The organism is Azospirillum sp. A23 (assembly GCF_042938965.1).
GTDB lineage: Bacteria > Pseudomonadota > Alphaproteobacteria > Azospirillales > Azospirillaceae > Azospirillum > Azospirillum melinis.
In genome coordinates this window covers 40,001-501,373 of record NZ_CP170668.1, presented here as the reverse complement: position 1 = coordinate 501,373, position 461,373 = coordinate 40,001, and the positions used below count along the sequence as shown (strand labels likewise).

At 68.2% G+C, this 461,373-nt stretch carries 359 protein-coding genes, 6 tRNA genes and 6 pseudogenes (2 of these 371 only partly in view); 164 read left to right on the top strand and 207 right to left on the bottom strand.

The window, feature by feature from the left end; all coding sequences use genetic code 11:
• Positions 1-1,658, bottom strand: partial view of a methyl-accepting chemotaxis protein gene (locus tag ABNQ40_RS32635; RefSeq protein WP_109050660.1) — the 5' portion only. Its footprint begins 994 nt before the window's first position; the window shows 1,658 of its 2,652 coding nt (coding positions 1-1,658); the start codon lies at positions 1,656-1,658; its stop codon lies beyond the left edge, outside the window.
• 720 nt (positions 1,659-2,378) lie between these two features.
• On the opposite strand from ABNQ40_RS32635, the gene ABNQ40_RS32630 reads away from it, so the two are divergent.
• The 7 genes from ABNQ40_RS32630 (at position 2,379) to ABNQ40_RS32600 (ending at position 10,661) form a co-directional block, all read left to right on the top strand.
• The gene (locus tag ABNQ40_RS32630) at positions 2,379-2,624 is read left to right on the top strand and encodes an acyl carrier protein (protein WP_109491035.1); all 246 of its coding nucleotides are present in this window, start codon (positions 2,379-2,381) and stop codon (positions 2,622-2,624) included.
• Positions 2,621-3,841 carry an acyl-CoA dehydrogenase family protein gene (locus ABNQ40_RS32625; protein ID WP_109050659.1) on the top strand — a complete coding sequence of 407 codons (1,221 nt, stop codon included), beginning with the start codon at positions 2,621-2,623 and terminating at the stop codon, positions 3,839-3,841. The genes ABNQ40_RS32630 and ABNQ40_RS32625 overlap by 4 nt, the downstream gene beginning before the upstream one ends.
• Positions 3,838-4,764: an amino acid--[acyl-carrier-protein] ligase gene (locus ABNQ40_RS32620; protein WP_109050658.1), complete on the top strand. Its 927-nt coding sequence runs from the start codon at positions 3,838-3,840 to the stop codon at positions 4,762-4,764. Before ABNQ40_RS32625 ends, ABNQ40_RS32620 begins: the two co-directional genes overlap by 4 nt.
• 8 nt (positions 4,765-4,772) lie before the next feature.
• Positions 4,773-5,729 carry a DUF1839 family protein gene (locus tag ABNQ40_RS32615; protein ID WP_109050657.1) on the top strand — a complete coding sequence of 319 codons (957 nt, stop codon included), beginning with the start codon at positions 4,773-4,775 and terminating at the stop codon, positions 5,727-5,729.
• Positions 5,730-5,735: 6 nt separating this feature from the next.
• The gene (locus ABNQ40_RS32610; protein ID WP_109050656.1) at positions 5,736-8,243 is read left to right on the top strand and encodes a glycoside hydrolase family 2 protein; all 2,508 of its coding nucleotides are present in this window, start codon (positions 5,736-5,738) and stop codon (positions 8,241-8,243) included.
• Entirely contained in the window at positions 8,240-10,036 is a 1,797-nt protein-coding gene (locus tag ABNQ40_RS32605) for an alpha/beta fold hydrolase (protein ID WP_109050655.1), read from the top strand. The genes ABNQ40_RS32610 and ABNQ40_RS32605 overlap by 4 nt, the downstream gene beginning before the upstream one ends.
• 97 nt (positions 10,037-10,133) lie before the next feature.
• Positions 10,134-10,661: a DUF2867 domain-containing protein gene (locus tag ABNQ40_RS32600; RefSeq protein ID WP_109050654.1), complete on the top strand. Its 528-nt coding sequence runs from the start codon at positions 10,134-10,136 to the stop codon at positions 10,659-10,661.
• A 12-nt stretch (positions 10,662-10,673) separates the two neighbouring features.
• On the opposite strand, the gene ABNQ40_RS32595 is transcribed toward ABNQ40_RS32600, so the two are convergent.
• Together ABNQ40_RS32595 and ABNQ40_RS32590 are read right to left on the bottom strand one after the other, a co-directional pair.
• Positions 10,674-11,924 carry a M20/M25/M40 family metallo-hydrolase gene (locus ABNQ40_RS32595; RefSeq protein WP_109050653.1) on the bottom strand — a complete coding sequence of 417 codons (1,251 nt, stop codon included), beginning with the start codon at positions 11,922-11,924 and terminating at the stop codon, positions 10,674-10,676.
• 13 nt (positions 11,925-11,937) lie between these two features.
• Positions 11,938-13,215, bottom strand: coding sequence for an allantoate amidohydrolase (locus ABNQ40_RS32590; protein ID WP_109050652.1), 1,278 nt, complete (start codon positions 13,213-13,215; stop codon positions 11,938-11,940).
• Between the two features lie 331 nt (positions 13,216-13,546).
• Here ABNQ40_RS32590 and ABNQ40_RS32585 point away from each other — a divergent pair, with 331 nt between their 5' ends.
• Complete coding sequence (locus ABNQ40_RS32585; RefSeq protein WP_109050651.1) at positions 13,547-13,846, top strand: hypothetical protein; 300 nt, start codon at positions 13,547-13,549, stop codon at positions 13,844-13,846.
• Between the two features lie 42 nt (positions 13,847-13,888).
• Here the strand turns inward: ABNQ40_RS32585 and ABNQ40_RS32580 are convergent, their stop codons facing one another.
• Together ABNQ40_RS32580 and ABNQ40_RS32575 are read right to left on the bottom strand one after the other, a co-directional pair.
• Complete coding sequence (locus ABNQ40_RS32580) at positions 13,889-14,098, bottom strand: hypothetical protein (RefSeq protein ID WP_098735531.1); 210 nt, start codon at positions 14,096-14,098, stop codon at positions 13,889-13,891.
• Positions 14,099-14,271: 173 nt separating this feature from the next.
• A complete protein-coding gene (locus ABNQ40_RS32575) occupies positions 14,272-14,808 on the bottom strand; it encodes a BON domain-containing protein (RefSeq protein WP_109050650.1) in 537 nt (178 codons plus the stop codon).
• Positions 14,809-15,002: 194 nt separating this feature from the next.
• Between ABNQ40_RS32575 and ABNQ40_RS32570 the strand changes: the two genes are divergently transcribed.
• Positions 15,003-17,471: a membrane-bound PQQ-dependent dehydrogenase, glucose/quinate/shikimate family gene (locus ABNQ40_RS32570; protein ID WP_109050649.1), complete on the top strand. Its 2,469-nt coding sequence runs from the start codon at positions 15,003-15,005 to the stop codon at positions 17,469-17,471.
• Between the two features lie 66 nt (positions 17,472-17,537).
• On the top strand, positions 17,538-18,155 hold the full coding sequence (locus tag ABNQ40_RS32565; protein WP_109050648.1) for a glutathione S-transferase family protein: 618 nt from the start codon (positions 17,538-17,540) through the stop codon (positions 18,153-18,155).
• A gap of 64 nt (positions 18,156-18,219) precedes the next feature.
• Here the strand turns inward: ABNQ40_RS32565 and ABNQ40_RS32560 are convergent, their stop codons facing one another.
• The 5 genes from ABNQ40_RS32560 to ABNQ40_RS32540 all read right to left on the bottom strand — a co-directional run bounded on the left by ABNQ40_RS32560 (position 18,220) and on the right by ABNQ40_RS32540 (position 21,852).
• A complete protein-coding gene (locus ABNQ40_RS32560) occupies positions 18,220-19,098 on the bottom strand; it encodes a 3-hydroxybutyryl-CoA dehydrogenase (RefSeq protein WP_109050647.1) in 879 nt (292 codons plus the stop codon).
• A 94-nt stretch (positions 19,099-19,192) separates the two neighbouring features.
• Positions 19,193-20,131, bottom strand: coding sequence for an electron transfer flavoprotein subunit alpha/FixB family protein (locus ABNQ40_RS32555; RefSeq protein ID WP_391349216.1), 939 nt, complete (start codon positions 20,129-20,131; stop codon positions 19,193-19,195).
• A 16-nt stretch (positions 20,132-20,147) separates the two neighbouring features.
• Positions 20,148-20,897, bottom strand: coding sequence for an electron transfer flavoprotein subunit beta/FixA family protein (locus ABNQ40_RS32550; RefSeq protein WP_391349215.1), 750 nt, complete (start codon positions 20,895-20,897; stop codon positions 20,148-20,150).
• Positions 20,898-21,063: 166 nt separating this feature from the next.
• A complete protein-coding gene (locus ABNQ40_RS32545) occupies positions 21,064-21,648 on the bottom strand; it encodes a cob(I)yrinic acid a,c-diamide adenosyltransferase (protein WP_109049935.1) in 585 nt (194 codons plus the stop codon).
• 9 nt (positions 21,649-21,657) lie between these two features.
• Positions 21,658-21,852, bottom strand: a complete 195-nt coding sequence (locus ABNQ40_RS32540; RefSeq protein ID WP_098735145.1) for a twin transmembrane helix small protein — start codon at positions 21,850-21,852, stop codon at positions 21,658-21,660.
• Positions 21,853-22,000: 148 nt separating this feature from the next.
• Between ABNQ40_RS32540 and ABNQ40_RS32535 the strand changes: the two genes are divergently transcribed.
• Together ABNQ40_RS32535 and ABNQ40_RS32530 are read left to right on the top strand one after the other, a co-directional pair.
• Entirely contained in the window at positions 22,001-23,488 is a 1,488-nt protein-coding gene (locus ABNQ40_RS32535; protein ID WP_247879788.1) for a GH1 family beta-glucosidase, read from the top strand.
• A gap of 22 nt (positions 23,489-23,510) precedes the next feature.
• Positions 23,511-23,939 (top strand): hypothetical protein, encoded by a 429-nt coding sequence (locus ABNQ40_RS32530; RefSeq protein WP_109049937.1) that lies wholly within the window; start codon positions 23,511-23,513, stop codon positions 23,937-23,939.
• 19 nt (positions 23,940-23,958) lie between these two features.
• Here the strand turns inward: ABNQ40_RS32530 and ABNQ40_RS32525 are convergent, their stop codons facing one another.
• A complete protein-coding gene (locus ABNQ40_RS32525; RefSeq protein ID WP_247879789.1) occupies positions 23,959-24,285 on the bottom strand; it encodes a hypothetical protein in 327 nt (108 codons plus the stop codon).
• 246 nt (positions 24,286-24,531) lie between these two features.
• Here ABNQ40_RS32525 and ABNQ40_RS32520 point away from each other — a divergent pair, with 246 nt between their 5' ends.
• Complete coding sequence (locus ABNQ40_RS32520) at positions 24,532-25,515, top strand: peptidoglycan-binding domain-containing protein (protein ID WP_109049938.1); 984 nt, start codon at positions 24,532-24,534, stop codon at positions 25,513-25,515.
• Positions 25,516-25,543: 28 nt separating this feature from the next.
• Here the strand turns inward: ABNQ40_RS32520 and ABNQ40_RS32515 are convergent, their stop codons facing one another.
• On the bottom strand, positions 25,544-25,774 hold the full coding sequence (locus ABNQ40_RS32515) for a DUF1178 family protein (protein WP_098735150.1): 231 nt from the start codon (positions 25,772-25,774) through the stop codon (positions 25,544-25,546).
• Positions 25,775-25,988: 214 nt separating this feature from the next.
• On the opposite strand from ABNQ40_RS32515, the gene ABNQ40_RS32510 reads away from it, so the two are divergent.
• On the top strand, positions 25,989-26,591 hold the full coding sequence (locus tag ABNQ40_RS32510) for a CatB-related O-acetyltransferase (RefSeq protein WP_282187200.1): 603 nt from the start codon (positions 25,989-25,991) through the stop codon (positions 26,589-26,591).
• A gap of 13 nt (positions 26,592-26,604) precedes the next feature.
• Here ABNQ40_RS32510 and nth read toward each other — a convergent pair whose 3' ends face one another.
• The 6 genes from nth to ABNQ40_RS32480 all read right to left on the bottom strand — a co-directional run bounded on the left by nth (position 26,605) and on the right by ABNQ40_RS32480 (position 32,516).
• Positions 26,605-27,285: an endonuclease III gene (gene nth, locus ABNQ40_RS32505; protein WP_247879790.1), complete on the bottom strand. Its 681-nt coding sequence runs from the start codon at positions 27,283-27,285 to the stop codon at positions 26,605-26,607.
• Between the two features lie 87 nt (positions 27,286-27,372).
• Positions 27,373-28,146, bottom strand: coding sequence for an ABC transporter ATP-binding protein (locus tag ABNQ40_RS32500; RefSeq protein WP_109490940.1), 774 nt, complete (start codon positions 28,144-28,146; stop codon positions 27,373-27,375).
• 11 nt (positions 28,147-28,157) lie between these two features.
• Positions 28,158-28,934 carry an ABC transporter permease gene (locus ABNQ40_RS32495; RefSeq protein WP_109049940.1) on the bottom strand — a complete coding sequence of 259 codons (777 nt, stop codon included), beginning with the start codon at positions 28,932-28,934 and terminating at the stop codon, positions 28,158-28,160.
• Between the two features lie 214 nt (positions 28,935-29,148).
• Positions 29,149-30,267, bottom strand: coding sequence for an alanine racemase (gene alr / locus ABNQ40_RS32490; RefSeq protein WP_391349212.1), 1,119 nt, complete (start codon positions 30,265-30,267; stop codon positions 29,149-29,151).
• A gap of 5 nt (positions 30,268-30,272) precedes the next feature.
• A complete protein-coding gene (locus ABNQ40_RS32485) occupies positions 30,273-31,778 on the bottom strand; it encodes a replicative DNA helicase (protein ID WP_109049942.1) in 1,506 nt (501 codons plus the stop codon).
• Between the two features lie 153 nt (positions 31,779-31,931).
• Positions 31,932-32,516, bottom strand: coding sequence for a TIGR00730 family Rossman fold protein (locus tag ABNQ40_RS32480; protein WP_109049943.1), 585 nt, complete (start codon positions 32,514-32,516; stop codon positions 31,932-31,934).
• A 144-nt stretch (positions 32,517-32,660) separates the two neighbouring features.
• Between ABNQ40_RS32480 and ABNQ40_RS32475 the strand changes: the two genes are divergently transcribed.
• The 3 genes from ABNQ40_RS32475 to ABNQ40_RS32465 all read left to right on the top strand — a co-directional run bounded on the left by ABNQ40_RS32475 (position 32,661) and on the right by ABNQ40_RS32465 (position 35,332).
• On the top strand, positions 32,661-33,146 hold the full coding sequence (locus ABNQ40_RS32475) for a cytochrome c (protein WP_109049944.1): 486 nt from the start codon (positions 32,661-32,663) through the stop codon (positions 33,144-33,146).
• A gap of 3 nt (positions 33,147-33,149) precedes the next feature.
• Positions 33,150-34,046: a c-type cytochrome gene (locus tag ABNQ40_RS32470; RefSeq protein WP_391349211.1), complete on the top strand. Its 897-nt coding sequence runs from the start codon at positions 33,150-33,152 to the stop codon at positions 34,044-34,046.
• A gap of 209 nt (positions 34,047-34,255) precedes the next feature.
• Positions 34,256-35,332, top strand: a complete 1,077-nt coding sequence (locus tag ABNQ40_RS32465) for a LysM peptidoglycan-binding domain-containing protein (RefSeq protein WP_391349289.1) — start codon at positions 34,256-34,258, stop codon at positions 35,330-35,332.
• Positions 35,333-35,553: 221 nt separating this feature from the next.
• Here ABNQ40_RS32465 and ABNQ40_RS32460 read toward each other — a convergent pair whose 3' ends face one another.
• Together ABNQ40_RS32460 and corA are read right to left on the bottom strand one after the other, a co-directional pair.
• Positions 35,554-35,961, bottom strand: a complete 408-nt coding sequence (locus tag ABNQ40_RS32460; RefSeq protein WP_391349210.1) for a hypothetical protein — start codon at positions 35,959-35,961, stop codon at positions 35,554-35,556.
• Positions 35,962-36,049: 88 nt separating this feature from the next.
• Positions 36,050-37,075 (bottom strand): magnesium/cobalt transporter CorA, encoded by a 1,026-nt coding sequence (gene corA / locus ABNQ40_RS32455; RefSeq protein ID WP_391349209.1) that lies wholly within the window; start codon positions 37,073-37,075, stop codon positions 36,050-36,052.
• A gap of 151 nt (positions 37,076-37,226) precedes the next feature.
• On the opposite strand from corA, the gene ABNQ40_RS32450 reads away from it, so the two are divergent.
• The 5 genes from ABNQ40_RS32450 to ABNQ40_RS32430 all read left to right on the top strand — a co-directional run bounded on the left by ABNQ40_RS32450 (position 37,227) and on the right by ABNQ40_RS32430 (position 44,216).
• Positions 37,227-37,751, top strand: a complete 525-nt coding sequence (locus ABNQ40_RS32450; RefSeq protein WP_109049949.1) for a hypothetical protein — start codon at positions 37,227-37,229, stop codon at positions 37,749-37,751.
• Between the two features lie 106 nt (positions 37,752-37,857).
• Positions 37,858-38,769, top strand: a complete 912-nt coding sequence (locus tag ABNQ40_RS32445; RefSeq protein ID WP_109049950.1) for a ribose-phosphate diphosphokinase — start codon at positions 37,858-37,860, stop codon at positions 38,767-38,769.
• Between the two features lie 226 nt (positions 38,770-38,995).
• Positions 38,996-40,732 (top strand): methyl-accepting chemotaxis protein, encoded by a 1,737-nt coding sequence (locus ABNQ40_RS32440; protein ID WP_391349207.1) that lies wholly within the window; start codon positions 38,996-38,998, stop codon positions 40,730-40,732.
• A gap of 149 nt (positions 40,733-40,881) precedes the next feature.
• Positions 40,882-41,388: a hypothetical protein gene (locus tag ABNQ40_RS32435; protein WP_109049952.1), complete on the top strand. Its 507-nt coding sequence runs from the start codon at positions 40,882-40,884 to the stop codon at positions 41,386-41,388.
• Positions 41,388-44,216, top strand: a complete 2,829-nt coding sequence (locus tag ABNQ40_RS32430; protein WP_391349206.1) for an EAL domain-containing protein — start codon at positions 41,388-41,390, stop codon at positions 44,214-44,216. Before ABNQ40_RS32435 ends, ABNQ40_RS32430 begins: the two co-directional genes overlap by 1 nt.
• Positions 44,217-44,486: 270 nt before the next feature.
• Here ABNQ40_RS32430 and ABNQ40_RS32425 read toward each other — a convergent pair whose 3' ends face one another.
• Positions 44,487-45,296 (bottom strand): hypothetical protein, encoded by an 810-nt coding sequence (locus tag ABNQ40_RS32425; RefSeq protein ID WP_146255489.1) that lies wholly within the window; start codon positions 45,294-45,296, stop codon positions 44,487-44,489.
• Between the two features lie 314 nt (positions 45,297-45,610).
• On the opposite strand from ABNQ40_RS32425, the gene ABNQ40_RS32420 reads away from it, so the two are divergent.
• The gene (locus ABNQ40_RS32420) at positions 45,611-46,333 is read left to right on the top strand and encodes a hypothetical protein (RefSeq protein ID WP_391349204.1); all 723 of its coding nucleotides are present in this window, start codon (positions 45,611-45,613) and stop codon (positions 46,331-46,333) included.
• A 73-nt stretch (positions 46,334-46,406) separates the two neighbouring features.
• Here ABNQ40_RS32420 and ABNQ40_RS32415 read toward each other — a convergent pair whose 3' ends face one another.
• Positions 46,407-47,723: an acetylornithine deacetylase/succinyl-diaminopimelate desuccinylase family protein gene (locus tag ABNQ40_RS32415; protein WP_391349203.1), complete on the bottom strand. Its 1,317-nt coding sequence runs from the start codon at positions 47,721-47,723 to the stop codon at positions 46,407-46,409.
• Between the two features lie 147 nt (positions 47,724-47,870).
• Here ABNQ40_RS32415 and ABNQ40_RS32410 point away from each other — a divergent pair, with 147 nt between their 5' ends.
• From ABNQ40_RS32410 to ABNQ40_RS32400, 3 genes are all read left to right on the top strand, one after another.
• On the top strand, positions 47,871-48,722 hold the full coding sequence (locus ABNQ40_RS32410) for a 2-keto-4-pentenoate hydratase (protein WP_391349202.1): 852 nt from the start codon (positions 47,871-47,873) through the stop codon (positions 48,720-48,722).
• A 145-nt stretch (positions 48,723-48,867) separates the two neighbouring features.
• Positions 48,868-49,824 carry a DMT family transporter gene (locus tag ABNQ40_RS32405; protein ID WP_247879792.1) on the top strand — a complete coding sequence of 319 codons (957 nt, stop codon included), beginning with the start codon at positions 48,868-48,870 and terminating at the stop codon, positions 49,822-49,824.
• Positions 49,825-49,907: 83 nt separating this feature from the next.
• Complete coding sequence (locus ABNQ40_RS32400) at positions 49,908-50,357, top strand: DoxX family protein (protein ID WP_109049958.1); 450 nt, start codon at positions 49,908-49,910, stop codon at positions 50,355-50,357.
• 2 nt (positions 50,358-50,359) lie between these two features.
• Here the strand turns inward: ABNQ40_RS32400 and ABNQ40_RS32395 are convergent, their stop codons facing one another.
• The gene (locus tag ABNQ40_RS32395) at positions 50,360-50,875 is read right to left on the bottom strand and encodes an adenine phosphoribosyltransferase (RefSeq protein WP_109049959.1); all 516 of its coding nucleotides are present in this window, start codon (positions 50,873-50,875) and stop codon (positions 50,360-50,362) included.
• Positions 50,876-51,175: 300 nt separating this feature from the next.
• On the opposite strand from ABNQ40_RS32395, the gene ABNQ40_RS32390 reads away from it, so the two are divergent.
• From ABNQ40_RS32390 to ABNQ40_RS32345, 10 genes are all read left to right on the top strand, one after another.
• Positions 51,176-52,282 carry an ABC transporter permease gene (locus tag ABNQ40_RS32390; RefSeq protein ID WP_391349199.1) on the top strand — a complete coding sequence of 369 codons (1,107 nt, stop codon included), beginning with the start codon at positions 51,176-51,178 and terminating at the stop codon, positions 52,280-52,282.
• Positions 52,282-53,103 carry an ABC transporter ATP-binding protein gene (locus tag ABNQ40_RS32385; RefSeq protein WP_109049961.1) on the top strand — a complete coding sequence of 274 codons (822 nt, stop codon included), beginning with the start codon at positions 52,282-52,284 and terminating at the stop codon, positions 53,101-53,103. The genes ABNQ40_RS32390 and ABNQ40_RS32385 overlap by 1 nt, the downstream gene beginning before the upstream one ends.
• 9 nt (positions 53,104-53,112) lie before the next feature.
• A complete protein-coding gene (locus ABNQ40_RS32380; RefSeq protein WP_109049962.1) occupies positions 53,113-54,072 on the top strand; it encodes an MlaD family protein in 960 nt (319 codons plus the stop codon).
• On the top strand, positions 54,069-54,725 hold the full coding sequence (locus ABNQ40_RS32375) for an ABC-type transport auxiliary lipoprotein family protein (RefSeq protein ID WP_247879794.1): 657 nt from the start codon (positions 54,069-54,071) through the stop codon (positions 54,723-54,725). The genes ABNQ40_RS32380 and ABNQ40_RS32375 overlap by 4 nt, the downstream gene beginning before the upstream one ends.
• A gap of 114 nt (positions 54,726-54,839) precedes the next feature.
• The gene (locus ABNQ40_RS32370; RefSeq protein WP_109049963.1) at positions 54,840-55,604 is read left to right on the top strand and encodes a DUF6969 family protein; all 765 of its coding nucleotides are present in this window, start codon (positions 54,840-54,842) and stop codon (positions 55,602-55,604) included.
• Between the two features lie 162 nt (positions 55,605-55,766).
• The gene (locus ABNQ40_RS32365; protein WP_109049964.1) at positions 55,767-56,903 is read left to right on the top strand and encodes a DUF2336 domain-containing protein; all 1,137 of its coding nucleotides are present in this window, start codon (positions 55,767-55,769) and stop codon (positions 56,901-56,903) included.
• On the top strand, positions 56,900-58,237 hold the full coding sequence (locus ABNQ40_RS32360; RefSeq protein ID WP_109049965.1) for a PAS domain-containing sensor histidine kinase: 1,338 nt from the start codon (positions 56,900-56,902) through the stop codon (positions 58,235-58,237). The genes ABNQ40_RS32365 and ABNQ40_RS32360 overlap by 4 nt, the downstream gene beginning before the upstream one ends.
• Before the next feature lie 28 nt (positions 58,238-58,265).
• Positions 58,266-59,462 carry a GNAT family N-acetyltransferase gene (locus tag ABNQ40_RS32355; RefSeq protein ID WP_109049966.1) on the top strand — a complete coding sequence of 399 codons (1,197 nt, stop codon included), beginning with the start codon at positions 58,266-58,268 and terminating at the stop codon, positions 59,460-59,462.
• 66 nt (positions 59,463-59,528) lie between these two features.
• On the top strand, positions 59,529-61,238 hold the full coding sequence (gene ade, locus ABNQ40_RS32350) for an adenine deaminase (protein ID WP_109049967.1): 1,710 nt from the start codon (positions 59,529-59,531) through the stop codon (positions 61,236-61,238).
• A gap of 323 nt (positions 61,239-61,561) precedes the next feature.
• A complete protein-coding gene (locus ABNQ40_RS32345; protein ID WP_109049968.1) occupies positions 61,562-63,217 on the top strand; it encodes a CocE/NonD family hydrolase in 1,656 nt (551 codons plus the stop codon).
• On the opposite strand, the gene ABNQ40_RS32340 is transcribed toward ABNQ40_RS32345, so the two are convergent.
• Positions 63,214-63,966 carry a Fic family protein gene (locus ABNQ40_RS32340; protein ID WP_109049969.1) on the bottom strand — a complete coding sequence of 251 codons (753 nt, stop codon included), beginning with the start codon at positions 63,964-63,966 and terminating at the stop codon, positions 63,214-63,216. The genes ABNQ40_RS32345 and ABNQ40_RS32340 overlap by 4 nt on opposite strands.
• Positions 63,967-64,172: 206 nt before the next feature.
• On the opposite strand from ABNQ40_RS32340, the gene ABNQ40_RS32335 reads away from it, so the two are divergent.
• Positions 64,173-64,577, top strand: coding sequence for a bacteriohemerythrin (locus ABNQ40_RS32335; protein ID WP_109049970.1), 405 nt, complete (start codon positions 64,173-64,175; stop codon positions 64,575-64,577).
• A 43-nt stretch (positions 64,578-64,620) separates the two neighbouring features.
• Here ABNQ40_RS32335 and ABNQ40_RS32330 read toward each other — a convergent pair whose 3' ends face one another.
• The 5 genes from ABNQ40_RS32330 to ABNQ40_RS32310 form a co-directional block, all read right to left on the bottom strand.
• Positions 64,621-66,336: a tetratricopeptide repeat protein gene (locus ABNQ40_RS32330; protein ID WP_109049971.1), complete on the bottom strand. Its 1,716-nt coding sequence runs from the start codon at positions 66,334-66,336 to the stop codon at positions 64,621-64,623.
• Between the two features lie 92 nt (positions 66,337-66,428).
• Positions 66,429-67,445 carry an aminoglycoside phosphotransferase family protein gene (locus ABNQ40_RS32325; protein WP_247879795.1) on the bottom strand — a complete coding sequence of 339 codons (1,017 nt, stop codon included), beginning with the start codon at positions 67,443-67,445 and terminating at the stop codon, positions 66,429-66,431.
• Entirely contained in the window at positions 67,442-67,978 is a 537-nt protein-coding gene (gene moaB / locus ABNQ40_RS32320) for a molybdenum cofactor biosynthesis protein B (RefSeq protein WP_109049973.1), read from the bottom strand. The genes ABNQ40_RS32325 and moaB overlap by 4 nt, the downstream gene beginning before the upstream one ends.
• A 52-nt stretch (positions 67,979-68,030) precedes the next feature.
• Positions 68,031-70,148 carry a transglycosylase SLT domain-containing protein gene (locus ABNQ40_RS32315; protein WP_247879796.1) on the bottom strand — a complete coding sequence of 706 codons (2,118 nt, stop codon included), beginning with the start codon at positions 70,146-70,148 and terminating at the stop codon, positions 68,031-68,033.
• A gap of 426 nt (positions 70,149-70,574) precedes the next feature.
• Positions 70,575-71,459: a uracil-DNA glycosylase family protein gene (locus tag ABNQ40_RS32310; RefSeq protein ID WP_109049975.1), complete on the bottom strand. Its 885-nt coding sequence runs from the start codon at positions 71,457-71,459 to the stop codon at positions 70,575-70,577.
• A gap of 152 nt (positions 71,460-71,611) precedes the next feature.
• Here ABNQ40_RS32310 and ABNQ40_RS32305 point away from each other — a divergent pair, with 152 nt between their 5' ends.
• Together ABNQ40_RS32305 and ABNQ40_RS32300 are read left to right on the top strand one after the other, a co-directional pair.
• Positions 71,612-73,261: an electron transfer flavoprotein-ubiquinone oxidoreductase gene (locus ABNQ40_RS32305; protein ID WP_109049976.1), complete on the top strand. Its 1,650-nt coding sequence runs from the start codon at positions 71,612-71,614 to the stop codon at positions 73,259-73,261.
• 168 nt (positions 73,262-73,429) lie between these two features.
• Complete coding sequence (locus ABNQ40_RS32300) at positions 73,430-74,239, top strand: zinc-ribbon domain-containing protein (protein WP_109049977.1); 810 nt, start codon at positions 73,430-73,432, stop codon at positions 74,237-74,239.
• 21 nt (positions 74,240-74,260) lie between these two features.
• Here ABNQ40_RS32300 and ABNQ40_RS32295 read toward each other — a convergent pair whose 3' ends face one another.
• Positions 74,261-75,790 carry a sigma 54-interacting transcriptional regulator gene (locus ABNQ40_RS32295; protein WP_109049978.1) on the bottom strand — a complete coding sequence of 510 codons (1,530 nt, stop codon included), beginning with the start codon at positions 75,788-75,790 and terminating at the stop codon, positions 74,261-74,263.
• Between the two features lie 259 nt (positions 75,791-76,049).
• Between ABNQ40_RS32295 and ABNQ40_RS32290 the strand changes: the two genes are divergently transcribed.
• Positions 76,050-77,351 carry a D-amino acid dehydrogenase gene (locus tag ABNQ40_RS32290; protein ID WP_109049979.1) on the top strand — a complete coding sequence of 434 codons (1,302 nt, stop codon included), beginning with the start codon at positions 76,050-76,052 and terminating at the stop codon, positions 77,349-77,351.
• Here the strand turns inward: ABNQ40_RS32290 and ABNQ40_RS32285 are convergent.
• From ABNQ40_RS32285 to ABNQ40_RS32260, 6 genes are read right to left on the bottom strand one after another with little or no spacing between them, the layout of a single operon-like run.
• Positions 77,294-77,566 carry a hypothetical protein gene (locus ABNQ40_RS32285; RefSeq protein ID WP_146255490.1) on the bottom strand — a complete coding sequence of 91 codons (273 nt, stop codon included), beginning with the start codon at positions 77,564-77,566 and terminating at the stop codon, positions 77,294-77,296. The genes ABNQ40_RS32290 and ABNQ40_RS32285 overlap by 58 nt on opposite strands.
• Positions 77,563-78,225 carry a lactate utilization protein gene (locus ABNQ40_RS32280; RefSeq protein WP_109049980.1) on the bottom strand — a complete coding sequence of 221 codons (663 nt, stop codon included), beginning with the start codon at positions 78,223-78,225 and terminating at the stop codon, positions 77,563-77,565. Before ABNQ40_RS32280 ends, ABNQ40_RS32285 begins: the two co-directional genes overlap by 4 nt.
• Positions 78,218-79,642 carry a LutB/LldF family L-lactate oxidation iron-sulfur protein gene (locus tag ABNQ40_RS32275; RefSeq protein WP_109049981.1) on the bottom strand — a complete coding sequence of 475 codons (1,425 nt, stop codon included), beginning with the start codon at positions 79,640-79,642 and terminating at the stop codon, positions 78,218-78,220. Before ABNQ40_RS32275 ends, ABNQ40_RS32280 begins: the two co-directional genes overlap by 8 nt.
• Entirely contained in the window at positions 79,632-80,381 is a 750-nt protein-coding gene (locus ABNQ40_RS32270) for a (Fe-S)-binding protein (RefSeq protein ID WP_109049982.1), read from the bottom strand. The genes ABNQ40_RS32275 and ABNQ40_RS32270 overlap by 11 nt, the downstream gene beginning before the upstream one ends.
• 40 nt (positions 80,382-80,421) lie before the next feature.
• Positions 80,422-83,280 carry an FAD-binding and (Fe-S)-binding domain-containing protein gene (locus tag ABNQ40_RS32265; protein ID WP_109049983.1) on the bottom strand — a complete coding sequence of 953 codons (2,859 nt, stop codon included), beginning with the start codon at positions 83,278-83,280 and terminating at the stop codon, positions 80,422-80,424.
• Positions 83,281-83,334: 54 nt separating this feature from the next.
• Positions 83,335-85,011, bottom strand: a complete 1,677-nt coding sequence (locus tag ABNQ40_RS32260; RefSeq protein WP_109049984.1) for an L-lactate permease — start codon at positions 85,009-85,011, stop codon at positions 83,335-83,337.
• Between the two features lie 477 nt (positions 85,012-85,488).
• On the opposite strand from ABNQ40_RS32260, the gene ABNQ40_RS32255 reads away from it, so the two are divergent.
• The 3 genes from ABNQ40_RS32255 to ABNQ40_RS32245 all read left to right on the top strand — a co-directional run bounded on the left by ABNQ40_RS32255 (position 85,489) and on the right by ABNQ40_RS32245 (position 91,658).
• Positions 85,489-86,259, top strand: coding sequence for an FCD domain-containing protein (locus ABNQ40_RS32255; protein WP_098735201.1), 771 nt, complete (start codon positions 85,489-85,491; stop codon positions 86,257-86,259).
• 183 nt (positions 86,260-86,442) lie between these two features.
• Positions 86,443-87,864, top strand: a complete 1,422-nt coding sequence (locus ABNQ40_RS32250) for a sigma-54 dependent transcriptional regulator (RefSeq protein WP_109049985.1) — start codon at positions 86,443-86,445, stop codon at positions 87,862-87,864.
• Complete coding sequence (locus ABNQ40_RS32245; RefSeq protein WP_247879797.1) at positions 87,861-91,658, top strand: response regulator; 3,798 nt, start codon at positions 87,861-87,863, stop codon at positions 91,656-91,658. The genes ABNQ40_RS32250 and ABNQ40_RS32245 overlap by 4 nt, the downstream gene beginning before the upstream one ends.
• Positions 91,659-91,704: 46 nt before the next feature.
• Here ABNQ40_RS32245 and ABNQ40_RS32240 read toward each other — a convergent pair whose 3' ends face one another.
• Positions 91,705-91,950 (bottom strand): hypothetical protein, encoded by a 246-nt coding sequence (locus ABNQ40_RS32240; RefSeq protein ID WP_109490942.1) that lies wholly within the window; start codon positions 91,948-91,950, stop codon positions 91,705-91,707.
• Between the two features lie 264 nt (positions 91,951-92,214).
• Between ABNQ40_RS32240 and gltA the strand changes: the two genes are divergently transcribed.
• From gltA to ABNQ40_RS32225, 3 genes are all read left to right on the top strand, one after another.
• Entirely contained in the window at positions 92,215-93,546 is a 1,332-nt protein-coding gene (gltA, locus tag ABNQ40_RS32235) for a citrate synthase (RefSeq protein ID WP_391349190.1), read from the top strand.
• A 46-nt stretch (positions 93,547-93,592) separates the two neighbouring features.
• On the top strand, positions 93,593-94,606 hold the full coding sequence (locus ABNQ40_RS32230; RefSeq protein ID WP_109051713.1) for a hypothetical protein: 1,014 nt from the start codon (positions 93,593-93,595) through the stop codon (positions 94,604-94,606).
• Positions 94,607-94,737: 131 nt separating this feature from the next.
• Positions 94,738-95,388, top strand: a complete 651-nt coding sequence (locus ABNQ40_RS32225; protein ID WP_109051712.1) for a response regulator transcription factor — start codon at positions 94,738-94,740, stop codon at positions 95,386-95,388.
• 87 nt (positions 95,389-95,475) lie between these two features.
• On the opposite strand, the gene ABNQ40_RS32220 is transcribed toward ABNQ40_RS32225, so the two are convergent.
• From ABNQ40_RS32220 to ABNQ40_RS32210, 3 genes are all read right to left on the bottom strand, one after another.
• On the bottom strand, positions 95,476-96,309 hold the full coding sequence (locus ABNQ40_RS32220) for a molybdenum storage protein subunit alpha (RefSeq protein WP_109051711.1): 834 nt from the start codon (positions 96,307-96,309) through the stop codon (positions 95,476-95,478).
• 11 nt (positions 96,310-96,320) lie between these two features.
• On the bottom strand, positions 96,321-97,160 hold the full coding sequence (locus ABNQ40_RS32215; protein WP_109051710.1) for a uridine kinase: 840 nt from the start codon (positions 97,158-97,160) through the stop codon (positions 96,321-96,323).
• A 279-nt stretch (positions 97,161-97,439) separates the two neighbouring features.
• Complete coding sequence (locus ABNQ40_RS32210; RefSeq protein WP_109051709.1) at positions 97,440-100,955, bottom strand: NahK/ErcS family hybrid sensor histidine kinase/response regulator; 3,516 nt, start codon at positions 100,953-100,955, stop codon at positions 97,440-97,442.
• Positions 100,956-101,223: 268 nt separating this feature from the next.
• On the opposite strand from ABNQ40_RS32210, the gene ABNQ40_RS32205 reads away from it, so the two are divergent.
• Positions 101,224-102,408: a hypothetical protein gene (locus tag ABNQ40_RS32205; protein ID WP_109051708.1), complete on the top strand. Its 1,185-nt coding sequence runs from the start codon at positions 101,224-101,226 to the stop codon at positions 102,406-102,408.
• Between the two features lie 87 nt (positions 102,409-102,495).
• Here ABNQ40_RS32205 and ABNQ40_RS32200 read toward each other — a convergent pair whose 3' ends face one another.
• Together ABNQ40_RS32200 and ABNQ40_RS32195 are read right to left on the bottom strand one after the other, a co-directional pair.
• Positions 102,496-104,211, bottom strand: a complete 1,716-nt coding sequence (locus tag ABNQ40_RS32200; protein WP_109051707.1) for an MFS transporter — start codon at positions 104,209-104,211, stop codon at positions 102,496-102,498.
• 211 nt (positions 104,212-104,422) lie between these two features.
• Complete coding sequence (locus ABNQ40_RS32195) at positions 104,423-105,490, bottom strand: transporter substrate-binding domain-containing protein (protein ID WP_109051706.1); 1,068 nt, start codon at positions 105,488-105,490, stop codon at positions 104,423-104,425.
• 169 nt (positions 105,491-105,659) lie between these two features.
• Here ABNQ40_RS32195 and ABNQ40_RS32190 point away from each other — a divergent pair, with 169 nt between their 5' ends.
• Positions 105,660-109,121, top strand: coding sequence for an ATP-binding protein (locus ABNQ40_RS32190; RefSeq protein WP_391349188.1), 3,462 nt, complete (start codon positions 105,660-105,662; stop codon positions 109,119-109,121).
• A 35-nt stretch (positions 109,122-109,156) separates the two neighbouring features.
• Here the strand turns inward: ABNQ40_RS32190 and ABNQ40_RS32185 are convergent, their stop codons facing one another.
• Positions 109,157-109,810, bottom strand: a complete 654-nt coding sequence (locus ABNQ40_RS32185) for a bifunctional 4-hydroxy-2-oxoglutarate aldolase/2-dehydro-3-deoxy-phosphogluconate aldolase (protein ID WP_109051194.1) — start codon at positions 109,808-109,810, stop codon at positions 109,157-109,159.
• The gene (locus tag ABNQ40_RS32180; protein ID WP_109051195.1) at positions 109,810-110,736 is read right to left on the bottom strand and encodes a MurR/RpiR family transcriptional regulator; all 927 of its coding nucleotides are present in this window, start codon (positions 110,734-110,736) and stop codon (positions 109,810-109,812) included. Before ABNQ40_RS32180 ends, ABNQ40_RS32185 begins: the two co-directional genes overlap by 1 nt.
• A 211-nt stretch (positions 110,737-110,947) precedes the next feature.
• On the opposite strand from ABNQ40_RS32180, the gene ABNQ40_RS32175 reads away from it, so the two are divergent.
• A complete protein-coding gene (locus ABNQ40_RS32175) occupies positions 110,948-111,790 on the top strand; it encodes a fumarylacetoacetate hydrolase family protein (protein WP_109051196.1) in 843 nt (280 codons plus the stop codon).
• A 67-nt stretch (positions 111,791-111,857) separates the two neighbouring features.
• On the opposite strand, the gene ABNQ40_RS32170 is transcribed toward ABNQ40_RS32175, so the two are convergent.
• Positions 111,858-114,035 carry a methyl-accepting chemotaxis protein gene (locus ABNQ40_RS32170; RefSeq protein WP_247879959.1) on the bottom strand — a complete coding sequence of 726 codons (2,178 nt, stop codon included), beginning with the start codon at positions 114,033-114,035 and terminating at the stop codon, positions 111,858-111,860.
• Positions 114,036-114,529: 494 nt separating this feature from the next.
• A complete protein-coding gene (gene hmpA, locus ABNQ40_RS32165) occupies positions 114,530-115,705 on the bottom strand; it encodes an NO-inducible flavohemoprotein (protein WP_109051198.1) in 1,176 nt (391 codons plus the stop codon).
• A 134-nt stretch (positions 115,706-115,839) separates the two neighbouring features.
• Between hmpA and norR the strand changes: the two genes are divergently transcribed.
• Positions 115,840-117,441 (top strand): nitric oxide reductase transcriptional regulator NorR, encoded by a 1,602-nt coding sequence (gene norR, locus ABNQ40_RS32160; protein ID WP_109051199.1) that lies wholly within the window; start codon positions 115,840-115,842, stop codon positions 117,439-117,441.
• Positions 117,438-117,704 carry a DUF1488 family protein gene (locus ABNQ40_RS32155; RefSeq protein WP_109051200.1) on the top strand — a complete coding sequence of 89 codons (267 nt, stop codon included), beginning with the start codon at positions 117,438-117,440 and terminating at the stop codon, positions 117,702-117,704. Before norR ends, ABNQ40_RS32155 begins: the two co-directional genes overlap by 4 nt.
• Here the strand turns inward: ABNQ40_RS32155 and ABNQ40_RS32150 are convergent.
• The 4 genes from ABNQ40_RS32150 to ABNQ40_RS32135 all read right to left on the bottom strand — a co-directional run bounded on the left by ABNQ40_RS32150 (position 117,701) and on the right by ABNQ40_RS32135 (position 121,802).
• Complete coding sequence (locus ABNQ40_RS32150; RefSeq protein WP_109051201.1) at positions 117,701-118,984, bottom strand: TRAP transporter large permease; 1,284 nt, start codon at positions 118,982-118,984, stop codon at positions 117,701-117,703. The two genes, ABNQ40_RS32155 and ABNQ40_RS32150, sit on opposite strands and share 4 nt — an antisense overlap.
• Complete coding sequence (locus ABNQ40_RS32145; protein WP_109051202.1) at positions 118,981-119,502, bottom strand: TRAP transporter small permease; 522 nt, start codon at positions 119,500-119,502, stop codon at positions 118,981-118,983. Before ABNQ40_RS32145 ends, ABNQ40_RS32150 begins: the two co-directional genes overlap by 4 nt.
• 79 nt (positions 119,503-119,581) lie before the next feature.
• Positions 119,582-121,411 carry a histidine kinase N-terminal 7TM domain-containing protein gene (locus ABNQ40_RS32140; RefSeq protein ID WP_109491105.1) on the bottom strand — a complete coding sequence of 610 codons (1,830 nt, stop codon included), beginning with the start codon at positions 121,409-121,411 and terminating at the stop codon, positions 119,582-119,584.
• 187 nt (positions 121,412-121,598) lie between these two features.
• Complete coding sequence (locus ABNQ40_RS32135; protein ID WP_109051203.1) at positions 121,599-121,802, bottom strand: general stress protein; 204 nt, start codon at positions 121,800-121,802, stop codon at positions 121,599-121,601.
• Positions 121,803-122,014: 212 nt separating this feature from the next.
• Between ABNQ40_RS32135 and ABNQ40_RS32130 the strand changes: the two genes are divergently transcribed.
• A complete protein-coding gene (locus tag ABNQ40_RS32130) occupies positions 122,015-123,493 on the top strand; it encodes a sigma-54-dependent Fis family transcriptional regulator (RefSeq protein WP_109051204.1) in 1,479 nt (492 codons plus the stop codon).
• Between the two features lie 32 nt (positions 123,494-123,525).
• Here ABNQ40_RS32130 and uxuA read toward each other — a convergent pair whose 3' ends face one another.
• The 11 genes from uxuA to ABNQ40_RS32075 all read right to left on the bottom strand — a co-directional run bounded on the left by uxuA (position 123,526) and on the right by ABNQ40_RS32075 (position 135,631).
• Positions 123,526-124,722 (bottom strand): mannonate dehydratase, encoded by a 1,197-nt coding sequence (uxuA, locus tag ABNQ40_RS32125; protein ID WP_109051205.1) that lies wholly within the window; start codon positions 124,720-124,722, stop codon positions 123,526-123,528.
• Between the two features lie 49 nt (positions 124,723-124,771).
• Positions 124,772-126,046, bottom strand: a complete 1,275-nt coding sequence (locus tag ABNQ40_RS32120; RefSeq protein ID WP_109051206.1) for a TRAP transporter large permease — start codon at positions 126,044-126,046, stop codon at positions 124,772-124,774.
• The gene (locus ABNQ40_RS32115) at positions 126,046-126,549 is read right to left on the bottom strand and encodes a TRAP transporter small permease (protein WP_109051207.1); all 504 of its coding nucleotides are present in this window, start codon (positions 126,547-126,549) and stop codon (positions 126,046-126,048) included. The genes ABNQ40_RS32120 and ABNQ40_RS32115 overlap by 1 nt, the downstream gene beginning before the upstream one ends.
• Before the next feature lie 70 nt (positions 126,550-126,619).
• Positions 126,620-127,645: a TRAP transporter substrate-binding protein gene (locus ABNQ40_RS32110; protein WP_109051208.1), complete on the bottom strand. Its 1,026-nt coding sequence runs from the start codon at positions 127,643-127,645 to the stop codon at positions 126,620-126,622.
• A gap of 85 nt (positions 127,646-127,730) precedes the next feature.
• A complete protein-coding gene (locus ABNQ40_RS32105) occupies positions 127,731-128,759 on the bottom strand; it encodes a Zn-dependent oxidoreductase (RefSeq protein ID WP_109051209.1) in 1,029 nt (342 codons plus the stop codon).
• Positions 128,760-128,798: 39 nt separating this feature from the next.
• Positions 128,799-130,313, bottom strand: a complete 1,515-nt coding sequence (locus tag ABNQ40_RS32100; RefSeq protein WP_109051210.1) for a mannitol dehydrogenase family protein — start codon at positions 130,311-130,313, stop codon at positions 128,799-128,801.
• Positions 130,314-130,472: 159 nt separating this feature from the next.
• On the bottom strand, positions 130,473-131,231 hold the full coding sequence (locus ABNQ40_RS32095) for a GntR family transcriptional regulator (RefSeq protein WP_109051211.1): 759 nt from the start codon (positions 131,229-131,231) through the stop codon (positions 130,473-130,475).
• A 284-nt stretch (positions 131,232-131,515) separates the two neighbouring features.
• Entirely contained in the window at positions 131,516-132,349 is an 834-nt protein-coding gene (locus tag ABNQ40_RS32090) for an ABC transporter permease (protein ID WP_109051212.1), read from the bottom strand.
• 12 nt (positions 132,350-132,361) lie between these two features.
• Complete coding sequence (locus ABNQ40_RS32085; protein WP_098735235.1) at positions 132,362-133,264, bottom strand: ABC transporter permease; 903 nt, start codon at positions 133,262-133,264, stop codon at positions 132,362-132,364.
• The gene (locus tag ABNQ40_RS32080) at positions 133,261-134,328 is read right to left on the bottom strand and encodes an ABC transporter ATP-binding protein (RefSeq protein WP_109051213.1); all 1,068 of its coding nucleotides are present in this window, start codon (positions 134,326-134,328) and stop codon (positions 133,261-133,263) included. The genes ABNQ40_RS32085 and ABNQ40_RS32080 overlap by 4 nt, the downstream gene beginning before the upstream one ends.
• 112 nt (positions 134,329-134,440) lie before the next feature.
• A complete protein-coding gene (locus ABNQ40_RS32075) occupies positions 134,441-135,631 on the bottom strand; it encodes an extracellular solute-binding protein (protein ID WP_109051214.1) in 1,191 nt (396 codons plus the stop codon).
• Positions 135,632-136,264: 633 nt separating this feature from the next.
• On the opposite strand from ABNQ40_RS32075, the gene ABNQ40_RS32070 reads away from it, so the two are divergent.
• Both ABNQ40_RS32070 and ABNQ40_RS32065 read left to right on the top strand, forming a co-directional pair.
• Positions 136,265-137,326 (top strand): hypothetical protein, encoded by a 1,062-nt coding sequence (locus ABNQ40_RS32070; RefSeq protein WP_146255515.1) that lies wholly within the window; start codon positions 136,265-136,267, stop codon positions 137,324-137,326.
• A 149-nt stretch (positions 137,327-137,475) separates the two neighbouring features.
• Positions 137,476-138,360, top strand: a complete 885-nt coding sequence (locus ABNQ40_RS32065) for a hypothetical protein (RefSeq protein WP_109051215.1) — start codon at positions 137,476-137,478, stop codon at positions 138,358-138,360.
• Between the two features lie 452 nt (positions 138,361-138,812).
• Here ABNQ40_RS32065 and ABNQ40_RS32060 read toward each other — a convergent pair whose 3' ends face one another.
• Positions 138,813-139,634 carry a hypothetical protein gene (locus ABNQ40_RS32060; RefSeq protein WP_109051216.1) on the bottom strand — a complete coding sequence of 274 codons (822 nt, stop codon included), beginning with the start codon at positions 139,632-139,634 and terminating at the stop codon, positions 138,813-138,815.
• 204 nt (positions 139,635-139,838) lie between these two features.
• The gene (locus ABNQ40_RS32055; protein WP_146255516.1) at positions 139,839-140,030 is read right to left on the bottom strand and encodes a hypothetical protein; all 192 of its coding nucleotides are present in this window, start codon (positions 140,028-140,030) and stop codon (positions 139,839-139,841) included.
• On the opposite strand from ABNQ40_RS32055, the gene ppc reads away from it, so the two are divergent.
• Complete coding sequence (gene ppc / locus ABNQ40_RS32050; protein WP_109051218.1) at positions 140,029-142,800, top strand: phosphoenolpyruvate carboxylase; 2,772 nt, start codon at positions 140,029-140,031, stop codon at positions 142,798-142,800. The genes ABNQ40_RS32055 and ppc overlap by 2 nt on opposite strands.
• Positions 142,801-143,093: 293 nt before the next feature.
• Entirely contained in the window at positions 143,094-143,285 is a 192-nt protein-coding gene (locus ABNQ40_RS32045; RefSeq protein WP_109051219.1) for a hypothetical protein, read from the top strand.
• Between the two features lie 103 nt (positions 143,286-143,388).
• Here the strand turns inward: ABNQ40_RS32045 and ABNQ40_RS32040 are convergent, their stop codons facing one another.
• Positions 143,389-146,025 carry a methyl-accepting chemotaxis protein gene (locus ABNQ40_RS32040; protein WP_109051220.1) on the bottom strand — a complete coding sequence of 879 codons (2,637 nt, stop codon included), beginning with the start codon at positions 146,023-146,025 and terminating at the stop codon, positions 143,389-143,391.
• Positions 146,026-146,361: 336 nt separating this feature from the next.
• On the opposite strand from ABNQ40_RS32040, the gene ABNQ40_RS32035 reads away from it, so the two are divergent.
• From ABNQ40_RS32035 to ABNQ40_RS32025, 3 genes are read left to right on the top strand one after another with little or no spacing between them, the layout of a single operon-like run.
• Positions 146,362-147,528, top strand: a complete 1,167-nt coding sequence (locus ABNQ40_RS32035; protein ID WP_109051221.1) for an FIST signal transduction protein — start codon at positions 146,362-146,364, stop codon at positions 147,526-147,528.
• Between the two features lie 4 nt (positions 147,529-147,532).
• A complete protein-coding gene (locus tag ABNQ40_RS32030; RefSeq protein WP_109051222.1) occupies positions 147,533-151,468 on the top strand; it encodes a PAS domain S-box protein in 3,936 nt (1,311 codons plus the stop codon).
• Positions 151,465-152,595 carry an HD-GYP domain-containing protein gene (locus ABNQ40_RS32025; protein WP_109051223.1) on the top strand — a complete coding sequence of 377 codons (1,131 nt, stop codon included), beginning with the start codon at positions 151,465-151,467 and terminating at the stop codon, positions 152,593-152,595. The genes ABNQ40_RS32030 and ABNQ40_RS32025 overlap by 4 nt, the downstream gene beginning before the upstream one ends.
• A gap of 27 nt (positions 152,596-152,622) precedes the next feature.
• On the opposite strand, the gene ABNQ40_RS32020 is transcribed toward ABNQ40_RS32025, so the two are convergent.
• Entirely contained in the window at positions 152,623-152,820 is a 198-nt protein-coding gene (locus ABNQ40_RS32020; RefSeq protein ID WP_109051224.1) for a hypothetical protein, read from the bottom strand.
• Between the two features lie 282 nt (positions 152,821-153,102).
• Positions 153,103-153,915 (bottom strand): DUF2076 domain-containing protein, encoded by an 813-nt coding sequence (locus tag ABNQ40_RS32015; RefSeq protein ID WP_109051225.1) that lies wholly within the window; start codon positions 153,913-153,915, stop codon positions 153,103-153,105.
• A 377-nt stretch (positions 153,916-154,292) separates the two neighbouring features.
• On the opposite strand from ABNQ40_RS32015, the gene ABNQ40_RS32010 reads away from it, so the two are divergent.
• The 3 genes from ABNQ40_RS32010 to ABNQ40_RS32000 are packed head-to-tail and all read left to right on the top strand — an operon-like array spanning position 154,293 to position 157,246.
• Positions 154,293-154,973, top strand: a complete 681-nt coding sequence (locus ABNQ40_RS32010) for a chemotaxis protein CheX (RefSeq protein WP_246307075.1) — start codon at positions 154,293-154,295, stop codon at positions 154,971-154,973.
• A complete protein-coding gene (locus tag ABNQ40_RS32005) occupies positions 154,954-156,864 on the top strand; it encodes a PAS domain S-box protein (protein ID WP_391349177.1) in 1,911 nt (636 codons plus the stop codon). Before ABNQ40_RS32010 ends, ABNQ40_RS32005 begins: the two co-directional genes overlap by 20 nt.
• Positions 156,845-157,246, top strand: a complete 402-nt coding sequence (locus ABNQ40_RS32000; protein ID WP_109051228.1) for a response regulator — start codon at positions 156,845-156,847, stop codon at positions 157,244-157,246. Before ABNQ40_RS32005 ends, ABNQ40_RS32000 begins: the two co-directional genes overlap by 20 nt.
• A 10-nt stretch (positions 157,247-157,256) precedes the next feature.
• Here ABNQ40_RS32000 and ABNQ40_RS31995 read toward each other — a convergent pair whose 3' ends face one another.
• The 3 genes and pseudogenes from ABNQ40_RS31995 to ABNQ40_RS31985 all read right to left on the bottom strand — a co-directional run bounded on the left by ABNQ40_RS31995 (position 157,257) and on the right by ABNQ40_RS31985 (position 162,901).
• Complete coding sequence (locus ABNQ40_RS31995) at positions 157,257-159,065, bottom strand: ABC transporter ATP-binding protein (protein ID WP_109051229.1); 1,809 nt, start codon at positions 159,063-159,065, stop codon at positions 157,257-157,259.
• Between the two features lie 260 nt (positions 159,066-159,325).
• Positions 159,326-161,439, bottom strand: a pseudogene (locus ABNQ40_RS31990) (YgiQ family radical SAM protein).
• Between the two features lie 217 nt (positions 161,440-161,656).
• Complete coding sequence (locus ABNQ40_RS31985) at positions 161,657-162,901, bottom strand: TCR/Tet family MFS transporter (RefSeq protein WP_109051231.1); 1,245 nt, start codon at positions 162,899-162,901, stop codon at positions 161,657-161,659.
• Between the two features lie 323 nt (positions 162,902-163,224).
• Here ABNQ40_RS31985 and ABNQ40_RS31980 point away from each other — a divergent pair, with 323 nt between their 5' ends.
• Positions 163,225-164,589 carry a ferric reductase-like transmembrane domain-containing protein gene (locus ABNQ40_RS31980; protein ID WP_391349288.1) on the top strand — a complete coding sequence of 455 codons (1,365 nt, stop codon included), beginning with the start codon at positions 163,225-163,227 and terminating at the stop codon, positions 164,587-164,589.
• A gap of 297 nt (positions 164,590-164,886) precedes the next feature.
• On the opposite strand, the pseudogene pstB reads toward ABNQ40_RS31980, so the two are convergent.
• From pstB to gloB, 7 genes and pseudogenes are all read right to left on the bottom strand, one after another.
• Positions 164,887-165,698: pseudogene (gene pstB / locus ABNQ40_RS31975) on the bottom strand (phosphate ABC transporter ATP-binding protein PstB).
• A gap of 53 nt (positions 165,699-165,751) precedes the next feature.
• Positions 165,752-166,633 (bottom strand): phosphate ABC transporter permease PstA, encoded by an 882-nt coding sequence (gene pstA / locus ABNQ40_RS31970; RefSeq protein WP_109051233.1) that lies wholly within the window; start codon positions 166,631-166,633, stop codon positions 165,752-165,754.
• 5 nt (positions 166,634-166,638) lie between these two features.
• Positions 166,639-167,622, bottom strand: a complete 984-nt coding sequence (gene pstC, locus ABNQ40_RS31965; protein WP_109051234.1) for a phosphate ABC transporter permease subunit PstC — start codon at positions 167,620-167,622, stop codon at positions 166,639-166,641.
• 108 nt (positions 167,623-167,730) lie between these two features.
• Positions 167,731-168,798, bottom strand: coding sequence for a phosphate ABC transporter substrate-binding protein PstS (gene pstS, locus ABNQ40_RS31960; protein WP_109051235.1), 1,068 nt, complete (start codon positions 168,796-168,798; stop codon positions 167,731-167,733).
• A 200-nt stretch (positions 168,799-168,998) separates the two neighbouring features.
• On the bottom strand, positions 168,999-171,608 hold the full coding sequence (locus ABNQ40_RS31955) for a methyl-accepting chemotaxis protein (RefSeq protein ID WP_391349175.1): 2,610 nt from the start codon (positions 171,606-171,608) through the stop codon (positions 168,999-169,001).
• A 283-nt stretch (positions 171,609-171,891) separates the two neighbouring features.
• Complete coding sequence (locus tag ABNQ40_RS31950) at positions 171,892-172,512, bottom strand: glutathione S-transferase N-terminal domain-containing protein (protein WP_391349174.1); 621 nt, start codon at positions 172,510-172,512, stop codon at positions 171,892-171,894.
• An 83-nt stretch (positions 172,513-172,595) separates the two neighbouring features.
• Positions 172,596-173,363, bottom strand: a complete 768-nt coding sequence (gloB, locus tag ABNQ40_RS31945) for a hydroxyacylglutathione hydrolase (protein ID WP_391349172.1) — start codon at positions 173,361-173,363, stop codon at positions 172,596-172,598.
• A gap of 54 nt (positions 173,364-173,417) precedes the next feature.
• On the opposite strand from gloB, the gene ABNQ40_RS31940 reads away from it, so the two are divergent.
• Complete coding sequence (locus ABNQ40_RS31940; RefSeq protein ID WP_391349171.1) at positions 173,418-174,227, top strand: class I SAM-dependent methyltransferase; 810 nt, start codon at positions 173,418-173,420, stop codon at positions 174,225-174,227.
• Here ABNQ40_RS31940 and ABNQ40_RS31935 read toward each other — a convergent pair whose 3' ends face one another.
• Positions 174,228-175,334 carry a methyl-accepting chemotaxis protein gene (locus ABNQ40_RS31935; protein WP_391349286.1) on the bottom strand — a complete coding sequence of 369 codons (1,107 nt, stop codon included), beginning with the start codon at positions 175,332-175,334 and terminating at the stop codon, positions 174,228-174,230.
• 287 nt (positions 175,335-175,621) lie between these two features.
• On the opposite strand from ABNQ40_RS31935, the gene ABNQ40_RS31930 reads away from it, so the two are divergent.
• Positions 175,622-176,185: an RBBP9/YdeN family alpha/beta hydrolase gene (locus ABNQ40_RS31930; RefSeq protein WP_391349169.1), complete on the top strand. Its 564-nt coding sequence runs from the start codon at positions 175,622-175,624 to the stop codon at positions 176,183-176,185.
• Positions 176,186-176,259: 74 nt separating this feature from the next.
• On the top strand, positions 176,260-177,300 hold the full coding sequence (locus tag ABNQ40_RS31925) for a 4-(cytidine 5'-diphospho)-2-C-methyl-D-erythritol kinase (RefSeq protein WP_109051240.1): 1,041 nt from the start codon (positions 176,260-176,262) through the stop codon (positions 177,298-177,300).
• Between the two features lie 39 nt (positions 177,301-177,339).
• On the opposite strand, the gene ABNQ40_RS31920 is transcribed toward ABNQ40_RS31925, so the two are convergent.
• The 3 genes from ABNQ40_RS31920 to ABNQ40_RS31910 all read right to left on the bottom strand — a co-directional run bounded on the left by ABNQ40_RS31920 (position 177,340) and on the right by ABNQ40_RS31910 (position 180,081).
• Positions 177,340-177,657, bottom strand: a complete 318-nt coding sequence (locus tag ABNQ40_RS31920) for a hypothetical protein (RefSeq protein ID WP_199235399.1) — start codon at positions 177,655-177,657, stop codon at positions 177,340-177,342.
• Positions 177,658-177,662: 5 nt separating this feature from the next.
• Positions 177,663-178,745 carry an ABC transporter substrate-binding protein gene (locus tag ABNQ40_RS31915; RefSeq protein ID WP_109051241.1) on the bottom strand — a complete coding sequence of 361 codons (1,083 nt, stop codon included), beginning with the start codon at positions 178,743-178,745 and terminating at the stop codon, positions 177,663-177,665.
• Positions 178,746-178,854: 109 nt separating this feature from the next.
• Positions 178,855-180,081, bottom strand: a complete 1,227-nt coding sequence (locus ABNQ40_RS31910; protein WP_109051242.1) for a Bcr/CflA family multidrug efflux MFS transporter — start codon at positions 180,079-180,081, stop codon at positions 178,855-178,857.
• Positions 180,082-180,340: 259 nt separating this feature from the next.
• On the opposite strand from ABNQ40_RS31910, the gene ABNQ40_RS31905 reads away from it, so the two are divergent.
• Entirely contained in the window at positions 180,341-181,348 is a 1,008-nt protein-coding gene (locus ABNQ40_RS31905) for a BMP family protein (protein ID WP_109051243.1), read from the top strand.
• A gap of 7 nt (positions 181,349-181,355) precedes the next feature.
• Here the strand turns inward: ABNQ40_RS31905 and ABNQ40_RS31900 are convergent, their stop codons facing one another.
• The gene (locus ABNQ40_RS31900) at positions 181,356-182,549 is read right to left on the bottom strand and encodes a pentapeptide repeat-containing protein (RefSeq protein WP_391349166.1); all 1,194 of its coding nucleotides are present in this window, start codon (positions 182,547-182,549) and stop codon (positions 181,356-181,358) included.
• A gap of 280 nt (positions 182,550-182,829) precedes the next feature.
• Here ABNQ40_RS31900 and msrB point away from each other — a divergent pair, with 280 nt between their 5' ends.
• The 4 genes from msrB (at position 182,830) to ABNQ40_RS31880 (ending at position 185,681) form a co-directional block, all read left to right on the top strand.
• Entirely contained in the window at positions 182,830-183,246 is a 417-nt protein-coding gene (gene msrB, locus ABNQ40_RS31895) for a peptide-methionine (R)-S-oxide reductase MsrB (RefSeq protein WP_109051245.1), read from the top strand.
• Positions 183,247-183,487: 241 nt separating this feature from the next.
• Positions 183,488-184,051: a hypothetical protein gene (locus tag ABNQ40_RS31890; protein ID WP_109051246.1), complete on the top strand. Its 564-nt coding sequence runs from the start codon at positions 183,488-183,490 to the stop codon at positions 184,049-184,051.
• Positions 184,052-184,079: 28 nt separating this feature from the next.
• Positions 184,080-184,709 carry a hypothetical protein gene (locus tag ABNQ40_RS31885; protein WP_109491109.1) on the top strand — a complete coding sequence of 210 codons (630 nt, stop codon included), beginning with the start codon at positions 184,080-184,082 and terminating at the stop codon, positions 184,707-184,709.
• Positions 184,710-184,850: 141 nt separating this feature from the next.
• Complete coding sequence (locus ABNQ40_RS31880; protein WP_109051247.1) at positions 184,851-185,681, top strand: alpha/beta hydrolase; 831 nt, start codon at positions 184,851-184,853, stop codon at positions 185,679-185,681.
• Here the strand turns inward: ABNQ40_RS31880 and ABNQ40_RS31875 are convergent, their stop codons facing one another.
• Positions 185,682-186,377 (bottom strand): response regulator, encoded by a 696-nt coding sequence (locus ABNQ40_RS31875; protein WP_109051248.1) that lies wholly within the window; start codon positions 186,375-186,377, stop codon positions 185,682-185,684. It abuts the gene before it with no gap.
• A 204-nt stretch (positions 186,378-186,581) separates the two neighbouring features.
• Between ABNQ40_RS31875 and ABNQ40_RS31870 the strand changes: the two genes are divergently transcribed.
• Together ABNQ40_RS31870 and ABNQ40_RS31865 are read left to right on the top strand one after the other, a co-directional pair.
• Entirely contained in the window at positions 186,582-187,988 is a 1,407-nt protein-coding gene (locus tag ABNQ40_RS31870; RefSeq protein ID WP_391349162.1) for a PLP-dependent aminotransferase family protein, read from the top strand.
• A gap of 197 nt (positions 187,989-188,185) precedes the next feature.
• The gene (locus tag ABNQ40_RS31865; protein WP_109051250.1) at positions 188,186-188,905 is read left to right on the top strand and encodes a hypothetical protein; all 720 of its coding nucleotides are present in this window, start codon (positions 188,186-188,188) and stop codon (positions 188,903-188,905) included.
• Here the strand turns inward: ABNQ40_RS31865 and ABNQ40_RS31860 are convergent.
• The 3 genes from ABNQ40_RS31860 to ABNQ40_RS31850 form a co-directional block, all read right to left on the bottom strand.
• Positions 188,866-189,135, bottom strand: a complete 270-nt coding sequence (locus ABNQ40_RS31860; RefSeq protein ID WP_391349159.1) for a helix-turn-helix transcriptional regulator — start codon at positions 189,133-189,135, stop codon at positions 188,866-188,868. The two genes, ABNQ40_RS31865 and ABNQ40_RS31860, sit on opposite strands and share 40 nt — an antisense overlap.
• Positions 189,108-189,584, bottom strand: a complete 477-nt coding sequence (locus ABNQ40_RS31855; protein ID WP_391349157.1) for a response regulator transcription factor — start codon at positions 189,582-189,584, stop codon at positions 189,108-189,110. Before ABNQ40_RS31855 ends, ABNQ40_RS31860 begins: the two co-directional genes overlap by 28 nt.
• 169 nt (positions 189,585-189,753) lie before the next feature.
• A complete protein-coding gene (locus tag ABNQ40_RS31850) occupies positions 189,754-190,797 on the bottom strand; it encodes an OmpA family protein (RefSeq protein ID WP_109491110.1) in 1,044 nt (347 codons plus the stop codon).
• A gap of 212 nt (positions 190,798-191,009) precedes the next feature.
• On the opposite strand from ABNQ40_RS31850, the gene ABNQ40_RS31845 reads away from it, so the two are divergent.
• Positions 191,010-192,101, top strand: a complete 1,092-nt coding sequence (locus tag ABNQ40_RS31845; RefSeq protein ID WP_391349155.1) for an MBL fold metallo-hydrolase — start codon at positions 191,010-191,012, stop codon at positions 192,099-192,101.
• Positions 192,102-192,107: 6 nt separating this feature from the next.
• Here the strand turns inward: ABNQ40_RS31845 and ABNQ40_RS31840 are convergent, their stop codons facing one another.
• Positions 192,108-192,314, bottom strand: a complete 207-nt coding sequence (locus tag ABNQ40_RS31840; protein ID WP_042696427.1) for a hypothetical protein — start codon at positions 192,312-192,314, stop codon at positions 192,108-192,110.
• Positions 192,315-192,542: 228 nt separating this feature from the next.
• Between ABNQ40_RS31840 and ABNQ40_RS31835 the strand changes: the two genes are divergently transcribed.
• A complete protein-coding gene (locus ABNQ40_RS31835) occupies positions 192,543-192,824 on the top strand; it encodes a hypothetical protein (protein ID WP_109051253.1) in 282 nt (93 codons plus the stop codon).
• A gap of 112 nt (positions 192,825-192,936) precedes the next feature.
• On the opposite strand, the gene ABNQ40_RS31830 is transcribed toward ABNQ40_RS31835, so the two are convergent.
• The 7 genes from ABNQ40_RS31830 to ABNQ40_RS31800 form a co-directional block, all read right to left on the bottom strand.
• Positions 192,937-194,037 (bottom strand): branched-chain amino acid ABC transporter substrate-binding protein, encoded by a 1,101-nt coding sequence (locus tag ABNQ40_RS31830; protein WP_109051254.1) that lies wholly within the window; start codon positions 194,035-194,037, stop codon positions 192,937-192,939.
• 201 nt (positions 194,038-194,238) lie between these two features.
• On the bottom strand, positions 194,239-194,592 hold the full coding sequence (locus tag ABNQ40_RS31825) for a DUF6867 family protein (protein ID WP_391349151.1): 354 nt from the start codon (positions 194,590-194,592) through the stop codon (positions 194,239-194,241).
• A gap of 1 nt (position 194,593) precedes the next feature.
• The gene (locus tag ABNQ40_RS31820) at positions 194,594-195,304 is read right to left on the bottom strand and encodes an ABC transporter ATP-binding protein (RefSeq protein ID WP_014189439.1); all 711 of its coding nucleotides are present in this window, start codon (positions 195,302-195,304) and stop codon (positions 194,594-194,596) included.
• Positions 195,305-195,307: 3 nt separating this feature from the next.
• Positions 195,308-196,204 (bottom strand): ABC transporter ATP-binding protein, encoded by an 897-nt coding sequence (locus tag ABNQ40_RS31815; RefSeq protein ID WP_391349149.1) that lies wholly within the window; start codon positions 196,202-196,204, stop codon positions 195,308-195,310.
• Entirely contained in the window at positions 196,201-197,700 is a 1,500-nt protein-coding gene (gene livM / locus ABNQ40_RS31810) for a high-affinity branched-chain amino acid ABC transporter permease LivM (protein WP_391349146.1), read from the bottom strand. Before livM ends, ABNQ40_RS31815 begins: the two co-directional genes overlap by 4 nt.
• A gap of 5 nt (positions 197,701-197,705) precedes the next feature.
• Entirely contained in the window at positions 197,706-198,611 is a 906-nt protein-coding gene (locus ABNQ40_RS31805; protein ID WP_109491242.1) for a branched-chain amino acid ABC transporter permease LivH, read from the bottom strand.
• A gap of 396 nt (positions 198,612-199,007) precedes the next feature.
• Positions 199,008-199,772, bottom strand: coding sequence for a hypothetical protein (locus ABNQ40_RS31800; RefSeq protein ID WP_247879743.1), 765 nt, complete (start codon positions 199,770-199,772; stop codon positions 199,008-199,010).
• 265 nt (positions 199,773-200,037) lie between these two features.
• Between ABNQ40_RS31800 and ABNQ40_RS31795 the strand changes: the two genes are divergently transcribed.
• The gene (locus tag ABNQ40_RS31795; protein ID WP_109049500.1) at positions 200,038-201,030 is read left to right on the top strand and encodes an ROK family protein; all 993 of its coding nucleotides are present in this window, start codon (positions 200,038-200,040) and stop codon (positions 201,028-201,030) included.
• A gap of 19 nt (positions 201,031-201,049) precedes the next feature.
• Here the strand turns inward: ABNQ40_RS31795 and ABNQ40_RS31790 are convergent, their stop codons facing one another.
• From ABNQ40_RS31790 to ABNQ40_RS31770, 5 genes are all read right to left on the bottom strand, one after another.
• Positions 201,050-201,448, bottom strand: coding sequence for a hypothetical protein (locus ABNQ40_RS31790; RefSeq protein WP_109049499.1), 399 nt, complete (start codon positions 201,446-201,448; stop codon positions 201,050-201,052).
• A 171-nt stretch (positions 201,449-201,619) separates the two neighbouring features.
• Positions 201,620-203,326 (bottom strand): glycosyltransferase family 39 protein, encoded by a 1,707-nt coding sequence (locus ABNQ40_RS31785; protein ID WP_109049498.1) that lies wholly within the window; start codon positions 203,324-203,326, stop codon positions 201,620-201,622.
• Complete coding sequence (locus ABNQ40_RS31780) at positions 203,323-203,658, bottom strand: lipid-A-disaccharide synthase N-terminal domain-containing protein (protein ID WP_109049497.1); 336 nt, start codon at positions 203,656-203,658, stop codon at positions 203,323-203,325. Before ABNQ40_RS31780 ends, ABNQ40_RS31785 begins: the two co-directional genes overlap by 4 nt.
• A 55-nt stretch (positions 203,659-203,713) precedes the next feature.
• Positions 203,714-204,475: a glycosyltransferase family 2 protein gene (locus tag ABNQ40_RS31775; protein WP_098735284.1), complete on the bottom strand. Its 762-nt coding sequence runs from the start codon at positions 204,473-204,475 to the stop codon at positions 203,714-203,716.
• Between the two features lie 114 nt (positions 204,476-204,589).
• Positions 204,590-206,206 carry a DegQ family serine endoprotease gene (locus ABNQ40_RS31770; protein ID WP_109049496.1) on the bottom strand — a complete coding sequence of 539 codons (1,617 nt, stop codon included), beginning with the start codon at positions 206,204-206,206 and terminating at the stop codon, positions 204,590-204,592.
• A 487-nt stretch (positions 206,207-206,693) separates the two neighbouring features.
• Here ABNQ40_RS31770 and ABNQ40_RS31765 point away from each other — a divergent pair, with 487 nt between their 5' ends.
• Complete coding sequence (locus ABNQ40_RS31765) at positions 206,694-207,545, top strand: hypothetical protein (protein ID WP_109049495.1); 852 nt, start codon at positions 206,694-206,696, stop codon at positions 207,543-207,545.
• A gap of 169 nt (positions 207,546-207,714) precedes the next feature.
• A tRNA-Tyr gene (locus ABNQ40_RS31760) sits at positions 207,715-207,800 on the top strand.
• Between the two features lie 101 nt (positions 207,801-207,901).
• Here the strand turns inward: ABNQ40_RS31760 and ABNQ40_RS31755 are convergent.
• The 3 genes from ABNQ40_RS31755 to ABNQ40_RS31745 are packed head-to-tail and all read right to left on the bottom strand — an operon-like array spanning position 207,902 to position 209,297.
• Complete coding sequence (locus ABNQ40_RS31755; protein ID WP_109049494.1) at positions 207,902-208,468, bottom strand: DUF4865 family protein; 567 nt, start codon at positions 208,466-208,468, stop codon at positions 207,902-207,904.
• Positions 208,465-208,899 carry a cupin domain-containing protein gene (locus ABNQ40_RS31750; RefSeq protein WP_109049493.1) on the bottom strand — a complete coding sequence of 145 codons (435 nt, stop codon included), beginning with the start codon at positions 208,897-208,899 and terminating at the stop codon, positions 208,465-208,467. Before ABNQ40_RS31750 ends, ABNQ40_RS31755 begins: the two co-directional genes overlap by 4 nt.
• Positions 208,896-209,297: a tautomerase family protein gene (locus ABNQ40_RS31745; protein WP_109049492.1), complete on the bottom strand. Its 402-nt coding sequence runs from the start codon at positions 209,295-209,297 to the stop codon at positions 208,896-208,898. Before ABNQ40_RS31745 ends, ABNQ40_RS31750 begins: the two co-directional genes overlap by 4 nt.
• Before the next feature lie 109 nt (positions 209,298-209,406).
• Here ABNQ40_RS31745 and ABNQ40_RS31740 point away from each other — a divergent pair, with 109 nt between their 5' ends.
• Complete coding sequence (locus tag ABNQ40_RS31740) at positions 209,407-210,321, top strand: LysR substrate-binding domain-containing protein (protein ID WP_109049491.1); 915 nt, start codon at positions 209,407-209,409, stop codon at positions 210,319-210,321.
• Between the two features lie 64 nt (positions 210,322-210,385).
• On the opposite strand, the gene ABNQ40_RS31735 is transcribed toward ABNQ40_RS31740, so the two are convergent.
• Entirely contained in the window at positions 210,386-212,257 is a 1,872-nt protein-coding gene (locus ABNQ40_RS31735; protein ID WP_109049490.1) for a PAS-domain containing protein, read from the bottom strand.
• A gap of 282 nt (positions 212,258-212,539) precedes the next feature.
• On the opposite strand from ABNQ40_RS31735, the gene ABNQ40_RS31730 reads away from it, so the two are divergent.
• From ABNQ40_RS31730 to ABNQ40_RS31720, 3 genes are all read left to right on the top strand, one after another.
• Entirely contained in the window at positions 212,540-212,965 is a 426-nt protein-coding gene (locus tag ABNQ40_RS31730) for a YqaA family protein (protein WP_109490891.1), read from the top strand.
• Between the two features lie 241 nt (positions 212,966-213,206).
• The gene (gene ccoG, locus ABNQ40_RS31725; protein ID WP_247879742.1) at positions 213,207-214,682 is read left to right on the top strand and encodes a cytochrome c oxidase accessory protein CcoG; all 1,476 of its coding nucleotides are present in this window, start codon (positions 213,207-213,209) and stop codon (positions 214,680-214,682) included.
• 212 nt (positions 214,683-214,894) lie between these two features.
• A complete protein-coding gene (locus tag ABNQ40_RS31720) occupies positions 214,895-215,452 on the top strand; it encodes a hypothetical protein (protein ID WP_391349140.1) in 558 nt (185 codons plus the stop codon).
• A 386-nt stretch (positions 215,453-215,838) separates the two neighbouring features.
• Here ABNQ40_RS31720 and ABNQ40_RS31715 read toward each other — a convergent pair whose 3' ends face one another.
• On the bottom strand, positions 215,839-216,999 hold the full coding sequence (locus ABNQ40_RS31715) for a cytochrome-c peroxidase (RefSeq protein ID WP_109049487.1): 1,161 nt from the start codon (positions 216,997-216,999) through the stop codon (positions 215,839-215,841).
• A gap of 141 nt (positions 217,000-217,140) precedes the next feature.
• Positions 217,141-217,983, bottom strand: coding sequence for a uroporphyrinogen-III synthase (locus ABNQ40_RS31710; protein ID WP_391349138.1), 843 nt, complete (start codon positions 217,981-217,983; stop codon positions 217,141-217,143).
• Between the two features lie 163 nt (positions 217,984-218,146).
• Between ABNQ40_RS31710 and ABNQ40_RS31705 the strand changes: the two genes are divergently transcribed.
• Entirely contained in the window at positions 218,147-219,364 is a 1,218-nt protein-coding gene (locus ABNQ40_RS31705) for an acyltransferase (protein WP_247879741.1), read from the top strand.
• A gap of 20 nt (positions 219,365-219,384) precedes the next feature.
• Here the strand turns inward: ABNQ40_RS31705 and ABNQ40_RS31700 are convergent, their stop codons facing one another.
• On the bottom strand, positions 219,385-220,005 hold the full coding sequence (locus tag ABNQ40_RS31700; RefSeq protein ID WP_109049484.1) for a class I SAM-dependent methyltransferase: 621 nt from the start codon (positions 220,003-220,005) through the stop codon (positions 219,385-219,387).
• A 343-nt stretch (positions 220,006-220,348) separates the two neighbouring features.
• On the opposite strand from ABNQ40_RS31700, the gene ABNQ40_RS31695 reads away from it, so the two are divergent.
• Complete coding sequence (locus ABNQ40_RS31695) at positions 220,349-222,097, top strand: ATP-binding protein (RefSeq protein ID WP_391349136.1); 1,749 nt, start codon at positions 220,349-220,351, stop codon at positions 222,095-222,097.
• 7 nt (positions 222,098-222,104) lie between these two features.
• A complete protein-coding gene (locus ABNQ40_RS31690; protein WP_109049482.1) occupies positions 222,105-223,487 on the top strand; it encodes a sigma-54 dependent transcriptional regulator in 1,383 nt (460 codons plus the stop codon).
• Between the two features lie 7 nt (positions 223,488-223,494).
• On the opposite strand, the gene ABNQ40_RS31685 is transcribed toward ABNQ40_RS31690, so the two are convergent.
• On the bottom strand, positions 223,495-225,174 hold the full coding sequence (locus ABNQ40_RS31685) for a glycosyltransferase family 39 protein (RefSeq protein WP_391349135.1): 1,680 nt from the start codon (positions 225,172-225,174) through the stop codon (positions 223,495-223,497).
• A gap of 265 nt (positions 225,175-225,439) precedes the next feature.
• On the opposite strand from ABNQ40_RS31685, the gene ABNQ40_RS31680 reads away from it, so the two are divergent.
• Both ABNQ40_RS31680 and ABNQ40_RS31675 read left to right on the top strand, forming a co-directional pair.
• On the top strand, positions 225,440-225,916 hold the full coding sequence (locus tag ABNQ40_RS31680; RefSeq protein ID WP_109049480.1) for a MerR family DNA-binding transcriptional regulator: 477 nt from the start codon (positions 225,440-225,442) through the stop codon (positions 225,914-225,916).
• Positions 225,901-227,526 carry a 3-(methylthio)propionyl-CoA ligase gene (locus ABNQ40_RS31675; RefSeq protein WP_109049479.1) on the top strand — a complete coding sequence of 542 codons (1,626 nt, stop codon included), beginning with the start codon at positions 225,901-225,903 and terminating at the stop codon, positions 227,524-227,526. The genes ABNQ40_RS31680 and ABNQ40_RS31675 overlap by 16 nt, the downstream gene beginning before the upstream one ends.
• A 174-nt stretch (positions 227,527-227,700) precedes the next feature.
• On the opposite strand, the gene glpK is transcribed toward ABNQ40_RS31675, so the two are convergent.
• From glpK to ABNQ40_RS31630, 9 genes are all read right to left on the bottom strand, one after another.
• Positions 227,701-229,194: a glycerol kinase GlpK gene (gene glpK, locus ABNQ40_RS31670; RefSeq protein ID WP_109049478.1), complete on the bottom strand. Its 1,494-nt coding sequence runs from the start codon at positions 229,192-229,194 to the stop codon at positions 227,701-227,703.
• Positions 229,195-229,475: 281 nt separating this feature from the next.
• Positions 229,476-231,239 (bottom strand): ABC transporter substrate-binding protein, encoded by a 1,764-nt coding sequence (locus ABNQ40_RS31665; protein ID WP_109049477.1) that lies wholly within the window; start codon positions 231,237-231,239, stop codon positions 229,476-229,478.
• A 144-nt stretch (positions 231,240-231,383) separates the two neighbouring features.
• Positions 231,384-231,656 carry a DUF2160 domain-containing protein gene (locus tag ABNQ40_RS31660; protein WP_109490890.1) on the bottom strand — a complete coding sequence of 91 codons (273 nt, stop codon included), beginning with the start codon at positions 231,654-231,656 and terminating at the stop codon, positions 231,384-231,386.
• A 21-nt stretch (positions 231,657-231,677) separates the two neighbouring features.
• On the bottom strand, positions 231,678-232,430 hold the full coding sequence (locus ABNQ40_RS31655; protein ID WP_246307146.1) for a carbohydrate ABC transporter permease: 753 nt from the start codon (positions 232,428-232,430) through the stop codon (positions 231,678-231,680).
• A 113-nt stretch (positions 232,431-232,543) separates the two neighbouring features.
• Positions 232,544-233,419: a carbohydrate ABC transporter permease gene (locus ABNQ40_RS31650; protein ID WP_109049476.1), complete on the bottom strand. Its 876-nt coding sequence runs from the start codon at positions 233,417-233,419 to the stop codon at positions 232,544-232,546.
• A gap of 13 nt (positions 233,420-233,432) precedes the next feature.
• Positions 233,433-234,521 carry an ABC transporter ATP-binding protein gene (locus tag ABNQ40_RS31645; protein WP_109049475.1) on the bottom strand — a complete coding sequence of 363 codons (1,089 nt, stop codon included), beginning with the start codon at positions 234,519-234,521 and terminating at the stop codon, positions 233,433-233,435.
• Positions 234,522-234,534: 13 nt separating this feature from the next.
• Positions 234,535-235,638, bottom strand: a complete 1,104-nt coding sequence (locus ABNQ40_RS31640; RefSeq protein WP_109049474.1) for an ABC transporter ATP-binding protein — start codon at positions 235,636-235,638, stop codon at positions 234,535-234,537.
• Positions 235,635-237,206: a glycerol-3-phosphate dehydrogenase gene (gene glpD, locus ABNQ40_RS31635; RefSeq protein ID WP_109049473.1), complete on the bottom strand. Its 1,572-nt coding sequence runs from the start codon at positions 237,204-237,206 to the stop codon at positions 235,635-235,637. The genes ABNQ40_RS31640 and glpD overlap by 4 nt, the downstream gene beginning before the upstream one ends.
• A 187-nt stretch (positions 237,207-237,393) precedes the next feature.
• Positions 237,394-239,583 carry a methyl-accepting chemotaxis protein gene (locus tag ABNQ40_RS31630; protein WP_109049472.1) on the bottom strand — a complete coding sequence of 730 codons (2,190 nt, stop codon included), beginning with the start codon at positions 239,581-239,583 and terminating at the stop codon, positions 237,394-237,396.
• 389 nt (positions 239,584-239,972) lie between these two features.
• On the opposite strand from ABNQ40_RS31630, the gene ABNQ40_RS31625 reads away from it, so the two are divergent.
• The 3 genes from ABNQ40_RS31625 to uvrC all read left to right on the top strand — a co-directional run bounded on the left by ABNQ40_RS31625 (position 239,973) and on the right by uvrC (position 244,010).
• The gene (locus tag ABNQ40_RS31625; RefSeq protein WP_109049471.1) at positions 239,973-240,788 is read left to right on the top strand and encodes a DeoR family transcriptional regulator; all 816 of its coding nucleotides are present in this window, start codon (positions 239,973-239,975) and stop codon (positions 240,786-240,788) included.
• Positions 240,789-240,943: 155 nt separating this feature from the next.
• Positions 240,944-241,999, top strand: a complete 1,056-nt coding sequence (locus tag ABNQ40_RS31620) for a GMP reductase (protein ID WP_109049470.1) — start codon at positions 240,944-240,946, stop codon at positions 241,997-241,999.
• A gap of 136 nt (positions 242,000-242,135) precedes the next feature.
• Positions 242,136-244,010, top strand: a complete 1,875-nt coding sequence (gene uvrC / locus ABNQ40_RS31615) for an excinuclease ABC subunit UvrC (protein ID WP_109049469.1) — start codon at positions 242,136-242,138, stop codon at positions 244,008-244,010.
• A gap of 4 nt (positions 244,011-244,014) precedes the next feature.
• Here the strand turns inward: uvrC and ABNQ40_RS31610 are convergent, their stop codons facing one another.
• From ABNQ40_RS31610 to ABNQ40_RS31590, 5 genes are all read right to left on the bottom strand, one after another.
• The gene (locus tag ABNQ40_RS31610) at positions 244,015-245,226 is read right to left on the bottom strand and encodes a hypothetical protein (RefSeq protein ID WP_247879739.1); all 1,212 of its coding nucleotides are present in this window, start codon (positions 245,224-245,226) and stop codon (positions 244,015-244,017) included.
• 225 nt (positions 245,227-245,451) lie between these two features.
• A complete protein-coding gene (locus ABNQ40_RS31605) occupies positions 245,452-245,922 on the bottom strand; it encodes a hemerythrin domain-containing protein (RefSeq protein WP_109049468.1) in 471 nt (156 codons plus the stop codon).
• A gap of 120 nt (positions 245,923-246,042) precedes the next feature.
• Positions 246,043-246,303 (bottom strand): hypothetical protein, encoded by a 261-nt coding sequence (locus tag ABNQ40_RS31600; protein WP_109049467.1) that lies wholly within the window; start codon positions 246,301-246,303, stop codon positions 246,043-246,045.
• Between the two features lie 152 nt (positions 246,304-246,455).
• Positions 246,456-247,322, bottom strand: coding sequence for a universal stress protein (locus ABNQ40_RS31595; RefSeq protein WP_109049466.1), 867 nt, complete (start codon positions 247,320-247,322; stop codon positions 246,456-246,458).
• 177 nt (positions 247,323-247,499) lie between these two features.
• Positions 247,500-249,068 carry an AAA family ATPase gene (locus tag ABNQ40_RS31590; RefSeq protein ID WP_109049465.1) on the bottom strand — a complete coding sequence of 523 codons (1,569 nt, stop codon included), beginning with the start codon at positions 249,066-249,068 and terminating at the stop codon, positions 247,500-247,502.
• A 190-nt stretch (positions 249,069-249,258) separates the two neighbouring features.
• Here ABNQ40_RS31590 and ABNQ40_RS31585 point away from each other — a divergent pair, with 190 nt between their 5' ends.
• The 4 genes from ABNQ40_RS31585 to ABNQ40_RS31570 all read left to right on the top strand — a co-directional run bounded on the left by ABNQ40_RS31585 (position 249,259) and on the right by ABNQ40_RS31570 (position 254,538).
• On the top strand, positions 249,259-249,897 hold the full coding sequence (locus tag ABNQ40_RS31585) for a hypothetical protein (protein WP_247879738.1): 639 nt from the start codon (positions 249,259-249,261) through the stop codon (positions 249,895-249,897).
• A gap of 146 nt (positions 249,898-250,043) precedes the next feature.
• Positions 250,044-250,601 (top strand): DUF2934 domain-containing protein, encoded by a 558-nt coding sequence (locus ABNQ40_RS31580; protein WP_109049464.1) that lies wholly within the window; start codon positions 250,044-250,046, stop codon positions 250,599-250,601.
• A gap of 107 nt (positions 250,602-250,708) precedes the next feature.
• On the top strand, positions 250,709-251,647 hold the full coding sequence (locus ABNQ40_RS31575) for a DMT family transporter (protein WP_109049463.1): 939 nt from the start codon (positions 250,709-250,711) through the stop codon (positions 251,645-251,647).
• A gap of 206 nt (positions 251,648-251,853) precedes the next feature.
• A complete protein-coding gene (locus ABNQ40_RS31570; protein WP_109049462.1) occupies positions 251,854-254,538 on the top strand; it encodes a TIGR02302 family protein in 2,685 nt (894 codons plus the stop codon).
• A 102-nt stretch (positions 254,539-254,640) separates the two neighbouring features.
• On the opposite strand, the gene ABNQ40_RS31565 is transcribed toward ABNQ40_RS31570, so the two are convergent.
• Together ABNQ40_RS31565 and ABNQ40_RS31560 are read right to left on the bottom strand one after the other, a co-directional pair.
• Positions 254,641-254,874, bottom strand: coding sequence for a hypothetical protein (locus tag ABNQ40_RS31565; RefSeq protein WP_109049461.1), 234 nt, complete (start codon positions 254,872-254,874; stop codon positions 254,641-254,643).
• A 127-nt stretch (positions 254,875-255,001) separates the two neighbouring features.
• Positions 255,002-255,997, bottom strand: coding sequence for a DUF4142 domain-containing protein (locus tag ABNQ40_RS31560; protein ID WP_109049460.1), 996 nt, complete (start codon positions 255,995-255,997; stop codon positions 255,002-255,004).
• Between the two features lie 295 nt (positions 255,998-256,292).
• Between ABNQ40_RS31560 and ABNQ40_RS31555 the strand changes: the two genes are divergently transcribed.
• The 3 genes from ABNQ40_RS31555 to ABNQ40_RS31545 all read left to right on the top strand — a co-directional run bounded on the left by ABNQ40_RS31555 (position 256,293) and on the right by ABNQ40_RS31545 (position 259,257).
• Positions 256,293-257,984, top strand: a complete 1,692-nt coding sequence (locus ABNQ40_RS31555) for an FAD-dependent oxidoreductase (RefSeq protein WP_109049459.1) — start codon at positions 256,293-256,295, stop codon at positions 257,982-257,984.
• Between the two features lie 53 nt (positions 257,985-258,037).
• Entirely contained in the window at positions 258,038-258,610 is a 573-nt protein-coding gene (locus tag ABNQ40_RS31550; protein ID WP_109049458.1) for a mismatch-specific DNA-glycosylase, read from the top strand.
• Between the two features lie 173 nt (positions 258,611-258,783).
• Positions 258,784-259,257 (top strand): hypothetical protein, encoded by a 474-nt coding sequence (locus tag ABNQ40_RS31545; protein WP_109049457.1) that lies wholly within the window; start codon positions 258,784-258,786, stop codon positions 259,255-259,257.
• On the opposite strand, the gene ABNQ40_RS31540 is transcribed toward ABNQ40_RS31545, so the two are convergent.
• Together ABNQ40_RS31540 and ABNQ40_RS31535 are read right to left on the bottom strand one after the other, a co-directional pair.
• Complete coding sequence (locus tag ABNQ40_RS31540) at positions 259,254-261,509, bottom strand: xanthine dehydrogenase family protein molybdopterin-binding subunit (RefSeq protein ID WP_199235307.1); 2,256 nt, start codon at positions 261,507-261,509, stop codon at positions 259,254-259,256. The genes ABNQ40_RS31545 and ABNQ40_RS31540 overlap by 4 nt on opposite strands.
• 3 nt (positions 261,510-261,512) lie before the next feature.
• Positions 261,513-261,974, bottom strand: coding sequence for a (2Fe-2S)-binding protein (locus tag ABNQ40_RS31535; RefSeq protein WP_109049456.1), 462 nt, complete (start codon positions 261,972-261,974; stop codon positions 261,513-261,515).
• 202 nt (positions 261,975-262,176) lie between these two features.
• Between ABNQ40_RS31535 and ABNQ40_RS31530 the strand changes: the two genes are divergently transcribed.
• Positions 262,177-263,091 (top strand): LysR family transcriptional regulator, encoded by a 915-nt coding sequence (locus ABNQ40_RS31530; protein WP_109049455.1) that lies wholly within the window; start codon positions 262,177-262,179, stop codon positions 263,089-263,091.
• A 56-nt stretch (positions 263,092-263,147) separates the two neighbouring features.
• On the opposite strand, the gene ABNQ40_RS31525 is transcribed toward ABNQ40_RS31530, so the two are convergent.
• Genes ABNQ40_RS31525 through ABNQ40_RS31515 form a run of 3 tightly spaced genes read right to left on the bottom strand, consistent with a single transcriptional unit; the run spans position 263,148 to position 265,894 of the window.
• A complete protein-coding gene (locus tag ABNQ40_RS31525; RefSeq protein ID WP_247879737.1) occupies positions 263,148-263,984 on the bottom strand; it encodes an ABC transporter ATP-binding protein in 837 nt (278 codons plus the stop codon).
• A 25-nt stretch (positions 263,985-264,009) separates the two neighbouring features.
• Positions 264,010-264,843, bottom strand: coding sequence for an ABC transporter permease (locus ABNQ40_RS31520; protein ID WP_109049454.1), 834 nt, complete (start codon positions 264,841-264,843; stop codon positions 264,010-264,012).
• Between the two features lie 28 nt (positions 264,844-264,871).
• Positions 264,872-265,894 carry an ABC transporter substrate-binding protein gene (locus ABNQ40_RS31515; protein ID WP_247879736.1) on the bottom strand — a complete coding sequence of 341 codons (1,023 nt, stop codon included), beginning with the start codon at positions 265,892-265,894 and terminating at the stop codon, positions 264,872-264,874.
• Positions 265,895-265,906: 12 nt separating this feature from the next.
• On the opposite strand from ABNQ40_RS31515, the gene ABNQ40_RS31510 reads away from it, so the two are divergent.
• From ABNQ40_RS31510 to ABNQ40_RS31495, 4 genes are all read left to right on the top strand, one after another.
• Complete coding sequence (locus ABNQ40_RS31510) at positions 265,907-266,170, top strand: hypothetical protein (RefSeq protein ID WP_146255480.1); 264 nt, start codon at positions 265,907-265,909, stop codon at positions 266,168-266,170.
• A gap of 55 nt (positions 266,171-266,225) precedes the next feature.
• Positions 266,226-267,092 (top strand): 3-hydroxybutyryl-CoA dehydrogenase, encoded by an 867-nt coding sequence (locus ABNQ40_RS31505; RefSeq protein ID WP_199235306.1) that lies wholly within the window; start codon positions 266,226-266,228, stop codon positions 267,090-267,092.
• A gap of 159 nt (positions 267,093-267,251) precedes the next feature.
• On the top strand, positions 267,252-268,658 hold the full coding sequence (locus tag ABNQ40_RS31500) for an alginate export family protein (protein ID WP_109049453.1): 1,407 nt from the start codon (positions 267,252-267,254) through the stop codon (positions 268,656-268,658).
• Between the two features lie 185 nt (positions 268,659-268,843).
• Positions 268,844-269,932: a TrkA family potassium uptake protein gene (locus ABNQ40_RS31495; protein ID WP_109049452.1), complete on the top strand. Its 1,089-nt coding sequence runs from the start codon at positions 268,844-268,846 to the stop codon at positions 269,930-269,932.
• 140 nt (positions 269,933-270,072) lie between these two features.
• Here ABNQ40_RS31495 and ABNQ40_RS31490 read toward each other — a convergent pair whose 3' ends face one another.
• The 3 genes from ABNQ40_RS31490 to ABNQ40_RS31480 form a co-directional block, all read right to left on the bottom strand.
• The gene (locus tag ABNQ40_RS31490; RefSeq protein ID WP_246307139.1) at positions 270,073-270,780 is read right to left on the bottom strand and encodes a Crp/Fnr family transcriptional regulator; all 708 of its coding nucleotides are present in this window, start codon (positions 270,778-270,780) and stop codon (positions 270,073-270,075) included.
• A gap of 117 nt (positions 270,781-270,897) precedes the next feature.
• Positions 270,898-272,736 (bottom strand): ABC transporter ATP-binding protein/permease, encoded by a 1,839-nt coding sequence (locus ABNQ40_RS31485; RefSeq protein WP_247879735.1) that lies wholly within the window; start codon positions 272,734-272,736, stop codon positions 270,898-270,900.
• Positions 272,737-272,835: 99 nt separating this feature from the next.
• Positions 272,836-274,200, bottom strand: coding sequence for a GH1 family beta-glucosidase (locus ABNQ40_RS31480; protein WP_109049449.1), 1,365 nt, complete (start codon positions 274,198-274,200; stop codon positions 272,836-272,838).
• A 208-nt stretch (positions 274,201-274,408) separates the two neighbouring features.
• Here ABNQ40_RS31480 and ABNQ40_RS31475 point away from each other — a divergent pair, with 208 nt between their 5' ends.
• Positions 274,409-275,692, top strand: coding sequence for an alpha-glucosidase/alpha-galactosidase (locus ABNQ40_RS31475; RefSeq protein WP_109049448.1), 1,284 nt, complete (start codon positions 274,409-274,411; stop codon positions 275,690-275,692).
• 6 nt (positions 275,693-275,698) lie between these two features.
• Here ABNQ40_RS31475 and ABNQ40_RS31470 read toward each other — a convergent pair whose 3' ends face one another.
• Positions 275,699-276,844 (bottom strand): MFS transporter, encoded by a 1,146-nt coding sequence (locus ABNQ40_RS31470; protein ID WP_109049447.1) that lies wholly within the window; start codon positions 276,842-276,844, stop codon positions 275,699-275,701.
• 210 nt (positions 276,845-277,054) lie between these two features.
• On the opposite strand from ABNQ40_RS31470, the gene ABNQ40_RS31465 reads away from it, so the two are divergent.
• Together ABNQ40_RS31465 and ABNQ40_RS31460 are read left to right on the top strand one after the other, a co-directional pair.
• Entirely contained in the window at positions 277,055-277,882 is an 828-nt protein-coding gene (locus ABNQ40_RS31465) for an alpha/beta fold hydrolase (protein ID WP_109049446.1), read from the top strand.
• Positions 277,883-277,932: 50 nt separating this feature from the next.
• Entirely contained in the window at positions 277,933-278,799 is an 867-nt protein-coding gene (locus ABNQ40_RS31460) for a helix-turn-helix domain-containing protein (RefSeq protein ID WP_109049445.1), read from the top strand.
• A gap of 133 nt (positions 278,800-278,932) precedes the next feature.
• Here ABNQ40_RS31460 and putA read toward each other — a convergent pair whose 3' ends face one another.
• Together putA and ABNQ40_RS31450 are read right to left on the bottom strand one after the other, a co-directional pair.
• On the bottom strand, positions 278,933-282,682 hold the full coding sequence (gene putA, locus ABNQ40_RS31455; protein ID WP_247879734.1) for a trifunctional transcriptional regulator/proline dehydrogenase/L-glutamate gamma-semialdehyde dehydrogenase: 3,750 nt from the start codon (positions 282,680-282,682) through the stop codon (positions 278,933-278,935).
• Between the two features lie 368 nt (positions 282,683-283,050).
• Positions 283,051-283,668: a metal-dependent hydrolase gene (locus tag ABNQ40_RS31450; RefSeq protein ID WP_109049443.1), complete on the bottom strand. Its 618-nt coding sequence runs from the start codon at positions 283,666-283,668 to the stop codon at positions 283,051-283,053.
• 443 nt (positions 283,669-284,111) lie between these two features.
• Between ABNQ40_RS31450 and ABNQ40_RS31445 the strand changes: the two genes are divergently transcribed.
• From ABNQ40_RS31445 to ABNQ40_RS31430, 4 genes are all read left to right on the top strand, one after another.
• The gene (locus ABNQ40_RS31445; protein WP_109049442.1) at positions 284,112-285,605 is read left to right on the top strand and encodes a glycosyltransferase family 87 protein; all 1,494 of its coding nucleotides are present in this window, start codon (positions 284,112-284,114) and stop codon (positions 285,603-285,605) included.
• A 91-nt stretch (positions 285,606-285,696) separates the two neighbouring features.
• On the top strand, positions 285,697-286,302 hold the full coding sequence (locus ABNQ40_RS31440; RefSeq protein ID WP_109049441.1) for a hemerythrin domain-containing protein: 606 nt from the start codon (positions 285,697-285,699) through the stop codon (positions 286,300-286,302).
• Positions 286,303-286,415: 113 nt separating this feature from the next.
• On the top strand, positions 286,416-287,588 hold the full coding sequence (locus ABNQ40_RS31435; RefSeq protein WP_109049440.1) for a zinc-dependent alcohol dehydrogenase: 1,173 nt from the start codon (positions 286,416-286,418) through the stop codon (positions 287,586-287,588).
• Positions 287,589-287,597: 9 nt separating this feature from the next.
• Positions 287,598-288,149, top strand: coding sequence for a cyclase dehydrase (locus tag ABNQ40_RS31430; RefSeq protein WP_109049439.1), 552 nt, complete (start codon positions 287,598-287,600; stop codon positions 288,147-288,149).
• 88 nt (positions 288,150-288,237) lie between these two features.
• On the opposite strand, the gene ABNQ40_RS31425 is transcribed toward ABNQ40_RS31430, so the two are convergent.
• A complete protein-coding gene (locus ABNQ40_RS31425) occupies positions 288,238-289,548 on the bottom strand; it encodes an MFS transporter (RefSeq protein WP_109049438.1) in 1,311 nt (436 codons plus the stop codon).
• A gap of 180 nt (positions 289,549-289,728) precedes the next feature.
• Between ABNQ40_RS31425 and cyoA the strand changes: the two genes are divergently transcribed.
• The 7 genes from cyoA to ABNQ40_RS31390 all read left to right on the top strand — a co-directional run bounded on the left by cyoA (position 289,729) and on the right by ABNQ40_RS31390 (position 296,649).
• Positions 289,729-290,838 carry a ubiquinol oxidase subunit II gene (cyoA, locus tag ABNQ40_RS31420; protein WP_247873126.1) on the top strand — a complete coding sequence of 370 codons (1,110 nt, stop codon included), beginning with the start codon at positions 289,729-289,731 and terminating at the stop codon, positions 290,836-290,838.
• A 14-nt stretch (positions 290,839-290,852) separates the two neighbouring features.
• The gene (cyoB, locus tag ABNQ40_RS31415) at positions 290,853-292,850 is read left to right on the top strand and encodes a cytochrome o ubiquinol oxidase subunit I (protein WP_109049437.1); all 1,998 of its coding nucleotides are present in this window, start codon (positions 290,853-290,855) and stop codon (positions 292,848-292,850) included.
• A 24-nt stretch (positions 292,851-292,874) separates the two neighbouring features.
• The gene (gene cyoC, locus ABNQ40_RS31410) at positions 292,875-293,513 is read left to right on the top strand and encodes a cytochrome o ubiquinol oxidase subunit III (protein ID WP_109490883.1); all 639 of its coding nucleotides are present in this window, start codon (positions 292,875-292,877) and stop codon (positions 293,511-293,513) included.
• Entirely contained in the window at positions 293,510-293,932 is a 423-nt protein-coding gene (gene cyoD / locus ABNQ40_RS31405) for a cytochrome o ubiquinol oxidase subunit IV (RefSeq protein ID WP_109049436.1), read from the top strand. Before cyoC ends, cyoD begins: the two co-directional genes overlap by 4 nt.
• A 38-nt stretch (positions 293,933-293,970) precedes the next feature.
• Entirely contained in the window at positions 293,971-294,702 is a 732-nt protein-coding gene (locus tag ABNQ40_RS31400; RefSeq protein ID WP_247879732.1) for an SURF1 family protein, read from the top strand.
• Positions 294,703-294,800: 98 nt separating this feature from the next.
• Complete coding sequence (locus ABNQ40_RS31395; RefSeq protein WP_391349269.1) at positions 294,801-296,108, top strand: ATP-binding protein; 1,308 nt, start codon at positions 294,801-294,803, stop codon at positions 296,106-296,108.
• Positions 296,095-296,649, top strand: a complete 555-nt coding sequence (locus ABNQ40_RS31390; protein ID WP_109049433.1) for a response regulator transcription factor — start codon at positions 296,095-296,097, stop codon at positions 296,647-296,649. Before ABNQ40_RS31395 ends, ABNQ40_RS31390 begins: the two co-directional genes overlap by 14 nt.
• A 199-nt stretch (positions 296,650-296,848) precedes the next feature.
• Here the strand turns inward: ABNQ40_RS31390 and thiD are convergent, their stop codons facing one another.
• From thiD to folP, 3 genes are all read right to left on the bottom strand, one after another.
• Positions 296,849-297,664: a bifunctional hydroxymethylpyrimidine kinase/phosphomethylpyrimidine kinase gene (gene thiD, locus ABNQ40_RS31385; protein WP_109049432.1), complete on the bottom strand. Its 816-nt coding sequence runs from the start codon at positions 297,662-297,664 to the stop codon at positions 296,849-296,851.
• A complete protein-coding gene (glmM, locus tag ABNQ40_RS31380; protein WP_109049431.1) occupies positions 297,661-299,034 on the bottom strand; it encodes a phosphoglucosamine mutase in 1,374 nt (457 codons plus the stop codon). Before glmM ends, thiD begins: the two co-directional genes overlap by 4 nt.
• Positions 299,035-299,208: 174 nt before the next feature.
• On the bottom strand, positions 299,209-300,378 hold the full coding sequence (gene folP / locus ABNQ40_RS31375; RefSeq protein ID WP_109049430.1) for a dihydropteroate synthase: 1,170 nt from the start codon (positions 300,376-300,378) through the stop codon (positions 299,209-299,211).
• A 388-nt stretch (positions 300,379-300,766) separates the two neighbouring features.
• On the opposite strand from folP, the gene ABNQ40_RS31370 reads away from it, so the two are divergent.
• Complete coding sequence (locus ABNQ40_RS31370; RefSeq protein WP_146255479.1) at positions 300,767-301,237, top strand: hypothetical protein; 471 nt, start codon at positions 300,767-300,769, stop codon at positions 301,235-301,237.
• Between the two features lie 86 nt (positions 301,238-301,323).
• Here the strand turns inward: ABNQ40_RS31370 and ABNQ40_RS31365 are convergent, their stop codons facing one another.
• From ABNQ40_RS31365 to flhA, 3 genes are read right to left on the bottom strand one after another with little or no spacing between them, the layout of a single operon-like run.
• Positions 301,324-302,406: a flagellar biosynthesis protein FlhB gene (locus ABNQ40_RS31365; RefSeq protein WP_109049429.1), complete on the bottom strand. Its 1,083-nt coding sequence runs from the start codon at positions 302,404-302,406 to the stop codon at positions 301,324-301,326.
• Positions 302,407-302,423: 17 nt separating this feature from the next.
• Positions 302,424-303,194 (bottom strand): flagellar biosynthetic protein FliR, encoded by a 771-nt coding sequence (locus ABNQ40_RS31360; protein WP_247879730.1) that lies wholly within the window; start codon positions 303,192-303,194, stop codon positions 302,424-302,426.
• Between the two features lie 6 nt (positions 303,195-303,200).
• Entirely contained in the window at positions 303,201-305,294 is a 2,094-nt protein-coding gene (flhA, locus tag ABNQ40_RS31355; RefSeq protein ID WP_109049428.1) for a flagellar biosynthesis protein FlhA, read from the bottom strand.
• A gap of 199 nt (positions 305,295-305,493) precedes the next feature.
• Here flhA and ABNQ40_RS31350 point away from each other — a divergent pair, with 199 nt between their 5' ends.
• Together ABNQ40_RS31350 and ABNQ40_RS31345 are read left to right on the top strand one after the other, a co-directional pair.
• On the top strand, positions 305,494-305,955 hold the full coding sequence (locus tag ABNQ40_RS31350) for a MarR family winged helix-turn-helix transcriptional regulator (RefSeq protein WP_199235305.1): 462 nt from the start codon (positions 305,494-305,496) through the stop codon (positions 305,953-305,955).
• A gap of 43 nt (positions 305,956-305,998) precedes the next feature.
• Entirely contained in the window at positions 305,999-306,400 is a 402-nt protein-coding gene (locus ABNQ40_RS31345; protein ID WP_109049427.1) for a DUF1398 domain-containing protein, read from the top strand.
• A 7-nt stretch (positions 306,401-306,407) separates the two neighbouring features.
• Here ABNQ40_RS31345 and ABNQ40_RS31340 read toward each other — a convergent pair whose 3' ends face one another.
• From ABNQ40_RS31340 to ABNQ40_RS31320, 5 genes are read right to left on the bottom strand one after another with little or no spacing between them, the layout of a single operon-like run.
• Positions 306,408-307,190, bottom strand: coding sequence for a transglycosylase (locus tag ABNQ40_RS31340; protein ID WP_109049426.1), 783 nt, complete (start codon positions 307,188-307,190; stop codon positions 306,408-306,410).
• Positions 307,190-307,456 carry a flagellar biosynthesis protein FliQ gene (gene fliQ / locus ABNQ40_RS31335; RefSeq protein ID WP_109049425.1) on the bottom strand — a complete coding sequence of 89 codons (267 nt, stop codon included), beginning with the start codon at positions 307,454-307,456 and terminating at the stop codon, positions 307,190-307,192. Before fliQ ends, ABNQ40_RS31340 begins: the two co-directional genes overlap by 1 nt.
• A gap of 27 nt (positions 307,457-307,483) precedes the next feature.
• Positions 307,484-307,843 carry a flagellar hook-basal body complex protein FliE gene (locus ABNQ40_RS31330; protein WP_109049424.1) on the bottom strand — a complete coding sequence of 120 codons (360 nt, stop codon included), beginning with the start codon at positions 307,841-307,843 and terminating at the stop codon, positions 307,484-307,486.
• Between the two features lie 11 nt (positions 307,844-307,854).
• Entirely contained in the window at positions 307,855-308,274 is a 420-nt protein-coding gene (gene flgC, locus ABNQ40_RS31325) for a flagellar basal body rod protein FlgC (RefSeq protein WP_109049423.1), read from the bottom strand.
• Positions 308,275-308,299: 25 nt separating this feature from the next.
• A complete protein-coding gene (locus ABNQ40_RS31320; RefSeq protein ID WP_109049422.1) occupies positions 308,300-308,692 on the bottom strand; it encodes a flagellar biosynthesis protein FlgG in 393 nt (130 codons plus the stop codon).
• Between the two features lie 140 nt (positions 308,693-308,832).
• Here ABNQ40_RS31320 and fliI point away from each other — a divergent pair, with 140 nt between their 5' ends.
• The 3 genes from fliI (at position 308,833) to ABNQ40_RS31305 (ending at position 311,271) form a co-directional block, all read left to right on the top strand.
• The gene (fliI, locus tag ABNQ40_RS31315) at positions 308,833-310,188 is read left to right on the top strand and encodes a flagellar protein export ATPase FliI (RefSeq protein ID WP_109490880.1); all 1,356 of its coding nucleotides are present in this window, start codon (positions 308,833-308,835) and stop codon (positions 310,186-310,188) included.
• Positions 310,185-310,808 (top strand): hypothetical protein, encoded by a 624-nt coding sequence (locus tag ABNQ40_RS31310; protein ID WP_109049421.1) that lies wholly within the window; start codon positions 310,185-310,187, stop codon positions 310,806-310,808. The genes fliI and ABNQ40_RS31310 overlap by 4 nt, the downstream gene beginning before the upstream one ends.
• A 79-nt stretch (positions 310,809-310,887) precedes the next feature.
• Positions 310,888-311,271 (top strand): YbaN family protein, encoded by a 384-nt coding sequence (locus ABNQ40_RS31305; protein WP_109049420.1) that lies wholly within the window; start codon positions 310,888-310,890, stop codon positions 311,269-311,271.
• A 57-nt stretch (positions 311,272-311,328) separates the two neighbouring features.
• Here ABNQ40_RS31305 and hflX read toward each other — a convergent pair whose 3' ends face one another.
• The 8 genes from hflX to ABNQ40_RS31265 form a co-directional block, all read right to left on the bottom strand.
• Positions 311,329-312,675 carry a GTPase HflX gene (gene hflX, locus ABNQ40_RS31300; protein WP_109049419.1) on the bottom strand — a complete coding sequence of 449 codons (1,347 nt, stop codon included), beginning with the start codon at positions 312,673-312,675 and terminating at the stop codon, positions 311,329-311,331.
• A gap of 364 nt (positions 312,676-313,039) precedes the next feature.
• The gene (locus ABNQ40_RS31295) at positions 313,040-314,074 is read right to left on the bottom strand and encodes a hypothetical protein (protein WP_391349260.1); all 1,035 of its coding nucleotides are present in this window, start codon (positions 314,072-314,074) and stop codon (positions 313,040-313,042) included.
• A 144-nt stretch (positions 314,075-314,218) separates the two neighbouring features.
• Positions 314,219-315,010, bottom strand: coding sequence for a DUF1217 domain-containing protein (locus ABNQ40_RS31290; RefSeq protein WP_109049417.1), 792 nt, complete (start codon positions 315,008-315,010; stop codon positions 314,219-314,221).
• Positions 315,007-315,417, bottom strand: a complete 411-nt coding sequence (locus ABNQ40_RS31285) for a flagellar protein FlaG (RefSeq protein WP_109049416.1) — start codon at positions 315,415-315,417, stop codon at positions 315,007-315,009. The genes ABNQ40_RS31290 and ABNQ40_RS31285 overlap by 4 nt, the downstream gene beginning before the upstream one ends.
• A 4-nt stretch (positions 315,418-315,421) precedes the next feature.
• Positions 315,422-315,883 carry a flagellar biosynthesis repressor FlbT gene (locus ABNQ40_RS31280; protein WP_109049415.1) on the bottom strand — a complete coding sequence of 154 codons (462 nt, stop codon included), beginning with the start codon at positions 315,881-315,883 and terminating at the stop codon, positions 315,422-315,424.
• Positions 315,873-316,292 (bottom strand): flagellar biosynthesis regulator FlaF, encoded by a 420-nt coding sequence (locus ABNQ40_RS31275; RefSeq protein ID WP_109049414.1) that lies wholly within the window; start codon positions 316,290-316,292, stop codon positions 315,873-315,875. The genes ABNQ40_RS31280 and ABNQ40_RS31275 overlap by 11 nt, the downstream gene beginning before the upstream one ends.
• Positions 316,293-316,479: 187 nt before the next feature.
• A complete protein-coding gene (locus tag ABNQ40_RS31270) occupies positions 316,480-317,694 on the bottom strand; it encodes a flagellin (protein WP_247879729.1) in 1,215 nt (404 codons plus the stop codon).
• Between the two features lie 242 nt (positions 317,695-317,936).
• Complete coding sequence (locus ABNQ40_RS31265; protein WP_109049412.1) at positions 317,937-318,749, bottom strand: response regulator transcription factor; 813 nt, start codon at positions 318,747-318,749, stop codon at positions 317,937-317,939.
• Positions 318,750-319,215: 466 nt separating this feature from the next.
• Between ABNQ40_RS31265 and ABNQ40_RS31260 the strand changes: the two genes are divergently transcribed.
• The gene (locus ABNQ40_RS31260; RefSeq protein ID WP_247879728.1) at positions 319,216-319,581 is read left to right on the top strand and encodes a hypothetical protein; all 366 of its coding nucleotides are present in this window, start codon (positions 319,216-319,218) and stop codon (positions 319,579-319,581) included.
• A gap of 388 nt (positions 319,582-319,969) precedes the next feature.
• Positions 319,970-320,236 (top strand): hypothetical protein, encoded by a 267-nt coding sequence (locus ABNQ40_RS31255; protein ID WP_199235628.1) that lies wholly within the window; start codon positions 319,970-319,972, stop codon positions 320,234-320,236.
• Here ABNQ40_RS31255 and ABNQ40_RS31250 read toward each other — a convergent pair.
• From ABNQ40_RS31250 to ABNQ40_RS31240, 3 genes and pseudogenes are all read right to left on the bottom strand, one after another.
• A pseudogene (locus ABNQ40_RS31250) lies at positions 320,229-320,435 on the bottom strand (IS5/IS1182 family transposase); the annotation flags it as partial. The gene ABNQ40_RS31255 and the pseudogene ABNQ40_RS31250 overlap by 8 nt on opposite strands.
• Positions 320,436-320,690: 255 nt before the next feature.
• A complete protein-coding gene (locus ABNQ40_RS31245) occupies positions 320,691-324,143 on the bottom strand; it encodes a YhaN family protein (protein WP_109049409.1) in 3,453 nt (1,150 codons plus the stop codon).
• A complete protein-coding gene (locus tag ABNQ40_RS31240) occupies positions 324,143-325,405 on the bottom strand; it encodes a DNA repair exonuclease (protein ID WP_109049408.1) in 1,263 nt (420 codons plus the stop codon). Before ABNQ40_RS31240 ends, ABNQ40_RS31245 begins: the two co-directional genes overlap by 1 nt.
• Positions 325,406-325,467: 62 nt before the next feature.
• Between ABNQ40_RS31240 and ABNQ40_RS31235 the strand changes: the two genes are divergently transcribed.
• The 3 genes from ABNQ40_RS31235 (at position 325,468) to ABNQ40_RS31225 (ending at position 340,891) form a co-directional block, all read left to right on the top strand.
• Complete coding sequence (locus tag ABNQ40_RS31235) at positions 325,468-331,353, top strand: DUF3320 domain-containing protein (RefSeq protein ID WP_109049407.1); 5,886 nt, start codon at positions 325,468-325,470, stop codon at positions 331,351-331,353.
• 5 nt (positions 331,354-331,358) lie between these two features.
• Positions 331,359-335,399, top strand: coding sequence for an NACHT domain-containing protein (locus tag ABNQ40_RS31230; protein WP_391349256.1), 4,041 nt, complete (start codon positions 331,359-331,361; stop codon positions 335,397-335,399).
• Positions 335,400-335,611: 212 nt separating this feature from the next.
• Positions 335,612-340,891 carry a RecQ family ATP-dependent DNA helicase gene (locus tag ABNQ40_RS31225; protein ID WP_109049406.1) on the top strand — a complete coding sequence of 1,760 codons (5,280 nt, stop codon included), beginning with the start codon at positions 335,612-335,614 and terminating at the stop codon, positions 340,889-340,891.
• 239 nt (positions 340,892-341,130) lie between these two features.
• Here ABNQ40_RS31225 and ABNQ40_RS31220 read toward each other — a convergent pair whose 3' ends face one another.
• Both ABNQ40_RS31220 and ABNQ40_RS31215 read right to left on the bottom strand, forming a co-directional pair.
• A complete protein-coding gene (locus ABNQ40_RS31220; RefSeq protein WP_109049405.1) occupies positions 341,131-342,405 on the bottom strand; it encodes a hypothetical protein in 1,275 nt (424 codons plus the stop codon).
• Positions 342,389-342,937: an ImmA/IrrE family metallo-endopeptidase gene (locus ABNQ40_RS31215; RefSeq protein WP_109049404.1), complete on the bottom strand. Its 549-nt coding sequence runs from the start codon at positions 342,935-342,937 to the stop codon at positions 342,389-342,391. The genes ABNQ40_RS31220 and ABNQ40_RS31215 overlap by 17 nt, the downstream gene beginning before the upstream one ends.
• 553 nt (positions 342,938-343,490) lie before the next feature.
• Here ABNQ40_RS31215 and ABNQ40_RS31210 point away from each other — a divergent pair.
• The 7 genes from ABNQ40_RS31210 (at position 343,491) to ABNQ40_RS31180 (ending at position 352,906) form a co-directional block, all read left to right on the top strand.
• Entirely contained in the window at positions 343,491-344,459 is a 969-nt protein-coding gene (locus ABNQ40_RS31210) for an IS5 family transposase (protein WP_391349254.1), read from the top strand.
• Between the two features lie 662 nt (positions 344,460-345,121).
• Positions 345,122-345,574: a glycine-rich domain-containing protein-like gene (locus ABNQ40_RS31205; RefSeq protein WP_109490763.1), complete on the top strand. Its 453-nt coding sequence runs from the start codon at positions 345,122-345,124 to the stop codon at positions 345,572-345,574.
• Positions 345,575-345,585: 11 nt separating this feature from the next.
• Positions 345,586-346,272 carry a class I SAM-dependent methyltransferase gene (locus ABNQ40_RS31200; protein WP_109048369.1) on the top strand — a complete coding sequence of 229 codons (687 nt, stop codon included), beginning with the start codon at positions 345,586-345,588 and terminating at the stop codon, positions 346,270-346,272.
• The gene (locus tag ABNQ40_RS31195; protein ID WP_109048368.1) at positions 346,269-347,141 is read left to right on the top strand and encodes a TauD/TfdA family dioxygenase; all 873 of its coding nucleotides are present in this window, start codon (positions 346,269-346,271) and stop codon (positions 347,139-347,141) included. Before ABNQ40_RS31200 ends, ABNQ40_RS31195 begins: the two co-directional genes overlap by 4 nt.
• On the top strand, positions 347,122-351,318 hold the full coding sequence (locus ABNQ40_RS31190) for a hypothetical protein (RefSeq protein ID WP_109048367.1): 4,197 nt from the start codon (positions 347,122-347,124) through the stop codon (positions 351,316-351,318). The genes ABNQ40_RS31195 and ABNQ40_RS31190 overlap by 20 nt, the downstream gene beginning before the upstream one ends.
• A complete protein-coding gene (locus ABNQ40_RS31185; protein ID WP_109048366.1) occupies positions 351,315-352,058 on the top strand; it encodes a trans-aconitate 2-methyltransferase in 744 nt (247 codons plus the stop codon). The genes ABNQ40_RS31190 and ABNQ40_RS31185 overlap by 4 nt, the downstream gene beginning before the upstream one ends.
• Positions 352,055-352,906, top strand: a complete 852-nt coding sequence (locus tag ABNQ40_RS31180) for a phytanoyl-CoA dioxygenase family protein (protein ID WP_109048365.1) — start codon at positions 352,055-352,057, stop codon at positions 352,904-352,906. Before ABNQ40_RS31185 ends, ABNQ40_RS31180 begins: the two co-directional genes overlap by 4 nt.
• Positions 352,907-352,986: 80 nt before the next feature.
• On the opposite strand, the pseudogene ABNQ40_RS31175 reads toward ABNQ40_RS31180, so the two are convergent.
• Positions 352,987-353,846: pseudogene (locus ABNQ40_RS31175) on the bottom strand (transposase).
• A 143-nt stretch (positions 353,847-353,989) separates the two neighbouring features.
• Between ABNQ40_RS31175 and ABNQ40_RS31170 the strand changes: the two are divergent.
• Together ABNQ40_RS31170 and ABNQ40_RS31165 are read left to right on the top strand one after the other, a co-directional pair.
• Positions 353,990-354,907 (top strand): hypothetical protein, encoded by a 918-nt coding sequence (locus ABNQ40_RS31170; RefSeq protein WP_109048364.1) that lies wholly within the window; start codon positions 353,990-353,992, stop codon positions 354,905-354,907.
• Positions 354,908-355,009: 102 nt separating this feature from the next.
• Positions 355,010-355,435, top strand: a pseudogene (locus tag ABNQ40_RS31165) (transposase); the annotation flags it as partial.
• A gap of 507 nt (positions 355,436-355,942) precedes the next feature.
• Here the strand turns inward: ABNQ40_RS31165 and ABNQ40_RS31160 are convergent.
• The 3 genes from ABNQ40_RS31160 to ABNQ40_RS31150 all read right to left on the bottom strand — a co-directional run bounded on the left by ABNQ40_RS31160 (position 355,943) and on the right by ABNQ40_RS31150 (position 360,073).
• Positions 355,943-356,293 carry a hypothetical protein gene (locus tag ABNQ40_RS31160; RefSeq protein ID WP_146255414.1) on the bottom strand — a complete coding sequence of 117 codons (351 nt, stop codon included), beginning with the start codon at positions 356,291-356,293 and terminating at the stop codon, positions 355,943-355,945.
• A protein-coding gene (locus tag ABNQ40_RS31155) for an IS5 family transposase (RefSeq protein ID WP_391346110.1) occupies positions 356,281-357,086 on the bottom strand; the annotation gives its coding sequence in 2 pieces (ribosomal slippage) (positions 356,281-356,759 and positions 356,759-357,086; 807 coding nt in all). The genes ABNQ40_RS31160 and ABNQ40_RS31155 overlap by 13 nt, the downstream gene beginning before the upstream one ends.
• 230 nt (positions 357,087-357,316) lie before the next feature.
• Positions 357,317-360,073 (bottom strand): MobA/MobL family protein, encoded by a 2,757-nt coding sequence (locus tag ABNQ40_RS31150; RefSeq protein WP_391349250.1) that lies wholly within the window; start codon positions 360,071-360,073, stop codon positions 357,317-357,319.
• A 340-nt stretch (positions 360,074-360,413) separates the two neighbouring features.
• Between ABNQ40_RS31150 and ABNQ40_RS31145 the strand changes: the two genes are divergently transcribed.
• The 5 genes and pseudogenes from ABNQ40_RS31145 (at position 360,414) to ABNQ40_RS31125 (ending at position 364,830) form a co-directional block, all read left to right on the top strand.
• Positions 360,414-361,502, top strand: a complete 1,089-nt coding sequence (locus ABNQ40_RS31145; protein ID WP_109050401.1) for a hypothetical protein — start codon at positions 360,414-360,416, stop codon at positions 361,500-361,502.
• 518 nt (positions 361,503-362,020) lie between these two features.
• Positions 362,021-362,698, top strand: coding sequence for a DNA-binding protein (locus tag ABNQ40_RS31140; RefSeq protein ID WP_158285596.1), 678 nt, complete (start codon positions 362,021-362,023; stop codon positions 362,696-362,698).
• Positions 362,699-362,885: 187 nt separating this feature from the next.
• Positions 362,886-363,224 (top strand): hypothetical protein, encoded by a 339-nt coding sequence (locus ABNQ40_RS31135; RefSeq protein WP_109050403.1) that lies wholly within the window; start codon positions 362,886-362,888, stop codon positions 363,222-363,224.
• Positions 363,221-363,343: pseudogene (locus ABNQ40_RS31130) on the top strand (hypothetical protein); the annotation flags it as partial. The gene ABNQ40_RS31135 and the pseudogene ABNQ40_RS31130, both read left to right, overlap by 4 nt.
• A 71-nt stretch (positions 363,344-363,414) precedes the next feature.
• A complete protein-coding gene (locus ABNQ40_RS31125) occupies positions 363,415-364,830 on the top strand; it encodes a site-specific integrase (protein ID WP_109050404.1) in 1,416 nt (471 codons plus the stop codon).
• Between the two features lie 50 nt (positions 364,831-364,880).
• On the opposite strand, the gene ABNQ40_RS31120 is transcribed toward ABNQ40_RS31125, so the two are convergent.
• The 15 genes from ABNQ40_RS31120 to ABNQ40_RS31050 all read right to left on the bottom strand — a co-directional run bounded on the left by ABNQ40_RS31120 (position 364,881) and on the right by ABNQ40_RS31050 (position 378,348).
• A tRNA-Val gene (locus ABNQ40_RS31120) sits at positions 364,881-364,955 on the bottom strand.
• A 29-nt stretch (positions 364,956-364,984) separates the two neighbouring features.
• Positions 364,985-365,059, bottom strand: a tRNA-Gly gene (locus ABNQ40_RS31115).
• A gap of 4 nt (positions 365,060-365,063) precedes the next feature.
• Positions 365,064-365,140, bottom strand: a tRNA-Asp gene (locus ABNQ40_RS31110).
• A 73-nt stretch (positions 365,141-365,213) separates the two neighbouring features.
• Positions 365,214-365,289: transfer RNA gene (locus ABNQ40_RS31105), tRNA-Ala, on the bottom strand.
• Between the two features lie 38 nt (positions 365,290-365,327).
• A tRNA-Leu gene (locus tag ABNQ40_RS31100) sits at positions 365,328-365,414 on the bottom strand.
• Between the two features lie 75 nt (positions 365,415-365,489).
• Positions 365,490-367,115, bottom strand: a complete 1,626-nt coding sequence (locus ABNQ40_RS31095; protein WP_391349283.1) for a phospholipase D-like domain-containing protein — start codon at positions 367,113-367,115, stop codon at positions 365,490-365,492.
• A gap of 117 nt (positions 367,116-367,232) precedes the next feature.
• Positions 367,233-368,279 (bottom strand): aldose epimerase family protein, encoded by a 1,047-nt coding sequence (locus ABNQ40_RS31090; protein WP_109050154.1) that lies wholly within the window; start codon positions 368,277-368,279, stop codon positions 367,233-367,235.
• Positions 368,276-369,262: a galactofuranose ABC transporter, permease protein YjfF gene (gene yjfF, locus ABNQ40_RS31085; protein ID WP_109050153.1), complete on the bottom strand. Its 987-nt coding sequence runs from the start codon at positions 369,260-369,262 to the stop codon at positions 368,276-368,278. The genes ABNQ40_RS31090 and yjfF overlap by 4 nt, the downstream gene beginning before the upstream one ends.
• Entirely contained in the window at positions 369,259-370,302 is a 1,044-nt protein-coding gene (locus ABNQ40_RS31080; RefSeq protein ID WP_109050152.1) for an ABC transporter permease, read from the bottom strand. Before ABNQ40_RS31080 ends, yjfF begins: the two co-directional genes overlap by 4 nt.
• On the bottom strand, positions 370,299-371,843 hold the full coding sequence (gene ytfR / locus ABNQ40_RS31075) for a galactofuranose ABC transporter, ATP-binding protein YtfR (protein ID WP_109050151.1): 1,545 nt from the start codon (positions 371,841-371,843) through the stop codon (positions 370,299-370,301). Before ytfR ends, ABNQ40_RS31080 begins: the two co-directional genes overlap by 4 nt.
• A 228-nt stretch (positions 371,844-372,071) precedes the next feature.
• Positions 372,072-373,040: a galactofuranose ABC transporter, galactofuranose-binding protein YtfQ gene (gene ytfQ / locus ABNQ40_RS31070; protein ID WP_098735378.1), complete on the bottom strand. Its 969-nt coding sequence runs from the start codon at positions 373,038-373,040 to the stop codon at positions 372,072-372,074.
• 449 nt (positions 373,041-373,489) lie between these two features.
• Positions 373,490-374,647: a porin gene (locus ABNQ40_RS31065; protein ID WP_391349245.1), complete on the bottom strand. Its 1,158-nt coding sequence runs from the start codon at positions 374,645-374,647 to the stop codon at positions 373,490-373,492.
• A gap of 212 nt (positions 374,648-374,859) precedes the next feature.
• Positions 374,860-376,440, bottom strand: a complete 1,581-nt coding sequence (locus ABNQ40_RS31060; protein ID WP_391349244.1) for an aldehyde dehydrogenase (NADP(+)) — start codon at positions 376,438-376,440, stop codon at positions 374,860-374,862.
• 43 nt (positions 376,441-376,483) lie between these two features.
• Positions 376,484-377,410 (bottom strand): dihydrodipicolinate synthase family protein, encoded by a 927-nt coding sequence (locus ABNQ40_RS31055; RefSeq protein ID WP_391349242.1) that lies wholly within the window; start codon positions 377,408-377,410, stop codon positions 376,484-376,486.
• A 56-nt stretch (positions 377,411-377,466) separates the two neighbouring features.
• Positions 377,467-378,348 carry an SMP-30/gluconolactonase/LRE family protein gene (locus ABNQ40_RS31050; protein ID WP_391349241.1) on the bottom strand — a complete coding sequence of 294 codons (882 nt, stop codon included), beginning with the start codon at positions 378,346-378,348 and terminating at the stop codon, positions 377,467-377,469.
• A 213-nt stretch (positions 378,349-378,561) separates the two neighbouring features.
• On the opposite strand from ABNQ40_RS31050, the gene ABNQ40_RS31045 reads away from it, so the two are divergent.
• The 7 genes from ABNQ40_RS31045 to ABNQ40_RS31015 all read left to right on the top strand — a co-directional run bounded on the left by ABNQ40_RS31045 (position 378,562) and on the right by ABNQ40_RS31015 (position 388,654).
• Positions 378,562-379,554, top strand: a complete 993-nt coding sequence (locus ABNQ40_RS31045; protein WP_109048180.1) for a LysR family transcriptional regulator — start codon at positions 378,562-378,564, stop codon at positions 379,552-379,554.
• Positions 379,555-379,719: 165 nt separating this feature from the next.
• On the top strand, positions 379,720-380,811 hold the full coding sequence (gene chvE, locus ABNQ40_RS31040; RefSeq protein ID WP_109048181.1) for a multiple monosaccharide ABC transporter substrate-binding protein: 1,092 nt from the start codon (positions 379,720-379,722) through the stop codon (positions 380,809-380,811).
• Between the two features lie 96 nt (positions 380,812-380,907).
• Entirely contained in the window at positions 380,908-382,488 is a 1,581-nt protein-coding gene (gene mmsA, locus ABNQ40_RS31035) for a multiple monosaccharide ABC transporter ATP-binding protein (protein ID WP_109048182.1), read from the top strand.
• Positions 382,485-383,684: a multiple monosaccharide ABC transporter permease gene (gene mmsB, locus ABNQ40_RS31030; RefSeq protein ID WP_109048183.1), complete on the top strand. Its 1,200-nt coding sequence runs from the start codon at positions 382,485-382,487 to the stop codon at positions 383,682-383,684. Before mmsA ends, mmsB begins: the two co-directional genes overlap by 4 nt.
• 48 nt (positions 383,685-383,732) lie before the next feature.
• Entirely contained in the window at positions 383,733-384,671 is a 939-nt protein-coding gene (locus ABNQ40_RS31025; protein ID WP_109048184.1) for a Gfo/Idh/MocA family protein, read from the top strand.
• A 42-nt stretch (positions 384,672-384,713) separates the two neighbouring features.
• Positions 384,714-386,735 carry a methyl-accepting chemotaxis protein gene (locus tag ABNQ40_RS31020; protein WP_109048185.1) on the top strand — a complete coding sequence of 674 codons (2,022 nt, stop codon included), beginning with the start codon at positions 384,714-384,716 and terminating at the stop codon, positions 386,733-386,735.
• A gap of 92 nt (positions 386,736-386,827) precedes the next feature.
• Complete coding sequence (locus ABNQ40_RS31015; RefSeq protein WP_109048186.1) at positions 386,828-388,654, top strand: IlvD/Edd family dehydratase; 1,827 nt, start codon at positions 386,828-386,830, stop codon at positions 388,652-388,654.
• A gap of 376 nt (positions 388,655-389,030) precedes the next feature.
• On the opposite strand, the gene ABNQ40_RS31010 is transcribed toward ABNQ40_RS31015, so the two are convergent.
• Positions 389,031-389,687 carry a hypothetical protein gene (locus ABNQ40_RS31010; RefSeq protein WP_109048187.1) on the bottom strand — a complete coding sequence of 219 codons (657 nt, stop codon included), beginning with the start codon at positions 389,685-389,687 and terminating at the stop codon, positions 389,031-389,033.
• Positions 389,688-390,290: 603 nt separating this feature from the next.
• Here ABNQ40_RS31010 and ABNQ40_RS31005 point away from each other — a divergent pair.
• Positions 390,291-391,811 carry a ribonuclease J gene (locus tag ABNQ40_RS31005; RefSeq protein ID WP_247879586.1) on the top strand — a complete coding sequence of 507 codons (1,521 nt, stop codon included), beginning with the start codon at positions 390,291-390,293 and terminating at the stop codon, positions 391,809-391,811.
• A gap of 88 nt (positions 391,812-391,899) precedes the next feature.
• On the opposite strand, the gene ABNQ40_RS31000 is transcribed toward ABNQ40_RS31005, so the two are convergent.
• From ABNQ40_RS31000 to ABNQ40_RS30990, 3 genes are all read right to left on the bottom strand, one after another.
• The gene (locus tag ABNQ40_RS31000) at positions 391,900-393,705 is read right to left on the bottom strand and encodes a carbon starvation protein A (protein WP_109048189.1); all 1,806 of its coding nucleotides are present in this window, start codon (positions 393,703-393,705) and stop codon (positions 391,900-391,902) included.
• A gap of 160 nt (positions 393,706-393,865) precedes the next feature.
• Complete coding sequence (locus ABNQ40_RS30995; RefSeq protein WP_109048190.1) at positions 393,866-394,627, bottom strand: SDR family oxidoreductase; 762 nt, start codon at positions 394,625-394,627, stop codon at positions 393,866-393,868.
• A 30-nt stretch (positions 394,628-394,657) separates the two neighbouring features.
• On the bottom strand, positions 394,658-395,854 hold the full coding sequence (locus ABNQ40_RS30990; protein ID WP_199235243.1) for an MFS transporter: 1,197 nt from the start codon (positions 395,852-395,854) through the stop codon (positions 394,658-394,660).
• A 148-nt stretch (positions 395,855-396,002) separates the two neighbouring features.
• On the opposite strand from ABNQ40_RS30990, the gene ABNQ40_RS30985 reads away from it, so the two are divergent.
• Positions 396,003-396,899, top strand: coding sequence for a LysR substrate-binding domain-containing protein (locus ABNQ40_RS30985; protein ID WP_109048192.1), 897 nt, complete (start codon positions 396,003-396,005; stop codon positions 396,897-396,899).
• A 159-nt stretch (positions 396,900-397,058) separates the two neighbouring features.
• Positions 397,059-397,253 (top strand): hypothetical protein, encoded by a 195-nt coding sequence (locus ABNQ40_RS30980; protein ID WP_109048193.1) that lies wholly within the window; start codon positions 397,059-397,061, stop codon positions 397,251-397,253.
• Here ABNQ40_RS30980 and ABNQ40_RS30975 read toward each other — a convergent pair.
• Positions 397,201-398,148 (bottom strand): YihY/virulence factor BrkB family protein, encoded by a 948-nt coding sequence (locus tag ABNQ40_RS30975; protein ID WP_109048194.1) that lies wholly within the window; start codon positions 398,146-398,148, stop codon positions 397,201-397,203. The two genes, ABNQ40_RS30980 and ABNQ40_RS30975, sit on opposite strands and share 53 nt — an antisense overlap.
• Before the next feature lie 263 nt (positions 398,149-398,411).
• On the opposite strand from ABNQ40_RS30975, the gene ABNQ40_RS30970 reads away from it, so the two are divergent.
• Positions 398,412-399,104 (top strand): aspartate/glutamate racemase family protein, encoded by a 693-nt coding sequence (locus ABNQ40_RS30970; protein ID WP_109490738.1) that lies wholly within the window; start codon positions 398,412-398,414, stop codon positions 399,102-399,104.
• Here ABNQ40_RS30970 and btsR read toward each other — a convergent pair.
• From btsR to ABNQ40_RS30920, 10 genes are all read right to left on the bottom strand, one after another.
• Positions 399,079-399,795: a two-component system response regulator BtsR gene (gene btsR, locus ABNQ40_RS30965; protein ID WP_098735575.1), complete on the bottom strand. Its 717-nt coding sequence runs from the start codon at positions 399,793-399,795 to the stop codon at positions 399,079-399,081. The genes ABNQ40_RS30970 and btsR overlap by 26 nt on opposite strands.
• A gap of 23 nt (positions 399,796-399,818) precedes the next feature.
• On the bottom strand, positions 399,819-401,525 hold the full coding sequence (locus ABNQ40_RS30960; protein WP_109048195.1) for a sensor histidine kinase: 1,707 nt from the start codon (positions 401,523-401,525) through the stop codon (positions 399,819-399,821).
• Positions 401,526-401,636: 111 nt separating this feature from the next.
• Positions 401,637-402,440, bottom strand: coding sequence for a polysaccharide deacetylase family protein (locus ABNQ40_RS30955; protein WP_109048196.1), 804 nt, complete (start codon positions 402,438-402,440; stop codon positions 401,637-401,639).
• A gap of 163 nt (positions 402,441-402,603) precedes the next feature.
• Positions 402,604-404,829 carry a TonB-dependent siderophore receptor gene (locus tag ABNQ40_RS30950; RefSeq protein ID WP_109048197.1) on the bottom strand — a complete coding sequence of 742 codons (2,226 nt, stop codon included), beginning with the start codon at positions 404,827-404,829 and terminating at the stop codon, positions 402,604-402,606.
• Positions 404,830-404,848: 19 nt separating this feature from the next.
• Positions 404,849-406,192 carry a lysine N(6)-hydroxylase/L-ornithine N(5)-oxygenase family protein gene (locus tag ABNQ40_RS30945; protein WP_391349238.1) on the bottom strand — a complete coding sequence of 448 codons (1,344 nt, stop codon included), beginning with the start codon at positions 406,190-406,192 and terminating at the stop codon, positions 404,849-404,851.
• A 3-nt stretch (positions 406,193-406,195) separates the two neighbouring features.
• Positions 406,196-407,314 (bottom strand): GNAT family N-acetyltransferase, encoded by a 1,119-nt coding sequence (locus ABNQ40_RS30940; protein ID WP_247879588.1) that lies wholly within the window; start codon positions 407,312-407,314, stop codon positions 406,196-406,198.
• Between the two features lie 91 nt (positions 407,315-407,405).
• Positions 407,406-409,055 carry a cyclic peptide export ABC transporter gene (locus ABNQ40_RS30935; RefSeq protein ID WP_109048199.1) on the bottom strand — a complete coding sequence of 550 codons (1,650 nt, stop codon included), beginning with the start codon at positions 409,053-409,055 and terminating at the stop codon, positions 407,406-407,408.
• Complete coding sequence (locus ABNQ40_RS30930; RefSeq protein ID WP_109048200.1) at positions 409,052-412,273, bottom strand: non-ribosomal peptide synthetase; 3,222 nt, start codon at positions 412,271-412,273, stop codon at positions 409,052-409,054. The genes ABNQ40_RS30935 and ABNQ40_RS30930 overlap by 4 nt, the downstream gene beginning before the upstream one ends.
• Before the next feature lie 12 nt (positions 412,274-412,285).
• The gene (locus ABNQ40_RS30925) at positions 412,286-413,719 is read right to left on the bottom strand and encodes a diaminobutyrate--2-oxoglutarate transaminase (protein ID WP_109048201.1); all 1,434 of its coding nucleotides are present in this window, start codon (positions 413,717-413,719) and stop codon (positions 412,286-412,288) included.
• A 45-nt stretch (positions 413,720-413,764) separates the two neighbouring features.
• A complete protein-coding gene (locus ABNQ40_RS30920; protein ID WP_109048202.1) occupies positions 413,765-413,974 on the bottom strand; it encodes an MbtH family NRPS accessory protein in 210 nt (69 codons plus the stop codon).
• Positions 413,975-414,474: 500 nt separating this feature from the next.
• Between ABNQ40_RS30920 and ABNQ40_RS30915 the strand changes: the two genes are divergently transcribed.
• The 4 genes from ABNQ40_RS30915 to ABNQ40_RS30900 all read left to right on the top strand — a co-directional run bounded on the left by ABNQ40_RS30915 (position 414,475) and on the right by ABNQ40_RS30900 (position 431,957).
• Complete coding sequence (locus tag ABNQ40_RS30915) at positions 414,475-415,434, top strand: TauD/TfdA family dioxygenase (protein ID WP_199235468.1); 960 nt, start codon at positions 414,475-414,477, stop codon at positions 415,432-415,434.
• A gap of 11 nt (positions 415,435-415,445) precedes the next feature.
• Positions 415,446-424,229 (top strand): amino acid adenylation domain-containing protein, encoded by an 8,784-nt coding sequence (locus ABNQ40_RS30910; RefSeq protein WP_391349237.1) that lies wholly within the window; start codon positions 415,446-415,448, stop codon positions 424,227-424,229.
• A complete protein-coding gene (locus tag ABNQ40_RS30905) occupies positions 424,229-425,947 on the top strand; it encodes a non-ribosomal peptide synthetase (protein WP_109048205.1) in 1,719 nt (572 codons plus the stop codon). The genes ABNQ40_RS30910 and ABNQ40_RS30905 overlap by 1 nt, the downstream gene beginning before the upstream one ends.
• Before the next feature lie 85 nt (positions 425,948-426,032).
• On the top strand, positions 426,033-431,957 hold the full coding sequence (locus tag ABNQ40_RS30900; protein ID WP_391349236.1) for an amino acid adenylation domain-containing protein: 5,925 nt from the start codon (positions 426,033-426,035) through the stop codon (positions 431,955-431,957).
• A 34-nt stretch (positions 431,958-431,991) separates the two neighbouring features.
• Here ABNQ40_RS30900 and ABNQ40_RS30895 read toward each other — a convergent pair whose 3' ends face one another.
• Entirely contained in the window at positions 431,992-432,891 is a 900-nt protein-coding gene (locus ABNQ40_RS30895; RefSeq protein WP_109048207.1) for a LysR family transcriptional regulator, read from the bottom strand.
• Between the two features lie 106 nt (positions 432,892-432,997).
• On the opposite strand from ABNQ40_RS30895, the gene ABNQ40_RS30890 reads away from it, so the two are divergent.
• Positions 432,998-434,431, top strand: coding sequence for an aldehyde dehydrogenase family protein (locus tag ABNQ40_RS30890; RefSeq protein ID WP_109048208.1), 1,434 nt, complete (start codon positions 432,998-433,000; stop codon positions 434,429-434,431).
• Here ABNQ40_RS30890 and ABNQ40_RS30885 read toward each other — a convergent pair.
• The 4 genes from ABNQ40_RS30885 to ABNQ40_RS30870 form a co-directional block, all read right to left on the bottom strand.
• Positions 434,428-435,345, bottom strand: coding sequence for a ParB/RepB/Spo0J family partition protein (locus tag ABNQ40_RS30885; protein WP_247879589.1), 918 nt, complete (start codon positions 435,343-435,345; stop codon positions 434,428-434,430). The two genes, ABNQ40_RS30890 and ABNQ40_RS30885, sit on opposite strands and share 4 nt — an antisense overlap.
• The gene (locus ABNQ40_RS30880) at positions 435,335-436,363 is read right to left on the bottom strand and encodes an AAA family ATPase (protein WP_247879590.1); all 1,029 of its coding nucleotides are present in this window, start codon (positions 436,361-436,363) and stop codon (positions 435,335-435,337) included. Before ABNQ40_RS30880 ends, ABNQ40_RS30885 begins: the two co-directional genes overlap by 11 nt.
• Positions 436,364-436,504: 141 nt before the next feature.
• A complete protein-coding gene (locus tag ABNQ40_RS30875; protein WP_109048210.1) occupies positions 436,505-437,815 on the bottom strand; it encodes a hemolysin family protein in 1,311 nt (436 codons plus the stop codon).
• A 352-nt stretch (positions 437,816-438,167) separates the two neighbouring features.
• Positions 438,168-439,130, bottom strand: a complete 963-nt coding sequence (locus tag ABNQ40_RS30870; protein WP_247879591.1) for a cation diffusion facilitator family transporter — start codon at positions 439,128-439,130, stop codon at positions 438,168-438,170.
• Between the two features lie 880 nt (positions 439,131-440,010).
• Between ABNQ40_RS30870 and ABNQ40_RS30865 the strand changes: the two genes are divergently transcribed.
• Entirely contained in the window at positions 440,011-440,940 is a 930-nt protein-coding gene (locus tag ABNQ40_RS30865) for a replication protein RepA (protein WP_098735578.1), read from the top strand.
• Positions 440,941-441,080: 140 nt separating this feature from the next.
• Here the strand turns inward: ABNQ40_RS30865 and ABNQ40_RS30860 are convergent, their stop codons facing one another.
• Positions 441,081-442,271 (bottom strand): HPP family protein, encoded by a 1,191-nt coding sequence (locus ABNQ40_RS30860; RefSeq protein ID WP_109048212.1) that lies wholly within the window; start codon positions 442,269-442,271, stop codon positions 441,081-441,083.
• A 150-nt stretch (positions 442,272-442,421) separates the two neighbouring features.
• On the opposite strand from ABNQ40_RS30860, the gene soxR reads away from it, so the two are divergent.
• On the top strand, positions 442,422-442,877 hold the full coding sequence (gene soxR / locus ABNQ40_RS30855; protein WP_109048213.1) for a redox-sensitive transcriptional activator SoxR: 456 nt from the start codon (positions 442,422-442,424) through the stop codon (positions 442,875-442,877).
• A gap of 136 nt (positions 442,878-443,013) precedes the next feature.
• Positions 443,014-444,207: a D-alanyl-D-alanine carboxypeptidase family protein gene (locus ABNQ40_RS30850; protein ID WP_158285534.1), complete on the top strand. Its 1,194-nt coding sequence runs from the start codon at positions 443,014-443,016 to the stop codon at positions 444,205-444,207.
• 43 nt (positions 444,208-444,250) lie between these two features.
• Here ABNQ40_RS30850 and ABNQ40_RS30845 read toward each other — a convergent pair whose 3' ends face one another.
• The 7 genes from ABNQ40_RS30845 to ABNQ40_RS30815 are packed head-to-tail and all read right to left on the bottom strand — an operon-like array spanning position 444,251 to position 450,080.
• A complete protein-coding gene (locus ABNQ40_RS30845) occupies positions 444,251-444,988 on the bottom strand; it encodes a 2-keto-4-pentenoate hydratase (protein ID WP_109048215.1) in 738 nt (245 codons plus the stop codon).
• Positions 444,985-446,073: a LacI family DNA-binding transcriptional regulator gene (locus ABNQ40_RS30840; RefSeq protein WP_109048216.1), complete on the bottom strand. Its 1,089-nt coding sequence runs from the start codon at positions 446,071-446,073 to the stop codon at positions 444,985-444,987. Before ABNQ40_RS30840 ends, ABNQ40_RS30845 begins: the two co-directional genes overlap by 4 nt.
• Before the next feature lie 12 nt (positions 446,074-446,085).
• Positions 446,086-447,024 (bottom strand): 2-hydroxyacid dehydrogenase, encoded by a 939-nt coding sequence (locus ABNQ40_RS30835; protein WP_109048217.1) that lies wholly within the window; start codon positions 447,022-447,024, stop codon positions 446,086-446,088.
• Between the two features lie 31 nt (positions 447,025-447,055).
• Entirely contained in the window at positions 447,056-447,844 is a 789-nt protein-coding gene (locus ABNQ40_RS30830; RefSeq protein WP_282187166.1) for an amino acid ABC transporter ATP-binding protein, read from the bottom strand.
• A 37-nt stretch (positions 447,845-447,881) separates the two neighbouring features.
• A complete protein-coding gene (locus tag ABNQ40_RS30825) occupies positions 447,882-448,703 on the bottom strand; it encodes a transporter substrate-binding domain-containing protein (protein ID WP_109048218.1) in 822 nt (273 codons plus the stop codon).
• Positions 448,704-448,738: 35 nt separating this feature from the next.
• Positions 448,739-449,392, bottom strand: coding sequence for an amino acid ABC transporter permease (locus ABNQ40_RS30820; protein WP_109048219.1), 654 nt, complete (start codon positions 449,390-449,392; stop codon positions 448,739-448,741).
• Positions 449,393-449,405: 13 nt separating this feature from the next.
• Positions 449,406-450,080, bottom strand: a complete 675-nt coding sequence (locus ABNQ40_RS30815) for an amino acid ABC transporter permease (RefSeq protein WP_109048220.1) — start codon at positions 450,078-450,080, stop codon at positions 449,406-449,408.
• A gap of 350 nt (positions 450,081-450,430) precedes the next feature.
• Here ABNQ40_RS30815 and ABNQ40_RS30810 point away from each other — a divergent pair, with 350 nt between their 5' ends.
• Positions 450,431-451,903: an MFS transporter gene (locus tag ABNQ40_RS30810; protein ID WP_109048222.1), complete on the top strand. Its 1,473-nt coding sequence runs from the start codon at positions 450,431-450,433 to the stop codon at positions 451,901-451,903.
• 28 nt (positions 451,904-451,931) lie between these two features.
• Here ABNQ40_RS30810 and ABNQ40_RS30805 read toward each other — a convergent pair whose 3' ends face one another.
• On the bottom strand, positions 451,932-452,663 hold the full coding sequence (locus tag ABNQ40_RS30805; protein ID WP_247879592.1) for a TetR/AcrR family transcriptional regulator: 732 nt from the start codon (positions 452,661-452,663) through the stop codon (positions 451,932-451,934).
• Between the two features lie 275 nt (positions 452,664-452,938).
• Here ABNQ40_RS30805 and ABNQ40_RS30800 point away from each other — a divergent pair, with 275 nt between their 5' ends.
• Positions 452,939-454,144 carry an efflux RND transporter periplasmic adaptor subunit gene (locus ABNQ40_RS30800; RefSeq protein WP_098735421.1) on the top strand — a complete coding sequence of 402 codons (1,206 nt, stop codon included), beginning with the start codon at positions 452,939-452,941 and terminating at the stop codon, positions 454,142-454,144.
• A gap of 17 nt (positions 454,145-454,161) precedes the next feature.
• Positions 454,162-457,314, top strand: a complete 3,153-nt coding sequence (locus ABNQ40_RS30795; RefSeq protein WP_109048223.1) for an efflux RND transporter permease subunit — start codon at positions 454,162-454,164, stop codon at positions 457,312-457,314.
• Between the two features lie 136 nt (positions 457,315-457,450).
• On the opposite strand, the gene ABNQ40_RS30790 is transcribed toward ABNQ40_RS30795, so the two are convergent.
• Positions 457,451-460,213, bottom strand: a complete 2,763-nt coding sequence (locus ABNQ40_RS30790; RefSeq protein WP_109048224.1) for a PAS domain-containing protein — start codon at positions 460,211-460,213, stop codon at positions 457,451-457,453.
• A 240-nt stretch (positions 460,214-460,453) separates the two neighbouring features.
• On the opposite strand from ABNQ40_RS30790, the gene ABNQ40_RS30785 reads away from it, so the two are divergent.
• Positions 460,454-461,373, top strand: partial view of a sodium:proton antiporter gene (locus ABNQ40_RS30785; protein WP_109048225.1) — the 5' portion only. 337 nt of this gene lie beyond the right edge of the window; 920 of the gene's 1,257 nt are visible here — the first part of the coding sequence; it begins with the start codon at positions 460,454-460,456; the stop codon falls past the right edge of the window.

Sequence of the window (461,373 nt, the reverse complement as noted above, 5' to 3'; positions counted from 1 at the left end):
CCGGCGGCAATCGCCCGCATGGCGTCGGACAGCGCGCTGAGGCGCGCGACGATGTGGCGGCCGACCACCAGCCAGGCCAGGGCGGCGGCACCGATCAGGCTGCCGACCGCGAACAGGACCAGCATCTTGCGGCCGGCGGCGATGGTGTCGTCGGTTCCGGCGACGGCGGCCTTGGCCTCCTCGCGCATCGCGGCGATCTTGCGGTCCACCGTGGCGGCGAAGCGCTGGGCCAGCTGCCGGTTCTCGGCGAGCATCCGCTCGGTTTCCGCCATCGCCGCCAGTTCGCTGCGGCGCAGCGCGATCACCCCCTCCTCGCCGCGGCCGAAGCCGATCAGCGCCTTCACCAGCGCGGCCAGCACCTCGGTGCCGGCGGCATTGTCGCCCGCCTGGGCGCGCAGCGTCCCGATGCGCTCGAACAGGGAGGAGGAGGCGGAGGAGAAGCGCTTTTCCAAGAGGTCGAGCCGGGCGGCGTCGGGGGCCTGCGACGCCTCGTTCAGGGCGCCGGTCAGGGCGGTGCCGTAGGTCGACAGCTCCAGGTTCGTGCGGAACTGCTCCAGCCCGCGGCCGAGCAGATCCTGCACCGCCTCCTGCACCTGGGACCGGATGTCGAAGTTGGCGCGCTTGATGTCGCTCTGCACCTTGCGCAGCGGCGCGTTCAGCAGGGTGAGCAGCTGCGCGGCCTGTGTCCGGGCGGAGCTGAGCCGTTCGGCCAGCCGCCGGTCCACCGACCCGCTGCTGTTCTCGGTGCCGTCCAGCGCGGCGCGGCGCAGGTCGAAGACATTGTCCTTGCCGTAGCCGAACAGGAACAGCGCGTCGATCTTGCCGGAGGCGTCGGCCGGCAGCCGGTCGCCCAGCGTGCCGAGCGTGGCCGTCACCTGCGACGAGGCTTCCAGATAGGCCTGCTGCTGCTCGCCGATGGCCTTGGCGTCCAGCGCCGTGCCGGACCGGTTCATGGCGTCGAGCGCCCCGGCGATGCCGCCGCGCAGGTCGTAGAGCGCGATCATCGAGCGCACGGCATCCGACAGCGCTCCCATCTCGCGGTCGGTGCCGCCGTCGAGCGCCATGCCCTTTTCCTGCAACGCCTGGCCCGACCCGTCGACCAGCGGCGCCAGGGTCTTCAGGAAGCCGTCATAGGTCTGGGCCAGCCGGGTGGAGGCCGCCTCCCGCCGGTCATGCAGGGACAGGCGCCGCGCCACCCCGTCGTTGAGGCGGTCCAGCGTGCCGATCAGGGCATTGCCGGTTTCGCGCACCTCCGACAGCAGCGGGTCCTGCGGCCGGCGCCCGGCCAGCTCGTCCACCAGGGAGAGGAAGCCGCGGGCGCGCTCCTGCGCTTCCGTGCGAAGGCGCTCCCGCTCCTCCTGGCTGGCGGCGCCGTCCAGCATCGGGGCGGCCGAGGCGATGGCGCCGCTTTCGCCGGCCAGCTTGGTCGCCAGCTCCATCTCCGGCAGGCTGGTGTCGGCGATCTGCGTCATCGGCCGCTCGACGGCGGAGAAGGACATCAGCCCGACGCCGCTGGCCGCCACCGTCATCGCCGCCATGCCGGCGAAGGCCAGCATCAGCTTCGCCCGCACGCCCAGCTGCAGGCCCGGACGGCGTCCGGCCTCTGTAGCGGACAGGCCGGGGCCGGAGCGCGGGGCGGAGGGTTCGGCGATGGTCATGGCGTCGGTGTCCCTTGAGAGCGGCTGTGGTCGCTGGTCGATCTGCACGAAACGAGGCCGGCACGAACTCTGGCCGGGCGCCAGCAGCCGTCCCTGAATGCTACGCGTCCGAATTGTGTGTAATCATGGCAATGCAAGCGCCGCGAGGTGCTTGCGACCATCGGCCACACCGGCCCTTGCATGCTTTTCGACAGCCCGAGCAGCCGTCAACTTCTTTTTCCGTGACCGAGAAAAGATAGTCGCCCTCCTTCCGCTATACGGAAGAGGTAGGCAAAATGGATGGGGAAATTTCGCTCGCAGGAAACTCTGTTGCCCGCCGCCGGTGGGGTCCGGCCTCCGCTGCCGCGGGGCAGGCGCCGCCTGCTTCCCAACGGTCAAGCCCAAGCCCGGGCTTGAGCCCCTCCCTGAGCCTATGCGCAAGGATCATGGCCATAGCGGACAGCACCAAAGCGATCCGGGCTATCGACCGACCCTATCCCTGTGCTTACCCCCACCGGTGAAAAAGCGATCACTTGGATAGCGGTGCGGCCATACCGATGCCGAGTGGAAGCACCGGGGTGGCGTGGCTAGCTTCAGACCAGCAAGTTTCCCCGAGGGAATTCGAGAATGCCGCAGGATGCCAGCCCGCCTTACGCCAATTCTTCCCGTGAGGGCTTCCAGGCCGCCGGGGCCGCCGGGGGCCTCGGACGTCCGCCCGCCGGCGGTGCCGACGATGAAACGATCGCCGGCATCCGCTCCGTCCTGGCGGAGTGCGGCGGGCTGGCGGTCGATGCCGGAACGCTCGCCATCGACGATGACCTCTATGCCGCCGGCCTGACCTCGCACGGCTGCGTCGGCCTGATGCTGGGGCTGGAGGAGCAGTTCGACGTCGAGTTTCCGGAAAAGCTGCTGAACCGCCGCACCTTCGAGAGCATCGCCGCCATCCGCGACGCGGTGCGCGGCCTGGTCGACGGGGGCGAGGCGTGAACGCGGCCCTGGCCGGCTTGGCCGAGCTGACTCCAGCCTCGGTCCCAGCCCCAGCCAATATCGTGGCCCGCGCGCGCACCATCGGCGCCGAGATCGCCGCGCGCCATGCCGCCGATGTCGACCGCGACGGCCGGTTCCCCAGCGAGGCCTTCGACGCCCTGCGCGAGCAGAAGCTGCTGGGCGTCATGATCCCGGCGGACCTCGGCGGCGGCGGTGCGCCGCTGTTCGATGTGGCCGCGGCCTGCCATGCCCTGGCCCGCGGCTGCGCCGCCACCGGCATGATCTATGCGATGCACCAGATCCAGATCGCCTGTCTGGTCAATCACGGCAGCAACGGTTGGCACCGCGACCTGATGCAGCGCATCGCCGCCGGCCAGCTCCTTCTCGGATCCGCCACGACGGAGAAGGAGACCGGCGGCGACATCCGCAACAGCGTCTGCGCCGTGCAGGCGGATCCGGCGGACGGCGACCGCTTCACCCTGGCGAAGAACGCATCGGTCATCTCCTACGGCGACCAGTCGGACGTGATCCTGGTCACCGCCCGGCGCAACCCCGACGCCCCGTCGTCGGATCAGGTGCTGGCGGTGGTGACCAAGGACGATTACCGGCTGGAGAAGACCAGCCTCTGGGACGCGATGGGCATGCGCGGCACCTGCTCCGACGGCTACCGGCTGGAAGCGGCGGGCGTCATCGACCAGATTCTGCCCCTGTCCTACGCCGACCTGTCGGCCCAGACCATGCTGCCGGTCACCCACATCCTGTGGAGCAGCACCTGGCTCGGCATCGCCGCCGATGCCGTCAGCCGCGCCCGCGCCTATGTCCGCTCGGAGGCCAAGCGCAAGCCCGGCACCACCCCGGCGTCCGCCGTGCGGCTGGCCGAGGCGACCGCCAAGCTCCAGCAGATGAAGGCCGTCATCCTGGCAGCCATCCGCCAGTACGAGCTGGCCTGCGGCTCGCCCGAGCGGCTGACCAGCCTGTCCTTCGCCACCGCCATGGGCACGCTGAAGGTCACCACCTCGGAACTGGTGCGCGAGGTGGTGGAGGCGGCGATCCGCACCTGCGGCCTTGCCGGCTACCGCAACGACACCCCCTACAGCCTGGGCCGCCACCTGCGCGACGCCCATTCCGCCGCCCTCATGATCGGCAACGACCGCATCATGTCGCACATCTCCACTCAGCTTCTCGTCCAGCGCGACGGGTCGGGGGCCTTCGAATGAACATGGTCGACATCACGGCCGCCCAGGCCGCCTATCGTGACGAGCTGGTGGACGCGGGCCTGCTGATTCCCACCGGCGTGGACGGTCTCTATGGCCGCAGCGGCGTTTTCGAGGATGTGGTGGAGCGCTTCGACGCGCTGGTCACCCGCTGGGGCGGCCAGGACGGGGCGGAGGTGATGCGCTTCCCGCCGGCCCTGAACCGCCAGTATTTCGAGGAAAGCGAGTATCTGAAGAGCTTTCCCCATCTGGCCGGCACCATCCACAGCTTCGGCGGCGACGAGAAGGCGCACCGCAGCCTGCTGCGCCGGCTGGAGGAGGGGCAGGACTGGACCGAGGATCAGGTCGCGACCGACGTGGTGATGACGCCGGCCGCCTGCTACCCGGTCTATCCGACCATTGCGCGGCGCGGCCCGCTGCCCGGCGAGGGCAAGCTGATCGACGTCTTCTCCTACTGCTTCCGGCATGAGCCGTCCATCGACCCCGCCCGCATGCAGCTGTTCCGCATGCGCGAATACATCCGCATCGGCACCCCCGATCAGGTCGTGGAGTTCCGCGAGCTGTGGCTGGAGCGCGGGCGCGCGATGATGGGCTCGCTGGAGGTGCCGCTGGACGTCGATGTCGCCAACGATCCCTTCTTCGGCCGGGCCGGCACCATGCTGTCGAACAGCCAGCGCGAGCAGAAGCTGAAGTTCGAGCTGCTGATCCCGATCACCAGCCATGAGAAGCCGACCGCCTGCCTCAGCTTCAACTATCACCAGGACCATTTCGGCCATCTGTGGGACATCCATACCGCCGATGACGAAGTCGCCCACACCGCCTGCGTCGGCTTCGGCATGGAGCGCGTGGCGCTGGCGCTGTTCCGCCACCATGGCTTCGACACGGCGCAGTGGCCGGCGTCGGTGCGCAAGGTCCTGTGGGGGTAACCGGCACCATGTGGACGCCGCGCCACCCCGACGGCTACGACCGCCATCCCCTGCACCAGGGCGGCCAGGAAGAAAGGATCTGGCCGGAGACCAACTGCTACGTCGATCTGTGGATCGAGGCGCTGCACGCCCGCGGACTGGAACCGCGGGCGATGCTGGGTTTCACCGTCACCCAGGATTTCGAAGGCGACCAGTTCACCTTCTTCAAGGTGCCGCTGGAGGATCTGGAGACGCTGTACGGCCTGCGCGTGCAGGAGCTGGCGATCTACGACAGCGTCGAGGCCCATGTGGCCGAGCAGCTGCGGCGGGCGCCCGACGGCGGGCTGGTGCTGGTGGAGGTCGACGGCTTCCACCTGCCGGACACCCGCGGCACCTCCTACGGCACCACCCATGTCAAGACCACGGTCGGCATCGTCCGCATCGACGCAGGTGCCGGGACGATGGACTATTTCCACAATGCCGGCTTCTACCGGCTCGACGGTGCCGATTACCGGGGCGTCGCCGCGGCGGCGGCCGGGCCGCTCTTCCCCTATGTCGAGTTCGTGAAGCCCGGCGGGAAGGTCCTGGAGGGCGGGGCGCTGGTCACCGCGTCGCTCGACCTGCTGCGCCGCCATCTCGCCCGCCGTCCGGCCGGCAACCCGGTGACGGCCTACCGCGCCGCCTTCCCGGAGCATCTCGACCGGCTGCTCGCCCGGCCGATGGAGTATTTCCACCTCTACGCCTTCAACCTGCTGCGCCAGCTCGGCGCCAATTTCGAGCTGCTGGGCGCCCATCTCCGCTGGCTCGACGGCCCTGGGGATGCGGTGGAAGCCTGCCAGTCCATCGCCGAGGGCGCCAAGGCGATGCAGTTCCAGCTGGCCCGCACGGTGGCCCGGCGCAAGGCGCCCGACCTGACCGACAGCTTCGACCGGCTGGAGCGCGGCTACGACACCGTCATGGGCAGTCTGGCCCGCCGGTACGGGTGAGCGGCGATGGCCCTAATCCGAGCGGTCACGGGACAAAAGCGGACCCTTCTGGATCGGGGATGGACGCTGACCGTCTCGGCGCCCGGCGGACCGGAAAGCGGGGAGGGCATTCCCGCCCCGGTTCCCGGCACCGCCGCCCAGGCCCTCCAGGCCGCCGGCCTGTGGTCGGCGGAGGACCCGGCGCCGCTGCACGACAAGGATGTCGTCTACCGCACCCGCCTCACCGGCCATGGCCCCCATGTTCTGCGCTTCCACGGCCTCGCCACCATCGCGGAGGTGCGGCTGGACGGCGAGTGCATCCTGACCTCCGACAGCATGTATCTGGCCCATGAGGTGCCGGTGACGCTGAACGGCGAGGCGGAGCTGTCCATCCGTTTCCACGCCCTGCATCCGGTGCTGGCGGCGAAGAAGGGCCGCGCCCGCTGGCGCCCCAAGCTGGCCGAGCCGGCCGGGCTGCGCTTCGTCCGCACCACCCTGCTGGGCCACATGCCGGGCTGGTGCCCGCCGATCCATGCCGTCGGCCCCTTCCGCCCGGTGGAGCTGGTGGAGGACACCGGCCCGTGCCGTGTCCTCGCCGCCGACCTGCGCAGCGGCTATGACGGGCGGGACGGCCATCTGTCGCTGCGCCTGACGGTGGAGGGCGCAGCGGCCGGGGTCACCGGATCGGTCGAGGTCGCCGGCCACACGGCGCCGCTTACTTTCGACGGCGTGGACGGCTTCACCGCCGACCTGACCCTGCCCGGTGTCGAGCCCTGGTGGCCGCACACCCATGGCGAGCCGGTCCTGCACGGCGTCGCCGCCCGGATTGGATCGGTCGAAGTGGAGCTTGGCCGTGTCGGCTTCCGCTCGCTGGCCGTCGACCGCGGGGCGGACGGCACCGGCTTCGCGCTGCTGGTGAACGGCGAGCGCGTGTTCTGCCGAGGCGGCTGCTGGGTGCCGGTCGATCTTGTCGGGCTGTCGTCCGACCGCGCCGCCTACGAGCCGGAACTGCGCCGGCTGCGCGAGGCCGGGGCCAACATGGTCCGCGTCGGCGGCACCATGCTGTATGAGGGCGACGCCTTCTTCGAGCTGTGCGACGAGCTGGGCCTTCTGGTCTGGCAGGACGCCATGTTCGCCAATTTCGACTATCCCACCGACGCCGCCTTCCTCGACAGCGTGCGGGCGGAGATCGCGCAGCTGCTCGACCGCACCCAAACCTCGCCGTCGCTGGCGGTGCTCTGCGGCGGCAGCGAGATGGAGCAGCAGGCGGCCATGCTGGGCCTGCCCCGCGCCTCCTGGACGCAAGCGGCGCTGACGGCGGTGATCGCGGAAGCTGCGACGGCCCGCCGGCCCGACCTGATCCAGGTGCCGAACTCGCCCAGCGGCGGGCCGCTGCCCTTCATCGCCAATGCCGGGGTGACCCATTATTACGGCGTCGGCGCCTACATGAAGCCGCTGGAGGACGCCCGGCGGGCCGGCGTGCGCTTCGCCAGCGAATGCCTCGCCTTCGCCAACCTTCCGGAGGAGGATCCGCTCGGCGTCCCGGCGCTCCACCATCCGCGCTGGAAGCAGCGGGTTCCGCGCGATCCCGGCGCCTCCTGGGACTTCGAGGATGTGCGGGAGCATTATCTGGAGACGCTCTACGCCGTCGATCCGCGCCGCCTGCGCTACGAGGATCCCGACCGCTACCGCCGCCTGTCGCGCGCGGTGACGGGGGAGGTGATGCAGGCGGTGTTCGACGAGTGGCGGCGCGCCGGCTCCAGTTGCGCCGGCGGGCTGGTCTGGCAATGGCGCGATCCTTGGCCGGGCGCAGGCTGGGGCGTGGTCGCCGCCGACGGCACACGCAAGCCTGCCTGGTACGCCCTGAAGCGCGCCTTCCGCCCGCTGCGGGTGATCCTGACCGACGAGGGCGTCAACGGGCTGGCCGTGCATCTGGTCAACGACACCGCCCGGCCGGCGGAGGCTCTGCTGCGGCTGACCGCATGGCGCGATGGGACCGTGCCGGTGCTGAAGGCGGAGCGTCCGGTGACGATTCCGCCGAGGGGTGCCGTTGCGCTCGCCGCCGCCGAGATGTCCGACCGCTTTTTTGACACGACCTACGCCTACAGGTTTGGGCCTATCTCGCACGATGTGGTGACGGCGCAGGTGCTGCTGGCCGAAAGGGGCGCGGAACCAATTGACGAGTCTCATTATTTTCCAAAGGGACGCTCGCTGCCGCGCGCCGACCTGGGGTTGACGGCGGCGGTGGAGCGCCAAGGGAGTGCAGGCGGGGACGAGTGGGCGTTGCGGCTGGCGACAGGACGGTTCGCCTGTTCGGTGCATGTCGAGGACGAGCGGTTCCAGGCGGATGACGGCTGGTTCCATCTCGCCCCCGGTGTCGAGCGGGTTGTCCGCTTGCGGCCGCGCACCGGTTCTCAGGGTGGTTCGGGGGTTGGGGTTACGGACGGGACGGCATCGGCCGGACGGATGGTGCCAGACGGCGAGGTCCACGCGCTGAACGCGCTGGCGCCCGTCCGCTACAGGGGGAACGCATGAAGCCGACACCGGTGGTGTTCGAGGGTTGTTTCGGATGGCTGCACCCGGCCGAGGGGCTGCGCGGGGTGGTCCTCTGCGGTCCCTACGGGTACGAGGAGCTGTGCGCCCACCGGGCCTGGAAGAGCTTCGCCGAAAGCCTGGCGTCCGCCGGGCTGCCGACGCTGCGGTTCGACTATCCCGGTTCCGGCGATTCGGCCGGCGACGACGGCGAGCCCGACCGGGTGCGCGCGTGGCTGGACGGCGTCAAGGCGGCGGTCCGCCGCCTGCGCGAGGACACCGGCGTCACCGACGTGACCCTGGTCGGCTTCCGCATGGGCGCGCTGCTCGCCACCGCCGCCGCGCTGGAGATGGCGGAGGACGGGCAGGGCATCGACAGGCTGGTCCTGCTGTCGCCGATCACCTCGGGCCGCAAGGCGGTCCGCGAAATGCAGACCCTGTCCACCATCGTGCTGCGTCCGGTCTGCAACCCGGAACCGCCGGAGCGCTCCTCCTGGCTGAACGTCATCGGCATGCCGCTGACGCCGGAAACCGCGCTGACGCTGGGCGGCCTCAACCCCTGCGACGCACCGGCCCTGCCGGCGCCGCGCATCCTGATCGCCGACCGGCCGGAGGGGAAGACCCCGGTGAAGCTGGCCTCCCGCTGGCGCACGCTGGGTGCGGTGGCGGAGCCGATGGGCGTCAGCGGCATGATGGAACTGACCCAGCAGCCGCAGCGCGCCCAGGCCGCCGCCGCGTTCGAGCCGGTGCTGCGCTGGATCGTCGCCGCCGCTCCGGTCGCCACCGGTGCCACCCCGCCGCCGGACCGCCCGGCCGGGCTGATGATGCCGACCGCAGTCGAACGCCCGATCTTCTTCGGCAGCGCGCCGGAGCTGTTCGGCGTCTACTGCACGCCGGTCCTGGCAGATCCGGCCGGCAACCGGCCGGCCATCCTGTTCCTGAACAGCGGCGCCACCCATCATGTCGGCTCCGGCCGCGCCACGGTGGTGCAGGCGCGGCGGCTGGCGGCGCGCGGCTACACCTCGCTCCGCATCGACGCGGCCGGCATCGGCGACAGCCCCGACCGTCCCGGTTTCCCCGACAACCTGCTCTACAACAAGGAGGTGATGGGCGACGTCCGCGCCGCCCTCAACTGGCTGGAGGAGCAGGGTCACGAGCGCATCGTCGTCATCGGCCTGTGCGCCGGCGGCACGCCCGCCCTGCATGCCGGCCTTGGCGACGACCGCGTCGTCGGCCAGATCGTGCTGAACCCCGGCCGGTTCGAGATGGGCGGTGGCATCGCCGTGTCGGAGCTGATGCGGACGGTCGCCTTCCGCTCCACCAAGGAATATCTGATCGAGGCGCTGAAGCCGGCCCGGCTGCGCGCCAGCTTCCGCAAGCCCGCCCGCCTGACCGGGCTGGCCAGGCGTCTGGCCGGACGCTTCTTCCGCAAGGTGCTTCTCCGCACCGGCCTGACCCGCCACGCGCTGCGCATGTTCCGCCGCCTGTCGGTGGAAGGCCGGCGGGTGCTGGTGGTCTACAGCAGCGGCGACATGACGCTGGCCGAGTTCTACCTGCATCTGGGCGAGGGCGGCCGGGCGCTCGACGGCCTGTCCGGCATCGAGGTGGCCTATCTCGAACGCTCCGACCACAGCCTGACGGTCTGGGAGGCGCGCGACCGGCTGGACCGCATGATCGACCGCCATCTGGCCAAACTGGACAGTGCGGCGCAGGCGGACCCCGCCGCCTCGGACCTGACCGGCTGGGGGCTGGATCTATCGTCCGGGGGCCTGCCATCCGGCGAGCGGGTGGGGTAGGGAACCCCTCCGGGACGGGCACGGGAGGTGTATTGACACCGGCCCCGGTTGCGGCGGAACGTCGGCGGGATCGCCATGCCCTGCGGAGACCGTTCCGATGCACCGGATTGAGCTTTCGGACGTTCCGGCCGACTGCGCGCTGTATCAGCACCTCCCAACGGCGGACTTCCACGATTCCTACCGCTTCCCGGTGCCCGATCCGGGGCTGTCGGCGCTGGAACTCCTCATCCAGGTGCTGGCCGCCAGCCCGCCCTGGATCGAGCGGATGATGTGGCTGCGCAACAAGGCGGTCCGTCTGCTCGGTCTGAAGGATCTGGGCGCGCTCGGCGCCGTCGATCCCGCCAAGCCGGCCGGCTCCTACCGGCCCGGCGACCGGATCGGCATCTTCACGCTGGTCGAAAGCCGGGAGGACGAGGTGGTCGTCTGCGACCGCGACAGGCATCTCGACGTCTGGCTGTCGGTGCGCAAGCTCGCTTCCGGCGGTGACCGCCATTGGGCGGCGGTCACCACGGTGGTGAGGACGAAGAACCGGCTCGGCAAGGCCTACATGCTGGTGGTCAAGCCGATGCACAGGAGGATCGTCCCGGCCTCGCTGCGCAGCTATCTTGCCCGCAAGGCCGGGTGATCGTAACGCCTCTTACCCCAGCAGTTCCGCCAGCGACCGCGCCACCACCTGGGTCGCCTTGCGCAGATCCTCCAGCACCAGCTTCTCGTCGGCGCGGTGGCCGTTGGCTTCCAGCAGGTCGCGCGGGCCGGCGCCGTAGAGGATGGTCGGGATGCCGGCCTCCGAATAATGGCGGGCGTCGGTGTAGAGCGGGATGCCGGTCTGGCCGACCGGCACGCCCAGCACCTCCTGCGCGTGGCCGGCGAACAGCGCCGCCAGCCGCGGCGCGTCGCCGACCGAGCGGAAGGGGCGGGCCAGCAGGATGCGGCGGATGGAGACGCGGATGCCGTCCCGGCCGGCGATGGCCGTCTCGATCAGGCCGCGCAGTTCGGCCTCGACCTCCGTCGGGTTCTCTTCCGGGATCATGCGGCGGTCGAGGCGGAAGGTGACGCGGTCGGGCACCACATTGGTGTTGATGCCGCCCTGGATCAGCCCGACCGTCAGCGACGGGTGGGTGATGCCGGTGACGCTCGACCGGCGCGTCGCCAGCTCCGGCCGGTGGGCATAGAGCGCGGTCAGGATGCCGGTCGCCGCCTCCAGCGCGTCATGGCCGGTGTCGGGGCGGGCGGCGTGGGCGGACTTGCCGTCGACCTGCACCTCCAGATGCAGGCAACCGTTGTGCCCGGTCACCACCGAATAGGCGAAGCTGGCCGACACCGCGTAGTCCGGCTTGGAAATCCCCTGGTCGAGCAGCCATTTCGGCCCGATCTCGCCGCCGGCCTCCTCGTCATAGGTCAGGTGCAGCTCGACCGTGCCCTTCAGCGGAGCCTTGGACTCCATCAGCGCCCGAAGCGCGAAGGCGTAGCTGGCGAAGTCTGACTTCGACACCGCGACGCCGCGGCCGTACATCACGCCGTCGCGGATCTCGGCGCCATAGGGATCGCTCGACCAGCCCTCGCCCGGCGGCACCACGTCGCCATGGGCGTTCAGCGCGACGGTCGGGCCTGGGGTCGGCCCGTCGCCGAAGCGGTGGCGGATCACCAGATTGGTGGCGCTGATCATGCCGTTGGCCCGCACCAGCTCGGCCGGCACCGGGTGGCGCTCGACCGTGAAGCCCATCGCCTCCAGCAGCTCTGCGGCGCGGACGGCGTGGGGGGCGCAGTCGCCCGCCGGGTTGTCGGACGGCACCTTCACCAGCTCCGCCAGGAAACGGACCTCCTCGTCGAAGCGGGCATTCACCGCCTCATCCAGAGTGGCGGCGAGGGAGGGGGACAGGTCGGTCATGGCAGGCGGTCCGTCACGGGATGGAGGTTGCGGGCTGGAAATGTTCGACGAAGCGGGCGAGCACGCGGGCTCCCGCCTCGGCGTCGGCAGCGGTGATGCGTTCAGCCGGGTTGTGCGAGATGCCGCGCTCGCAGCGCACGAACAGCATGGCGATGTCGGTCAGCGCCGCCACCGCCATCGCGTCGTGGCCGGCGCCGCTCGGCAGCTCCGGTGCGTCCAGCCCCTCGGCCTCGGCGGCGGCGGCGAACTGCGCCATCAGCGCCGGGTGGCAGGCGACGGCCGGGCTTTCATGCAGCGTCTCGAAGCCGATGGCGACGCCGCGGGCGTCGGCGATGGCCTCCAGCCGGGCGCGGACGGCGCCGACCCGTTCCAGCCGCAGGGGATCGCGGTCGGCGCGCAGGTCGATGGTGAAACGGACCTTGCCGGGAATGACGTTGGTGGCGCCGGGCGACGCCTCGATCCGCCCGACGGTGCCGACCAGCCGCTCCTGTCCGGAGCAGAGCTGCTCCACCGCCAGGATCATCTCGGCCGAGGCCGCCAGCGCGTCGCGGCGCAGGGTCATCGGCACGGTGCCGGCATGGCCGGCCATGCCCTCCACCGTCACCGCGAGCCGGGTGGCGCCGGCGATGGCGGTGACCACGCCGACCGGCCGGCCCAGCGCCTCCAGCACCGGCCCCTGTTCGATGTGCAGCTCGGCATAGGCCAGCACGTCCTCCGGCCTGTAAGCGGCGGTGGCCCAGGCGGCGGGGTCGAGGCCGAAGGCGGTCATGGCGTCGGCCAGCCGCGTGCCGGCGGCGTCGCGCGTCTCCAGCACCGCCGGGTCGAAGGTGCCGGCGATGGCGCGGCTGCCGATCAGGGTCGATTGGAAGCGCGTGCCCTCCTCGTCGCCGAAGCCGATCACCTCGACGGCGAAGGGCAGGCGCCGGCCGCGGGCGTTCAGGTCGGCGGCCACGGCGATGCCGCTCAGCACCCCCAGCATGCCGTCATAGCGCCCGGCATCGCGCACGGTGTCGAGGTGCGAGCCGATCAGCAGGGCCGGCAGCCCCGGCTTGTCGCCCTCGTAGCGGCCGACGATGTTGCCGACCGCGTCTTCGCGCACGCCCATCCCGGCCTCGCGCATCCAGCCGGCGACGAGGTCGTTGGCGCGGCGGTGTTCCGGCGTCAGGTAGAGGCGCGACAGCCGCCCCTCCTCCGCGCTGATCGCCGCGAGCGCGTCGATGCGGTCGAGAAGGGCCGCTCCTGACAACTGAGATTGGGACAGCGGAGATTCGGACGGCAGGGGATCGGGCATCGGCGGTTCCGAAGTGCGCTGGGAAAGCGGGACGATGGAACCGGTTATACGCCGAAGCCGCGCTGCCGCCCTAGCCCCCGGCCGGCGAAGACAGTTTCAAAGAATCCCGGAAAGGCGCAGCCCCAGCGTACGTCCGCTCGTGCCGCAGCGCAAAAAGACAGGCCGGAATTCGTTGGTGGTGCCGAATAATGCCTACCACCCTCTGGAAGCCTCGGGCAGACTTCATAGATGAGGATGAACAAAACCGCCCGATCAACGGTCGTATTGGGGGTCGTATCGGGGCACATATTTGCTGCGAGTGCGAAAGAAACAGCTGAGGGGAGGTGCGTCCATGACGTCTTTCGATCCCGACATGCCTTTCGAGAACGCAACGCCGATTGGCCGGCCCGGTGCCGGCCTGTGGTTCAACAACCGGGCCGAGCTGGCCCAGGCCCGCACACTGGCGGGGTGGATCACGCTGCTGGCGGAGGACCGCGAGCTGGACGACCGCCAGCTGGCCGTCGCCACCGGCCTCGACATCGAGGATGTGCGCGCCGTGCGCGAGGGGGCCGTGGCGATGCTGCCGCCCCGGCTGCTGAACCGGGCCCTGGCCCGGCTGGAGGGCCGGAACGACGAAGGGCGGCTGCAATAGTGCAAACCGCCCTTCGCGAAACCTGAAGACCGTGGCGCCGCGTCAGGCGACGGACAGCACATCCACATACATGTTGGCGGGCGCCGACAGGTGGATGCGGTACAGCATGCCGGACTGGTCGACGATGATGTCGGCGACCGGGTTCTTGGTCGACAGGTCGGTGACCGCGGCGCGCACATTGCGCGGCAGCTGGTCCAGTTCGACGTCGCGGTAGCCGGACTTGTCGGAAAGCTTGATGGTCTTGTTGCCCATGATGGCAGCTGCTCTGTTCCAGAAGGCTTGAGAGGGGATACTCGATTGGCCGCGGGACAATGGTCCCCGACGGTTAACCAACGGTTAAGCAGCCTCTCCGGTCCTTCGACCCCCGGCGCAGGGCAGCAGCGCATCCGGTGCAGGGGGGCAATTGCCCCCCGCAACCCATTGATTCAGCGCCGGTCGCGCCCGCCGCTGCCGGCCCCGCCACTTTCGGCCATGGCGTCCCCGTGCCGCAGGGTGTCGTCTTCCGGCAGCGGCTGCTTGCCCAGCACCATGGAGCTGTTGTCGAGCGCCGCCACCATCGCGTCCCGCGCCGAGGCGCCGGGGCCGGTCACGCTGCCCTCGCCCTGCGGGGCCGCCGGTTCCACCCGCTCGCCGATGCCGGCGGAGGTTGCCCCGCCCGGTGCGGTCCGGCCGGCGACGCGCAGGTCGTTCTGCACATGGCCGACGCCCGACACGCTCTCGGCGATGTCCTCCGCCCGGCGGCGGGCGGCGCGGTCGCCGACGGTGCCGGACAGCGTCACCTCGCCGCCCTCCACCCGCACGCCGATGTCGGAGGCGTCGATGTGGTGGTCGTCTGTCAGGCGCTCGTTGATGTCCTCCAGGATGCGCTCGTCGGAGCGGCGGTAGTTGCGCGGGCCGACGCCGCGATAGCGGGCCTGCGGGCTCATCTTGACGAACTCTTCGCTCCAGGGATGGCGGTGCATGGCGGCCTCCGTCTCGTTGATGTCAGACTCCTTTGCCCCTCAACAAAAGTTGCGCCCGTGGCGTTCCGGCCCTTGAGTCCGGCGCGCCCGGAAGGTCAGCCTTGCGGGTTGAAAGGGGATGGGGAGCGAATCCGCCGCAACCTTGGCTGCGCCCGGCTGTTCGGTCCGAAAAGCTTTCGGTCGAGGTGCGTGCCATGAAACATTCGGACTCGAGCGCCGCCCTCTGGGCGATGGTCATCCTGCTGGCGGTTCTGGGGCTGGGGGCGCTGGGCGGCGGCCTCTGGCTGATCCTGCTGGGCGGCTCCTGGTACTACGCCGTCGCCGGCCTGTTGTTCCTCGCCACCGCCGCGTTGCTGGCGAAGCGGTCGCCCACGGCCTTGTCGGTCTATGCGCTGCTGGTGATCGGCACGCTGATCTGGGCCTTGTGGGAGGCCGGGCTGGACTGGTGGCCGCTGTCGGCGCGCGGCGACGTGATCGCGGTGGTGGGCTTCCTGCTGCTGCTGCCCTGGATCACCCGCCGCCTGGGCGAGCGCCAGCCGATGGCGGGCGTTCCGGCGCCCGGGGCCTATCCCGTCGGCGTCTTCCGCGGCGCCGGCCTGCCGCTGACCGCCTCGCTGGCCGTCGTGCTGCTGGTCGCCGTCGCCTCCTGGTTCACCGACCCGCACCGCATCGACGGCACGGTTCCGGCGCGCCAGCAGACCGCATCCGCCGCGGCTCCCGCCGGTGGTTTGGCCCAGATGAATTCGAATGGAATGGTCCCGGACGGGGAATGGCAGGCCTATGGCCGCACCGGCTTCGGCCAGCGCTATTCGCCGCTGACCGGCATCACGCCGGACAATGCGGACAAGCTCCAGGTCGCCTGGAGCTATGAGACCGGCGACCTGCGCGGCCAGCCCGGCGATCCGAAGGAAACCACCTTCGAGGTAACGCCGCTGAAGATCGGCAACCGGCTGTTCCTGTGCTCGCCGCACCAGCATGTCATCGCGCTCGACGCCACCACCGGCAAGGAGGTCTGGCGCCGCGACCTGCAGATCGACCAGAAGCAGCTGGCCTTGCAGCACCTGACCTGCCGCGGCCTGTCCTACCGCCCGGCGCCGCCAGCCGCTGCGCCGCAGGCCGCCGCGTCCACCCCTGCGGCCGGCGGCGCCTGCGCTGCCCGGCTGTTCATGCCGACCGCCGATGGCCGTCTGGTGGCGCTGAACCCGGAGGACGGGTCGATCTGCACCGGCTTCGGCGAGAACGGGCAGGTCGATCTGTGGGCCAACATGCCGAATGTCCGGCCCGGCGCCTATTATTCGACCTCGCCGCCGGTGGTGACCGCCAAGCTGATCGTGGTCGGCGGCACGGTGCTGGACAATGTCTCGACCAAGGAGCAGTCGGGCGTCGTCCGCGCCTTCGACGCCGACAGCGGCCGGCTGGTGTGGAACTGGGATTCGGCCAGGCCGGACCAGACCGCGCCGATTGCCGATGGCCAGACCTATACCGTCAACTCGCCCAACAGCTGGTCGATCGCCAGCGTCGACGAGGCGCTGGGCATGGTCTATCTGCCGCTGGGCAACCAGCCGCCCGACCAGTTCGGCGGCAACCGCAGCCCGGAGGTGGAGCGCTTCTCCTCCTCCGTCGTGGCGCTCGATCTGGCGACGGGGCAGGTGCGTTGGGTCTTCCAGACCGTTCATCACGATCTGTGGGACTATGACGTGCCGGCGCAGCCCAGCCTGATCGATTTGACCGTCAACGGCCAGACCGTCCCCGCCCTGGTCCAGCCGACCAAGCAGGGCGAGCTGTTCGTGCTCGACCGCCGCACCGGCCAGCCGGTGCTGCCGGTGACCGAGAAGCCGGCGCCGCAGGGGGCCGCCGAGGGCGACCATAGCGCCCCGACCCAGCCGGTCTCGGCCCTGTCCTACGACCCGCCGCCGCTCACCGGTGCCGACATGTGGGGGGCGACGATGTTCGACCAGCTCGCCTGCCGCATCGCGCTGAAGCGTCTGCGCTACGACGGCCGCTTCACCCCGCCGTCGCTCCAGGGCTCGCTGGTCTATCCCGGCAATTTCGGCGTGTTCAACTGGGGCAGCGTCGCCGTCGATCCCCAGCGGCAGGTCGCCTTCACCACCCCGACATATCTTGCCTTCGTCTCGCAGCTGGTGCCGCGCCAGAACGACACCGAGCTTTATGTCCAGGGCGGCGAGCGGCCGCAATTCAGCCTGCCGGCGCTGAACGAGAATTTCGGCGCGCCCTATGCGATCAAGCTCGGCCCCTTCGTCTCGGTGCTGGGGCTGCCCTGCCAGGCGCCGCCCTGGGGCTATGTCGCCGCCGCCGACCTGACGACGGGCAAATTGGTGTGGAAGCACAAGAACGGCACCACGCGCGACGCCTCGCCGGTCCCGCTGCCTTTCCGCATGGGCGTGCCCAACCTGGGCGGCCCGGTCATGACCGCGGGCGGCGTCGCCTTCCTGTCGGGCACCATTGACTATTATGTCCGGGCCTACGACGTTTCCACCGGCAGGCAGCTGTGGGAGAGCCGCCTGCCGGCCGGCGGTCAGGCGACGCCGATGACTTATCAGGGCGAGGACGGCCGGCAATATGTGCTGGTGGTGGCTGGCGGGCACGGCTCGCTGGGGACCAAGGGGGGCGATTCGGTGATTGCCTACGCATTGCCGAAGTGACCTGTCCTCGACCACCGGGCCCGACCGCCGGACCCTGCAATTCAACCGATCCCGGGAGGGCCTTCCTTGACCATCGTCGTCCATCATCTCAACAACAGCCGGTCGCAGCGGATCCTATGGCTGCTGGAGGAGCTGGAGCTTCCCTATGAACTCCGCTTCTACCAGCGCGACAGGACGACCAATCTGGCGCCGCCGGAACTGAAGGCGGTGCATCCGCTGGGGAAATCCCCGCTGCTGGAGATCGACGGGCGGATCGTCATGGAGTCCGGCGCCATCGTCCAGCATCTGTGCGAGCGTGACGGCCGGTTCCTGCCGCCGGCCGGATCGGACGACGCGCTGCGCCATCTCCAGCTGATGCATTTCGCCGAGGGCTCGGTGATGACCCCCGTGCTGCTCGACCTCTATGTCGGGCGGCTGGGCGAGGCGGGCGCGCCGCTGCACCCCCGCATCCAGGAGCAGCTGGCCAGCCATTTCGACTATCTGGAGTCCGAGCTTCGCCCGTCCGGCCATTTCGTCGGCGACAGCCTGACCGGTGCCGACATCATGCTCAGCTTCCCGATCGAGATTGCGATGATGAAGGGCAACCGCAGCCGCTGGCCGAAGCTCGCCGCCTTCGTCGACGCCATGCACGCCCGCCCGGCATGGCAGCGCGCGCTTGCCAAAGGCGGCGCTTACTTCAAGTGACCGCCAATGAAAAGGGCCCGCCCCGGTCTCCCAGGGCGGGCCTTCTTCACAAAACCCGCAATCCTCAGCGCGTCGGCACCGGCGGCGTCTGCGAATAGTCGTAGAAGCCGCGGCCGTACTTCTTGCCGATCCAGCCGGCCTCGACATACTTCACCAGCAGCGGGCAGGGGCGGTACTTGCTGTCGGCGAGGCCCTCGTACAGCACCTGCATCACCGCCAGACAGGTGTCCAGCCCGATGAAGTCGGCCAGCTCCAGCGGACCCATCGGGTGGTTGGCTCCCAGCTTCAGCGCGGTGTCGATGGCGTCGACGCCGCCGACGCCCTCATACAACGTATAGACGGCCTCGTTGATCATCGGCAGCAGGATGCGGTTGACGATGAAGGCCGGGAAATCCTCGGCCACCGCGGCGGTCTTGCCGATGGCGAGCGTCAGTTCCTTGATGGCCTCGAAGGTCGGCTCGTCGGTCGCGATGCCGCGGATCAGCTCGACCAGCTGCATCACCGGCACCGGGTTCATGAAGTGCATGCCCATGAACTTGGCCGGACGGTCGGTCGCCGCCGCCAGACGGGTGATCGAGATCGACGAGGTGTTCGTCGCGATCAGCGCTTCCGGCTTCAGGTGCGGAACCAGCTTCTTCAGGAGGTCGCGCTTCAGCGCCTCGTTCTCGGTCGCGGCCTCGACCACCAGATCGCAGTCGCCGAAGATCGACAGGTCGGTGCCGGTGACGATGCGGCCCAGAGCCGCCGTCTTGTCCGTCTCGCTCAGCTTGCCCTTCTGGATCTGCCGGTCGAAGTTCCGGGCGATGCCGGCGAGCGACTTTTCCAGCGCCGCTTCGCTGATGTCGGACAGGATGACGGCGTAGCCGGCCTGGGCACAGACCTGGGTGATGCCGCTGCCCATCTGGCCGGCGCCGATGATGCCAATCTTCTTGATCGTGGTCATGGAGGCTGTCCCGCGAAGGATGTGGGGTGGTTGGTCCGCCGTGGCGTCACCGGTTCCGTCCGGTGACCGCCGCGGCGATCCGGATCAGCGCGCCTTATCCAAGCTTTTCCGTCAGCTCCGGCACGGCCTTGAAGAGGTCCGCGACGAGGCCGTAATCGGCGACCTGGAAGATGGGCGCTTCCTCATCCTTGTTGATCGCGACGATGACCTTGCTGTCCTTCATGCCGGCCAGATGCTGGATCGCACCCGAGATGCCGACGGCGATGTACAGCTCCGGCGCCACGATCTTGCCGGTTTGCCCGACCTGATAGTCGTTCGGCACGAAACCCGCGTCCACGGCGGCGCGCGACGCACCGACGGCGGCCCCCAGCTTGTCGGCCAGGGCCTCCAGCAGCGGGAAGTTGTCGCCCGACTGCATGCCGCGCCCGCCCGACACCACCACGCGGGCGGCGGTCAGTTCCGGACGCTCCGACTTGGTCAGCTCGGCCGAGACGAAGCTCGACAGCCCGGCGGCACCGGCGCCCGACACGGCCTCGACGGCGGCCGAGCCGCCTTCGGATGCTGCGGTCTCGAAGGCGGTGGTGCGGACGGTGATCACCTTGACCGCATCGGCCGACTGCACGGTGGCAATCGCATTGCCGGCGTAGATCGGCCGCTCGAACGTGTCGGCGGAGACCACGGCGGTGATGTCGGAGATGGCGGCGACGTCCAGCAGGGCTGCGACGCGCGGCAGAAGGTTCTTGCCGACCGAGGTGGCGCCGGCCAGCACATGGCCGTAGCCGCCCTTGGTGATGGACACCACCAGCGGGGCGACGTCTTCCGGCAGCTGATGCTCGTAGGCGGCATCGTCGGCCAGCAGCACCTTGGCGACGCCGGCCACCTTGGATGCGGCATCGGCAGCAGCCTGCGCGCCCTTGCCGGCGACCAGGATATGGACATCGCCCCCGATTTTTCCGGCGGCGGTGACGGCGTTCAGGGTGGCGGGCTTCAGCGAGGCGCCGTCGTGGTCGGCGATGACGAGAATGTTGGCCATGGTCAGTTCATTCCCCTCAGATCACGCGGGCTTCGGTCTTGAGCTTGTCCACCAGCGTGGCGACGTCCGGCACCTTGATGCCGGCCTGACGCTTCGGCGGCTCCGTCACCTTCACCGTCTTCAGGCGCGGGGCGACATCGACGCCGAGGCTGTCCGGCGTGACGGTCTCCAGCGGCTTCTTCTTCGCCTTCATGATGTTCGGTAGCGAGGCATAGCGCGGCTCGTTCAGGCGCAAATCGGCGGTCACCACCGCCGGCAGCTTCAACTCCACCGTCTCCAGCCCGCCGTCGATCTCGCGGGTCACGGCGACCGTGCCGTCACCGGCGGCGATCTTCGAGGCGAAGGTGCCCTGGCCCCAGCCGAGCAGGGCCGCCAGCATCTGGCCGGTCTGGTTGCAGTCGTCGTCGATGGCCTGCTTGCCGAGGATGACGAGGCCGGGGGTCTCCTTCTCGACCAGCGCCTTGAGGACCTTGGCGACGGCCAGCGGTTCGGTCGTCACGTCGGTCTGCACCAGGATGGCGCGGTCGGCGCCCATGGCGAGAGCGGTGCGCAGCGTCTCCTGGGCCTGGGTCGGGCCGACGGACACCACCACGATCTCGGTCGCCTTGCCGGCTTCCTTGCACCGCACGGCTTCTTCGACGGCGATCTCGTCGAAGGGGTTCATGCTCATCTTCACGTTGGCGGTCTCGACGCCGCTGCCATCCGCCTTGACGCGGATCTTCACGTTGTAGTCGACCACTCGCTTAACGGGGACGAGGACTTTCATAACTCACCCTGGCTGCTGAGCGCGCGCCTGTTACGGCGAACACCGCGAAAATTGCTGTGGTTGCGAACGGACCATAGGATCTGGCAATACCACTGTCAATGACGCGCCGGATGCGCGCATGCACGCGCGGCAGCGTCATCCAGGGGCCACATCCAGCAGCTTGGACTCAGCGGTTCGCGCCGGGCACCCACAGCACGTCGTCCGCCCCGTTGCGGTTCACCACCCGGCTCAGCACGAACAGATGGTCCGACAGCCGGTTGACGTATTTCAGCGCCGCCGCGGTCACCGGCTCGTGCCGTGCCAGATCGGTCATCAGCCGCTCCGCCCGGCGCACCACGGTGCGGGCCAGATGCAGATGCGCCGCGGCCGGCGAGCCGCCGGGCAGGATGAAGGAGGTCAGCGGCGCCAGACCGGCGTTCATCGCGTCGATCTCCGCCTCCAGCCGGTCGACCTGGGCCTGCACGATGCGCAGCGGCGGGTATTTCGGCTCCTCCTCCTCCGGCGTGCAGAGGTCGGCGCCCAGATCGAACAGATCGTTCTGAATGCGGCTGAGCATGGCGTCGGCGTCCGGCCTATCGCCACCGTGCAGACCATGGGTGTGCAGGCGCGCCATGCCGATGACGGCGTTCGCCTCGTCCACCGTGCCGTAGGCGGCGACGCGGCGGTCGCCCTTCGGCACCCGGCTGCCGTCGCCGAGCGAGGTTTCGCCGGCGTCGCCGCCGCGCGTGTAGATCTTGGTCAGCTTAACCATGGGGAAGCGTCAGCCTTGGGTCAGGATGGCGAGGACGAACAGCAGCAGGGCAGCCCCCTGGAGCATCACGCGCAGCCGCATCGCCTTGTTGGAGCGGCGCGGGTCGCCCCTCCCGCCGCGGGCCATGAAGAAGAGGCCGACGAACAGCGAGCCGACCACCGCCAGCATCGCCATGACCATCAGGATGGGGAAGAGAGTCTGCATCGGCTCACTATATCCCAGCATCCGGCCCGCGCCTATGGCGACGGAATCGGGACTTGGGGTAATCACCCGGTTGCCAACTCCGTTGGACTGCATACAGTGCGCGGCGGCAGGACCGGGGAAGCCGGCGGAACGGGCTGGCGGAACTGACATGACTTTGGAGAAGCAGGCGATGCAGCGGCGGACTTTCCTGAAGACGGCCCTGAAGGCGACCGCGGTCACCGCGGCCGGCACCGGCGCCCTGGCGGTGCTGGGCCGCGAGGCTGTCCAGGCCGCTCCCGGGGCCGCTCCCGCCGCGGTCCCGTCGGTGTCCTTCCCGATGGACTTCCTGTGGGGCGTCTCGACCTCCAGCTACCAGATCGAGGGCGCCGTCGCCGAGGATGGGCGCGGCCCGAGCGTCTGGGACACCTACAGCCATTCCTTCGGGCGGATCGCCAACGGCGACACCGGCGATGTCGCCTGCGACCATTACCACCGCTATGCCGAGGATGTGGATCTGATGGCGAAGGCCGGGATGAAGGCCTACCGCTTCTCCATCGCCTGGCCGCGGGTGATGCCGCAGGGCACCGGTGCCGTGAACGTCAAGGGTCTGGACTTCTACGACCGGCTGACCGATGCGCTGCTGGCGAAGGGCATCCAGCCCTGGCCCTGCCTGTTCCATTGGGACCTGCCGCAGGCGTTGCAGGACAAGGGCGGCTGGACCAACCGCGACATCGCCGGGTGGTTCACCGACTACGCGCTGGCGGTGACCGCCCGGCTGGGCGACCGCGCCCGCAACTGGGCGATGCTGAACGAGCCGTCGGTGGTCGCCATCTTCGGCCACGGCACCGGCGGGCATGCGCCGGGCCTGACCGGCCGCCAGAACTGCCTGAAGGCGATCCACCACCAGAACCTCGCCCAGGGTACGGCGCTGGCGGCGCTGCGCAAGGCCGGCGGCAAGAACTGGCGGCTCGGCACCGTGCTGTCGCTCCAGCCGTCCTGGCCGGTCGGCGGGCTCGACTCGAACTATCCCGCTTCGCTGATGTGGGACGCCCTGTGGAACCGCTCCTGCCTGGACCCGCTGTTCAAGGGCCGCTTCCCGGAGCAGCTGGAGGCCGAGTTCTCCCGCATCGCCAAGCCCGACGATCTGGCCCGCATCAAGCAGCCGGTCGATTTCCTCGGCGTCAATTACTACAGCCGCATGCACCAGCAGCCGGACGGGCAGGGGCTGTTCGGCACCGGCTACGGCTCCGCCCCTGAAGGCACGCGCAAGACCGGCATGGAATGGCCGGTCGAGCCGGACGGGCTGAGCGAAATCCTGGCCGAGCTGCAGGAGAAATACGGCAACCCGCCGGTCTATGTGACTGAGAACGGCGCCGATTACCCCGACAGCGTCGGCCCCAGCGGCCGGGTCGAGGACCGCGACCGCATCGCCTACCTGCGCGACCATCTGCTGGCCGCCGCCAAGTCGATCGACGAGGGCTGCAACCTCAAGGGCTACATGGCCTGGACCCTGCTGGACAATTTCGAATGGTCGGAGGGCTACCGCCGCCATTTCGGCCTCGTCCAGGTCGACCGCAAGACGATGGCCCGCACGCCCAAGGCCAGCTACGACTGGTACGCCTCGGTCATCCGCAACAACGCCGTTCCGCTGGTCTGAGCAACCGCGCTAGACTGCGGCCATGCCGAACCCCCGCCCGCCCCAGCCCACCCGATTCGCCATCCAGAAGGCGCGCGGCAAGGGTTGGAAGACGCTGGAGGTGGGGGAGGAGCTGGCCCACGCCAAGGCGCGCTTCGACCGGATGGTCGGCGTCAACCCGCGGGCCTATTTCCGGCTGATCCAGCTCGATTACAACGCCGACTCCGGCTATGAGGGCATGGAGTTCAACTGGACGCTGATCGAGCTGTACGATCCGACCCAAGGCGGCCGGGTCAGACCGGCGGCGAAGCCGGTTCCGCCCAAGCCCGGCCCGACGCCCCCGCGCAAGCCGGGCAGCAAGAGCAAGGCGGGCGAGGCGGTCGCCCTGCCGCTGCGCATCTATCTGGCGGTGATCCTGATCGGCACGCTGGCGGGCGGCCTCGTCTATCTGCACTTCGCCGGAAATCGTTGAAGGGGTGGACGGTAGAGCCTCACTCCGCCGTGTAGCCCTTGCGGCGCATGCACTGGGCGAAGATTTCCTTGCGATAGCCGAACTGCGGCGTTTCCGGCAGCGGGCGCAGCGGATAGCCGCGCAGGCGCATGGTGGCGTCCACCTGCTCGGTGCATTCGTCATAGGCGACGGTCGGCACGTCCGGGCTGGCGGTCCACTCGCGGTAGGCGGGCGGGCTGCTGCATCCGGACAGCAGGACCAGGGCGGACAGCGCCGCGGACAGGCAGGCCAGCCCCGGCAAGGCCGCCAGGAGTTGCGGGCGTGCGGTGTCGGTTCCGGCCTTGGCGCCGGTCATGGTCCCGGTCATGGCGTGCGTCCTGTTTCTTTTTCGCCCCCGATTTGACGCTACCACGTCCGGCCTTTTCCGATCCATTTTCGCACACCATTTCCGGGAACGCGCCTTTTCGGCAACGCTGCGCGGCTGACAAAGCAGACGCCCAAAAATCGCCGCCGGAAATGCGACGCAATCTGGTAACACGATCCAGGTCCCCGATTCGGGGTGAGTGTCGTGGCTCTGAAGTCGGTCTGGCGTCACGGACGAAAGGGAGAGGCAATGTCTGGGATTTCGCGGCGGGTGCATGGTGGCGCCGCGGTGGCGGCTGCAGCGCTGGTGGTTTCGGCCCTGACGGTGGGAGCACCGGGCCCGGCATGGGCCGAGGCGTCGGTCGCCGACATCCAGTGGGCGCAGACCATCCTGAAGGACAAGGGCTACAACATCGGCGGCCGGGCCAAAGGCCAGATGACGCCGGAAACCCGGTCCGCGCTCAGCGCCTATCAGAAGTCGGCGGGCCTTCCCGCCACCGGCAACCTCGACCAGGCCACCATCGCCAAGATGATGGGCGAGCGCGAGAGCAAGGCGGCGCCGACCATGGGCAGCCTGTCCAAGAGCCAGGTCGGCCAGACCCGCCACGACAAGGAGGTGGCGCCGCGCGCCGCCCCGACCGGCCGGGTCGAATCCGGCAACGAGAGCGTCGGCGGCATGGCCCAGTTCGGCGGCGCCCCGGTGTCGTCCTCTTCCTCTTCGTCTTCTTCCTCCGCGTCCTCCTCAGCCAGCCACAGCGCGCCCGCCGCGGCACCGGCTCCATCGGCCCGTCCGTCGGCCCCGGCAGCCAGCGCGGTGACCTCCAGCGCGCCGCGCCCGTCAGCCAATACCCCTGCGGCCAATGCATCGGCCCCCCCAACGTCCAACACGTCCGAAGGGCCGACTCCGCAGGCGGCACCGCGCGGGGCGGTGGCAGCGACCACGCCGGACGGCAAGCCGGCCCCGGTCGAGGAACCGGCGGCGGTCGGCGCTGCCCCCTCGATCTGGCAGTCCAATGCCGCGCGGGCCGGTGTCGCCGGGCTGATCGCCGCGACGCTGGGCGGCATCGGCTTCGCCTGGTGGCGCAGCGGCCGCGGTGCCGATCCGCTCAGCCGGCCGCCGGCCGGCGACGACCGGCCGCGTGAAAACCGCGTCGAGCCGAGCTTTGGCACCCCCCGCCGCCGCGAGGAGCTGACCACCGGCCCGCGGCTGACGGCGGAGGCCCGGCGGCGCTGAGCGCCGCCGCCCCCAGCCCGAACATCGGTCACATCATCATCGGGCAGCCGCCTCCGCCGCAGCCGCCGGGGCCGCAGGCGGGGGCGGGCGCCGGCTGGGACTTTCCGACGCGCGGCGCCATGATGGCCTTGGCGACCTCGGTGCCGCCGCAGGACGGGCAGGGGATTCCGGCGGCCTTTTTGGTGTCGTAATCGGCCATGTTGTCGAACCACTGGTCGAAATCATGGCCGCAGGCGCAGTGCAGGGCGTAGACGATCATCGCGGGAAGCCTCGAAAAGCGGAAGTCCGGGCGCTCTTCTAGCCAGCCCTCCGGTGTCCCGCCAGGATCTGCATCAATCGCAGCCGCCTCCACCTCCTGGAACGGGATCCTGGCGGACGCAAATCGCTTCACTTCAAGTGTGGGATCGGGGAAGGTAATTTTGGCGTACTGCCTCAGTATCCCGATTGAAAGTACATAGAAAATGTATCTAAGAATGAAACATCAGAAGACGGATGAGGATATCCTATATGATTTTATAATCGGTGGGATGCCCTGTCCGGTTTCCGTCGGCGCATTCACCTACTTCTCGGCATCGATGGAACTGGTTGCTTACGCGGAAGCCGGGAAGATCACGATTGGGCGGTTCTGCTCAATTGCCGAAGGGGTGCGTATCCATTTCGGTGGCATGCACGCCATGCAAGGGGCATCGACCTATCCGGCGGAAATGCTGGCGGACTGGATGCCCGAGCTCAATGGACCGCACAGCACCTTCAGCAAGGGTCCGGTTACCATCGGTAACGATGTCTGGATCGGTGACGGTGCATCCATTCTTTCCGGTGTCACGGTTGGGGATGGCGCTGTGATCGGAGCGTGCGCGGTCGTCTCGAAAGACGTTCCGCCCTATACCATCGTTGCCGGTAATCCTGCCAGGGTCATACGCAAGCGCTTGGCGGACGCTGACATTGACTTTCTTCTGTCGTTGCAATGGTGGTCCTGGCCGACCGACAAGCTGCGGAAATTCGCCCCTTACCTGTTCGGCAAAAGCGACATAGACGCCCTTCGCGTTGCTCTGAGCCGCGACCCGGATGGTCGCTGATGCCCGCCACCGCTCAGCGTGACGTGGTGACGCCGACCCGCGCGCACATCGACAGCAGCGGGCAGGTGGAGCAGCGCGGCCGTTCGCCGGTGCACACCCATTTGCCGAAGGGCACCAGCCGCTCGTTGATCTCCACCCAGTAGCGTTTCGGCAGCACCGCCAGCAGCGCGGCCATCGTCTTCTCGGGGTTGCGCGCCTGCACGTAGCCCCAGCGGTTGACGATGCGGTGGACATGGATGTCGACCGCCAGCGCCGGGATGCCGAAGCCGACCGCCAGCGTCAGCGCCGCGATCTTCGGCCCCACCCCATGGAAGCGCATCAGCCCGTCCGGCGTGTCGGGCACCTCGCCGCCCTGTTCCTCGACGATGCGGCGGGACAGCGCGCGGATGTCGCGCGCCTTCGGTTCGGGGAAGGTGGCGCCGTGCAGCAGCTCCACCAGCCGCTCCTCCGGCAGGGCGGCCATGGCGGCCGGCGTGCCGGCGACGGCGAACAGCCGTTCGGCGACCTCCAGGCTCGTCTCGTCCCGCGTGCGGGCGGAAATCAGGCTGGCGACCAGCTGCTGGAACGGGGTGGCATAGCCGCGGTCGCGCAGCTCGAACATCGCCGCCTTGGGATAGGGGGCGACCGCGACCCGCAGGCGGCGGAAGACCTCGTCGATGTCGAAGTCCTGGGACGTCGCGGGCTGCACACTCACGGGAGGCCACCTCCGGGGAACGGGCTGCCGAAGAGCCCTGTCCGGTAACCGGCAAATCCCCCGATTGTTCCGCCCGTCCTGTCCCGCTTACAGCGCCTTGATCTGCATCTTGATCGGCCCGTCCGCCCGGCCATGGACGAACTGGTCGACATAGGCGTTGCCCGAATTGTCGATGTCGCGGGCGTGGCCGGTCCAGATGATCCGGCCCTGGTAGATCATGGCGATGCGGTCGGCGATCTTGCGGGCCGAAGCCATGTCGTGGGTGATGGTGACCGCGGTGGCCCCGAGATCCTTCACGCACTGCACGATCAGCTCGTTGATGACGTCGGCCATGATCGGGTCGAGGCCGGTCGTCGGCTCGTCGAAGAAGATGATCTCCGGCTCGTCGGCGATGGCGCGGGCGAGGCCGACGCGCTTCTGCATGCCGCCCGACAGCTCCGACGGCGACAGCTCCGCCACGTCGGGGGTGAGGCCGACGGCGCCCAGCTTGGCGACGGCGATCTCCTTGGCCTGGGATCGGGGCATATGGGCACCCTGGATCAGGCCGAAGGCGACGTTCTCCCAGACCTTCAGACTGTCGAACAGGGCGGCACCCTGGAACAGCATGCCGAACTTGTGCAGCAGCTTCTCGCGCTCGCGCGAGCGCAGCCGGGTCGTCTCGACGCCGTCGACCTGGATCAAGCCGGAATCGGGAGTCAGCAGGCCGAGGATGCTCTTCAGCATCACCGATTTGCCGGTGCCCGACCCGCCGATGACGACCAGCGACTCGCCCTTCGCCACCTCCAGATCGATGCCGTTCAGCACCGTCTTCGGGCCGAAATGCTTGGTGACGTTCTTGAGCGCGATCTTGGGAACGGTCATTTCGATGGCGCTCACTTGGTCGAGAAGAAGAGGCCGGTGATCAGGTAGTTCCACACCAGGATCATGATCGAGGCCGACACCACCGCGTTGGTGGTCGCAGCCCCGACGCCCTGGGCGCCGCCCTTGGAGTGGTAGCCGTGGTAGCAGCCCATCAGCGCGATCAGGAAGCCGAAGATCGCCGCCTTGACCAGACCGGAGATGACATCGACCGGCTGGAGGAATTCCCAGGTGCGGTTGATGTAGCTGGCGGCGTTGAAGTCCAGCCGGTAGACGCCGACCAGGAAGCCGCCGAAGACGCCGATGATGTCGGCGACGATGACCAGCAGCGGCACCATGGTCAGCCCGGCGATCAGCCGCGGCGCCACCAGATACTTGTAGGGGTTGGTCGACAGGGTGGACAGGGCGTCGATCTGCTCGGTCACCCGCATGGTGCCGATCTCCGCCGCCATGGCGGCGCCGATGCGCCCCGCGACCATCAGGCCGGCCAGCACCGGCCCAAGCTCGCGCGTGATCGACAGCACGACGACGGTGGCGATGGCGCCCTCCGCCTGGAAGCGGGAGAAGCCGCTGTAGCTCTGCAACGCCAGCACCATGCCGGTGAACAGCGCGGTCAGCCCGACCACCGGCAGCGAGTAATAGCCGATGTCGATCATCTGCCGCAGGATCTGGCGCGGATAGAGCGGCGGCCGCACGCAGTGCGACAGGGCGGACCCGGTGAACAGGGCAAGGCGTCCGGTCGCTTCCAGGAAGATCAGGAAGGCCCGGCCGGTGGCGGCAAGGAAACCCATCAGTCGGACCGCATCCTTGGTTTGAGACTCATTTGGGCGATGCGGTCATAGCACCGATGAACGGCTAGGTCATCCTTGGACTTTGCAATGGTGGCCGGATGGGCTTGGTGTGGTGATTCTGCCCTCTCTCCCCGCTTTCGGCGGACCACAGGTCCGCCTGTCGCGTCAGCGCAAACAAAGTTTGCGCGTGAGCGGGGGGAGAGGGGAAAGCCGGTCACCCACCCACATAAACCCGGTGATAGCGCCGGCCGAGCGAGGTCAGGACCTCGTATCCGATGGTGCCGCCCTCCGCCGCCACGGTGTCGACCGGGCGGCTGGGGCCGATCAGCTCGACCATGCGGCCGGCCTGGGCCACCGACTCCGGCAGGCCGGTCACGTCGATGGTGATCAGGTCCATCGAGATGCGGCCGACGATGGGGGCGGCGACGCCGTCGACGAAGACGTGCCCCTTGCCGCTCAGCGAGCGCAGATAGCCGTCGGCATAGCCGACGCCGATGGTGGCGATCCGCGCCGGGCCGGTCACCCTGTGGGCGGCGCCATAGCCGACCGTCATCGGGGCGTTGCAGTTGCGCACCTGCAAAAGCCGCGCATCCAGCCGCACCGTGCCGCGCATCGGGTTGGGCAGATGCGGCGTCGGGTTCACGCCATAGAGCGCGCAGCCCGGCCGGGCGAGGTCGAAGTGATGGTCCGCGCCGTGGAAGATGCCGGACGAGTTGGCGAAGCTGGCCTTCGCCTTGGGCAGCCGAGCCAGCGCCGAGCGGAAGCGGTCGAGCTGCTCCCCGGTCATCGGGTTGTCGAACTCGTCGGCGCAGGCGAGGTGGGTCATCCAGTAGCGGACGTCGATGCCCTCCAGCCACTCCGGATGGCCGGCAAGCTCGTCCAGCTCGTCGGGGCCGAGGCCCAGCCGGTTCATGCCGGTGTCGATGTGGATCACCGCCGGCAGAACCTCGCCGCGCGACACGGCGAAGGCCCGCCACGCCGCGATGTCGCCCAGGTGGTTCAGCACCGGCAGGATGCGGCCGGCGAGGAAATCCCCCTCATGGCCCGGCGGCAGCCCGCCCAGCGAGAAGACCTGCGCGTCCGGAGCGACCGGCTCCAGCGCCCGGCGGACGGCGAGCGCCTCCTCCAGCTGGGCGACGACGAAGGTCCGGCAGCCGGCGGCGGCCAGGGCCGGCACAACCTGCGCCACCCCCAGCCCATAGGCGTCGGCCTTGACCACGGCGGAACACTCCGCCGGCGCCACCCGGTCGCGCAGCTGCGTCCAGTTGGCGACGACGGCGCCGAGATCCACGGTGAGGATTGCGCAGGCGCGCAGGCTCTGGTCGCTGGTCACTCTGGTCACTCGTCGGTCTGGTGGTGCTGGTCGAGATCGCCGAACTTGGTGAACTGGCCGTCGAAGTAGAGACGGACGGTGCCGATCGGACCGTGACGCTGCTTGGCTATGATCACCTCGGCGGTGTTGTGCACCTCGCCCAGGCGCTGCTGCCAGCGCTGATAGCGGTCGTTGAACTTGTCGTCGCTCTCGTCGGGCCGGCGCGAAGGCTCGGCGCGCTCAAGATAATACTGTTCGCGGAAAACGAACATCACGACGTCGGCGTCCTGCTCGATGGAGCCCGATTCGCGAAGGTCGGCCAGCTGCGGACGCTTGTCCTCGCGCAGTTCCACCGCGCGGCTCAGCTGCGACAGCGCCACCACCGGCACGTCCAGCTCCTTGGCGATGGCCTTCAGGCCGCGGGTGATCTCCGAGATTTCCTGCACCCGGTTCTCCGCCCCGCGCGAGGAGGAGCCGCGCAGCAGCTGGAGATAGTCGACCACCACCATGCTGAGCCCCGAGGTCCGCTTCAGCCGGCGGCAGCGCGTGCGCACCGCGGCGACCGACAGGGCCGGCGTGTCGTCGACATAGAAGGGGCAGCGCGCCAGATCCTGGCTGGCCTGGACGAACTTGGGGAAGTCGGTGTCGCGGATCTCGCCGCGGCGGATCTTGTCGCCGGGCACCTGCACCTCGTCGGCGAGGATACGGGTGGCGAGCTGTTCCGCCGACATTTCCAGCGAGAAGAAGCCGACGACGCCGCCCTCCTGGCCGCTGGAGCGCATGTGCGCCTTGGCGGCGTTGAAGGCGATGTTGGTGGCGAGCGCCGTCTTGCCCATCGACGGGCGGCCGGCGAGGATGATCAGGTCCGACGGGTGCAGGCCGCCCAGCTTGCGGTCGATGTCGATCAGGCCGGTGGTGACGCCGGTGACATGGCTGGAGCGGCGGAAGGCCGCCTCCGCCGTCGTGATGGCGTGCTTGACCGACTCGCCGAAGGCGACGAAGCCGCCCTGCACGTCGCCGGTGGAGGCGAGGTCGAACAGCTGCTTCTCCGCCTCGCCGATCTGGTCGAGCGCGGTGATGTCGAGGTCGTGGCGGTACGCCTCGTTCACCATGTCGGTGCCGACCTCGATCAGCTGCCGGCGGATGAACAGGTCGTGGATGGTCTTGCCGTAGTCGCCGGCATTGACCACCGTCACCACGTTGGCGGCCAGTTCCGCCAGATAGGCGCTGCCGCCTTCGACCGCCAGTTCGGGATCGTTGTCGAACAGGGCCTTCAGCGTGACCGGGTTCGCGATCTGGCCGCGGTCGACCATCTTGGTGATGGCGGCGAAGATGCGCTGGTGGGCCGGATCGTAGAAATGCTCCGGCCGCAGGAACTCGCCGACCTTCTCATAGGCCTTGTTGTTGACCAGGATCGCGCCCAGCAGCGCCTGCTCCGCCTCCTCGTTGTTGGGGGGCGTTCGGTATTCCGCCGTCGGCTTGACCGCGGCGGAGGGGCGGGGATCGAACAGCGATGAGGTCTGGTTGCTCATGGAGGACACAGTATCAGAAACAGAACGCGAACGCTCGGTGAAGGGCGGGGAGCCATCCACAAAAGCTGTGCACAGAAGTTATCCACAGGTTGGGAAGTCTGGGGATAACGGCGGGAAGGGCTTCGAAGCCGGAGCCCTGCATCTTCCTGGGCTTTACATCTTCCCGGGCTGGGCCGGATGCGCCTGGTCGGGCATCGCCCCCAGCGCCTCGAACACGCCGTCGACATGGTCGGCGACGCGGTAGAGGGCGGAGCGGTCGATGCGGGCGAAGCCCTGGGCGACCATATGGTCGATCAGCCCCAGGAGCGGGCGCCAGTAGCCGTCGACGTCGGCGATGACGATGGGCTTGTCGTGCAGCTGAAGCTGCTTCCAGGTCAGGATCTCGAAGGCCTCGTCCAGCGTGCCCAGGCCGCCCGGCAGGATGACGAAGGCGTCCGACCGCTCCACCATCATGCGCTTGCGGGTGTGCATGCTGTCGACGACATGCAGCTCGGTCAGGCCGGTGTGCTCCACTTCGGCCGACTGGATGTGTTCCGGGATGATGCCGACCACCTCGCCGCCGGCGGCTATCGCGGCGTCGGCGGCGATGCCCATCAGCCCGACCCGGCCGCCGCCATAGACCATGCGGATGCCGCGCCGCGCCAGCCCGTCGCCCAGCGCGTGGGCGGCTTCCTTGTGGACATCGGCGACACGGGACGACGCACCGCAATAGACGCAAACGGACGACAGGCTCTTCATCGCGGGTCAACCTTTCTCGCCGCCGCCACCCATCGGAAGCGCGGCCGGAAAAAATCTGGCGAATGCCATGGAATATCGGGCGGGGGCGGCGCGTCAACAGCGGCACAGGCACCGTTAAGCCACGGCATCATCGGGAGGGACCACATGAGCAACCGGGTCGTCAATGTTCTTGCGGCGGCATCCGTCGCCGGTCTGATGTTCACGCTGTTCGGCATGTCGGCCGGCGCCGCCGGCGCCGCCGATCCGGCCGAGCAGGTCAAGGACCGGCAGCAGACCATGAAGAAGCTGGGCGGCGGCATGGGCGCCGTCGCCAAGTTCGTGAAGAACGAGGGCGCCACCGCCGAGGATGCGGCCAAGGGGGCGGAAGCCGTGCTGGCGGTATCCAAAATGGACCCGAAGAAGATCTTCCCCGAAGGCACCGCCGTCGGCGTGGCCGATAGCGCCGCCAAGCCGGAGCTGTGGAAGAGCTGGGCCGAGACCCAGAAATACTGGAGCGCCGTCCAGCCGGCGGCCGAGAAGCTCGACGCCGCGATCAAGGGCGGCGACCGCGCGCAGATCGCCCAGGCGCTCGGCGCCACCTCCAAGACCTGCGGGAGCTGCCACGAGGACTTCCGCGTCAAGAAGAACTGACCGGTGCGGCGCGTCCTGACCGCCGCGGCGATGCTGCTGCCGCTCGCCTTCGCGGGCGGCAGTGCGCGTGCCGCCGGTGAAGCTCCCGCGGGCGAAGCGGTCAGCGACGCCGTCAGCCGGGGCGCCTACATCTTCAACGCCGCCGGCTGCCTCGGCTGCCACACCGACGAGAAGGGCGGCGGCCAGCCGCTGGCCGGCGGCCGGGCGCTGGCGACCCCCTTCGGCACCTTCTACACCCCGAACATCACGGCGGACCCGGTGAACGGCATCGGCCGCTGGAGCGACGCCGACTTCATCCGCGCCGTCCGCGAGGGCGTGCGGCCCGACGGTGCCGCCCTGTTCCCGGCCTTTCCCTATGCCAGCTACACGCGGATGACCGACCGTGACCTGCTGGATCTGAAGGCCTATCTGCTCAGCCTGCCGGCGGCCCCGGCCGCCAACAAGCCGCACGACCTGTCGCCGCCCTTCTCCTGGCGGTTTCTGGTGCCGGTCTGGCAATGGATGTACCTGACCCCCGGTCCGGTCGCCGACGATCCGGCCAAGCCGCCGGCCTGGAACCGCGGGCGCTATCTGGTCGATGCGCTGGGCCATTGCGCCGAATGCCACAGCCCGCGCACCCAGCTGGGCGGGCTCGATGCCGACCGCTACCTCGCCGGCAATCCGCAGGGCCCCGACAACGACAAGGTGCCGGGCATCACCGGCTCCAAGGCCAAGGGCAAGGGAATCGGCGACTGGTCCGACGGCGACCTGTCGCTGTTTCTGGAAGCCGGCCTGACCCCGGACGGCGACGTCGCCGGCGGCGCCATGGGCGAGGTCGTGCGCAACACCACCTCCAAGCTGACCGCCGAGGACCGCGCCGCCATCGTCGCCTATCTGAGGACGGTGCCGGCGAAGGAGTGAGTCTTCACTGCAACAGGCGCCGATTTGGTGCGGAATCCTGATCCTATGGGGCAATCGAGCCCGTTTGGCGGATGGTTTCGCTCCAACGGCGCCATTCTTTTGCGACCTGTCCTTCTGCTATAGTCAGTCACCCTGCCAGTGTGGCGGGCCGCCGGATGGGTGCTCAGGTGAAACGAAACGCGTTGTTCGCAGCTTTGGGCGTGGCTCTGATGGGTGGGGCGGCGGCAATCGCCCTTTGGCCCGCCGGGAAACCCGCGACTGGGCCGGCGACCGGACCGGCGACCCTGGCCTCCGCTCCGGCCCCCGTTCCCACGGCGGCACCGGCCCAGACGGCGGCGCGCAGCGAGACGCAGAAGGCCGCACCGGCAACGCCGGCGGCAGCCCCGGAACCGGTTAAGGAACAGGCCAAGGAACAGGCGAAGCCCGCGGCTCCCAGCTTCGACGTGGTGCGGGTGGCGCCGGACGGGGCGACGGTGATGGCCGGCCGTGCCGCTCCCGGATCGGAGGTGACGGTCACCGATGGCGGCACGCGCGTCGCGTCGGCCAAGGCCGACCAGCGCGGCGAGTGGGTGATGCTGCCCGACAAGCCGCTGTCGCCCGGCACCCGCGAACTGAACCTGACCGAGACCCGTCCCGGCACCGACGCCCCGCGTCCCGCCGACAAGGTGGTCGTGGTGATGGTGCCGGAACCCGCGGCGAAGCCCGGATCCGAATCGCCTGCCGCGCCGGTCGCGGTGGCGGTGCCGCGCGACGGGCTGGCCGGCGCCGCGCCGGCCATGGGCGGCAGCTCGCTTTTGCAGGCCCCGCCGCTTCCCGACAACGGCGCCCCGCCGCCGCCGGGCGGCGTGTCGGTGGAGACGATGGACTACGATCCCGCCGGCCGGGTGGCGCTGGGCGGGCGGGCGGCGCCCAACAGCGCGGTGCAGCTCTATCTCGACAACATCCTCGTCGGCAGCGCCCACAGCGACCCCAAGGGCAACTGGCGCCTGACCCCGGAAAAGCTGATCGACCCCGGCCTCTACACCCTGCGCGCCGATCAGGTCACCCTGTCCGGCAAGGTGGTGTCGCGGGCCGAACTGCCGGTCCAGGTCTCCGCCATGCCGGCATCCGCCACCGACGGGCGCAACATCGTCGTCCAGCCCGGCAACAGCCTGTGGCGGCTGGCACGCCGCACCTATGGCGACGGCATGCTCTACACCACCATCTACACCGCCAACCGCGAGCAGATCCGCGACCCGGACATGATCTATCCCGGCCAGATCTTCGCGCTGCCGCAGGTGAATTGAGGCGCGCTGCCCCTTCGGACGTTGTGGGTTTCCGGAATTTTCATCGGCCGTCATCCCCGCGAAGGCGGGGATCCAGGCTTACCGATTGGCCACGCTTGGGAAACACTGGATTCCCGCCTTCGCGGGAATGACGGCCGAAAGAAGCTCGTGATTGAAGCCAGCAGTCAAGCTGTTCAAATCCAAGGCTTCCCCCGGCAAACCCCATAAAAACTTACAAACTCTCAGCCCGCCGGCCTCCGCCCGATGGCGGCCCAGCCGAGCGGGGTGAGGCGCAGCACCTCCGGCCCTTCGCCGGCCGGATTCGGCTCCAGGCTGACCAGTTCGCGGTTTTCGAACCAGGCCCAGCGCGCCACTTCGGCGGTGGTGCCGGTCCAGCCGTCGGCCAGCCGCTTCAGAACGTCGAGGTCGGCCGCCGCGATAGGGAAGCGCGGCTTCGCCACTGCCGGCTTGGCGGCCGGCGCCGGTGCTGCGGTCACCGGTAGCGGCGGGGCGTCGGCCCCGGCGCGGGCGCGGATCCAATCGGTCTGGTAGCCGCGCAGCGCCTGTTCCAGTTCCGTGCGCGCGGCCTCCACCGGGCAGCGCAGATAGGCGTCCAGCAGGGCGTGCAGCGTGTTCGTCGCGTCGGTCATGTCCCTCACCAAACTCCAAAACCAACCATGTCAAAGGTGCCGATCCAAGCGGGCCACCCCGATCCGTCGCTGTCCGGCCGGGTTGCCGTCACAGCCATCCGGTCCGCCGGAAGCGGACATACAGCGCGGTGCAGACCACGGCGATCACCGCCAGCACCGCGGGGTAGCCGTACCGCCAGTGAAGCTCCGGCATATGCTCGAAGTTCATGCCGTACAGGCCGGCGACGGCGGTCGGCACGGCGAGGATGGCGGCCCAGGCGGCCAGCTTGCGCGTCACGTCGTTCTGCCGCGCGGTCGCCAGGATCATACTGGTTTCGAAGGCGAAGGACAGCACCTCGCGCAGCGAGCCGATCTGTTCGTTGACGCGGATCACATGGTCCTGCACATCGCGGTAATAGGGCCGGATCGCCGGGTCGATCATCGGCAGGTCGAAGCGCTCCAGCCGGGAACAGACCTCCAGCATCGGCGAGGCGTTGCGGCGCAGCCGTTCCAGGTCGCGGCGCAGGCGGTGGATGCTCTCGATCTCCCCCATGGTCGGCGGCCGGACGATCAGCATCGCGTCCAGCTCGTCCACGGTGGTGGCCATCTGGTCCAGAACCGGGAAATAGCAGTCCACCACATAATCCATGATGGTGTAGACGATGAAGTCCTCGCCATGTTTCAGAAGCTGCGGCGCGCTTTCCGCCCGCGCCCGCACCGGCGAATAGCTGGTCGAGGCGCCATGCCGCACGGTGACGACATAGCCGCGGCCGGCGAAGACATGGGTCTCCCCCAGCACCAGCTCGCCGTTTTCCAGCCGGGCGGTGCGCAGCACCATGAACAGGCTGTCGCCATAGACGTCCAGCTTCGGCCGCTGGTGGGCGTGCAGGGCGTCCTCCACCGCCAGCTCATGCAGGCCGAACTGCCGCTTCACCTCCATCAGCAGCGCCTCGTCCGGCTCCCACAGGCCGATCCAGACGAAGTGGTTTTCCTTGGCCGCCCAGGCTCCGGCCTCGGCGATGGGCACCTCGGCGATGCGACGGCCGTCGCAATAGGCGGCGCTCGCCACCACGCCGTTGCGGGGCTGGTCAGCGGAAGGGGATGGGGAAGGGGAGGGGGAGGGCAGCTGCGTCATGGAGTGGAAAACCGGAAGAGGGGCGGCAGGTCGCCGCCACTCTAAAGAGGTTCCCCGGCAGCGTCGACGGATCCGCTGCCGCCGTCCGGGCGGAGAGGCGGTCTCGTGCGTTCTCATTGCCAAGGACCAGCTTGGACGGAGGGGGAGGGCGATGTTCCAATCGGCGACACGGGGGATGTATCTGCTGGCGGCGGTGACGCTCAGCATTTTCTCCCTGCTGTTCATCGGCCTGTCCGCCCTGACGGTGGTGGAGGGCGTGGTCGCCCTGGACAGCGCCGTCCTGACCTCGGCGATGCTGGACGGGGTGGGGATGATCGTGCTGGCCATTGCGGTGTTCGAGATCGCCAAGTACCTCTACGAGGAGGAATTCATCCGCGAACGCGAGCTGCGCCGCGCCGACGAGGCCCGCCGCACCCTGACCAAGTTCCTGACCACGATCATCATCGCCGCCAGCCTGGAGGGGCTGGTCCTGGTGTTCGAGGCGCGCACCAGCGAGATTTCCGCCATCGTCTATCCGGTGATGCTGCTGGGCGTGGTCACTTTGCTGGTGGTCGGGCTGGGCGCCTTCCAATGGCTGGCGCGCAAGGCCGAGAGCATCCATGTCGATCCCGCCGCCTCCGAGGCGGACGAGGCCGAGCAGGACAAGCGGCCGGGGGGCCAAGCCGATGGCGATTAGGCCGACGATGTCGGCCTTTTGCCGTGCCGCCTTTTGCCGTGATTGACCCGCCCATACTGCCTGCGCCAAGCTTGCTGCCGTCCAAGGTGGTAGAGGGAGAAGGGGCATGGCCCGCAATACGGGCAACTACACGGCCGTCTATGGCTTTCCGGAATCGGCGGACGCCGCGCGCCGTCTGGCCCAGGCTCTGGAAATCCCCTGCCACATCGCCGAGCTGCACCGCTTCCCCGACGGCGAAAGCCTGGTCCGGCTGCCGGAGCCGGTGGAGCGTGCCATCGTCTACCGCTCGCTCGACCGCCCGAACGACAAGCTTGTCGAGCTGACGCTCGCCGCATCGGTGCTGCGGCGCCAGGGGGCGACCGACCTCTGTCTGGTCGCGCCCTACATGGCCTACATGCGCCAGGACGCCATCTTCCGGCCGGGCGAGCCGGTCAGCCAGACGGTGGTCGGCGACTGGCTCGGCCGCTGCTTCGACCGCTTCGTCTGCGTCGAGCCGCACCTGCACCGCACCCACACGCTGGACGAGGTCTTCGTCGGCCGCCCGTCCGTCGCGCTGAGCGGTGCCGCCCCCATCGCCGAGCATCTGCGCGCGAACGGCGTGACGTCGGGCACCGTCATCGTCGGCCCGGACGAGGAATCCGCCCCGCTGGTGGAGGCGGTGGCCGGCCCGCTCGGCCTGACCGGCATCGTCGGCCGCAAGGAGCGGCGCGGCGACCGCGACGTGACGGTGGCGCTGCCCCCCGACGCGCCGATCCATGGCCGGCCGGTGGTGATCGTCGACGACGTCATCAGCTCCGGCGAGACGATCTTCTCCTGCGCCCGCGCGGCACGGGTCCTGGGGGCGAGCCGGGTGCAGGTCTATGGCGTCCATGCCCTGTTCAGCGACATCGTCGCCGAGCGCTTCACCGCCGAAGGGCTGGGCCGCCCGCTGTCCTGCGACGGCGTGCCACACCCTTCCAACGCCCTGTCGCTCAGCGGCCTTCTCGCCGACGCAATCGGGTCTCTTTGTGCCTCCTGACTGCATTCAATGAAGCATTGGCAAAGAGACGGCGCCCTTCGACGAAGCAAACAGAAAGTATCCGGGATAGACTATTAGTCTTCCCGGAGACTGTTTGCAACCACCGCTTGTTTTTACCTCGTTGGCCCAAACTTGTCAGGGGCGACAATTTTTGGTAAAATTCTTTCAATCTTGACGGGTGGCGCGGGAATGATCTTGCGCCACGCATGGCGTGATGGATGAAAGAATGAGTGGTGGCGCTGGCCGGCAGTTGGACGGGGATGCTTTCGGACTGGGGCAGGAAGAGCTCGGGCTGCTTGCCGGCATCGGCCGGGTCGCCCTCGACCGCCTTCCTGCATTGGCCGGCCGTTTCCTCGCCCACGCGGCCCTGACCGTCGAGTCGAAGCCCGATCTCACCCGCCTGCAGGCGGAGCTGACCGATCACTGGCGCCGGATGTTCCAGGATGCCGGCACTCCGCAGCATGCCGAACGCTGCCGCACCCTGGGCGATGCCTACGGCCGCATCGGCCTGACGCCGGCCGGCTGCACCGCCGCCTACGGCCTCATGCTCGGCGATCTGCTGGCCCTGGTTCAGGACGCCCTGTTCTGGCGGCGGGCGACGGCGCGCCGCTCCGCCGCGGCGGTGGCGCATGCGGTGGCCTGCGACATCGGCCGCACGCTTGCCGGCCTGGGCCCGCAGGCCGATGCCGCATCCCACGGCACGGAGTTCGGGAAACTCGCCGGCCAGTTGATGGACCGGACCGTGGACGCCGCCATCGCCATCAACGACTCCGCGGTGGCGACTGCACAGATGGTCGGACAGCTCCAGGCGGTGGACCACGAGTCGCAGGGCATCGCCGCGGCCACCGAGGAAACGGTGACCGGCATCCAGGAAATCGGCCGGCGCACCCGCGACATCGCCGATCAGGCCGCCGAAGTCCAGGCGGTGACGGTGGACGGCGGCCGCACCGTCGACGACGCCGTCAGGCGCATGGAGGAGATCGCCGGCGCGGTGGATGGGGCCGCCCGGCGCGTCGGCGAGCTGTCCATCGCTTCCGAACGCATTGCGGAGATCGTCTCCACCATCGAGGCCATCGCCAAGCAGACCAACCTGCTGGCGCTGAACGCCACCATCGAGGCGGCCCGTGCGGGGGAGGCCGGCAAGGGTTTCGCGGTGGTCGCCAGCGAGGTGAAGAATCTCTCCAACCAGACCGCCCGCGCCACGGAGGACATCCGCCTGCGCATCGACGCGCTGAAGGCGGAAATGAGCGCCATCGTCACCTCGATGGAGGAGGGGACGCGCGCCGTCGATGCCGGACAGCACGCGATCCGCGCCGTCAGCGAAAGCATGGCCGACATCGGCGGCCAGATCGGCCTCAACCGGCAGCGCATGGCCGACATCGCCGGCATCCTGACCCAGCAGTCGGCCGCCGCCAACGAGGTCGCCTCCGGCACGGCGCGCATCGCCGAAAGCAGCGCCGCCAACAGCGCCGCGATCCTGCGCAGCGTCCAGGCGACGCGCGGTGTCGAAAGCATGCTGGGCAGCCAGCTGTCGCTGCTGCTGGAACAGGACGTGCCGGGCAAGATCGTCAAGATCGCCAAGGTCGACCACGTCATCTGGAAGAAACGGCTGGCCGACATGCTGGTCGGGCTGGAGACCCTGCGGCCGGAGGAGCTGGCGAGCCACGAGGCCTGCCGGCTGGGCAAATGGTATTACGGCCCGTCCTCGCTGGCCTACCGCGCCCATCCCGCCTTCGGCCGGCTGGAAGCCCCGCACCGCGACGTCCACGACCATGGCAAAGCGGCCGCCCGTGCCTTCGCCGACGGCGACATGGAGCGCGCGCTGGCCGAGGTGGCGGAGGTGGAACGGTCGTCCAGGCAGGTGATCGACCTGCTCGACGACCTCGACAAGGCCGGCCCGGCGGGTGGTGCTGCGGGTGGTGTTGCGGGCGGTGCGACGCCGGCGTCCGCGGTCGGCTTCTGATCCGCCGCGGCGGCACGTCGCCGCATGGCGGTCAGCCGGTAATACTAACGATTGGAGATGGAACTGGTGTAATCTGGCCTCCGGGGCGTCGAGGGCGGCGGTCCGGATCAGGCGATGCGCGGGGGCGGTCCGTTGAGCGGAGGCGTGTGATGTCTAAGGTGACGGACGTCGTTCTTCGGATGGCCCGCAAATTGACCGAGGACATCGCGGCACTGGCCCGCCTGCGTGCCGGCGGCAAGCCGAAGACCTTTCCGCGATTCCGCGAAATCCGGGCGGCCTATCTCGATATCCAAGGCCTGATCTTCTCGATCCAGGAAAGGCTGGAGATCGCCGGCAAGGAACTGCCGTCGAATTTCCCGCAATGGGTGCTGCGGCAGAAGCTGAGCGCCATCGCCATCTTCACCGACATCAGCCATTCCTTCGTCAGCGACCCGCCGCTGGCGTTGACCGCCTCGCTGGGCGCCTTCGACGTGCTGGTCGCGGAACAGAAGGCCTTCAACGAGACCCTGCACACCTTCGACACCATGCTGATGGAAGCCGGCATCGACGACAAAATGGCCGACGAACTGGATGCCACCCGCAGCAAGATCGAACAGATCCTCGGCATGATCGAAAAGCTTCTGCTGACCAGCCCGAAGATCCTAGAGGAGTTCTGATGCCGGAACCGGCAGCCGATCCCAAGGCAGATCCCATTGCGGACAGCCCGTCGGCCTCCGGTCCGAACCCGACAGCCCGTCGTTTCCTGCGCAATCTCCACGTGCCGGTGGCCGTCCCCCTGCTGGCCCTGATTGTCGGCACCGGCCTGTCCCTGCTGGCGATGCTCCAGTCCGAGCGCCTGCTGGCCAGCGAGGAGGCGCACCGCTTCTCCGCACGGGTCGAGGAAATCCACGGCCAGCTGGCCGACCGCATCAAGGTGTACGAGCAGGTGGCGCGCAGCGCCGCCTCGCTGGCGATGACCTTCCCCGACCTGCACTGGACGCAGTGGAGCCGCTTCGTCGAGGCGCTCGACATGCCGCAGCGCTATCCCGGCATCATCTCCATCGCCTACGCCCGCGCCGTCGCGGCCGACCGGTCGGGCGATCTGGTGGCGTCGATGCGGGCCTCCGGCCTGACGGGTTTCCGCATCTGGCCGGAGCATGCCGGGGCGGACCGGGTGGTCAACATCTTCACCGCCCCGGTCAACGAGGGCAATGTGCGGGCCATCGGCTTCGACCTGATGTCGGAGGCGGTCCGGCGCTCGGCCGTCGAGCGGGCGCGCGACAGCGGCGAGCCGGCCGCCACCCGCGCGATCACCCTGAAGATCGACGAGGCGGCGGGGGCCAGGCCCGCCTTCATCCTGTTTCAGGCGACCTACCGCGGCGACCCCCTGCCGCCGTCGCTGGAGGCGCGCCGCGCCTCCTTCACCGGCGTGGTGCTGACCCCGGTCCGGATCGGCGCGCTGATCGACGGGCTGATCGACAGCCAACGTCCCGACACCGGTCTGGAGATCTACGACGTGGCGCCGGCGGAGGCCGAGTTTCCGCTCTACCGCAGCCACCGCCCGTTGGAGAGCAAGCCCACCCTCAGCCTGGACCGCGAGCTGCCGGTCGGCGGGCGCGTCTGGACCGTCCGCTACGACAGCCTTCCCGACGGCGTGATCACCGCTCATGACTGGGTGCCCGGCGCCCTGCTGGCGGTCGGCATCGCGCTCAGCATCGCGCTGTCGCTGGTCCTGCGCATGGTGCTGGTGATCCATTCCCGCGCGGTCGAACTGGCCGGCGAGATGACCGCCTCGCTGCGCCTGCAGGAAGCCGAACGGCAGCAGCTGTTCACCCAGGCGCCGCTGGGCATCGCGCTGGTCGGCACCGACGGGCTGGTGATGGACTGCAACCCGGCCTTCGCCAGCGCCGCCGGCCTGCCGCGGCACGACCTGCTCGGCACCGACGCCCGGCTGCGCTTCGGCGACCAGGCCTCGGTCTTCGCGCTGGAGGCGGCGCTGCATGGCGAGAGCGGCAAGCTCGAATCCGACCAGCCCCTGCTGATGGGGGGCCGGCGCAGCCATTTCAGCCTGCATTTCCAGCCGGTCACCGCCGGTGGCGCGCTGAAATTCGTCCTGGCCTTCGCCGAGGACATCGGCGAGAAGCGCCGGGCCGAGCAGCACATCCAGTATCTCGCCCATTTCGACGCGCTGACCGGCCTGCCCAACCGCGTCCTGCTCTACGACCGCATCGCCCAGGCCCTGCGCGAGGGGCGGCGCGACGGCACCAAGGTGGCGGTTCTGTTCATCGACCTCGACCGCTTCAAGGTGATCAACGACAGCCTGGGCCACAGCTTCGGCGACGAGGTTCTGCGCTCGGTGGCGCGCCGGCTCCAGGCGGGCCTGCGCGAATCCGACACGGTCGGCCGGCTGGGCGGCGACGAGTTCCTGATCGTCGTCCGCCGGGTGACGGAGCCGCTCGACGCCGCCCGCGTGGCGGAGAAGGTGGTGGCGCATCTGGCCAGCCCGTTTGCCGTCGGCGGCCAGAATTTCGTGGTGACGCCCAGCATCGGCATCAGCCTGTACCCGGACGATGCCGACGATCCCGAAGGGCTGATCCGCTGCGCTGACATCGCCATGTACCATGCCAAGGAGCAGGGGCGGAACGGCTTCCGCTTCGTCACCAAGGAGATGGGCGCCAAGTCGCGCGAGCGCCTGGATCTGGAGGGGGCGCTGCGTCAGGCGATCCGCGAGGGCGAGCTTTTCCTGGTCTACCAGCCCCAGGTCGACACCCTGACCGGCCGCATGGTCGGTCTGGAGGCGCTGGTCCGCTGGCGCCATCCCGAGGAGGGTCTGATCCTGCCCGGCCGTTTCCTGCCGGTGGCGGAGGAGACCGGGCTGGTTCTGGCGATGGGCGACTGGGTGCTGTTCGAGGCCTGCGCCCAGATCCGGCGCTGGCGCGCGCGCTTCGACCTGTCGATTCCGGTGGCGGTCAACGTCTCCGGCGCCCAGTTCCGCGACGGGCAGCTGCCGGCCAAGGTCGCCCGCGCGCTCGACGCCAACGGCCTCAGCGGTTCCGAGCTGGAGATCGAGGTGACGGAAAGCACGCTGATCGACGACGTCGAATCGGCGGCGGCCACCCTGGCGGCGTTGAAGCAGCGCGGTGTTCTGATCGCGCTGGACGATTTCGGCACCGGCTATTCCAGCCTCAGCTACCTGCACCGTCTGCCCATCGACAAGCTGAAGATCGACCGTTCCTTCATCCACGACCTGTCGATCGGCGCCAGCGACGCCTCCGTCCCGCGCGCCATCGTCGGTCTCGGCCGCAGCCTGGGCCTGTCGGTGATCGCCGAGGGGGTGGAGACGCAGGAGCAGTTGCAGCTGCTGCGCGATCTGGCCTGCGAAAGCTACCAGGGCTTCCTGTTCAGCCGCCCCATCCCGGCCGAAGAGGTGGAGCGGCTGCTGGAAAAGCTGACGGCGGTGCTGCCCCCCGTGCAGCCCCCCATGCAGACGGTGTCGGCGGAGTGATTGGGACTGCGGCGGTTGCAGCGTCGTGCGCTCAATGCGAAATGCGCGACGCTGCAACCTTTAGTTCGGTTATAAATGTTAAGTCTCACACAGATGCCGATCATATGCGATGCGGTCTGATGATCCGAGCATCAGAGCGATGACAAGTGCCAGCGTTTTGTGGTGGCTTTTGGGTGTACCGGTTTGTTTCATCCATGGCGCCTGTGAAATCTGAAATATATCGGAAATAATATCAAGTTTGTTTCCAGGAAAACCATGGAAACAATAAAACTACATTCCTTTGGCTGTTTTGAAGCCAAGCTCCGCACCGATAGCTCGGAGTTTCTTCGCCAAGCTCTTGAAATTAGCTTGCTTCCCTGAACATTTGACACATTGTGGCATGATCTTAAATTCTCGATCTGCAATTCCTGCAAAAAGAAGTAACCGTATTACATATGGCGTGTTAAATTCGCGAGGTGGTAAATGGTCCGCTGTATATCGAGTGTTTGCTGATGTCGTTGATTTTGATCCACAGATATGACAATGGAGAGTCTCTCCAATCCATTTTGCTCTGGCATGATCTGTTCGCTTCGATGAAGTGGGGACAACGTGATTCGGATTATAATGTGGGCCTCCGGTCAAATAATCGCCATTTTTATTGTATTCTTTTTCAAAATCCTCTAATGATTTTGTTTTATTTAATTTTGCTACAACAGAAGATTGCTTTCTGCAGCAATCAACGCAGGAAGGCAGCAACTTCCATTTTGGGAGGCCGCTGAAGACATTATGTTTGCTCTCAAATTCCTTAAACACCTTTCTTTTCATATTAAGGCTATAGGGTGGAATATGGTCCGCCACCCAGCCCGCGGCTCCATCTGCGCCCATCTTCTTTCCACAAGTCCAGCAACCATGTTTTTGGCCTGCCGACTGTAGCTTTTTACCTACAAGAGACGTTGCGGTAACTGGCCTCAAAGATAATTTTGGAGAATCTGAAAGTTTTCCTAAGGGAACGCCTTTGGTATGATACGCCATTGACTTCATATCTTTGTATATGTCCAATATTTTTTTCTTGTATTCCTCCTTCGTGTCCTCGTCGATCATAGGATCTTGTTTGCTTGACCGGAGTTTTGCGAGTACTTCCTTCCGTAGCATGAATTGCTCTCCAACTGATAAACGCAATATACTGATAGAAATAGGTCTTCGTTAAAAAATAGCTAAGCTGGCGTGACTGTGGAGCGATTCGATTGCAGGATTTTGAAGTATGTGCGGAGAATTGTTGAACTTGCATCTTGTCTTCAAGGCTGGCCGATCCAGCAACTGACCGAACTCCATTCCCACTTTCGCAAAACATCACCATGAAAGGAAAATTTTCCTGTAATCTCCCCCACAAGCCCCCTCACTTGTGGAGTCCCGCCATGCCCCTCGATCCCCGCAGCTTCACCGACGACAACTTCCCCCGCTGGGCCGAAGAGCCGCCGACCCCGTCCGAAGGCTCGCTGGTCCCCGGTTCGCAGTTCCATGAAGAACAGTGGATCATGGCTGCCGGCATGCTGGCGCGCGGCAACAGCTTCCTCCAGGTCTCGCGCTCCATGGGATGCAGCCGGACCACACTGTGGCGCGCCTATTACGGCTCCAAGGACTTTCGTCACAGGGTGTGGTGGGAGCGGCAGGCGCTGAACCGCGAGGCCGAACTGCGCCTGTCCTCGCTGCGGGTGCTGGTGGCCGAGCAGATCGAGCGGCTGGTCTCCGCCGGCGATCCCGCTACCGTCCGCTGGCTGGCCGAGCGGCTCGGCCTGTTCGCCGGCCTCGACCTGCCCGCGGCCAAGCGGCAGGCCGCCCAGCCCGACCGGCAGCCTGACCAACAGCCCGCCGCCAAACCGGCCCCCATGCCGGCCCCGAGACCGGAAGACCCGCCCGCCGTCATCGTCCCCGAACTGGATGACGACGCCATCCCCGGCGCCCTGCGCGAACGCCGCCCGCCCAGCCCGGCCCTGGTCGCCGCCGTCCTGGCCCAGCCGGAGGCGACGGGGCCGAAGGGCGTCTTCCCCTACACGCTCAACCAGTATGAGGAGTACCCCAACCTCAACCCCGGCCCGGTCAGCCGCCGCGCCACCGGTGCCTTCGCCGGCCGGCGGTAGATGGCCGGCGGTAGATGGAACGTCCGGCGGACCCTGTTCCACGCCGTTCCATCCGCCCGCAGAGCCGGAGCCGTCAGAAGCGCAGCCCGCCGCCGACCTCCGCAGCACTCCCCAGAAGACCCGTCGTCGCCAGCGCCATCACCTGCGCCGCCTTGACCATGTCGTCGATGCCGACCCATTCGTCGGGCTGGTGGGCGAGGTCGAGGATGCCTGGGCCATAGGCGATGCAGTCCTTCAACTGGCCGACGCGCACCACATGCTTCTGGTCGTAGGTGCCGGGGGACACCACATGCTGCGCCGGGCGGCCCAGCACAGTCTCGATGGCGGCGGCCACCGCCCGCACCACGGGGGCGTCGGCGTCGGTCATCGTCGGCAGGAAGGCCAGCACCTCGCGCAGCTCATAGTCGAAGCCGGGGCGGCTGCGGCGCAGATCCTCCAGGATGGCGACGATCTCGCCGCGGACCGCCTCGGGGTCTTCCTCGATCAGGTATCGGCGGTCGATCACCATGCGGCAGCGGTCGGGCACCATCGGGCTGGGCAGGCCGTCATGGTCCTCGCGCTGGCCGCCATGGATGGCGTTGATGTTGATGGTCGATTGGCGCGCCCCCTCCGGCACCACCGGCATGTCGGTGCGCTTGGCGGCGAGGCGGGGGATCAGCTCGGTCTCGATCCGGTGCAGCACGGCGCCCATGTGGCGCACCGCGCAGTTGCCGAGGAAGGGCATCGAGCCGTGGGCGACGCGGCCCTTGGTCTCGATCTCCGCCCACCAGACGCCGCGGTGGCCGATGCAGACGCGGTCGACGTTCAGCGGCTCCGGGATGATGACGTGATCGACCCTGGGCCGGGAGAAATAGCCGAGCTTCGCCAGATGCCCGACCCCGCCATAGCCGCCGGACTCCTCGTCCACCGTGCCGGAGATCTCCAGGGCGCCGGCCGTCAGCAGACCTTCCTCCAGCAGCGACTCCACGGCGATGATCGAGGCGGCGATGCCGCCCTTCATGTCGCAGGCGCCGCGGCCATAGACCCGTCCGTCCTTCACCACCCCGCCGAAGGGATCGACGGTCCAGCCCTGGCCGGCCGGCACCACGTCGATGTGGCCGTTGAAATGGACGCAAGCTCCCGGACGCGGCGCCTCGATGCGGGCGACGATGTTGGTGCGCGGATAGCGGTCGCTGTCGCCGGCCGCCCCCTCCGCCCGCACATACTCCACCGCGAATCCGCGCGCCGCCAGCCGTCGGCCGATCAATTCGGCGCAGTCGGTGTAGACGTCGCCCGGCGGGTTGACGGTGGGGATGCGGATCAGATCCTGCGTCAGCGCGACCAGATCGTCGCGCCGCGATTCGATCCGGCGGAACAGCAGCTTGGTTGCGGCGTCGGTGTCGGAACGCATGGCCTCTCCCGCGGCAAGGACGCCGCCAGTGTCGCCGCATCCCGATGGTCCGTCCACCCCGCCTTTCGGGAAGCGTTCTGGTGCAGCGCACTTTCCCGGATCGTCCGGGGCCGCTACAGTCGCGGCGCCTCTCAGTGGAGATCCTCTATGACCGTCACGCATCCCATCGGGCTGAGCGCCCCGACCCTGGCCGACCCGGTGATCGCCGAGGCTGCGGCCCGCTTCGTCGACGCCCGCCGCAGCGCGACCGGCCTTGCCGATTTCCCCGGCCCGCTGCCGGCCGACCTCGCCACTGCCTACGCCATCCAGGCGACGGCGACTGCCGCCTGGCCCGACGAGGTCGCCGGCTGGAAGGTGGCGCGGGTGCCGCCGGCCCTGGAGGAGACGCTGGGCGCCATGCGCTACATCGGCCCGATCTTCGCCGGCACCGTGGTGACGGGCGCTGGCGGTCCCCTGACCTTCCCGGTCATCCCCGGCGGCTTCGGTGCGGTGGAGGCGGAATTCGCGGTGCGCATCGCCGCCGACGCCCCCGCCGACAAGCTGGATTACAGCCCGGCGGAGGCCGCCGCCTTCATCGCCGCCGTCCATGCCGCCATCGAGGTGGCGGGCGGTCCGCTGGCCCCGGTCAACACGCTCGGCCCGACCGCCTCCACCGCCGTCTTCGGCAACAACAACGGCCTGATCGTCGGCGAGGAGATCGTCGGCGGCGTCGAGGGCAGCGACGCACTCAGGGCCGAGGTGCTGATCGACGGGCAGAGCGTCGGCGTCGGCAGCAGCGCCAAGCTGCCGGGCGGCATCGCCGCCGCGGTCGCGGTGGCGCTGAGCATCGCGGTCCGGCTGGGCCGTCCGCTGAAGGCCGGGCAATGGATCTCCACCGGTGCCCTGACCGGCGTGCACGCCATCGCCATCGGCCAGCAGGCGCGGATTACCTTCACCGGCCTGGAGCCGATGTCCGGCACCGCCGTCGCAGCAGGCCCAGCAGGGGCAGCGGGCGCCTGACGGTTCACTCCCTTCACCATCAGCACCGCGGCTGGTGCAATCCAGGGTATGGCGCCGGTCATGGCCCGACACGGCCTTGACGGAAGCCAAATGGCGGCGGGGATGCTTGAATGGCCTCCCCCCTCCAGTCCCCGGATCTTTCCCCTTGTCCCAGCCCAGCCTGTCCTCCGAAGCGACCGCGCCCGACCTGTCCGGAGCGCGCCTGCTGCCCGTCCAGATGCTGGCCGGTCTGGGGCTTGCCGTGGCCGGGGTGGTCGCCTTCTCGCTGCGGCCGGTCATCATCAAGCTGGCCTACCGCTACAATGTCGATCCGGTCACGCTGATCATGCTGCGCATGGTCTTCGCGTTGCCCTTCTTCCTGGGCATGGCGCTGTGGTCGGGTGCGAGGAAAGGGGAAAAGACACCGATTACCGGACGCGACCTCGCCCTGACGGTGGCGCTGGGCGTCACCGGCTATTACGCCGCCAGCTTCTGCGATTTCCTGGGCTTGCGCTATGTCACGGCCGGGATGGGGCGGCTGCTGCTGTTCCTCTACCCGACCATCGTCGTGCTGCTGTCGGCCCTGTTCCTCGGCAAACGGATCGGCCTGCGCGAGGTGGTGGCGCTGGTCGTCTCCTATGCCGGCGTCGCCCTGGTGGTCTGGTCGGAGATCGGGACCGGCCATCCCGACTTCGCGACCGGCGCGGCGCTGGTCTTCATGGGCGCCTTCCTCTATTCGATCTATCTGGTCGGCAGCAGCCGGGTGGTTCAGCGGATCGGCTCCATGCGCTTCACCGCATATGCGATGACGGCGGCCTGCCTGTGCTGCATCCTGCAATTCCTGGTGCTGCGGCCCTTGTCGGCGCTGGACCTGCCGCTGCCGGTCTATGGGCTGTCGGCGGTGATGGCGGTGGTCTGCACCGTGCTGCCGGTGCTGATGACGGCGGAGGCGCTGCGGCGCGTCGGCCCCAATCTGGTGGCGCTGAGCGGCGCCATCGGCCCGGTCTCCGCCGCGGTCTTTGGCTATCTGGTGCTGGCCGAACCGATGGGCTGGCTGCAGTTGGCCGGCGCCGCCCTGACCGTCGCCGGCGTCATGATCATTTCGCTGTGGAAGACGGCCTGAGTTTTTCCCCTGAGTTTTTCGGTGGGAATAACCGTGCGCCTTCCGTCGTCTCATCTTCCAACAGAATGAAAAGGGTATCCGAGATGACGAACTATGCGACCACACCGGCGGGATACGGCGCCGCCACCACCGGGCAGGACGCGCTGCTGCTGGCGGCCCGCGTGCTGCTGGGCGCCATCTTCGTGCAAAGCGGTTTCGGCAAGCTGATGGCGCTCAGCGGCTTCATCGCCGGGATGGAGAGCCAGGGCGTGCCGATGGCCACCATCGTCGCCCCCATCGGTGCCCTGGTGGAGGCGTTCGGCGGGCTGGCCATCGTGCTGGGCGCCTGGACCCGGCTGGCGGCTCTGCTGGTCGCGGTCTTCACCGTCGCCGCGACGCTGATCGCCCACCGCTATTGGGAAGCGGCGCCCGACGCCGCGAAGATGCAGCAGATCCAGTTCATGAAGAACCTCGCCATCATCGGCGGCTTCCTCTCGCTGGTCGCATCCGGCGGCGGGCGCTTCAGCGTCGACGGCTGGCTCAGCCGGCGCTGACCTCAGGAATCGTACGCCATCAGCGAGACGCTGGGCACGTCGATCCGGTCGCGGCCATTCAGGAAGGTCAGCTCCACCAGGAAGGCGGCGGCGCGGACGTCGGCGCCGACCTGGCGCAGCAGGCTGATGGCTGCGGCCATGGTGCCGCCGGTCGCCAGCAGGTCGTCCAGCACCACCACGCGCTGGCCGGGCTTCACCGCGTCGGCCTGCACCTCGATGGTGTCGGTGCCGTATTCGAGGTCGTAGGAATGGGCGATCTTGTCGCCCGGCAGCTTGCCGTGCTTGCGCACCATGACGAACCCGATGCCCAGCGTCAGCGCCAGCGGGGCGGCGACCAGAAAGCCGCGCGATTCGATCCCGACCAGCAGGTCCGGCTTGTGCGGGCGCACCGCCTCGGCCAGCGCGTCGATGGCGGCCCTCCAAGCGGCTCCGTTCGCCAGCAGCGGCGAGACGTCGTAGAACAGGATACCGGGCTTCGGGAAATCCGGGATGTCGCGGATATGGTCTTTGAAGTTCATCGGAGGTCTTGTCCGTAAAGAATCGCACGCCGGCATGCATGGCCCGGTCCGCCTTCCGGCACTCTAGCGGCTGACCACCCCGCCGCAAAGCCGTGATATGGACGCAGAGACGATACGGCCACGCCCCGGATTTGCCGGATGGGGTTGACCATCCGGCGATGCTCCGCCACGTTCCAGACGTGCCGGCCAAACGTACCGGTCGATGTGCGGATGCGTGCGGCGGAGCCTGTGGCAGCGACTTTGGCGAAGGACGGAGCGGCGAAGGATGGGGCCCGGATCGAAGCCGGGAACGATCCGGGCTTGGCCGACGGCGGGTGGCGGATCGCCGCCGGCGGGCGCTGGACCCTGCAATGGGCGACGGCCGCGTCGGATGCGCTGGACCGTGCGCCCAAGCCGCCGGGCGGTGCCGCGGTGCGGCTCGATCTGGCGCAGGTGGAGGCGCTCGACACCGTCGGCGCCTATCTGCTGAACCGCTTGGCCGAACGGCTGGGGGCCGACGGGCATGCCGTGTCGGTTGCCGGTTTGCGGCCGGAACATTCCGCCCTGTTCGATGCGGTGCGTGACGCCGGCAAGGCGCCGCCGCACCCGATCGAACGCGAACACCACCCGATCCTCGACATGGTGGTGCGCACCGGCCAGACGACGGTGAACGCCGCCAGAGAAATCCTCGATCTCGTCGGTTTCCTCGGCCTCGTCACCGTCACCTTCGCCCGGCTGATCCTGCGCCCGTCGCGCCTGCGGCTGACCTCCGTCCTGTTCCACATCGAGCAGACCGGGCTGAACGCCCTGCCGATCCTGGGGCTGCTGTCCTTCCTGATCGGCGTGGTGCTGGCCTTCCAGGGGGCGGACCAGCTGAAGCGCTTCGGGGCGGAGCTGTATGTGGTGAACCTGCTGGGCATCTCCGTCCTGCGCGAGATCGGCATCCTGATGACGGCGATCATCGTCGCCGGTCGCTCCGGTTCCGCCTTCACCGCGCAGATCGGCACCATGAAGGTCAACCAGGAGGTCGACGCCATCGGCACCATGGGCCTCGACCCGGTGGAACTGCTGGTGGTGCCGCGGGCGCTGGCGTTGATGATCACCCTGCCGTTGCTGGCCTTCTACGCCGACGTGATGGGGCTGTTCGGCGGCGCCGTGATGGCCTACGCCACGCTGGACATCACCTTCGGGCAGTTCATCCGCCAGCTTCACAGCGCCGTCGGCATCAACACGGTGATCGCCGGCCTGATCAAGGCGCCGGTCTTCGCCCTGGTGATCGCCATGGTCGGCTGCTACGAGGGGCTGAAGGTCTCCGGCAGTGCGGAGAGCGTCGGCATCATGACCACCAAGGCGGTGGTGGAAGGCATCTTCCTGGTCATCGTCATCGATGCGGTGTTCTCCGTCCTCTTCTCCATGCTGGGGGTGTGATGACCGGCGCTCCCGTCATCCGCGTGCGCGGACTGGTCACCCGCTTCGGCCCGCAGACCGTCCATGACGGCCTCGACCTCGATGTCGAGCGGGGGGAGGTGCTGGGCGTCGTCGGCGGCTCCGGCACCGGCAAGTCGGTGCTGCTGAAGGAGATCCTCGGCCTGATCGACCCCGCCGCCGGCCGGATCGAGCTGCTGGGCCACGACACCGCCGACCTGGACCGGGCGGAGCGCGCGGCGTTGCAGGCCCGCACCGGCGTGCTGTTCCAGAACGGCGCCCTGTTCAGCTCGATGACAGTGGCGGAAAATGTGATGCTGCCGCTGAAGGAGCACACCGGCCTGCCCCCGGCGCTGATTGCCGAGGTGGCGCGGGTGAAAATCGCCATGGCCGGGCTGCCGCCCGATGCCGGCACCAAGCATCCGGCCCAGCTGTCGGGCGGCATGATCAAGCGCGCCGGCCTCGCCCGCGCCCTGGCGCTCGACCCCGACATCCTGTTCCTGGACGAGCCGACCGCCGGCCTCGACCCCATCGGTGCCGCCGCCTTCGACACGCTGATCCAAGGTTTGCAGCGCAGCCTGGGGCTGACCGTCTTCATGGTCACCCACGATCTGGACAGCCTGACCTCCATCTGCGACCGCATCGCCGTGCTGGTCGACAAGAAGATCCGGGTGGGCACCCTGGCCCAGCATCTGGCCGACCCCCACCCGTGGATTCACGATTATTTTCATGGACCGCGCGGCCGCGCGGCCCTCGACGCCAAAGAGCGCAATCAGGCTCGACGCCACGAAGAAGAAGACGCCAGGCGTCTTGCGAAAGGGTAGGGGCACGTCATGGAAACCCGCGCCAGCTACATTCTGGTCGGCAGCTTCGTGCTGGCTCTGGTCGCCGGCCTGCTGGTCTTCACCGCCTGGATCGCCAAGGTCCAGCTCGATGAAACGCGCGAGACCTACCGCATCTATTTCACCGGCTCCGTCACCGGGTTGCAGCAGGGCAGCCCGGTGCGCTACCGCGGCGTGCCGGTGGGAACCGTGTCGGACATCCGGCTCGACCCCGACAACGTGACGCGGGTCCGGGTGACGATCATGGTGCAGAACGGTACGCCGATCATGTCCGATTCCATCGCTTCGCTGGAGGTTCAGGGCATCACCGGCGGCGCCTACGTCCAGATCTCCGGCGGGAATGTGGGGGGCAAGCGCCTGACCGCCACCGACGCCGACGGCGTGCTGACCATCCCGTCGCGGCCCAGCTCGCTGACCGCGGTGGTCGACAGCGCGCCGCAGCTGGTCAACCGCTCGCTGGAGGTCATCACCAAGCTGGGCGAGATGCTGAACGGCGAGAACCAGAAGGCCATCGGCGACATCCTGGCCAACGCCCGCACCATCAGCGCCGAGCTTGCCCGCGCTAGCGCCGGCCTGGAGGAAACCATGACCCAGGCGCGCCAGACCCTGCACGGCTTCGAGACGGTAGGACCCCAGCTTGACCGCACGCTGGCGCAGGCGCACGACACGCTGGCGACGGTCGATGGCACCGCCAAGCAGCTGGGCGGCGAGACGCGCGAGCTGTTGCGCTCGCTGAAGCGCACGTCGGACACGCTGAATTCGCTGGTCGCCGAAAACCGCGAGCCGGTGCGCGACTTTACCGCCACGGGGCTGTATGAATTGACGCTGTTGATCACCCAGCTGCGCGATCTGTCCGGACAGCTGTCGCGGGTGGTCACCCGGATCGAGAACGACCCGTCGAACTTCCTCTTCGGCGGGACGCGGCAGGGCGTGGAGGTGCGTGGGAAATGAGGCGGGTGACCATGGTGCGGAGCGGGTTTGCAGGGGCTGTCGTGCGCGGGATGTGCGGGGCGGCCCTGCTGCTGGGGCTGGCCGCCTGTTCGACGCTGAACCCGACGGCACCGCATCTCTACACCCTGACCCCGCGGGCCAGCGTCGCCGCCGGCCCGAAGGCCGACTGGCAGCTGCTGGTGGAGACGCCGGCGGCTGCGGCGGGGATCGACACGCCGCGCATCGCGCTGGCCCGCACGCCGACCTCGCTCGACTATTTCGCCGACGTGTCCTGGGCCGACCGGGCGCCGAACATGGTGCAGGGGTTGATCGTCCAGACCTTCGAAGACAGCGGCCGCATCGTCTCGGTCGGGCGCGACACGGTGGGGTTGCGCTCCGACTATGTGCTGAAGTCGGAACTGCGCGATTTCCAGGCGGAATACGCCACACCGGGGGCGGCCATGCCGGATCGGGTGCATGTGCGGCTGTCGGCCAAGCTGGTCGCCATGCCGCGCCGGACCATCGAGGCCGGCGAGACCTTCGAGGCGTCGGCCCCGGTGCGCGGCCGCTCCTTCACCGATGTGATCGCCGCCTTCGACCAGGCGCTGGGGCAGGTCACCAGCGAACTGGTCAGCTGGTCGCTGTCGCAGCGCGTCCGCCCTTCCGGCAGCTGATGGCCGGGAAGCGCAGGCGGGGCTGCAACCGCAGGTGCGATGTCCGAAAAGACCTTGCCACGCCCGCATAGCCGCGTACGTAATAGGGATGTTCGCGCAGCGCAGGATCGGGCGATGACGGATTTGTCGGACGTGTCCCGGGAGGAGTTGGAGGCGATGGCCGAGGCGGGACGCGAAGTGCGCCTGTGCCAGCGTGTTCTCGCCAAGACCGGCGACACTGTGGTGGGCGAGCTTCTGCGCGGCCATGGCACGCTGTACGAGTGGAAGCATTATCCGCCGGGCGATGTCTACGACGCCGAGTTCCATGCCCAGTATTATTACCACTGCCATCCCGAAGGCGAGCGGCCGCACGGCGAGCATGGCCATTTCCACACCTTCCTGCGCCCGCACGGCATGCCGCCGGGCCTGCGGCCGGCGCCGCTGGCCGATTTCGTGGCGCCTGACAACGACAACGACGCGTTGTCCCACCTGATCGGCATCGCCATGGACGTCGCCGGCCAGCCGGTTCGGCTGTTCACCACCAACCGCTGGGTGACGGGTGAGACCTGGTACAAGGCGGACGACGTGATCGCCATGCTCGACGCCTTCGAGATCGATCACGCCCGGCCGTCCTGGCCGGCCAACCGCTGGATCACGGCAATGATGCGGCTTTTCCGCCCGACCGTCGTTGCCCTGCTGCGCGAACGCGACACCGCCATCCGGCGCTGGGCCGACAGCCATCCCGACGCTTACGTCTATGAGGACCGCGGGCTGGAGGTCGCCTCGCAGCGCCACATCTCGGTGGAGCAGCAGATCGCCGAGGTGGCGCTGCAGCTGCGCGGGACGCGCCGCCGCGGCTCCATCCTGCCGGAACCGCCCAGCTTCGTCGAAATGCCGTGATCCGCCTCCCGGCCGTTGGACTTATGACCGCAGGGCGTTAAGGAAGGTTCAACCGTTTCGGAAGATCCTGAACGTGTGGACAAGTCTCCGCCCACACCCGCGCGGGTTTTGCGTTCCGCGTCCAATATGGAGACGGACCAGGGCAGGAAGGGTCCGGGACCCATGAGTGACGATTTCAAGTCGGGTCATCTGACACAGCAGGACGTGGCGCGCCTTCTGGCCGACCCGTCGCCGAACAGCCGGACCGATCTGGCCGCCAAGCTGTCCCAGCAGTTCGACAGCCCCGAGCTGTCGCAGGCGGAGCGCAAGCTGGCGGAGGACATCATCCGCGTCATGGTCAAGGACACGGTCCTGCGTGTCCGCCAGACCCTGGCGGAAAACCTGAAATCCAACCCCTCCCTGCCGCGGGACGTCGCCCTGACCCTGGCCCGCGACGTGGAGGCGGTGGCGATTCCGGTGCTGAGCGTCTCCACCGTGCTGACTCCGGCCGATCTGGTCGAGATCGTGCGCTCCGGTGCCGACGCCAAGAGCACCGCCATCGCCCAGCGCCCGACCGTGCCGGCCGCCGTCGCCGACGCGCTGATCGAAAGCGGGTCCGAACGCGCGGTCGCAGCATTGGTCGCCAACGAGGGGGCGGAACTGGGCGAGCAGAGCCTGGGCCGCGTCATCGACCGTTTCGGCGCCAGCGAGGCGGTGCAGGACCCGCTGGTCCACCGCTCCAGGCTTCCGATCACCATCGCCGAACGGTTGGTGGCGGTGGTGTCGGAACGGCTGCGTCAGCATCTGGTCTCGCATCACGAACTGCCGTCGAAGGTCGCGTCGGAGCTGATCCTGCAGAGCCGCGAGCGGGCGACCGTCGCCCTGTTCACCGGTGAAAGCGACGAAGGGGCGCTGGACCGTCTGGTGACGCAGCTTGCCCGCACCGGCCGCCTGACGCCGTCGCTGCTGGTCCGTTCGCTGTGCACCGGCGACATCGCCTTCTTCGAGACGGCGATGTCGCGCATGGCGAATGTGCCGATGACCAATGCCCGGCTGCTGATCCACGATGCCGGCCGGCTTGGGCTGAAGTCTCTGTACGACAAGGCCAAGCTGCCGCCGGCTCTGCTGCCGGCCTGCCGCATCGCCATCGACGTGCTGAAGGAGACCCCCTATGACGGCGAGCCGGGCGACCGCGAACGCCACCGCCGCCGCGTCATCGAGCGCATCCTGACCCAGTATGAGGATCTGGCGCCGGAGGATCTGGAATTCCTGCTGGCGAAGCTGGGCGACATGATGCAGCCGGAAAACGCGGCGGCGTGACCAACCCGACCTTTTTCTCCGGTCCGGGCCAGCCGGCGGGCGGCGGTCCGGCCGACACCGTCCGCCGGCTGGAACGCCGCATCGCCGAATTGGAATCCGCTTTGCGCCAGAGCGAGGCGCGGGCCGGCGAAGCACGCTTCCGATCGCTGTTGCGGACGGCGGCCAGCATCATCCTGGTTCTGGGCGACGACGGCCGCATCGTGGAGGCCAACCGCGACGCCGAGCGCGCCTTCGGGCTGGAAGCCGGCAGTGCCATCGGCCGTCTCTGGGCCGAGGCGATGAGGGAGCAGCCGACCGGCCCCTTCGCCGCCCAGCTTGCCGTCGCCGCGATGGGCACGGAGGTCCGCAACTTCGAGCAGGTGCTGCGCGAGCAGGACTGCATGAGTGAGCGGGTGCTGCTGTGGAACCTGAACCGCCTGCCGAAGGCCGACGGCGTTTCTGCCGGCATTCTGTGCGTCGGCCAGGACATCACCCGGCGCAAGCGGGCCGAACTGGCCCTGCGGCAGGCCCGTGACGAGTTGGAGATGCGGGTGGCCGAGCGCACCCGCGCGCTGATGCAGGAGGTTCAGGAACGCCGCCGCGCCGAGCAGGCACTGATCCAGGCCAAGGAGCAGGCCGAACTGGCCAACCGCGCCAAGAGCGAGTTCCTGGCCAACATGAGCCATGAGCTGCGCACGCCGCTGAATGCCATCATCGGCTTTTCCTCGATGATGGAGAGCGAGATCGTCGGGCCGCTCGGCCATCCCAAATATCTCGACTATGCCAAGGTGATCGGCAAGTCGAGCCAGCATCTGCTGGCGGTCATCAGCGACATCCTGGACGTCGCCAAGATCGAGGCCGGCAAGCTGGAAATGCACCCCCAGCCGATGGATGTCCGCGACGCGGTGGAAAGCTCGCTCCTGCTGATCGCCGAGCGGGCGGAGGAGGGCGGACTGGCCCTGTCCCAGGACATTGCCCCCGACACCCCCCACCTGCTGGGCGACCCGGTGCGGGTGAAGCAGATCCTGCTGAACCTGCTGAGCAATGCGGTGAAGTTCACCCCCGTCGGCGGCAGCGTCGCCCTGCGGGTCCGTCCGGAGGGCGACCGCATCCTGATCGAGGTCGCGGACAGCGGGATCGGCATGAGCGCGGAGGGCATCGCCATCGCCCTGCAACCCTTCGGTCAGGTCGACAGCCAGCTGTCCCGACGGTCCGGCGGCACCGGACTGGGCCTGCCGCTCGTGCGGTCCTTCGTCGATCTGCTGAACGGCACGCTGGACATCCGCAGCCGCGAAGGGGAAGGCACGACGGTCAGCGTGCGCCTGCCGGTGGCGTTGCCGTACGACAGGGAATAGCCAGGGCCCGAAGCAATCAGGGAATGACATGTCTGTGATACAGGGACCGGCGGCGCAGGACGGCGACCGGAACGATGGGCCGTTGTCGGTCGCGATGGTGTTCGGGATTTCCGGGGTCGATCCGCTGGAGTGGGATGCCTGCGCCGCCGGCAAGGGACCGTTCGTGAGCCATGCCTATCTGAGGGCGCTGGAGGAAGGCGGTCTGGCTGGCCCGGACATCGGCTGGCGTCCCGCCCATATGATCGTACGGGAGGCGTCTGGCCAATTGGTCGGCGTGGCTCCCCTCTATCTGCGCGACCGCTCGACGGACGAATTCTGGTCGGATCAGGCCTGGGTCGATGGCTATCAGGCGTCGGGCGGGCGCTATTTCCCGAAGCTGGTCATGGAGATTCCCTACACGCCGGTGACCGGGCCGCGCATCCTGCTGCGGAATGGGGCGCCGTCCGGCACGGCCGATGCGCTGATCGGCGCCCTGCGGTCGCTGGCCCACAAGCACGGACTGTCGTCCATCCATGTCGGCTTTCCCGGCGAAGAGGACCGGGCCCGGTTCGAGGCGGCGGGATGGTTGACCCGCCATGCCGTCGATTACGAATGGCGGAACGGGGGATATCGCGACTTCGCCGATTTCACCGCCGCCCTGTCGAGCCGCCGGCGCAGAGTGATGTTGTGGGAGCGCCGCAAAATCGCTGCGAGCGGGGTGCGGTTCCGCGAGGTGCCGGGCAGCCGGGTCGCAGAGGCCGATGTCGCGATCTTCCTTGACTTGCTGAGTGACCTTCATCTCCGCCGGGGAAGGCGTCAGGCACTGACCATGGATTTCGTTCTGCGGCTCTGTGCCGTCCTGGGCGATGCCGTGACGCTGACCTTTGCCGAATCAGGTGGCGTTGCGATCGGTGCCCTGATGACGGTGGAAGGGGACGACTGCCTCTATGTCCGAACCTGGGGGGCGAGAGAGGAGGCGCGCTTCGTTCATTTCGAAACCTGCTATTACCGCAGCATCGAACGGGCGATTGTCCATGGCCTCAGCCGGGTGAATGGCGGGCGCGGCGGGCCGCACAAGCTTGAACGCGGTTTCCTGCCGGTGCTGGCCCATGCCTGCCACTGGTTCCTTCACACCAACATGCGCGGCGCGGTCGCGGAAGGGTTGGATCTGTACAACGCAAAGGCTCTCGCCAAATTCGTGCAGGAGCAGGCCCGCTCCCCTTACCGGCAACGGGATGGCCGATAGGTGCTTGCACGGCATGGTGAGGCGGGCCACCTTGCCTCTTTGAATGGGCGAGGGGCGGAGTAGGACATGACTGTAAGCCGCGACGATCTGAAGACGCGCATCGGGCAGGCGCTGGGCGAGGCGAAGGCCGATCTGGTCATCAAGAACACGCGCTTTCTCAATGTCGTGACCGGCGAGATCGCGGAAGGCGACATCGCCGTCTGCGGCGAGGTCATCGTCGGCACCTACGAGTCCTATGATGGGGTGGAGGAGATCGACGGGCGCGGGCTGACCGTGGTTCCCGGCTTCATCGACACCCATGTCCATTGCGAGTCCACCTGCGTCACCCCGCAGGAGTTCGACCGCTGCGTCCTGCCGCGCGGCACCACCACCGCCATCTGCGACCCGCACGAGATCTGCAATGTGCTGGGGGAGCAGGGGCTGCGCTATTTCCTCGACAGTGCCGGCGGGACGGCGCTCGACCTCTTCGTGCAGTTGTCCTCCTGCGTGCCGGCGACGGAGCTGGAAACCTCGGGCGCCCGGCTGGAGGCGCCGGACCTGATCCGCCATATGGACCATCCCCGTGTGCTGGGGCTGGCGGAGTTCATGAACTTCCCCGGCGTCTTCCACAAAGTGGACGGGGTACTGGACAAGCTGGCCGCCTTCGACGGGCGCCACATCGACGGCCACGCCCCGCTGGTGTCGGGGAAGGAGCTGAACGCCTATCTCTCCTGCGGCATCCGCAACTGCCACGAGACGACCAGTGCGGATGAGGCGATGGAGAAGCTGCGCAAGGGCATGCAGGTGCTGATCCGCGACGGGTCGGTGTCGAAGGATGTCCATGCCCTGGCCGAAGTGATCACGCCGGAGACCTCCCCCTTCCTCGGCTTCTGCACCGATGACCGCAACCCGCTGGACATCGCGGAGGAGGGGCACATGGATCACCTGATCCGCAGCGCCATCCGCCTCGGTGCGCCGGTCGCCCATGTCTATCGCGCCGCCACCTGGTCGGCGGCGCGCGGCTTCCGCCTCTATGACCGCGGGCTGGTGGCGCCGGGGCATCGTGCCGACCTCGTCCTGCTCGACGATCTGGAGGACTGCGCGGTCAACCGGGTCATCCGCAACGGCAAAATCGTCGGGCCGCACAGTTTCGACGGTCGGCCGGCGGTGACGCCGGTGGGGCTCGCTTCGGTGAAGCTGGAGCCGGTGGCGGACGAGGATTTCGTCGTGCCGGCCGGCGGGTCGGTCCAATCGGTGATCGGGCTGGAGCCGGGCAGGATCCTGACCGAACACCGCCGGATCGAGGTGCCGGTGGTGGGCGGCCGGATGGTGGCCGATCCGTCGCGCGACCTGCTGAAGATCTGCGTCTTCGCCCGCCACGGCAGCAACCGCAACATCGGCCGCGGTTTCGTCCAGGGCTTCGGCATCGCGGAAGGGGCGCTGGCCTCGTCGGTCGGCCACGACAGCCACAACATCTGCGTGGTCGGTACCAGCGACGCCGACATGCGCGTCGCGGTCAACCGGCTGATCGAGCTTCAGGGCGGTTTCGTCGCCGTGCGCAACGGACAGGTGGTCGGCGAACTGGCCCTGCCGCTGGCCGGGCTGATGAGCCTGGAGCCGTTCGAGACGGTGGAGGTGAGGCTGCGGTCCCTGCGCGCCGCCGTCCGCGCCATGGGCTGCCCGCTGGCCGAGCCCTTCCTGCAACTGGCCTTCCTGCCGCTGCCGGTCATCCCGCACCTGAAGATCACCGACCGCGGCATGGTCGATGTCGACCGGTTCGAACTGATTGCCGCCTGAGCGGGCGAACTGCCCAAGGAAACGGCAGAAGCCCGGAGATTGGGCGGAGGTGGCCGGTTGGGAGACCGGGAGCCTGGCCATCTGACGGCCCCCTCTCCGCTTGTGGGTGAGGAGCGGGGTGAGGGGGCGCAAACACAGGGTTTCCATCGGCCTGCCGGCTGCGACCTCCCTCACTCCAACCCTTTTCCCGCAGGGGACGAGGGGCTTTCATCGGGGTGGGAAGCGGCCGAAAGATTTATACAATTTGGTGCAGGCGCTCTGGCACGGGCTTTGCCACGACGACACATATTTCGTTGTCAGTCATCGAGCGAGCCCGACCCGCCATGACCCATCTGGCCCCGATGATCCACCCGTTACACAGCCTGCTGCCGGTCCGGCCGCCGGAAACCGTGTCGATGCGGACGCGGGACGGCATTCGGCTGGATGCCGACCTTTACCGGCCCGATGCCGCGGGGACCTGGCCGGTCCTGCTGCTGCGGGTTCCCTGCGGTCGTCGCGTTGCTTTGACCAGCCATTACGCCCACCCGCGCTGGTATGCGGCACGCGGCTATGTCGTGGTGGTGCAGGATATGCGCGGCTGCGGCACCTCCGACGGCCGGTTCCGACCCTTCGAGGCGGAACGGGAGGATGGGGCCGACGCCATTGCCTGGGCGGCGTCCCTGCCGGGATCGTCGGGGGCGGTGGCGATGTATGGCTGCGGCTATGCCGGCATGGCGCAGTGGCTGGCACTGGCCGAGGCGCCGCCGGCCCTGCGGGCGGTGGCGCCGGCCTTCGCCGGCTGGGACGTATTCTCCGACTGGGCTTACGAGGGTGGGGCGTTCCGGCTGGCAGATGCCATGAGCTGGGCCCTGCGCACCGCCGCCGACGCGGCACGGCGGGTCGAGGACGGCACCGGCCACCGGGTGCTGTCGGACGCGGCGCGCAGCCTGCCCATCGATGATGAAATTCCGTCGCGGCCGCAGGCCCTGCGCGACTACGCCCGCTACACCCATTACGACGACTGGCTGACCAACCCGGTGCCCGGCCCGGCCTGGGCCGCGCTGTCGCCCAAGGCCATGCGGGACAGCATGCCGGCCGATGTGGCGGTCCTGCAGATCGGCGGCTGGTACGATCCGCGGCTGGCCGGCATGCTGGATGCCCATGACTGCCTCAAGGCACGCGGACGGGCGCCGGTGCGGCTCGTGGTCGGCCCCTGGGGCGCTGATGGACCGGCCGCGGCGCCGGGACAGGCGCCGACTCTCGACACGCTGCAGCTTGCCTGGTTCGAACGGGTGCTGAAGGGAGAGCTGGCCGACCGCGGCGGTCCGGTCCGCCTGCATGACGTGGAAGCTGGACGCTGGCACGACCTTCCCGACCTTCCGGCGGCCGAGGCTGTCCTGCATCTGTCCAGCGACGGCCTTGCCAACCGGCAGGGCGGTCGGCTGGAGTTGGAGATGCCCGAAATGGAGGCACTCGACGTGGTGGTGCACGATCCGCGCACGCCGGTGCCGACGGTGGGCGGCCATGCGGTGCCGGACGCTTGCGGTCGCCCCGACCGCGCCGCCGTGGACCGCTGCCCGGATGTCGCCACCTACACCAGCCTGCCGCTGGACGAACCGTTAACGCTGGCCGGGAGGGTGGCGCTGGAGGTGTGGGTGGAGGCCGACGCTCCGTCCTTCGACGTCAGCGCCGTGCTGTCGGTGGTGCGGCCCGACGGGCAGGTGCTGCCGCTGACCCAGGGCCATGCGCGGGTGGAACCGGGCGACCCGACCCGGCCGCTGGCCGTCGCCATGCGGGCGGCCTGCGCCACCCTGGCGCCGGGATCGGCCTTGCGCCTCAGCCTTGCCGGATCCTGCTTCCCGGCCTATCCGGTCAATCCCGGCACCGGGGCGGAACCGGGCGAGACCCGCCGGGTCGATGCGTTGCCGATCACGTTGCTGATCCACAGCGGTCCCGACCGGCCGTCGCGCCTGCGCCTGCCGGCCGGGCTGTCCGCTTAAGGCGTCTCGTCCCCGCCTGTGCCCTGGCCGGCGGCCTCCAGGCAGAAGTCGAGGCTCTGCGACAGGAAGCGCAGCATCAGGTCGCGGAAAGGCGTCTTGTCGCCGACCGCCCAGGCCCGCTCGACAAGATCCAGATAGAGGCTGCGGTCGTCGGCGCCGATCACCACCGGCGGATAGCCGGCGCGGTTCAGGATCAGGTTGCACAAGAGCAGCGCGGTCGCCCGGTTCCCGGCATCGAAGGGGCGGATGGCGCTCAGCCGGTGATGCGCTTCGAAGGCGGTGTCGGGGCCGGTGTCGGACTTGCGCATCCAGGTCGACAGCGCCGACATCGACACGCGCAGTTTGGCCGGATCCGGTGCGGTTTCCGCCGGATCGTCCTTCGGCGCAGCATTGCGGTATTTGCCGGCGTCGTCGTCGATCCCGCGATAGAGCACATTGTGGAAGGCGGTGACGGTGCGCTCGGTGACCGCCCCCGACGGGTCGAAGGACAGCCGCGCCATCAACTCCAGGGCGGCGCGGTGGTTCAGGACGAATCGCTGCTCCTCGACCGCACGGTGGCGCAGGACGCTGCCGCGCTCCAGTATGGCCTTCACGTCGGCGCGCTTGAGCGGATAATCCTCCAGCGCCGCGGCGGCGGCGGTCAAATCCAGCTCGAACCGGTCGGCGATGCCGTGGACGACCTCCTGCGGCAGGGGGCGTGCGGCGTCCAGCGCCCGTTTCTTCTCCGCGATCTCGTCGAGCAGGGCCATCGGTCACTCTGTCGCTTTGGCAGGGGAGGGGGTGGCGCACCGCGCACCCTGCCGCCCCCCTGCGGGGATTTGCCGCTTGGACTGGCACGGTTGCCGGTTTTAGGATCCCTGTCAAGATGTCCACAACCCTGCCATGGCCGGCCGCAACCGCTTGATTCCGCGGGATGCACCTGCAATTGCGGGATGCGAGGGGGGAGATCGTTGCGATGAGCTATGTCGTCTGGGACGAATCCATGAGCGTCGGCGTGCCCGTGCTCGACGACGAGCATCGGCGGCTCCTCGACCTGTTCAACGGCCTGCTGGAAAGCGGGATCACGCCCGCCAACCGCGAGGAGCTGTCCAGCCTGCTCGCCAGCCTCCGCGACTATGTCGCCGTCCATTTCGCGCGGGAGGAGGCGATGATGGTGCGCTGCAGCTATCCCGACCTGGACGGCCACCTCGCCGCCCACCGCTATTTCGCCGACGAGGTGGAAAAGCTGGCCCGCGACTTCGAGGGCGACAACCCCACCATGCTGCGCGTGGACCTGATCCTGCTGCTCAAGGACTGGTTCGTGGAGCACATCCAGCAGACCGACAGCCAGTACAAGCCCTATGTGGGGGGACTTGCATAAGGCGGGACAATTCCCTCTCCCCCGAAGGAGAGAGGGGTTTTTTTCACTGCTTCGCGGCGGCTTTCTGGTCAGGCAGGCCCTTGTCGAGCTTGGCCTGGATGGCTCCCTTGTCGGTCTCCTCGTCGGCGCTGCGCAGCGCGCGCATCCACTGGAACCGGGCCTCGTTCCGGCGGCCGGCCCGCCAATAGGCATCGCCGAGATGGTCGTTGATGGTCGGATCGCCCGGCTTCAACTCGACCGCGCGTTCCAGCTTGGCGACCGCCGCCTCGTAATCGCCAAGCGTGTAGAGCGCCCAGCCCAGGCTGTCGACGATGTAGCCGTCGCGCGGGCGCAGTTCCACCGCGCGCTCCACCATCGCCCTGGCCTTGGGCAGATTCTCGCCGCGGTCGATCCAGCTGTAGCCGAGGAAGTTGAGCAGCGACGGCTCGTCCGGGCGCAGCTTCAGCGCGGTTTGCAGGTCGGTTTCGGCCTGTTGCCACTGCTTGGTCTTCTCGAAGCACATCGCGCGGGCGTACAGCAGCGGCCAATGCCGTTCCTGCGGCGTGCCGATCCGCTCCAGCGCCGTGGTGTAGGCGGGGATCGCCTCGGCGTAGCGCTTGGAGTAGCGGTAGATGTCGCCGAGCCGGGTGATCGCGTCGGTGCGCTCCGGCTGTTCGGCGGAGAGATCCTTGAGGATCGCGATGGCCTCATCGTTGCGGTCCATGCGGGCGAGGCTGTCGGCCTCGCGCATGCGGGCGGTCCAGCCCAGCAGCGGATCCGTCTCCAGCCGCTTGTAAGCGGCCAGCGCCTCCTCGTGATGGTCGCGCGAGGCGGTGATGTCGCCGATCAGCAGATGGGCCAGGGCCAGATCGTCACGCAGATGCAGGGCGATGCGACCGAACAGTAGGGCCGGCTCGTCGGCATTCTCGTGGTGCAGCGCGCTGCCCAGGTCGAACAGAGCCTCCGCCAGACCGGACCGGGCATCGGGGACCGGGCGGGCTTCCGACGGCGCGTTCGCCATGGCGGCCAGCGCCGGCTCCACCAGCAGCCCGTCGGGGTTGTTGCCCTGGAAGGTCTGATAGAGCTTACGCGCCTCGTCCTTGCGGCCGGTGCGCGTCATGAAGTTGCCGACGATCTGCACCACCCGCAGCGGCGCATCGGTATCCGTCACCTTGGCATAGCGGGCCGCCGCCTCGTCGTTGCGGCCGGCAAGATCGAGGATCAGCGCGGCATGCAGGTTGTAAAGCGCCTCGAAGCCCTTGACGTCGGACAGCGGCTGCAGGGCCGCCAGCGCCTCGTCCGTCTTGCCGCGGGCAGTCACCAGCCACGCGCGGGTCAGCGGCGTCAGGAAGCGGCCGAGCCCGTCGGACGGCAGCCGGGCGGCATAGCCGTCGGCCTCGTCCAGCTTGCCCTTGGCCAGCGCATCGGCGGCTAGCAGGGTCAGCGCCATCTGCGGCTCGCCCTGGCCGTTGAGCAGCCGGTTGGCATGGTCGATCGCCGCTTCGATCCGGCCCTCGCCCAGCCGCAGCAGGAAGGTGCGGCCCAGCAGGGCGGGGTCGTCCGGGTCGGCGGCCAGCGCCTGCGCGGTGAAGCGCGCCGCCGCGGTCCAATCGTCCTGGTGCTGGGCATAGCGGCCGGCCAGATAGCTGCCGGTGGCCGATCCACCGCCATCCGCGCCCCGGTCTACACCGGGACCGGCGGCGAGTGCGGGCGTCAGGGTGGTCCCGGACATCAGGATGGCCAGGGAGACCGGCAGCAACCGGCGTCGGAACCTCGTCATGCTCTCGTCACCTCGTTTTCCGAGTCGGTATCCCATCATCTTCGGCAGGGCGCGGGCAAGAGACTTTCGTACGCGTCCCCTTTTCGCACCTGCTAACGCCACTCCCGCCGCACCTGCTCGATCCGTTCCGGTCGCAGAATGTCCGTGGCGTGGGCGTCCATATGGGTGCGCAATTCTTCCGGCATGCCCGGCGACAGGCTGGCGCCCTCCACCGACCAGCGGGCCATCCAGGACAGGGTGCGCAGCCAGGTCAGCCGGCGCAGTGTCTTCAGCCAGGGCAGCACCTCGTCGGCGAGGTCGCCCGGCACCGCCATCGCCCAGGCCGCGACGAAGGCGTCAATGTCCTCCGGGGCCAGTTCCGCATTCACCGCCGGGTCCCATCTGGTCGAGGTGTAGAGGCTGGCATGGGCAAGGTCGCTGGCCGGGTGGCCGTATTGCAGCTTCTCTAGGTCGGTGAACCACGCCTTGCCGTGGCCGTCGATCAGGAAGTTGCCGGGGTGCACATCCACCCCGACCGCGGTCAGCGGCATCGGCGTTTCGGGTGGCGGTACGAGGTCGCCGACACGGGCGGCGGCAAGCTCCTCCGCGATCAGGACGCGGGCCTCAGTCGACAGGGGGGCATTGTCGAACCACGCCGCCTGCCGTTCGACCTGGGCCAGCAATGCGGCGACAGGATCGGGCGGGGCGGGCAGCGGCTCGTAGAAGTCCGGTGGCGCCATGCGGTGCAAAGCCGCCAGCGCGCGGGCGATGGCCGGCATGTCGCCGGGCAGGACGGGCGTCCGCCCCTCGACCTCGCCAACCACCAGGGCGCCCAGCGGCAGCCCCTCGCCGGGCGGCAGCAGGCCGGCGAAGCGCGGGGTGTGGCCCGACATCTCCGCCCGCCGGAAGGCGGCGGCCTGCCTGTCCAGCGCCGTCCAGGCATCGAGTCCGAGCTGGCTCCAGCGCGGGATACGGGCGACCAGACGGCGGTCGCGCAGCCGCACATGGTCGTGGGCGACGCCCTTCAGCGGCATCGGCTCCAGCGCGTCGGTGGAGAGATCGGCTAGGCGCGGCAGCCGGATCAGGGCGGCGTGCAGCGCCGCCATCGAAAAGCCGAGGGGTTCGCTCACGCCATGTGCTCGCGCAGGCGGGGCATCAGCTCGACCAGATTGCAGGGGCGATGTCGGTTGTCGAGCTGCCAGACCAGGATGTCGTCCCAGGCGTCGCGGCAGGCGCTGGGCGAGCCGGGCAGGGCGAAAATGTAGGTGCCGTTGGCGACGCCGCCGGTCGCCCGGCTCTGGATGGTGGAGGTGCCGACCTTGGCATAGCTGAGATAGCGGAACAGCTCGCCGAAGCCGGGGATCGCCTTCTCATACAAGGCCTCGACCGCCTCGGGCGTCACGTCCCGGCCGGTGACGCCGGTGCCGCCGGTGCTCAGGACCACGTCGATCTGCGGATCGGCGATGAAGGCCTGCACCTGGGCACGGATCGCCGAGAGGTCGTCCCGGACGATGGCGCGGGCGGCGACCCGGTGGCCGGCCCCGGCGATCCGCTCCGCCAGCGCATCGCCGGAGCGGTCGTCGGCGGCGCTGCGGGTGTCGGACACCGTTACCACGGCGATGTTCACGGGAAGGAAGGGGCGGCTCTCGTCGATCTTCGGCATGGCGGCAGGCGTGTCCTCATGTCGGGCCGGAGCCCGACATGGGCGCCGGCGGTCAGGGTATCGGGCTGGCCTCTCCCCGCTCAGCAACCGTTTCCACCGGCACCGGTCCCATTGGCACCGGTCCCATTGGCGCCGTTCCCACCGGTTCCGGTGCCGCTGCGACAGGCAGGTCGGCGGCCGGGGAGACCGCCTTCGCCGCAGGCTGCGGGTCGGGACGGGCCGCGACCTGGGGCGGACGGCCGTCCATGGGGACATAGGCCGGCCATTTCCCGTCGGCGACGGCGGTGAGCGAGGCGGTCTCCTGGCCCAGCCGAAGCTGGTAGATCCAGAAGTTCGCCATCACCTTCTCCACATAGTCGCGCGTCTCGCCGAAAGAAAGGCTTTCGATGAACAGCAGCGGATCGGTGATGTCGCTCAGATCCCGCCGCCAGCGCGCCAGTGTGCCCGGCCCGGCATTGTAGGCGGCCGTCGCCAGGAACAGGTTGCCGTCGATCTCCGGCATGCCCAGCAGTTCCGACAGATAGCGCTGGCCAAGCTCCATGTTGCGGGACGGGTCGAACAGGGCGTCGCGGTTGGCGTCGTCGCTGCCAATGTCGGCATTGCGCTCCCGCACATGCTGGGCGGTGCTGGGCAGGATCTGCATCAGCCCGGTCGCTCCGGCGGAGCTGACCAGCCGCGGGTCGAAGCGCGATTCCTGCCGCATCACCGCGAAGACCAGCGCGCGGTCGACCGCGAAGCCGTCGCGCGGCGTCCAATGGGGCAGCGGGTAGAGTGCTGCGGCATAGGGGGCGCCGTCCGGACCGGCCACCGCATTGCCGAGCCGCAGCGCCAGCGAGGCCACCCCGGCGCGGTCGGTCAGTGCGACCATCGCCTGTTCGATCAGCGGCTCGCCCTGCGGGTCGATGCGTTGCAGCTCCAGCCCCGCCAGTTCGCGCTGACCGGCCTGGAGCAGGGCGATGGCACGGGATCCTGCCGGTTTGGCCGCCACCGCCGCCAGTTGCCGCCCGGTCAGGTCCGGTGCCTGCCAGCGCACGTCGCCCAGGCTGCCCAGCGTCTGCAGGGCGATCAGGCCATAGAAGGTGTGGGGATAGCGGGCGGCGGCGGTCAGATGCTCCGCCGCCTCCTTCTCCTTGCCGGGCTTGCGGGCCAGCGCGCGGGCCGCCCAGTAATCGGCCGCGGCGGCCTTCCAGGGATTACGTGGGCCGGCGGCGGCCATGCCGGTGAAATGGCGGGCGGCGCGGTCGGTCTGCTTCAGCCGCCAGGCGGCCAGACCGGCGATCCAATGAGCCTCGGGCAACATGTCGCCCGACCGCGCGGCGCTGGCCGAGGCGAGCGTCAGTGCCTGGGCCGTCTCGCCGGCATAATAGAGGGTAGCCGCGATGCGGGCGCGGGCGGCGTCATACTGCACGGTGTCGAGCTTGCCGCCGAACTCGTCCTGGCCCAGCAGGCTCAGGGCACTGTTGGTGCGGCCGGAGCGCAGCAGCTCTTCCACTCGCGCCACCGCCGCACGGTCGCTGCGGGCACGGGACACGGTGCGGCTGCGCGGGGCGACGGTGACGCTGTCGTCATCGTCCTCCTCGTTGCTGGCGACGGTGCGCAGGCCGCCCAGCCGTTCCAGCGACCCGACGAGGCGGACACGCTCCTCGCCGCGCGGCGGCTTCGGCGCCCGCTGGCCGGCGGGCTGGCGTTTCTGGGCCAGAGCGTAGACCCGCTCCGCCCCTGCGAGGTCGCCGTAATCCTGCATCCAGCGGGCGAGTTCCTCGTAGCCGGCGCGGCGGTCGGGGTGGAGATAGCGCTGGCGCAGGACATAGCCGATCAGCCGGCGGTCCTTCAGCTTCGCCATCTCGGCATCTGCGGCGTCCCACTCCGCCCGTTCCTGGGCTGCGAAGATGCGGCGGTAGCGGGCGGCATCCTCCTCGTCCAGCTGGACGGCGCGGGCCGTCTCGTCGAACGCCAGCAGCAACGGTGCGCCGGTGAAGGCGGGGGAGTCGTCCACGACCGCGGACGGCACCGTCCCGGCGGTCGGGTTGCCAGATGCCGCGGAATCGACAGCGGTGGAATCAGGGGCGGAGGAATCGGGCGTGGCGGTTTCGGGGAGCCCCATCGCGGGATCGACCGGCGCAGGATCGATAGGCGCGTCGGCGAAAACGGGGCTGGCGGGGTCAGGCACGGAATCCCCGCCGGGCGGGACGACGGCGTGACCGTCCGGCGCGTGGATGATGAGGGCGGCGCAAGCGGGCCGGGACCCGACCGCACCGTCGGGTCCCAGGGTGTAAGCCACCGTGAGACCCAGCACCCCCAGAAGGTTCCGCCGCAGCGGGGCCGCGCTCGCGACCCGGTATGCTGCGCTGCAAAATATCCGGAGCATGGCTTCGGGATACCTCACGTCGGCGCGAACCGCAAGCAACGGATTCGCTCGGAATGTGTCGGCCCCGGTATTCGCCAGATGTTACAACGCTTTAACAGAGCTGGGAAAAAGGCTCTAGCCCGTTGGGAAAATGCCTTTCGGCATGGTCTGGCCACATTTGTGCTGCGCGGTGATCGCAATCATACGAACGATTTCGGCAGCCCTGTGACATCCCATTTTCTCTTTCGATTACTTGATCCCTTCTTCGGCGATCTTTTGCTGCAACGCAAGCATGTCCCGCCACGCTTCCCGTTTTGCGATAGGGTTGCGCAGGAGGTACGCCGGATGGAGCATGGGCATCAGCGGAACGGGAGTTCCCACGACCTCATAGGTCCGCCACTGTCCGCGCAGGCGGGTGATTCCCTCTGCCCGGTTCAGCAGGGTCTTGGCCGAAACCCCGCCGAGCGCCACCAGCAGCTTCGGCCGCACCAGCTCCACATGCCGCTCCAGGAAGGGCAGGCAGGCGGCGATCTCCGCCTGGGTCGGGCTGCGGTTGCCGGGCGGGCGCCAGGGTAGGATGTTGGAGATGTAGACGGCGCTGCGGTCGAGACCGATCTGGGCCAGCATGCGGTCCAGCAGCTTGCCGCTGACCCCGACGAAAGGCTTGCCCTGCCGGTCCTCATCCTCGCCCGGCGCCTCGCCGATCAGCATCACCCGCGCCTGCGGGTTGCCATCGGCGAAGACGGTGTTCATCGCCGTCGCCTTCAGCGGGCAGCCGTCGAAGCTGCGCAGGGCCGCCTCCAGCGCCTCCAGCGTCTGCGCGTCTCCAGCGCGGGCACGGGCCTGGATGCCGGCCTCGCTGGCGCCCAGCGGCTGGTCGGGCGAGGCGAAGAGGGCCGTTGCCGGACGTGCTGCCGCCGGGGCCGGGGCCCGAGTCGGACCGCGCGCCGCGTTGGGCCCCACAGCAGGGCCGGAAGCGGCGCCACCGGCCGCGGCTGCGCCGGCTGACGGTGCACGTGCCACCGGCCGGGTGGTGAGGGCGGCCCAGTCGGTCGGCTCGTCGCCGATGGCCTCGTCGCAGCCGATATCGGCATGCCAGCGCAGCGCGTCGAGGATGTCGCATACGTCAATCATCGTTTGACCTTACCACAGATCGTGTGGTCTTACATGTCCAGATACCCAATTTGGGTGCGGCGCAAACCGTGCTACAAGCACGCGCCCGCAAAAAGACCATAGGGCGTCCCGAGGGAAACAGTACCAAAACAAGACGGTGGGGGAGTGTGGTGATGGAACGCGAACCGCGCGAGGTCATGGAATACGATGTTCTGATCGTCGGCGCCGGCCCGTCGGGCCTGAGCGCCGCGATCCGTCTGCGGCAGCGCGCGGCCGAGACCGGGCAGGAACTCAGCGTCTGCGTGATCGAGAAGGGGTCGGAGGTGGGGGCCCACCTGCTGTCCGGCGCCGTCTTCGAACCGCATGCGCTGGACGAGCTGATCCCGGACTGGAAGGAAAAGGGCGCCCCCCTCACCACCAAGGCGCGCGAAGACCATTTCCTGTTCCTGACGGAAACGAAGGCCTACAAGTCGCCCTTCGCCCCGCCGCAGATGAACAACCACGGCAACTACATCATCAGCCTGGGCAATCTGGCCCGCTGGATGGCGACGCAGGCGGAAGAGCTTGGGGTCGAGATCTACCCCGGCTTCGCAGCGGCGGAAGTGCTGTATGACGACAAGGGCGCGGTGAAGGGGGTCGCCACCGGCGACATGGGCATCGGCAAGGACGGCGAGAAGACCGGCAACTACACGCCCGGCATGGAACTGCACGCCAAGCAGACCATCTTCGCTGAGGGCTGCCGCGGGTCGCTGACCAAGACCCTGTTCGAGAAGTTCGACCTGCGCCGCGACTGCCAGCCGCAGACCTACGGCATCGGCATCAAGGAGCTTTGGGAGGTCGACCCGTCCCAGTCGAAGCCGGGCCTGATCGTCCACACCATCGGCTGGCCGATGGACCCCAAGACCTATGGCGGGTCGTGGCTGTATCACATGGAAGGGAATCTGGTGTCGGTCGGCTTCGTCGTCGGCCTCGACTACTGGAACCCCCACATGAGCCCGTTCGAGGAGTTCCAGCGCTACAAGACCCACCCGGCGATCCGCCCGACCTTCGAAGGAGGCCGGCGTCTGTCCTATGGCGCCCGCGCGCTGTCGGAAGGCGGTTTCCAGTCGATCCCGAAGCTAACCTTCCCTGGCGGCCTCCTCATCGGCGACGGTGCCGGTTTCCTGAACGTGCCGAAGATCAAGGGCAACCACACCGCCATGAAGTCGGGCATGGTCGCGGCCGAGGCGGTGTTCGACCACCTGACCGGCGGTGCCGACAACGGTCCGGAGGTCATCGCCTATCCGGAGCGTCTGAAGCAGTCCTGGGTCTGGCCGGAGCTGTACGCCGTCCGCAACATCCGCCCGGGCTTCCAGAAGGGCCTGTGGGCCGGTCTGGCGAACGCCGCCTACGAGACGGGGCTGAAGGGCAAGTCGCCCTGGACGCTGAAGCACCATGCCGACCACACCACGCTGGTGAAGGCCAGCGAGGCGCCGAAGATCGCCTACCCGAAGCCGGACGGCAAGGTCAGCTTCGACCGGCTGTCCTCGGTCTACCTCTCCAACACCAACCATGAGGAAGACCAGCCGCCGCACCTGACGCTGAAGGACAAGTCGGTCCCGATCAGCGTCAATCTGGCGCTCTACGACGCGCCGGAGCAGCGTTACTGCCCGGCCGGCGTGTACGAGATCGTCCGCAACGACGACGGCAGCGATCCGCGGTTGCAGATCAACGCGCAGAACTGCGTGCACTGCAAGACCTGCGACATCAAGGACCCCACCCAGAACATCAACTGGGTCGTGCCGGAAGGCGGCGGGGGGCCGAACTATCCGGGCGGCATGTAAGACGCTTTTGCCTCCCCCCGACCCACGGCTTCGTCACGGGTCGGAGGAGGCATGCGCATGCGCCGATGCCACATGCAGATGGATGACCGGCACCACCCCGCGGGTGCCGGTTGCGCCGCGCGCCACTCCTATCTATAAGGCAAGCGGCAACCTCTCTGCGACGGCGCGATGATCGTTTCCTGTCCGACCTGTTCGACGCGCTATACCCTGTCCGACGAATCGCTCGGGCAGGATGGCCGGAAGGTTCGCTGCGCCCGCTGCGGTCACACCTGGTGGCAGATGCCCGACCGGGCGGAGCTTGAGCCGGTCGTCCCCGATGCCCTGACCGAACTGCGGCCCGCGAAGGCCGCCGGGAAATCCGCAGAAAAATCCGCCGGAAAATCCAGGACCAAGCCACCCAAGGCCCCGCGTGCCAAGCCGGCCCGCAGCACGGTGATCGGCTTGGCGGTGTTGGGGCTGCTGGTCGCCGGTTCCGCCGCCAGCGCCTATTTCGCCCGCGACGCCATCGTCCGCAGATGGCCGCCCGCGGCATTGCTCTATGATGCCGTCGGCATGCCGGCCGAACCGCCGGGCTTCGGGCTGGAACTGCGCAACATCCGCTCGGAACAGAAGCTCGAAGGCGGGAAGACCGTCCTGCTGCTGGAGGGGGAGGTCGCCAACACGACCGACACCGAGCGCACGCTGCCGCCGCTGCGAGTCAACACCTTCGGTCCGGAGCACAAGCTGCTGCAAAGCTGGGCCATCGAGCAGTCGGCCGAGACGCTCGGCCCCGGTGCCGCGGCCGGATTCCACCACAGCCAGCCCGATCCCGGCCCGGTGACCGAAGTGACGATCACCTTCGGCGGTCCACCCCCCGGTCTGGAGCCGCCCGCTGCCGAGAAGCCTGCCGAGAAAGCCCCGGAAAAGCCGGCTGCTGCGAAGCCGGCTCCCGAAAAGCACCCCCCTGAAAAGCACGCTGCCCCGGCCAAGGGCCACTGATCCGGATCGGGGCGGCGCTCTTCACCGCTCCGGGATGCCGTATTTCCGCAGTTTGTTGGCAATCATGGTGTGCGAGGTGTTCAGCCGCGCCGCCAGCTTGCGGCTGGACGGAAAGCGCGGGTAGAGCCGGCGTAGCAGCGTCCGCTCGAACCCGTCCACCGCATCCTCCCAGCTGCCGGCATCCTCTGCCGGCACTTCGGCCGCCTGCATGCCGGCGCCGGCCAGTTCCAGATCGGCGGCGTCCAGCGTGCCGCCATCGCTCATCGTCACGGCACGGAAGATGACGTTCTCCAACTGCCGCACATTGCCGGGCCAGCGGTTGGCGAGAAGCGCCGCCGCCGCCGGCGGGGTCAGCCTGCTAGGCGGGCGGCGGGCCTGAGCCGCCGCGCGCGCAATGAAATGGCGGGCGAGCAGCAGGATGTCCTGCCCGCGTTCGCGCAGGGGCGGGACGTCCAGCGTCAGCACGTTGAGGCGGTAGAACAGATCCTCGCGGAAGCTGTGGTCGGCGACCATCGCCTCCAGCGAGCGATGGGTGGCGCTGATGACGCGGACATCCACCTTCTGCTCGCGCTCGCCGCCCACCCGGCGGAAGCTGCCGTCATTGAGGAAACGCAGCAGCTTGGCCTGGAGATAGGCCGACATCTCGCCGATCTCGTCGAGGAAGACTGTGCCGCCATGGGCCAGTTCCAGCAGGCCGGGCTTGCCGCCGCGCTGCGCCCCGGTGAAGGACCCGGGGGCATAGCCGAACAGTTCGCTCTCCGCCAGATTCTCCGGGACGGCGGCGCAGTTCAGCGCCAGGAAGGGCTTGTCCCGGCGCGGGCTGGCGCGGTGGCAGGCGTGGGCGATCAGCTCCTTGCCGGTGCCGGTCTCGCCCAGGATGAGCAGCGGCGCCTCCATTGCGGCAACACGTGCGGCGCGTGCCTTCAGCGCCCGGATCGGCGGCGATTCACCGAGGATGCGGTCGAAGCCGCCCTCATCGAAATTCTGGATGGCGTCGAGCCGCTCGCCAAGGCGCGACGGGGTGAACAGGGTGATGACGGCGCCCGCCGCCTCGACATCGACGATGGGCGTCACCTCCAGCAGGAAGGGCTGGCCGTTCAGCGTCACCTCGCGCCCTGACATGCGGAAACCGCCCGCGGTCAGTTCGTCCGTCAGGCCCGGTTCGCCGAACAGCTCGCCGAGATCGAGGCCGGCGAGGCGCGCCTCCGGCAGTCCGGCGACCTGGGCGGCGGCGGCGCTCGCCACCACGACCCGGGCCGCACGGTCGACCGCCAGCACCGGGTCGGGCAGGGCGGCGAGCAGCGCATCCAGATGCAGCCGCCGCCGTGTACCCGGCAGCATGTCGATGGCCGCCACCGACTGCACCCCGGCAATGCCCCGCAGCGCGTCGGAAAGAGCAGGCAGGGCCGCCGGATCGAGGCCGGGGGCGTCGATGTGGATCAGCGGCGGGTCGACCTCGACACCGACCACATTGAGCCGGCGCAACGCCAGCACGGCGAGGATCTCATGGGCGATGCCGACACGGTCGGTGAAGGTGACTTCGATGCGCATGGGCGTGGCGTTGGCAGTGGGGACGACCGACAATCACTGTACACATATCGTTACGCTGTATCAAAATCTTTACACCGCTTCAAACCGTTCATCTTCAACACCCTAGCCCGGAAAGGCCGCCTCCCTGTAAACATACGCATACACCAGATCACCCGCCGCTCCGCCCGCATTGCAGCAAATCCGCCATTTCCCGGACTGGCACGGTGTTTGCGAAACACCCAGCCAAGCGAAGTCATCCATCCCTCGGGGAGCCAGTCTCATGCGCGTGATCGTTCTGGGCAGCGGCGTCATCGGTGTCACCACCGCCTATTATCTGGCGCGCGCCGGGCATGAGGTGACCGTGATCGACCGTCAGGCCGGTCCGGCGCTGGAGACCAGCTACGCCAACGCGGGCGAGGTGTCGCCGGGCTATTCCGCTCCCTGGGCGGCGCCGGGGCTGATGCTGAAGGCCGCCAAGTGGATGATGATGAAGCATTCGCCGCTGGTGATCCGGCCGAAGCTGGATCCGGCGATGTGGTCCTGGTGCCTGAAGCTGCTGGCCAACGCCAACGAGGCGAGCTATCAGTTGAACAAGAGCCGCATGGTCCGCGTCGCCGAATACAGCCGCGACTGCCTGAAGGCCCTGCGCGCCGAGACCGGCATCACCTATGACGAGCGCACCCAGGGCACGCTGCAGGTCTTCCGCACCCAGAAGCAGATGGACGCCGCCGGCTACGACATGGCGGTGCTGGAGCGCTACGGCGTTCCCTACAGCCTGTTCGACCGCGACGGCCTGACCTCGGTCGAGCCGGCGCTGGCCCATGTGAAGGACAAGCTGGTCGGCGCGCTGCACCTGCCGGGCGACGAGACCGGCGACTGCTTCCAGTTCACCAACAAGCTGGCCGACTATGCCGCCAAGCGCGGTGTGGAGTTCCGCTACGGCGTCTCCATCCGCGGGCTGGAGAGCGACGGTCGCAAGATCACCGGCGTGCTGACCGACCAGGGCACGCTGACCGCCGACAGCTACATCGTCGCCATGGGCAGCTATTCGCCCAAGCTGGTGAAGCCGCTGGGCATCGACCTGCCGGTCTATCCGGTGAAGGGCTATTCGCTGACCCTGCCGATCACCGACGCCGCCCACGCTCCGGAATCGACGGTGATGGACGAGACGCACAAGATCGCCGTCACCCGGCTGGGCGACCGCATCCGCGTCGGCGGCACGGCGGAACTGTCCGGCTTCGACCTCAGCCTGCGCGAGAGCCGCCGCGGCCCGCTGGACCATGTGGTCAGCGACCTGTTCCCGAAGGGCGGCGAGCTGTCGAAGGCGGAGTTCTGGACCGGCCTGCGCCCGAACACCCCGGACGGCACGCCGATCCTGGGGGCGACCAATGTCCGCAACCTCTACCTCAACACCGGCCACGGCACGCTGGGCTGGACGATGTCCGCCGGTTCCGCCCGCGTGCTGGCCGACGTGGTCAGCGGTCGTCAGACCGAGATCGACATGGAAGGCCTCAGCGTCGACCGCTACGACCGCAAGCCGTCGGTGGCGGTGTCGCGCCCGGCGGCGGTGCGTCCCGCCTGACCTGGGCCGGCCTGACCTGAATATGTGACCCGCGCCGCACGGCGGACGCGGGTCATCGCCAGCTCAAGAAGGGCGGCGTCGGCGATCTCGGCTCCATCCAGCCGATGTCGCCCGCGCCGCCCTTCGCATTTCTCCACCCGGTGTCCGAGGCGCCTGAGATGCAGGATCGCCTCGTAGAGCCGGGCCGCCGGCTCCGCGCTCGGACGGGCCGTCACGGATGGACCACGAGGACGACCAGCCGCTTCGGCCCATGAACGCCGTAGGCCAGCGTCTGCTCGATGTCGGCGGTCTTGCTGGGACCCGACACCAGCAGCACGTTGGTCGGCATCGCCTGCGCCCATCCCTGCTCGCGCATGGCTTGCAGGAAGGTGTCGTAGAGGGCGTCCGCACGCAGCAGCGCGATGTGGATGTGCGGGACCAGCGAGAGGGTGCGCGGCTCCGCGGCCGTCGGCCACAGGATCAGGCTCCCCGTCTCGGCGATGGCGCCGCGGGTGGTGGTCAGGCCGGCTTCGATGGAGTCGAACAGCCGGGGCTTGAGGTCTTCCAGCGGACAGTCGTAGGGGATCAGGGCGGTGGAGCCTGCGCCCCACCCCTCGACCAGCCGCTTCCCTGCCTCAGTCTCCGGCGCGTAGACCAGCGACCTCACCCCCTCACGCGCCAGGAACTCGCGCAGCACCGCCGGCCAATCGGCCTCGGCCGCGTCGAGAAACTCGGTATGCACCGCCTCCATCAGGCGGCGGATGCGGGGCAGCCGCTCTTCCTCCGCCCACTGCTTCGCTTCGATCGGCGCGAAATCCGAGGCCGGCGGGGTCAGCGGGTGGGCGTCGCGCGTCCTGCGCAGTTTCGTCAGGATCGAGTTGCGGGCGTCAGACATCGGGAACCCCCTTGGCGCGGGCGAGGTCGTGCAGGGTGCGGCCGGCAAAGCGCGGCTTGGTGCGGACGCTCGTCCACTCTTTCAGCATCGGCAGAGACGACGGCGCCGCATTGCCGAGTTTGCTCATCGCCAGCGTGGCGACGCGGTAGGCGGTTGGCGAGGCGTTCATCGCCGCCCAGCCGCTCCATACCATCGCTTCCGTCCGGCTGGCCTTGGCGCCGCCGTCCTTCACCGAACCGCTGGGCTTCACCGCCTCGACCCGCAGGCGCCCCATGATCTCGACAATGGGGATCTTCACCGGGCAGATCTCGACACAGGCGTTGCACATGGTGCAGGCGTGGGGCATGGCGCCGCGCTTGGCCAACCCCTCGATCTGCGGCACCAGGATCTTGCCGATGGGGCCGGGATAAGGGGCCTCATAGGCATGGCCGCCGACCTTGGTGTAGACCGGGCAATGGTTCATGCAGGCGCCGCAGCGGATGCAGCGCAGGGTGTCGCGCAGTTCCGGGTCGGCGTAGATGCTGGACCGCCCATTGTCGAGGATGACCAGATGAACCTCACGTGGGCCGTCCTTCTCACCCGGCTTGCGGGGGCCGGAGATCATGTTGACGTAGGTGGTGATCGGCTGGCCGGTGGCCGAGCGCGGCAGCAGGCTGATGACCGGCGGCACGTCCTCCAGCTTTTCCACCACCTTTTCCAACCCCATGAAGGCGATGTGGACCGGCGGCACCGTGGTGCACATGCGGCCGTTGCCCTCATTCTCGATCAGGCAGAGGGTGCCGGTTTCCGCCACCGCGGCGTTGACCCCGGACATGCCGACATCGGCGGCCTGGAACTTGGCGCGCAGCACCCGGCGGGCAAGGTCGGTCAGATAGGCGGCATCCTCGCGGTTTTCGGCGTCCTTGATCCTGCGCTTGAACAGATGGGCGATCTGTTTGGTGTTCAGATGGATCGCCGGCATGATGATGTGCGACGGCATGGTGCCGTCCAGCTGCACGATGTATTCGCCGAGGTCGCTTTCCAGAACCTCGATGCCGTCCTTTTCCAGAACGGCGTTCAAATGCATCTCCTCCGTCACCATCGACTTGCCCTTGACCACCAGCTTGGCGTTGGTCTTGTGCAGGATGTCGAGCGCGATGGCGTTGGCCTCATCGGTCGTGGCGGCCCAATGGACGGTGATGCCGTTGCGGGTGCAGGTCTCCTCCAGCTTCTCCAGCAGTTCCGGCAGCTTCGACAGGGCGCGCAGCCGGACCGAGGCGGCCAGCGCCCGCACCCCCTGCCATTCGCCGGCATCGGCGAACTGGGCGGCGCGCTTGCTCATCAGCCCGTCCATCGCGCGACGGAAATTGCCGCGCAGCTGCGGGTCGGCCAGCGCCGCGCGCGAGGCGGCGGCGAAATCCGGTGCGTTACCGTCCATGGATGCGCTCCTTCAGGAACTGGGCGATGTGCTGGCCGCGTGCGGCCTTGGCACCGGCTTCCAGCGCGCCGGTGATGTTCAGCAGGCAGCCGCAGTCACCCGACACCACGCGGGATGCGCCGGTGTCCGCGATGTCCGCCACCTTGTCGCCGACCATCGCGGCGGAGATCTCCGGATGGCGCACGGCGAAGGTGCCGCCGAAGCCGCAGCATTCCTTCTCCCGCTTCAACTCCACCAGCTCGACATTCGCAAGCTGGCGCAGCAGCGCCTTCGGCTCTTCGACCACGCCCATTTCGCGCTGGGCATGGCAGGAGGCGTGCCAGGTGACGCGCACAGGCTCCCCCTTGTCGGTGAGCTGGACGTCGAGGACATGGACCAGGAACTGCGTCAATTCCCAGACGCGGGCCGCAACCTGCACCGCCTTGGCCTCATCCGGCTCCCCGTGGAACAGGTCGGGCCAGTGCTTCTTCATCATGCCGGCGCAGGAGCCCGACGGCACGACGATGGGATCGTCGCCGGGGAACAGATCCAGCTGGGCGCGGGCGACTTTCAGCGCGTCGGCGCGGTAGCCGGAATTGTAGGCGGGCTGGCCGCAGCAGCTTTGCCCCTGCGGGAAAACGACGGTCAGGCCCTGCGACTGCAACAGCTCGATCCCCGCCATCCCGGCGTCGGGGAAGAACAGGTCGACGAGGCAGGTGCCGAAGTAATAGACGCGGGTGGGTTTGGGGATCGCGGACATCGGGCGCTTCCTCAGGAATAATCTTGTCTGCGGGCGTCGTTCAGAAGGCCGGTTCCGCCACCCGCGCCGTCGCCTCGGCCTTCGCCGTTGCGCAGGCGTCGACCAGATAGACGATGGACCGGTAGGGAACGCCCGCCTTGTCGGACAGGCCGATCTCGCAGGTGCGGCTGGTGGAGTAGCCCGACGCGCAGCCTTCCGGCACCGTGGCCGGCAGGTGGCGCAGGGCGTGGGCGTTCAGTTCCGGCGTGGTGAAGCCCTTGTCTCCGGCGAAGCCGCAGCAGCCGACATCGGGCGGAACCACCACGGTCGCGGCGCAGGCCTTCGCCACCGCTGTCAGCGCGCCGTCCAGCCCCATCCGGCGGGTGGAGCAGGTCAGGTGCAGCATCACCGGTTCCGCCGTCTTGGCGATGTCCAGGCGGGGCAGGGCGAACTCGCCGAGGAACTCCGCCACGTCGAGGATGCGCAGCCCCGCGTCGGTCAGCCGCTTCTTCAGCCGCAGGGCGCAGGGGCTGGTGTCCATCACCACGGGATAGCGGCCGCCCCGGCTCGCCTTCGACAGGGCCGCCAGCATGGCGTCGGCCTTGGCGTCGGCGGCCTCGATCAGCCCCTTGCTTTCCAGCGGCATGCCGCAGCATTGGCCGTCCGCGGCTTCCGGATAGAGGATGCGGAAGCCGGCCTTGCGCATCACCGATTCGACGACCTCGGGCAGCGGGCGTTGCTGGGGATCGCCAGAGGCCGGACCCATGGTGCGGCTGACGCAACTGGGGGCGTAAACCACCGTCGGCACGTCGTCGTCGGTGACCGTTTCCGCCTTCGGCGAGAAGGTCGCGGCGGTCGGCAGGCTGCGCGGCAGTGAGGGTAGTTCGCCGCCGGTCAGCACGCGCGCCGCGGCTTCGGCGACCCCATGTCCGACCGTGCGGCGGGCGAAATCGGCCAGACGCAGGCCGGTGCGGGCAAGACCCAGCGTCCCTTCCATATGGTCGGCGACCAATGCCCCTGCCTTGCGGGCCATGGCACCGCGGCGTTCGCCGCGCATGGATTTGATCAGCAGCCCGGTCTCGATCCCCACCGGGCAGGCGGTGGCGCACAGGCCGCAGGCGGCGCAGGTGTCGATGCCCTGGTAATCGTAGGCGGCGGCGATCTCGGCCAGACGCCCGGCATCGTCACCGGTGGCCTCCAGCCGCGCCATCTCGCGTCGGCCGACGATGCGCTGTCGTGGCGACAGGGTGAAGCGGTGGGACGGGCAGGTCGGTTCGCAGAATCCGCACTCGATGCAGGTGTCGACCAGTGGGTCGGCCGGCGGCAGCGGCTTGAGGTTCTTCAGATGGGCCTGCGGGTCGCCGTTCAGGATGACGCCCGGATTCAGCAGCCCGTCGGGGTCGAAGAGATCCTTGATCTCCTTCATCAGCCCATAGGCCTGCGGACCCCATTCCATCTCGACGAAGGGGGCCATGTTGCGGCCGGTGCCGTGCTCCGCCTTCAGCGAGCCGTCATAGCGGGTGACCACCAGCTCGGCGACATCGTCCATGAAGCGGCGGTAGCGGTCGATCTCCGCCTGGGTGTCGAAGGCCTGGGTGAAGACGAAGTGCAGGTTCCCTTCCAGCGCGTGGCCGAAGATGATCGCCTCGCGGTAGCCGTGGCGCTCGAACAGCGCCTGCAATTCGCGCGTCGCGTCGGCCAGTCGGGGCAGGGGGAAGGCGACGTCCTCGATGATGACGGTGGTGCCGGTCTGGCGGATGGCGCCGACCGCCGGGAACAGGCCCTTGCGGATCTTCCAGAAGCCTTCGCAGGCCTTGGCGTCGGTGGTGAAGCTCGTATCGCCGATGGTGACGCAGCCGGCCAGCACCGTGGCGATCTCCGCAACGTTGGCGTCGAGCGCCGTGGCGCTCTCGGCACGGGTCTCCACCAGCACGGCCGCCGCCTCGGGGCCGAAGCTGCGGATCTGCGGCGGCATGCCCGGTTTGTCCTGGATGGAGCGGAGCGAGGCGCGGTCCATCAGCTCGGCGGCGTCGACCGGGGCGGCCTTCAGCAGGGCCACCGCGCGGCAGGCCTCGGCGATGTCGGGGAAGAACAGGAGCGCGCTGGCCTTGTGCGGATGCTCCGGCACGGTGCGCAGCGTGATGGTGGAGATGAAGCCCAGCGTTCCTTCCGACCCGATCATCAGGTGCTGGAGGATGTCGACCGGGTCCTCGTAATCCACCAGTGCGTTCAGGCTATAGCCGGTGGTGTTCTTGATGCGGAACTTGTCGCGGATGCGGGTCGCCAGCGCCTCGTCGGCGCGGGTGCGGGAACCCAGCGCCGCCAGCCGGTCGAGCAACGCACCATTGCTTTGCTGGAAGGCACGGCAGCTGGCCGCATCCGCGGTGTCCAGCACCGTGCCGTCGGCCAGCACCAGCCGCATCGACTCCAGCGTGCGATAACTGTTCTGCGCGGTGCCGCAGCACATGCCGCTGGCGTTGTTGGCGGCGATGCCGCCGATCTTCGCCGTGGCGATGGAGGCCGGATCGGGGCCGATCTTGCGGCCCAGCGGGGCGAGGCGGCGGTTGGCCTCCGCCCCGATCACGCCGGGTTGCAGGGTGACGGTGGCCGCAGCCGGACCGATGGTGCAGCCCCGCCAGCCGTCCCCCAGCACCACCAGCACGCTGTCGCTGACCGCCTGGCCCGACAAGCTGGTGCCGGCGGCGCGGAAGGTCACCGGCACGCTGTGCCCGCGGGTGATGCGCAGCAGCCGCACCACCTCCTCCTCCGTTTCCACCAGCGCCACGATCTTCGGGATCAGCCGGTAGAAGCTGGCGTCGGTGCCGTAGGCCAGCGTGCGCAGCGGGTCGGTGACCAGCCTTGCCTGCGGGATGACGGACTGAAGCTCGGCCAGCACACGGTCGTAAGGGGCGGGCAGCATTGGCGGCAGCTCCTGCTTGGGGGAGGAGGACGTGGAGGTGAAGGGACAGGCCGCTTAGCGGCCGATCACCATCAGGGTGAAGGGCCAGAGATAGGCCTGCGCCATCACCAGCAGGCCGACCAGCGCGGTCAGCGCCAGCGAGTGCCAGATGACGAAGCGCAGGATCTTGCCCTCATGCCCATGCCACTTCGTGGCGACGGCGGCGACGACGATGCTCTGGGCGTCGATCATCTTGCCCATCACGCCGCCCGAGCTGTTGGCGGCGGCCATCAGCGTCGGCGGCAGGCCGAGCTGTTCCGACGACACCTTCTGCAGGCTGCCGAACAGCACGTTGGACGCCGTGTCCGACCCGGTCAGCGCCACGCCGAGCCAGCCCAGGAAGGTGCCGAAGAACGGGTAGAGGAAGCCGGAGTTGGCAAAGGCGAGGCCCAGCGTGGTGTCGAGGCCCGAGTAGCGGGTGGTGTAGCCGAGCGCCAGCATCGCCGAGATGGTCAGCAGCGAGTTGCGGATGGCGTAGAGGGTGCGGCCGTAGGTCTTCACCATCTCGACCGGCGAATAGCCCATCAGGAAGCCGGAGATGACGGCGGCGATGAAGATGCCGGTGCCGGTGGCGGACAGCCAGTTCAGGGTGTAGACGGCGGCCTCCGGATGGGCCTTGGCCACCACCGGGGGAACGCGCATCACCATGTTGTGCAGGCCGTCGATCGGGAACTTGAAGATCGACACGCCGTCGAGGAAGGCCTTGACCTCGGGGATGCCCCACAGGAAGACGAGAACGCTGAGGATCGCCCAGGGCATCCAGGCGCGGCGGACGTCCGCGGCGCTGTAGCCGTGGCTGCGGCGCGCCTCGCCCTCGACCACGGCGGCGCCGGCGGACTGCGTCATGGCGGAGGCCCCGCCGGCGGTGTGCCAGATCGCCTTCGGGTGCCAGACCTTCAGGAACAGGGTGACGCAGACCAGCGAGACGATGGCGGCGGCGACGTCCACCAGCCAGGGGCCGTGATAGTTCGACACCAGATACTGCGGGACGGCGAAGGAGACGCCGGCGACCAGGATGGCCGGCCAGATCTGGATCATGCCCCGCCAGCCGGCGAAGGCGACGATCAGCCAGAAGGGCACCAGCACCGAGAAGAACGGAAGCTGACGGCCGATCATCGCCGACAGGTCCAGCAGAGGCAGGCCGGTGACCGCCGCCAGCGCCAGCACCGGCGTGCCGAGCGCACCATAGGCGACCGGGGCGGTGTTGGCGATCAACGACAGGCCCGAGGCAGCCAGCGGGGTGAAGCCCAGCCCGATCAGCATGGCGCCGGTGACGGCGACCGGCGTGCCGAAGCCGGCGGCACCCTCGAAGAAGGCGCCGAAGCAGAAGGCGATCAGCAGGAGCTGGAGCCGGCGGTCGTTGGTGATGCCGGTGATGCTTTCCTGCAGGATCTTGAACTGCCCGCGCTGCTCGGTCAGGTGATAGAGGAAGATGATGTTGACGACGATCCAGCCGATCGGCAGCAGACCGTAAGCCGCACCCAGCAGCGCGGTCTTTCCCGCCATCGCCACCGGCATGCCGAACACGGCGACGGCCACCGCCAGCGCCGTCGCCAGACCCAGCAGGGCCGCGCGGTGCGCCTTCATGTGGAAGATGCCGAGACCGCCCAGCATCACCAGGACCGGCAGCGACGCGAACAGCGTCGACAGCCAGATGTTGTTCATCGGGTCGTAGACTTGCGACCAGCTCATCGTCAGGGGTCTCCTTCTCGGGGAGTGATGTCGGTCCGAACGGTGTCCCGGGAGAAGGAGAGCCGATTTTGCACGCATCCTGCCTGCCCGCGCCTGGAGGACGGCGCGGGAGGAAGGCCGGATGTCGGCAAAGCGGAAGCGTTCACCGCCGCCGGGGTCTTGCGGCCCCGATGCTCGCGGTGCGGATGCGCCCTTGCGGGTGCTGGTCCGTCCTGTCCCGGTACTTTGTGGATGCACTTTCCGCCCCGGCCGGTTTGGGGAAAGCCCCTTGCCAGTCCGGCGGCGATGGACATCTCTTATCCATACGGTGCAAGTTGGATAAAATATTTTACCAGACTGTGCAATGGCTGAATCGTTTGTCAGCCGACCAACTTTGGTAGGGGGGTGCGACCCTGCCGGTCGCCGCCGCTCTGGACGACTGTTGCGTCCATCGCTATTGAAGAGGATCGGGACGCACAGGGAGAGGCCGCCCACCCAATGCAGGGGACGATCAAACCGGCCAAGCTGGCCGACGCCATTGCCGAGCATCTGGAACGGCTGATTCTGGAAGGCGCGCTGCGTCCGGGGGAAAAGCTGCTGGCCGAACGCGAGCTGGCGGTGAAGCTGGACGTATCCCGCCCGTCGCTGCGCGACGCCATCGCCAAGCTGGAGGAGCGCGGCCTGCTGGTCAGCGGGCGCGGCGGCACCCATGTCGCCAGCTTCCTGTCGCAGATCGCCGATCCGCTGATGACGCTGATGCGCAACAAGCCGGACGCGTCCTTCGACTATCTGGAGTTCCGCCGTTCCATCGAGGCGGCCGCGGCCGGGCTGGCGGCGCAGCGAGCGACCGACCTCGACCGCGACGGCATCCGCACCATCGTCGCCCGGATGCAGGCCGCCCACGGCAAGGACGACAGCTCGGAAGAGGCGGATTCGGACGCCGACCTGCATCTGGCGATCTACGAGGCGGCGCACAACGTCGTCATGCTGCACATCATGCGGACGCTGTCCGACCTGCTGCGCAACGACGTGTTCTACAACCGCACTGACCTCTATTCCCGGCCGGGCGTGCGCGAGCTGCTGCTGCAACAGCATCTGGCCATCGCCAATGCGGTGCTGGACGGCGACGCGGATGCTGCGAGTGCGGCGGCCGAGGGCCATGTGGAATTCACCTTGCAGACCCTGCGCGAGATCCGCGAGCACAATGCCCGCGTCCAGGTCTCGCTGCGGCGGATCGGGCGGACCGACCTGATCGACAGCGGGGTGTGAGACGACCCGGACCGTTCCGGACCTCTGCCCGGCGGGGCGTTATGGCGAAGGTACTATGTCTGTGGGCTTGCCCTGACTGGCGGCAAGCTCTTGGCCGGGTTACACTGTGGCATTGCTCAATGTCGCCGCCTGCCTGACTGGACTTGCCTTATCCACTCTGCCCGAGTGCCGCCCTTGTCTTCCTTGTCCACTTCCAAGAAGCGCCGGATCCTGCTGATCGAGGATACGGTCCCGCTCGCCAAGCTCTACATCGAGTTCCTGCGCGCCGATGCGCACGAGGTCGTGCATTGCACCCGCGGGGGCGAAGCGCTGGACGCGGCGGCCGCCTCGCCGCCCGACGCGGTGATCCTGGACCTGAAACTGCCGGACATGGACGGGCTCGAGGTGTTGCAGGCGCTGCATGCCCGCGACGCAAGCGTGTCTGTGGTCATCATCACCGCCCATGGCTCCATCGATCTGGCGGTGGAGGCGATGAGGCTCGGCGCCTTCGATTTCATCGTGAAGCCGTTCAACGCGGACCGGCTGAACCTGACCCTGCGCAACGCGCTGGAACGGCGGACCCTGGCCCGCATGGTGGAGGGATACCGCAAGGATCTGGACCGCGGACGCTTCCATGGCTTCATCGGCAGCTCGCCCGAGATGCAGGCGGTCTACCGCACGATCGAGAGCGTGGCCGCCAGCCGGGCCAACGTCTTCATCACCGGCGAAAGCGGGACCGGCAAGGAGGTGGCGGCTCAGGCCATCCACCGCGCCAGCCCCAGGCGCGACGGCGCCTTCGTCGCGCTGAACTGTGCTGCGATCCCCAAGGATCTGCTTGAATCGGAGATCTTCGGCCATGTGAAGGGCGCCTTCACCGGTGCGTCCGGCGACCGGCCGGGTGCGGCGCTGCTGGCCGACGGCGGCACGCTGTTCCTGGACGAGATCTGCGAGATGCCGTTCGATCTGCAGAGCAAGCTTCTGCGCTTCGTCCAGACCGGCACGGTCAACCCCGTCGGCAGCGGCCGGGAGGAGCGGGTGGATGTGCGCTTCGTCGCCGCCACCAACCGCGATCCGCTGGCGGAGGTACAGGCCGCCCGTTTCCGGGAGGATCTCTACTACCGCCTGCACGTCATCCCGCTGGCCCTGCCGCCGCTGCGCGACCGCGGCGATGACGTGATCGAGATCGCCCGTTCCTTCCTGTTCGACTATGTGCGGGAGGAGGGAAAGGCGCTGGCGGCCTTCACGCCGGAGGTGGAGGCGAGGCTGCGCGCCCATGACTGGCCGGGCAATGTACGGCAATTGCAGAACGTTATCCGCAATGTCGTGGTCCTGAACGACGGGCCGCAGGTCACCCTGGACATGCTGCCGCCGATGGCCGGCCCGGATGGCTCTGCGGCCTCCTGCGCCGCCTGCGGTTCGCCGTCCGCCGATCTGCCGGAAGGGGACGACGCCGTGCAGCCGTTGTGGCAGGTCGAGAAGGAGATGATCCGGAAGGCGCTGCGGCTGACCGGCGACGATGTGCCACGCGCCGCCCTGATGCTGGAGATCAGCCCCTCCACCATCTACCGCAAGCTCCAGCAGTGGCGTATCGCCGACGGCCGCAGCGCCGGGGAGACGGCTGCGTGAGTGCGGATCCGGTCGAGGGGCCGGTGCCGGCGGCCCTGCCGCCCGATGAGGGTGGCCGGCTGGCGGTTCTGCACTCCTACTGCATCCTCGATACGCCGCCCGAGCCGGGGTTCGACAACATCACCCGGCTGGCCCAACATTTCTTCCGGACCCGCATCGCGCTGGTGTCGCTGATCGACCGCGACCGCCAGTGGTTCAAGAGCCGCGCCGGGCTGGAGGTGACGGAAACCCACCGCGACTTCGCCTTCTGCGCCCATGCCATTCTGGACGACGGCGTGCTGGTGGTGCCCGACGCGACCAAGGACCGGCGGTTCGCCGGAAATCCGCTGGTCACCGGCGACCCCTACATCCGCTTCTATGCCGGCGCACCGCTGGTGGCCGACGGGCGGAAGCTGGGGACGCTGTGCGTCATCGACGACAGGCCCCGTGACGGCTTCGATGCCCGCGAGGCGGAGACGCTGGCCCAGCTCGCCCGGCTAGTGGTGGACGAGATGACGCTGCGCCGCGAGGTTACCCGGCGCGAGCGGGCGGAAGCGGAGCTGCGCGACCGGTCGCGCCTGCTGAATCTCGCCGAGGAGATCGGCCAGTTCGGCCACTGGTACATCGACTTCGTCACCGATGCCCGCCGCTGGTCCGACGAGGTCTATCGCATCCTGGGCCTGCCGCCGCAGCAGCAACAGCCGACCGTCGAGCTGTCGCGCGCCTGTTACCACCCCGACGACCGCAAGCCTCTGGCCGATCTGGTCGAGCGTGCGCGGAAAACCGGCGAGGGGTTTTCAATCGAGGCACGCGTCCTCCGGCCCGGCGGGGCGCTGCGCCATGTCTTCATCCGCGGCATGGCCGAATGCGGCGACGATGGCCGGCCGGTCGGCCTGCTCGGCGTCGTCCAGGACATCACCGACGCCAAGCGGGAGGAGGCGGAGCTGCGGTCGAACCGCGAGCTTCTCGACCTCACCGTCCAGGCGACGCGGGACGGCATCTGGGACTGGAACCTGGAAGGCGGTGGGATCTGGTTCTCCCCCACCTGGAAGGAGCAGCTCGGCTACCGCGACTGCGAACTGGCAAACAGCCTGGACATGTGGGCCGGCCTGATCTTCGAGGAGGACCGGATCGCCGCGCTGGAGATGGTCCGCGCCTACAATGCCGGGCTGATCCCGAAATTCGAGGCGGTGCAGCGCTTCCGCCACAAGCAGGGCCACACCGTCTACATCCTCAGCCGCGCCATCCACATCCGCGACGCCGAGGGGCGCGTCGTGCGCATGGTCGGCGCCCATACCGACATCTCGCGCGACAAGCTGACGGAAGAGGAGCTGAGGCTCGCCAAGCAGACGCTGGACGATGCGATCGAAGCGGTGCCGGAGGGGCTGGCCTATTTCGATGCCGACGACCGGCTGATCCTGTGCAACGAGCGCTATCGCGAAGCCCATCCGCTGACGGCGCCGCTGATGGTTCCCGGCCGCCCGTTCGAAGATATTCTGCGCGCCGCCGTGGCGAACGGCGAGTTCGCCGGCAATCCGGACGGGCCGAACGATGAAACCTGGATCCAGGCCGAACTGGCCCAGCACCGCAACCCCGGTGCGCCGTTCGAGCGGGAACTGCCCGACGGCCGCTGGATCGTGGTGGCGGAGAACCGGACCAGCAACGGCTCGCTGGTCTGCACCCGCACCGACATCACCGAACGCAAGCGCTTCGAGGCGGAGTTGCAGCGCCAGGCCGCCGACATGTGCGCGCTGGCCGAAGGGCTCGACGCCGCCCGCGAGGAGGCCGACGCCCTGCGCGCCCGTGCCGAGGCGGCGACCCAGGCGAAATCGGAATTCCTGGCGGCGATGAGCCACGAGATCCGCACGCCGATGAACGGCATCCAGGGCATGACGGAGCTGCTGTTCGACACCCCGCTGACCGACGAGCAGCGCCAGTTCGCCCAGGCCATCCGCAGCTCGTCCAATGCGCTGCTGACCATCATCAACGATATCCTCGACATCTCCAAGCTGGAGGCCGGCCGGGTCACCATCGAAACGCTGCCCTTCGACGCCGCCGATCTGGTGGAAGGGGTGGTGGAACTGCTGACGCCCCGCGCCCACGAGAAGGGGATCGAGATCGGCTTCTACATCGATCCGCTGCTGCGCCGCACCCTGCTGGGCGATCCGACGCGCATCCGGCAGATCCTGGTCAATCTGGTCGGAAACGCGGTGAAGTTCACCGACCAGGGCTCCGTCGCGGTGGAACTGGAGGTGCTGGACGCCACCGACGCCCATCTGGTGCTGCGCATCACCGTCACCGATACCGGCATCGGCATCCCCGCCGAAGCGATGCCGACCCTGTTCAACAAGTTCCAGCAGGTGGACGGCTCGATCACCCGCAAGTTCGGCGGAACCGGCCTTGGGCTGGCGATCTGCCGTCAGCTGTCGGAACTGATGGGCGGCAGCATCGCGGTGGAAAGCAGCCTGGGCATCGGCAGCCGTTTCCTGGTCGACCTGCCGCTGGCCCTGTCGGAAGAGGCTCTGCCGCCGGCCGAACAGCCGCTGGCCGGGCGCAGCGTGCTGGTGGTGGACGATCTGGCGGTGAACCGCCGGGTCCTGGCCTCGATGCTTGACAGCCTGGGTGCCCGGCCGACCTGTGTGGAGAACGGGCCCGACGCGCTGGAGGCGTTGCGGCGCGGGGCAGCCGGCGGCCGTCCCTTCGACGTGGTGCTGGCCGACCAGACCATGCCCGGCATGGGCGGCGATACGCTGCTGGCGACGGTCGCCGGCGATCCGGCGCTGATCGGGACGCGACGCGTGCTGATCGTCACGCTGGGTCCGGCGGTGCGCAGCGAAAGCGGACCGGCGCCCGGTTTGGCCCATGCGATCCTGAACCGTCCGCTGCGCCAGAGTTCGCTGGCCGCCTGCCTGACCGGGCTGTTCGCCGCTGCGGCCCCCGCCGCGTCTGCCGCTCCGCCGGCCGAAGCGAAGGTGGAGGACGTGCCCCGCCGCGGCCGCATCCTGCTGGCGGAGGACAACCGCACCAACCAGCTGTTCGCCACCACCCTGCTGCGCCGGCTGGGCTACACGGTGGAGGTGGCGGAGGATGGCGAGCAGGCGGTGGCGGCGGCCTGCCGCGGCGGCATCGATCTTGTGCTGATGGATGTCCAGATGCCGGGAATGGACGGGCTGGAGGCTGCCCAGGCGATCCGTGCGCGCGGCGGCGCGCTGGCCGCCCTGCCCATCATCGCCCTGACCGCCGATGCCATGCCCGGAACGCGCGAACTGTGTCTGCGTGCGGGGATGAGCGATTATCTGACCAAGCCGATCAGCCGCGCCGGCCTGCTGTCCGCGCTGGATCGCTGGATCGGCACGGCGGAGCCGCCGGCCGCTGCGGCGGAGGCGGGCAAGGGGAGCGATCGGGGCAGCGCCGCCGGGAACGATGACGGCAGCGGCGAGGACGGCGAGGCGCTGGACGAGGCGGTGCTGGACGATCTGGTGGAAACGGTGGGCGCCGACAGCCTGGCGCTGATCGTCGACAGCTTCCTTGAAGATGTCTCGCACCGGCTGGAGCGGCTGTCGGCGATGGATGATGCCATGCCGGCCGGCACCGTCGACCTGCGTGCGCTGGCCCAGGAGGCGCACGACCTGTCCAGTCTCGCCGGCAGCTTCGGCGGCATGGCGGTCATGCATATCGCCTGGCGCATGGAGGTTCTCTGCCGCAACGGCGACAGGGATCAGGCGGCCCGGCTTCTGCCGGTCCTGTTGCGCGAGGCCGCGCGGCTGGAGCGGAGCTTGCGCGAGCGCACCGGCGTGCCGCGGCCAGTGGTGTGAGGCCGGCGGGCTGAAGCCGGTGCGCCGCGACTGTCCGGAACCGGCGTCAGCCGGTGCCGGGCTGGGTCGAGCCGTCGGTGTCCTCCGCCCGCTCCCGCAGTTCCTTCGACGACAATCCGGCCGGGGTGGCGTCCTGCAACGTGCCGTCGCCCGGCGTCTTCGTCATGTCCTCGCGCGGGGAGCGCTCGCCGGCCGGGGTCTGGTCATGGGTGTCCGCCCCGGATATCGCACCGGATTTCTTCGGCTGGGGCATTCCTTCGGAGGGGGTGCGCGTTTGAGGCGTGTCGGTCATGATGTCCTCTGCTATCTTCTGCCTCTGCAATCTTCCGGAGGAGTCAACGACCAGGATGGGTGCGTGTTCCGCATCCGGCCTATCCTTCGGAGGGTTGAAGGAAGACGTCTCCGTCCAAGGAGACCGGGAGAAGACGGCGCGGCGCCCCGCAGGGTGCCGAAGCGCGCAGTCCCAGTGCGTGCCAAAGTCGGGCCAACCACCAAGGTCCGGCAGCGGAGGCCGCGAGCCGCCGCCCAGCCGGCCAGCAAGGAGTGTGAAAAGGTCATGGAATCGAGCAAGCACACGCCGCATGGCGATGTGACCCAGGTCGGCACCGTCACGCTGACCGACGACGCCACCGGCAAGACTTTGAAGCTGCCGCTGCTCGGCGGGTCCACCGGTCCCAACGTGATCGACATTCGCAAGCTCTACGCCGAAACCGGCTATTTCACCTACGACCCCGGCTTCACCTCCACCGCCGCCTGCGATTCGGCCATCACCTACATCGACGGCGACGAGGGCGTCCTGCTGCACCGCGGCTACGCCATCGCCGACCTTGCCGAGAATTGCGATTTCCTTGAGGTCTGCCATCTGCTGCTGAACGGCGAACTGCCCAACCCGCAGCAGAAGGCCGATTTCGAGCGCACCATCACCTACCACACGATGGTGCACGAGCAGCTGGCCAAGTTCTACAGCGGCTTCCGCCGCGACGCCCACCCGATGGCGATCATGTGCGGCGTCGTCGGTGCCCTGTCGGCCTTCTATCACGACTCCACCGACATCTTCGATCCGGTGCAGCGCAAGATCGCCGCGCACCGCCTGATCGCCAAGATGCCGACCATGGCCGCCATGGCCCATAAATACACGGTCGGCGAGCCCTTCATGTATCCGCGCAACGACCTGTCCTACGCGGAGAACTTCCTGTACATGACGTTCGGCACGCCGTGCGAGGAATGGAAGGTCGATCCGGTCCTGTCGGAAGCGATGGACAAGATCTTCATCCTGCATGCCGACCACGAGCAGAACGCCTCGACCTCCACCGTCCGTCTGGCCGGCTCGTCGCACGCCAACCCGTTCGCCTGCATTGCGTCGGGCATCGCGGCCCTGTGGGGTCCGGCCCATGGCGGCGCGAACGAGGCCGTGCTGAAGATGCTGGAGGAGATCGGCTCGGTGGAGCGTATCCCCGAGTTCGTCCGCCGTGCCAAGGACAAGAACGACAGCTTCCGCCTGATGGGCTTCGGCCACCGCGTCTACAAGAACTACGATCCGCGCGCCAAGATCATGCGCGAGACCTGCTATCAGGTTCTCGACCGCCTGGGCATCCAGGACGAGCCGCATCTGGCCATCGCGATGGAGCTGGAGAGGATCGCCCTGTCGGACGAGTACTTCATCGAGAAGAAGCTCTATCCGAACGTCGATTTCTACTCGGGCATTATCCTGAAGGCGATGGGCTTCCCGACCAGCATGTTCACCGTGCTGTTCGCGCTGGCCCGCACCGTCGGCTGGATCAGCCAGTGGAAGGAGATGATCGAGGATCCGGCCCAGAAGATCGGCCGTCCCCGCCAGCTCTTCACCGGCCACGCCGCCCGTCCCTTCGTCCCGTTGGACAAGCGTTGACCCCACACCATCGGCCGCCCCCTCTTCGAAAGGAGAGGGGCGCACCGTGACCCAATCTCTCCAACTGGGCCTGTCGGTCGCCATCGTGGCGGTGACCGGCGGGACGCCGCGCGTCGTGACGGTGCGCAGCGGCTTTGCCGTGCCGGACAACCACCGGCGCGGCGACGAGCCCTTGCCACATCGTGACGCGCTGCCCGGCGCGCCCTTCGAACCCGATCGCTTCCGCACCTTGCAGGACGGTGTCCGCGCGGTGGCGGAGGGACTGTCGGGCCTGGCGCTCCGCTATGTCGAGCAGCTCTACACCTTCGGCGACCGTTACCGCGACCCGCACGAGCTGTTCGGCGGGCCGCGCTCGGTCGTGGTCGGATATCTGGCGCTGGTCCGGGACGGCCCCCTGGGCGGTGGCGGCTCGGCCGAATGGCGTGATCTCTACGACCATTTCCCGTGGGAGGACTGGCGCGACCAGCGCCCGCCGCTGCTGGATGGCGTGATCGCCCCGGCGCTCGGCGGCTGGATCGCCTCGGCACCCGACGAGGAGACCCGGCTGCGCCGGGCCGAACGCGCCCAGATGGCCTTCGGCCTGGACGGTGCCGACTGGGACATGGAACGCGTGCTGGAGCGGTTCGAACTGCTTTACGAGGCCGGGCTGGTGGTGGAGTCCTTCCGCGACCGTGATCTCGCAGCCCGGATCGACCCGTCGGTGTCGGCCGGCGGGCCGATGCCGCGCGCGCTCGGCCGGCCGATGGCGCGCGATGGCCGGCGCATCCTGGCAACCGCGCTGGAGCGACTGCGCGGCAAGCTGCGCTACCGCCCCATCGTGTTCGAACTGCTGCCGCCGACCTTCACCCTGCACCAGCTCCAGCTGGTGGTGGAGGCGCTGTCGGGTGAGCGGGTGCACAAGCAGAATTTCCGCCGCCTGATGATCACCGGCGGCTTCGTCGAGCCCACCGGCCAGTATGAAAGCCAGACCGGCGGCCGACCGGCCGAGCTGTACCGCTTCCGCCGTCAGGCCATCCACGAACGCACCAGCGCCGGTGCCATTCCGTCCGCGGACGGATGAAGGGAAATCCACCGGAAACGTCGACGCGCGGCATTGGGCGCAGTTGTCAACGGTCGGCTGCAAGGGGATACTGGTGGAACCGTTTTAAACCCGGACTATCCTTGTCCGGAAATTCCATTCTCGGAAAATCAATGTCGCACCGCATCCTGATTGCCGACGACCACCCGCTGATGCGCACCGCCTTGACCCAGACCATCGGTCAGGCGATTGCCGGCGCCGTGATTCTGGAAGCGTCGCGGTTCGAACAGATCAAGCCGCTGCTGGACACCGGGGAGCCGCCGGACATCATCCTGCTGGACCTGCACATGCCCGGCATGAGCGGCCTGATCGGCCTGATGATGCTGCGGTCCGAACATCCGGCGATCCCGGTGATCGTGGTCTCGGCATCGGAGGATCCGGTGACGATTCAACGTTCCATCGATTATGGCGCCTCCGGCTTCGTGCCCAAGTCGGCGCCGAACACCCAGATCGTCGAGGCGATCCACGCCGTGCTGGACGGCGAGCTGTGGCTGCCGGAGATCAACGGCGGTCCGGAAACCGAAGCCCCCGACCCGGCGCAGCGCGCCGCCACCCTGACGCCCCAGCAGCTCCGCGTCCTCGCCGGCATCGCCGAAGGCAAGCTGAACAAACAGATCGCCTATGAGATGAACGTCGCCGAAACGACGGTGAAGGCGCACGTCACCACGATCCTGCGCAAGCTGGGCGTGCTGACCCGCACCCAGGCCGCCGTGCTGGCGAGCCAATTGGCGCTGTCCGCTGTACCGCCGCCGCCGGTGGAGTAGAGGCGGGCGCACCGGATCGCTGCCGGCACGCCCGCTGCCCTGGTTTCAATTGCGGGACTTCAATTACTGGACTTCAATCCCTGGCGGTCAAACCCGGCGGGCGCCGGTGTGGATCATGGTGCCGACATGCTCGCCGCGCAGTGCGGCGGTCAGCCGTCCCGGAACCAGGCCGTTCACCAGCTGGACGCGGGTGATGTGGCGGGCGTTCGCCAGCACCTCGACGAATGCCCGGTCCACCGGCAGGGGACCGTCATGGGCAGCCAGATCGGCGGCCGTGATCTCCGGCAGCAGACGGGCCGCAGCACCGTCCGCACCGTTGGGATCGGTGCTATAAATGCCGTTCACATCCTCGACGATGGTCAGGCTGGCGGCCCCCAGCGCGTCGGCCAGCAGGAAGGCCCCGGTGTCGGCCCGGTGGGATGGAATGCGCGAGGTCGGGAATTCGTGATGGTGGTAGGGCGGGAAGGCGCTGCCCACCACCGCACGGGCCGCCGACAGATGGACGGCCAACTGGCTGGCGATGGTCGGATGCTCCACATAGGAGACGCCGTCCGGTGCCAGCAGCGAGGCCAGGATGTGGCCGTTCTGCCCGGCCTCGCTCGCCGCCAGCGGCGCCAGCGAGCCGACCGGCAGGCCGAGATCGAGCCCGACGCTGTAGAGATGGCGGGCGCGGATGCCGGCCCCGGTCAGGATCAGCAGACGGTGTTCCGGCAGGATGCGGCGGATTTCCTCGACGACCGGCAGGATCGCGTCGCGGCCGCGGTCCATGATCGACCGGCCGCCGATCTTCACCACATGCAGCCAGGGCAGCAGCGCGATCGGCCGGCCGCCGGCGACCGGACGGGTCAGGTCGTCGTTGAGAAGGGTCTGCCGCGCGAGCGGCGAGGCCACATGCTTGATGGTGTTGATGGTCTCGGACATGTCCCGCCTCCTCAGCTCGCGGTGATGATGGTGCCGACATGCTCGCCGGCGAGTGCGCGGGTCAGGTTGCCGGGGACCAGACCATTGACGATCTGCACCTCGCGGACATGGCGCGCGGCCTTCAGCAGGTCGAGCACCGGGAATTCCAGGATCGAGTCCTGAAGCCCCTTCGCCTTCATCTCGTCGACCGAAATCTTCGGAATGAAGGTCGCATCCTTGGATGTTTTCGGGTTGGCAGTGTAGAGCCCGTTCTCGTCCTTCACATAGATCATCCGCTTGCAGCCGAACTGCTCGGCGACCAGGAAGCAGCCGGCGTCGGTGCGGTAGGGCGGGATGACGCCGTTGGCTGGAGGACGCATCCACAGCGTGTAGGGCGGCATGCCGCTGAAGACCACGGCATGCACCTCCGCCAGATAGAGCGGAACCGCCGACAGGCCGGCGCCGTCCACGGCGGAGACGCCATGCTTGGCGAGCAACTGCCCCAGCATGGCGGCATTCTGGTCGGCGACCGAGGCGCCGAGCTGCGACAGCACGCCGGCCGGCAGGCCGAGGCCGGCGGCGATGGAATAGAGGTGCCGGGCGCGGGTGCCGGCGCCGGTGCCGATCAGCAGCTTGTGGGCCTTGCGCGCCGCCGCGATCTCGTCCACCAGCGGGTAGACCGCCGCCCGGCCGCGGTCGATGACGCTCTGTCCGCCGATCTTGATCACCGTGGCATCGGGGAGGATGCGGAAGTCCGCCGCCGCTTCCGCCGTAGCCTGAAGCTCGGCATCGGTCAGCGGACGCTGCATCAGCAGCGCCTCAAGTTCCGCAGTCGAATGTGTCGTGGAATTTGCCGCCGTGGGATTCACCATGGAAGGGCAATCCTTTCGTTCCGTCATTGCACGTCAATACATGTCGTCGGCGCCGCCGCTGCGTCCTTTTGCGGAACCGAGTCCTCCCGACGGTTCCGGACGAAGCCGCAAGGTGCCTCCCCAGTATTCGCATCCTGCCTGACGGGGCCTGTTCGGATCGTGGAGTCCGTTGACCGAAAGTTCCAAGGCTGGCCGTGACGGTCGATGCCCCGGAACCGTATGGCTCCGCGTTTCAACCGTCAATAATCTCAATTTCTGTGCGGTTTAATTTCGGTGCGGCTAACCGGCCATCCGCTGCCTTTCCGCGAGCAGTTGGCCCAGCAATGCCCGCAGCGCGCCCGGACGCACCGGCTTGTACAGCAGCCGGCAGCCGGCCGCCTCGATGTCCTCGCGCACGGCGGCGTCGCGGTCGGCGGTGACGACGGCGGCGGGGATGTCGCTGCCCAGCGAGGCGCGCAGGGTCCGCAAAGCCTCCACGCCGGTCAGGCTGCGGTCGAGGTGATAGTCGGTCAGGATCACGTCGGGCGTCCGCCCCTCCAGCTTCGCCAGCGCGAGGTCGGGGGCGACGGCGGTGACGACGCGGCAGGACCAGCTGGACAGCAGATCCTCGGTGGCGCGGGCGATGGCCGGCTCGTTCTCCAGGCAAAGGACCAGCACGCCGCGCAGGTCGCGGCCGCGCGGGCGGACCACGACGGCACGGGCGGCGACCGGTTCGTCGGTCAGCGGTACCAGCACGGAGAAGGCGCTGCCCCGCCCGACCTTGGAGCGCACCTGCACCGTATGGCCAAGGATGCCGGCCAGACGCTCGACGATGGCGAGACCCAGCCCCAGCCCCTTGCCGCGGTCGCCCCGATCGTCGCCGTCGTTGTCGAGCTGGCGGAACTCCATGAAGATTTCCGGCACCTTGTGTTCGGGGATGCCGGGCCCGGTGTCCCACACCTCGATGGACAGGAAACCTCCCCGCCGCCGGCAGCCCAGCAGGATGCGGCCGGTGCGGGTGTAGCGCACCGCATTGGCGAGATAGTTCTGGAGGATGCGCCGCAGCAGCGTCGGATCGCTGCGGACGATGGCGGAGCAGTCGACCACCCGCAGCCCCAGCCCGTGGCGGCTGGCCAGCACGGTGAATTCCTCGCCCAGCGGCTTCAGCAGTTCCTCGATCCGCATCGGCACCGGGTTCGGCTTCACTACGCCGCTGTCGATCTTCGACACGTCCAGCAGATCGCCCAAGATCGTTTCCACCGACCGCAGTGAGGTGTCGATCTGGCGGATGGCGCTATCGCCGTTGCGTTCGCCCAGAGCCGACAGGAACAGCCGGGCGGCGTGCAGCGGTTGCAGCAGGTCGTGGCTGGCGGCGGCCAGGAAGCGGGTCTTGCCGCGGTTGGCGCGCTCGGCCTCCGCCTTCGCTTCCGACAGGGCGTGGGTGCGCTCCTCGATGCGGCGTTCCAGCGTTTCGTTGGCCTCGCGCAGGGCGGCGGCGGCGCGGTGGCGTTCGGTGACGTCGGTGTAGACGGCGACGAAGCCGCCGCTGCCGGGCCGTCCACCGGGCCTTTGACCCGGCATCGGGTTGGTGGCGATCTCCAGCACCGTGCCGTCGGGCCGCACCCGCTCATAGACGTCGGGCTTGTTGCGGCGGCGCGGATCGGACCGGCGCTCCAGCAGGGTCTCGATCTCGCCGTTGCGGCCATATTCGCCGCGCCGGGCGATCAGTCCGACGATGTCCTGCAACGAAGTGCCGACCTGGACGAAGCCGTCCGGCAGCTCCAGCAGGACGACGAACTGGTTGTTCCAGGTGGCGACGCGCCAGTCCTCGTCGAACACGGCGATGCCCTGGGGCACATTCTCCACGGTGGCGCGCAGCAGTTCGTGCTGCTTCAGGATGGCGCGCGAGGCTTCGTCGATGATCGACCGCGCATCGGTGCGCGACAGCCGGCGGTCGGACAGCAGTCCGGCCACCACGACGCGGGCAGACGCCGACCCGACGGCGCCGGCGAGCAGACGCTCGGTCAGTTGGATCGCCTCGCCATCGGTGCGCATCAGCAGCGCGGTGCGCAGGTCGCCGTCGGCCACGCCGGTGAAGCGGCGAAAGGCGGCATCGGCGCGCGATTGCCCGACATAGCGCAGGGCCAGATCGTGCAGGTCGGCCAGCGTGGCGCCGCGCGGCCCATGCGGCTCACCGTCGGAGGCGCGGCGCAGGCTCATGAAGCGGGCGGCCTGCTGGCGCTCCAGCGTCGATGGACGGGTCAGCAGCGAGACCACGACGAACAGCAGGAAGTTCGGCCCCAGGCTCCACAGGGCGGCATTGGTCAGCGGATCGATGCCGGCGATGCCGGCGAGCGCCACCGGGCTGAGGCCGGTCAGGCCGAACGGTCCCTCGCGCAAGGCGCTGGAGGCCAGCCATCCGGCATCGGCGAAGGACGGCAGCAGCATGGTGTAGGCCCAGCCGACGAATCCGGCGCAGATGCCGGCGAAGGCGCCGCTGCGGCTGGCGCGGCTCCAGATCAGCCCGCCCAGCAGGGCCGGGGCGAACTGCGCCACCGCGGTGAAGCTCATCATGCCGATGGTCGCCAGCGGAAAGGCCGGGCCGATCAGCCGGTAGCAGCCATAGGACAGCAGAACCAGCACGATCACCGCCGACCGCCGCACCAGCAGCAGGATCCCCGCCGGATCGTCGCGCAGCCGCCGGTCGTCCGGGCGCAACGCCATCAGCAGCGGGACGGCGACGTCGTTGCAGATCATGGTGCTGAGCGCCACCATCTCCACCAGGATCATGCTGGTGGCGGCCGACAGACCGCCGATGAAGGCGGCCAGCGCCAGCCAAGGCCAGCCCTGGCTCAAGGGGATCGACACCATGAAGGTGTCGGCATTCGTCGTGCCGTCCGGAAACAGCATCAGCCCGGCCAGCGCCACCGGCAGGACGAAGATGTTGATGGCGACCAGATAGGCCGGGAACAGCTTCGCCGATGACCGCACGTCGCCGCCATGGGTGTTCTCCACCACCGCGACGTGGAACTGGCGCGGCAGGCACAGGATCGCCAACCCCGACAACAGGCAGGCCACCCACCAGTCGGTGCCGATGCTGTCCATCCGGATCAGCTCCAGAAAGCCCGGATGGCGCACGGCGGCATCGAAGAAGGTCGCCGGGTCGCCGAAGACGGAAAAGGCGATGGCCCCGCCCACGCCCAGCGCCGCGGCCAGCTTCACCACCGACTCCGCGGCGATGGCCATCATCAGGCCGCGGTGATGTTCGTTGGCCGACACGCTGCGCACGCCGAACAGGATGGCGAAGGCCGCCATCAGCAGCGCCGCCATCAGCGCCGTCCCGCCCGGCATCTGGCTGAGATCGGTGCCCAGCGACGCCCCGGCCAGGATTTCGAAGCTGACGCTGATCGCCTTCAATTGCAGGGCGATGTAGGGCAGCAGCCCGATCACCGCGGCGACGGTGACGAGTGCCGCCAAGCTGCGGCTCTTGCCGTAGCGCGCCGACAGGAAGTCGGAGATCGAGACGACATTCTCCGACTTCGCCACCCGGACGATGCGGGCCAGCACCGGCCAGCCCAGCCCGATCATCAGGATCGGTCCGATATAGATGGGCAGGAAGTAGAAACCACCGGTCGCCGCCCGTCCGACCGCGCCGTAGAAGGTCCAGGAGGTGCAATAGACGCCGAAACTCAGGGCATAGAGCCAGGGCGTGCGCCGGTCGCCGCCATGGGTGCCGGTCCGGTCGCCGTACCATGCGATGGCAAACAGCGACAACAAATAGGCCAGCGACGCGGCCAGGATGAACCAGCTTTCCATGGGGCTTTGCGCCTCCGATTCTTGATTTTCGCTCCCTGCGGGCAGCAGCTTATCACAAACCCGTCATTGCCGCCGTGCCCGCAATCCGCGTCCGCTTCCGGTTTCCACTTTTGGCAGGGCGCGAAAGGATCCGGGCGGTGGCGCGGGGAGCAAAGGGGGCCGTCCTACCGCACGGCCAATCCCGTCGGGACACTTCCCCTCCTTTGGTGTTCTTCCTGCAAGGCTGCAAAGCCTTTGGTCGAACACGAAAAGGTGAAGGAGAGTCCGAATGGTTTCGGTCAGCGCCGGTTCCCAGTCCAGCCTCAACACCGACGCGCTTGATGTGACGAACATCCAGGGCGGCACGATCACCGGTGCCACGCCCGACCAGCTCGTCATCACCTATCCCGGCAACCGGTTCACCGATTTGCGCGGCAATTTCACCTATGATCCGCTCACCAAGGCCCTGACCGGGGGCACGGTCACCAGCGTCACCAACGCGAGCAACGGCGTTCTCGACGTGGCGGTGTCGGATCTGAACCTGCCGGTGGCGACGGCTCTGAACTGGGCGAGCACCGGCACCAGCCCGGAGGCGATCCGCGCCGCCCTGCTGGGAGGCAATGACAGCCTGTCCGGGTCGGAGCTCAACGACACGCTGCGCGGCTATGCCGGCGACGACACCATCAAGGGCGGCATGGGCGACGACCTGCTGGATGGCGGCAGCGGCGTCAATGTCATCGACGGCGGCGACGGCAGCAACGACACGGTCGTCCGCCACGCCTCGCTGGCCGACAGCGGCGCCGTCAAACACAATGGCGAGATCTATGTGATCGACGCCAACGGCTATGACCGGCTGACCAACGTCGAGTTCATCCAGTACACCGACCAGACGGTGGCCGGTGCCTCGGCCCCGGTGTTTGACGGCCTGTCCTATCTCGCCGCCAATCCGGACCTCGTCGCCGCCTATGGGATGGACAGCGAGGCCGCCTTCGACCACTACCGCTCCTTCGGCTGGAGCGAGGGGCGGTCGCTGACCTTCAATGCCGCCGGCTATCTGGCCGACAACCCCGATCTGGCCGCGGCCTTTGGCACCAACACGGCCGACGCCACCCGCCATTACATCGAGACCGGCCGCAACGAGAATCGCCGGTTCGATTTCGATGCGGAGTCCTATCTGGCCGCCAACCCCGACCTGATCCAGGCCTTCGGCAACGATCCGACGGCGGCGGCACTGCATTACGCCACCATCGGCCGGACCGAGGGGCGGAGCCTGGGCTTCGACGCGCAGTCCTATCTGGCGCGCTATCCGGATCTGCAGGCGGCCTTCGGCAGCGACCTGCAAGCGGCGACCGCCCACTATGTCGCCGAGGGCTATGAAGAGGGCCGCGTCGCCGCACCGCTCGCCCCCGCCACCGGCGCCGCCTTCGCCGTGGACGATGCGGCCCAGCGCAACGCGACGCTGACCATCGCCTGACGGCGAACGGGCAGAAGCTGAACGGAAAACGGGCGGAGGGTCATCCCCTCCGCCCGTTTTCCTTATCAGGTGTTCATGCGGCCGCGGTCAGTCGTGCTGGTAGATGTCCACGTCCTTGGTTTCGCGGACGAACAGCAGGCCGATCACCAGGGTCGCCGCGGCGATGATGATCGGGTACCAGAGGCCGGAGTAGATGTCGCCGGTGGCCGCCACGATGGCGAAGGAGGTGGTCGGCAGGAAGCCGCCGAACCAGCCGTTGCCGATGTGGTAGGGCAGCGACATCGAGGTGTAGCGGATGCGGGTCGGGAACATCTCCACCAGCATCGCGGCGATCGGCCCGTAGACCATCGTCACGTAGATTACCAGAACCGTCAGCAGTGCGATGACCATCACCGTGTCGATGCGGGTCGGATCGGCCTTGGCCGGGTAGTTGGCGGTCTTCAGCGCATCGCCCAGCCCCTTGTCGAAGGCGGCACCGGCGGCCTTCGCGTCGGTCGGGGTGGCGGCGGTGGCCGGGCCGTGGCTCAGCGACACGGTGGTGTTGGCCTGCGGTACAGCCGTGTAGCTCGGGATGACCGTGGTGCCGACCTTGATCGACGCCACGGTTCCGGCGGGCGCCACTTCATTGGTGTAGGGGATGCCGCGCTTCACCAGGGCGCTCTTGGCAATGTCGCAGGAACTGGTGAACTGGCTGGTGCCGACCGGATTGAACTGGAACGAGCACTCGTTGGGATCGGCGAGGACGACGACCGGCGAGGTGGCGATGGCTTCCTCGAGCGCCGGATTGGCGTAGTGGGTGATGCCCTTGAACAGCGGGAAATAGGTCAGGCAGGCCAGCAGCAGTCCGGCCATGATGATCGGCTTGCGGCCGATCCGGTCGGCCAGCGTGCCGAAGATCACGAAGAAGGGAGTGCCGATCAGCAGGGCCGCCGCGATCATCAGGTTGGCCGCCTGTGCATCGACCTTCAGCGTCTGGGTCAGGAAGAACAGGGCATAGAACTGGCCAGTGTACCAGACCACCGCCTGGCCGGCGACGAGGCCGAACAGGGCGAGCAGGACGATCTTCAGGTTCTTCCACTCGCCGAAGGATTCGGTCAGCGGCGCCTTCGAATGCTTGCCTTCCTCCTTCATCTTCTTGAAGGCGGGCGACTCGTTCAGCATCAGCCGGATCCACACCGAGATGCCGAGCAGAACGATGGAGATCAGGAACGGGATGCGCCAGCCCCAGGCGTTGAAGTCCTCCGGCGACATGGCGACGCGGCAGCCCAGGATGACCAGAAGCGACAGGAACAGGCCGAGCGTCGCGGTGGTCTGGATCCAGGAGGTGTAGTTGCCGCGGCGGCCGTGCGGTGCATGTTCGGCGACATAGGTCGCGGCACCGCCATACTCGCCGCCCAGCGCCAGCCCCTGCAGCAGGCGCAGGCCGATCAGGATGATCGGGGCGGCGATGCCGATGGAGGCATAGTTGGGCAGGATGCCGACGATGAAGGTCGACAGGCCCATGATCAGGATGGTGACCAGGAAGGTGTATTTGCGGCCGATCATGTCGCCGAGACGGCCGAAGACCAGGGCGCCGAAGGGACGGACCGCGAAGCCGGCGGCGAACGCCATCAGCGCGAAGATGAAGCCGGCGGTCGGGTTGACGCCGGAGAAGAACTGCGCGGCGATGACCGCGCTGAGCGATCCGTAAAGATAGAAGTCATACCATTCGAAGACGGTCCCGAGCGAGGATGCGAAGATGACTTTCTTCTCCTCGCCCGTCATCGGTCGGACGGCGTCCGATGTCGAAGCCGCATAGGCCATGGTCTTCACCCTCCCAAGTGAATAGTCCACAACTTTGGTTGGTTTTTCGCGTGCGGTGCCTGTCGGTCACGTGATGTGATGACCGAGCCCGCGCCTTGGTTATGTCACCGATAGTTGCGTGCACGAACAGTGCGCGTCACCCCCGACCATGGTCGGGGGTATCGGGGGCACGGTAATGGGTTACGCTGATCTTTTGAGCGGATACCAGTTCCTACTGGAACACGGGGGTATAGAGCAGGCCCCCTTGTGTCCAGGGCCGGTTCAGGCCGCGGTCGAGCTTGAAGGGCGACCGGTTCCCGAGATTGCGTTCGAAGATCTCGCCGTAATTGCCGACCTGCACCACCGCCTGATAGGCCCAGTCCGGCCGCAGTCCCGCTTTCGCCGCCACCTCCGGCATGCCGGACAGCAGGCGGCGCATCTCGCTGGTGCCGGTGATGCGCTGGAAATTGGCGTTGGCGCCGGACACCCCGGCATCGTCGGTCAGGAACAGGGCGAACATGGTCCAGCGCACCGCCGCCATCCAGTTGCGGTCGCTGTTCGGCGTCAGCGGGGCCAGCGGCTCGCGCGAGGCCAGGGACGATGGAATCTCGGCGATCTCCACCGCGTCCTGCGGTGTCTCCAGCATGTGCAGCGCCGTGGTCAGCAGCGCGCGGTCGGCGCTGATCGCCGCGCAGTCGCGGCTGAGAAAGGCTTCCAGCGTATCGGGCCAGCCGGGGAAGCTGCGCAGCTTCCAGGGCCGCTTGCCCCCGCCGATCAGGGTTTCCAGCTCGGCCTGGGTGGTGGTTCCGGCCGGGACGCAGACCGTGAGATCGCCATCCAGCGCCGAATGGCCGTCGGGCAGCCGCCATGCGGCGATCCCCTGCACGTCGTAGAAGATCGGCGGCCCGAAATCGACGGCATAGGTGGCGTCGCGCGTCAGTGTCCAGGATGTTTGGGCGAAGGAGACGTCGACCTCGCCGGTGGCGACGGCGGCAAACTCCTGCGGCTTGGACAGACGGCGGATTTCGATGGCGTCGGCCTTGCCCAAAACCGTAGCGGCCAGCGCCCGGCACAGGTCGACCATGAAGCCGACCGGCCGCCCGCCGTCGTCGTTGGCGGCGAAGCCGGGATTGAAGGACACCCCGCAGCGCACGACTCCGCGCCGTTCGATCTCCGCAAGGACCGGGCGGTCGCCGTTGCGTGCGGCGGCGTCCGGCTGTGCCGCGACGGTTCCGGCGGACAGCAACGGTTGCAGCGCCAGCAGCAGGCCGACTGTGGCGGCAACAGGCTTCGACCCCATCCTTCTCCCCTTATCCGACGGCCGCGCTATGATACGCTGCCGGCGCGGCCACGCAAACGATGCGCAGCCGGGGGAAGCGGGAACGGGAATGGCGGGCGACAGCAAGGCGGGGCCGAGCGGTTCCGAATCGGGCGGTTCCGGATCGGGAAAGGCGCCGGGGAAGGCTGGCATGGTCAGGATCGGTGTTGGCGCCCGGTTGTTCGGTGCGCTCGCCTTCAACGGTCTGGTCGCCTTCCTGATCGGGCTTGGCGCCTATATCGCCTTCGACGGGCTGCATGCCGGCATCACCAAGGTCACGTCCGAGCAGTTCCCGGCGGTCGTCGCCTCCGCCAAGCTGGAGCGCCAGCACCAGCGGATCATGCGGACTCTGGAACAATTGGCCCTGTCGCAAGAGAATTTCGGACGCGAAACGATCAAGCAGGGGTTGGCCGACCAGCTGGACGGCTATGACCGGCTGCTGGCGGAGATGGACTCCTCCGATGGCCGGCAGGCCCAGCGGATCACCGGGCTGAAGAGTCAGCGCGACGAGATCCTGCGGCTGCGCGATGCCATCGACCGCGGCGTGACCGCACGTATCACCGCCCGCCGCGCTCTCGCCGAGCGCAACCGTGACGTGCGACGGATGGCCGACGCCCTGGCCGAACCGGCCCTGCGCGGGGTGGAGGATGCAGGCGTGCAGCGCTGGCTGGCGATGGCGGAGCGGCTGCTGTTCCTGATCGCCTCGGTCCATCAGGCGGAGAACAGCTTCGCGCTCACCCGCTTGGCCGACAGCGCGGTGGCGCAACTGTCGGCGCTGGATGGGTCCGCCCCGGTCGGTCCGACGGACGGCGCGGCGGACAATGTGGCGGACAGGCTTGCCCGGCTGGCGGAGGGCATGCGCTCGGTGGTGGAGGGCGACCGGTCCGTCTTCCGCCAGCGACAGGCGGAGTTGCAGGCCTCTGAGATGCTGAACGGGCTGGTCGACCGCGCCAATCAGGTGTCTCTGGTCAACACCGGCCTCAACACCGGCATCTTCGTCGAGCAGACCAAGGCGGCGGAGGAAAGCCGCCAGCAGGTGATCGAGGTGTCGACCACCTACACCCGCCTGTTCTTCGCCTCGGTCGGGGTGGTGGTGCTGGGGATGGTTCTGTCGGTGCTGTATGTGCGGCGCAAGGTGCTGGCCCGGCTGTGGGCGGTCAGCGAAGCGATCCGCGACCGCACCGGCGGCGGCCGGGCGGAGGTGCCGGTGACCGGCGCCGACGAGATCGGTGAGCTTGCCCGCGCCCTGCGCTTCTACATCCAGGAGACGGAGGACAAGAGCGAGGCGCTGCGCCGCAACGAGCAGTGGCTGCGCACGGTGCTGGAGGCCGCACCGGTTCCTCTGGTGATCTCCGGCCGCGCCGACGGCCAGATCCGCTTCGTCAACCGCCGCGCCGCCGACCTGTTCGAGGTGGACGAGGCCGGCGAGTTGCTGGGCCGCCCCGCCGCCAGCGTCTGGTACGTCCCGCAGGTGCGCGACGACTTCGTCCGCGACGTCTTCACCAGCGGGCTGGCACTGGATGTGGAAACCGAACTGGTGACCCGCTCCGGCCGTCGGCTGTGGGGCCTGCTGTCCGGCATCGCCTTCGAATTCCAGGGCGAGGAGGTGCTGCTGAGTTCGGTGGTCGACATCACCCGCCGCCGCGAGGCGGAGGAACTGCTGCGCCGGACCCAGGCCTTCCTGGACGCCGTCATCGACAATGTGCCGAGCGTCCTCTACGTGCTGGACGGCGACAGCGGCCGCGTCCTGCTGTGGAACCGGGCGGCGGAGGATTGCTTCGGCACCCGCCGCGCCGACATCGAGGACCGCACGTTGGCCGAAGTGCTGGGTCCGGAGACCGGCCGGGCGCTCGCCGGCGGCGATCCGGGATCCATGCGCTCGCTGGGGGTGGAGGAGCTGGTTCTTCCCCGCAACGGCGAGAACACCGTCTTCGCGTTGCAACGCCATCCCTTCGAATGGTCGGGCGACGGGCGCTGCCGCATCATCTGCGTCGCCAACGACATCACCGCGTCGCGCCGGGCGCGCGAGGAACTGCGGCAGGCCAAGGAGCGGGCGGAGCGCGCCGACGCCGCCAAGACGGAGTTCCTCGCCACCGTCAGCCACGAGATGCGCACGCCGCTGAACGGCATCCTCGGCCTGTGCCGGCTGCTGCTGACCGGGCAACTGCATGCCGGGGAGCGCCGCTATGCCATGTCGATCATGCGCTGCGGCCACGGGCTGCTCGATCAGGTCAACGACATCCTCGACCTGCGCAAGATCGAGGACGGCAAGCTGGACCTCGACCCGGCTCCCTGCGCCCTGCTGCCGGTGCTGGAGGAGGTCGTTGCGACTGTGGAAGGACTGGCGAACGAGAAGGGGATCTACCTCGATCTCGACATCGCGCCGGAGGTTCCGGAACTGGTGGTCATCGACCGCCAGCGGTTGCGGCAGATCCTGGTGAACCTCGTCGGCAATGCGGTGAAGTTCACCGAGCGCGGCGGGGTGGACCTGCGCGTCGACATCGAACCGGGCCCGGAACGTTCCGGTGCCGGAGAGATGCTCCGTCTGGCCGTGCGCGACACCGGGATCGGCGTGCCGGCCGACCGCCGCGCCGCCATTTTCGAAAAGCTGGAGCAGGCCGATCCGACCATCGCCCGGCGGTTCGGCGGCAGCGGTCTGGGGCTCGCCATCGTCCGCCATCTGCTGGACGCCATGCAGGGCAGCATCCGTGTCGACAGTGTGGAGGGGCTGGGCAGCGTCTTCACCGTCACCATCCCCTTGCTGCGGGTCGATGAGCCGGCGCTCCCGGCGCGTCCCGGACGGCTGCTGCCGATCAGCCGGGTGCGGTCGCTGGCCCTGCTGCTGGTGGAGGACGATGCGATCAATCGGGAGGTGGCGCTGGGGCTGCTGTCCGACGCCGGCCACCGCATCACTGTCGCGGAAACCGGGGAAAGCGCGCTGGAACTGGCGACCCGGCGGCACTTCGACGCCATTCTGCTGGACATCCGCCTGCCCGACATCGATGGGCCGGAGGTGGCGCGCCGCATCCGTGCCCTGGAGGATGCCGACCGTGCGGCGGTGCCCATCGTCGCGGTGACCGCCAACGTCTTCGCCGCCGACCGTGCCCGCTACATCGCCGCCGGCATCGATGCGGTGATCGAGAAGCCGATCTTCCCGGAGCGGTTGATGCACCTGCTGTCGAACGCCGTCGCCCCGCGTGACGACGATGAGGAGCCGGGAGCGGGGATGGTCCCGGCGGAAACGTCGCCCCGCCCGCGGGTGGTCGAGGACGATGTGAACGAGGAGATTCTGGAACGCTACATCCGCTCCCTCGGCCCCGCCCGCTTCGCAACCATCCGCGGCCTGCTGCTGGAATCGGCCCAGGAAGGGCTGCCCCGCCTGTCCGCCGCCGACACACCCGATGACGAGATCGAGGACATCGCCCACCGGCTCGCCGGGGCCGCCAGCCATTTCGGCCTGACCGCCTTCGTCGGGCTGATGCGGGCGGTGGAGGACGGCATGCGCGAAGGCCGCCGGGTGGAGGCGCAGGAACTGGCCGCCACCGCGGAATCGGCCTTCAGCCGCGGCCTCGCGGCGATGGACGCGGTGCGCGGAGTTCTGGAAGGGGTTTGAGGCGGAGGGTCGGCCCCCGCCTCATGCCGGTTCGCTCAAACGCCTTTGGCGGCGCGATAGGCGTCCATCAGCTGGCGGCCGGCGGCGAGGATGCCCTCGCGGTCGCCCTTCTTGACCAGGGTTTCATCGACCAGCTTGCCGCCGGCGCCGACGCAGGCAACGCCGGCCGCGACGTAGGAGGCCACGGTGGTGGCGTCGATGCCGCCGGTGGGGACGAAGCGGACGCCGGGGAAGACCGACTTCAGCGCCTTGATGTGCGCCGGACCGACGGTGGAGGCCGGGAAGATCTTGATGGCGTCGGCACCGGCGGAGATGGCGGCATGCACCTCGGTCGGGGTCAGGGCGCCCATCAGGCAGGCCACGCCATGGTCGCGGCAGGCGGCGGCCACCTTCGGCACGACGCAGGGCGACACCACATACTTGGCGCCGGCCTTCACCACGTCGGCGACGGCGGCGGGGGTCAGGACGGTGCCGGCGCCGATCAGGGCGCCGCCCTCCGCCGACAGCTCCTCGATCAGGCCGACGGCGCCGGGGGTCGTCATGGTGATCTCGAAGGTGCCGTAGCCGGCCTCGCGCAGCCAGGTGACGGCGGTGCGCGCCAGATCGGCGGAGCTGTTGCGGATGACCGGAACGACGCCGTAAGCGACGAGCTGGTCCAGGATTTCGTTCGGGGTTTGCGTGGTGGACATCAGGATTCCTCGGTTTTTTTTCGGGTGACGGAAGACGCGGAGTTTGAAACGGAAGCCGGCCGCTCCGGCGCGCGGTGGTGCCCGGCCAGGACGGCCTTGATGCGGGCCAGACGGCGGTCGAGGCCGGGCGGTGCCTGCAGGCCGACGGCCACGGTCAGCACATCGATCAGCGCCAGCTGCGCCAGACGGGAGGCCATCGGGGTGTGGACCGCGGTGTCCTCGTCCACATCGACGGTCAGGCGGATGTCGGCGCGTTCGGCCAGCGGAGTCGCCGATGCGGTGATGGCGATCACCGTCGCCCCGCCGTCGCGGGCGATGGCGGCGACATCGAAGATCTCGTCGCTGGTGCCGGTCTTGGAGATCGCCAGCAGCGCGTCGCCGGGGCCGAGCGTCGCGGCGGCCATCGCCTGGAGATGGGCGTCGGTGCTGGCGGTGACCTGCGGCAGCAGGCGGAACAGCTTGTGATGGGCGTCCAGCGCCACCGCGCCCGAGGCGCCGACGCCGACGATCTGCACCCGCCGCGCCCGTGCCAGCACACCGGCCGCCTTTTCCAGCGCCAAGCTGTCCAGCCGGCCGCGCAGGCGGACCAGCGCGTCGATGGAGCGGTTCAGCACCTTTTCCGCCGCACTGGCGACGCTGTCGCCGGGAGAGAGGTCGCGCACCAGCGGGGTTGGGCGGTCGCCCGCCTCCTCCCGCGCGGCCGACGCCGCAAGATGCTGGGCCAGCGCGATTTTGAATTCCTGGAAGCCGCCGAAGCCGGCGGAGCGGCAGAAACGCAGGACCGACGGTTCGCTGACCCCCGCCTTGCCGGCAAGCTGGGCCAGGCTGTCGCGCACCGCCGCCCCGGGATCGGCCAGAACGCTGCGCGCCACCGCGGCTTCCGCGCGGCGCAGGCTGTCGAGGGAGGAGGCGATGCTGTCCAGCATGGGAGGACCGGAGTGGCTGCCGAAGGGGCAACGGATGGAGGCGTATCGGAACCGAATGTAGTTTTACTACAGGCAGGCCGCTTTGTCGACCCGTCTGTGAAGCAATGCTACAATTCGTCCGCTCCCCCCTTTACTTTCCGCGCCGTCCGGGCAGGATCGGCCGGCACCGCCGTCCTGTCGGAGGCAACCTCCTTATCTGGAAGGGTTTTTCATGAAACTGCTGCGCTACGGCCCGCCGGGCCAGGAAAAGCCGGGCCTGCTGGATGCCGATGGCCGCATCCGCGATCTGTCCACCCATGTCGACGACATCGCGGGCACCGCTCTGCTGCCGGAGGGGCTGGACCGTCTGCGGGCCATCGACCCGGCCTCGCTGCCGCTGGTGGAGGGTAACCCGCGCCTCGGCCCCTGCGTCGGGCAGGTGGGCAAGATGGTCTGCATCGGCCTGAACTTTTCCGACCATGCGGCGGAGACGGGCATGGCGGTGCCGCCGGAGCCGATCATCTTCATGAAGGCGACCAGCGCCATCGTCGGCCCGAACGATCCCATCGAACTGCCGCGCGGCTCGGAAAAGACCGACTGGGAGGTCGAACTGGCCTTCGTCATCGGCAAGACCGCCAAATACGTCTCGGAAGACGAGGCGATGGACCATGTCGCCGGCTATTGCATCGTTAACGACGTGTCGGAGCGCGCCTTCCAGATCGAACGGCAGGGCCAATGGACCAAGGGCAAGAGCTGCGACAGCTTCGGCCCGACCGGTCCCTGGCTGGTCACCCGCGACGAGATCGAGGATCCGCAGGCGCTGAAGATGTGGCTGGAGGTCAACGGCCACCGCTATCAGGACGGCAGCAGCGCCACCATGGTCTATGGCGTGCGCTATCTGGTGTCCTACCTGTCGCGCTTCATGAGCCTTCAACCGGGCGACATCGTCTCCACCGGAACTCCGCCCGGCGTCGGGATGGGCCAGAAGCCGCAGGTCTTCCTGAAGGCCGGCGACGTGGTGGAACTGGGCATCGAAGGGCTGGGCACCCAGCGCCAGACGGTGGTTCAGGGCTGAAACCGCTTCGGGGCTAAAAAACGAAAGGCCCCTCTTCCCCGTGGGGAAGAGGGGCCTTTCGCCGGCATCATGCCGACCGCACCTGACTGAGGAAGCGGTCGATCTGCTGCTGGAGACGGCCGGTCTGGCTGGAGACCTCCTGGGCGACCGACAGGACTTCCTGGGCCGACTGGCCGGTCTGGCCGGCGGCGGTTCGCACCTGACCGATGTTCTGGGAAGCCTGGGCGGTGCCGCCCGCCGCCTGCTGGACGTTGCGGGCGATCTCCGATGTGGCGGCACCCTGCTCCTCCACCGCCGCGGCGATGCTGGCGGCGATGTCGTTCAGGCGGCCGATGGTCAGGCCGATGCTGCGGATGGCGCCGACCGCCTCGCCGGTCGCCTGCTGCATGGTGCCGATCTGGCCGGCGATCTGCTCGGTGGCCTTCGCCGTCTGGCTGGCCAGCTGCTTCACCTCGCTCGCCACCACGGCAAAGCCCTTGCCGGCTTCCCCGGCGCGCGCCGCTTCGATGGTGGCGTTGAGCGCCAGCAGGTTGGTCTGGCCGGCGATGTCGGAGATCAGGTCCAGCACGGCGCCGATGCGGCTGGCCGCCTCGTTCAGGTCGCGCATGGTGCTGTCGGTGCGCTCAGCCTCACTGGCGGCCTTGGCGGCGATGGTCGCCGATTCGGTCACCTGCCGGGCGATCTCGCTGATCGATTGCGACAGCTCGTGCGCGGCCGAAGCGGCGCCGTCCACGTTGACCGATGCGGTCTCCGCCGCTTCGGCCGCGTTGCCGGCCTGGCGCGAGGTGTCGTCGGCGGTCGCCACCATGCCGGCGGCTGTCTGGTGCATCTGGGTGGCGGCGGCGGACACCGTCTCAACCACCGTCTTGACGCCATTCTCGAACTGGTCGGCCAGCGACAGCATGGTCTGGCGGCGTTCGCCGGCGGCACGCTGGCGTTCGGCCTCGGCGGCGGTGCGGGCGGTCTCCACCTCGCGTGCGGTGTCCCGGAAGACCAGCAGTGCGGCACCCATCTCCGCGATCTCGTCCTTGCCGGTCAGCGCGATCTCGGCATCCAGGTCGCCGGCGGCGATGCGGGCCATGCCGGTCTTCAGATCCATCATGCGGCGGATGACGATGCGGCCGATATAGAGCCAGACCACCAGGATCGACACCAGGATGCTCGCCACCGCGACGGCGAGCTGAGTCAGGCGGCTGTTGTCCAGCATGTGGGTGGTGGCGGCACTGGCCTCCGCGATGCTGCTCTTCTGACCCTCAACCAGGGTGGAAATGCCCTTGGCAAGGGTGGTGGTCAGGGCGTGGTTGCTCTCCAGCAGCTGGGTGAAATAGCCCTCGATGGTCAGTTCCTTCTGGCGCAGGGTGACCATGGAGTTTTCGCCGATGGAAAAGCCGTTCAGCAGTTCCGCCTGCTTGGTGGCCACGGCGGCGAGCCGTTCCGGCAGCGCCTCCGCGTTGTTGGAAAGCCCGGCGAGCGACACGCCCACCCGCGTCTCGATGATCGCCAGCCGCTGGTCGTCCCTGGTGGTCGACGCTTCCATCAGCATGTTGCGGATGTTGGCGGCTTCCGCCGTGACGGTGGCCAGCGGCTTCTTCTGCGCCATCACCTTGTTCAGGGTGGCCGCCGCCTCGCGCATCGCCGCGGGGGCTGCATCCGGCTCCGCCAGCGTGGAGCGGGCCTGCTCCTCGTCGTTGTTGAGGACGGAATTCCAAGGCGCGGCGAATTTCTGGATTTCCGCTTCGGCCGCCATCACCTTCGGCATCATCGCCATGCGTTCGGCACCGAGCGCCACCCGTTCGGCCGCCGCTTGGTCGAGCTGCGCCAGATTGCCGAGCAGTCCCTGCGATGCCTCCTCGATTGCGGCGAGCTGAGCGCCGGCGGAACCGGTGGCCCGCAGTCGGGACAGGCGTGCGTTGAACTCCTCCTTCGCGGCGGCGATGCGGGCGGAGACCGCCTCGCGCGCGGCGGCGGTGTCGGCGGAGGTCAGGGCCGGGGCCAGCGCCACCAGCCGTTCGGCCTGCTGCGCCACCGCCATGCCCTCGGTCATCGCCGGCACCGCTTCGCCGACGATGGCGTCAATGGTGGTGCGCACGTTCGCATAGCCGATCAGCGCCACCGCGGCGGCGACCAGCGTGCCGGACAGCACCACGCCGATGGCGATCATCAGCTTGGCGCGCAGCCCGGAATACCACGCACCACCCTTGGCGGGTGCGCCATGGCGCGTCATGCTCTGGCTATCCTTCGACATCCCATCCTCCCCCTTCGGTGCTCGGACACCGACGCTCCATAAGTCATTGCGGCTGGCCGTTCCGGCTCTCGCCGCACCTTCATTCCCCCGACCCCTGCCTGCGACGGTCGCGGGCGGTTCGCAGGCGATGTCGCAGAAAAGGAACAATTGCAAATAATTTGACCGTTCCGTGACTAGGAAAGCGCCGAATCGCTTAAGAAAGAAATAAGGAGAATCCACGATTCTTCCGTGACGGCCTACGAAAAATGCCGCAGCGCAATGATCGGCCAGTCGGCCCCCGTTCCGATTTCACTAAAAGCGCGCATGGCTTGGCCGCCACAAGCCGGAATGATGATCCAGGCCGGCCGTCGGCATATATAAAACTGGTGATATAACAGATTTACTCACAACCGGCGGGCGCACCGGCCTCGCGGTCCGCTCGACCGGCAGAAAGAAGGCCGGCCTTCGAAAAGGCCGGCCCATCCAGTTGGAGGCAAAGCTGTGTCGGCGTCGCGTCAGGCGAGCGCTTCGCGCGGGCCGAAGAATTCATGCACGATGGCCGACTCCGGCAGGCCAAGCGCGGTCAGCGCCTTGACCACCGCAGCCATGAACGGCTTCGGACCGACGACATAGGCGGCGACCCCCGGCTCCTGCGGCAGCAGCTTGCCCAGCCGCTCCTCGTCCAGCAGGCCGACCATGTGCGGCTCGTCGCCCGGCTGCGGGTCGGCATAGCAGTAGACCGGCTTCAGCGCGTCATGCAGGGAAGCCAGCTGGTCGACCTGCCGGCGGAAGGCATGGACCGAGCCGTTGAGCGCCGCATGGACGTAGATGACCTTGCGGCCGGCGGCCAGCGCCTGTTCGGCCAGCGGCAGGGCGGGGGTCTGGCCGACGCCGCCGGTGATCAGCAGCAGCGGACCGGCGCCCTTGCGCAGCACGAACTCCCCGGCGGGCGGATAGACGTCGATCTCGTCGCCGATCTGCACGCGGTCATGAAGGAAGCCGGAAACCAGCCCCTGCTGTTCCCGCTTCACCGAGATGCGGTAGTCCTTGCCGTTCGGCGAAGCCGACAGGCTGTAGTTGCGATGGACGGTCTCGCCGTCGATGGTCAGCCGCAGGCCGAGATACTGGCCGGGATGGAAGTCCATCACCTTCCCGCCATCGACCGGCGCCAGCCGGAAGGAGGTGATGACGGCACTCTCCGGCGTCTTCTCCGCGATGCGGAAGCGGCGGGCGCCGCGCCAGCCGCCGGTCAACGCCGCCTTGCGGGCATATTCCCTCTCTTCCGCGGCGATCAGCAGTTCCGCCAGCTGCCAATAGGCCGCACCCCAGGCGTCGGCGACCTCGGCGGTCACCGCGTCGCCCAGAACCTTGCCGATGGCTTCCATCAGGCAGGTGCCGACGATCTTGTACTGGTCGGGGGTGATGTTCAGCGAGACGTGCTTCTGCACGATCCCGTCCACCGCCGGCCCCAGCACCTCGAGCCGGTCGATGTTGGAGGCATAGGCGATGATGGCGTTGGCCAGCGCTTCCGGCTGGGCGCTGCTGCGCTGGTGGCTCTGGTTGAAGACGGCGCGCACCTCGGGGAAGCGCTCGAACATCAGCGGATAGAAGGTGCCGGTGATCTTGTTGGCGTTGGCGGCGACGACGGGAGCGGTGGCTTTGATGACGGCGATCTGGGCAGGCGTCAGCATGGGAGGGGGCAATCCTTTTGCGCGTCACGATGTCGCAACCAGATGGCAAGCCCTGTGCCAAAGCGACGCAGCGCGGGAATCAACGCTGCACAGAAGCCGCGTTGTCAAAATGACCGCGCACGGTATGATGTCGGATGGACAACGATGCGGTCATTTCGACACCGTCGCTCCCGCTGGAAGAGGTTGGAGTGTTGGTGCAGGCGCTGGACGATCCGGCACGGCTGTGGCCGTTGCTGCTTGATCTGATGGCGCGCCATCTGCCTTGCGATGCCTGCGCGCTGCTGCGGCGGGACGACCGTGCCGGCACCGGGCGGGCGGGGGAGGGGTTGCTGGTGCCGCTCGCCACCCGCGGTCTCAGTCCCGACACGCTGGGGCGGCGCTTCGAGCTGGACGAGCATCCCCGCCTGAAGGCGATTGCCGAGGCCGGGGACGGACCGTTGCGCTTCCCCGCCGGCTGCGAGCTTCCCGACCCCTATGACGGGCTGATCCCCGATCTGCGCCAGCGGCTGCATGTCCATGACTGCGTCGGTGCGCCGCTCAGCGTCGATGGGCGGTCGTGGGGCATGCTGACCCTGGATGCGCTGAACGAGGGGCGTTTCGAAGGGTGGGAGGGGGCGATTGCCGCCTGGGCCCGGCTCGCCGCCGACCTCGCGGCGGCGATGGAGCGGCGTGCCGCCCCGGCCGGCGATGGCGGCGCCACCCTGCGGATCATCGACGATCCGCCGCAGGGCCCCGACTTCGACCCCATCGGCGCCAGCTCGGCGATGGCGAGCCTGCTGACGGAGATCGACACCGTGGCGGCCAGCAACCTCGTCGTGCTGGTGCTGGGCGAAACCGGGGTGGGCAAGGAGTTGGTAGCGCGACGGCTGCACGCCCGTTCCCCTCGTGCCGCCGGACCGCTGGTCCACGTCAACTGTGCCGCCCTGCCGGACGCGTTGGTGGAAAGCGAACTGTTCGGCCATGTGCGTGGCGCCTTTTCCGGTGCGGTTGCCGACCGGCGCGGCAAGTTCGAACTGGCCGACGGCGGCACCCTGTTCCTGGACGAGGTCGGCGAGTTGCCGCTGGCGGCGCAGGCGAAGATGCTGCGGGCCTTGCAGAATGGCGAGATCCAGCGCGTCGGCTCCGACCGCCACATCACCGTCGATGTGCGGGTGATCGCCGCCACCAACCGCGATCTGGCCGCGGAGGTGCGGGAGGGCCGCTTTCGCGCCGACGTCTATCACCGGCTCAGCGTCTATCCGCTTCGGGTGCCGCCACTGCGCGACCGCGGCACCGACGTTCTGCGGCTGGCCGGCCTGTTTCTGGAGCGCAACCGGGCGCGGCTGGGCTTGCGCAACCTGCGCCTGTCGGTGGCGGCGGAGCGCCGCATGCTGGCCTATCCCTGGCCCGGCAATGTGCGCGAACTGGAGCACGCCATCGGCCGTGGCGCCATCCGCGCCCGCGTCGCCCGCCCGCCGGACGGCGGCGTGCTGACCTTGACCCCTGCCGATCTTGGGCTGGAAGAGGGAGAGGGGAGCGTCGTGGCCGCGACTGTCCCGGTGCGGCAGCCCCACCCGCCGGAAACGCCGGACCTACCCGACCTGCCGCTGCGCGACGCGGTGGAGGATCTGGAACGCCGGATGATCCGCGAGCATCTGGACCGCCATGCCGGCAATTGGGCACAGGCGGCGCGGTCGCTCGGGCTGGACCGCAGCAACCTGTTCCGTCTTGCCCGGCGGCTGGGGCTGCGGGAATGAGCGGCGAGGGGCTGTCCTGGCGCGGGGACATCGATGCGCTTGTCTTCCAACCGGCCGGGCATGGCGGCTGGTGCGCCGTCCACCGGCTGGCCTTCCGCGCCCTGCTCGGCAAGCGGGAGCCGACGCCGGAAGACTGTCTCGCCTTCGCGGCAGCCCACCGTGCCTCGTTCGAGGCCGCGGCGGCCGGCAAGATCGCGCAGCGGGGCTACGACGCCGCAGCCAGCCTGCATCTGACCAGCCGCGACGTCGCCCGTCTCCTCTAGAACCCCATATGCCGTGGCATCCACAGCGCCAGATCCGGCCACACCACCACGGCCGCAAGCGTCAGGAACATGGTCAGGATCAGCCACAGCACCCAGGGGATGGTGCTTTCGATGGTACAGCCGGCGATGCGGCAGGTGACCATCAGGTTGACGGCCATCGGCGGGGTGAACTGGCCGATGGCGATCTTCAGCGTCAGCAGCACGCCGAACCAGACCAGATCCCAGTGATAGGTCATGGCGATGGGGATCAGCAGCGGCAACAGGATGATGAAGGTCGAAACGCCGTCCAGGAAGGTCCCGATGACGATCAGCATGATCATCAGCAGGAACATCACGCCATATTCGCCGATGCCGAGATTGACGATGGCGTTGGCGATGGGATCGATGATCGACAGGGTGCTCATCGCCCAGCCGAAGACGCTGGCGAGCGCGATGACGGTCAGGATGATCGCCGAGATCTCCGCGGCCTCGACCATCATCGAATAGAGGTCGCGGACCTTGATCGTCCGGTAGACCACCATGCCCAGCAGCAGGCCGTAGGCGACTGCGATCACCGCCGCCTCGGTCGGGGTGAAGATGCCGAGCCGCAGGCCGCCCAGGATCAGCACCTTCGCGAACATGCCGAGCGACGCGTCCCACAGGCTGCCCCAGAAGGGCGGGCGCGGCTCGTTCGCCATGTTGCCGCCCAGATTGTAGCGCCGGGCGAGCCACAAAGTGGGAACGATCAGCGCCAGCCCGGCCAGCGTTCCCGGAATGATGCCGGCGGCGAACATCGCGGTGACCGGGGCTGCCGGAACCAGCACGCTGTAGATGATCAGCGCCACCGACGGCGGGATCAGGATGTCGGTGGCGGCCGCCGCGGCGATGACGCCGGCGATGTAGGGGCGCGGATAGCCGGCGCGGATCATGCTGGGCGCCATCACGCCGCAGACCGCCGCGGCGATGGCGGGGCCCGATCCGGCGATGCCGCCCATCATCATCGCCACCACCACGGCGATCACCGCCAGCGCGCCCTTGCCTTGGCCGATGACGGCGGTGGCGAAGCGCACCAGCTTCTGCGCCACGCCCGAGCGGTCGAAGATGGTACCGGCCAGCACGAACATCGGGATGGTCAGCAGCGGATACTTGGCGATGCCGGTATAGACGCTGGTCGGCACCGAAATGACGCCGAGATGGGCGAAGCCGATGGCGGCGGTGCCCGCCAGACCCAGGGCGACCGCGATCGGCACCCCCAGCAGCAGCATGAACAGGAAGGACCCGAACAGCATGGTGGTGATCATGCCTCGCCCTCCAGCTTTTCCGTCCGCCTGGCGATCCGGATCATGCGACCGATGGCGCGCAGGGTGACGACGGCCGACAGCAGCGGCAGCCAGATCGTGTAGATCCACTGCGGCAGCCCCAGTGCCGGCGAAGTGACTTCGAACCTGTAATCGTCCCAGGTCGCCCAGGCGCCATAGCCCACCAACAGGGCGAACATGGCGGCGGTGCAGGCCATGGCGAAGATCTCCGCCCGGCGGCGGTTGGCGAGCGACAGCTTGCTGGTCAGGAAGGTGATCCGCATGTGGCGGTCCTTCACCACTGCGGCCGACGCGCCGAGGAAGGTCATGATGACCATCAGCGCAATCGAATATTCCTCGGTGAAGGCGAAGGAGACGTCGGTCAGGTAGCGCACCACGACGTTGGCGAAGGTGATCAGGGCCACCACCGCCATGGTGATGGCGACCAGCACTTCTTCGATGCCCAGAGGGACGCGGGGTTTCGGCACCGGCCGGACGACGGTGGGGTCGTGTTCGCTCATATTGCCAGGGTCCAGATGGAGGGAGCGGGATTATTCCCTTCACCGGGCAATCAATGCAAGAAACGATCTCCCACCCGGATTACTCCGTCGGCATGCCGGCCATCCCGTCTTCGCAGAGCGTCTCCTTGGACAGCGGGATCCGCAGGGTGAAGACGCTGCCCTCGCCCAACCGGCTGTCCACCGTCACGGTTCCGCCATGCAGTGCTGCGATGCGGCGGACCATGTTCAGCCCGACGCCGCTCCCCGCCGCCGTCCCGGTGTTGGACGCGCGGAAGAAGCGGTCGAACACCCGGTTCCGCTCGCTGTCCGGAATGCCGATACCCTGGTCGGCGACCGACAGCGCCAGCCACGGTCCATCCGCCGCCGCCTCTTCCCGGGCCCGCAGCCCGACCGGAGTGCCGGAGGGGGAGTATTTCAGCGCGTTGTTCAACAGGTTGTGGACGCACAACTCCAACATCGGAGCGTCGCCCACCACCCAGTGCGGGCAGCCGTCCAGATCCAGTTCGATGCGTCGGCCGGGTGCGGCGTCGCCTTGGGCCGAGGCGGCGGCGCGCAGCAGGGCCGGCAACGCCAGCCGGTCGCGGCGCAGCGCAAAGGCGGGATCGTTCAGCCGGTCGTCGGCAAGGCAGGTTTCCAGGATGTTGATCTGCCGGCGCACGGCGCGGCGGATCTTCTCCAGCCGCGGCAGCATGCCGGGCGCCTTCACCTCCGCATCCATCAGCAGAAGCTGGGCCGCCCCGTCGATGATGGCGAGCGGCGTCTTGAACTCGTGCGCCGCCATCGACAGGAAGCCGTTCAGCGCCCGCTTCGCCTCCTGCTCCGCCACCAGCCGCTCTTCCGCCTCCAGACGGGCGAGGTCGAGGCGGCGCACGGTGTCCTCCAGCCGCATCTCGGCCCGGTGGCGGTGGGTGACGTCGCGCAGCATCAGCAGGCAGCCGACCTCGCGCCCGCCGCCGCCCGACGTCAGCGGTACCCAGGTCACCTCGAAGCTGCGCGGAGAGCCGCAGCAATCCAGCGTCAGCGGTCCAGATGCGGTCGCCGGCATGGCGCCAACCATGGTGGACAGGGCCGACAGCCCGGGCAGGTCGGCAAGCCGTCGTCCGATGGCGGCATGATCGCCGGCAAGCGCCTGTGCCGCCGGATTGGCTTCCACCACGGTGCCGTCGCCGTCCAGTACCAGCACCGGTTCCGGCACTGCGTCGAGCAGTGCATCGCGGGCCACCGGCAACAGTTCGAACAGGCGCCGCCGGGTGATCAGCCAGTAGAAGATCCCGTCCATCATCAGGAAGCTGAAGGCGGTGGGATCCAGGTCGAACAGGGTCAGGGTGCCGAAGACATAGCCGGCATTGGCGGCCCACGGGACGGCCATCACCACCAGGAATCCCAGGTAATGGGTGCGGTAAGCCGGGGTCGCCCGGTGGATGCCGCTGGCGGTGACGACGATGCTCATCACCATGAAGGCATAGATGTAGATGGTGACGGCGTAGAAGAGCAGCCCGTGGCTGTAGACCAGGGCGGCGCCCGGCTCCGCGTTGACCGGCTGGATGGCGGTGTAGAACAGGTGGTGGGCGTCGTTGGTCAGGGCCACCGCCCAGGTCGCCAATCCGATCGTCACCAGCACCAGCCGCCAGCGTGCCGGCAACTCGCCCCTGGTGTAGGACCACAGGAAGAACGCCCACAGGCTCGGTGTGCAGACAATGCCCAACCAGGCCATTTCCGCCCACAACAGCTTGTCGGCGGGCGCCGGCACCATGCTCTCGACGGCGACGGCCGTCGACCACCAGGCGGCCGACAACTGCATCAGCACGAAATCGGTGCGGCCGGGGAAGGCGGGCAGGGTCCAGCTGCGCGCTGCGATCCACAAGGTGGCGACGACCGCGGCCAGAAGCAGGGCTGACGGAAGGGTCATCGCGGAGCGTGCATGGTCGGGGCTTCGGCGGTGGTCGGTTGCGGCGGACGGGAAGTGCAGAGAATGAACCTTTCCGTCGAAGCTGCGCAAGCTTCTCCGCGGAAAAGGAAAAGCGCGCCGAAATCGGCGCGCTTTCCCAGCCGGGCGGTTTGCCCGGACATTACCGGATCGTGGAGCCGGTCACTCCTTATTCCTTGTTGCCGCCACCGCCGTGGCTGTGTTCGCCACCCTTCTTGCCGGCCTCGGACGCGCGTTCGGGATCGTTCTTGAAGCTGCCGCCCGACGCCTGACCGCCCTTCTTGCCGGCTTCGGCCGCGCGCTCCGGATCGTCCTTGAAGTTGCCGCCGGAGTGCTGGCTGCCTGCGCTGCGCCCTTCGTTCTGGTTCGCCATGATGTGTTCTCCATCCTGTGTGATCGAAAGGTCGTCACCGTGCGGAAACGCAACGGTGCAGATCAGAACAGAGCGCCGGTGGGATGGTCGCGCCGCCCCCGCCATCGGTTCAGTGCGGCCTTACCGGAAGTGGCAAGCCCCAGCCGGTTGCGGATTCGGACGTACGGGCCGATAAGGTAAGCCTGCTCTGACAGGGAACGGGGACGGCGGGAGTGAGTGATCGGGAACGATTCTCCGAGGTGCGGCAGGGCGATGCGGCGCTGCTGCGCAGCCGGGCGATTCCCTCGCTGTTCGAGGCGCTGGAAACCCAGTCCGAAGGAACGGTGGCGGTCGACCGCCATGCCCGGGTCGTGTGGATCAACGAGAAATACGCCCGCATGCTCGGCATCTCCGACCCCTCCGAGGCCATTGGCCGTGAGGTGGAGGAGATCATTCCCCATTCGCAGATGCGCCAGATCCTGACGACCGGCCAGCCGATCCTTCTCGATCTGATGCTGTTCGGAACCCAGCGGCTGGTGGTCTCGCGGTTTCCGCTGACCGACGATGCCGGTATGGTGATCGGCGCCGTCGGCTTCGTTCTCTACGACAGCCTGCACCGACTGAAACCGCTGCTGGCCGAACTGTCGCGGCTGGAGGCGGAACTGGCGGCGACCAAGCGCCGGCTCGACGAGGGGCGGCAGCCGCGCTACACGCTGCAAAGCTATGTCGGCGACAGCCCGGTCTGCCTGGAGGTCAAGCGCAAAGCCCGTCTCGCCGCCCGCACCGACGCGCCGATCCTGCTGCTGGGGGAGACCGGCACGGGGAAGGAACTGATCGCGCAGGCCATCCACGGCCTGTCGGCGCGCAGCGGCCGGTCCTTCGTCGGCGTCAATGTGGCGGCGATCCCGGAAACGCTGCTGGAGGCGGAGTTCTTCGGAGCGGTGCCCGGCGCCTATACCGGGCTGGACCGCCGTGGGCGGGAGGGGCGCTTCAAGACCGCCGACGGCGGCACCCTGTTCCTGGACGAGATCGGCGACATGCCGCTTGGGCTCCAGGCCAAGTTGCTGCGGGCCTTGCAGGAGCAGGAGATCGAGCCGCTGGGGTCCGACCGGCCGGTGAAGGTGGATGTGCGGGTGATCGCGGCGACCAACGTCGATCTGGAACGGCGGATCCGCGACGGACGCTTCCGCTCCGACCTCTATTACCGCCTGAACGTGCTGCCGATCCGCCTGCCGGCCCTGGCGGAGATGGGCGGCGGGCTGGAGGCCATCGCCGAATCCATCCTGCAGGAGATCGCCGCCCGCACCGGGCTCCCTCTGCGCGGCCTGACCCCGGAGGCGGTCGAGGCCCTGGGCCGCCACCGCTGGCCGGGCAATGTGCGCGAGCTGCGCAACGTGCTGGAGCGCACCTGCCTGCTGACCGACAACCGCCGCCTGACAGCCGCGGACCTGGCCGAGGCGTTTCCGGATCTGGGCGAGACCGCTCCGCTTGAAAACCTGTCGATGCCGGTCCGCACCGCAGAGCGGGCGGAGCCTCAACCGCAAAATCTTCCGGACTACGATCTGGCTTTCGACGAGTTCGAGCGCGGGCTGCTCGGCCGGGCGCTCGCGGCCAGCGGCGGCAGGGCGACGAAGGCGGCACGGGCGCTCGGCATCTCCCGGGCCGCCTTCTACAAGAAGCTAGCCCGGCTGGGGATGCGCGCCGGCGGGTGAGGCCGGCGCGCACTCGGTTCACATCGGCCAGATCAAACCGGCAGCTGCTTCATCGCCGCGACGGCGGTCATCACGCCGCGGATCTCGGCCAGACCGCGCAGACGGCCGATCATCGGATAGCCGGGGTGGGTCGGCTTGCCGACGTCGTCCAGCAGCTCGTGGCCATGGTCGGGGCGGAAGGGCAGGCGCCAGTTGTCGTTGCCGGCGTCCTGGCGGCGCTTCTGCTCCTCCAGCAGGGTGGTGACGACCGACACCATGTCGACGTCGCCGCCCAGATGGTCGGCTTCCTCGAAGGACCCGTCCGGATCCTTGGCGACATTGCGCAGATGGACGAAGTGGATGTCCTCGACGAAGCGCTTCGCCATCGCCGGCACGTTGTTCGTCTGTCCGGCACCCAGCGAGCCGGTGCAGAAGGTCAGGCCGTTGTTGGGCGACTTCACCGCGTTGATCAGGTGGGCGAGGTCGTCCTCGGTGCTGACGATGCGGGGCAGGCCGAACAGCGGACGGGGTGGGTCGTCGGGATGGATCGCCATGCGGATGCCGACCTCTTCTGCGGTCGGGATGACCTCGCGCAGGAAGCGGGCCAGCGTCTCGCGCAGGCCGTCGGCGGACATGCCGTTGAAGCGCGCGATCATCTTGCGCAGGCCGGGGATGTCGTAGCGGTCATAGGCGCCCGGCAGGCCGGCCATGATGTTGGTAAGCAGCTTGGCGCGGTCGCTCTCGGACGAGCGGTCGAACCATTCCTTGGCCTTGGCGAGAACCTCCGGCGAATGGTCCTCCTCCGCGCCCGGACGCTCCAGCATGTAGACGTCGAAGGCGGCATGCTCGTGGGCGTTGAAGCGCAGCGAGGTGCCGCCGCCCGGCAGCGCCGCCGCCAGCTCCGTCCGCGTCCAGTCCAGCACAGGCATGAAGTTGTAGCAGATGGTCGTCACGCCGCAGGCGGCGAGGTTGCGCATCGACTGGCGGTAATTGTCGAACAGCTCGGTCAGGTCGCCTTCGCCGATCTTGATCGCCTCATGCACCGGCAGGCTTTCGGTGACCGTCCAGCTGAGGCCGAGTTCCTTGTCGGACTCGATCATCGCCTTGCGCTTCTGGATTTCCTCGACCGACCAGACCACGCCGTAGGGGATGTGGTGCAGGGCGGTGACCACGCCGGTGGCGCCGGCTTGGCGGATGTGGTTCAGCTTGATCGCGTCTTCGGGACCGAACCAGCGCCAGGATTGTTCCATGGCTGCGAACTCCTTGGAGTAGAGAGGGGGCTTTGGAAGTCTGGAAAAATCAGCGGAAAAGCAGGCTCGGCAGCCACAGCGACAGGGCCGGAATGTAGGAGACCAGGAACAGGATCAGGATGTTGCAGAGCAGGAAGGGCCAGATCGCCTTGGTGATGGCCCCCAGCGAGATCTTCGCGATGTTGGCCGCGACGAACAGGCAGACGCCGACCGGCGGGGTGGTCAGGCCGATCATCAGGTTCAGCACGGCGAAGGTGGCGAAATGGATTGGGTCGATGCCGACCTGGGTCGCCACCGCCAGCAGCGGCGGGAACAGGATGATCAGCGCCGCAATCGTCTCCATGAAGGTGCCGACGATCAGCAGTAGGATGTTGATCAGCAGGATGATCAAATACTTGTTGGTGGTCAGTGCCAGCATCGAGGCGGCGATGGCCTGCGGAATCTGCTCGCTGGTCAGGATCCAGCCGAAGACGTTGGCGAGGCCCACCAGCAGGATCAGCCCGCCCGATCCGATGGCGCTCTCCAGCAGGATCGCCGGCAACTGGCGCAGGGTGAAGCCCTTGTAGACGAACAGCCCGATGACGAAGGCGTAGATTGCCGAGACGATGGAGGCTTCGGTCGGGGTGAAATAGCCGCCGACGATGCCGAACAGGATGATCGCCGTCATCAGCAGCGCCCAGAAGGCGCCGCGGCTGGCGCGGACCAGCGCGCCGAAGCCCTGCCACGGCTCCCGCGGATAGTTGCGCACCCGTGCCAGGATCCAGACCGTCAGCATCATGCCGAGGCCGAGCAGCACACCGGGAACGGCGCCGGCCATGAACATCTTGCCAACCGACAGGCCGGTCAGGGTGCCGACGATGATCATCGGCACGCTGGGCGGGATGATCGGACCGACGGTGGAAGCGGCGGCTGTCACGGCGGCGGCGAAGGGCGCGTCGTAGCCGGACTTGCGCATCGCCGGGATCATCACCGCGCCGATGGAGGCGGTTTCCGCCACCGCGGTGCCGGAGATGCCGGCGAACACCATCGACCCGGTGACGTTGGCAAGGCCGAGGCCGCCGCGGATATGGCCGACCAGCCGGTTGCTGAACAGCACGATCTGGTCGGTGATGCCGCCGCCGTTCATCAGGTTGCCGGCCAGCACGAAGCCGGGGATGCAGAGCAGGACGAAGCTGTCCATGCCCGCATACATGAACTGCGGAACCACGGCGAGGTCGATGTCGCTGCCGACCAGATAGACCGCCGACGCGCCGCCCAAGGCGATGCCCACCGGCGCGCCCAGGATCAGCAGGACGGCGAAGGTGACGAACAGTGCGGTGACCATCAGACGGTTTCCCCATGGCTGGGCGGCGCGGAGTCGCGCCCGAGCCCGGCCAGCCGGGCAATCGAGAAGAAGGCGAGCGAGACCGGGATGATCAGCGTCACGACATAGACCCAGATCATCGGGACGTTGATGGAGCGTGCCCGCTCGCCGACGCTGCCGACGACATAGTCCCAGGCGCCCGGAATGATCGCGATGGCGAAGACCAGGATGGCCACGTCGACCAGACGGGCGACGGCGACCTGCAAGGGCTTCGGCAGCAGCAGGACGAACATGTCGACGTTCACCAACTCGCCGCGCAAAAGCGCCAGTCCGCAGGAGAAGGCGACGAGATGGACCAGCGCGAAGCGGGCCACCTCTTCCGTCCAGGGCGGCGAGGGGAAGCCCGGTATCCGGCCCAGCACCTGGATGGTCACGACGACGATGAGGACACCGATGGCCGCCAGGGTTCCCCAACGGCAAAGGGCGGAGATGGCCGACACCGCGGCGGCTAAGGCGTTGCGCATTGGATTGGCCCTTGCGGTTGGGGGGAGGAATTATCCCCCCTCTCCCCCAGGGGAGAGGGGGATTCTCCGCTCACTTCACCGCGAGGATTTCGTCGTAGATCGGCTTGATCTCCGGCGACAGCGCTGCGACGACGGCCGGACGACCCTTCTCGGCGAAGGCGGCCTTGTCGACGGCGATGAACTCCATGCCCTTGGCCTTGAGGTCGGCGGCCAGCTTGGCCTCGTCCTCGATGAACAGCTTGCGCTCGGCGGCCTGGGCGGCCTTGGCGGCTTCCATGATGGCGGCGCGCTGTTCTGCCGGCAGCTTGTTCATCTTCTTCGAGCCGCCGACCAGATAGATCCAGCTGATCACGTGCTCCGTCTGGTTCACGTATTTCTGGACCTCGTAGAAGCTCGCCGACTTGATCAGCGCCAGCGGGTTCTCCTGCGCCTCGATGGTGTCGTTTTGCAGGCCGGTGAACACCTCCGAGAAGGCCATCGGCGTCGGCTTGGCGCCCAGCCCCTGCCAGAAGGATACGAACAGGGGCACGTTGGGAACGCGCATCTTCAGGCCGTTCAGATCGTCCGGCGACTTGATCGGGCGCTTGCTGGTCAGGTTGCGCGGGCCGCGGGCGAAGTAGGTCAGCGGGACCAGCTGGGTCTTCTGCTCGATGGACTCGGCGATTTTCCTACCCGGCTCGCCGCTGACGACCTTGTCGAGGTGATCGAGGTCGCGGATGGCGTAGGGGACCGCCAGCAGTGCCGCCGCCGGCGCCCAGTTCTGCAGGGACTCACCCGTGATGGTGAAGTCGATGGTGCCGAGCTGGATGCCCTTGATCAGGTCGGTTTCCTTGCCCAGCTGCTCGTTGGGGAACACCTTGACCTCGACCGCGCCATTGGTGCGCTTGGCCACTTCCTCGGCGAAGACCAGCGAGGCCTTGTGCCAGACATTTTCTTCGTTGGCGAGGTGGCCGAGCTTCAGCGTCGTCTTGGCCTGGGCGCGGACGATGGCCGGGGCGGCGATGCCGCCCAGCAGCGTCGCACCGGCGGCGATGCCGGCGCCGAGGCCGATGCTCTTGGCCAGCGTGCGGCGCGAGATCGGGGTCTTGCTGTTCATCCTGGTGTCCCTCCGTTTTGGGCGGATCAGGTCCGCCATTGTTTGATTGGTGGCGCTTGACCGGTGGCTGCCCTTCGGCAGGCGGTCAGCTTTCGAAGTCGAGCTGGACCTTGATGGTGCTGGACGGGTCGGTCTCGATCAGGGAGAAGGCGCTCGCCGCGTCGGCGATGGGGAAGACCTGGGTGATCATCGCCGCCGGTTTCAGCTTGCCGCTTTCCAGCCACTCGATGACCTGCGGCAGCAGGCGGCGGTTCAGGCGCGAGCCGACCAGCGTCAGCTCCTTCTTCACGATCTCCTGCTGGCTGATGTTGCAGGGGGCCGGCGAGAAGCCGAGCAGGCCGATGCGCGCCGCCGGGCTGGCGAGGCGGCAGGCCTCCTCCAGCAGGGCCGGCACGCCGGCGCCGTCGATCACCACCGTGGGGCCGAGCCCGTCATTCTCGTCGCGCACCGCGTCGGGCACCGACACGCGCGATGAGTTGAGCACGACGTCGGCGCCGAACTCCTTCGCCCGCTCCAGCCGCTTGTCGTCGAGGTCGGCGACGATGCAGCGGGCGCCGTGCAGCTTGGCGACCTGCACCACCGTCAGCCCGACCGTGCCGGCGCCATAGACCAGCAGCGTGTCGTCGGCGCCGATGCCGGTGCGCGACAGCACGTTGGCGGCGATAGACAGCGGTTCCGCCAATGCTGCAATCGAGATCGGCAGGTTGGAGCGCACCTTCACCGCATTGCCGGCCGGCACGACGACATGATTGCGGAAACCGCCGTCGCGGTGGACGCCGAACACCTCCAGATTGGCGCAGACATTGGTGCGCCCGGCCCGGCAGGCATAGCAGCGGCCGCAGGACACCACCGGATCGACCACCACATGGTCGCCGACCGCGACGCTGGTCACGCCGTCGCCGACCGCCTCCACCGTGCCGGCGAACTCATGGCCGATCACGCGGGGGTAGACCGCGAAGGGGTTGGATCCGTGGTAGATGTGCAGGTCCGACCCGCAGATGCCGGCACGCTGGACACGCACCAGCACCTCGCCGGCCTTGACCGGCCCGGCAGACGGGGTGTTCTCGGGACGGAGCGCCAGCACATGCGGCTTTTCGACGGTCAGGGCAACCACGGGAACACTCCCTACAGAAAAGTATGCTGTGAAACGGGATCAGGCGGTCGCCGCGACGACGGCGCGGGCGCCTTCGGCGAACAGGCGCTTGAGTGCGGCGGTCACCGGAGCGGTGAAGCGCGGGTCGTGCCGCAGATCCTCGCCGAACACGGCGTTCAGGCCGAACAGCGCCTCGGCCAGCCGGTCGGGATCGCCGGCGGTGGCGGCTGCGATCTCAGCCAGACGGGATGCCAGCGGGTCGCGCACGTCGATGGGCTGGCCCTTCTCGTCGGTGCCGGCGACGTAGCGCATCCAGGCGGCGACGGCCAGGGCCAGCCGGTCGATAGGTTCTCCGGCGGCCAGCCGGTCGCGGATCGGGTTCAGCAGGCGTTGCGGCAGCTTCTGCGTGCCGTCCATGGCGATCTGCCAGGTGCGGTGGCGCAGTGCCGGATTGCGGAAGCGGGTGATCAGCGCGTCCTTGTACTGCTCCATATCCGCACCGGGCGGCATGTGCAGCGTCGGCCCCGTCTCCCGGTCCATCAGGTTGCGGACCAGCGTGGCGAAGGCGGTGTCGGCCATGGTGTCCGACACCGTCTCGTAGCCCGCCAGATAGCCGAGATAGGCGATGGTGGAGTGGCTGCCGTTCAGCAGCCGCAGCTTCATCGTCTCATAGGGATGGACGTCGGCGACCAGTTCCACCCCAACCGTCTCCCAGGCCGGGCGGCCGGCGGGGAAGCGGTCCTCGACAACCCATTGGGTGAAGGGCTCGGTCACCACCGGCCAGGCATCCTGCACGCCGAGCGCCTGCGAGACGCGGGCGCGGTCGGCCTCGGTGGTGGCGGGGACGATGCGGTCAACCATGCTGTTGGGACAGGCGACCGTCTCGGCCACCCAGGCGCCGAAGGCCGGGTCGCGCAGTTCGGCGAAGCGGCGCAGGATGCGGGCGACGGTGTCGCCGTTGCTCGGCAGGTTGTCGCAGCTCAGCACGGTGAAGGGCGCCAGCCCGGCAGCGCGGCGGCGGGCCAGCGCCTCGGCCAGGAAGCCGATGGCGGTGCGCGGCTTGCCCGGATTGTCCAGGTCGTGGCGGATGTCGGGATGGCTCTCGTTCAACGCACCGGTCGCCGGATCGTGGCAATAGCCCTTCTCGGTCACCGTCAGGGTGACGATGCGTACCGACGGGCGGCACATCCGCTCCAGCACCGCCTCGGGATCCTCGTGCGCGACCAGCAGGTCCAGCAGGCAGCCGATCACCCGCAGCCGTTCCCCCTCCGCATCGCGCACCGCGACGGTGTAGAGCCCGTCCTGCGGCTCCAGCGCGTCGCGGGTGTCGGGACTGCGCAGGCTGACACCCGCGATGCCCCACGGCCCGAACTGCTGCTCCAGCAGGGCGTCGGTGTAGGCCGCCTGATGGGCGCGCTGGAAGGCACCGACGCCGAGATGGACGATCCCGATTTCGAGGTCGTTGCGCTCGTAGCCGGGCCGGGCCACCGCCGCCGGCAGGGCGGCAAGGCCGGAAGCGCCGAGGCGTCGCGACGGGGTGCCGGAAGGAGGGACGGTGGACGCGGGCGATTGCATGGAGAGCATTTCCTTCCAGGCGAGCGGTTGGCTCACATTCTTGTATGGTAGTATGTCAAGAAGCGCGGAGGAGGGCAACCCGGATTGTCATCCTAGCGAACCATATAGTCCTGCTACTGCCGTCCGTGCATGCGGCCGGCTTCGGAAATGCCGTGCCGATCAGCGCAGGGCGGCAACCCGCGACCGGCCGCTGCTTCTGGAGGTCGTCTTGGGCGCCGGCTGAGTTCCGGCCTCCTCAAGGGTGAACAGGTCGGGGAACTTGCCTTCCAGTTCGGGCAGTGAGGTCAGGATCTCGCGCAGATGCAGCCCCATAGCCGCCTCCGCCTTGACCGGGTCGCGGGCGACAATCGCCTCCAGCACCGCCTGATGCTGAGAGATCAGCCGGCGGATCGGCGTGGCGTAGGGAACGCTGAGATAGCGGACGCGGTCCATCTGCGCCTTCGTCTCCTCGACGATGCGCCAGGCATAGTCGCACTCCGCCCCGATGGCGATGGCGCGGTGGAAGGCTTCATCCAGTTCCAGGAAGCGCACCGGCACAGGTTCGTCGGCGATGTCCCACTGGGCCTTCAAAAGGTCGCGCAGTTCGGCGATGCCGGCCGGCGTGATGGTCTCACAGGCCTTGCGCACCACGGCGGTTTCCACCGCCTCGCGCACGAAGCGGGCATCGAGCACCTGCTTGACCGAGATCTTGACGACGAAGCTGCCGCGCTGCGGCCGGATGGTCAGCAGGCCGGCTTCGCTCAGCTTGATGAAGGCCTCGCGCACCGGCTGGCGGCTGACGCCGAGCTGGTCGGCGATCTCCTGCTCCGACAGGGCCTGGCCGGGGCGGAACTGCATCGTCACGATGGCTTGGCGCAGCACCCGGTACACGCGCCGCGCGATCGGCTCGCCGGATTCCACGTCGATCTTGTTCAGCATCGGCACGTCATGGTTTATGGCGCCTCGAAACCTGCCCGAAGGGCCGGAGCGAATGACTGGTCTATCAGGATACTACCATACCAAGCGGCCGGCAAGAGTATTTCCCGCCGACACTGCTTGGTCCAATGCGGATTTCTCAACGAAAGCTCGTCCGGATCAAAGAGACCTCGTCAGAGTTCCACAAACAAACTGCCGGCCTGTGTGGGTGGAAATTAAGGGGAACCCCGTTCAGGATCATGATGTTGGCATCACAGCCTTGAACGGGGCAGGCATGGACAGCGGACTTATGCCGCCGGACGCTTGCCGCGGCCGACGATCTGGGTCGGATTGACGAAGCGCAGGGCGACGATCAGCCAGACCAGCGTGGTCACCATATAGATCACCGCCATGGCGTCGATCGACTGCACCGCCCGGACGCCGGAGGCGAACACCGCGTAATAGAGCGCCACCACCAGGGTCTGGCTGCCGGGTCCGGAGACCAGGAAGGTCAGCTCGAACATGCCGATGGTGCGGACCAGCACCAGCAGCAGCGCCGCCAGCACACCCGGCATCAGCATCGGCACCAGCACATGGACGAACATCTGGAAGATGTTGGCGCCGAAGACGCGGGCCGCCGCCTCGGTCCGAGGATCGATCTGCTCGATGAAGGGGATCATCACCAGCACCACGAAGGGTACGGTGGGCACCAGATTGGCCAGGATGACGCCGGTCAACGTACCGCCCAGCCCCGCCTTGTAGAGCACCGTCGCCAGCGGGATGCCGTAGGTGATCGGCGGAACCAGCAGGGGCAGCAACAGCAACAGCATAACCGCCCTCTTGGCCGGAAACTCGCGCCGCGCCAGCGCATAGGCGGCCGGGACGCCGAGCAGGCCGGACAGCAGGACCACCGCCCCGACCGCCTGGAAGGTGACCCACAACACGTCGCCCAACTGGAATTCGTCCCAGGCGGCGAAGTACCAGCGGGTGGTGAAGCCCGCCGGCAGCCAGGTGCCGAGCCAGCGCGTCGCCACCGACGAGGTCATCACCGAGGCGATCAGCCCCATCAGATTGATCAGAAACAGCCCGATCACCGCCCAGACGGCGAAGACCCACAGGCGGGACATGATGGATTTCTGCATTGCCGCCTCTCCTCAGCCTTTGGCGCCCGCGGCGGGGCCGCGGTAGAACAGCGAGCGGCAGCCGAGAACCGCAACGACCACCAGCAATTGGACCGCCCCCATGATCATCGCGATGGCCGAGGCCATGGAGTAGTCGTACTCCTCGAACGCGGCCTGATAGGCGGCGATGGAGATGACGCGCGTGGCGCCGGCCGGATCGCCGACCAGCACCGCCGACGGCAGCACCGAATAGGCCTGGACGAAGGACAGGCAGAAGGTGATGGCGAGGCCGGGGATCAGCAGCGGCAGGAAGACCTCGCGGAAGCGGGCGGCCGGCCCGGCCCCCAGCGTCGCCGCCGCGTTCTCCAGCGACGGGTCGATGCCGGTGACGTAGGACAACGTCAGCAGGAAGGTGAAGGGGAAACCGGTCAGCACCAGCGAGATGAAGACGCCCCAATAGCCGTTCAGCACGGAGATCGGGGTGGACAGCAGCCCGACCGCCATCAGTGCCCGGTTGAACCAGCCCTGCGGCCCGAAATAGAACAGCATGCCTTCGGCCACCAGAACGGTGCCCAGCGTGATCGGCAGCACCAGCAGGGTGGTCAGCAGACGCTGGCGCCGCATCAGCCGCACGCGGAAGGCGATGGGGATGGCGATCAGCAAATTCAGCAGCGTGACCGGGAAAGCCAGCCGCAGCGTCTTGAAGATGGTGCCGTAGAGGAAGGGATCGCTGAAGAACCGGGCGTAATTGCCGAACAGCGATCCGTCCTTGGGCTCGAAGGACAGCATCAGCCCATACAGGAACGGGTAGATGAACAGCCCCAGGATCAGCGCCACGCAGGGCAGCACCAGCAGGGTCGCCCCGTCGATGCCGCGGGCGGCCAGCCGCTGGCGCAGGGTCGGCCCCTCGGCGCGGCCTTCCAGGACGGCACTCATCGCGCGTCTCCGAACACCAGCACGCGGCCGGCATCGGCGCCGAGCCGGACGGCGGCGCCCCGCTGCAATGGATAGGGGGAGGCGAAATGCAGCTCGGTGCCGGACGCGGTGACGCCGACGCCGTGGAAGCCGCGCCCGCGATACTCCACCGCCTCCACCCGCACCGGAATGCCGTTGTCGGTGCCGGTCGGCTCCAGATCGTCGGGGCGGATCGCGGCGACGGCCGCCTTGCTCGCGGAAGCGGCCCGCATCCGGCCGCGGATCACCGTGCCTTCGATGTTCAGCAGGGCGTCCTCGCCCTCCATCCCGACCAGTTCGCCGTTGACGCGGTTGCGGAAGCCCATGAAGTCGGCGACATCGAGATGGGCGGGCAGGGCGTAAAGCTCCGCCGGGGTGCCGACCTGCCGGATGGCGCCGTCCCGCAGGACGACGATGCGGTCGGCCAGCGACAGCGCCTCTTCCTGGTCGTGGGTGACGTAGATGGTGGTGGAGCCGAGGGACTGGTGGATGCGGCGGATTTCCTGGCGCATCTCCAGCCGCAGCTTGGCGTCCAGGTTGGACAGCGGTTCGTCCATCAGCACCAGCGGCGGCTCGACCACGATGGCGCGGGCGATGGCGACGCGCTGCTGCTGGCCGCCCGACAGCTGGCCTGGCAGCTTTTCCGCCTGCGATTCCAGCCGCACCGCCGCCAGGGCGGCGTCGACCCGCTTTTCCAATTCCGGCTTCGGCACGCCGCGCATGCGCAGGCCGAAACCGATGTTCTTGCGCACGGTCATGTGCGGGAACAGGGCGTAATTCTGGAAGACCATGCCGAAGCCGCGTTCTTCCGGGCGCAGCACGTCGACCCGCCGGTCGTCCAGCATGATGCGCCCGCCGCTGACCGGCAGCAGGCCGGCGATGCAGTTCAGCGCGGTTGTCTTGCCGCATCCCGACGGGCCGAGCAGGGCGATGAACTCGCCCCGCTCGATGGTGAGGTCCAGCCCTTTCAGCGCCGTGAAGGCGTCGAACTCCCGCCTCACTCCCTGAAGGTGCAGTTGCTTGAAGGTGGTGGCTCCGACGGTCATTCCGGGGTCCTGTGGCTGGATGGGGCGCTGTCTTCGGAGGGCCCCGTCGCCCGGTACCGGGCGGAGGAACCCTCCGTTTCACGTCGTCGGCGGGGGGGCGGTCACTTGCCCGTCACTTGCCCTTGCGCGCGCCGATCTCCTCGTCCCAGCGGCGGAAGGCCTGCACCAGCTTGTCGGCGGCGAGCGGCAGTTCGATGGGGTGGTCGGCGATCAGCTTGTCGTAAGTCGGGCGGCCGAACTCGGCGATGGCGTCCTGGCTTTCCTTCGGCGCCATGGCGAGCGTCACGCCCTTCACCGCCGGGCCCGGATAGAAATAGCCCTCGTCATAGGTGTAGGCCTGCTGCGCCGGGGTCAGCAGATGGTTCATCAGGTCCAGGAGGACGGCGAGCTTTTCCGCCGACACGCCCTTGGGGATGCACATGTAATGGGCGTCGGCGACCCAGCGGAAATTCTCTACCGCGAAGACCTCGGCCGACTTCGGCACCACGCCGAGCACCCGCGGATTGATGTCCCAGCCGGTGGTCGACACGATGATGTCGAGTGACCCTTCGCCCAGCGCCTTCATGGTCGGCGTGGTGCCGCCCGGATAGGCCTCGATGGTCTCGCCCAGTTCGCGCAGGTAAGCCCAGGTCTTTTCCCAGCCATTGACCGGATCCTTGGGATCCTTGTCGCCCAGGATGTAGGGCAGCCCCATCAGGAAGGTGCGGCCGGGACCGGAGTTGGCCGGGCGGGCATAGGCGAAGCGCTTCGGATTTGCCTTCGCCCAGGCCAGCAGTTCCGCCGCTGTTTTCGGCACCTGCTTCACCCGTTCCGGCGCATATTCGAACAGCGGTCCGGAGGGGTAGTAGGTGACGACCACGCCCTGGCCTTCGGCGAGACCCTGCATGCGGGCGGCCGGCTCCAGATAGATGTCGGACAGTTTCGGCAGGTCGCCGGCGCGGTCCGGCAGCAGATTGACCCACAGCTTCTGGTCGATGCCGGCGGACAGCACGTCGGTGCCGGTCAGCACCAGATCGATGTCGACCCGGTTGGCGTCCTGCTGCGCCTTCAGCTTGCCGGGGAGTTCCGGCGCCGGCGCCTTGGAGAAGACGATGCGCGAAGCCCAGTCGGGCTTGGCCTTGCGGTAATTCTCGATGGCCTTCTGGGTCAGCGCCAGATTGCCGGCGACGTCCACCACATTCAGCGTGACCGGGCTCGCCGGCTTCGGCAGGGCCGCGAACACCGGCCGGCCGGTCGCCAGAAGCCCGGCGGTCCCGGCGGACGCCGCGAGGAAGCCGCGTCGTGAAATCCCGAGGTCGATCATAGGTTTCCTCCCGTTTCTAGGTATTTTCAAATTGCGGTGGTTCGAGCTGCGGCGGACATACTGAAGCGGCCGGGAAGCCATGGCGGTTTGCCTGACAGAACCGGTCGGGGAGCAGGGTCGCGGAAGATACGGATAATTTGTACCTAGGCCGAATGCTAGTATGGTAGTCCCGGCTCCGCAAGCGGAAACTCGTATGGTAGTAGCTTGCCGTGTCGGGTTATGGCGGGGAGACCGCAAGCCTCTGTCCGATGGCCGTAGAATGTAGCTGCCTGCTGCAACCGGCCCGTCGCCACAATGTCAAGCTGTGGAAACGATTGCACATCGGCGTATAAGCGCTCCAAATTCATCTGCCTGTATGCTATGGCTTGATATCGGTTGAGTTCCTGTGTCGCTTGCGATGGCAACACCTAAATTCTAGAAGTTTTTTCGGTAGAATTTTACAACAAAACTAAAATCTTTTTTTGGATAAGCCCGTCGGACTACCAATAAATTGAGAGAAGATTTGAGATCTTGATTCTCAATTTTGCCATAATCGAGACGATTATCCATGCTGCGATTGGACTTGTATCTTTCTGTGCGCTCCACTTTCCATTGGTGGCGCAGATCGGATCTTGATGGTTTGGATGGGGACGAATGACAGCGATACCAAAAATATTCAAAGAAAAAATAGATGGTTCTCTGGGAAAATTGAAAGCCATCCTTGAAAAAAAAGAACAAAAAATCCTTTTCTTCACGGAGAATGATTTTTTATTCCCTGAAGATTTTGATAAAAATCTTCGCAACACTTATTATGGAATGGAGATTTCCTCCAATCAATCAATTTTTGATAATAAAAGCTTTGATTTTGACATCGTAATTCTGTGCAGTCACCTGAAAAGCGAAGAAATACTCGCCTGGAAGCTGCAAAACATGCCGAGGCAGCCTTTTGTTGCCCTGTGGGCATGGGACAATCATCATGAGCCCATCCTCAACAGCCGAGCGGCTATGATCGCCGATGCGGTGTTTCCCGCCCATTGGTTCGCGCATGAAGACATGTCAAATGCAGCCACCCTCATAGCGCCGCATCTTCCGCTTTGCATAACGCAATGGAGCGGCATCTTCCTGGCGTCCATGGAGGAGAGGATCGTTGCTGCCGAGCGATGCGACAAACTATATGGCGGTTTCTTCAACCATGCGGATGCAAAAGAAAGGAATGGACTGATCGCCTCGTATCGGGAGCGATATCCCAATGATCATGTATTCACGCTCGGGATCGATAAAAGACCAGCATATTTTTCATTCAGCCAGGAGCAAAGATTGCTCGATTGGGCCTCCTACAAAGTCAGTGTAATTCTTCCCTTGAGAAATGACATTTCGCAACGGTTGTTCGATGCTCTGGTATGTGGTCTGATTCCCATAGTTCCGCCTGAGTTTCCCGATCTTGATCTGGTGATTTCACGACAGGATCAGCACTCCTTGCCGATCGTCCGGATGGAAAGTTATTCCGTCGAAGGCATTGCGGATGCCCACGCCCGCGCATTGAAGCTGTTTGATCGGGACGGCGAACAAGGTGTGGTGCGCAGGCATCGGTTCGCCCGCGACAATCATGGATTGCGCAACAGAATAGATCGACTGGTCAGCCTGTTCCGCCCGGGCACAGCGTTCTCAAAAGTTCATATCAACTTCAAAAACGGAATTCACATATACTTGACATGAACTTAGTAAATTCCTACAAAAAGCGACTTGCTTCTCGGCAAGATGATTGGGGGCCATGGCATTAATGTACAGTCTTCGACTCGAAGGGTGCGTAATTGCCACGGCATTATAATTCTAGACGACATTCCGCACGCAGTGATGACCTTTCCATGATCATTCTCCTGACGACCCCGGAACACCAATACACACTTCGCAGCATTGCTGAAGGCCAGTTCGGCGTGCCGGTTCCGGACATCAGGAGCCTGACTTACGATCAGGTTTTTGCGGCATCCACGTTGCCGAGAGCCACCTATGTTTTCGCGGATCTCGAGCGGCTTTCGACATCCCGCCTGAGACGGGCCGCCGACCTGTACCGGAAATTGCGCGATCTTGGCGTGCGCTGCTTGAACGATCCGGCCTGCGCGATGAGCCGCGTGGAACTCCTGACCAATCTCAGCGAGAAAACCGGCAATCCCATCGAGGTCAATCGGGCGGACATGTGTCCCAGGCCATCGCGTTTTCCCGTTTTCCTGCGTCTTGAAGACGAGCATGAGATGCCGTCGGACGCGCTCTATTACAGCCAAGGCGAACTCGACGAGGCCCTTGCCGCCCAACGCCGGGATGGAGTGCCTTTGCGCGGCCTTCTCGTCCTGGAAAAGGTCGATGCGACGTACAATGGCACCCTGTGGGCCAAATGGGGCAGTTGGCGGATCGGGGACCGGATCGTCGTGGAGCATATTGCCGTCGAAGACCGGTGGATGGTCAAGTATGGCCGGCACGACTGTCTTACGGAAGACATCGTCTCCGACGAGTTCGACGCCGTATCGACCAATCGGTTCGAACCCTTGCTCAAACCGGCGTTCGAGACCGCCGGGATCGAGTATGGTCGCGCGGACCATGCCGCCACACCGGATGGAGCGGTGGTGTTCGAGATCAACACCAACCCGTTTCTCGGCAACTATGTGCCGGACCCTTGGCTGAAACGCCGTGATACTCAGATGCTGGCGAGACAGCGCTGGAGCGAGGCGATGCAAGCGATCGATACGCCGTGCTGAGCAAAGGTTGAAAAAGCTCGTCTCGCAAGAGGGCGTGCTTCGTCTGCCACGTCAATGGCCGGCCCAGTCCGGCGCAGCATGACCGCCTTCCCGATGGTGCCGGTTGGACGCTCCGGCGGGCAGACACCGGACCGGAGATTGGCTTTGCATCCAGATGGCGGGGCCATGGCAAGCCATGGCCCGCAACCTCAGCCTGCAATAGCAAGGTTTAACAGGTCAGAAGACGGTATTGTCAAGAAAAAGGCGGCGAAGGGGGCGGCGGCGGCGGGGGCGGACCAAGAGGCAGATCGGTTTCGATGGAGAAAGACATGCTTTTCATTCCTAAGTTATAGAGTCATTTCAAACGAAGGCTGAGCGTGAACATCCTTCGAGACAACAATAATCATTGCTCCAGACGTTCCCGTCAAGATTGTGTATTCTGGATTGGACGGAAATTTGTTGCCGCGTTCTCGTTACGCAGGCGCGTCCCAATCCGCAACGTCCGGCTTTACCGGATGATGGATCATGTTGCTCCGGCCGAAGCCGCTTGGGTCCTCGGCAAAATAGCGCGGGCGGGAGGGGCGCCATATCAGGGTGCCCGGTTGCAGGCATTCGTCCTGCGGGGTGTTCTCGTAATTGGTTCCACGCCGGGCGGGCGGGCAGAGCGGACCCTGCCCGCCGATGTCTTCGACGGTGAACCCTCCAGCGAGCGCGACGGTCGGGAGGGTGAACTCGTAATGGCCGCGCCAGCCGGCGACGGACATGATCAGCCCATAGGTCCGCGCGAAATGGCGGGACAGGCGCATGATCGGGTGAAACGCCCGGTGGGCGAGGTCGGGGCTGACCGACGCCGGCATCGCTGCCGACTGCCAATAGTACCAATCGCGACTTGCGGCGAGCGGCTGGACGGTCGTCGTCAGCAGATCGGACTCGTTCCGGCTGAACTGGTCGAAAAGCTGCGCCCAGTCGCCGGAATAATCGACGTCGTATTCGACGACCCAGACGAAATCGGCGTCGAGGGACAGGACGCAGGGAATGATCGCCACATCCAGGTAGCCCCGCTGCACGCCGCCATGCGCAGCCATCTCCCGATAACGGGCCGGCATGCAGGAGTCCGGCGGCCGATAGGCGAAATCGACTTGCGGTTCCGCCCGGTTGTCCGGATTGAACATGAAATGCCAGTCGATCATGTGGCCGGTCTGATCGACGAGACGCCGGAAATGCCGCTCGATCCGTTCGGAACGGACATGACAGACGAACAACCCGGCGACCTTGAAGGGAGGAACGGGTTTCATCGCTTGCCTTGGCTCTTCGGTCTGTAAGTCGGCGGCACGGGAACAGCGGACACCCCCCGGGATCCCGCCGGCTCATAGTATGGGTCGGACGCCGGCCATTGGAAGGAAATCATGGGCTTGGCGCCGGCACACCGCCCAACCGAGCCGTGTCCCCAGGTAGGGAAGAGAGGTGGAGCGGACATGGGATATGCGACGTCGCATTTCTCAGCGCTGCGACTTATGGAAATTATCTCGCACCAGCACACGGACGGTTGAAACTTCCGACAGAATCGGCATGCTGTCGCCGATGGTCTGACCACTTCGCGTGCAGGGGGTGCCTCCTGCCCGAAAAATGATCATCCTCGTTCGCGCATCGACCCGTATCCGTCCATCCTCGACCAGGAAACCGTCGCCCATGTCCGCCATCCTGCTGCAGGAAAGTTCCGAGACGAAGGACCAGCCGCTCCGCGAAGACATCCGCCTGCTGGGGCGCATCCTGGGCGACACCGTCCGCAGCCAGGAAGGGGAGGCGGTGTTCGACATCGTCGAGCGCATCCGCCAGACCTCGATCCGCTTTCATCGTGAAGAGGACCAGGGCGCCCGCAAGGAGCTGGAGGCGATCCTGAACAGCCTGTCGCCGCCGCAGACGGCGCGGGTGGTGCGGGCCTACAGCTTCTTCTCGCACCTCGCCAACATCGCGGAGGACCAGCACCACATCCGCCGCACCCGCGCCCATGCGCTTGCCGGGTCGGCGCCGCGCGAAGGCACGATGGACCATGCGCTGGACGAGGCGGCGAAGGCCGGCGTCACCACCCAGCAGCTGAAGGAGTTCTTCGACGGCGCGCTGGTCAGCCCGGTGCTGACCGCCCACCCGACCGAGGTGCAGCGCAAGAGCATCCTGACCGTGCAGATGCAGGTCGCCAAGCTGCTGGCCGAGCGCGACCATGGGCCGATGACGCCGGAGGAGGAGGACACCAACCTCGAATCGCTCCAGCGCGCCGTGCTGACCCTGTGGCAGACCGCGATCCTGCGCGCCACCAAGCTGGCGGTGACGGACGAGGTGGCCAACGGCCTGACCTTCTACGACTACACCTTCCTGCGCGAGATGCCGCGCTTCTACGCCCAGCTGGAAGACCACCTGCGCAGGACCGACCCGTCCTGGACGACGACGGAGCTGCCGTCCTTCCTGCGGATGGGCAGCTGGATCGGCGGCGACCGCGACGGCAACCCCTTCGTCACCGCCCCCGTGCTGCGCCAGGCGATGCGGATGCAGAGCACTCGCGCCCTGCAATTCTATCTTGACGAGCTGCACACGCTGGGGTCGGAGCTGTCGCTCAGCACCCGCGTCATCGACGTGTCGGAGCCGCTGCGTCAGCTGGCCGAGCGTTCGCCCGACTCGTCGCCGCACCGCAAGATGGAGCCCTACCGCCGCGCGATTTCCGGCATCTATGCGCGGGTCGCCGCGACGCTGCGGACGCTGGACGGGCTGGAGGCGCCGCGCCACGCCGTGGGCGACGCGCCGCCCTACCAGGCCCCGGCGGAATTCCGTGCGGACCTCGACATCATCGACCGCTCGCTGACCGTCAACGGCTCGGCGGCACTGGCGAAGGGCCGGCTGCGTCACCTGCGCCGAGCCGTCGACCTGTTCGGCTTCCATCTCGCCAGCATCGACCTGCGCCAGAACTCCGACGTGCATGAGCGTTCGGTGGCGGAGCTGCTGTCCTTCGCCGACGCCGGCGTCGATTACACGGCGCTGTCGGAGGACGAGCGGATCGAGATCCTGGTGCGCGAACTGGACACCAACCGCCCGCTGGCCTCCAGCTACGCCGACTATTCCGAGGAGACCAGTTCCGAACTGGACATCCTGCGCACCGCCGCCGAAGCCCGCGTCCGCTTCGGCACCGATGCGGTGGTGAACTGCGTCATTTCCAAGACCGACGGCGTGTCGGACATCCTGGAGGTCGCCGTCCTGCTGAAGGAAGCCGGGCTGCTGCGGCCGAAGGACAAGGCGCTGGACCTGAACATCGCCCCGCTGTTCGAGACCATCGGCGACCTGCGCAACTGTGCCGCGACCATGGACCGGCTGCTTTCGATCCCGGCCTACAGGCGCTTCCTGGAGAGCCGCGGCAATCTGCAGGAGGTGATGCTCGGCTATTCGGACAGCAACAAGGACGGCGGGTTCCTCACCTCCGGCTGGGAGCTGTACAAGGCCGAGATCGCGCTGGTCGAGGTGTTCGCCAAGCATGGCGTGCGGCTGCGGCTGTTCCACGGCCGCGGCGGTTCGGTCGGCCGCGGCGGCGGCCCCAGCTATCAGGCGATCCTGGCCCAGCCGGCCGGCGCCGTGCAGGGCGCCATCCGCATCACCGAGCAGGGCGAGGTCATCGCCGGCAAATATTCCAACCCGGAGGTCGGCCGCCGCAACCTGGAAACGCTGGCCGCGGCGACGCTGGAAGCCACGCTGCTGCATCCGGAATCGGCCGCTCCCTGCACCGACCTGTTCCTCCAGACCATGGAAGAGCTGTCGGAGCACGCCTTCAAGGCCTATCGCGGGCTGGTCTACGAGACCGAGGGCTTCGAGAAGTATTTCTGGGAATCGACGGTGATCGGCGAGATCGCCAACCTCAACATCGGCAGCCGCCCGGCCTCGCGCAAGAAATCGACCAGCATCGAGGATCTGCGCGCCATTCCCTGGGTGTTCAGCTGGGCGCAGTGCCGCCTGATGCTGCCGGGCTGGTACGGCTTCGGGTCGGCGGTGAAGGCCTATCTGGCCCAGCATCCCGACGGGATGGAGCGGCTGCGCGCCATGCACCGCGATTGGGGCTTCTTCAGCACGCTGCTGTCCAACATGGACATGGTGCTGTCCAAGTCGAACATCGCCATCGCATCGCGCTATGCCGGACTGGTGTCGGACCCGGCGCTGCGCGACGCCATCTTCACCCGCATCCGGGCGGAGTGGCAGGACAGCATCGACGCCCTGCTGGCGATCACCGAGCAATCGGCCCTGCTGGAGAAGAACCCGCTGCTGGCGCGGTCGATCCGCAACCGCTTCCCTTATCTGGACCCGCTGAACCACGTCCAGGTCGAGTTGCTGAAGCGTCACCGCACCAGCGACAGCGGCGAGCAGATCGCCCGCGGCATCCATCTGACCATCAACGGCATCGCCGCCGGCCTGCGCAACAGCGGCTGATCTCCCCGCCGTTTTCTTGCCGCAGCGCAGCGGCGGGCGACGTTCCGCCGCATGGTTGCCGACAAAAACGCCCTTCCTCCGCCGCGAGGAAGGGCGTTTTATGTTTGCGGACGAACGGCTTGGTCCGTCTTGTCCTTTTCTTGTGCGATGCACGATCAACTCTTCGGCATCGCAAAACAAAGCTCGGCTGTTGGTGTTGAGGCCAAAATAAGTCACGACAGATCTGCCGAAAATCACAGTTGATCGTCGATGAGTATTTTGATACCTCATGCCTCCCCGAGAGGAGAAATGGTATGACCACTCAGTCCCAGCAGCAGCAAATGGCCCAGCCGCATCAAGAGCGGGCGACCACCGGCACCCAGGGCAACCGCAGCACCCAGGGCGGCGCCACCGACACCCATGAGGAATTCTGCGGCGGCGCCTGCGGTGCCGGTGCCGGCGCCGCGGTGATCTGGCGCCCGATCACGGTCGAGACCCGGCGCTGACCAGCGACGGTCTTCGCATGAGAAAAGCCCCTCTCCGCTGACGGGAAAGGGGCTTTTTTCTTTCGGTTCTATTTTTCGGTTTTCCGCCGCCCTGGCGGCTCGGTCAGCCCGCCCGCATGCGGTTGACCAGACTGTCGACCTGCGAGCCCAGCGAGCGCACCTCGTCCGCGACTGTGGAGGAGGCGGTCAGCACACGGGTGGCGGACTCGCCCGACTCCGCGGCGGCGCGGGCGACGCTGTCGATGTTGCGCCGGACATGCTGGGTACCGTCGGCCGCCTCGCCGACATTGCGGGCGATCTCGCGGGTGGCCGCACTCTGTTCTTCGACCGCGGCGGCGACGGTGGCGGCGATCTCGTTGATCTCGCGGATGGTGCCGGCGATGGAGCGGATGGCGTCCACCGCATCCTGGGTCACCGCCTGCATCGCCTGGATCTGGCTGGAGATCTCTTCCGTCGCCTTGCCGGTCTGGTTGGCGAGGCTCTTCACCTCGCTCGCCACCACGGCGAAGCCCTTGCCTGCCTCACCGGCACGAGCCGCCTCGATGGTGGCGTTCAGCGCCAGCAGATTGGTCTGGCTGGCGATGTCGTTGATCAGTTGCACCACCTCGCCGATCTTGTTGGCCGACTGCGACAGGCCCTCCACCGTGCGATCGGTGCGCTCCGCCTCGGTCGCCGCCTTGCGGGCGATCTGGCTGGAGGCGTGAACCTGGCTGCCGATCTCCTGGATGGAGGCCGACAGCTCCTCGGTTGCGGCTGCGACCGCCTTGACGCTGCCTTCGGCCTGCTGGGACGTGCTGGCGGCGGTCGCCGCCTCGCCGGTGGTGGCCTCGGCGTTGCGGCTCATCCGCTGGGCCATGTCCTGCATCTCGCCGGCGGCGCGGGCAACGCGGTCCAGCACGCCGCGCACGCTGCTTTCGAAATTCTCGGCCATCTCGACCATGGCGCGGCGGCGCTCGCCGGCGGCACGGCTGCGTTCGGCCTCGGCCCGCGCATTGGCGGCACTGGCCTCGTTGGCGGTGTCGCGGAAGACCATCAGGGCACGGGTCATGTCGCCGATCTCGTCCGAACCGGCGGCGGGGATCGGCGCGTTCAGGTTGCCGGCGGCAATCGCCCGCATGGCGTCGGACAGCTGGCTGAGGCGCGCGACGATGTTGCGGCCGACCACGAACCAGGCCAGCGCCGCGGCGCCGATCAGGCTGCCGACCGCGAACAGGATCAGCATCTTGCGCCCGGTCGACAGCGCGTCGGTGGCCCCGGCGGCGGCGGTGTCCGCCTCCTGCTTCATCGCGGCGATCTGGCCGTCGACCATGCCGGCGAACTGCCGGGCGATCTGGCGGTTCTCCGCCAGCACCTTCTCGTTCTCGGCGGCGGCATCGAGTTCGGAGCGGCGCAGCTTGAACAGGCTGTTGTCGCCCTTGCCGAAGCCGGCCAGCAGCTCTGCACTCTTCACCAGCTTCGGCAGCCCGTCGTCGCCGGCTGCCTGGAGCGCCTTCAACCGCTCCTCCATCGCCTTGGCGGCAGTGGTGAAGCGGGTTTCCAGCATGGCCAGCCGGTCGGCGCTGGGGGCCTGCGTCGCCTCGTTCAGCGCGCCGACGGTGGCGGCGGCGTAGGTCGACAGTTCCAGATATGTGCGGAAGCGGGCAAGACCGTCGCCCAGCAGATCCTGCATCGAGTCCCGGGTCTGCGAACGGATGTTGACGCTCGACAGCTTGATCTCGGCCTTCAGCCGCATCAGCGGCGATTCCATCTGGTCCAGCAGAGTGGCCTGCCGGCGGGCGGCATCGGCCAGGACCTCGGTCGTCTTCTGGCGGATGGCGTCGCGCTCGGCGCTGCCGGCCGGCGATTCCAGCGCCTTGCGGCGCATGTCGAAGACGCCGTCGGCGCCGTCGCCCAGCAGGAAGAAGGCGTCCAGCCCGTCCGAGGTCTCCTTGCTCAGCCGGCTGCCGACCTGGGCGGTGGCGCTGACCATGCGGGCGGCCGCTTCCAGATAATTCTGCTGGAACTGGGTGACGGCGAAGGCGGTTTCGGCGCCGCCGGCGCGCGTCAGCGCTTCCGATGCGAGCCCCAGGTCGCCGCGCACCTCGTACATGGTGATCAGCGAGCGGATGGCGTCGCCCAGCGAATTCATATCGCGCTCGGTGCTGCTGTCCAGCGTCTCGCCCTTGCCGCGCAGCGTGGCGCCGGCCCGCTCGGTCAGCGGAGCGAGGTTGGCGAGGAAGGCGTCGTAGGACTTGGCCAGATCGACCGCCATCGTCTCGCGCGTGCCGCGGACGGACAGGCGCAGGTTGGCGGCGGCGTTGCCGCGTTCCAGCGTCGCGATCAGCCCCTGGGTCTTGGCGCGCAGTTCGCCGATCCGCGGATCGCCGGGCCGGCGGGTCGCCAGCTCCTCCACCAGGGCGCCCAGCGCCTTGCCGTTGCCCATGATCTCGCCATAGACGCGCTCGCGCTCGCTCTGGCTTTCGGCGGCGGCAAGCACCGGGGCGGCGGCGGCGATGCCGCTGCTCTCACCGGACAGGCGCTTCGCCAGCTCCATCTCCGGCAGGCCGGTGCCGACGATCTGCGTCAGCGGCCGTTCCACCGCCGAGAAGGAGGTCAGCCCGACCATGCTGGCGGCGACCGTCATGCCGGCCATGCCGGCGAAGGCGAGCAGAAGCTTGCCTCGTACGCCCAACCTGCGGCCGCCTGTGGCACCGGTTGGGTGGTGGGGCATCGAGGTGTCGTCGCGCGCGTTCATCGTCATATGCGTCCTGCTCCCCGGAAAGTGCGTCCGCTCTGGGCTTTTTTGCCCGTTTTGTTTGTTGCTGCCGGCTGCAAACCGCTCCCCCGCTTCCAGGGAATGTTCCGATCCACACAGCTTGGCAGACCAACCATACCGCAGTGTGGTTGACAGATCCTTACGGGGGAACTCTCATTTTCTGCCTTCACCGGTCATAATCCAATCGTCACGCCCTGTTCGGGTGGTGAATTTGGTGTGCGTCATTATGACCATCCGCAGCCCACGAACGTTATAGGGCCTCTTCCCGTTCCCAGCCGCATGATAGTCTCGGACTGGAAGTCATCGACGATGGGGAGAGGCATGCGGGTCTGGCAGTCGGCGTTTGCACCTCCCGAGGCGGAGCTGTCTCCGCAGTCCGCCGATCTCGTCCTGGTTTTCGGCTCCGTCGACATCTTCGACAGTCCAGGCTTCGCCACCCGGCTGACTGCCGCCTACCCCGACGCGATAACGGTGGGATGCAGCACGGCGGGTGAAATCGCCGGGGACAGCGTCCTCGACGGTTCCTGCATCGCCACCGCCATCCGCTTCGGCAAGGGCACCGCCGTCACCGCCACGGAGGCCGGCATCGCATCCGCCGACGACAGCCAGCGCGCGGGCGAGGCGCTCGGGGAGGCGCTGACCGCCCGGCCGGGCCTGTCGGGGGTGCTGCTGTTCGCCTGCGGCGTCGGGGTCAACGGCAGTGCGCTGATCGACGGGCTGTCGTCGCGCCTGCCGTCCGGCGTGCCGGTATCGGGCGGGCTGGCCGCCGACGGCGGTGCTTTCGTCCGCACGCTGGTGTTGGGGCCGTCCGGCGTGTCCGACGGACGGGCGGTGGCGGTCGGGCTGTATGGCGACGCCGTGCATCTGGCCCTCGGGTCCGTCGGCGGCTGGGAGCCGTTCGGGCCGGCGCGCAAGGTGACGAAGGCGGTCGGCAACCTGCTGCTCCAGCTGGACGGCGAGCCGGCGCTGAACATCTACAAGCGCTATCTCGGCGATTATGCCCGCGACCTGCCGGCATCCGGCCTGCTGTTCCCCTTCGAGCTGCTGAACGGCAACCACGATTCGGTCGGGCTGATCCGCACCATCCTCGGCATCGACGAGGCGGCCGGCGGGCTGATCCTGGCCGGCACGGTGGAGGAGGGCTTCTATCTGCGGCTGATGCATGCCAGCACCGACGGGCTGGTCGACGGGGCGGAACAGGCTGGCGCCATCGCCGCCAGTGCCGGCGCTATGACGGTCGATGCGACTGCCGAAATGGCCGCCGACATGGCAGGAGACCGGCTCGCCCTGCTGACCAGCTGCGTCGGGCGCAAGCTGGTGATGGGTGACCGGGTGGAGGAGGAAGTGCAGGCGGTGGCCGACCAAATGAGGCCCGGCACCGTGATGTCCGGCTTCTATTCCTATGGAGAGATCGGACCGATGCGCGATCTGGTCGATTGCCGGCTGCACAACCAGACGATGACTGTCGCCCTGCTGACGGAACGCTGACCGCATGCATCGCCTGCTGCAAAGCCAGTTCAAGCGGGTGCTGGGCCTGCCGACCGCCGAGGCGGCGGACTCCGTCCTGGCGGAGCTGAAGGCGCTCGCCGGCACCGCTGGCCTGTCGGCGGAGGCGGCGCGGATGCTGGAGACGCTGCCGGCGCTGTTCACCCGCATCGGCCAGAGCTATGAGCAGGCCGACCGCGACCTGACGCTCCGGGCGCGCAGCCTGCAGCTGAGTTCGGAGGAGCTGGCCGACACCAACGAGCGCCTGCGGCGGGAGGCGGCGGCGCAGGCCCATGCCATCCGCAGGCTGCGCGGCATCGCCAACAGCCTGCTGCGGGCGGACGGCCGTCCCGAACTGCCGGATGCGGCCGACAGCGGCCCGACCGACAGCCTGGAGCGGCTGAGCCAGCTGATGGCGGGGCTGGTGGAGGAGCGCTCCGCTGCGCAACGGGCACTGGAACAGCAGAAATTCGCGCTCGACCAACATGCCATCGTCAGCATCACCGACCACCGCGGCGTCATCACCTACGCCAACGACAAATTCTGCCAGATCAGCGGCTTCCCCCGCGAAGAGCTGCTCGGCCGGTCGCATCGCGTCGTCAATTCCGGCCACCACCCCTCCGGCTTCTTCGCGGAGATGTGGCACACCGTCATGGACGGACAGGTCTGGCACGGCGAGATCTGCAACCGCACCAAGGCGGGCGAGGAATATTGGGTGGCGGCGACCATCGTCCCGCAGTTGACCGCCGACGGCCATCCGCACCAGTACGTCGCCATCCGCACCGACATCACCGAGCGCAAGCGGATGGAGGCGGAGCTTGAGGACAGCCGCCGCTTCCTGCAGAGCATCACCGACAGCATGGGCGAGGGCGTCTACTCGCTGGACCGCAATGGCTTCTGCACCTTCCTGAATCCGGAGGCCGAACGGCTGCTCGGCTGGTCGCTGGAGGAACTGCGCGGCATCACCCTCCATGACGCCGTGCATTACAAGGACGGGCAGGGACGGCCGGTCGCCGGCAAGGACTGCACTGTCCTGGACAGCGTCCGGCGCGGCGAGATCCATCGTTCGGAAACCGATCACTTCGTCCGGCGTGACGGCACGATCTTCCCCATCGCCATCACCGCGGTGCCGCTGCGCGAGGATGGCCGCATCGTCGGCTCTGTCACCGTCTTCCAGGACATCACCGAGCGCCAGCGCATGCTGACCGCTTTGCAGGAAAGCGAGGAGCGGCTGACGGTGGCGCTGGACGCCTCCATCACCGGGCTGTGGGACTGGAACCCGGTGACGGACCATGCCTATTTCTCCGATCTCTGGCTCGCCATGCTCGGCTATGCGCCCGGCGAACTGCCGGGCAGGGGCGCCACCTGGCTGGCGCTGTTGCACGAGGGCGACCACGACCGCGTGCTGGCGACGCTGGAGGATCATGTGGCCGGCCGCGCCCCGGTCTTTGAGGTCGAGTTCCGCATGCGCCACAAATCGGGCGCCTGGGTCTGGATCCTGTCGGCCGGCAAGGTGACGGACCGCGACGCCGACGGGCTGCCGACCCGCATCACCGGCATCCACAAGGATGTGACCGACCGCAAGCGGACCGAGGACGAGCTTGCCCGCGCCAAGGAGGAGGCCGACCGCGCCAACCGGCAGAAGAGCGATTTCCTGGCCAACATGAGCCACGAGATCCGCACGCCGATGAACGCGGTGATCGGTCTCAGCCACCTGATGATGAAGACGGAGCTGACGCCGCGCCAGCGCGATTACCTCGACAAGATCCACGCCTCCTCGCGCAGCCTGCTCGGCATCATCAACGACATCCTCGACTTCTCGAAGGTCGAGGCCGGAAAGCTGACGATCGAGACGATCCCCTTCCACATCGGCGACGTGTTGCAGGAGGTGGCGACCGTCGTCCTGCCCAAGGTGCGGGAAAAGGGGCTGGAACTGATCGTCGACCTGCATGGCGGCGTACCGGGCACGCTGGTCGGCGACCCGCTGCGGCTGGGTCAGGTCATCCTGAACCTCGTCTCCAACGCCGTGAAGTTCACCGAACGGGGCGAGGTGGCGGTGACGGTCGGCGGGCGTATCGGCACCGCCGACGATTACCGGCTGGAGGTGGAGGTCTGCGACACCGGCATCGGTATGTCGCTGGAACAGGCCGCCGCGCTGTTCCGCCCCTTCACCCAGGCCGACAGCTCCACCACGCGGCGTTTCGGCGGCACCGGGCTGGGGCTGGCGATCTGCCGGCAGCTGGTGGAGCTGATGGGCGGCACCGTGTCGGTGGAAAGCCGACCGGGCGAGGGCAGCATCTTCCGCTTCTCCATCCGCTGCCGGGTCGCTGCCGGCGACACCACCGACGACCGGCTGCCGTGCGACCTGATGGACCGCCGCGTGCTGGTGGTTGACGACAGCGACGCCGTCCGCTCGATTCTGACCGACATGCTGGAGCGCTTCGGCTTGACCGTCGAATCGGTCGGCGACGGCTTGGCGGCGCTGCGCCGGGTTGAAGAGGGGCAAGCCGGCATCGGGCCGCCGGTGGAGCTGGTGGTGCTGGACTGGCGCATGCCGGAACTGGACGGGGTGGAGACGCTGCGCCGCCTGCGCGCGTTGCCGGGCGCCCAGCCGCCTGTGGTGATGACCACCGCCTACGGCGCCGACGGGGTGCAGGGGGCGCTGGACGGTGCGCTGAAGAACAATGGCGCGGCCGGTCCCGCCCGGCCGGTCACCGCCGTGCTGGAAAAGCCGGTGACGCCGTCCGCCCTGTTCGATTCGGTGATGATGGCCTTGGGCAGGGCTGCGGCCCGGCCCGCCGAGTCCGCGCGCCGCGTGCATGATCCGGCCCAGTCGACCGAGCTTTCGGCGCTGGTCGGCCGCAGCGTGCTGCTGGTGGAGGACAATCTGGTCAACCAGCAGGTCGCCTGCGGCCTGCTGGAACTGGTCGGCATCGAGGCAACCGTCGTCGGCAGCGGCGAGGAGGCCCTGCAATGCCTGCGCGAGGTGAAGTTCGACCTCGTGCTGATGGATGTGCAGATGCCGGGCCTCGACGGCTACGAGACGACGCGGCTGATCCGGCGGAAGCTGGAGCTGTCGAGCCTGCCCATCGTCGCCATGACCGCCCACGCGATGGCCGGCGACCGCGAGCGCTGCCTCGATTCCGGCATGAACGACCACGTCTCCAAACCGATCGACCCGGAGACGCTCTATGCCGCACTCGCCCGTTGGCTGAAGCCGGTGCGCGGACTCGGCGGCGGCGCGGCGGCGGCCACCGGAAATGCCGCGATGCCGGCGGCCTCCGCGGTATCGGCCGCCCAGGCGCTGCCCGACAGCCTGCCGGCGCTCGACCTCGCAGTCGCCCGGCGCAATGTGAACGGCAACCTCGCCCTGCTGCGCCGGATCCTGATCGATTTCGCCGCCACCCACGAGGGAGAAGCGGTGCGGCTGTCCACCGCCGTTTGCGAGGAGCGCTGGAAAGACGTGCTGCGGCTGTCCCACACCTTGAAGGGCACCGCGGCCACCATCGGCGCCATGGAGCTGTCCGGCTTGGCCGGCCGGGTGGAGGCTGGCGGGATGACGGTACCGCCGGCCATCGAGGACGGCCTGCTCGACCGGCTTGCCGACGCCCTTGCGCGGGTGGTGGAGGGAATCGGCACCCTCGGCCGGCCGGTTGCGGACATCACCCCGATGCCCGAACCGCCGACACCGGCCGGCCTTCCGCGGGACATGCTGCGCGCGGCGCAGTCGCTGTCCGACCGGCTGGGCGGCCTGCTGATCGCCGGAGATCCGGAAGCGGGCGATCTGGCCGATGCGCTTGCCCGTCTGCTGGCCGGCAGCCCGGTGACGGCCCTGGCCGAGCGGGTGAACCGCCATGCCGGCGCCTTCGATTTCGACGACGCCTCCACTGCCCTGACCGAACTGCGCGACCGCCTGCGCGATTTGAGAGAGACCGCGACATGAGCCTGCCGCACCCGGTTGGACAGCCGAACGGCGACAAGCCGCGCATCCTGATCGTCGACGACGAGCCGATCAACCTGAAGGTCATGGCCGATCTGTTGCGAGACAGCTATGGCCTGATCGTGGCGAAGGACGGCCCGCAGGCGCTTGCCCGTCTGGCCGGGGATCCGCTGCCCGACCTGATCCTGCTGGACGTGATGATGCCGGGCATGGACGGGGTCGAGGTGTGCCGGAGGCTGAAGGGTGACGCCCGCACCCGCGGCGTGCCGGTGATCTTCATCACCGCCATGGGGCAGGTCCATGACGAGACCCGCGGGTTTGAAGTGGGTGCGGTCGATTACATCACCAAGCCGATCTCCCCGCCGGTGATGCTGGCGCGCGTCCGCACCCACATCGCCCTGCGCGAGGCGCAACGCGCGCTCGCCGACCAGAACCGGCAATTGGAGGATCGTGTGGCGGAGCGCACCCGCGACCTTCTGCGCGCCCAGGACGCCACCATCCGCGCCATGGCCTCGCTGGCGGAAACCCGCGACAACGAAACCGGCAACCACATCCGGCGGACCCAGAACTATGTGCTGGCGCTCGCCCTCCATCTCAGCCGCGACCCGCGTTATGCCGGCCAGCTGGACGAGGAAACCATCGAGCTGCTTTACAAATCGGCGCCGCTGCACGATGTCGGCAAGGTCGGCATCCCGGATTCGATCCTGCTGAAGCCGGGCAAGCTCAGCGACGCCGAGTTCGAGGTGATGAAGACCCACGCAGCCCTGGGACATGACGCCATTTTCGCCGCCGAAGGGCAGGCTGAACCCGCAATTGCCGGCGGAAACTCGTTCCTGCGCATCGCCCGCGAGATCGCCCATGGCCATCACGAGCGCTGGGACGGCACCGGCTATCCCCAGGGACTGGCGGGGGAGGCGATCCCGCTGTCGGCCCGCCTGATGGCGGTCGCCGACGTGTACGATGCGCTGATCAGCCGCCGCTGCTACAAGCCGCCCTTCCCGCACGAACAGGCGGCCTCCATCATCCGCGAAGGCAGCGGCAGCCATTTCGATCCCGCCGTCGTCGACGCCTTCAACGCCCTGGAGGACGAGTTCACTGACATCGCCAGCCGCTATAAAGATGAGGAGTGAGGATCGGACGCGATGTGGCGCCCATCCTCAGAACAACTCGATCTCGACGTCGCGCCGGCCGATCACCGCAGCCTCCTGGCCGTCCGAGTCCAGAATGCGGATCGGATCTCCGTCGCAATCGTCCGACATCGCCTGGGCGATCTCAAGCAGTTGAAGCGGCAACCGCATCCGGCCATTCGGCAACCGGTCGGCGCGGCAGGGGGCGATGGTGACGGTGATGGCCATGGAGCGTGTTTCCGTTTGAACTGAACCGCGGCCAAGGGAGCAAGGCTCATACCAAAGTAGGACGGTAAAGCTCTCGATCAGGGAAAGACCTTATGCGTGCGAAAGACTGTAGCGGCACGCGTCCGTGATCGGCCCCCTCCACCCGTCACGGATCGTGTGCCTGTTAACCATGGCTCGGATCGTCAGGAGGAGGCCATCGCCCGATGCTGCATTCTGCGACGCAACAGGCAATCGCAGACTGCAGAATCGCGAGCCGGACCGAACCTGCCCGTAACCGTAGGCTCAGATCCAGGAATCGTCCCCGCTGCTGCCGCCATCGTCGAAGGACGGATCGTCGTACGATGCATCGTCGGCCGGCGGCGGATCGGGCGCATAGGCGGCATCCTGCGCCGTGTCGCCGCCCGCATCGCTTTGCGGGCCCTGGTCGTCACCGTAGTAGTTGTTGGTGATCACCGTCTCGTTGATCGTTTCGCCGGCCATGGGCTGGGCCATCGCCGTGCCGAAAGGGCCAGGCGAATGGTGCAGCAGGGAGGAGATGGCGCTCGCCGCCAGCATGCCGCCGGCCACGCCCGCCGCGGTCTGCGCCGCACCGGCGAAGAACCCGCCGCCGCGCGGGGCCATGCCCGGCTGCGGGAAAGGGGAGGGGCTGTATTGCTGCTGCGGATAGGCGGCACCCGGCGCCGCCCCCCACGGGCTGCGGCCGGCAGCAGGCTGTTGCTGCGGCTGGCCTTGCGGCTGCCCCTGGGGCGCCTGCGGATAGGAGGGGGCAGGGGGAGGTTCGGCTCCACGGCCCCACGGGCTGCGTCCGATGCCGAGCGCGTTGGACAGGAAACTGCCGCCGGACTGGGCCGGCTGGGCCGGACGCTCGCGCAGCTGACGCTCCAGCTCCTCGATCCGGGTCTGTGCCGCGGTCAGCGCCTGCTGCTGCACCAGGACGGTCTGCGCCATGTAGTAGGACGACAGCGGCTGGTCCTGCACCGACCGGCGGATGAAGTCCTCCGCTTCGGCGTCGCGCGGCTGGGAGGCCTGCTGGGACTCCACATCGCGCAGGCGGCGGAACAGGTCGGACAGAAGCGTGCGTTCCTCGGGGGTCATCGACGTCTCCTAAGACATGGCGCCCATCGCAAGGGGGCGCCGCCCCTATATGTGGAGTCGCCATCCCCCGCAGGACAAGTCCCTTGTGAGGTGTCCCCGCCTTGAGAGACTGTCCCGCCCCACAACACCGCACCGGTCATTTAGTTTCGCGTCTTAAGCAATATTGCGCAAAAATCCCAACGACTTGCCAAAGGTTCCGAACTTGGGTCTTTGGATGGTGGATCGTCGGGCTGACCATTGTGGGAAGTGGGCGGCTATATCGGCTATGGCGTCCCAGGATTAACATATGACATTGACGGGGGTGCCTTTTTTCCCATCGATAGGCCACATTTGTGATGCGACCGCCCGGCGGCGCCGGTTGAGAAGCCGAGACCAAGATGAACAGGCGCCGAGAGATGGTGGAACTGACCGACCTGGAGCGCGATGCGCTGACCGAGTTGGTGAATATGGGGGTCGGCCGCGCCGCCACCCATCTCAGCCGCATGGTCAACGACCAAGTCCTGCTGTCCGTGCCGACCGTGGACATCGTCAGCCGGCAGGAGGCGTCCGATTTCCTGTCTGCGCGCGAGCGCAGCGGGCTGGTGGCGGTGGAGCAGCAGTTCCAGGGCTCCTTCGACGGCCGCGCCATGCTGATCTTTCCGGAGGCCAACAGCCTGGAACTGGCCCGCGCGGTCCTGGGCGGCGACCTGACCCTGGCGGAAATCGTCGATCTGGAGCAGGACGCTCTGGCGGAGATCGGCAACATCATCCTGAACGGTTGCCTGGTGGTGGTCGCCAACGCGCTGAAGGACCGGCTGACCATCTCGCTGCCGGCGGTGCTGCGCGGCGACGGCGCCAACATCCTCAAGGACAAGGTCGGCGGCGGCGATGAGCTGGTGCTGTTCCTCTACATCGATTTCACCATCCGCAGCCGCAGCATCCGCGGCTACATCGCCCTGCTGATGGGGGTTTCGTCCCTGCAGTCCCTGAAGCAACTGATCCACGCCTTCATCGAAGGCATCGCCGCCGAAGAACCCACATCCGCTGGAACGTCGTCTCATGGCTCCCAGATTGCCTGAACAACCCACCTGGGCACTGGATGTCCTCGGCGCGCTGGATGCCGGCATCCTGCTTCTGGACCGCCATTGCCGCGTTCTCTACTGGAACGGATGGATGGAGCAGGCCTCCACCCTGACGGCCAGGGAGATCCTCGGGCATGACCTGTTCGACGCCCTGCCCAACCTGCGGGAATCGCGCCTGCACATCGCCGTGCGCGACACGCTGGCCACCGGCGCGCCCGGCGTTCTGTCGCACACGCTGAACCCTATGCTGTTCCCGCTGCGCCTGCCGGACGGGCGGCGGATGGTCCACAATGTGGTGATCCGTCCGCTGCCGTCGCACGCATCCGCGCCCCATTCGCAATCCGCGGGCAACGAGGCGCGCTGCCTGATCCAGGTGACCGATGTCACCGCATCGGTGAACCGCGAACGGGTTCTGCGCGAACAGCGCGACGCACGCTATCGCGCCATCGTCGACACCGCCCCCGACGCCATCATCACCACCGACACCCGCGGCATGGTGCAATGGATGAACGGCACCGCCACGCGTCAGTTCGACTATCGCCCGGACGAGCTGATCGGACAAAGCGTCGCCGTGCTGCTGGGCGAGGATGCTCCCGACTGGATCGCCATGGCGGAGGGCAGCGGGCCGGGTGCTGCCGGCATGGATACCGCAGCCCAGCCGGTGGAACTGTCCGGCCGGCGCCGCGACGGCAGCCACATCGACCTGGAACTGTCGATGGCGCGCTGGGAATCGGAAGGGCGCAGCTTCATCACCGGCATCCTGCGCGACATCACCGAACGTCGCCGCACCCGGGAGGAGCTGCGGACCAGCGCGCTCGCCATGCGCCAGCTGGCCGAGCAGACCAAGGCGACGCTGGACGCGCTGCCGGCCTTCATCGCGGTGCTCGACCGCTCCGGCCACATCGTCTCGGTCAACCGCGCCTGGGCCGAAGCCGGGCCGGAAACGACCTTCCTCGGCCAGGGCTGCATCGTCGGCGACGATTATCTCCACCATTGCGGCCGGGGCGAGACCGCCGACCCGCGCGCCGACACCGCGATGGACAGCCTGCGCAGGCTGCTGAGCGAAGGCGGGCCGCCGGTCTCGGCGGAATATGTCACCAACAACCAGCACTGGTTCCGCTGCCTCGCCGCCCCGATGCCGGCAGGCCCCTTCGGCGGCACCGTGCTGATGCACATCGACGTGACGGAGATCAAGTCGATGGAGGCGGCGCTGCGCAAGCTGGTCGGCCAGAAATCGACCCTGCTGCGCGAGGTCAATCACCGCGTCAAGAACAGCCTCCAGCTGGTGTCCAGCCTGCTGACCCTGCAGACGCTGAGCCTGCCCGACGAGGGGGTGCGGGTGCATTTCCAGGATGCCCGCAGCCGCATCGAGGCGATTGCCCGCGTCCACAACCGGCTCTATCAGGCCGACCAGTTCCAGACCATCGAGTTCGGCACCTACCTGAACGAGCTGTGCGAGGATTTGGGGCGCGCATCCGGCGGCGACAGCATGTGCGACATCGTGGTGCGGTCGGACGTGATCGACCTGCCGATCGACCATGCCGCCCCGCTCGGCCTGATCGCCAACGAACTGATCACCAACGCGGTCAAGCATCGCGGCAACGGCGCGGCGCGGGTGACGGTCACTTTCCGGCGCGAAGACGAGAAGCTCGCCCTGACCGTTTCGGACCGCGGTCCCGGCCTGCCGTCCAACTTCGACATCCGCAAGAGCCGCAGCCTGGGCATGCGCCTGATCTCCAGCCTCGCCGGCCAATCCGGGCCAGCGTCGACATCGACACAACCACGCAAGGCTCCACCTTCCGCATCGAACTGCCGGTGCCGGACGAGGTGCCGCTGCTGGAGACTTCTTCGCCAGAGGAGATCTCGGGATGAAGATCCTGCTGGTTGAAGACGAGGTGCTGATCGCGCTCGAACAGCAGCTCTATCTGGAGAATGTCGGCCACAGCGTCATCGGCCCGGCAGTCACGGCCATGGAGGCGGTGGAAATCGCCGCGGACGACAAGCCGGATCTCGCCCTGGTCGACGTGCATCTGGGCATGGGCACCAACGGCATCGACGCCGCACGGGGACTGACCAGGATGGGTGTGCCCTGCCTGTTCATCACCTCCTTCCGCGACGAGTTGAAGAAGGACGGCCCGCTGACCGGCATCGGCTGCCTGCCCAAGCCCTTCACCGAAAGCGGCCTGCTCGCCGCCGTCGACGTCGCCCGCGCCATCCTGGCGGGGGAGACGCCGCGCAACGTGCCGCAGACGATGGAACTGTTCGTGTAAAGGGCAGACTCTAGCCCCCGATCCGCCGGACCGGCTCCGGCGCCGATTGCTGTTCGAACAGGCGGCGATAGAGCCCGCCCGGCCGGTGAAGCAGGACGGCGTGGCTGCCTTCCTCCACCACCCGGCCCTGGTTGAAGACCAGGATGCGGTCCAGCGTGCGCACGGTGGACAGGCGGTGGGCGATGATGATGGCGGTGCGGCCCTGCATCAGCCGTTCGATGGCCTCCTGGATCAGCGCCTCCGATTCCGAATCCAGGCTGGATGTCGCCTCGTCCAGGATCAGGATCGGTGCGTCGGCCAGGAAGGCGCGGGCCAGCGCCACCCGCTGCCGCTCGCCGCCCGACAGCTTGACGCCGCGCTCGCCGACCAGCGTCGCATAGCCCTTCGGCAGGCGGACGATGAAATCGTGGGCGTTGGCGAGCTTGGCCGCCCGCTCGATCTCCGCCATCGACGCGCCGGGGCGGCCATAGGCGATGTTCTCCGCGAGCGTGCGGTGGAACAGGATCGGCTCCTGCGGGACGATGGCGATCTGGGAGCGCAGGGAGTGCTGCGTCGCCACCGCCACCTCCTGCCCGTCGATCAGCACCCGGCCGCCGGTTACGTCATAGAGGCGCTGGATCAGCTTGACGAAGGTGGTCTTGCCCGACCCCGACGGCCCGACCAGCCCGACCCGCTCGCCCGCCTTGATGGTCAGCGACAGGTCGCGGTAGAGCGGCGTGGTGTGGCCACCATACTGGAAGGTGACGTGATCGAAGCGCACCTCGCCCGCCCCGATGCGGATCGGGATGGCGTCCGGCCGGTCCTCCACCCCCAGCGGCTCGGCATGGATCGCCACCAGCTCCTCCATCTCGTTGACGGAGCGCTGGAGGTGGTTGATGTGCATGCCGATGTCGCGCAGATAGCCATGCACGACGAAATAGGTGGTCAGCACATAGGCGACGTCGCCCGGCGTCGCCTGCCCGCGCCACCACAGCCAGAGCGCCGTCGCGACCACGGCACTGCGGATCAGCAGCAGCACCACCAGTTGCACGGTGCTGTGGCGGGTGTGGCGGGTCCAGGTGCGGTGGGTGCGGCGGCTCCATTTGCCCACGACGGTGGACAGGCGGTCGTCCTCGCGCGGTTCGGCGCCGAAGGCCTTGACCACGGCGTTGCAGCCGATGGCGTCGGCCAGCGTCCCGCCGAGCTTGGTGTCCCAGGCATTGGACAGCCGGGCGGCCGGCGCGATGTAGAGGGTGGAGAACAGCACCGTCATCGCGATGTAGATTGCGGTGCCGAGCGCGATGACCAGCCCCATCGCCGGCCAATGCAGCCCCAGTGTCACCATCGTGCCGATCAGCACAACCAGCGACGGCCACAGCGCCAGCAGCAGCGTGTCGTCCAGCGTGTCGAGCGCCCACATGCCGCGGGTGATCTTGCGCACCACCGATCCGGCAAAGCTGTTGGCGTGCCAGTCGGTGGAGAAGCGTTGGATGCGATGGAAACTGTCCTGGCCGACATCCGCCATGATGCGCAGGGTGAAGGGGATGACGCTGCTCCAGGCGATGTGGCGCATCACCACCATGCCGACGCCGAGTGCCACCATGGCGCCAAAGGCGGTCAACGCCGCATGCAGCGCCGCGTCGCGGTTGCCCGGCAGCATGGTGAGGGCATCGACCAGCCGGCCGGCGAACAGCGGCATGAAGACGTCGGCCAGCGTCGACAGGGCGATGGCGCCGGCGATGCCGACGGCCAGCGGGGTCTGGCGGCGCCAGTGACGGAAGGTGAAGGTCAGAACGCTGCGGATGGCGTTCTGGCGCGGGGTGCGTTTCGACTGTGCCATGGGAATCCAACCGGGGCAGGGGCCGGCCATACGGGCGGCGGCCCCGCCAAAGGAGCCATTGGGAAATGCGGTGTTGAATTCCCTCTCCCGCCCCGGGAGAGGGAAGGGGCCCATGCGGAGCATGGGAAGGGTGAGGGGGTAGGCACGAAACCATGTGCTTCGGGATTCTTGGGGCATCCCTCACCCTCCCCACGCCTGTGGCGCGGGTCCCCTCCCTCTCCCAGGGCGGGAGAGGGCAATTGAGAGGTCTACGCTAACGCTTACCGGCCCTTCAAATTGGTCTGGCGCGGCTTCATGCCGGACGGTTTGCCGCCAGTCCCGGCGGCCGGCTTCGCACCCGGCGCCTTGCCCACCGGCGGCACCACGCGGCGGCCCTGGCCGGCCTGCTGGGTCAGGAAGGTCTTGCCCCCCTTTTCCCGCGGCTTGGCGGTGGCGCCGACCGGTTGCCAGCCCGGGATCAGATGCTCCTCGCCCGGGCCGATCAGGTCCTCGCGGCCCAAGCGCTTCAGCGCCTCGCGAAGGATCGGCCAGTTCTCCGGATCGTGGTAGCGCAGGAAGGCCTTGTGCAGGCGGCGCTGCTTCAACCCCTTCGCCGACGAAACGATTTCCGATCCGACGCGGCGCACCGGCCGCAGCGGGTTGCGCTCGCTATGGTACATCGCGGTCGCCAGCGACATCGGCGAGGGCAGGAAGGTCTGCACCTGATCCGCCTTGAAGCCGTTCCGCTTCAGCCACAAGGCGAGGTTCATCATGTCCTCGTCCGTGGTGCCGGGGTGGGCGGCGATGAAGTAGGGGATCAGGTAGAGCTTCTTCCCGGCCTCCTTCGCGGCCTTGTCGAACATCCGCTTGAACTCGTCGTAGGCCCCCATGCCGGGCTTCATCATCTTGCCCAGCGGCCCCGGCTCGGTGTGTTCCGGCGCGATCTTCAGGTAACCGCCGACATGGTGGGTCACCAGTTCCTTCACATATTCCGGATTGCGGACGGCGAGGTCGTAGCGCAGGCCCGACGCGATGTGGATCTTCTTCACCCCCGGCACGGCGCGGGCCTTGCGGTAGAGCTGGACCAGCGAGGAATGGTCAGTGTTCAGGTTCTTGCAGATGTCCGGGAAGACGCAGGACGGGCGGCGGCAGACCGACTCCGTCTCCTTGTCCTTGCAGGCGAGGCGATACATGTTGGCGGTCGGCCCGCCCATGTCGGAGATGACGCCGGTGAAGCCCTTGGTCTTGTCGCGGATATGCTCGATCTCGCGCAGAATCGACCCTTCCGACCGGCTCTGGATGATGCGCCCTTCATGCTCGGTGATCGAGCAGAAGGAGCAGCCGCCGAAGCAGCCGCGCATGATGTTGACCGAGAAGCGGATCATCTCCCAGGCCGGGATACGCGCATCGCCGTAGGACGGATGCGGCGCGCGGGCATAGGACAGGTCGTAGACACCGTCCATCTCGTTGGTTTCGAGCGGGATCGGCGGCGGGTTCAGCCAGACGTCGCGGTCGCCGTGGCGCTGGACCAGCGCGCGGGCGTTGCCGGGATTGCTCTCCTGGTGCAGCACGCGGCTGGCATGGGCGTAGAGCACCTTGTCGGCCGTCACCTGCTCGAAGCTGGGCAGCCGCACCGCCATGCGGTCGGCGCCGGCGGCGCGCGGCGAGACCGGAGCGGACGGATCGTCGATGGAACTGCTGTCCACCACCGTCCAGCCGTCCGGCAGGGACGAGCGCATGATGGCGGTGCCGCGGATGTCGGTCATCGCCTTGGGCGATTCCCCGTTCAGCGCACGCTGGGCGATCTCGATGATGGCGCGTTCGGCATTGCCGTAGACCAGCATGTCCGCCTTCGAATCGACCAGGACGGAACGGCGGATTTCTCGCTCCAATGATCGTACTGGGCGATGCGGCGCAAGCTGGCCTCGATGCCGCCAAGGACGATGGGCACGTCCTTGAAGGCTTCGCGGCAGCGCTGGGAATAGACGATGACGGCACGGTCCGGCCGCTTGCCGCCCTCGTCGTTCGGCGTGTAGCTGTCGTTGTGGCGCAGGCGACGGTCGGCCGTGTAGTGGTTGACCATCGAATCCATGTTGCCGCCGGTCACCCCCCAGAACAGCCGCGGCTTGCCCAGGATCTTGAACGGCTCCGCACTGCTCCAGTCCGGCTGGGCGATGATGCCGACGCGCAGGCCCTGCGATTCCAGCAGCCGGCCGATGATCGCCATGCCGAAGCTGGGATGGTCGATATAGGCGTCGCCGGTGACGACGATCACGTCGCACTGGTCCCAGCCCAGCCGGTCCATTTCCGCGCGCGACATCGGCAGGAAGGGCGCCGCCTTGGGGCGCACGCTCCGGTCCGGGCGGTGGGCGAACAGGTTGGGGGCCGCGAGCATCGCGTTCTCCGGGTCTCAATCAACAATGCGGATGGATAAGCCGACAGTCTTACCTTGTCGGCCGGCAAATTCCCACCGCTGATAACGCAGCGGAGCAATGGGACATTGTGCGGCGTGGCGCGACAGCTATGTGGGACGCCCCACAGCCGGTGCAAGGGCCGGCCAGGGAGCAAGCCACGGGAGAGGGCAGGGCAGGATGGTGGCGTCGGCGGTGGCGTCAGGCCGCAACGCCGCCCGCTTCTCCCGCCCGGCCGTTGCGCCGCGCCACCACCCAGCCGATCAGCGCGCCCACCAGCATCACCAGGGCCGCGATCAGGAAGGCGGCACCCGGATGCGGGAACAGCGGATCGCTGCCCACCGAGGCGGAATAGACTGTGCCGAAGAAGACCGGCGACAGGATGCCGGCGACGCTCGCCACGCTCATGTTGGCGCCCTGCAACTGGCCCTGTTCGGACGGGCTGACCCGCTGCGTCATCAGCGACTGGATGGTCGGCATCGCCAGCCCCCACAGCGCGTTTGGCACGATGGCGAAGGCGAACCAGCCGCCATCCGGCGCCAGCCCCATGCAGGCCAGCCCGACCGCCCCGCCGAACAGACCGACGATCATCGTGCCGCGGTCGCCCAGCCATTTCACCACGCGCGGCACCACCAGCCCCTGCATGACCATGTCGAGCGCACCGACCATCGACAGCAGAAGCCCGACGTCCCACGCACTCCAGCCATAGCGGTGCGCGGCATAAAGCACGAAGACGGCGGGGAAGACCTGGTGGGAGACGTGCAGCATGAAATTGACCATCGCCAGACCCGACAGTTCCGGGTGCGAGCGCAGCAGCTGGAACGCTCCGAACGGGTTGGCACGGCGCCAGGAAAAGGCCATGCGGCTCTCCTGCAGAAGCGATTCCGGCAGCACCGCCAGACCATAGAGGAAGGCCAGCCCGCTGAGCAGGCCGGCACCCCAGAAGGGTGCCCGCGGCGAAATCTCGCCCAGCACTCCGCCCAGCAGCGGTCCGGCGATGAAGCCGGCGCTGAAGGCGGCGCCGATCAGGCCATAGGCGCGCGCCCGCTGCTCCGGCGGCGTCACGTCGGCCATATAGGCGAAGACCGTGGTGAAGCTGGAGGAGGTGATGCCGGCAACGGCACGGCCGACCACCAGCCACCACAAATTCGGCGCCACCGCCATCAGCACATAGTCCGCCGCCAGCCCCAGCGCCGACAACAGGATCACCGGACGCCGGCCGAAACGGTCAGACAACGACCCGATCACCGGCGAGGAGAAGAACTGCATCAGCGCCCACAGCGCCACCAGCGCGCCGTTGATGGTGCCGGCCTGCGCATCGGCCCCGGCGAACTCCTCGATCAGCGCCGGCAACACCGGAATGACGATGCCCATTGCCACGATGTCGAGTGCGGCGGTGACGAGAATGAAGGCTATCGCGGCCTTGCGCGGACGAACGGACGACATGGAAAACCTTTGGAATCAAAAGATGTAAGCGCCCAAAAGGGGCGCGGGCGTGCCCCGGCCGGAATCGGCGGGCCGGACGGCATCGCGAAGTTGGGGCGGATCATAGGCTGCATGTGGCCTGTTGTGAAGCGAAATATTTCCGATAGCGGATATGTTTTGCCGGATGAGCGTGCGCCCCTGTTCATCATGAGCCACGACGGACTCCGCACCTGCTCCGGCTGCGGATGGCTGCATTTCATGAAATCGGCTTGTTCGCCGTTGCCATCGGCAAAATCATTCATGCACTGCCGCTTCCTCGGCGGCACAGCAGGAGGAAGGTCGCCATGCAGAGGATCAAGCTTTCCTTTTGGGGGCTTCTGGCGCTGTTGAGCGTGCTGTGGCTCGCCGCCGACCCCTCGATCCTGCAATGGACCGGCTACTTCGCGTTCCGCGCCGCCATGGTCCAGCACAGCGGCGTGATCGCCATGGGCTGCATGAGTGTCGCCATGATCCTGGCTTTGCGCCCACGCTGGCCCGAAACATGGTTCGGCGGCCTGGACAAGATGTACCGCCTGCACAAATGGCTGGGCATCGGTGCCCTCGCATTCGCGGTCGTCCATTGGCTTTGGGCACAGGGAACGAAATGGGCGGTGGGTTGGGGCTGGCTGGACCGGCCGCGGCGCGGTCCGCGTGCAGCGCTGGGTGCGGCATCGGGTGCAACGCCGGACAACCCGGTCGCCCAAACATTCGTCGACCTGCGCGGCACCGCTGAAGCTGTCGGCGAATGGGCATTCTATGCTTTCCTGCTGCTGATCGTGCTCGCACTGATCAAGAGCTTCCCGTACCGGCTGTTCCTTCGGATGCACCGGCTGCTGCCGATCGCCTATATGGTGCTGGTCTTCCACACCGTCATCCTCACCAAGTTCGCTTACTGGACCGCGCCCATCGGCTGGGTTCTCGGGGGGTTGCTCGTCAGCGGCACATGGGCCGCCATCCTCTCCCTGCTGGGCCGCGTCGGTGCCGGCCGGCGGATTCCGGGCACCATCTGCGCCGTCCACGCCTATCCGGGCCTGCGCGTGCTGGAGGCGGAAATCGACGTGCCGCAGGGATGGCCCGGTCACAAGGCGGGCCAGTTCGCCTTCGCCATGTCGGACGCCGCGGAGGGCGCGCATCCCTATACCATCGCCTCCGCGTGGAACGAGGCCGAGCACCGCATCGTCTTCGTCATCAAGGAACTGGGGGACCATACGCGGCGCTTGCGGAACACGCTGCAGGTCGGCCAGACGGTGACGGTCGAAGGGCCGTACGGCTGTTTCACCTTCGACGACGAATGCCCTCACCGAATCTGGGTGGGCGGCGGCATCGGCGTGACGCCCTTCATCGCCCGCATGAAGTATCTGGCGATGCATCCGGAGCGGCCTCGGCAAGCCATCCACTTTTTCCACACCACACGCGATTATGACGAGGACGCCATCGCCAAGCTGACCGCCGACGCCGCTGCCGCGGGCGTGTGCCTGCACCTGCTGGTCGATGGCCGCGATGGCCAACTGACCGGGGAGCGTATCCGCGCAGCCGTGCCGGGATGGTGCAACGCCAGCATCTGGTTCTGCGGCCCGACAGGATTCGGGCAAGCGCTGCGGCAGGATTTTGCGACCCAGGGAATGCCGGTGGAACAGCGCTTCCACCAGGAGCTCTTCGAAATGCGATGAGCGTCGCTGCGGAGGCGGAGGGCGTCATCCCCGTCGTCGAACACTTGAAGAAATCGGGGAATCGGCGGCAGGAGTTAACCGGAAGACCGACACTTCTATGTTGCGAGGGACTGACAGTTTAGCTTTGCGCCTACAGGCTAGGCACACATAAGAATGATTATGGAAAATTACCGAAGACCAGAGAAGCCTCCACTGCTTCATAGCCTGCCGAATCCAGGTCGAGGGAAAAACAAAAAGCTCCTGTCACCGGATGGTGGCAGGAGCTTTTCGCGTTTGCCGAACACGGCGCCGATGGCGTCAGCCGAAACGGCCGGTGATGTATTCGGAGGTCTTTTCCTTGGTCGGGTTGGTGAAATCTCTTCCGTGTTCCCGAACTCGATCAGTTCGCCCAGATACATGAAGGCGGTGAAGTTGGAGATGCGGGCCGCCTGCTGCATGTTGTGGGTCACGATGGCGATGCAGTAGTCGGAGCGCAGCTCGTCGATCAGCTCCTCGCACTTGGCGGTGGAGATCGGATCGAGCGCCGAGGTCGGCTCGTCCAGCAGCAGGACCGACGGCTTCACCGCGATGGCGCGGGCGATGCACAGGCGCTGCTGCTGGCCGCCGGACAGGCTCATGCCGTTCTGGCGCAGCTTGTCCTTCACCTCGTCCCACAACGCAGCGCGGCGCAGCGAGAATTCAATCCGCTCGTCCATGTCGGCGCGGGACAGCTTCTCGTACAGCTTCACGCCGAAGGCGATGTTGTCGTAGATCGACATCGGGAACGGCGTCGGCTTCTGGAACACCATGCCGACGCGGGCGCGCAGCAGGTTCAGGTCCTGCTTGGGCGACAGGATATTGACGCCGTCCAGCATGACCTCGCCGGTGGCGACCTGCTTGGGGTAGAGGTCGTACATCCGGTTCAGGATGCGCAGCAGGGTCGACTTGCCGCAGCCCGACGGGCCGATGAAGGCGGTGACCTGACGGTCGTAGAGCGGCAGCGAGATGCTCTTCAGCGCGCGATAGCCGTCATAGAAGAAGTCCAGGTTGCGGACGCTGATCTTCTCGGGCAGGCCGGCACCGGCGATTGCGCGTTCGGCGACGGTCCCGGCGAGCATGCCCGGAGGCATCTGGTGGCTGCCGTGGGCGGGGCTGTTGGCGTCCATGTGGGTCATCGTCATGGTTACTTTCTCGTCGTGCCGAGACCGGCCAGCAGCCGGGCGCCGATGTTGAGGAGCAGGATGGCGACCGTGATCAGCAGCGCGCCGCCCCAGGCCAGCTGGCGCCAGTCCTCATAGGGCGACATCGCGTACTGGAAGATGACCACCGGCAGGTTGGCCATCGGCGCGTTCATATCCGCGCTCCAGAACTGGTTGTTCAGGGCGGTGAACAGCAGCGGTGCGGTTTCGCCGCTGATGCGGGCGACGGCCAGCAGCATGCCGGTGATCATGCCGTTGCGGGCGGCACGGTAGGCGACCATCGTGATCACCTTCCATTGCGGAGCACCGAGCGCGGCGGCGGCCTCGCGCAGGCTGTTGGGCACCAGCTTCAGCATGTCCTCGGTCGTGCGGACGACGACCGGGATCACCAGCACCGCCAGGGCCATGGCGCCCGCCCAGGCCGAGAAATGGCCCATGCGGACGACCAGCACCTCGTAGACGAACAGGCCGACCATGATCGACGGCGCGCTCAGCAGCACGTCGTTGATGAAGCGCACCACCTCGGCCAGCTTCGTGTTGCGGCCGAACTCGGCCAGGTAGGTTCCGGCCATGACGCCGACCGGGGTGCCGACCGCGGTGGCGACCGCGGTCATGACGACGCTGCCGAAGATGGCGTTCAGCAGGCCGCCCTCGCCGCCCGGCGGCGGGGTGTTCTCGGTGAACAGGCTGAGGTTGATGGCCGACAGCCCGTTGTAGAGAAGCGTCCACAGGATGGCGACCAACCAGAACAGGCCGAAGCCAGCGGCTCCCAGCGCCAGGGTCAGCGCCAGCTTGTTGGCGATGCGCCGGCGGTGATAGAGCCCGCCGATGGGCGTCGCCAGCGTCGCGGAATTGGACATCGTCATGGGCCTCAGACTCCGGCCTTGCGCTGGAGGCGGAGCAGCATCAGCTTCGCGATCGACAGCACGGTGAAGGTGATCAGGAACAGGATCAGGCCGAGCGCCACCAGCGAGGAGGTGTAGACGTCGCCCACCGCCTCGGTGAACTCGTTGGCGATGGAGGCCGAGATCGTCGTGCCCGGCGCCATGATCGAGGAGCTGATGCGGTGCGCGTTGCCGATGACGAAGGTCACCGCCATCGTCTCGCCGAGCGCACGGCCCAGGCCCAGCATCACGCCGCCGACGACGCCGGTGCGGGTGTAGGGGAGCACCACGTTCCACACCACCTCCCAGGTGGTGGCGCCCAGCCCGTAGGCGGATTCACGCACCATCGGCGGCACCGTCTCGAAGACGTCGCGGGTGATGGAGGTGATGAAGGGCAGAACCATGATGCCCAGGATCAGGCCGGCGGTCAGGATGCCGATGCCGTAGGGCGGGCCCATGAACAGGTTGCCGATGCCGGGGATCTGGCCCAGCGTATTGATCAGGAAGGGCTGGATGGTCGACTGCATGAAGGGGGCGAAGACGAACAGGCCCCAGATGCCGTAGATGATGCTGGGGATGCCGGCGAGCAGCTCGATGGCGACGCCGAGCGGGCGCTTCAGCCAGGCGGGGCACATCTCGGTGATGAACAGGGCGATGCCGAAGCTGACGGGAATGCCGACAGCCATGGCGATGACCGACGTTATCAGCGTGCCGTAAATGGGGGCGAGAGCGCCGAATTCCTCCGACACCGGGTTCCAGACTTCGGTTGCGACGAAACCGAAGCCGAACGCGCGGATTGCCGGCAGCGCGCCGTCGATCAGGGAAACCGTGACGCCGCCCAGAATCAGCAGGACGAGCAGCGCGAATGCGAGGGTGGCGTTGCGGAAAGCCGCATCCTGCAGGCGCTGGCGGCGGGCCCGTCGGGCGGTGGAAGCGTGTGCGTCGGTCAAGGTCAGCGCGATCTCGGTCATGGCCGCTCCGTGAGGCGTGCGGAAGGGACGGCGCAATTTCCATCCTCTCCGGCGATCATGCCCTCGGGCGGGCCGGCCGGCGGCCCGCCCGAGGTCGGTTGGCCGTCGTTACTTGGCCGACGCGGTCCAGACCGGCTTGCCGTCGGCCTGGATGGTCTGCGACCAGGTCTTCTGGACCAGCGACACCACGGCTTCCGGCATCGGGACATAGTCCAGATCGGTGGCCATCTTGCCGCCGTTCTTGTAGGCCCAGTCGAAGAACTTCAGCGCTTCGGCCGAAGACGCCACGTCCTGCGGGGTCTTGTACATCAGGATGAAGCTGGCGCCGGTGATCGGCCAGCTGTCAGCACCCGGCTCGTCGGTCAGCAGGACGTAGTAGCCCTTGGCATTGGCCCAGTCGGCGTTGGCGGCGGCAGCCTGGAAGGCCTCGATCTTCGGAGAGACGGTCTTGCCGTCCTTGTTCTGCAGGTCGAGGTGGGTGATGTTGTTCTGCTTGGCGTAGGCGTATTCGACGTAGCCGATCGAGCCGTCCGTCTGCTTGACCATGTTGGCCACGCCTTCGTTGCCCTTGGCGCCGATGCCGGCTGGCCACTGGACGGAGGTGTTGGCGCCGATCTGGGTCTTGAACTTCGGGCTGGTCTTCGACAGGTAGTCGGTGAACAGGAAGTTGGTGCCCGACCCGTCAGAGCGGTAGACCGGGGCGATGGCGGTGTTCGGCAGGTTGACGTTGGGGTTCAGCGCCTTGATCTGCGCATCGTTCCACTTGGTGATCTCGCCCATGTAGATGTTGGCGAGAACGGTGCCCGACAGCTTGACCTCGCCGGCCTTGATGCCCTTCAGGTTCACGACCGGAACCACGCCGCCCATGATCATCGGGAACTGGATCAGACCGGCCTGCTCCAGCTCTTCCGGCTTCAGCGGCATGTCCGACGCGCCGAAGGTGACCGTCTTGGCCTTGATCTGCTTGATGCCGCCGCCCGAACCGATCGACTGGTAGTTCAGGCCCGTGCCCGTCTCCTTCTTGTAGGCGTCGGCCCACTTGGCATAGATCGGGTACGGGAAGGTGGCGCCGGCGCCGGAGATGTCGGCGGCCGAGGCGACCGACAGCGGGGCGACCGACACGGACAGAGCGGCCAGGGCACCGAAGGCGGCGCAGCGAACGAACGCCGAGGTCATGGTTTTCACGGCTAAACTCCCGATAGGTTTGGACGGTTTGGTTGGGTTTTTCGGAAAAGCCCGGCCTTGGCCGGATGTCGTAACCCGCCTTCTTCGTCGCGGTGACCATAGCCGCCGCCGGTGACGGGTTTGTTTTGTTTACGTGTCAGTTTTATGAAACCGACCCGTTCGTGACCGGGAACGCGAAGTCCTGGTGAGGCTCATCGCGCGGCCCGGATTTCCTGGAGGAACAGATGCACGGCGGAGCCGAGGCTGGTCGCCTCGTGCGACAGGCCTTCCGCCACCAGCAGCACATCGCCGGCTTGGGCGCGCACCTTGGCCGCGGCCTCCGACAGGCCGGCGACATGGTCCGACGCCGCCTGGGTGCCGACCGCCACGCGGTGGGAGCTGTCGACGATGCTCGACGTGATGGTCGCCTGCTCCTCCACCGCCGCGGCGATGGCCGAAGCGTTGGATTCGATGCGCTGGACGCTGCCGGCCATGGCCGCCACCACCTCCGCCGTCTCGCGGCTGGCCGCCTGGGTCGCGGCGATCTGGCGGGCGATCTCGGCGGTGGCCTGGGCGGTCTGGCCGGCAAGGGCCTTCACCTCTCCGGCGACCACGGCGAAGCCGCGGCCCATCTCCCCTGCCCTCGCCGCCTCGATGGTGGCGTTCAGCGCCAGCAGGTTGGTCTGGCCGGCGATCTCGTCGATCAGACCGACGACGGTGCCGATCTCGCCCGCCGTGCTCGACAGGTCGGCGACGGTGGCCTTCACCTGCTCCGCGCCTGCGGCGGTGTCGCCGATGATGCGGGCCGATTTGCCGGTGCGCTTGCTGATCTCGGCGATGGACTGGGAGATTTCCGAGGCGGCGGTCGCCACCTGCTGGATCCCCGCCGCCATCTCGCCGGACAGCTGCATCGCGGCATCGGCGCGGTCGTTGGCGTTGGCGGCGATGTCGGTCAGCGAGCGGGCGCGGGCGGCCATCCGGCGCGCGGCCTCGGCCAGCGTTTCGACGCTGCTCAGCACGTTGCGCTCGAACTGGTCGGCGATCTCCAGCATGCTGGTGCGGCGGGCCGACGCGGCGTTGCGGCGCTCGATCTCCACCTTCTCGTGCGCCTCTTCCATGGCGCGGGCGTTGGCGATGAAGACGAACAGCGCGCGGGCCATGTCAGTGATCTCGTCATTGCCGTCGGCCTTCTGCTCCACCGTCAGGTCGCCGTCGGCAACCCGGCGCATGGCATCGGCGAGCGTCTCCATCCGGCCGACGACGCGGCGGCCGACATAGAGCGAGACGATCAGACCGGCCAGCAGCACGCCGGCAGTCGCCAGCAGGATTTGAACCTGATTGGTGCGCTCCAGCGCCTCGTGGGCGGCGGCGGCCCCGTCGGCGGTCGCCCTTTCCGCAGCCTGGACCAGCCCGTCGACCATGGCGGTCAGGGCGGCGCCGGTGCTGCGGTTGCTGTCGATCAGCGTGGCATTCTCGGCATAGGCCGCCAGTTCGCCGGCCCGCAGCGCCAGGATGCCGTCGTTGCCGAAGCCGAGTTCCAGCAGCCGGTCCGCCAGCCGGCGCACCTCGGCCCCCAGATCGTCCCCGGAAGCGGTCAGGGTGCCGCGGATCGTTGCAGCCAGCGGGTCCAGCGTGCGGCGGGCGGCAGCCAGACGGGCCGGCGTCTCGGCGTTGCCGGCTTCCGCCAGCTTGCCGGCCAGCAGGTTGGCGTCGGCCATCAGGCCGCTCAGCACGGTGTAGCGCTGCTGGGCCGCCGGGACCGTGTTGGTGGACATATCCTGCATCCGCTCGGCGATCGCGTTGCCGGCCTCGGCGATGCGGCCGCGCGAGTTCAGCATCAGCGGCAGCATGCGGGCGTTGGCGTCGCGGTCCAGCCGGACGATGTCGTCGACACCGGCGGCCAGCGATTCGGCCAGCTTCTGCGCCTCCGCCTCCGGAATGCCAGGGGTGAGCTGACGGACGCGGCGGGTGTAGACGCTGGCATCGCCGTCGCCGAAGGCGGCAAGCTCGTTGATCGTCGCCACCACCGGGGCCGCCGCCTCGCTCTTGGCCAGGGGACGCAGCGCGCCCTGAAGATCGGATAGGGCGGAGTTGAAGTCGGTGGACAGCGACATCACCTTGGACCGGTTGGTCTCGAAGGCGCCGATCAGCAGCGATTTGGCGAGGGCCGCCTCGGCACCGCGCAGTTGGAACAGCGGGATCACCGTCTGCCCCAACTCGGCACCGATCACCGCGGAGGACTTGGAAGTCGCCTGCACCATCGCGGAAATCGCCTGTGCCAGTTGCTCTCGCGAGGCCTGCATGTCCGGCTTCAGCGCGGCGAGCAGCCGGGCGTGCGCATCGCTCAACTCCGCCAGCCGGCCGCTGCGCTGTTCCTGCAAGGTCAGCCGCCGGCCGGTCGCCGTCCCCAGCGCATCGATGGTGCCCAGCAGCGAGCGCGCGGTGCCGGTCAGTTCGGAGACGCGGGCCGCATCGCCACCAGTATGGCCATGTCCGACGGCCAGCTGGGCGAGCTGACCGTCCAGCGCCCGGCGCTGCTCGCCTGCCGCGTTGCGCAGCCGGCCCAGATCCTCTTCCGACGATGCGGCATCGATCAGCGGTCCCAGCGCCAGCACCCGCGCGGTGGTGGTGGCAAGGCCGTGGGCGGCGCTGAGCACCGGCACCTGGGTGCCGGTGATGTCGGCGACATGGCCGCGGACGGCGCCGTAGGACATCCAACCGACCACCGCCGCGATGCAGGGCAGTGCCGCCACGGTTCCGAAGGCGATCAGCATCTTCGACTTGATGCCGGACCGCCGACGTTGGTCGATAGGCTTTGCCATATGGGCCACCCGTGGCTTGGAGGTTGTCCGTACCGCGCCTGCGGTTCTCCGCAAGCCGGCCGGTGCCATGGGTAGCCCTTCTGGTTGGATGAATTGGTGACGGTTGGATGAAGTTTTCGCTACGCACAATCGAAAGATTGCTGCGCGCCGGAAATCATCGGTCGCGCGGGCGGTCATGGTGAATTGAACGTAAACAGCGCGTGAAACGAATAGCGGCGCCCGACTGGGCCGGGCGCCGCGTTACTGCACGCATACCGCGTAAAATCTGGAAGGAGCGCCGACGTTACACCGGCGGCGCCGTCCGCCGCAGGCTGTCACGGTCAGAGGCCTTGGTGAACCAGCCGGTCAGCGCCTGACGCCCCTCGCGCCAATCCTCGTGCCCGAACCGGAAATCGAGGTAGCCGAGCGCCACCAGCACCGACAGGCTGCCGATGGTGGCCTCCCCCTCCAGCGACGCGGCCTCCGCCTCCAGCAGGTCGAGCGAACGGGTCACCGCCTTGCGCTGGCGCTCCATCCAGTTGGCCGATTTCTCGCCATCCGGACGCATGGATTCCAGCCGACGCAGGATGGCGGCGTCGCAGATGCCGTCGGCGATGGCCTGCTGGCGCAGTGCCGTCCAGCGCGCCGGTCCGGCCGGCGGGAACAGCGGCGCCCGGTCGCCCAGCGAATGGCCGCCCAGCGAATTGAGATATTCGACGATCACCGGGCTGTCGAACAGCGTGATGCCGTCCTCCAGCGTCAATGCTGGCACCTTGCCCAGCGGGTTGTCCGTCGGCAGGTCGGTGTCGGCAGACCAGGGATCGGTCGTCACCCGCTCCACCCGGTCCTCCAGCCCGCGTTCGATCAGGACCATCATCACCTTGCGCACATAGGGCGAGGTGGGGCTCCAGCGCAGCTTCAACATGGGCGTTCCTTTTTACGTCTGATTGGCCGCTTCCGAACATTCCAGGACAGGCCGGCGACGGTCGGGACCGCCGGCCGGCCCGCTCACCCGCGGAAATGGTCCTTGCGCCGGCGCAGTTCGGCGAACACCTCCACCGACGGGGCGCCGGCCATGCCGATGGCGGCCTGGACACCGGGATCGTCGGCGCGCAGGAAGGGGTTGGTCCGCCGTTCCATGCCGATGGTGGTGGGAAGCGTCGGCCGGTTCCGCTCGCGCAGCTCCGCAACCTCCTCCATCCGCTGATGCAGGGCGGCGTTGGCGGGATCGACGGTCAGGGCGAAGCGGCCATTCGACAGAGTGTATTCGTGACCGCAATAGACCAGGGTCCGGTCGGTCAGCGCCCGCAGGCTTTGCAGCGAGTTCCACATCTGCGCCGGCGTGCCTTCGAACAGCCGGCCGCAGCCCAGCGAGAACAGCGTGTCGCCGCTGAACAGGGTTTCCGCCGCCTCGAACCAGAAGGCGATGTGGCCGCTGGTGTGGCCGGGCACGGCGAAGACGCGGGCGGTCTGCTCGCCGAACACCGTCCGGTCGCCGTCGCTGAGCGCCACGTCCATGCCGGGAATGCGGTGGGCGTCGGCGCGGGCGCCGACCACGCTGGCGCGATAGCGCTCCTTCAGCGCCGCCGCTCCGCCGATATGGTCGTCGTGATGGTGGGTCAGGAAAATGTGGGTCAGGGACCAGCCGCGCCGGTCCAGCTCGGCCTGCACCGGGGCTGCGTCGCCGGGATCGACCACACCGACCTTGCCGGATGCCGCGTCGCGCAGCACATAGATATAGTTGTCGGCGAAAGCCGGAACGAGAATGACCTCCACGGCAGCGGACTCCCTGCTGTTGCGATACGAAACCCGTGTTACGCTTGGGATACCATGTACACAGATATCGTCGATTTGAGGGAGTTCTACGAGTTCGGATTGGGGCAGACCGCCCAGCGGATGATCCGCCGCCGCATCCGCACCATCTGGCCGGACGTGCGCGACCAGATCGTGCTGGGCGTCGGCTACACCACGCCCTACCTGCGCCCCTTCATGGGCGAGGCCGACCGGGTGGTGGCGGTGATGCCGGCCAGCCAGGGCGTCAGCTTCTGGCCGGCGGAAGGGCCGGGGATGGTGGCGCTGGGCGACGAGGCCGACCTGCCCTTCGGCGACAACACCATCGACCGCGTGCTTCTGGTCCATGGGCTTGAGGGCACCGAGCAGCTGCGCCCGATGATGCGCGAAATCTGGCGCGTGCTGGCCGGCGGCGGCCGGGTGCTGGCGGTGGTGCCGAACCGCCGCGGCCTGTGGGCGCGCGCCGACTGGACGCCCTTCGGCCACGGCTTTCCCTATTCCGCCTCGCAGCTGAAGCAGGTGCTGCGCGACACCATGTTCGTGCCGGAACGCACCCGCCATGCCCTGTTCATGCCGCCGCTCCGCTCGCACTTCCTGCAAAAGACGGCACCCGCCTGGGAAGAGGTCGGCGGGCGCTGGTTCAAGGCCTTTGCCGGGGTGACGATGATCGAGGCGTCGAAACAGATCTTCGCCGGCGTGTCGCGCCGGGCGGCGCAACAGCCGGTGAAGCGCCGGCTGATCGTGCCGCTGCCGGGCGGTGCGGCCCCCGCCGCCCGAAGCGGCAGTCCCCGCACCACCATTGTCGGCGGCGACTCCGTCGATTGCCAGCAGCCTTATCCCCGGACTTGATCAATTACGAACCTGACGCAGCACGTCGGTGACGCGGCCGGCAAGACCGCTGCCCAGGCTGCCGGCCCGCTCCGCGATGCTGCGGCTCAGCGTCGTCAGCTCCTCAAGATTGCGGGTCACGCCCCCCAGCGTCTGTTCGGCGTCGCCGATCCGCTGTTCCGCCGCCATGGCGTCCTGACGCGAGCGGTCGAGCGACCGTGCGACGTCCGAGGTCAGGGTCGCCTGCTCGTCGATGGCGGCGGCGACGGTGCCGTTGATCGCCTGGATCGAACCGATGGTGGAATGGATGCGGCCCAGCGCCTCGTCCACCGCGGCGGTTTCCTTTTGCAGATTGGCGACCTGATCGGCGATCTGCTTGGTGGCGTCGGCGGTCTGGCGCGACAGCGCCTTCACCTCGTTGGCGACGACGGCGAAGCCGCGCCCGGCCTCCCCCGCCCGTGCCGCCTCGATGGTGGCGTTCAGCGCCAGCAGGTTGGTCTGGCTGGCGATGGCATTGATCAGCTTGACCACGCTGGCGATCTGCTCCGCGGCGGAGCGCAGCGAGTTCATCACCGTGGTGGCGCGGTCGCTGTCCGACGCCGCGGCAAGGCTGATCTCCCGCGCCTTGCTGGTGTCGCCGGAGATTCGGTCGGAGGTGGAAGCCAGCCTGTCGAGCATGCCGGCGATGGCGCTGACCGAGCCATCCACGGCACGCGCCGCCCCCGCGGCGTCGGCGGCCTGCCGCAACCCATCCGTCCCGGCGGAGCGGACGGCCGCGACCGCAGATTCCAGCTTGCGGCCGGCATCGGCCAGTTCGGCGGCGAACCCGCCGACTTCGCGCTCGACCCGTTCCGACAATTCGCGTATCAGGGCGACCCGGCGCGTTTCCGCCGTTTCGGCCCGCAGGGTCGCCAGCACCCAATGGCGCGCGAGGCGGGCAAACCGGCGGGCCTGATCGGCCGGGGCCGCGATGGCGAGCGCCCCGACCCGCTCTCCGTCCAGTTCGATGGCAATGGCATAGCCTTCCCGCATCGTGCCGCCCGACTTGGCGGCCTCATCGCGGGTGACGGCGCGCTCGTCCAGCCGGCGGGCCACGATGTCGCCGGCGACCGGATGGCTGGTGCCGATCCGCTCCCGCGCGGTCGAGGCGATGACGGCACCGCTCTTGCCCGCGATGGAGACGACTCAGTTCAGTTCCCGGCCGATGGAGTGCAGAGATCCTGTGCGATGGTGGCGCTGATGTCCAAGACGCTTCTCCCCTTCTTCCCGATTATGGTTTTCAATTGGATTCTTACGGCACCACCCGCCATGACGGGATATGCCGGCCGTCCAACTACCGCGTGGAGAGCATCGCTTTCGCCCGCACGCAATCTTCAGACAGTACACACAACACTTACGAACGAAGAGTTGAAAGAATGACGCAGCCGACCGTTCTGGTGCTTCCCGGTCTGGGCAACTCCGGCCCAGATCACTGGCAGAGCTGGCTGGAAGGCCGTCTGCCGGCCCTGACCCGCGTCGATCTGGGCGATTGGGATGCGCCGGAGCCGGACCGCTGGGTGGAGCGGCTCGACGCCGCGGTCCATGCCGTACCCGGTCCGGTGGTGCTGGTCGCGCACAGCCTTGCCTGCATCCTCGTCGCCCGCTGGGCCGCCACCGGCGGCAGGACGGAGACAGTCGCCGCCGCCCTGCTGGTCGCCCCGCCCGACGTCGAATTACCCGATGTCGAATTGCCCCGGACCGTGCCGGCCGAGGCCTGCCGCTTCGCGCCGGTGCCGACCGATCCCCTGCCCTTCCCGGCGGTGGTGGTCGGCAGCCGCAGCGATCCCTACTGCACCGCCGCCCGCGCCTGCGGCTTCGCCGCGCTGTGGGGCGCCGACTTCATCGATGCGGGCGAGGTCGGCCACATCAACGGCGCCAGCGGCCATGGCCCCTGGCCGATGGGGGAAACGCTGCTGAAGGACATGCTGGCCCAGATCTAACCTACCCTTGCCGCTGCGGGCGAAAGGGTGCGACACAGGAGCGTCGTCGCGCGCCCGCCAGCGGATTGGAGCTTATGACCGGTCTTCCCATCGTCGAGGCCGCCCCGGCCAAGCTGAACCTCTACCTGCATGTCACCGGCCGGCGCGCCGATGGCTATCACGAGCTGGACAGTCTCGTCGCCTTCGCCGAGTTCGGCGACAGCATCGCCCTGACGCCGGCGGCGGCGCGGGTGGCCCTGCGCGGTGCCGACCTGCCGCCGGCCGGCCCGCGTCTGGCCATCGCCGGTCCTTTCGGCCCGGCCCTGATGGGCGAGAACCCCGCCAGCAATCTGGTGATGCGCGCCGCCCATGCCCTGGCCGTCCGGCTGGGGCACGAGGCCGACGTGATGATCGCCCTGACCAAGGCGCTGCCGGTCGCATCGGGGATCGGCGGCGGATCGGCGGATGCCGCCGCCTGCCTGCGGGCGCTCGCCCGGCTGTGGGGAGTGGCGCCGGACGACGCGGTGCTGTTCGCGGTGGCCGCCGGGCTGGGCGCCGACGTGCCGGTCTGCGTCGCCGGGCGAAGCTGCTATTTCGGCGGCATCGGCGATGAGCTGGACGAAGCGCCGGACCTGCCGGAAACCCATGTGGTCCTGGTCAACCCGAATGTCCCGGTGCCGACCCCGGCGGTGTTCAAGGCGATGGCCGCCGCCCGCGCCGAAAGCGGCAGCGCCTTCTCCGCCCTGGCCCGCTTCACCCGCAAACCGGCCGACGCGGCCGACCTCGCGGCCTTGCTGCTGGAGCGCAGCAACGACCTGACCGCCCCGGCCCTGACGGTGGCGCCGGTGATTGCCGACGTGCTGGCGGCGCTGGAGCGCAGCGCCGGCTGCCTGCTGTCCCGCCTGTCCGGCAGCGGCGCGACCTGCTTCGGCCTCTACGCTACAGCGGAAGCTGCCAACTCCGCGGCCAAATCCATCGCCGCGGCATCGCCCGGCTGGTGGGTCAAGCCGACCCGCCTGCTCCCGACCCCGGCCGGCGCCCCCGCCTTGCCGCGCGGCATCGTCGCCGATCCGGCGGCAGCCGTCCCGCCGCCCCCGGTCCCCTTTCCGGACACCGGCGGCTGGGGCGTGGGCTGAGGAGGGCTCCCCCAGGGCTCTCCCAGGGCTCCCGATGGCTTACGCCCGCATGTAGCCCCAGCCGTCCGCCTGCGCCTCGGCGATGTCGAGGACGCCGGCGGCGACCACCGTCAACCCCTCCGCGCTCCGGCCGGTCTTCGCCAGCGTGTTGCCGCAGACCCGCAGGAGCCGGTCGGTCTCCGCATCCGGGCTGTCGAGGGCTGCCGCGACCGCACCGGCATTGACGACGATGCGCACCTCCGCATCCGGCCGCGCGTTCAGCAGGTTGCGGGCGTTGTTCCGCGCCCGCTCCAGCGCGGCCGGGGTGGGGGCGTGGATGACCAGCCGCAGGGGAGACGCCATGTCCGGAGACGCCATGTCCGTCACTTCCTCTTCGCCGCGTCATGGAAGGTGAAGTCGAACAGCGCGTCGACATCCACCGGTTCGGTGATCTGGGCCAGCGTCTGCTGGAAGGCCTGCATCTGCTTGGTGGAGTCCAGGATCACCCGCGGGTCGTCGACGAAGGTCGTCGCGTCCGAAGTCAGCGCCGCCCGCATCACGTCGCGTTCGACCAGCCCCTTGCCGATGATGTCGGTCACCAGTTCCGCCGTGCGGTCCGGGTTGGATTTGGCGAAGGCGGTGGCACGGATGTGCAGCTTGACCAGTTCGGCCACCGCGTCGCGGTTTTTGGCGATGGCGTCCTCCGTCACCACCAGCACCGCACCCGGCTGCTTGGGGAACATGCTGCCGGCCTTGGCGATGATGGCGGCATCCTGAAGACGCGACTGCACCAGCGTCAGGATCGGCTCCAGGATCGACGCACCGTCGATGGCACCGGTCAGCAGCGCCTGTTGCAGGGGCTGTTCGCCCATGCCGACGATCTCGATGTCTTCCGCGGGGATGTGGGCGACCTCCGCCATCCAATAGCGCAGCACCGTGTCCGGCACCGATCCGGCGGGCAGCGAGCCGATCTTCGGCCGCCGGCCGTTCGCGGCGCGGAAGGCTTTGACCCCTTCGGCCGGGCTGGCGGCGCCGGCCATCGCCTTCACCAGCGGGCCGCGGCCGATCAGCGCCACCTGATCGATGACGTTGGCGGCGACGACCTTCAGCTTCACCCCCTTCGAGCGGGCGATCATCGCCGGGCCGATGCCGACATAGGCGACGTCCAGCGTCCCGGACGCGAGCGCCTGGATCATCGCCGGCCCCGACTGGAAGCTGGTGGTTTGCAGAGCAAGCCCGGCATCCGCGGCCCAGCCCTCGCCGGTCAGCACATAAAGCTGCGTCATCGGGATGATCGGGATGTAGCCGACCCGCAGCCCCGTCGCCGCGAAGGCCGGCAGCGGCAGCGACGCTGCAACGGTGGCGATGCCCAAGGCCGCCGCACCCAGCAGAAGCTCTCGCCGGCTGACTTCGGGGGCGGTCGGACGGTCGGAATCGATGAACTGGCTCGGCGGGGTCTGCGGCATCAAGGTCTCCTTTTGCCGCGCCAGCCTAGTGGGACCGGCCGCAAATATCAATTCACGGCCGGCCCCGACAGGAGGAACCTCGATTTAACACTGCACATTTGTTTTACCGTCAGGCCGGCAACCGGCGACGGACCGGGCGGATCAGCCACAGGTTCAGCGCCAGACTGACCAGCGCCGCGCCGCCGATCACCCCAGCCATCGGCATGGCGGTGCCATCGGCCATCAACCCGACTGCCCAGCCCGACAGCGCGCCGGTGCTGAATTGCAGCATGCCGGCAAGCGCCGACGCGGTGCCGGCCATCTGCGGGAAGGATTGCAATGCCCCGGCCATGGAGTTGGCAAAGCAGAATCCGGTCACCGACATGAACAGGAACAGGCAGCCGACCAGGCCCCACAGCCCGCCCCAGCCGCCCAGCACGCAGGCGACGAGCAGGATGCCGGTGGCGGCGGCCAGCCAGACGCCGATCCGCAGCATCACGTCCGAGCCGAAGCGCATCACGGCGCGGCTGTTCAGCGTGTTGACGATGATCATGCCGACGATGTTCAGCCCGAACAGGAAGCCGTAATTCTCCGGCCGCACGCCGAACAGCTCGATGTAAACGAAGGGCGAGCCGGAGATGAAGGCGAACATTCCCGCATAGATGAAGGACGATCCCACCGCATAGCCCAGGTAACGGCGGTCGGTCAGCAGCTTGCGGTAGGCCTCTCCCAGCACCATCGGGCGCAGGCTGGTGCGCCGCGAGTCGGGATGGGTTTCCGGCAGGCTGGCAAGCGCCAGCAAAGCGACGATGCCGAAGGCGGCCTGGGCCCAGAAGATCCAGCGCCAGTTCGCCCACACCAGGATCTGGCCGCCGATCAGCGGCGCGATGATCGGGGCGGCACCCATCACCAGCATCATCATCGACAGCACGCTGGCCGCCCGGTCGCGCTCGAAGACGTCGCGGATCATGGCGCGGACCAGCACAGGCCCGGCACAGGCCCCCACCGCCTGCACGAAGCGCCATGCCGCGAGATGGCCGACATCGACGGTCATCGAACAGCCGACGCAGCCGATGGCGTAAAGCAGGATGCCGGTCGCCACCGGAATCCGCCGTCCGAACCTGTCGCTCAATGCCCCCCACAGCAACTGCCCGACGCCGAATCCCAGGAAGAAGGCCGACAGCGTCCACTGCACCTGATCCTGCGCCGCATGCAGATCCCGGCCAATCGCCGGCATGCCGGGCAGATACATGTCGGTGCCCATCGGCCCGAAGGACATCAGCACGCCCAGCGCTGCGATGAAGAACGGGCTTTCGGCGGGCGAACGGGAACGGACGGCGGCAAGGCGCGCGAGCATCGGGAAATCCGGATAAGAATGAATGGGGGAGTCGGCCGGACGGAATCCGCAGCTTTTAAGCTGATCCCTTCGCCGTTGGACGCAAAGTCCTGTCTCGGCATGGCAGCCTTGAGCAAGCCGCGACGTATTGCCGCCGCGACAATCTGGGTTCCGGTCAAATCACCGCGGTCACGGCGCAATAAAATTCTGGTTCGCTCCAGTAATCCATGCCTAAAATTGAACCCGGATCACAGGCTTCCATCCAGCCAGAGGCCGCGCCATGCCGCACCCCACCCGCCGGTCGGTCCTGTCCCTCGGTGCCGCCGGCACCGCCTTGGCTCTGCTTCCGCACCACGCGCATGCGGCAGCCATCCAGCCCGGGCTGGTCCCCGGGCTCGTCTATGCCGCCGGGCAAAAATTCGACAAGAGCTTCAACGAGGGCGCCTTCACCGGAGCGGAGCGGTTCAGGAGCGCCACCGGCATCGCCGTCACCGAATATCTGCCCTCCACGCCCGTGCAGTTCGATCAGGCGGCGGCCTCGCTGCTGCGGCGTGGGGTGACCGATCTGGTCGCCATCGGCTTCTATTACGCGACACCGCTGGCGCGGCTGGCCCCGGCGCACCCGGCGGTCCGTTTCACGCTGATCGATGCGGTGGCGGAGGGGCCGAACATCCGCTGCGTCACCTTCAAGGAGCAGGAGGGATCCTTTCTGGTCGGCGTCCTGGCGGCGCTGGCGTCGAAAAGCGGGACCGTCGGGTTCATCGGCGCGCTCGACATCCCCCTGATCCGCAAATTCATCGCCGGTTACGAGCAGGGCGCCCGCCATGCCCGCGGCGACATCAAGGTGCTGGTGAATTTCGTCGGCACCACGCCGGCGGCCTTCAACGATCCGGCCAGCGGGGCCGAGGTGGCGCGCAGCCAGTTCCAGCGCGGCGCCGACGTAGTGTTCGCCGGGGCCGGCGTCTCCAACTTCGGCATCTTCGCCGCGGCGAGCGCGGCAAGGCGGCTGGCCATCGGTGTCGACAGCAACCAGAACTACCTCTATCCCGGCTCCATCCTGACCTCGATGCTGAAGCGGGTCGATCTGGCCGTGGAATCAAGCTTCGAGGCGGCCCGCCAGGGCCGATGGGCCGCCGGCACGGTGACGCTCGGCCTTGCCGAGTCCGCGGTCGATTACGCGCTCGACGAAAACAACCGCGATCTGGTGACGACCGCGATGGTGGAGGCGGTGGAGGCTGCCCGCCGCGGCATCGTCTCCGGCCGCATCCCGGTGGCCGACGGAAGCTGAGCCACGGCTATGCCGGGGCCTCGAACGGCTGCCAGCCGCGGGCACCGGTCAGGTCGGCGCCCTTCAGCGTGGCGAAGCTGGTCCTGATCGCGGTCAGGTCGGTGCCGCGCAGCACCACGCCGGCAAGGCTGGCGTCGCGCAGGTCGGCACCGTTCAGCCGCGCCTTGGCGAAGCTGGTCGGCCACAGCCGGCTGCCGTCGCCGCTGAGATCCACCTTGCGGAATTTGGCCCGCCACAGCTTCGCTCCGGCCAGATTGGCACCTTCCAGATTGCAGCCGGACAGGTCGGCGCTGGTGAAGTCGGCATCGCGCAGGTCGCTGTAGGACAAATCGGCCATCATCGGCTTCGCGACCGAGAAATCAGCCCCGCGCAACCCGCAGAACCGCATCACCGCCCCGCACAGCAGCTGGTTGGCAAAATTGTAGCCGCGCAGATCGACCCGCTGGAGCTGGATGCGGTCGCCGCCCTTGCCGAACTTGTCGACCCAGATCTGATGCTCGGCGATCAGCTCGCTCATCCGCGCCGCCGTGGTGGTCAGGCCGGTGCCGTCGACATCGATGCCGTGCCGTTCCAGCGCCGTACGCAGCTCGTCGTTCAGCCGGGCGCCGCACATCAGCACGCCGTCCAGCGTCGTCTTGCGCATGGTCGCCCCGGTCAGGTCGGCTCCGATCAGGATGGCGCCGCTGAGGTCGCTGCCGGTTAGGTCGGCGCCGGACAGGTCGCTGCCGCTGAAATCGCACTGCGCCATCCGGCAATCGGTCAGCACCGCCTCGGACAGGGTGCAGCCGACGAAGGTGGTGGTGCCGTCCGTATTGCCGGCGGCCCGGAACTCGCCACTGTCCAGAACCATGCCGCGGCGGAGGTCGGCGCCCTGGAGGTTGGCATTCTGCAGCCGGGCGCCGTCCACCCTGGCGCCGCGCAAATCCGCCCCCTGCAACTGCGCCCCGGTCAGGTCGGCCTTCGACAGGTCGGCGCCATACAGATCGGCCTTGGACAGCAGGGTGCCGACCAGCCGCGCCCGTGTCAGGCTGGCACCGGTCAGCTTGGCGCCCGACAGGTTGACGCGGTTGAGGCCGAGCCCGGCCAGATCGTAGAAACTGAGGTTGGCGCGCCGCCCCTTCCCCGCCGGGTCGCGCAGAAGCCACTGCTGGTGGCGCACCAGCGCATCGCGAACCGCCCGGAGGTAGCGTTCATCCATCATGCGGCGCGTCGTTGCCCCGGCATTTCCGTCCCGGACACGCTGTCCCGGACTGTTGGCGTGCTGGATGTTACCGAAATCGGTTCAATTCCGGAAGATGCCAGCCGTCGAACCTTGGGCGGATCGGCAAGAATCTTTGGTTGCAGGGACATTTCCGGTCCGGCATAGGCCGGCCCGCCGGTCACGACCGCGTGATCGATGCCTCCTCCGGCTTGGGTAGGGGGAATGGCGTCCCAATATAGTGGGCTCAGAACACCGACCATCTGCATGGGAGACCGGCGGCATGCCCGAATCGGACAAGACAGCATCGGCCAAAAGCGAACAGGAGTGGAAGCAGGACCTGTCGCCCAACCAGTTCAAGGTTCTGCGCGAGCACGCCACCGAATATCCGGGCACCAGCCCGCTGAACGACGAGAAGCGCCACGGCGTCTACCGCTGTGCCGGCTGCGGCCAGCCGCTGTACGCCAGCGACACCAAATACGAAAGCGGGTCGGGCTGGCCCAGCTTCTGGGAGCCGCTGCCGGGAGCGGTCGAAACCTCCACCGACTACAAGCTGGCCTACCCGCGCACCGAAGTTCATTGCGCATCCTGCAAAGGCCATCTCGGCCATGTCTTCGACGACGGGCCGCGGCCGACAGGCAAGCGCTATTGCATGAATGGCGTCGCCATGAGCTTCGAGCCCGAAGATAAGTCCGACTGACCGGCAGAACTATGACCGGCCGCCGGCTTTCCTTCGCCTGTTCGGCGTCCGGTCATAAACCCTAACAAAAAAGGCGGGTTTACCCCAATTTCGGCTAAAAATGACAACCCCGGCACGGAGCGCGATGGTATGATCCGCTCCGTGCGACGGGTTGTCGCGAGGGCATCGCCGCCCTTCGCCGGTCGTGGCACCATGCGTCGATGGACCGGCGCAGGCATTCGGTGCGGCTGGCGGAGGGCGAATGGTCATTTCGGCCGAATTCCTGGGGATGCTGCTTCTGATCGCCAGCGCCGCCGCGCTCGGACTTTCCATCGTCGTCGATGTCGGCCGCGTCAGCGCGGAAAAGACCCGCGAGGCGATGAACCAGCGCCAGTACGACAAGAAACGCGCCGCACTCGCCGAATGGCGCCAGAAGACGGAGCGCAAGCGCGTCGATCTGACGACCCTGCAAGCCCGCCTGACCGAATTCAACGGCCGGCGCCAGAAGGCGTTGACCGAGCTGCGCGCCCTGGAATTCTCCAAGATCGAACTGGTCCACGAGCTGGGCGACCAGGACAGCGACGGCGACATCTATTGGGCGCAGCTGGCGGTCGGTCCCAATTTCAACGAGCTGGATCGCAAGGACATCGTCTTCTCGCGCCAGATTTGGGAATACCGCAACGTCGCCCACATCACCGCTCCGTCCGCCGAACAGGCCCATGGCACGGTGCGGACCAGCTTTTCCCAGCGCAACGGCGTGATCTGCTCTCCCGTGGTCCCCCTGGCACTCGCTCCCGACCCCGAGGTCGAGGCTGACGCGGCATGATTGATGGATGCATGAGGGGGACGGCGCCATGACAGGCATGATGCTGTATTTCGCGCTGGGCCTGATGGTGCTGACCGTCCTGTCCAACCGCTACTGGCGCCGCCAGCTGGTCGTGACGCGGATCGCCATGTCCAAGCTGAAGGAGAAGGTGGAGGACGTGACCAAGGAGGTCGCCGACGTCGCCTCCGATTATGCCCAGCTGGCGCACCACTATGCGGACATGGAAAAGCGCGTCCAGAAGGCGGAGATCGACATGCAGGCCGCCATTCTGGAGCTGGACCAGAAGAAGTCGGCCCCGATGCAGCGCTACGTCGTCTTCGACCGGAACGAGCCGCGCCCCGGCCGTTTCTGGGAGGTCGCGGTGCGCTGCCACCCCATCGGCGTCAGCCTGTCCGACCAGCGCGGATATCGCGGCTGGACCGGGGTGCGCCGCTTCCTGCTGATCGCCGACGGTGAACGCGAGGCCCGCGAACGGGTCGCCGCCCGCTATCCCCGCAAGGCCGGTTTCGAAATCGTCGAGGTCGCCGGCTGCCGCCTCAACGGCCTGACCGTCAACCGCATTTCCGAACTCAGCACCTTCCGCAAACCGACCAAGCCGGAGGAGGACGGCGCAGCCGCCGCCCGCCCGCAACGCCGGACCTCGCCCGCGCAGTCCTGAGTCCGTCTCCCCCTTTCCAGCGTTCCCTTTTTCATTGCCCTTTCCCGTCGCCGGCTGCGCCCTATCTGCTGTCGGGCCATGCCAAGACGTGCCCTGAAACGACCAAGACTGAACCCTTGGGTTTTCGCCCCTCTCCTACTCATGCCGCTTCTGGGCGCCTGTTCCGGCCTGCAGATCGTCGATGCGCTCACCCCACGATCGGGCTACACGGTCGCGACGGGCCTGCCCTTCGCCGACGATCCGCGCCTGCGGCTTGATCTCTACCGGCCCGACCGGCCGGCGCCGGGGGCGCCGACGGTGGTGTTCTTCTATGGCGGCAATTGGGAGACCGGCGACAAGGGCATGTACCGCTTCGTCGCCCAGGCGCTGACCAGCCGCGGCTATAGCGTCGCCATCCCTGACTACCGGCTCTATCCGCAGGTGCGCTATCCGGAGTTCCTGCGCGATTCCGCCGCCGCGGTGGCCTGGGTCCGGCGCCACGGTGCCGAACACGGCGCCCAGCCCGGGCCGGTGGCGGTGATGGGCCACTCGGCCGGGGCCTACAATGCCCTGATGCTGGCGATGGATCGCCGCTGGCTCGCCGAACAGGGGCTCGACCCCGCTCGCGACCTGCGCGCCGCAGTGGGGCTGGCCGGGCCCTACGACTTCCTGCCCCTGCAGAGCGACATGCTGAAGGACCTGTTCGGCCCGGAGAAGACGCGGCCGGACACCCAGCCGATCACCCATGTCGCCGCCCCGCTGCCGCCCCTGTTCCTCGCCACCGGCACCGCCGACGAGACGGTACTGCCCCGCAACAGCCGCAATCTGGCGGCCAAGGCCCGCGAGGTCGGCGGAAGCGTGCGCACGGTGGAGTATGACGATATCGGCCACATCCGCATCGTCGCCGCCCTCGCCGCGCCCTTGCGCTGGCTGAACCCGGTGCTGGACGATGTCGATGGTTTCCTGAAATCGCTGCCGCAAATCGAAAGCTGATCAATCCACCGCAGCCTGGAACATGTATCCCATGCCATGGACGGTGACGATGCGGGTAGGATCGGCAGGGTCGTGCTCCACCACCCGGCGCAGGCGGCGGACCAGCCGGTCGATGGAGCGGTCGTACGGCACCGAATCGCCGCGCAAGGTCAGGTCGAGAAGGTCGTCGCGGCTCAGCACCCGACCCGGATTCTCGACGAAGGCGGCGAGCAGCTCGAATTCGGCGGAGGTCAGACGCGCGTCCTCCCCATCGGGACCGCGCAGCCGGCGCTTGTCCAGATGAAGCTCCCACCCGTCGAACCGCTTCACCCGCCCGCCCGCCGGCCTGGTCGGCTTGACGATGCGGCGCAGCAGACTGCGGGTGCGCGCCAGGATCTCGCGCGGTTCGAACGGCTTGGTGATGTAGTCGTCGGCGCCCAGTTCCAGCCCGATCAGCCGGTCCATGCGGTCGGACCGCCCGGTGATCAGGATGATGCCGATGTTGGAGGCCGCCCGCAGTTCCCGCGTCACCGCCAGACCGTCCTTGCCGGGCAGCCGGATGTCCAGCAGCAGCAGGTCGATGCGCCCCCGCGCCAGCAGCGCCGACAGCTGGTCGCCGTCCCGCGCCAGCATCACCCGATAACCCTCCCCTTCCAGGTAGGCCTTCAGGGTCTCGCGGGTGATGGGATCGTCGTCGACCACCGCGATGGTGTGCATTGTCCCCCGTACCGGATTGAGACGGGTGGCGGATTGTCTGCCACACCCAGCACCGAAGCTATCGGTTCCAGCAATTTGACACAAGCTGGAGTGTAACGGAACTGCGACAGGCATCGGCAGATTGTTCCGCCCCGCCACAGTGGCAGATAGGGACAATCGCGGGCGATCTTGCCAGCGGGTCGGGACAATGCCACATTTGTCCCCATGACAAACTGGACCCCGAACCTGGAGGGCCGTCCCGGCCCGCTCTATCGCGTCATCGCCGACGCGCTGGCCGACGACATCGCGGAGGGCGTGCTGCCCACCGGCACGCGGCTGCCGACGCACCGCGACCTCGCCTTCCGCCTCGGCGTGACGGTGGGAACTGTGACGCGCGCCTATACGGAGGCCGAGAAGCGTGGGCTGATCGGCGGTGAGGTCGGCCGCGGGACCTTCGTCCAGGGACAGCGTCCGCCAACCACCCCCCTGCCGCTCGGCTGGCCGCCTGCCGGGGAGATCTCGGCGGGTCCCGCCATCGTCAACATGACCACGGTCCATCCCGAACATGCCGTGGCGGTGCAGACCTTCGGCCAGACGCTGTCCGCCATCGCGGCATCGGGACATGCGGCGAAACTGATCGGCTACGGCCCTCATGCCGGCCTGCCCGACCATCGTACCGCCGCGGCATCCTGGCTGGAGCGCCAGCACCGGGTAAAGGCGACGCCTGAGTCGGTGCTGCTGACCACCGGGGCGCAGAACGCGCTTGCGGTGGCGCTGGCCGCCGTGGCCCGTCCCGGCGACGTCATCCTGGCGGAGCGGCTGACCAACATCGGCACCAAGGCGCTGGCCGCCACCCAGGGCTATCATCTGGAAGGCGTCGCCATCGACGAGCATGGTCTGGTGCCGGACGCCTTCGACAGCGCCTGCCGCCGGCTGGGGCCGAAGGCGGCCTATCTGGTGCCGACCCTGCAGAATCCGACGGCGGTCGTCATGCCCGCCGCCCGCCGGCGCGAGATCGTCGAGATCGCCCGCCGCTATGGCGTGATCCTGATCGAGGACGACGTGTTCGGCTTCATGGTGCCGGATGCCGTGCCGATCCAGACCATGGCCCCCGACATCACGCTCTATGTGTCCAGCGTGTCGAAGAGTCTCGCCGCCGGCCTGCGGCTGGGCTTCGTCGTCGCCCCGGCGGAGCTGCGCACCCGTGTCGAGACCGCCATCCGGGCCCTGCAATATTCCGCTCCCGCCCTGCCGGCGGAGGTGGCCACGCGCTCGATCCAGGACGGCACCGCCGACCGCATCGTCGCCACCCAGCGGGAGGAGGATCTGGCGCGCCAGCGTCTCGCCCGTTCCATCCTGCCGGCCGAGACCGTCTATGGCCACCCGGCGGCCCAGCATCTGTGGCTGGTCCTGCCCGAACCCTGGCGGCGCGAGGACTTCATCGGAGAAGCGCGCCGCCGCGGGGTGATCGTCACCGGTGCCGATGCCTTCGCCGTCGGCCGCGCCAGTGCCCCTCATGCGGTGCGTGTCGGCCTGTGCATGCCGCGCAGCCGCGACGAGGCCGCCCGCGGCCTGCGCGCCCTCGCCGATGCGATCGACGCGCCGGCGGCGGCGATGCTGTCCATCGTCTGACCGGAGTGCCGGGATGGCCGACCCGATATGTCGGTGCCGCTGGGTAAATCCTGCCGCCCCGCCGGTCCAAACCTGCCGCCCGGCACCGATGGGCCTGCCATAGACCCTGTCAAGTCAATGACTTGGCTCTGGCCCGCATCCTGCACACCCCTCGATTGTCATTTCCTGACGGGAATGTGGAACGAAGGGAGCGCACCATGGTCAGCCTGTCCAGTTACGCCGATGTCGGCAGCATGGCCCAGAGCCTGCAGCAGTCGATCGACGCCGCGGTCAAGCGCGTGCAACAGCAGGCAACGGGCAATGGTGGCGCGACCGGCAAGGTCCAGGAGTACGAGCAGACCGTCAACAAGTCGGCGATGAACGCCGCCCCCTTCGCGACAAGCATCGGCACTCTGATTAAGGACACCAGCCGGCTGAACGTCTTCAGTTCGCTGGCCTCCAACGATCCGGCCGATTTCTACAAGTTCAACGTGCCCACCTCCGGCGCCGTGACGTTGGGGACGGTGGGCGATGCCGGCGTCCGGCTTCAGCTGATGGACCGTGGCGGCAAGGTCGTCGCCGACAGCAACAAGGATGCCGGCGCCAGCTATGACGCTTTCCAGAAGCTGAAATCCGGCCAGATGACGCTGGACAAGGGCGACTACACCCTGCGTGTCGCCCGCGACAAGGATGTCCCGGTCAAGGATGCCAAGAGCTACGGCGTCCAACTGCGCATGGGCAACTACAGCAAGGACTACGACACCATCGCCAAGCAGCCGGCCAAGGGCGACAACCCCTTCGGCGGCAACACCAAACTTCAGAGTCTGGCCTCAATTCTGGGCGCGGGCAGCGCCTCGCTCAACCCGTCGGCGATGCTGCTGGGCGGATCCGGCGGCAGCTATGGCGGGCGCGGGTCGCTGCTGAACGCGATCCTGTGATCGCCGCGCGCCTCAGACCAGACGGTCGCGCCCCAATTCCTTGACCAGCAGAACCGCCTGGGTGCGGCTGCCGACGCCCAGCGCTTGAGCACGCCGGTCACGTGGGTCTTCACGGTGGACAGGTTCAGGCCCAGCCGCTCGCCGATCTCCTGGTTGGACAGGCCCTGGGCCAGCAGGTCCAGAACCTCCAGTTGGCGGCGGGTCAGCCCGTCGAAGATGCTGGGTGCCACGGCGCGCGGGGTCCCGGCAGCCACGTGGGACGGTGCGCCCGGCATGCCCAAGACCGGCGGCACATCGATCCGCCGGCCATCACCAGCCGCAGGATGTTCACCACCAGAACATCGTCGGTCGATTTCGGAATGAAGGCACGGACGCCGCGCGACAGCACCGCGCGCATTTCGTCGGGCAACTGGATCATCGAGAAGATGGCTACCGGAACCGGCGCGACGCGCTTGACCAGCGCCTCGACATCCTCCAGCCCGCCGAGACCCGGCATGCGCAGGTCCATCACGATGAGGTCGAACGCGGTTCCGCCGTCCTGCATCGCACTGTCGAGGATGGCGTTCAATTGGCTGAAGCTGGTGGCGGCCACCACGGTGGCCTGCTCGTCCAGTTCACCCACCAGATGGGTCAAGCCGCTGCGGACGATGGAATGATCGTCGGCGATCAGAACCTGCATGTAACGTCTCGGACCGAAGATGCCTTGGGTACCGTATCGTCATACGCTGACGCAACGGTCCGCGCTACCTCCTTCGCACATCCGGCACCTTTGTTCCATTGCCGCGATGCCTGGAAGGATTGCAGCCGCCTGCGGGGGAGAGGCGGTCGCCCCTCCCCCCCTTTGCCGTTCAGGAGATCTTGATCATGATCTGGGCACGGCGGTTCGACGGCTCACGCACGTTCGGACCTGTCGGGACCATCAGCTGGTTCTCGCCGACACCTTCGATGGAGATGATATTGGCCGGCGTGCCATGCTTGATCATGGCCTGCCGCACCGCCTCGGCGCGGCGGAGCGAGAGCTTCTGATTGTAGGACGGCGCGCCCGAAGTGTCGGTGTGGCCGATCACCTGGATGCGGACGGCGCGGGCACGGCTGGCGCCGTCGGCGGCATCGGCGATGATCTTGTCGGAATTCGGCGTGATGACCGCCTTGTCCCAATCGAAGAACACCTGATACTCACTCTGCGGCTGGGCGGCCATCGGCGGGGCTGCCGGTGCCGGAGCGGCGATGGGCGTCGCACGCTCCGGACCGCCGAAGGTGTAGCGCAGGCCGGCGAGGATCGTGTGGTTGCGGTACTCGCCCTTCGAGGTCACCGGGCCCAGCTCGAACTCCGGATCGACGGTGGCGAAATACCGGTAGTCCAGCGTCAGCGCGACATTGTCGTTGATCGCATAGGATGCGCCGATGATGCCCTGATAGGCGAAGACCCAGTCGCGGTCGCTGGCGCCGTTCAGCGACTGCTTGACGCCGGCGATACCGGCACCGGCACCGATATAGGGGGTGATCGGCAGGCCGATGTCGATGTCGTACAGCAGGTTGCCCATGAAGGCGACCGAACTCATCCTGCCGCCCAGATTGTTCAGGCCAGGGGTGGCGCTGCTGGTGCCGTCGACGCTGTTGCGCCACCGCCAGGCGGCCTCCAGCTCGGCGCGCAGGCCCATCGCGGTGGCGTAGCCGACCGACAGGTCGCCGATGCCGCCGATCTTGAATTCCTCCTTCAGGCCCAGGCCGGGAGCCGGATAGCTGCTGAGGTCGGCATCCTCGGTCCAGTTCACGCCGGCGCCAGCACCGACATAGAAGCCTTCCGTACCGGCGAAAGCGGCGGTCGGGACGGCCAGCGAAGGAAGGGCGACGGTCAGCGCCGTGCCCAGCAAAATCCCACGCATCGTCATGTTCTTGTTCCCATCGTTGACGGCGTTGGTCGATCGGGACATCCCGGCCTGCGGCGAAGTGCGTGACAGAACGGGCTCCGGCCCCGACAATGGATACGGATCCGCAGCTTCCAATCCTGCTGCCGCAGGCCCATTTTCCCTGTTGCAGATTTGCCTCAGCCGACTTAGGGGCATTTCCCGCCACGATAACAATAGCTTGGACAGACACCGCGATGCCTTCTACCCCGGACGGTTCGGTCGATTACCTCCTCTGCACCACTCCCGATCCCGGCGGCTGGCAGGAGGTGGCGCCCGGTGTGCTGTGGATTTGTCTGTCCCTCCCCTTCCAGCTCGACCACATCAATGTCTGGGCGCTGGACGGTGGCGCCCTCGGCTGGACGCTGGTCGATTGCGGACTCGGCGATCCGCGCAGCCGTGCGGTGTGGGAGGTGCTGCTGCGCGATGCGCTGGGCGGGCGACCGGTGGAGCGGGTGGTCGTCACCCATTTCCATCCCGACCATATCGGCGCCGCCGCCTGGCTGGTGGAGCGGACCGGCGCCGGTTTCGCCACCTCGCTGACCGAATGGCTGTTCGCCCGCACCCTGTCGGCCGGCAACGATGCCGCCACCGACGCGGTGGTCGAGCGGTTCTATCGCCGCTGCGGCCTGGAGGAGGATACGCTGCAATCGCTGCTCGCCCGCAAGGGGGCCTACAGCCGCGGCGTGCCCGCCGTGCCGGCGACGCTGACCCGCCTGCGGGCCGGCGACCGGCTGCCGGTGGGCGACCGCCACTGGACGGTGATCGGCGGCAGCGGCCATACGGCGGAACCGGTCAGCCTGCACCGGCCGGCCGGCGGTGGCAGCCCGGACCTGCTGATATCCGGCGACCAGATCCTTCCGCGCATCAGCCCGAACATCAGCGTCTGGCCGTCCGAGCCGGACGCCGATCCGCTCGCCGACTATCTTGCCAGCCTTGAGGGATGGAGCGTCCTGCCGGCGGACACGCTGGTCCTGCCCTCCCATGGCCGCCCCTTCCGCGGCCTGCACCGGCGTGCGGAGGAACTGGCTCTCCATCATGTAGAGCGGTTGGCCGAGATCGAGACGCTGTGTGCAGCCCCCCGGACCGCCGCGGCGGTGACACGGGCGCTGTTTCCCCGCCCGCTCGACCCGCAGCAGATGCTCTTCGCCGTGGGCGAGGCGTTGGCCCACCTCAACCACCTGACCCGCAAGGGGCGGCTGGAGCGGACCGCCGGGCCGGCTGGCGAGCCGGCTTCGCTTCCGCCGGTCGACCTCTACCGCCGGCCGGCCGCCATCGCAGCGGCCTGACGGCGGTTATTCGGTGACGATCTCGAACTCGTGCGGATCGAGCAGCGTCGCCACCGACAGGGTTTTCAACGTCTTCGGGTCGTCGGTACGTTTCATCTGGGCATGCTGGGTACCCATGCCGTCCTTGCGGATGGCGATCACTTCCCAATAGCCGCCGCTGGGGGACAGCTTGCGATAAATCTGTCCCTCGACCACCTCGCGCTTCCTGCGCATTTTCGTTCTCCAAAACCCGTCCCATGCCGGCGACCGTCACAGTCGCCGCGAAGGGCGCCATTGAAGCACAAAAACCCCCTGCCGTGGCGAGTGTCCGTTCGGTGACCCTTTGCCGATGCCGCATTTGCGTTGTTGCGACGCAGCACGTCCGGGGCACCCCTGATGACCCTTTGCCGCAGGGCTCTTTCAGAGTGGAACAAAAGGCGCGGCTGTGGGTTCATAGCGGTCATGAACACCGATCTCGACGTGCTTGTCTTCGCGACCCGCCTGGTTGATGAACTGGGCGAAACCGCGATTCGAATGAGCCGCGTTCGTCTTGTCGAACTCACGGCCGCCAACCACACCCGTGCCGCCGCCTTCTGGCGGGAGGTGATGGGCACATGCGAACGGCTGATGACCGAGCGGTCGGGCCGGCGTGTGGCGACCGGGCTCTCTTCCCAGGCAATTGCCGCGGCGCAGCCAGCCATGGCCCAGCACCGCGTCGCCTATGTTCCCCGACCTATTCCCTGACCGGCTCTTTCATTAAGCTCGGCATCAAGCCCGGGCATTTCTTTAAATCCTCAAAGAAAAAGGGCCGGCACAAAGTGCCGGCCCTTTCGCGCGAGACGCAGAGGCGCTTCGCTTACTTCACTTCGGCGTACTGGCCGTTGTGCCACTTGTACCAGACATAGGCCGGGCTGGTGACGTCGCCCTTGGCGTCGAACCCGATCTTGCCGATGACGGTGTCGTAGCTGCCCTTGCGCATGACGTCGGCAACCTTGGCAGCGTCGGTCGAGTTCGCCTGCTTCACCGCGTTCGCCCAGATTTGGAGAGCGGCGTAGGTGTACAGGGTGTAGCCTTCCGGCTCGTAGCCCGCCTTGCGGAACTTCTCCACGACGGCCTTGGCGTCCGGCTTCTCGCGCGGATCCGGACCGAAGGTCATCATGGTGTCCTCGCCGGCGTCGCCGGTGATGGCCCAGTACTCGTTGGTCACCAGCGCGTCACCCGACACGATGATGGCCTTCAGGCCCTGGTCCTTCATCTGGCGGGCGATCAGGCCGGCCTCGGTGTGGTAGCCACCGACGTAGACGGCGTCGATGTTAGCCTGCTTCAGCTTCGACACCAGAGCGGAATAGTCCTTCTCACCGGCCGTGTAGGCTTCGTAGATGGCTTCCTTCTGGCCGCCGGCGTTCAGCGCCTTCTGCGTCTCGTCGGCCAGACCCTTACCATAGGCCGACTTGTCGTGCAGGATGGCGATGTTCTTGCCCTTGTACTTGTCCAGCAGATACTTGCCGGCGATCAGGCCCTGCTGGTCGTCACGGCCGCAGACGCGGAAGACGTTCTTCAGGCCCTGCTCGGTCAGCTTCGGGTTGGTCGAAGCCGGGGAGATCTGCATCATCCCTTCCTCGGCATAGACCTGGCTGGCCGGGATCGACGAGCCCGAGCAGAAGTGACCGGCCACGAACTTCACACCGGCCTTGGCCAGCTGGTTGGCGACGGCCACGGCCTGCTTGGGATCGCAGGCGTCGTCGCCGACTTCCAGCTTCAGCTTCTGGCCCAGAACACCACCGGCGGCATTGATGTCCGCGACGGCCTGCTCCATGCCCTTCTTCATCTGCTCGCCGAAGGTGGCGTACTGGCCGGTGATCGGGCCGGCGGTGGCCACCGCGATGTCGGCCTTGGCGGCCGTGGCGGAGAGCGCGGTCGCCGCGATCGCGGCGAGAAGGGACAGCTTGAATTTCATGGGTGTGCTTGCTCCCTGTTCTATGAAGTGGTCCCTGTTGCAACATACCCCCGGCCCTTTCGGGCCTTGCCGCCGGGTCCCCTCCGGCGGGTTCCAGAATACCATACCCCGAGTGGCGCACAGTGCGACAGTTTCGCGGGCACCAATCAGCCGTACGGTCTAATTCCTTATGTCTAGCCGACCCTGCTTAACCGGCCCTGCTCAACCGGCGGTGCCGGTGCGGTCGCGCCAGGCGAACGGTCCCGCGCGCTCATAGAGCCACGGATACTGGTTGACCATGCGGCGAGCGATGGCGATGCGGTGAGCGGTGAGCGTGATCAGCCCGATCACGACGGTGTGGACGATGAAGCCCCACAGCGACAGCAGCTGCTCGCCGAACAGACCCCAGGCGAGGAAGCGGTCGCCCACCCCCAGCAGCAGCGAATAGGCCAGCACGCTGGAGACCGGCTTCCAGCCCTCCGCCAGCGTCTGCCCGGTGAGAACCCCGCAGCCGCCGAACACCAGAAGCGTCAGGAACACGAACACCGGAAGCGAAGAGCCGAGGATCGTTTCCATCTCAGTGTCCCCCTTCCAGATAGGCCGCGCGGACCTCCGGGTCGGCCAGAAGCTGCGCCCCGGTCCCTGTCATCGTGATCTTCCCCGTCACCATCACATAGGCCCGGTGCGCCAGCTTCAGCGCATGGAAGGCGTTCTGCTCCACCATGAACACCGTCATCTTCTGTTCCCGGTTGATCTCCTGGATCACCTGGAAGATCTGCTTCACGATCAGCGGCGCCAGTCCCAGCGACGGCTCGTCCAGCAGCAGCAACCGCGGCTGGCTCATCAGCGCCCGCCCGATCGCCAGCATCTGCTGCTCGCCGCCCGACATCGTCCCGGCGCGCTGGTTGATGCGCTCCTTCAGCCGCGGGAACAGCGTCAGCACCCGCTCAAGCTCGCGCTCGAAGCTGCCGGGCTGCGCCACGATGGAGCCCATCTGGAGATTCTCCAGTACCGTCATGCGCGGGAAGATGCGCCGGCCTTCCGGGCTCTGCGCGATGCCGCGCCGCACGATCTCGTGGGTGGGCAGGTCGGTGATGTCCTCGCCTTCGAAGAACACCCGGCCCTGGCGCGCCCGCGGGCTGCCGCAGATCGTCATCAGCAGCGTCGACTTGCCGGCCCCGTTGGCGCCGATCAGCGAGACGATCTCGCCGGCGCCGATCTCGATGTCGATCCCCTTCAGCGCCTCGATGGCGCCGTAGAAGGTGTGGACGCCCGATACCTTCAGCATGGCTCAGGCTCCCTTCTGGCCGGCGGTGGGCGCGAGATTGAGGTCGGCGGCGACCTCCGGCGGCAGGGCCTCGTCCTCGTCCTCGCCCAGATAGGCGCGGATCACCGCCGGGTCGTTCTTCACATGCTCCGGTGTGCCGTCGGAAATCTTCCGGCCATAGTCCAGCACCACCACATGGTCGGAAATGCGCATCACCACGCTCATGTCATGCTCGATCAGCAACACGCCGGTGCGGTGGCCCTGCGGCGTCTGCACGTCGCGGATGAAGGTCAGGATTTCGGCCAGCTCCCCCGACTCGCGCGGGTTCAGGCCGGCCGCCGGCTCGTCCAGGCACAGCAGCACCGGCTCGGTGCACATCGCCCGCGCGATCTCCAGACGGCGCTGGGCGCCGTAGGGCAGATTGCCGGCCTCCCAGTCGGCGAACTCGGTCAGGCGGACCCGGTCCAGCCAGTATTTCGCCAGCTCCACCGCCTCATGCTCGGCCTTGCGGAAGCCGGGCAGGCCGAGCAGGCCGGCGATGGCGAAGCCGGACGCCCGCATCAGCTTGTTGTGCTGGGCGACGATCAGGTTCTCCAGAACGCTCATGCCGCTGAACAGCCGGATGTTCTGGAAGGTGCGCGCCACACCCGCCAGCTGGGCGATGCGGTAGCCCGGCATCCGCTCCAGCAGGAACTCCTTGCCGGCGGGATGACGTAGCGTCAGCCGCCCCACGGTGGGCGTGTAGAAGCCGGTGACGCAGTTGAACAGCGTCGTCTTGCCGGCGCCGTTCGGGCCGATCAGCGCGGTGATCTCGCCCGCCCGCGCCTCGAACGACACGTCGTTGTTCGCCACCAGACCGCCGAAGCGCATGGTCAGGTGTTCGACGCTGAGAAGCGGCTTTTCAGTCATGACGGCGCTCATTTCACGGCTCCCGCGGCGGGCTTCTTGGCCCCATGGGAGTTGGCGTGCAGGAGGATGGTCGGGTCGCGGTGGGCCAGCAGGCCGCGCGGACGCCACAGCATGATCACCACCATGCCGGCGCCAAACGCCAGCATGCGGTAGTCGGCCAGCTCGCGGAACGCTTCGGGCAGGCCGATCACCAGCAGGGTGGCGACCACCACGCCGATCTGGCTGCCCATGCCGCCCAGCACCACGATGGCCAGGATGATCGCCGACTCGATGAAGGTGAAGCTCTCCGGGCTGATGAAGCCCTGGCGCGTGGCGAAGAAGGAGCCGGCGAAGCCGCCGAACATCGCCGCGATGGCGAAGGCCGCCAGCTTCATGTTGGTGCGGTTGATGCCGAGCGACGCGCAGGCGATGTCGTCCTCGCGCAGTGCTTCCCAGGCCCGGCCCAGCGGCAGCTTGCGCACCCTGAGCGTGAACAGGTTCACCACCAGCGCGAGCGCCAGGATGAGGTAGTAGAGGAAGACGATGCGGTGGAGCGGCGAGAACTCCAGCCCGAACAGCTCGTGGAAAGCGGCCATGCCCTCGGAGGGCGTGCGGGAGAAGTCGGCGATGCCGAAGAAGCTCGGCCGCGGAATGCCGGAGATGCCGTTGGGGCCGCCGGTGAACTGGTACCAGTTGACCAGGATGATGCGGATGATCTCGCCGAAGCCCAAGGTCACGATGGCGAAATAGTCGCCGCGCAGCCGCAGGACGGGGAAGCCGAGCAGCACGCCCGAGCAGGCGGCAAGCAGGCCCGCCAGCGGCAGGCAGAGCCAGAAGCTGAGCCCGAAGTAATGGGCGAGCAGCGCGTAGCTATAGGCGCCGACGGCGTAGAAGGCGACATAGCCGAGGTCGAGCAGGCCGGCGAGGCCGACGACGATGTTCAGGCCCCAGCCCAGCATGATGTAGGTCAGCAGCAGGATGCCGATGTCCAGCAGCATGCGGTCGGCCAGCGGCGTCATCGGCAGGATGGCGGCGAAGACCACGGCGACCGGGCCGATGTATTTGCTGGCATGCTGCACCTTGGCGGCGACGCGGTCCATGCGTTTATCGCGGTCGGCCTGGGACAGCTTGGAACGGCCGGTGGCGACCGTCATGGCGGCGCGCAGCGCGATGACGCCGCCGCCCAGCACCAGCACCAGGCGCAGCACCTGGGTCGGCATCGGCAGCACCAGCCCGACGCCGGCGCAGGCCAGCGCCAGGATCAGCACCGGCAGCGCCATGCCCTGGCGGATCAGCCCGAGCCCGAGGCGGCCGAGGAAGACCAGCAGGAGCGAGGCGACCACCTCCTCCGGCCGGGCTTCGATGCCGAGGCCAGTGGGGCGGTCGACGGTGCGCAGGCCCACCAGCGGCACGGTCAGCAGCAATGCCACGAAGGCGGCGAGGCCGGCGTCCTTGATGGTGGCGGCCCAGTCGACGCCGCGCGGTGCGGTGCGTGCGCCGGATGAGACGGTGTTGGAATGGGTGGTCATGGCGCTTACACCTTCTCGATCTCGGGCCGGCCGAGCAGGCCGGTGGGCCGGAAGATCAGGACGAGGACGAGGATGGAGAAGGTTGCGACGTCCTTCCATTCGGAGCCGACATAGCCGGACCAGAAGGCCTCGATCAGGCCGATGACCACGCCGCCGAGCATGGCGCCGGGCAGCGAGCCGACCCCGCCGAGCACGGCGGCGGTGAAGCTTTTCACGCCCGCCAGGAAGCCGATGTAGAAGTCGATGACGCCATAGATCAGCAGCACCATCATGCCGGCGACGGCGGCGAGCGCGGCGCCCATGACGAAGGTCAGCGAGATGACGCGGTCGACGTTGACGCCGAGCAGGCCGGCCATCTTCTTGTCCTGCTCGCAGGCGCGCTGGGCGCGTCCCAGCGAGGTGCGGTTGATCAGCATGGTGAAGCCGACCATGAGGACCAGGGTGATGATGATGGTGGCGAGGCGCACATAGCTGACGGAGACGGCGCCGTCCATCAGGGTGAGGTTGCCGGGCAGGATGGGCTGCAGCGGCTTGGAGCGGGCGCCCTGGAGGATCTGGATGTAGTTCTGCAGGAAGATCGACATGCCGATGGCGGAGATCAGCGGCGCCAGCCGGGGCGAGGAGCGCAGCGGCCGGTAGGCGATGCGCTCGACCGTCCAGCCATAGACGCTGGTGAACAGCATGGAGGCGAGCAGCATGATCAGCAGGGCCAACGGCACCCAGGTGATGCCGAGCGCGCCGATGGCCAGGAAGGTGATCAGCGCCACGAAGGAGCCGATCATGTAAATCTCGCCATGGGCGAAGTTGATCATCCCGATGATGCCGTACACCATCGTGTAGCCGATCGCGATCAGGCCGTAGATCGCTCCAAGCGACAAGCCGTTGATCAATTGCTGAAGAAAATATTCCATATCCTCATCCCACCTTCAGCGCGGCGCAAAGGCAGGGTGCGGCGGCACGGGCACACTCGGCACACCGGTCTCGCAACAGCAGCCCCCCTGTCTGGTGCACTCTGTCTGGTGCAGCCCATCCATTCACCAAACGGAATGCCGTATCGTCCGGAATTCCGTCTATTGGTCTGACGGACCAAGATTTTTCCTGTTCGGAGGCGGCTCCTGCGATCCGGCCGGGCCATCCGGCAAGTGCCTCTCCTGACCTTTTCGGTAGTACCAGCCTGACGGATTTTTGCAAGACAGATTTGTGTTGTCCGCATGCGTCGCGGCGAAGGGCAAGGGCCGGAAACGCGAAACGCCCCACCGGCGGTTGCCGGCAGGGCGTTCTGCAAGACGACGTGAACCGTCAGGCCGTCAGCGGACGGCGACGGACTGCTTGGTCGGGGCGGCGGCGACCTTCTGCTTCGGCTTGGCCGGAGCGGCGGCCTTGGCCGGCTTCGCCTTGGCGGTCGTGGCCTTGGGCGCTGCCGGAGCCGGCGCGGCCTGGGCGACGGCGAAGACGGGGTCCGGATTGCTGACAACCTTCACGTCGCAGAGCGGGCGGCTGGCCAGATGCATCAGGCCGGCGTTCTTCTCGTCGCTGGTCAGGGTGCGCAGGTCGTCCGCCGTCAGGTCCTTCGCTGCGACCGAGCGGTCGACGAAGTTGGCGCAATATTGCGGGATGCCGATGGTCGCGGCGCGGCGGCTGATCTCGTTCGCCAGCTCCGTCCGGAACATGTCGAACTGGCGCGTGGCATTGCCGCCGGAGCCCGAGCGCTTGTAGAAGCTGATCAGCGACGCTTCCGAGCTGGACAGCAGGGCGCGGTTCTTGACCGAGAAATCCTGGTACAGGTCGAACGGCTTCTTGTCCGGCATGACCGTGCGGCAGGTCAGGCCGACCACCATCATCTCGGTGTGCATGCGCATCAGCTGCTCGGCCGCATGTTCGGCGCGGTTGTAGCAGGCGGGCGTGGCCGGGGCGCTGGACTTCGCCGGGCGTGCGGCCTTGGCGGCGGCCGGCTTCGCCGGCTCCTTGGCGGCAGCGCCGGCGGACGCCGGCAGGGCGAGCAGCGCGCCGAGGACGGCGGCGCCGGTCAGGGCTTTGAGGGAATGGCGGAGGGCGGCGCGCTGGCGACTCATCAGGGGCTCCGGTGGCGCGGTACGACAGGACGGGTTCGGGCGGGAAACGGTATTGCCCGACAGTCGGCGACCTTCTACCCGAACGCCGTGACGGGTCAATGGGATTTGGCCGATGCTTGCGTTTTGTCCCATCGGCGCGGCGGGCAGGCAACGCCGGATCACCGAAGGTCCCTCCCCCTCCGGACGGAGGAAGCGTGCATCGCTGGACGGGAGCGGGCCGGCGACGCTATGGATTGGCAGAGCACAGTCGGACAGGTGACAGGGCATGGCAGCCACCGGATCGCAATCGGCCGGAACAGGGGCCGCGACAGAGTACCGGAGCGGGCACCGCATCGGCATCGACCTGGGCGGTACCAAGACCGAGGGCATCCTGCTCGACCGTCAGGGAAACCAGCTGGCGCGCCACAGAGTTCCCACGCCGAAAGGCGATTATGACGGCACCGTCGCGACCATCCGCGATCTGGTGGCCCGGCTGGAACGGGAAATCCCGGCCGGAAGCAGGGCGACGGTGGGTTTGGGCATTCCGGGAGCCATCTCCCCGGCGACCGGGCTGGTGAAGAACGCCAATTCCACGTGGCTGATCGGGCGCGACTTCACGCGCGACCTGACCCGGGCGCTCGCCCGGCCGGTGCGGATCGAGAACGACGCCAACTGCCTTGCGGTGTCGGAGGCGACCGACGGCGCCGGGGCCGGCTGCGGCGTGGTGTTCGCGGCGATCCTCGGCACCGGCTGCGGTGCCGGCATCGTCGTTCACGGCCGGGTACTGGGCGGACGCAATGCCATCGCCGGTGAGTGGGGCCATAACCCGCTGCCCTGGCCGACCGCCGCGGAGCGGGCGGGGCCGGCCTGCTATTGCGGCAAGCAAGGCTGCCTGGAGACTTTCGTGTCGGGGCCCGCGGTCGCGGCCGACCATTTCGCGGCGACCGGCGAGACGCTGGACGCCGCAGCCATCCTGGCCCGCGCCGCCGACCCGTCGGCCGGAGACGCCGGGTGCCGGGCGACGGCGGACCGGCTGGTCGGCAGGCTCGCCCGCGGTCTGGCGGCGGTCGCCAACCTGCTGGACCCCGACGTCATCGTGCTGGGCGGCGGCCTGTCGAACGCGGAATTGCTGTATGACCGGCTGCCGGCGGCGATGCAGCCCTGGGCCTTCAGCGACCGGCTGGACACGCCGGTGCGCCGCGCCCGCCACGGCGATTCCAGTGGCGTGCGCGGTGCGGCATGGCTGTGGCGGCCGGGAGAAATGCCGCCGGAAACATGAACCGGGTCAGCCGCTCTTCTCAGTCCCGCCGCGCGGTCCGCGGCACAGGCGGAGCGTCGGCGCTGCGCGGCGCTGCCATCACGCGCTTGGCGGCTGCGGGATCAACCGGCGGCGGCGTCAGCGAATGGGAGGCGGAGTAATGCTTGTCCGTCCGCTTCACGTCGGTTCCGTAATGCGCCATGCCGGCCCGGTCCTTGCCCGCCTTCATCGCCCCCCAGTGGGACGGCGCCGGGCCGGGCAGCGGCTGTGCCTGATCCAGGTTGCGCAGCAGCGGGCCGGTCGGGACCATCTGGTCGTACACCCAGGGCGCATATTCCTGCTTCTGGGCGTGGGCCGGCAGCGACAGCGTCATCACCGCCAGAGCGGCGGCGACGGCGGTCCGGATGGCGGTATCGGCAGAGAAGGAAACGCGGGTCATCGAACAGGCACCTTTCGTCCGGGAAAACGGATCGGAAGGGGCAGTCGAACGCAAAGCACCCGCGCCGTCCAATGCGGAGGCGCGTTACCCACCCCGGTCGCCGCATGCCCAAGCGGGGCACGGCTCCCGCCTTACGATAGGGCGCCGGGGCTATTCCGTTAGGAGGCCCCGTTAGGAAGCCGGCAGGCGGTAGAGCGTCAGGTGCAGGCGCTTGCCGGTGTTGTAGTTGAAGCCAGACAGCTCGGCCAGCGGCAGCGGCGTGGCGGTGCCCAGGCTGTCGAGGAAGGCCGGCGCTTCACGGTCCTCCACCAGGGCCAGCCCGCAGGCGCGGTCCGCCGTCAGATGCGCGGCGGCGCCGGCCCCGTGGACCAGCCTGGTCGGCGTGCCGAGCAGGAAGACCAGGCTCGGCTCCGAATAGCCGGCGGTCGCCACCACGCTGTCCGGGCAGGGCCGGACCTGCGCCACCGCGCGCGCGGCCTGACGGCTGACCCACACGCCGTCGATGTTCGGCAGCACGGCGGCATAGGTCCCGGCATAGAGCAGCGCCGCGGCACCGACTCCTGCGGCAAGCCCGCTCCGCGGCTCCCCACGCAGAAGCGAGCGCAGGGCGAGCGCGAAGAGTCCGCCCACAGCCGGCACCAGCGCCACCCCGACCGGATCGATCCGGCCATCGACCAGCCAGGGGATCACCGCCACCGCCAATGTCAGGGCACCGAAACCGATCGTGCCCAGCGCTACCGCGGCGGCCACCAGCCAGCGGCGCGGCTTTTCGCGGCTGCGGTCGAAACCGTCGATCAGGGCCGCCGCAGCGATGGCGGCGATGGCCGGGAAGACCGGCAGGGTGTAGTGCAGGAGCTTGGTCGGCACCGCCTCGAACACCAGCCAGCTCGGGACGATCCAGGCGATGCAGAAGCGCACAGCGTCCAGCCGGCGGCGCGCCCACACCCAGGGAACGGCCAGCAGGGCCAGCAGCGACCAGGGGGCGAAGGTCACCCAGAAAGTGCCGAGGTAATAGCCGGGCGGCAGCCCCTTACCCTCCTGCCCGCCCGACACCTTGCCCAGCATGTCGTGGCCGACGGATTCGGCGAAGAAGGCGCCCTTGCTCTTGATGGCGATGGCGATCAGCCAGGGGGCGGCGATGGCGACGACGATGCCGAGCCCGGCCAGCGGCTTCAGCCGCTTGAGCCACCCGGCCTCGCGGTCCCACAGGGCCAGCACCAGCGCCGTGCTGCCGGACACCAGCAGGACCATCGGCCCCTTGACCAGCACGCCGATGCCGGCGGCGATCCAGAAGACCAGCGGAGCCACCCAGGCAGCGCGCCCGGCGGGGACAGGCTCGCGGCGGCCGAGATAGAGGTGGGCGAGCACAGCCTGCCCGATCACCACGGTGGCGAGCAGCACGGCATCGGTCTTGGCCATCCGCGCCTCGACCCCCAGCACGACGCAGGAGGCCATCATCAGCCCGGCGATGAAGCCGGCCGGGCCGCCGAACAGCCGGGCCGCCGTCCAGGCACTGGCGAGGACGGCCAGGATCGCGCCCAGGAACGAGGGGATGCGGTAGGTCCAGATGACCTTGTCGGCACCGACGGGAATGCCGCGCACGGCATCGGCGGCGGCGGTCGCGGCACTCTGCAGCCAGTAGATGCCGACCGGCTTCTTGTAGCGCGTCTCGTCCTGAAAGCGGATGTCGACATAGTTGCCGCTGTCCAGCATCTGCGACGATGCCTGGGCGAAGCGCGCCTCGTCCCGGTCGAAGGGCGGAAGCACGGTGAAACCCGGCAGGAAAAGCGCCGCGGCGATCAGCGCCAGCAACGCATAGGCCCAGACCGGCAGACGGCTGGCCGGCAGATGGCCTTGCGGCGAGGACGCTGCGGTCACGGCTTGCTCGGCACCGCGCCGCCGGTGGCCTGCGACTTCTTGTGCGACCAGACGAAATAGACGTTGCGGGCGTAGATCACCAAGCCCATGCCCTGCCCCAGCATGAAGACCGGGTCGAAGCGGTAAAAGGCGTAGGCGAACAGCATGACGCCGCCGCCCAGCGAGAAGTACCAGAACATCTCCGGCACCACGCTGCGGCGCGCCTTTTCACTGGCGATCCACTGCACGATGAAGCGCATGGTGAACATCAACTGGGCGAAAAAGCCGATGCCGACCCAGATCAGGTCGGTGGTGCTTTGCCCCTGGAACCACGCTGCGGCGCGCTCAAGCATCGTTGAATCCTGTACCGAATGGGTCGCTGTGAGGGTTGATCGGCTTTGAAAGACGTCAGAGGCGTTCGGAGACCGGCGACATCTTCGTCCGCCGCTTCAGCCAGTATACGCCCAGCAGATCGACCACGCCGATCAACCCGCGCCGCCAGTTGTTGTATTTTGACACGCCGCGTTCGCGTGGGCGATGGTTCACCGGCACATAGGCCACCGGGTGGCCGTGGGCACGGAACAGCGCCGGCAGGAACCGGTGCATCGCTCCGAAGAAGGGCAGGTCGAGGAAGGCGTCGCGACGGAACAGCTTCAGCCCGCAGCCGCTGTCGGTGCAGCCGTCCTGCAGGAAGGACTGGCGGACGGCATTGGCGATCTTCGAGGCCCAGCGCTTCGACAGGGTGTCCTGCCGCTTCTTCCTGAGACCGCCGACCAGCACCGGCGCTCCCGCCTCGCCCGTCGACACCAGGGCGAACAGCGCCGGGATGTCGGCCGGGTCGTTCTGGCCGTCGCCGTCGAGCGTCACCACGAACTCGCCGCGCGCCGCCTTGACGCCACTGCGCACCGCCGCACTCTGGCCGGAGCGCTGGACATGGCGCAGCACGCGCAGCCGGCCGGCTTCGACCGCCGGGGCAAGACGCGCCTGGGTGTCGTCGTCGGACTGGTCGTCGACGAAGATGACCTCGAAACCGCCGACCGGAATCAGTGCCCGCTCGATCTCTTCGAGCAGGGGCAGCACGTTCTCGGCCTCGTTGAAAACGGGGACAACGACCGACAGCCGCACCGGCTGGCCGCTCTCCGGATAAATGCTCACGGTTTGCCATCCCATTCGCCAAACGGGCGGCAAATTACTCTCGCGGCGCGGCGAACGGTAGCGGAAAAGGATGAGACGGAAGCGGGGCAGCTCCCCGCTTCCGTCCGATATGCGGATGCAGAGGTCGGACTACCCCTTCTTACCACCGGTCTCGGGGACCAGCGGCAGCGGCACATAGCGCAGGTCGCCACCGCGGCTGACCAGCATCAGCAGGGTCTTGCGCCCCTGTTCCTTCGCCTTGGCGATGCGGGTTTCCAGATCGGCGGCGGTCGCCACCGGTTCCTGCCCGGCCTCCACGATGACGTCGCCGAGGTCGAGGCCGCGTTGCGAGGCCGCGCTGTCGCGGTCGACCTCGGTGACCACCAGACCGTCGACATCCTCGCCGATGGCGAAGGTCTCGCGCAGGCCGGGGGTCAGCGGTGCCAGCTTCAGACCCAGCGCCGACTTGCTCTCCTCCGGCTGGGCGGAACGGGGGGCACCGCTCGATCCCGACATCGCCAACTGCTGCGGCTCGTCGCGCAGTTCGCCGACGGTGACCTGGATCGACTGCTGCTTGCCGCCGCGCAGCAGGGTCATCGGCACGGTGCTGCCGATCTGCGTGGAGGCGACGAGGCGGGGAAGCTGGCGCATCTGCTCCAGCGGGTCGCCGTTGAAGGCGGTGATGACGTCGCCCTGGCGCAGGCCGGCCGAGGCGGCGGGACTGTCGGGCGAGATGCTGGTGACCAGGGCGCCGCCGGAGCCCTCCACGCCCAGGCTTTCGGCTATGTCCGGCGTCACCCGCTGAACCTGGACGCCCAGCCAGCCGCGGCGCACCTTTCCGCCGTCCTTCAACTGGTCGATGATCGGCTTGGCAAGCGAGGACGGGATGGCGAAGCCGATGCCGACCGATCCGCCGGTCGGCGAATAGATGGCGGTGTTGATGCCGATCACCGCGCCGCCGGCGTCATAGAGCGGACCGCCGGAATTGCCGCGGTTGATGGCGGCATCGGTCTGCAGATACTCGTCATAGGGGCCCTGCTGGATGTCGCGGGCGCGGGCCGACAGGATGCCGGCGGTCACCGAGCCGCCGAGGCCGAAGGGGTTGCCGATGGCGACCACCCAATCGCCGACCTCCACCGCTTCGCTGTCGCCCCAATGGGCGGCGGTCAGCGGCTTGGCGCTCTCGACCTTCAGCAGGGCGAGATCGGTCGGCGCGTCGGACCCCACAAGCTTGGCCGGCAGCTTGGTGCCGTCATGCAGGGTGACGGCGATTTCGGCCGCGTCGGAAACGACATGGTTGTTGGTGACGATCAGGCCCGACGGATCGATGATGAAGCCGGAGCCGAGCGCCATGCTCGGCAGACCTTGCGGACCGCCACCCTGCGGACCGCCGTTCGGCCCGCTTTCCGGCGAGCCGTTGCCCTGGCCGCCCCGCTGCCGGTTGCGGAATTCGCGGAAGAACTCCTCCAGCGGCGAGCCGGGTGGAATGTCCATCCCTTCCGGCAGCCGGCCGCCACCCGCCGAGGGCTGGGGCGCCTGGGTGCTGGAGATGTTGACGACGGTGTCGATCTGCGTGCGGGCGAGGTCGCGGAAGGACGGCGGCGCGTAGGTTCTGCTCGCCCCCGGCTGCGCCCCGACGGCGGGCGCGTCCTGTGCGGCGGCCGGCAGCGCTGGCAAAAACACCACGCCGGACAGCAACGCGCACAGCGCCGCGGCCGGAAGGCGTCGGAAGATCGGGTACGAACGCGGCACGGGCGCATGCGGCATGGACGGTCTCCGCAAAAAAACGGTTGTGTAAAAGCAGGGAAGCCGTGACCGACGGATCCCCAAAAGACCCTGGGCGAGAAACCACCGAATGGCGGGCCCCGGTCGGGTTTGTTCTGAAACTGCAAACACGGAACCCCCCGTCCGGGGTCCATCGCACTTTTCAAAAGTCCGGCGACCGGAAGATGCCGACGGCGGATTCGTTCCACTCTGGGTTTCGGAGCGCCCGAGATTTTTAAAACCGGAGGCCTTCCACCATGCATCGTGACCAGTTGTGACACCGGATACAAAATCACGATTCCGTGCAAAGTTATGCTGGCATTTTTGAGAAGAGTTTCCGATAGTCATCCATACCGAAAACATCGCCCGCCAGCGTGAAGCCTCGATGCTGCTGACGCACGCGCCCGCGTGGTCCCGCGTCCGAAGCGTGCGGTCCGGGTGGACATGCTGACGAATGACTGAAAATTCACTTTGGCAACCGAGCGATATAATGAACGCAGAAACCGGGAGCGAACCGGAGTCTCCCAAGAAGCGTGGCCGCATTCCGCAGTCGGCGTGGCCCCAAATTCTTGATCGCTACCGCAGCGGTGCAACCCTTTCGGCCATCGCACGCGAATTCGAATGCACCCCCAGTGCCATCTCCTACATCATCAAGAAGGCGGAGGCCGCCAGCGGCCAGGGCGATGCCGTCTCCGGTGATGCGCAGGACGATGCACAGATCGCCGACACCGGCACGTCCGCCGACGCGGACACGGCAGGCGAAGCCGCCGCTCCGGTGACGGCTGCTCCGGAAACGATGGCCGAAACGCCGGTGGCCGCGCCCGCCGAACCCGCCCCGGCACCGGCTGCCGAGGCCCCGGCCGAACCGCGCCGCGCCGCTGGCCGCACTGGCCGGACCACGCTGACCCGCGCCTCCCGGCCGGAACCGGCTGCCGAACCGGCCCCGGCCGAAGCAGCCGCCCCGGCGCCTGCTCCGGCGCCGACGGAAACGCTGCGCCTGAACCGTCCGGACGCCACCCCGGCAGCCCCTGCCGCCACGCCGGCTCCGGCCGCACCGGTGGCCGCCGCGCCGGAGGCCCCGCGGGCTCCCGGCCAGCCGACCCCGCCGGTGGATGCGATCGAGGGCCGCCTGCGCGACACCGCCAAGGCCTGCATCTCCGCCTATCGCGGCTGGCGTCAGCAGCCGAGCGAGGCGACGATCCAGTCCCTGTCCGACACCGTGCACGAACTGCGCAAGGCCTTGGCCCGCGTGGAAATCGACATGTCGGCCAGCCGCCGCGAGGAACAGGCGATCCGCCCGATCCCGATCCCCGCGCATCGGGCTTCGCGCCGCCCGAACTGAGTGGACTTTTGAAAAAGCGGGCTTGAAAAAGCCTCTTTGAAAAGCCTCCATCCCCCCGTGGGACGGAGGCTTTTTCTTGCCGCTTTTGCTGCCGCGCCTCGGCTTGCGTTTTTCGTGCAAAAGGGTCTTGACGGCCCCCTATCGAAAGGCTACTCCTCAGCGCCCCGATGGAAGGGTGGCCGAGTGGTTAAAGGCAGCAGACTGTAAATCTGCCCGCGTACGCGTACGCTGGTTCGAATCCAGCCCCTTCCACCATCCCTGCGAAATCAATGCTTCGCAGGGCCGCCGTTCCAGGCGGCGACTGTGCTGCAAACTCTCCCCTGATTACAGTGATCCTGCGCCGTCGGTGCGCGGCTTTATTGTTCGTTCGGCAGCGAGACATGGCCGACGGTGTAAAGTTGCATCGCCTCCGTCACCCCCGGTGGCAGCCCGGACCAGAGCGTGACTTTCGTCATCTTCCATCCCGTCGGATCGAACGCGGCAATGGCGGCCAAGGCGCCGGCGTCAATCGCCGACTTTGCATCCGCGATGGCATTGTCCCGCTGTGACGCCAAGTCCGAATAGGCGGAAATCGCAGCGATGTCGCGCGTGGCGTAAGCCGCGGCTTTCAAATTCCCCGTCAGTTCCGCATGCCAAACCAGCCATGTCTGCACCGACGGCCAGCCGAAATCGCGTGTCACTGCCGCAAAACCCGGACTGGAAAGAAAACTGTCGATCCCTTCCGGCTCATCCCACAGGTAGAACGGCGCATAGAGGTTTTCCGCACTGACAAAGCCGGCATCCTGCTTTCTTGCCGCGAGATAGGCTTTGAAGCGCAGCCGTGGAAAACCGTCGAGCAGCGGCCCTCTCTCACGAATGCGGCGGTCGATGATCGCCATGTCGTAATCGGCGGGCAGCACGAAGCTGTATTGCATGGCGATCATCGGGAAAGCTCCCCCTGCTCGACGGCTTCCATCCACTGAACGGCGCTGCCGTCCCGCACCGGCTGGACGCTGATATAGCTGAACGGGCTCGACGGCGCCGCGCCGTGCCAGTGGCGTTCGCCGGGTGCGAACCAGACGGCGTCCCCGGTACGGACCTCGACCGGCTCGCCGCCCTCGCGCTGCACGAGGCCGACACCGTCGAGCACGAAAAGAAGCTGTCCGGACGGATGGCTGTGCCAATGGGTCACGACGCCCGGCGGGATGAAGGCGCGCATCGCTGTCATCTCGCCCTCCGTCCGGCTCGACAACAGCATCTGGACGAGGAAGGCGCCGTTGGCGATCCCTTCGGGCGCGGCAACGATACCTTCGCCGGCGCGTCGGACAGTCATGGCCGGCGGACAGGACATCTGCATTTCAAAGTAGCCGGTCATTGGGGCGCCTCCTGCGCCGGCAGTCCGGCGGACACACCGGATGCGAAAGACCAATCCTCGAAGGTCGAATCCGCGATCACGATCATCACGTCTTCCGGCCGCACGCCCGGCGACGCCGCAAGCTTTTCGACCAGCCGCCGGTAGAAGCGCGCCTTGGTTTCGGGCGACCGCAGCTTTCCCGTGGTGATATGAAAGACGATGAAATCATCCGAGCGCGGGCCGCCGCGATAGGTCCGGTCAAAGACCAATTCATGCGGTTGATGCTGGTGAATAGCCAAGAATCGGTCGTTCTCCGGAACCTCGAAGCAGTCGACCAGCGCACGGTCCAGACTGTCGGAAACGGCCGCGAGATAGGCCGGCGATTTGCCCGCGAGCAAAGAAATCCGTGTGAAGGGCATGGCATGCCGCTCCTGTTTGAGCGATTGACAGCCCCAGTATGGATGGAGATTATTGTCCTGATAATCGGATTATTTCGAATGAATCGTCCTGTTTTGCGGGATTTTGAAAATGCGCCTGACCAACCTCGACATGGATGCGCTGCGCAGTTTCGTCGCTGGCATCGACGCCGGGTCCTTCGCCCAGGCCGCCGACCGGCTCGGGCGGTCGACATCGGCGGTCAGCGCCCAGCTCAAGAAGCTGGAGGAGCAGGCCGGGACGGCGCTGGTGCGCAAATCGGGTCGCGGGTTGACGCTCACCGATGGCGGCGAGGTGCTGCTCTCCTATGCCCGGCGTCTGTTGAACTTGAATGACGAGGCGATGAGCGCCGTTCGCGGCGCGGGGCTGGAGGGCTGGGTCCGTCTGGGAATCCAGGAGGATTTCGGCGAGACCGTGTTGCCGCAGGTCCTCGGCCGCTTCGCCCGCGCCCACCCCAAGGTCCGGATCGAGGGGCGCATCGCCCGCAACAGCGAGCTGTCCGAGAAGATCGCCTCCGGCCATCTCGATCTTGCTCTGGCATGGGACGACGGCAGCGCATCGGCCACCGAACGGATCGCGTCATTGCCGCTGTGCTGGCTGACCGCGGCGGAGGAGGCGCCAATCTGGCGGGCCGACGGGAACGAGCCGTTGCCGCTCGCCGCATTGGAGGCGCCATGCCTGCTGCGCTCCATCGCCTGCGATCATCTGGACCGGCATGGGATTGCCTGGCGCATCGCCTTCGTCAGCCCGAGCCTGGGTGGCCTCTGGGCGGCGACGGCGGCGGGGCTCGGCATCGCCTTGAGGACACCGGTGGGCCGGCCGGCGGCGGTGCGCGTGCTCGATCCCGTCGCCTGCGGCTTGCCGCAACTTCCGTCGCTCGGCCTCAGACTCTTGCGGTCCGACAAGGGACCGAACCCGATTGGCGATCATCTCGCCACCATCATCCGGCAGGCGTTGCGCGAAACACTGCCGGCCGGCTGGATGCCGGAAACACCGGACACCGGCTGACTCTAAGCTTTTGGTTTTCCGTGTGATTCACGCTTCAAGCGGTTCCGCTTGAACCGATCACACTCTAAAGCGGCAGCGGATCGGCCGGCGTCACACGCGGGAAGCGCAGCGTGAAGGCGGTCCCCATCCCCGGCTCGCTCTCCAGCCGCAGCCGGCCGCGCAGGGTGCGCGTGACCAGCGTGTAGACGATGTTCAAGCCCAGCCCGCTGCCGCCGCGGTCGCGGCTGGTGGTGAAGAAGGGCTCGAAGATTTTGCCGTGCAGGTCGGCCGGAATGCCGCGCCCGTCGTCGGCATAGACCAGTTCCACCTCTCCACCGGTCACCGTGACCGTCACGGTCAGCCGGCCGCGCACGCCGGGCTCATAACCGTGCAGGAGCGAGTTGATGACGAAATTGGTCAGGATTTGGCCGAAAGCGCCGGGGTAGCTGTCGAGCATCAGACCATCCGGACAGCGCACCTCGACCGAATGCCCGCCGCGGCGGATGCGCATGCCAAGGCTGCGCAGAATCTCGTGGATGTACTGGTTCAGTTCGAAGACGCGGCGTTCCTCGCTGGCCTGGTCGACGGCGATCTGCTTGAAGCTCTGGATCAGGCGGGTCGCGCGCTCGATGTTCAGCAGCATCAGCTGCGTCGCCTCGTCGGCGATGTCGATGTAGTCCGCGAAATCGCCGCGCCGCAGGCTGCCGGCTTCGAAGAGATGCCGCAAGGCACGGGTCTTCTCCGCCAACAGCGAGGCGCCGGTCAGGGCAATGCCGACCGGCGTGTTGATCTCGTGCGTCACGCCGGCCACCAGCGATCCCAGCGCCGCCATCTTCTCCGCCTGGATCAGCTGGACCTGCGCCTCCTTCAAATCCTGCAAGGCCCGCTCGGCCTCATCCTTGGCGACGCGCACCGCCTCGGCCGCATGGACGCTTTCGGTGACGTCGGTGTGGGCGCCGACGATGCGGACGATCCGGCCGTCGTTCCCCGCCACGGCGAGCACGCGGGTTTCCAGAAAGATCGTCTGTCCGGACCGGTGGCGGAAACGCTGGAGCTGGCGGCTTTCCGACCGACGGCCGGTCGCCAGTTCCTCCACCATCTCCAGCGCGGCGTCGCGGTCCTGCGGATGGAGCAATTCCTCCCAGCGGCGGCGGCTGTTGTCCATTTCCGCTTCGGAATATCCCAGCAGTCCCCACCATTGCGGGGAAAACCACACCTCCCCGCTGTGCAGGTCCCATTGCGAGATGCCCTCGCGCGCCGCCCGGATCGCCTGTTCCAGCAACTCCCGGCTGGAGGCCAGTTCCCGCTCCGCCTGCTTGCGGCGGGTGATGTCGGTGTAGGTGGTGACGAATCCACCGTCGGGCAGCGGCAAGGTCACCGTCTCGATGATGACGCCGTCGGGCCGGACACGCTCGTTGTAGAAGGGCCAGGGCGCCTTGCGGATATGGTGCAGCCGCTGCGCCACCAGATCGTCGACGTTGCCGCGGCCGTAGCCGCCCTGCTCCGCGATGTGGCGGACCACCGCCTCGTAAGGCTGGGCGTAGCGCGGGAATCCGGGATCGATGTAGAGCAGTTCCAGCACGCGCCGGTTCCAGGCGACCAGCCGGAGGTCGCGGTCGAAGGCCATCACCCCCTGGCTGAGGCAGTCGAGCACCGAACTGGTCTTCGCCCACGGTTCACGCTCCGCCGGGATGCCGGCAACGGCCGCCTCGACCGCCGTCAGCAGCCATTCGCCCGCTCCGCCGCTTCCCAGCGCCAATGTGACGGCGCTGCCGTCGGGAAGCCCGGACATCATCGGACGGCCGCGGCGCAGGTCGGCCATCGCACCGCCCAGCAGGCTGCCGAGCAGACCGTCCAGCGTCATGTTGCCGGCCACGGCGAACCGGGCTGCGAAGGCGGCATTGGCCCACACCAGACGTTCGTCGGCGTCGAAGCGGGCGAACCCGGTTTCCCCCATGCCCGTGCCTACTCCCTCCGCTCAGTCCGCCAGTCACCGAAGCCGCGCGAAAACCCTAATCAAAATAGGATTGATTACGGGAATAATCACGAATTCAGACACGCAGACAGATTTGTATTTTCCATTCTTATATCTCTGAAGTTGCCGGGCAAGCGCCATTGCGGGACGATTCCCGGGAAATCCGGCGGACAGGCCTCTTGATTTTACGCGGCCACGAAGCCTAATCCAGCGGCTGTCGTGGGGTGCGGCAGTCAAGCCGTTGACGGGAAAAGGATTTGCATGATGGGGGATGTCGCGGCCTATGGCAGCCTGTTCCTGGTGGCGCTGGTGGCCGCGACGATTTTTCCCGCCCAGTCCGAACTTCTGCTCGCCGGGCTGCATGCATCCGGCAACTATCACGACGGCCTGCTGATTCTGGTGGCGACCGTCGGAAATGTCGCCGGCTCGACGATCAACTGGGCGCTCGGCCGCTATCTGATGCATTTTCAGAACCGCCGCTGGTTCCCGGTTTCCCCCCCGCTGGTCGAACGGGCGACCGGATGGTACCAGCGTTTCGGCGTCTGGTCGCTGCTGCTGGCCTGGGTGCCGGTGATCGGCGATCCGCTGACGCTCGTCGCCGGCATCCTGCGCGTCGACCTGCGCCTGTTCCTGCTGCTGGTGACCGTCGGCAAGCTGGGGCGGTACGTTGTGCTGATTGTTGCAATATAGTACAGTATAGTAGCAGTATTGTTCGTGATACCTTTGGAAGACAACAATAATGAGCTTGTGAACGGGCCCGCCGTCACAGTATTAACGGACCCCGAAACGCGGATCCCTCGAACCGGTGAAAAGCCTCGGACCTGAAGGGGCTTTTCGGAATATCGACGTTGTTTGACAGAGGTCAAACGCGCCGCATCGGCGGTCGACTATGCTCCGCGCCAACGTGGAACCGGAAATCAGGCGCATCGACATGCCAGACGGAAGCATCGTTCAGCAGGGCCCCGCCCAACCCGCCAAGGTTCCGCTGTACGAAAACCATAAGACGATTCATCCGAAGGCGGTCAAGGGCCTCTATCGCCGCCTGAAGACCGTCACCTTCTCCGTTCTTCTGGCACTGTTCTTCATCGCCCCCTGGATCCGCTGGGAGCGCGGTCCCGATGCGCCGGCCCAGGCGGTGCTGTTCGACCTGACCACGCCGCGCTTCTTCCTGTTCTGGATCGAGATTTGGCCGCAGGAGATCTATTACCTCACCGGCATCCTGATCGTCGCGGCGCTGGGCCTGTTCCTGGCGACGGCGCTGGCCGGGCGTGTCTGGTGCGGCTTCGCCTGCCCGCACACGGTGTGGACCGACCTGTTCGTGTGGATCGAGCGCGTCTTCGAAGGCGACCGGGCGGAGCGCATCCGCATGGACAAGCAGCCCTGGACGACGCGCAAGCTCCTGCGCAAGGCCGGCAAGCATGCCGGCTGGATTGCGCTGAGCCTCGTCACCGGCTTCGGCTTCCTCGCCTATTTCACCGACGCCCCCGCCCTGCTGCACGATCTGGCCACCTTCCAGGCCAGCTACGAGGCGACGTCGTTCTTCGGCATCTTCGTCGGCATGACCTATGTGATGGCCGGCTGGACGCGCGAGCAGATGTGCATGTACATGTGCCCGTGGCCGCGCATCCAGAGCGCGATGCTGGACGAGCATTCGCTGGTCGTCACCTATCAGGTCGACCGCGGCGACAACCGCGGCCCGAAGCGCAAATCGCAGAGCTGGGACGAGCGCCGCGCCCAGGGCTTCGGCGACTGCATCGACTGCGGCCAGTGCGTGCAGGTCTGCCCGATGGGCATCGACGTCCGCACCGGCGAGCAGTCGGACTGCATCAACTGCGGCCTGTGCGTCGACGCCTGCGACAGCATCATGATCCAGCAGGGCCTGCCCACCCGCCTGATCGCCTTCGATTCGCTGGCCGCCCAGGATACGCGGGCTTCCGGTAAGAGCTACCAGTGGCACCTGTTCCGTCCGCGCGTCATCGTCTATGCCCTGATGATGCTGGTCATCGGCGGTGCGATGGCCTGGAGCTTCGCGCTCCGCCCCAGCCTGAACATCACCGTTCTGCGCGACCGCGCCCCGCTGTTCGTGACGCTGTCCGACGGGTCGATCCGCAACGCCTACACCTTCAAGGTCGCCAACAAGACCCGGCAGAACCGCTCCTACACCCTCAGCGTCGCCGGCCTGCCCAATGCCGACATCAAGGTGATCGGCGACGCGGAGGATGAGACCGCCGCCCACACCGCCACCATCTCGGCGGAGCCGGACAGCGTCGCCACCTACCGCGTCTATGTGACGGCCCCGCGCGCAGCGCTCACCGCCACCTCCCTTCCCCTGACCTTCCAGCTGTCCGACACCGGCACGGCCGAGAAAAACAGCCGCGACAGCGTCTTCCTCGGCCCCGCCAACTGACGGTCGCCAACACCTTGGCATGAGCGCGAAAGGCGGTGGCCGTCGGAACGGCCTACCGCCTTTCGCTTTTGTGCGCAAAGGGGGGACGCCCGCATGGACAGTTTGCGCGGGCACACGAGCCACTCACCTGACTCAAGCGAACGCAGGCTGGGCCACGGCAACACCGTGCCGCCCGGCAGCTTGGTGACGGGTGGCAGCGAGGTGAAGATCCCATGCTTTTTGATTTCGAACCATCGGGCATCAACGACACCTACCTGCGCCTGACCCGCAACGGGCTGTCCTGCATCGTTGCGCCGGCCGGGGCATGGAACGGGCTTGTCCGGGTGAATTACATCGTGGCCGGCGCTCCCGGCAGCAGCGAACCCTACATGATCTTCCGCAGCCTGGATGTCGGCTGGGACGACGGCCGCTTCTGCTGGAAGGGGCGCGCGTCGCCGGTGATGACCAGCTCGGCCATGGTCGACATCCTGCTGGATCGCGGGATGGTGACGGAGGCGGAGGCGGAACGTCTGCTGTTCGGCATCAACACGCCGGCGACCGGCGCCGCATCGGACGAGTTGCTGATGATCCGTGCGCTGCTCGCCGGCTGCAGCTTCACCCCCGTCTACGACCAGCAGCCGCTCAGCAGCGAACCGCCGACGGTCGCCGGCTTCGCCATGCGCACCCTGTCCGATCCCGGCGCCTTCATGCTGGAGGCCCGCAACGGCATCCCCGTTCTGGACAGCGAGGCGCGCGACGCCCTGCGCCGGCTGGTCGGCGTGGTGATGTGACGCCCTGTTCCTCCGTCTTTGGTCGAAGATCGCGGCGAAGGGGATCGTTTCCCTGCCCAAAGGCGTAGGGGTTAGACCTTCGGGCGATAGAAACTGTCACAGTGCCAGGACATTCTTATTGCAACTGCTCACGGGAGCCACGCCGCCGCCGACTTAAACCCTTTGCGAGAGAGTCCGACCAGCCATGAACGCCAGACTGTCCCACCGTTGCACCTCCCTGTTCGACCGCGCCCGCGCCGCTTGGCTCAGCCAGCCGCTGGCCCGCAGACTGGCCTCCCGCAAGGCCACCGGCGCCCCCGGATGTCGATGGAACTGCTGGACCTGGAACTCTTCCGCATCGACATCGGTCACTGAAGGCCGCAGCCCGATTCTGTTCAATAACTGCTCTACTTCAGCAGATGCTCGTACCGTGCGTCTGTCAGCGTCTTCATGAAGGCGACCAGCGCCTTGACGCGGCGGGTATCCAGGGCAGGCGCGGATTCCAGTTCCTTTGACGACAGGTTCGCCGCCACCTCCGGCGGCCCCCACGGCTTGCCCGTCTCCGGGTTGAGCGCGGCCTTTTCCGTCCGATTGTTGTAGTGGTCGTAAAAGCGGACCACCGTTTCCAGATCCTTGAACACCCCGTTGTGCATGTAGGGGCCGGTCACCGCGACGTTGCGCAGGGTCGGTGTCTTGAATTTCCCCTCGTAAGCGGGCTTGGCCGCCGCCGGATTGTCGTGCAGCCCGCGGTCGGCGAAGCCCGGCTTGGCCGTCGCCTCGCGCAGGGCGGGATTGGCCGGCACGCCGATGTTGTGGTGTTCGTAATTGGTAAAGGTCTCGCCCGCGGCAGCCGGCATCGGCTTCAGCTTGTGGCATTGGTTGCAGTTGGTGAACTGGGTGGAGAAGAACAGGGTCATCCCCAAATCCTCCTCCGCCGTCATCTTGTACTCACCGCGCAGGGAGCGGTCGTATTTCGAATCGAAGGGCGCGAAGCGGTCGGTCTTTTCGAAGGCGGCGATGCTGTCGCTCATCGCGTCATAGGCGCGCTCCGCATCGTCCAGCACGCCGGCGCCGTAGAGCGCCACGAAGGCACGGGCATAGTCGGGATTCTCCGCCAGCCGGGTGCGCGCCTGCTCCTTGGACGCCAGCCCCATCTCCGCCGGGTTCAGCGGCGGACCGCCGGCCTGATCCTTCAGGGTGGCGGCGCGGCCGTCCCAGAACTGCCCGCCGACCGCCTTGCCGTCGGCCTTGATATGGAAGGACGGCGTGAAGGCTGCATAACTCGCCGTCGGTGCGTTGCGGTCGCCCACCGATTTGCCGTTGTCCCCGACCGACGCCGCCCCACCGGCGCCGCCGGTGCGCGGATCGGCGAAGCCGAAATCCGGATTGTGGCAGTCGGCGCAGGACTGGGTGCGGTTGGCCGACAGCGCCGTATCGGAGAACAGCGCCTCCCCCAGTTTCTCCTTGCTTGAGAAGTCGGCGGCGAGCACTGCTCCGCCCCCCGTCAGACCGGCCGACAGAAGCGCCAGCGCCAACGCGCGGGGCAGGACAACAGGGAGGGTGGACATGATGACGCTCCTGGCAACGGCCGCTGACTGAGGCCGACACTGAGCATCAAAGGTTAATCGAGAGTGAGAATTGTTATCAATTGACCTGCGCGGAAGAGGGGTGGGGCGAAAGGTCGCTGACCGGCAAAGGCGCCGGCCCGATCAGGCCGGCCCGTTTCCTTCCCCCTCGGTCAGCAGCCGGCGGATGGCGTTGACCAGCGGCTTCATGTGGAAGGTCGAGTCCGGAGAAACCGCGACGGTTCCGCCGGCCGCCTCCACCGCCTCGGCCACCACCGGACCGACGGCGGCGATGCGCGTCCTGGCGAAGCCCTGGCGGAAGGCGTCGCCAAGGCCGCAGGCCTCCGCCACCTCATGCAGGCGCCGCACCTGGGGAGAGGCGGTGAAGGCGACGAAGTCGATGCGTCCCTCCGCCATGTCGCGGATCGCCGCCTGGACGGCGCCGGTCTCAATCGTTGGCGTAGCGGTAGGGGGTGATCGCCACCGGCAGGCCGCCGCGCGCCCGCACCGCCTCCAGCAGCGGTTCGTTCGGGTTGTCGGGGTAGAGCTGGATACCGACACGGCGGCCGGCCAATCCTCCTCCCCCAGCATGGCGATGACGCCGTCGGTGGTCGGGGCCGGGGCGGATTTGTAGGGCGCGCAACCGATCTCGCGGAGCGCCTTCACCGGCTTCGGGCCACGGACGAAGACCCGAGCGCGGCCGATGGCGGCGATCACGTCGGCCTCGCGCTCCATGGCGCGGGCGACGGTCATCAGCCGCCGCAGCCCCTCGCCGGTCAGCAGGACGATGTCGTCGTACCCCTCGGTCAGCAGCCGCTCCAGCCATGCCCGTGCCGGCGCCGGATCGTCGAGGTCGAGGATTTTCACCATCGGGCAGCGGATCGTCTCGGCCCCATGCTGTTCCATCATGCCGGCGAACAGGTCGAGGTCCCGGCTTTCCGGCACCAGAATCCGCTTCCCCGCCAGATCGCCGCTCTGTCCGGCCATGGTCCCGCTCCCGTGATCGCCTGTGTGGTGACGCCGAGACTAACAGCAGGCGGCGGGCGCGGTCACGCGGGATGGAGCGGTGGCCCCAGCCGGAGACCGGCGAACGGCCTTGACAAGCGATCCACAGGCATCTCCCCATCATGCAGCCTCACGAGGGCTGCGCATGATGACCCGGAACGACGCTATGGCCTTCTCCCCGCTCCTGGCGGTTTTCCTCTTCGCGGTGGCGATCTGCGCGTCCTGGGCCATTCTGCGCCTCGTTCCCCGTCCGCTTCGCCCGCAGGCCAGCCCCGAAAGCCGGAATGATGGCCGCTACGCCGCCATCGACGGGATGCGCGGGCTGCTGGCTTATGCCGTGTTCATCCATCACGGCATCATCACCTGGCAATATCTCCACACCGGCCTTTGGGCGCTGCCGCCCTCCCGGCTCTACACCCAACTGGGACAGAGCAGCGTGGCGCTGTTCTTCATGGTCACCGCTTTCCTGTTCTGGGACAAGCTGTTGAAGACCGGGCCGGACATGGATTGGCCGGGCTTCGTGTCGTCCCGCATTTACCGCGTCTATCCGGTCTATACGGTCGCCGTGCTGCTGGTCGCGGTGCTGGCGCTGGCCTCGACGGGCTTCGAAGTCAGGACCGGTCCGCTCGACCTGCTGCGCCGGCTGGTCGGCTGGGCGACCTTCAAGGCTCCGCCGATCAATGGCCTGGAGAACACCGGGCAGATCGTCGCCTATGCCACCTGGTCCCTGCCCTACGAGCTGCTGTTTTACGCGGCGCTGCCGGCACTCGCCTTCCTGGTCACGCCGGCCCGGCGGCTGCGACCGGCCCTCGTCTCGGTCGCGGCGACGCTGATCCTTCTGCTCTATTTCCGCAATTTCAGCCTTGCGGTGCTGGAGTGCTTCCTGGGCGGCGTCGCCGCCGCCCATGCGATCCGCCGGCCCGGACTCGTCCGGTTCGCGCGGTCGGGCCGCGGTCTGGCGGTGGCGCTCGCCGGCTTTTCGACGGCTGTGGCAGGCTTCGACACCGCCTATGCGCCGCTCCCCGTGCTGGGGCTCGGCCTGTTCTTCGCCGCCGTCGCCGCCGGTCAGGGTTTCCGCGGCGCCCTGACCTGTCAGCCGGTTCAGTGGTTGGGGGAAATCAGCTACGGCGTCTATCTGCTGCACGGGATCGTGATCTGGACAACGATCACCGCCAACGCTCCCGTGCGTGCCCTTGCTGGGGAGGATGCAGGGCTGTACGCGCTGGCGCTGGCGGGAACAGGCATCCTCGTCGTGGCGGTCGCCAGCCTCGTCCATCTGGCGATCGAGCGGCCGGCGATCATGGCCGGCCGGCGGAGCCGCGCCCTGCGTCGGAACGACCGTGCCGAGCGCGTTCCAGCCTGATTGACCGAGCCATCGCTACCCTAGCCACGCCGGCAGTGCAGGAGGCTGAACAGCCCGAAGGGCGGCAGGGTGCGGATGCTCTCCACCGCCAGCCGCGACCCGTTCATCATCGCATCCAGCGTGAAGTCCGGCCGCCAGCCGAGCTTCTTCGACAAGGGCGACAGCCACCCTTCCACCGCGCGGCGGACACCGGCTTCGGGGGCGGCGAAGTGGTTGACGATCACGATGTCGCCGCCGGGTTTGCAGACGCGCTCCAGCTCCGCCATCGTACCCTGGGGATCGGGGACGACGGTCATCACATACATGGCGACGACCACGTCGAAACTGCCGTCGGCGAAGGCCAGCTTGCCGGCATCCATCTCCAGCAGCCCCTCGACATGGTCGAGCTTCTCGCGCTCCACCCGCTCCTGCGCCACCTTCAGCATGTCGGTGGACAGGTCGATGCCGACGACTCGGTTGTCCTTGCGGTAGTCGGACAGCGACAGGCCGGTGCCGACGCCGACCTCCAGAATGCGCAGGCCGCCGCGGCGGTTCAGCCACTCCACCGCCGCATGCCGGCCCGATGCCAGAAGCACCCCGAACACGCGGTCGTAGAAGCCGGCGTAGCGGCGATAAGCAGCGCGAATGGATTCGGCGTCCATGATCCTGTTCCCCCCGTTTCGATCCCGTTGCCGGCAGGTTCGGCAAGGTCAAGCCCAAGCCGTCGGTGGCGCACCATAGCCGGCTTTCCTGCATCCTGAAAGTGACGCAAACAACAAATTCCAGAGAACGTCACGCACCGTGCGCATATCCATTTGATGTTGTCGCCAAAGTCATTCGCAATCGTCTCTTCTTTTTCTTTTTTGATTGAACGTTCATTCAAGAACCAACGCAGCCTTGATGGTCGCCGATCCTATGGGAAAAGGCGCTGGACAGCATCGCCCCGGCGGCTCCATAGACAGGCATGGCCGACACCGTTCCCCCCGTCCGCTGCGCCGCCGCAGGATGGCGATCCTCGTCGCGGCGCTGGCCGCGGTGACGGCACTGGCCTGCTGGGGCGCCTATCGCTGGGCGGAAGCGGACGCGCGGGCGGCGCTGACCCTCAATGGCGACCAGCGTCTCGGCCTCTATGCCAGCAGCATCCGCAACGCGGTCGGCCGCTACGACTATCTGCCCTTCCTGGTCGCCCGCGACCATGAGGTGCTCGACCTGCTGGACGCTCCTTCGGATCAGCGGCGCGACGCCGTGAACCACCGGCTGGAGACGGCGAACGCGGCGGCCGGATCGGCGGCGCTCTACGTGGTGGACCGCTCGGGCTTGGCACTGGCGTCCAGCAACTGGGCCGATCCGGCGCAGAGCTTCGTTGGGCACACTTACGACTTCCGCCCCTATTTCCGTCAGGCGGTGGAGACCGGCAGCGGCCGTTATTTCGGCATAGGCGTCACCACCGGCCTGCCCGGCTATTTCCTGTCGCACGCGGTGCGTCAGGGCGATGTGCTGACCGGCGTCGCCGTGGTCAAGATCGATCTGGAAACGGTCCAGCGCGACTGGGCCGCCGGCGGCGAGCGGGTGCTGGTGACGGACGAAAACGGCATCGTCTTCCTGTCCAGCCATGCCGAGTGGAAATACAGCGCCCTGCGCCCGCTGCCCGACGCGGTGACGGACCGGCTGGCCCAGACCCGCCAGTATGACCGCAGCGACCTGCCCCCGCTTGGCCTGCACGACGGCCCGATGATGGAAAACGGCGCCCGGCTGGTCAGTCTTCCGGTTTCCGGTCCGGGGGCAAACCGCCGCGCCTTCCTGATGCAGGAGCTTGCCCTGCCGGAGTTCGGCTGGACCATCCGCTTCCTGTCAAATCTGGAGCCGGTGAAGGCGGAAGCGGCCGGCGCCGGAATTCTGACCGCCATGGGCATCCTGCTGCTGGCCGCGGCCGCGGCGCTGGGCTGGCAGCGGCGCCAGACCCTGCGGCTCCAGCGTGAGGCGCGGGTGACGCTGGAACGCCGGGTGGAGGAGCGCACGGCCGAACTGGTGACCGCCAACCGCATCCTGCGCGACGCGCAGGAGGAGCTGGTGCAGGCCGGCAAGCTGGCGGCACTCGGCCAGATGTCGGCGGCGCTGGCCCACGAGATCAACCAGCCGCTGGCCGCCATCCGCACCTTCGTCGCCTCCACCCGGCTGCTGGCGGAACGGGGGGAAACGGCGATGGTCGGCGACAACCTCGCCATGATCGGCGATCTGGCGGAGCGGATGGCGTTGCTGTCCGGCCATTTGAAGGAGTTCGCCCGCAAAGGGCCGGCACGGGTGGAGGCCGTTCCGGTCGCCCGCGCCATGGACCGCGCGCTGGCCCTGCTGACCTCCCGTCTGCGCGAGGAGGAGGTGCAGGTTGACCGGTCGATCCCGCCCGACGCCCGCGTGCGCGGCGACGCGGTGCGGTTGGAGCAGGTCTTCGTCAACCTGCTGCGCAACGCCGCCGACGCCATGGAGGGCAGCGGGGACCGGCGCCTGACCCTGACCGCCACCCGCAACGCGGAGGGCTGGGAGATCCGCATCCGCGACACCGGCACCGGCATCGCCGAGGCGCACCAGTTCCAGCTGTTCGACCCCTTCTTCACCACCAAGGAGGTCGGACAGGGGCTTGGCCTCGGGCTGTCGCTGTCCTATGGCATCGTGCGGGACTTCGGCGGCACACTGCGGGCGGAGAACAACCCTGAGGGCGGCGCTTGCTTCGTCGTCCAGTTGCCGGAGGCACAGTGAGGGACAGATGAAGACCGATCCGCTTGCCACACCCGTCCTATTCATCGACGACGAGCTGGCGATGCGCGTGTCGGTGACGCAATGGCTGCAACTGGCCGGCTTCGCGGCGCAGGGTTTCGAGACGCCGCAGCCGGCGCTGGACCTGCTTTCGCCCGACTTTCCCGGCGTGCTGGTGACCGACGTGCGGATGCCGCGGATGGACGGCATGGCGGTGCTGGAACGGGTGCTGGAGCGCGACGCCGACCTGCCGGTGATCCTGGTGACCGGCCATGGCGACGTGGCCCTGGCGGTGGAGGCGATGCGGCGCGGCGCCTACGATTTCATCGAGAAGCCCTTCGAGCCCGACAATCTGGTCGCCGTCCTCCGCCGCGCGGTGGAGAAGCGCCGTCTGGTGCTGGAGAATCGCGGCCTGCGCCGCCGCGCGGCCGGCGGCGGGATCGAGGCGCGGTTGATCGGCACCTCTCCCGCCATCGCCGAACTGCGGCGCGACCTGATCGACCTCGCCGCCACCAGCGCCAGCGTGCTGATCCATGGCGAGACCGGCACGGGGAAGGAACTTGTCGCCCGCTGCCTGCACGATTTCGGCCCGCGTGGACAAAAGGGCGCCTTCGTCGCCGTCAATTGCGGCGCCATCCCCGACAGCATGGCGGAGAGCGAGTTGTTCGGGCACGAGCCCGGCGCCTTCACCGGCGCCACCCAGCGCCGTGCCGGCAAGCTGGAGCATTCCAGCGGCGGCACCCTGTTCCTCGATGAGATCGAGAGCATGCCGCTTGCCATCCAGGTCAAGCTGCTGCGCGCGCTCCAGGAACGCACCATCGAACGGCTGGGCTCCAACAAGCAGGTCGCGGTCGATCTGCGGCTGGTCGCGGCGACCAAGATCGACCTGCTCGACCTCAGCGAGGAGGGGCGCTTCCGCGCCGACCTCTATTACCGGCTGAACGTGGCGGAGTTGCACATTCCACCGCTGCGGGCGCGGGCGGAGGACATTCCGCTGCTGTTCGACTATTTCACCGCCGAGTTCGCCGCCCGCCATAACCGCGAACCGCGTCCGCTGGAGCCGGCCGACTTCGACGCCCTGCTCGCCCACGACTGGCCCGGAAATGTGCGGGAGCTTCGCAATCTGGCCGAACGCCATGTCCTGTCGGTGGGGCGCAGCGGCGTTGCCGGCCTGCTGCGCCGCCGCCCCGTTGGGGGAGAGACGGCGGCCACGCCGCGCGCCCTGGCCGATCAGGTCGACGCCTTCGAAAAACGGGCGATCGAACAGGCGCTGGAGCGCTGCAAGGGCGACATCAAAGCGGTGATGGACCTGCTGGACATCCCCCGCCGCACGCTGAACGAAAAGATGGCCCGCCACGGGCTGGACCGCACGCGCTTCCTGCCGCGGGGTTGACCGACCGTCACCACCAGTGGCGCTGCTGGCGGCCGGTGCGCAGGCGGGCCATTTCGACGGTCGTTACCGGTTCCTCCGGCTTGCGCATATCCTTCACCACCGCCAGCAGCGCGCCGTCGCGCTCGACCTCCGCCACCGTCGGGCCGGTCATCAGCGTGTCGCAATCCTCCTGTGTCGGCGCGATGAAGAAGTCGGCGCGGGTCCAGTCGGTGACCCAATGCAGATTGGCCGGCGCCAGCTTCTCGAAGGCCAGCGGTTCGGCGCAGACGGCGACGCTGTAGCTGCGGTGGCGGTGGGTGCGCGCCTCCTCCGCGGCGATGACTTCCGACAGATCCTCGACCGCTTCGGGCAGGCTGTTGGCCCAGTAATCGACATCGTATTTGCGGACCGCGCCGGCGACACCGCCGACCAGCTCGTTGAAATAGACATATTCGTTGGGGTGCAGCGACTCCAGGACCGCTGCGTCGCGCCCCAGGACCAGCGCCAGCGCAAGCCCGGCCAGCACGGCGGCCGACAGCCCGCGCCCGGTGCGCTGGGACACGCCGAACCTCCAGGCGCCGGCCCAGCCAAGCAGCCGGTCGAGCCCGATGCCGCCCAGCACGGCCAGCGGCGGCAGCACGAACAGGAAATGGCGGATCGCGGTATAGCCGGGCGCATGGGTGACGGTGAACCAGACCACCGGAAACAGCGCCGCCAGCGCCACCAGCCCGCAACCGACCGCGCGGGCGATGCCCTCCCCACCGGCCAGCCGGTCCCGACGCATCGCCGCCGGCAGAACCAGCAGTCCCAGCACGGCACCGCCCAGCATCACCAGCGGCAGCTTGATCCCGAGATACCAGACCAGATAGCTGCGCGGCACCTCGTACATCCAATATTCGTTGCCGCCCAGCAGGGTTCGGATCGGGTAATGGAAGTGCGAGAAATCGGCCAGCGCCCGCAAGGGGTTCAGCGGCTCCAGCACCGCCCAGGGCCAGAAGAGCGCCATCAGCCCATAGGCGACCGGCAGCGCCGGCAGCAGGCGCAGCGCCCCCCGCCCGGTCTCGCGCAGCCGGGCGACGGAAATGCCGCGCATCAGCAGCCACCCCGCCAGCAGCGCCGCCGCATAGCCAAACAGCAGTAGCGCCCCGACCCGGATGCCCACTGCCAGCCCGACGACGACGCCGAATCCCAGCACCGTGGGCAGGCGCGGCCGCAGAATCTGCCCGGCCAGCCGGACCAGCAGCGCCACCCCTGCCATCATCAGCACGGCGAAGGGCACATCCTTGGTGTGGTTGAACAGCCCGCCATACCAGGGGCCGCACAGCGCCAGCAGCGCCCCGGCGAGGAATCCCGCCCGCGGCCCTGCCAGCCGGCGGCCGACGCCCCACACCACCGCGATACCCGCCACCCCGATCAGGGCGCAGAGCAGGTGCCGCGTCTCGTACGGGTCGAAGGGCAGCAGCGGCGCCAGCACCACCGCCGCCATGTCGAACAGCCCGCCATAGAGATAGAGGTTCTTGTAGGTGAAGGCCGAATTGTCGCTGAAGCCGCTGCGGTACCAGTCGATCAGCTTGGCGCCGTAGACATGCTGCACCTCCTCGTCGTTGGAGATGCCGTACTGCCGGAAGGTGACGGCGACCAGCACCAGCAGGGCCAGCAGTCCCAACGCCGCGGCAAGGTCCCACGGCTCGCCGATCAGACGGCGCAAAAAGCTGGTCCTCCCCGTCACCCCACTCCCCCGCTTCCCGTCCGCCCGCATGCCGTAATCCGGATGCCGAAGTCCGAGCGCAGGAAGCACCGGCCGCCGTGGCTTGTCATGTGAAATCTCTGCCACAGTCGCACCGCGCCGTCCGCAGACCGAACGTCGCGGCAAAGGATGGAGCGGCCTGACACGACATAAAGCCTGCTTTAGCTCATTGACGTTGACTTCCCCCCTCTACCCGTGGCGAAATCGTCGGTACAGGGGATTGTCCATGGCCGAACGGGACCGGGTATACGGCGTGACGGAGTTGGCGGCAGAGTTCGATCTCACGCCGCAGGCGTTGCGCTATTACGAGGAAAAGGGACTGCTGACACCGCAACGGGCCGGAGGGCGGCGGGTGTTCACCTACCGCGACCGCACGCGGCTGATGCTGATTTTGAAATTCCGCCGGGTCGGCTTCTCGCTGGAACAGATCGCCGAATATCTCGCCCACTACCGCTCCGGCCGGCCCAGCGCCGCGCAATACCGCGACGGGCTGCGCAAAATCCGCGCCCGCCTCGTTGAGCTTGAGCGGATGCGCTCCGAAATCAGCGAGGTGATCGGCGAGTTGGAGGCGATGGAGGCCGATGCCGAACGGCGGCTCGCCACCTGCACGCATGACGATACCCCACCACCAGACGACCCAAAAGCAGACGGCCCAAAACCAGAAGCGGCCGAACCGGGAGTGAAACGATGCTGCGCGGAATGATGATGAATGGCCCCCTGCTGGTGACGTCGATCCTGCGTCACGCAGCGCTCTACCATGCCGACACCGAGATCGTGTCGCGCACCACCGAGGGGCCGATCCACCGCTACACCTATGCCGACGCCTGGGTCCGCGCCCAGAAGCTGGCGAACGCGCTGGCGGCGCTGGGGATGAAGCCGGGCGACCGCATCGGCACGCTGGCCTGGAACGGCTACCGCCACCTGGAATGCTATTACGGCATCGGCGGCTCGGGCATGGTCTGCCACACCATCAACCCGCGCCTGTTCCCTGAGCAGATCGCCTACATCGTCAACCACGCCGAAGACCGGCTGCTGTTCACCGACCTGACCTTCCTGCCGCTGCTGGAGGGCATCGCCCACGAGCTGACCGGGCTGAAGGGCATCGTCGTGATGACCGACCGCGCCAACATGCCGGCCTCCAGCCTGCCCAACCTGCTGTGCTACGAGGATTTGCTGGCCGACCAGCCGGAGAGCTTCGACTGGCCGGAGCTGGACGAGAACACCGCCTGCAGCATGTGCTACACCTCCGGCACCACAGGCAACCCGAAGGGCGTGCTGTACAGCCACCGCTCCTCCTACCTGCATGCCATCGCCGCCTGCGTACCCGACGTGTTCGGCCTGTCGGCGTCGGACGTGGTGCTGCCGGTGGTGCCGATGTTCCACGTCAACGCCTGGGGCGTGCCCTATGCCGCGCCGATGGTCGGTGCCAAGCTGGTCTTCCCCGGCGGCAAGCTGGACGGCGCCAGCCTGTATGAGCTGTTCGAGGCCGAGAAGGTCACCAACAGCGCCGGCGTGCCGACCGTCTGGCTGGCGCTGCTGAACTGGCTGGACGCCAACAAAAAGAAACTGACCAGCATGCGCCGCATCGCCATCGGCGGCTCCGCCTGCCCGCCGGTGATGATCCAGCGCTTCCAGGAGATGGGGGTGGAGGTCCTGCATGCCTGGGGCATGACGGAAACCAGCCCGCTCGGCCTCGCCAACACGCCGAAGGGCAAGCATCGCGGACAGGATGCCGAGGCCGCCCTGGCGCTGGCCTCCAAGCAGGGGCGGCCGATCTGCGGCGTGCAGTTCCGCGTCGTCGACGGCTCCGGCAACGATGTGGCACGCGACGGCACCAGCTTCGGCCGGCTGCTGGTACGCGGACCGACCGTCTGCTCCGGCTATTTCGGCGTGACGGAAAGCCCGGCCCACCAGACGGTGCCGGGCTGGTTCGAGACCGGCGACGTGGTGACGATGGACGCCGACGGCTATGTCCAGATCGTCGACCGCACCAAGGATGTCATCAAGTCGGGCGGCGAGTGGATCAGCTCCATCGACCTGGAGAACATCGCCGTCGGCCATCCCGGCGTCCAGGAAGCCGCCGCCGTCGCCGTGCCCGACGAAAAATGGGGCGAGCGCCCGATGCTGGTCGTCGTCCGCAAGCCGGACTCCAGCGTCACCCGCGAGGAGCTGCTGGCGGTCTTCGACGGCAAGGTGGCGAAATGGTGCATCCCCGACGATGTCCGCTTCGTCGACAGCCTGCCCCACACCGCCACCGGCAAGCTGCTGAAGAGCGAGATCCGCCACATGCTGACCGACCGCGAAGGGGTCTGAGCGGAAAAGAAAAGGGCCGGACGGTATCGACCGTCCGGCCCAGTGTCCCCGCTAACCGGCGAGGACGACGCACCCGAGGGAGGAGCGCGCAACCGAAGTCAGATTACCGGCAGCGGATCGGGGCCACTTGCCCGTCTGCGCCAAAGTCTCTGCAAATTCCCGCCATCGAAGCCGTCAACGCTCCGACCGCACCCGCGCCACGGCATCGCGCCAGCCGCCATAGAGGCGGTCGCGCTTGCCCTGATCCATGCGCGGCTCGAAGCGGCGCTCGCTGCGCCACGCGTCGGACACCGACTCCAGCCCGTCGAACACGCCGACCTTCAGCGCGGCGAGGCAGGCGGCGCCGAGCGCCGTGGTCTCGATCACCTTCGGCCGTTCGACCGGCATGTTCAGCAGGTCGGCCAGGAACTGGCAGAGCCAGTCGTTGGCGGCCATGCCGCCGTCGATGCGCAGCGCATTGATGGTACCACCCCAGTCGCCGGCCATCGCCTCCATCAGGTCGCGGGTCTGGAAGGCGACCGCCTCCAGCGCCGCGCGGGCGATGTGGGCCGGGCCGACATCCAGCGTCATGCCGAAGATCGCGGCGCGGGCGGCCGAATCCCAGTGCGGAGCACCCAAGCCCACGAAGGCCGGGACGAAATAGACGCCGTGGCTATCGGGCACGCGGGTCGCCATGTCGTCGGTCTGGCTGGCATGGGTGATGATGCCGATGCCGTCGCGCAGCCACTTGATGGCCGCACCCGCGACGAAGATTGAGCCTTCCTGCGCGTAAGCGGTCTTGCCGTTCAGCCGGTAGGCGACGGTGGTCAGCAGCCGGTTCTTCGACACCACCGGCGTCTCCCCGGTGTTGATCAGCGCGAAACAGCCGGTGCCGTAGGTCGATTTCGCCATGCCCGGCGTCAGGCAGGCCTGCCCGAAGGCCGCCGCCTGCTGGTCGCCCGCAACACCCGCGATGGGGATCGGCCGACCGAGCAGCTCCGGCTCGGTGGCGCCGAAATCGTCGGAGCTGTCGAGCACCCGCGGCAGCATGGCGCGCGGCACCCGGAACAGCCTCAGCAGTTCGTCGTCCCAATCCTGGGCATGGATGTCGAACAGCATGGTGCGCGAGGCGTTGGTCGCGTCGGTTGCATGGACCTGCCGGCCGGTCAGGTGATAGATCAGGAAACTGTCGATGGTGCCGAAGCACAGCTCGCCCCGCTCGGCCCGCGCACGGGCGCCCGGCACATGGTCGAGGATCCAGGCGATCTTGGTGGCGGAGAAATAGGCGTCGATCAGCAGGCCGGTCTTGGAGCGCACCAGCTCGGCATTGCCCGCCGCCACCAGATCGTGGCAGAGCGCGGCGGTGCGGCGGTCCTGCCAGACGATGGCGCGGTGGATCGGCTCGCCGGTCGCGCGGTCCCACACCACGGCGGTCTCGCGCTGGTTGGTGATGCCGATGGCGGCGATGGCGGACACGTCGACCCCGGACTTCTCCACCGCTTCGCGCGCCACGGTGCGCACATCGCGCAGGATGTCGGCGGGATCATGCTCGACCCAGCCGTCGCCGGGGTAATGCTGGGGGAACTCGCGGCGTGCTTCGGCCAGCGGCGTCCCCCGGCCGTCGAACAGGATCGCCCGCGACGAGGTGGTGCCCTGGTCGATGGCGAGGATGTGGCCGGCCTTGCTCATGCTGTGTGTCCCCGTGCAATTTCAAATTAACGCGCTACCCCCTCTCCCCCCGGGGAGAGGGTCGGGGTGAGGGGGACGCATAGCGTGACTTTTCAGAGAATGCGGAGCGGCTTCAATTAAGAAAAACCACGCTGTGCATCCCCCTCACCCTAACCCTCTCCCCGGGGGGAGAGGGATTTTTCAGAGAAAGAGAAGTGGGGCGGCAGCATGCCGCCGCCCCACAGTTTACCCCTGGCCCAACCAGGACGAAGCGCCAGGAGGAGAACCGTTCTGCCAGCCCGTTACTGGGCGCGGCCTTCCTTCCACGCCTTCAGCAGGTCGTCATAGGCGATGGTCTGGCCCTTGGGCTTCTCGTTGTCGAGCTTGGCCTTCGGGGCGCCGGGGGCGGCGAACCACTCCTTGGCGTCCTTCTTCGGGTTCAGCTTCGGCGCGCACTCGCCGCCGATGTTGGCGCGCTCCATGCGGGCCAGCACCTGCTCCATCTGCTCGGCCAGATTGTCCATCGCCTGCTGCGGGGTGCGCTCGCCCGTCACGGCTTCGGCGATGTTCTGCCACCACAGCGGGGCCAGCTTCGGATAGTCCGGCACGTTGGTGCCGGTCGGCGTCCAGGCGACGCGGGCCGGGCTGCGGTAGAACTCGACCAGACCGCCCAGCTTCGGGGCCACCTGGGTCATCGGCTCCGACTTGATGTCGCTTTCGCGGATCGGCGTCAGGCCGACCAGCGTCTTCTTCAGCGACGCGGTCTTCGACACGGTGAACTGGGCGTAGAGCCACGCGGCCTTGCGGCGCTCGGCCGGGGTGGACTTCAGCAGCGTCCACGACCCCACGTCCTGGTAGCCGAGCTTCATGCCCTGTTCCCAATACGGACCGTGCGGCGAGGGGGCCATGCGCCACTTCGGCGTGCCGTCGGCGTTGACCACCGGCAGGCCCGGCTTGGTCATGTCGGCGGTGAAGGCGGTGTACCAGAAGATCTGCTGGGCGACGTTGCCCTGGGCAGGCACCGGGCCGGCTTCGGAGAAGGTCATGCCGGCGGCTTCCGGCGGCGCGTACTTCTTCAGCCAGTCGATGTACTTGACCAGTGAATAGACGGCGGCCGGGCCGTTGGTGTCGCCGCCGCGGGCGACCGAGGCGCCGGCCGGGCGGCAGCCCTCGACGCGGATGCCCCACTCGTCCACCGGCTTGCCGTTCGGCAGGCCCTTGTCGCCGGCGCCGGCCATCGACAGCCAGGCGTCGGTGAAGCGCCAGCCGAGCGACGGGTCCTTCTTGCCGTAATCCATGTGACCGTAGACGCGGACGCCGTCGATTTCCTTCACGTCGTTGGTGAAGAACTCGGCGATGTCCTCGTAGGCCGACCAGTCGAGCGGGACGCCCAGATCGTAGCCGTACTTGGCCTTGAACTTCTCCTTCAGGTCCGGACGGGCGAACCAGTCGGCGCGGAACCAGTAGAGGTTGGCGAACTGCTGGTCGGGCAGCTGGTAGAGCTTGCCGTCCGGGCCGGTGGTGAAGCTGGTGCCGATGAAGTCCTTGACGTCGAGCGTCGGCAGGGTGACGTCCTTGCCTTCGCCGCCCATGAAGTCGGACAGCGCGATGGCCTGACCGTAGCGGACGTGGGTGCCGATCAGGTCGCTGTCGTTGACGTAGGCATCATAGACGTTGCGGCCTGACTGCATCTGCGTCTGCAGCTTCTCGATGACGTCGCCTTCCTGGATCAGGTCGTGCTTCAGCTTGATCCCGGTCAGCTCGCTGAACAGCTTGGCCAGCGTCTTCGATTCGAACTCGTGCGTCGTCAGCGTTTCGGAGACGACGTTGATCTCCATCCCCTTGTAGGGCTCGGCGGCCTTCACGAACCACTCCAGCTCCTTCATCTGCTCGTCCTTGGACAGCGTGGAGGGCTGGAGTTCCTCGATGATGCGCTTGGCGACGGCTTCCTGGTCCGGCGTCATGGCGGCGGACGGGCCGGCCGAGGCCATCGCCAGCAGAACGCCGATGCCGCCGGCCATCACGGCCCCGGTCAGGCGGCGCCGCAGAGTTTGTTGCTGAAGCATGCTTCCTCCCACTTGATCGACTTGGTGTCGGGTTGACGTTTCGTATTGCTCTTACCAGCGGAAACCACCGCTCTTCCCGTCATCCCCGCAGCCCCGCGGGGAAGGGATTCCTTGAAGACTTGTCTTCTCCCCAGCCGAAGCGGATCACCCGAACCGGATGACCAGGGCGATCCACGCCAGCGCGACCGCAGAGGCACCCCACAGCGACGCGTCGGTCGCGGCGAGCCAGCCCAGATGGATGAAGGCGCTGCCGAGCAGGCCGATGAACAGGCGGTCGCCGCGGGTGGTGCGCATCGGCAGGAAGCCCTTGGCCTCCACCGTCGGCGACACCACCTCCCAGACCGTCATGCCGGCCAGCATCAGGGCGATGCACAGGAAGAAAATCGCGGTCGGCGTGGTCCACGCCATCCATTCCATATCCATGACGCGGAGCCTCCCTCAGACCCGGCCCAGGGCGAAGCCCTTGGCGATGTAGTTGCGGACGAACCAGATCACGAGCGCACCCGGCAGGATGGTCAGCACGCCGGCGGCGGCCAGCAGGCCCCAGTCCATGCCCGACGCGCTGACGGTGCGGGTCATGGTGGCGGCGATCGGCTTGGCATCGACCGAGGTCAGCGTGCGGGCCAGCAGCAGTTCGACCCAGCTGAACATGAAGCAGAAGAAGGCGGTGACGCCGACGCCGGCCCGGATCATCGGCAGGAACACCGTGCCGAAGAAGCGCGGGAAGCTGTAGCCGTCGATGTAGGCCATCTCGTCGATCTCGCGCGGCACGCCCGACATGAAGCCTTCCAGGATCCAGACCGCCAGCGGCACGTTGAACAGGCAGTGGGCCAGAGCGACGGCGATGTGCGTGTCGAACAGCCCGACCGTCTGGTAGAGCTGGAAGAAGGGCAGCAGGAACACGGCCGGCGGCGCCATCTTGTTGGTCAGCAGCCAGAAGAAGACGTGCTTGTCACCGATGAAGCGGTAGCGCGAGAAGGCATAGGCCGCCGGCAGCGCCACCGTCAGCGAGATGATGGTGTTCAGCGTCACATAATAGATCGAGTTGATATAGCCGCTGTACCAGCTGGGATCGGTGAAGATGATGGCGTAGTTGCGCAGCGTCGGGTTGTGCGGGTACAGCGTCAGGCCCGACAGGATCTCCTCGTTCGTCTTGAAGGACATGTTGACCATCCAGTAGATGGGCAGCATGAGGAAGACGATGTAGCAGACCAGGACGATGGTCCTGTTGGACACCCGCGCCGAAGAGCGGCGGATGTTTGCCGGGGCCGCCAGCGAACCGGGAGCGAGAACCGCGGCCTTGCTCATTTCTTCTCTCCCTCGCCGGTGCGGGTGATGATGGTGTAGAAGATGAAGCTGAACAGCAGCACGATCAGGAAGTAGACGATGGAGAAGGCCGCGGCCTTGCCGATGTCGAACTGACCCACCGCCATCTGCGTCAGGTACTGGCTGAGGAAGGTGGTGGAATTGCCGGGACCGCCGCCGGTCAGCACGAACGGTTCGGTGTAGATCATGAAGCTGTCCATGAAGCGCAGCAGCACCGCGATGATTAGGACGCCGCGCATCTTCGGCAGCTGGATGTAGCGGAACACCGCCCATTTCGACGCGCCGTCGATCTTGGCCGCCTGATAGAAGGCCGGCGGGATCGACTGGAGGCCGGCGTAGCACAGCAGCGCCACCAGGCTGGTCCAGTGCCAGACATCCATCACCAGCACCGTCACCCAGGCATGGGCCGAATTGTTGGTGTAGTTGTAGTCGATGCCGATGGCGCGGAAGGTGGCGCCCAGGAGGCCGATGTCGCCGCGGCCGAAGATCTGCCAGATCGTGCCGACCACGTTGAACGGGATCAGCAGCGGCAGGGCCAGCAGCACCAGCGTCAGCGACGTCTTAGCGCTGCGACCGCCGGGCATGCCGAGAGCGATCAGGATGCCCAAGGGAATCTCGATGGCCAGCACCGCCAGCGAATAGACGATCTGGCGGACCAGCGCATCGTGCAGCCGCTCGTCCTTCAGCACCGCCTCGAACCATTCGGTGCCGACGAAGAATGTCTGGCCGGGGCCGAAGATCTCCTGCACCGAGTAGTTGACCACCGTCATCAGCGGCACCACGGCGCTGAAGGCGACGATCAGAAAGACCGGGATGATCAGGAACCAAGCCCGGTTGTCCTGGACCTTATCCATGGCTTGTGCCTCCTCAACCGACCAGATGGCTGTCGCGGTAGAGCTTGGTCCACCGGGTGGGGAAACGGATGGCGGCGTCGAGGGCCGGGATTTCCTGCTCTTCGCTCAGCCGCACCTTCAATGTGTGGTTGTTCAGACGCACCGTCGCCAGCTTGGAGGTGCCGAGATCGTCGACGCCGGTGACCTGTACCGGGATGGCTCCGGCGTTGCCGCTGCGGGTCAGCTCCAGGAATTCCGGCCGGATGCCCAACTCGAACTTGCCGCCCACCCGGCCGCCGGCCGACGACACGGCACGGTCGGGCAGCGGGATGGCGATGCCGTCGACCAGCGCATGGTCGTTACCCAGCGTGCAGGGCATCAGGTTGATGCCGGGGCTGCCGATGAAATAGCCGACGAAGGTGTGCTCGGGGTTCTCGAACAGCTCCTGCGGGGTGCCGAGCTGGACCATGGCGCCTTCGTACATCACCGCGACCTTGTCGGCGAAGGTCAGCGCCTCCACCTGGTCGTGGGTCACGTAGATCATGGTCAGGCGATATTCCTCATGGATCTGGCGCAGCTTGCGGCGCAGGATCCACTTGGTGTGCGGGTCGATGACGGTCAGCGGCTCGTCGAACAGGATGGCCGCCACGTCCGACCGCACCAGACCACGGCCCATGGAGATCTTCTGCTTGGCGTCCGGCGTCAGCCGCTGGGCGCGCTTCTTCAGATCGGCGGTCAGGTCCAGCGCCTCGGCCACCTGCCGCACGCGGCGGTCGACATCCGCCGCCGGAACCTTGCGGTTGCGCAGGGGGAAGGCGAGGTTCTCATACACCGTCATGGTGTCGTAGATGACCGGGAACTGGAACACCTGGGCGATGTTGCGCTCTTCCGGGGTGCAGCGGGTCACGTCCAGCCCGTCGAACAGCACCCGCCCCTCGCTGGGCACCAGCAGGCCGGAGATGATGTTCAGCAGCGTGGATTTGCCGCAGCCGGACGGCCCCAGCAGCGCATAGGCCTTGCCGTCCTCCCACTCCTGCGACAGGCGGCGGAGCGCGTAGTCCTCAGGCTTGCTGGGGTGCGGGTGATAGGAGTGGCCGAGATTGTCGAATTGGATGGTCGCCATCGCTCCCGCCCCCTTAAGCGATGTTGCGCAGCGCGCCGCGCCGCCAGTTGGGTGCCGCCACCAGCTTGCCCACGGTGGAGAAGACGAAGATGCGGTCGGGATCGGCATAGACCTGAATGTCGCTGCCGATCGGATGGCTGTGCACCCCCTCCTCGCGCGCGATCAGCGTGCTGTCGCCGTGGCGCAGATGGACGAAGGTCTCCGACCCGCTGATCTCCGACAGGGCGACCTTGCCCCGGATCGGCACCAGCCGCTCGCTCCGCCGCAACACCGTCAGGTGGTTGGCGCGGATGCCGACCTTGCAGGGACCGGCCGGCAGGTTGCGGTCGTGGGCGGACAGCGGCAGGCCGGTGCCGTCCGACAGCGCCACGCGGTCGTTGGTCAGGATCGCGTCCACCACATTCATCGGCGGGTCGCTGAACACCTGTGCGCATTCCAGCGAGGCCGGCGTGTGGAACACCTCGCCGGTCGCCCCGGTCTGCAGCATCCGCCCCTCGTGCAGCACCGTCACGTTGCCGCCGAGGATCAGCGCCTCCTGCGGTTCGGTCGTCGCGTAGACGACTGTGGTCTTGCCGTCCGCGAAGATCTCGCGCAGTTCGGCGCGCAGTTCCTCGCGCAGCTTGTAGTCGAGGTTGACCAGCGGCTCGTCGAGCAGAAGCAGGCCGGCGCCCTTCACCAGGGCCCGCGCGATGGCGCAGCGCTGCTGCTGGCCGCCCGACAGCTCGGCCGGCAGCCGGTCGAGATAAGGCGTGATCCGCAGCATGGCGGCGGTGCGCCGCACCTTGGCGTCGATCTCCGCCTTGTCCTTGCCCTGGCGGCGCAGCGGCGAGGCGATGTTCTCGAAGACCGTCATCGCCGGGTAATTGATGAACTGCTGATAGACCATCGCCACGTCGCGATGGCGCACCGACTTGCCGGTCACGTCCTTACCGTTTTCCAGCACGCGCCCGGCGCTGGGCGCATCCAGCCCGGCCATCAGCCGCATCAGCGTCGTCTTGCCGGCCAGCGTCCGCCCCAGCAGCACGTTGAAGCTGCCGGGTTGCAGCTCCAGCGACAGGGGATGGAGATGCTGCTCGGCGCCGACGCGCTTCGCCACGCCTTCCAGTGTGAGTGTCACCGCATTCCTCCCATCGACCGCAGGGTGGCGGTATCGCCGCCCGTACCCCTGTTGGCCGTTGCTTCGCGGCGCCGGTCGAACCAGCCGCCGATGGCCTCCCGGACATTCGCGTCCAGGTGCAGCCCAAGTTTGGAGCGCCGCCACAGGAAGTCGTCGCCGGTCATGGCGAACTCCTCCCGCGCGGCATAGTCGAGTTCGGCCTCATGGACGCCGCCCCCGAAATCGATGCCCAGATCGTCCAGCCCCTTGGCGTCGCCCAGCAGCCGCTCGACCCGCGTGCCGTAGGCGCGCGCCAGCCGCAGGGCCAGCGCATCGGGCAGCCAGGGCCGGCTGCGCTTCAAGCCCGCCAGGAAGCCGGCGAAATCGGCGTTGGCGATGTCGCCGCCGGGAAGCGCCACGTCGGCGGTCCAGGTGATGCCACCCTTGCCCAGCGTCTTGCCCAGCTTTTCCGTCGCCTCCTCCGCCAGCCGGCGGAAGGTGGTGATCTTGCCGCCGAAGATCGACAGCATCGGCGCGTCGCCGGCCGGCTCGTCCATCTCCAGCACATAGTCGCGGGTGACGGCCGAGGCGTTGCCGCTGGCATCGTCGAACAGCGGCCGGACGCCGCTGTAGGTCCACACCACGTCGCTCTCGCGCACCGGCTTGGCGAAATAGCGCGAGACCGCCCGGCACATGTAGGCGATTTCCTCGGGCGAGATCGCCACCGCGCCGGGATCGCCCGAATAATCGAGGTCGGTGGTGCCGATCAGGGTGAAATCACGCTCGTACGGGATGGCGAAGACGATGCGGCGGTCGTCGTTCTGGAAGATGTAGGCATGGTCGCCATCGAACATCTTCGGCACGACGATGTGGCTGCCCTTGACCAGACGGACCGACTTGTCGACGGTGACGCCGGTGCGCTTGGCGATCATTTCGCGCACCCAGGGGCCGGCGGCATTGACCAGCGCACGGGCGCGGACGGTGCGGGTGGCGCCGGTGTAGATGTCGACCAGCGTCGCTTCCCACAGGCCGCCCTTGCGTTCGGCCTTCTCGCAGCGGGTGCGGGTCAGGATCTCCGCGCCGCGGGCCCGCGCATCCATCGCGTTCAGCACGACCAGCCGGCTGTCCTCGACCCAGCAGTCCGAATATTCGAACGCCTTGGTGAAGCCGCCCGCCAGCGGCTTGCCCGCCGGCGAACTGGTCAGGTCGACGCCGTGCGAGCCCGGCAGCAGCTTGCGCTTTCCAAGATGATCGTAAAGGAACAGGCCGATGCGGACCATCCAGGCCGGCCGCATGCTGCTGTCGTGCGGCAGCACGAAGCGCAGCGGCCAGATGATGTGCGGCGCGGCGCGCAGCAGCACCTCGCGCTCCTGCAGCGCTTCACGCACCAGACGGAATTCGTAATATTCGAGATAGCGCAGGCCGCCGTGAATCAGCTTGGTGCTGGCCGACGAGGTGGCGCCCGCAAGGTCGCCCTGTTCGCACAGCACCACCGACATCCCGCGCCCGACCGCGTCGCGGGCGATGCCCGCCCCGTTCACGCCGCCGCCGACGATCAGAAGGTCGGTAACCGCGGACTCGTTTGCCATGGGTTCCTCTCCGTACCGCGGCGGTTCCTTCTCGAACCCAGCCGCTTTCGTTTCGGAACATAGAATGTTCGTTCGCGTTTGAAAAGGAAAATGTTTGTTCAACGGACCATGTTTTTGAGGCTACGCCGGATCGGGCATCTTTCCTATCGGAAATAAGGCTGATCCGGCTCCCCTCCCCGCACCCGGCTCACGCCGCGCGGATGCGACCCAGCAGACGGTCGATATCCTCGCTCAGGCTTTCGGACCGTTGCGAAAGCGCGCGGGTGGCGTCCACCACCTGGGCGGCGGCACTGCCGGTGCGGTTCACCGCATCGTCCACCGACACCACCGTGTCGGCGATGCTCTGCACCGCGTCGGAAGCATGGTTGATGCTGCGCGCGATCTCGTCGGTGGCGGCGGACTGTTCTTCCACCGCGGCGGCGACCATGGCGGTGATCTCGTCGATGCGGCTGATGGTGCGGCCGATGTCGTCGATGGCCGACACGGCTCCCTGCGCCGTCGTGCGCACCGCCTGGACCTGCTGGGCGATCTCCTCCGTCGCCTTGGCGGTCTGGCCGGCGAGGCTGCGCACCTCCTCCGCCACCACGGCGAAGCCCTTGCCCGCATCGCCAGCGCGCGCCGCCTCGATTGTGGCGTTCAAGGCCAGCAGGTTGGTCTGGCCGGCGATGGCGTTGATCATGCCGACCACGTCGCCGATCTTCTGCGCGGCGGCAGCGAGTTCCACCATCAGGTCGTTGGTGCTGCGCGCCTCCTCCACCGCACTGCGGGCGATCTGGCTGGAATCGCCGACCCGCCGCGTGATCTCGCCGATGGAGGCGGAAAGCTGGCTGGCGGTGGCGGCCACCGTCTGCACGTTGGTCGCGGTGTCGGCGACCGCCGACCGCACGTCGGTCATCCGGCGGCAGGTCTGCTCGGCGGTGGCGGACATCCCCTCCGACGCCTCGCGCATGTCGGCCGATGCGGTGCCGATGTGGCGTGACGCCTCCTTCACGCTGGCCTCGATGCTCGCGGTGATGGACTGGATGGTGCGCGACCGCTCGGCGTCGGCCGCCTGCTTCATCGCGTCCTGTTTCTCCTGCAAGCGGGCGATCTCGGCGCTCTTGTCACGGAAGACGCCGACGATCCCCGCCATCTCGGCGATCTCGTCGCGCCCGCCGACCGCGGCGTCGGCAGCCAGATCGCCGCCGGCCACGGCGCGCATGGCGTCGATCACCCGCATCAGCCGCCGGGTCAGCCGGTTGCGGACATAGAACCAGGCGATCAGCAGGCTCGACAGCACCACGACCGCCGCAGCGCCACCCTGGATCGCGACCGCTCCGGAAATCGCCGTTTCGGTCCGCGTCACATCGGCATCGGTGCGCTCCTGCTGGTGGGCGACCACCGCATCGATGGTGCCGTTCAGGTCGGTGGTCAGCCGCACCGTCTCGGCCAGCGCGCTTTCGATGTCGGCGGTGATGCGCGCCTGCTCGTCGCGCAGGCGGAAGACGCTGCCGGCGCCACCGCCGAAAGCGGCGAGCCCATCGCGCGCCTTGACCAGCGACGGCCGGTCCGGGCTGTCCTTCGGCAGGGCGCCGATGGCGTTGTCGACGCGCAGGAGCGCCCAATTGTACTTCGACCGGATATTGTTCAACGTCGCCCCATGCGGCACGCTGGAGGCGGCGGCGATCATGCCGAAGGCAAGGTTGCCGTTGGCCTGCACGTTCATCAGCTGGGTGATGACCGGCAGTTCCTCCTGCGCCAGCCGGCGGCCCAGCCCGGTTGCGGTTTCGACCGCCTGCGCGGCGGCCAGATCGCCCACCACATTGTTGACCGACAGGGTCGACACCTCCAGCAAGGGCGCCACCAGATCGGTGAAATCCTCGTGAGCCATCACCGCGTCGGCGACCAGCGTGTTGAGCTTCTCCTCCAGCGCCAGCCGTTCGGCGGTGCGCTTGCCCAGCGTGTCGAGTGCCGCCCCCATACGCTCCACCAGCTTGGCGACCGCGTCCGCATCCGCGGCCATGCCGCCGGCCTGCCCGCCACTTCCTCCGCCGGCCTGGCTCCGCATCGCCCCGATGCGGTCGCGCAGGCCCGCCAGCCGTTTGGTCAGGCCGTCCATCCGCTCCGTCAGTTCCGCCGCATCGCGCGAGGCCGCCACCGCAGGCGCGTCGGCGGCGATCGCGGTGCTGTCCTTCGCCAGATTGAGCGAGCGGACGATGGCCGGCACGCTGCTGCGGCCGATCTCGCCCATCGAGCGCCCGGTCTCGGTCAGCGACCACCACGCCATCACGCTGGCGAAGGCGGCGAGCAGCGCCACCCCGCCGAAGGCCAGAAACAGCCGCCCCTGAATGCCGAGCCGAACACTTCGCCGCCCTCCGCCTGGCGTCAGTTGCGTCATATTCCTCTCCTATACGTTATCTTTATGCCGGCAGGCCGGAGCGTTGAACGTCGCGACAAGTTTGAAGGATGGTGACGACAGCCGTCAGTCGCGACAAACCCTGATCGGGTTGACGCCATCGGGCAGACATCGGAACCGCGTGGATCCTCTCATAGCATGTGCGTTCATTTTCGTAAAGAAACATGCTTGTGCTACGAACAATATCGGGCGTACATATCAACCGTACGGGGCCGTAGGTCTTGCCGTGTGCCGGACCAGGCCCGGCCCGCCTGGAATGAAGTTGGGAACGGGGCCGGGATGAACGCCGACGGGGCCGGCGGTTTTCGCTTTGACCCATCGCGCGCATCTGATTCACTCACGACCCTTTCGAGACCGGAGACAGCCCACCGATGGATGCGCGCCTGGACGCCGAACGCCGCCAGCAGGAAATCGTGGCCCTGGTCCATGCCAGGGGCATGGTGCAGATCCAGTGGCTGGCCGAACATTTCGACGTCACGCCGCAGACCATCCGCCGCGACATCGAGCATCTAGCCGGCCAGTCGGCCGTGCGGCGCTTCCGCGGCGGCGTCACCGTGCCGTCCAGCGTTGAGAACATCGCCTATACCACCCGCCAGACCCTGATGGCGGAGGAAAAGCGCCGCATCGCCGAACTGGTCGCCCGCCACGTGCCGGAGGACGCCTCGCTGTTCCTCAACATCGGCACGACGACGGAGGCGGTGGCCCAGGCCCTGCTCGGCCACAAGCGGCTGCGGGTGCTGACCAACAACCTGAACGTCGCCACCATCCTGCACAAGAACACGAACTTCGCCCTGTCCATCGCCGGCGGCCTCGTGCGCGAGCGCGACGGCGGCATCATCGGCGAGGCGACGGTGGAGTTCATCCGCCGCTACAAGGTCGATATTGGCATCATCGGCATCAGCGGCATCGATTCCGAAGGCGACCTGCTGGATTACGACGAGCAGGAGGTCCGCGTCGCCCGCGCCATCATCGAAAGCTCGCGCCGGGTCTTCCTCGTCACCGACCACACCAAGTTCGGCCGCAACGCCATGATCCGCATGGCCGACGTCAGCGTGCTCGACGCGCTGTTCACCGACCGCCTGCCGCCCGCCGAGCTGATGGAGGTGCTGAGCAACGCCGACTGCCAGGTGCATGTCGCCGACGGCAGCGACGCGGCCAACGGCGACGGGGAGGAGGCGGAGGAGTAGGCGGATACCCCTCGTTTCAGCGAAACAGCTTCAAACGCGGCACCCCTCACCGCAGCCCCGACGCCGCTTGCCGAACCGCGTCATCGCCTCCACTCTGTGGTGTTGGGCCTGATGAAAAGCGGTTGGCCCGCCCAACAGAGATGAGTAGGTGTGCGGTGATCATCGAAAGCGACCTCAAGCTCGACTTCAAGGATGTGCTGATCCGGCCGAAACGCAGCACGCTGCAGAGCCGCAACGACGTGGATGTCAACCGGACCTTCACCTTCCTGCACACCCAGCGCGACTGGACCGGCTTCCCGCTGATCGCCGCCAACATGGACGTCACCGGCAGCATGGGCATGGCCCGCGCGCTGTCTCGCTTCGGCGCGATGACCGCCCTGCACAAGCACTACAAGGCGGACGAGCTGGCCGACTTCTTCCGGGCCGAGGCGGAATCCACCGTCCAGTCCAACGTCTTCTATTCGATGGGCATCGCCGAGGCCGATCACGACAAGTTCCTGGCGGTGAAGGCCAAGGCGCCGGTGGGGAAGATCTGCCTGGACGTCGCCAACGGCTATACCGAGCGCTTCGTCGAGGTGATCTCCCGCCTGCGCCAGGAGAATCCGGATGCCGTCATCATGGCCGGCAACGTCGTCACCGGCGACATGACGGAGGCGCTGCTGCTGGCCGGCGCCGACATCGTCAAGGTCGGCATCGGGCCGGGTTCGGTCTGCACCACCCGCAAGATGACCGGCGTCGGCTATCCCCAGCTGTCGGCCATCATCGAGTGCGCCGACGCCGCCCACGGGCTGAAGGGGCAGGTCTGCGGCGACGGCGGCTGCACAGTGCCGGGCGACATCTCCAAGGCCTATGGCGCCGGCGCCGACTTCGTCATGCTGGGCGGCATGCTGGCCGGCCATGACGAGTGCGAGGGCGAGATCCGCTACGAGGACCGGGACGGCAACCGGGTGCCGGTCGCCATGACCTTCTACGGCATGTCGTCGGACACCGCGATGCACAAATATTCCGGCGGCGTCGCCTCCTACCGCGCGTCGGAAGGCAAGACGGTGGATGTGCCCTATCGCGGCCCGGTGGAGAACACGATGCAGGAGATCATGGGCGGCGTGCGCAGCATGATGACCTACATCGGCGCCACCCGGCTGAAGGAAGTGCCGAAACGCACCACCTTCGTCCGCGTCGGCGCCCAGTTGAACACCGTGTTCGGCGGCTGACCGGCCTCCCGACCGCATGGCAGGGTCCTGCGGCACCCCGTCGGAATCGCGTCATCCGATTCTTGTCTCTTGGTCCCGTTCCGTTCTACTGCTTGGGTAAGCGGCGAATCGGATCTTTGCGGGAACGAGAGTGCTTATGGACGGGGTGCCCGGCAGCGGAGCGGACGTGATCCGCGCCCGGTTGCCGACCCTTCCGGACACGCCCGGCGTCTATCGGATGCTGGCGGCCGACGGGTCGGTCCTTTATGTCGGCAAGGCGAAGAACCTGAAGCGGCGGGTGGCCAGCTACACCCGGACCGACGGGCTGCCCAACCGCACCCGGCGGATGGTGTCGCTGACCCGCTCCATGGAGTTCGTCACCACCCACACCGAGGCTGAGGCGCTTCTGCTGGAAGCGAACCTGATCCGCAGCCTGCTGCCGCCCTTCAACATCCTGGTGAAGGACGACCGCTCCTTCTCCTACATCGTCATCGGGAAAGGACACGACTTCCCCCGCCTGATGCATCACCGCGGCAGCGCCGAGCGGCGCGGCACTTCGGGAAAGAGCAACCGCCGCGAGTCCGACCTGTTCGGCCCCTACGCCTCGCCGCATCTGGTCGGCATGACCATCGCCGCCCTGCAACGCGCCTTCCTGCTGCGCACCTGCGACGACGGGGTGTTCGCCTCGCGCACCCGGCCCTGCTTGCAACACCAGATCAAGCGCTGCTCCGCTCCCTGCGTCGGCCGCGTCGACGAAGAGGACTACGCCGCCCAGGTCCAGGGCGTGCGCGACGTGCTGTCCGGCCGCAGCGCCGAGGTGCAGGCCGAGTTCGCCCGCCACATGCTCGACAGTTCCGACCGGCTGGAATACGAGGACGCCGCCCGCTGGCGCGACCGCATCCGCGCCCTGACCGCGCTGCAAAGCCGCCAGGACATCAATCTGGAGGACACGCTGGGCGATGCCGACGTGCTGGCGCTGCACCGGGAGGGCGGTGCGGCCTGCGTCCAGGCCTTCTTCTTCCGCGGCGGCCGCAACCAGGGCACCCGCGCCTTCTTCCCGCGCGTGGATGCCGAGGAGGAGCCGGGCGACATTCTGGCCGCCTTCGCCGCCCAGCTCTATGCCGACACCCCGCCGCCGGGCCTGCTGCTGCTGAGCGACCCGGTCGAATCAGCGGAACTGCTGGAGGAAGCGCTGAGCCTGTCCGCCGGGCGCCACGTCGCCGTCGAATGTCCGAAACGCGGGCCGAAGCGCCGCGCGGTCGAACACGCGCAGACCAACGCCCGCGACGCTCTGGGCCGCCGGCTGGCCGAGCGCTCCACCCAGGCGACGCTGCTGGAAGGGGTGGCGCGTGTCTTCGGACTGCCCGACGCGCCGCGCCGGGTCGAGATCTACGACACCTCGCACATCCAGGGCTCTTTCCCGGTCGGCGCCATGGTGGTGGCCGGGCCGGAGGGGTTCCAGCGCAATGCCTACCGCCGTTTCTACATCCGCGATCCCGAGGCCGCCGGCAACGATTACGCCATGCTGCGCGAGACCTTCACCCGCCGCTTCCACCGCAGCAGCGAGGCCGGCCGGGATTCAGGCCAATGGCCCGACCTCGTTCTGATCGACGGCGGTCTGGGGCAGTTGAACGCGGTGAAGGACGAGCTGGCGATGCTCCAGATCACCGACATCCCGCTGGTCGCCATCGCCAAGGGACCGGATCGCAACGCCGGACGGGAGCGCTTCTTCCGCCCCGGCCAGCCGCCGCTGACGCTGGAGCCCAACGATCCGGTGCTGCATTTCCTGCAAAGGCTGCGCGACGAAGCCCACCGCACCGCCATCGACAGCCACCGCGCCCGCCGGATGAAGGCGATCTCGCACAGCCGCATCGACGGCATCCCCGGCATCGGCCCGGCCCGCAAGAAAGCGTTGCTGCATCATTTCGGCAGCGCCACCGCCGTCGCGTCCGCCGGACTGAAGGATCTGGAGGCAGCCCCCGGCATCAGCGAGGCCATCGCGCGGAAGCTCTACGAGCATTTCCACGGATAGGCGGCTACGGCACCGCCTTCCCCGTGAACGGATTCCAGCCCAGCGCCGCCAGCGCCGCCCAGGCAGTGGCGCCCAGATGGGGCCGGCGGTAGTAGAGGAAATCGTCGGTCTTGCTGTCCGGCCCGATGGCGAGCCCGGTGGACAGCACCTGCGGCCGGGTGGCGTAGAGATAGCCGCCGGGGCTGACTTCCTTCAGAATCTCACCGAACAGCCGGTCGGCATCGCCGCGGCGGCCGACGCTGCGGTAGGCGAGCGCCGCCTGCGCCGTGCCCTCCACCCACATGCCGTCGCGGTCGTCGTTGAAGTCGAACCCGCCGTCGGCGCCATGGGCGCGCTCCGCATAGGCGAGTGCCGCCCGCCACGCCTCCGGCGCCTTCGGCAGCAGCAACGGCCAGAGCTGCGCATCGAGGCCGGAGGTCGAGGTGCTGACCGTCACCCCGTCCGGCGCGGTGCCGATGGGGAAATGGTCGCCGCCCGCCGTCCACAGCGTGTCGAGGAAGGCGCGCGCCTCACGCTCCGGTCCGGCGAAATCGTCGCCCGAACTGTCTCCTGAACTCTTGCCGAGCCAGGCGAACAGCGCGACCAGATCGGTGTTGTGCTCCGTCGATTTCCAGGTCAGCGGCTGCGGCGCGTCGTCGAAGCCCTGGACGCCGCCGTTGAAGCCGCCGGGACCGCGCGGGTCGCGGGTATGCTCCACCACCCAGCGCGCCAGTTCGACCGCACCGTCGCGGAAGCGCTTTTCGCCAGTGGCTTCGGCCAGCGTCAGCAAGGCAAGACCGGCCCAGGCGACATTCCCGGTGGCGGTGCCGACCTGATAGGGATCCTCGCCCCAATGGTTGCCGACGGCATCCCACCAGCCGTTGGGCGGGATCGGCCGCTGCTTCTGCGCGCCCGCCCGATAGGTGTTGCGCAGACGCCCCTTCCAGCCGGCACGGTCGAGCGACACCGCGTCCAGCAGTGCCTCGCCGATGCGCAACGCCTTGTCGCGCTGGCCACAGGCGTTCAGCGCCATGATCGCCAGCGCGTTGTCGTAGGTGAAGGCGGCATTGGACAGCGCCGGCTCCGAGGTCGGGCCGGGCGCATAGGAATTGTCGTAGCTGCGCAGGAACAGCGGCCCGCGCCCGGACACCTCGTCGACGCGCGCGGCCAGCGTGCCGCAGGTCTTCTGCGCCAGTTCCTTCGCCGGCGGAGCCGGTGCTGCGGTTGCGGGAGTCATCAGGGCGGACATTCCAAGGGCGACCGCCGCCAGCGCGGCACGGCCGAACCGCATCCCTCGCCGGAAAAGCACCCGCTCGATGCTTGCACAGTTGGAGCTTGCACGCTTGGACATCGACACCGCCGGCCAATTCAAAGAGGCCCCTGATATGGCCCCTTTGCCGGCCGACGGCAACCGAACGGACTCCGCCCTCTCCCCGGACGGGAAAGGGCGGAGCCAACCGGCTTACAGCGGCGCCAGACCGGCCATGATGTGCGTCTTGCGCTCGGCATAGGCACTGCCCAGCTCGGCGGCGCGGTCGTCGTCGAGTGCCTCCTTGGCCTCCTCGAACAGCTCCTCCTCCTCCTCGTCCAGGTGGTGGCGGACCAGTTCGCCCAGCACCTGGAGCTTTTCCTTCCAGCCGCTGTCGGTGGTCTTCATCGCGTTCAGCTCGTCCAGCAGGCCGTTGATGAGGTGATGCTCGTTCAGCCCCTCAATGGTCTCCGACTTCGCTTCCTTCGCCTTCTTCAGCGAGGCATAGAAGACTCCCTCCTCCACCTTCGAATGGGCCCACAGCTCGCGCTGCAGTTCCTCGAACACGGCGCGGCCGCTGCCGTTGGCCTTCTCGGTCTTGTCCAGAAGACTGCGGATGGTGTCGTGGTCGGTCTTGATGCGGGCGAAGATGTCGGCCTGGGTACCGGTGGTCTTGCTGGCCATCGTCGGGGTCCTTGGCAATTGAGGGCAATCGTTCTGGAAACATGGTGAACGGTTGCCAATAGAACCCCGTCGCGGCCGGACTGTTCCCGGCCGCGTCCCTTTCGGCATGGCCTTACACCTTTACCCGCGCGGGTGCGTTTCCACGAATTCGCGCAGGGTGTGCATCAGATCCACCGCATGGGCGACCTGCCCATGGGCACAGGCCTCCGCGATGTCGTCGGCGATGATGTGGGCGATGCGGTCGGCCCCGCCGGGGCAGTGGGCAAGGCAATGCCCCATCTCCACGGCGACCATTTCCGGAACATGTTCGTGTTCGGCAATCGCGTCGATCTCGGCTTCGGTGAGATCGCTCAGCGCGATGCAATCCTTGATCGTCAACATGGCGCGTTCCTCCCGGGAACGGCCGGACTGCCCTGCTGGCAGGGTCGTGGAACGGTCCTGCTTGAAACGGCATCCCTGCAAATGCCGGAGCCGCACGGGCCCCCGCCAACTGAAGGCGGCGGGGAAACCGCGCGGCCGGAGACCGGCAAAAATCAGTGAGCCATCAGAACCGGCAGCCCGGCGTGGTTCAGCACGTAGCGCGTGACACCGCCCAGGATCATTTCCCGCATCCGGCTGTGGCCATAGCCGCCCATCACAAGCAGGTCGGCGCCCAGCTCAACGGCTTTCTTGGTGACCGTCTCCCCAACGGGTTCCGATCCCGGATGCAATACAGTTAACTCAGGGTTAACACCCTGCCAAGCGAGATATTGGGCAATGCGACGTCCTGTCGCGCCTTCCGTCACGGAAGTTTCGGCGGTCAGCACATGGGTGCGGTCGGCGCTGCGCAGGAAGGGCAGAGCCGCGGCGACGGCGCGCGTCGCCTCCGTCTTGCCGTTCCAGGCGACGGCGACGGTGTGGCCGATCTCCGCAGGCAGGGTCTTCGGCACCAGCAGCACCGGCCGGGCGGAGCCCAGCAGCGCCGTTTCCATGGTGGTGTAGCCCTGCGTGTCGGCCTCGATGGAGGTGTGGGCGCAGACGATCAGGTCGGACAGGCGGCCTTCCGCCGGCACGACGTCCTCGATCCGGCCGATCACCTCGCGCCAGGAGGCGGACGGCGCCTCGACCCCGCCGGGGACATCGCGAATCTCGAACCCGGCCTCGGCGACCGCGGTGTCGAAATGGCGGCGGGCGGCGGCGCGATGGTTGTTCGACTCCGTCTCCGCCGCGCGCATGATCTCGTCCACCATGGCGCCGGACATGCCCTCGCCCAGCATCGGCACGGCATCGCGCGGGTCGAGGCGGACGAACAGGCCGACGAGGTGGGCGTCGAAGTCCCGCGCCACCGCCACCGCGCCCTTCAGGGCGACCGGATCGTTGTCACTGCCGCATAGCGGCACAAGGATGGTCTTGTAGGTCATGGACTCCTCCCGGACCGGTTCGAGCGGCCCTTCCCGGACGGCGGCGGCCCACCCGCCGGTGTGGCGGGCGATTCTCACCCTTGCCGTCATTTGCCCCGTCGTCGCTGCGGTCCGCGGCCCGGGGCGAAGGCCGCCAACCTTTAGGATATGGCCCTTAACGCGTTGTCTCACCTCGAATTAGGCCAAGCTTGCACGGGCGTCGTCCAGCACATCCGACGCAACCCTGCCAGAATCCAGGCGCGTCCAGCCGATGCTCCCCAGATCGTAGGATTCCTGCCGTTCCACCACCTCGGCGGTGGCGTCGGAGGCATCGTTGCGACGATTGGTCACACGCTCCACCCGCTCCGTCAGCGGTGCCTCCAGCCAGATGCCGTCGAAACGGACCCCGGCTCCGGCGGCGACCGCCGCGATCCGGTTGCGCTCGTCGGGCCGGGCACTGACCGCATCGACCACCACGGCCTGACCGGCGGCCAGCACCGCCGCGGCCCGCCGGTAAAGCTCGCCATAGACCCGCTCCGTCATCGCCGGGCCATAACCCCCGGCCGGCAGCCGGTCGCTGTCGGTCACCCCGCACAACCGCTTGCGCAGCACGTCGCTGCGCAGGACCACCGCACCGGGCGACGGCCCCAAGTCCGGCGCGATCGCCTGGGCCAGCCGCGTCTTGCCGCTGCCGGACAGCCCGCCGACCGCGACCAGCCGCGCCGGCACCGGGTCGAGCACGGCAAGCGCCTGCTCCAGATAGCGCCGGGCCTCCCCGGCCAAAGCCTCGTCCGCCGCCCCCTCCAGCCGCAATGCCGCGGCCGACACCTTGGCACGCACCGCCGCCCGCAGCGACAGGAACAGCGGCAGCGCCGCCAGGCCGGCGTAATCGCCCGTCTCTTCCAGATAGCGGTTCAGCACGGCATTGCCCAACGGTCGCAGCCCGCGGTGATCCAGGTCCATCAGCAGGAAGGCAAGATCGTAGAAGACGTCGGCGACCGCCAGCGACTCGTCGAACTCGATGGCGTCGAACAGGGTCGGCTCGCCGTCCAGCAGGACGATGTTGCGCAGATGCAGGTCGCCATGGCCATGACGGACGAGTCCCTCGCGCCGCCGCTCCTCCAGCACCGGCGCCAGCCGGTCGAGCGCATCGCCGGTGCGCTCCGCCAGCAGGTCCACGACAGCTGCGGGGAAAAGGTCCGGAGCGGCCCGCAGATCCGCGACATTGCCGTCGGCCACCTCCCGCATCGCCTCCACCCCGCCGCCATCCGGCCGGGGAGCGGCCTCGCGGTGGAAGGCGGCGATCCGCTCGGCCAGACGGCGCATCAGGGCGGGGGTCAGCGCCTGCCGCTCCGCCATGCGGTCGAACAGCGCCTCGTCCGGAAAGCGCGCCATCGACACCAGCCAGTCGACGGCTCCGCCTTCACCCCCGCTCTCGTCCAGCCACAGCCGGCCATCGTCCCCGCGGCGGATGGCGACCACACCGCGGTAGAGCGCCGGCGCGGTGCGGCGGTTGATCGCCAGTTCCTCTGCGCAAGCGGTGTGGCGCTTCCCGACCGTCGAGTAATCGAGATAGGGATAGCGCACCGCGCGCTTCAGTTTCAGCGCCCTGTCCCCCGCCAGGAACACCGATGCCGCGTGGGTGTCGATCCGCTTGACCGCCAGCCCGCCATGGGTGTGCGGATCGCCGAGAAAGGCGATCACCTCCTCTTGCTGCCCAGCGGCGGAAGACCGGCCGGCAGACGGTTCGGCGGGATGCGCGGTCATGACGATAGAATAACAGACCATGATCCTGCCCCGCTCCTGCTTTCATGGTTGAAACGCAGATGGCGATGACGACATCCTAGGGGTAGTGCCGATACACCATGGGTCAGTTGCCACGCCCCTTCGTTATAGTGGCCGGACCTCATGGTCCGACCCGATTTGCCATAAAGAAGGCCATGGGGAGGGGGTGCCCGTGAAACGCCTGCGCAGCAGCCACCAGAGGAACTGCCTGCCGGCCGTCCTGGCCGCCAGCCTTCTCGGGCTCGCCCTGACGGGGGGCGGAGTTGCGACCAGCGGAGTTGCGCTTGCGGAGTCGATCGACGCCGACGGCCGGTTCGGCAACTGGGCGCTGGGCGGCCTCGCCTACAGCCTGCAGCCACCGCAGGAAAGCAACCTCACCGTCCTGAACAGCAAGGTGCGGATCGGATCCTCGCTGGTCCCGCAGATCGAACCCTATGTCAACATCCAGCCCTGGATCGGACCGGGCACCGGCAGCAGCCTGACCCCGCGCGGCGCCGTGAACGGTTTTTCCGGAGGGCTGGCCGGCGGCCTTTCCGGGGGCCTGAGCGGCGGCGTGCTGGTCGACGTGCCGCTCGGCTCCTTCGTCTTCACCCCCAGCGTCGGCGCCGGCACCCTGCCCACCGCCCGGCGCGAAGGCGCCCCCACCACCGAATTCCGCTCGCAACTGGAATTGGGTTATGAGTTCGACAACAAGTCGCGCTTCAGCCTGGGCTACAGCCGCATCGTCAACGACGCCGCGGCGGGCGATCCGGCGGCTGGTACCAACAACGTCTTCGGCTTTTACTATCGTCTGCCTTTCGGCGGCCCGTGACCGCCCGATGGGGCCGGGACAAGGCCGGGACATCGTGCCGCGGCGTCCGGTGCGGTGAAAACGCGCGCAACGGTAGCGTCTTAACCGCATTTTAAACATGGTTGGCTCAAGTGGACGCGGACCGAACGCTCCCTGGGGAACCCACCATGGCCACCAAGCGCAAGACCGCCTCCAACGCCGCTTCCGCAACCGCTCCTGCCGCCGCCGCCGCTGCGCCGGTGTTCGAGGCTCCGGTGGAAAGCTGGGCCGACACCATCCTGCGCACCAACTTCGCGTCGGTGGAACAGGACAGCATCGTCCTGCTGCAGGCGGCCGGCGCCCTTCTGGAATCGGACTCGCCGGACAAGGTGACCGTGACGCTGGACCAGAACCTGAAGCTGTGGATCGCCATCAAGACGGTCCTGCTGAACAGCGACTGCCCGGTGGAGCCGGAGGTGAAGGCCAACCTGCGCAATCTGGCGCAGTATGTCGTGTCCACCACCATGCTGGCGACCCAGGGCGCCATCGAGACGGCCAAGCTGGTCTCGCTCGCCCGCCTGAACATGAACATCGCCGAGGGGCTGCTGAGCGGCCACCGCAACCGCATGATCCAGGAGCGCGCCTATCAGATCTGGGAAGAGGACGGCCGTCCCGAAGGCCGCGAGCAGGAGCACTGGCTGCGCGCCGAGGCGGAAGTCTCCGGCCTGTTCAAGGCCCAGTCCTGACGGACAACTGAAGCGGGTTTACGCAACACCGCCATTCCCCACCGGCATGACCGCCCGCGTCGCGACACCGTGACGCGGGCGGCAACGCTTGGTAGGCTCGGCGCACCGTGACAGTCCCGCCTCAATCCACCCCCCTCACGCACAAGCGCGTCGACGACACGCCCCGCGGCATCGCCTCGATGCTGATGTCGGTGCTGTTCTTCTCGCTGATGAACGTCCTGGCGAAGCTCCTGATGGACCGCTTCCCGGTGACCGAAGTGATGTTCTTCCGCAGCCTGTTCGCGCTAATCCCGGTCTGCCTGTCGATCCATCTCGGCACCGGATTCGCCACCACGCTGCGCACCCGCTATCCCTGGGGCCATATGGGGCGGTCGCTGATCGGACTGACCACCATGGTCGCCATGTTCTGGTCCTTCCACCTGCTGCCGCTGGGCGACGCCATCGCGCTGAACTTCGCAGCCCCGCTGTTCCTCACCGCCCTGTCGGTGCCGCTGCTGAGCGAGAAGGTCGGCATCCATCGCTGGAGCGCCGTTCTGGTCGGCTTCGCCGGCGTGCTGATCATCGTGCGGCCGAGCGGCGACGTGCTGAACCTGGGCGCCATCATCGCGCTGTGCGGCGCGCTGACCAACGCGCTGGCGATGATCGCCATCCGCCAGCTGAGCCGGACGGAACGGCCGGACACCATCGTCTTCTACTTCACCCTGCTGACCACCGTCCTGCTCGGGCTGTCGCTGCCCTTCTCCTGGGTCACGCCGGACCCGATGGACTGGCTTCTGCTGCTGGTGACCGGCCTGTTCGGCGGCTGCGGCCAGCTGATGCTGACCCGCGCCTATTCGCTGGCGCCGGCAGCCGTGGTGGCGCCGCTGAACTACACCTCGCTGCTGCTGGCGGTCATCTTCGGCTGGTTCATGTGGGGCGAGGTGCCGACCGCGACCATGGCCGCCGGGGCCGCCGTGGTGATGGCGAGCGGCCTCTACATCCTGCACCGCGAAACCCGGCGCCGCACCACCGTGACCAAGCCGCTGCCGGCCGGCGACGGCGACTGAGCTTTCGGCCCCCCGAAATTTCGGCCGACCGCCGCGCGTCATAGTTTCGCCATCCCGCGATGATGGGCTGTACCATCGAGGTGAGGTGAGCGAACCGGCGGGCAAAAGCCGCCGGCGGCGCCTATATGATTGGTTCGCGAGAAGCATTACCGGTCCGCGGCAGTCGACATGCCGGACCGGCTGCCTTACGGCGCGAAGGGGGCGGCATGAAGCAGAACGAGCGGCGCGGCGAGCCCGGGGTTGAGCGAGGGCGGAACGCGAACCCGGCGGACGGCGTGACGGAACCCCGGTTCCGCCTTGCCCAGGCGCGCGCGGCGCTGCTGTGGGAACGGCTGGGGCCGGCCTTGTGGGCGCCGCTGTCGGTGCTGGGCGGCTTCCTGGCGCTCGCCCTGCTCAACCTGCTGATCCTGCTGCCGGGCTGGCTGCATGGGCTGTCCCTGCTGGTGCTGGCCGCCGCCTTCCTGTGGTCGCTCACCATCGGCATCCGGCGTTTCCGCGCCCCGGTCGAGGACGAGGCCCGCCGCCGGCTGGAGCGGGACAGCGGCCTTTCCCACCGTCCGCTGCACACCCTGCGCGACCGTCCCGCCGGCAACGATCCGACCGCACAGGCGCTGTGGCGCCTGCATCAGGAGCGCACGCGCGCCGCCATGCGCGGCCTGCGCGTGGCGTGGCCGGGAACCGAGGTACCGTCGCACGACCGCTATGCCCTGCGCGCCCTGGTGATCCTGACGCTGGTGGTCGCCGGAGCCGCCGCCTGGGGCGACTGGCGCCCGCGGATCGCCGCCGCACTGACCCCGCAGTTCGCCGGCGGCACCGCCACCGCGGCGGCGACGCTGGATCTCTGGATCAACCCGCCCGACTATACCGGCCTGCCGCCGGTTTTCCTGAAATCCGGCTCCACCGCGAAGCCCGCGGCCCAGCCGGCACCCCAGCAAACCGCCGCCGGAACTCCTGCCGCGGACCAGCCGGTCCATATCCCGCAGGGCAGCCTCGTTCTCGCCCGCGTCACCGGCGGCAGCGGCACCCCCAGCCTGGAGGCCGGCGACCAGACCGGCCCGTTCGAGGCGGTGGACTCCAGCAATTTCCAGGTGCAGAAGCCGGTGACCGGCGGCACCCGCATCGCCGTCACCCAGGGTGGGCGCACGCTGGGCTCCTGGCCGATCCAGGTGGTGCCCGACCGCGCACCGATCATCGCCCACGCCAGCCCGCCCGCCGCCGGCGAACGCGGCGCGTTGAAGCTGGACTATGCCGCCCGCGACGATTACGGCCTGACCGAGGTGAAGGCGCAAATCCGCCTTACCCCGGAGACGCCGCCCGCCCCTGCCCCCGGCGCGGCGAAACCCGATTCAGCGCCCAAGCCGGAAAAGGCCGGCACCGAACAGGTGCTCGAATTCCCGCTGTCGCTCCCCGGCGTCCGCCCGAAGGACGCGCGCGGCACCGCCTTCCAGGACCTGACCGCCCATCCCTGGGCCGGCATGCCGGTGACGGTGCGGCTGACCGCGGCCGACGGCGCCGGCCAGACCGGCCACTCGGAGGATGCGGCGATCATCCTGCCGGAGCGCACTTTCAACCACCCCGTCGCCCGCGCCATCGTCAACCAGCGCAAGATCCTGACCCGCAGCCCGCAGGAGTCCCGCGTCCAGGTCGCCCGCGCGCTGGCGGAGATCTCCGCCCGGCCCGACAGCTACGGCAACGACATCGTCGCCTTCCTGTCCCTGCGCACCGCCCTGGCCCGGCTGATGCTGGACCAGAGCGCCGAGGCCGTCCCCGCCCTCCAGCAGCTTCTGTGGGAAACCGCGCTGCGCATCGAGGACGGCGGCCTATCGCTGGCCGAGAAGGATCTGCGCGACGCCGAAAAGCGGCTGTCCGAAGCGCTCGACAAGAACGCCTCCGACGAGGAGTTGAACCGCCTGATGGACGAGTTGCAGGCGGCGCTCGACAAGTTCATGGACGCCATGGAACAGCGGATGCTGGAAGCCATGCAGCGCGGCGAACAGATCCCGATGGTCCCGCCGGAGATGGCGGACAAGATGACCGACCGCAACGACCTCCAGCAGATGCTCGACCGCATGCGCGAGATGGCGCAGACGGGGTCGCGCGACGCCGCCCGGCAGATGCTGTCCCAGCTTCAGCAGATGCTGGAGAACATGCGCTCCGGCGCCATGGCCCAGATGAACCAGCAGAACGGCCAGCAGCAGCAGAACCAGGCCTGGGAAATGATGCAGCAGTTGCAGAAGCTGGCGCAGCAGCAGCAGCAGCTCCTCGACCAGAGCTTCCGCCAGTCGCAGGAGTCGATGGACCAACAGGGGCAGCAGGGCGACCAGCCCCGCGGCCGCCAGCCCAACCAGCGCCGGAACCAGCAGGGCCAGCAGCAGCAGAATTCGGGAAGCCCGACCATGCAGAAGCAGGCCGAGCAGCAGGAGGCGCTGCGGCGCCAGCTGGGCGAGCTGATGCGGCGCATGGGCGAACAGCAGGGCGGCGAGATCCCGCAACCGCTGGGCCGCGCCGAGCGCGCCATGCGCGACGCCGCCCAGGCCTTGCAGCAGGGAGCCCCCGGTGCCGCGGTTCCGTCGCAGACCGAGGCGATGGAACAGCTTCAGCAGGGCATGCAGGGCATGGCCGAGCAGATGGCCCAGCAGATGATGGGCCAGGGCGGGCCGGCGATGATGGGCCAGCAGGGCCAGATGCCCCGCCAGGGCCGGGGCCGCGACCCGCTTGGCCGCCGTCCGTCGGGTTACGGCATGCAGGACTCCAACGACGTGAAGATCCCGGAGCAGTCGGAACTCCAGCGCGCCCGTGAAATCCTCGACGAACTGCGCCGCCGCTCCGGCCAGTACGGCCGCCCGCAGGAGGAACGCAACTACATCGACCGGCTGCTGAAGCAGTTCTGACAACTCGCTTTCAGCGATTCAGCTTTTAGTGATTCAGGCACAAAAAACGGGACCGGCACTGGCCGGTCCCGCTCGACGGACACCTTCACGCTGTCCCGCCCGTCATTCCTCCGGACGGTCGTCGTCCGGATTGTGATTGGCGGCGTGATCCTGCATCTGTTCGGTCTGCACGGCCTTGCTGTCCAGGCCGCGGGCGTCGGAATGACGGGACTTGTCGCGGTTCGACAGCACCATGTTGTCGCCGATGGCGCCGGCCGGCAGGTCGGTGGTGGCCCCGGTGCCGGTGCCCTTACCCTGCCCGCTCGGGCTCATGTGCTTCTTGCTGGCGTTCGCCATCGCGTGTTCTCCATCGGTTGGCCACCCCGGACCGCCGGGAAATGGACTCCCGGCGGCGGGCGGCTGGGTGTAGGAAATCGCCATCGGACCCGCGCTTGGATCAGCACGCGGGATCACCGGCTCAGAATCACTGCTGGTTCGGCTGCGGGGTGCGCGGCTGGGTGCTGTCCAGGCTGTTGGCGGTGCCATGCGCCGCGTCGCCGCCTGCCGCACCCGTGCTGTGACCGGTGGCGTTGTGGTCGGCGCTGCTGCCGCTGCTGGTGCCATGGCGCTTGCCCAGCGAGACGGTGGTGTCGTCGTACTTGAACTCCGCCATCTGCTTGACCTGATCCTCGGTCACCTGCCGGGCGACGAGGCGGTCGCTGTCGGAACGCAGCAAATTATAGTCCAACGCCACATGCTTGGCGCCGATGCCCAGCACGCCGCCGCGGTTCAGGATCACCTGGGTGGCCTTGCCGGTCTGGGCGTCGAGGATGATGTCGGCGACGTCGCCCAGCTTCTTGCCGTTCTCGCCATAGACATCCTTGCCCATCATCTTTTCGAAGCTGGTGCTCTGCTGGGCGGCACCGCCGGCGGTAGAGGCGACGTTCGGGCGCAGGTCGCGGACCTGGCGCAGATGCTGCTCCAGCGTCGGCAGACTCTGTTCGGCGAAGCGCCGCAGGTCGGCGTCCTTACCATTCTCCGCCTGCTGGCGGAACAGGGTGACGGCGGTCTGGTGGGCGTCCATCTGGCCCTGGAGATAGGCGGAATCGAACTGGTCGCCCTTCAGGCCGTGCAGCTTGTCCAGCTTCTGCTGGTGCTCGGAATCGAGCTTGGTCGGCAGGGTCATCGACTTTTCCCGGGCCATGGTCTTCATGGCGTCGGAGGTCTTGGTATGGTCGGCCACCATATGGCTGCCGAACTGCTTGACGCCCTGTTCCTTCGCCTGATCCTGCGCCAGCTTGCCCGCCTGGATTTCGAACATGTCGCTGATCGCCGCCTTTTCGGCGAAGGTCATGTCCTGCTGCGCCAACTGGCCCTTCTCGGTCACGGTCTTGGCCGGTGCCGGCGTCTGGGCCAGCGACAGCGCGGGAGCCGTGAACAGAAGCATGGCGGCGGTCGCGAGAAGATGGTGGCGTTTCATGGTGGCGGCTCCTCGAATTGCATTGTGAAATGCAAGGTTTCCGGTGCCGGGCGGCCAAACCTGCGGCCGGACCGAAGCACCCCTCTTCACCTTCTCAACCGTTGGGCGCGGCGGTCGTTCCCTCCCGGTCGAGGGCTGTCCGGTTCGTCCGGGGTGCCGCGCTTTTGCAGCCTCTGGAACAAGAGGGACGCGCCGGGGGTATATCCGAATGAGTGCTCGGTCTAGGCCACGCGTCCGGGGCAAGAAGGGGGGCTTATGACCCCGGTATGCTTATGTCCCCAGTACGGAGGCCCGCTTGCTTCGTGACGCCCGCCATGTCCTGAACGGCACGCACATCGACTGCGATCTGTGCGTGATCGGTGGCGGTGCCGCCGGCCTGACCATCGCGCGCGAACTGGCGGGCGGCAGCTTGAGCGTCGTCCTGCTGGAGGGCGGCGGACTGGAGGTCGACGGCATTTCCCAGGCGCTGTACGCCGGCCGCAACGTCGGTCTGCCCTATGAGCGGCTGACCACCGCGCGCAGCCGCTATCTGGGCGGCAGCACCAATTGCTGGGGCGGCTTCTCCCGCCCGCTGGAGCGGACGGACTTCGCCGAGCGCCCCTGGATCCCCGGCAGCGGCTGGCCGATCCCGCGCGACACGATGATGCCCTATTACGAGCGCTCGCACAGCGTGCTCGGCCTCGGCCCCTTCGAGTACGACAACGACTACTGGATGGAGCAGGTCCGCGGGCCGAAGACCGAGCTTATTCCGGTGGAGAACGAGGACGGCAGCGCCAGCGCCTTCGAGAACCGCGTCGCCCAACTCAGCCCGCCGATCCGCATGGGCGAGGCCTATCGCGCCGAGATCGGGCGGGCCGCCAACATCACCGCCTTCCTGAACGCCAACGTCACCGGGCTGGACACCAACCATTCGGCCAGTGCGGTGGAGCGGGTGCAGGTCCGCACCCTGGACGGCCCCGGCTTCACCGTCGGCGCCCGGCTGTTCGTGCTGGGCTGCGGCGGCATCGAGAATGCGCGCATCCTGCTGCTGTCCAACAAAGTGCAGGCGGCGGGTCTGGGCAACAGCAACGATCTGGTCGGCCGCTACTTCGCCGATCACCCGCGCTTCAAGACCTCGCCGATCCGCCTGACCCGGCAGGGGCATCACCGCACGCTCTACGACGTCAGCCTGTGCCTCGCCCGGCGGCGGCTGCGCCGGCCGCACCCGTCGATCGCGTTGGCCCTGTCGCCGACCGAGGATTTCCAGGAACGGCACGCGCTGCCCAACTCTCGCACATATCTGGTCGCCTCCTACCATTCGGCAGCGCTGGACGCCTTCAAGGCGATGCGCGACCTGCGGCTCCTGCCGTCGCGCCACCGCTGCCGCCGCTTCGGCGTATCGGAGGACGAGGCGGCGAGCCTGCTGCGCAACGCCGGCCCGCGCATCCTGCGCAGCATGCCGCAGCTGGCCCATGCGCTGTTCGACAGCACCATCGATCCGGGCTGGTTGCCCCGCCGCTTCACCCTGGAAACGGTGCTGGAGCCGGTGCCCAACCCCGAAAGCCGGGTGACGCTGGACCACGCCACCGACCCGTTCGGCCGCAACCTGCCCAAGGTGGACTGGCGCCTGACCGCCCAGGACCGCTGGGGCGCCGCCGAAACCCAGCGCCTGCTGCGCGAGGACCTGCTGCGCCGCGGCCTGATCACGGTGGAGGACGCGGAGAACACGGCCGAGGCGACGATGGCCGATGTCGGCTGGTGCTGGCACCATATGGGCACCACCCGCATGCATGAATCGCCGCGCCACGGCGTGGTCGATCCCGATGGGCGCGTCCATGGCGTGGGCAACCTCTACATCGCCGGCAGCTCCGTCTTCCCGACCATGGGCGCCGACCACCCGACCATGACCATCGTGGCGCTGGCCCTGCGCATGACCGACCGCGTCCTGGCCCTGTTGCAGGATGAACGCGGCAGTCCACCCGCACCCGCGGTGGCCGCCTCGCTTTGAGCGGGCCGCCGGCATCCTATATTCCTCTCCCTTGCGGAGAGGATGCGATTGCCATGGACCTGTTCGACGATGTTCCGGCCCCGTCCCCGCCGGGATTGCCGTCCCCCGCCGGACCGCTGCCGGACATCGTGGCGCCGGGGCTCGACTGCCTGTTCGTCGGCTTCAATCCCGGCCTGCGCTCCGGCGCGCTCGGCCATCACTATGCCGGGCGCGGCAACCAGTTCTGGCGCCTGCTGCATGAGGCCGGGCTGACGCCGCGCCTCTACCGGCCGGAGGAGGATGTCACCTTGCCGGCCATGGGCCTCGGCTCCACCAACCTCGTCGCCCGCGCCACCGCCAGCGCCGCCGAGCTGCCGCGGGCGGAACTGCGCGGCGGCGTGCCGCGGCTGGCGAGGATCGTCGGTTTCGTCCGGCCGCGGGTGCTGGCCTATACCGGCAAGGGCGTCTATCTGGCGGCGACCGGCCTGCCCGACGCGCCCTGGGGCGTGCAGGAGCGCAGCCTGTTCGACGGCGTCACCGATGTGGTGGTGCCGTCGCCGAGCGGCCTCGCCCGCCTGCCCTTCGAGGACAAGCTGCGCTGGTTCCGCGAGGTGCGGGCGGAAATCGGGCGTCGCCGGCTTGCCTGACCCTGGGCGGCGGCGGAGATCGCTGCAATTCCTGGGAAGGCGGTAGGGATTGTTGTCCGGACGGAGAATGTCGGCCGGCCAGGGCGGGACGCGGGGGGCACTCCCCCTGCCCCGGCATTTCGCCGGGAAAGGCCGGGCGGGCCGATGCCGGCTTGGGTGATGCTGTGCCCCGCATGACCACGACCGCCCGAACCCGTCCCGTTGAAGAGCAGTCACCGCAGACCGACAGGATCGCCCTGCGGCTGCGCCGCCGCCATTGGGCAATCCTGGCGCTGGCCGTTTTGCTGCTGGGCGGGGTTCTGCGGGCGGCCTGCTATCTCACGGTATTGACGCCGGCGACCGCCGCGATGGAGCCCTCGAAAGACCCTTGGGGACCGCGGCTTCCCGCGTCTCCCTTGACGGACGCCCATTCCCGGCAGCTCGCCCGGCTTCTGCATTTCGATGCGCCCCACAAAAAAGGGCCGGCGGAGACTCCCGCCCCCGCCAGCCCTGTGCAGCTGGATCCTGCGGTGAAGCTGCTGGTCGACCATGGTTGGCCTTCCCACCGATCCACGACGATCCCAGACGAGACGATCCCGCCTGCAACGATCCCAGCCGCCGCGCGGACGGCCGGGATCGTCGCGGTCTCGGACAAAGCGTCGCCTTAGCTGACGATGCCGCCCCGGCTGAAGGGCAGCGTCTGCAACGGCTGTCCGGTCACCGAGAAGACGGCGTTCGCCACCGCCGGGGCCACGGTCGGGACGCCCGGCTCGCCGGCGCCGGTCGGCCGCTCGTGCGACGGCACGATGTGGACCTCGACCACCGGCATGTCGGACATCCGCAACGGCAGATAGCTGTCGAAGTTGGCCTGATCCACCACGCCGTCGGTCATGGTGATCTCGCCGCGCAGCGCATGGCCGATGCCCCAGCCGGCACCGCCCTCCATCTGGGCCTTGACGATGTCCGGGTTGACGACCTCGCCGCAATCGACGGCGACGACGATCCGGTCCACCTTGATCTGACCCTTGGCATCGACCGTCACGTCGGCGACATGGGCGACATAGGTGTTGAAGCTTTCATGCACGGCGACGCCGCGGCCCTTGCCCTGCGCCAAAGGCTGGCCCCAGCCGGCCTTCTCGGCCGCCAGCTTCAGCACGCCGGCCAGACGCGGATGGTCCTTCAGCATCTCCATGCGGAAGGCCACCGGATCCTTGCCTGCCGCCTTGGCGAGGCGGTCGATCATCACCTCCTTGGCATAAGCCGTGTGGGTGTGCCCGACCGACCGCCACCACAGGGTGGTGACCGGCGAGGCGACGGTGTGGGCGTCGACCGCGAGGTTCGCCACCGGATAGGCCATGTCCGAGGCGCCCTCGACCATCGTCGCGTCGACGCCGTCCTTGACCATCACCGCCTCGAACGGCGTGCCGGCCATGAAGCTCTGGCCGACGATGCGCTGCTTCCAGCCGACGAGCGCACCCTTGGCGTCGACCGCCGCGGTGATCCTGTGCAGGAACAGCGGGCGGTAACGGCCGCCCTTGATGTCGTCCTCGCGCGTCCAGACCAGATGCACCGGGGCCTTGGGATAGGCCTTGGCGATCATCACCGCCTCGGCGATGTAGTCGGCGTTGGTGGTGGCGCGCCGGCCGAAGCTGCCGCCGGCCCACTGGGTCTCGATCTTCACCTGCTCCGGCTTGCAGCCCAGGATGTGGGCGGCGGTCATCTGCTCGACCGTCTGGAACTGCGATCCGGCCCAGATGGTGCAGCCACCCTCCGGGTTCAGCGCCACCACGGCGTTCAGCGGCTCCATCGGCGCATGGGCGAGATAGGGGAAGACGAATTCGCCGTCCACCGCATGGCCGCCCTTGGCCTTGGCGTCGGCGATAGCCTTGTCGGCATCGCCCTTGTTCGCCGCGACCGAGCCCGGCTTCTCCGCCGCCTTGCGGTAGTCGGCCAGCATGGCGTCGGTGCCGCGGGTCTCGGCCTTGGCGTCGTCCCAGGCGACCGTCAGCGCCTCGCGGCCCTTCATGGCGGCCCAGGTGTTTTTGGCGATCACCGCGACGCCGACCGGCAGGCTGATCACGTCGATGACGCCCGGCACCTTGCGGGCGGCGGCATCGTCGACGCTCTTCACCGTGCCGCCGAAGCGCGGGCTGCGGGCCAGCACAGCCGTCACCTGACCGGGGCGGCGGATGTCCATCGAGAAGATGGCGGTGCCGTTGGTCTTGCTGATGTGATCCAGCCGGTGCAGGTCCGGCTTGCCGATCAGCACATAGTCCTTCTGCTCCTTCAGCTTGACCTGCTGCGGCACCGGCAGCTTCGCCGCCTCCTCCGCCAGTTCGCCGAAAGTGGCGCTGCGGTTGCTGGCGGGATGGCGGACCACGCCCTTCGACACCGTCACCTCGCCGGCCGGAACCTTCCAGCGGGCGGATGCCGCGGCGACCAGCATGGCGCGGGCGGCGGCGCCGGCCATGCGCAGCTCGTCCCAGCTGTTGGCGACGGCGGTGGAGCCGCCGGTGCCCTGGATGCCGAAGAAATGATTGGCGTACAGCTTGGCATCGGCCGGAGCGAAGGCACCGCGAACCTGGGCCCAATCGGCGTCAAGCTCCTCGGCCGCGATGGTGGCGATGCCGGTGACGATGCCCTGGCCCTTGTCCAGATGCTTGGCGAGAACGGTGACCGTGTTGTCCGGCGCTACGATGATGAAGGCATGCGGACGCGGGTCGGCCGGACCGACGATCTTGGGCGCCGCTTCGGCGGCCAGCGCCGGCATCGGCAGATGCGCGCCGACCACCAGCACGCCGGCACCGGCGCCGATGGCCTTCAGGAAGCCGCGGCGCGACGGGGCGCGCAGCGGGCCGGGAGCGAAACCGGAGTCCGGGAACCCATGCTGGGCGGCCTGACGGATCAGATGATGCAGCATGGATCAGGCCCTCATCGTCTGGGCGGCATCCTTGATCGCCGCGCGGATGCGGACATAGGTGGCGCAGCGGCAGACATTGCCGTCCATCGCCGCGTCGATGTCCTGGTCGGTCGGGTTCTGGTTGTCGGTCAGGAGTGCTACGGCGCTCATGATCTGGCCCGACTGGCAATAACCGCACTGGACGACGTCCAGCTTCTGCCACGCCGCCTGGACGGCCTGGGCGGCCTTGCCCTTCACGCCTTCGATGGTCGTGACCTTGCTGTCCGGCGTCAGCATGCCGACCGGGGTCTGGCAGGCGCGGGTCGGCGTGCCGTCGACATGGACGGTGCAGGCGCCGCACTGGGCGATGCCGCAGCCGAACTTGGTGCCGGTCATGTTCAGCTCGTCCCGCAGAACCCACAGGAGCGGCATGTCCTCGGGAACGTCGACCTGACGCTCCTCGCCGTTGACGTTGATGCGAACCATGGCTCTTGCCTCTTTCTCCCTGAACGGAACCGCCGGCCTGCCCTGACGATTTGAGGGAGGACGACGACAGGTCCGCTGCCCGGTTGTGGGCGTTGGCTACGGAATATGGTTTTTTTTGATTGATGGCTGTTGGATCAGCGCTGGCTAGACAGAATACACCGTCCAGTGCACAATGAACTAGAACGCTTTGGTTCATATCGTCATGAAAGCAATTCATAACCCGGCGCTCGACCTCAACCTGATCAAGGTGTTCGACGCACTGCTGGAAACCCGCAACGTATCCCGCGCGGCCGAGGCGCTGGGCGTCAGCCAGTCGGCGGTCAGCCACGCGCTGGGCCGGCTGCGCACGCTGGTGGGCGACCCGCTGTTCGTGCGCACCGGCAACCGGATGGAACCGACGCCGCGCGCCCAGCGTCTGGCCGAACCCCTGCGCGACCTGCTGGTCGGCGCCGCCCGCGCCCTGTCGGCGGAGGAGGATTTCGATCCCCAGCGGGAGGAGCGGACCTTCACCATCTCCACCACCGATTCCATGCAGGCGGTCCTGCTGACCGGCATCCTGCGCGATGCGGCGGAAGGCAATCTGCGCGTGTCGGTGTCGCTGCTCAACCTCGACCCCGACGCCATGCTGAACGCGCTGGACGACGGCACCCTCGATCTCGCCATCGGCTATCTGCCGGACCTGCGGCGCTGGCACGACGGGCAGGTGCTGTACCGGGAAACCCATGCCTGTCTGTACAATCCGAAACTCGTGCCGGTTACCCCGCCGATCGGACTGGAGGACTACACCCGCTATCCGCACCTGATGCCGTCGCTGCGCGGCGGGATGACCAGCTTCATCGACGAAGAGCTGGCGGCACTCGGCACCAGCCGGCGGGTCGCCGCCTCGACCACCCAGTTCCTGGCGATCCCGATGATCCTGATGCAGGTGCCGATGCTGACCTCGCTGCCCGCCCGGCTGGCCCGTCTGTACGCCGACGCGCTCGGCCTCGCCACCAGCCCGCTGCCCTTCGACATCGGCGACTACGAGATGTCGATGATCTGGCACCGCCGCAACAGCGGCTCCCCTTCGCATGGCTGGCTGCGCCAGCGCATGAGCGAAGAAGCGGCCAAGCTGTAAAGAAAAAGGGCGTCCCTATCGGGGCGCCCCTTCCTGTCCGCTCAAACCGTCTTCGCTCAATCCGCTGTGACGGAGCGGATTTCGTCCTGGCTGAAGCGCTGCTGCTCCTCCATCACCATCTGCGACAGCTCGCGCTTCAGGCGGTTGAACTCGGGGGCGGAGCCGTCGCGCGGGCGCGGCATGTCGACGACGACGTCGCGCTTGATGGTGCCCGGCCGGTAGGTCATCACGATGATGCGGTCGGCCAGATAGATGCTCTCCTCGATGGAGTGGGTGACGAACAGGATGGTCTTGCCGACCTCCTCCCAGATGCGCAGCAGCTCGTCCTGAAGCGTGCGGCGGGTCAGGGCGTCGAGCGCGCCGAACGGCTCGTCCATCAGCAGGATCGGGCTGTCGAGCGCCAGCACGCGGGCGATGGCGACGCGCTGGCGCATGCCGCCCGACAGATCCTTCGGAAAGCGGTTGCGGAAGTCCTGCAAGTGCAGCTTCTGCAGCAGCCACTCCACCCGCTCCGCGATCTCCGCCTTGGACATCCCCTTGATCTCCAGGCCGAAGGCGACGTTCTGCGCCACCGTCATCCAGGGGAACAGGGCATATTCCTGGAACACCATGCCGCGGTCGGGACCGGGTTCGGTGATGATGCGGCCATCGACGGTGACGGTCCCCTTGGTCGGCGGCTGGAACCCGGCCACCGCGTTCAGCAGGGTGGACTTGCCGCAGCCCGACGGTCCCAGCAGGCAGACGAACTCGCCCTTGCGGATGTCGAGGTCGATGTTCTGCAAGGCGACGATCTTCTGCGCGCCGACGGCGAAGGTCTTCTCCACCCCGCGCACCTGGATCTGCACAGGCGCCGCGTCGGAGACGGGCATGGTGTCGGCAACGGTCTTCAGCATGGGCGTCATCTCCATCCCCTCCCCATCAATTCTCAAGCCCGCGGTGCCAGCGCAGCAGGTGGTTGTTCAGGCGGTTCATGCCGATGTCGATGGCGAGGCCCAGGAGGCCGATGGTGAACATCCCGGCGATGATCTTGTCCGACCACATGAACTCGCGCGCTTCCAAAATGCGGAAGCCGAGGCCGGAGTTGACGGCGATCATCTCCGACACGATGACGACGATGAAGGCGGTGCCGATGCCGATGCGGGCGCCGGCCAGGATGTAGGGTGTGGCGGCCGGCAGGATGACGCGGACGAACATGGTCATCTTGCCGGCGCCCAGGTTGCGGGCGGCGCGCAGATAGATGCCGTCGACATGGCGGACCCCGGCGATGGTGTTCATCAGCACCGGGAAGAAGGCGCCGATGGCGATCAGGAACACCGCCGGCGCGTTGCCCAGCCCGAACCACAGGATCGCCAGCGGGATGTAGGCGATGGGCGGGATCGGCCGCAGCACCTGCATCAGCGGGTCGAACAGTGCGTAGATGCGCGGGTTGCCGCCCATGGCGAGCCCCAGCGGAAGCGCCAGCCCGGCGCCGACGGCGAAGCCCAGCACCACGCGGTACAGGCTGGACCAGGCGTCGAACAGCATCTCGCCCGACAGCGCCCACAGGATCCAGCTGGACTGCGCCGGATCGTAGGCTTCGGTCGGCAGCAGATAGGCCCACCAGCGCACGACCACCTGCACCGGCGACGGCAGCACCACCGGGTTGATCAGGCCGGAGGTGGACAGTATCTGCCACAGCGCGATCACCAGGACCGGCACCAGGGAGCCGCGCAGCAGGGCCGCGGGCGAGAAACGGGGATTGGCTTGGGACATGGAACGTCCTCCTTCCGCTGGGTGGGGCTCAGTTCGCCTTCACGGTGCCGGTGCCGGTGCCGGTGCCGGCGTCATTCGCGGCGGCCTTGGTCGCCTTCGCCTTTTCCAGCAAATCCAGCTTCACCCAGTCGGCGGCCTTCGGCGGGTTGTCCATGCGGCCGACGCCGAACTTCTGCATCATGTCGGTCGTGACCTGGACGTGATGGACCGACAGGTCGTAGCTGTAGGGCGAGTTGCCGATCGCATCCCGGAAATCCTGGCTGGAGATCTGGCCCTTGAACATCTGTTCGCGGACATACTTCTCGGCCAGATCGGGGTTGGCGATGAAGGTCGCCGTCGCCTCGACGAAGCAGTTGACCAGACGCTGGGCGACGTCGGGCTTCTTCCTGTAGAAGTCCTCGGTGATGACCAGCGACCGCACCGGCTCACCCAGTTCGGTGTCGTAGGGCTTCACCACCTCGACGCCGAAGCCCTTGTTGATGGCCTGGCTCGACTGCGGTTCGGACTGCGACATGGCGTCGATGCTGCCGGCCAGCAGGGCCTGGTTCATGTCGGCGTAGGCCATGTAGACGATCTGCACGTCCTTGCCGGAACGGTCCGACCAGCTCAAGCCATGCTTCGCCAGCTCGGCCAGCAGGATCAGCTCCTGCGCGCCGCCGCGCGGGGTGGCGACCTTCTTGCCCTTCAGGTCGGCGACGCTCCTGATGCCGGCATCCGGCTTGGCGACGATGCGCGCCCCGCCCTTGGCGAAGCCGGCCACCGCATAGATCGGCACGCCCGACGCACGGCCGGCGATGGCCGCGTCCACCGCGCTGGCGGCCACGTCGATCTCGCCGGCGACGATGGCCGGCAGGATGTCGATGCCCTTGGGGAAGACCCGCTCCTCGATCTTCAGGTCGTACTTGCCGGCGATCTCCTTCATGTAGGACACCGCGCCGTAATGGGCGAATTTCAGGTTGCCGAGTCGGACCAGATCGGCGGCCGAGGCGCCCTGGGCGGCGAGTGCCGCGGCAGCGAAGGCGGTGGCGGCGAGCAGAGTCTTCCGGAGCATCGTGTCTCTCCCATGGGGCTTGATCCGCGACCCGTCGCCGCGGTTGGCCTGGACGAGAGCAAGGGGCGTGCCATTGTCAGTTCGCCGCGCAAACAGTTGAAAAGCCTGGAGCCGGCCGTCGGCGCCATGGCCCGTATCGGCGGAAAGCCGCCGATGTCGTTGCACGGACAGGCGGAATTCCGCCGACACCCGGCCCTGCGGCAGGTCGCCGCGCCGGGCGAAAGCCGCCGTTGCCCCTTACGACAAGTCATCGCAGCGCAACGAAAAAGCGTGTAGAAGATGCTGCATCTGCGAACCAACGCACGCGCTCAACCGATTAGGGACAAGAAACATGGCCGAGAGCATGGGGATCGAAACGATCGGCGTCATCGGCGCCGGACAGATGGGCAACGGCATCGCCCAGGTCTGTGCCGTCGCCGGCCTGACGGTGGTCATGACCGACATCTCCGAAGAGGCGGTGCAGCGCGGCCTGTCGACCGTCGGCGGCAGCCTGGACCGTCTGGTCAAGAAGGAGAAGATGACCGCCGCCGACCGCGAGGCCGCCGTCGCGCGCATCACCGCCACCACCGACAAGTCGAAGCTGGCAGCTTGCGATCTGGTGATCGAGGCCGCGACCGAGAACGAAGACCTCAAGGTCAAGATCCTGAAGGATCTCTGCGCCACGCTGAAGCCGGAAGCGCTGGTCGCCACCAACACCTCGTCGATCTCCATCACCAAGCTGGCGACGGCCACCGACCGTCCGGACCGCTTCATCGGCCTGCACTTCTTCAACCCGGTGCCGCTGATGGCGCTCTTGGAGATCATCCGCGGCATCCAGACCAGCGACGACACCCATGCCAAGGCGATGGCCTTCGCCAAGCGCGTCGGCAAGTCGCCGATCACCGCCAAGAACAGCCCCGGCTTCGCCGTCAACCGCATCCTCTGCCCGATGATCAACGAGGCGATCTTCGCGCTTCAGGAAGGCATCGCCACGGCCGAGGACATCGACGCCGGCATGAAGGCAGGCTGCAACCACCCGATCGGCCCGTTGGCGCTGGCCGACCTGATCGGTCTGGACACCATGCTGTCGGTGATGGAGGTCTTCTACGAAGGCTTCAACGATCCGAAGTACCGCCCGGCCCCGCTGCTGAAGGAAATGGTCGACGCCGGCTACCTCGGCCGCAAGACCGGCCGCGGCTTCTACGACTACAGCAAGTAACTGCTGCGGCAAGGGAGGGCCCAAGCGCCCTCCCTGCCAAATCCGGCCAAGCCGGGAAGCCGGTGCGCAGAACCGTCAAAAGCGGTTCGGATGGAACAATCACCCGGCCGGGCATCCCCATAGGATCGGTGCAGTCCAGCGCCATCACGGAGATGCCCCATGACGGCCCGCCTTCGCGCGGCGGCGGTCGCCCTTTTGCTGTGGATCGGTCCGGCCTATGCGGCCCAATCGACAAATCCACCGCCGCCCCTGACCAACACCCGCTATGACGAGGATTACCGCTACCTCCTGTCGCCCGAGGCGCGGTCCGGCGCCTATTGGGAGCGGTTCAAGGCCATCCCGGTCACGCCCGACGGTTTCGCCTCGCTCTCCACCGGGCTGGAGTTGCGCCTGCGCGGCGAGGCGATCCGCAACAGCGGCTGGGGCCAGGACGAGCCGCGCAACGACGCCTATGGGCTGTGGCGCACCCTGCCCTACGCCGACCTGCGTGTGGGAGAGAGCCTGCGCCTGTTCGGCCAGCTGATCATGGCCGACGCGGTGGGCAAGCTGGACCCGCTGGCGCCGCCCGATGCCGACCGCATCGACCTGATGCAGGGCTTCGCCGACCTGAACGTCCCGCTGGGCGATGCCCAGGGCACGCTGCGCGTCGGCCGCCAGATGCTGGCCTACGGTTCGGAACGGCTGATCTCCATCCGCTACGGCGCCAACGTCCCGCGCGCCTTCGACGCGGTGAAGGGGATCGTCACCGCCGGCCCCTGGCGGGTCGATGCCTTCTTCGGCCGTCCGGTCCAGCCGACGCCGGAGCTGTTCGACGACGGTCGCGACGCCAGGCGCTCCGCCTGGGCGCTCTACGCCAGCCGTCCGCTTGATCTGGGTTGGGGCGGCAGCGCCGGTCTGGACGCCTATTACATCGGCTATCGCAACCGCCACGCCGGCTTCGACGCCGGCAGGGCGAACGAACTGCGTCACACCGTCGGCCTGCGCAGCTTCGGCAAGGCCGGCGGCTGGGACTGGAACTGGGAAGCGATGGGCCAGTTCGGCCGTTTCGGCAGCGGGTCGATCCGGGCATGGTCGCTCGCCACCGACAGCGGCTATCGCTTCACGGACCTGCCGCTGCAACCCCGGCTCGGCCTGAAGGCCAACATCGCCAGCGGCGACAGCAACCCGCGCGACGACCGGCTGGAGACCTTCAACCCGCTGTTCCCGCGCGCCAAGTATTTTGGCGAACTGACGCCCATCGGCCCGTTCAACCTGATGAACCTGCATCCGTCGCTGGACCTCGCTTTGTCCGACGCATTCAGCCTGTCGGCCTCCGTCATCGCCTTCTGGCGGGAAAGCCTGGACGACGGCGTCTACGACCTGACCGGCGGGCTGCTGCGCTCCGGTGCGGGATCGAAGGCGCGCTATGTCGGCACGCAGGGCGAACTGGTGCTGTCCTACAGCTCCGGCCGATCCTTCGAGGGGCTGATCTCCTATTCGCTGTTCCAGCCGGGTTCCTTCCTGAAGGACAGCGGCCCGGCCAAGACCATCCACTTCGCCGGGATGGAAGCGGTCTTCAAATTCTAGAATCAGTCTGGTGCTTCAGGAAGCACCAGACTGATTCCAAGCTTTTGGGTTTCCGTGTGATTCACGCTTCAAGCGATTCCGCTTGAACCGATCACGCTCTAAAGCGCAAGCCTTGCAGCCGGACGGCGGTCTCATACGTTCAGACAATCGGGGCTTTCGACAGGCCCCGTACGGACCAACGGCGAATGCGGGAAGCGGTGGAACGGAGACTTCAGGACAGACGCCGGACCAAGCCGTCCCTACGCAAGGGGCGGCTTCTACATGTCCGCTCCGGACTGTCGGCGGAAAAGACCCTGCTGCTGCGCGTCGGGATCGTTGCCGCCCTCATCGCCCTGGTCATCGCGGTGTTCTGGTTCGACCGCGACGGGCTGAAGGACCAGATCGATGGCCACATCAGCTTTCCCGACATCCTCTACTTCGCCATGATCACGGTGACCACCGTCGGTTATGGCGACATCGTACCGGTCAGCCACACCGCCCGGCTGATCGACGCCTTCGCCGTCACGCCGATCCGCATCTTCATCTGGTTCATCTTTCTCGGCACCGCCTATGAGCTGGTGGTGCAGAGGATCGTGGAGGAATTCCGGTTGAGCCGCATTCAGAAGCAGCTGCAAGGCCACATCGTGCTGTGCGGCTTCGGGCACAGCGGCTTCATCGCCGCGCAGGAGACCGTCTCGAAAGGCCATCCCGCCGACCGCATCGTCGTCATCGACGAATCGGAGGACCGCATCCAGCTGGCGGCCGACTGCGGCTTCGTCGGCCTGCTCGGCGACGGCACCAGCGAGGAGACGCTGAAGAATGCCTGTGTCGGCAAGGCGAAGGCGGTGATCGTCAGCACCGGGCGCGACGACACCACCATCCTGGTGATCCTGACCGTGCGCCATCTGTCCGCCGCCACCAAGATCGTGGCGAGCATCAAGCAGGAGGAGAACATCAAGCTCGCCAACCTCAGCGGCGCCGATCTGGTGGTGTCGCCGCCCAAGATCGGCGGCTACCTGATGGCCGATGCGGTGGAGACGCGCTACGCGACCCCCTTCCTGTGCGACCTGATGTCGGCCGGCGGGCAGATGGTGCTCAGCGAACGCCGGGCGGAGCCGGACGAGGTCGGCCTGACCATGGCGGAGGTCACCGCCGGCATGGTGGTGCAGGTCCACAGCCACGGCCGCGACATTCCCTTCACCGAGCGCAACCGCTACGTCATCCAGCCGCAGGACACCCTGCTGATCATCAGCCCGCCAACCGACGCAAAGATCCCCTCTCCCCCCGGGGGCTAAAGCATTCACACAAATGAATCCCAACCCGCGCGTCGGCAAAACGACATTGGCGTTTGGCCGATCCCGCCCCGCAAGGGGAGAAGGGCTTTGCGTCGAGAACACTCTCTTCGGATGCGACGGACCTGGGCGACGGACCTGGGCTACGGCCCGTCCGCCAAGTCGCGCAGGGCGGTCACGTCGCAGCGGAAGCGGTTGGGCCGCAGTTCCTCCAGCAGGCCCTGCCGCTTCAGTTCGGCGACGACGCGGCTGGCAGTCTCGGTGGTGATGCCCAGCACGGCGCCGACATCCTCCCGACCGAAGAAGTCGCACTCGCCCCGGTCGTCCACCAGGGTCAGGAACAGCCGGGCGACCCGCGCCCGCGCACTGCCGGTGCCGAGTTCGACCAGAAAGGCGTCGGCCCGCTCCACCGCCTGATGCCAGCGGCGCATCAGCTGCTGGTGCAGGTGCTGCGTCTCCTCCGACAGGCGCTGGATCACCGCGCGCGGGATGCGGCAGGTCAGGACCGGATGGATGGCGATGGCGGTGTGGCGGTAGGGCTCGCCCAGCGCCGCCTCCAGCCCGGCGGTGTCGCCGGTGCGCAGCAGCCGGACGATGCGCTGGCCGCCGTTGGGCAGATACTGCACCAGCTTCACCAGCCCGCCGCGCACGGTGTAGAGCGCCGCCGGCTCGTCGCCGACATGGTAGAGCGCCGCCCCCGGCGCCACTGTCATCTCGTCGATGGGCAGATGGATCAGGTTGAAATCCGGTTCCGTCAGGTCGGCGAACAGCGCCGAGTCCCGGATGCCGCACCCCCGGCAGTTCGCCAGCCCCCGCCATGCCGCGTTGACGCTGGTCTTCTTCACGCTCATGTCCATGGTAATGCGGGGGGGATTCTCGGGAGGCGGCGATGCTGTGGGTACGAACGGTGTCCGCCCCGCAGTGTGGCAGCTTTTCGGACGGGTTCCAAGGTTCCGGGAGACGGCCGGTCAGGCCGCGCTTTCCTCCACCGGCCGGATCGGCCGCGCCTCCTCCCGCAGCGTGACGGCGCCGTTGGTGCGCTCCAGCACCAGCTTGCGGCCATGGTGGGCGGCCAGCCCGGCGTGATGGCCGATGGTCAGCAGGGTGGCGTGCGGCAGTTCGCGCTCCATCAGCGACAGAAGCTCCTCCTCCGCCGGGGGATCGAGGCTGTCGGTCGCATCCTCCAGAAAGATCCAGTCGGGGCGGCGGATCAGCAGCCGGGCGAAGCCCAACCGCTGGCGCTCGGGCACCGACAGCACCTCGTCCCAATGGTCGATGCTGTCCAGCCGGCCGACGAGGTCGGGCAGCCCGACGCTGACCAGCGCGCCGGCCGCCTTGTCGTCGCCGACCGACGATGCCGTACCGGGATAGGCCAGCACCGCGCGCAGGCTGGCATGGGGCAGATAGGGGCGTTCGGGCATGAAGAAGACGCGGGTATGGGCCGGCAGGGTGATCAGCCCGCGCCCCCAGGGCCAGACGCCGGCCACGGCGCGGAACAGGCGGATGGTCGCCGTGGCGTCGCCGCCGATCAGCACGCGGTCGCCCGGCCGCACCTCCAGGTCGAAGGGATGGACGACCGCCGTGCCGTTCGGCTCGTCGATGGCGACGCCACGGAAGGTCAGGCTGTCGTGCTCGTCGGAGCGCGCCAGCTGGATGTGGGCGTCGGGCACCTCGCAGACATTGCGGTCCAGCCGCACCAGCGCGTCGTGCAGGTTCAGCACGCGCTCCACCGACGCCCGCCATTCGGCGACGCGCGGCAAATTGTCGATGGGCCAGGACAGGGCGCCGACCGTCTGCTGGAAGGCCTGCGCCGTCTGCATCAGCACGCCGAGCGTGATGGTGCCGGCGATGTAGCGCGGGGCGGCGACGAGGACCGGAAAGGCGGTGGAGAGCACGGAATAGCTGGCGCTGAACACCATCATGTGGCTGAGCGCCCGGGTCTGGCCGTTCCAGCCCCGCACCACCCCGCCAAACAAGCCGGCGAGGTGTCCGCGCTCCGCCGATTCGCCATGCAGCAGGGCGATGGTCTGGCCGTTCTCGCGGATGCGGGCCAGCGCGAAGCGGAAGTCGGCCTCGTAGCCCTGGCGCCGGTTGACCGCGTTGACCAGCGGTTGGCCGATCAGCATGGCGATGGTGGTGCCGACCGCGGCATAGAGCAGCGCCACGAACAGCAGATGGCCCGGCACCGCCAGCTCCATCCCCAGCAGCGTGACCGACAGGGTGCCGGATAGCATCCACAGGATGTTGGTGAAGCTGATCAGCAGCAGCGCGCAGTAGGTCAGCGAATGGCCGAGGTCGATGGCCATCTCCGCGGTGATGCGGATGTCCTCGGCGATGCGGCCGTCGGGGTTGTCGTGCTCGCCCGGCATATAGGCGATCTGGTGATGGCGGCCGCGGCGCAACCAGTCCTCCAGCAGCTTGCGGGTCAGCCAGTCGCGCCAGCCCATCTGGAGACGGCGCTTCACCCGCAGATGCAGGACGACGATGACGATGTTGTAGAGAATGATCAGCCCGACCAGACCGATCATGGTCAGGAAACGGTCCATGGAGCGCTGTTCGAGCGCGTCGAACAGCCGCTCGCTCCACAGGTTGATCAGGACGGGGACCGAGACCTGCCCAACCGTCAGCACGACCAGCGCCACGGTCAGCGCCCACACGGTCACCCGCGAGCGTCCATGCCAATAGCCGCCCGCCAAGCTCAGGAAGCGGCGGGCGAAGCCGGGAGCCTTGCCGCCGGAGTCAGCCCCGCCCATGCCCGCTCCGGTGCCTTTGCCGGCGCCCGTGTCGCCGCCTGTATCCTCGGTCATCCCGCCCATTCCGGGCCTCCGCACAATCCCTCAACATCCGTATAACCAACGAATAGGACGTGACAGGCCGAAAGTACAGGGGCAGCGACGAAAGAAGGGTTAAAGCCGTCCAGTTCTCACAACCTCCGCGAGGAAGCGGTAGCTGTCCTTGGGCGTGCGTTCCAGCGTGTCGTAATCGACCCGCACGATGCCGAAGCGCTTCGACAGGCCGAAGGCCCATTCGAAATTGTCCAGCAGGCTCCAGCACAGATAGCCCTTGACGTTGCAGCCGTCGGCCAGCGCCTGCGCCACCGATTCCAGATGCTCGCGGTAGTAGAGAACCCGTTCGGCATCGTGGATCTGGCCGTCCGGCGTCACCACGTCGTCATAGGCGCAGCCGTTCTCCGCGATGAAGACGGCGGGGTTGCCGTAATCGGTGCGGAGTTCGCTCAGCAGGTCGTAGAGCCCCTCCGGCTGCACCGGCCAGGCCATGCCCGTCCAGCGCCGGCACTGGGCCTCGCCCCAGCCGACAGCGAAGGGCCGCCCCTCCTCATGCTTCATCGTCATGCGGGAGTAGTAGTTGATGCCCAGCAGGTCGATGGGATGGCGGATCGCCTCCTCGTCGCCGGGCAGCACGAACTCCGCCATCTTGTCGGCGAGCAGCGCCGGGATCTGCCCGCGCATCAGCCCGTCCAGCGCCACCCGGTTCCACACCGCATCCCAGCGGGCGGCGGCGGCGACATCCTCCGGCCGGTCGCTGTCGGGAACGCTGGGCTGAAGGTTGAGGACGGTGCCCAGGGTCAGGCCGGACCGCTCCGCCGCGATGGCGCGCAGGGCGGCGCCCTGCGCCAGATTCTGGTGGTGCAGGGCACGCAGGATGCCCTGTTCGCCCAGCCTGTGGCCGGGGGCGTGCTCGCCCACGCCATAGCCGAAGATGGCGACCACGTTCGGCTCGTTCAGCATCATCCAGCTCTTGACCCGGTCGGCCAGCCGCGCGGTGACGATGCGGGCATAATCGGCGAAGGGGCCGACGATCTCCCGCCCCTGCCAGCCGCCGGCATCCTCCAGCGGCTGCGGCAGGTCCCAATGGTAGAGGCAGGCCATGGGCGTGATGCCGGCCTCCAGCAGGCTGTCGACCAGCCGGTCGTAGAAGTCGAGGCCGCGCGTCTCCACCGCCCCGGTTCCCGTCGGCAGGATGCGTGGCCAGGCGATGGAGAAGCGGTAGCTGTCGAAGCCCGCCGCCTTCATCAGCGCGATGTCTTCCGGGTAGCGGTGATAATGGTCGCAGGCGACGGCGGCGCTGCTGCCGTCCATGATGCGGCCTTCAGCGGTGAATGTGTCCCACACGCAAGTCCCGCGCCCGTCGGCCGTCACCGCCCCTTCGATCTGATAGGCGGCGGTCGACGCACCCCAGCGGAAATCCGGCGGGAAACTCAGCGGCTTGGCGTCGGCGGCCTGGGACACGGGCTGGCTGAAGCTGTCCATCTTTATCCTCCCACGGGGACGGTCCGTTTTCCTAAGCATGCCCCAGCCGGGCCTGCTCCGCCATGGGGCAAGCATGCGGACGGTCAGGGCGCGACGCGGTGGCGCAGCCGGGGGCGGTTGCACGCAGACCCTGTGCGGACCTGCCCGAACGGCGTAGCCTGATCCCACAAGACGGCGGTCAGCCGCTCCGTTTACGGAGGAAACCAAGATGCCCAATACCACCAAAATCGTCTTCATCGGCGCCGGCAGCGCCGCTTTCGGGCTCAGCCTGTTCCAGGATCTGTTCTCCACCACCGAACTGGCCGGCAGCACCCTGACGCTGGTCGATACCAACCCGGAGGCTCTCGACCGCATGGCGGCGCTGGCGGAGGTGCTGAACCGCCAGGGGAATGCGGGCCTCACCATCGAGAAGACCACCGACCGCATGGCCGCCCTCCAGGGTGCCGGTTTCGTCTTGTGCGCCGTCGCCATCGACCGCAACCGGCTGTGGAAGCTGGATTTCGAGGTGCCGAGGAAGCACGGGATCCGCCACACGCTTGGCGAGAATGGCGGGCCCGGCGGGCTGTTCTTCACCCTGCGCACCCTGCCGCTGATCGTCGACATCGCCCGCGACGTGGAGGCGATCTGCCCCGATGCGCTGTTCATCAACCTGTCGAACCCGGAAAGCCGCATCGTCCTGGGTCTGTCGCGCTGCACCGCTGTGCAGACGCTGGGGCTCTGCCACGGCATCTTCCTGGCGCGCTGGTTCATCTGCCAGATCCTGGGGATGGCGGAAAAGGAGGTCGATGTCTGGGGCGCCGGGCTGAACCACTTCCAATGGCTGACCGCAATCCGTGAGAAGGCGACGGGCCGCGACCTCTACCCCCTGCTGCGCGAGCGGGAGGCGACGCACGACCCGTCCTTCACCCCGCTGGCGCGCCGCCTGTTCCACGCCTTCGGCCTGTGGGTCACCCCCAGCGACGACCACACCGGCGAATTCCTGCCCTATGGCTGGGAAGCCGGGGAGCACGGTTTCGACTTCAAGCACGATGAAGAGGGCCGCGTCATCCTGCGCGACCTGATGGACGGCGTCATCGACGGCACCCGGCCGATCCCCGACGACTGGACCAAGCCGTCCTGGGGCGAGCGGGCGGTGGCGGTGATCGCCGGCCAGCTGCACAACCAGAAGCGCTTCATCGAAAGCGGCATCGTCATCAACCGCGGCGTCATCCCCGGCCTGCCCGACGAGTTGGCGGTCGAGGTGCCGCTGGTGGCCGACGCCGCGGGCATCCATCCGGTGTCGCTTGGCCGGCTGCCCGACGGCATCCTGAAGCTGCTGTCGGTCCAGGCCAACGTGCAGCAATTGTCGGTGGAAGCAGCGCTGCACGGGTCGAAGGAACTGGCGCTCCAGGCCCTGCTGATCGACCCCGTCGTCAATTCCAGCACCGCCGCCACCGCCATCCTGGACGAGTTGTGGGAGGCGAACCGGCCCTACATCCGGGCGTGTCTGTGACCAAGCCTACCGCCGCCGAATCAGCCGGGCCGAGGCGAAGCCCAGCCCGGCGGTCAGGGCGCCGACACCGAGGAACAGCGGCCCGAAACCGGTGTGGGTGGAGATATAGCCGTACAGCACCGGGCCGATGCCCTGGCCGATGAAGAAGCTCGACGCGAACAGGGCCAGCGCCGATCCGCGGGCGGTCGGCGCAAGCTCCGTCGCCTGGGTCTGCATGGTGTTGTGCAGCATGTAGAAGCCGAAGCCGGCGACCAGGAAGGCGAGGCTGACCACCGGCCAGGGCACCGGGAAGGCGATGACCAGATAGGCCAGACCGGCCGCCAGCCCGCCGGCCTTCATCATGCCCCACTGGCCGAGCGAGGCGATCAGCCGCCGCACCACGGCGCTGTAAACGACGCCGCCGATGGCGAAGGCCGCGATGGTCAATCCGGCCTGGAAGGCGCCGGCCGCGCCATGTTCGATCAGTACCGGCGCCACGAAGGGGAAGACGCCGAAGATCAGCAGCCCTTCCGCCGCCACCGTGGCGAAGACGAACAGCGAGGCCGGGTTGGTCAGCACGGTGGCATAGCGCCGCTGCGCCTCCGCCACCGACAGGGGCGAACGCGTCTCGACCTCCCGCGCCAGCCCGATCAGGGCGGAGGCGCAGATCAGCGCGGTCAGGCCGGCGGACAGGCCGAACACCGCGCGCCAACCGAAGGCCTCGGCCAGCGCGCCCGACACGGCGGAGCCCGACATCTGCCCGAGGATCACCGCCAGCAGGAAGCGGCTGATGGCGATCTGCCGCTCCTCATAGGGGACCCGGTCGCCGATCAACGCCATGGAGGCCGGAATGATGCCGCCGGCGAACGCACCGGCCAGGATGCGCCCGGCCATCACCGTGCCGTAGGTCGGCGCGATGGTGGACAGCACCAGACCGACCGTCAGGACCGACAGGGCCAGCCGGACCAGGCGCGACTTGCCGATGGCGTCGCCCACCGGCCCCAGCACGATCTGCATCAGCGCATAAGGCAGCGTATAGGCCGAGGCCAGCAGCGCCGCCTGACGGACCGTCACGCCAAGGTCGTCGGCGATCAGCGTCAGCATCGGATCGGTGGTGCGCAGGGAGAAGGCGCTGGCGAAGCCGGCAAGGCCGAGCAGGAAGATCAGGCGCATGGAGGATCCGAACGGCAGCGGTGACGGTGCAGGACCTTAACCGGATCGCGCACCCGCGTACCGCAGTGCGGCAGTGATGGCAGGCATGCGCCTGCCGCAGGATCGTTCGTGTGCCTCATTACCTGGGACGTAATCGATTCCGCTCCCTCCACCGGGCGATCCTGGGTGCGCCGGGACGATCCGGCGGACAGCAGGGGGAGGAATGACGTCATGGGCTTCATCGAAACCGACGACGGTGTGCGCCTGTTCTACCGCGACTGGGGCAACCGGACGGGCAACGGGGCGGACGGGCGTCCCATCGTCTTCGTGTCGAGCTGGTCGCTGACCTCCGACGCCTGGGCCTATCAGATGGCGCCGCTGTCCGAACAGGGGTGCCGCTGCATCGCCTTCGACCGCCGCGGCCATGGCAGGTCGGACGAATCGCCGTCCGGCTACGGCTTCGACCGGCTGGCGGACGACATCGCAGCAGTGCTCGACGGGCTGGATTTGCGGAAAGTGACCCTGGTCGGCCATTCGATGGCGACAGGGGAAATCGTGCGCTATCTGACCCGGCACGGTGCCGGTCGGATTAAGGGCGTGGTGATGGTCGGGACGATCACGCCGTTGATGGCGCGGACCGGCGACAACCCCGACGGCATCGATCCGGCGCTGTTCGAAACCTTTCGGACGGACCAGCTGCTGCGCGACTTCCCGAAATGGCTCGGCGACAACATCGACCCCTTCGTGACCGCGGAGACCTCGGCGGAGATGAAGGGCTGGATCGTGGGCATGGCCCTGCAATCCTCGCTGATGGCCCTGCTGGAGTGCAACCGCGCCATCACCTTGACCGATTTCCGGGCGGAGCTGCCGGCCATCGCCGTGCCGACCCTGGTCGTCCATGGCGGCCGCGACGTGACGACGCCGCTGTCGCTCGCCGAGCGCACGGTGGCGCTAATGCCGAACGCCAGGCTGTCCTTCTACGAAGGGGCGCCGCACGGCCTGTTCGTCACCCACCGCGACCGCTTCAACGCGGAACTGCTGGCCTTCGCCCGCGGATGACGGCAACCATAGCAACCATAGGCAGCGACACCGGTTCGGAGCCAAGTCCCATGCCCGATGGCACTCCCCAGACCGCCGCGCGCAACGGTCGGGCCCCGACCCCGCCGCCAGTCGGCGCCCTACTGCGCTCCTGGCGCCAGCGCCGCGGCCTCAGCCAACTCGACCTCGCCTGCGAGGCCGACATCTCGACCCGGCATGTCAGCTTTCTGGAGACCGGCCGGTCGCAGCCCAGCCGCGGTATGCTGATCCATCTGGCCGAACGGCTGGACGTGCCCTTGCGTGAGCGCAACGCGCTGCTGGTTGCCGCCGGCTACGCGCCGGTCTACAGCGAGCACAGTCTGGACAGCCCGGCGATGCAGGCGGCACGCAAGGCGGTCGATCTGGTTCTGACCGGGCACGAGCCCTTCCCGGCACTGGCGGTGGACCGGCATTGGCACCTGCTGGCGGCGAACCGGGCGGTGGCTCCGCTGCTGGAGGGGGTGTCGACGAAGTTGCTGGCCGGGCCGGTCAATGTTTTGCGCCTCAGCCTGCATCCCGACGGGCTGGCCGGCCGCATCGGCAACTGGTCGCAGTGGCGCGAGCATGTGCTGTCCCGCCTGACCCGCCAGATCGAGGCGGGCGCCGATCCGGTTCTGGTCGCCCTGCGCAGCGAGTTGCAGGGCTACCCGGCGCCGGCGTCCGGTTCGGAGGGCGGCAGCGAGGCCGGGCATCATCCCGACGTGGTCGTACCGCTGCGGCTGCACACGTCCTTCGGTCCGCTAAGCTTGTTCAGCACGACCACGGTGTTCGGAACGGCGGTGGACGTGACCCTGTCCGAACTGGCAATCGAGGCGTTTTTCCCGGCCGACGCCGAAACGGCGGAGCGGTTGCGCGGGGCTCTTGCCGAAATCCCCTCTCCCCCCCGGGGAGAGGGTTAGGGAGAGGGGGTCGCGCGGCGAGGATTCTCAAACATCCCGCACTCTCCGCTCCCTACCGGAGCCACGCAATGCATCCCCCTCACCCCGCCCCTCTCCCCCGGGGGGGAGAGGGGGATTTCCCCTCATCCCGACCTCAGCTCATCGCCACGAGGCTGGCGTTGCCGCCGGCCGCGGTGGTGTTGACGCTGAGCGAACGCTCGTTCATCAGCCAGGCGATCTCCACGCCTGCGCCGCCGGCCGGAACGCCCTGGGTCAGGACGAGGGGGCCGGGCAGTTCGGCGATGCGGCGGCTGGCGGGCAGCAGGCGGGCGGAGTCGCCCTCCACCAGCGCACCGGCCAGCGGCCCGAAACCAGTCCAGTTCGCACTCACCCGGACAAGGGCGGCCAGTTCCGCCGGCAGACCCTTCAGGCCGGCGGTGACGGTGGCGTCGCCATCCACCACCACCTCGTTGCCGGCGGCGAGGGCGGCCCCCAGCAGCCGGTACAGCCCGTCCTCGGTCTGCGGCAGCAGCAGGATGCGGCCGCGCGGGATCAGGCTGTAGACATTGCTCTCACCCACCGGGCCGGCCAGTTCGACGCTGCCGCCGACGAGGGAGCGCTTCGCCAGCGACCGGATGTCGGTGGCGATCTCCGCCCTGCCCTGGTCGGCCAGCCAGTCGGCCAGCGCATGGGCCGGCGCACGTACGGCATCGTCGCCGCGCATGCCGAGATCCAGCACCGGACGTACAGACAGCAGGCGCGACAGGTACAACGGGCCGCCGGCCTTCGGGCCGGTGCCGGACAGGCCATGGCCGCCGAAGGGCTGTACGCCGACCACCGCGCCGATGGTGTTGCGGTTGACGTACAGGTTGCCGGCCTCGATCCGGCTCGTCACCCGGTCGATGGTGGCGTCGATGCGGGTGTGCAGGCCGAAGGTCAGGCCATAGCCGGTGCCGTTGATGGCATCCACCAGCCGGTCCAGATCGTCGCGGCGGAAGCGCAGGACGTGCAGGACCGGGCCGAACACCTCGCGCTCCAGATCGGCGATGCCGTCGATCTCGACGATGGTCGGCGCGACGAAGGTGCCGTTGTTGGTCTCCGCCGGCAGCGGCAGAGACTCGACGCGGCGACCCTTGCCCTGCATCGCCTCGATGTGGCGGGTGATGCCGTCGCGCGCCTCCGCCGTGATGACCGGGCCGACATCGACGGCCAGCCGGTCGGGGCTGCCGATGCGCAGCTCGCGCATCGCGCCCTTCAGCATGGTCAGCGTGCGGTCGGCCACATCCTCCTGCAGGCAGAGGATGCGCAGGGCCGAGCAGCGCTGGCCGGCGCTGTCGAAGGCCGAGGCGATCACGTCGCCGACCACCTGCTCCGCCAGGGCGGAGCTGTCGACGATCATGGCGTTCTGGCCGCCGGTCTCGGCAATCAGCGGGATCGGCGCCCCCTGCGGCGACAGGCGCTCGGCCAGCTGGCGCTGGATCAGGCGGGCCACCTCGGTGGAGCCGGTGAACATCACGGCACGGGTGCCGGCATGGCCGACCAGGGCGGCACCGACCTCGCCCGCACCGGGCAGAAGCTGGACCGCACCGGCGGGAACGCCGGCGGCGTGCAGGATGCGCACGGCCTCCGCCGCGACCAGCGGGGTTTCCTCCGCCGGCTTGGCCAGCACCGGGTTGCCGGCGGCCAGCGCCGCGGCGATCTGACCGGAGAAGATGGCGAGCGGGAAGTTCCACGGGCTGATGCAGACCACCGGCCCCAGCGGCAGGTGGGTGTCGTTGGCGAAGCCGTCGCGGACCCGCGCGCCGTAATAGCGCAGGAAGTCGATGGCCTCGCGCACCTCGGCGATGGCGTTGGCGGTGGACTTGCCGGCTTCGCGGATGATCAGGCCGAGCAGGGTCGGCAGGCGCGCCTGCATCGCGTCGGCGGCGCGGAACAGGCAGGCGGCGCGCTCGGCCGGCGGGGTGGCCGCCCAGACCGGAGCGGCGGCCTCTGCGAACAGGAAGGCGTCGGCGATATCGGACGGGCCGGCCTCGACGCACCGCCCGACGACGTCGCGATGGTCGGCCGGGTTCAGCACCGGCTGGGCCTTGCCCTGGCGTTCGCCCTGGCGTTCGCCGTCCGCCAGCAGCGGGGCGGCGGTCCAGGCGACGGTGGCGCTCTCGCGCAGTGCGGCGGACAGGTCGGCCAGGACCGTCTCGTTCGACAGGTCGAGCCCGGCGGAGTTCGCCCGCTCCGTGCCGTACAGATCGGCCGGCAGGGAAATCAGCGGGTTCTTCGCGCCCACCGGCAATGCTGCGCGGGCCAGCGCCACCGGGTCGGCGACCAGATCGTCGATGGACACGCTCTTGTCGGCGATGCGGTTGACGAAGGAGCTGTTGGCGCCGTTCTCCAGCAGGCGGCGGACCAGATAGGCCAGCAGCGTCTCGTGGGTGCCGACCGGGGCATAGACGCGGCAGGGCCGCTTCAGCGGGCCGACCACCTCCTTGTAGAGCGACTCGCCCATGCCGTGCAGGCACTGGAACTCGTACTGGCCGACCTTGAAGTCGCCGTTCAGGTGCGCGGCCATCTGGTAGATGGTCGCCAAAGTCTGGGCGTTGTGGGTGGCGAACTGCGGGAACACCGCGTCGGGGGCGCCCAGCAGCCGGCGGGCGCAGGCGACATAGGACACGTCGGTGTGCAGCTTGCGGGTGTAGACCGGGAAATCCTCCAGCCCGTCGACCTGGGCGCGCTTGATCTCGCTGTCCCAATAGGCGCCCTTGACCAGACGCACCATCAGCCGGTGACCGCTGTGCCGGGCCAGATCGACGACGAAGTCGATGACATAGGGGCAGCGCTTGCCATAGGCCTGGACGACGAAGCCGATGCCGTTCCAGCCCTTGAGATCCGGATCGAAGCACAGCGCTTCCAGCAGGTCGAGCGACAGCTCCAGCCGGTCGGCCTCCTCGGCGTCGATGTTGAGGCCGATGTCGTAGCTACGGGCCAGCCGGGCCAGTTCGGTGACGCGCGGCAGCAGCTCCGCCATGACACGGTCCGCCTGCGCGCGGGAATAGCGCGGATGCAGGGCCGACAGCTTGATCGAGATGCCGGGGCCGTCATAGATACCGCGCCCGGCCGACGCCTTGCCGATGGCGTGGATCGCAGTCTCATAGTCGGCGTAATAGCGGTCGGCGTCGGCGGCGGTGGTCGCCGCTTCCCCCAGCATGTCGTAGGAATAGCGGAAACCCTCGGCCTCCATCTTGCGGCTGTTGGACAGCGCCTCGTCGATGGTCTGGCCGGTGACGAACTGCTCGCCCATCATCCGCATGGCGAAATCGACGCCACGGCGGATCAGCGGCTCGCCGCCGCGCAGGATCAGCTTGGTCAGCGCCGACGATAGCGCCTGCTCGCCGCCGAAGCCGGTGCCCAGCACGCCCGTCACCTTGCCGGTGACCAGCAGCCCCCAGGTCGCGGCGTTGACGAACAGCGACGGGCTGTTGCCGAGATGGGCGCGCCAGTCGCCGCCGGCGATCTTGTCGCGGATCAGCGCGTCGCGGGTGGCGCGGTCGGGGATGCGCAGCAGCGCCTCCGCCAGACACATCAGCGCCACGCCCTCCTGGCTCGACAGGCTGTATTCGTGGATCAGCCCCTCCACCCCGCGCCCCTGCGGCTTGGCGCGCAGGGCCGAGATCAGCGTGCGCGCGGTCTGGGCCGCAGCATCCGTCACCTCGGCCGGCAGCGCCGCCTGCTCCACCAGCCACGCCACGCAGTCCGGTTCCGGCCGGCGGTAGGCGGCGGTGATCGCCTGACGCAGCGGACTGGCCGGACGAACGACGGGGGCGAAGGCGGCGAAGGGGCCACTCCCAGCGGTCAGGGCCTCGCTGGAGAGGGACGGCTCGGAAGCGGGGGCGGCGCTCGGGTCGATCATCTGGTTCATCGCGTGGCTGGCTCTGGTCGGGGGCTTGGGGCGGCTTCGAAAAGCCCGTGTCCGGCAGTCGGTGAGGCCGGTCCAACGCCTGTCAGGCTAACCGATTTTCCAGGATCCTTTCCATCTGGTATTATTGCTGTTTTTCCATATTAAATTCCGATTATACGATAAAATACAGAATCAAAGATGGGTTCTGCGGCAAAATGTCAGAACATCCGGCCTGTTTTCGAAAGCCCATTTTAGGCAAATCGGTTTTTGCGGAATAAAATTCAGGTATGCAGTCTGTTTTCCGACGAGCTGTAGGGATTCGTCGGCCAATTTCGGAATATTTGACAGGATGCCGCTGCGAATGCCCGAACGGCCAAGCGTCAGCCCTTCAGCGGCTTGGTCCGGCTGGTTTCCGGCGGCTTGCGCACAGGCAGCGGGGGAGCGGCCTTTTCCATGCCGCCCTCGCCCAGATAGGTCTGCGCCGCGGCCACCACCGAGCGCCAGGGCCGTTGCAGCGGGAATTCCGGCCAGCCGCCGGAGAACAGGCCGGAGATCATCCAGCCTGCCATCAGCGTCACCGCCAGCTGTTCGGAAAAGCCGCCGGTCTTCAAGATCGGCAGGGCAAAGTTGCGCCGCCGCTTGATCGGCCACAGCAGCGGCAGGCCGGCCGGCGTCAGCAGATCCCCGGCCAGATGGGTGAGGTAGCCGACGATGAACGGGATCAGCACATGCTGATAGGCCGCATGTTCGTGCAGGACCCACAGGCAGCCGGCGATGGCGAGGGCGGAATGGGTGACGCCGCGATGGCCGAAGATGTTGGAAATCGCGGTGGAGAGCGGCTTGACCAGCTGGCCGAGCGTCGATTTCGGATGGTCGATGTCCGGGGCGAGCGCCCCCAGAATCGCCGCCCCGAAGGCGACCGCGTCAAAGGTCATCCCGTACCGGCTCGACAGGTAGAACCAGGTGGCGCCACCGACGATTATGTGAGAGGACGCCATCACCGTCGGGTCACCGGGGGCCTGAAGCTTGTCTCTGTCGGGGCGGCATCCGGCCGAACCCGAAATGGGGGTAGCCTGACATTAGAATACTCCGCACCCTAAGAACAATGAGCCAAGGTAAAACAAGGGATTCCTAAAACGCATAACCTCCATGCGTTCGGCAACGGTGGGTTGCCGGCGGCCCACCTTTGAATCGCCGACAGCCGGCGGCGGCCGGTCAGGACGGCCAGCGTCCAAGTGCTTCCCACACCGCAATTCTTCGTCCGAACGCGCCGGCAGCGGTCGCGGCGGGGTAGTCGGCTACCGCTGCGGGTGGCCGGCGCTTAATGGCATTACTCCGGTCCGGCACGGGTGGGGCACATTCCCCACACGCAATGCTCTGGCATAGTTTCGCGGACTTGCCGGCGGTTGAAGCCGGGACAAATGCCAGGGAGTGGTCGTCGATGAGATCGAAGGATTTCGTGCGCGCGGCGGAAGGAACGCTGGAAGGACCGCTGGGGAGCAGCAGGACCGCTGCGGTCGACGTCTTGGCCGCCAATGTCTTGGTCAGGGACCGCTTCGCCGCCTGGACGGTGTCGGTGGCGTTTCTGTTCGTCCTCTGCGCCGACACGTTGCTTGGCGTCGTCTTCCGCTCCTATCTGGATGGCGGCACCGGCGACACCACGGTGTGGGATGTCCTGCTGCTGGTGGCGGGCCGGTCGCCGGAACGGCTTCCGCTCGACAGCTGGGAACCCATGATGACGGCCTTCACCTGGCTGCGCGAACATGGGAAGGAGAATGTCTATGACGCCGTCTTCTTCACCCAGCATGTGAAGTTCCAGTATCCGCTGACCTCGCTGCTGGTGATGGAGGCGCTGTCGGCGGTCGGGCTGCTGCATCTGCGCATCTATGCCCTGATCAACCTGCTGATGGTCGTCGCAACGGCGGGCGGCATGGCGCTGCTGATGCGGGAACTGGCGGAGCGCATGGGCTTCGACCGGGCGATGCGCGGCGGGGTCAGCCGGCTGACCCTGGCCGCCCTGGGAGCGGTGGCGGCGCTGTGCTTCTACCCGGTGGTCAAGGCCTTCGCCGTCGGCCAGATCCAGGTCTGGCTGAACGCCGCCTTCGTCTTCGCCACCCTGTTCTACCTGCGCGACCGGCGGGTGCTGGCCGGCGTGCTGCTGGGCGCCTCGACGCTGATCAAGCCGCAGATGTCGCTGTTCCTGGTCTGGGCGCTGCTGCGGCGGGAATGGGGGTTCGCCATCGGCTGGGCCGCCGTGGTGACCCCCGGCTTCGCCGCCGCCTGCGCGCTGTACGGCTTCAGGCCGTCGCTGCATTACCTCGATGTGCTGTCCTTCCTGGGCCAGCATGGCGAGAGCTACTACTCCAACCAGACCGTCAACGGGCTGCTGCACCGCCTGCTGCATAACGGCCCCAACCTGATGTCGACCACCAACGGCGACACCGAATGGCGGGGCAGCGCCTTCGCCCCCTACCATCCGCTGGTCCACATCGCGACGCTGGTTTCCGGCGTGGCCTTCGTCCTGTTCGGCCTGCTCTGGCGCATAAAGAATGGCGGGCGGCAGCCGGTCGCGTCCTTCCTGGTGGCCGGCACCTGCTTCACCATCGGCACGCCCATCGCCTGGGTCCCGCATTACGGCGTCCTGCTGCCGGTCTGCGCCTATCTGCTGTTCGTGCTGATCGACCGGACGGCGCTGGAACGGACCACCGGCGACCGGCGCCGGAGCCTGGGCCGGCTGCTGATGCTGGCCGCCGGCTTCGCGATCCTGAGCAACGACTTCTTCCATCCCCTGAGCGAGCTTGCCGACACCTCCTACAACATCCTGCAATCCTACCTGTTCTTCACCGCCCTGATGCTTCTCCACCTGCTGGTGACCACCGCCGACGTGCCGGGTGAACCGTCGGGCAGTGCATCGGGGGCGGCCCGGCGGTCCTGAAGGGGCGCCTCCTAAGGGATCAGCGGAACGCCGGGGCTCGCGTGCCTGTTGGTGGGCCAGATGACCCAACCGGCAGGAAGGAGTCCCCCTCATGGCACGTTACTCAGGATCAGGTTACCCGCATCAGGACGGCACGGGCTGGCTGTCGCCACGCGGGCTGGCGATGATGGCCGGCGGCGCGGCGCTGGCCCTGGTGGCGAGCCGGCTGCTGCCGCCGGTGGTGGCACAGCTGGCCGGCACCGCCCGCCATGCCGCCGGGCGCGACGGCATCGACGCGCTGATCGACGACCATCGCCACATCCAGGCTCTGCTGGTCGAGATGGTGCAGACCCCCATCGACGCGCCGGGCCGCCGCACCCAGCTGCTGCTGCGGCTGAAGCGCCGGCTGGCCGCCCATGCCATGGCGGAGGAGGACGTCGTCTATCCGCTGCTGCACGAGGAGGCCCGCAAGGAGGAGGACGCCAAGCATCTCTACGGCGAGCATGCCGAGATGAAGATGCATCTCTTCACCCTGGAGCAGACGCCGAAGGACGACCCTAGCTGGCTCGCCGTCGCGCTTGACCTGAAGCGCATCGTCGACGGCCACATCCGGCAGGAGGAGGAGATCGACTTCCCCGCCCTGCGCAACAGCCTGGACGACGGCCAGACCGCCATCATGTCGGGCAGCGTCGCCCGCGAAAAGGCACTGATCCTTTGACTCTCCCCTGAAGGCAAGGGGCTGGCCGGCGGCGGAACGCTCTGTCTGCCGGCCCTGTTGCCCCCAGAGGACCATAACGGCGACCGACAGGTAGCCGATGAGGGGAGATTTCCATGAGAGCACTGGTCTGGCACGGCGCCAACGACATCCGCTGCGATACGGTCCCCGACCCGGAGATCGAGCATCCCCGCGACGCCATCGTCAAGGTGACGACCTGCGCCATCTGCGGCTCCGACCTCCACCTGCACGACAATGTCATGCCGGGCATGGAGAAGGGCGACATCGTCGGCCATGAGTTCATGGGCGAGGTGATGGAGGTGGGATCCGAGGCCAAGAGCGCGCTGAAAGTCGGCGAGCGGGTGGTGGTTCCCTTCACCATTTGGTGCGGCGAGTGCGACCAGTGCAAGCGCGGCAACTATTCGGTCTGCGAGCGCTCCAACCGCAACAAGGCGCTCGCCGACAAGGTGTTCGGCCACACCACCGCCGGGCTGTTCGGCTACACCCACCTGACCGGCGGCTATGCCGGCGGGCAGGCGGAATATGTGCGGGTGCCGATGGCCGACCGCACCCACATCAAGATCCCCGGCGGGCTGACCGACGAGCAGGTGCTGTTCCTCGGCGACATCTTCCCCACCGGCTGGCAGGCCGCCGCCCAGTGCGACATCCAGCCGACCGACACCGTGGCGATCTGGGGCTGCGGCCCGGTCGGGCAGATGACGATCCGCAGCGCCATCCTGCTCGGCGCCCGCCAAGTCATTGCCATTGACCGGGTGCCGGAACGGCTGGCAATGGCCAAGGCCGGCGGCGCCATCACCATCAACTTCGAGGAGGAAAGCGTCGTCGAGCGGCTGAACGAGCTGACCGGCGGCAAGGGTCCGGAGAAATGCATCGACGCCGTCGGCATGGAGGCGCACGCCACCGCCACGCTCGATTCGATGTACGACCGCGCCAAGCAGGCGCTGATGCTGGAATCGGACCGCGCCCATGTGCTGCGCGAGATGATCTATGTCTGCCGCCCCGCCGGCACCCTGTCGATCCCCGGCGTCTATGGCGGGCTGGTCGACAAGATGCCCTTCGGCATGGCGATGAACAAGGGACTGACCTGGCGCATGGGCCAGACCCACGTCAACCGCTGGACCGACGATTTGCTGAACAGGATTCAGGAGGGGCAGATCGACCCGTCCTTCGTCATCACCCACACCGTTCCGCTCGACCAGGGACCCGAGATGTACAAGACCTTCCGCGACAAGCGGGACGGCTGCATCAAGGTGGTCCTCAAGCCCTGAGGTGACATCATGGCCTATTACGACCGCTCCTCGGCCGGAGACACGCTCGCCCGCGGGCTGGGCTGGTTCAGCATCGGCCTCGGCGTCGCCGAAGTGATGGCCGGCCGCAGCATCGCCCGCTGGATGGGGATGGAGGACAAGACCAACCTGATCCGCGCCTATGGCGTGCGGGAGATCACCGCGGGCGTCGGCCTGCTGGCGCTCGGCGATCCCAAGCCCTGGATCTGGAGCCGCATCGCCGGCGACGCCGTCGACATGGCGACGCTGGCGGCGGGCATGGAGAACAATCCACGCGCCGGCAACGCCCGCATCGCCTTCGGCACGGTGGTGGCGACGGCGGCGCTCGACGTGGTCTGCGCCCAGATGCTGCACCGGGAGGAGGCCCATTACCGCAGCTTGCCGGTGCCGGACTACAGCGGCCGCAGCGGCTTCCCCCGCCCGGTCTCCGCCATGCGCGGCGCCGCCAGCGACGCCCCCATCGGCGAGGACATGCGGACGCCGAGGATCCTGCGGTTCCAGGGCGCCGCCAGGCCGGCGCAGAGCCAATCCGCCCAGGGCTGACCGACAGGTTCCGACTCTCAAAACGAGGACCGCCCGCCGCAGGACTGCGGCGGGCGGTCCTCATGTCGTCAGGACGACAGAGTCGCGGTCAGGACGACAGCGTCTTGTTGATCTTCAGGGCCACCAGCGTGCAGACCGCACCGGACAGCAGATAGAGGCCGGACGCGATCAGCCCGAAATGGCTGGAGAGGAACAAGGCCACGAAAGGCGCGAAGCCGGCGCCGAACAACCAGGCCAGATCGGAGGTCATCGCCGAGCCGGTATAGCGGTATTGCTGGCTGAAGCCCGACGCCACCGACCCCGACGACTGGCCGAAGGACAGGCCGAGGATGACGAAGCCCAGCACCATGAACACCAGCTCGCCCATCTTGCCGCCATCGAGCAGCATCGGGGCGAAGCCGCTGAACACCGCAATCGCCGCAGCACAGGTGCCGAGCAGCGTGCGCCGCCCGACCCGGTCGGCGATGTAGCCCGAAGCGACGATGGCCACGACGCCGAAGGCGGCGGCGATCACCTCGATCACCAGGAAGACGCCGGTCTCCTGATTCGCGTTCAGGAAGATCCAGGACAGCGGGAAGACGGTGACCATGTGGAACAGGGCGAAGCTCGCCAGCGGGGCGAAGGCGCCGATCACCACGCGCTTGCCTTCCACCTGCAGCGTCTCCACCACGGGGGCGGGCTGCAGTTCCCGGTTCACGAACAGGCGTTCGAACTCCGGCGTCTGCACCAGCCGCAGGCGGGAGAACAGGGCCACCACATTGATGGCGAAGGCCACGAAGAAGGGATAGCGCCAGCCCCAGGCGAAGAAATCCTCCGCCGACAGGCTGTTGACCATGTAGGCGAACAGGCCGCTCGCCACGATCAGGCCGATGGGCGCGCCCAGCTGCGGGATCATGGCGTACCAGCCGCGCCGGTTCTCCGGCGCGTTCATCGCCAGCAGCGAGGCCAGACCGTCCCAGGTGCCGCCCAGCGCGACACCCTGCCCGATGCGGGACAGGGCCAGCAGCCATGCGGCGGCGACGCCGATGGACTCGTAACCCGGCAGGAAGGCCAGCGCCACGGTGGAGATGCCCAGCAGGAACAGGGCGATGGTCAGCTTGGCGCTGCGCCCGTAATTCTCGTCGATGGCCATGAAGATGAAGGTGCCGATCGGTCGCGCGACGAAGGCCAGCGCGAAGATGGCGAAAGACCACAGGGTCCCGGTCAGCGGATCGACATAGGGGAACACCAGCTTCGGGAAAACGATCACGGAAGCGATGGCGTAAACGAAAAAGTCGAAAAACTCGGAGGTTCGGCCAATGATCACGCCGATGGCAATCTCACCGGGATTGATCCCGTGATGCCGCGCGTTCACCAGCCTTCCGTCCCGTTCTACGGCCGCAATCGATGAAGTCATCATGTCGGCTCCGGCTGCGTAATTTCGCTTGCGATGATCCGCAGATCATACAATATGTCACCGCAACAGTCGGTGATCTGTCAAGCGCGCAGGAGTGAGGCATTGGACAAATTGTCCAATGTCGGGGCTAGGCTATTGCCGCTAGCTCTCTCCCCAAAGCAAACCTTCGATACAGGTCCTGCCTTGAGCCGTTATCGCGCAATCGCCCTGCTGCCAGTGATGGCGGCGTTGAGTGGCTGCAACCTGGTCGTGCTGAACCCGGCCGGCGACGTTGCAAGCCAGCAGGGTGACCTTGTGGTCATCTCAACCCTGCTGATGCTCCTGATCATCGTCCCGGTCATGGCGCTTACCGTGCTGTTCGCCTGGCGTTACCGTCAGTCGAATAACACAGCCCGCTACGAACCGGACTGGGACCATTCGACGCAGCTTGAACTGGTGATCTGGGCCGCCCCGCTGCTGATCATCATCTGCCTGGGTGCCATCACCTGGGTGACCACCCACAAGCTCGATCCCTACCGTCCGCTCGACCGCATCGCGGCGGACAAGCCCGTTCCGGCCGGCGCCAAGCCGCTGGACGTGCAGGTGGTGGCGCTCGATTGGAAATGGCTGTTCGTCTATCCGGAATACGGCATCGCGTCCGTGAACGAGATGGCGGCCCCGGTCGACCGGCAGATCCGCTTCAGCCTCACCGCCTCGACGGTGATGAACTCGTTCTACGTTCCGGCGCTGGCCGGCATGATCTACACCATGCCGGGCATGGAGACGAAGCTCCACGCCGTGATCAACGAGCCGGGGACCTACAAGGGTTTCTCGTCCAACTACAGCGGCGCCGGGTTCTCGCACATGCGCTTCGCCTTCCTCGGCCTGTCGAACCAGGATTTCGACGGCTGGGTGTCCAAGGTGAAGACGGCCGGCGGCTCGCTCGACCGCAACGCCTATCTGGCGCTGGAAAAGCCGAGCGAGGCGGTTCCGGTCCAGCATTTCGGCACCGTCGATCCGAAGCTGTTCAACGCCGTCGTGAACATGTGCGTGCGTCCCGGCACCATGTGCATGAGCGACATGGCCGCCATCGACCGCGCCGGCGGGCTGAACGCCGGCGGCAAGGCCGCGGCCGACGCCATCCTGCGGGCCAACACGCTGGCCGGGTTCCCGGACACGCAGGCGACCGGCCTGTGCACCGTTGCCGAGGCCGTTGAAGCCGCCGCAAACTCGGGCGCCGTGCAGCGCCCCACCGTCACGCCGATCAGCGCGTCCGCCTCCCCGGCCGGGCCGCAGCGGCTGGCCAATCCCTGATTGGGCACACCGGCATGCTTGAGACACTGACGACCTTCCTCTTCGGGCGCCTCAGCCTGGAGTCCTTCCCCTATCACGAGCCGATCCTCGTCGCGACCTTCATCGCGGTGATGCTGGGCGGCATCGCGCTGGTCGCCGCCCTCAGCTATTTCAAGCTGTGGGGCTATCTGTGGAAAGAGTGGTTCACCACCGTCGACCACAAGCGCATCGGCATCATGTACATGATCCTGGGCCTGATCATGCTGCTGCGCGGCTTCGCCGACGCCATCATGATGCGCGCCCAGCAGGCCATCGCCTTCAACGGCAGCGAGGGCTACCTCAACTCGCACCACTTCGATCAGGTCTTCACCGCCCACGGTGTGATCATGATCTTCTTCGTCGCGATGCCCTTCGTGACGGGGCTGATGAACTATGTCGTGCCGCTGCAGATCGGCGCCCGCGACGTGTCCTTCCCGTTCCTGAACAATTTCAGCTTCTGGATGACCGTCGGCGGCGCCGTCCTGATCATGGCCTCGCTGTTCATCGGTGAGTTCGCGCGCACCGGCTGGCTGGCCTATCCGCCTCTGTCGGGGCTGGAGGCCAGCCCGGACGTCGGCGTCGACTATTACATCTGGGCCTTGCAGGTGGCGGGCGTCGGAACGACGCTGTCGGGCATCAACCTGATCTGCACGATCGTGAAGATGCGCGCCCCCGGCATGACCATGATGAAGATGCCGGTCTTCACCTGGACCTCGCTCTGCACCAACGTCCTGATCGTCGCCTCCTTCCCGATCCTGACCGCCGTTCTGGTCCTGCTGTCGCTGGACCGCTATGCCGGCACGCACTTCTTCACGAACGACATGGGCGGCAACCCCATGATGTACGTGAACCTGATCTGGATCTGGGGCCATCCGGAAGTCTACATCCTGATCCTGCCGTGCTTCGGCATCTTCTCGGAGGTGACCTCCACCTTCACCGGCAAGAAGCTGTTCGGCTACACCTCGATGGTCTACGCGACCGTCGTCATCACCATCCTGTCCTACCTGGTGTGGCTGCACCACTTCTTCACCATGGGTTCGGGCGCCAGCGTGAACTCGTTCTTCGGCATCACGACGATGATCATCTCGATCCCGACGGGTGCGAAGATCTTCAACTGGCTGTTCACCATGTACCGCGGCCGCATCCGGTTCGAGCTGCCGATGATGTGGACCATCGCCTTCATGCTGACCTTCGTGCTCGGCGGCATGACCGGCGTGCTGCTGGCGGTGCCGCCGGCCGACTTCGTCCTGCACAACAGCCTGTTCCTGATCGCCCACTTCCACAACGTCATCATCGGCGGCGTGCTGTTCGGCCTGTTCGCCGGCATCTACTACTGGTGGCCGAAGGCCTTCGGTTTCCGCCTCGACCCGTTCTGGGGCAAGATGTCCTTCTGGTTCTGGGTGATCGGCTTCTACTTCGCCTTCATGCCGCTCTACGTCCTGGGCCTGATGGGCGTCACCCGCCGCCTGCGCGTGTTCGAGGATCCGTCGCTGCAGATCTGGTTCCAGATCGCCGCCTTCGGCGCCGTCCTGATCGCGCTCGGCATCGGCTCCTTCCTGATCCAGATCGCCGTCAGCATCCTGAAGCGCAAGCAACTGGTCGACGTGTCGGGCGACCCGTGGCATGGCCGCACCCTGGAATGGGCGACCTCCTCGCCGCCGCCGGACTACAACTTCGCCTTCACGCCGGTCATCCACGACAATGACGCGTGGTGGGACATGAAGAAGCGCGGCTATGCCCGTCCGCTGGAGGGCTTCCGCCCGATCCACATGCCGAGCAACACCGGCACCGGCATCATCCTGGCCGGCCTCAGCACGGCGCTCGGCTTCGGTCTGATCTGGCACATCTGGTGGCTGGCGGCCCTGAGCTTCATCGGCCTGCTGGCGGTCGCCATCAACCATACCTTCAACTACAACCGCGACTTCCACATCCCGGTGGATGAGGTGGTGCGGACCGAGAACGAGCGGACCCGTCTGCTCTCCGGACAGGTGTAAAGCATGACGACGACCGTTGATGCCATGCATGGCGGCCACGCGGGGCACGACACCCCGCGCGGCGCCACCCCGCCCGTCTTCCATGTGACGGACGAGCACGCCCACGAGGGAGCCAGCACCGCGCTCGGCTTCTGGATCTACCTGATGAGCGACTGTCTCATCTTCGCGGTGCTGTTCGCGACCTACGGCGTGCTGGGCACCAGCTACGCCGCCGGTCCGACGCCGAAGGAGCTGTTCGACCTGAAGCTGGTGGCGCTGAACACCTCCATGCTTCTGTTCTCGTCCATCACCTACGGCTTCGCCATGCTGGCGATGGAGAAGGGCCGCACCGCCCAGACCCAGGGCTGGCTGGCGATCACTCTGCTGTTCGGCCTCGCCTTCCTGGGCATCGAGCTGTTCGAGTTCGCCCACATGATCCATGAGGGCGCCGGCCCGTGGCGCAGCGCCTTCCTGTCGTCCTTCTTCACGCTGGTCGGCACCCACGGCCTGCACGTCACCTTCGGCAGCGTGTGGCTGGTGACGCTGATGGTCCAGGTCGCCCGCCGCGGCCTGATCCCGGCGAACCGCCGGCGCCTGATGTGCCTCAGCATGTTCTGGCACTTCCTGGACGTCATCTGGATCGGTGTGTTCACCTTCGTCTATCTGATGGGAGCGCTGCGATGAGCACCCACGCGCACAGCGACCACCACGCCGATCACGGACACGGCAGCCATGGGGCTCACGGCGGCCATGGCCATGACGATCACGGCCACCCGGCGGGCGCCCATGGCACCTTCGGCAGCTATATGATCGGCTTCGTCCTGTCGGTGATCCTGACGGTCATCCCGTTCTGGCTGGTGATGAACGGCACGCTGGACAACACGACCACCACGGTCGTGATCCTGGCTCTGGCCGTGGTTCAGATCATCGTCCACATGGTGTATTTCCTGCACATGAACGGCCGTGTCGAAGGCGGCTGGTCGATGCTGGCGATGATCTTCACGATCATCGTCGTGGTCATCATGTTCGCCGGTTCGCTTTGGGTGATGTACCACCTGAACACCAACATGATGCCCGGCCACGACATGAGCAAGATGCCGTGACCGGACTGCCGTCCGCGCCCCCTGCGGGCGGTTCTTCGGTGAAGAGGGCCCGCCCGGCTTGGGCGCTGGCCCTCTTCGGCCTTCTGGCGCTCGCCGGCATCGCCGGCCTGACCGCGCTCGGCATCTGGCAGCTCGAACGCCGGGTGTGGAAGCTCGACCTGATCGAGCGGGTGGACGCCCGCATCCATGCCTCCCCCGTCCCCGCTCCGGGGCCGGAGGCGTGGGCGTCTGTCCGCGCCGCCTCGGACGAATACCGCCGGGTCGCCGTCACCGGACGGTTCCTCAACGACCGCGAGGCTCTGGTGCAGGCCGTCAGCGACCTGGGCGGCGGCTTCTGGGTGATGACGCCGCTGGTCACCGACCGCGGCTTCACCGTTCTGGTCAACCGCGGCTTCGTGCCGCCGGACAAGCGCGATCCCGCGACCCGCGCCGACGGGCAACCGCAGGGAGAGGTCACCGTCGCCGGCCTGCTGCGCCTGACCGAGCCGAAGGGCGGATTCCTGCGCAGCAACGACCCGGCCGCCGGCCGCTGGTATTCCCGCGACGTGGCCGCCATCGCCGCCGCGAATGGGTTAGAGCAGGCCGCCCCATACTTCATAGACGCCGATGGCACCCGCAATCCCGGCGGCTGGCCGGTCGGAGGGCTGACGGTGGTCAGCTTCCCCAACAGCCATCTCGGCTATGCGCTGACCTGGTTCGCGCTGGACCTGATGCTGATCGGCGCCGTCCTGTTCGTGGTCCGCAGCGAGATGCGGCGCCGGCGGGCGTGAAGGAAAGCGGAAAACGGCCAACGGAAAACGCTCAGCGGAAAACAGGCGTCCTAAAACTCCCCGCCCGCCGGTAACTCTCTATATAAGTCGATGGGCTGATGAACCGGGTGAGGAACAGGACGTCTTTCGTGCGCGACACCACCGACCGCAAAAACCTGTTCCTGCTCGTCCAGCTGCGTTGGCTTGCCGTCGTCGGGCAGATCGTGACGATCCTGATCGTCCATTCGCAAATGGGCATCCGCCTGCCGCTGCTGCCGATGGCCGCGGTGATCTTCGTCCTGATCGCGCTGAACATCGCCAGCCTGATCCAGATCCGCCGCAGCTCCGACGTTTCCAACACCCAGCTGTTCCTGGAACTGCTGATCGACGTCTGGGCGCTGACCTTGCAGCTCTATCTCAGTGGCGGCGCCTCCAACCCCTTCATTTCGCTGTATCTTCTTCAGGTGGCGCTGGGGGCGGTGCTGCTGGAGGCCTGGTCGGCCTGGGCGCTGGTCCTGGTGGCGACCGCCGGATTCACCTGGCTGATCGGCACCCACCAGCCGCTGCCGCTGCCGCCCGCCTATGAGGGCGAGCTGTTCAGCCTGCACATCCAGGGCATGTTCATCTGCTTCGTGCTGGCGGCGAGCCTGCTGGTCCCCTTCCTCACCCAGATCAACCGCAACCTGCGCGCCCGCGACGCCTATCTGGCCGAGCTGCGCCAGCGCTCGATGGAAGAGGCGCACATCGTCCGCATGGGGCTGCTGGCGTCGGGTGCGGCGCATGAGCTGGGAACGCCGCTCGCCACCCTGTCGGTGATCGTCAATGACTGGCGCCGCATGCCGTCGCTGAAATCCGACCCCGATCTGGCCGACGAGATGGCGGAGATGCAGAACCAGATCGACCGCTGCAAGACCATCGTGTCGGGCATCCTGATGTCGTCGGGCGAGGCGCGCGGCGAAGGCACGGTGCGCACGACGGTCAAGGGCTTCCTCGACGGGCTGGTGGAGGACTGGCTGTCCAGCCGGTCGCCCAAGCGCTTCGACTACGACAACACGGTCGGCCCGCAGGAACGGATGATCGCCGACCTCGCCCTGAAGCAGGTGCTGTTCAACGTGCTGGACAATGCGCTGGAAGCCTCGCCGGGCTGGATCGGCGTCGCGGCCTTGCGGCAGGGCGACAATCTGGTGGTGGCGGTCAACGACGGCGGCCCCGGCTTCGACCCCGCCATTCTGGAAGAACTGGGCAAGCCCTACCGCTCCACCAAGAAGCGGCCGGGCAGCGGACTCGGCCTGTTCCTGGTGGTCAATGTGCTGCGCAAGCTGGGCGGAACGGTTTCGGCCAAGAACCGGCCGGGCGGCGGCGCCACCGTGACGCTGACCCTGCCGCTGTCCGCCCTGTCGCCGGGAGGCTCCGATGGAGACGATTGAGTTGGAAGAGGAGGTCCTCCGCACCCTGCTGATCGTCGAGGACGATGCGTCCTTCGCCAAGGCGCTGCGCCGGTCCTTCGAGCGTCGCGGCTACGAGGTCCATGCCTGCGCCGGGCTGGAGGAGATGCGGGAGCTTTTGCAGACGCTGGACCCCGACTATGCCGTGGTCGATCTGAAGCTCGCCACCGGGTCGGGGCTGGAATGCGTGAAGGAGCTGCACGAGGCGGACGAGGAGACCCGCATCGTCGTGCTGACCGGCTTCGCCAGCATCGCCACCGCGGTGGAGGCGATCAAGCTGGGGGCCTGCCATTATCTGGCCAAGCCGTCCAACACCGACGACATCGAGGCCGCCTTCGACCGCACCGAGGGCGACACCTCCATCGCCCCGACCGTCCGCACCACCTCGATCAAGAATCTGGAGTGGGAGCGCATCCACGAGACGCTGGTGGAGACGAACTTCAACATCTCCGAGACCGCGCGGCGGCTCGGCATGCACCGGCGCACGCTGGCGCGCAAGCTGGAGAAGAAGCGGGTGCCGTGAAGAGGGGAAAGACGCGAGGCGTTTGAACCGCTTCGCATCGGCTCCCGTCACGGGCTTCTCTCGGCCGTCATTCCCGCGAAGGCGGGAATCCAGAGTTTCCCAAGCGAAACCAATGGGTAAGCCTGGATCCCCGCCTCCGCGGGGATGACGGCCGATGAGAGCCGCCGCACATCGCAAGCACCGACGGTCACCCGCCCTCTTACGAAAACTCCCGCACCGTGTGCAGGTGGTTGAGCGGGCCGTGGCCGTGGCCGAGGCCGGGTGCGGTCAGGATCGCCGTCTCGACATAGCGGCGGGCGCGGGCGACCGCGTCGCGGGTGTTCAGGCCCTGTGCCAGACCGGCGGCGATGGCCGAGGACAGGGTGCAGCCGGTGCCGTGGGTGTGGGGGGTGTGGACGCGGCGGCCCTCGAACACCGTCTCGCCCTCCTCGGTCAGCAGCAGGTCGTAGAGGGTGTCGTCCTCCAGATGGCCGCCCTTCAGCAGAACCGATTTCGGGCCGAAGCTGAGCATCAGCTCGGCGGCGCGGCGCATGTCGTCGAGGTCGCGGATCGGCAGGTCGGTCAGCGCCTCGGCTTCCGGCAGGTTGGGCGTCACCACTTCGGCCAGCGGCAGCAGGCGCCGGCGCAGGGTCAGCACCGCGTCGGGGTCGAGCAGGTGGTGGCCGCTCTTGGCGATCATCACCGGATCGAGGACCAGCGGCACATTGACGGCGCGCGCCTCGTACTCCGCCGCCACCGCCTCGATGACGGGGGTGTTGGCGAGCATGCCGATCTTCACCGCGTCGGCGCCGATATCCTCCAGCACCAGCTTCATCTGCAAGGCGACGAAAGCCGGATCGACCGGCACCACGCCATAGACGCCCGTGGTGTTCTGCGCCGTCAAGGCGGCGATGGCGGTCATGGCATAGGCGCCGAGCGCGCTGACCGCCTTGATGTCGGCCTGGATGCCGGCGCCGCCGCCGGAGTCGGACCCGGCGACGATCAGAACGCGGCCGTTGACGGTGCTTCCGCTCATTGCGCGGCCTCCAGGCTGCGGGCGGCGCTGGCCTGGATGGTGCCGGCGATGTCGGCGACCACGCTGTCGACCAGCGCCGCGTCGTCGCCCTCCGCCATCACGCGGATGAGCGGCTCGGTGCCGGACTTGCGGATCAGCAGACGGCCGCTCGACGCCAGCCGCGCCTCGCCCTCCCTGATCGCCTGCTGGACGACGGCGTCCTCCAGCGGCTTGGTCCCGGCGGTGAAGCGGACGTTGGTCAGCTTCTGCGGCACCGGATCGAACACGCGGCAGACCTCGCTGGCCGAGCGGCCTTCGGCCTGGATCAGCACCGCCAGCACCTGCAACGCCGCGATCAGCCCGTCGCCGGTGGTCGAATAGTCGGACAGCACGACATGGCCCGACTGCTCGCCGCCGACATTGTAGCCGCGCTCGCGCATCATCTCGACGACGTAGCGGTCGCCGACGGGCGTGCGGGCCAGATGCAGGCCGAGCCCGCCGAGATGGCGCTCCATGCCCAGGTTGGACATCACGGTGGCGACGACGCCGCCGCCGCGCAGCGTCTGCGACCGCGCCCAGGAGGTGGCGATCAAGGTCATCAGCTGGTCGCCATCGATGGGGCGCCCGGCCTCGTCCACCATGATCAGGCGGTCGGCATCGCCGTCGAGCGCGACGCCGAGATGGGCGCCATGGGCGACCACCTGCTCCTGCAGGGTCTGGGTGGCGGTGGCGCCGCAGCCCTTGTTGATGTTGGTGCCGTCCGGGCTGACGCCGACCGGGATCACGTCGGCCCCCAGCTCGTACAGCACCTTGGGCGCCACCTTGTAGGCGGCGCCGTTGGCGCAATCGACGACGATCTTCAGACCGTCCAGCCGCAGGCCGCGCGGGAAGGTGTTCTTCACATACTCGATGTAGCGGCCGGTGGCGTCCTCCATCCGGCTGGCGCGGCCGAGATCGGCGGGACGGGCAAGGTCGGGAGCGAAGGGCAGCGCCATGCGCGCCTCGATGGCAGCCTCGACCTCGTCGGACAGCTTGTAGCCGTCGGGGCCGAACAGCTTGATGCCGTTGTCCTGATAGGGGTTGTGCGAGGCGGAGATCACCACGCCCATGTCGGCGCGCAACGACCGGGTCAGCATGGCGACGGCCGGGGTCGGCAGCGGACCGACCAGCACCACGTCCATCCCCATGGAGATGAAGCCGGCGGTCAGCGCCGGTTCCAGCAGATAGCCGGACAGGCGGGTATCCTTGCCGATCACCACCCGGTGGCGGTGGTCGCCGCGGCGGAACTGCAGCGCGGTCGCCATCGCCACGCGCAGGGCCGTTTCGGCGGTCATCGGGTCGATGTTGGCGGTGCCACGGATGCCGTCGGTGCCGAACAGGTGTCGCGTCATGAAAACCTCGTGCAGAAACGGTATCCAAACCCCGCATGTCGGGGTGCGGGGCCGGATGCGCAAGCGAAGGATGTTTCTTCGCGCGGCAGGCGGGCCGGGTCAAGGCCCCATCGGCGGCTGCGCGAAAGGGTTACAGACGAGCCTGTGCTTTACCTCCATCGGCGGGCGCGGGTCTCAGCGTCGGTGCAGCCCTTCCCAGACGGCGCGGGCCTGCGCCGTTTCCGCCACATCGTGGACGCGCAGGATCTGCGCCCCCTGGTTCAGCGTCTCCAGCCCGGCGGCGAGCGAGCCGGCCAGCCGTTCCTTCGGCGGCTCCTCGCGCGACAGCCGGCCGATGAAGCCCTTGCGCGACAGGCCGATCAGCACCGTGCAGCCCAGCGCATGATACAGCGACGTGTGGCGCAGGATCTCCAGATTGTGCTCCGTCTTCTTGCCGAAGCCGATGCCGGGATCGACGGCGATGCGCTCCGGGGCCACGCCGGCCGCGACGCAGCGGGCGACCCGCTCCTCCAGCCAGTCGAACACGTCGAGCGCGGCGTCGCGGTAGGTCGGGTTGGCCTGCATGGTGCCGGGGTCGCCCTGCATGTGCATCACCACCACCGGAGTGGCGGTGCGGGCCACCACCGGCAGCGCGTCCGGATCGGACAGGCCGGCGATGTCGTTGACGATACGGGCGCCGGCCGCGGCGGCGGACTCCATCACGCGGGCGTGGCGGGTGTCGACCGAGACGGTCGCCCCCTTTTCGGCGAAATGGCGGATGACCGGCAGGACGCGCCGCTCCTCCTCCTCGGGCGGGACCGGGACGGCGCCGGGGCGGGTGGACTCGCCGCCGATGTCCAGGATGTCGGCGCCGGCCGCCAGCATCGCCTCGCCATGGGCGATGGCGGCGCCGGGGTCGAGGAAGTCGCCGCCGTCGGAAAAGCTGTCCGGCGTCACGTTGACGATGCCCATGATCTGCGGCCGGTCGGGGGCCAGCCCGGCGAAGGGGGCGCGGGCGCGGGTCAGGGCGCCGAGCTGGCGGTCCAGCGCCTCCGCCACCGCACGCGAGCGCTCCCAGCCCCAGGCCATGATCTCCGACAGCGGTGCGAAGGCGCGGTCGATGCGCGTTCCCCCATGGTGCAGGCCATCGCGGACGATCAGTTCGGCAGTGGAGAAGGCGAAGCGGCCGCCGGCCAGCGGCACCGCCGCCCCCTTGGCCCAGGCAGCGATGGGCATCAGCCCGACCGGACGGAGGTAGACCCGCACGCCCTCTTCCCCCGCCCAGGGACAGAAACCGGCCAGCGAGCCAGCGGCGGATTTGGGCGCTGCCGCCTTGGCGGCGGGCTTGGCGGAGAGCGGCGGCATCGGAGGTCCCCTTCACGTCACGGGCTGACGGCTCCGTTCCTGACACGCGACCGGCGGGATGGCAAGGGTGCCATAGCGGACGGCTCTCTCGCTCACACCGGGAGAGGGCGGTGATCGGCGGACGATGAAACAGCGTGGAACAGCTTTCGGCGAACGGTCCATCCGGCGGCTCCCGGAGAGTTGCGGAGACGGATCACGAATGGCGGCTGTGGGTGGCTTCTCTTTGATCTGGCTGAGGGAAATAAGGGTTTATCCGGATATTCTTTAATTACATCTTCACGATCCGTTACCAAATTCAATCTGACAACTTTACATCCAGGTTCTTACAATTATGGGCATCGCGGGTAACATTTGTACAAAGTACTGTAATTTTAGATCTGCGTCTGCCTTGATTGTTGACTTCAATATATCGTCCAGCGAATTAATGGAAAGAACCCTTTCCGGCCTTAAGCTGAAGCACATCTACCGCTCATTCTCCACCGAGGACGCTCTCTCGCTTCTTTCAGAGAACGAGATCGGCATTGTCATCGTAAACGCAGATACAATCCGCGAAAAAGCGCTTCAACTGTTGGAGACGGTCAGATTTCGTCAGACAAAAGACCCATGTCTTGAGGAAAAAATAAAACATATCTCCATAATACCATTCGTAATCATCAGCTCTGCAGTGACGCCGAAAATGGCGGAAAAGGTTGCAGATGCAGGAATATGCGCATTGGTTTCCATGCCGTTCAAGCCGGTCGATTTCATGAAGAAGATCAAAAACCTACTTTACGTACATTGCGAAGACAATTGCTTCAATATGGCAATTCCATCGCTTGAAGGCACCGACTTGCTGGAAGAACCCGGCAGCCCTCGCTGACGTAAAGCCAGGAGTTCCGCGCCCTCGACAGCGGCATTCGAGAAGACATCCCTCCTGTGGGGCAGAGGGCGTTTCCTTCCCCTCGCTCACCCCCGTCGCGCCAGACCGCCCTTCAGCTTCAGCACATAGGTGATGACCTCCGCCACCGCCTGATAGTGCTGGAGCGGGATCGTCGCATCCACCTCCGCCGTGGCGTGGAGGGCGCGGGCGAGCGGCGGGTTCTCGACGATGGGGATGTTGTGCTCCTGGGCCAGCGCGCGGATGCGCAGCGCGATCAGGTCAGCGCCCTTGGCGAGGCAGATCGGCGCGGCGGTCCGGCCGCGCTCGTATTCCAGCGCCACGGCGAAATGGGTGGGGTTGGTGATCACCACCGTGGCGCGCGGGACGTTCGCCATCATCCGCTTCTTCGAGCGCGAGCGGCGGATGTCGCGCAGGCGGGCCTTGGCGTTGGGGTCGCCCTCGATCTGCTTGAACTCGTCCTTGATCTCCTGGTGGCTCATGCGCAGGCGGCGGCGCCACTCCATGCGGTTCCACAGCACGTCCACCGCCGCCATCAGGACGGTCGCCAGCAGGACCGCCAGCAGCAGCCGCAAGGTCACGTCCCGCAGCAGCACGGGCAATCCGGCGACGTCCATGCCCACAGTATCCTCCGTCCATGCGATGTAGGGCGCCAGCGCGTGCCAGGCCGCACCGCTGATGATGGCGAGCTTGACCAGGCTCTTGGCGAATTCGACCAGCGCCGGCCGGCCGGCGATCCGCGTCCAGCCGGACGACGGCGACAGGTGCGACCATTTCGGCCGGATGCGGTCGGACGCCACCACGAACGGCCCCTGCCCCAGCGCCGACACCGCCACCCCGGCCAGCAGGATGCCCAGCACCGGCAGCAGGGCGACGGCGACACCGCCGATCAGCCAGTGCAGGCTGTGGATGACGTCGATGGCGCTGCCGTCGATCCGGATGTCGTCGGGATTCTCGATCAGCGGCAGCAGCAGGGCCGACAGGGTCGACGCCACGCCGGGCACCGCCATCAGCACGATCATCCAGGCGGCGACCATCGCCGACAGCAGCCCGACGTCGCGGGCGCGGGGGACGTCGCCCTTCTCCGCCGCCTCGCGCAGGCGTTTCTCTGTCGGTTCCTCGGTCTTCTGCTCGTCGTCCTGCTCCGCCATGGCCCAATCTCCGCAAGTCAGGACCCCGACAGCCAGCCGCCCAGCGCGGCGACGAAGGCGGTCAGCATCGCCCCGGCGGTCGCCATGAACAGCCCCATGCCGATCATCAGGACGCCCGGCGTCGCGACGAAATAGACGGGCATCGCCGGCATCACCCGGTTGACCAGCCCCAGCGCCAGATTGACCACCAGCCCATAGAGGATGAAGGGCGCCGCCAAGCCGACGCCGAGCCGGAAGGTGGTCGCCAGCAGCTCGGCGAAGCGCTGGGCGACCATGCCGAGGTCGGGGAACACCCCCGCCGGCCAGGAGCCGTAGGAGCGGGCCAGCGCGCCGATCATCAGGTAATGCACGTCGGATGCGAACAGCAGCGCCAGCCCGCCGATCAGCAGCACGCCGGACAGCACCGACCCGCCCTCGAACCCCGCCGCCGCCATCGAGAAGGGGTTGCTCAGCCCCACCACCTGGGCCGCCACCGCGCCGGCGGTCTGGAGGGCGGCCATGAACAGCCGGGCGCCGAGGCCGAGATAGGCGCCGACCAGCGTTTCGCCGGCCAGCGCCCGCAGCATCTCCACCGGCTGGTCCGGCATGCGGTCGGGCAAGCCCTCCACCCCCGGCAGCAGCACCAGCGTGACGATGACCGCCAGGGCCGCCCGCACCCGCATCGGCACCGCCGCCTCGCCGAAGCCCGGCAGCAGCCCGATGGCCGCCGCCACCCGCGCCAGCACCAGCAGGCCGCGGTAGATCTCCAGCGTCAGGAACTGGCTGAGGCCGTCCATGGGAACGTCCATCGGCGCCTAGACCTGATCGACGGTCTTGAGCGCCGCCTTGCGGTGCAGCTCGGCATGGCTCAGCACCGGGGTCATCGGGCTGACCCGCTCCAGCAGCGACCGCACGAAGGGCCGCGCTTCCGCCCCCACCAGCAGGGCCGGCCAGATTTGCGAGGTGGCATGCTTCTGGATCTTCAGCCGCACGGCGGTCAGGAACTCCTGCACCTGGCTGGGCGGCATGACGAAGCGGCGGTCGTCGCCCTCCACCACGATGTTGTCGAGCAGCGCCTGTTCCCAGCGCGGGCTGAGCGCGATCACCGAGACGAAGCCGTCGGGTCCGGCCAGCCCCTGGTGGATCTGTTGGCCGAGCCGCATCCGCACATGTTCGGTGATCAGCGTGATGTGGCGGGTCCAGCCGACGGCCTCCGCCACCGCCTCGACGATGGCGGGCAGGTTGCGGATCGACACCCGTTCCGACAACAGCTGTTGCAGCACGCGCTGGAGCACGACCAGCGAGATCTGGCTCGGCACCATGTCGTTGATCAGCTTCTGGTATTCGCGGCCCAGCCCGTCGATCAGCTTCTGCAAGGCGGCGAAGGTCAGCAGGGTGGAGAGGTTGTCCTTGATGACCTCGGTCAGGTGGGTGGTGATGACGCTTTCCGGATCGACGACGGTGTAGCCCTTCGCCACCGCCTCCTCATGGCGGGCCGGGTCGATCCATTTGGCCTGGAGGCCGAAGGTCGGCTCGCGCGTCGCGTCGCCGGCGATGTCGGGCACCGCGCCGCCGGTCGGGTCGATGGCGAGCAGATGCTTCGGCCGCACCTCGCCCTTCGCCGCCTCCACCCCCATGATGCTGATGACGTAGCTCTTGGGGGCCAAGAAGCTGGAATCCTTGATGCGGACCGAGGGCAGGACGAAGCCGAACTCGGTGGCGAAGCGCTTGCGCAGGGTCTTCACCTTGGTGGTCAGCGGGCCGTTCTTGTTGAGGATCAGCGGGACGAGGTGGTTGCCGACCTCCACCTTCACCTCGTCGACCTTCAGCATGTCCTCCACCGCCTCCTCCGGGACGGCGGCGGGCGCCTTGCGGCTTTCCTCCAGCTTGGCGAGTGCGGCGGCGCGGGCCTTGCGGCGCGGCGCGTACCAGCCTAGCAGGGCGAAGGCGGCGCCGATGGCGAGGAAGGGGGCCATCGGCAGGCCCGGCGTGATCGCCAGCGAGACCAGCAGGCCCGACGCCACCAAGAGCGCCTTCGGATAGGCGCCGAGCTGGTCGATCACCGCCTTTTCCGCCGAGCCGACATTGCCGCCCTTGGTGACCAGCAGGCCGGCGGCCAGCGACACCACCAGCGCCGGGATCTGCGTCGCCAGCCCGTCGCCGACCGTCAGGGTGGTGTAGATGGAGGCGGCGTGCTCGAAACTCATCCCCTTCTGGGCGATGCCGATGGCCATGCCGCCGAGAACGTTGATGACGGTGATGACCAGCCCGGCCACCGCGTCGCCGCGCACGAATTTGGAGGCGCCGTCCATCGCGCCATAGAAGGTGCTCTCGTCCTCCAGCTCCTTGCGGCGGCGGCGCGCCTCGGCCTCGTCGATCATGCCGGCGGAGAGGTCGGCGTCGATGGCCATCTGCTTGCCGGGAATGGCGTCCAGCGTGAAGCGGGCGCCGACCTCGGCGATGCGGGTGGCGCCCTTGGTGATGACGACGAAGTTGATCACCACCAGGATGCAGAAGATCACCACGCCGATGACGAAGTTGCCGCCCATCACGAACTGGCTGAAGCCCTGGATGACGTGCCCGGCGGCGGCGTGGCCGTTGTGCCCCTCGCTGAGGATCAGGCGGGTGGACGCGATGTTCAGCGCCAGCCGCAGCATGGTCACCACCAAAAGGACCGTGGGGAAGGACGAGAAGTCCAGCGGCCGCGGGATCCACAGCGACACCATCAGCACCAGCACCGCGACCGAGAAGGACAGCGCCAGCCCGAGATCGAGGAACCAGGACGGCACCGGCAGGAAAAGCACCGCCAGCACCAGCAGGATGCCGACCGCGAACAGCACGTCGCGGTTCGCCAGCCCGATATCGCCGATCAGGCCGAACCGGCTGCGGACGTGATCCGTGAGGGTCATGGGGGTCCTGACGGGTTTGTGGAGGGGCGGGTTTGTGGAGGGGCGGGTTTGTGGAGGAGAGGCGTTCCGGCAACGATAGGGGGGCGCGGTAAAACCGGGATTTAAGGGCGGGGCCCGGTGCGGGGTCTGGACGGGAAAGTGGTTGACTAGGAAACAAACCGCACGGTAGTTTCCTAGTCAACAAACGGAGCGGCCTTCCATGAACGCCAATGGCGCGGTTTCCCGGCTGACGGACCATCTCGGCTACTGGATGCGCATGGTGTCCAACCATGTGTCCTTCGCCTTCGCCCGCCGCCTGGAGGGCAAGGACGTGACGGTGGCCGAGTGGGTTATGATGCGGGAGTTGCAGGACGCCGGTCCGCTGGCCCCCAACCGGCTCGCCGGGCGGATGGGCATGACCCGCGGCGCCATCAGCAAGCTGGCCGACCGGCTGGTCGCCAAGGCCCTGGTCACCCGCGACGACGACCCGGCCGACGGCCGCGCCCATGTGCTGGCCCTGTCGGAGGCGGGAAGCCGGATCCTGCCGGAGCTGGCCCGGCTGGCCGACGAGAACGACGAGGCGGCCTTCGCCTGCCTGACGGCGGAGGAACGCGCGCAGCTCGACCGGATTCTGAGGAAGATCGCCGGGGCGCATGGGCTGAAGAGCAGCCCCACCGGCTGATCCCCCTGGCCCCGGCAAACCCACCGCAAGAAGGAGAGCGCCGATGAACGCGCAGCAGAAGACGATTGCCCAGACCTGCCTTGCCGCGTCCCACGACGGCACGATGAATTTCCCGTCCATCGTCGCCGTACTGATCGACGCCGGGTTCGAAGGCTATGCCGTCGATTACCGCCGCGGGACCAGCACCTATTATCTGCCGGACGGCGACAGCGTGGAATTGCCGGCCATCGCGACGCCGACGCCGGTCGCCGCGGCCTTCCGGGCGGATGGGGTCGAGGCGGCGGTGCGCGCGGCGCAGTCCAACGCGGCGGGCTACAGCTACCGCGGCTTCTGCGAGGCGGTGAAGGCGGCCGGATGCGCCGGCTACATGGTGTCCTTCTCCGGCAGGCGGGTGGTCTATTACGGCCGGACCGCGGAATGCCATGTCGAGCATTTCCCGCAGTGAACCGGTTTCAGTTCTGCCCGGCCGGCAGCAGCGGGCGGGCCGGGCCGTCGGCGAACAGGCCGGACAGGAAGCTCAGGCGCCCGCGCTCCGCCGCGGTCCAGACCGGGGCGGAGCCGCCGGGGCCGGCGGCCAGCGTCTCCAGATAGCCGAGCGCCCCGGCGACCCAGCGCAGGTTGCCGGTCACCCGCTGGCGATAGGCCTCGCCGCGCTCGGACTGGGCGGAATGGTAGCGGGCGATGGCCGTCTCCAGCGAGCCGTGGTCGCGCCGCAGCGCCGACAGGAAGGACGCGGCATAGCGGGCGTTGGCGACCGGATCGAAGGCGGTGACGAGGTCGGGGAAGGCGTCGGGGTGCCAGCGCAAATTCACTTGCAGGCAGCCGACGTCGATGGACTGGACGCCGCGCGCCTGGGTCTCGCGCACGAAGGATATCGCGGCGTCGCGCGTCGGAAAGTAGTGGGAGCGGCCTTCGGTGTTGACCGTCCAGGGCCAGGCGGTGAACAGCCGGTCCTCCGTCCGCCGGCCGGACTCGGTGAACCCCATCGCCAGCAGCAGATGGTCGGCGATGCCCGCCGCCTTCTCCGCATCGAGGATGGCGGCGATGCACTGCGCTTCCGGCGGCAGGGCTTTGGCCCGCGTCTGGGGGGCCGGCTGTTTGGGCGGGGCGTAGAGGGCGGTGCTCCACACCCCGATCTGCGAGAGGTTGGCCGGCGGCGCCGCCGCACCGCCGGCCGGATTTACGAGCAGCCCGAGAAGGGGGAGCGCGGCCGCTCGCAACGGGGGGAGGCGCATCAATCAATCGCGACGATCAGGTCGCTCAGCCGGTCGGCGTAGGTGGCGAGCGCGCCGTACATGAAGGGCAGCGCCAGCACCGTCACCACCAGGATCGCGACGATCTTCGGCACGAAGGTCAGCGTCATCTCCTGCACCTGGGTCAGCGCCTGCACCAGCGAGATCGACACGCCGACCACCACCGCGACGATCAGCGGCGGGGCGGCGACCAGCAGGGTCGTCCAGATGCCGCTGCGCAGCACCTCCAGCACGTCGGCCTGGTTCATGGGGGATCCCTCCTCACGCGCACCCGCTCACACCGCGATGCGCATGATCTCCTGATAGGCCTGGACCATCTTGTCGCGGATGGCGACGACGCTCTGCACCGTCATCTCGGCGGCCAGGACGGAGCGCACGACATCCTGCGCGCTGGCCTTGCCCGACACGGCGGCGAGCGACACGCGCTCGCTTTCCTTCAGCGTGTCGACCGCCTGGGAGATCGACTTGTCGAGGAAACCGCCGAAATCGCTCTCGGCGCTGGCGGCCACCGCGTCGGACTGGTTGGCAGAGGACAGCGGGGAGGCCGCCGCCTGCGTCTCGGCGACGCCGCTGGAAATCGGGCTGCGGTTGGCGGCGTAGGCGGCGGCGACGCGGCCGACGGACATCTCGATCATGGAACGGCTCCTCAGCTGCGCAGCAGGTCGACGACGCGGGTCATCATCGCGCGCGATTGTTCGATGACATTCATGCTGGCCTCGAAGGCGCGGCCGGCCTCGCGCATGTCCATCATCTCGACCAGCGGCTGGACGTTCGGCTTCTTGACGTAGCCCTTGTCGTCGGCCGCCGGGTGCGACGGATCGTAGGCGAGCTGGAAGTCGCTGCGGTCGCGGCCGATCTGCTTGACCTGCACCAGCTCCGCCCCGACGCCACGGTCCATCACGCTGTCGAAGGACACCGTCTTGCGGCGGTAGGGGTCGCCGCCCCTGGCGGTGGCGGTGCTGTCGGCGTTGGCGAGATTCTCCGCCACCACGCGCAGGCGGGTCGACTGCGCCTGGAGTCCGGCGCCGGCGATCTTCAGCGTGGCGCCGAGGACATCGTTCATCATCGGGTCGTCTCCGTCTTGAATACCGTCAACCGTTCTTCCAGGCCATGCGCAGCATCTGCACATTGCGCTGGAACAGGCTGGTGGTCAGCGCGAAGGCGTCGCGGGTCTCGCTGCCCTTGATCATCTCCTGATCCAGCGACACCGCGTTGCCGGATGGGGTCGACTCCCACAGGGCGGCCTTGCCCTCCTCGCGGAAGCCGGCGGTGGAGCGGGTGCTCGCCAGATGCAGGCCGGAGGTGCGGGCGGTCTCCACCGGGCGGATGCCGTCCATCACGCTGTCGAAGGGTTTGAGGTCGCGCGCCTGGTAGTCGGGCGTGTTGGCGTTCACCACATTCTCGGCGACCAGCTTCTGCCGCTGCGCCAGATAGTCCAGCCGCGTGCCGGCAAGCTGAAAGAAACCGATTTTACCCAAATCCATTGCGACCTCGGTCCATCAATTCTTGCCGGCAATTCTCGCCGGAACACCGGATCGGACGATGATCCCGCCGGTTTAAAGCCGGATTTAAATTCGTTGCTCCAGGATGCCTCGCATCGATGGAGATGGTGGAGACAGAAGCGATGCCGGCACTCGCCACCCTGGCCGCGGAATTCGACCGGCTGCCGACGCGCCGGTGGCGCGGGGAAATCCGCTCGGCCGCCGGCATGACGCTGGAGGTCGACGGGTTGCAGCGCGTGCTGTCGGTCGGCGACAAATGCCATGCGGAGACGCTGCGCGGCGGGCGGGTGCTGTGCGAGACCATCGGCTTCCGCAACGGCCGCTCGCTGCTGATGGCCTTCGACAGCCTCGACGGCGTGGCGGAGGGCTGCGCCGCCGTCACCGACGACACCGCCTTCACGCTCCGGCCCGGCCCCGGCTGGCTCGGCCGGGTGGTCAACGCGCTGGGCGAGCCGATCGACGGCAAGGGTCCGCTGGCGAACGGCGAGCATCCGCGCAGCTTGCGTCAGCCGCCGCCGGCCGCCTGCGCCCGCCGCCGGGTGGGCAGGCGGCTGGACAGCGGCATCCGGGTGATCGACAGCTTCGTGCCGCTCTGCCGCGGCCAGCGGCTGGGCGTCTTCGCCGGCTCCGGCGTCGGCAAATCGACGCTGCTGGCGATGGTCGCCCGCCATGCCGAGGCCGACGCCATCGTCATCGGCCTGATCGGCGAACGTGGGCGCGAGGTGCGCGAATTCATCCAGGACGATCTGGGGCCGGAGGGGCTGGCACGCTCCGTCGTCATCGTCGCCACCTCGGACGAGCCGCCGCTGATGCGCCGGCAGGCGGCGCTGCTGACCATGACGGTGGCGGAGGAGATGCGCGATTCCGGAGGCCAGGGGGGAAAGCACGTCCTCTGCCTGATGGACAGCGTCACCCGCTTCGCCATGGCCCAGCGCGAGATCGGGCTGGCCGCCGGCGAGCCGCCGACCGCCAAGAGCTACCCGCCAAGCGTCTTCGCCGAACTGCCCCGCCTGCTGGAACGCGCCGGTCCCGGCCCCGAGGATGGCGGAGACGGCGACATCACCGCCATCTTCACCGTTCTGGTCGATGGCGACGACCATGACGAACCGATTGCCGATGCGGTGCGCGGCATCCTCGACGGCCATCTGGTGCTGGACCGCAAGATCGCCGAGCAGGGACGCTATCCCGCCGTCAACCTGCTGCGCAGCGTGTCGCGCAGCCTGCCCGGCTGCCATGACGCGCGCGAGAACCGCATCGTCGGCCGCGCCCGCGCGCTGGCCGCCAGCTATGACGGCATGAAGGAGATGATCCGGCTCGGCGCCTACAAGCGCGGCACCGATCCGGAAACCGACGCCGCCATCGACCTGCACCCGCGGCTGGAGGAGTTCCTGCGCCAGGGCAAGGACGACCCCTCGCCCTCCGCCGGGAGTTTCGCCCGGCTGGAGTCGCTGCTCGCCGCCATCGGAGACCACGCATGAGCGTCAACACCCCAGCCATCGACAGGAGACTGGCCGCCCAGGCGGTAAGCCCGCCGGCCGCCCAGCGCAAACCGCCCGCCGAGCCGGAGGAAACGCTGGCCGACAGGATGAGCGTCGGCTTCGACGATCTGCTCGACGTGGTCAACCCGCTCCAGCAATTGCCCGTGGTGTCGTCGGTCTACCGCGAGGCGACGGGAGAAGACATCTCCATCCCAGCCCGGCTTGCCGGCGGCTTCCTGTTCGGCGGGCTGCCCGGCCTGATCGGCAGCGTCGCCATGGTCGCCTTCGAAGAGGTCACCGGCGACAGCGTGCTGGGCCATATCGGCAGCCTGCTGGAGGAGGGACCGGAGACCGCCGCGGCGGAGCAGCCGCCGGCAGGGATGCTGCCCTGGATGGGCGGCGGCAACGGCGGCGATCCCGCCCTGCCCTCCCCCCAATCGCTGGCGGAAGCCTTGCGCCGCAAGTCGGCACCGGCGGCGGAAACGGCGGCGACAGCGGTGGCACCGGCGGGGGCGCCGGCAGGGACCGAACAGCCGGCGCCGCAACTGCTGGCGAAGCTGTACAGCCTGGAGGCGACGGCCAAGGCCGGCACGCCGGGGATGGCGCGCACGGCGTCATGACCACCCCCAGCTTGCGCGGCACGGCCGGGCGCGGTTCAATGACCCGGAACCGGGAGGCTTCGGAGCGGGCGGTCGGACGATGGATGCGGACAACGGCATGGGAAGGGGACGGCGGCGGCTGTGGCTGCTGGTCGGCCATGGCGCGGTGGGGCTGGCCACCGCCGGAGCCTTCCTGCCGATCCTGCCCACCGTCCCCTTCCTGCTGGTCGCCGGCTGGGCCTATGCCCGCGGCAATCCCGAACTGCGCGAGCGGATGCGCAACGACCCGCGGTTCGGCCGCGCCATCCGCGAGTGGCAGGACCGCGGCGCCATTCCGGTGAAGGCGAAACTCATGGCGGTCGGCGGCATGTCGTCCAGCTTCGCCGTCCTGGCCCTGTCCTCCCCCGGCTACCCGGTGCTCGCCGGCACCGGGCTGGTCATGGTGGGTGCCGCCGCATATGTGGTGTCCCGTCCGACTCCATAAGAAAAGGGGCCGCCGTTTCCGGCAGCCCCCCTCTTTTGCAAAATCCGGCAATCGCGGTCAGGCCGCGGCATGCCCCTGCCCCGGATGGCCCAGGCGCGCCAGCATCGCCGGTTCGATGGCCACATGCAGATGGGCGTGGCTGTCGTCGTCGCGGCGGCCGACCACCTCGCCATGGGCGTAGAGCCAGGCGAGCGTCGCTCCGTCGCCATGCTCGACATCCAGTTCCACCAGCTCGCGGCCGGCGGTCATCCGCCCGTCGAGGATGCGGAACAGCGTGTCCAGACGCTCCCCGGTCGCGGCGGACAGCGCACAGGCGTTGCCGTCCCGCCCGGCACGGGCAAGCGCCGCGTCACGCTCCGCCCCGGCCAGCAGGTCGATCTTGTTGGAGACCTCGACCACGCGCGGGTCGCGCTCCGGGTCGATGCCGAGGTCGGCCAGGATCGCCTCCACGTCGGCCTTCTGGGCTTCGGTGTCGGGGTGGGCGATGTCGCGGACATGCAGGATGATGTCGGCCGACTGTACCTCCTCCAGCGTGGCGCGGAAGGCCGCGACCAGATGGGTCGGCAGGTCGGAGATGAAACCGACCGTGTCGGACAGGATCACCTTGCGTCCCGACGGCAGGACGACCTGCCGCATGGTCGGGTCCAGCGTCGCGAACAGCAGGTCCTTGGCGAACACGTCGGCGCCGGCCATCCGGTTGAACAGGGTGGACTTGCCGGCGTTGGTGTAGCCGACCAGCGCCACCACCGGATAGGGCACCTTGGCGCGCGCCTTGCGGTGCAGGCCGCGGGTGCGGCGGACATCGTCCAGCTCCCGCCTGATCCTGACGATGCGGTTGCCGATCAGCCGGCGGTCAAGCTCCAGCTGCGATTCACCGGGGCCGCCGAGGAAGCCGAAGCCGCCGCGCTGGCGTTCAAGGTGGGTCCAGGACCGCACCAGCCGCGACTTCTGGTAGGTCAGCGACGCCAGCTCGACCTGAAGCTGGCCTTCATGGGTGCGGGCGCGGGCGCCGAAGATCTCCAGGATCAGGCCGGTGCGGTCGATGACCTTGGCGCCGAAGGCCTTCTCGAGATTGCGCTGCTGCACCGGGGTCAGCGCATGGTCGACGATGACGAGGTCGATGGCCTCGCCCGCCTCGCCCGCCTCATCGATCAGCCTGGCCTGCTGCTCGATGGCGCCGCCGCCCAGCAGGGTGGCCGGGCGCGGCTGGCTGACCTTGACGATGGCGGCCTGCGCCACCTCGAGCCCGATGGCCGCGGCAAGACCGACCGCCTCCTCCAGCGAGGCTTCGGGGCTGCGGGCGGTCTCGACGCCGCGCAGGACCGGGTGGAGGACGAGGGCGCGGCCCAAATTCGATTGCCGGGTTTCGATGGTTTTGGAGTCGGTGTTCGGATTCGTACCCATGGGGTTCCTTGTGCCCGCCCCGGCGCCGGATGCGCGGGGCATGCGCGCATCCCTGGTGGATGCGACGCTCGGAATTGGGAAAAAGGGGGGTCCTCTCCGATCTCACCGGCGGCGCCACGGCACGGGGGAGGGTCGCGGCGGCCTGCGCGTCACGGGATCGGAGAGGATGACGTCGGCACTCCCGCAGCGGGGGCCGAACCGGGGAACTTAGATCAAGGGAAGTCACCGGAATTGCCGCGCCGGCCTGGACATGGCCTCGTCACGCGGGATCGTACTTGGGTCGCGGCGTCACCGCCGACATTCGGTTAGATGTGAAGTTCGGCGCTCGAAACAAGGGTGCGGCAGCGAGATTTGTGCCGCCCCCTCACCAGCCCATGTTGTTGCGGGAGGTCTGTTCGATGGTCTTGATGTGGGCCAGCCCCGGCAGGATTTCCGAGCGGATGAACTCCAGCCGCCGCACCGGGCCGCCGCCGCGCGAGAAGCGGTGCTTCCACAAATTCATCTTCACCGCCAGACCGCACAGCACCCCGCCGATGGTCAGGTGATGGGTGACGATCAGGTCGCGGATGCTGCGGAAGCTCTCCGGGTTGATGTCGCGCCAGAAATCGCGGGAGCGGTTGTCGAAGCTCTCGAAGCGCCCGGTGATCGAGGTGGCGATGTCGGTCAGGTCATGGCCGATCTCGTCCAGCATGCGGCCCTGGCGGGCGTCGCGGCGCACCTCGCTGACCTGATACAGCTCCGCCATCCAGCCGAGGAAGCCCTGCACGTCGGGCACGATGTCGTCCAGGCAGCGCTTGAAATAGGCCAGCGACAGGAAGATGTCGGCATACTCCTCCAGAAAGGCCGGGATCTCGCCCAGCGGAATGTCGAGCCGGTCGGCGGTCAGTTGCAGGCGGCGCCGCGCCTCCTCCACGTCGGGCTGGGCGAACAGGCGGACCAGCTCGTCCATGCTGGCGATGTCCGCCCCCTGCACGCCATAGACATGCTCCACCAGCGGCCGGGTGAAGACGCGCATGTAACTGGTCAGCTCGGCCCGCTTGGCGGCCGACAGGCGGAGCGCCGCCGCCTCCTCCACATCGATGTTCAGGCGGCGCAGCTCCAGCCGCAGGCTGTAGACGTCGAAGCTGGCGGCCTCGCCGATCTGCACGATCTTGCGCAGGTCGCGGCGGAATTCCGGGCCGTCGATGCCGAAGCATTTCGACAGCTGGTCGATGCGGATCTGGCCGCTGCCGGTCTGGGCGTCGTTGAACAGCTCCGCCACCGTCTCCAGCCGGACATTCTTGATCAGCCGCGCCCGGCGCAGCCCCGGCGTTTCCAGCGGCAGGATCGACAGCGGCAGGATGTGCAGCGCGTCGCGCCCGTCATCCTCGTCCTCCGCGGACGCTCCGCGCAGAGGCACGGCGGCGGCCCCGGTGGTGGCCGGCGGGCGGATGCGGTCGCGACCCTTTCGGTCTTGCGGCTCTCCGGACCTGCGGTCCTGTAAGTCGCCGGCTGGCGTCTGCACGGCTGGACTCCTCCCGCTCGGGCGAGCCCCGCGGCCCTGTCAGAAGCGCGGGAACCTCATCAGCGTCATGGTGATGGACGGATCGATGGAGATGATCGAGGCCCGCCCGCGGCGGGAAATCGGCCCGATGGACGGCATGGCGGCGGTCGCAGCGGCGCTGCCGTTCTGCATGTCGTACATCGCGGCGAAGCGGTCGAGGAACTTGGCGACCTTGTCCGGGCTTTTGAGGTCGGCGATGTCCATCCGCTTTTCCAGGAGCGCCTTCTGCTTGTCGACGTCCAGCAGCGCCGTCTGGTCGGGCAGCCCCAGCGTGGTGTAGACCACCTTGCGCAGGGCATTGTCGGCCATGACCTGATACCAGTTGGTGATGTTCGCCGACCGCCGCTGGAAATAGAGGCCGAGGCGCACCGCCGGGTTCCTGTCCTCCGATTCGACCTCCAGCGTCACGGCGACATAGCGGTCGACGATGGCCTGGACGACGGCCGGCTGCTTCAGGTTGGCGCCGCCGTTCTCGGCGAAGCCCAGGATGGTCGCCATCTCGCGGAACTTGGTGTCGCTCATCCGGTTGGCGGTGGAATACTGGTCGCTCACCCCTTCTTCCAGAACCTTGCGGATCAGGCCGCGCGACTTGGCCTGACTGCCGAGGTCGAAGGCGTCGAGGACGAAGCGGTAGAGCTTGTCGTCCTTCATGAAGTCTTCGGTGCTGGCGATCTTGCCGATGTTGTCCTGGAAATAGGAGATGGCGCGCTGCACCGCCGGCCGGCTGCGCACCGCCTGTTCGTAGCGGTCGTGGTTCTTGCTGACCATCCGCAGATCGACGAGCGTCGTCATGCCTCGACCTCCCCGCCCCGGCCGTCCTCGCCCCGGCCGTCCTTGTCCTGCGGAAGGACGGGATCGTCGTCGGCCGCATCGGTTTCGGCGCCATAGCCGGCGGGGATGCGCATGATGACCTCCCCGGTCGCGGTGTCGAGCACCTCGGTGTAGAGCCGCCTCGTGTCGGGATCGAGGTTGACGCGGTAGGGCCGGGCGGCGTGCTTCGCCTCCGCGTCGGATGCGTCCGCTTTCGCGGCAGCGGTCTTTTGGGCCCGCTCGGCCGCCTCCACCGGCTTGGCCGTCTCGGCCTGGGCGGCGCGCAGCCGGTCGGCCTGACGCTGCCGCGCTTCCGCGATGATGTCGGCGCTGCTGGTGGTGGGGCGGTCGCCGGACGGGCCGGTCACGCCGGTGACGGGGGTCGGCATGGCGTCATCCTCCCGCGTGATGGCCGATGCCGTCCGCCTGGATGGAGAGGGCCGGTGCAGAGGGAGACGCGGCGGGGGACGCCGCCAGCAGCGTGCCTTCATACTCCATCACCGGACGCAGGGCGGACAGCGCCTTGTAATAGTCGCGCTCGCCGATATGGCCCATGGCGCGGGCGATGCGGTCCTGTATGTCGGGGCGGGTGAAGGCGGTGTAGAGCTGCGCCATCATCGCCGCCACGGCACCGCTGCCGTTGGCGGCGACCTCGGGATCGAGCAGCATGCTCTGGATCAGGAAATAGGCGCGGCGCACCGGGGTCACCGCGTCCTCCTCCTGGAGGATGTCGCTGCCGCGGATGATCTGGGCGAAGTTGGAGATGGTCAGGGTGTAGCGGCGGTTCTCGTTCTGCACGACGCAGCCGTTGATCACCACGCGCTCGCACGGCTTCAGGCGCAGCTTAAGTGCCATAGGACAGATCCTCCGTCGCCAGTTCCAGCGCGGGCTGCGCCGCTCCTTGAGCCGACCCTTGAGCCGCCCCTTGCAGGCCCTGCATCACCGAGCGGTTGATGTGGAGCAGCAGGTCGATGCCGCCCTCGCCGCGCAGAACCCGCTGGGTGTTGCGGTTCACCGCGAAGGAAAGCGAGACCAGACCGGCGCGCAACGCCTCCGGCAGGGCGTTTCCGTCCTCCAGCAGGTCGGCGCGGAGCGCGTTCCACAGCTCCAGGTTCCGCCACAGCGCGTCCTTCAGCGCGGCGGAGCGCCAGTCGGCGTCGCGGTTGTTCTCCAGCGCCAGGGTGATCCGCAGGAACACCCGGTACTCGATCTTTCGCGGATCGTCGCACTCGGCGATGGTCTGGTGATAGGCGGCGATGCTCATGGGCGCACCCCTGCGGTGGGGTCCTTGGCGGCGGGAAGCCGGACCGGTTGCGGTGGGTTCGATGGCGGACGCGGATGGCCGTCGGCGATGCCCGCTCCGTCCGGTGGCGGGCGTGATGAACGGGCATGGCCGACGGGGCGGCTCCATCGTCCAGGGGATTGGACGATGAAGCCGCCCGCGAGGGGACTTAGCGGAACAGGGACAGGATGTTCTGCGGACCCTGGTTGGCGATGGACAGAGCCTGGATGGCGAGCTGCTGCTGGACCTGGAGGGCCTGCAGGCGGCTCGATTCCTCGTTCATGTCGGCATCGACCAGGGCGCCGATGCCCTTGTTCATCGAGTCGGTCAGCTTCGACACGAAGTCGTTCTGCACCGACACGCGGTTCTCGATGGAACCGATGACCGCCGCCTTGCCGATGGCGCTGTCGAGCAGCTTGTTGATGACCGTCAGCGATTCCGACGCATTGTTCACCACGTCGATCTGGGTCAGGTCGGCCAGACCGCCGAAGGCGTCGCTTTCGGACGAGTTCACCCACAGGTTCGAGACCTTGGCGGTGAAGTTGCCGTCGGTGTTCTTGTCCTGGTCGGTGAATTCCAGCTTGTCGCCGGTGAAGGCCACCTGGAAATCGGCGCCGGCCGCCGTCAGCGCCGTGTTCACGGCGGTGGCGATGTTGCCCTGGGTGGTCGCCAGATCGGTGTCGTATGTCTGCGCGCTGAGATCGACCGAGACGTCGGTCTTGACGCCGGCCTCGTTGGTGACGGTCAGCGTCAGGCTGCTGAGGCCAAGATTCTGCCCGTCGATGAAGGTGGCGCCCGGCGCGCCCAGCGTGATGCCGACCGACGCCTTCAGGGCCTTGGTCGAATCGACCTGCTGCTCGATGGTCGCCTTGCCGACGATCGATTCCACGCGCATGTCCTGGCGCTGGAACTCGATGTAGCTGGGATCGACCGCCCCGTCGCTGCGGCTCAGCGAGGCGAGGATCGAGACGTCCTTGTCCTTGGCCGTGCCGTCGTTCGAATAGGTGACGCGCAGCAGGTTGTCGCCGTTGAAGGAGGCGTCGGCGGCGGCACCCTTGATCAGCTTCACCAGCTGGTCGACGTCGTTCTGGATCAGCGACTTGTCGACGCCGTTGGTCTGGCCGGCGATGACGCGGGCCTTCAGCGTCTGAAGGTTTTCGACGATGTTCTTGGAGGCCACCGACGCGGTGTTGGTGGTGCCGGACCCCAGCTCCAGCGATTCCTTGACCGCCTTGAAGCCGGCGACGTCGGCCTTCATGGTGGTGGCGATCGACCAGTAGGCGGCATTGTCCTTGGCGTTGTTGACCTTCAGGCCGGTCGAGATGCGGTCCTGCGTGGTCTCCAGATCCCCGGTCACGCGACGCAGGGTCTGCAGCGCGGTCATGGCAGAGGTGTTCGTCATAATCGAGGCCATGGGTATCTCCATTCGCGAGATGCATGGCGCCTTTCTGACGCCGGGGCCAATCGCGCCGGCCTTCCCGATCTGTTGTGCGGGGGCGCGAGCGGCGAATTCGAGGATGACCGGGCCGGTTTAAGCCGGGGTAAAAAATCGGAAGCGTTCGGGGCGGACGGTGTTTTCGGCAGTCGGCGTTCGGTGTCAGGCGGCAGGCGTTCGGAAGCGGAGGATCAGCGCCCGACGGCGCGGGCGGCGGCGCGGGAGACCACCGGCGGGATGAAGGGCACGCGGGCTCCGGCCAGCGCGCCGGCGTTCGACCAGCGGTCCAGCATCAGCTGGCCACGGTCGGGAGCGACATGGTCGGGCGGCGCCTCGAACTTGTAGCCGCGGCCATAGACCGTCTCGATGTAGCGGCCGCCACCGGTCGCCGTGTCGATCTTCTTGCGCAGCTTGCAGATATAGACGTCGATCACCTTGTCGAGCGGGTCGGAGCCGGACAGGCCGTAGACCTCCTCGTAGATGTGCTCCTTCGACACCACGCGGCGGTGGTTGAGGGCGAGCACCGACAGGATCGCATGTTCCCGCTGGCTGAGGCGCAGGCGTTCGCCGTCCACCTCCGGATCGCGGCCGTCGAGGAAGACGGTCAGGCGGCCCACCGTCACCGCGTTGCTGGTCAGCCCGTAGGAGCGGCGGCGGATCGCCTCCAGCCGGGCGCGGATTTCGGTGCTGACGACCGGCTTCACCAGCACGTCGTCGGCACCGGCCCGCAGGATGCCGGCGGTGGTGTTGGCGCAGCGGCGCTCGATCAGGCAGATGATCGCGGCGGTGACGTTGCGGGCGCGCAGCATGGCGACGCAGGCTTCGGTGTCGCCGACATCGCCGATGATGATCGCGTCATGGGTGATGTCGACGGAGCCATGCCCGCCCACCAGATCGCGCAGTCCATTCAGGTCCAGGCGGTCATGGTTAACCTTGCACAGGGCGAGTTGCTTGCCGATGGCATCGGCGATCAGATCGGCTGGCTCAATCAGCAAAGCCTGCATTGGATTCTCCATTGTCGAGCAAGCGCAGATAAAGCATTGTTTTTTACGCAATTGCGCTGATGTCACATGCTTATCACAGCCCCAAAAGAACCTATCGAAAGGCAACATGTCAACAGATTGGGTTACCCGGATAGACATAGGCACGACCCTGGTTTTACGCGGTTTTAATGGTTCCGTTCGACTAAAGACTGGATAAATTTTTATTCATGTGGGGTTTTACTTGGAAACTCTATGCGAATTTCGAGTGATCGCTGCAAACAACCATTAATTCACCCGCCATATATGGTTAACGTCGGTGATGAAGTGGAAAACCAACGCTTACAAACATGAACGCTGGTTTAACCCTGATGTCCTAGGGTCCCCGGGCACCCGCGTTTGAGGAGGTTCCATGTCCGGAACGACGTTGTCCGTCCTTGGGGCGGCCACAGCCGCTGCTTGCCTGATTATCCTGGGAGGCTGTGCGCAAGTGTCGCAGGCACCCGACAGCGATTACCGCCAAGCCCTTGAAAAAGCGCTAACCGCCGGCCGATGCGACGGCGACGCCGTGCGCGACCTGTGGTCGGCCTATGGGCGCTGGTACGGAGTCGCGTCCTCCATCGCCGGCCATCCGAAGGCCGACGAGGCCGCCGCCCTGCTGCGCCAGGGCGACCAGTTCCGCATCCTGAACTGCCCGGAGGTGGCGCGCGCGTCCTACCAGACGCTGATCCGCCGTTTTCCGGAGGACGGCTTCGCCCCGATGCGCGAGGCGGCGCGGGCGTCGCTGCGGTCGCTGCCGGCCCCTCCCCCGGTTGCGGGCGGGCCGATCCCGGTCAGGCCACCGGCGGAGATTTGAGAGCGGGCGAACGGCAGGCACCGCGGAGGTGCGACAAGAGGCCCGGAAACGGCGAAGGCCGCCACCCGTTCCGGTTGGCGGCCTTCATAGATGGTGGTCCCGACTGGGATTGAACCAGTGACCCCTACGATGTCAACGTACGGGTTCATACGCTATGTCCTTGATTCTATACAACACCTCAAGGCGAACAACCTTGGAACACGACGGTTCAGACTCGAGTTTTCGCGTCAGTTTCGCGTCAGCATTGTTCATGATCCGTTCTGTGCATCATCGAGTGTCCTCGACGCCCAGACAGCTTGGTTGAATCTCCGTGCCACTCCAACACTCCGTTACGCACTCTCCCGCGCGCAGGATCTCCTTCAGCCCGCCATCCCAGCCGAAACGCCTGGTGTCCAAGCACAAATCGCTGGCTTCCCCGTCATGCGTGCCATGGATCGCTGATTCTGCCGCGGGCGCCGTTCCGGCGCGCGTCGAGCCGGTGCACGACGTCCATGCCAACTTCGGCGTCGACGTCGGCTGGATCAAGATCAGCCTCGCGGCGCTCGTCCTTGCCGGTACGATGCTGGCCATCGGTGCCGCTGGGCGAGCAGCTTCCACAGCTTCTGAAACCCATCTTAAACGTTCGAGCGGATCGCCTCGGGCTCCTGCGTCGTGATCGCCAAGTCCGAGTAGTTCGGCTGCCCACCTGGCGTGGTGCGCGGCGCCGCTTTCCAGCCCGCAATCGCCTCTTCGCTTACCCACACGGTGAGAGTGCCACGCTGGCACAGGGCGGCATCATACTGCGCCCAACTCGTCACTGTGCGCTTCGGGCGGGGAATGTAATGGCGACGAGGGGCATTGACCGTGTGTGGCATGGCAGGCGACAGAACGTAGGCGGGGGCCTTGGCCTACGACACCGACCACATCTCTGCAACACGGCGCCTCCCGAACGCAACCAGCCCGGCCTTTTTGCACCAACGTCATCAACCTGGACATCCAGGCGGCCGAGGCGGTGATGAACGAGCGGCTCCAGCCGGTGACGATGCTGCTGAGAATCGAGAGCGAACGGATCGTAGCTGCGTGCGCGGCATAATGGAAAGCGGCCTTGGAATCGTGGATGGCATCGGGCTTCACAGATCCAAACGGCTCAGCCCCGGCAGTGCCTGCCCCATGCTCCGCAGATGCGCGTGATGGGTGAAGAACAGCACCTGGGTCGACGCGGCGAGTTCAGCAAGGACGGTGAGACCGGCTTCGGCGCGGTCGTCGTCGAAGTTCACGAACAGATCGTCCGCGATGAACGGCACCCGCACGCCCGCGGCGATCGATTGTTCTACCGCTGCAAGGCGCAGAGCGAGGAAGAGTTGGTCCCGGGTGCCTTCACTCATCCCCTCGATGGGAACAAGGGTCTGCCGATCGTCGCGCAGGCCCAGAAGGCGCGGCGTCGCCGGTTCGTAGTCGATCCGGAAATCGACGAAGCGGCCCAGGGTCAGGGTGCAGAAAAGCGCGCTGGCGCGCGTCAACAGGGGCGCTTGGCGGTGCTCGCGGTAGCGGTCCATGGCCCAGCGGAGCAGGAACCATTGCGCCCGCTTCAGCACGTAGACCTCCGCCTCGGCCTTCATATCGGCCTTCGCCGCTTCCGCGTCGGACGCGGCATCGACGGCGGTGCATGAGGACTGGTCCAACGCCTCGAACGCCTTGCGGGCCTCGCCCAGCGCGTTGGCTGCCGCCGCGACCTCCCTGTTCAGCGTTTCGAGATCCTGGCCCAGGGTGACGGCCTGGGACGCCACGGTATTGGGATCGCAGGCTTCCCACGTAGCGACCAAATCGGCGAGCGGAAGATGGTCGCCGTCGGCCACGATCCGCCGTTCGGCTTCGGCCAATTGCGCAAGTTGCTCCCGATGGGCTCGCGACCGTTCGAGGAACGGTAGCAGATGCGCGGCCTCCCCAACGCCGGCCCGGACCATGAACGGGGCCAGCCGGTCCAACGCGATGGCGCGTTCAGTGGCGGCGCGGTCCATGTCGGTCTGGTGCTTCTTCCACTCGGTCTTCAGCGTATCGATGTCCTGCGCCACCGACCGGGCCTTGGTCAGGCGCTCGCGAAGCATTTCCAGCGCCCGCGCCGGATTGGCCGCGGTGTCCGCTGGGGCTTCCAGGCGCGCGTCGTTTGCCAGAGCCACCACCGCCGTCTCGAACGCCGCACGGTCCCGGAGGATGCCCTGGACCCTCCGGTCATGCGCGGCGATGCCGTCCAGCGTGCCACGCAGTTCCTCGATGCGTTCTAGCCAGCGGTCGATGCCGGCGATGTCGGCGGTGATGTGAAGCCGTGCGGACGCGTCGGTCCATTCACCAACAGCAGCCTGGAGCGCCCGGCGGTCCTGGATTTCCAGCCGTTCCTGGCGAGCGATCTCCTCCTCAAGGCCGACGAGCTTGGTCGTCTTTTCGCGGAACGCCTCCTCCAGGGTCTCCCCTTCCATCCGTTCACGGTCGGCCGCAGTCAGCATCAGCGACAACCGGTCGGTCTCGGGCGCGGCTTTCAACGCCTTGGCCAGGGCGCCGACGGCCTCGGCCCGGCGTTCCTGGATGCGGGCCCCCTGCTGACGCACTTCGGCCACACCGCGATTAAGATTCAGCGCCGTGCGGCGCTGAGCGCACCAGCCGCGCAAGGGCAACGGCGCGAGGAGCGGTAGGCCCTGCGCCCGAAGGCGCTCCTCCCAGGAGCGCCGCGCGGCGGCGATAGCGTCCTCAACCTCCCGCACGGCCTGTTCAGCCTGCCGCCGCTGCACGTCCAGGAGAGCGCGGCTCTGATCCAGCCCGGTCAGGCGCGCGGAGGCCTCGGCAGTCTCGTACCGGCGATCCGCGATGGCGTCGGCGACCTGAACCGCCGAGGCGAAGCGGTCTCCGAGGGCGTCTCTGGACCCATCTGCCGGCTGTGCAGGTCCGCCATCCCGCAGTTGAGCGTCGATGGTCCGCCACAGGTCGTCGCGCGCGTCCCGCGCCTGCCGCACCTCGTCGGCCGACACCGCCTGCCCGGTCTGGGCCAGAGCCATGCGCTGAGCATCCAGTTGGGCGATTTCGTTTTCAAGCCGGCGCAATTCCGCCCGCGCGGTCTCCAGCCGGGTAGCGAGCTTGAGGTCGGCGTCAGAGACGGCCTGGATCTCGCCATCGTCGACCTCGCACAGAGCGGCTAGCCCGTCGGCGTCCCCTTGCCAGGGACGGAGGGCGGCCAGCGCTGCCCGCGCGTCGGTCTCCGCGCGCTCGGTCGTTGCCTGGGCGTCGGCGCAACGGTCGTCGAAGTCCTCGCCCAGTCCGCGGGCCAGGGTGATGGCAGCCCGCAGTTCGTCCAGCCCCTCGGCCACCATCGCGTCGGCCAACTCCTCGCGCAACGCCTGGGCGCGGGTCCGGCGGTCCTCCAGGTCAATGTCCCGTGTCCGCAGACCCGCCACAAGGCCGGCATGGCGGGTGGCGATGTCGCGCAACGTCCGGACCTCAAGGCCCGACGGCAGGTCGCCCTGCAGGGCGAGTTCGGCCCGCAGGACCGCCGCACGCTCTGTCATGCCCAGCTGTTCGATCTCCAGCCGGGCTTGGTCGGCCTGGCCCTTGGTGATAGCGCCCCGATCTTCAATCAAGCCTTCAATGCGTTCCCCAAGTTCGGTGATGGCGTCGGGTTGCAAGGGGGTCAGCCGGTCCGCCACGTCGTTGCGGTGCCGCTCCGCCGCGTCGTGCGCGTCCGTCGCCTTGGCGAGCGTAGCTAAGGCGTCTTGCGCCGCCTTGTCTTCCGCGGGCGAGAACACGATCACCGCCCCCGCTTCGGCGATCGCCGCCAGTAGGGCCGACCGGGACCGCATCGCGGCGTCGATGCGGCGCAGGCGTTCGACCGCATTGCGTTCGGCAATCACCGCATTTTGCTTCTGTTGCAAATCGTGGAGCGCCCGCTCGCAGGCCTCCACCTTCGCCTGCGCGTCGGACCAGTCTCTGGGTTTGAGCTGGCCATCGCGGACCACGCGCAGACTTGCGTCGAGTTGCTTGAGCGCGACCGTGAAGCTGCGCCGCTCGGACGCGCGCCGGCCCCAGATCGCGTCCATTTCGCGGTCGAGCGCCTCTTGCACCTTGGCGACGCCGGTCAGCCCCGATCCGGCCGCGAACAGGGCCTGCCCCAGATCGTCGGTGGCCTGGACCATTGCTTGGCCGCCGCGTCGCAGACCCTCCTGATCCAGGCTGAATCCCGCACCGTAGGTATCGCGGTTCAGACCGTGTAGCAGGGCGGACAGCCGGCCCTCGTCGAGGGGCTGGTCGGCGGCGTCGACCAAGCTGTGGTCACGGGCCTTCCGGCGCCGGCAGGCGAGGCGCTGTCCATCCTCCTCCAGCACCGCGCCGATGCGAAGCAGCGGGTAATCGAACCTGAAATTGAAAGGGCTGCGTTGAGGGAAGCCGAATAGCAGGTCGGAGACGGCCGACAGGGTCGTCGATTTTCCCGCCTCGTTGGCGCCATAGACCATCTGGAAGTCAGGCGCTCCGGCTTGGAAGGGCAGGCGGCGGTCCTCGAAGTGACCGTAGCGCTCCAGGTGAAGCTCGGCAAAACGCATCACTCGGCCTCCGTGCCCGTGAGCCGGGCTTCCAGCGCGCTTCCCGCGACCGCCAGAAGCGCCGTCCAGTCGTCCCGCGCCGCCATGGCCGCCAGACTGTCGTCATCAAAATCCCCGGCCCTGCCGGCCGCCGTCAGGAAGGGCAGGAGGTCCGCCTTCAACTCCTCCGCCAATTCCGGCGTGTGGCGGATTTCGGCCAGCAGAGCCATGAAGTCCTCCGCCGGGCCACCGTCGACCGGCGCCGGGCCGGGCATGGCGACATCCAGTTGGACCTTCTCGATCCACAGGTCCGGGGCCACCGCTGCGGCCAGCGCCCGCACGGCGTCGCGACGTTCCACCCGCCGCTCCTGCAAGGCGCCAGCCAGCGGCGTCTGGCCGATCAGCACCACGCGGGCGACGACCGGGCGGCCATCCGACAGTTCCGCGTGCTTGCGCGCCAGGGCCGTGCGGATGGCGGCGTCGACCTCGTCCATGTTGCGCGCCGCAGCGCATTCCACCTCGACGCGGAGCCAGCGCACCGTGTCCAGGGGAACATGGGTCAGCCGGGCGACGGCGCCGTCCTCGACCTCCACATGGACCGCGCCCTTCGGGCCGGTTTCCCGGATGTGCCGGCCCTGCAAGTTGCCGGAAAACACGATGTGGGGCCATTCGGCGACGACCGTGAAGTCGTGCACATGCCCCAAAGCCCAATAATCGTAGTGTAGGGCTCGCAGGTCGTCGACGCTGCAGGGCGCGTAGGGCGCGTGCCCCGGGTGGCCGTCCAGCGCGGTGTGCAGCAGGCCGATGTTAAAGTGATGCTCCCGCTTTTCGGGGTAGGCGGCGGCGAGATTCTCGGTGACGTGGGCGTTGGAAAAGCTCTGCCCGTGGATCGCCACGCCAAGGTGGTCGATGACATGGGTGTGCGAACGGCGCGGCTTGAACGCGTGGACGGTGTCCTGCTTAGGCAAAGACCGGCTCAGCAAGGACACAGCGTCGTGATTGCCAGAGATCCAATAGACCGGGATGTTCGCGGCGGCCAGTTTTCCCATGGCGCGGGCGAAATACAGGCCGGTGCCCATGTCCTTCCAGTCGCCGTCGAACAGATCGCCGGCGATCAGCACGAAGTCCACAGCTTGGTCGCAGGCGTAGGCGATGAGGTTGTCGAAGGCTGCGCGCGTGGCTCCTCGCACCTCCTCCGCCGGAACCCCGTCGTACCGCGACAGGCCGTGCAACGGGCTGTCGAGATGGATGTCGGCCGCGTGAAGGAAGTGGAAACTGTTCATAGCCATTCTCGTTTTAAAGAGTATATTATTTCTAAAATCCACCTAAGATAAGCGACATCATCATGGAATCGATCGCAGTCGTCAACGACGCGGATGACAGCAAGGATACGGTGAACTCCGCGTTGGCGATCGACGCCGTGATCACTCCGAAAATCAGCTTCGCGACGCACCAGAACGCCGTTCCCGTCCTACGCGATCTGCGCCTTGTCAATCTCGGTGGCGAGGCGCTGGAAAACGTCGTGGCGGAGATCGTCGCCGACCCGCCTGTCTTCGAGCCGATGCGGTGGCGCGTCGACCGCATCGCGGCCGGTGGCGAGGCCCACATCGCCAAGCGGGACCTGCGGCTGAACGCCGGATTGCTGCTGCAGTTGAACGAGGCGGTCCGCGCGACGGTGACGGTGCGGGCCACGGCGGACGGCCACGATGTCGTGGACGCCGCCGAACGTGTTTTTCCGGTCGAACTGCTGGCCCGCAACGAATGGGGCGGTGCCGCGGCCATGCCGGAACTGCTGGCGGCCTTCACCCTGCCGAACGATCCCGCCGTCAGCCGGCTGATCAAGGCAGCCAGCGACGTGCTGCGGCGCAGCGGGCGTCCCGACGGTGTCGAGGGGTACCAATCGAAAAGCCGCACGCGGGTGCATGAACTGGCGTCTGCCGTCTGGTCGGCCGTCGCGTCCCTCCGCCTCACCTACGCGGAGCCGCCGACTAGCTTCGAATGGCAAGGGCAGAAGGTGCGCTCGCCGTCACAGATCCTGGAAACCGGTCTGGGGACCTGCCTGGACACCGCCCTGCTGTTCGCCGCGGTGCTGGAACAGGCCGGCCTCTACCCGGTGGTCGTGGTCACCCGCGGCCACGCTTTCGCGGGCGTCTGGCTGCAACCGCAGGAGTTCGCCACCCTTCTCGTGGACGATGCCGCCAGCCTGCGCAAGCGGGTGGCGCTCCAGGAACTGGTACTATTCGAGACCACGCTGGCCACCAGCGGGCATCCGTCGCCCTTCTCCCGCGCGATCGCCCAGGCGAACCGCCAAATCGACGAGGAGCGGGAGGGCGATTTCGTCATGGCGCTCGACATCCGCCGGGCCCGCATGCAGCGCCTCCGGCCGCTGGCCTTGGCCGATGCGGTGCCGACGGCGGGAACGGGAGGACCGACGGACACCCTGGACGCCGGTCCCGAAGCCGACGTGCTGGAAGCGGCGCCGGCCCTTCCCGACTTTGATCTGGCCGACCCAGTGGACACGGCCACCACGGCGGAAGGGCGGCTGGACCGCTGGCAGCGCAAGCTTCTCGACCTCACCACGCGGAACCGCCTGCTTAACGTCAAGCCGGGCGCGACCACCATCCAGCTGCTGTGCCCCGACCCAGCCGCGCTGGAGGACCGACTCGCCGACGGCGCCAGCTTCCGCATCGTGGCGGTTCCGGCGATGGAGGGCGGGGCGGGCCGCGACACGGCGCTGCACCTGCAACGCACCGGAGAGGAGTTGGACGCGGTCTACGCCCAAGAGGCGATGGAGCGCGGCGAGATCCTGTCACCCCTGCACACAGACAAGCTCGACGCGCAACTGGTCGACCTTTACCGAAAGACACAGCTCGACTTGGCCGAAGGCGGGGCCAACACGCTGTTCCTCGCGGTTGGCTTCTTGGTCTGGAAGAAGTCCAGCAGCGATGCGCGCCAGTACCGCGCCCCGCTGATCCTGCTGCCGGTGAAGCTACAGCGGCGCAGCGTGCGGTCGGGCGTGCGGCTGTCCAGCCACGAGGATGAGCCGCGCTTCAACCTGACGCTGCTTCAGATGCTGCGCCAGGATTTCGAACTCGACATTCCGGAGCTAGCGGGGCCGCTGCCGGTGGATCAATCCGGCATTGACGTTCCGCGCATTTGGGCACTGGTCCGCCGGGCGGTGCGCGACATGGCAGGATTCGAGGTGGTGGAGGATGTGGTGCTGGGCGCCTTCTCCTTCGCCAAGTACCTGATGTGGAAGGATCTGGTCGACCGCACCGAGGCATTGAAGCGCAACCCGGTGGTGCGACACCTGCTGGAAACGCCGCGCGACGCCTACACGTCCCAAACAGAGCCGCCGCACCCGACGGAGTTGGACGGGCTCGTGGCGCCGGAGGAGCTGTTCACCCCGCTTGCGGCCGATTCCTCGCAACTGGCGGCGGTGGTCGGATCGGCACGGGGGTGCGACTTCGTGCTGGATGGCCCGCCGGGCACCGGCAAATCACAAACCATCGCCAACATGATCGCGCACAATCTGGCGCTCGGCCGGACGGTGCTGTTCGTGGCGGAAAAGCGCGCGGCGTTGGATGTCGTCCACCGTCGGCTGGTCGCCCACGGCCTCGGCCCCTTTTGCCTGGAGCTGCACAGCAACAAGGCATCGAAGCAGGACGTCCTGCGCCAGTTGGACGCCGCTTGGACCACGGGACAGGAGCCGCCGACGGAACTCTGGAGCCGCCGCGCTGCCGAACTAAAGCTCAGCCGCGACCGGCTGAACGACCTCGTGCGGGCACTTCACCGGCAGCACGCCAATGGCCTCACGCTGTACGGCGCCATCGGCCGCGTCGCCCGGGATGGGGCGGACGCCGTTCTGCGCCTAGGATGGCCGAGGGGGGCGGAGCATACTGCGGCCGATCTGGAGCGTTTGCACGACGCCGCGCACAAGCTGGACCTGCATCGGACCACCGCGTCGGCCGAAAACCGGGCGGCCTTTGGTGCCGTGGGGGCCGCGGAATGGGCGAACGCTTGGCAAGCAGACCTGTTGGCCGCGGCGGCCGCGCTGGCCAACACGGCCAAAGCGCTGGATGAGACCCGCAACCAGCTTGCCGGCGGAATAGGTGTCCGCATTGGAGGCGACCGGCGCGGTCTAGCGGCGGCTGCCACCCTCGCTCGTGCTCTGGGACAGGCCGGCGATCTGAATCTGGCGTTCGCCTTCACCCCGGACGCCGCCAAGATGATCGAGCAGGGGACGCGCGCGCTGTCGCTGATCGGCGCCTTCCGTGTCGAGGCGGCGCAACTATCCCGCCCCTTGGCCCCCGACGCCATAAAGGCCCTTCCCCTGGCGGAACTCGACGCCGAGTGGGCGGCGGCGAAGGAGGCCATATGGCCCCTGTCGGCTCTGCGGAAGAAGGCGGTGGCGAAGCGGCTCGATCCGGCAGGGAACGCCGATCCGGAGACGGATTTGCCCCGGATGCGCCGGTTGCAGACGCTGCTCGCCGACCTCGACGGGCTGCCGCAGGCGCAGGCGCTGCCGGGTTGGCGGGGCATGGAGACCGACTTGGACCGCCTCGACCGCAAGCTGAAAGCCGCCAGCGCGCTGCGATCCGCGGTGGGCGGCGCGGCGCATAGCCCGGACCAGCTCATCGCCCTGCGGGGAGCGCTGACGCAGCTGTGCGCCGATGCCCAGGACCTCCTCGCGCCCGAGGGCGTCATCGGACAGGCGATCCAGCGCTATCTCGACAGTCATGGCGCCTTCCTGGACGCCAAGGATGCGTTCGAGCGCCTCGCCGGTTCGCCGGAACCCCTTGATGGCGCCGACCTCCTGGGCGATTGCCAAGCCATGGCGGCGGCCATGGCGGCGCGGGCGACGCAGCTGAACGCCTGGACGGCGTGGCAGCGCGCCCGGCGTGCGGCGGTGGAGCAGGGGTTGGACGCGCTGGTGGAGGCCGTAGAAGCCGGAACCGTTCCTGCGGGAGGTGCGGTGGACGCCTTCGACGTCGCCTATGCGCGCTGGTGGGCGGAAGGGGCCATCGATGCCGAACCTCTGGTCCGCGATTTCAACATCACCGAACATGCGGACGCGATCACCCGCTTCCGCGCTCTGGACCATGAGTTCGCGGAACTGACCCAGCTCACCATCCGCGCCCGGATCGCGAGCGGCATACCGGCCAAGGACTCCAAGAACCAGCCGGTGGGCTTCAGCACGCTTGCGCATCAGTTGAAGCTGCAGAAGCGCCACAAGCCGGTCCGCCAGCTGGTGGCGGAAATGGGGCCGGCGCTGATGACCCTGACCCCCTGCCTGCTGATGAGTCCGCTGTCGGTGGCCCAGTATCTGCCGCCCGAGATGGCGCCTTTCGATCTAGTCATCTTTGACGAGGCGTCGCAGATCACGCCGTGGGATGCGGTCGGCGCCATCGCCCGCGGCAAACAGGTGGTGGTCGCCGGCGATCCCAAGCAGATGCCGCCGACCAGCTTCTTCGATCGCGGCTCCAGCGCCGAGGAGGACGACAGCGAGGTCGAGACCGACCAAGAGAGCATCCTGGAGGAATGCCTGGGCGCGCGCCTGCCGCAACGCCGCCTGACCTGGCATTACCGCAGCCGGCACGAAAGCCTCATCGCCTTCTCCAATCACCGCTATTACGATGCCGACCTGATTACCTTCCCTGCCCCGGTGACGCGGGACACGATGGTGAGCCTGCGGCAGGTTCCCGGCGCCTGGTCACGCGGCAAGAACCGCAACAACCAGACTGAGGCCGAGGCGGTGGTGACGGAGGTGCTGCGTCGCCTGCTCGACCCGGCCTTCGTCGATGAAAAGGGTGACCGGCTGACGCTGGCCGTTATTACTCTGAACTCGGAACAGCAGAAGCTGATCGAAGACCTGCTGGACCGCGCGCGGCGGCGCTATCCGGACCTGGAACCCTATTTCGCGGAGGACGCGCCGGAACCGGTCGTGGTCAAGAATTTGGAGACGGTCCAGGGCGACGAGCGCGACGTGATCCTGCTGGGCATCGCCTACGGGCCGGAAACCCCGAACGCCCCGACGATGGCGATGAATTTCGGCCCGCTAAATCGCGACGGCGGCTGGCGGCGGCTCAACGTTGCCATCACGCGGGCCCGGCGGGAGATGGTCGTCTTCACCTCGTTCCCGCCCAACCTCATCGACCTCAACCGCACCAGTTCGTCGGCCCTGCGCGACCTGCGGCATTTCCTCGAATACGCGGAGCGGGGCACGCGCGCCTTGGGCGAGGCATCGACCGGTTCCGAGGGCGGTTCGAACGCTCATTTTGAGCAGGCGGTGGCGCGGGGGCTGCGGGACCGCGGCTGGAAGGTGGTGCCGGAGGTCGGCGTGTCGCGCTCCCGCATCGACCTGGGCGTGGTGCATCCGGACCGCCCGGATGATTACCTGATCGGCGTCGAATGCGATGGCGCGTCCTACCACAGCGCCGCCACCGCGCGAGACCGCGACAAGGTTCGCGAGGCGGTGCTGAAAAGCCTGGGCTGGACGCTGACCCGGGTCTGGTCGACCGAGTGGTGGATCGATCCGCAGGGCGCCTTGGACCGCTTGGACTCCACCCTCAAGGAGGCGCTCGACCGCGCGCGCGCCGATGTGCCGGCGGTCCCGGTGACCGGCCCGGCCCAGGATCTGGCGCTGGACCTACAGCTGGACAACGTCGATGCCGTCGACGACGCCGACACCCCGGCGGAGCCGGAGGACGAGGGGGAACCTCTCGGTGGTGACTACCGTCTGACGGACTTCGGCACCATGACGGCGATCGACCCCGACCGGTTCCAGGACAGCGACTATTCCGCCGTTCTCAAGGAGATGGTGTTGCACGTCGTCGCGACGGAGGCACCGATCCGCGACAGCCTGCTGGTCGAACGCATTGCCCGCGCCCACGGGTTCAAGCGCTCCGGCCGGCTGATCCGGGAGCGGATCATGACTGTGGTGCGCAGCGTCGCGCATGTGGAGGCGGAGCACACCGGCGCCAGTTTCGTCTGGCCCGACGCGATGGCGGTCGCCGCTTGGGAACAGGCCCGATACCCGAATTCCAGTGCCGATGTCCGGTCCATCGAGGACATCGCCCTGCCGGAACTGTCGGCGGCCATTCGGGGTTGCATGGACGCCGCCGACCCGCTCACGGACGCGGCCCGGCGCTTCGGCGTCAAACGGCTGAATGCCGGCGGAAAGACCCGCCTCTCAATGGCCAAGCCCGTGACGGGCCATTTCAGGGACTAGTGGACGTGAATGCGACAAGCTATCTCGCGCGCCGGCTCCGTTTCACGGATCGCGGTGGAGATCTGCGAACCGTCGACGAGGCGGGAATGCTTGCGATCCCCGGCGCCAAGATCATCCTCGCCGAGCCGGGCATGGGGAAGAGCGAGCTCTTGCGCCGAGCGGGGCATGTTCTCGGCGTGGAGCCGGTCACGGCCATCAGCTTCATGCTGGCGAAGAACGCATCGCGGTTCGCCGAGCCCGGCAAGCTGCTGCTCATCGACGGGCTCGACGAGGCCATGGCGCGTCGCGAGGGGGATGCGGTCGACCAAATCCTGGCCCAACTCCAAGACGCCGGTTGTCCCAACTTCGTGCTGTCGTGCCGTGCGCGGGAATGGCAGGCGCGCACCATCAACGGCCTTCGCCCACTCTACGGTGCGGAACCCACGGTCTTCACCATTGAGCCCTTCGACGATCAGGAAGCGCTTGCCTTTCTGGCCCGGCAGCACCCCGGAGCCGACGCCGAGCATGTGCTTCGTCATCTCGACGAACACGGCTTGTCCGACTTCTACCGCAATCCGCTGACGCTCGGGCTGATGGGAAGGGTCGCCGAGACGAAGACCGCGTTGCCACGGACGCGCGCCGCGCTGTTCGAGCAGGTGTGCGCCCTGATCTGGCCGGAGCACGATGCGAACCGCCAGGATCTCGGCCTCGCCAAGCTGGGTGAGGAGCAGGCCCTGTCGGCGGCGGGGGCGATTGCCGCGGGGCTGATCCTTGCCGGTGCCGAGGCCGTGAGCCTCGTCGGTCCGGCGCATCTCCAGGAGGGCGATGTCCGCCTCGCGGATCTCGCCAGCCTGCCCAGTGCGGAAGCGGCGTCCGTGATCGTCTCGTCGAAGCTCTTCGTCAGCGTGGGCGTCGGACGCGCGAAGCCGGTCCACAGGGTGATCGGCGAGTATCTCGGTGCCCGATGGCTCGCGCGCCAAGCCGCCACTCCACGCACACGGCGCCGGTTGCTCGCGCAGCTTCATGGCAACGGCGTCGCCGCCAGCCTTCGGGGGCTTCATGCCTGGCTCGCCGTTCACAGCTCCATGATGGCCGAACCAGTCATTGCGGCGGACCCGTACGGCGTTCTGCGCTATGGGGAAACAGCGGAGCTGACGACGGCGCAAGCCGACCGCCTGTTCGAGGCGCTGTGCGCACTCAGCGCGGAGGATCCGTATTTCCGCGGCACCGACTGGGACGGCCACACCGCGGCGGGGCTTGCGGTGCCGGTGCTGCGGAACAAGATCGACGCCGTCATCGGCTCGGCATCAAGCAACGAGCATCTGCGCTCCCTTCTGATCGAGGCGGTCCGGGGAACCCCGATGGCCGGCGACCTCGTGGCGACGCTGGAAGCCACCGTGCTGTCGGGCGATCGGTTCTACCGAGCGCGCGAGGATGCGGCCGAGGCGCTGCTCCCCCACCGGGACCGCGACTGGTGGCGGAGTACCATAGAGTTGCTGCGCGACCAGGGCACGGAGGACGCGACACGCCTCGCCCGCCACCTGATCGACCGCATCGATTGCGACGTGAGCGACGACCTGCTCGTCTCGACCCTCTTCGCCGAGATGGGCGTCCTTGTCTGTCTACTCCCGCGCGGGAGTAACGGGCGTCATGTCACAGTGCGAAGCTATCACTGGCTGGTGTGGAAACTGCCCACGGAGCGTCTCTCCCGCGTACTCGACATCGTGGCCGAGTACAGTGGGCTTCTCAGATCAAGAGATTGGCAGAGTTGGTACGATGTCGCCGATGTCGTCGCCGCCCTCATGGTGCGCGCGATCGACGAAGGCGCGGTTGGCCCTGCACAGGCGCCTTCCTTCTGGCGCTGGCTTGGGGTTATCGGACGGAACGGGCACCGGAACCGGGAGTTTCTTAGGGAACTCAAAGATCGCTTGGGAGCTCACGATGACATCCGTCGGGCGATCCAACTCTACGCCTTCTCGGACCAACGCCGGGAGCGGCCCGTGTGGAAAATCGAACTGGAACTCCGTGCGCGGCTGGTCGCCCTATCCGAGCGGCCCGCCGATGTGGCGTGCCTCCTCGACCGCCTCGCCGATGCCGACAATAGGAACGATGCGCTCCGCGAGGATTGGCGTGGACTGATGGATCTGGGAACGCTCGCTGGAAAAATCGATCGCGACGTGCGCGCCAGTGGTGCGAAGTTCCAGCGCGACGATGCCCAGTTGGCCGCATTCGTCCGCAAGCTGGAGCATCCCAAGAAGCCTGCGTGGGAACTAAAGCAGGAGCGCCAAGCCGCCAAGCGCGAAAGGAAGCGGAAGGCCAAATTCGAGGCTTGCCGCCGTGACTACTCGGCCCGGCGCCCTGCTATCTGCAGTGGTGAGTTGGCCGCTACTCTTGGCCCTGCGCGAGCTTACCTTGGCCATTTCGGGGACCTTAATCGTGAGCAGCCTCCAGCGGATCGGATCGCTGAGTGGTTGGGGCCGGAACTTCACGATGATGTGATCGCGGGTTTCGAGGCTGCGCTCCATCGTGCCGATCTCCCCACCGCTGCTGCCGTCGCCGACGCCGACGCCGACGCGATCGCACGGAACACGATTTACAGCTACTGCCACCTAATCCTAGCCGGCCTCTTGGTGAGGCTGCGTGCCAGCAGTGGATTCGACGACCTATCGTCCGAGGTCCTGCGGGTTGGGCTGTTGGTATGCCTGAACGACCTGATCTTGTGCATCGACAAGGACGTCAAGGACTTGCGGAAGGCACTGGAGCCCCTCGTCGTCGCCACCCCCGAAGCGCGGAAAGACTTCGCGCGGCTTTGGATCGAGCCCGCGCTCGCGGCAGGGCGCTCGCATGTCCGTGGCCTTTATCAGCTCGCCCACGACGTAGATTGGCAAGCGACGGGTGGGGCACTCGCTGCCGGTTGGCTGACGGCGTACCCGAACGTGCCTGAGAACATCGAACTTGAGCTGGTCGATTGCCTGACACACGCCAGGGCGCTGGCGCCCCTCGCCGCCATAGCGGCCGATCGGGCGAGCGGGATTTACCGGAACTTCAACCACATGCTCTCCTGGCTTGCGATCGAAGCGCTTGTCCGTTTCGACAAGGTGCGGCCAGACGTCGACGGCATCGGTACCAAGCATCCGCATTTCATCTGGTTCCTGCGCAATCGCTTTCGGTTCGAACGAGGAAACGGCGGGATTCCCGTCACCGTGGCGCAGGCCAAGTGGATCGTTTCGGAGTTCCGCCGGGCGTGGCCCTACGCTGTGTTGCGGGGAAGCGGATCGGGAGACACCAATCCTTACGATGCCACGGATTTCCTGCGCGGACTGATCGGCCTCCTTGCGAACGACACCGGCGACGAGGCGACCGAGGCGCTGCAGGCGTTGGCCGCCGAGCCGGCGGACACCTACAGCGAACTGATCGTCCACATGGCCGCAGAGCAACGGCAGAAGCGTGCGGAGGAAACCTTCGAGCCGCTGCCGCCCATACGTCTCAAAGAATTACTCACCGAGGGGCCGCCGTCCAACGCCGACGACCTGAAGTCGCTGGTGCTTGAGGAACTGGCGATCGCACAGGCGCAACTCACCGGCGATGACCTCGACCAAGTTCGCGACTTTTGGGGGGATGACGGGGTGCCGTACGACGAGAATCGCTGCCGGGACCGGCTTGCGGCGATCATCGGACCGGAGCTCGCCCGCTACGGTGTGCAACGGATGACCGAAGCGGACATGCCGAAGTCGAAGCGGGCCGATCTTGCCTTCGCCTGCGGGGCGCTCCAGTTACCGATGGAGGTGAAGGGGCAGTGGCACTCAAAAGTCTGGGACGCGGCGACGGACCAACTCGATGCTCAATACCTCATTGATTGGCGTTCCGGGGAACGCGGAATTTATTGCGTGATGTGGTTCGGTGATCTGCCGACGAAAACCGGACGGAGGCTGAAGGCGCCGCCCAATGGACTGAATGCGCCGACGACAGCGGAAGAGATGCAGACGATGTTGATCGACCGCATCCCAGAATCACGGCGGAGGTTCATCGACGTGGTTGTTCTGGATTTTGTTGCGGGCAAGCCGTGAAGCACCAAGTGCCCTTCATGACTTTGTTCCTGCTGTCACATTGATGCCGTTCCGGTGTGGATCCACACCGCTTGTCAACGTATTGCAGCAAGGCGCCGGATGGGCATGGCTGCAGCTCGTCACCCCGCTGCCGGACCGGAGCTTTCACAACCACTAGCCATGCCTCCAGTGCCCCGCTACTGTTCTCAGAGGCGCAGCAGCAGGATTAACCCGTGTCGTTCAGCGCCATCGATGCCGCTTTTCGCAACCGGCCAGACTCGGGGATCACGGATGCCGATGATGCCCTTGTCGGAACGCTGGCCGGGACGCTGTACGTCGATGTCGAAGCGGATCGCGCCGGACGGCCGCACCTAGTGGGTGCGGTGCTCGGGGACCGGGCCTTCCGGTGGGAGGGGCAAGGCAAGGCGGCTCTGGCCGGCCTGAAGGAACTGGACGCCTTCGCGCGCGGCGCGCGGTGCATCGCCGGGCACAACATCCTGGCCCACGACCTGCCGATCCTGCGCGACGCGGTGCCGGGCCTGAGCGCCCTGATGCTGCCGGTGATCGACACGCTTCTGCTGTCGCCGCTGGCCCATCCCGCGAACCCCTATCACCGCCTGGTCAAGGACTACAAGCTGGTCAAGGAGACGCTGAACGACCCGGTGGCCGACGCCCGGCTGTGCCGCACACTGCTGCACGACAGCGCGAAAGCCTTTCTCCGCTTGGCGCTGGTGCAGCCGGACGTCGCCGGATTTCATCGCTTCGCCTTTTCCCAACCCGAGCATGCGGGCATGGCCGACCTGCTCGGCCGGCTGGGTGCGCCGCTTCCGCCCTCCCCGGCCGCAGCCATGGTCGCCTGGAGGCGGTGTGCCGGCGATGCGGTCTGCACGGCCGCCGCCGGCCGGCTGTCCCCGAACCGGATCGAGGCGCCGGAAGCCCGGCTGCCCTTCGCCTACGCGCTGGCGTGGCTGACGGTCGCCGGGGGCAGTTCCGTCCTGCCGGCCTGGGTCTGGCGCCGTCACCCGGACACCGCCCGGCTCCTGGCGCAGTTGCGCGACACGCCCTGCGGCGACGACGCCTGCCCCTGGTGCAGGGTGGGCTTCGACGCGGTGGGTTGGCTGGCGCGGACCTTCGGCTTCGACTCCTACCGAGCCGAGCCCGCCGCCCCGGACGGCGGCAGCCTCCAGCAGCGGATCGTCGAGGCCGGGCTGGCTGGCCGGCCGCATCTGGCAGTCCTCGCCACGGGCGGCGGCAAGTCGCTGTGCTTCCAGGTGCCAGCGCTGGCCCGCCACCACCGCACCGGCGCGCTGACCGTGGTGATCTCGCCACTGCAAGCCCTGATGAAGGATCAGGTGGACAACCTGGAGGCCAAGACCAAGCATCCAGTCGCCGCCGCGCTGTACGGCGCCCTGACCCAGCCGGAGCGCTTGGCGGTGATGGAGCGGGTGCGTTGCGGCGACGTAGCGATCCTCTATGTTTCGCCGGAGCAGCTGCGCAATCCCTCCGTCACCCGCACGATCGAGGCGCGGCAGATCGGCGCCTGGGTCTTCGACGAGGCGCATTGCCTGTCCAAATGGGGGCACGATTTCCGCCCGGACTATTTGTACACCGCGCGCTTCATCGCCGACCTCGCCAAGCGGCAGGGAACCAAGCCGCCGCCCGTCTGCTGTTTCACCGCCACCGCCAAGCACGAGGTGGTGGACGAGATCCGCGCCCTGTTCCGCGACAGGCTGGGACAGGATCTGACCCCCTTCGCCGCCGGCGTGGATCGCGCCAACCTGACCTTCGCCATCGAAGCGGTCGACTCCGACGGCAAGGTGGAGCGCATCGACGAGTTGCTCGCCGAGCATCTTCCAGCCCACGACCCGGGCGCCTGCGCGGTCGTCTACGCCGCTACCCGCCGCCGCACGGAGGAACTGCGCGACGCTTTGACGGGGCGCGGTTGGCAGGCAGCCGCCTTTCACGCCGGCATGAAGGTTCCCGCCAAGCAGGAGGTGCAAGCCGGCTTCGTCGACGGATCGATCAAGGTGGTCTGCGCGACCAACGCCTTCGGCATGGGGATCGACAAGGACACGGTGCGGCTAGTCGTCCACGCCGACGTGCCGGGCTCTCTGGAAGCCTATCTTCAGGAGGCCGGGCGCGCCGGCCGGGACCGGCAGCCGGCGACCTGCGTCCTCCTCTACGACCCCGCGGACCTGGAAACGCAGTTCCGCCTGTCCGCCGCGTCGGAGCTGACCCGGCGCGACGTGGCCCAGGTGCTGCGCGGGGTGCGCAAGCTCGCCCGCACGCTCGGCCGTGACGAGGTGGTGACGACCACCGGCGAGCTGATGGCCGATCCTGATCTGCGGTTCGGCTTCGACGCGGAGGACATGGACGCCGACACCAAGGTGAAGACGGCCCTATCCTGGCTGGAGCGCGCCGGTTTGGTGGAGCGCAACGAGAACCGCACCTGGGTCGTCACTGCCCGTCCCCGGCTGTCCTCCACCGAAGAGGCGCGTCGGCGCATCACCGCGCTCGACCTGCCGGAGGCCGGCGTCGTCCGCTGGATGTCCATCTACCGCGCGCTGCTGGCGCATGCCGTCGATCCCGATGACGAGACCCTGCTGACGGTGGATTTCCTGGCACGCCTGCCGGCGCTGGAGCCCGATGCCCCGGCCCCGCCGCAGGAGACGACCGGGCGCGTGCTGGCCATCCTGGGGGCGATGGCCACGCACGGGCTGATCGAAAGCGGCCCGGTGTTGACGGCGCTGGTGCGCCCCGCCGGAATCAACGCCTCGCGCCGGGTGTCGGGGCAATTGTCCGCAATCGGCCGCGATTTGATCGACCTGATGCGGGAGGAGGCGCCGGACGGCGAGCCCTTCGTCCTGACGCTCAACGCCTGCACCCAACGGCTGCGCGATCACGGCCGCGCGGAGGCCCAGCCGGAGGTCGCGCTGCGCCTTTTGAAAAGTCTGGGCGATCTGGATCGCAACGCGCGGCTGCGCCTGACCCCGCTGGCCCGCGGGCGCTACCGGGTCCGGCCGTCCGGTCCCTGGGACGCTCTGGCCGAGGGGTTCCGGCGGCGCACCGCGGTGGCCGGAGTCGTGCTGGACCGCCTGCTCGCGAAGGTCAGGCAGGCCGACGCGGGCGGCAAGAACGTCGTCGGCTTCACGCTGGAGGAGATGGCGGAGGCCGTCCGCGGCGACGTGCTGCTGGCCGCCGACCTGCGCGACCCGTTCGCCGAGGCGGAAGCGGCGCTGCTTCTGCTGCACGACTGGAAAGCCATCGTCCTGCAAAGCGGTCTGTCGGTGTTCCGCCAGGGGCTGAGCCTGCGCCTGCCGGTCGACGCGCGGGGCCGGCGTTACACCAAGGACGACCACGCGCCGCTGGCCCGCCATTACCAGGGGCGCACCTTCCAGATCCACGCGATGGGGGAATTCGCCACGCTGGGCCTGACGGCGCCAAGCCGGGCGCTGGCCTTCGCCGCCGACTATTTCTCCCTGCCCGAGGACCGTCTGGTCGAACGCCACTTCCGTAACCGCCGGACCGAACTGGGCCGCCCGGTGACCGGGGATTTGTACGACCGCATCGTCACCAGCCTGGGCAACCCGGCTCAGCAGGCCATCGTCACCGCCGGCGTCGGGCGCAACCTGCTGGTCCTGGCCGGGCCGGGGTCCGGCAAGACGCGGGTCATCGTGCATCGCTGCGCCTGGCTGATGCGGGTGCAGCGCGTGCCGGCGCAGGCGATTCTGGTGGTGTGCTTCAATCACTCGGCCGCCCTGTCGGTGCGTCGGCGGCTGCGCGCGCTGATCGGGGACGAGGCAGCATGGGTGGACGCGCGCACCTACCACGCGCTGGCCATGCGGCTGGTCGGGGCAACCTTCGCCGGGCGGGTGGAGGGCGCCGCAGACGGGGCCGCGGCGCGCACCGCCTTCGATGACGTAATCCGCGACGCCACCGCCCTGCTGCGCGGCGAGCGGGCGTTCCCCGGCCTGGACGCGGAGGACGTGCGCGAACGGCTGCTCGCCCGCTACCGCTACATCCTGATCGACGAATATCAGGACATCGACGAGGACCAGTACAATCTGGTCAGCGCCATCGCCGGCCGGCAGGAAAAGGACCCGGAGGCGCGCATCGCCCTGATGGCGGTCGGCGACGACGATCAGGCGGTGTACGGCTTCCGCGGCGCCGACGTGGCCTTCATCCGCCGCTTCCGGGACGACTACAACGCCGACGTCCACCACCTGCTGGAGAACTACAGGTCCAGCAAGGCTATCGTGGAGGCGGCCGCGACGGTGGTCGCCTCCAACCGCGGGCGCATGAAGGAGGGGCAACCCCTAAGCGTGGACAAGGCCCGCGCACGCCACCTCCCCGGCGGGCGCTGGCACGCGCTCGACCCGGTCGGGCGGGGGCGCGTCCGGGTCCTGTCGGTGGAGGGCGCCGCGCATCAGGTCGGCGCCGCGCTGGCGGAGATTCGGCGGCTGCGCGCGCTCGATCCCGGCGCGAACTGGGCGGACTTCGCCGTGCTTGCCCACAATCGCGCCGAGCTGGTGCCCTTCCAGGCCCTGTGCGAGCGCAACGGCGTACCGGCCGATCCGGCCTTCGAAGAGAACGAGAAGGCCTTTCCCCTCCACCGCCTGCGCGAGGTAGTGGCGATGCTCGACCGGCTGCGCGACCGCAGTTCGCGGGTGGACGGGGCGTGGCTGCGGGCGCAGGCTGAGGCGACGCGGGGGGCGCTGGGGCCGTCGCCCTGGTGGGCGGTGGTGGACCATCTGCTCGGCGCCTGGGATCGGGAATACGGAAGCGTTGAGGTGGAGCCGGAAGCGGCACGCGAGACCTTCTACGAAGCGCTGGCCCAGTTGCGCCGCGAGCGCCCGCCGGTCGACGGCCTGTTCCTCGGCACGCTGCATGGCGCCAAAGGGATGGAGTTCCGCCACGTCGTCGTCCTGGACGCCGGCTGGAACCGGTCGAAGGCGGATGCGCACCGGGAGGAGGAGCGGCGGCTGTTCTACGTCGGCATGACCCGCGCGCGCGAGACGCTGTGCTTAATGCAGCGCGCCGACGTGCGCCACCCGCATCTGCCGCTGCTGGACGGGTTGGACCTTGATCGCGCGACTGCGGAAGGCGACGGGCGGGCGGAGCAGCTCTTGCTGAACCGGAATCGCAGTGTGCTCGGGCTCGGCCAACTGTTCATTGACTTCGCCGGCCGTCGCGCGCCGGACCATCCGCTGCACCGCGCGCTGTCCGCCCTCCGCCCGGGTGCCCCGGTGCGTCTGGAGGTGGTGCGGGACCGCCAGGCCCACGCCCAGGCTATCGTGCGCGTTTGCGCCGGCGACGGCACCGTGATCGCCCAGCTGGCGACAGACGCCGCGGCGATAACATGGGGTCGCCTCGCGCCGTCGGTGGAGCAGGCGCGCGTTCTGGCCGTGGTGCGCCGCTACCGGACAGACGGGAAGGTGGAGTGGCGCGACAAGCTTCGCGTGGATAGCTGGGAGATTCCTATCATCGAGGTGTGGACGGCAGCTGCACGTTGAGGGAGTTTTGCCGGCCCGGTGGACAGCATGTCGGCCCTCTGGCATTCCGATACTTCGGACGCCTCGGACCCTCGCATGGCCATGATAGCAAAACGCCAAAAGCTAACCGTCGCAGCAGCAGTCGGGCAGCACTTCTTCGAAGAACGCGACTTTCCCCTTCTCGTCGAGGTGGGCCATGTCCTCGTTGATCCGGTCGTAGACAATCCCGCCGTCAATGCAATGCCGCCTTCTCTGTCGAGTTACGTCTCGCCAGCCGCGCCACCACCAGCGCCGGGAACGGCTCCGCCGGGTCCCGGCAGGGCCTGCGCGAAACTCGCGGCCGCCTCGTCGTCCACGGACACGACCGCCGTGCCGCCGACGTCAGGTCCCCTTCCTTCAAGTCCCTGCTCCTCACGGTCGTAGCGCGCCTTCTCGTCCCGCCACAGCCCATCGATCCGCCGCAAATGCGCGAGGTAGTTGGCGGGCGGGTCGCCCAGTTCCGCCACGTCGCACCCGGTCATGAACGGTCGCATGAGGTGCCGGGCGTGGCGTTCGAAGAACGGGTTACAGAACGCCTTGACCTTCTCCGCCGGACACGGCTCCTGGCCCAGCAGCCTGTCTTCGGCCCTCAGGAAGTCGTCGTCGTGCAGCATGTCGATCCAGAAGAACGGATAGGGCTTGCCCCCGAGCACGCCTTTCAGTTCCGCGCCACCTTCGTACCGCAGGTGAATGGGATCGAAGAACGGACGCGACAGCTTGTCCGTGAAGTAGGGCGTCGGCGGATCGGCGTGCGCCAGCATGAGGGCGAGGTCGGCTGTGACGGAGAACTTGCGCGGCGTCGCCCTGGCGGCAATACGGAAGCCCAGGTCCATGGAGGGGCCGATGTAATCCTTCACCAGCCCCGTCGCACCGCCATGGCCGGATTCCTTCTCCGCCTCGTACCAGCGCTCCAGACGCAGGTAATGCACCAGGCGCGCTTGATCGAAGCCGTACCGAGCCTCCGGGTCGTCCTGGCCGCCGACGTTCCGGCGGAAGACCACCTCCACGTTGCCCAGCGGGAACCCCGCCGTCCAAGCCGCTGCCTTGACGTCGAGCGACGGAAAGCTCAGGTGCAGTGATTCACGGTAGCCGCGGAGCGTCCGCATCCAGGCCAGCACGGCGGCATAGGCTTCCCGAACCTGCCTCACCTCCAGCACGTAGATCAGTTCGTCACCGTTCGCCTTCCACAACTCCGGCGAGGACACGGGGGAGGGCCAGCGGCACTGCGGCGCCACCTCCTCGACATAGGCGCGCCATTCCTCCGAGAACAACCGCTCGATCTGGGCGTAGAACTGGGCGATGGGATCGAACCACTGGGCGCCGAGCGTCGCCAGCGTCGCGTCGGGGGCTGGCTCCCGGACCGGTAGCGACCCAGACTGCTTGAAGGACGTCGATCCCACGAGGTCGGCGCTGAGGAACAGGCGCAGTCGCGGTCGAAGGAAGTCTGCGAGTTCCGGTTCGAGCGTCGTCTCGACGCCGTCAGTCGCCGAGGCCAAGCGCCCTGGCCCTGATCTCGGCCGCCCGCCGCGACACGCCGAAACGGCGCGCCACGTCGGCGACACGGTTGCCCGAGGCCGCGCGCCACGCCGCCTCGAACGGCTGCTGGGGCATCAGGAAGGCGGCGGCGAACCAATTGGCCTCCCACTCGGCGCGATTGGAGTCGTAGCGGCTGGCGCACGTCGGGCCAAGGGATTGGTTCATCATCCGAACGGGCCATACGTAGTGCAGCACGTAGTGGCCAAGCTCATGCGCGATGGTGAATCGGTCGCGCTCCGGCGTGGCGTCATCCGGCAGGAAAATGGTGAAGTCCGCCTCGCCGCGGATCTGGATGGAGCCGTAGTCGTCGAGAAGCCAGAAGTTCTTCTTTACCACGCGGCCGCCGAGTTCGCGCTCGACCAGGGACGGCAGGTTGCTGAGGTTCGACGGACCGTAGCCGATCCGGGAAGCCGTACCCTCTGCCAAGCGATACACGGTGTCGCGCGGGAGGTTGGATGGGGCGACTTCCGCAAAACCTGCGGGGAGCGTCATGTGTGGTGTTCGCGGTTTGTGCAGCTTCCCGTTGATATGGCCGACGGGGTGTCGCTGTCAACCGCGATCATACCGTCGCCTCATCCGATCCCATGGCGCCGGCCTGCGGACCGGCAGGCCGTCGTGCCGTGCTCGGTTTCGCCGGGGTATGCCCGCCGAGCAAGTCAACGAGTGGGCACGGCCCGCTAGCTGGTCGGGCACTGGAGGGACGTAGGGATAATAGCCCAGTGGATCCGGGCAGTAGTAGTAGGACGGCCCAGGCGGTGGCGGCGCCATCGGCGGCAGGTACGGGGCGGGACGAGGTGGCGCCGCACCGCCCGACGGGCTGCCGCAGAAAAGCGCCAAGGTACCGTGCAACGCTCACGACACGGGTGTCAACGGACACCCCAACGGTCGAAACACAACCACACGGTTCCCGCCGCCGTGCTGAAGCGGATCGTAATGCGTCATCCGGCGATGGACATCCATCTGACGTTGGTGCGCAAATCGGGAGACTGGCGATAGAGGAGGGCTGCGGGTAGAGGATTGGCCCCCTGCTGGAGCCGAGAGCCGGATGCCGTACAAGGCGAACGAGAGCCGTCGTCACAAGATCCCGCGTGCCCGCTACCGTGTTGAGAACTGGGCGGCCTACGATGCGGCGCTGCGCCGGCGGGGCGACCTGACGGTCTGGGTGACGCCGGAGACAATCGCCGCCTGGACGCCGCCCACTACAGGCCGACGCGGCCGGCCAGCGCGCTACTCGGACATCGCCATCGAGGCGGGGCTGATGTTGCGCTTGGCCTTTGGCCGGCCGTGGCGCCAGACCGAGGGATTGCTGGGCTCGCTCATGCGCCTGCTCGGCCTGACGCTGCCAGTTCCGGATCACACCACCTTTTCCCGGCGCAGCGCCAACGTGGAACTGGCGTGCGCCCTGGCGACGGCGGACGGGCCGGTGACGGTGGTCATCGATTCCACCGGGCTGAAGGTGTTTGAGAAAGGCGAGTGGCACCTGGAGAAGCACGGCGGCCAAGCGCGCCGGAGTTGGCGCAAGCTGCAATTGGCCGTCGATCCGGACCGTGGCGTGATCCTCGCCTCGGAGCTGACGAGCAACGAAGAGGGTGATGCTTCTCTGGTCGGCGCCTTGCTCGACCAGATCAAACGCCCGCTTGGTACCGTGCTGGCGGACGGCGCGTACGACGGCGAGCCGGTCTATCGCAGCGTGGCCGCCCACAGCCCCGATGCGGAAGTGATCATCCCGCCGCGCTCGACGGCGGTGCCGAGCGCCACGACCGGAAATGCCCCCAGCCAGCGCGACCGCCACATCCAGCTGATCGCCGAGCGTAGTCGGCTGGGCTGGCAGCCGGCCGTCCAGTACGGCCGCCGCTCCTTGGGCGAAGTCGCGATGATGCGTTACAAACAGGTGATCGGCCGCCGCCTCCGCGCCCGGACTCTGCCCACGCAGAAGGCCGAGGCCGCTGTCGGCTGCAAGGTCATGAACATCATGACAAGCCTCGGCATGCCGGCCTCGCGCAAGAGTGCCTGATCACTGCTGCCCGACGATGGACTCTGTCCTCACGCCGATTTGTGCGCCAAAGTCGAGTCGGTGCGCTCCGCCCAGTCCCAATGCGAGATCAGTTCCCGCCCGGAGCCGCCGCCCTATGAGGCATGATGATACCGGAACGGGTGACCGGGACCGCGGGCCGGCAGAACTCCGTGCCTCCTGCTCTCAGGTATTTTTCCCCAGTCTGGACGCAGCAGAAGCACACCGGCTCAACCACGGGCAACGGGCCAGAGATGCAGGGAGCATGGCACGTTGCCCTCCGCCCGAAGACCCGCCGAACCTGACACGCGCTTCCTGGCCGATCCCAGGGGCTATCTGGCGGGTTCAGAGGACGACACCGGCGCACCACAACTGTCCAAGGCTGGGGTGTTCACACCACAAGGAAACCCACGCGGTCGCCCGCACGCAAATATGGCATTTCGATCCCGCACATAACGATTGTTGTGCGATAAGATAATTTATAACGCACTTATATAGATTATAGAGCGCATGATTTGTGCACAACGTTTTATATTTTGAATCGATACACTTGACCTGACGAGGAGATGGTGCGAGGTTCTTCAACCTTTGCGGAGCAATTCTGAAAAATTCGAGGTTTGAATATGGGATTCGCAGCGAACCAGCTCGTCGTTGAGGTTGTCCCCATGTCCGCCATCGGGGCGCTCATCGAGCGTGACGAGGTACTGGAGGATGCACTTGCCCGCACGGCACAACTCGATTTCAGAATGCTCAAGGCCAAGCTGTGCAAGGTCGAGGGCCTGACGGAGGAGCACTGCAATGAGATCGAGGATCTCTACCGCAAGTTCCTCGCGCTCCACATCCGCTATCCCGACCGGAAGATCTGCCCGACCGGCCCCATCGACCTGTTCTGGCACGCCCACATCCTCGACACCCGCGCGTACGCCCGCGACTGCGAGACGCTGTTCGGGCACATGCTGCACCACTTCCCGTATTTCGGCCTGCGCGGCGACGACGACCGTCAGGATCTGGAGCGGACCTTCGCCGCATCGGTCGAGCTGTTCATCGGTCATTTCGGCATCGACCCGACCTGCGGGGACACAGAGGCGCGGGGCTGCAAGTCCCAGAACTGCCCCTGACCGGGGCACCGATGGAGACACGCCAATCCTTCTTTCCCACGGCCGCCATGGACGGGGACATGGAGGAGGCGAACGGGCCGTTCTGGGATGACCTGATCGCCCGCATCGAGGAGGACGCCCCCGGAGCGGCGCTCGACGGCCTGCTGGACGTCGGCTGCCACCGCGGGGGCTTCCTGGAGCGGGTGGCCGCCCGGTGGGCACTGCGCACGGTCTACGGCATCGAGCCGGTAGCGGAGCTGCGGGCGGCGGCGGCGGCCCGCCTGTCCGGGGTAGCGCAGGCGGTCATCCTCGACGTGGACGGCTGGGAGCGGATCCCGGACGACGCAGTTCCGCTGGTCACCGCCCAGGAGGTACTCTACCTCGTGGGCGATCTCGACGGCATGATGCGGCGCATCGCGCGGGTGCTGCGCCCCGGAGGCGCCGCCTACCTGACGCTGGGGTCCCACACCGAGAACCCGCTCTGGCCGCACTGGCGTCCGATCCTCGTTTCCATGGGGCTGGAGGTCTTCGACCACAGCCCTCTGGACATTCTGCGTGCGGGGGAGGCGGCCGGGCTCAATCCCGCGGTGCGGCCCCTGCGGACCGACGGCTGGGTCACCTACCGGCCGGCCGCCGCGCGCTTTCCGGTGCCGAGCGTCGCTGCGCTCATCGACCATCATTTCCGGCACAAGCTGCTGTTCTGCTTCGAGAAGCCATGAGCATCGATCCGGACTCCGTGACCGTCTCCATTTCTCCCGACGCGGCCGAGCGGATCGCCGCCCATGCCGCCGCGATGGATGCCGAGGCAATGGAGGCTGCGGCTGCCGGCGGACGTCCGCTGCCCGCGGATGCGGACCGTGTCTGGGGCGAGGTCGCGCCAGCCGTGCGCGCCGCCTTCGCAGCGGCTGACTTCGCCATCCTGCGCGGCCTGCCGGCGCTGGAGGGCGGGCGGATGCTCATGGCCGCCGCCGCCTTGCTCGGCCGCCGCTTTCACACCTACGGGGGCGGCAAAGTGGTGAAGATCTTCGCAATGTCGCCCTGGCGGAACGATCTGGCGCACACGGCGGCCGATGGGTTCTTCCACACCGACCTGAACGCCTCGCCGCAGCCGCCGGCGCTCACGGGAATCCAGTGCATCGTCCCCGATCCGGGAGCCCCCCAATACGGCGTCAACCGGGTCGTCCGCACCGCGGACCTCCTGGCCGCGCTGGAGGAGAGCGGGCGGACCAACGCCCTGCACTTCCTGTGCGAGGAGACGGTGGGGTTGGCCAACGACCGCTCCACCAAGGTTTGGCACGGCCGGATCGTTAGCGACGGCATCACCCGCTACCACCCGGAAACCGTCCGCGCCGCCTGCCGCCGCGACGGCGTGGACGCGCCGGAGGAGATCCTGGAGACCATCCAGGCGGAGGCGCTGCGCGTCTCGCGTCCGTTCCAACTGGGTACGGGGGACATGCTGCTGCTGTCCAACCACCGCACCCTGCATTACCGGGGGGAATGCTCCATCGCGTTCCAGCGCTTCCCGATGGACTTCGTCGCCCGCCGTATCTACGTCCTGCACGTGTCCGATGAGCACCAGACCCACTGACCGCGCTACGCCGGAACTCCAGGTCGTCGGCGCCGACGCCAACAATCTGAGGTCGGTGGACTGCGCCTTCCCGGTTCCGGGCATGACGGCCATCGTTGGCGTGTCCGGCTCCGGCAAGAGTTCGCTGCTGGGCGACACCGTCGCGGCGGAGCTGATCCGGCGCGACCGTCTCCTCTTCGGCCTGCCGCACGCCGGGCGGACGGTGCCGCCGGTCGCCGCTTATGTCGGCCCGGCTCCGGCGTCTCTGCACGTCACGCAACGCCCCTTCCGCGCTTCGGCCCGCACGACCGTGGCGACGGCCAGCGGCCTGCTTGCCGAGCTGCGCCACCTATTCCTGGCCGACGGGCGTGTGCTGACGCCGGAGGGGGCGGAGGTGTCCGCGCCGGACCCCAGAACGTACGCCGCCTGGATGAAGCGCCATTATCGCGGGACCGCCGCCGTTTGGGCGATTCCGATGCGCTGGGTGGCCGGCGACGGGGTGCGAGCAGTCCGCCGCCTGCTCGACCATGACATCACCAGTGCCACCCTGCGCGGGGAGAACGACCGTCCAGGCTCGAACGGCCGCGTCGTGGACCTTACGCGCTGGAGCCCGCTCCGCTCGAAGGGCGAGCATCTGTTGGAGGCGGAGGTCGGCCGCATCGTGGTCGGCCCGAACACCTCCAACGGCGATCTGGATGCGCTGATCGCGCGGGCCTGGGCCATCGCCGGACCTGACGTGATGGTGGAGCTGTGCGACGGCTTCGCGGGCATCGACGGCCCCTTCGGCGCGGTGCTGGACGGCGCGCGCGACCGGGTGCACCCGGATTGCCGCCAGCTCTTCCTGCCCCCCAGCCTGCACCTGCTGTCCTTCAACGCGCCTGACCACGCGGACAGCGGCGCCTGCCCGCGCTGCCTCGGGCTGGGCCGCACCAGCGACGTGGACGAGGCCGCCCTGGTTCCACACCCGGAGCGCAGCCTGCGCGAGGGCGCCATCAGCCTGTGGAGCCCCACCGGCTACAAGCACGTCAACATCCAGCACGAAACCATCGAGGCGCTCACCGGCCGCAACGATTTCCGGCCGGACCTCCCCTGGACACGCCTGCCGGAGGCGGCGCGCACACTCCTCCTCGACGGCACCGGCGACGAGCCCATCCAGGGAATCGACCCCAAGACCGGGCGCAAGAAGGGAGCGCCGCGGCGCTTCGAGGGGTTCCGCAACGCCATCCTGCGCCGCTGGAGCAACTCGGCTACGGCTGCCGCGCGGCTCGCCCACTTCGTGCACGAAGGCTCCTGCCCGGACTGCGGCGGGACCCGCTGGTCGGCCAAGGCACGCGCGCTGCACGCGGCTGGGATCGGGCTCGCCGAGTGGATCGCCCTTCCCATGGCGGCGCTGGCGGAACGTTGCGTCGAGGTGCTGGACCGCGAACCGGCGCTGTTGCCGGCCGGGCGCCAGGCGCTGGAGCGCATCGGCGCCCTGGCGCGCACGCTCTGCCGCCTTGGCCTCGGGCACATCGCCGGCGAGCGCGGCATGACGACGCTCAGCGACGGCGAAGCGCGGCGGCTGCAGATCGGCGCGGTGCTGGCGCTGCCGGTGGAGCAGCTGGTGCTGCTGCTCGACGAGCCGGCGCGCGGCCTTCACGAAACCGACCTCGACACGATGATCGAGGTTTTGCGGGAGCTGGCGCGCAAGCACGGCGTGCTGCTGAACGAGCATCGGACGAAACTCGTCGCCTCGGCGGACCGGGTGATCCGCCTGGGACCGGGTGCCGGCGAGCAGGGCGGGCACATCCTGAAGGACTGGCGGGAGCCCCCGCCGCTGGCAACGCTGCGGGTGGCCCCTCCCTCGGGCGACTTTATCGAGATCCGCGGCGCCACCGTGCACAACGTCCACAGCCAGGACGTGACCATCCCGCTGGGCGCCGTGACCGCCATCGTCGGCGTCTCGGGGTCCGGCAAGTCCAGCTTCGTGCGCGGCGTCCTGATCCCGGCGTTGGAGAGCCGGGGCGTGCCGATGCTGCACGGCGCCGATCCCGCGGAAGCCACGGCCGGGACCTGGGCTGGCGTTCGGATCGACCGGCCACTGGCCGGCGTCCACGTGCTCCACCAGCGGGTTCCGCCCCGCAACCGGCGCAGTCTGGTCGGCACCCTCACCAAGGCGATGGATGCGCTGGCCGAAGCCTTCGCGCAGACGGCGCTGGCTAGGGCGGCCGGCCTGTCGGCCGAGGATTTCCGGCTCAACAGCGGCAACGGCCGCTGCCCGGTCTGTTTGGGCACCGGCATGGTCGCGGAGGACGGCGCGGCAGCCTGCTGCGCGACGTGCGGCGGCAAGCGCTACCGCACCGCGGCGCTTGCTCCGACGGTGGCGGGGCTGGACATCGCCGCAACGCTCGACCGTCCCGCCGTCGCGCTGCGCCGGCTCTGGGAGGAGGCGGGGGAGACGGCGCTGGCCGTCCAGCTCGGGCCGCTGTGCGCCGCCATGGAGGAGCTGGGCGTCGGCCATCTGGCCTTTGGCCGGCGCGTCGATACGCTGAGCGGCGGCGAGATCCAGCGTCTGCGCGTCGCCCTCACGCTGGCGGGCGGCGAGGCGGCGGAGGGGCACCTCTTCATCTTGGACGAACCGGCCGCCGGCCTGCACCGTGAAGACGCCATGCGCCTGAACGCGGTGCTGCGCCGCATGGCGGACGGCCGCCGCAACACGGTGGTGCTGATTGAGCACAATCTGGACGTGGTCTCCGAGGCCGACTGGCTGGTGGAGTTCGGCGAAGGGGCGGGCGAGAACGGCGGCCGGGTGATCGCCCAGGCGCCGCCGGCCGCGGTGGCCAGCGGGGACACCCCCACCGGACGCTCGCTGCGGGCGGCGGCCGAACGGGCGCCGACACAGCGCGAGCCCTCCCCTCTTCTCCACGCCGCGTCCCCCGACCCGGCCGTGCCGGTGCTGGAGCTTGGACGGCTGGTCGATGGCGACCTCGCCGATTGCCCAGCCGGAGGAGACCCCACGCCGGCCTTTGAGCGCCTGCTCGACCCGAAGCGCCGCCTTTGGGAGATCGCCGACCTCAACCTCGAATTCGCCAAGCTGCTGATTGACGGAGTGCAGGCGACGACCGCGCAGGACGAAGCCGCCCTGCTGGAGCGGTGGGAGGCGGAGCCTGATGCGGAGCTGGCGGTGAATCCGCTGCTCCCGGACTTGCGCCAGTGGGGCAGTCACCTCCCGCGCTCGGTGATGGAGGCCGCCTTCCGGCGCGTTCGGCAGTTGGCATTGCGGGTACCCGGCGTCTGGGAGCCCGGCCGGCCGGGTGCCGCGCGTGCGATGCTGGAAAATGCGGCCGGGCCGGCGAACCGCCGCGACCGGCTGCGCCACGCGCTGGCCGTCGGAGGCGGCTATGCGGAGCTGCGCCGGCCGGCCGGTACGGTGCTCGCCGCCGTGCGGCGTACGCCCGTGGACTTCGAGCGTGGGCTGGCCGGCCCAGCGCGCCTGACTCCGACGCACGTCTCGCGGTTCTCGCCGGAGGGGCAGTGCCCCACCTGCGCAGGGACCGGCACCGTCCGCACCCTCAACCCCGACCTCGTCCTGGCCGGCGCGCGGGCCGCGCCGGACGATCCCGACGCCTATCTGCGCCCCGAGGCGGCCGCCCTCATGAAAGGCGTCTGGCGCGCTGAGTTCCGTCCCTTTCTGCGACGCATGGCCGAGGAGGGATTGCTGGAGGGCGACGCGGCCTGGATCCGCTCTGGCCACTGGCAGCGTCCCGGCCATGGCAGCTTCCTGAAGACCGCCAAAGCCGATCCCGACGAGGTCGCGTCCTGGCTGCGCTGGGACGGCCTGGACACGCGGCTCCTGGCCGAGTTGCCGCGCAGCCGGCACGCCAGCTGGCGCGCCGCGGTCGAGGCGTCGGTCCACACGGCGCCCTGCCCCGCGTGCGGAGGAAGCGGCCACGGCGTGGCCGTCCGGCTGCTGACGTTCGGCGGGCGGCTCCTGGACGCCTGGATACGGTCAGGCACGATTGGGGAGCTGTGCTCTGCCTTGGCGGCCACGCCCGTGGACCGGCCGCGCCAGCGGCTCACCCGCGACCGCGTTCTGGGATGCTTCGAGCCGCTGGTCCGCAGCGAACCGGATACGCCCTTGAAAGCGCCCGCCGCGGCCTTCCGGACCGTCGCGCAGGAAGCCATGCGGCGCTTCACCGACCTGGAGTACGGCGCATGACGCAAGCCTTCCGGCTGTTCGGCGATTTCGCGCACCGCTACGACCTGCACACCCCGCCTGACCATTACCGTGACGATCACGCCTTCGTGCTGGATGAATTCCGCGCGGCCGGGGCGCGGCGGATCCTCGACGTGGGGTGCGGTACCGGAGTGTTCGTGGAGAAGGCGCTGACCGCCGGCCTCGACGCGCACGGCATCGACGCTGCCCCGGCCATGGTCGCCCAGGCGGAGCGCCGGCTCGGTCCCGGCCGGGCGGCGGTGCAGGCCATGGAGGAGATCGGCGGCGGCCCGGCGCTGGACGGGATCTGCGCGCTGTCCTGGGTGATCAACTACGCCGCCAACGCTGACGCCGCGATCGCCATCCTGCGGCGGATGTACGGGGTCATGGCGCCCGGGGGCCGGCTGCTCCTTCAATGCGCCCACGCGCCGAACATGCGGGCCGCCGTGTTCGAGGACCGTGAGCCGGGCGCCGACGGAACCCCGGACGACGTGGTGTTCCTGTTCCAATTCGTCCCGCTGGGACCGGATCAGGTCAAGGCCCGCTATGTCTACGCCGGGAAATCGGCGGGTGAGCTGCTGTGGGAGGAGCACGCGCTGAACATCGCCAACGCCGAGCTGCTGGCCCGACTGGCCGGGCGGGTCGGGTTCTCCGGCGTGCGGATCTACGGCTCCTGGCGGCGCGATCCGCTCGGTGGTTCGGTCAGCGCCTGGGTGGTGGCGGATCGGGGGGCGGCGGCATGACGCACCGACACAAGGCCGGCAGTGTGCTGACCCCCGCGCAGCGGGACGGCTGGGCGCGCGACGGTTATCTGGTGCTGCCGGACTTCATCGCCGAGGCCGACGGCGCCGCACTGCGCCGCCGCGCGGCCGAGCTGGTGGATGCCTTCGAGCCGGTCGGCATGCCAGTGCAGCTGGAGAGTCTGGAGTACGAAGCTTACGTCCTCAACGCCGGCGACCGCATCCACTACTTCCTGGAGCCGGACGCGGTGGCGCCAGACGGCACGCTGCTGCGTCCCAAGCACCGCGCCATGGGAAAGATCGGGCGCGCGCTGCACGACCTCGATCCCGTGTTCGATGCCTTCTGCCGGACGCCGAGGCTGGCTACGCTGGCGGCGGACCTGGAGATCCGCCGGCCGCTCCTGCTGCAATCGCAGTACATCTTCAAGCAGCCGGGCATCGGCCGTGCCTTCTTCGTGCACCAGGACGCGACCTTCATGGTCACCGAGCCGCCCAGCGTAGTGGCGTTCTGGTTCGCCCTGGAAGACGCGGACGAGGAAAACGCCTGCCTGCACGTCTTGCCCGGCGCCCACCGCAGCGCCTTGCGCAGCCGCTTCCGCCGGATGGACGGCGGCGACAGCGGGGTCGAGGTGATCGACCCCTCCCCCTGGCCGGAGGAACGCTTCGTCCCCGTCGCAGTGCGGCGGAACAGCCTAGTGCTGATGCACGGGCTGCTGCCGCACTTCAGCCCGGAGAACCGCTCGCAACGGACACGCGAGTCCTACGTGCTGCACGTGATCGACGGCACCTGCCGCTACCCCTCCGACAACTGGCTGCGCCGCGGCCCCGAGTTGCCGATGCGAGGGTTTTGAAGCGAGGGCGGAAAACCTTCCAGCGGGATTTCGGCGCACAATTCGGCGCGGGGGCGGAGCCCACGGCGGAGCAGCCGTGATCAGGCGACCTTGCGGGTGGCCGGTATGCTCAAGCTGGTTATGATGTTCGTGACCCTAGAGCCGACGGCGGTCTCGACCTTTCCGGCAGGCAGATTCCCAGCGCGCAGGATGCGCCCGATCACTTGCTTGTCGCGCATCATTGCCACCTCCCCCAAGGACCGGCGTCCATACCGGACTGTGCAGCGGACGGCCCGCTGCCAGCCAAGCCGACCACGCTCCTGGATCGCGTGGATGTGGCGATCACGCTGTGTGCAGGCGCCTTTGGTGCTGTTGCTCGGCACCGCCGTCGAGCGCGGTGGGATGATCGCCTCCGCTTCGGGGCTGCGGACGATCACGGCGCGATAGACCGGCTTGCCGTCGTCCACGCCGTCCGTCAACACCGTGCCGATCGGGCGAAAGATTTGGTCGAGCAACGGGCCGACCAGGGAGGCGTCGCCCTCCTCGTTGCCGTCAGTTCGGACGCCAGGATCGCACCGCTGCCCGGCCCGTCCGTCCTGGCCAGCGCCGCCGCGACCGCCAGATTGGCGCTGCGTCGGGAGAAGGTTGCGTAATCCGGGATCGGCAACTTCAGGCCGAGCAGGCGCATGAGCGAGTCCAGCAAGCCGTCGGTCTGGTGCCATGGCCGGCCAAATGCCAAGCGCAGCATCAGCCCGGCCTCAATCGCGATATCCGAGTAGCGGGGTGGGCGGCTACGCCGCTCCATCGTGGCCAGCGTCCAGTCGGCCATCACCTCGCGCGTTACCCAGAGCGTCAGATCACCGCACCGACGCAGTGCCGCATCGTACGCCGCCCAATTCTCGACCCGATAGCGGGCGCGAGGGAACTTGTGACGGCGGTTCTCGTTCGTTTTGTACGGCATCCAGCTCTCGGCTTCAGCGGGGCCGCTTTCCCACCCGACACCCCGGGCCAAGCCAACCTCCAACCGATTTACGCGCCAACATCACCGGTTGGCGCTAACCGAACCATATCTCACAGGTCCATCCGCGCAAGGATCTCTCCCTCATGGTCACCCTTTCTGAAATTGCCGCCCGCTGCGACGACGGTATCCTGACATGGACCGTGTTCGTCCATGTCACCCTCGGTCGCCGGATGGTGTCTATTCGCCGTGCGAACGACGGCATCGGCTTCAACCTACGCGACGAGCGGATCGTTGCGAACACCCCAGTGGTCCAGTGTTCCGACTTCAGCGAGGCTCTGAGGGTACTAGCCGAGCGACTTGGGACGGCCGAACTCCCGAACGATCTCGACTGCTTGGCCGGTGCGCTCAAATCCGGCGGCCGCTACGCCTCGGTAAGTGTCGATATCCGGCTCGCGCAACGGCCGCGCTGCATCGTGGCGCGGATCGTCAGCCGCGGCGCCGACGACTTGGTCTACCGGCCCGACCCGACCGACCACGGAGACGATATGGAATACCCGGCTGCAAGCTTTCTGGAGGCCCTCGACGCCGTGGACGCCTTCAACAACATCCGGGCGCTACGCGCTGGCGGTGTCGCTGTGGCGTCCGGCGCGGACCACTGGCGCGGCGTCATTCCCGTGCTTGACCTGCCCTGTGGGTTCATTGCCGCCATGGAATGGAGCGATCCGATGTTCGGCCTGTACATCCGCGAGAGCAACTCAAAGGGGCAGCACGACCACTGGTGCACCGCCATTCTCAAGCGCTCCCAGGAGCGTCGGCGCTACGTCATCTACGATTACGACGTGACCACCTCGATCCGGGATTGTTGCCCGAATTTTGAGGCAGGTGTACGCGGATTGATCGACTTGGCAGATGATTACGTTGAGTCCGGCCACGACCGGGCCCGGATCCGCTCCCTGGTGCAGCGCCCGCCGATCTATGCCTTCCGCCCCATGGACCAGATCCACCCTGCCGCCCCAATACGGGAGACCAACTATGAGCCACGCGAGAGCGTGTTGGATTGACGTGAGAATGGCAGGGGATCCTCCCACCCGCGCGGCTTATCAGGCGATGGCGGCTAAGGGGCAGGCGCTGTCGATGGCTCTACAGACGCGAGTCGGGCACGTGGGCGGGGTTCTCTGGTCGGCGCCTTGCTCGACCAGATCAAACGCCCGCTTGGTACCGTGCTGGCGGACGGCGCGTACGACGGCGAGCCGGTCTATCGCAGCGTGGCCGCCCACAGCCCCGACGCGGAAGTGATCATCCCGCCGCGCTCGACGGCGGTGCCGAGCGCCACGACCGGAAATGCCCCCAGCCAGCGCGACCGCCACATCCAACTGATCGCCGAGCGTGGTCGGCTGGGCTGGCAGCGGGCCGTCCAGTACGGCCGCCGCTCCTTGGGCGAAGTCGCGATGATGCGTTACAAACAGGTGATCGGCCGCCGCCTCCGCGCCCGGACTCTGCCCACGCAGAAGGCCGAGGCCGCTGTCGGCTGCAAGGTCATGAACATCATGACAAGCCTCGGCATGCCGGCCTCGCGCAAGAGTGCCTGATCACCGCTGCCCGACGGTGGACTCTGTCCTCACGCCGATTTGTGCGCCAAAGTCCATCCATCTCCTTCCAGAAACCCACCAAGCCATTGCGCCCGCGCCGCCGCGCAAGGGGCTGCCATTTCCGTTTGTATCGCTGAAGCGCAGCACAGCCCAGCGGGACACACTGCCGTGTATCAGGCCCATGGAGGCCTTGTCACTGCCGGCGGACGCTGAACGTCAGCCGGGCTGTTGGGCAGCAGTGGCGGCCAGCGCCGCGCGCTCGTGCGCGCTCAAATCGCCCTCGGCCGCCCGTGCGAGGACCGCGGCGGCCGCTGCGGCTCGCGCCGAGGCCTGGGTGCTCTCCATCCCATCAGTCGGAAGCCTCCTGGGAGCGGACACACGCCACCCCCAGCCTCGCCATGACAGCCACAGGGAGAGTGTCCAAGCTCCGGTTTGCGCTATCTCGCCCGGAAACAGGCCGCCGCAGCTGCTGTCCTCAGTCCAGATCATGCTGATACGACCCCACGCTCAGACTTGAGCCGCGGTGGCGGTCTTGGGCTGGAGAGCCAAGCGCAGCACCGGCCGATCGCAACCGGGCAGCAGAGCCAGTCCGTTCCGCTGCGCCGCGTCCAGATCGCGCACGATGTCGAAAATGTCCGTGGCCCCGATCGCCACCCACAGGTTCATCGAACCCGCCACGGAGACCAGATCCTCGATCTGCTGGCGCGCGGCGGGCGATCGATCGCCCTGCGACCATGCGTGCACCGCGTCGCGCAGCTCCCGGCATAGGCGGTTTGTCAAGTACGCGGTGTCCGGCTGCAGCATCGTGATCACCGCGTCCTCCTCAATCAGGCCAATAAGAGCGCCTAACAGAACCATCTCTGGACGAATCTCCAGCAGATGAGGCTGGCAGCGATGTGGTGGAAGGCGGTGAAGATATCGGCGCGCCGTTCATAGCGGACGGCGATGCGGCGGAAGCGGGCAAACCAGGCGAGCGTCCGCTCGACCACCCATCGGTGTCGGCCAAGGCGCTCACTGCTCTCGATGCCACGCCGGGCGATGCGTGGAATGATCCCCCGCCGGCGTAGCGCCTGCCGGCAGTGGGCGAAGTCGTAGCCCTTGTCGGCGTGCAGTTTGGCTGGTCGGCGCCGTGGCCGGCCCGCACATTGGCGGATTGCCGGCACGGCATCGACCAACGTCTCCAGGAGCTTGCTGTCATGCCGGTTGGCCGGCGAAATTCTCAGGGCGAGGGGGATGCCATTGGCATCGACGAGGATGTGGCGCTTGGAGCCCGGTTTGCCGCGGTCCGTCGGGTTCGGCCCGGTCTCCTCACCCCCCTTTTTGCTGGAACGCTGGCGCTGTCCACCGCCGCGCGATCCCAGTTGATGGCGTTGGCGTAGCCAAGCCGATCGAGCAGCACGCGGTGCAATCGCTCCCAGACGCCGGCTTGCTGCCATTCGTGCAGCCGGCGCCAACAGGTCATGCCCGAACCACACCCCATCTCCACCGGCAGCAGTTCCCAGGGAATGCCCGAGCGCAACACGAACAGGATACCGGTTAGAGCGGCGCGGTTGTCCAGCCGAGGCCGCCCGCCCTTCGGCTTGGGCGGCTCCGGTGGGAGCAACGGTTCAATCAGCGCCCAAAGGGCGTCGGAGACGACAGGGGAAGCCATACACCTCTCAACAGCCCAAACGCCGTTTTGTTAGGTGTTCTAAGTTCCTGCCCACTGCGAACGATGTGAACCATGGCTTTGTCCTCTGTCGTGCCGCCGCCCGGTGCGGCGGCCCGCAGGGCCAGCCGCCGCACCGGGCGACGGCACAGAACCTCCTCCATCGACACCATACCGGTCCGCCCTATCGACGATCGCCAGCGGCAAGCACGACCGGCAGCGCTTCCGCCGACTCACCGCTCCGTCTCATCCCGCCGGCGTGCCGGCCGCTTATGGACCGATGGCGGAAATGGTAGCGGCTCGGGCGCCGGTGGCGTAGCGACGGGCACTGGCACCACCGCCGTTGTCAACTTGGACCGCCGGCTGTCCGCCACGCGGCGCGCCCGTTCGCGCTGCCGGCGGGCGACCTCCGCGTCGATCATCCGGCTCCCCCGCTCGTACTCCTGACGCAGGTGCACATCGTCGCTGAGCCGCGCCCCATCGGCAGTGGCCCGAGCGTGCGCCGCAAGCCGCCGATCATCCAGATTGACCAACCTTGCCTGGAAGGCCGCCACCGCGGCAGCTGACTGGTTCTCCGGACGCAGCGCTCCATCGATGGCTCCGATGGGCCGATCCTCGCGGCGCAGGATGCGGATCACCGCCGCCTGCCCCGTCTCGCCCGCCTCGCCGGTCAGCGCCTCCAGACGATTCGCGACGTCCAGTTCGCGTCGCCGCGCCGCGGCTCCAGCATCGGGCGCGCGGCACCGGCCGCCGAGAGGCGCAGTGTTCGTGGCGGCGGCAGAACGGTCGGGCCGGACCGCCGCCACCAGCCGCTGCCAGATCCCCGTCGCCCAAGCCACCAAACCGGCGTCGCCCACCCTGCCGAGCAGTCGATCCGCCCCCCGTACCAGCCGCCAAAAGGCGCGGCGCCATCCTTCCGCTTCTGCCCGCGCCAGATCCCGCTCCCGGCGCATCTGCTCAAGCTCAGCCGCCCGGCTGGCCAACGTCGTCTCAAGGACAGCAATCGCTTGCAGAATCCGCGCTGCCGGCGGTCCCTGGAGTTCCACGCCCAAAGCGCGCACCGGCCCATCCAGCCAACCCGCGACGGTCGCCAGCGCGCGATCGGCCCTGGCCTGGAGGACTGTCGTGATCCGGAGGACCGGATCGGCGGGCAGGTCCGTCGCCGCAGGCCCGCTCTCCATTGCGGCCACCTCCAGAGCGGCGTCGACGCCATCGGCGCGCTGCCGGATCGCCATCACCGATTCCACCAGCCGATCGTCTGGCACGTCTCCCCCGAGGGCGCTTCGCACGCGCTCCAGCACGTTCCGGGCGCGTTCGTGCTGGCGTTCGCCGTCGGCACGGTGCTGCTCGGCATCCGCGGCGGCCGTCTTGGCAAGGCGCAGCGCCGCCTCACGTGTCGCGGAGCGGCGCCGGTCCTCGTCACGTTCCAGGCGGAGGGTGGCGAGGCTCTGCTCGGCCCGCTGGCGTTCCTCACGCTCCTGCTCCAGCGCCCGTTCCAGCGCCGTCAACTTGCCCGCCTGGAGGCGTTCGCTGTCGGCGGCGTCCAGACGGGCCTGTCGCTCCCGTCGCAGGACCTCGTCCTTGCGGGCATACGCGTAGGTCATGGCGCCGCGGGCGGCTGCCAACACCCGCTCCGCCAAGTCGCCAGCGGCCACCGTTGGTTTGTTTGTTTGTTTCGTGATCCGAACCACCGCGGCATCGACGGCCGCCAGCGAGGCACGCAGCCGCTGCGCCTCGTCCGGCCTGTCGGTGTCGGGGTGGGCCGGCCGCTCCGCCGCGGCGTCCGCCCGCGCTTGGCCGCGGGCCTCCAGGTAGTCGGCAACGAGCCCCTGGACGCCGCTCCACAGCGCCCGGTCCTGCCAGCCGACCGTCGCCCCGTCCGGCACGTCGATCCGCAACGTACGACCGGGACCGACGGCAAAGCGCACCCCGTCCCGCTCGAGTTGGCTGATGCGGGCAAGCGCCGCCGCCAGCCGGCGTGCCTGACCCTCGGGCGCCAGACGCTGCGCCTTTTCGAACTCGGCGACAACTCTGTTCCAGGCGTGTGGCTTCAACGTCTCTCCTGCCTCGACGGCGCGGCCGTTCATCACGGCGTGGTAGCCAGGGCCTAGAGGCACCTGGCTGAGCAGGCGGTCATCGGCCCCGGACACGGCGCCCTCCTTTCGGCGACGCCATTTGGATTTTTGCGACACCCGCAGCGACAGCCCGGCCTCCTGCAACGAGGCATTGCACGCGCGCTCCCATCCCTGGCGCGCGGCGAGCAGGAACGGCGTCTTCCACAGGGCTCGGTCCTTTGCCCCAAACCCACCCTCTTGAAGCGGACGGGTGGTGGCAAGGACGTGGGCGTGCGGCTGGTAGATCACGAGCCGTCCATCCGGCAGCTCGAGAACGTGCGGCCCGTCCACGGGCGCGCGGTTGGGAACGCGGGTGACCGGCATGATCGGCCAAGCCGGATCAATGGTGTGCGCCAGTTGATCGGCGGCATGGGGGTAGCGGGGATCGAGCGGCCTGCCGTATAGGTGGATGGCCACATCGGCAACCAGACCGCGCGCCACCAGATGGGCGTCGACGAAGCCACGCAGATGACGAATCGAGAGATCGATCGGCACGCCGCGGCTGAGCGCGATCTCGTAGCGCAAGGCCAGGGCGGCGTCGCGCCGGCGCTCGGTGGTCTCGACCCGGCTCCACAGCCTCTGCCGCTCTCGGCACCAGTCCGGCGCGTTCGGGGGCGTGCGGATCTCGCACGCGTAGACCCCGCCCTTGGCCGTGTAGTCGAAGACAACGTCCGGGCCGCTGGCGAGGCCACGCGCCGCCAGAGTGGTGCGGACTTCCTCATCGGCCGCCTCGCGGCTACCCGCCTGATACGCCGCTGCGGCGAGGACAGAGCGGAAACGATCACCCGCCTGATAAGCGGCGGCGCCAGCGGCGCTGGTCAGTGGTGAGCGGGTCACGAAGCCCTGCTCGATGCGGTAGAAGCCAAATTCGTCCACGCCGGCAGCGCCTCCACGCCGATCGCGATCCTTTACGGTGGCGCCATCGCGCCGATCCGGGCGTTCCGGCTCCGCCGGAATGCCTAACTGCACAATTCGGCAGCAGGCGGCATGCCAGAGACGCCGTTCTGTGAGCGTATGGAGGAGACCGGCGATCCGCATCGGCCAGACAGCCGATTTTCCTGCAGGGCGGGCGCCCGCCGCCATCACAGGTGAGCCGGCAGGCGACGGACGGGCAATCAGACAACTATCGGCGCCGGAGGGCATTTCCCGGTTTCGGCGGAGGACAACATAGTCGGGGCCCTGTGGGGCAGCGCTTCACCCCAACCGAGGATCACCGATGACCGATACCGTGCTGCAGGACGTCAACCCCTTCTGCGATCTGGCGCCGCCTGCCGATACGCCGCGGCGCAAGCCGATCGGCAACTTTTTCGCGATTGCCCCTTTGGCCTGGGCCCGCGCCTGCGCGCTCGGCCTCAACGCCGCCGTTGCTTACCTGGTCCTCGCAGCCTTCTCCGGGCGCGACAACACCTGGACGCTGGCCGGCTACAACGCTGTGGAGACACACACCGGAATCTCGCGCGGACGCGCTCACGAGGCGGTGCAACGTCTTGAAGAAGGCGGCCTGCTCAGCAGCCGCGACCCGGGAACCCTTCGACGCTACTTCCTCCTGCACGGCTTGGTCGCAGATCCAGGCCACTACGATGACCCGGCCGCCTCCGGGTTGATCTGGCTGCCACGGGCGCTGGTGGACGGCACCGCGGGCGAGGCGCCGCTCGAACGTATCCGGAAGCGCCAGGACGTGCGTTTGTTGCGTTTCTTTATTGACCTCTATGCCGCACAGCACTTGATCGAGGAAGGCGGCCTGCCGTGGCGGGCGATGCGGTGCAGTTACGCCAAGGTCCGCGTCGGAGAATGGGAGCCGTACACGGTTGTCGGATACGGCAATCCCGTGCTGCAGATCTTCCCCGACCACCCGCTCCTTGAGAACATGGCCGGAGATCTCGAGCTCGGCAGGCAAGTCCTGGACGATCTGACGCAGCTGATCAACATGGGGCTGATTGAGGTCGTGGAGCACCTCGTCGAGGGGCTGGGCGACACCGCCGAGATCCTCCACCCCTGCCCGCCCACAGGCGGCACTTCGATCGAGCGGACCGTCGCAAGCGCGGCTGACAAGGCCGCCCGGATGATGATGCCCGACAGTCGGATGCGCCAGGCGCAGGAGAAGCTCGGCACGCCGTGTGTTCTGGTTCCGCTCGAGCATGCGCTCGACCAGGCGGAGATGGTTGATATCCTCCGACTGCGCTATCGCCCGCGCACGACGCGGACCAGCGCTTGGTGGCAGCACACGAGGGCGCGCTGCGACCGGGCTCTGGAGCGCTACGAGAGGATGGCCGCGTTCGTCGCCCGCCGCTCGCCGCGCCAGTGATCCCGTCCGGGCGCCGACGCGGTCCGGCGCCCGGACATGCAACATCAAAGAAGACTCAAGGACGATTCAACGACGGTTCAAGGGGAGGTCGACGAACCTATGGTCGCTTCGGTGCTTCGCACCGCGCCTGACGGCGCGGCGATAGCTCGGCTTGCGGCCGCCTACGGCGGCGCCCTCTCCGCGTCGCCGACCGACGCAGCGGCGTCCCGGACACCATCCTGCACCGACGCTGACCGGCCGCTCTTCGACGGCTCGGGCCGACGGGCACGCTGTAGAGCGCCAGTGCCGTCGGGGCATAGGTGCCGGCCGCCACCCTGCTCGGCTCGCGGTCCTGGAGAGCGCGCTGGGCCGCCGGCCGGCTCTCTCGGCGTCATGGAGCAACCTGCTATTGAACGTCGACGTCAGCACACGTCATCGACGATTTCCACTTGCTTGGCTCACCCACCGGAAAATATCGACGTCACGGGGGATCGCGAGAAGGAAGGCGACAAAGATTGGGACGACCGATGGGGAAGGATGTGACGCAGATCATCGCTGCCGGAACGGCGCTGGAAACTGCGGGCAAGCCGGTTAACGGTACGGCGCTGCGCCGGGCGCTAGGCGGCGAAGGCCGGCCGGACGCCCTGCTGCGCGTTTGGGAGACTCACAAGCAGACGCAGACGGCCCGGCCGGCGGCACTCGGTCCGCTGATCGAGCAGGCGCTCTCCGCCCTGCGCCAACCCCTTGAGCAGTTGGCCGAGGCCAGCTGGACCGGCGCCAGCGACGGACTGGCTGCGCGGGCGCGGGAACTCGAGGCGCAACTCCGCGAGGCGGAGGAGGAGCTGGGGGCGACAATCGACCGGTACGACCGCGCGGGCGCGCACGCCACGGCGCGGATCGCGGACCTGGAATCCGCTCTCGCCGCGGCGCACAACCAGCACCAGGCCGAGAGGCAGGTGCTGCAGGACAAGGTGCGGGTTCTGGAGGAGCAGCTCACGGCTCGGGATGACGAACGGCAGACCGTTCGCGCGCTGGCCGACTTGCTTCCCATGTTGCAGCAGGCGGTCGCCGCCCATCCGCCTTCGCCCGACGGAGACGGCAAGACCAAGCGGAGGCGGTCGAGACGCGCACAAACAAACAAACGCACTGTTGGGTCGCCGCTGCTCGATGCCATCACGGCATCCACGGCCGTTGGGCCAAGCGCTGCACCGCCGTAACCCGCGTCACGCCCAGAGACCGACGATGGTCCGGACAACGCAGGTAGCACGGGTAAGGTTGATGTTTCGGGGCCACAGAGTCCAAGACTTCAAAGAGTGTAAAAAAAGAGCGTTCAGCCCCTAGACCAGAACGCATGAGAGGCAATATTCGCCGGCGCCCAACGATGGGTGATGACGAGAGGTCCTGATGTTCACGTGCTCCACCACGTTTATGCCCAACCAGATCAGCTTCTACTCCAAGATTCGGATCATCTTTTACGCCATCATCTTGTGCAGCGCGCACTCTTCTGCACGCGATGTACGCGACGAGATCGCCGCGTCTATCCACGGCGCCGAAGAGATGGTCGCCCCGGAGTGCGCTGACGGCACCGTCGACGGGGGAAACGTGCAAGAAACCCTGCGGATCCTCAGCCCGGAGGCAAGTGACAAGGACGAAGCGCTACTCACCACGGATCGAGTTACTGCACTCCATCCCACCACCGCGGCTGAGCCTCTCGTACCGGAGAGCCGCTTAGGCGGAGGATGAGCATGTCGGACAACGTTGTCAGCTTGCCGAGGATATTCTCGGAAAAAGAGGCGGCGACCTACCTCCGCATGACGCCCGACCGGCTTGCCCGAGAACGCCGAGACGGCAAAATCGGGCACACTTGGAGCGGTGGCAGGGCGGTGTACCTGGAAAAGCACCTGCTGGAATACATTGAAAGGGGCGAGCAACCATGCCGCGTCGCGCACCGGAAGAAGACAAGCTTTACGAAGCGGGCGGCTGGTGGATCGGTCGTCGCAAAGGCACCGCCAACCTCCAGCGTTGTACTTACAACCCCGCCACCGGACGCGTTGACCGATTTACGCTTGGCACAGGAGATCTGGGGGTAGCCAAGGCGAAGCTTCTCAAGTTCCTCGCCGAGGAGCACGAGGCGCCGCCGCCGCCTCAGGCGGAGGTCTCGCTGGCGTACGTCCTCCGCCACTACTTCTTGAAGGTGCGCAAGGGCGGCCCGAGTGAAACGCAGGCCAAGGCAGAGCTGCGGTTCTGGACGGCGTTCTGGAAAGACGCACTAGTGGCCGACGTCACGTCAACGCGAATCGACAACTTCATCGATTGGTTGCGCCAGCAGAAGACGCGCCCTGGCTACAAGGTCAAGAACCACGTCCCGAAGCCGCTGTCCGATGGCTACATCTCTAAGGTGCTGGCGTCCGGCCGCGCCGCGCTGAGGCTGGCCGACAAGGAGAACCTCATCGGCAAGGCTCCGTTCGTTAGCGATGTTGAGACGGCCGACGACAAGCGCAACAAGGAGCCTAAGGGGCGCCCCATCAGCACAGAGGAGGCCGCGCGCCTGTTCGACGCCGCTGCGGCGGGTCCAGAGCACCTGTGGCGCTTCCTGGTAACGCTGACGTGCACTCTGTCCCGTCCAAAAGCAGTGCTTGATCTCGACGCCACGATGTGCCGGCGCGCCGCCGGGTACTGCAACCTGCTGCCGCCTGGTCGTAAGCAGACGAAGAAGCGCCGGGGGATCGTCCCCATCTGCAAAACCTTCGACGCGTGGTTGGCACAATGGCCCGCGGCTGGTCCGATTGTCGATGCGGCTCGTAAGATGAAAGCTGAGGACGGGAAGACCGTGAAGGGTGCGCCAAAGCCCATCGCGTCCATCTACACAGCATGGAAGCTGATGCGCGCCCGCGCCTTTCCGCCCCGGGCTGAGCAGCTGGCGGCGCTCCCGCCCATCGAGTCGTTCCCTGCTGGTGAGGAGCGCCGGGCCGAGGCGCGGCGTCGAGCGATGATTTGTGCTCCCGAGGGAGAAGACGTCACGCCGTACAGCTTCCGCCACACGCTACCCCGCCATATGCGCCGGTCCGGCGTGCCGGGCGACCAGATCAGCATCTACCTGTCGCACATCGTGGTCAGCGAGAACGACACGACCCTTATCTACAGCCCACACGCCCCGGACTTCTGCCGCAAGGCAGCCAAGGTTCTGGATGCATGGTGCGCCGAGGTGAGCAGCCTCCAGACCTCATACAAGCGGCTCGTTCCGAAGCACGGTAGGGCGTCCGTGGCGGGCGTCGTCACCAGCCCCGAAGAGGTCGTTTCGCGTCAGTCGTCGCGTCAGCCGCGCGATCGCGTCAATGGAAAACGGTAGCCCAAAACTGGCGAAGGCCAGCAACTTCAATGAGTTACTGGCCTTCAGAATGGTGGTCCCGACTGGGATTGAACCAGTGACCCCTACGATGTCAACGTAGTGCTCTCCCGCTGAGCTACGAGACCACGCGAACCCAAAACTGTCGCTCCAGTCATGGAGCGGGCGAAGGGATTCGAACCCTCGACCCCAACCTTGGCAAGGTTGTGCTCTACCCCTGAGCTACGCCCGCAAAGTGGCGCGAGTGACGGGACTTGAACCCGCGGCCTCCGGCGTGACAGGCCGGCGCTCTAACCAACTGAGCTACACCCGCGCTGAGGAGCGGCGCCTTATACAAGGCTTCACCCCGACAGACAAGACTTAAACCTACCCAAACTCTTCAGAAGTGGTGGAGCCAATCGGGATCGAACCGATGACCTCTACAATGCCATTGTAGCGCTCTCCCAGCTGAGCTATGGCCCCACTATACTTCTGCACCTCTACACCAACACTTGGAGTGTTGGTGCGCTTGGAGGGACTCGAACCCCCACGGCCTTTCAGCCACTAGGACCTGAACCTAGCGCGTCTACCAATTCCGCCACAAGCGCTTTTCCCCGCACCGCGTTGGGCGCCGCGGGGAGCGCTTATGTAGCGGGATGGATCGCGGCCCGCAAGCAGAGAATTCACTCTCCCTGCATTTTTTTCCCAAGCCCGTTCCGGCGGGCCAGAAGGGCCAGTCCGACCCCCACCACCGCCGCCGCGGCCACCCCGGCGCCGATGCGCCATGCCGTCCGGTTCACGTCGCCGAACACCGTCGCGCCGCGCAGGATGGTGGCCGCCATCGGCTCCGGACGGTCGGGGTCAAGCAGCCGCTCCTCCACCAGCCGGCGCTCGGTCTCGGTCAGCGGCTGCGGCTCCAGCGGGCGGAGCGAGCGGCCGGCCGGGCGGATCAGCCGGTCGACCGTGGCGGTCAGCGACCCGGTCGCCTCCTCGGTGCGCTCGACCTCCTCGACGGAGACGCCGAGATGCTCCGCCATCAGGCGGGTGCGGACGGAGCGGATGGAGCGGCAGACCTCCGGCCGTTCGCCCGGCGCGCACTCGATGGCGAGGTCGCATTCGGTGTCCAGTCCCTGGGACCGGTTGTTGATGTTGGACGACCCCACCCGCAGCAGCCGGTCGTCGACCACCAGCACCTTGGCATGGACATAGATGCCCTCGCCGCCCTCGGTCACCGGCGCCAGGATGCGGAAGCGGGGATTGGCGACGGTCTCGTGCAGGCGCTGGAGCAGCAGCGAGCGGGCGCTGCCCATCGACTCCTCCTCCACCCAGGCCGGCGTGCGTTCGGGATTGATCACCACCACCTCGGGCCCGTCGGGCTCCGACAGCCGGTCGATGATGGCGCCGACGATCTTCTGCGAGGCGAAATACTGGCTTTCCAGATAGATGAAATCGCGCGCGGCGGCGATGGCGGCCAGATACAGCGCCTCGATCTCGCGCACGCCGCGCTTGCCGGTCTTCTGCGTTCCTTCGTGATCCGCCATAGGATCGGTGCGGGCGATGGCGACCGGAAGGTCGCGGAAGTCGGGCTCCAGATCGTCGGGCCAGAAGGCCGGGACCGGCGGCGGCGGGATCAGCATCTCGCCGGTCGCCCGGTGCCAGCGCTCCCTCGCCAACTCCCCCAGCGCCCGCGCCGCGGCGCCGTCGACGGCGGTCGTCACGTCATGGAAGGGGCCGTAGGCCTCGCCGTTCGGCCGCACCCGCCGGGGATCGCCGTCGCGGTGGTCGGGCGTGTCCCAGCGGTCGGTGGTCATGTCGATGCCGCCGCAGAAGGCCAGCGCATCGTCGATGATGGCGATCTTCTGGTGGTGGCAGGCGCCGGGCGGATGGGCGGAGTCCAGTCGGAAGCGCAGGCGCCGGCTGCTGATCCAGTCGAGCAGCACCAGCGGCGTCCCGCCGCGGAACGGCATCTTCAGGATCGCCAGATCCCATTTCAGCACATTGATGGTCAGTTCCGGCCGCACCCGGACGATCCAGGACAGGAAATCACCCAGCTCGTTCGGCACGCCCGGCATCGGATCGTCGGGTTCCAGCTTGATCCGGGTGTCGAAATCCCAGCCGATCAGCATCACCGTGTGGCGGGCATTCAGGATGGCCGCCTTGATCCGGGCGAAATAGGCGGCGGCGTCGATGATGACCGCCACGCGGTCCGCCTTTTCCATCCGCCAGCAGGTCCGGCCGGGCACCAGGATCGGATCGGCGGCGTTATGGCTGGACTGGCAATTGGGGCTTGGGCGGGCGGCGTCAGGCATCGCGGCCATATCGACCATTCCTTCCGGCGTCGTGGGCATCATCGCAGGGGCGACAGCGGAGCCGCTGCCGTGCCATGGATGAACCCCGCAAGCCGCCGGACGGTTCCCGCCCTGCGCTCAGCCCGCCCGGAATCGCAGCTGCATCCGGTGGCGGTAGGTCTCGCCGGGGTCGAGCCGGGCCGAGGGGAAATGGCCGATGTTCGGACTGCCGGGGAAGCGCTGGCTTTCCAGCGCCAGACCGGCGAAGCGGCAGTAGGGTTGCCCGCCCTTCCCCACCACCGTCTCGTTGAGATAACCGCCGCTGTAGACCTGCAAGCCCGGCTGGTCGGTCGCCAGCTCCATCCGCCGGCCGCTGCCGGGATGCTCCAGCACCGCCACCGGCCGCAGCTCCCCCGCCGGCCCCTCCAGGCACCAGTTGTGGTCGAAGCCGAAGCCGCCGACCGCCTCCAGCGCCTCGCCCAACACCACCCCGTTTCGCAGGTCGAACGGCGAGCCGTCCACCGGCCGCATCTCCCCGGTCGGGATCAGGTCGTCGCCAACCGGCGTGGTGAAGCCGCCCTGCACCGTCAGCCGATGATCGCGCAGGTCGCCCGACGCGTGGCCCGCAAGGTTCCAGTAGCTGTGATGGACGATGTTGACGATGGTCGCCCGGTCGGTCGTCGCCGTCATGGCGATGTCCAGCACCCCGTCGTCGGTCAGCCGGTAGCGCGTCGTCGCCGTCAGCGTCCCCGGATAGCCCTGGTCGCCATCCGGCGAGACAAGCGTGAAGGTGACGGCGTTCTCCGCCGCATCGGCCTCCGCATTCCAGATCCGCCGGTCGAACCCGTCCGGCCCGCCATGCAGCTGGTTCGGCGGCTCGTTGACGGCCAGCCCGTAGCGCACCCCATCCAGCGTGAAAGCCGCCCCGCCGATGCGGTTGCCGTAGCGGCCGCAGGTGGCGCCGAAATAGGCATCGCTCGCCAGATACTCCGCCACACGGTCGAAGCCCAGAACCACGTCGGCGGCATTCCCGTCATGGCCCGGCACCAGCATCCGCACCAGCCGGGCGCCATGGGCGACAACCGTCGCCTCCAACCCGCCGGCGGAGAGGGTGAAGCCCTCCACCGGCCGACCCTCGTCCAGGCCCTCGACGGTGTCGAACAGGAAACTCTCGATGGGCATCATGCCTCCGCCGGTTCGCCGCCGCGGCCGGCCCAGACCACCAGCAGGCCTTTCTGCAACAGGATGAAGACGAACAGCAGCACGCCGATGGCGATCTTGGTCCACCAGCTGCTCAAGGTGCCGTCGAAGGTGATGTAGGTCTGGATCAGCCCCTGGATCAGCACACCGACGAAGGTGCCGACGACATAGCCGTAGCCGCCGGTCAGCTGGGTGCCGCCGATCACCACCGCGGTGATGGTGTCCAGCTCCACCCCGGTCGCCGCCAGCGAATAGCCGGCGCCGGTGTAGAGCGAGAAGACGATCCCCGCCAGCCCGGCCAGCAGCCCGGACAGCCCATAGACCGCCACCGTCGTCCGCCCGACCGGCACGCCCATCAGCTCCGCCGACTGCCGGTTGCCGCCCAGCGCATAGAGGTTGGCGCCGAAGCGCGTCCAGTGCGCCAGCACCACCGCCGCGACCACCACCCCCAGCATCAGCAGCGCCGGCAGGCTCAGCTTCAGCCCGAAATCGAAGCGCAGCGCCATGTCGTTCAGCTCGCCATAGAGCGGGTGGTTGATCGGCACGGAATCGGTGGTCAGGACGAAGCCCAGCCCGCGGGCGATGAACATGCCGGCCAGCGTGACGATGAAGGGCGGCATCTGGAAGACATGGATCACCCCGCCCATCGCCGCGCCGAAGCCGCCGGCGGCGATCAGCGCCACGGCGAAGGCCGGAACCGGGTGCCAGCCGCCATGCTCGATCAGCACGGCCAGCAGCACGGTGGTGAAGCCGATCACCGCGCCCACCGACAGGTCGATCCCGCCGGACAGGATGACGAAGGTCATGCCGACCGCGGTGATGCCGAGAAAGGCATTGTCGGTCAAAAGGTTGGCCACCACCCGCCAGGAGGCGAAGTTGGGGAACTGCGCCGCGCAGATCAGGAATCCCACCACCAGCACGGCGGTGGTGACGATCAGCGGCAGAAAGCGCTGGAGTGCACCGGTCATGGTTTCGCCCCTCCGCTGGTCGGCGCCACCGGCGGCTTGACCGTCCCGATCGGCCGGGCGCCCTTGGGCCGCGGCAGGAACAGGGTCAGCGTCGGCGATTGCAGCAGCAGGACGACCAGCAGGACGCCCGCCTTGACGATCAGGTTGAATTCCGGCTTGAAGCCGCTCAGCAGGATGCCGGTGTTCATCGACTGGATGATCAGCGCGCCAACCACCGACAGCACCAGCCCGAACCGCCCGCCGAGCAGCGAGGTGCCGCCGACCACCACCGCCAGGATGGCGTCCAGCTCCAGCCACAGCCCGGCATTGTTGGCGTCGGCGCCGCGGATGTCGGCGGTGACGATCAGCCCGGCCACCGCCGCGCACAGCCCGCACCAGACATAGACGGCGACCAGCACCACCGGCGTGTTGACGCCGGCCCCGGCGCTGGACAACCGGTTGATGCCGACCGCCTCGATCATCAGCCCCAGCGCCGTCGCCCGCACCAGCAGCGCCGTCACCGCCAGCACGACGATGGTCAGCACCACCGGCATCGGCACGGTCAGGAAGGATCCGCTGCCGATGAAGGCGAGCGCCGGGCTGGTGAAGGTGACGATCTGCCCCTCCGTCACCAGCTGGGCGATGCCGCGGCCGGCGACCATCAGGATCAGGGTGGCGATGATCGGCTGGATGCGCAGAACCGCCACCAGCAGGCCGTTCCACAGCCCGCACAGCAGGCCGGCCGCCAGCGACGCCGCCAGCACCGCCGGCAGGCTCCAGCCCGCCCCGGTCATGGTGGCGGCGATGGCGCCGGAAATCGCCATGACGGCGCCGACCGACAGGTCGACGCCGCGGGTGGCGATGACCATGGTCATGCCGACGGCGAGCAGCGCCACCGGGGCGCCGCGGTTCAGCACGTCGATCAGGCTGCCGAACAGCCGGCCGTCCTGGAGACGGATGGCGAAGAAATCAGGAAACAGCAGCCAGTTGGCCAGCAGGACGGCGATCAGCGCGCCGTATTGCGGCAGGTTGCGCGCCGGGCCGGGCGCGGACAGCGTCATTGCCGCACCTCGATATTCGGCGTCTCCGACGCGATGGCGGCGACGATGCGCTCCACGCTGACCTCCCCTCCCCTCAGTTCCGCCACATGGCGGCGGTCGCGCAGCACGACGACGCGGCGGCTGTAGGCGACGATCTCCTCCAGCTCCGACGACACCACCAGCAGCGCCATGCCATCGGCGCACAGCCGCTCGATCAGGCGGATGATCTCGGCATGCGCCCCGACATCGATGCCGCGCGTCGGCTCGTCGAGGATCAGCAGCCGCGGCTCGGTCGCCAGCCAGCGCGCCAGCAGCGCCTTCTGCTGGTTGCCGCCCGACAGCAGCTGGATCGGCCGCTCGGCGTCCGGCGTGCGGATGTCGAGCAGGCGGATGAAGCGGTCGGCGATCTCCTCCTGGCGGCGGCGCGGGATCGGCTTCAGCCAGCCCTGCCGCGCCTGGAGCGCCAGGATGATGTTCTCGCGCACCGACAGCTCGCCGACGATGCCCTCCTTCTTGCGGTCCTCCGGGCAGAAGCCGAAGCCGAGCCGCACAGCCTCGCGCGGGCCCCTGAGCCGCACCGCCTGCCCGTCCACCGTCGCCTCGCCCCGGTCGGCGCGGTCCATGCCGAAGACCAGCCGGACCGTCTCCGTGCGGCCGGAGCCCAGCAGTCCCGCCAGCGCCACCACCTCGCCGGGGCGGATGTCGAGGTCGAAGGGCTCGACGCTGCGCGCCTTGCCGAATCCCTTGAAGCTGGCCAGCGGCGGACGGCTGTCCAGCTCCGCCGGGCCGAGGTCGATGCGGTGCGCCGCCGCCTCCAGCTCCCGCCCCAGCATCATGGCGACGAGGTCGAGACGCGGCAGGTCGGCCGTGCGCCGCTCGCCGACCAGCCGGCCGTTGCGCAGCACGGTGATGCTGTCGCAGACCTCATAGACCTGATCGAGGAAATGGGTGACGAAGACGATGCCGATCCCGCGCGACCGCAGGGTGCGCATCACCTTGAACAGCACCGCCACCTCCTGAGCGTCGAGGCTGGCGGTCGGCTCGTCGAGGATCAGCACCTTGGCCGACATGTCGACCGCGCGGGCGATGGCGATGATCTGCTGGGTGGCGACCGAGAAGCGTCCGAGCGGCGCCGTCACGTCGATGGACAGGCCGTAGGGTTGCAGCACCGCCCGCGCCCGCCGCCGCATGGCGCCACGGTCGACCAGCCCCCAGCGCATCGGCTGGCGGCCCAGGAACAGGTTTTCCGCCACCGACAGGTTCGGCAGCAGGTTGACCTCCTGATAGACGGTGCCGATGTGCAGGCGCTGCGCCTCCTCCACCCCGCGCGGGGCGATCTCCCGCCCCTCCAGCGCCACGGTGCCGCCGTCGCGCTGGTAGACGCCGGTCAGCGTCTTGATCAGGGTCGATTTGCCGGCTCCGTTCTCGCCCAGCAGGGCATGGATCTCGCCGTGGCGGAGGGTGAAATCGACGCCGTCGAGCGCCTGGACGCCGAGGAACGCCTTCGACAGCCCGCGGATCGCCAGCAGTGGAGCGGAAGGAGGAGCGGTGGATGCCGTCATGGCGGACCTCGCCGGATGCGCAACGAAATGTGCGGGGACTATCCCCTCTCCCCCCCGGGGAGAGGGTTAGGGTGAGGGGGACGCGCGGCGAGGATTCTCGAGAATCCACTCTTGTGCATCCCCCTCACCCCGACCCTCTCCCCGCTTTCGGCGGATCTTCGATCCGCCTGTCGCGTCAGCGCAAACGAAGTTTGCGCGTGAGCGGGGGGAGAGGGAGAGTTCCCCACATCAGTAGGCGTCCTTGCGGCGCTCATACTCGGCCTTGGCGGTGTCCGGAGTGAACAGGGCCGATTCGGTCTGGATCCACTTCGGCGGCGCCTTGCCGTCCTTCTTGAAGGCGATCAGCGCGTCATAGGCCGGGCCGGCCATGTTCGGCGTCAGCTCCACCGTGGCGTTCGCCTCGCCTTCCGACATCGCCTTGAAGATGTCCGGCACGCCGTCGATGGAGACGACCAGGATGTCCTTGCCCGGCTTCAGGCCGGCTTCCTTGATCGCCTGGATGGCGCCGACGGCCATGTCGTCGTTGTGGGCGTAGACGGCGCAGATGCCCTTGCCGCCATTCTCGGCCTTGATGAAGCTTTCCATCACCTCCTTGCCCTTGGCGCGGGTGAAGTCGCCGGACTGGGTGCGGACGATCTTCATCCCCGGATTCTTGGCGACGATCTCGTCGAAGCCCTTCTTGCGGTTGATGGCGGGCGACGAGCCGACGGTGCCCTGCAACTCGACCACGGCGCACTTGCCGCCGGTCTGCTTGGCCAGCCATTCGCCGGCCACCCGGCCCTCATGCACCGTGTCGGAGGTGACGGCTGTCATGTAGAGGCTCTGGTCCTTGGTCTCGATCTGGCGGTCGAGCAGCACCACCGGGATCTTCGCCTCCTTGGCCTCCTTCAGCACCGAATCCCAGCCGGTCGCCACCACCGGCGCGATGAAGATCGCATCGACGCCCTGGGCGACGAAGGAACGGACGGCCTTGATCTGGTTCTCCTGCTTCTGCTGGGCGTCGGAGATCTTCAGGTCGATGCCGCGCTTGTCGGCCTCCGCCTTGGCGGTCTTGGTCTCGGCCGCGCGCCAGCCCGATTCAGAGCCGATCTGCGAGAAGCCGACCACCAGCTTCTTGTCGGCGGCCTGGACGGCGCCGAGCCCGATGAACAGGGCCGCGGCAGCGGTGGCGGCGGAGATCACCCATTTCCTGGACATCCGATTCACTCCCTGAGTGTTTATGGCGAGGTTTTATTGCGGTGCGCGATGGACGAGGGGCAGGCGATGGGACGGGGCGCTGGAAGATCGTGATCGCGGCCCGGTCCGGAATTGTTCGTCATGCCTACTTTAAGTACGCAGAACCATAACTGTCCAATACGATTCTCGACCGATGCGATGCCGAAAAGGATATGTTCGGCCGCAGATCCCACCCAAGATCCCACCGAAAATGCGGCCCGAAATCCGGTCAAAAAAACGGCCGGGCAGCGGAGTGCCGCCCGGCCGTGAGGTGACCCCGCTCCAGCCTGGACCGGGGCCGACGCACCCGAGGGAGAGCGCGCCGGGACGCAACCACCGCGGCGGGATGGAGAGAACACCGCGGCGGCGCGAAGCCGAAGGAGACGAAAAGGCCAGGACGTCGGTCGGCCTCTTTTCAGAACGACAGGCTGTTAGAAGGCCAGATCGGTCCGGATGATGAAGATGTCGCCCTTGTCGCTGTTGGCGGCGACGTCGGAGGTGAGCTTGAAGTGGTTGTATTCCGGCGCGAGGCTGAAGCCGGGAGCGACGACATATTTGGCGCCGACGGTGATCAGCTCGAACTTGCTGCGGCCGCGCACCGTCAGGTCGCCGGCGTCCTTGGCATTGAGGTAGCCGACGCCAACCGTCGTGGGACCGAAGGTGTACTGCGCACCGGCGGTCCAGACATCCTGCTTCTCGCGGCTGACGATGCCGGCGGTGCCGGCCTTGGCATAGCCGCTGTCGCCCGACCAGGCATAGCTGCCGCCGATCTTGAAGCCGGCATAGGCCAGCGTCAGGCCGGCATGGGTCGAGGACAGATCGTCGAAGCTGGCCGACGGGGTGGTGGTGGAGTTCTTGGCCTCGCCGCCCAGATAGAACAGGCTGCCGTTGATCGCCACGCCGCCGAAGCTGTTGGTGTAGGTGCCGCCGACCTCGTAGACGTCGCGATAGGCGCCGGTGCGGTTGGCCGAGGCGAGCGCCAGCTTGGAACGGTTGACGTCGGTGTTGCTGCTGTCCGACGCCGGCTGGTAGGAGGCGCCGAGCTTGAAGCCGGCGATCTCCGGCGTCCAGTAGGTGGCGCGGGTGGCGCTGTTGCCGGAGATCAGGGCGCGGATGTTGCCGATGGTGACCGGCGCGTTGGCCGCGCTGTTGCCGAGCCAGGACGGGAAGGAACCGTCGACGCCGCCGGTGCCCCAGTCGGACGGGGCGATGATGCCGCTGTCGTCGGACGGACCGTTCTCGACGCCCAGATGCAGGACGCCGAAGCCGCCGTTGACGAAGATGAAGGCGCGGTCGTTGGTGACGGTGCGGGCGTTGTTGGTGCCGTTCTCCGCCAGCAGGCGGATGCGGGCGCCGTATTCCAGCCCGTTGTCGGCCTTGGCCTTCGGCGTCACCAGCAGGCGCAGGCGGTTGCGGAACTCGGTGTTGCGCTGGCCGGAGTCGCGGTCCTGGTTGACGTAACCGCCTTCGAAATAGGCGTCGCCGCCCAGCATGATGTCGAACTTCGATTGGGCGGAGGCAGAGCCGGTCGCCATGACACAGGCGAGCGAAAGGGTGGCTGCGCCAAGCAGCAGAGCTGATCTCACCATTTGCGTTTCCTCTAAATGCGGTTTGTTTTTGCTTCGATGCACTGGGTGGGAGCGATGCTTCGGCGATGCGTCAGACGCACGCCCTGCCCGACCGTCAGGCCCAGGCCGAGGCCGGGCCCGACGGTGTACTCTGCGTCAGCGCTCCCTCCGACGCAGCCGTTGCGGGTTGGTGGTGCCGGTCGGTCCCGGCCCTGGCCCTCTTGGGCCGGCGGTCACTCCTGTCCCAAAGTCCCGTCGACCCGGCGCCACAACCCGAGCGGGTTGCCGTCGCGCAGGGCCTCCGGCAGCAGGTCGGCGGGGATGTCCTGGTAGCAGACCGGACGCAGGAAGCGGCGGATCGCCAGCGTGCCGACCGAGGTGCTGCGCGGGTCCGAGGTCGCCGGGAACGGGCCGCCATGCACCATCGCGTGGCAGACCTCCACCCCCGTCGGCCAGCCATTCGCCAGGATGCGCCCGGCCTTGCGCTCCAGCGTCGGGATCAACCCCGCCACCGCGGCCTTGTCCGCCCCATCCATCTGCAAGGTCGCCGTCAGCTGCCCTTCCAGCCTTTCCGCCACCGCCGTCATCGCGGCCACGTCGGGGCAGCGGATCAGCAGCGAGGCGGCGCCGAACACTTCCTCCTGCAACGCCGTGTCGGCCAGGAAGGCGTCCGCCGTCGTGGTGAAGAAGGCCGCCTGCGCCTGGTTCGGCCCGTTGCAGGCCAGACCGCGCGCCAGCGTCTCCACCTCGCCGCTGCCGGCCAGCTTGGCGACACCGCTGTCGAAGGCGGCATGGATGCCCGGCGTCAGCATGGTCGAGGCGGCGCTGCCGCCGAGAGCCTCCACCGCCGCGGCGACGAAGCGGTCGAGGTCCGGCCCGTCCACCGCCAGCAGGATGCCGGGGTTGGTGCAGAACTGCCCGGCGCCCATGGTCAGCGACCCGACGAACGCCTTGCCCAGCGCCTCGGCCCGCGATGCCAGCGCCGCCGGCATCAGGAAGACCGGGTTGATGCTGCTCATCTCGGCATAGACCGGGATCGGTTCCGGCCGTTTGGCCGCCACCCCCATCAGCGCCAGCCCGCCACCGCGCGAGCCGGTGAAACCGACCGCCTTGATGCGCGGATCGGCGACCAGCGCGGTGCCGATCTCGTTGCCGGTGCCGAACAGCAGGGAGAAGACGCCCTCGGGCAGGCCGCAGGAGGCGACCGCCGCCTGGATGGCGCGGCCGACCAGCTCCGAGGTGCCGGGATGGGCGCCGTGGCCCTTGACCACCACCGGGCAGCCGGCGGCGAAGGCCGACGCGGTATCGCCGCCGGCGACCGAGAAGGCGAGCGGGAAGTTCGACGCGCCGAACACGGCGACCGGTCCCAGCGCGATGTGGCGCTGGCGGATGTCGGCGCGCGGCAGCGGCGTGCGGGCGGGTATGGCCGGGTCGATGCGGGCCTCGACCCAGCTTCCTTCGCGCACCACCTGGGCGAACAGGCGGAGCTGGCCGACTGTGCGGCCGCGCTCGCCCTCCAGCCGGGCGCGCGGCAGGCCGCTCTCGGCCATGGCGCGGACGATCAGCTCGTCGCCGATGTCGAGAATGTTCTGGGCGGCGGTTTCCAGGAAGGCGGCGCGCTGCTCCAGGCCGGTCTCGCGGAAGGCATCGAAGGCGGCCCAGGCCAGCGCGCAGGCGCGCTCCACCTCGGCCGCACCGCCGCCGCTGAAGACGGGGTCCAGCGCCTCGCCGGTGGCGGGGTCGACGGCGCGGAACCCGCCCTGGCCGCCGCGATGGGCCTTGGCCCCGATCAGCATCTCGCCGGTGATGGTCATGTCGGATCTCTCCTTAACTCGAACGCCGCAACCCGGCCGCCGCTCAGCGCGCCCAGCGCAGCACGAGCGGATCGAGACGCTTCGCGGCGTCCAGCAGCCCGTCGCGGCTGATCGGGTGCGGGTTGGCCGTCGGGTGGCGCATCGCGTCGGACGCGATGATGCCGCCCTCCTTCATCAGGATCTTGGCGGTGGCGATGCCGCACTGGCGGTTTTCATGGTTGATCAGCGGCAGCCAGCGCCCATAGGCCGCCACCGCCGCCTCGCGGTCGCCCGCCAGATAGGGATCGACGATCTGGCGGATGCCGTCCGGATAGCCGCCGCCGGTCATCGCCCCCGTCGCCCCGGCGTCGAGGTCGGCCAGGAGCGTGATCGCCTCCTCGCCGTCCCACGGCCCCTCGATGGCGTCGCCGCCCAGCTCGATCAGGGTGCGCAGCTTGGCCGCCGCCTGCGGCACCTCGATCTTGAAGTAGGAGACCTGCGCGATCTCCCGCGCCATCCGCGCCAGCAGCGGGGCGGACAGCGGGGTGCCGCTGACGGGGGCGTCCTGGATCATGATCGGGATGTCGATGGCATCCGACACGCGGCTGAAGAACTCGACGATGCCGGCTTCCGGCACGCGGATGGTGGCGCCATGGTAGGGCGGCATCACCATCACCATCGCCGCCCCGAGATCCTGGGCGCGGCGGCTGCGGTCGGCGCAGGCGCGGGTGCTGAAATGGGTGGTGGTGACGATCACCGGAACCCGGCCGGCGACATGGGCGAGGATCGTCTCCATCAGCAGCGTGCGCTCGTCGTCGGTCAGCACGAACTGTTCGGAGAAGTTGGCGAGGATGCACAGGCCGGTGGAGCCGGCGTCGATCATGAAATCGACGCAGCGCTTCTGGCCGTCGAGGTCCAGTTCTCCCGCTTCGGTGAAGATGGTGGGGACGACGGGGAAGACGCCGCGATAGGGGCGGGCGCTGGACAGCATGGCGGTAAAGTCCTTCCTCGAAATCGGATCGGCAGACAGAAGTCAGCAGTCAGGATTCAGCGCGACGGAGGCCCGAACTGTCCGGGCGGCAGGCCGCGGACACCGGGGTCGCACTCGAACAGCGCCCCGGCCAGCGGCTCGTCCGGCCGGCCGTGCGCCGCGGTGGTGATGAACAGCCGGTCCAGATCCGGACCGGCGAAGACGCAGGAGGTGACGCGGGAGACCGGCAGGGCGATGGCGCGGTCGAGCGTGCCGTCGGGGCGGAAGCGGCTGACGCGGCCGCCGTCCCAATGGCAGACCCACAGCCCGCCCTCGGCGTCGCAGGTCATACCGTCGGGATAGCCGTCGGCCTCGGTGAAGCGGATGTGGACACGCTTGCCCGACAGGCTGCCGTCGGCGCCGATGTCGAAGGCGTAGACCGTCCGCGCCGCGCTGTCGGTGTGGTAGATCGTCCGCCCGTCCGGCGCCAGCGCCGGCCCGTTGGCGACGGTGTAGCCCTCGTCGACCGGCGTGACGGCGCCATCCCCGTCGATGCGGTAGAAGCTGCCGGCGGGCGCCTCCTCCGCATCGTCCATGCTGCCGACCCACAACCGGCCGTCGCGGTCGGCCTTGCCGTCGTTCAGGCGGTTGCCCGGCTTGTCCGGCTCGATCCGCGCGATCTCCTCACCGACGACCGCCTGGCCCGGCTCCAGCCGCAGCCGGACCACCCGGCGCGAGCGCAAGCCCGCGATGAGGCCGTCGCCGTCGGCGCTCTCCACCAGCCAGCAGGCGGCGTCATCGAGATCCCACCCCGCCTGCGATCCATCGGACAGGCCGTGGCGCAGGATGCGGGATCCGCGGATATCGACGAAATAGACGGCATCCTGCCGTGGGGACCAGAGCGGACCTTCCCCAAGCACAGCCCGGGCCTGCCAGACGCAACGCGCTTCCTGCGCCATCCCGCTTAACTCCCCCTCGCTTCGCTCTTCTCGTTCCGGAGTTCGCCCCCGGCAAATCGCCGTCACCGGTGAATTTTTAAATTTGTTGACGGCGCAAACGATAAGAGGCCTCTTGATAATCGTCCAATACGAAGATCGGCGCTTGCGATACCAAATGTCGTATCCCGACGTCTGCTATCAAGTCGCCGCCGCCCCATCGGAGGCCGCACCCCCGTGACCCCCCAACGTTTTCCGCCGAACTGGTTCCAGAAGGCGCGGCTGAAGCTGCGCCATCTCCAGCTGTTCGCGGCGCTCGACGAACACCGCAACCTGCACCGCGCCGCCGCCAGCCTGAACATGTCGCAGCCCGCCGCCTCCAAGCTGCTGGGCGACCTGGAGGAGACGCTGGGCATCGAGCTGTTCGACCGCCATGGCCGCGGGATCGAGCCGAACTGGTACGGCAGCCTGATGATCCGCCACGCCCGGATGATCCTCAGCGAGTTGCAGGAGACGGGCGAGGAGCTGAACGCCCTGCTCGCCGGCCACAGCGGCCGGGTGTCGATCGGCACGGTGATGGCCCCGGCGGTGGAGCTGGTGGTGCCGGTCATCAGCAGCCTGACCCGCGACCACCCCAACCTGAAGATCGCCGTGGCGGTGGAGACCAGCGACGTGCTGGCCGACCGGGTCCACCAGGGGGTGATGGATTTCGCCATCGGCCGCCTGCCCGGCCATTACGATCCCACCGCCTTCGAGTATCAGGAGATCAGCAGCGAGGAGCTGTGCTTCATCTGCCATGACACCAACCCGCTGCTCCGGCTCGGCCGTCCGCTGACTGCGGCGGATCTGTCCGACGCCACCTGGATCCTCCAGCCCGTCGGCACCCTGCTGCGCGACCGGGTAGAGGCGCTGTTCCGCGCCGAGGGCGCCCGCCTGCCGCACAAGGTGATCGAGAGCGCGTCTCCGGTCATCTCGATGGCGATGGTGGCGGAAACCGAGTCGATCACCGTCTTCGCCCGCGCGCTGGCCCAGGTGTTCTCGCCCAGCGGCTGCTGCGCGATCATGCCCTTCCACAAGCGGTTCAGCGTCGAGCCCTACGGCATCTTCTGGCTCAAGGACCGGCCCTTGTCGCCGGGTGCCCGCACCGTGCTGTCGGCCGTCCGCGCGGCCTCGGAACTCAAGATGCGCCTCGTCGCCGCCAGCCCCGCCGCCACTGTCGCAGCACGGTGACGATCGATACCGAAATGCATATCGATTTGCCGAATAATCATATTTGACAGTTATGGGAAAAGGGAGGATTGCTAGGGACACCAACCATCGCGTCCAACGCCATCCGCGCCACAGAACGCGGGGGCGGCGTATCGCGTGCCGTAGTAACGGGGAGGATTCCGGTCCATGTCGTCTGCCAAGCGCACTTCCTTCAGCTCCAAACTGGCCGGCCTCGCCGTCGGCCTGATCGTCGTCGCCGGCGCCGCTGCCGTCCCGGCCATGGCCCAGGACAAGCCGACCGTCGGCATCGCCATGCCGACCAAGTCCTCGGCGCGCTGGATCGACGACGGCAACAACATGGTCAAGTATTTCCAGGAGAAGGGATACAAGACCGACCTGCAATATGCAGAGGACGACATCCCCAACCAGCTCGCCCAGATCGAGAACATGGTCACCAAGAACGACAAGGTTCTGGTGATCGCCGCCATCGACGGGACGACGCTGACCGACGTGCTGCAAAAGGCGGCGGAGCGCGGCGTGAAGGTCATCGCCTACGACCGCCTGATCCGCGGCTCGGCCAACGTCGATTACTACGCCACCTTCGACAACTTCCAGGTCGGCGTCCTCCAGGCCTCCTACATCGAGAAGGCGCTCGGGCTGAAGGACGGCAAGGGCCCCTTCAACATCGAGCTGTTCGGCGGCTCGCCCGACGACAACAACGCCTACTTCTTCTACAACGGCGCGATGTCGGTGCTGCAGCCCTACATCGACAGCGGCAAGCTGAAGGTCGGCAGCGGCCAGGTCGGCATGGACAAGGTGTCGACCCTGCGCTGGGACGGCGCCGTCGCCCAGGCCCGCATGGACAACCTGCTGAGCGCCTATTACGGCAACAAGCGGGTGGACGCGGTGCTGTCGCCCTATGACGGCCTCAGCATCGGCATCATCTCGTCGCTGAAGGGCGTCGGCTACGGTTCGGCGGCGCAGCCGATGCCGGTCGTCACCGGCCAGGACGCCGAGGTGCAGTCGGTCAAGTCGATCCTGGCGGGCGAGCAGCGCTCCACCGTCTTCAAGGACACCCGCGAGCTGGCGAAGGTCACGGTCGGCATGGTCGACGACCTGCTGGCCGGCCGCACCCCGCAGGTCAACGACACCAAGACCTACGACAACGGCAAGAAAATCGTCCCGTCCTACCTGCTGAAGCCGGTCAGCGTCGACTCCTCGAACTGGAAGCAGGTCCTGGTCGACGGCGGCTACTACAAGGAATCGCAGATCAAGTGAGTGAACGGCGCGGGAGCGGGGCGCCATCCGGCATCCCCTCCCGCGCCTCGCCTTGCGGAAGGTCGGGCGGTCGAGGGACATCCCGGGGGTTTATCCATGGACAGCATTCTTGAGATGCGCGGCATCACGAAGACGTTTCCGGGCGTCAAGGCTCTGGACAACGTCAACCTCTCGGTCCGCGAGGGGGAGATCCACGCGCTGATCGGCGAAAACGGCGCCGGAAAATCGACGCTGATGAAGGTGCTGAGCGGCGTCTATCCGCACGGCACCTACGAGGGCGAAATCCGCTTCGGCGGCCAGCCCGTCGCCTTTCGCGGCATCGCCGACAGCGAGAAGCTGGGCATCATCATCATCCACCAGGAACTGGCGCTGGTCCCGCTGCTGTCGATCACCGAGAATCTGTTTCTCGGCAACGAGCAGGCGAAACGCGGCCGGATCGACTGGGTCGCCGCCACCGCCCGCGCGCGCGAACTGCTGCGCATGGTCGGGCTGACCGATTCGCCGGAGACGCTGATCACCGACATCGGCGTCGGCAAGCAGCAGCTGGTCGAGATCGCCAAGGCACTGTCCAAGCAGGTCAAGCTGCTGATCCTGGACGAGCCGACCGCCAGCCTGAACGAGAGCGACAGCGACGCGCTGCTGGCTTTGCTGCTGCGCTTCAAGGAGCAGGGCATCTCCTCCATCCTGATCTCGCACAAGCTGAACGAGATCGCCAAGGTCGCCGACCGCGTCACCATCCTGCGCGACGGCACCACGGTGGAGACGCTGGACTGCCACGACGCGCCGATCAGCCAGGACCGCATCATCAAGGGCATGGTCGGCCGCGACCTCGCCGACCGCTATCCGCGCCGCACCAGCAACCCGGGCAGGATCCTGTTCGAGGTGAAGGACTGGAGCGCCGATCACCCCATCCATCCCGGCCGCCGCGTCGTCAAGGACATCGACCTGCATGTCCGCCGGGGCGAGGTGGTGGGCATCGCCGGCCTGATGGGCGCCGGCCGCACCGAATTCGCCATGAGCCTGTTCGGCCGCTCCTACGGCCGCAACATCCGCGGCCAGGCCTTCCTCGACGGGCGCGAGATCGACGTGTCCACCATCAGCAAAGCGATGGGCAATGGCCTCGCCTATGCCACCGAGGACCGCAAGCATTACGGCCTCGTGCTCGACAACGACATCCGCCACAACGTGACGCTGGCCAATCTGGACGGCGTCGCCAAGCGCGGCGTCATCCACCACGAGCGCGAGATCGAGGTCGCCAACGAGTTCCGCCGCCGCCTGCGCATCCGCTGTTCGGACGTGTTCCAGCAGACGGTCAACCTGTCCGGCGGCAACCAGCAGAAGGTCGTGCTCAGCAAATGGCTGTTCGCCGACCCGCAGGTGCTGATCCTGGACGAGCCGACCCGCGGCATCGACGTCGGCGCCAAATATGAAATCTACACCATCGTCAACCAGCTGGTGGCCGAGGGCCGCGGCGTCATCCTGATCTCCTCGGAACTGCCGGAGCTTCTGGGTGTGGCCGACCGCATCTATGTGATGAACGAGGGCGCCCTGGTCGCCGAGATGCCGGCGGCCGAGGCCAGCCAGGAAAAGATCATGCACGCCATCATGTCGTCCGCCTCGAAAGCCACGGCAGCCCGCGCCGCCGTCGCCGCTGCCGCCCGGGAGTCCCTGCAATGAGCGCCGAACTGAACCTGCCGGCCGCGCCGCCGCGCCAGGCCTCGATGGCCAAGTTCCTGAAGAGCCACATGCGCGATTACGGCATGCTGATCTCGCTGCTGGCGATCGTGGCGTTCTTCCAGTACATGACCAACGGCACGCTGCTGCAGCCGCTGAACCTGACCAACCTCGTCCTGCAGAACAGCTACATCGTCATCATGGCGCTGGGCATGCTGCTGGTGATCGTCGCCGGGCACATCGACCTGTCGGTGGGCTCCATCGTCGGCTTCATCGGCGCGCTGGCCGCCATCCTGATGGTGCAGTTCCACTGGCACTTCATCCCCACCGCCATCGTCAGCCTGTTGGCGGGTGCCGCCATCGGCGCCGCCCAGGGCTATTGGGTCGCCTATTTCCGCATCCCGTCCTTCATCGTGACGCTGGCCGGCATGCTGGTCTTCCGCGGCCTCAGCCTCGCCCTGCTGGCCGGACAGTCGGTCGGTCCCTTCCCGGTGGAGTTCCAGCGCCTCAGCTCCGGCTTCATCCCGGACATCTTCGGCACCGAGGGCTTCCACACCACCACGATGGTGCTGTGCCTGGCGACCCCGGCGATCCTGATCGCCTTCAGCGTCGCCGCCCGCCTGCGCCGCCACCGCTTCGCCATCGAGCAGGAGCCGCTTGTCCTGTTCCTGCTGAAGAGCGCCGGGCTGTTCGCGGTGGTCGCCTATGTCGGCTGGCTGCTGTCGACCTACAAGGGCCTGCCGAACGTCCTGATCATCATGGCGCTGCTGATCGGCATCTATGCCTTCGTCACCCGCGACACCACCATCGGCCGGCGCATCTACGCGCTGGGCGGCAACGAGAAGGCGGCCAAGCTGTCGGGCATCGACACCCGCCGCCTGTCCTTCTACACCTTCGTCAACATGGGCGTCCTGGCGGCACTGGCCGGCCTGATCTTCGCCGCCCGCCTGAACACCGCCACGCCGAAGGCCGGCGTGTCCTTCGAGCTGGACGTGATCGCCGCCTGCTTCATCGGCGGCGCGTCGGCCTCGGGCGGCGTCGGCCGGGTGACCGGTGCGGTGATCGGCGCCTTCATCATGGGCGTGATGAACAACGGCATGTCGATCGTCGGCATCGGCATCGACTGGCAGCAGGTCATCAAGGGTCTGGTGCTGCTCGCCGCCGTCTGCTTCGACGTCTACAACAAGGGCAAGGCCTGACGGTGGTCCTGTGACCGCCGCCGACCTTCCCCGACCGGACATATCGCCATGACGCTCCCCACCCTCGGACTTGTCGGTCTGGGAAAGATCGCCCGCGACCAGCATATCCCGGCCATCGCCGCCACCGGCCTGTTCAAACTCGCCGCCGTGGTCAGCCCGGACGGTGCGACTGTTGACGGCGTGCCGAGCTTCCGCTCCCAGGCCGACATGCTGGCGGCCCTGCCCGGCCTCGACGCCGTGGCGCTCTGCACCCCGCCCGCCGTCCGCCACGGCCTGACGGTCGAGGCTCTGCGCGCCGGCTGCCATGTTCTGATCGAGAAGCCGCCCGCCGCCACCCTGTCGGAGCTTCACGATCTGGCGGCGGAGGCGGAGACCGCGCGCCGCACCCTGTTCACCGCCTGGCATTCGCAGTTCAACCCGGCGGTGGAGGAAACCAAGCGCAGGCTGGCGGATGCCGACATCCGCAGCGTCGCCATCACCTGGAAGGAGGATGTGCGGCGCTGGCATCCGGGCCAGGACTGGATCTTCGCGGCGGGCGGTTTCGGCGTGTTCGATCCCGGCATCAACGCCCTGTCGATCCTGACCGACATCCTGCCGGCCCCGGTCTTCGTCCGTTCCGCCGACCTGCATGTGCCGGCCAACCGCGACACACCCATCGCCGCGACGCTGGAGATGGGGGCCGCCCCCGGTTCCCGCATCGGCCGCGTCACCGCCGACTTCGACTTCCTCCAGCAGGGCGAGCAGACCTGGTCGATCGTCATCCACACCGCTGATGGCCGCCTCGACCTCACCCATGGCGGCACCCGCCTGTTCGCGGACGGCGTGCCGGTGCTGGCCGAGCCCGACACCGAGTATCAGCGCATCTACCGCCACTTCCACCGGCTGGTGACGGACGGGGCGAGCGATGTGGACGGCCGTCCGCTGTCGCTGGTCGCCGACGCCTGCATGGTCGGCCGCTGGCACCGCACCGACTCCTTCGACTGGTAGCAGCCCCCCGCAACAGGGCCCCACAACTGGGAGGTCCCCCGCATGCCCACCGCAGCCGGCATCAAACTCGGCACCCGCATCGGCCACCGGATCACCGCCGGCAGCGCCGGCATCCTGCTGTTCCTTGCCGCCGTCGCCGGCGTGGGCATCAATGCCCTGTCGGAGACGGAGACGGTGGTGCGCCGCAACGGCGTGCTGGCGGAACAGGTGGTCGATCTCGGGCGCATGCAGACGCTGATGCTGGACATGCGGCTGAAGACCGCCGCCTTCCTGCTGAACGGCCGCGACGAGGATGCCGACGCCGTCGCCTCCCTGTCGGCGGAGGCCGCCAACCTCGTCGCCGCCGTCGACCGGCGCCTGTCCGGCAGCGGCGATACCGCGGCAGTGCAGCAGATGAAGGCCCGCGTCGCCCAGTATCGCGACAGCTTCGCCGCCGTCCGCGAGGCCCACGGCCAGCGCAGCGAGGCGGTGGCCGAGGTGGCGAAATTCGGGTCGAAGCTGCAGACCATGCTCAGCACCATCCTGACCAACGCCAAGAGCGGCGGCAATGTCGAGGCCCTGAACCTCGCGGCCCAGGCGGCGATGCATGTCCAGGCCGCCCGCACCGTCGCCGCCCGCTTCCAGGGCGAGGGCAGCGCCGGCCTCGCCACCGCGACGAAGACCGAGCTGAAGACCGCCGCCCAGAATGGCGACGCCATGGCGAAGACGGTGACCGACCCGGCGCTGCGCGGTCTGGTGTCCGCCTTCCTCAAGACGCTCGACGGCTATGCCGCCGGCTTCGATCGGCTGGTGGAGACCACCCAGCGCCGCGACGCCCTGGTCAACGACACCCTGACCCCGCTCGGCACCGCCATCGGCGATCAGGCGCGCGGCCTGACCGACCAGGGCATCGCCGACGAGCAGCAGCTGCGCGCCGACACCACCTCCGACATCGCCGGCTACCGGCAGGCGATGGCCGCAGCATCCGCCGCCGGGCTGATCCTCGGCCTTGCCGCCGCGCTGCTGATCGCCCGCAACCTGTCGCGCCCGGTGGTCGCCATGACCGACGCCATGACCCGGCTGGCCGGCGGCGACCGCTCGGTGATCGTCCCCGGCCTCGACCGCCGCGACGAGATCGGCGGCATGGCCAAGGCGGTGCAGGTCTTCCAGGCCGGCCTGATCGAGGCCGACCGCATGGCCGCCGACAAGGCCGCCGAGCATGAGACCCGCGTCCGCCGCGGCGAGCGCATCGACCGCCTGACCCGCGAGTTCGAGCGGATGGTGGAAAGCACGCTGGGCCGCGTCGCCAGCGCCGCCATCCAGCTCCAGTCCACCGCCCGGACCATCCAGTCGACCACCGACGAGACCAGCCGCCTTGCCGGCGACGCCGTCCGCAGCTCCGGCGAGACCACCGGCAGCGTCGAGACGGTGGCCGCCGCCGCCGAGGAACTGGCCGTCTCCATCGTCGCCATCAGCCAGCATGTCGCCCACAGCGCCGAGGTGACCGAACAGGCGGTCGGCATCGCCCGCGTCACCGACGAGACGGTGCGCAGCCTGACCGGAGTCGCCCGCCAGATCGGCGACGTGGTGCAACTGATCGGCTCCATCGCAGCGCAAACCAACCTGCTGGCGCTGAACGCCACCATCGAGGCGGCGCGGGCCGGCGAGGCGGGCCGCGGCTTCGCCGTGGTGGCGAACGAGGTCAAGAGCCTCGCCGCCCAGACCGCCCGGGCGACCGAGGAGATCGAGGCGCAGATCGCCGCCGTCCAGCGCGTCAGCAGCGAGGCGGCCGGTGCCATCACCGAGATCGTCAAGGTCATCGGCGAGGTCAACGAGGTCTCCGGCACCATCGCCTCCGCCATCGGCGAGCAGCGGGCGGCGACCAGCGAGATCAGCGGCAGCATCCAGCGCGCCGCGCGCGGCACCCAGGATGTCCGCGACACCATCGCCGGCGTGACCCACGCCTTCCAGGCCACCAGCGACGCCTCGCGTCAGGTCAAATCCGCCGCCGACGGCCTGTCCGGCGAGGCCGACGACCTGCGCGGCTGCGTGTCGCGCTTCCTGGCCGACATGCGCGCGGCCTGACCCGATCCCGGCCTCAACAGGGCCAAAGAGACGCAACCACAACTCCGGCGCCGGGCCTACGGTCCGCGCCCCAACCTGAAACCGGTGTCGATATGTCCGAGACGAAGCCCCCCTTCCCGCCCAACGCTGACGGTTCAGAGCGTCGCCTGCGGTCGCGCGCGTGGTTCGACAACCCCGCCAATCCCGACATGACCGCGCTCTACCTTGAGCGCTACCTGAATTTCGGCCTGACGCGCGAGGAGCTGCAATCCGGCGCGCCGATCATCGGCATCGCCCAGACCGGGTCCGACCTCAGCCCCTGCAACCGCCACCATCTGGTTCTGGCCGAACGACTGCGCGAAGGCATCCGCACCGCCGGCGGCATCGCCATCGAGTTCCCCGTCCACCCGATCCAGGAAACCGGCAAGCGGCCGACCGCCTCCATCGACCGCAACCTGGCCTATCTCGGGCTGGTCGAGGTGCTGCACGGCTATCCGCTCGACGGCGTCGTGCTGACCATCGGCTGCGACAAGACCACGCCGGCCTGCCTGATGGCCGCCGCCACCGTCAACATCCCGGCCATCGCGCTGTCGGTCGGCCCGATGCTGAACGGCTGGTTCCGCGGCGAGCGCACCGGCTCCGGCACCATCGTGTGGAAGGCGCGCCAGATGATGGCGGCCGGCGAAATCGACTATCAGGGCTTCATCGAGCTGGTGGCCTCCTCGGCCCCATCGACCGGCTACTGCAACACCATGGGCACCGCGTCGACCATGAATTCGCTGGCGGAGGTGCTGGGCATGCAGCTTCCGGGATCCGCCGCGATCCCCGCCCCCTACCGCGAGCGCCAGCAGGCCGCCTATGAGACCGGCAAGCGCATCGTCGAGATGGTGCGCCAGGACATCAAGCCGTCGGACATCCTGACCCGCGACGCCTTCCTCAACGCCATCGTCGTCAATTCGGCCATCGGCGGCTCGACCAACGCGCCGATCCACATCAACGCCATCGCCAAGCACATCGGCGTGCCGCTGACGGTGGACGACTGGCAGACCCACGGTCTGGGCGTGCCGCTGCTGGTCAACCTCCAGCCGGCCGGCGAATATCTGGGCGAGGACTTCCACCGCGCCGGCGGCGTGCCGGCCGTGGTCGGGCAGCTGATGACCCAGGGCCTGATCCGCGAGGATGCGCCCAACGTCAACGGCCGCAGCATCGGCGAGAACTGCCGCAACACCGAGATCCTCGACACCCGCGTCATCCACCCGATCGACGACCCGTTGAAGATCAACGCCGGCTTCGTCGTGCTGCGCGGCACCCTGTTCAACGCCGCCATCATGAAGACCAGCGTGATCTCCGATGAGTTCCGCGAGCGCTACCTGTCCAATCCCAAGGATCCCGAAGCCTTCGAGGGCAAGGTCGTCGTCTTCGACGGTCCGGAGGACTATCATCACCGCATCGACGACCCGTCGCTGGGCATCGACGCCTACACCATCCTGGTCATCCGCGGCGCCGGCCCCATCGGCTATCCCGGTGCGGCGGAGGTGGTGAACATGCGTCCGCCCGCCGACCTCATCAAGCAGGGCATCCATTCCCTGCCCTGCATCGGCGACGGCCGCCAGTCCGGCACCTCGGGGTCGCCGTCGATCCTCAACGCCTCGCCGGAGGCGGCGGCCGGCGGCAATCTCGGCCTTCTGCGCAGCGGCGACCGCGTGCGGATCGACCTGCGCCGCGGCAGCGCCGACATCCTGATCTCCGAAGCGGAGCTTGCCGACCGCAAGGCCACCCTGGAGGCGGCCGGCGGCTACCCCGCCCCGCCGTCGCAGACCCCGTGGCAGGAAATCCAGCGCGGCATCGTCGACCAGCTGGACGAGGGCATGGTGCTGAAGCCGGCGGTCAAGTACCAGCGCGTGGCGCAGACGATGGGGATCCCGCGCGACAACCACTGAGGCCGGGAGCTTCGGGGGTGGATGCCGCCCTCCTGCAGTGCGGGAGGGCGGTCGCCATCGGCACAGAGCCGGCACGGACCTTCGAAAGGGAATCGGCTTCACGCTTCAAACCGGGTTCGGTTTTGTCCGACCGATCCAAACGCACGGCGTTATAGGAGCTGGATTCCGACAGACTCCACCTGCAAGCGGCGCGCGTGCAGCAACTGACCGCAAGGCGGTTCGACAAAGATCGATCCGGATTGGACTTTGCACGCTACCGGGACGCAGCAGGTGTATGCTTACAAATTATGGAACAAGGCGCTCCCCCTGATCCGCTCCACTGAAGAACTTCTCCGCCGGGGCAGATCACCACCCCGGCGCGCTCAGGCAAAAACAATCAAAATATCACGACATTCAGGGCCTTCTTGAAGTCCTTCAGAAAAGCTGCCACTTCTTCCGCGGCCTGCTTGTCGTCCCAGGCCGCCAATGACTTTATGTTCTTTTCAATGTCGGGCTTGATCTCCATGTCCGTCTTGCGGTTTGCAAATGCATTTGCCGCTCCCAATTTATCATGATGCCCGTCCGATTTTTTGGCCTCGTCGGCCAATTTTTTGAGCAACGGAATCATTTTTGAATCATCCATGGCAACAGCAAACAATGCTTTGTTCTTAGTCTTATTGTCTTTCAGCATCTCCGCCCACTCCTTCCCGAGCAACCTCGGATTCACTTCGTGAGATTCGTGGGTGATGCATTTGCAGAAATTATCGAGGGCTTTGAGCCCGTCCTCTTTTTCCTTTTTTGTAGCAGTCAACCTGGCTTTCAGTTTCTTACCCAAAGCTTCCGCCTGGGCCAGAACCTGCGACATTACGGATTCGACCACCTTGTTTTGCTCGGACCACAGCTTGGAGTAGGACTTGTACTCGACAACGTGCGCATCGACTTCTTTCGACAGAACGGCGAACTTGTTGCTGAACTTGTATTTCACCAAATGCGCACGGTGTTTCTTGATGAGGCCATCCCACTCAGTCAGAAGATCCTCAAGGTTCTTTGCCATTTCTACCCTCGATGACACAATAAAATTGGCGAAAGGGGCGAAGCACAACCTCTCTCCCGTCGCAGTAATCCCGTTATAAATCCATCGCATTTTCAGCCAAACAGACGAACCATCCAAAATGGGGCTTCTCACAGCCGCCAGTGTCCGGACTGATAATCAATGGACTACAGTTACCGCGACATGGACGGGGACGCACGGCCATGGAGGAGTCAATCATCCACGGGGGGGGGTGCCACGGGGGTCAAGACGAAGTCGCGTTCCTGGGCTTTGAATCGCAACGATCCCACCCGGAGAAGTCTCTTATGGGTCCAGCCCCCAATAGCAGGATCGAACCTTCGGCGCTCTGTCCCGGTCGATTGGGATCACTCCGCCCACGCATCCCAGCAATGTCCCACCATTTCGTGTGACCTTTTATGCATGCCCTTGACGTGCGTCATGCTTTGCCCACATAAGCCCTGACGAAACATTCGGTCCCAGTCGTCCGACGGCCGCCGCACGGCGCCTCCGGCAGGGGCCTTTCCACACCGGGATCCGCATCGACGAGCGATGCACGCCCGTCCGGCAGCGTCGAATGCCGGCCTAAGTGAGACGTACGACAGAGGCATGACGTTTGATTCAAAGCGGCGCCGGATGGCGCCGAACAACCGCGCACGCAACCGCAACCCGCGTCCGCGTGACGACTTCGACGGTTCCCGCCCTCCGGCCACTCCGGTCCATGGCGGCGGACCCACCGGCCCGGTTCCGGGCAAGGACGAGATCCTGTTCCTTCCGCTGGGCGGCTGTTCCCGCATCGGCATGAACATGGCGCTCTACGGCCATGCCGGCAAATGGCTGATCGTCGATGCCGGCGTCGCCTTCGTCGGCGACGAGATGCCGGGCATCGACAGCCTGATGGCCGATCCGGCCTTCATCGAAGAGCGGATGCAGGACGTCGTCGGGCTGGTGGTGACCCACGCGCACGAGGACCATATCGGCGCGATCCACCATCTGTGGCCGCGCCTGCGCTGCCCGATCTATGCCAGCCCCTTCGCCTCCCACATCATCCGGGACCGGCTGAAGGAAAAGGGCGCCCACCGCGCCGCCAAGGTGCAGACCTTCGAGATCGGCGACACGCTGACCATCGGTCCCTTCCGGATCGAGACCATCGCCGTCACCCACTCGATCCCCGAGCCGATGTCGCTGGCAATCCGCACGGCGGCCGGCACGGTCCTGCACACCGGCGACTGGAAGTTCGATCCCAACCCGCTGGTCGGCCGCAGCACCGATTTCGCAGCCCTCAAGCGGCTGGGTGACGAAGGGCTGCTCGCCATGATGTGCGACAGCACCAACGCCGACGTGCCCGGCTCGACCGGGTCGGAGGCCGACGCCCGCGCCGGCCTGATCGGCGCCTTCGCCAACCGCTCGGGCGCCATCGCGGTGACCGGCTTCGCCTCCAACGTCGCCCGCATGACCGCGGTGGCGGAAGCGGCGGCGGCGGTCGGGCGCAAGGTGGTGCTGGTCGGCCGCTCCATGCTGCGCATGGAAAAGGCGGCGCAGGCCTGCGGCTACCTCGACCATGTGCCGGACTTCATGGATGTCCGCGAGGCGTCCTGGACCCCGCGCGACAACCTCGTGTTCCTGTGCACCGGCAGCCAGGGCGAAGAACGGGCGGCGCTCAGCCGTCTGGCCCGCAACGAGCATCGCGAGCTGTGGCTGGAAGAGGGCGACACCGTCATCTTCTCCGCCCGCGCCATCCCCGGCAACGAGGAGGCGCTGGCCGAAATCCACGAGCATCTGCGCGGCATGGGCGTCGAGATCGTCACCCCGGCCGATGCGCCGGTCCATGTCTCCGGCCACCCGAAGCGCGACGACCTCGCCCGCATGTATGGCTTGGTCCGTCCCCGCTTCGCCGTGCCGGTCCATGGCACCATCGAGCATATGGAAGCCCATGCCCGCCTCGCCCGGACCTGCGGCGTCGAGCGCGCGCTGGTTCCGGAGGACGGCGACATCCTGCGCATCGCCAGGGAAGGCACCCGCGTCATCGGCCGCATCGAGCCGAAGCGCCTCGCCAACACCGGGCGGGAGCTGATCGCCTGGATCCCCGCCGAACTGCCGGCGGAAGAGACGCTCGTCGCGGCGGCCTGATTGCCGCGGAAGCGCCGGACGGACGAAAGCGAACGGGCCCTGTGGAACACTCCACAGGGCCCGTTCGCATTTTACGACACCTGAACCGTCATTCGGCCGGGGTGGCGACCATCGGAACCTCGATGGCGCGGGCCTGGAGCAGTTCCTTCCACTTGCGGAAGGCGGCGATCAGGATGATGAAGCCCAGCGTCAGCATGATGATCGAGATGCCGGCGTTGAAGGGGTTGTAGCCCTTGGCCGCCTTGTTCAGATAGACGTTGGCGATCATCCAGTAGCCGGCGACGTTCACCGTGACGAACAGATAGGCCAGCGGGACCAGGCAGGTCAGCATGTAGATCCGCTTCTGGGCCAGCCGCAGGATGATGGTGGCGCCGATGATCAGGCCGACCGAGGCCATCAGCTGGTTCGACACGCCGAACAGGGCCCAGACCGAGTTGATGTCGCCCGAGGTCAGCAGATACCCCCAGGCCACGCAGGCGATGACGCTGGCGATGATCGAGCCGGGGACCCAGTCCAGCCGCTTCATCGGGGCATAGACGTCGCCCAGCAGGTCCTGGATCAGGTAACGGGCGACGCGGGTGCCGCTGTCCACGGCGGTCAGGATGAACACCGCCTCGAACATCACGACGAACTGGAAGAAGTAGGAGGCGAGGCTGTTGAACCACGGAACGCGGGTGAAGATTTCGGTCATGCCGACCGCCAGCGTCACCGCACCGCCGGTCCGGCCGTAGAGGTCGAGGCCGATATCCTGGCTCAGCCGCGGCAGGTCCACCACGATCATCCCCAGGGCCTTGAAGGCGGCCGGCGCGGAGTTGATGGCGAAGTAATCGGCCGGATGCAGGGCGGTGGCGGCGATCAGCGCCATGACGCCGACCAGGCATTCCGCCAGCATGCCGCCGAAGGCCACCGGACGGATGTCGCTCCACTTGTCGATCAGCTTGGGCGTGGTGCCCGACCCGATGAAGGCATGGAAGCCGGAGATGGCGCCGCAGGCGATGGTGATCGAGATGAAGGGCCAGACCGGGCCGTTCAGCACCGGGCCGCCGCCATGGATGAAGTCGGTCAGGGCGGGGAAGCGGATCTCCGGGTTGATGAAGACGACGCCGACGACCAGCGCGCCGAACACGCCGACCTTCATGAAGCTGGACAGATAGCCGCGCGGGGTCAGCAGCAGCCAGACCGGCAGGGCGGTGGCGAAGAAGGCGTAGATGGGCAGGATGACGGCGACCGTTTCGGCATGCAGCGTCAGCCACTCGCCCAGCAGCGTGCCCTGGATGTAGGGGCCGGCGAAGACCGAGGCGGCGATGGCGGCGATGCCGACCTGGGTGGCGCCCTTGGACGAGCCGGTGATCTTCTCGTAGAGGCCGAGCGCGATGGCGATGGGGATCGTCATGAACACCGCGAAGGCGCCCCAGGCGTTGCGTTCCAGCGCATGGACGACGACCATCGACAGGCCGGCCATGGTGATGGTGATGATGAACAGCATCGCCAGACCGGTGCACCAGCCTGCCACCGGGCCGAGTTCGGCCTTGGCGACTTCGGACAGCGACTGTCCCTTGTGCTTCATCGAGGCGAACAGCACGACGGTGTCATGCACCGCACCGCCGACCACACAGCCGATCAGCAGCCACAGGAAGCTCGGCAGGTAGCCGAACTGGGCGGCCAGCACCGGACCGACCAGCGGGCCGGCGGCGGCGATGGCGGCGAAATGCTGGCCGGCATTCACCCATTTCTTGGTGGGCACATAGTTCTTGCCGTCCGCCAGGATGTGGGACGGGGTGACTTCCGAATCGTCGGCACGGAGAACCTTGCGCACGAAGAACACGCCGTAGAAGCGGTAGCAGAGCGCAAGAATGCAGAGTGTCGCGATCACAAATGTTAGGGCGTGATCCATGACGGCTCTCCTGAAAGGGATATGCCGCCGGTGTAATCCCGCCGCTTGCTCCTGTGTGGTGGAATGCCGCGAGCGGCAGCCGGGAGATGCTGAGCGGCAGCCGGCAGGGGGCGAGCGGCGGCGCCCAAATGCTCCGTTTGCCGCCCTGCCCCGCCTCCGCTCACTTGCCGCCGGTGACGTCCAGGAAGGTGCCGGTGATGAAGGAGGCTTCGGGGCCAGCCAGCCACAGGATCGCCCGCGCGACCTCCTCGGGCTGGCCGCCCCGTCCCATCGGGATCGAGTCCTTGACGCGGTCCACCCGTCCCGGCTCCCCGCCGCTCGCATGCATGTCGGTGTAGATGTGGCCGGGACGGATGCAGTTGACGCGGATGCCGTCCCGCGCGACCTCCTTGGAGAAGCCGATGGTGAAGGTCTCCAGGGCGCCCTTGGAGGCGGCATAGTCGACATACTCGTTCGGGCTGCCGAGCCGGGCCGATGCCGACGAGATGTTGATGATCACGCCGCCCCGCCCGTCGTGGCGATGCGACATGCGCTTGGCCGCCTGCTGCGCGCAGAGGATCGGGCCGATGGCGTTGACCGCGAAGATGCGCTGCATCCGCTCGAAGCCGAGATCCTCGGTCCGGCACTGGCGCGCGAGCACCGCGGCGTTGTTGACCAGGACGTCGATCCGGCCGAACTCGCGGTCGATTGCGTCGAACAGCGCGGCGACCTGCACCGGATCGGCACTGTCGGCGCGCACCGCCAAAGCGCGGCGCCCCAGGGCTTCGACATCCGCCACCACGGCATGGGCGGCGGCCTCGTCGGAGACGAAGCTGATCGCGACGTCGTAGCCCTGGGCGGCGGCGAGCCTTGCGGTCGCAGCGCCCATGCCGCGCCCGCCGCCCGTTATCAGGATCAGCGGGGTTTGAGAGACGGTGGTCATTGCGAGGATCTCCTTATGGCAAGGGAACGGTCAGGCGGAGCGCGGCAGGCCGGACTCGCCATGCGGCTCCGCGGCGGAGGCGTTCAGGTATGGCCTCAGCATCAGGACGAGCGGGACGATCAGGGCGGCGGTCGCCGCCGAGGCCAGCACGCCGGTGGTCTGGCTGCTGTGGTCGGCGATGGCGCCGTAGAGGATCGGGGCCAGCCCGCCGGACCCGATGACGCTGGTGTAGAAGACCGCGAAGGCCCGGCCGGTATCGCCGTTGGACAGCTCCGGCACCGTGCCGTAGAGCACCGAGGAGGTGCCGTTGAGCACGATGCCGAGCAGCGGCAGCAGGACCAGCGTCGGCGTCAGCGAGGTGAGCAGCGTCGCCGCGATCAGCAGGGCCGTGGCGGCTTCGGTCACCATGACGCAGCCGACCACCCCCAGCCGCTCCCCGAGCAGGCTGCATGTCGCCTTTCCCAGCGCGCCGCCGATGAACAGAAGGGCAAGCGCCAGTCCGACCGTCGCCGAATCCCCGCCCTGGCCATGGATGAGGAAGGGCAGGAAGAGCAGATAGCCCATGCGGGTCGCGGTATCGAGCGCGCCGATCGCCGTCAGGATGCCGAAGCCGCCGCGGCCGCGCCCCGCAGCCTTCGTCTTGGCTGCCCGGACGATGGGGGTCGCCGGCAACAGCGGCAGCAGGGCGACCGACAGGACGAGCCCGATGGCCGCCATCAGCCCCAGCACCGGCTGCCAGCCGACGGTCGGCAACAGCACGGCGACCAGCGCCGGCAGCGCCGCCTTCCCAAGATCGCCCGAGAAATTGTAGATGCCGAGCGGATGGCGCGATGCCGCGCCGTAGCTGACGGTGACGAGCATCGAGCCGCAGGGGTGCTGGATGCTCGATCCGATGCCGGCGACGACGAGGCCGACGCACAGACCCGGCAGGCCGAGCGGCAACGCCATGATCAGCAGGCCCGCCGCAGCAAGGACGGTCGACAGGATCAGCGCCGCCCGCGGCGACAGGCCGCGAAGGGCCCGGTCGGCCGGGATTTGCAGTCCCCCCATCGTTCCGGAGTAAAGGGCGCGGATGACGGCAAGCATCGCATAGGACAGGCCGAACTGCGCCTGCCACACCGGCAGGAAGACATAGAGGGCGTCGGTGTAGCCGTCATGCACCGCATGGGCAAGACACGCACCTGTCAGGCTTTTCTTCTTCTCCGTCCACCACTGTCTCGGATTCATCTTCACTGGCTTTCCCGGCGGCGCCACAGGCATTGCCCGGCTGGTCTGAATGGGCAGGCAGGGTATACCCGTGACGATTCATCGACTAGTATGCTTTGAATCACGGATAGCGTTCGTTTTCCTCACGGGTTTCCCCAAAGGATCGCTCATGCGCCGCCTTCCTCCGCTGAACGCCCTGCGCATCTTCGAGGTCGCGGCCCGGACCGGCAGCTATGCCGAGGCGGGGGCCGAACTCGGCCTCACCCATGGCGCGGTGAGCCGGCAGATCGCCGCGCTGGAAAGCTGGCTCGGGCAGAGGCTGTTCACCAAGGAGGGGCGCCGCATGGTGGCGACGCCGATGGCGCGGATTTTCGCGTCCGAGGTCGGGCTGTCCTTCGACCGGCTGGCCGTCGCGGCAGAAGCCTGCGGCCGGCCCGACGCGCGGCGCATCCTGCGGGTCAGCGCCCCGACCAGCTTCGCGATGCGCTGGCTGATCCCACGGCTCGGCCGCTACCATGCCGGCCATCCGCAGGTCGAGGTGGCGGTCACGACGGTTTCGACCGTGCTGGAGGAACTGCGCGGCGGCGTCGATGTGGCGATCCGGCGCGGTGCCGCGCGGGAGCATGTGTGGCCCCAGCACCGCGTCGTTCCGGTGCTGGACGATGTGGACACGCTGATCGTGAGCCCGGCGCTGTTCGCGCGGCGGCCGATCCGCAAGCCCGCCGACATCGAGGGCCACACGCTGCTGGCAAGCGAAACCCGTCCGGGCGATTGGACCGGCTGGCTCGAAGCGGCAGGGCTCCAGCATCTGGCCGGGCATCCCCGCCAGATATTCGATCACTTCTTCGTCACCCGTCAGGCGGTGGAGGACGGGCTCGGCATCGGGATCGGCCCGCTGCCGATGCTGGACATCGACATCGCCAACGGAAAGCTGATGACGCCGCTGCCGGAGATCAGGGTTCCGAGGACGGGGTACGTGGCGCTGGTTCCACCCCAGGCCGATGCGGGGAAGCTGGTCGCCGGCTTCGTTGACTGGCTGGTCGGCGAGGCGCAGGGAGCGGTGTGACCGCGAGCTGGCGGCATGACCCCAAAACCGCTCAGGCCCCGGAATGCGCCGCTCGGGCCGCCGGAGCGCCGCTCGCCGGAAAGCGGCCCGGCGGGTGCGGCGATGGCGCTAGGGTGGGACGTCCCACAATGCCGCGCCGGCTTCCGACAGAGATCTCCGATGACCGCTTCCTGCCCCCGCACACCCCTGCGCAAGGCGCTTGCCAACCTGCGCCGCCTGTTCAACGACGACAGCTACGACCGCTACCGCGAGGCCCAGGCCCGCCTCGCTCCGGACGAGCCGCCGCTCGACCCCCGGTCCTTCAAGGCACGGCAGATCCTGATGACTCTGGGACGCGGCTGCTGCGGACGGTAGCCCCCTCCCCCACCCCGGGGCCGGCCTCGGGCTTCAGTCCGGGGAGCCGCGCCCGGCTGCCGCTGCGTTCCGAATAGGCGCGGGTGAGTTCCGCCCCGAACAGGAAGATGACCGCCGAATAATAGACCCACAGCAGGATCAGCACGAAGGAGCCGGCCGCGCCATACACCGTCACCACGCCGCTGGTGGCGATGTAGAAGCCGATCAGGAACTTGCCCACCGCGAACAGGAAGGCGTTCACCGCCGCCCCCAGCCAGACGTCGGCCCAGCGGATGTAGGCGTCGGGCAGGATGCGGTAGATCAGCGCGAACAGGCCGGTCAGCACCGTCCAGGACACCAGCACGTCGAACAGCCACAGCAGCGACGGCATCGCCGGCAGATAGGCCGAGGCCCAGCGGCCCGCCGCCGCCAGACCGGCGCTGACCACCAGCGAGACGATCAGCAGGAAGCCGATGGCGCCGATCAGCGCCAGCGCCTTCAGCCTTACCCGCACCAGCCAGGTGATGGTCGATTCCTGGGGGGCCGCCACCCGCCAGATGCGGTTCAGCCCGGCCTGAAGCTCGACGAAGACGGTGGTGGCGCCGACCAGGATGGTGCCGATGCCGATGATGCTGGCGACGATGCCGGTCTCCTTCGCGCCGGCCCGCGCGATCAGATCCTGCAGGGTCTGGCCGGCATCGTGCCCGACCAGCGCCGTCAGTTGATCGATCAGCGCGCCGCGCGCCGCCTCGTCGCCGAACACCAGCCCGGCCAGCGCGATCACCAGGATCGCCAGCGGCGCCAGCGAGAAGATGGTGTAGAAGGCGATGGAGGCCGCCATGCTCATCGCGTCGTCGTTCATCCAGCCATAGGTCGCATCGACGACGATCGCCCATCCCCTTCGCACGCTGCCCATCGCCCCCTCCCGTCCCGCACAGTCTCCCCCCGGTAACACCGGCGGCGGCCATTCGGTCATGGTCTTGGGCTCGACAGTCCGTTTCATCGCGGCCTACCCGCCCCACGGCTCCCCATGATAGGAAGGAAGAATCAGCGGCGAGCGGCCGTTGAACAGGTGAACAGCAGGCCGAAACCTGTTTCAGGCTGTTCCAAACGTTCCATCCGAAGCCAGGACAGGAGACCCGCCCGGTGTCGCAGAAGGTGATCGGCCTGATCGGGGGCATGAGCTGGGAAAGCTCCGCCGAGTATTACCGCATCGTCAACGAGGGCGTCCGCGACCGGCTGGGCGGGCTGCGCTCGGCCCGCTGCCTGATGTGGTCCTTCGACTTCGCCGAGGTCGAGGCGTTGCAGCATGCTGGCCGCTGGGACGACGCCACCGCCCTGATGATCGACGCCGCCCGCCGGCTGGAGCGCGGCGGCGCCGATTTCCTGCTGATCTGCACCAACACCATGCACCGCATGGCCGCCGAGGTGCAGGCCGCCGTCGCCATCCCGCTGCTGCACATCGCCGACCCCACGGCCGAGCGCATCCGTGCCGCCGGCCACCGCCGCGTCGGGCTGCTCGGCACCGCCTTCACCATGGAACAGGACTTCTACAAGGGCCGGCTGGCCGAGCGCCACGGGCTGGAGGTTCTGATCCCCGACGAGGCCGACCGCGCCACAATCCACCGCATCATCTACGAGGAGCTGGTCCAGGGCCGGGTCGAGGCGGCGTCCCGTCAGGCCTACCGCGAGGTGATCGCCCGGCTGGTCGAGCGAGGCGCGGAAACGGTCATCCTCGGCTGCACCGAGATCATGCTGCTGGTGAAGCCGGAGGACAGCGCCGTCCCGCTGTTCGACACCACCGCCATCCATGCCGAAGCGGCGGTGGATCTCGCCATCGCCGGCTTCACCCCATCCCCAGCCGTTCCTTGAGCGCCCCCAGGAAGCGCCTGCTGACCGGAACCGCATGTCCGCCGGTGGTCTGGATTTCCGCCAGCCCGCCATCGGCGAAGCGGATCTCCCGGATGCGGTCCGGGTTGACCAGATGCTGGCGGTGGCAGCGGAACAGCGGGCTCTTCTCCTGGATGGTGTGGAGCGTCAGCTCGGTGAAGCGCTCCTGCCCGTCCTCCCCCACCACATAGACGCCGGCGGGGCGGGAGACGACATACTCGACATCGGCCAGCTTCATCAGGGTGATGCGGTTGACCCCGGTGCAGGGGATGTGGCGCAGTTCCGCCGCCCCCGGCAGGACCGACAGCTCCTGCGGCGCATGCTGGCGGCGCAGCCGCTGCAAGGTCTTCGCCAGCCGCGCCGGATCGGCCGGCTTCAGCAGATAGTCGAAAGCGTGCTCCTCGAAGGCCTGGACGGCATATTCGTCGTGCGCGGTCAGGAAGACGATGCGCGGCATCCGCTCGGGATCGAGCATGCTCAGCATCTCCAGCCCGCTGACCCGCGGCATCTGGATGTCGAGGAACACCACGTCGGGCGCCTGCCGGTTGATGGCGCCGATGGCCTCGATGGCGTTGGCGCATTCGCCGACGATGCGGATGTCGGCCGCCTCCTCCAGCAGGCGGCGCAGCTCCTCGCGCGCCAGCGGCTCGTCATCGACGATCAGGACAGTCATGGCAGAGGGCATTGCGGAGGCCGTCATGCGGGCACGGTTTCCTCAAGGGGCAGGCGAAGGGTGACGCGGGTGAAGGCATCCGGCTCGCAGGCGACCGAGACGCCGTACTCCTCACCGTAGCGGTTGCGGATGCGGCGGTCGACGATGGTCATGCCCAGCCCGTCGCCGCCCGGCCTGGCCTCGAAGAGCCCGGCATTGTCCTCCACCGCCAGCAGCAGGTCGCCGCCGTCGCGCCGCGCCGCGATGCGCACCCGGCCGTCGCCGAGGAGTTGGGCGGTGCCGTGCTTGATCGCGTTCTCCACCAGCGGCTGGAGCGAGAAGGCCGGCAGCCGGGCGTGGCGCAGGTCGTCCGGCACCTCGATCTCCACCGCCAGCCGCCCGGTGAAGCGGGCCAGCTCGATCTGGAGATAGGCGCTGACATGCTCGACCTCGTCGGCCAGCGTCGCCATCTGGCTGGGGCGCTTCAGATTCTTGCGGAAGAAGGTCGACAGGTTCTGCACCAGCTGCCGCGCCCGCTCCGGATCGTTGCGGATGACGGCCGAAATGGTGTTGAGCGCGTTGAACAGGAAATGCGGGTTCACCTGGGCGTGCAGAAGCTTGATCTCCGACTGCGCCAGCAGCGCCTTCTGCTGCTCGTAGCGGCCGGCCAGGATCTGGTTGGACAGCAGCCGCGCCACGCCTTCGCCCAGCGTGCGGTTGATCGTGGAGAAGATCTTTGTCTTCGGCTCGTACAGCTTGATGGTTCCGATCACCCCGCCATCCTCGCCGACCAGCGGGATCACCAGCGCCGCCCCCAGCCGGCAGGCCGGGCTGATCGAGCAGCGGTAGGCCACCTCGTTGCCGTCGGCATAGATGACCTGATTGCTGGCGATGGCCTGATGGGTCTGCCTTGAGCTGATCGGCGTGCCCGGCAGATGGTGGTCGTCGCCCATGCCGATGAAGGCCAGCAGCTTTTCCCGGTCGGTGATGGCGACGGCGCCGACGCCGGTCTCCTCGAAGATGATGCGGGCGACGCGGGTGCTGTTCTCGCTGTTGAAGCCGCCGCGCAGCACCCCGTCGCAGCGCGCGGCGATCTTCAGCGCCTTGGCGGAAAAGGCGCTGGACTGCTTCTCGTCCAGCACGCGGCGCTCCAGCAGGATGCGCATGAACAGCGCCGCGCCGAGGGTGTTGGCGACGATCATCGGCGCCGCCACCACTTCGACCAGATGCATCGCCGCCTCGAAGGGCCGGGCGACCGCCAGGATGATCAGCATCTGCACCACCTCCGCCACGAAGGTGACGGCGCCGACGCGCAGCGGGTTGAACAGCGGCTCGATCCGGCCCTGGCGCACCATGTGGCGGTGGACCAGCCCGCCGATCAGCCCCTCCGCCATGGTGGAGATGGCGCAGGCCAGCGCCGACATGCCGCCCAGCGAATAGCGGTGCATCCCGCCGGTCAGCCCGACCGCCAGCCCCACCGACGGCCCGCCGAAGATGCCGCCCAGCACCGCCCCGATGGCGCGGGTGTTGGCGATGCTGTCGTCGATGTGCAGGCCGAAATAGGTGCCCATGATGCAGAAGATCGAGAAGATCACGTAGCAGGCCAGCTTGTGCGGCCAGCGCACCGTCACATGGGTCAAGGGCAGGAACAGCGGCGTCCGGCTCAGCAGATAGGCGATCACCAGATAGACGCACATCTGCTGGAGCAGCGAGAGGACCAGGGTGAAGGGCTCGATGGGTATGGCGGGCATGGCGGTTTTCCCGGCAGCGGCCTTACGGGACCGGCGCTGCTCCGCGCCATCCTACACCCGCAGGCTCCGTCCGCCGATGGGACATCCTTGCATCCCTACCCCGGCACGCTTTCAGCGCCGCCGCGGGGCCGGGTGCAGCAGGGCCAGTTCCGGGGTCACCGACTGGCGCATCGCCGCGTCCCATTCGCTCATGGTGACGAAGCGCAGGCCCCGCCTCTCCCCTTCCTCCAGGATCGCCGGCAGTGCCGCGACGGTCGCCGCCTTGGTGCTGTGCATCAGCACGACGGCGCCGGGCGCCAGCCGCTCGACGATGCGATGGCGGATGACGTCGGGACCGGTGTCCTTCCAGTCCTGGCTGTCGGCGGTCCACAGCACCGTCGCCATGCCGTGATGACGAGCCAGCGCAACCAGCGCATCGTCGACATCGCCGTAGGGCGGCCGGAACCACGTCGCCGTCACCCCGACCGACGCCAACGCCTTTTCCGCCTGCGCCAGATTCCACTCGCGCTCGGCCGGCTTCAGGTCGGTGGTCATCGGATGGGTCTGGGTATGGCTGCCCACCTCGTTGCCGGAGGTGGCGACCATCCTGGCGATGTCGTGATGCTCCGGAATCTTGGCGCCGATGTAGAAGAAGGTCGCCTTCGCCCCATGCGCCCGCAGGATGTCGAGGATGTGCGGGTCATGCCCATCCGGCCCGTCGTCGATGGTCAGCGCCACCACTCTGGCCGATGGCAGTGTCAGATCGACCTGGGCGAGGTCGAGGTCCGATCCGGGGATAAGATGCTGCGTCACGAAGGGAGCCGCCCCATGGGTGGCGGCATAGCTGCGCTGGCCGGACATGGCTGAATCCGGCAGGGCGAACAGGGCGGCCGCCAGCCCGAGCGGCAGGACGGCACGGCGGAACAGGGTCATCATCGCGGTGGCACTTGGGAAAAGGTCGGGGCCGGCCCCTCCCTTCGATAGGGGTAGAACCGGCGGAAGCCCGAGCTTTGCGCCCGCCCGCCGCGATGGACAAGCGATTTATTGCGGACCTGTGGGGGCGGACGGCCGACCGGCCCCCGCCCCCGGAAAGCCGCCGTTACAGCTTCGCCCGCAGGGTCAGCAGAACGGTGCGCGGCTCGCCATAGATGTTGCCCGACTGCACGTTGTTGATGCGCTGGTAATAGGTGCGGTCGAACAGGTTCTTGACGTTCACCGCCGCCGTCACCTTCTCGGTCACGTCATAGGCGACGCGGGCGTCCACCGTCGCATAGCCGCCCTGGGTCAGGCGGGCGCCGCCCAGCGACGGGAACTCGTTGTACATCGAGGTCTGGGCGTTGATGCCGCCGCCGACGCTCAGACGGTCGTCGATGCTCTCGGGCAAGCGGTAGTTGGTCCACAGCTTGAACTGGTGCATCGGCGCGATGGCGGTGAAGGCGCTGCCGGAGTTGGCGCTGCTGTCCAGGCTCTTGGCGCGGGTGAAGGTATAGCCGGCATAGGCGTCCCAGCCCGGCAGGATCTCGCCGGAAACGTCCAGCTCGAAGCCGCGGCTCTGCGCCTTGCCGCCGGAGATGTAGATCGACTGGTTGGGATAGCGCGGATCGGCCTGCGGCCGGTTCTCCTCCTCAATGTGGAAGACCGACGCGGTGGCGTGCAGGCGTCCGCCGAAGTAATCGGCCTTGACGCCGGCCTCGTACTGCCGGCCCTTCAGCGGCTCCAGCACCTTGCCGGACGCATCGACGAAGGATTGCGGCTGGTACATCTGCGTCACGCTGGTGTAGAGCGCGTAGGTGGGGTTCACCTCATAGACGAGACCGGCATAAGGCGTGACCTTGCCGCGGACGGAGGCGCTGCTCTCCGCGGTGCCGGCCAGCGCGTCGGCATCGACCTTGGTCTGCCACCAGTTCATCCGCCCGCCGACGATCAGCTTCAGCGGATCGGCCAGCTTCAGCCGCAGGACGCCGTAGGTGCCCCAGCTGTCGGTGGTGGTCTTGGTGTCCCGCTGCCAGTTCCGCCATGCCGGCTCGGGGGCCGAGGCGTTGGGGGCGAAGATGTTCTGCGTCACCGACCAGCTGCCGACCGGGTTGGCCGCGCGGTGGCGGAAGGTCCAGCGCTCGTAATTGGCGCCGACCGCCGCCTCGTGAGTCTGGCCGAACAGCCCGAAATTGCCGCTGGCCGACAGGTCGGCGCCGATCTGGTCCTGGTCGTAGCGGAGTTTCTGGGCGTAGAGCGTCGTCCGGTTCACCCCCGGCGTGACCGGGGAGTAGGCATAGGCCATCTTCCGGTCCATCTCATTGTCGATGTAATGGGTGGCGAGCTTCACCGCCCATCCATTGTCGAACCGGTGCTCCAGATCGGCGAAGCCGCCCTTGGTGGTGAAGATGTCGCGGTTCCATTCCTCGCCCAGCGAGGTCGAGCGGTCGACGTCGAGCAGCCGGAACTGCGGCTGTCCGTTCACCACCGTGGCATAGCCCGGCAGGTTCCAGGCGCCCTTGTAGCTCATGCGCTGGTACCAGGCGCCGGCCGTGAGCGTGGTGTCGGGCGTCAGGTCGGCGGCGATGCTGCCATAGGCGACCGCCCGGTCCTGCTCGGTCCAGTCCTGGAAGCCGTTGCGGTCCTGATAGGCGCCGACGAAGCGTCCGCGCAGGCTGCCGGACTGGTTCAGCGGACCGGTGATGTCGCCTTCGCCGCGGTAGTTGGCGTAGGAGCCGGCGGTCAGCTCGCCATAGCCTTCCAGCGTCTTCTTCGGCGTCTTGCGGACGAGGTTGATGGCGCCGCCGGGGCCGCCCATGCCGTTCAGCAGCCCGGCCGGTCCCTTCAGCACCTCCACCCGCTCATACATCGCCAGATCGGGCGAGGCGAAGATGCGGCTGTCCAGCGTGGTCGGCACGCCGTCGAACTGCAGGTTCGTCATCTCGAAGCCGCGCGAATAGAATTGCAGGCGGTTGCCGTCGATCGGCTCCACCGTGACGCCCGGCGTCTGCTTCATCGCGTCTTCGAGCGTGATGAGCTTCTGCTCCTCGATGCGCTCGCGCGGCACCGTGGTGACGGTCTGCGGCACCTCGCGCGGGGCAAGCGGCAGCTTGGAGCCGACGGTGGTCGGCGGGTTGGCGTCGCGCTGGCGGTCGGCGCCGACGTCGATGGTCGGCAGGGTCATCGCCCCGGACGACATCGCCCCCGACGAGGCGGCGTCTCCCGTTTTCGTCGTCGCTTGCGCCAAGGCCAGGGCCGGCAGCAGCAGGGCTGCCGCCGCAACCGACGCCAGCAGGCGGACGCGCCCCCTGTTCTGTCTCCCAAGGCGTCCGGGCTGCCCGTTAATCGTCATTCCGATGATCCCCCATTCGTCACTGTGCTGATGTCAATTCACGGATTTGTTGGCCATGGCCCCGGCCGGTCCCCCCGGTCAGGGCCATGGCGATTTCCTGCGCACGGATCGGCAGGATGGAGAGCAGGGTGTCGCTGAGGCCGTGCGTCGCCTCGCAGCAGCCCTGCAGATACAGGCCGGCGGTGCAGCCGGGGACAGTCGGCAGGCGATAGTCGCGCCCCACCTCCCCGCCGGTCAGCCAGGGTCCCATCGGTCGCAGAAGCTCTTCATGGATGCGGCGGCGGTAGCCGGTGGCGAGTACCACCGCGCCATAGCGCCGCTCCCGCCGCTCCCCGCCATCCAGGCCGGCGAGGTCGAGCAGCATGCCGCCCGCCGCGGCATCGGCCCGCGCCGCCACCACCTCGTGGCGGGTCAGCAGGCCGTGACGGTCGGTCGCCTCGACCTTCTGCTGGTAGAAGATGGCGTAGATGGCGTCGATCAGGTCGGGATCGACCACCGCGTAGTTGGTGTTGTGGAAGGCACGCAGCAGGTCGGCACGCTCGGCCGGGGGAAGGCCGTAGAGGTAATTGGTGTAACCGGCGTCGAAGACCTGGTTGGCGAAGGGGCTGCTGTCGGCCGGGCGCATTGCCGGCCCGCGGGCGACGATGTCGACATCCACGCCGCGCGCATGCAGGTCGAGGAAGATCTCCGCCGCACTCTGTCCCAGCCCGACCACCGCGACCCGGCCGGCCCGCGCAAGTTCCCCGGCCGCGGCCAGATAATCGTTGGAATGGATGACCAGCGGTCCACTCGACGCCTTGCCGGTGCCCTTGCGCACCAGCCCGTCGAAGACGTCCGGCACCAGCGGCGTCGCCCCGGCGCCGATCACCAGATTGCGGGCGAGCAGGCTGCGCTCCCGCCCATCGGCGTCGCGGGCGCGGATGCGGACATGCGGCACGGCATCGCCGACCCGTACCGGCTCGACGGCGACCGCGTCCATCCCATAGTCGCACAGCCCGTCGAAGTCCGACGCCACCCAGGACAGGTAGTCGTTGAACTCGCGCCGGCTGGGATAGAAGGTCCGCAGGTTGATGAAGTCCTGCAGGCGCCCCTGACGGTGCAGGTAGTTGAGGAAGCTGTAGCGGCTGGTTGGGTCGCGCAGCGACACCAGATCCTTCAGGAAGGAGATCTGCATCCGGCTGCCGTCCAGCAGCATGTTGCCGTGCCAGACGAAGCGGTCGCGCTTCTCCAGGAAGCGCACGGCAAGCCCGGCATCCGCCTCGCGCAGCGCCACCGCCAGCGCGAGGTTCGACGGGCCGAACCCGACGCCGGCGAGATCCAGAACCCGGCCGTTGTCGCCGATCAGCGAGGGGATGCCGTGCATCGCTCAGCCCTCCAGCTTCGACGTGGTGGGTTTGGAGACGGCGGGATCGGCGCGCGGCACCCACAGCCGGTCGGCGAAATAGCGTTCGCGCAGCAGCATCACCAGCATCGCCCGCTTGTGCGGGAAGTCGAACTCCTTGACCTTGGCGAAGCCGGAGCGGTCGAGGTTGCGGATCTGCTGGTGATGGTCGGCGCGCGGCTCGCCGACGATGCGCTGGGTGCGGGCATCGTCGAGGAACATGAAATGCACCAGCGACGGCAGCCAGGCGCTGACATGGGCGCGCCCGCGCACATGCTCCTCGCCGATCAGCACATGCCAGCCGCGGTCGTAATCCTGCGCGTCGTAGAAGGCGCCGATCCGGTTCTCCTTGGCCCAATAGACCTCGAAATAGCCGAAGGGCACGCCGTCCAGGCTGGCGATCAGCGGGATGGTGTGGGGGTCGGACAGCTGCGCCTCCAGATAGGCGCGGTGCTTGGCCAGATCGCCCTCCTCCTGCCAGAAGAAGGCGACGCGCGGGTCGTTCTGCCAGCGGTGGAAGCGCTCCAGATCCTCGCCGATGTCGGCGACGCGGAAGGACAGCGTCTGCTCCAGCCACGGGATGTGGCGGGCATAGAGCAGGCCTTGGGGCTTCGGCGACCGGCGCGGATGGTAGCGCCCGTTCGACACCACATGCGTCTGCGGATATCCGCCGGACCCCGCCCCCAGCAGCCAGAGGTCCGGCCGCTGGAACAGCATGCCGGCCGAGGCCAGCAGGCTGCCGCCGGCATCGTCGTCTGCAACGCCGTCCAACCGCAGCGCCTCGGCGAGATCGTCGGGCGCCAGCAGCCGCAGGGTGGCCGGATCGTCGGCGCGGACGAAGGCGGCCTCCAACGCCGCGAGCGCGGCCAGACGGCTGGCTTCGCCCTCTGCCTCGCTCCGCACCAAGGCTAGTTCGGCGGACAGCCCGTCGCCGGTCAGGCGCCAGCGCTGCTGCACCGCGCCGTCCAGCCGCACGGTCAACTCTGCTCCCTCCCACTGCGACCGGAAGGGGCGGCCGAGCGCGCGGCACGGGGACAAGCAGGGGGACGGGGCGCCGCCGGATGCGGCCATATCGGCAGCCAGTGTATCGGAAAGGGCGGTCATCGCAGGCGCCTCCTCATGTCCGGCCGCGGCGGGCGCGGCGGAAAAGCGTTCGGGAAAGGGATCGGGCTTTTCGGGATTGGGCTTTTCAGGGTCATTGCGCCGCCTGCACCGGTTGGGCCGGTGTGTCGCTCCAGGGCGTCAGCACCCCCGCGTCGCAGCGCAGCACCCGGTCGGCGAGGTGGAAGAAGCGGTCGTCATGGCTGACGGCGACGATTGTCCGGCCGCCGCGTTTCAGTTCCGGCAGCAGCTCCTCATAGAAGAAGCGGCGGAACACCGGGTCCTGGTCGGCCGCCCATTCGTCGAGCAGCAGGATCGGCCGCTCCTCCACCACCGCCGCCAGCAGGGCGAGGCGCTTGCGCTGCCCCTGCGACAGCCGGATGTCGGACAGCCGGTCGCCGTCCAGCGTCACCTTGCGGTCCAGCCGCAGCCGGCGCAGGAAGGCCTGGGCCAGATCCTCGTCCAGCCTGCCGCCGGGGCCGACCAGCCGCTCGAACAGGTGCGGGGTGGAGAAGACGGCGCTGACCTGCTCGCGGTGCCAGCCGCGGCGCTCCTCCGTCACCTCCAGCCCGGCCAGCCGGATGCTGCCGGCGGTGGGACGGCGCAGGCCGGCGAGCAGGGTCAGCAGGGTGGACTTACCGCCGCCGTTGCCGCCGACGATGAACAGCGTCTCCCCAGCCTGCACCGTCAGGTCGACGGGGCCGAGATGGAAGCCGGGCTCGTCGCCCTGGGCCGGATGGTCGTAGACGACGCCGGACAGGCTCAGCAGCGGACCATGGGTGGGAAGCGCCGGCTGCGCAGCTTTGCCGTCGTCGAAACCCGCCCGGTGCGGCTCCAGCCGCAGCGCCTCGACCTTCGCCAGGGCGACCGAGCCGGACAGCAGGATCGGCAGCGTACCGACCAGATCGTTCAGCGGCATGCGCAGGAACATCAGCACCAGCACGAAGCCGGCGGTGTGCGCCCGCGGCAGCCCCAGCGCCTCGCCCGCCGCGAAGATGCCGGCGATCAGCCCGAGGATGACCAGCGCCGTCCAGCTCAGGCTGAGCACCCAATAGCGGTCGGCGCGGATTTCGGTGTCGCGGGCATGCTCCGCCGCCCCGGTCACGTCGTGGCGGTGGAAGACGCGCTTGCGCGCCGTGTTCAGCGCCAGCTCGTTGCGACCCTCGACAGCGCCGCGATAGCCGGCGAACAGGCGATCGTCGGTCTCGCGCACCTCGATCATCAGTCGGCGCATCGCCGACACCCAGCCATAGGCAGCCGCCACCCCCAGCCCGACCGCCGCCGCGCTGAGCAGGAACAGCTGCCAGGACAGCCAGCCGAGATAGAGGAAGCCGCCCAGAACGAGCACGCCGTTGCTGAAGATGAAGGGCAGCCGGTTGAAGGCTTGGCCCGCCGCGGCAATGTCCTTGGTCAGCGTGGCGTAGAGCGCCGGCGCGCCGATGGCCTCCAGCCGCTCGACATCGGTGTCGAGCAGCCGCTTCACCGTCGCGGTGCGCATCTCGCACACCACCCGGTGGCCGAGCGCCGTCAGCATCGCCTGCGCCGCGAAGCCGAAGCCGAACACCCCGGCCAGCAGCAGCGCGATCAGCGCCATGGTCGGCGCGTCGGGCGAGGCGGTGCCGGCAATCAGCCGGTTGACCAGGGCGATCACCGACAGCCCGGCGAGCGACCCGGCCGCCCCCAGCGCCAGGGCCAGCGGCAGGCGCCAGCGGAAACGGCGCAGCAGCGGGATCAGCAGCATCATGGCGCGTCCGCCTGTTCGGCGTCGGCAAGCAGACCGGCCATGAAGGCGAGGTCGTCGGCCTCGTCGCGCACGCCCTGCGCGTCGATCAGCGCCGCCATGGCGCGCAGCGTCGGGGCGCGGAACAGATCGGCCAGCGGCAGGTCGTGACCGAACCCGCTGCGGATGCGGGTCTGCAACCGCACCAGACGCAGCGAATGGCCGCCCAGCCGGAAGAAGTCGTCGGTGGCACCCACCCCGCGGCGCTCCAGCACCTCTTCCCACAGCTCCGCGAGCCGGGTTTCGGTGCCGGTCGCCGGCGGTTCGAAGCCCGCCGTTTGCACGGGCGCGTCCGGGGCCGGCAGCGCCTTGCGGTCCACCTTGCCGTTGGCGTTCAGCGGCAGCCGGTCGAGCACGACGCAGACCGACGGCAGCATGTAGGCCGGCAGCCGCGCCGCCAGATGGGCACGCAGGTCGGCCGGCTCGCTGCCGTCCGCCGTCACCAGATGGGCGCAGAGCAGCGCCTCTCCGCCGGCCGGGGCATGGGCGGTGACCACCGACTGGCGCACCTGCGGGTGGCTGTCTAGCACTGCCTCCACCTCGCCCGCCTCGATGCGGAAGCCGCGGATCTTCATCTGATGGTCGCGGCGGCCGAGGAACTCGATGGCGCCGTCATTGCGCCGCCGGGCGCGGTCGCCGGTGCGGTAGAGGCGGCTGCCCGCCCCGCAGCCCGGCGCCTCGTCATCTGGAAAGGGGTTGGGCAGGAAGCTCGCCGCGGTCAGGCCGGGTTGCCCGCCATAGCCGCGCGCCAGCCCGACCCCGCCGATCCACAGATCGCCGACGATACCGGGCGGCACCGGCTCCAGCCGGTCGTCCAGGATGTGCAGGCGGTTGTTGGCGATGGCATGGCCGATGGGAATGACGGTTTCATCGTCCGCCAAGCTCTCCACCGGCCAGGCGGCGGACCAGACGGTGGTTTCGGTCGGGCCGTAGACGTTCAGCAGCCGCACCCCGCGCTCCAGCAGGCGCCGCGCCAGATCGGCGCCCAGCGCCTCGCCGCCGCAGAGCGCGCGCATGCCCGGCCAGGACTGCTCCGTCACCTCCAGCAGCATCCGCCATGTGGCGGGCGTCGCCTGCATCGCGGTGATGCCGTGCCGGTCGATCAGCCGGGCCAGCGCCTGGGGGTCGCGCGCCTCCTCCCGCGTCGCCAGCACCACGCGGGCGCCGGTCGCCAGCGGCAGGAACAGCTCCAGCCCGGCGATGTCGAAGCCCAGCGTCGTCACCGCCAGCAGCCGGTCGTCGGCGGTCAGCCCCACCTGCCTCTGCATGGCCTGGAGGAAGCTGGCGAAGGCCTGCCGGTCGATCTGAACGCCCTTCGGCACGCCGGTCGAACCGGAGGTGTAGAGCGTGTAGGCAAGCTGGCGCGGATGCGCCGGCCGCCCGAGGTTGCCCTCCGACACGCTGTCGAACCCCGCCGCGAAGTCCTCCGGCGGTGCGTCGAGCGTCAGCACCGGAGCGGCATGGGTCAGAATATGGGCGTTGCGCGCCGCCGGCTGGTCGGGGTCGAGCGGCAGGTAGGCGCCGCCCGCCTTCTGGATCGCCAGCAGCGAAACCACCAGATCGGCGCCGCGCGGCAGGGCCGCCGCGACCAGCCGGTCCGGCCCGACGCCACGCTCCGCCAGCCAGCGCGCCAGCCGGTTGGCCCGCGCGTTCAGCGCGCCATAGGTCAGTGCAACATCCCCGGCGACCAGCGCCACGCAGTCGGGCAGTTCGGCGGCCTTCCGCTCCACCAGCGTCATCAGATCTTCCGCCGGGTCGAGCAGCAGGGCGGTGCGGTTCCAGCACGTCACCTCATCCGCCCGCTCCTCCGCCGCCATCAGCGGCAGATCGGCCAGCAGCCTCTCCGGGTCAGCCATCATCCCGCCCAGCAGCGCCCGGAAGCCCGCCGCCATCCGCTCCGCCGTCGCGGCGTCGAACAGGTCGGTAGCGTAGTCCAGCGCGCAAACGACGCCCGCCTCCCCCACCGCCACATCGAGCGCGAGATCGAGCTTCGCCGTGGTTTCCGGCACCGCAAGCGCCGTCACCGTCAGGCCGGGCAGGCGGACGACGGCCGGCGCCTCCATCCGCACATTCAGCAGGGCCTGGAACAGCGGCGTGCGGCTGCCGTCGCGCACCGGGTCCAGCCGCTCCAGCAGCCGTTCGACCGGAGCGGCTCCGTCATTCAACGCCGCCAACATCTCGCCGCGCAGCCGCCGGCACAGGGCGCGGCCGGTCAGGTCGGGAGCCAGCCGGGCGCGGAAGACCTGGGTTTCGACGAAGAAGCCGACCAGCGGCTCCATCGCCTCGTCGGCACGGCCGGCATCGGGTACGCCGACGGCGAAATCCCCCTGACCCGACCAGCGGCCGAGCAGCGCCTGCCACGCCGCCAGCAGCGGCACGAAGGGCGTGCAGCCCTCCGCCCGCGCAAAGCCGCGCAGGGCAAACGCCATCTCGGCGGGCAGGGCGAACTCCACCCGCGCCCCGGCGTTGCCGCGGACCGCCGGGCGCGGCCGGTCCGTCGGCAATTCCAGGGCCGGCAGTTCCAGCGCCGGCACATCGCTGCCCAGCCGGGCGAGCGCCCGCTCCACCGCACGGTCGATCCGCGCCTGCGCCGCCTCGCCGCGCTGTTCCAATGCGTGGTCGGCATAGTGCAGGGCCAGCGGCGGCAGCAGCGTTGCCGGGTCGGCCTCCTCGTCGTCCACCGCCGCGCCATAGGCGGCCAGCAGGTCGCGTGCCAGGATCGGGTTGGACGGGCCGTCCGACAGGATGTGATGCATCGCCAGCAGCAGCACCGCGTCGCCACCGGCCAGCGTCAGCAGCGTGGCGCGCAACGGCGGCCCGGCGGCAAGGTCGAAGGGCCGCTGCGTCTCCGCCCGGATCCGCCTGGCCAGCCCCGCCTCATCCAGATCCCCCACCTCCCACTCCAGCCGAACCGTGGGCCGGGACAGCAACAGCTGCACCGGCACGCCGTCCCGTTCCGCGAAGCGGGTGCGCAGGATGGAATGGCGCCAGGCCAGCGCCTCCAGCGCCCGCTCCAGCGCCGCCGCCTCCAGGGCGCCGGCCAGACGGAAGGCGCGCGTCAGGTTGTAGGCGGCATCGCCCGGGTCGAGGCGGTGGAGCAGCCAGAGCCGCTCCTGCGCCAGCGACAGCGGCGCCGTCCGCTCGACGTGATCGAAGCTAACGCGATTAAGACTTACTAGCATCTCGAGGCCCGCCTATTCCGCTGCCAGCCCGGCAGGCATGGCGCCGGATGCCCGCTCGGCCAGCGCCGCGCGCAGGGCGGCGCGGAAGCGGTCGGCGATCTCGTCCAGTTCGGCGGCATCGACGATCAGCGGCGGCAGGAAGCGCACCACCGCGCCGTGGCGCCCCCCCAGCTCCAGGATCACGCCGCGCTCCAGACAATGGCGTTGCAGGGACCGGGCAAGCTCGCCGTCGGCCGGGCGGGCACCGGTCCGCGACGGCGGCCGGTGTTCGTCCACGATCTCGACGCCGATCATCAGGCCCGGTCCCCGCACGTCACCCAGGCAGGGATGGTCCGCCTGGATGGCCCGCAGATGGCTGCTCAGCCGCGCGCCCATGGCGGCGGCATGCTCGTCAAGCCGGTCGGCGCGGATGCGGCGCAGGGTCGCTGTCCCCGCCGCCATCGCCAGCTGGTTGCCGCGGAAGGTGCCGGCATGGGCGCCCGGCGCCCAGCAATCCAGCTCCGCCCGATAGACCACCACCGACAGCGGCAGGCTGCCGCCGATGGCCTTGGACAGCACCAGCACGTCCGGCTCGATGCCGGCATGCTCGAAGGCGAACAGCCGGCCGGTGCGGCCGAGCCCGGTCTGCACCTCGTCGATCACCAGCGGCACGCCATGGGCACGGGTCAGCCGGCGCAGCCCCTGGAGCCAGCGCACCGGGGCCGGAACCACGCCGCCCTCGCCCTGCACCACCTCAACCACCACCGCGGCGGGGGTGACGATCCCGGATTCCGGATCGCTCAGCAGCTGGTCCATCAGCGCCAGCCCGGCATCGACCCCGGCCTCGCCGCCAAGCCCGAAGGGGCAGCGGAAATCATAGGGATAGGGCAGCATGTGCACGTCGCAGGTCCCGCCGCCCAACGGGCGTTTCGGTCCCAGATTGCCCATGATCGCCAGCGTGCCCTGGGTCATGCCGTGATAGCCGCCGGAGAAGCCGACGATGGTGCGGCGGCCGGTGGCGGTACGCGCCAGCTTCATCGCCGCCTCGATCCCGTCGGCGCCGGTCGGGCCGCAGAACTGGATGCGGGCGTCGCGGGCGAAGGCCGGCGGCAGCGCCGCGAACAGCTCCTCGACGAAGGCGTCCTTCACCGGGGTGGTCAGGTCCAGCGTGTGCAGCGGCAGCCCGCTGTCCAGCGTCGCCCGGATCGCCGCCACCACGTCCGGATGGTTGTGGCCCAGCGCCAGCGTCCCCGCCCCGGCGAGGCAGTCGATGAACAGCTGTCCCGCACTGTCGCGCAGATAGATGCCGCGCGCCTCGGTCAGGGCCAGCGGGATGCGCCGGGGATAGGAGCGCGCGTTCGATTCGCGCGCCTCCTGCCGGCGCAGCATCGGGTCGTCGCGCAAGCGGATCGGCGGCTGGCTGCGGAAGCCGTCCAGCCCGAAGGGCGCCGCAAGGGTCGCGGTCATGCCAAAAACCTCCCTCAGGGGGAAATGGGAACCGGGCGGCGCCCGTCAGGCGGCCTCGCCCAGTGCGCGCCGCAGGCTGAGCGGGCGCATGTCTGTCCACACCCGCTCGATGTGGGCGAGACAGTCCTCCTTCGGGCCGCTGACGCCGACAGTGCGCCAGCCGGCCGGCACCGTCTTGTGGTCGGGCCAGATCGAATATTGCTCCTCCTCATTCACCACGACGTGGAATCGCGTGTTGGGGCTGTCCCAGCTCATGCCGAAGCTCCTTCTGGTGAGGACGCGGAAGGGATGATCGTTATCGGGGTAGGGACGCCTGGAAGATCGCGTCGTGCTTTCTTGCATAGTGAGATTGATTCTCATTTGCAAGATGATTCGCGGTAGGCTAACGTTCGGCCCGGCTGAACGGTGACGGCGCCAATACCCGCATGATGCGTGGTGTCTCCGCCACCCCCGCCCTGCCGCGTGCCCAACCCGGCACCGGCACCCGCCGCGATTGCTGCCCACCCGCCGGCCGGAGGCAATGGCGCGCCCATATTATGCGAACGATTCTTACTCGCAGTAAAGACGTTTCTGCCGCCCTGCCAGCAATCGGGTCCGCAACCGGGCCCGCAATCGGACGGAACCATCGATCAATGGACCAGCGCCTTTCCGACCCCCGAACGGCCCCGCAAGCCCCCTCCCGGAGCGACGGCCTGACCGCCGGCAGCCTGACCTTGCGCCCGCTGCTTCCCGGCGGCGACCTGCCGCTGCTGGCGATGCCGGCGGACGGCCCGCTGGCGCCGGGGGGATGGCGCGATCTGCTGCCGGACATCCGGGCAGTGGTGGAGGAACGGCTGCCGCAGGCCGGCGGGCTGCTGTTCAGCGGCTTCGGCATCCATGGCGACGCCGCTTTCCGCAGCTTCGTCGAGAGCTTCGGAAAGCCGCTGCTGGACTATGATTTCGGCTCCACCCCGCGCTCCGCGGTGGACAAGGGGGTCTATACCTCCACCGAATATCCGGCCCACCAGTCGATCCCGTTGCACAACGAGCAGGCCTACACCCTGCAATGGCCGCAGACGATCTGGTTCCACTGCGTCACCGCAGCCGCGACTGGCGGGGCAACGCCGATCGCCGACAGCCGCGAGGTCTTCCGCCGGATCGATCCCGCCGTCCGCGCCCGCTTCGCCGAGCGGCGGCTGATGTATGTGCGCAACTATGGCAACGGGCTGGATCTGCCCTGGCAGCGCGCCTTCAACACCGACGATCCGGCGGCGGTGGAGCGCTTCTGCCGCGCCAACGCCATCGAATTTGAATGGACCGAGGATGGCGAACTGCGCACCCGCCAGATCTGTCAGGCCGTCGCCCGCCACCCCGCGACAGGGGAGGAAGTGTGGTTCAACCAAGCCCACCTGTTCCACGTCTCCAACCTGCCGCCGGCCGTGCGCGACAGCCTGCTGGCAGTGGTGGAGGACGAAACCGAGCTTCCCCGCCACGTCTTCCACGGCGACGGCACGCCCATCGCCGATGCCGACCTCGACCATATCCGCACCGTCCTGGACGGCTGCACCCGCAGTTTCCCCTGGCAGGAGGGGGACGTGATGATGCTGGACAACATGCTGGCCGCCCACGGGCGCGGTCCCTTCACCGGCGCCCGCAAGGTGATCGTCGCGATGGCCGACCCGGTGCGCTCGCCGGATTTCCCCCCGGATTTCCCTGCCGATCTTCCGGCTGCGTGAGGGCCAGCATCATGGACAGCATCCTTCCCACCGACACCGTGCTTCACGCCGGAGAGGAACAGCGCGCCCTGTGGACCGCGTGGCGCCTCGCCCCCGACGATCCCGCCTACACCATGACCTACGCGGCGGAGCTGGCGCCCGGCACCGATCCGCAAAGTCTGGCCACCGCCTTCGCCCGGGTGATCGCTGCGCATGAGGCGCTGTCCAGCCTCTACCGCGAGGACGAGACCGGCCGTCTGGTGATGGAGCGGCTGCCCGGCTTCCAGCCCGACGTCTCGATCCACGCCGCAGGCCCGCTGAGCGATGCCGGGCGCCTTGACTGGCTGGAGCGCGAGGCCGACGCGCCGCTGCCGCTCGACCGTGGCATCGCCTGCCGCGTGCGGCTGCTGGACGAGGAGGGTGGGCGGCTTCACCTGCTGGTCGCCATCCACCACATCGCCGGCGACTTCCTGTCGTTCGAGATCCTCTGCGAACAGGCCTTCACCCTTTACGAGGCGCTGTCGTCCGGCAGTGACGTGGCCCCCCTGCCGGCCGGCCGCTACGGCACATGGCTGGACCGCCAGCGCAGCCTGCAAAGCGGTCCCGAAGCCGCCCGGCTGGAATCCTTCTGGCGCGGGCGCACGGCCGACATCGCCCCGCCGCCGGATTTGCCGGCTGACAGGATGGATAGACCCGGCCGGCCGCAGGAGACCGATGTCCACCTGTCCCCGGCGACGACCGCAAGGCTGCGCGCCACCGCCGGGCGCCTGGGGGTCGGGCTGTTCCCGCTGCTGGGCGCCGTCTTCCAGATCTTCCTGCACCGCTGGAGCGGCCAGGACCGCTTCACCATCGGCACGCCGGTGTCCGGCCGCCAGGGTGCCGCCGACCGCGCGATGATCGGCTACACGCTGAACGCCCTGCCCTGGTCCGCCGACCTGTCCGGCAACCCGACGGCGGCCGAGGTCGCGCGCACCGCCCATCGCACGCTGATGGCGCTGCTGCGCCACCGCCGCCTGCCGCTGGCCCGCATCACCGCCCTGGCCGGAACCGGCGGCCCGCTGTTCCGCCACATGACGACCTATGTCCCGATCGGCGAGCGCGCCGTGGTCTACCGCCATGTCCGGCGCGAGCTGTTCGCCCACCAGCGCGGTGCCGCCAACGCGCTGAACCTGCGCTGGGTGGACGGGGGCGACCGCCTGACCGGCCAGTGGCGCGCCGATCCGGCACTGTTCGGCGAAGAGACCTCGGCCCGCATGCGCCGCGGTTTCCTGGCTCTGCTGGAGCGCGTGCTGGAGGATCCGGAGGCGAGGGTCACCGCATTGCAGGCGACCGCCGACGAAGCCGACATTTCCCTGCGCGAAGCCCCGCTTCTCCTTCTCCCTAACCCTCTCTCCGGGGGGGAGAGGGGATTCTTCCAGGGCGGGAATGGGCATCATTCCACCGCCCTCGCCCTGTTCGACTCCTCCGTCGCCCGCCACCCCCACCGAACCGCCGTCGAGGATGGCGACCAGTCCCTGACCTATGCGGACCTCGACAGCGCCGCCGCACGGCTGGCCAGCCGGCTGCGTGTCGCCGGCGTGCGTCCCGGCGACCGCGTCGGGCTGCGGCTGCCGCGCGGAACGGCGCTGGCGGTCGGCATGATCGCGGCGTGGAAAGCCGGCGCGGCCTATCTCTGCCTCGACCCCGCCCTGCCCGACGCCCGCCTCGCCTTCCTGGCGGTGGACAGCGGCAGCCGCGCCATCATCGGCAACGGCCTTGCGCCCGACTGGCGCAGCGACGCCACCTGGCTCGACATCGACGACCAATCCGACGCCCTCTCCAACGAGGCCGAACCGGACAGCCTCCCCGCCAGCCCGGACCTGCCGGCCTATCTGATCTACACCTCCGGCTCCACCGGCACGCCCAAGGGCGTGCTCGTCACCCAGGGCAACCTCGCCCACTATGTCCAGGGCGTGCTGGCGGCGATGGAACTGCCGGAGGACGCCACCCTCGCCACGCTGGCCTCGGTCACCGCCGATCTCGGCTACACCGCCTGGTTCGGCGCGCTGCTCGGCGGGCGGACGCTGCGGCTGGTCCCTCCGGCGCTGGCCGAGGACCCCGACGCGCTGGCCCGCCAGTTCGCCGAGCGGCCGGTCGACATGCTGAAGATCGTGCCGTCCCACCTCGCCGCCCTGATGGCCGTGGCCGAACCGGCCCGCCTGCTGCCGCGCCGCTGCCTCGTGCTCGGCGGCGAGGCGCTGGACAGCCGCTTCGTCGCGCGTCTGCGCACCCTCGCCCCCGGCTGCCGCGTGCTGAACCATTACGGCCCGACCGAGACAACCGTCGGCTGCCTGACCGCGCCCGCACCGCAGGATCCAGCCAAAAAAAAACCCGCCCAGCCGGTTCCCATCGGCGCGCCCCTGCCCGGCCTTCGCGCCGCCGTGCTCGACCGCCATGGCGACCCGGTGCCGCTGGGCGTCGTCGGCGATCTTGCCATCGGCGGCGCAAGCGTCGCCGCCGGCTATCTCGACCGCCCGGCCCTGACCGCCGAGCGCTTCGTGCCCGACCCGTGGAGCCGGAGCGGACGGCTCTACCGCACCGGCGACCGCGTGCGCATGGCCGCCGACGGGTTGATCGAGTTCCTCGGCCGCGCCGACGATCAGGTGAAGATCCGCGGCTTCCGCGTCGAGCTTGGCGAGGTCGATGCGTGGCTGCGCGCCCGGCCGGATATCGCCGAGGCGGTCACCGTCGCCCACCCGGCCTTGACCGGCGACGGCCTGCGCCTTGCCGCCTTCGTCGCCCCGGAGACGGTGGACACTGACGCGCTGCGCACCGCCATGGCGGCGGCCCTGCCCGACGCCATGGTCCCCGCGGCGTTGCGCGCCCTGCCTGCCCTGCCCCGCCTGCCCAACGGCAAGATCGACCGCAAGTCCCTGCCCGGCGACGAGCTAGCACCGGCCGTCACCGCCCCCGCTCCCCGCAGCCTGACCCCGGCCGAGGAAACGCTGGCGACGATCTGGGCCGAGGTGCTCGGCCGCCCGTCGGTCGGGGTGGAGGAGGATTTCTTCGCCATCGGCGGCGATTCGATCCTGGCGCTCCAGGTCATCGCCAAGGCGCGGCCGAAGGGGTTGGCCCTGAAACCGAAGCTATTCTTCCAGAAGCGCACGGTTGCTGCCATCGCCGCGGCCCTGCCTGCCGCCAAGTCCATCGCGGCACCCGCCGAAAAGCGCATCGAGCCTTTCGCCCTCAGCGGACTCGACGCTGTGGCGCTGGCGGCGCTGAAAGCCGAACGTCCGGCGCTGGAGGACGCCTATCCGCTGTCGTCGCTCCAGCAGGGGCTGCTGTTCCACGGCCTGATCGACCCCACCGGCGGCGCTTACGTCAACCAGCTGGTGGTCGAGGCCGACGGCCCCTTCGACGGGCAAGCCTTCGTCGCCGCGTGGCAGGACACCGTCGCCGCCAACCCGATCCTGCGCACCGCCTTCCGCTGGGAGGGCACCGACCGCCCGTTGCAGCTGGTGGAGCGCGCCGCCACCCTGCCCGTCGCCCACCGTGACTGGAGCGACCTGACGGAGGACGCCCGCGACGCTGCCCTGGCCGCCTTCCTGGCGGAGGACCGGGCGCGCGGCTTCGCGCTGGACCGGGCGCCGCTGATGCGGCTGGCTCTGATCCGCTGCGCCGCCGGCCGCTGTCTGCTGCTGTGGAGCCGCCATCATCTGGTCGTCGATGGCTGGTGCTCGATCCTGCTGCTGGACGAGGTGCTGGAACGCTACCGCGCCCGTCTGGCCGGCGAGGTTCCCATCCTGCCCGCGCGCCGCCCCTTCCGCGACCACATCGCCTGGACCCTGCGACAGGACTCCAGCCGGTCCGCCGCCTTCTGGCGCAGCGCTCTCGCCGGGGTGGAGGCCGCCACGCCGCTGCCCCTGCTGGCCCCGGCGCCAGAATCGACTCCGGAGACCGGCAGCGCCATCCCGCTCAGCCGCGGCATCGTGCTGGACGAGGTGGAGACCGCCCGGCTGACCGCCGCCGCGCGCGGCCTGGGCGTCACGCTGAACACGCTGGTGCAGGGCGCCTGGGGCCTCGTCCTGGCCGCCCGCTCGGGTCATGACGACGTGCTGTTCGGCGTCACCTCCGCCGGCCGCCCGGCCGACCTCGACGGCGCCGAGCATATGCTGGGCGTCTTCATCAACACCCTGCCGCTGCGCGTTCGCGCGCCCGGCCACCGGCGCCTCGGCGACTATCTGCGCGGCATCCAGGCCGACAATGCCGCGATGCGCGAGCATGAGCACAGTGCGCTGGCCGACATCCAGGCGCAGGCCGGGATCGGTCCGCTGTTCGACACGCTGCTGGTCTTCCAGAACCTGCCGATGCTGGAGGGCCGGCGCCGCCGGGTCGGCGCGCTCGAGTTGCGCCAGCGCGCCAATGTCGAGCGCACCCATTACGGCCTGACGGTGGAGGTCTTCCCCGGCGAAACGCTGGGCGCCACCATCGACGCCGACGCCCGCCGCATCGACGCCGCGGCGCTCACCCGGATCGCCGAGGGCTTCCGCGCCGCCCTGCTGTCGCTGGCCCGCGGCGCCGCCACCCCGCTGGCCGCCCTGCCGCGCATGGGCGAGGCGGAGGCGCAGGCCTTGCGCCGCTGGGCCGTCACCCCCGCGCCCTACAGCCTGTCGCCAGGCTGGGTCGAGCGCGTCGCCGCCCGCGTCGCCGCCCACCCCGACCGCATCGCCGCCCGTTGCGACGGTGCTACCCTGACCTATGGCGCACTTTGGCAGCGGTCGGAGCGGCTGGCCCGCGGCCTCGCCGCGGCCGGTGTCCGTCCCGACGACGCCGTCGCCCTGCTCGCCCCGCGCGGGCTGGAACTGCTCTGCCTGATGGTCGCCGTGCTGCGGGCGGGCGGGGCCTGGGTGCCGCTCGACCCCTGCCACCCACCCGCCCGCTGGGCGCAGGTGATGGAGCAGGCCGGCAACCCGCTGCTGGTCCGCGATCCCGCGGTGCCCTGCGATTTGCCAGCCCTCACCCCCGCCGACCTGCTGGCCCGCGCCGGTCAGGGCGACCTGCCCACACGGCCTGCACGCGGCGACCAGCGCGCCTATGTGCTCTTCACCTCCGGCTCGACGGGCACGCCGAAGGGGGCGATGGTCACCCGCGACGGCATGCTGAACAACATGCTGGCGAAGCTCGACCCACTCGGCCTGTCCGAGCATGACGTGATCGCCCAGACCGCCCCTGCCTGCTTCGACATCTCCGTCTGGCAGACGCTGACCGCCCCGCTGCTGGGTGCGGTGGTGGAGATCGTCCCCGATGCGGTGGTGCGCGATCCCGACGCCCTGCCCGACCGGCTGGCGGCATCGGGCGTGACCCTGTTCGAGCCGGTGCCGTCGCTGATGCGCACCATGGCGGAAACCCGCGGTGCGGACGACCGCCCCCGCCCGCTGCCGGCCCTGCGCTGGGTGCTGCCGACGGGGGAGGCGCTGGGCGCGGCCGATGCCGCCGCGTGGTTCGACACCTACCCCGACGTGCCGCTGATGAACGCCTACGGCCCGGCCGAATGCGCCGACGACGTGGCCTTCCATCCGCTGCACTCCGCCCCCGTCGCAGGCGTAGCCGCCCCCATCGGCCGGCCGACTGCGGGGGCGGAGCTGCGCGTCGTCGATGGCGACCTCTCTCCCGTGCCGCTCGGCACGGTGGGGGAGATCGCCGTCGGCGGCGTCGGGGTCGGCCGCGGCTATCTCGGCGACCCGCGCCGCACCGCGGCGGCCTTCGTGCCCGATCCGGACGGCGCTCCGGGGTCGCGCCTTTACCGCACCGGCGATCTCGGCCGCTGGTCGGCCGACGGCGTCATCGAATGGGCCGGGCGCAGCGATTTCCAGATGAAACTGCGCGGCTTCCGCATCGAGGCCGGCGAGGTCGAAGCGGCGCTGGAGCGCCACCCCGCCGTCCGCTGCGCCGCCGTCCACATCCGCGCCGACCATCTGACCGCCTGGTGGGAAGCGTCGGACGAGACGGCCCCGCCGCCGGACCTCGCCGCCCACGCCGCGGCCCTGCTGCCGCCCTACATGGTGCCGACCCGCTGGGTCCGCATGGCCGTCTGGCCGCGCAACGCCAACGGCAAGCTCGACCGCAAGGCGCTGCCCTATCCGGAACAGCCCGCCGCAACGGCCGCCGAGCCACCCGCCACCGGGACCGAACGCCGTCTCGCCGCCCTGTGGCAGGAGTTGCTGCCCGGCGCCGGAATCGCCCGCGATGCCGATTTCTTCGCGCTCGGCGGCCATTCGCTGCTGGCCGCCCGGCTGATCGCCCGGCTGCGCCGCGACGGCTGGCCCGGTCTGGCCCTGCGAACCGTCTTCGACACGCCGGTGCTGCGCGATCTGGCCGCCCGGCTCGATGCCCTGTCCCTGCCAGCCGGCGACGACACCCCGCCCTTGCTTGCTGTCGAGCGGCGGGAGGCGATGCCGCTCTCCCCCGCCCAACAGCGCCTGTGGCTGGTCGACCGGCTGTCCGGCGGCGGCAGCGCCTATGTGATGGCGGCCTCGTTGCTGCTGACCGGCGACCTCGACGGCGTGGCGCTGGAAACCGCGCTGAACGCCGTGGTCGCCCGGCACGAGGTGCTGCGCACCGCCTATCCCGAGCGCGATGAAGAGCCTGCCGCCGTCGCCGCTCCGGCGCTGTTCGTGCCGCTGCCGCTGGAGGATCTGTCCGGCCTGCCGCCCATGGAGCGGACGGCCTGCGCCCAGGCGCTGGCGGAGGAGGATGCCCGCACCCCCTTCGACCTCGCCGCCGGCCCGCTGCTGCGCGCCCGTCTGCTGCGGATGGAGCCCGGCAGCCATCGGCTGCTGTTCGCCATGCACCACATCGTCGCCGACGGCTGGTCGGTCGGCGTGCTGTGCCAGGACCTCGCCACCGCCTACCGCGGGGCGCTGGCCGGCCGGGCGCCGGACTGGACGCCGTTGCCGGTGCAGTATGCCGACTATGCGGTGTGGCAGCGCCGCCTGCTGTCGGGCGAGCGCCTCGCCAAGCTGACCGGCTTCTGGCGCGACCGCCTGTCCGGCGTGCCGACGGCGCTCGCCCTGCCGACCGACCGGCCGCGCCCGCCGGTCGCCGCCACCCAGGGCGGCAGCCTGCGCCTCTCCCTTGCCCCCGCCCTGCTGGCACGGGTGGAGGAATGGGCGCGGCGCCGCGGCGCCACCGCCTTTATGGCTCTGCTCGCCGCCTTCACCGCCATGCTGCATGCGGAAACCGGCATGGACGATCTGCTGGTCGGCACCGACACCGCCGGGCGCCCCGACCGCGCGCTGGAGGGGTTGGTCGGTTTCTTCGTCAATGTCGTGCCGCTGCGCTCCCGCTTGGAGCCGGACGACAGCTTCGACTGCCTGCTGGACCGCACCGGCCGCATGGCGCTCGACGCCTTCGACCATGACGCCCTGCCCTTCGACCGCATCGTCGAGGCGGTCGGCGTGCCGCGCGACCGCAGCCGCAACCCGCTGGTCCAGGTGCTGTTCGTCCTCCAGAACGTCCCCGGCGGCCCCCTGCAACTGCCCGGCCTGGCCGTCGGGCAATTCCCGTCGGCCGACCGCCAGTCCAAGTTCGACATGGCCCTGTTCCTGGAACCGGAGCGGACCGCCGACGGCCCGGCGCTCGCCGCCGACTGGGTGTTCGCCAGCGCGCTGTTCGATCCGGCCAGCGTGCAGCGCTTCCACCGCAACTGGGTGGCGCTGCTGGAGCGCGCCGTTGCCGACCCGACCCAACCCATCCGTCCCAACACCCCCAAGATCGCTCCCCTTGCCGGTCAGGAGTTCCACCCCATGGACCAGACCCGGCGCGCCAGCGCCTCGCCCACCTCCGACGCTTCCGTCCGCCGCTCCTTCCCCATGCCGGGCTCCGAATTCCCGATCATGCTGGAGCCGATGGAATCCGGCCTCGACCCCGCATCCTGGGCGCGCGACAACCGCGGCCTGATCGACCAGTTGCTTCTACGACACGGCGCCATCCTGTTCCGCGGCTTCGACCTGCCCGACCCGCAGAGCTTCGAGACCTTCGCCGAGGCGATGGAGCCGACCGGCCTGTTCGGTTCCTACGGCGACCTGCCGAAGAAGGAGGGCGGGCGCAACACCTACCGCTCCACGCCCTACCCGGAGCGGCAGATGATCCTCTACCACAATGAGAGCAGCCATCTGGAGCGCTGGCCGCACAAGCAGTGGTTCTTCGCCGAGCAGGTGGCGCCGGTCGGCGGTTGCACCCCCATCGTCGATTGCCGCGAAATGCTGAAGCGCCTGCCGGCCGATCTGGTGGCGATGCTGGAGACGCGCGGCCTGCTCTATGTCCGCACCTTCACGCCGCGGCTGGATGTCGGCTGGCGCGACTTCTTCAAGACCGACGACCGCGCGGCGGTGGCGGCGCGCTGTGCCGCCGGCGGCATCGACCTGCGCTGGCTCGACGACGAGACGCCGCAGACCCGCACCCGCGGCCCGGCGGTGATCCGCCACCCGCTGACCGGCGAGCGCAGCTTCTTCAACCAGTTGCAGCTCCACCACCCCGCCTGCCTGGAACCCGACCTGCGCGCGGATCTGCTGGAGCTCGTCGGCGTCGACCGGCTGCCGCGCAACGTGCTGTTCGGCGACGGCGAGACCATTCCGGACGAGACCATGGCCCTGATCGGCGACACCTACGAGGCCTGCGCCGTGCGCTTCCAGTGGCTTCGCGGCGACGCGGTGATGGTCGACAACATGCTGACCGCCCACGCCCGCGACCCCTTCGAGGGACCGCGCCGCATCGTCGTCGCCATGGGCGCGATGGTCGAGCGGCAGGCTGTTACCGGCATCGAGGAGATGGCCTGATGATCACTGAGATAACCGCCGGGACCACCATCCCCGCCCTGCTGTCCGCCCAGGCCGCCCGCAATCCCGATGCCCCGGCGTTGAAGGACGGCACGCGCACCCTCGGCTACGCCGCACTTGACGCGCTGGTCGAGCGGCTGGCCCGCCATCTGCGCCGCGACGGCGTCGGGCCGGAACAGCGGGTGGCGCTGGCCCTGCCCCGCTCGGCCGAGCTGGTCATCGCGCTCCACGCCGTGATGCGGGCTGGCGGCGCCTATGTGCCGGTCGATCCCGCCTGGCCGGAAGCCCGCCGGGCCGCGGTCCTCGATGCCGCCCGGCCCTGCCGGCTGATGACCGCTGCCGATGTCGCAGCATTGCTGGAGCAGCGGGTGCCGGACATCGCACTGCCGCCCCCGGCGCCGCAGGACGCCGCCTATCTGCTGTTCACCTCCGGTTCGACCGGCACGCCGAAGGGCGTGGTCGTCGAGCATGCCCAGCTTGCCGCCTATGTGGCGGGGGTGACGGAGGCGCTCGGCCTGACCGCCTGCCGCCGCTTCGCCTTGACCTCCACCGTCGCCGCCGACCTCGGCAACACCACCTTGTTCGGGGCGTCGGCGGCCGGCGGCTGCCTCGTGGTGGCGGACGAGGCGACGATGACCGACGGCGCCGCCTTCGCCCGCTTCGTCCGGGACGAGGCCATCGACTGCCTGAAGATCGTCCCCTCGCATCTGGCCGCCCTGATCGACCGTCCCTCCCCGGTTCTCCCCGGCACCCTGATCCTCGGCGGCGAGCCCACCGCCCGCCCGCTGCTGGAGGCGATCCGCGCCGCGGCGCCGGCCTGCCGCGTCTTCAACCATTACGGCCCGACCGAGGCGACCGTCGGCGTGATGGTCCATGCCCTGGCCCCGGACGCGCCGCTGCCGGACCGGCTGCCGCTCGACCGCGTGCTGGCGGGAAGCAACGTCCGCCTGCTCGGGAAAGAGGGCGAACTGGTCATCGGTGGCGCGCAGGTCGCCCGCGGCTATCTCGACCGGCCGGATGATGCGGCCTTCTTCACCGACCCAGACGGCACCCGCTTCTACCGCACCGGCGACCGCGCCCGGCTGCTGCCCGGCGGCGGACTGGAACTGATCGGCCGCATCGACGACCAGATCAAGATCCGCGGCTTTCGCATCGAGCCGGCGGAGATCGAGGCCGCAGTCATCGCCCTGCCCGGCATCGCCCAGGCCACGGTGAAGCTGTGCGGCACCGACCGGCTGGTCGCCTATGCGGTCGCCACCGCCGGCACCACCCCCGACCCGGCCGCCCTGCGGGAAGCCCTGCGCGCCCTCCTGCCCGACGCGATGGTTCCGGCGGAGATCCTCGTCCTCGCCAGCCTGCCGAGGCTCGGCAACGGCAAGATCGACCGCGTCGCCCTGCCCGATCCCGCCGCAATTCCGGACACCGCTTCGGCCGCCGTTTCGGGGCAGCCGGCCAACGACGCCGCCCCGCTGGAAACGCTGATCGCCGGCCTGATCGCCACCCTGCTGGAGCGCGAGCGGGTCGCCCCGACAGACAACCTGTTCGACCTCGGCGGCCATTCGCTGCTGGTGATCAAGCTGGTGTCCCGTTTGCGCCGCCGCCTGGGGGTGGAGGTGCCGCCGGGCCTCGTCTTCGACCACCCGACCCCCGCCGCCCTCGCCCAGGCCCTGCGCGCCACGGAAGCCGAACCCGGCCAGCTCGACCGCGCCGCGGCCTGAATTCCTTCTCCCGTGTAGTCCCCTCTCCCCAGCGGGGAGAGGGGAAGTCTGCGCTCCCCCCTCTACGACAATACGGTACGCCTCCATGGCCGATACGCTCGCCCCCAGCCTGCATGACATCGCGCAGGGCTTCGCCCGGCTGCCGACGGACAGGCGGCGTGCCTTCCTCGATGCGCTGCGGGCGCGCGGCATCGCCTTTTCGCGGCTGCCGGTCCCCAAGCGCCGGGGCGATGCGGCGGCTCCGGTGGCGGCGTCCCCCGCACAGCGCCGGCTGTGGACCCTGCACCGGCTCGACCCGGCATCGGCCGCCTACCACATGCCGGGCGCGTTCCGGCTGACCGGCACGGTCGATTCCGCAGCCTTGGAGGCGGCGCTCAACGCGGTTTCGGTCCGCCATGAGATCCTGCGCACCGCCTACCGCGAGGATGGCGACGGCAAGCTGTGGGCGGTCCTGCTGCCCGACCGTCCCGTCCGCCTGAACCGCCACGACCTGACCGGCCGGACGGACGCGGCGCAAGACCTCGCCGAGCGTCTCGCCGCCGTCCCCTTCGACCTGGAGCGCGACACCCCCTGGCGGGCCGATCTGCTGCGCCTCGCTGCCGATGAGCATTGGTTGCTGGTGACGCTGCACCACATCGCCGCCGACGGCGCCAGCATTGGCCTGCTGATGGCCGACTTGGCCGCCGCTTACAACGCCGCCCGCCAGGGCCGCACCCCCGCATTGCCCGAGCTGCCGGCGCAGCATGCCGACCTCGCCGTCTGGCAGGCGGCGTGGCTGGAGGCCGGGGAGGCCGGCCGCCAAGCCGCCTTCTGGCGCGACACCCTGTCCGGCGCCCCCGCCCGCCTGACCCTGCCGGGCTTCGAGATGGAGAGCCGCCGCGACGGCGACAGCGACAGCGGCGGCGAACGGACCGCCGTCCTGCCCCCCGCCCTCTCCGGCGCGCTGAAGGAACTGGCCGCCCGCGAAGGTTGCACCCCCTTCACCGTCCTGCTGGCCGCCTACGCCCTGCTTCTCGGCCGGATGAGCGGCCAGGACGAACTGATCGTCGGCGTCCCGGTCGCCGGCCGCCGCCAGCCGGAGGCCGAACAGGCCATCGGCTGTTTCGTCAACACCCTCCCGCTGCGCCTGCGCCTCACCCCCGCCCAGCCCTTCCGCAACTGGCTGCACGAGGTCGCCCGTGCCGTCACCGCCGCCCAGGACAACCAGGACCTCCCCTTCGACGCCATCCAGGAGACGGTGCGGGCGGAGCGCGGCGCCAATCCGTTGGTCCAGGCGATGTTCGACCACCGCGCGGCCACATTCGCCATAGGCGGTCTCGACGGCCTGCGGGTGGAACCGCTGGAGTTGCCGGTGCGCAGCGCCAAGTTCGACCTCGCGCTCGCCGGCACCGAGCGGTCCGACGGCACGATCCTCGTCCGCCTCGCCCACCGGGGGGAGGCCGCTCCGGCGGACCTCCTGCTGCGGCGCTGGCAACGCCTGCTGACACAGATCGCAGCCTCCCCCGACCGCCCGCTCCGCGCCCTCGACATCCGCTGCGAGGACGACATCCAGGCCATCGCCGGCTGGTCCGTGGATCCCGGCTGGACCGGTCCTACGCCCGATCCAGTGCCCGTCCTGCTCGCCCGCCTCGCCGCGGAGCGGCCGGACGCCCCGGCCATCCTGTTCGGCGACGACATCGTGACCCGCGGCGACCTCGACCGCCGCGCCAACCGCCTTGCCAACCGGCTGGTCGCGCTGGGCGCCGGGCCGGAGCACCGCATCGGCGTCTGCCTGCCCCGCTCGCCCGAGCTGGTCGCCGCCTTCCTGGCGGTGCTGAAATCGGGCGCCGCCTTCGTCCCGCTCGACCCCAGCCATCCCGCCGAGCGCTGGCAGGCGATCCGCGAAGCCGCCAACCTGACCCTGCTGATCGCCGACAGCCCGCTCGACGGCGTGACCACCCTTCATCCCAACGATGAAGCCGACGCCCCCGACCATGCGCCCGCGCTGACGATCCAGCCGCGAAGTCTCGCCTATGTCATCCACACCTCCGGCTCCACCGGCGCACCGAAGGGTGTGGCGGTGGAGCATGGTCCGCTCGCCATGCATTGCGTCGCCACCGGTGCCGTCTACGACATGGGACCGGACAGCCGCGAGCTGCATTTCCTGTCCTTCACCTTCGACGGCGCGCATGAACGCTGGATGACCGCGCTGGCGGCCGGCGGCGCCATCCTGCTGCGCGACGACAGTCTGTGGACGGCGGAGCAGACCTATGACGCCATCCGCCGCCACCGCCTGACCCATGCCGGCTTCCCGCCGAAATACCTCCAGCAGCTGGCCGCCTGGGCCGAGCAGCAGGGCGGCGAGCCGCCGCCGATGCAGCTCTATTCCTTCGGCGGGGAGGCGATGCCGCGCGCCGGGCTGGAGCGGCTGTTCCGCGCGCTGCGCCCCCGCCATGCCATCAACGGCTACGGCCCGACCGAGACGGTTGTAACTCCGCTGGTGTGGAAGAGCGAGGTGTGGAAGGGCGGCGGCGCCGGCCTGCCCGACAGCGCCTACGTCCCCATCGGCCGTCCGGTCGGCGACCGCAGCGCCCATATCCTCGACGACGATCTCAACCCGCTGCCCATCGGCGTGACGGGGGAGCTGTGGATCGGCGGCAGCGGTCTTGCCCGCGGCTATCTCGGCCGCCCGGCGGCGACCGCCGAGCGCTTCATTCCAGACCCCTTCGGCCGTCCCGGTGCCCGCCTCTACCGCACCGGCGACCTCGCCCGTTGGAGGGAGGACGGCACTGTCGAGTTCCTCGGCCGCCGCGACCATCAGGTGAAGCTGCGCGGCTTCCGCATCGAGCTTGGCGAGATCGAGGCCCATCTGGCCGCCGAACCCGGCGTGCGCGAAGCCGTGGTGGTGGCGCAGGAAAGCGACGGCGTCACCCGCCTGATCGGCTATCTGGTGCCCAGCCCCGGTGCGCGGCCCGACCCCACCGCCGTCAGCACGGCGCTGGCGGCAAGGCTGCCCGCCCATATGGTGCCTGCCCGGCTGATGGTGCTGGACGCCATCCCCGTCACCCCCACCGGCAAGCTCGACCGCGCAGCATTGCCGACCCCGCGCTGGGAGGCCGCAGCGCAGGTCGCCGCCGCCACCCCGGTTGAAGAACTGCTCGTCCGGCTGTGGCGGGAGGCGCTGAACGCCGAGCGCATCGGCGTCACCGACAACTTCTTCGAGATTGGCGGCGATTCCATCATCGCGCTCCAGATCGTCGCCCGCGCCCGCGCCGCCGGCCTGCGCATCACGCCGAAGCAGTTGCTGGAACGCCAGACCATCGCCGCCCTGGCTTTGGTGGCGGAAGAGGCCGCCCCCGGCGCTCCCACTGCGCAGGCCCCCGCCGGTCCGTCGCCGTTGGCGCCGATCCAGGCTTGGTTCTTCGACCAGCCGGTCCCCAACCGCGACCGCTGGAACCAGTCGGTGCTGCTGGCCGCGACGGTTCCGGTGGATACCGCCCGGCTGGCGGGCGCGCTGGCCATGGTCGCCGGCCGTCACGACGCCCTGCGGCTACGCTTCACGCCCGATGCCGGGGGCAACTGGACGCAGACCCACGACCACGGCCCGGCGACCATCCCGCTGGAGGAGGCGGACGCCGCCGACGAGGCTGCCGTCACCCGCCTGTGCGGCGAGGCGCAGGGCCGGCTCGACCTCGCCGACGGGCCGCTGATGCGGGCGCTGCTGATCCGCAAACCCGATGGCGGGCAGCGCCTGTTCCTGGTCGCCCATCATCTGGTGGTGGACGGTGTGTCCTGGCGCATCCTGCTGGAGGATCTGGAGGCCGCCCTGCAAGGCCCCTGCATGCTCGACCGGCTGCCCGCCGCCGGAACGCCCTTCGCCCAGTGGGCGCGGCGTCTGGTGCAGGAGGTTCCCCGCTTCCTCGGCCAGCTCGACCACTGGCGCCGCGCGCTCGACACGCCACCGCTGCCGGTCGAGGGGCCGCTGTCGCTCAACACCCGCCGCCATGCCGTCACCCGCAGCCTGCGGCTGGATCGCGCGCAGACCCGTGCCCTGCTGACCGAGGCACCGGCCACCTACCGCACCCGCATCGACACGCTGCTGCTGACCGCGTTCACCCGCGCCGTGCAGCGCCGCTGGCCGGTCGAGGCCCTGACCGTCCATGTCGAGGGGCATGGCCGCGAAGCCCTGTTCCCCGACCTCGATGTTGGCCGCACCGTCGGCTGGTTCACCAGCGTCTATCCCGTCCGCCTCGCCCCGCCGCCCGGCTGGGACGGCGCCATCCGCCACGTCAAGGAGGCGCTGCGCGCGGTCCCCGACGGCGGCATCGGTTTCAACCTGCTGCGCCATCTGGGACCGCCGGAGGCCCGCACCGCGCTGTCCGGTCGCCCCATCGCCCTCTCCTTCAACTATCTGGGGCAGTTCGACGGCGCCGCCGCCGAGGCGCCCTGGCGTCCTGCCACGGAGGAGTGCGGTGCCGGCACCGATCCCGACGCGCCGCTCGGCGCCCTGATCTCCATCGACGGGCAGGTGATGGCGGGTGAGTTGACACTACACGCCCGCGCCAGCGCCACTCTGTTCGAGGACTGCGTCATCGCCGGCCTGATGGAGGATTTCCGCGCCGCTCTGGCGGAGCTGACCGCCCATTGCGCCACGGTCCCGTCCAGTCAGGCAACACCGTCCGACTTCCCGCTGGTCAATTTGAACCAAGCGCAGATCGACGCGCTGCCCATCGCCGCCCCGGCAATCGCCGACATCCTGCCGGCGACGCCGATGCAGGCGGCGATGCTGCGCCACAGCCTCTCCATCCCAGCCTCAGATGCCTACATGGTGCAGGTGTGGGCGACCATCGACCGGCTCGATCCCGACCGGCTGGCGGCGGTCTGGCGCGAGACGATCGCCCGCCACGACATTCTGCGCGCCGCCTTCGCCGACCTGCCGCAGGCCGACGGCAGCAAGCAGGCGCTGCTGGTGATCGCCAAACACGCCGACCTGCCCGTCACGCTGCTGGACGGACGCGACGCCAGCGACCCCGACGACGCCTGGGCTCGCCTGTGCGACGACGAATACCGCCGCCGCTTCGATGTAGACCAAGCGCCGCTGATGCGGGTGACCCTGGTCCGCACCGGCCCGGCCACCCACCGCTTCCTGTGGACATGGCACCATGCGCTGCTCGACGGCTGGAGCATGTCGCGCCTGCTGGGTGATGTGCTGCGCCTCTATGACGGCGACAGCGTGCCGCCACCGCCGGTGCGGCTGCGCGATCTCGCCGCCTGGACCCAGGCCGCCGACGGCGCACGGGAACAGGCCACAGCACACTGGCGCACGCAGCTGGCCGCCCTGCCCGCCCCCACCCGCCTGACCGCCGTCCTGCCGCCGCCCGCCTGCCCGGAACCGGACCACGCCGAGGAACGCACCATCGACGCGCCAACCGTCCAGCGGCTCCAGCGCCATGCCGGCGGGCGGAAGGTGACGCTGAACACGCTGGTCCAGGCGGCATGGCTGCGGCTGCTGGCAGCCGTCACCGGCCAGAGCACCGTCGCTTTCGGTGCGGTGATGTCGGGCCGCTCGGTCGAAATGCCGGGGATCGACCATGTCACCGGGTTGCTGGTCGGCGTCCTGCCGCTGGTCTGTGCGGTGAGCGATGACAAGGGAGACGATGGCTGGCTGCGCGACCTCTTCGACGCCAACATCGCCGCCCGCCAGCACGAGCATGCCCCGCCGCCGGACCTGCAAAGCTGGACCGGCGCTGCCCCTTTCGACAGCGTGGTGATCTTCGAGAATTACCCGGTGGACGAGGCGCTGTGGCAGAGCGAGCGCGCCACCCTGTCCTTCCGCGACGTCGGCAACCGCGGCCGGATGAGCTGGCCGCTGACCCTGGTGGTGGTGCCGCGCGACACGCTGGTGCTGAGGCTGGAATATGCCGGCGGTCTTCTCCGCCGCGACGACGTGGCGGCTCTCGCCGACCGTCTGGTGACGGAACTGGAGCGCTTCGCCGACGGCCGGACGGCGATGTGGGACGTCCCACAATAGCCTTGCAGAACGTGGGACGTCCCACATCGGCCCCCTACCGCCGTCCGCCAAGCTCCCGCACCAGATCCACCAGCGCCCGCAGGCCTGGCGGCAGATGCCGCCGGCCTGAATAATAGAGGCACAGTCCGGGAAACGGCTGCGTCCACTCCTCCAGCACGCGCAGCAGGCGGCCGGCGGCGATGTCGTCGGCGACATGCCATTCTGCCAGATAGCCGAGCCCGAGCCCGCCGCGGACCGCGTCGAGCATCAGGTCGGCATCGTCCAGGATCAGCGGCCCGGTGCCGTCGATGGCGACCGCCTCGCCATGCCGCTCGAACTCCCAGCGATAGAGGGCGCCGCTCGGCAGGCGGCTGCGGATGCAGCGGTGGCCGGCGAGGTCGGCCGGAGTCTCCGGCGGGGTGTGGCCGGTGAAATATTCCGGCGTGCCGACCACCGCGAAGCGCAGGTTGGGGCCGAGCGGGATGGCGATCATGTCCTGCGGCACCTGCTCCGCCAGTCGCACGCCGGCATCGAAGCCCTCCAGAACGATGTCGACCAGCTTCCCTTCGGTGACGATATCGACGGTCATCTCCGGGTAGCGGCGCAGATATTCCAGAATGACCGGCTTCATGATCATTCGCGCAGCACCGGCCGAGCTGTTGATGCGCAGCGTTCCGGCGGGCGACAACCGATGGTCGGACAGCCGGTCGATGGCGGCCCGGATGTCGCGCAGGGCAGGGGCAATGTCGGCGACGAACTGCTCGCCCGCCTGGGTCAGCGCCACGCTGCGCGTCGTGCGGTGGAACAGCCGCACCCCCAGCCGCTCCTCCAGCGCCGCGATGGCATGGCTGAGCGCCGAGCGCGACATCCCCAGCTCGGCCGCCGCGGCACGGAAACCGCGATGCCGGGCAACGGCCTGCACGGCTTCCAGCTCCGCCAATCCGGTCATACTCATTGTCCCGATCCGTTCACCGATGCATGCGGGATTGTCCACCTTATCACCCGGCGGCCCCTGTGCCACCTGAATGGCCGACACCCACCGACCGCTCCGGGAGAGCCCGATGCACGAGATCGACACCATCTACATCGACGGCCGCTTCGTCACCCCGCATGGGACGGAGCTGTTCGACCTGCACAATCCGGCGACCGGCGCCGTCACCGGCCGCGTCCGCCTTGCCGACGAGGAGGATGCGCACGCCGCCATCGCCGCCGCCAAGCGCGCCTTCCCCGTCTTCTCCCGGACGGCCAAGGCGGAGCGGATCGCCCTGCTGCACCGGATGGGCGATGCCGTGGCCGCCCGGCGCGACGAGTTGCTCGATGCCGTGATCGAGGAATATGGCGCCCCGGCCTCGCGCGCCGGCTTCATGGTCGATCACCCGGTGAACGCCTTCCGCGAGACCGCCGCCCTGCTGGCCGATTACCCCTTCGTCCGGCGGATGGGCACGGCCGAGGTCAGCATGGAGCCGCTCGGCGTCGCCGGGTTGATCACGCCGTGGAACAGCAATGCCGGCTTCATCTGCGGCAAGCTCGCCACCGCTGTCGCCGCCGGCTGCACCGCGGTGATCAAGCCCAGCGAGATGAGCGCCCGCCAGACGCAGATCGTCACCGAGGCGCTGCATACCGCCGGTCTGCCGCCCGGCCTAGTCAACATCGTCACCGGCCGCGGCGAGCGGGTGGGGGCGGCGATCTCCAGCCATGCGGACGTCGCCAAGATCTCCTTCACCGGCTCCACCGCCACCGGCAAGGCGATCCTGCGCGCGGCGGCCGACACGCTGAAACGGGTGACGCTGGAGCTGGGTGGCAAGTCGCCGACGATCATCCTCGACGATGCCGACCTGTCGCGGGCGATCCCGCTGGCGGTCGGCGCCGCCTTCATGAACAGCGGACAGGCCTGCATCGCCGGCACCCGCCTGCTGGCTCCGCGCAGCCGCCTCGCCGAGATCGAGGCGCTGACCAAGGCGGCGGTCGAGGCGGTGCGCACCGGCGACCCGCGCGATCCGGCCACCACCATCGGTCCGATGGTCAGCCGGACCCAGTGGGAGCGGGTGCAGCGCTACATCCGCATCGGGGTGGAGGAGGGCGCCATCCTGCTGGCCGGCGGGGAAGGGTGCCCGAAGGGGCAGCCGGAGTTTTCCGGCGGCTGGCTCGTGCGGCCGACCCTGTTCACCGGCGTCCGCAACGACATGACCATCGCACGCGAGGAGATCTTCGGCCCCGTCCTCTCCATCATCCCCTATCGCGACGAGGAGGAGGCGGTCGCCATCGCCAACGACACAATTTACGGCCTCCAGGCCTATGTGTTGGCCGGCGACACCGCCCGCGCCCGCCGGGTGGCCGACCGCATCGTCGCCGGCCGTGTGCTGATCAACAGCCTCGCCCACGATCCGAAGGCGCCGTTCGGCGGCTTCAAGCAGTCGGGCATCGGCCGCGAATATGGCAGCTTCGGCCTCAACGCCTTCCTGGAACCCAAGTCGCTGCTGGGGGAGGGCGTTTAGTCGCCCTCTTCCAGAATGGCGTCGATCTCGGCCCGCAGCCGCACCAGCCGCTCGCGGTTGCCGGGGTCGAGATGGCGGCGCTGTTCGCGCACCACCGCGACGTCGCGCAGGATGCGCTTCACGCTGGCCTGCAAGGCCCGCACCGCCTCCTTCGCATCCGGCTCCTGCGCAGGTGCATCGTCCGCGGCGCCGCTCTGGGCATGGTCGCGCTTGGCCTGCCGCACCGCCTTGACGCTGGCGCCCTCCTTGGCCCGCTTCCACAGCCCGGCCTGCAACCCGGCGGGGGCGGCGGCGATCTCGATCATCACGGAGCGGGAGACATGGGCGAACCCGGTCGCATACTCCTCCCGGATCTCCTCGGGCAGCCCCATGATCGCCAGCAGCTTGGTCACGTCGGTGCGGTCGCGACCGACGACGGCGGCCAGCTCGTCATGGGTATAGCCGTGCTTGTCGATCAGCCGGGCGAGCGCCGCCGCATATTCCACCGCGTTCAAATCGACGCGCTGGACATTGTCGATCAGCCCGATCTCATCCGGATCGCCGGAGGTCAGGATGGCGAAGACCGTCTTGCGGCCCAGCATCTCATGGGCGCGCACCCGCCGCTCGCCGCCGATCAGCAGATACTCGCCCTGGGGCAGGGGACGCACCAGGACCGGGTTCTGAAGCCCGTGCCGCTCGATGGAGGAGGCGAGGCCGCGCAGTTCCGCCTCGTCGAAATGGCGGCGGGGCTGGTCGGGGTTGCGGTGGACGCGGGCGAGGTCCAGCTCCACCACATGCGGGAAGCCGGCCGAGGTGCCGAACAGCCGGTCGCTGCCCACCGTCAGCCCACCGGCCATGCCCCCCATCGCGGCGCCCGCAGGCTCGGCCGCAGTGCCCAGCAGCTCGCGGGTCTTGCGTTCGAACTTACGCGACATGGGTCGTCTCCCGGTTCTGGGCATAGGCGCGGATCTGGCGCGCCACCTCGCGGAAGGTCTCGGCCCCCGGCGCCTTGGGATCGCCGGCCAGCGTGATCATGCCGGCCGCCGCCGCCTTGCCATAGACGGTGGCGCGCGGGATGGGATCGAAGACCGGCACCTGACCGGCATAGGATTCATGCAGTTCCTGCAACGTCGCGCGATCCTGGGTCAGCCGGTCGTTGTACATGGTCGGGATGATGCCGGCGATGCGCAGGGCCGGGTTCACCCGGCGGCGGATGCGGCCGATGGTGTCGACAAGCCGCTTGACGCCCAGCAGAGCCAGCGCCTCCGTCTGCACCGGGACCACCACCAGCTCCGCCGCCGACAAAGCGTTGGCGGTCACCAGCCCCAGGTTGGGCGCGCAGTCCATCACCACGAAATCATAGGAGTGGCGGACCTCGTCCAGCTTCTCACGCAGGATCAGCCCGCCGGTGGAATCGGCGGCCAGCTCCACATCGGCATCGGCCAGCGACAGCCCGGCCGGCGCCAGATCCAGCCCGCTTTCCGTCGTCGGCATGATCACCGAGGTCAGCGGCTCTTCCGAGCGCAGCACATAATAGAGTGTCTTGCGCTGCTGCTCCAAGGCGACGATGGCGGCGTTGCCGATGCCGACATGGACGGTGGCGTTGCTCTGGGAATCGCAGTCGATCAGCAGAACCCGCGCCCCGCCCTCGGTCAGGGCATAGGCGAGGTTGACGGCGGTGGCGGTCTTGCCGACGCCGCCCTTCTGGTTGGCGACCGCCAGATATGTGGCGGAGCGCGGCCGTTCGTCCGCCTTGTGGCGGGTCAGGAAATCGACGAGCTGCTGCGGGATGCGTTCCGCCCCGCTTTCCCAGCGGCTGATCCGCGCCTTGGTATAGCTGCGGCCGAGCTGCCCGTTCAGCCAGTCGGCGAACTGCGTCTGGTTCTCGCCGCGGCGCTCGCGCAACTGGCGCATCTCGTCGCCCCCGCCACCCATCGACCGCACTCCCGTCATTCAGCCCGTGATTCCGCTTTGAACTCCGCCCCCCATCGGCGGACGGGCGGAGTCTGAGCAAGTTGCCGGAACTTTGTCAATGGAGCCCGTGCGGAGTTGCAACAACAAATGCAACCCCGCACCCTCGGCCGGCGGCGGATCTCACTCCTCCGCGTCGGCCGGCGGTTCGACCTTGGGCATCACCAGCACCTTGTCGATGCGGCGGCCGTCCATGTCGACCACCTCGAAACGGACGCCGTTCCACTCGAACCACTCGCCGGCCTGCGGTACATGGCCCAGACGGTGCAGCACCAGACCCGCCACCGTGTGAAAGTCGCCGGCATCGCGCAGGCCGCGCACGCCGACGGTGTCCTCGAACTCGTCCACCGGCATCCAGCCCTCGACCAGCCAGGAGCCGTCCTCGCGCCGGATCGCCGGGGTCTCCACCGCCTCGCCGGCCTCCGGCAGGTCGCCGGCGATGATCTCCAGGATGTCGGTCAGGGTGACCAGCCCCTCGATGCTGCCATACTCGTCGACGACCATCGCCAGATGGTGGCCGGAGTTCTTCATCAGGTCGAGCAGCTTCAGGATCGGCGTGCCGTCATGCACCACCAGCGGCTTGGCGGCCCCGGCCTCCAGATCGAAGGGGCGGCCCTCGACGACCATGCCCAGCAGGTCGCGGGTGTGGACGACGCCGACCAGTTCGTCGAGCGTGCCGCGGCACACCGGATAGCGGGAATGGCCGAAGCTGCGGATCGCCTCCAGCAGTTCGGTCTGCGGCTTGCCCAGGTCGAGCCAGGCGACGTCCGGGCGGGGGACCATGATGCTGCGCACCGTGCGGTCGGCCAGCCGCAGCACGCCGTCGATCATCTCCTTCTCGGCCGGGGCGAAGACGCCGGTCTCGGTGCCTTCGGAGATCATCGAGCGGATCTCCTCCTCGGTGACCGTCTCCTCGCGGGCGCCATGCAGGCCGAGCAGCCGCAGCAGCAGGTCGGTGGAGGCGCCGAGCAGCCAGACGAAGGGGCCGGCGATACGGGACAGCGCGCGCATCGGCGGCGCGATGAGGGCGGCGATCCGCTCCGGGTTCTTCAGGGCGATGCGCTTCGGGATCAGCTCGCCCAGCACGATGGACAGATAGGTGATGACCACCAGCACGCCGCCGACGCCGAGGATCTCGCCCTTGCCGGCCAGGACGGGGAAGCCGTCCAGCCACTGGCCCAGCCGGTCGCCCAGCGTGGCGCCACCATAGGCGCCGGCGACGACGCCGACCAGCGTGATGCCGATCTGGACGGTGCTGAGGAAGCGGCTCGGCTCCTCGATCAGCCGCAGCGCCGTCCGCGCTCCGCGGTCGCCCCGGTCGGCCAGATGCTGGAGCCGGGCCTTGCGCGAGGAGACGACCGCCAGTTCGGACATGGCGAACACCCCGTTGAGGAGCGTCAACGCGACGATGATGGCGATCTCAAACGAGAGCATCGAAGGATTCCTTGGAGAAATGGGCATGAGTCGTCGCGCGGCCGGCGCCTGGGGCACCCCGCGTTCGACAGAACAGGTGAGGATAAGAAGAGCCGGCAGCGTAATGCGCGTCAGGCATCGGTCAGGCCATGCACCAAGCCGGGCAGCACGGGAGCGACCGGATCGCTCATGCGGAAAGATATGGATACGCCGCGGGCGACCGGAGATCCGATCCCCCGCGGCCATCTGGGGCCGCTTGGCGAAGTGTTCATCGGGTCCCCGCCTGCCGGGCAGGGCTGCTCCATCCTGGTTGCGCTCCACCCGGCATGTGGTGTCGGTCCGGCCGTTTGCAAGATTTGGCCTTTTGCAAGGTTCAGCCGTCTGCAAGGTTGAGCCGGTCGCCGGCCGCCCGCACCTCGGTGAAGACGCGGCGGATCTCCGGGAAACGCTCCTTCACCCGGCGTTCGATGCGGGCCAGCGTCCGCTCCACCTGACCGGCGCTGACCTCGTCCCGCACATCCAGGCTGAGATTGACGATCACCACCTTGGGGCCGAGATGGATGGTCAGCACCTCGTTCACGTGATCGACCGCCTCTTCCTCCCGCACCAGGGCGCGCACCCCGTGCACGAGGTCGGGGCGGGCGGCCTCGCCGATCAGCAGGCTCTTCGTCTCATAGGCGAGGAAGGCGGCAGTGGCGGCCAGCACCAGCCCGATCAGGATCGACCCGACGCCGTCATAGACCGGCTGGTCCAGCAGCAGATCCGCCGACAGGCAGGCAGCGGCGACGACCAGCCCGACCAGGGCGGCACTGTCCTCGAACAGGACGATGAAGACGGTCGGGTCCTTGCTGGCATGGACGGTCTCGAACACGCCGGCCTCGCCGCGGTCGGCGTTGAAGGCGCGCAGCGCCACCACCCAGCTGATCGCCTCCATGACGAAGGCGACGCCCAGCACGACGAAGTTGATCCAGGCGGACTCCACCGGCTGCGGATGGAGGATCTTCTTCACCCCTTCATAGATGGAGACCACCGCACCGCCGGCGAAAATCACCAGCGCCACGACGAAGGTCCAGAAATATAGCTCGCGCGCGTAACCGAAGGGGTGGCGCTCGTCAGGCGGTTTCTTCGACCGCTTCAGCCCGACCAGCATCAGCGCCTCGTTCCCGGTATCGACCAGGGAATGGACCGCCTCGCTCAGCATCGATGCGCTGCCGGTGATCAGCGCCGCGACGAACTTGGTGACGGTGATCGCCAGATTGGCCGCGATGGCGGCAAGGACGACCTTCCCCGATTCCCCGTCTTCCGTCTCCCCCGCCGCACCAGATGTTTCGGCCATTGCATCCCGCATCCTGTCGCCCCCCTCCGGCCAGTCAGGCCCCAGGGCAAGGAAACTCCGCCACGCTCGGCCTGTTCCCTGGCGCCCTGTTCCCTGGCGGCCAGAGTCCTGAACCTTGGTGACGCTTCGAGGGGACGGGACCGGTCCGGGTTTGAACTTTGGTGACGCCAACAGCCGGACCGACTCGGCGTGACTCCTGAACTTTGGTGACGCCGGGCGCTTGCAGGGTTTGAACTTTGGTGACGCTCCGGGCCTCGACTCGACCCGAAACCGACTCGATCAGGCGTTTGAACTTTGGTGACGCCCGGACTGTGGGAAGCGATGACGGATGGCGGAGCGAACGTCGCCTCACCTCCTCCACGGGTACCGCAAAGGCAGGTTTCTATTCAAATCAACCACTTGAGGGGAGTTTGCCTGGATCCCCGCCTTCGCGTGGATGACGGAAAGCGCATGACCTTCAACAGGCAGCGGGTCGGACAGGCGACGCGCAGCCCGTCACTTCGCCCATCCCAGCTGCCTGGAATCCTTGAACTTTGGTGACGCTCCACAGGCGGCGAAGGCCGACTCCAGCCTCGAATCGACAAGGGCAGCGTCACCAAGGTTCAGGCAAACAGCCCGTTCCCTGCCGCGATTCGTCCACAGACGTCCGATTCTTCCCCATGAACTCTGGTGACGCCTGGCTTGAACTGTGGTGACGCGACTCGGACTTATCCCCTGAACTTTGGTGACGAATCTAATAGTTGGTTTCAAATAGGTTCCAAATAGCCTGCGTCACCAAGGTTCAAATTGCCTTCGGCGCGATCCGGGGTGTTGTATCTGGCAGGTTCGGTCATCGGCCTGTCACAAGGGCGGTCACGGTGGCCAAAAGCTGGAGGTCGGCATGGGCAGCATTCATCGTTTGATCGAGACACACGGACGCGACGGCGCGCTGGCCCTTGTTTCGGACGAGGAACGGCCGCTGATCGACATCGCCGCAGCGGTCCAGGCCGCGGAAAACGGCAAGCTCGGCATCACCTATGCCGGATTCTGCCAGACCGCGCTGCCGCACCGCCAGCTTCCCGACGACCAGCATTGGGAGCGGCCCGGCCACAAGGTCAAGCTGGTCATCCAACCCGGCGTGATCGAGGACCGCAACGGCGTCACCCGCCGAATCGGCGTTCCCTACGGCAGCCGGGCCCGCATGATTCTGCTCTATCTCCAGACCCGTGCGATTCAGACCGGGAATCCGGAGGTCGAACTTGGCGGCTCCATGCATGACTGGCTGAAGCGCATGGACATTCCGATCTGCGGCAAGGCCTATCGCGACGTGGAGGATCAGGCGGCCCGCCTGTCGGCCTGCCACCTGACCTTCTTCACCGACGCCGACGGCGGACGCCGGCAGAGCAAGGAATCGATCGTCGCCGACGCCATCCAGCTGCGCCGGCCCGACGACCGCCAGGGCACCCTGTTCACCGAGACGGTGCGGCTTAGCGACAGCTTCTTCAAGGCTTTGCGCGAACACCCGGTTCCGGTGGCGGAAGAGGCGCTGAAGGCGATCAGCGGCAAGTCGATGGCGCTCGACGTCTATATCTGGCTGGCCTACCGCCTGCATTCGCTGGACAAGCCGACGCCGATCACCTGGGCGGCGCTGCATGGCCAGTTCGGCGCCGGCTATGCCCTGGTTCGCCAGTTCAAAACCAAGTTCATCCCGAATCTGAAATACGCCATGGCCGCCTATCCGGACGCCCGTGTCGAGGAATCGGGCGAAGGGCTGATCCTCCACCCGTCGCGTCCGCCGATCAACGAGCGGGTGGTCGCGCGCATCGCCTGATGCCATTCCGATTCTTGAACTTTGGTGACGCGGGCCGCTCCGATTCTTGAACTCTGGTGACGCCCCACCCTTCGGACTACGCCTTTCGGACTCCCGTCACCAGAGTTCAAGAATCGCTGCGTAGCATCTCGGCCGAGCTGTTACGCCCGGCCCGCCGTCACATCGCGCAGGTAACCGCGCGGCAGGGCATCGTTCAGCCCATCGACCCCGGTCTGCACCGCGCGGGCGAGCGCGGTGCGGGCAAGCACCACCAGCAGGTCGGTCTGGGTGATCATCCCCAGCACGCGCCGGTTCTGGTCGACGATCACCACATCATGGGTGCGGCCGTCGGACAGCCGGCCCAGCAGAGCGAAGACCGGGGTGTCGGGCAGCTCGGTCGCCGCCGGCGCCATCACGGTGGCGACCCGCGATCCATGGTGCAGGGCGTCGCCGTGCGACAGCTGCTCGTGCCCGACGATGCCGACCACGGCATTCTGCGCATCGACCACCGGCAGGGTGCGGAAGCCGTGCTCCAGCAGCCGGGCGCGGGCCAGCTGGGGATGGGTGTCCGGCGTGACGGTGACGAGGTCGCGCGACATGATCTCCCGGCAGGTGATGTCGGCATGCAGCCGCTCCAGCGCGTGCAGCTCGGCATTGACCAGCAGGGCGCCCAGATCGTCGCGGCTGACGTCCAGTGTCTCGGCCAGGGTGCGCAGCGCACCGTCGACATCACCCTGGGTCAGGCCGGGACGCAGCTGCGGCGGCGGATCGTTGGTGCGGTGGGTGTTGACCAGCTTGTGTGGATAGCGGTGGCCGGACAGCCGGTGGAACATCAGCCCGGCGGTCAGCAGCAGGATGGAGTTCACCGCGACCGGGAAGAAGGCGAACTTGATGCCCATCTCGGTCACCGCCGGCCCGCCCAGCACCGCGGTCAGCGCTGCGGCGCCGCCGGGCGGATGCAGGCAGCGGGTCAGCGACATGGTGGCGATGGCCAGCGCCACCGCGGCGGCCCCGGCCAGCATCGGGTCGGGGATCACGGCGGCAACCAGCACTCCGACGACGGCCGACAGCGTGTTGCCGCCGACGATCGACCAGGGCTGGGCCAGCGGACTGGCCGGCACGGCGAACAGCAGGACCGCCGACGCCCCCATCGGCGCCACCAGCACCGGCGCGCTCGACATGTAGGTCAGCATGTTGCGGCAGAGCAGTCCCGTCGCGGCAATGCCCAGCAGCGCGCCGCAGCAGGCGATCAGACGGTCGCGCAGCGTGGCGCCGGGCAGGATCGGCCGGAACACCACCGCACCCATGCCCGCCAAGCGCTCGCGCAGGGCAGCAAGCTTTCCCCTGGTCATTCGGTTCCCATTCCCCTGATCAACCAACCGGCACTTTGCCCATTCGGACGGCAAAGTCGGGGCAGGCTAAAACCTCAACAGAACTTGAGGTCAAGCGGAAAAGCCGCCAGACTGGCGGGACGGAGGGTTGCAGGAGAGGGGAGGGCCGGAATGCTGTCGCCGGAGGAGTACGACAAGGACCTGACGGTGGGGGAGGTGGCGCGCCGGTCCGGCGTGGCGGTCTCGACCATCCATTTCTACGAGGCGCAGGGTCTGATCCGGAGCTGGCGCAATCCCGGCAACCAGCGCCGCTTCTCCCGCGACGTGCTGCGGCGGGTGGCGGTGGTCAAGGTGGCGCAGCGGCTGGGCATCTCGCTCGCCTCCATCGCCGACGCGCTGAACGCCCTGCCGGAGGACCGCACCCCGACCACCGCCGACTGGCGCCGCATGTCGGAGCGCTGGCGGGAGGAGCTGGACGACCGCATCGCCAAGCTGACCAAGCTGCGCGACAATCTGGACGGCTGCATCGGCTGCGGCTGCCTGTCGATCCGCGACTGTCCCTTGCGCAACCCGTGGGACGAGCTTGGCGACAGCGGGGCCGGGCCGCGGCTGCTGGATCCTGCCTGAATTCCCGATCTGACCGTTTGGCTGTCCCACATTAAAATTGGGGGCCATACGAAAATAAGGGGTGAAGCCGGCGCGGCGATGGTCCATGGAAACGGCCTTCGCAAGACCCATCCGTCGCCTCAGGGGATCCACAAGGGTGATCGTCGTCAATCCGCGGCCGCGCTCCGAAGGCCGTTCCGCCGCACTGCGGCGCCGGCTGTCCATTCGCCATCTGGCCGGCTGCCTGTCGCTCGCCGCCGCCGTCCTGCTGTCCGCCCCCGCACTCGCGCTGTCACAGCCGGACACCGCGGCCAAGCAGGCCTATCTGGTCGATCTCTCCAGCGGTGACGTGCTGTTGGACAAGAACGGGACGGTGCGCATGGCGCCGTCCTCGATGACCAAGATGATGACGGCCTATCTGACCTACGACGCGCTGGTCCATGGCCGGACGACGTTGGACACCAGTTTCCCGGTCAGCCAGACCGCCTGGAAGATGGGCGGCTCGCGCATGTTCCTGAAGCTGGGCAGCACGGTGCGGGTGGAGGATCTGCTGCGCGGCCTGCTGATCGACAGCGGCAACGACGCCGCCGTGGCTCTGGCCGAGGGGCTGGCCGGCAGCGAATCCGCCTTCGCCTCGATGATGAACGCCAAGGCGCGCGAGCTGGGGATGGCCGACAGCCATTTCATGAACGCCAGCGGCTGGCCGGATCCGGGCCACTACACCACCGCCCGCGATCTGGCGACCCTGGCCACCCACCTGATCCGCGATTTTCCGCAATTCTATCACTATGAGTCGGAGCGGAACTTCACCTGGAACGGCATCCGCCAGGGCAACCGCAACCCGCTGCTCTACCATCCCGTCAGCATCGACGGCATCAAGACCGGCCACACCGAGGTCGGCGGCTACGGCCTGACCGCGTCGGGGGAGCGCAACGGGCGCCGTCTGGTGCTGGTGGTCAACGGCCTGCCCAGCCCGCAGGCCCGCAACGACGAGCCGACCCGGCTGCTCGATTGGGCGTGGAACGGCTTCAAGCTCTATCCCCTGCTGCGCAAGGGCGAGCTGGTGGAGCAGGCGCCGGTGTGGATGGGCGAGGAGGACAGCGTTCCGGTGACGGTCGCCGACGACGTCACCGTCACCATGGCGCCGGCAGACCGCAACGGCCTGCATGTCGTCGCCACCCTGGCCGAACCGCTGCCGAGCCCGGTCCATCGCGGCGACGTGGTCGGCCGGCTGCGCATCGACTATGACGGCGCCGTCCGCCGGCAGGTCGATCTGGTCGCCGGTGCCGACGTCCCGGCCTCCAGCGGCCTGACCGCGCTCGGCCAGCGGCTGGGGCATCTGCTGCCGTGATGTGCGTCGCGGGCCGGCAAGTTCCGGCCCGCGACCTTTCCGCTCAGTCGACCTTGAGCGTGATGGTGCCCATGGTGCCGTAGCGGGCGACCGAGCGGCTGCCCGGCTCGACGAAGATGGTGCCGGTGCAGGAACCGGTGGTCACCACCTCGCCCTCATGCAGGCCGCCGAAGCTGCGGGCGCCGACATTGGCCATCCACACCAGCAGGCGGACCGGATCGCCGGCGCTGTTGCCACCGACGACATCGACCTTGGTCTCGCCGTCGATATCCAGCGTCACCGTCTCCGTCACCGGATCGAGCGCGCGCCAGTCGGCGATGGCCGGCCCGACGATCAGGGCGCCGTGGTTGAACTGGTCGGCCATGTGGCTCAGCCGATCCTGGCTGCCGAAACCGGCGAAGCGGGTGTCGACGATCTCCCAGGCGGGATGGACCGAGGCGACGGCGGCCAGAACCTCTTCCCTGCTGTAGGGCTGCTCGCGCACCGGCAGGTCGCGGGCGAAGCGGTAGGCGATCTCCGCCTCCACGCCGATGGCCTGGAACAGCTTGGCCGGGAGATGGTCGGTGTTTTCGAAGACGGTGGCGGCGTTGATCGGCGCGCGGAACGGCTCGGCGTCGGGCGTGGCGGCGCCGACTTTCCAGGCGGTGACGGGACCCAGGCGGCGGGCGACGGCGTCCTGGATCTCGTAGGCCTCCGCTTCGGTGGCGGGGCGGTTGTCCAGCCCGGTCAGCCACTGGCGGGTCTCGCGCGCCTCGATCAGGGCCTCGACGGTATCGGTCATGACAAATCTCTGTGATGGAGGGAAGAAGAGGGAGAGCCGCAGGATTGGCGGACGACCAGCCGGCTGGGCAGGATGATCCGCTCGGGCGGGCCCTGCGGGTCGGCGATCCGGCGCAGCAGCAGCCGGGCGGCCTCCTGCCCGATCTGCCTTGCGGAGGTGGCGACGGTGGTCAGCGCCGGCCGGCTGAGCGCCGCTTCCGGCACGTCGTCGAAGCCGGTGACGGCCAGATCGCGCCCGGCCCTCAGACCGCGCGCCTCCAGCCCCAGCATCAGCCCGAGCGCCACCACGTCGTTGTAGCAGAGCGCCGCCGTGGGTGTCTGCGGCCTGTTCAGCAGATCGTCGGCGATCCCGGCACCCGACCGCCGGGTCAGCGGGCAGCGCAGCACCAGATCGTCGGCCAGCCCGTGCCGCCGCATCGCCGCGGTGAAGCCGGCATGGCGCCCGGCGTAGGCGGAGTGGTCCAAGGTGCCGCCGACGAAGGCGATCCGCCGATGGCCCAGCGCGACGAGATGATCGATGACCGTCTCGATGCCCGCCTGATAATCGACCCCGGCATAATCCCGCCCCCGGCCGGAATCCAGGCTGTCGGGGACGAAGCGCAGCGCCTGCACGCAGGGCAGCCGCCAGCCGTCCAGCCGGTCGAGCAGCCCGCTGTCCGTCCCGGCGGCCGGGCAGAGGATCACCCCGTCGACATTGTGCTCCCGCATCCGTTGCAGGAAGCGGTCCTGACGCTCTGGCTGCTCGGCGGTGTTGGCGATGAAGGCGACGAAGCCTTCGGTGTCCAGCACGTCGTCGACCCCCGCCGTCAGCTCGGCATAGAAGGGGTTGTTCAGTTCGCAGACCAGCAGCCCGACCGTCTGGGTGCGGGCGGCGCGCAGGTTGGCGGCGCCGCGGTTGTAGATGTAGCCCAGCGCTGCCATGGCGGCCTGGACCCGCTCCCGCGTTTCCGTCGCGACCAGCGGGCTGCCGCGCAGCACCAGCGACACGGTCGAGCGCGACACCCCGGCATGGCCGGCGACCTCCGTCAGGGTGACGCTTCCCGGCTTCTCGCCGCCCGGCTTTTCTCTATCGTGCGGCCCGGCCACGGCGGGGGCGCCTCACACCACGGCGGTCGGCAGCGGCCGGCCGGCGAAGAAGGCCTCCAGATTGTCCAGCACCAGCTGGCCCATCGCCATCCGCGTCTCGACCGTGGCGCTGGCCTGATGCGGCTGGAGCACGACGTTGTCGAGGCTGTAGAAGCCTTCCGGAACGTTCGGCTCGTCGGCGAAGACGTCCAGCGCGGCGCCGCCGATCCGGCCCTCGGTCAAGGCCGCCAGCAGCTCCGGCTCGTCCACCACGCTGCCACGCGCGACGTTGACCAGCAGCCCCTCCGGTCCCAGCGCGTCGAGCACGGCGCGGCCGACCATGTTGCGGGCGTCCGCCCCGGCCGAGGCCGCGACCATCAGGATGTCGCTCTCCCGCGCCAGATCGACCGGTGAGGCGACGAAGCGGTAGGACACGCCGTCGCGCGGTTTGCGGTTGGTGTAGGCGATGGTCATGCCGAAGGCCTCGGCGCGCTTGGCGATGGCCTCGCCGATGCGGCCCAGCCCCAGCACGCCCAGCTTCTTGCCGCTGACCTTGCGGGCGAGCGGCAGCTTGCCCGTCGGCCATTGGCCGGCGCGGACGAAGCGGTCGCCCACCATCATCCGGCGCGACCCCGCGATCATCAGCCCGATTGCGAGATCGGCCACATCGTCGGTCAGCACGTCCGGCGTGTTGCTGACGCGCACGCCGCGGCCGCGGCAATGTTCCAGGTCGACCGCATCGGTGCCGACACCGTTGATGGCGACGATCCCGAGATGGGGCAGGGCATCGACCACCGCGTTCTTCACGCCGGTGCCGCCGCCGGTGACGACGGCGCGCACCCGGCCGGCGACCTCGGCGATCAGCCGGTCGCGGTCAGGGGCGGCCGACAGGCGGTGGACGGTGTAGGCCGCATCCAGAGCCTGCTCGATGGCGGGCATCATGGGTTCGACCAGCAGGATTTCGGGCTTCATCGCAACTCGTCCTTGGTGGAACAGAAAATCATCAATGGGCCAGAATCTGGCCGAGGAAGCTCCGCGTCCGTTCCGATTTCGGGGCGGTGAAGAACTCCTCCGGCGTGTTCTGCTCGACGATCTCGCCGCGGTCCATGAAGATGACGCGGTGGGCGACCGATTTGGCGAATCCCATCTCGTGCGTCACGCACAGCATGGTCATGCCGTCTTCCGCCAAGCCGATCATGGTGTCCAGCACCTCCTTCACCATCTCCGGATCCAGCGCGGAGGTCGGCTCGTCGAACAGCATCACCTTCGGGTTCATGCACAGCGACCGCGCAATGGCGACGCGCTGCTGCTGGCCGCCCGAGAGCTGGCCGGGGTATTTGTCGGCCTGTTCGGGGATGCGCACCCGCTCCAGATAGCGCATCGCGGTGGCCTTCGCCTCGGCCTTGGTGGTGCCGCGCACCTTCAACGGTGCCAGCATGCAGTTCTCCAGCACGGTCAGATGCGGGAACAGGTTGAAGCTCTGGAACACCATGCCGACCTCGCGCCGGACCAGGTCCAGCTGGCGGTGGTGCGGGCCGAGTTCGACGCCGTTGACGGTGATCCGGCCCTTCTGGTGGCGTTCCAGCTGGTTGATGCAGCGGATCAGGGTCGATTTGCCCGATCCGGACGGGCCGCAGATGACGATGCGCTCGCCCCGGTGGACCTCCAGGTCGATGTCCTTCAGCACCTGGAACTGATCGTACCATTTCTGGACGCCTTCCATGCGGATGACGACATCCGCGCTCATCGGAGGCGCCACGCCGTTGCGCGTCGGTTCGGTCGCCAGTGCCATGGTCCTGTCCTCCACCGGGGATTGCGCTTTTCCTGATTTATGACTTGCTGGCGGTGACCGCCGCCGGCAGGTCGGTGCCCAGCCACTTCTGGTGGATGGCGTTCAGCTCGCCGTTCTTCTTCACGGTGTCGAGGAAGCCGTTGACCCAGCCCATCAGCTTGTCCTGGCCCTGGCGCAGGGCCACGCCCTGGACCTGGCTCTTCAGGACGAACTTCATCTCGTAATTGGCCTGGGGCGCCATCGTCTTGATCTGCTGGGCCACCACGTTGCTGACGCCCAGCGCATCGACCTGACCGGACAGCAGGGCCTGCACGGCGCTGGCGTCGTCGTCGAAGCGCATGATGCGGGCGTCCTTCGGCGCCACCGCGGTCAGCGACTGGTCCTGGGTGCTGGCGCGGGCGACGCCGACGCTCTTGCCCGACAGATCCTCGGCCTTCGCGACCGTCGACTTCTGCGTGGCGAGCAGCCCGATCTCGATGGCGGCATAGGGCTCGGAGAAGGCGACCTGCTTGGCCCGCTCCGGCGTGATGCCGAGCGAGGCGACCAGAACGTCGACCTTGCCGGTCAGCAGGTAGGGGATGCGGTTCGGCCCGGTCACCGGCACGATGTCCACCGGCACGCCCATGTGCTTGGCCATCAGCTTGGCGACGTCGGCGTCATAGCCATCCGGCTTGCCGTCCGAGCTGGTGATGCCGAAGGGCGGGAAATCGACCAGCATGCCGATGGTCAGCTTGCCCTTGCCCTTGATGTCCTCGACGCTCTGGGCGTGTGCCGTGGCGGTCAGGCCGCCAAAAGCAGTTGCGGCGGCGGTCATCAGGGCGCCGGCGACGACGAGGCGGCGGGTGACGGTGAAGGCCATGGGTGTTTCCTCCGAGTGCGGGTGTTTTTTGAGGTTTAGCGAGACGGGGCGGCGTAGCGGGCTTCCAGCCGCTGGCTCAGCAGCGACAGCGGCCAGCACAGCGCGAAATAGATCGCGGCGACGATGCCGAAGACCAGGAAGGGCTGGAAGGTGGCGTTGTTGACGATCTGGCCGGCGCGGGTCAGCTCGACGAAGCCGATGATGGCGGCCAGCGAGGTGCCCTTGATCACCTGAACCAGATAGCCCACGGTCGGCGGCACCGCGACCTTCACCGCCTGCGGCAGGATCACATAGCGCATCAGGCCGGGATAGCGCAGGCCGAGCGACGAGGCCGCCTCCCACTGGCCGCGCGGCACCGACTGGATGCAGCCGCGCCAGATCTCGCCGAGGAAGGCGCTGGTGTTCAGCGTCAGCCCGACCGCCGCGGCGACCCACGGGCTCATGTCGATGCCGATCACGGTGGCGCCGAAGAAGACGAGGAACAGCTGCATCAGCAGCGGCGTGCCCTGGAACAGCTGGATGTAGCCGGTGGCGAGCAGGCGCAGCGGCTTCACGTCGGACGTGCGGCCGAGCGCCACGAACAGCCCGACGATGCCGCCGCCGATGAAGGCGATGACCGACAGCATCAGCGTCCATTGCACGGCGCTGAGCAGGAACAGGAATTCGTTGTACCCGAAGGCGCGGATCATCGCTCGGTCCCCCTCAGCGCCGGTCAATCGAATAGGCGAAGGCCAGCCGGTAGATGCCGGCGAACAGGGCCGAGAACATCAGCGCCAGCACCAGATAGACGCCGGTCACGACGATGTAGATCTCGAAGCTGCGGAAGGTCTGCGACTGGATGTTGTTGGCGACCGAGGTCAGCTCGTCGGCGGAGATGGCGGACACCACGCTGGAACTCAGCATCAGCAGGATGAACTGGCTGGTCAGCGCCGGGTAGACCGTGCGCAGGGCCGGCTTCAGCACGATGTAGCGGAAGACCTGCAGCGGCCTGAGGCCCAGCGCCAGCCCGGCTTCGATCTGGCCCTTGTGGATGGATTCGATGCCGGCGCGGATGATCTCGGTGGCGTAGGCGCCGACATTGACGACCATCGCGATCATCGCCGCCACGTCCGGCGACAGCCGGAGCCCGACCGTCGGCAGCCCGAAGAAGATCAGGAAGATCTGCACCAGGAAGGGCGTGTTGCGGATGACCTCGATGTAGACATTGATCGCCCAGCGCACCGGCTTCGGCCCGGAGGTCTTGCCGAGCGCGCAGAGGATGGCGACCACCATACCGATGGCCATGGCGCCGAACGACAGCCTGACGGTCAGCCATGCCCCGTCGAGCAGATAGTCCCAGGACGCGAACACCGCGTCGAATTGAAAATCATAGGTCACGGGCGTTCCTCCGCACCCGCATCGCGCCGTCTTCCGGGAGGTGCTTCCGGAAGGCCTGGCGTCGCACGGGTTGCCTTTGTCCGCTCAAGTCTTCTCGTCCGGGAGTCCTGCCCGGACCGCAGGACGCATTTCTGCGCTCCAACTGCCGACACACGCTAATTGGATCGATCCAAAAGCGCAATGGGAAATGAGGAGAGTCACGACAATTCGCATGCCAGATATTTGACGGCACCCTGCGGGTTCGGAAACCTTTCGGCGGCACGCCGTGTTTTCACAGGCACGACATCTGCCGCCAGCCTCGAGGAGCCAGCCCGACATGACCGCTGCCCCGACATGACCGCTGCCCCGACATGACCGTTGCAAAGAGCGCCGCCGCGGTGAGCAGTCTGGTGCCGGCCCGGATGGACCGGCTACCCTGGGCGCGCTTCCACTGGATGGTGGTGATCGGGCTGGGGGTGAGCTGGATCCTGGACGGCATCGAAATCCAGCTGATCTCGGCCTCCGGCTATAAGGAGAGCCTCGGCATGTCGAGTGCCGAGGTCGGGCTGGCCGGCACCATCTATCTGATGGGGCAGGTGGTGGGCGCGCTGGTGTTCGGCCGGCTGACCGACCGCTGGGGACGGAAACGGCTGTTCATCACCACGCTGGCGCTCTACCTGATCGCGTCCGGCATCGCCGGTTTCGCCTGGACGCCCTGGTTCCTCTATGTCTGGCGCTTCATCGCCGGGATGGGCATCGGCGGCGAATATGCCGCCGTCAACTCGGCGATCGACGAGCTGATCCCCGCGCGCTTCCGCGGCCGGGTCGACATCGCCGTCAACGGCACCTATTGGGCAGGCGCGATGATCGGCGCGGTCGGCAGCGTCTTCCTGCTCGACCATTCGCTGGTCCCGGAGAATCTCGGCTGGCGCATCGCCTTCTTCATCGGCCCGCTGCTGGGTCTGATCATCATCCAGTTGCGCCGGCACATCCCGGAAAGCCCGCGCTGGATGGTCACCCACGGCAGGGAGGCGGAGGCCGAGCGCATCGTCGACGACATCGAGGCCAGCGTGCGCGAACAGGGCAAGAGTCTGACGCCGGTCGACCCGAAGCGCGCCATGCACATCGTTCCGGAGGATTCGGTGTCCTACGCGCAGCTGGTCGACGTCTTTTTCCGGCAGTACCCGACGCGCACCGTCCTGGGCGTGACGATGATGGTGACGCAGTCATTCCTCTACAACGCGATCTTCTTCACCTACGCGCTGGTCCTGCAGAATTTCTACCATCTCGACCCGTCGCGGACGGCGCTCTACTTCTTCCCCTTCGCCGCCGGCAACCTGATCGGGCCGCTGCTGCTGGGGCCGCTGTTCGACACGGTGGGGCGGCGCCGGATGATCTTCGGCACCTATCTGCTGGCGGGGGTCGTGCTGCTGGTCTCCGCCTTCCTGTTCCGCCAGGGGGTGTTGACCGCGAACACGCACACGGTCTTCTGGTGCGTCTCCTTCTTCTTCGCCTCGGCCGGGGCGTCGTCGGCCTATCTGACGGTCAGCGAGATCTTCCCGCTGGAGGTCCGGGCGCAGGCGATCTCCTATTTCTTCGCCATCGCCCAGGTGGTGGGCTCCACCGGCCCGCTGCTGTTCGGCTGCCTGGTGGGGGAGGGGACGGAGCGCGACCCGCTGTTCTGGGGCTATGTGCTGGGATCGGTGGTGATGATGGTCGGCGGGGTGGTGGCGCTGGTCTATGGCGTCGACGCCGAAGGCAAGGGGCTGGAGGACATCGCCGAACCGCTGACCAAGGCCGGCCGCGCCCACGGGGTGGTAGATACGGCGGCGGAGACGATTTGAAAGGCGACGATTTGAGGTTCCCCTCTCCTCAGCCCGCCTTGGTCACCCTCGCGCACGCCCCGTTCAGGAAGAGGCGCACCGCCTGCCGGACATAGCGGTCGAGGTCGGGGATGGCCGGCGCGCTCTGCGGCAGGATCAGGCGGCGGACCAGCAGGTTGCCGGTGACCATGCCCAGGAAGGCCTGCGCGGCGGCGGCCGGATCGTCGATGCTGAGATCGCCGCTGTCCGACAGCCGTTTCAGATAGTCGGCCAGCCGGGCGATGGCGTTCTCCGGCCCGATGCGGAAGAAGGCCTCGGTGATGTCGGGCACGCGGTCGCCCTCCGCGATCAGGATGCGGACGGTGGCGGTCGTCTCCTCGTTCAGCAGGGCCTTGACCAGATGCAGCGCGAAGGCGGTCAACCCGGCTTCCGGCGTCACCCGCTCATCGGCCTGGGCGGGGGCGAGGCCGGAGAGGATCATGGCGTTGTCCTCCTCCATGATGGCGCGGAACAGCCCCTCCTTGTCGCCGAAATGCTCGTACAGCGTGGCGCGGGAGCCGCCGGCGACGGCGATGATGTCGCTCAGCGTCGTCTTCCCGAAGCCCTTCTCGACGAACAGGCGCCGCGCCGCCGTCAGGATCGCCTGCCGGCGCGCCAGGCCGCGCGGCCCGCAGGTGGCCGGCCCGCAAGTCGGTCCGGCAGTGGCGCTGGTCGGCGGGTGCCCGATCCCGGCCTTCTCTATCGGGGCCTTCTCGATCTGGGCCTTTTGGCTGCTGGTCATCTTGCGTTTCCCTCCGTCCCGGGCCGCGATCCGGCACATTCTGCAAAAAGGACGTGGGGGTTCCCGGTGACTTCCCATGTTCCGGCCCCATATCGGGCATTTGCGGAACCCCCTTGCGCGGTGCAGCATTCTGAATGTATCGTCTGGTACACTGTACTGTATGAGACAGTACTAAGCAACGGGGATGTGCCGGACCGCCTGACCCCGCAGCGTATAGAAGAGCGTGCAGCAGGGAGACGGGTCCGCCGACGTGCGGCGCCGAGACGAGGAAACAGATGTCCAGTTCCAAGCCATTCATGACGCTGGCCGCTGCGGCCTGCCTGATCGCGGTGCTTGCCGGCTGCAACCAGCAGAAGCAGGCATCCGGCCAACCCCAGGGTGCCGGCGGCCCGCCCGAGGTCTCGGTCGCCACCATCGAGCCGCAGCGCCTGCCGGTGACCACCGAGCTTCCGGGCCGCACCGCCCCCTACCGGGTGGCGGAAATCCGCCCGCAGGTCAGCGGCATCGTGCTGAAGCGCCTGTTCCGCGAGGGCAGCGAGGTCAAGGCGGGCGATCAGCTCTATCAGATCGATCCCGCCACCTACGAGGCGTCGCTGGCGAGCGCCCAGGCCGACGTGCAGAAGGCGGAGGCCAATCTCCAGGCCGCCCGCAACAAGGCGTCGCGCTATGGCGATCTGGTCAAGAACAGCGTGGTCAGCAAGCAGGACTTCGACGACGTCCAGGCCTCGCTGAAGCAGAACGAGGCGCAGGTCGCCTCCGCCAAGGCCGCCTACAACCTTGCCAGCATCAACCTGAACTACACCAAGGTCTTCGCCCCCATCTCCGGCCGTATCGGCAAGTCGGCGGTGACGGAAGGCGCCCTGGTCACCTCCAACCAGGCGACGGCGCTCGCCACCATCCAGCAGTTCGACCCGATCTATGTCGACGTGACGCAGACCGCCTCGCAGCTGATGAAGCTGCGCGAGGACATGGAGACCGGCCGCATCCGCCCGGCGGAACCCGGCAAGATCCCGGTGACGCTGTTCCTGAACAGCAACGCCAGCGGTGACGACACCGCCTATCCGGCGAAGGGCGAGCTGCAATTCGCCGACGTGACGGTGGATTCCGGCACCAGCTCGGTCCAGCTGCGCGCGGTCTTCCCCAACCCGAACAAGCAGCTGCTGCCGGGCCTGTTCGTCCGCGCCCGCGTCGAGCAGGGTGTGGCGGAGAATGCCATCACCGTGCCGCAGGCCGCGGTCGCCCGCTCGCCGGACGGCTCCGCCCGCGTCTGGGTGGTGGGCGCCGACAACAAGGCGACCCCGCGCACCATCAAGACCGAACGCCCGGTCGGCAATGTCTGGCTGGTGTCGGACGGGCTGGCCCCCGGCGAGCGCGTGGTGGTGGAGGGCCTGCAGAAGCTGAAGCCGGGTGCCGAGGTGAAGCCGGTGCCCGCCCAGAACGCGCTGGCCGCATTGCCTGAAAAGGCCGCCTCGGCCCGCTGATCCCAGGAACCGCCCCCATGTCGAAATTCTTCATCGACCGCCCGGTCTTCGCCTGGGTCATCGCCATCGTCATCATGATGGCGGGCGCCCTGGCGATCCTGCGGCTGCCCGTCGAGCAATATCCGAAGATCGCGCCGCCGACGGTGTCGATCACCGCCAGCTATCCCGGCGCCTCGGCCAAGACGCTGGAGGACACGGTCACCCAGGTCATCGAACAGAAGATGACCGGGCTCGACCATTTCCGCTACATGTCCTCCAACAGCGACTCCTCCGGCAACGTCACCATCACCCTGACCTTCGAGCCGGAGGCCAACCCCGACATCGCCCAGGTGCAGGTCCAGAACAAGCTGCAGCTGGCGACGCCGCTGCTGCCGCAGGAGGTCCAGCAGCGCGGCATCCAGGTGTCGAAGGCCGGCAACGACTTCCTGCTGGTGGTCGGTTTCGTGTCCAGCGACGGGCGCCTCAGCCAGGGCGACATCGCCGACTACGTCACCTCCAACCTTCAGGACACGCTGAGCCGCGTCGAAGGCGTCGGCGACATCACCGTCTTCGGGCCGCAGCATGCCATGCGCATCTGGCTCGACCCCGACGCGCTGAACAACTTCGCGCTGACCACCACCGACGTCTCCAACGCGATCAAGACCCAGAACGCCCAGGTCTCCGCCGGCCAGCTCGGCGGCGCTCCGGCGGTCCAGGGCCAGCAGATCAACGCCACCATCAGCGCCCAGTCGCGGCTCCAGACGCCGGAGCAGTTCGGCGCCATCCTGCTGCGCGTGAACCCCGACGGGTCGCAGGTGCGGCTGCGCGACGTGGCGCGGATCGAGATCGGGTCCGAGACCTACGAGATCAACGCCGCCTACAACGGCAAGCCGGCGGCCGGCGTCGGCATCAAGCTGGCGACCGGGGCCAACGCGCTGAACACCGCCGCCGCGGTCAAGGCGCGGGTGGCGGAGCTTCAGCCCTTCTTCCCGGCGGGCATCGAGGTCATCTACCCCTACGACACGACGCCCTTCGTCCAGCTGTCGATCCACGAGGTGATCAAGACGCTGTTCGAGGCCATCGTCCTCGTCTTCGTCGTGATGTACCTGTTCCTCCAGAATTTCCGCGCGACGCTGATCCCGACCATCGCGGTTCCGGTGGTGCTGCTCGGCACCTTCGGCGTGATGTCGGCCTTCGGCTTCTCCATCAACGTGCTGACGATGTTCGGCATGGTGCTGGCGATCGGCCTGCTGGTCGACGACGCCATCGTCGTGGTGGAGAATGTCGAGCGCGTGATGGGCGAGGAGGGGCTCCCCCCGCGCGAGGCGACGCGCAAGTCGATGGACCAGATCACCGGCGCGCTGGTCGGCATCGCGCTGGTGCTGTCGGCGGTGTTCGTGCCGATGGCCTTCTTCGGCGGGTCGGCCGGCGCCATCTACCGCCAGTTCTCGCTGACCATCGTCTCGGCGATGGCGCTGTCGGTGCTGGTCGCCCTCGTCCTGACCCCGGCGCTCTGCGCCACCCTGCTGAAGCCGGTCGCCGGCCATGGGGAAGGGCACGGCCATGCCCGCGGCGGCTTCTTCGGCCTGTTCAACCGCGGCTTCGATGCCGGCAGCCGGGTCTATGTCCGCGGCGTGCGCGGCGCGGTCAACCGGCTGGGCCGCTACTTCATCGCTTATGCGCTGATCCTGGGCGGGCTGGGCTATCTGTTCGTGCAGATGCCGTCCTCCTTCCTGCCGACGGAGGATCGCGGCCAGCTGTTCGTGCTGTGGTCGGCACCGCCGAACGCCAGTTCGCAGCGCACGGCCGAGACCGCCAAGGCCGTCACCGCCTATATGCTGGAAAAGGAGAAGGACAGCGTCGAGGGCCTGTTCACCATCGTCGGCTTCAACTTCTCCGGCCGCGGCCAGAATGCCGGCATGGCCTTCGTCCGGCTGAAGGACTGGAGCGAACGCACCCAGGCGTCGCAGAAGCCGCAGGCCATCGCCGGCCGGGTGATGGGGGCGATGTCGAAGCTGAAGGACGCGGTGCTCTTCTCCTTCCTGCCGCCGTCGGTTCCCGGCCTCGGCAACGCCACCGGCTTCGACCTTCAGCTGGTCGACCGCGGCGGGCTGGGCCATGACCGGCTGATGCAGGCGCGCAACCAGCTGCTGGGTGCGGCGGCGCAGAACCCGAAGCTGGTCGGCGTCCGTCCCAACGGGCTGGAGGACACCCCGCAGTTCAAGCTGGACATCGACCGCGAAAAGGCGAGCGCGCTCGGCCTGTCGCTCAGCGACATCAACACGACGCTGTCGGCGGCCTGGGGCTCGTCCTACGTCAACGACTTCATCGACCAGGGCCGGGTGAAGAAGGTCTATCTCCAGGCCGACGCGCCCTACCGCATGCAGCCCAGCGACATCGACCGCTGGTATGTGCGCAATGCCAGCGGCCAGATGGTTCCCTTCTCCGCCTTCACCACGGCGCAGTGGATCTACGGCTCGCCGAAGCTGGAGCGCTACAATGGCTCCTCCTCGGTGAACATCCAGGGATCGGCCGCACCGGGCATCAGCTCGGGCGAGGCGATGGCCGAGATGGAGACGCTGATGCAGAAGCTGCCGCCGGGCATCGGCTACGAGTGGACCGGCCTGTCCTACGAGGAGCGGCTCAGCGGCTCGCAGGCGCCGGCGCTCTACGCCCTGTCGATGATCATCGTCTTCCTCTGCCTCGCCGCCCTGTACGAGAGCTGGTCGGTCCCGGTGTCGGTCATCATGGTGGTGCCGCTGGGCGTCATCGGCGCCGTCATCGCGGCGACGCTGCGCGGCCTGCCGAGCGACGTCTATTTCCAGGTCGGCCTGCTGACCACCATCGGCCTGTCGGCGAAGAACGCCATCCTGATCGTGGAGTTCGCCAAGGCGCTCTACGACCAGGGGATGGAGTTGAAGGAAGCCGCGGCGGAGGCCTGCCGTCAGCGCCTGCGTCCCATCATCATGACCTCGATGGCCTTCATCCTCGGCGTGCTGCCGCTGGCGATCAGCACCGGCGCCGGGTCGGAAAGCCAGAACGCCATCGGCGTCGGCGTGATGGGCGGCATGATCTCCGCCACCGTGCTGGCGGTGCTGTTCGTGCCGGTCTTCTTCGTCGCCGTCTACCGGCTGTTCGTCCGCCGCCGCCCCGGTCACGGCGCCATGCCGCAGCCGGCGGCGGGGGACTGAGGGGGGCTGCGCTACCCCTCGAGAAATCTCCCTCTCCCCCCGGGGAGAGGGTCGGGGTGAGGGGGACGCAAGGTGTGGATTTTCTAGGGGAGCGGGGAGTGCGCGATGCTTGAAGATCCTCGCTTTGCTCCCCCCCTCACCCTAACCCTCTCCCCGGGGGGGGAGAGGGGACCTCCGTCAGCAGCGTGTCCAGCACCTCGACCAGATGGTCGATGCGGTAGGGTTTCGGCAGCACCATCACGCCGGTGGCGCGGGCGACCTCCTCGCTGTAGCCGGTCGCCAGAACGACGGGCAGATCCGGCCGGAGCCGCTGCGCGCTGCGCGCCAGGTCGACGCCGCTCATGGTGCCGGGCATCACCACGTCGCTGAACAGCAGGTCGAAGCCGCCGGCCTCCAGCAGGGGCAGCGCCTCGTCGGCGGTGGCGGCACGGGTGACGGTGAAGCCGGCATCCTCCAGCGCGGTCGCCACGGTCAGCGCGACGATGGGGTCGTCCTCCACCACCAGCACATGGCCGCCGGCCCGGCTGGCGCCGGCCTCCGCCATCGGTTCGGCCGCCGTCGCCGGGGCGGTGCCCGACCGGCGGATCAGCAGGCCGACGACGGTGCCGCGCCCTTCCTCGCTCTCGATCCAGACGGTTCCGCCGGAATGGCGGGCAAAGCCGTAGACCTGCGACAGCCCGAGCCCGCTGCCCTTGCCGATCTCCTTGGTGGTGAAGAAGGGATCGAAGGCGCGCGCCTGCACATCGGCCGGCATGCCGGTGCCGGTGTCGCTCACCGTCAGCCGGACGAATTCCCCCGACAGCCCATTGGGCGCCTGCGGATCGCCGTGCGTCAGGGTGACGTTGGCCGCCCGGATCGACAGCATGCCGCCGTCCGGCATCGCATCGCGCGCGTTGACCACGAGGTTCAGCAGGGCCAGTTCCAGCTGCGTCGCATCGACCTCCACCGGCCAGAGCCCGGTGGCGAAGTCCACCTCCAGCCGGATGTCGGCGCGCAGGGCCCGGTTCAGCAGTTCCGACATGCCGAGCACGCGGTCGCGCAGATCGACCGTCTCCGGCCGCAGGGCCTGCCGGCGGGCGAAGGCCATCAGTTGCTGCACCAGCTTGGCGCCGCGGTCCACCGCCTGCCGCCCGGCATCGACCAGCGGCTGGATGCGCGTGCCCTCCGCCCGTTTCTCGATCATGTGCAGGCAGCCGGACAGCGCCTGGAGCAGGTTGTTGAAGTCATGGGCGACGCCGCCGGTCATCTGGCCCAGCGCCTCGGTCTTCTGCGTCTGCAACAGCGCGATCTGGACGCGCTCGCGCTCCGCCACCTCCTCGGCGACGCGGGCCTCCAGCGTGGTGTTGAGCTGCTGCAATTCCTCCTCGGCCCGCTTCGCCTCGGTGACGTCGCTGCCCTCGACGAACAGGCCGGTGACGCGGCCATCCTCATCCTTGATCGGCTGATAGACGAAGGTGAGGAAGCGCTCCTCCAGCGGCCCGCCCGGCCGGCGCTGGAAACTGATGGGCATGTTGCGCCCGACGAAGGTCTCGCCGCTGGCATACACGCGGTCGAGCAATTCGAAGAAGCCCTGGCCCTCCACCTCCGGCAGCGCGTCCCGCGCCGGGCGGTCCACCAGATCCTGGCGGCCGACCAGCTGCATGTAGGTGTCGTTCGCCAGTTCGAAGACATGGTCCGGCCCGCGCAGCACGCACATGAAGCCCGGCGCTTGGCGGAACAGGGTGCGCAGCCGCTCCCCCTCCGCCGCCAGCCGGGCGTTGGCGGCCACCACCGCGGCGCGTTCGCGGATCAGCGCCGTGTTGGCGGCCCGCAAGGCCGCCTCGGCAAGCGCGCGCTCGACCGCGGCCCAGGTCCGTTCGGCCACATCCTCCGCCAGGGCGGCGTCGGTTTCGGTCCAGTGGCGCGCCTCGCCCTCGTGCAGGTAGAGGATGGCCGTCAGCTGTCCCGCCTTCAGCAGAGGCACGACCAGCAGCGCCCGCGCCCCGATCCCGGCGAATGCCGCCGCCGGCCCGCTTCCGCTGGTGCGGAGGTCGGTGGCGACGTCGTCGACGCGCAGCGTGTATCCCGCCCGCAACTCGGCGATCAGCGCCGGGCCGAAGCTGTCGAGCGGCCGGGACTGGCCGGCGAGGCTTTCCACCCCACTGTCGCTCCAGTCCCGGTCCACCGAAATCATGCTTCCGGTCGGATCGATCCGGCCATAGCCGGCCCGCGCCACCCGCAGATGGCGACCGATGGCTTCGGCGGCGGCGGCGGTGATGCCGACCGGATCGTTCATCCCGCGCAGCTTCTCCGCCAGATCGAGCTGGAAGGTCAGCCGCTGTTCGGCCAGCACGCGGGCGGTGTTCTCGGTGCAGGCGCAGAACATTCCGGCGACGCGGTCGGTTTCGTCGCGGACCGGGCTGTAGGAGAAGGTGAAATAGGTCTCCTCGCGATAGCCGTGCCGCTCCATGACCAGCAGCCGGTCCTCATGATAGGTCGCCTCGCCTGCAAGCGCCCGCACCACCAGGGGGACCAGATCCCCCCAGATGTCGGCCCACACCTCGGCGAAGGGGCGGCCCAGCGCCTCTGGCTTGTCGCCCAGGATCGGACGGTAGCTGTCGTTGTAGAGAAAGGTCAGCTCCGGCCCCCAGACCGCAAACATCGGGAAGCTGGAGGTCAGCATCAGGTTGACGATGGTGCGCAGCGACTGAGGCCAGTCTTCCGGCCGGCCTAGCGGAGTCGCCGACCAGTCCATTTCCCGCATCCGGCGGCCCATCTCCCCGCCGCCGGTAAAGACGTCCGGACCGCTGCGGATCCCTCTTTCCGTACCGTTGGGGCTTTCCGCGCCGCCGGTTGCGCGGCCGGGAACCGCGGATTGCCGCAGCCTTGCGGCATCCTGCCAGACGGGATCGGCCATCATGCGACCGATATCGCCGCCGCAGCGGCAGGCAGACGATAGGCATCGATTGGAGGAAACATAAGGATCCCTGCACAGATCATGGCGCAAGAATAGGCATTCGCAACAGGGGAAGCAATCAGCACCCTCTAGCCATTTGGGAGTAGTTTGCTCGAATCCTCATGCGGACGCGACATTCGCACCTCTGCCGATGTTGTCGAGATCATCGTAGCCGGCAAATTTTTATTTTTCCGGAGAACGCCTATGGGTCCGTTCCAACTCTCCGCCATATTGCTGACCCTGGCGGCGATCTTCGGCTTCATCAATCACAAGTGGCTGAGGCTGCCCAACACCATTGCGCTGTTCTTCCAAGGGCTGGCTCTGGCGCTGCTGGTGAGCGGCATCGACGTGGTGGGTTCCAGCCTGGGCGTGGCCGACTGGATGCGCGGTCTGATCGACCAGATCAGCCTGCCGGTGATCCTGCTCGACGGCATTCTCAGCCTGCTGCTCTACACCGCCGCGGTGAACGAGGATCTGGGCTCCCTGCTGAATCGGAAATGGACGGTTCTGGCGCTGGCGACCGTGAGCGTCCTGCTGTTCACCGGCCTGATGGGGCTGGGGCTATACGTCCTCTTCCAACTGGTCGGCATCGGGGTGCCGCTGATCTGGTGCCTGGTGCTGGGGGCGGCCGTGGCGCCGACCGATCCGGTGGCGGTGCATGGCATTCTGGGTAGGCTGCCGGTTCCGGACACCTTGCGGTCGGTGATCTCCGGCGAAAGCCTGTTCAACGACGGCGCCGGTGTGGTGCTCTTCGTCACGCTGCTCCACCTCGCGACCGGCAGCGACCAGGAGATGACGGTGGGAGAGGCCGCGCTGGACTTCCTGAAAGAGGCCGTTGGCGGTGCGGCGCTGGGTTTCGTCTGCGGCTGGATCGCCTATCAGGCGAAACGGCGGGTCAACGAGAGCGTGGTGGAGCTGACAATCTCGCTGGCGCTCGTGCTGGGCACCTATTCGCTGGCCAGCCGGCTCGGCCTTTCCGGCCCCATCGCCGTCGTGGTCGCCGGCCTGCTGATCGGGTCCACGACCGGGCGCCATGTGTACAGCGACGAGAGCCGCCGCGATCTTCACGCGGTCTGGTCGATGATCGACGCCGTGCTGAATTCGCTGCTGTTCCTGCTGGTGGG

Excerpts from the sequence above, each read along its gene's own strand:
- ABNQ40_RS31730 (WP_109490891.1), top strand. The coding sequence starts at position 212,540 with ATGGGGGATGTCGCGGCCTATGGCAGCCTGTTCCTGGTGGCGCTGGTG.
- ABNQ40_RS32515 (WP_098735150.1), bottom strand. The coding sequence starts at position 25,774 with ATGATCGTCTACGCCCTGCACTGCGCCTGCGGCCATGATTTCGACCAG.
- ABNQ40_RS30905 (WP_109048205.1), top strand. The coding sequence starts at position 424,229 with ATGATCACTGAGATAACCGCCGGGACCACCATCCCCGCCCTGCTGTCC.
- ABNQ40_RS32575 (WP_109050650.1), bottom strand. The coding sequence starts at position 14,808 with ATGCACCGCCATCCCTGGAGCGAAGAGTTCGTCAAGATGAGCCCGCAG.
- ABNQ40_RS32000 (WP_109051228.1), top strand. The coding sequence starts at position 156,845 with ATGAAGATCCTGCTGGTTGAAGACGAGGTGCTGATCGCGCTCGAACAG.
- ABNQ40_RS32205 (WP_109051708.1), top strand. The coding sequence starts at position 101,224 with ATGGTTTCGGTCAGCGCCGGTTCCCAGTCCAGCCTCAACACCGACGCG.
- uxuA (WP_109051205.1), bottom strand. The coding sequence starts at position 124,722 with ATGGAACAATCCTGGCGCTGGTTCGGTCCCGAAGACGCGATCAAGCTG.
- ABNQ40_RS31665 (WP_109049477.1), bottom strand. The coding sequence starts at position 231,239 with ATGCTTCAGCAACAAACTCTGCGGCGCCGCCTGACCGGGGCCGTGATG.
- ABNQ40_RS31195 (WP_109048368.1), top strand. The coding sequence starts at position 346,269 with ATGAGCATCGATCCGGACTCCGTGACCGTCTCCATTTCTCCCGACGCG.
- ABNQ40_RS32225 (WP_109051712.1), top strand. The coding sequence starts at position 94,738 with ATGTCGCACCGCATCCTGATTGCCGACGACCACCCGCTGATGCGCACC.
- ABNQ40_RS30800 (WP_098735421.1), top strand. The coding sequence starts at position 452,939 with ATGTCCAGTTCCAAGCCATTCATGACGCTGGCCGCTGCGGCCTGCCTG.
- ABNQ40_RS31605 (WP_109049468.1), bottom strand. The coding sequence starts at position 245,922 with ATGGCCAGCAAGACCACCGGTACCCAGGCCGACATCTTCGCCCGCATC.
- ABNQ40_RS30845 (WP_109048215.1), bottom strand. The coding sequence starts at position 444,988 with ATGACCGATACCGTCGAGGCCCTGATCGAGGCGCGCGAGACCCGCCAG.
- ABNQ40_RS31280 (WP_109049415.1), bottom strand. The coding sequence starts at position 315,883 with ATGGCACTTAAGCTGCGCCTGAAGCCGTGCGAGCGCGTGGTGATCAAC.
- ABNQ40_RS31880 (WP_109051247.1), top strand. The coding sequence starts at position 184,851 with ATGCCGCTTCTGGGCGCCTGTTCCGGCCTGCAGATCGTCGATGCGCTC.
- ABNQ40_RS32070 (WP_146255515.1), top strand. The coding sequence starts at position 136,265 with ATGACAGCGATACCAAAAATATTCAAAGAAAAAATAGATGGTTCTCTG.
- corA (WP_391349209.1), bottom strand. The coding sequence starts at position 37,075 with ATGACGCAGCTGCCCTCCCCCTCCCCTTCCCCATCCCCTTCCGCTGAC.
- ABNQ40_RS32520 (WP_109049938.1), top strand. The coding sequence starts at position 24,532 with ATGTCTGGGATTTCGCGGCGGGTGCATGGTGGCGCCGCGGTGGCGGCT.
- ABNQ40_RS31095 (WP_391349283.1), bottom strand. The coding sequence starts at position 367,115 with ATGCCTGACGCCGCCCGCCCAAGCCCCAATTGCCAGTCCAGCCATAAC.
- ABNQ40_RS30915 (WP_199235468.1), top strand. The coding sequence starts at position 414,475 with ATGCCGGCGGACGGCCCGCTGGCGCCGGGGGGATGGCGCGATCTGCTG.
- ABNQ40_RS31170 (WP_109048364.1), top strand. The coding sequence starts at position 353,990 with ATGGTCACCCTTTCTGAAATTGCCGCCCGCTGCGACGACGGTATCCTG.
- ABNQ40_RS32385 (WP_109049961.1), top strand. The coding sequence starts at position 52,282 with ATGACCGGCGCTCCCGTCATCCGCGTGCGCGGACTGGTCACCCGCTTC.
- ABNQ40_RS30920 (WP_109048202.1), bottom strand. The coding sequence starts at position 413,974 with ATGAGCTGGGACAGCCCCAACACGCGATTCCACGTCGTGGTGAATGAG.
- ABNQ40_RS31465 (WP_109049446.1), top strand. The coding sequence starts at position 277,055 with ATGGGCTTCATCGAAACCGACGACGGTGTGCGCCTGTTCTACCGCGAC.
- ABNQ40_RS31695 (WP_391349136.1), top strand. The coding sequence starts at position 220,349 with ATGGCGATCCTCGTCGCGGCGCTGGCCGCGGTGACGGCACTGGCCTGC.
- folP (WP_109049430.1), bottom strand. The coding sequence starts at position 300,378 with ATGCCGCCGCTCTCCGCCAAGCCCGCCGCCAAGGCGGCAGCGCCCAAA.
- pstC (WP_109051234.1), bottom strand. The coding sequence starts at position 167,622 with ATGACCGAGATCGCGCTGACCTTGACCGACGCACACGCTTCCACCGCC.
- ABNQ40_RS31515 (WP_247879736.1), bottom strand. The coding sequence starts at position 265,894 with ATGCTCCGGAAGACTCTGCTCGCCGCCACCGCCTTCGCTGCCGCGGCA.
- ABNQ40_RS31510 (WP_146255480.1), top strand. The coding sequence starts at position 265,907 with ATGGGGCTTGATCCGCGACCCGTCGCCGCGGTTGGCCTGGACGAGAGC.
- ABNQ40_RS32045 (WP_109051219.1), top strand. The coding sequence starts at position 143,094 with ATGACCACTCAGTCCCAGCAGCAGCAAATGGCCCAGCCGCATCAAGAG.
- ABNQ40_RS31710 (WP_391349138.1), bottom strand. The coding sequence starts at position 217,983 with ATGGCCGGACAGAGCGGCGATCTGGCGGGGAAGCGGATTCTGGTGCCG.
- ABNQ40_RS31005 (WP_247879586.1), top strand. The coding sequence starts at position 390,291 with ATGACGTTTGATTCAAAGCGGCGCCGGATGGCGCCGAACAACCGCGCA.
- ABNQ40_RS31490 (WP_246307139.1), bottom strand. The coding sequence starts at position 270,780 with ATGAGCGTGAAGAAGACCAGCGTCAACGCGGCATGGCGGGGGCTGGCG.
- ABNQ40_RS32425 (WP_146255489.1), bottom strand. The coding sequence starts at position 45,296 with ATGATCGACGAGGACACGAAGGAGGAATACAAGAAAAAAATATTGGAC.
- ABNQ40_RS30900 (WP_391349236.1), top strand. The coding sequence starts at position 426,033 with ATGGCCGATACGCTCGCCCCCAGCCTGCATGACATCGCGCAGGGCTTC.
- ABNQ40_RS32240 (WP_109490942.1), bottom strand. The coding sequence starts at position 91,950 with ATGACCGACACGCCTCAAACGCGCACCCCCTCCGAAGGAATGCCCCAG.
- ABNQ40_RS32110 (WP_109051208.1), bottom strand. The coding sequence starts at position 127,645 with ATGAACAGCAAGACCCCGATCTCGCGCCGCACGCTGGCCAAGAGCATC.
- ABNQ40_RS31660 (WP_109490890.1), bottom strand. The coding sequence starts at position 231,656 with ATGGAATGGATGGCGTGGACCACGCCGACCGCGATTTTCTTCCTGTGC.
- ABNQ40_RS32430 (WP_391349206.1), top strand. The coding sequence starts at position 41,388 with ATGCCGGAACCGGCAGCCGATCCCAAGGCAGATCCCATTGCGGACAGC.
- ABNQ40_RS31520 (WP_109049454.1), bottom strand. The coding sequence starts at position 264,843 with ATGTCCCAAGCCAATCCCCGTTTCTCGCCCGCGGCCCTGCTGCGCGGC.
- ABNQ40_RS32175 (WP_109051196.1), top strand. The coding sequence starts at position 110,948 with ATGAAACTGCTGCGCTACGGCCCGCCGGGCCAGGAAAAGCCGGGCCTG.
- ABNQ40_RS32300 (WP_109049977.1), top strand. The coding sequence starts at position 73,430 with ATGATCGTTTCCTGTCCGACCTGTTCGACGCGCTATACCCTGTCCGAC.
- ABNQ40_RS31065 (WP_391349245.1), bottom strand. The coding sequence starts at position 374,647 with ATGGTGAGATCAGCTCTGCTGCTTGGCGCAGCCACCCTTTCGCTCGCC.
- ABNQ40_RS31570 (WP_109049462.1), top strand. The coding sequence starts at position 251,854 with ATGAAGCAGAACGAGCGGCGCGGCGAGCCCGGGGTTGAGCGAGGGCGG.
- ABNQ40_RS30820 (WP_109048219.1), bottom strand. The coding sequence starts at position 449,392 with ATGATCCGCGCCTTCGGGTACAACGAATTCCTGTTCCTGCTCAGCGCC.
- ABNQ40_RS31650 (WP_109049476.1), bottom strand. The coding sequence starts at position 233,419 with ATGGATAAGGTCCAGGACAACCGGGCTTGGTTCCTGATCATCCCGGTC.
- ABNQ40_RS31365 (WP_109049429.1), bottom strand. The coding sequence starts at position 302,406 with ATGGCGGAGCAGGACGACGAGCAGAAGACCGAGGAACCGACAGAGAAA.
- ABNQ40_RS32605 (WP_109050655.1), top strand. The coding sequence starts at position 8,240 with ATGAAGCCGACACCGGTGGTGTTCGAGGGTTGTTTCGGATGGCTGCAC.
- ABNQ40_RS31290 (WP_109049417.1), bottom strand. The coding sequence starts at position 315,010 with ATGACGACGCTCGTCGATCTGCGGATGGTCAGCAAGAACCACGACCGC.
- ABNQ40_RS31000 (WP_109048189.1), bottom strand. The coding sequence starts at position 393,705 with ATGGATCACGCCCTAACATTTGTGATCGCGACACTCTGCATTCTTGCG.
- moaB (WP_109049973.1), bottom strand. The coding sequence starts at position 67,978 with ATGCCGAAGATCGACGAGAGCCGCCCCTTCCTTCCCGTGAACATCGCC.
- ABNQ40_RS32335 (WP_109049970.1), top strand. The coding sequence starts at position 64,173 with ATGAGCTATGTCGTCTGGGACGAATCCATGAGCGTCGGCGTGCCCGTG.
- ABNQ40_RS31360 (WP_247879730.1), bottom strand. The coding sequence starts at position 303,194 with ATGGACGTTCCCATGGACGGCCTCAGCCAGTTCCTGACGCTGGAGATC.
- ABNQ40_RS31470 (WP_109049447.1), bottom strand. The coding sequence starts at position 276,844 with ATGCGCCTGATCTTCCTGCTCGGCCTTGCCGGCTTCGCCAGCGCCTTC.
- ABNQ40_RS31825 (WP_391349151.1), bottom strand. The coding sequence starts at position 194,592 with ATGGAAACGATCCTCGGCTCTTCGCTTCCGGTGTTCGTGTTCCTGACG.
- ABNQ40_RS32540 (WP_098735145.1), bottom strand. The coding sequence starts at position 21,852 with ATGCAGACTCTCTTCCCCATCCTGATGGTCATGGCGATGCTGGCGGTG.
- yjfF (WP_109050153.1), bottom strand. The coding sequence starts at position 369,262 with ATGACCGGTGCACTCCAGCGCTTTCTGCCGCTGATCGTCACCACCGCC.
- ABNQ40_RS31835 (WP_109051253.1), top strand. The coding sequence starts at position 192,543 with ATGAACACCGATCTCGACGTGCTTGTCTTCGCGACCCGCCTGGTTGAT.
- ABNQ40_RS32450 (WP_109049949.1), top strand. The coding sequence starts at position 37,227 with ATGTTCCAATCGGCGACACGGGGGATGTATCTGCTGGCGGCGGTGACG.
- ABNQ40_RS31790 (WP_109049499.1), bottom strand. The coding sequence starts at position 201,448 with ATGACCCGCGTTTCCTTCTCTGCCGATACCGCCATCCGGACCGCCGTC.
- ABNQ40_RS32085 (WP_098735235.1), bottom strand. The coding sequence starts at position 133,264 with ATGAGTGCCGTCCTGGAAGGCCGCGCCGAGGGGCCGACCCTGCGCCAG.
- ABNQ40_RS32020 (WP_109051224.1), bottom strand. The coding sequence starts at position 152,820 with ATGGCCATCACCGTCACCATCGCCCCCTGCCGCGCCGACCGGTTGCCG.
- hflX (WP_109049419.1), bottom strand. The coding sequence starts at position 312,675 with ATGGGTACGAATCCGAACACCGACTCCAAAACCATCGAAACCCGGCAA.
- ABNQ40_RS30835 (WP_109048217.1), bottom strand. The coding sequence starts at position 447,024 with ATGAAGCCCGAAATCCTGCTGGTCGAACCCATGATGCCCGCCATCGAG.
- ABNQ40_RS31055 (WP_391349242.1), bottom strand. The coding sequence starts at position 377,410 with ATGCTGTCCAGCGCCCGCCCCTATCGCGGCGTCTTCCCCGTCGTCCCC.
- ABNQ40_RS31305 (WP_109049420.1), top strand. The coding sequence starts at position 310,888 with ATGGATGCGGACAACGGCATGGGAAGGGGACGGCGGCGGCTGTGGCTG.
- ABNQ40_RS31145 (WP_109050401.1), top strand. The coding sequence starts at position 360,414 with ATGACCGATACCGTGCTGCAGGACGTCAACCCCTTCTGCGATCTGGCG.
- ABNQ40_RS31565 (WP_109049461.1), bottom strand. The coding sequence starts at position 254,874 with ATGGCGAACGCCAGCAAGAAGCACATGAGCCCGAGCGGGCAGGGTAAG.
- ABNQ40_RS32445 (WP_109049950.1), top strand. The coding sequence starts at position 37,858 with ATGGCCCGCAATACGGGCAACTACACGGCCGTCTATGGCTTTCCGGAA.
- ABNQ40_RS32255 (WP_098735201.1), top strand. The coding sequence starts at position 85,489 with ATGCAGGGGACGATCAAACCGGCCAAGCTGGCCGACGCCATTGCCGAG.
- ABNQ40_RS31530 (WP_109049455.1), top strand. The coding sequence starts at position 262,177 with ATGAAAGCAATTCATAACCCGGCGCTCGACCTCAACCTGATCAAGGTG.
- ABNQ40_RS31840 (WP_042696427.1), bottom strand. The coding sequence starts at position 192,314 with ATGCGCAGGAAGCGCGAGGTGGTCGAGGGACAGATTTATCGCAAGCTG.
- ABNQ40_RS31200 (WP_109048369.1), top strand. The coding sequence starts at position 345,586 with ATGGAGACACGCCAATCCTTCTTTCCCACGGCCGCCATGGACGGGGAC.
- ABNQ40_RS31285 (WP_109049416.1), bottom strand. The coding sequence starts at position 315,417 with ATGCCGACCCCCGTCACCGGCGTGACCGGCCCGTCCGGCGACCGCCCC.
- ABNQ40_RS31870 (WP_391349162.1), top strand. The coding sequence starts at position 186,582 with ATGACAAACTGGACCCCGAACCTGGAGGGCCGTCCCGGCCCGCTCTAT.
- ABNQ40_RS30885 (WP_247879589.1), bottom strand. The coding sequence starts at position 435,345 with ATGTCGCGTAAGTTCGAACGCAAGACCCGCGAGCTGCTGGGCACTGCG.
- livM (WP_391349146.1), bottom strand. The coding sequence starts at position 197,700 with ATGACCACCCATTCCAACACCGTCTCATCCGGCGCACGCACCGCACCG.
- ABNQ40_RS32040 (WP_109051220.1), bottom strand. The coding sequence starts at position 146,025 with ATGACGATGAACGCGCGCGACGACACCTCGATGCCCCACCACCCAACC.
- cyoB (WP_109049437.1), top strand. The coding sequence starts at position 290,853 with ATGCTTGAGACACTGACGACCTTCCTCTTCGGGCGCCTCAGCCTGGAG.
- ABNQ40_RS32545 (WP_109049935.1), bottom strand. The coding sequence starts at position 21,648 with ATGGTTAAGCTGACCAAGATCTACACGCGCGGCGGCGACGCCGGCGAA.
- ABNQ40_RS31430 (WP_109049439.1), top strand. The coding sequence starts at position 287,598 with ATGGCCTATTACGACCGCTCCTCGGCCGGAGACACGCTCGCCCGCGGG.
- ABNQ40_RS31495 (WP_109049452.1), top strand. The coding sequence starts at position 268,844 with ATGCGGGAAGCGGTGGAACGGAGACTTCAGGACAGACGCCGGACCAAG.
- ABNQ40_RS32005 (WP_391349177.1), top strand. The coding sequence starts at position 154,954 with ATGGCTCCCAGATTGCCTGAACAACCCACCTGGGCACTGGATGTCCTC.
- ABNQ40_RS31550 (WP_109049458.1), top strand. The coding sequence starts at position 258,038 with ATGGACCTGTTCGACGATGTTCCGGCCCCGTCCCCGCCGGGATTGCCG.
- ABNQ40_RS31775 (WP_098735284.1), bottom strand. The coding sequence starts at position 204,475 with ATGGGATGGCAAACCGTGAGCATTTATCCGGAGAGCGGCCAGCCGGTG.
- ABNQ40_RS31865 (WP_109051250.1), top strand. The coding sequence starts at position 188,186 with ATGGTCAGCCTGTCCAGTTACGCCGATGTCGGCAGCATGGCCCAGAGC.
- ABNQ40_RS31485 (WP_247879735.1), bottom strand. The coding sequence starts at position 272,736 with ATGACCGAGGATACAGGCGGCGACACGGGCGCCGGCAAAGGCACCGGA.
- ABNQ40_RS31985 (WP_109051231.1), bottom strand. The coding sequence starts at position 162,901 with ATGTCGTCCGTTCGTCCGCGCAAGGCCGCGATAGCCTTCATTCTCGTC.
- ABNQ40_RS31060 (WP_391349244.1), bottom strand. The coding sequence starts at position 376,440 with ATGACCATCACCGGCGAGATGCTGATCGGGGCCAAGGCCCATCGCGGC.
- ABNQ40_RS31330 (WP_109049424.1), bottom strand. The coding sequence starts at position 307,843 with ATGATCGAGATGTCCGTCGGCCGCGTCGCCGCCGCCTACGCCGCCAAC.
- msrB (WP_109051245.1), top strand. The coding sequence starts at position 182,830 with ATGCCCGAATCGGACAAGACAGCATCGGCCAAAAGCGAACAGGAGTGG.
- ABNQ40_RS31625 (WP_109049471.1), top strand. The coding sequence starts at position 239,973 with ATGGATGCGCGCCTGGACGCCGAACGCCGCCAGCAGGAAATCGTGGCC.
- ABNQ40_RS30910 (WP_391349237.1), top strand. The coding sequence starts at position 415,446 with ATGGACAGCATCCTTCCCACCGACACCGTGCTTCACGCCGGAGAGGAA.
- ABNQ40_RS31745 (WP_109049492.1), bottom strand. The coding sequence starts at position 209,297 with ATGCCCTTCACACGGATTTCTTTGCTCGCGGGCAAATCGCCGGCCTAT.
- ABNQ40_RS31160 (WP_146255414.1), bottom strand. The coding sequence starts at position 356,293 with ATGGTTCTGTTAGGCGCTCTTATTGGCCTGATTGAGGAGGACGCGGTG.
- norR (WP_109051199.1), top strand. The coding sequence starts at position 115,840 with ATGGACAACGATGCGGTCATTTCGACACCGTCGCTCCCGCTGGAAGAG.
- ABNQ40_RS32345 (WP_109049968.1), top strand. The coding sequence starts at position 61,562 with ATGACCCATCTGGCCCCGATGATCCACCCGTTACACAGCCTGCTGCCG.
- ABNQ40_RS31995 (WP_109051229.1), bottom strand. The coding sequence starts at position 159,065 with ATGGCACAGTCGAAACGCACCCCGCGCCAGAACGCCATCCGCAGCGTT.
- ABNQ40_RS30995 (WP_109048190.1), bottom strand. The coding sequence starts at position 394,627 with ATGACCACCGTCTCTCAAACCCCGCTGATCCTGATAACGGGCGGCGGG.
- ABNQ40_RS31680 (WP_109049480.1), top strand. The coding sequence starts at position 225,440 with ATGGCCGAACGGGACCGGGTATACGGCGTGACGGAGTTGGCGGCAGAG.
- hmpA (WP_109051198.1), bottom strand. The coding sequence starts at position 115,705 with ATGCTGACGCCTGCCCAGATCGCCGTCATCAAAGCCACCGCTCCCGTC.
- ABNQ40_RS32415 (WP_391349203.1), bottom strand. The coding sequence starts at position 47,723 with ATGCGTTCCGACACCGACGCCGCAACCAAGCTGCTGTTCCGCCGGATC.
- ABNQ40_RS32280 (WP_109049980.1), bottom strand. The coding sequence starts at position 78,225 with ATGTCTGACGCCCGCAACTCGATCCTGACGAAACTGCGCAGGACGCGC.
- ABNQ40_RS31875 (WP_109051248.1), bottom strand. The coding sequence starts at position 186,377 with ATGCACACCATCGCGGTGGTCGACGACGATCCCATCACCCGCGAGACC.
- ABNQ40_RS31080 (WP_109050152.1), bottom strand. The coding sequence starts at position 370,302 with ATGACGCTGTCCGCGCCCGGCCCGGCGCGCAACCTGCCGCAATACGGC.
- ABNQ40_RS32200 (WP_109051707.1), bottom strand. The coding sequence starts at position 104,211 with ATGGCCTATGCGGCTTCGACATCGGACGCCGTCCGACCGATGACGGGC.
- ABNQ40_RS32435 (WP_109049952.1), top strand. The coding sequence starts at position 40,882 with ATGTCTAAGGTGACGGACGTCGTTCTTCGGATGGCCCGCAAATTGACC.
- ABNQ40_RS30940 (WP_247879588.1), bottom strand. The coding sequence starts at position 407,314 with ATGACCGCCCTTTCCGATACACTGGCTGCCGATATGGCCGCATCCGGC.
- ppc (WP_109051218.1), top strand. The coding sequence starts at position 140,029 with ATGTCCGCCATCCTGCTGCAGGAAAGTTCCGAGACGAAGGACCAGCCG.
- ABNQ40_RS31345 (WP_109049427.1), top strand. The coding sequence starts at position 305,999 with ATGAACGCGCAGCAGAAGACGATTGCCCAGACCTGCCTTGCCGCGTCC.
- ABNQ40_RS32380 (WP_109049962.1), top strand. The coding sequence starts at position 53,113 with ATGGAAACCCGCGCCAGCTACATTCTGGTCGGCAGCTTCGTGCTGGCT.
- ABNQ40_RS31350 (WP_199235305.1), top strand. The coding sequence starts at position 305,494 with ATGAACGCCAATGGCGCGGTTTCCCGGCTGACGGACCATCTCGGCTAC.
- ABNQ40_RS32295 (WP_109049978.1), bottom strand. The coding sequence starts at position 75,790 with ATGCGCATCGAAGTCACCTTCACCGACCGTGTCGGCATCGCCCATGAG.
- ABNQ40_RS32590 (WP_109050652.1), bottom strand. The coding sequence starts at position 13,215 with ATGCCCGATCCCCTGCCGTCCGAATCTCCGCTGTCCCAATCTCAGTTG.
- ABNQ40_RS32480 (WP_109049943.1), bottom strand. The coding sequence starts at position 32,516 with ATGAAGAGCCTGTCGTCCGTTTGCGTCTATTGCGGTGCGTCGTCCCGT.
- ABNQ40_RS31715 (WP_109049487.1), bottom strand. The coding sequence starts at position 216,999 with ATGTCCACCCTCCCTGTTGTCCTGCCCCGCGCGTTGGCGCTGGCGCTT.
- ABNQ40_RS31885 (WP_109491109.1), top strand. The coding sequence starts at position 184,080 with ATGACAGGCATGATGCTGTATTTCGCGCTGGGCCTGATGGTGCTGACC.
- ABNQ40_RS32395 (WP_109049959.1), bottom strand. The coding sequence starts at position 50,875 with ATGAACTTCAAAGACCATATCCGCGACATCCCGGATTTCCCGAAGCCC.
- mmsB (WP_109048183.1), top strand. The coding sequence starts at position 382,485 with ATGAGCGCCGAACTGAACCTGCCGGCCGCGCCGCCGCGCCAGGCCTCG.
- ABNQ40_RS31190 (WP_109048367.1), top strand. The coding sequence starts at position 347,122 with ATGAGCACCAGACCCACTGACCGCGCTACGCCGGAACTCCAGGTCGTC.
- ABNQ40_RS30935 (WP_109048199.1), bottom strand. The coding sequence starts at position 409,055 with ATGATGCTGCTGATCCCGCTGCTGCGCCGTTTCCGCTGGCGCCTGCCG.
- ABNQ40_RS31265 (WP_109049412.1), bottom strand. The coding sequence starts at position 318,749 with ATGCAGGCTTTGCTGATTGAGCCAGCCGATCTGATCGCCGATGCCATC.
- ABNQ40_RS32510 (WP_282187200.1), top strand. The coding sequence starts at position 25,989 with ATGAAACATCAGAAGACGGATGAGGATATCCTATATGATTTTATAATC.
- ABNQ40_RS30865 (WP_098735578.1), top strand. The coding sequence starts at position 440,011 with ATGGGCAGCATTCATCGTTTGATCGAGACACACGGACGCGACGGCGCG.
- ABNQ40_RS31500 (WP_109049453.1), top strand. The coding sequence starts at position 267,252 with ATGACGGCCCGCCTTCGCGCGGCGGCGGTCGCCCTTTTGCTGTGGATC.
- ABNQ40_RS32190 (WP_391349188.1), top strand. The coding sequence starts at position 105,660 with ATGGTCAGGATCGGTGTTGGCGCCCGGTTGTTCGGTGCGCTCGCCTTC.
- ABNQ40_RS31955 (WP_391349175.1), bottom strand. The coding sequence starts at position 171,608 with ATGGCAAAGCCTATCGACCAACGTCGGCGGTCCGGCATCAAGTCGAAG.
- ABNQ40_RS32580 (WP_098735531.1), bottom strand. The coding sequence starts at position 14,098 with ATGGGCAACAAGACCATCAAGCTTTCCGACAAGTCCGGCTACCGCGAC.
- ABNQ40_RS31595 (WP_109049466.1), bottom strand. The coding sequence starts at position 247,322 with ATGACCTACAAGACCATCCTTGTGCCGCTATGCGGCAGTGACAACGAT.
- ABNQ40_RS32270 (WP_109049982.1), bottom strand. The coding sequence starts at position 80,381 with ATGTCCGCGATCCCCAAACCCACCCGCGTCTATTACTTCGGCACCTGC.
- gltA (WP_391349190.1), top strand. The coding sequence starts at position 92,215 with ATGGAATCGAGCAAGCACACGCCGCATGGCGATGTGACCCAGGTCGGC.
- ABNQ40_RS31560 (WP_109049460.1), bottom strand. The coding sequence starts at position 255,997 with ATGAAACGCCACCATCTTCTCGCGACCGCCGCCATGCTTCTGTTCACG.
- ABNQ40_RS32065 (WP_109051215.1), top strand. The coding sequence starts at position 137,476 with ATGATCATTCTCCTGACGACCCCGGAACACCAATACACACTTCGCAGC.
- ABNQ40_RS32100 (WP_109051210.1), bottom strand. The coding sequence starts at position 130,313 with ATGCAATCGCCCGCGTCCACCGTCCCTCCTTCCGGCACCCCGTCGCGA.
- glmM (WP_109049431.1), bottom strand. The coding sequence starts at position 299,034 with ATGACGCGACACCTGTTCGGCACCGACGGCATCCGTGGCACCGCCAAC.
- ABNQ40_RS32310 (WP_109049975.1), bottom strand. The coding sequence starts at position 71,459 with ATGATTGACGTATGCGACATCCTCGACGCGCTGCGCTGGCATGCCGAT.
- ABNQ40_RS31205 (WP_109490763.1), top strand. The coding sequence starts at position 345,122 with ATGTCCGCCATCGGGGCGCTCATCGAGCGTGACGAGGTACTGGAGGAT.
- ABNQ40_RS31845 (WP_391349155.1), top strand. The coding sequence starts at position 191,010 with ATGCCTTCTACCCCGGACGGTTCGGTCGATTACCTCCTCTGCACCACT.
- ABNQ40_RS32075 (WP_109051214.1), bottom strand. The coding sequence starts at position 135,631 with ATGATCGACCTCGGGATTTCACGACGCGGCTTCCTCGCGGCGTCCGCC.
- ABNQ40_RS30975 (WP_109048194.1), bottom strand. The coding sequence starts at position 398,148 with ATGGGCAGCGTGCGAAGGGGATGGGCGATCGTCGTCGATGCGACCTAT.
- ABNQ40_RS30870 (WP_247879591.1), bottom strand. The coding sequence starts at position 439,130 with ATGGCCGAAACATCTGGTGCGGCGGGGGAGACGGAAGACGGGGAATCG.
- ABNQ40_RS31830 (WP_109051254.1), bottom strand. The coding sequence starts at position 194,037 with ATGAAATTCAAGCTGTCCCTTCTCGCCGCGATCGCGGCGACCGCGCTC.
- ABNQ40_RS31180 (WP_109048365.1), top strand. The coding sequence starts at position 352,055 with ATGACGCACCGACACAAGGCCGGCAGTGTGCTGACCCCCGCGCAGCGG.
- ABNQ40_RS32215 (WP_109051710.1), bottom strand. The coding sequence starts at position 97,160 with ATGGTGAATCCCACGGCGGCAAATTCCACGACACATTCGACTGCGGAA.
- ABNQ40_RS31645 (WP_109049475.1), bottom strand. The coding sequence starts at position 234,521 with ATGGCGACCATCCAATTCGACAATCTCGGCCACTCCTATCACCCGCAC.
- ABNQ40_RS31705 (WP_247879741.1), top strand. The coding sequence starts at position 218,147 with ATGATGACCCGGAACGACGCTATGGCCTTCTCCCCGCTCCTGGCGGTT.
- ABNQ40_RS32525 (WP_247879789.1), bottom strand. The coding sequence starts at position 24,285 with ATGACCGGGACCATGACCGGCGCCAAGGCCGGAACCGACACCGCACGC.
- ABNQ40_RS32375 (WP_247879794.1), top strand. The coding sequence starts at position 54,069 with ATGAGGCGGGTGACCATGGTGCGGAGCGGGTTTGCAGGGGCTGTCGTG.
- ABNQ40_RS32155 (WP_109051200.1), top strand. The coding sequence starts at position 117,438 with ATGAGCGGCGAGGGGCTGTCCTGGCGCGGGGACATCGATGCGCTTGTC.
- ABNQ40_RS32535 (WP_247879788.1), top strand. The coding sequence starts at position 22,001 with ATGACTTTGGAGAAGCAGGCGATGCAGCGGCGGACTTTCCTGAAGACG.
- ABNQ40_RS32420 (WP_391349204.1), top strand. The coding sequence starts at position 45,611 with ATGCCCCTCGATCCCCGCAGCTTCACCGACGACAACTTCCCCCGCTGG.
- ABNQ40_RS30790 (WP_109048224.1), bottom strand. The coding sequence starts at position 460,213 with ATGATGGCCGATCCCGTCTGGCAGGATGCCGCAAGGCTGCGGCAATCC.
- ABNQ40_RS31310 (WP_109049421.1), top strand. The coding sequence starts at position 310,185 with ATGAGCGTCAACACCCCAGCCATCGACAGGAGACTGGCCGCCCAGGCG.
- glpD (WP_109049473.1), bottom strand. The coding sequence starts at position 237,206 with ATGGCAAACGAGTCCGCGGTTACCGACCTTCTGATCGTCGGCGGCGGC.
- ABNQ40_RS32500 (WP_109490940.1), bottom strand. The coding sequence starts at position 28,146 with ATGACCGTTCCCAAGATCGCGCTCAAGAACGTCACCAAGCATTTCGGC.
- ABNQ40_RS31320 (WP_109049422.1), bottom strand. The coding sequence starts at position 308,692 with ATGGATTTGGGTAAAATCGGTTTCTTTCAGCTTGCCGGCACGCGGCTG.
- ABNQ40_RS32010 (WP_246307075.1), top strand. The coding sequence starts at position 154,293 with ATGAACAGGCGCCGAGAGATGGTGGAACTGACCGACCTGGAGCGCGAT.
- ABNQ40_RS31920 (WP_199235399.1), bottom strand. The coding sequence starts at position 177,657 with ATGGCGTCTCCGGACATGGCGTCTCCCCTGCGGCTGGTCATCCACGCC.
- ABNQ40_RS32410 (WP_391349202.1), top strand. The coding sequence starts at position 47,871 with ATGACCGTCACGCATCCCATCGGGCTGAGCGCCCCGACCCTGGCCGAC.
- ABNQ40_RS32210 (WP_109051709.1), bottom strand. The coding sequence starts at position 100,955 with ATGGAAAGCTGGTTCATCCTGGCCGCGTCGCTGGCCTATTTGTTGTCG.
- ABNQ40_RS32620 (WP_109050658.1), top strand. The coding sequence starts at position 3,838 with ATGAACATGGTCGACATCACGGCCGCCCAGGCCGCCTATCGTGACGAG.
- ABNQ40_RS32340 (WP_109049969.1), bottom strand. The coding sequence starts at position 63,966 with ATGGCCCTGCTCGACGAGATCGCGGAGAAGAAACGGGCGCTGGACGCC.
- ABNQ40_RS31700 (WP_109049484.1), bottom strand. The coding sequence starts at position 220,005 with ATGGACGCCGAATCCATTCGCGCTGCTTATCGCCGCTACGCCGGCTTC.
- ABNQ40_RS30895 (WP_109048207.1), bottom strand. The coding sequence starts at position 432,891 with ATGAGTATGACCGGATTGGCGGAGCTGGAAGCCGTGCAGGCCGTTGCC.
- cyoC (WP_109490883.1), top strand. The coding sequence starts at position 292,875 with ATGCATGGCGGCCACGCGGGGCACGACACCCCGCGCGGCGCCACCCCG.
- thiD (WP_109049432.1), bottom strand. The coding sequence starts at position 297,664 with ATGAGCGGAAGCACCGTCAACGGCCGCGTTCTGATCGTCGCCGGGTCC.
- ABNQ40_RS31755 (WP_109049494.1), bottom strand. The coding sequence starts at position 208,468 with ATGATCGCCATGCAATACAGCTTCGTGCTGCCCGCCGATTACGACATG.
- ABNQ40_RS31905 (WP_109051243.1), top strand. The coding sequence starts at position 180,341 with ATGCCGCACCCCACCCGCCGGTCGGTCCTGTCCCTCGGTGCCGCCGGC.
- ABNQ40_RS31245 (WP_109049409.1), bottom strand. The coding sequence starts at position 324,143 with ATGCGTTTTGCCGAGCTTCACCTGGAGCGCTACGGTCACTTCGAGGAC.
- ABNQ40_RS32305 (WP_109049976.1), top strand. The coding sequence starts at position 71,612 with ATGGAACGCGAACCGCGCGAGGTCATGGAATACGATGTTCTGATCGTC.
- ABNQ40_RS31460 (WP_109049445.1), top strand. The coding sequence starts at position 277,933 with ATGCCCGATGGCACTCCCCAGACCGCCGCGCGCAACGGTCGGGCCCCG.
- ABNQ40_RS31395 (WP_391349269.1), top strand. The coding sequence starts at position 294,801 with ATGAACCGGGTGAGGAACAGGACGTCTTTCGTGCGCGACACCACCGAC.
- ABNQ40_RS31805 (WP_109491242.1), bottom strand. The coding sequence starts at position 198,611 with ATGGAATATTTTCTTCAGCAATTGATCAACGGCTTGTCGCTTGGAGCG.
- ABNQ40_RS30950 (WP_109048197.1), bottom strand. The coding sequence starts at position 404,829 with ATGACGATTAACGGGCAGCCCGGACGCCTTGGGAGACAGAACAGGGGG.
- ABNQ40_RS32090 (WP_109051212.1), bottom strand. The coding sequence starts at position 132,349 with ATGCAGAAATCCATCATGTCCCGCCTGTGGGTCTTCGCCGTCTGGGCG.
- ABNQ40_RS30930 (WP_109048200.1), bottom strand. The coding sequence starts at position 412,273 with ATGCTAGTAAGTCTTAATCGCGTTAGCTTCGATCACGTCGAGCGGACG.
- pstS (WP_109051235.1), bottom strand. The coding sequence starts at position 168,798 with ATGACCTCGGCGTTCGTTCGCTGCGCCGCCTTCGGTGCCCTGGCCGCT.
- ABNQ40_RS30990 (WP_199235243.1), bottom strand. The coding sequence starts at position 395,854 with ATGAATCCGAGACAGTGGTGGACGGAGAAGAAGAAAAGCCTGACAGGT.
- ABNQ40_RS32060 (WP_109051216.1), bottom strand. The coding sequence starts at position 139,634 with ATGAAACCCGTTCCTCCCTTCAAGGTCGCCGGGTTGTTCGTCTGTCAT.
- ABNQ40_RS31590 (WP_109049465.1), bottom strand. The coding sequence starts at position 249,068 with ATGACCGCGCATCCCGCCGAACCGTCTGCCGGCCGGTCTTCCGCCGCT.
- ABNQ40_RS32600 (WP_109050654.1), top strand. The coding sequence starts at position 10,134 with ATGCACCGGATTGAGCTTTCGGACGTTCCGGCCGACTGCGCGCTGTAT.
- ABNQ40_RS30945 (WP_391349238.1), bottom strand. The coding sequence starts at position 406,192 with ATGCACGGCATCCCCTCGCTGATCGGCGACAACGGCCGGGTTCTGGAT.
- mmsA (WP_109048182.1), top strand. The coding sequence starts at position 380,908 with ATGGACAGCATTCTTGAGATGCGCGGCATCACGAAGACGTTTCCGGGC.
- chvE (WP_109048181.1), top strand. The coding sequence starts at position 379,720 with ATGTCGTCTGCCAAGCGCACTTCCTTCAGCTCCAAACTGGCCGGCCTC.
- ABNQ40_RS32550 (WP_391349215.1), bottom strand. The coding sequence starts at position 20,897 with ATGAAAGTCCTCGTCCCCGTTAAGCGAGTGGTCGACTACAACGTGAAG.
- ABNQ40_RS32555 (WP_391349216.1), bottom strand. The coding sequence starts at position 20,131 with ATGGCCAACATTCTCGTCATCGCCGACCACGACGGCGCCTCGCTGAAG.
- ABNQ40_RS31235 (WP_109049407.1), top strand. The coding sequence starts at position 325,468 with ATGGAATCGATCGCAGTCGTCAACGACGCGGATGACAGCAAGGATACG.
- ABNQ40_RS31930 (WP_391349169.1), top strand. The coding sequence starts at position 175,622 with ATGACGCAGCCGACCGTTCTGGTGCTTCCCGGTCTGGGCAACTCCGGC.
- ade (WP_109049967.1), top strand. The coding sequence starts at position 59,529 with ATGACTGTAAGCCGCGACGATCTGAAGACGCGCATCGGGCAGGCGCTG.
- ytfR (WP_109050151.1), bottom strand. The coding sequence starts at position 371,843 with ATGACGGCATCCACCGCTCCTCCTTCCGCTCCACTGCTGGCGATCCGC.
- ABNQ40_RS31735 (WP_109049490.1), bottom strand. The coding sequence starts at position 212,257 with ATGGGGGAAACCGGGTTCGCCCGCTTCGACGCCGACGAACGTCTGGTG.
- ABNQ40_RS32570 (WP_109050649.1), top strand. The coding sequence starts at position 15,003 with ATGAAACATTCGGACTCGAGCGCCGCCCTCTGGGCGATGGTCATCCTG.
- ABNQ40_RS31580 (WP_109049464.1), top strand. The coding sequence starts at position 250,044 with ATGGCCACCAAGCGCAAGACCGCCTCCAACGCCGCTTCCGCAACCGCT.
- ABNQ40_RS32400 (WP_109049958.1), top strand. The coding sequence starts at position 49,908 with ATGACGAACTATGCGACCACACCGGCGGGATACGGCGCCGCCACCACC.
- ytfQ (WP_098735378.1), bottom strand. The coding sequence starts at position 373,040 with ATGTCCAGGAAATGGGTGATCTCCGCCGCCACCGCTGCCGCGGCCCTG.
- soxR (WP_109048213.1), top strand. The coding sequence starts at position 442,422 with ATGCTGTCGCCGGAGGAGTACGACAAGGACCTGACGGTGGGGGAGGTG.
- ABNQ40_RS32585 (WP_109050651.1), top strand. The coding sequence starts at position 13,547 with ATGACGTCTTTCGATCCCGACATGCCTTTCGAGAACGCAACGCCGATT.
- ABNQ40_RS30890 (WP_109048208.1), top strand. The coding sequence starts at position 432,998 with ATGCACGAGATCGACACCATCTACATCGACGGCCGCTTCGTCACCCCG.
- ABNQ40_RS31215 (WP_109049404.1), bottom strand. The coding sequence starts at position 342,937 with ATGACGCTCCCCGCAGGTTTTGCGGAAGTCGCCCCATCCAACCTCCCG.
- ABNQ40_RS32015 (WP_109051225.1), bottom strand. The coding sequence starts at position 153,915 with ATGACCCCCGAGGAACGCACGCTTCTGTCCGACCTGTTCCGCCGCCTG.
- ABNQ40_RS31025 (WP_109048184.1), top strand. The coding sequence starts at position 383,733 with ATGACGCTCCCCACCCTCGGACTTGTCGGTCTGGGAAAGATCGCCCGC.
- ccoG (WP_247879742.1), top strand. The coding sequence starts at position 213,207 with ATGCCAGACGGAAGCATCGTTCAGCAGGGCCCCGCCCAACCCGCCAAG.
- ABNQ40_RS31980 (WP_391349288.1), top strand. The coding sequence starts at position 163,225 with ATGCAGAGGATCAAGCTTTCCTTTTGGGGGCTTCTGGCGCTGTTGAGC.
- ABNQ40_RS32290 (WP_109049979.1), top strand. The coding sequence starts at position 76,050 with ATGCGCGTGATCGTTCTGGGCAGCGGCGTCATCGGTGTCACCACCGCC.
- ABNQ40_RS31435 (WP_109049440.1), top strand. The coding sequence starts at position 286,416 with ATGAGAGCACTGGTCTGGCACGGCGCCAACGACATCCGCTGCGATACG.
- ABNQ40_RS31425 (WP_109049438.1), bottom strand. The coding sequence starts at position 289,548 with ATGATGACTTCATCGATTGCGGCCGTAGAACGGGACGGAAGGCTGGTG.
- ABNQ40_RS32460 (WP_391349210.1), bottom strand. The coding sequence starts at position 35,961 with ATGACCGACGCGACGAACACGCTGCACGCCCTGCTGGACGCCTATCTG.
- pstA (WP_109051233.1), bottom strand. The coding sequence starts at position 166,633 with ATGACGATGTCCAATTCCGCGACGCTGGCGACGCCCATCGGCGGGCTC.
- ABNQ40_RS32595 (WP_109050653.1), bottom strand. The coding sequence starts at position 11,924 with ATGACCGACCTGTCCCCCTCCCTCGCCGCCACTCTGGATGAGGCGGTG.
- uvrC (WP_109049469.1), top strand. The coding sequence starts at position 242,136 with ATGGACGGGGTGCCCGGCAGCGGAGCGGACGTGATCCGCGCCCGGTTG.
- ABNQ40_RS31015 (WP_109048186.1), top strand. The coding sequence starts at position 386,828 with ATGTCCGAGACGAAGCCCCCCTTCCCGCCCAACGCTGACGGTTCAGAG.
- fliI (WP_109490880.1), top strand. The coding sequence starts at position 308,833 with ATGCCGGCACTCGCCACCCTGGCCGCGGAATTCGACCGGCTGCCGACG.
- ABNQ40_RS32260 (WP_109049984.1), bottom strand. The coding sequence starts at position 85,011 with ATGAGCTGGTCGCAAGTCTACGACCCGATGAACAACATCTGGCTGTCG.
- ABNQ40_RS30795 (WP_109048223.1), top strand. The coding sequence starts at position 454,162 with ATGTCGAAATTCTTCATCGACCGCCCGGTCTTCGCCTGGGTCATCGCC.
- ABNQ40_RS30985 (WP_109048192.1), top strand. The coding sequence starts at position 396,003 with ATGCGCCGCCTTCCTCCGCTGAACGCCCTGCGCATCTTCGAGGTCGCG.
- ABNQ40_RS30860 (WP_109048212.1), bottom strand. The coding sequence starts at position 442,271 with ATGACCAGGGGAAAGCTTGCTGCCCTGCGCGAGCGCTTGGCGGGCATG.
- ABNQ40_RS31720 (WP_391349140.1), top strand. The coding sequence starts at position 214,895 with ATGCTTTTTGATTTCGAACCATCGGGCATCAACGACACCTACCTGCGC.
- ABNQ40_RS31820 (WP_014189439.1), bottom strand. The coding sequence starts at position 195,304 with ATGCTGAAGGTATCGGGCGTCCACACCTTCTACGGCGCCATCGAGGCG.
- ABNQ40_RS31540 (WP_199235307.1), bottom strand. The coding sequence starts at position 261,509 with ATGCTGCATCATCTGATCCGTCAGGCCGCCCAGCATGGGTTCCCGGAC.
- ABNQ40_RS31545 (WP_109049457.1), top strand. The coding sequence starts at position 258,784 with ATGACCACGACCGCCCGAACCCGTCCCGTTGAAGAGCAGTCACCGCAG.
- ABNQ40_RS32140 (WP_109491105.1), bottom strand. The coding sequence starts at position 121,411 with ATGACCCTTCCGTCAGCCCTGCTTCTGGCCGCGGTCGTCGCCACCTTG.
- ABNQ40_RS32560 (WP_109050647.1), bottom strand. The coding sequence starts at position 19,098 with ATGACCACGATCAAGAAGATTGGCATCATCGGCGCCGGCCAGATGGGC.
- ABNQ40_RS31915 (WP_109051241.1), bottom strand. The coding sequence starts at position 178,745 with ATGCCGCAGACCCCGCCGAGCCAGTTCATCGATTCCGACCGTCCGACC.
- ABNQ40_RS32365 (WP_109049964.1), top strand. The coding sequence starts at position 55,767 with ATGAGTGACGATTTCAAGTCGGGTCATCTGACACAGCAGGACGTGGCG.
- ABNQ40_RS32220 (WP_109051711.1), bottom strand. The coding sequence starts at position 96,309 with ATGTCCGAGACCATCAACACCATCAAGCATGTGGCCTCGCCGCTCGCG.
- ABNQ40_RS30805 (WP_247879592.1), bottom strand. The coding sequence starts at position 452,663 with ATGACCAGCAGCCAAAAGGCCCAGATCGAGAAGGCCCCGATAGAGAAG.
- ABNQ40_RS31450 (WP_109049443.1), bottom strand. The coding sequence starts at position 283,668 with ATGGCGTCCTCTCACATAATCGTCGGTGGCGCCACCTGGTTCTACCTG.
- ABNQ40_RS31010 (WP_109048187.1), bottom strand. The coding sequence starts at position 389,687 with ATGGCAAAGAACCTTGAGGATCTTCTGACTGAGTGGGATGGCCTCATC.
- ABNQ40_RS31675 (WP_109049479.1), top strand. The coding sequence starts at position 225,901 with ATGCTGCGCGGAATGATGATGAATGGCCCCCTGCTGGTGACGTCGATC.
- ABNQ40_RS32330 (WP_109049971.1), bottom strand. The coding sequence starts at position 66,336 with ATGACGAGGTTCCGACGCCGGTTGCTGCCGGTCTCCCTGGCCATCCTG.
- ABNQ40_RS32195 (WP_109051706.1), bottom strand. The coding sequence starts at position 105,490 with ATGGGGTCGAAGCCTGTTGCCGCCACAGTCGGCCTGCTGCTGGCGCTG.
- ABNQ40_RS32610 (WP_109050656.1), top strand. The coding sequence starts at position 5,736 with ATGGCCCTAATCCGAGCGGTCACGGGACAAAAGCGGACCCTTCTGGAT.
- ABNQ40_RS31900 (WP_391349166.1), bottom strand. The coding sequence starts at position 182,549 with ATGATGGATGAACGCTACCTCCGGGCGGTTCGCGATGCGCTGGTGCGC.
- ABNQ40_RS32030 (WP_109051222.1), top strand. The coding sequence starts at position 147,533 with ATGCATCGCCTGCTGCAAAGCCAGTTCAAGCGGGTGCTGGGCCTGCCG.
- ABNQ40_RS30980 (WP_109048193.1), top strand. The coding sequence starts at position 397,059 with ATGACCGCTTCCTGCCCCCGCACACCCCTGCGCAAGGCGCTTGCCAAC.
- ABNQ40_RS31690 (WP_109049482.1), top strand. The coding sequence starts at position 222,105 with ATGAAGACCGATCCGCTTGCCACACCCGTCCTATTCATCGACGACGAG.
- ABNQ40_RS31525 (WP_247879737.1), bottom strand. The coding sequence starts at position 263,984 with ATGCTGAAGACCGTTGCCGACACCATGCCCGTCTCCGACGCGGCGCCT.
- ABNQ40_RS32025 (WP_109051223.1), top strand. The coding sequence starts at position 151,465 with ATGAGCCTGCCGCACCCGGTTGGACAGCCGAACGGCGACAAGCCGCGC.
- ABNQ40_RS32495 (WP_109049940.1), bottom strand. The coding sequence starts at position 28,934 with ATGGGTTTCCTTGCCGCCACCGGCCGGGCCTTCCTGATCTTCCTGGAA.
- ABNQ40_RS32440 (WP_391349207.1), top strand. The coding sequence starts at position 38,996 with ATGAGTGGTGGCGCTGGCCGGCAGTTGGACGGGGATGCTTTCGGACTG.
- ABNQ40_RS31770 (WP_109049496.1), bottom strand. The coding sequence starts at position 206,206 with ATGCCGCATGCGCCCGTGCCGCGTTCGTACCCGATCTTCCGACGCCTT.
- ABNQ40_RS31050 (WP_391349241.1), bottom strand. The coding sequence starts at position 378,348 with ATGGCGCAGGAAGCGCGTTGCGTCTGGCAGGCCCGGGCTGTGCTTGGG.
- ABNQ40_RS31950 (WP_391349174.1), bottom strand. The coding sequence starts at position 172,512 with ATGTTGAAGCTGCGCTGGAGCCCCACCTCGCCCTATGTGCGCAAGGTG.
- ABNQ40_RS30925 (WP_109048201.1), bottom strand. The coding sequence starts at position 413,719 with ATGACCGCGACCCTTGCGGCGCCCTTCGGGCTGGACGGCTTCCGCAGC.
- ABNQ40_RS31275 (WP_109049414.1), bottom strand. The coding sequence starts at position 316,292 with ATGAGCATCGCCGCCTATCACCAGACCATCGCCGAGTGCGACGATCCG.
- ABNQ40_RS31210 (WP_391349254.1), top strand. The coding sequence starts at position 343,491 with ATGCCGTACAAGGCGAACGAGAGCCGTCGTCACAAGATCCCGCGTGCC.
- ABNQ40_RS31600 (WP_109049467.1), bottom strand. The coding sequence starts at position 246,303 with ATGTTGACGATCAAGGATTGCATCGCGCTGAGCGATCTCACCGAAGCC.
- ABNQ40_RS31090 (WP_109050154.1), bottom strand. The coding sequence starts at position 368,279 with ATGATGCCCATCGAGAGTTTCCTGTTCGACACCGTCGAGGGCCTGGAC.
- ABNQ40_RS32355 (WP_109049966.1), top strand. The coding sequence starts at position 58,266 with ATGTCTGTGATACAGGGACCGGCGGCGCAGGACGGCGACCGGAACGAT.
- ABNQ40_RS30810 (WP_109048222.1), top strand. The coding sequence starts at position 450,431 with ATGACCGTTGCAAAGAGCGCCGCCGCGGTGAGCAGTCTGGTGCCGGCC.
- ABNQ40_RS31610 (WP_247879739.1), bottom strand. The coding sequence starts at position 245,226 with ATGACTCCCGCAACCGCAGCACCGGCTCCGCCGGCGAAGGAACTGGCG.
- ABNQ40_RS31240 (WP_109049408.1), bottom strand. The coding sequence starts at position 325,405 with ATGAACAGTTTCCACTTCCTTCACGCGGCCGACATCCATCTCGACAGC.
- ABNQ40_RS32035 (WP_109051221.1), top strand. The coding sequence starts at position 146,362 with ATGCGGGTCTGGCAGTCGGCGTTTGCACCTCCCGAGGCGGAGCTGTCT.
- ABNQ40_RS32150 (WP_109051201.1), bottom strand. The coding sequence starts at position 118,984 with ATGATCACCACCATGCTGTTCGGGTCCTTCCTGTTCATGCTGCTGCTG.
- ABNQ40_RS31390 (WP_109049433.1), top strand. The coding sequence starts at position 296,095 with ATGGAGACGATTGAGTTGGAAGAGGAGGTCCTCCGCACCCTGCTGATC.
- ABNQ40_RS31910 (WP_109051242.1), bottom strand. The coding sequence starts at position 180,081 with ATGCTCGCGCGCCTTGCCGCCGTCCGTTCCCGTTCGCCCGCCGAAAGC.
- ABNQ40_RS32095 (WP_109051211.1), bottom strand. The coding sequence starts at position 131,231 with ATGCTGAACAAGATCGACGTGGAATCCGGCGAGCCGATCGCGCGGCGC.
- ABNQ40_RS31185 (WP_109048366.1), top strand. The coding sequence starts at position 351,315 with ATGACGCAAGCCTTCCGGCTGTTCGGCGATTTCGCGCACCGCTACGAC.
- ABNQ40_RS31445 (WP_109049442.1), top strand. The coding sequence starts at position 284,112 with ATGAGATCGAAGGATTTCGTGCGCGCGGCGGAAGGAACGCTGGAAGGA.
- ABNQ40_RS32265 (WP_109049983.1), bottom strand. The coding sequence starts at position 83,280 with ATGCTGCCCGCCCCTTACGACCGTGTGCTGGCCGAGCTTCAGTCCGTC.
- ABNQ40_RS31765 (WP_109049495.1), top strand. The coding sequence starts at position 206,694 with ATGAACGCAGAAACCGGGAGCGAACCGGAGTCTCCCAAGAAGCGTGGC.
- ABNQ40_RS32115 (WP_109051207.1), bottom strand. The coding sequence starts at position 126,549 with ATGCGCAACGCCTTAGCCGCCGCGGTGTCGGCCATCTCCGCCCTTTGC.
- ABNQ40_RS31655 (WP_246307146.1), bottom strand. The coding sequence starts at position 232,430 with ATGCTGCCCATCTACTGGATGGTCAACATGTCCTTCAAGACGAACGAG.
- ABNQ40_RS31890 (WP_109051246.1), top strand. The coding sequence starts at position 183,488 with ATGGTCATTTCGGCCGAATTCCTGGGGATGCTGCTTCTGATCGCCAGC.
- ABNQ40_RS31800 (WP_247879743.1), bottom strand. The coding sequence starts at position 199,772 with ATGAGTCGCCAGCGCGCCGCCCTCCGCCATTCCCTCAAAGCCCTGACC.
- ABNQ40_RS31125 (WP_109050404.1), top strand. The coding sequence starts at position 363,415 with ATGCCGCGTCGCGCACCGGAAGAAGACAAGCTTTACGAAGCGGGCGGC.
- ABNQ40_RS31795 (WP_109049500.1), top strand. The coding sequence starts at position 200,038 with ATGGCAGCCACCGGATCGCAATCGGCCGGAACAGGGGCCGCGACAGAG.
- ABNQ40_RS32120 (WP_109051206.1), bottom strand. The coding sequence starts at position 126,046 with ATGGTCACCGCACTGTTCGTCACCTTCGCCGTCCTGCTGATCCTGGGC.
- ABNQ40_RS31780 (WP_109049497.1), bottom strand. The coding sequence starts at position 203,658 with ATGCTTGAGCGCGCCGCAGCGTGGTTCCAGGGGCAAAGCACCACCGAC.
- ABNQ40_RS32530 (WP_109049937.1), top strand. The coding sequence starts at position 23,511 with ATGCCGAACCCCCGCCCGCCCCAGCCCACCCGATTCGCCATCCAGAAG.
- ABNQ40_RS32615 (WP_109050657.1), top strand. The coding sequence starts at position 4,773 with ATGTGGACGCCGCGCCACCCCGACGGCTACGACCGCCATCCCCTGCAC.
- ABNQ40_RS31940 (WP_391349171.1), top strand. The coding sequence starts at position 173,418 with ATGTACACAGATATCGTCGATTTGAGGGAGTTCTACGAGTTCGGATTG.
- ABNQ40_RS31480 (WP_109049449.1), bottom strand. The coding sequence starts at position 274,200 with ATGGACAGCTTCAGCCAGCCCGTGTCCCAGGCCGCCGACGCCAAGCCG.
- ABNQ40_RS32485 (WP_109049942.1), bottom strand. The coding sequence starts at position 31,778 with ATGAGCAACCAGACCTCATCGCTGTTCGATCCCCGCCCCTCCGCCGCG.
- ABNQ40_RS31340 (WP_109049426.1), bottom strand. The coding sequence starts at position 307,190 with ATGCGCCTCCCCCCGTTGCGAGCGGCCGCGCTCCCCCTTCTCGGGCTG.
- ABNQ40_RS32170 (WP_247879959.1), bottom strand. The coding sequence starts at position 114,035 with ATGTCGAAGGATAGCCAGAGCATGACGCGCCATGGCGCACCCGCCAAG.
- ABNQ40_RS31850 (WP_109491110.1), bottom strand. The coding sequence starts at position 190,797 with ATGACGATGCGTGGGATTTTGCTGGGCACGGCGCTGACCGTCGCCCTT.
- ABNQ40_RS30880 (WP_247879590.1), bottom strand. The coding sequence starts at position 436,363 with ATGACGGGAGTGCGGTCGATGGGTGGCGGGGGCGACGAGATGCGCCAG.
- ABNQ40_RS32465 (WP_391349289.1), top strand. The coding sequence starts at position 34,256 with ATGGGTGGGGCGGCGGCAATCGCCCTTTGGCCCGCCGGGAAACCCGCG.
- ABNQ40_RS32135 (WP_109051203.1), bottom strand. The coding sequence starts at position 121,802 with ATGGCGAACCAGAACGAAGGGCGCAGCGCAGGCAGCCAGCACTCCGGC.
- ABNQ40_RS32080 (WP_109051213.1), bottom strand. The coding sequence starts at position 134,328 with ATGACCGTCGGAGCCACCACCTTCAAGCAACTGCACCTTCAGGGAGTG.
- ABNQ40_RS32145 (WP_109051202.1), bottom strand. The coding sequence starts at position 119,502 with ATGAGCGAACACGACCCCACCGTCGTCCGGCCGGTGCCGAAACCCCGC.
- ABNQ40_RS32370 (WP_109049963.1), top strand. The coding sequence starts at position 54,840 with ATGACGGATTTGTCGGACGTGTCCCGGGAGGAGTTGGAGGCGATGGCC.
- ABNQ40_RS32275 (WP_109049981.1), bottom strand. The coding sequence starts at position 79,642 with ATGGACGGTAACGCACCGGATTTCGCCGCCGCCTCGCGCGCGGCGCTG.
- flgC (WP_109049423.1), bottom strand. The coding sequence starts at position 308,274 with ATGATGAACGATGTCCTCGGCGCCACGCTGAAGATCGCCGGCGCCGGA.
- glpK (WP_109049478.1), bottom strand. The coding sequence starts at position 229,194 with ATGAGCAAGGCCGGCCACATCCTCGCCATCGACCAGGGCACCACCTCG.
- ABNQ40_RS30830 (WP_282187166.1), bottom strand. The coding sequence starts at position 447,844 with ATGGCACTGGCGACCGAACCGACGCGCAACGGCGTGGCGCCTCCGATG.
- ABNQ40_RS30875 (WP_109048210.1), bottom strand. The coding sequence starts at position 437,815 with ATGCTCTCGTTTGAGATCGCCATCATCGTCGCGTTGACGCTCCTCAAC.
- ABNQ40_RS31925 (WP_109051240.1), top strand. The coding sequence starts at position 176,260 with ATGACCGGTCTTCCCATCGTCGAGGCCGCCCCGGCCAAGCTGAACCTC.
- fliQ (WP_109049425.1), bottom strand. The coding sequence starts at position 307,456 with ATGAACCAGGCCGACGTGCTGGAGGTGCTGCGCAGCGGCATCTGGACG.
- ABNQ40_RS31855 (WP_391349157.1), bottom strand. The coding sequence starts at position 189,584 with ATGCAGGTTCTGATCGCCGACGATCATTCCATCGTCCGCAGCGGCTTG.
- ABNQ40_RS32185 (WP_109051194.1), bottom strand. The coding sequence starts at position 109,810 with ATGTCCACCACGCAAACCCCGAACGAAATCCTGGACCAGCTCGTCGCT.
- ABNQ40_RS31630 (WP_109049472.1), bottom strand. The coding sequence starts at position 239,583 with ATGACGCAACTGACGCCAGGCGGAGGGCGGCGAAGTGTTCGGCTCGGC.
- ABNQ40_RS32475 (WP_109049944.1), top strand. The coding sequence starts at position 32,661 with ATGAGCAACCGGGTCGTCAATGTTCTTGCGGCGGCATCCGTCGCCGGT.
- putA (WP_247879734.1), bottom strand. The coding sequence starts at position 282,682 with ATGATCGACCCGAGCGCCGCCCCCGCTTCCGAGCCGTCCCTCTCCAGC.
- ABNQ40_RS30955 (WP_109048196.1), bottom strand. The coding sequence starts at position 402,440 with ATGATGACCCTGTTCCGCCGTGCCGTCCTGCCGCTCGGGCTGGCGGCC.
- ABNQ40_RS31270 (WP_247879729.1), bottom strand. The coding sequence starts at position 317,694 with ATGACCGCGCTGCAGACCCTGCGTCGCGTGACCGGGGATCTGGAGACC.
- ABNQ40_RS31740 (WP_109049491.1), top strand. The coding sequence starts at position 209,407 with ATGCGCCTGACCAACCTCGACATGGATGCGCTGCGCAGTTTCGTCGCT.
- ABNQ40_RS30970 (WP_109490738.1), top strand. The coding sequence starts at position 398,412 with ATGAGCTGGGAAAGCTCCGCCGAGTATTACCGCATCGTCAACGAGGGC.
- ABNQ40_RS32055 (WP_146255516.1), bottom strand. The coding sequence starts at position 140,030 with ATGGGCGACGGTTTCCTGGTCGAGGATGGACGGATACGGGTCGATGCG.
- ABNQ40_RS31475 (WP_109049448.1), top strand. The coding sequence starts at position 274,409 with ATGCCCAATACCACCAAAATCGTCTTCATCGGCGCCGGCAGCGCCGCT.
- btsR (WP_098735575.1), bottom strand. The coding sequence starts at position 399,795 with ATGACTGTCCTGATCGTCGATGACGAGCCGCTGGCGCGCGAGGAGCTG.
- ABNQ40_RS31815 (WP_391349149.1), bottom strand. The coding sequence starts at position 196,204 with ATGAGCGCCGTCATGACTGAAAAGCCGCTTCTCAGCGTCGAACACCTG.
- ABNQ40_RS31135 (WP_109050403.1), top strand. The coding sequence starts at position 362,886 with ATGTTCACGTGCTCCACCACGTTTATGCCCAACCAGATCAGCTTCTAC.
- ABNQ40_RS30960 (WP_109048195.1), bottom strand. The coding sequence starts at position 401,525 with ATGCCCGCCATACCCATCGAGCCCTTCACCCTGGTCCTCTCGCTGCTC.
- ABNQ40_RS30825 (WP_109048218.1), bottom strand. The coding sequence starts at position 448,703 with ATGGCCTTCACCGTCACCCGCCGCCTCGTCGTCGCCGGCGCCCTGATG.
- ABNQ40_RS31020 (WP_109048185.1), top strand. The coding sequence starts at position 384,714 with ATGCCCACCGCAGCCGGCATCAAACTCGGCACCCGCATCGGCCACCGG.
- ABNQ40_RS31505 (WP_199235306.1), top strand. The coding sequence starts at position 266,226 with ATGGCCGAGAGCATGGGGATCGAAACGATCGGCGTCATCGGCGCCGGA.
- flhA (WP_109049428.1), bottom strand. The coding sequence starts at position 305,294 with ATGACCCTCACGGATCACGTCCGCAGCCGGTTCGGCCTGATCGGCGAT.
- ABNQ40_RS31535 (WP_109049456.1), bottom strand. The coding sequence starts at position 261,974 with ATGGTTCGCATCAACGTCAACGGCGAGGAGCGTCAGGTCGACGTTCCC.
- ABNQ40_RS32180 (WP_109051195.1), bottom strand. The coding sequence starts at position 110,736 with ATGCTGGACAGCATCGCCTCCTCCCTCGACAGCCTGCGCCGCGCGGAA.
- ABNQ40_RS31440 (WP_109049441.1), top strand. The coding sequence starts at position 285,697 with ATGGCACGTTACTCAGGATCAGGTTACCCGCATCAGGACGGCACGGGC.
- cyoD (WP_109049436.1), top strand. The coding sequence starts at position 293,510 with ATGAGCACCCACGCGCACAGCGACCACCACGCCGATCACGGACACGGC.
- ABNQ40_RS31750 (WP_109049493.1), bottom strand. The coding sequence starts at position 208,899 with ATGACCGGCTACTTTGAAATGCAGATGTCCTGTCCGCCGGCCATGACT.